This window comes from Pseudomonas sp. H3_A02 (assembly GCF_054671965.1).
In genome coordinates, this window is the sequence record NZ_CP162807.1 from 1,605,000 (window position 1) to 2,066,372 (window position 461,373).

Genomic DNA, 461,373 nt, shown 5'->3' on the forward strand with positions numbered 1-461,373 from the left:
TCGCGCGCATCCAGCGCTGTGCCGCGGGCAATGCGTTCGGTCCATGTCCACCGTTCCGCGTCGAGGGCTGCCGGTGGGGGATAGCGCGCCGGGTGCTGGTCCATGAATGCCGCGATCTCGAACAACAGGTCCTGGTCATCCGGTTCATACCGCGCCTGGCCGTCACTTTCGTCGATGTCCAGCACCGTCAGCAGTTTCCTTCGGCCCAGGACTGCGATGATCTTGAGCAGCAGCGACAGGCTCGTGTCATGACGACCGCGCCGCGTGGCGTGATCGCCCTCCATTTCCCAGGCACCGAACAACGCGCCACAGAAGGGGTTGTTGGCACTGCCGAAATCGCTTTGGCTGTCGAGATCGTTGTCACCGATGGGTTGCCGGCGATGGGCGAGCATCTGGGCCAGATCGTTGAACAGGTCTTCATTGGAATAGGCGTCATCGATGTCGACATCGAGATTGGAACCGGTGCCGCTGTTGATCTCTTCCAGGATGTCTTCCAGCACCAGGCGCAAAGGGTCTTCGGTTTCTGCGGTCAATCTGTCCTGGGGGTTGCGCCAGCCGAAGCGAGACTGTCCGCCGGTCGAACCCTGTTCGTCACCCCACTGGACGAGCGACGCCCGCAACCGGTCGCCGGCCCCATGCAACGCCAGGTGCTCGGCGACCACGTTCGCCAGGCCCGGAGGAGTCTGGGCGGGGCGCTGCGTGGGCTCGTCATGGGACAGGTCTCTGAGAGCACGAAGGCTGTCTGGCATGTCAATGTGCATAAGGCCTCCTGCGCATCGCGCTTGAGGTTGCCCCGCCGAAGCGGGGACTGAAGCGGATGGGTCAGAATCGTATGCCTTTGGATGCCTCCCCCATGGCGGTGATGGCCTTGGTTGCGGTGTCCATCGACCCTGCCGCGATTGCGTTCATGGTGTCGGCGACCAGTTTCTTCTGGTCGAATTCGGATTTCATGGTTGTCATCGCAGCGGAGGTCGCGTCCATCTGCTGCATGGCAGCCGTGGAAGCCGCGAGAGAAAGTCCACCAAAACTCATAGTCGTATCTCCGGGTTGTGGAATGGCGAGACGATCGTGAGCGTCTCGACGGTTAAGTGGCGACCGTTGCGTAAACGGTTCCACCGATCCCACTCAACTCGTCGATATTTGCAGGCACTTCATTCGGTAATACAGCGTACGCCGGGCGATACCCAGTTCGGCGATGACCTTGTCGATGCAGTGATGGTGGCGGCGCATGCAGTCCTCGATGAGGATTTTCTCGAACTGCTGCAGGTGCTCTTTCAACTTGAGCGTTGAACTGCTGTGTTCCAGTGGTTCGGCGCGGGGCAATGCCGGCAAGCCGAGCACGTATCGCTTGGCGGCGGATTGCAGCTCGCGGATGTTTCCAGGCCAGGCGTAGCCGAGCAGTTGGCGCAACAGCGTTGGCGACGGTGCGACATAAGGCCGGTCAAGTGCCTGTGCCTCCCGGCGCACCAGCGACTGGAACAGCGGCACGATGCGCTCCTTGCGGCTACGCAGTGGAGGCAGCTTGAGGCTGATGATGTTCAGGCGAAAATACAGGTCCCGGCGAAACTCGCCACGTTCGACCATTTCTCCCAGCGGGCACTGGGCGGAGGCGATAACCCGCATGTTCACCGGGATGTTCTGGGTCGAGCCCAGCCTTTGGACCGTCCTGGATTCCAGGACACGCAGCAGCTTGGCTTGCAGCCCCAACGGCATGCTGTCGATTTCGTCCAGGTACAGCGTGCCGTTATGCGCGGCTTCGACGAACCCCGCGCGATTTTGGCTGGCGCCGGTAAACGCGCCGGTGTTGGCCCCGAAGAGCTGGCTCTCCGCGAGGGTTTCAGGAATGGCGGCGCAGTTGATGGCAACGAACTTGCCGGAGCAACCCGACATACGATGGATCTTTTCTGCCAGCGTGTCTTTACCCGTGCCGGTTTCGCCGCGCAGCAGCACGTCGATCATGAGCGGGGCGACGCATTGGACAAACGCCTCAAGGTTGAGGGCATCTTCTTTATGGGGATTGGAAAGTGCAGCGCATAGCAGCTTTTGCATCACTGACGATTCCATTTCTTGTTTGGTTAGGAGGGTCGACAAGTTGAAAGATCAAAAGGCGTATGGAACTTCCTCTAGTTAGCGCCGCCGCGCGCTGCACGGGTAAAGAACATTTTGTTGGTCACGAGGTTTAGAGAAGAGATTAAAAAAAAGTTCATACTGGCACGGCCGCTGTTAATCGATTCAGCTAAACGGTCGGCGGCCGTCAATTGCCCTGCACAACCCGTCTGGCACGGGGCACAGGCCGAAAAGGAAGGGTAATGGCGTTCTTTGGAAAAATTGGATCCGACAAACGGTTCAGCCCACGCCCTTACTTTGAGTAAGAGCTCTAGAAGCGGGCACTAGGTTCAACTTTGTATTCTCACCCAAGAGGAGGCTGGCAATACGTGATGTAGTTAACACTTCAGTTTGAAACCGACCACGGGCAATAACAGCCCACGGCCAATGTGTGAGTCGCGTTAACTTCCCGGCCGGCACTCAACGCCTCGAGAATCGGTTCGATGAAGCTGTTGCTCGAATTGCAGGTCAGGCCTTCGCTGTAGGGGCCGAAGTACGCCAACTGGCCGCTGCGATCCCAGATCGCCACGGCCGGGCTGGCGGGAATCTGGTTTGAGCCGGGGAGCGCCGAGAGCGGTTTGAGGCTGTTCAGGGTGGCCGGTAATTGACCCTGGCTGCCGGGCTTTTGTACCGCATAGAACTCAACGCCTTGCGGTACGTATTTATCGACCAGTTCGGCCAGGTGCTGCTGGTTGCCGACGTTGCACGGGCACGCCGGGTCCCAGAAATGCACCAGGCGGATCGCGCCGGGGCCGGCCAGGTCGGCAGGCAGGCGCAGAGGGTCGCCGGAAAACACCGCCGTGTGTTGACTGAAGGTCCGCAGGAAACGGCCCTGGAACCAGTCGTAGGCCGCCCACAATACGATGGCGCATCCGAGGGCAAGCAGGCTGGCAAGCAAGGTCGTGCGATGGGACGGGCGCATGGAGTCGATCCTCTGAAGCCGCGTAGCTTGCCATGCTTGCCGCGACAGATGAATATCACAGGCTTGTAAAGTCTGTCTCGCGCGCTGCGCCCATGTCTGGAAACCTTAATGCCTGCCACTTTCGATCCCGATCTCCTGCGTGCCAGCCTGCAACCGTTGGCCCAGTGGCAAGCCCTGTCCGAGCAAGCCCAGGCTTACCAGCGGTTCTATGGGCTGGATTTTCCCCAGCGCAGCGTGCGCAAGGGATTGGGGCGTTTCGAGGTGGGCGGGTATGAGGTGGTCAGTCAGGTCTGGTGGCCGGAAAAAGCCGTGGCGACGTTGTTTGTGTTCCACGGTTACTACGATCACATGGGGCTGTACCGGCACTTGATCGAATGGGCCTTGGAACAGAAGTTCGCGGTGATCGCCTGCGACCTGCCGGGCCATGGCCTGTCCAGCGGCGAACGCGCCAGCATCGAGGATTTCGCCGAGTACCAGGCCACCTTGCAGGGGCTGTTGGCCGAGGCCACGACGCTGGACCTGCCGCATCCTTGGCACCTGTGTGGGCAAAGTACCGGCGGGGCGATCGTGGTCGATCACGTGCTCAACCACGGCGCGCAAAGCCCGGCCCAGGGCCAGGTCATCCTGTTGTCACCCCTGGTGCGGCCGCGGGCCTGGGGTTGGTCGCGCCTGAGTTATTACCTGCTCAAGCCCTTCGTCACCGGTATCGCCCGGCGTTTCAGCGAGAACTCCACTGACCCGCAGTTCCTGCCATTCCTGCAAGCCGATCCGCTGCAGCCATTACGTTTGCCCACCGCATGGGTGGGGGCCTTGGGGCAATGGATCAAGCGTATCGAAGCCGCCCCGAGCAGCCCGCGCCAGCCGTTGATCGTGCAGGGACAGGCGGACATGACGGTGGATTGGGTGCACAACCTGCAAGTGCTGCGCGGCAAATTCGACCGGCCGCAGGTGCTGATGTTGCCTGAAGGGCGGCATCACCTGGCGAATGAGGCGCTGGCGATACGGCAAGAGATGTTTGGGTTTTTGACGAAGCGGATGAGTCGGGTTCGGCGGTGACCGGGCTATTGCTATCGCGAGCAAGCTCGCTCCCACATTGGATCTGTGTGCTCGCGAATCTGAGTTCACTCAACACCCTGTGGGAGCGAGCTTGCTCGCGATAGCGGTGCTGAACTATTGCCCGAGAGTCTGCCCCACCGCCAACCCCGCCCGAATCGCCGCCAAAGCCGCTTGATAATAAGCCTGGCCCTCAGTCGATTCGGCGAAGGTGGCGAATTCTTCCAACTCGGTATCCGTCAGGTCACGGTAGACGTACAGCAATGTGTTGTTCAGGTCCGCGCCGATCTGTTCCATCAGTCGCTGGCGCTGGCCGTTGAGCATGCCCTGGGCCTGGCCGGCCCCCAGGAGTCCCGGGATCATCGAGCTCAGGCTGTCGGCCGCCACGCCGGCGATCGCCAGGCTAACTTCGGCGCCGGCTTCGCGGGCGGGCAGGGCCTGGGCCAGGTGGCCGATGATCAACAGGCGGTTGTCACTGGCTTGCATCTTCGGCAGGCCTTTGGCGTTTTTCGCCAATTGATCGCGCCGGGTCGCCAGCAACTCGGCTGCCACGACTTTGCGGCCCAAAGGCGATTGGAAGAAACTCAGGGCCGGCTGAGGGTCACGAAGATTCTTGCGCATTTGCGCTTCGGCCCGCTGGTCCATGGCCTGGGGGGCGAAACGTTGATTGCTGTTGTTCACCAGCGCTTGGAACACCGCCGGCGGCAGGCTGCTCTGGTAACGCTGCTGGGCGGCGCTCAAGGCATCACTGAAATGCGCCCGCTGTTCCGGCCAGCCGGCGACCTTGTACAACTGGTCGTAGCTGTCTGCCCAGGCGGGCAAAACGCAGAACATCAACAGTGAGAAAAGCAAACGGCGCATAGGGACTCCTGTCAGCAGCCGACTATTCTCCGTGGGGTGTGGGGTCTTGTCGAGAATTCGTATCAAGTTCGTACGGCGGTGCTATCTGGCAGCAAAAAACCTGCTGAGCGTCGCTGTCGGTTTTGCAGGCACAGGAATACTATGCGCGCCATGCAAATACCTTCTGATCACCCGCTGCTGCTACGTATCGTCGACGACCTGGCCGAGCGCGGCTGGTCGCAGCAGAATCTCTTCCTGCCGGAGGCGCTTACCCGCGCCCTGGCGGCCGAATGCCGCCAGCGTGCCGCCGAGGGTGAACTGGCTCCGGCAGCGGTCGGTCGCGGACCGTTCTCGGAGATTCGCGAAGGGATTCGGGGGGATCGCATCCAGTGGATCGAACCTGGTCAGGCGCAAGCCTGCGACCATTACCTGGCGCTGATGGACAGCCTGCGCGAGGCGATGAATCGCGGGCTGTTCCTGGGGCTGGAGGATTTCGAAAGCCATTTCGCCCTGTACCCTCCCGGTGCGTTCTACCTCAGGCACGTCGACCGCTTTCGCGACGATGACCGGCGCATGGTGTCGGCGGTGCTCTACCTCAACGACGACGATTGGCTACCGGAGCACGGCGGCCAGTTGCGCATGTACCTGGACGAAGGCGTGGAGCGTGACGTGGTGCCCATCGGCGGCTGCCTGGTGGTGTTCCTGTCGGGGGACATTCCCCATGAAGTCCTGCCGGCCACGCGCAATCGCTTGTCCTTGACCGGTTGGTTCCGCCGTCGCGGCAATGAGTTGTTCTGAATATGGAAAAGATCCTGGTCAGTCGCTGCCTGCTCGGCCATCGCGTGCGCTACGACGGCGGCGCCAGTGGGCCGTTCGACCAACTCCAGCAATGGCTCGACGAAGGCCGGGTCGTGCCGTTGTGCCCAGAAGTCGCCGGCGGCTTGCCCACGCCTCGGGCGGCGGCGGAGATTCCTGGCGGGCAGGGCGGGCGAGTGCTCGACGGTCAGGCGGTGGTGATCACCACCGAGGGCGAGGATGTGAGTGCGCAGTTCCTGTCCGGTGCGAATCAGGCGCTGGAACTGGTGCGTGCCCATGGCATCCAGATCGCCGTGCTCAAGGCCAACAGCCCATCGTGCGGCAACCTGCTGACCTATGACGGGACGTTCAGCGGTGTGAAGGTCAGTGGCGAAGGCGTGACGGCGGCGTTGCTCAAGCGCCATGGGGTGCGGGTGTTCAGCGAGCTGGAGTTGGCTGAAGCGGCGGCGGCCCTCAAAGCCTTGAGTAACGAGTAATCTTGAGCAGCGCAGCGCTCTGCGACAAGGAACTCTCTGTGGGAGCAAGGCTTGCCCGCGATACAGGCGCCTCGGTCTCTGAAAGACCGCATCGATTCATCGCGGGCAAGCCTTGCTCCCACAAAGTCTCTTGCTGCAGGGCTAGAGCTGCTCGGCCAACTGCTCAATCTGCTCCTGCCGCTCCGCCTGGCTCAACCGAGCCTGGGGATTGAGCGACGACCATTGCGGATGCGCCCGGGCCTTGTTCAGGGCTTCGGGCAGCTTGCCTTCGCGCCAGGTCTTGTCCTGGGGCGTGGCGATGCGGATGCTGTCCATCGCCGCGTGGCCGCGCAGGTTGAGGGCTTGGAGCAATTGCCGTTGGCGCAGGGCCAGCAAACGCAGCACGCCGTCGTCCACCGTCAGTTCCCGTTGTCCCTTGAGTTTGCCTATCAGCCGGTTGCCATAGCTGCGGGCGGTTTGCAGGGTGCCGCCGACAATGGCCCCGGCCAGGGCCGCGGCACCGAGGGTCAGGCCACCCACCAGCAAGTCCACCCCGGCACCGGCCGCCGCGCCCGCCGCGATCCCGCCGCCGACGCGTACGCCCAGTTGCTTGAGGGTTTCGGGGTTGAACAAATCATCGCCCCAACGTCCGTCGAGCAGCGGCAGGTCGCTGGCAGCCGCGTCCTGGGGACGGAACGCATAGAGCTTGAGCAGCGCTTCGACGCAGCGCTGTTCGCGCTGACGTACCGCGTTGCGCAGTTCACTGATGGCCTCGCGTTCCAACTCGACGTCGCTGGCCACGCTGCGTCGGCAGGCGGCGCAGTCGATCAGCAGTTCGGCGATCAAGCGCGCCGCGCTCTGCTGGCGGGCCAGGCGTTGGGCCTGTTGGTCGGCGACCAGTCGCTCCAGTTGCCCACGGGCGCTTTCCAGCAACAACGCGAGGCTTTCATACAGGCGTCGCTCGCCGTCCTCGGGCGGGGCGACGCTGTCAAACCGCACCAGGGCGTGCAACCCCAATCGCGCCAGGGCTTCGCGCCAGTCGGGCTCGCGATGGTGGGCGCTGCTGACGAAATTCAACACCGGCAGCAGCGGTTTGCCGCAACTGGCGAGGACTTCCAATTCATCGCGGTACTTGGCCAGCACCGGCTCCCGGGCATCGATCACATACAGCCCGGCGTCGCTGGCGAGCAGTTGCCGCAGCACCTTGGCTTCCTGTTCGAAGCGTTGCCGTGCCTCGCTGCCCTCGAGGAAGCGGGCCAGGCGCGCCGGGCCGTCGAGGCGTTCGCCAGGGCGCTCCAGGCGCTCGAGGTAATCGAGCAGGGCGATGGCGTCTTCCAGGCCCGGCGTATCGTACAGTTCCAGCAGCGCTTCGCCGTCCACCGACAGGCGCGCACCCTCGACATGCCGGGTGGTGCTCGGGCGGTGGGACACTTCGCCGAAGCCGACGTCGCGGGTCAAGGTTCGCAACAGCGAGGTCTTGCCCACGTTGGTGTGGCCGACCACGGCCAACTTCAGCGGTTTCAGGGGCTCAGTCATGGCCGGTCTCCAGCCAGTTCAAGGGCATGCAGTCGGCGAAGGGCAGTTGCAACTGCTGCAGCGCGTTGTGCCAGTCGCTCAGGCGCTCGGCATCCAGCGCTTCGCCGGGCGGCGCTTGCAACAGCCAAACGCGGGTAGCGCTGGCGCTGCGGGCCAACTCGGCGATCAGCGCCAGGCTGCCACGGTCCGGTGATCGGCGGGGGTCGCAGGCTATCGCCAGCCGCGCCGGGGGAAAGCGCGACAGTTGTTCGAGGAGTTTGTGACGCGACTCGCGGCTGTCGAGGATGCCAGCACTTTTCACGGTTTCGGGCAGTTTGGGCGGCCAGGGCCGATCGTCCAGTTCGATGGCCACCAGCAGCGCGCCGTCGCTGTCCATTGCACTGACGGCGCTTTCAATGGGATGCAGTTGTGCGGGTGCGGCGTCGTTGACGCCCAGGCGTTCGCTGCTGGGCATCAGTCGTTCGCGCAGTTGAGCGTAGCCCGGCAGGTTCAAGTCCAGACGCAGCGTGGTCCGGCCACGTTGCCAACGCCATAGACACAGCAGCGCCAGACACAGGCGCGGCATCACGCCATAGACCAGCAGCACGCCGACCAGCCAGGCGGCCCAGGCCTGGCGGGCGCTCTCGATGTTCAGGGCGCCGTCGCCGCTGGCGCGGATCATCTCCTCGGTCGGCACGCTGAAACCCAACAGGGCGGGCAGTGCACCAAGCGCCTGGGTCATGGCGACGAAGGTCTGGCCGCCGAGAATCGTGGTTTCCCAGACGAAGCCGTAGCGCCGGGTCGCCATCAGCATCAGGACAATGACCAGCGCGCTGAGCATTGCCAGCAGCCACAAACCGTTGACCAACGCGCCGAGGACCCAGCGATTGAGCTTGTGCCGTTGCAACAACAGCAGCAGGGCCGGTGCCAGTTGGGCGGCCTTGGCATCGCGGGCGAGTTTTTCGCTGAGCCACAGCCACAGGCGTCCCAGTGCGGCACCTTGCTCACCGGCAAAGATCAGGCCCAGGGCCCAAGAGATGAGCAGGATCAGGTTCAACCCCAACAGACTGCCCAAGGCCCAGAACACATTGACCGGTGTTTGCCCGTCGCCGAGGGCGGCAAAGCCCAGCCCAGCGCCGCTGATGACGGCGAGCAGCGCCAACGTTACCAGCGCCAGGCGTGCCCCTTGCAGCCAATGGCGCAGGGCTTGGGTGAGGCCATCGCGTTCGGCCAGCCAGCGAGCGCGGTGGCCGATGCGGGTGGAGAGATCGCCGCCTGCCGCACGGGCCAGGCGATTGGCTTCCTGGTCTTCGAGCGGGCCGGCATGCTCTTCACGCAGGCGGATCGTCTCGGTCAACCAGAGGTTCTGCAGTTCTGTCACGGGGGCTTCCGTTGCTCGAATGAGGGTTGAGCATAACCGCTGTGATGCCTGTCGGGGTACGCCGGGCCTCTGGTATCCTCGCGACCATGAACAAAACTCTCCCCCTAAGCCTGATCGCAGCCCTCGGTGAAAACCGTGTGATCGGCGTCGACAACAGCATGCCCTGGCACCTGCCGGGGGATTTCAAATACTTCAAGGCCACCACCTTGGGCAAGCCGATCATCATGGGGCGCAAGACCTGGGATTCCCTCGGTCGACCGCTGCCGGGGCGCTTGAACATCGTGGTCAGCCGTCAGCCGGACTTGGTGCTGGACGGCGCGGAAGTGTTTTCCACCCTGGAAGCCGCGGTGGCGCGGGCCCAGGCGTGGGCTCTGGAGCAGGGCGTCGACGAGCTGATGTTGATCGGTGGCGCCCAACTGTACGCCCAGGCCTTGGAGCAGGCGGATCGACTGTACCTGACCCGCGTGGCGCTGAGTCCGGAAGGGGACGCGTGGTTTCCAGAATTCGATTCGAGCCAGTGGAAGCTGGTGTCGAACCAGCCGAACCCGGCTGAAGGGGACAAGCCGGCCTACAGCTTTGAGGTGTGGGAAAAACTGTAAGCCCTGTGGGAGCTATGCCTGTGGGAGCAAGGCTTGCCCGCGATCCGGGCGCCTCGATCCATGGAAGACCGCGTCGCTTTCATCGCGGGCAAGCCTTGCTCCCACAGGTATCAGGCAATCAAGCGTGCACCAACTCCCCATGCGCCTCGGCATCGAGCAAGGCCTTATCAGTCTGCTGCATCACCTGGCTGGTAATCGCCCCTGCGGTGATCGAGCCGCTGACGTTCAACGCCGTACGCCCCATGTCGATCAGCGGCTCGACGGAAATCAGCAAGGCAACCAGCGCGACCGGCAAGCCCATGGCCGGCAGCACGATCAGCGCGGCGAACGTCGCGCCGCCACCGACCCCGGCCACTCCGGCCGAACTCAACGTAACGATCGCCACCAGCGTTGCGATCCAGACCGGATCAAGCGGGTTGATGCCCACGGTCGGCGCGACCATCACCGCCAGCATGGCCGGATAAAGACCGGCGCAACCGTTCTGGCCGATGGTGGCGCCGAACGAGGCGCTGAAGCTGGCAATCGCCCGTGGAATGCCGAGACGACTGGTCTGGGCTTCGATGCTCAACGGGATGGTGGCGGCGCTGGAGCGGCTGGTGAAGGCGAAGGTCAGCACCGGCCAGATCTTGCGGAAGAAGCGCAACGGGTTAATCCCCGCAGCGGACACCAACAGGCCGTGGACCACGAACATCAGGCCCAGCCCGAGGTACGACACCACGACAAAACTGCCGAGCTTGATGATGTCCTGGAGGTTGGAGCCGGCCACCACCTTGGTCATCAGCGCCAGCACACCGTACGGCGTCAGCTTCATCACCAGGCGCACCAGGCGCGTCACCCAGCTTTGCAGGGTGTCGATGGCGTTGATCACTTTCTGGCCTTTTTCCGCGTCATCCTTGAGCAACTGCAACGCCGCGACGCCGAGGAACGCGGCGAAGATCACCACGCTGATGATCGACGTCGGCTTGGCCCGCGCCAGGTCGGCAAAGGGATTCTGCGGAATGAACGAAAGCAGCAATTGCGGGATGTTCAGGTCGGCGACCTTGCCGGCATAGTCGCTCTGGATCACTTGCAGGCGCGCCAGTTCCTGGGTGCCGGCCACCAGGCCTTCGGCGGTGAGGCCGAACAGGTTGGTCAGGCCGATGCCGATCAGCGCGGCGATGGCGGTGGTGAATAGCAGCGTGCCAATGGTCAGGAAGCTGATCTTGCCCAGGGACGAGGCGTTATGCAGGCGAGCCACGGCGCTGAGGATCGAGGCGAAGACCAGCGGGATCACGATCATTTGCAGCAACTGCACGTAGCCGTTGCCCACCAGGTCGAACCAGCCGATGGAGGCCTTGAGCACCGGGTTGCCGGCGCCATAAATCGTGTGAAGGGCGATGCCGAACACCACGCCCAGCACCAGTGCCAGCAGTACCTTCTTGGCCAGGCTCCAGGTGCGGTGACGGGTTTGCGCCAGGCCATACAGCAAGGCGAGGAACACCAGCAGGTTGAGGATCAGCGGCAGATTCATCAAAAGAGACTCCGATAAGACGTGCCAGTCGCCCGAAGCCGCGACTGTGAGCCGGGAAGCCTAACAGCCTGATAACTAATGAATTAATACTAAAAACGCATGTAGATTGTCGTTTATGGAATAAGGAGTTGGCGTTTGCGGGTATGCCGCTGGCGTTATCAGAACGCAAGCAGTCGCGGCTGGGCGAGGACTGTCATACGCATTTGTTAGCGTCGAGTTCTTTGAACCTGGGAGAAATGCCGATGAAGCTCGCACCTCGTTTTCTCGCTGTCGCCTTGAGTCTTGGTCTTGCCGGCCAGGTGCTCGCCACCGAGCTCAAGCACTGGCCGGCGGAACAGGCCAAGGCCCTGGACGCGATGATCGCGGCCAACGCCAACAAGGGTAACTACGCGGTATTCGACATGGACAACACCAGTTACCGCTACGACCTTGAGGAATCGTTGCTGCCGTTCATGGAGAACAAGGGCCTCATCACTCGGGAAAGCCTGGACCCGTCCTTGAAGCTGATGCCGTTCAAGGACACGGCCGACCACAAGGAAAGCCTGTTCAGTTATTACTATCGCCTGTGCGAAGTGGATGACATGGTCTGTTATCCGTGGGTGGCCCAGGTGTTTTCTGGCTTTACGCTCAAGGAGCTCAAGGGCTATGTCGATGAGTTGATGGCGTCCGGCAAGCCGGTGCCGACTACCTATTACGATGGTGACAAGGTGGTCCAGTACAACGTCAACCCGCCGAAAATCTTCACCGGCCAGGCCGAGCTGTACAACAAGCTGATGGAAAACGGCATCGAGGTCTATGTCATGACCGCCGCTTCCGAAGAGCTGGTACGCATGGTCGCCGCGGACCCGAAATACGGCTACAACCTCAAGCCGCAGAACGTGATCGGCGTGACCACGCTGCTCAAGGACCGCAAGACCGGCGAGCTGACCACCGCCCGTAAGCAGATCACCGCGGGTAAATATGACGAGAAGGCCAACCTTGGCCTGGAGTACACACCTTATCTGTGGACCCCGGCGACCTGGATGGCCGGCAAGCACGCGGCGATCCTGACGTACATCGACGAATGGAAAAAACCGGTGCTGGTGGCGGGTGACACACCGAGCAGTGACGGCTACATGCTGTTCCACGATGTGGACGTGGCCAAGGGCGGTATTCACCTGTGGGTCAACCGCAAGGACAAATACATGAACCAGATCAACGGCATGATGGCCAAGCACGCCGCGGCCCAGGCCAAGGAAGGTCTGCCGGTGACGGCGGACAAGAACTGGGTGATCGTCAAGCCCGAAGACATTCAATAAGACCCACGACCTTCTGTGGGAGCGAGCTTGCTCGCGATAGCGATGGTTCAGTAACACTTTTGCTGGCTGACACACCGCCATCGCGAGCAAGCTCGCTCCCACAGGAGTACCAGGGACTTGAAAATAGGTGAACCCGTGGCGAGGGAGCTTGCTCCCTCGCCACAAAGGATCACTGGGTTTCATGGCATCAAAAAAAGCCCCGCACTTGGCGGGGCATTTTTATTGCGGCTAACGACGCTTACAGGCCGTCAAGCATCGCCTTGTTACGCACCGCGCCCTTGTCGGCGCTGGTGGCGAGCAGGGCGTAGGCCTTGAGGGCCGTGGTGACTTTGCGCGGACGCACTTCCACCGGTTTCCAGCCCTTGTTGTCCTGTTCGATGCGGCGCCCGGCCAGTTCTTCGTCGCTGATCAACAGGTTGATCGAGCGGTTCGGAATGTCGATCAGGACCTTGTCGCCATCGCGCACCAGGCCGATGGCACCGCCAGCCGCCGCTTCCGGCGAAGCGTGGCCGATAGACAGGCCCGAGGTACCGCCGGAGAACCGGCCATCGGTCAGCAAGGCGCAGGCTTTGCCCAGGCCTTTGGACTTCAGGTAGGACGTCGGGTAGAGCATTTCCTGCATGCCCGGGCCGCCTTTCGGACCTTCGTAGCGAATGATCACGATGTCGCCGGCCTTCACTTCGTCAGCGAGGATGCCGCGCACGGCGCTGTCCTGGCTTTCGAAAATCTTCGCGTTGCCTTCGAACACGTGGATCGACTCGTCGACGCCGGCGGTCTTCACCACGCAGCCATCCAGGGCGATGTTGCCGTACAGCACGGCCAGGCCGCCTTCCTTGGAATACGCGTGCTCGACGCTGCGGATGCAGCCGTTTTCACGGTCGTCGTCCAGGGTTTCCCAACGGGTCGACTGGCTGAACGCGGTTTGCGTCGGGATACCTGCCGGGCCGGCCTTGAAGAAGTGATGCACGGCCTCGTCGGTGGTCTGGGTGATGTCCCACTTGGCAATGCCTTCGGCCATGGTCTTGCTGTGCACGGTCGGCAGGTCGGTGTGCAACAGGCCGCCACGGGCCAGGGAGCCGAGGATGCTGAAGATCCCGCCGGCACGGTGCACGTCTTCCATGTGGTACTTCTGGATGTTCGGCGCGACCTTGCACAGTTGCGGCACATGACGGGACAGGCGGTCGATGTCGCGCAGGTCGAAATCGATCTCGGCTTCCTGGGCCGCCGCCAGCAAGTGCAGGATGGTGTTGGTGGAACCGCCCATGGCGATGTCCAGGGTCATGGCGTTTTCGAACGCCTTGAAGTTGGCGATGTTGCGCGGCAACACCGATTCGTCGTTCTCGCCGTAGTAGCGCTTGCACAGCTCGACGATGGTCCGGCCGGCCTGCAGGAACAGTTGTTCGCGATCGCTGTGGGTGGCGAGGGTTGAACCGTTGCCCGGCAGGGCCAGGCCCAGGGCTTCGGTCAGGCAGTTCATCGAGTTGGCGGTGAACATGCCGGAGCACGAACCGCAGGTCGGGCAGGCGCTGCGCTCGTACTCGGCAACCTTCTCGTCAGAAGCGCTGGAGTCGGCGGCAATCACCATGGCATCGACCAGGTCCAGGCCGTGGCTGGCGAGTTTGGTCTTGCCGGCTTCCATCGGGCCGCCGGAGACGAAGATCACCGGGATGTTCAGGCGCAGGGCGGCCATGAGCATGCCCGGGGTGATCTTGTCGCAGTTGGAAATGCACACGATGGCATCGGCGCAGTGGGCGTTGACCATGTATTCGACGGAGTCGGCGATGATCTCGCGGCTCGGCAGCGAATAGAGCATGCCGTCGTGGCCCATGGCGATACCGTCGTCCACGGCGATGGTGTTGAATTCCTTGGCCACGCCGCCGGCGCGTTCGATTTCCCGGGCAACCAGTTGACCGAGGTCCTTGAGGTGGACGTGGCCCGGTACGAACTGGGTGAAGGAGTTGGCAATGGCGATGATCGGCTTCTTGAAGTCGTCATCCTTCATCCCCGTGGCGCGCCACAAGGCACGGGCGCCGGCCATGTTGCGGCCATGGGTGGATGTTTTCGAGCGGTAATCAGGCATGGAGCACTCCGGGCGGCTAATCAGGTACTTATCAGGTATCAATGGGGAAGTGAGCTTCTGTCGACGTCTGGAGCACCCGGGTTTGGCCGTGTGTCCGGAAGTGGCCGATGACTTTGCAGGATCGCTGCGCGCCTCGGCATGAGCTCATAAACCCGCCGGGGATGAATGGCGATGAATGCCACGATTCTACACCGCTGGCGCCAGGATGAAATGACGCAAAGCGCTGATCGCACGCCAATGTCGTGCGCGGGATGACGACTGGCAGGGTTCAGCCGGCCAACAGCCCCCTGTTACGCTGCCGGAGCAGGGCATTGAGTGCCAGCCCCAGCAGGCTAAGCAGGACCAGGCAGAGGGCCAGGCTCAGCTGTAAGTCCAGCGGGGTGAGGCTGATCACGGCACTGGTCAGCCCGCCGACAATAAAGATCAGTACGCTACCGGCCGAAGCGGACGTACCGGCCTGCGCCGGAAATAGCGTCATGGCTTGGTTGTTGGCTGCCGCCCGGGCAATGGTCGTTCCGGCGGTGCACACGATCATGGGCACTAACAGAGTGGTGACTGACAAGCCCAGGTGATTGGCGAGCCCCAGCATCAGGAGACCTGCGGCGAGGATCAGGCCCAGCCCCGTGATGATTTGCGCCTGTGGGTCGATTCGATTGCTCAGCACGGACGCCACCGCGCCCCCACCGATATAGGCCAGCCCATAGCCCAGCAGTACCAGCGAAAAAGCCTCGGGTGATAAGTGCAACTGGTCGATCAGCACCAGGGGGGAAATGACGATGAACGAAAAATGGCAGGAAAAAGCCAGCGCCGAGGTTAACCAATAAGCGATGAAACTGAAGTCACCGAAGACCTTTCGATAGGATGCGATGATATTGAAACGCCTGGATTGACTGCCGGACGGGGAGCGTTCAAGCAAATGACAGGCGCTTGCGAATACGCCAATTGCCAGGGCAATGAACACCAGGAAGCTGCCGCGCCAGCCCATCCAGCTTTGCAGCCCGGTGCCAGCCAGAGGCGAAACGGAAATGAAAATCCCCCCGCAGGTGACCAGCAAGACTCGCAATCGCTGCTGTTCTTGTCCGGTGAACAGGTCTTGGATCAGCGCTTGGGACAGCACGAAACAACCGCACCCCAAGGCCTGGACGACACGGAAGAAGAGAAAGGACCAGTAACTGTCGGCGAGTACGCAACCTGTTGCTCCAACCGCTGAAACGGCGATCCCGATCAACAGCAGGTTTTTTCGTCCCATAACGTCGGAAAGCGGACCGATCAGCAGTTGCGAAAGGGCGATGCCCACCGCGAACAGGCTGACGGACAGGGCAATGTCCGGCGATGGACGTTCAAAATACTCGGACAGGGCGGGGAACGAGGGCAGCACGACATCGATTGGAAAGACGCCGAGCAATGTCAGCGTCAACAACAAGCCGACGGTGGCCGGTTTGCGGGCAGCCAGGCGGTTTTGCGGATCAGTCATGAGGCGTTCCAAGACGTACCTGAGGGGGCACTTTCAATCCTAATGCGTCATGTCCGCCAGTCACGGGGAGATTGAGTAGGACGGTTCTGGTAATTTCGTGGGGTGGCTCCTACAGACTTATTCAGACGCGCAAAAAAAATCGCAGCCAAGGCTGCGATCTGGTTGCCCGGCGACAGGGGCACAGCGCTACGGCACTGGCCCCGCCCGGCATCAGCTGTTGGGCAACAACCGGCAGGTGATGCTCTTGATGTAGCGGGTTTCGGCAATGGCCGGGTGTACCGGGTGGTCTGGCCCCTGGCCGCCGCGTTCGAGCAGTTGGATGTTGCGGTCCAGATGACGGGCGCTGGTCAGCAGGATGTTTTGCAGGTCGTCTTCGGGCAGGTGCATCGAGCACGACGCGCTGACCAGGATGCCGTCCTTGCTGAGCAGGCGCATGGCTTGCTCGTTGAGGCGGCGATAGGCGCCTTCGCCGTTCTTCAGGTCTTTCTTGCGCTTGATGAAGGCCGGTGGGTCGGCCACGATCACGTCGAAACGTTCTTCGCTGGCCTTGAGCTCCTTCAAGGCTTCGAACACGTCGCCTTCGATGCAGGTCAGCTTCTCGGCGAAGCCGTTCAACGCGGCGTTGCGCTCGACACCGTCGAGGGCGAAGGCCGAGGCGTCGACGCAGAACACTTCACTGGCGCCGAACGCCGCGGCTTGTACGCCCCAGCCGCCGATGTAGCTGAACAGGTCCAGGACGCGCTTGCCCTTGGCGTACGGCGCCAGGCGTGCGCGGTTCATGCGGTGGTCGTAGAACCAGCCGGTTTTCTGGCCTTCCATGACCGGCGCTTCGAACTTCACGCCGTTCTCTTCCAGGGCCACCCATTCCGGCACCAGGCCGAACACGGTCTCGACGTAGCGGTTCAGGCCTTCGGCGTCGCGGGCCGCGGAGTCGTTCTTGAACAGGATGCCGCTGGGCTTGAGCACCTGGGTCAGGGCGGCGATCACGTCGTCCTTGTGGGCTTCCATGGTGGCCGAAGCGATCTGCACCACCAGGATGTCGCCGAAACGGTCGACCACCAGGCCTGGCAACAGGTCGGAGTCACCGTAGACCAGGCGATAGAACGGCTTGTCGAACAGCCGCTCGCGCAGGGACAACGCCACGTTGAGGCGATGCACCAGCAGTGACTTGTCCAGCGGCAGCTTCACGTCGCGGGACAGCAGGCGGGCGCAGATCAGGTTGTTGGGGCTCATCGCGACGATGCCCAGCGGCTTGCCGCCGGCGGCTTCGAGGATGGCCTGGTCGCCGGCCTTGAAGCCGTGCAGGGGCGTGGCGGCCACATCGATTTCGTTGCTGTAGACCCACAAGTGGCCGGCGCGCAGGCGACGGTCGGCGTTGGCTTTGAGGCGCAGGCTAGGCAGGGACATGACGTCGCTCCGGAAAAAAGAGCGGGAGTATACCGTGTTGAAGTGTACGGCGGGTTTGAAGGGCGATGAAACGTGGAGGCGTGCCCTGTCGGCAATCCGACACGGAACCTGTGGCGAGGGGATTTATCCCCGCTGGGCTGCGAAGCAGCCCTAAAATCCGGGAGCGCGATGCATTGGCCTGACCGAGCCAGCTATTTTGGGACCGCTTCGCGCTCCAGCGGGGATAAATCCCCTCGCCACAGGTACATCGTGTTCCCGGCTCGACAGTTTGGCAGTGGCCTCAAGTTATCAAGCGGACAACGCGCTGATCAACTCGCGGTTGAACGCCGGGATGTCATCGGGTTGGCGGCTGCTGATCAACGTGCCGTCCTTGACCACTTCCTTATCGACCCAGTTCGCGCCGGCGTTGACCAGGTCATCCTTGAGGGTCTTGTAGCTGGTCATGGTCTTGCCCTTGACCAGCCCGCTCGACGCCAGCAACCAGCCGCCATGGCAAATCACCGCAATGGGCTTGCCCGCCGCCTCGAAGCCCTTGACCAGTTTCTGGGCGTCGGGGTCGATGCGGATGGTGTCGGAGTTCTGCACACCACCGGGCAGCACCACGGCGTCGTACTGCTCGACATTGGCGGCCTTGAAGGTCAGGTCGATCGGGAAGTCGTCGGCCGGCTGGTCATGGTTCCAGCCTTTGACCTGGCCTTCGCGGGCCGAAACGATGTCCACCTTGACGCCGGCCTCTTCCAGCGCCTGCTGGGGGCCGGTCAGTTCGGCCTGTTCAAAACCGTCAGTCACCAGGATGGCGACACGTTTGTTGTTAAGAGGCATGAAAAAAACTCCTCAAGCTGAATGGCTGGACTGCCGACTCAAACCTGTATGCAGGCTTGGCTGTCGGCCCTATAAAGTCCGAAGCCGATGCCTGAAGGAAAGTTCCGCCAATCTACCCCGGCGGTGTATCGGATCCATCTTTAAGGGTTAGAATCCCCGCCTGACCCAGAGTGTGTACTCATGTCCAAAGAGCTTACTGCCGAACAGATCCAACAGTCCTTGCAGGGCATCAGCGTGCCGCCCCAGCCGCAGATCATGGTGGATCTGCAGATGGAGCAGTACATGCCCGACCCAGACCTGGAGACCATCGCCAAGTTGATCTCCCAGGATCCGGGCCTCTCTGGGGCCTTGCTCAAGATCGTCAATTCGCCGTACTACGGCCTGCGCAACAAGATCACCTCGATCCAGCGTGCGGTGAACCTGCTGGGCAGCCGTTCGATCATCAACCTGATCAATGCGCAGTCGATCAAGGGCGAGCTGCACGACGACGCCATCGTGACCCTGAACCGCTTCTGGGATACCGCCCAGGACGTGGCGATGACCAGCCTGACCCTGGCCAAGCGCGTTGGCTTGGAGAACGGTGACGAAGCCTATGCCTTGGGGTTGTTCCACGATTGCGGCGTGCCGTTGATGCTCAAGCAGTTCCCCAACTACATGAGCGTGCTGGAAGAGGCCTACGCCAATGCCAGCGCCGAGTGCCGGGTGGTGGACACCGAGAACCGCGTGTTCAACACCAACCATGCGGTGGTCGGCTACTACACCTCCAAATCCTGGCGCCTGCCGGATCACGTCAGCCAGGCCATCGCCAACCACCACAACGCCCTGGCGATCTTCAGCGACGACTCTTCACGCAACAACAGCCAACTGAAAAACTTGCTGGCGATCCTGAAAATGTCCGAAAACATCTGTGCGTCCCACCGGGTGCTCGGCAATCAGGCCGAAGACCATGAGTGGGATAGCGTCGGCAGCCTGGTGCTCGACTACATCGGTTTGTCGGAATACGACTTCCAGACCCAGAAACAGGAAATTCGCGACCTCGCCTCTCGTTGAGTGCGCGGCGTCGCCTGACGCGAGAACCCCATGCCAGAACTGCCGGAAGTCGAAACCACCCGTCGCGGCATCGCGCCCCATCTTGAAGGCCAGCGGGTCAGTCGCGTGGTGGTCCGCGACCGCCGCCTGCGCTGGCCAATCCCGGAAGATCTCGACGTGCGGCTCTCGGGCCAGCGCATCGTGCAGGTGGAGCGGCGGGCCAAGTACCTGTTGATCAATGCCGAGGTCGGCACGTTGATCAGCCATCTGGGTATGTCCGGCAACCTGCGCTTGGTGGAGGTTGGCATGCCGGCCCTCAAGCACGAGCACGTGGACATCGAGCTGGAGTCCGGCCTGGCCTTGCGCTACACCGACCCTCGGCGTTTCGGCGCGATGCTCTGGAGCCTCGACCCACTCAATCACGAGTTGCTGATTCGCCTCGGCCCCGAGCCGTTGACCGATCTGTTCGATGGCGAACGGTTGTTCCAGCTTTCGCGGGGGCGCTCCATGGCGGTCAAGCCGTTCATCATGGACAACGCGGTGGTGGTGGGCGTGGGCAATATCTACGCGACCGAGGCGCTGTTCGCCGCCGGGATCGACCCGCGCCGGGCCGCGGGGGGCATTTCCCGGGCGCGTTACCTGAAGCTGGCGATCGAGATCAAGCGCATTCTCGCCCATGCCATCGAGCGCGGCGGCACCACGTTGCGGGATTTCATCGGTGGGGACGGCCAGCCTGGCTATTTCCAGCAGGAGCTGTTCGTCTACGGCCGGGGCGGGGAGTTGTGCAAGGTCTGTGGCACGGGGCTGCGGGAAATCCGCCTGGGCCAGCGCGCGAGTGTCTGGTGTCCACGCTGCCAGAGCTGATGCGTCCGACGGTCTATAGTCAGTAGTCAACTGCTTTAGCCGAAGGATCGCCCGATGAAACCTCTTCGACCTGTCGTTCTAGCACTGCTGCTGAGTATCGGTTTGCCTGCCCTGGCAAGCAGCGGCAGCGGCGACCCGCGCTACACCATCCAGAATCCGCCGGCTTTTGCCATGATCGGTGATCTGCTGATCGCCCGCCCACTGCTGCTCGCCGCCACGGTGATCGGGGCTGGGGCGTTCGTGGTGTCGTTGCCCTTTACCGCGCTGGGTGGCGGGGTCGGTGATGCGGGGAAGGCGTTGGTGGTGGACCCGGCGAAGGCCACGTTCGTGCGGTGCCTGGGGTGTGTGGGGGAGGGGTTTGAGCGGCAGGAGTGACAGTTGGTTTTGGGGTGTGGCTGATGGCCTCATCGCGAGCAAGCTCGCTCCCACAGGGATCTGCTGTGTCTACACCATTGGGGGCTGAAGCAAATCCCTTGTGGGAGCGAGCTTGCTCGCGATGGGGCCAGCAGGGCCGCCCAAAATTCAAGCCTTGCCAGTGATCTTGCGATATTTCGCCATCAACTGCTCTTCCGTCTCCGGATGAGCCTCGTCCAGCGGGATGCAATCGACCGGGCAAACCTGCTGGCACTGGGGTTCGTCGTAATGGCCGACGCACTGGGTGCACAGGTTCGGGTCGATGACGTAGATCTCCTCGCCTTGGGAAATGGCCTCGTTCGGGCATTCGGGTTCGCAGACGTCGCAATTGATGCAGTCGTCGGTGATGATCAGGGACATGCAGGCTCCTGCCGGGGCGTTTGGCCCGGGCATCTGAAAACGTATGGGCGCAATTGTGCCGCATTGGCGAGCGCAGTGCACGCGGGCGCGATGGACTGCGTTGCGCTGCGAGGTGGCTCGCAGCGCCAGCCGGTTATTTCTTGAAGCGCAGGGTCAGCGCATCGGCCACGGCCGGGTGGACGAACTTGGTGATATCACCGCCCAACGCCGCGATTTCCCGTACCAGGGTCGAGGAAATGAAGGAGTAGCGCTCCGACGGCGTCAAGAACAGGCTCTCGACGTCCGGTGCCAGTTGGCGGTTCATGTTGGCCAGTTGGAACTCGTACTCGAAGTCCGAGACCGCACGCAGGCCGCGCAGGAACACATTGGCGTTCTTTTCCTTGGCAAAGTGGGCCAAAAGCGTCGAGAAACCGACCACTTCCACGTTGGGCAGGTGTTTGGTGACCTCGCGGGCCAGTTCCACACGTTGCTCCAGCGGGAACAGCGGGTTCTTCTTCGGGCTGGCGGCGACGGCAATGATCACATGGTCGAACAGGCGCGCGGCGCGTTCGACCAGATCGCCATGGCCCTTGGTAATAGGGTCGAAGGTACCTGGGTACAACACTCGGTTCATCGCGTCGTCCTGGCGGGAGTCCGTTGGGGAGTCGGATGGTATCGCAGCCTTCTCGGTCGGCCAAGTCGGCTGTTGGATAAGAAAGCACTATAGACGCTGCGAATAGTCCAGATATCCATGCAATGTTGCGCACCTAAGTAAGCAGATGAATCTGTGGCGAGGGGATTTATCCCCGCTGGGCTGCGAAGCGGCCCTGAACCCAGCCACTGCAGTGTGCCAGGCTGGTTGCATTCAGCCTTTTGGGGCCGCTGCGCAGCCCAGCGGGGATAAATCCCCTCGCCACAATGATTCAAACCATCCTTTACTTTAAGTGAATAGCCTTGGGATATTCATGGCGTTTTCAGGCGTTCGGCCAGGGCTGTCGCCAATTGTGCGGTCAGCCCATACACCGACAATTGTGGGTTGGCGCCGATGCTGGTGGGGAACAGCGAGCCGTCATGGATCGACAGGTTGCCCAATTGGTGATGGCGGCCCAGGCTGTCGGTGACGGCGGTTTTCGGGTCCTCACCCATGGCGCAGCCACCCATCACGTGGGCACTGCCCAGGCGCGTGCGGTACAAGGCCAGGTCGAGCCCGTCGATCAGCGTGCGGGCTTCGGCCAGGGTCTTCACGTAGCGGGCGTCGTTGTGCAGGGGCATCACTGCCTTGGCGCCGCCGGCAAACTGGATCTCGGCCATGCTGTGGAAGGCCCGGCGCAAGCCGTCCCAGGTATACGGCGAAACGGGGTAGTCGAGCACGGGCGTGCCGTCGCTGCGTAACTCGACGCGACCGCCGGGGCTGTCTGGGTGAAAACCGTCGCGCAACAGCGCGAGCATGGCGTGGGTGTGGGGCAGTCGGGACATGTGCAAGGCGTTCTCGGGGCCGAACCCACCCAATAACGTGGTCGCGAGGGCCGGGTGCAAGGGTGGGACTTCGAGCTTGTAGGACATCTTGCCGGTGATCCCGTCCTGCCATTGGAAGTGATCCGAATAAATCGATTGCGGCGCACCGTAGAACGGGTTGATGACCTCGTCGAATTGCCCTGCGGACATGTTCACCAAGTGCAGGAAAGTGCGCTTGCCCAAGCGTTCGTGCGGGTCTGGCGCCGCGGAGCGCAACAGCAGGCCCGGGCTGTTGATGCCGCCGCCCGCCAGCACGTAGTGCCGCGCCTTGATGGTGATACGCCGCCCGGTCGGCACCACGCAACGCTCGTCCATGGCCTGGCACTCGATGCCTACGACGGCATCGTTTTTGATCGTCAGGCGCTCGGCCCGCGCCAGGTAAAGCAGCGCGCCACCCTTGTCCAACGTGGCCGGGATGGTGGTGACCAGCATCGACTGCTTGGCGTTGGTCGGGCAGCCCATGCCGCAATAACCCAGGTTCCAGCAGCCGCGGACGTTGCGCGGGATGACGTGCCAGGCGTAGCCCAATTGTTCACAGCCTTTGCGGATCACGTCATTGTTGGCGTTGGGCGGGACGAACCACGGCGCCACGCCCAGGCGTTGTTCCATCTGCGTAAACCAAGGCGCCATCTCGACGCGGCCGTGGCCCTTGACGTTGTGCTCGGCGGCCCAGTGGTCGAGGGTCTGGTCGGGGGTGCGGAAGCTGGAGGTCCAATTGATCAGCGTCGTGCCACCGACCGCCCGGCCCTGGAGAATGGTGATGGCGCCGTCCTTGCTCATGCGCCCGAGGCCTTCCTGGTACAGGCTGCTGTAGGCCTGGTCTTCGAGCAGCTTGAAGTCATGGCTGGTCTTGAGCGGCCCTTCCTCGATCAGCAACACGCGGTAGCCGGCAGCACTGAGAATTTCCGCCGTGGTGCCGCCACCGGCACCGCTGCCGACGATGGCCACGTCGGCTTCCAGGGTCAGATCTTCGGTCAGCTGCGCGCCGTTGTAGGTGGTCCAGCCACGAGCGAGGCCTTCGCGGAAGGGATCGGGTAGGGGCATGTTCAGGGCTCTCTTAATTGTTATGAGATTGCGATAGGCCCTTTGTGGGAGCGAGCTTGCTCGCGATAGCGGTGTGTCAGTCAATCGATAGGTGGCTGATGCGACGCTATCGCGAGCAAGCCCGCTCCCACAGGGGGGCGGGGTCTGGCTTTCAGACCGTTGGCGGTCCTGGATACCCGCAATGCGCCCAGGCTTCGGATTGGGTGTACCAGGCCATCATCACCAATTGCAGCAACGAACTGTGGCCTTGTCGCAGCAGGTCCAGCGAACTGTTTTCCCACCGGTCGAGGAACTGGCGGATGTCATCGGCACTGGCATTTTCCCACGCCCCCCAAACCCCGGTCAGGGGGCCACGGGTCACGCCCAGCGTAAGCACATCGAACAGCTGATGCGTGAGCTTGAGCATGGCGGGGGACAAGTGGGCCAGGCTTCTGTCCAGGCTGCCCAGGGTCGCGTCAATGGCGGCAGGGAGCTGCCCGATGGCCATTGCACCGTCCAGCATCACGGGGATGACGGCGCGTAAAAACGCCAGGTCGCTGTCGCGCAGTGCCGCCAGGCCGTTGGCCGGTTGGCTAGGCGAGCAACCGCTCAGGCTGGCACCCAGCCCGACGGTGGCCAGGAAGGCGCTGGCGCCGAGGCTGAATTTCAGCAGGCCGCGCCGTGACAGCGCGGGGGTATCAGTGAGGCTGGGGTTCATTGTTGTGATTACCCGGCAAGAGACGCGTCAGCGGACAAACAGCTTCTGGATCAGCTTCTGCAAGGGCTTGCCGTAGGGCGGATAAATCAGCTTCGCCGCGTTGAATCGCTGTTTGGTCAGCACGCCCTTGGCCTTGCAGAAGGTCAGGAAACCCTCATGCCCATGGTAATGCCCCATTCCCGAGGGCCCGATGCCGCCGAACGGCATGTCATCCTGGGCGACGTGCAACAGCGTGTCGTTCAGGCAGACGCCGCCGGAATGGGTTTCGTGGAGCACACGATGCTGTTCGGCCTTGTTGTAGCCGAAGTAGTAGAGCGCCAGCGGGCGGGGGCGCTGATTGATGTAGGCAAACGCCTGGTCCAGATTGTCATAAGGAACGATGGGCAGCAGCGGGCCGAAGATCTCGTCCTGCATGACGGTCATCTCATCGTTGACGTTGAGCAGCAGACTATGGGCCATGCGGCGGCCCTGGCCTTGTTCGAACAGCTCGATCAGCAACGCGCCCTTGCCGGTGGCGTCGCTGATGTAGCCGTTGAGCCGCGCCAGTTGTCGTTCGTTGATGATGGCGGTGTAGTCCGGGTTGTTCGCCAGGGTCGGATAAAACCCGCGGACCGCCTCGCGATACGCCTCGACGAACTCGCCGACGCGGTTCTGCGGCACCAGCACGTAGTCCGGGGCGACACAGGTTTGCCCGGCATTCAGGGTTTTGCCGAAGGCAATGCGTTCGGCGGCGTCCTTGATGGGGACATCGACCGACACGATGGCCGGCGATTTCCCACCCAGCTCCAGGGTGACCGGGGTCAAGTTTTCGGCAGCGGCGCGCATGACATGTTTGCCAATGCTGGTGGCACCGGTGAACAACAGGTGATCGAAGGGCAGCTTGGAAAACGCCATGCCCACCTCTGCCTCGCCGAGCACCACGCACACCAGGTCTTGGGGGAAGACACGGGCCAGCAATTGCTTGAGCAGCAAGCCGGTCGCCGGTGTCGATTCGCTGAGCTTGAGCATCACCCGATTGCCGGCCGCCAATGCCCCGACCAGTGGCCCGATGGCCAGGAATAGCGGGTAGTTCCACGGCACGATGACCCCGACGACGCCCAACGGCTGATAGATCACCTTGGCTGAGGCCGGTTGAAAGGCCATGCCTACCTTGCGTCGGGAGGGTTTCATCCAGCCTTGGAGATGGCGGCTGGCGTAATGGATGCCGTGCAGGCTCGGCATCAGTTCGGCCAACAGGGTTTCGTCGGCGCTACGGTGGCTGAAATCCTGGCTGATGGCGTCGATCAAGGCTTGTCGTTCGTTGCTCAATACCTCGCGCAGTGCCTTGAGCCATTGTCGGCGCTGTTCGGCCGGTGGCATCGGGTGGGCAGCGTAGGCCTGGCGCTGGGCATCGAAGAGCGACCGCAGCTCCTCCAGTTGTTGTTGAGACTCGTGCAGGTAGGCAACGTCGGCAGGCATCGTCAGGCACCGGATATTATTAGAATGGGTGTTTTCTAGAGCTTATACTCTAGAATGTCAATGACATCCGCAACGGCTGTGGGTTTTTCCTGTGACCGATAGGTCGTAAGATGCCGATCAATGCCTTCGTCGAATTAAAGCCCAAACCATGGCCCCACGAATGAAAACCAGCGAGCGCATCGTGCAAAACAGCCTCGAGCTGTTCAACCAACAGGGTGAGCGCAGCGTCAGCACCAATCACATCGCCGCCCACATGGACATGTCCCCGGGCAATCTCTATTACCACTTCCCCAACAAGCAGGCGATCATCGCCGTGCTGTTCAGTGAATACGAGAACCTGGTGGACAGCTTCCTGCGTCCGCCCCAGGGCCGGGCGGCCACGGTGGATGACAAGCGCTTCTACCTGCAGGAACTGTTGGCGGCCATGTGGCGTTACCGCTTCCTGCACCGGGACCTGGAGCATCTGCTCGACAGCGATCCGGACCTTGCGGCCCGCTATCGGCGGTTTTCCCAGCGCTGCCTGATCCACGGCACCGCGATCTACGAGGGCTTTGTTGCCGCCGGCATCCTGAAGATGGACCGGGTGCAGATCGAGTCCCTGACCCTCAACGCCTGGATCATCCTCACGTCCTGGGTGCGGTTTCTGTGCACCACGCGGGAAAATTTCAGCCACCTGAGTGAGCAGGCCATCAAGCGCGGTGTCTATCAGGTGCTGGTGCTGGAAGCCGGTTTCGTGACCGACCAGGCCCGCGAGGCGGTGGATGCGCTGTTCAATGAATATTACGTCCCACTGGCCCAGACCCTGGAGGAAGGGCAGTAGGACCGACCCCGACTCAGCCACAGGAGCTCACCATGCCCATCGCGCAACTCATCAGCCCCCAAGCACTCGAACAGCGGCGATCACAGCCCGGGCTGGTCATCCTCGATTGCCGTTTTGCCCTGGAAGATCCGGATTACGGCCAACGCAGCTATGCCGAGGGCCACATTGCCGGGGCGTCGTTCGCGGACCTTGAGCGCGACCTGAGCGGGCCGGTGACCAAAGGCGTGACCGGGCGTCATCCGCTGCCGGAGCCCGAGGCCTTGATCGCGCGTCTCAAGGCTTGGGGGCTGGATAACGACAGCGACGTCGTGCTGTATGACGACGGCCCCGGCGCCTATGCCGCCCGGGCCTGGTGGCTGCTGGCCTGGCTGGGCAAGCGCGATGGTGTGTACATCCTCGACGGTGGGCTCAAGGCCTGGCACGCCGCCGGCTTGCCCTTGAGCCTGGATCCGCCGCAGAACAGCCTCGGGACTTTCACGGGGGCGCCGGATGCGAGCCTGCTGATCAATGCGCAAGCGCTGCAACAACGCCTCGGTGAATCGGCCATGACCCTGCTGGATGCCCGGGCGCTGCCGCGTTTCAAGGGCGAAATCGAGCCGATCGACCCAGTGGCCGGGCATATCCCGGGCGCCCAGTGCGCAGCGTTTACCGACAACCTGGGCGCCGATGGACGCTTCTTGCCGGCTGATCAGCTCAAGCAGCGCTTCGCCGAAAAACTGGGCGAACGTTCGCCCACCGAGCTGGTGGCGTACTGCGGCTCCGGTGTGACGGCGTGCCACAACCTGTTTGCCTTGTGCCTGGCAGGGTATCCCTTGGGGCGGCTGTACGCCGGCTCGTGGAGTGAATGGATCAATGATCCCCAGCGGGGCGTGGCGAAGGGCGAATAACGCTCACCCCCCCAAGTCTCTGTGGGAGCGAGCTTGCTCGCGATGGCGGTGTGTCAGACAACTTCAATGTCGCTGCCCCACCGCTATCGCGAGCAAGCTCGCTCCCACAGGGGATTCTTAGTGAGCACCCACTCCGCGAACACCCCGGAAAAAACTGTGGGAGCGAGCTTGCTCGCGATGGCGGTGGGTCAGTCAACCTCAATGTCGCTGTCCCACCGCTATCGCGAGCTGGCGCGCTCCCACAGTGATTTTTGTTGTCTGCGAATCGTCAGCCGCGCCCCAGGCTGGCCAGCCAATCAGGGATCCGCCGCTCCAGGTAATACCCCGGGCGCCGCAGGGTTCCGTCGACAAAACCCACATGCCCGCCCCGGGCATGCAGTTCAAGTTGGGTCGAGGCGGATAACTCGCCGGGTTCGGGCAGGCTGTGGGGAAATACAAAAGGATCGTCGGCGGCCTGGATGACCAGGGTCGGCGTGCTGATGCCCGCCATGAAATAGCGGCTGGAGGCGCGGCGGTAGTAGTCCGCCGCGTCGGAGAACCCGTGCAGCGGCGCCGTCACCCGGCCGTCAAAGTCCCAGAAGGTGCGCATGTTCTCCAACGGGCCAAGCGCCGACAGGGTCGCCAGGCCTTCGTGGCGTCCGTCGTGCTGGAACCGGCGTTGCTTGTTGCGCACATAGGTCACCAGCTGTCGCATGAAGTGCGCCTGGTAGAACTTGGAAAATCCCTGGCCGATGCGATCGGCGCACTGGTCGAGGCGAAACGGTACCGAGACCGCCACCGCGCCTTGCAACTGGCTGTCGCGGCCGGCTTCCCCCAAGTGCTTGAGCAACACATTGCCGCCCAGTGAATAACCCACCGCAAACAGCGGCGCCAAGGGCCGTCGGGCACGCAAGTGGGCAATGGCGGCGGCCAGGTCTTCGCTGACGCCCGAGTGATAGCTGCGAGGTAGCAGGTTCGGCTCGCCCGAGCAGCCGCGCCAGTTCAAGGCCGCGCTGGCCCAGCCCTGGCGACCGAGTGCCTGCTGCAACCCGGCCACGTAAGGCGAGTTGGAAGAGCCGGTCAGCCCGTGCAACACCAACACCAGCGGCGCCTCGGCGCTGTGTGGGCCGTGCCAGTCGAGGTCGAGGAAATCACCGTCTTCCAGCCACAGGCGCTCGCGTTGGCGCTCGATGTGGGTGGTCTGGCGCCATAACGGGCCCCATAAGGTCTGCAGGTGCGGGTTGCCAAGGCCCGGAGCAGGGACGAAACGTTCAGATGCGGCGGACATCATTATTATTCTCGATGCACGGGGCAGCCGTTCAGCCCATGTCCTTTGTCAGACGCTGCCACAACGCGTAATACACCCGTCCTGATTTCTGCTCGCGGTGCAAGCGCCAGTTGCCCGGCAAGCCCAGGGTGGACGGGGCGGTCTCGCTTTCAGTGTAGACCCAGGCATCCTCGGCCAGCCACTGACGTTCCTCGAGCAAGGCGCAGACGGTCGGCAACAGGTTCTGGTTGAAAGGCGGGTCGAGGAACACCAGGTCGAAAGGCGTCGCCGGTTGGCTGTCCAGGTAGCGCAGTGCGTCGGCGGTTTGCACCTGACCGACGGTGCAACGCAGGGTGCCCAGATGTTCCTTCAGGCTGGAGACCGCCAGGTTGCTGGCGTCCAGCGCCTGGCCCATGGCGGCGCCACGGGACAGGGCCTCGAGAAACAGCGCGCCGCTGCCGGCGAACGGGTCGAGCACCCGGGCGCCTGCCACGTAGGGCGCGAGCCAGTTGAACAGGGTTTCCCGCACGCGGTCAGGGGTGGGGCGCAACCCTGGGGCATCCGGGAAGCTCAGGCGCCGGCTGCGCCATTCGCCGCCGATGATGCGCAACTGGTTCACACCGTTGTGCACGGGTTTCTTGCTGGAATTCGATGGGCGGGCCATTAGTGCTCCGGAACCCCGAGCGGCTGCTCGGCAGGTTTGTCAGTAGGGGGCGGCAACGGCTTTTGCGGCACGCTCGGGCCGGCGGTGACGATGACCATTTTATCGGTACTCAGGTGTTTGTTCAGCGCGGCCTTGACCTGCTCGACCGTCAGTTCCTGGGATTGGCGCATGAAGTCTTCCAGGTAGCTGAGCGGCAAGTCATAGAAGCCCATGGCGCCGAGCTGGCCGACGATGTCGGCATTGCTGGCGGTGGACAGCGGGAAACTGCCGGCCAACTCACGCTTGGCGTCATCGAGTTCTTTCTGGGTCGGACCGTTCTTGAGGTAGTCGGCGAACACGTCCTGCACCAGTTTCAAGGTGCCCTCGCTCATCTCGGCACGGGTTTGCAGGTTGATCATGAACGGGCCGCGGGCCTGCATCGCCGTGAAGCCGGAGTACACGCCGTAGGTCAGGCCGCGTTTTTCGCGAACTTCAGTCATCAGTCGCGTGCCGAAGCCACCGCCGCCGAGGATCTGGTTGCCCAGGGACACCGCGGCATAGTCCGGATCGTCGCGGTCGATGCCCAGTTGCGCGAGCATCAGGTTGGTCTGCTTGGACGGGAACTCGATGTGCCCGATGCTCGCTTTCGGTTCTACCGGTGGCGGGGTTTTCGCCAGGGCCGGGCCCTTGGGCAGGGCGGCGGACACCTGGTTGGCAATCGTTTCGGCTTCGGCGCGGGACAAATCCCCCACCAGCGCAATCACTGCGTTGCCGGCAGCGTAGGCCTTGGCGTGGAAAGCGCGGGCCTGGGCCAGAGTGATCGGTGGGATGCTGTCGGCGGTGCCGTCGCTGGAGTGGGCATAAGGATGCTCGCCGTACAGGCGCTTCATCAGTTCCAGGCCCGCCAGTTTGCCGGGGTTCTGTTTCTGGTACTCGAAACCGGCCAGCATCTGGTTCTTGATCCGGGCGAAGGAGTCGGCGGGGAAGGTCGGTTTGCCGACGACTTCGGCGAACAGCTTCAAGGCCGGTTCACGCTTGTCGGCTGCGCTGAGACTGCGCAGGGACGCTACGGCCATGTCCCGGTAGGCACCGTTGCCGAAGTCCGCGCCGAGGCTTTCGAAACCTTGGGCGATGGCGCCGACGTCCTTGCCGGCAACGCCTTCGTTGAGCATGGCGTTGGTCAGCAGGGCGAGGCCGGGGGCGTCGCCGTCCTGGCTGCTGCCGGCGGCGAAGGTCAGGCGCAGGTCGAACATCGGCAATTCCCGGGCTTCGACGAACAGCACCTTGGCGCCGTCAGCGGTTTTCCAGGTTTGTACGTCGAGCTGGCGCCGGCTGGGCGCCTTGTCGTCCAGTTCGGCCAACGATTGCAGCTTATTGCCGGACTTGGCCTTGTCCAATGCCTGGCTGGCGTCGGAGTTGCTCGACGGCGACAGGTAAAAGGCCAGGGCGCAGGCCAGGGCGAGCAAAACCAGGCCGATCAGCACCAGGCTCGATGATTTGCGCTCATTCATGAGCTTTCTCCTCGGGCAGGACGTGCGCAACGCTCAGGCGCGAGCGGGTGAAATACAGCTGGGCTGCCTTCTGGATGTCTTGCGGGGTCACGCTTTGCAGTTCAGCGAGCTCTGTGTCCATCAGCTTCCAGGACAAGCCGACGGTTTCCAGCTGGCCAATGGCGGTGGCCTGGCTGGTGATCGAGTCGCGCTCATACACCAGGCCGGCGATGACCTGGGCGCGCACGCGTTCCAGTTCGTCGGCGGTCGGGGCAGTGGTTTTCAACTGCTCAAGCAAGCGCCACAAACCTGCTTCGGCCTGGGCGAGGGTTTTGTTTTTCTGCGTGTTGGGTGTCGCCGACAAGGTGAACAGCGTGTCGCCGCGGGTGAAGGCGTCGTAGTTCGACGAGCCGCCGGACACCAACTCCTCGCCGCGCTCCAGTTGGGTCGGGATCCGGCCGCTGTAGCCGCCGTCCAGCAGGGCTGAGATCAGCCGCAGCGCGTTGACCGACGTCTTGTCCGTCGCGGTGGCGATGCTCGGCACGTTGAAGGCCAGCATCACGCTGGGCAGTTGGGTCTGCACATGCAGGGTGATCTGGCGCTCGCCGGGTTCGGCCAGCTCCAGGGGGATTTTCGCCACCGGCACCGCGCGCCGGGCAATCGGGCCGAAATAGCGCTGGGCCAGGGACTTGACCTCGTCCGGTGTCACGTCGCCGACCACCACCAGGGTCGCGTTGTTCGGGGTGTACCAGGACTCGTACCAGTGGCGCAGTTCCTCGACGGTCATCCGGTCCAGGTCGGCCATCCAGCCAATGGTCGGCGTGTGGTAGCCGCTGGCCGGGTAAGCCATGGCCTTGAAGCGCTCGTAGGCCTTGGACATGGGCTTGTCGTCGGTGCGCATGCGGCGCTCTTCCTTGATCACCTCGATCTCGCGGCTGAACTCCTCCGGCGGCAGGCGCAGGCTGGCCATGCGGTCGGCTTCCAGCTCGAAGGCCACGCCCAGGCGGTCGCGGGCCAGCACCTGGTAGTAGGCGGTGAAATCGTCGCTGGTGAAGGCGTTCTCTTCGGCACCGAGGTCGCGCAGGATCAGCGACGCTTCGCCGGGGCCGACTTTTTCACTGCCCTTGAACATCATGTGCTCAAGGGCGTGGGACAAACCGGTCTGGCCTGGCGTCTCGTAGCTGGAACCCACCTTGTACCAGACCTGGGAGACCACCACCGGCGCACGATGGTCTTCGCGCACGACGACCTTCAGGCCGTTGTCGAGGGTGAATTCATGGGTGGGTTGTGGGTCGGCAGCCAAGGCTGAAAGAGGCAGACAAACTGTGCTGAGCAGCAGGCCTGCGGCGCGGCGGGCAAGAGCATTCATTCGTGTTTAAACCTGTTGGGTTGCCTGCTAGGTCTTAGCCTCAGCAGGCGAGGAGGTGCTAGGATACTGATCCGTTTTACTGGCGGCCACGCCTATCGGGCCTTTTATCGGCCCGGGGTTGTCTGGGTTCTCCGGAGAAACGCTGGGTTTGCTCGTTGATCCCGGCGTTTTCGCCGATGATGCCGTACCAGTCCTTCGAAAAAATCGACTTTGAGGCGTCCTGAGGACGCTTCGACAAAATGTTGCGCGTGAACAAGCTGGATGAAACGCAGTCTGTTCAGCATTGAATATTTATCACCGAGGCGCCCTCGTGGCGCGTCGCTACCGTGAGATAGCCGTCCTCCATGTTTGGTTCCAACGACGACAAGAAGACCCCAGCTGCGGCTGGCGAGAAAAAAGGCCTGTTCGGATGGCTGCGCAAGAAGCCGCAGGAAACCGTCGTCGAACAGCCACAAGCGCTGCCTGAGCCCGCCGCCGAAGCGGTGGAAGAGGAAGCCGCGCCAATCATCCTGCCGATTGCCGAACCGATCCTGCAACCGGTCGCGCCTGAGCCTGTGGCCGAACAGCCGCTGACCCCGCCCGTCGAATCCACTCCCTGGCTGACCCTGCCGGTTGCAGAAGAGCCGGTGGCGCTGGTCGAAGACGAGCAAGCCGCGCATATCACCCCACCGATTCCGGCCGCGCCACAACCTGTCGTGGTACAGGGTGTGGCGCCGATTGCCGAGGCCTCGACGGTTGTCATTGCACCTGTCGCTTCGCAGTCCGCCCATGAACCAGAACCCGCTCCGGTTGAAGCTTTGGTCCCAGTCGAGCCGGCCCGCACGGCTGAAGAGAACAAAGTCGGCTTCTTCGCCCGTCTCAAGCAGGGCCTGTCCAAGACCAGCGCCAGCATCGGCGAAGGCATGGCCAGCCTGTTCCTGGGCAAGAAAGTCATCGATGACGAATTGCTGGAAGACATCGAGACCCGCCTGCTCACCGCCGATGTCGGTGTCGAGGCGACCTCGGTGATCATCCAGAGCCTGACCCAAAAGGTTGCTCGCAAGCAACTGACCGACGCCGACGCGTTGTACAAATCCCTGCAAGGCGAGCTGACCAACATGCTCAAGCCGGTGGAACAACCACTGGTGATCACCTCGCAGAACAAACCATTCGTGATTCTGGTGGTGGGCGTCAACGGCGCCGGCAAGACCACCACCATCGGCAAGCTGGCCAAGAAGCTGCAACTCGAAGGCAAGAAAGTCATGCTGGCTGCCGGCGACACCTTCCGCGCCGCCGCGGTCGAACAGCTGCAAGTGTGGGGCGAGCGCAACAAGATCCCGGTGATCGCCCAGCACACCGGCGCCGACTCCGCTTCGGTGATCTTCGACGCGGTGCAGGCGGCCAAGGCCCGTGGCATCGATGTGCTGATCGCCGACACGGCCGGTCGTCTGCACACCAAAGACAACCTGATGGAAGAATTGAAGAAGGTACGCCGGGTGATCGGCAAGCTCGACGCCGATGCGCCTCACGAAGTGCTGCTGGTGCTGGACGCCGGTACCGGCCAGAACGCCATTAACCAGGCCAAGCAATTCAACCAGACCGTCGAACTGACCGGGCTGGCTCTGACCAAGCTCGACGGCACCGCCAAGGGCGGGGTGATTTTCGCCCTGGCCAAGCAGTTCGGCCTGCCCATTCGCTACATCGGCGTGGGCGAAGGCATTGACGACTTGCGCACCTTTGAAGCCGAGCCCTTTGTCCAGGCACTGTTTGCCGAACGGGAGCACTCATGATTCGTTTCGAACAGGTCGGTAAACGCTATCCGAACGGTCACGTCGGCTTGCATGAGCTGAGCTTTCGGGTCCGTCGGGGCGAGTTTCTGTTTGTCACCGGCCATTCCGGCGCCGGTAAAAGTACCTTGCTGCGCCTGCTGCTGGCGATGGAGCGGCCTTCCACTGGCAAACTGCTGCTGGCCGGCCAGGACCTGAGCACCATCAGCAATGCCCAGATCCCCTACCTGCGGCGGCAGATCGGTGTAGTGTTCCAGAATCACCAGTTGCTGTTCGACCGCACGGTGTTCAACAACGTGGCGTTGCCGTTGCAGATCCTTGGCCTGTCCAAGGCCGAGATCATCAAGCGGGTGGACTCGGCCCTGGAGCGCGTGGCCCTGTCGGACAAGACCGACCTGTATCCGGGCGACCTGTCCACCGGCCAGCAACAGCGCGTCGGCATCGCCCGCGCCATCGTCCATCGCCCGGCCTTGCTGCTGGCGGACGAACCCACAGGTAACCTCGACCCGCGCCTGGCGGCGGAAATCATGGGCGTGTTCGAAGACATCAACCGTCTGGGCACCAGCGTGCTGATCGCCAGTCACGACCTGGCGTTGATCGCGCGCATGCGTCACCGCATGCTCACGTTGCAGCGCGGACGCCTGATTGGTGACGGGGAGGCCGGCGTATGAGTGCTACTCGCAGCCCGAAAGTGGCCGAACGCGTGGCCCCGAAGGCCTCCGATCCGCAGCCGCAAAAGAAAAAACGCGACGATGACGACGGCCCGGACTTCGCCACGCTGCTGCGCGCCTGGATCGAAAGCCATCGCGCCAGCCTGCTGGACAGCCTGCGGCGCCTGGGCAAGCAACCCATCGGCAGCTTCTTTACCTGCATGGTGATGGCGGTTGCCTTGAGCCTGCCTATGGGCCTGTCATTATTGCTGAATAATGTGGAGCGCCTGGGCGGCTCCTGGCAGCGCGCGGCGCAGATTTCCCTGTACCTGCAGATGGACGCCAGCCCCGGCGAAGGCCAAGCGTTGCGTGAGCAGATCAAGGCCATGCCGGGCGTGGCCGAAGCCGAGTACATCGGCCGCGAGCAGGCGCTGGAAGAGTTCCAGCAACAGTCCGGCCTGGGCGACGCCCTCAAGGAGCTGCCGGAGAACCCGCTGCCGGGCGTGGTGCTGGTGACGCCGAACGAGGTCGACAAGCCCGCCCTTGAAGCATTAAGACAAAGACTTTCCGAGTTGCCGAAGGTACAACAGGCGCAACTTGATCTAGTCTGGGTCGAGCGTCTTGCGGCGATCCTCAAGCTCGGCGACCGGTTTGTCTTCGGTCTGACGGTGCTGCTGGTTTCTGCATTACTTTTGGTGATAGGCAATACCATTCGTCTTCATATTGAAAACCGCCGCACCGAGATAGAAGTGATTAAACTCGTCGGCGGTACGGACAGTTATGTGCGCAGGCCCTTCCTTTATATGGGGGCGCTGTATGGCTTCGGTGCCGGGATTCTGTCCTGGGGCGTATTGGCGTTTGGCCTGGACTGGCTGAACGATGCGGTAGTGGGGCTGGCCGGTTTGTACGGCAGTGATTTTTCGCTGGCCGGAGTGCCAGTCGCCGACGGTCTGTCGCTCTTGCTTGGCGCGGTGCTGTTGGGTTATATCGGTGCATGGATTGCGGTCGCACGCCACTTGCGTGAGCTTGCGCCAAAATAGGGTTTTTTGCGCGTATTGACCTTTCGGTTTTTGTGGGAACTTGTCTTAGGGTTCCCGGTCAATTTTCGCAGTGCTGAACTGCACGAGTTATGTGAGTCGGAGGTTTTTTCGTATGACCACTTCTTTGCAACCTGCTTATGCTCTGGTCCCGGGTGCGAACCTGGAGGCCTATGTGCACACGGTGAACAGCATTCCATTGCTGACGCCCGAGCAGGAGCGTGAACTGGCCGAGAGTCTCTATTATGAGCAGGATCTTGAGGCGGCTCGGCAGATGGTGCTCGCCCACCTGCGTTTTGTCGTACATATCGCCCGCAGCTATTCCGGCTACGGGCTGGCCCAGGCCGACCTGATCCAGGAAGGCAACGTCGGCCTGATGAAAGCGGTCAAGCGTTTCAACCCGGAAATGGGCGTGCGCCTGGTGTCGTTTGCGGTGCACTGGATCAAGGCGGAAATCCACGAGTTCATCCTGCGCAACTGGCGCATCGTGAAAGTCGCGACCACCAAGGCCCAGCGCAAGCTGTTCTTCAACCTGCGCAGCCAGAAGAAGCGTCTGGCCTGGCTGAACAACGAAGAAGTCCATCGCGTGGCTGAAAGCCTGGGTGTAGAGCCTCGGGAAGTGCGCGAGATGGAAAGCCGCCTGACCGGCCATGACATGGCCTTCGACCCGGCTGCCGAAGCGGACGACGACAGCGCTTTCCAATCGCCGGCCAACTACCTGGAAGACCACCGGTACGACCCGGCGCGTCAACTGGAAGACGCCGACTGGAGCGACAACTCCAACACCAACCTGCACGAAGCCTTGGAAGTGCTGGACGAACGCAGCCGCGACATCCTCTACCAGCGCTGGCTGGCCGAGGAAAAGGCCACGCTGCACGACCTCGCGCAGAAGTACAACGTGTCGGCCGAGCGGATTCGCCAACTTGAGAAGAGCGCGATGAACAAGCTCAAGGTGTCGATTGCGGCTTGACCTGCGATAGCGACAACAAAAAACGCCCCGATCAGTGATGATCGGGGCGTTTTTGTGTGCGCTCAATCTCGGATTCGCCGCAGACCCCCTGTGGGAGCGAGCTTGCTCGCGATGGCGGCTTATCATTCAACATCGATACTGCCTGACCCTCCGCCATCGCGAGCAAGCTCGCTCCCACAGTTGAATGTCGGTGTTTGGTCTACTGCGCCCAAGGCGCCCGCCGCGCATGATCGAGCCCCAGCAAATAACTGTCGCCTCCCAACTGGCTCATCTGCTGGCGAATCCAGCCCGCCCGCCGTAGCACGTAGGGGCTCGGCCGGCTGGCGCTCCATTTGCGCGGGTTGGGTAATACCGCCGCCAGCAGGCTGGCCTGTTGCCGGGACAAGGCGTCGGCGCTGGTGCGGAAATGATGCCGTGCCGCCGCTTCCGCCCCGAACACACCGTCATCCCACTCGACGCTGTTGAGGTACACCTCAAGGATCCGCTGCTTGGGCCAGAACACTTCGATCAGCGCGGTGAACCAGGCCTCCAGCCCTTTGCGCAGCCAGCTGCGGCCTGACCACAGGAACAGGTTTTTGGACACTTGCTGGCTGAGGGTGCTGGCGCCGCGAATCGAACCGCCACGGCCATTGTGGGCGAAGGCGGCCTGGATCGCGCCGATGTCGAAGCCCCAGTGCTCCGGGAATTTCTGGTCTTCGCCAGCGATCACTGCGACTTTGAGGCTGTCGGAGATCTGGTCCCAAGGCTGCCAGGTGCGTTGCAGGTCGATCGGTTCACCGCCGAACCAGGATTCAACCTTGCGCTCGATCATCAACGCCGTGAACGGCGGCGGCACCACGCGAAACAGCAGCACCAGCACAACGCTGCCGACGGCGAACCAGAGCAGGGCTTTAAGGAATCGTCGAAACAATGTACGCAGCATAGAGATGGCTTGGCCGAACCCGTCGAGCGGGCCATTATACAGACCCTGTCCACCGAGTCTGACTGGAGTTCCCATGTTGCGTAGCTTTCTGATGCTGGCGGCTTTCTTCGGTTTCACGGGCGTGGCGCTGGGTGCATTCGCCGCCCATGGCCTGAAAAACCGCCTGAGCGCCGATTACCTGGCGATTTTCCACACCGGCGTCACCTACCAACTGGTGCACACCCTGGCGTTGCTGGGCGTTGCGCTGCTGGCCACGCACATTCCCGGGCGCATCGTCACTTGGGCCGGAATTTCCTTTGTCATCGGCATCCTGTTGTTCTCCGGCAGCCTGTACCTGCTGACGCTCACGGGCATCAGCAAGCTGGGCATCATCACTCCGTTGGGTGGCGTGGCGTTCCTGATCGGCTGGTTGTGCCTGGGGCTTGCCGCCTGGCGGCTGGGCTGACCTGCCGGTCCATTTCATGACGAATGGCTTGGGTCACCCAGACTGATCGGGCTAGAATGCCAGCCCCTAAAAATGATGGCGGCATCCGGCATGCGCATTCAGTTGAACGGCGAACCCCTTGAACTGCCCGACGGTGAAACCGTTGCGGCCCTGCTGACCCGTCTGGAACTTACCGGACGCCGCGTCGCGGTGGAGCTCAATCTGGATATCGTCCCGCGCAGCCAGCACGCCGAAACCACGTTGAACGATGGCGACAGCGTCGAAGTGGTCCACGCCATCGGCGGTGGCTAGTCGCCTCGGTTTCGCAGCATTTCGCAAGAACCTCACCCCAACAGAGGATTTCCCATGAGCATCGTTCGTAGCGACAAGCCCTTCGTCCTGGCCGGTCGTACCTACCAGTCGCGCTTGCTGGTAGGTACCGGCAAATACCGCGACATGGAAGAAACCCGCCTGGCCATCGAGGCCTCGGGCGCCGAGATCGTGACCGTCGCCGTGCGCCGGACCAACATCGGCCAGAACCCGGGCGAACCGAACCTGCTGGATATCCTGCCGCCGGATCGCTACACCATCCTGCCGAACACTGCCGGCTGCTTCGACGCCATCGAGGCCGTGCGCACCTGCCGCCTGGCCCGTGAGCTGCTCGACGGCCACAATCTGGTGAAGCTGGAAGTACTGGCGGACCAGAAAACCCTGTTCCCCAACGTGATCGAAACCCTCAAGGCCGCCGAAACCCTGGTCAAGGAAGGTTTCGACGTGATGGTCTACACCAGCGATGACCCGATCATCGCCCGTCAATTGGCGGAAATCGGCTGCATCGCGGTCATGCCGCTGGCCGGCCTGATCGGCACTGGCCTGGGGATCTGCAACCCGTACAACCTGCAGATCATCCTGGAAGAAGCCAAGATCCCGGTGTTGGTGGATGCCGGTGTCGGTACCGCCTCCGACGCCACCATCGCCATGGAGCTGGGTTGCGAAGCGGTGCTGATGAACTCTGCCATCGCCCATGCGCAGCAGCCGGTCCTGATGGCCGAAGCCATGAAGCACGCCATCGTCGCCGGTCGCCTGGCGTACCTGGCCGGCCGCATGCCGAAAAAACTTTACGCCAGCGCCTCCTCGCCGCTGGATGGTCTGATCAAGTAAGAGCCATTGATGACTGAATCGAACGACACGCCGGTCCTGCCGGAAGACGGCGAAGAGCGCCAGCACCGCCGCATCAAGAGTTTCGTGATGCGCGCCGGGCGCATGACTGAAGGCCAGCAGCGCGGCCTGGAGCAGGGCGCGCCTTTATTCGTCCTGCCCCTGGCCGACGCACCGGTGGATTTTGACCAGGTCTTCGGCCGCTCGGCTCCGCGCTCGCTGGAAATCGGCTTCGGTATGGGCCACTCGTTGCTGGAAATGGCCGCCGCTGCGCCGGAGCAGGATTTCATCGGCGTGGAAGTCCACCGTCCCGGCGTCGGTGCGTTGCTCAACGGCGTGCTGACTCAAGGGCTGACCAACCTGCGGGTCTACGATTGCGACGCCATCGAAGTGCTCAACCGCTGCGTGGCCGACAACAGTCTTGACCGGTTGATGCTGTTTTTCCCGGATCCTTGGCACAAAAGCCGGCACCACAAGCGCCGTATCGTCCAGGCATCGTTCGCTGAACTGGTGCGCAGTAAATTGAAGGTCGGCGGTGTGCTGCACATGGCCACCGACTGGGAACCCTACGCCGAGTACATGCTGGAAGTGATGAACGTCGCCCCGGGTTATCGCAACCTGGCCGAAGACGGCAAGTGCGTGCCACGACCGGTCGAACGGCCGATCACCAAGTTCGAGCGCCGTGGCGAACGGCTTGGGCATGGGGTTTGGGATTTGAAGTTCGAGAAGGTGGCTTAAACATCACGCAATACTCACTGTGGGAACTGAGCTTCTGTGGGAGCAAGGCTTTGTGGGAGCAAAGCTTGCTCGCGATGCAGGTAACTCGGGTTTCAAGTGGGTACCGAGGCGCTGCTATCGCGGGCAAGCCTTGCTCCCACAGAAGCTCAGCTCCCACATTTCGTTTTGCGGCGTATTGAAGTTCAGCGCCGATCCGCCACCACGCCAATCAACACCAGCACCACCAACAACACCGGCGCCAGGCTGTAGTTGTTGAACTGGCTCAAGCCCCTGACGATCCACGGCGTGGCATAGATCAGCGCGGCGCCGCTGCCGATCATGCACAGCAGGGCGATCAACGGGACGCGCAAGGCGCCGGCGATGCTGCCCAGGCGTTGTTCGACCCAGCCCTTGATGTCGGCACCAAACAGCACCAGCAGGCAGCCTACCAATGCCAGGGAGATTTCCGACAGGTTGCTGCGGCTCCAGCGGGATACGGTGGCCAGCAGGTCGAGTACCAGATCCATTCGATTTCCTTGTGTTGATCAGCTCAGAAATGTCTGCAGCAAGTCATTGAGAAACAACTGTCCGCGCTCGGTGGCCGCCAGACGTGTCGGTTCGACCTGCAACAATCCGCTTTGTTCGGCCTCGCGCCGGCCTTTGGCCAGGCTTTGCAGGGGCAGCCCGGTGCGTTCCGGGTACAGCTGCGCTTCCACGCCTGCGGTCAGGCGCAGGGCGTTCATCAGGAACTCGAACGGCAGTTCTTCATTGGCCAGGGTTTTCTCGCCCGCCTGGAAGCTTTTGGCCGGGTTGAGATAGTCCTTGGGCAGGCGGGTCTTCCAGGTGCGCACGATGCGCCCGTCCGGATGGCTGAGCTTGCCGTGGGCGCCGGCGCCGATGCCGATGAAGTCGCCGAAGCTCCAGTAATTGAGGTTATGCCGCGCCGCCCGACCGGGCTGGGCGTAGGCCGAGACTTCGTATTGAGCGTAGCCGTGTTCGGCCAGCAAGGCTTGCCCGGCTTCCTGGATGTCCCACAGCGTGTCGTCTTCGGGCAAGGTCGGCGGCTGGTTCCAGAACACCGTGTTCGGCTCCAACGTCAACTGGTACCAGGACAGGTGGGTCGGTTTCAAGGCGATGGCTTGGCGCAGGTCGCTCAAGGCGTCGTCGAGGGACTGATCGGGCAGCCCATGCATCAGGTCCAGGTTGAAGTTGTCGAACCCGGCTTGTCGGGCCATGCCAGCGGCGCGCACCGCCTCGTCACCGTTATGGATCCGGCCCAGGGCTTCGAGCTTGGCCTGCTGGAAGCTCTGGATGCCAATGGACAGGCGATTGATGCCCAAGGCCCGGTAAGCGACGAATTTTTCTTGTTCAAACGTGCCGGGGTTGGCTTCCAGGGTGATTTCAATGTCCTGGGCGAACGGTATCCGTGCCTCGACACCTTTGAGCAACCGCCCCAGGGCCTGGGCACTGAACAGGCTTGGAGTGCCGCCACCGAAAAAGATCGAGCTCAACGGGCGACCGTAAACCGCGTGCAAATCCTGGTCGAGGTCGGCCAGCAGGGCGTCGACGTATTCCTCTTCCGGCAGTTGCGGGCTGGCGGTGTGGGAGTTGAAGTCGCAATACGGGCATTTGCGCACGCACCACGGGATGTGGACGTACAACGCCAGGGGCGGCAGCACCGGCAGTGGCGCCCGAGGCGTTTGTACACCGCCATGGATCAGCGGTGCGGGAGCGTCGTCGATCATTGCAGGCCCAGGCGTTGACGCAGCAGGGCCATGGCGCGGGCGCGGTGGCTCAGTTGGTTCTTTTCCACCGGCCCCAGCTCGGCGCTGGAGCAATCGCGCTCCGGCACCCAGAACAACGGGTCATAGCCAAAACCGTGCTCGCCGCTGGCTTCGGTGAGAATGCGCCCGGGCCACAGGCCTTCGCAGAGGATCGGCAACGGATCGTCGGCGTGGCGCACCAGGGCCAGCACGCACACGAACTGCGCGCCACGCTCGGCTTCGGGCACATCCTTGAGGGCGTCGAGCAGCTTGGCGTTGTTCGCCGCGTCACCTTTGCCATCAGCGTAACGGGCCGAGTAAATGCCCGGTGCGCCGCCGAGGAAGTCCACGGCCAGCCCGGAATCGTCGGCCAGCGCCGGCAGGCCCGAGATGCGCGCGGCATTACGGGCCTTGAGGATGGCGTTCTCGACGAACGACAGGCCGGTCTCTTCCGGTTCCACCTGGCTGAATTCGCCAATCGAGCGCAACTGCACCGACCCGCCGAGCATGGCCTGCAGTTCCTTGAGTTTGCCGGCGTTGTGGCTGGCCAATACGAGTTGGGTAAGGTTGATCATTGGCCCGGGAACAGTTCCTGGTTGAAGTTGAGGGTGTTGATCTTGTCGCCGGTTTGCACCTCGATTTCGAAGGTCCGGACTTCCTGTTGTTCCACCGGGTACTGGGCGATGTAGTAGATCGCGCCTTGCTCAATCACTTGCTTGAATTTCAGCGGGACGGAGCTGCTGGTGAGATCCTTGACCGAGCCGCTGACTTGAGCCATCAGAGGCTTGCCGCCCTTGATCACCGAAACATTGATCACGCCTTGATTCTTGCTGCGAGTCAGCTCGGCTGCCTTGGCAATGTCCGGCGTCAGGAAGGTGGAATTGAAGGTGTTGTAATGCACGGTGATATCACCGAATTTTTCCATCCGCTCGGCCTTGATGACATCGGCGGCCAAGGCGCCAACGCTCAGGCAAGCGGTGATGAGAAACAACGCTAGACGTTTCATGTCGTGCTCCTGGTTAGGCCGGGGGCTCACACCGCGACCTGATGATCGGCAAGGCCTGGGCTGCTGACCCGATAGATGCCTATTTCACCTAACAGATTAGGCCATAGCTTGCTCGCCCACCCGTGGCGATGCTGTTGGTCCACGGCCAAGCGATCGATGACTTTGGCTTCACGTTCGCGGCACAGCGCTTCGAAATCCTCGAAGGTACAGAAGTGGATGTTCGGCGTGTTGTACCAGGTGTAGGGCAGGAAATCCGAGACCGGCATGCGGCCCTTGCTCGCCAGGTACCAGCGGCAGCGCCAGTGGCCGAAGTTGGGGAAGGTGATGATGCACTGGCGCCCGACCCGCAGCATTTCGTCGAGGATCTTGTCCGGGTAGTGCACCGCTTGCAGCGCTTGGGTCATGACCACGACGTCGAAGCTGTTGCTGGCGAAGTTGCCCAGGCCCTTGTCCAGGTCCTGCTCGATGACGTTGATGCCCTTGGCCACGCACTCGGCGATGTTGTCCGGGTCGTTCTCCAGGCCGTAGCCGGTGACCTGTTTGTTGTCCCGCAGCCAGGTCAGCAGTTCGCCGTTGCCGCAGCCCAGGTCGAGCACGCGGCTGCCGGCGGGGATCCATTCCTGGATGATGTCCAGATCGGCTCTCATGGCGTCCTCACAGCGTTATACGGTTCATGTAGTTGCCGAACGCCTGCAGGTAGCGCGGGATCGGAATCAAAAAGGCGTCGTGGCCCTGGGGCGCGTCGATTTCCAGGTAGCAGACGTCCTTGCGCGCGGCCATCAGCGCGTCCACCAGCTCCCGCGAGCGCGCCGGGGAGAAGCGCCAGTCGGTGGTGAACGACATCACACAGAATTTGGCGGTGGCATTGGCGAAGGTTTTCGCCAGGTTATCGTCGAAGTTCGCCGCCGGATCGAAGTAGTCCAGCGCCTTGGTCATCAACAGGTAGGTGTTGGCGTCGAAACGCCCGGAGAACTCTTCACCCTGATAGCGCAGGTAGCTCTCGACCTGGAACTCGACGCTGTGGAAGTCGTAGTTGAGCTTTTCGCTCTTGAGGCCACGGCCGAATTTCTCGCCCATGGAGTCGTCGGACAGGTAGGTGATGTGCCCGACCATCCGCGCCAGCATCAACCCGCGCTTGGGGATCACGCCGTGTTCCTGGAACGAACCGCCGTGGAATTCCGGGTCGGTGAGGATCGCTTGGCGCGCCACTTCGTTGAAGGCGATGTTCTGCGCCGACAGCTTGGGGGCCGAGGCGATTGCCAGGCAATGACGCACGCGGTCCGGGTAGGTGATGGTCCATTGCAGGGCTTGCATGCCGCCCAGGCTGCCGCCGATCACGGCGGCCCACTGGCCGATACCGAGGCGGTCGGCCAGGCGTGCCTGGCTGTGGACCCAGTCTTCCACGGTCAGCACCGGGAAATCGGCGCCGAAGGGCTTGCCGGTGTCCGGGTTGAGGCTGCTGGGGCCGGTGGAACCGTTGCAGCCGCCCAGGTTGTTCAGGCTGACCACGAAGAACTTGCTGGTGTCGATGGGCTTGCCCGGGCCGATGCAACTGTCCCACCAGCCGGGCTTGCGGTCGTCGACGCTGTGGTAGCCGGCGGCGTGGTGATGCCCCGACAAGGCGTGGCAGATCAGCACGGCATTGCTCGCCGTGGCATTGAGGGTGCCGTAGGTTTCGTAGATCAGGTCATAGGCTGGCAACGAACGGCCGCAGGCCAGGGCCAGGGGCTCGCTGAAATGCGCCATTTGCGGCGTCACCAGACCAACGGAATCGGGGGGAAAGGCAGCTGGCATCGACCCTGCTCGCGTTGAAATGAGGCGTAAGTCTAAAGACCGCTGTGGCGGGCGGCAAGCAAAGGGCGGCGATCGTTCCCACGCTCTGCGTGGTAACGCTGCCTGGGACGCTCCGCGTTCCGTTTTGGGGGTGACGCGGAGCGTCACGGGATGCATTCCCACGCGGAGCGTGGGAACGATCATCGCAGGGATCAAGTTGCCTGGATCAGATCAGCAGCCGCAGGATCTCCGGCATCATGGTCATCGCCGCCAGGTTGTTGATCACCAGCATGTCGATCAGCTTGAGCACCATGAACGCCAGGATCGGCGAGATATCCAGGCCACCCAGGTTCGGCAGGATGCGACGGAACGGCGCCAGGGCCGGCTCGCAGATCTGGTTCACCAGTTCGGCACCGGGGTTATGGCTGCTCGGCGCGACCCACGACAGGATCACGCTGATGATCATGGCGAAGAAGAAAATCTTCAGGAATAGCGCGGTCACGCCAATGAGCGACCAGATCAGCAGTTGCAGCGGGTTGCCGGTGGTGCCGTAGGTCAGCAGCAGGGTCAGGGCCATCAGCGCCAGTTGCACGAGGATCGCCAGGACCAGCGACGACATGTCCAGGCCGAACAGGCTCGGGATGATCCGGCGCAGCGGCTTGAGCAGCGGCTGGGTAGCCTTGACGATGAACTGGCAGAGCGGGTTGTAGAAGTTGGCACGTACCAGTTGCAGCACGAAGCGCAGCAGCACGATCAGCAGGTACAGGCTGCCGAGGGTTTGCAGCACGTAGACCGCTGCAGTGTTCAATCCAATCATGAATGGCTCCTTATTGGCCCAGTTGTTCGGCCATTTCGGCCGAGCGGTGCGCGGCGGCGCCGAGTGCTTTTTCCACCAGGGCTTCGAAGCCCCCGGCCTGGAACGATTTGATGGCCGCTTCGGTGGTGCCGGCCGGCGAGGTCACGCGGCGACGCAACTCGGCCGCATCGACGTCGCTGGACACCGCCATGTGCGCGGCGCCGAGGGCGGTCTGCAAGGTCAACTGGGCGGCGGTTTCCCGGGTCAGGCCAAGTTTTTCGCCAGCGGCGGTCATGGCTTCGATCAGCAGGAAGAAGTACGCCGGGCCCGAGCCGGAGACGGCGGTGACCGCGTCCAGTTGCTGTTCGGTGTCCAGCCACAGGGCCAGGCCAACGGCGGACAGCAGCGTTTCGGCCTGCTGGCGTTGTTCGGCGGTCACGTGTGGCGTGGCGAACAGGCCGCTGACGCCCTGGCGCAGCAGCGCCGGAGTGTTGGGCATGCAACGTACGATCGGCTGCTCGCCGAGCCAGTTGTTCATGCTGGCGCAGGTGATGCCAGCGGCAATCGACACCACCAGTTGATGGGGTTTGAGGCTCGGACGCAGGGCCTCGCAGACGCTTTTCATCGCTTGCGGCTTGACCGCCAGCACGATGACGTCGGCGCCGTCGATGGCCTGGGCGTTGTCGGCAAAGGTTTCGATGCCGTGTTCGGCACTCACTCGGTTGCGGGTCTCTTCACCCGGATCGCTGGCGCGGATCAGCGAAGCGTCCAGGCCCTTGGCCCGCAGGCCGCCGATCAGGCTGGCGGCCATGTTGCCGGCGCCGATGAAGGCAATACGCGTGTTGCTCATGACAGGTCCTTATAAAGAGATGAGTCGGCCATGGTTCAGGATTGACCGTAGTCGCGGGCGCCAAACAGGGCAGTACCGATGCGCACCCAGGTGGCGCCCTGGGCAATGGCCGACTCGAGGTCGTGGCTCATGCCCATGGAAAGCGTGTCCAGCGGCAGTGCCAGGCTGGCTTGCAGGCGTTGAACGGCGGCAAAGGCGGCATCCTGCGCGGCACGCTCTTCGGTGGGTTCGGGAATCGCCATCAGCCCACGCAGCTTCAAGCGTGGCAAAGCGCTGATGGCGCTGGCCAGGGCGGGCAGGTCCGCTGGGGTGCAGCCGGATTTGCTGGCCTCACCACTGACGTTGACCTGGATACAGATGTTCAGCGGCGGCAACTCGGCCGGGCGCTGCTCGGACAGGCGCTGTGCAATTTTCAAGCGATCCACGGAATGCACCCAGTCGAAGTGTTCGGCGATAGCGCGCGTCTTGTTCGATTGAATGGGGCCGATGAAGTGCCAGATCAAGGGCAGGTCGGTCAATTCGACCTGTTTGCCCAGGGCCTCTTGCAGGTAGTTCTCGCCGAAGTCCCGCAGGCCGGTGGCATAAGCCTCACGCAGGGCCTGGGCGGGCTTGGTCTTGCTCACGGCCAGCAGTTGGACGCTGCCTTCGGCACGCCGGGCGGCCTGCTCCGCAGCGCGGATGCGCGAACTAACCTGAGCGATGTTGTCTGCTATCGTGGACATAAAGAAGCGCCAGCGGTGAGGTTCGCGGCATTCTACTGGAATTGAGGTGCGCTATGGATATCACTGAGTTACTGGCGTTCAGCGCCAAGCAGGGGGCGTCGGACCTGCATCTGTCCGCCGGCCTGCCGCCGATGATCCGCGTGGATGGCGATGTGCGGCGGATCAACCTGCCGGCGCTGGACCACAAGCAGGTCCATGAGCTGATCTACGACATCATGAACGACCGGCAACGGGTGGATTACGAAAAGTTTCTGGAGACCGACTTTTCCTTCGACGTGCCGGGCGTAGCGCGATTCCGGGTCAACGCCTTCAATCAGAATCGCGGCGCGGGGGCGGTATTCCGGACCATTCCGTCGAAAGTCCTGACCATGGAAGACCTGGGGATGGGCGAGGTGTTTCGCAAAGTGACCGAGTCGCCGCGCGGGCTCGTGCTGGTGACCGGGCCGACCGGTTCGGGCAAGTCCACCACCCTGGCGGCCATGATCGACCACCTCAACAGCCACAAGCACCATCACATCCTCACCATCGAAGACCCTATCGAATTCGTTCACGAACCGCGCAAATGCCTGATCAACCAGCGCGAGGTGCACCGCGACACCCAGGGTTTCTCCACGGCCCTGCGTTCAGCCCTGCGGGAGGACCCGGACGTGATCCTGGTGGGCGAGATGCGCGACCTGGAGACCATCCGCCTGGCGCTGACCGCCGCCGAAACCGGGCATCTGGTATTCGGCACCTTGCACACCACATCGGCGGCCAAGACCATCGACCGGGTGGTGGACGTGTTCCCCGGTGACGAGAAATCCATGGTTCGCTCGATGTTGTCGGAGTCGTTGCAGGCGGTGATTTCCCAGACGCTGATCAAGAAGATCGGCGGCGGCCGGATCGCGGCGCATGAAATCATGCTGGGGACCTCGGCCATCCGTAACCTGATCCGTGAAGACAAGGTGGCGCAGATGTACTCGTCGATCCAGACCGGCGGCTCGCTGGGGATGCAGACGCTGGATATGTGTTTGAAGGACTTGGTGAACAAAGGGTTGATCAGTCGCGAACATGCCCGGGAGCGGGCGCGTACGCCGGATAACTTCTAGAGGGGTAGGGAGGCCCTTGTGGCGAGGGAGCTTGCTCCCGCTGGGTGGCGCAGCCGCCCCAAACTGACCAATGATCTCTGTGGGCCCAATCATTTTGGGTCCGCTTCGCGGCCCAGCGGGAGCAAGCTCCCTCGCCACAAAAAAGCTATGTACGCTTCAGATCAGCGCTGAACCACGCGCAGTGCACCCGGTTCTTTCGGCAGAACTCGCTTGGCGACCACGTAATGAGTGTTCCAGTACGGCTTGTTCAGCGTGTCGATGGTCACCGACTTGCCGCGGCGCGGGGCGTGGATGAAGCGGTCGTTGCCCAGGTAGATGGCCACGTGGTTGACCCGGCGGCTCTTGAGCTTGAAGAAGATCAGGTCGCCAGGCTTGAGGTCCTTGCGCTCGACTTTCTCGCCATGGCCGGCGGCCATCGCGTTGGACGTGCGCGGCAGGTCGAACGTGGCGTCGTTGAACGCGTATTTCACCAAACCACTGCAATCGAAACCTTTACTTGGGCTACTGCCGCCCCAACGATAGGGTGTGCCGAGAACATTCACGGCGCGGCTCAGGACATTGCTGGTCGTCTTGGTTGCCATGGGTGGCACCAGTCGGCTGCGGGCGGTGCTCACGCGCTGGACGCTTTGCTTGTTCTTGCTCGAAGGAGCAGAAACATGGGATTTCGGGGTATAGCCGTTGACGTTGGGAAGACGTTGCTCACGATTGGTGGCGTGGGCGGCCAGGGGCAATAATAGGCAGATGGTTAGCCATGTCTTGAAAAATGGACGCATTAGGCAGGGCTCTTAAAGGTTAGCGCGCAACTTTATAACAGCTTTTTTTGCGATTCCGAGGCCGTTTGTCGATTCGAAACCTGGCGCCAACCCCCCATAATTGCGACAAGTTGACCCGATTGTCCGACAGAAGCCAGACACCACGGGGGTTTCCTTGGTTCAAAGTCGCTCAGGACCGCTTGTCGGTAAGACACAAAAAAGTCACAAAAAGTCCGAACAAATTTTTCTATCGAGGCAAAAGAGGCCATTCATGAACAGCTATCAGCAGGACGCAATCCGCGATACCCACAGCAAAGTCATTGGCTACCTGCTGTGGATTTTCGGTTTCACCGGCGCTCACCGCTTCTATTACGGCAAGCCGGTCACGGGTACGATCTGGTTCTTCACCTTCGGCCTGATGGGCATAGGTTGGCTGATCGACCTGTTCCTGATCCCGGCCATGGATCGCGAAGCGGACCTGCGTTTTACCCCAGGGCCGATCGAGTACAGCGTGGCGTGGATTCTGCTGACGTTTCTCGGGGTGTTGGGCGTACACCGGATGTATCAGGGCAAATGGCTCAGCGGGATTATCTACCTGCTGACCGGCGGGGTGTTTTTCCTTGGGGTGCTGTATGACTTCTGGACGCTGAACGATCAGGTCTCGATTCGGAATGCGCAGAAGCGGGGGGCCTTTCATTAAACCAGTCAGACCGAGTTGCCTGCATTCGCGAGCAAGCCCGCTCCCACAGGGCTTCGGTGAACACATGATGTGTGAACACCCCAGATCCAATGTGGGAGCGGGCTTGCTCGCGAAGCAGGCGACTCGGTATCAGACCTGGTGAGTAATCCGCCCATCCATCAGGGTATAGCGCACCACACCTGGCAGGCTGTGGCCGAGGAACGGGCAGTTGTCGCCCTTGGAACGCCAAGCTTCACCGGCCACGGTGGACGCGGCTGGGTCGAACAGCACGAGATCCGCTGCCGCGCCAACCGCCAGTTTCCCCGCCGGCAATTGCAGCGCCTGGGCCGGGCCGGCGCTCAGGCGCGCCAGCAAGGTCGGCAGGTCCAGCAAGCCATCCTCCACCAGCGTCAGGGCCAGCGGCAGCAGCAGTTCGACGCTGCTGATGCCAGGCTCGGTGGCGCCGAACGGGGCCAGCTTGGCATCGCGTTCGTGGGGTTGGTGATGGCTGGAGATGGCCGAGATCACCCCGGACTTCACTGCCTCGCGCAAGCCGTCGCGGTCGGCGCGGGTGCGCAGCGGCGGTTGGACGTGGTAGACGCTGTTGAAGCCGATCAGCGCTTCGTCGGTCAGGATCAACTGGTACAGCGCCACATCGGCGGTCACCGGCAGGCCACGAGCCTGGGCCTGGGCGATCAGCGCCGCGCCGCGGGCACTGGTCAGTTGGCTGAAGTGGGCGCGCACGCCGCTTTGTTCCACCAACAGCAGGTCCCGGGCCAGGGCCACGGTCTCGGCGGTTTCCGGGATGCCCGGCAGGCCGAGGAAACTGGCGGTCGGGCCTTCGTGGGCCAGGCCACCTTCGGCCAGGTCGTGGTCCTGGGAGTTGAAGATCACTGTCAGGCCGAAGGTTGCTGCGTATTCCAGGGCTCGGCACAGAGTGCGGGTGTTGCGGAAACTGTTCAGGCCGTTGCCGAACGCCACACAACCGGCGTCACGCAGGGCGATGAGCTCGGCCAATTGCTCGCCGTCCAGGCCTTTGCTCAGTGCGCCAATCGGGAAGACCTTGGTGTTGCCGGCTTCGCGGGCGCGGTCGAGGATCAGTTCGGCCACGGCCGAGGTGTCCAGCACCGGTTTGGTCTGCGGCGGGCAGCACAGGCTGGTCACGCCACCGGCAGCGGCGGCCCGGGTTTCGCTGACGATACTGCCTTTGCGGCTGTAGCCCGGTTCGCGCAGGGCGACGTTCAGGTCCACCAGGCCGGGAGCGGCCACCAGGCCTTGGGCGTCGAGGATGTCGACCGCGACAAAACCCGTCGGCGCCGCGCCAAGGGCGACGATCTTGCAGGCATCGATATGAATGTCGGTCACTTGATCCAGGCCACTGGCTGGATCGATCACGCGTGCGCCGAGAATGCTGAGCTTCACTGGGCGTTCTCCTGGTCGAATTGGCGCTGGGCCGTTTGCCCGCTCATGGCCATGGACAGTACGGCCATGCGGATGGCGATGCCGTAGGTCACCTGGTTGAGGATCACTGAGTGCGGCCCGTCGGCCACCGCCGACTCGATCTCCACGCCGCGGTTGATCGGCCCCGGGTGCATGACGATGGCATCCGGCTTGGCCCCGGCCAGGCGCGCCGTGGTCAGGCCGAACAGGCGGTAGAACTCGCCCTCGCTGGGCAGCAGGCCGCCGGTCATGCGCTCGCGTTGCAGGCGCAGCATGATCACCACATCCACATCCTTGAGGCCTTCGGTCATGTCGGTGTAGACCTTCACGCCGTATTGCTCGACGCCGATGGGCAGCAGGGTTTTCGGCGCGATCACGCGGATGTCCGGGCAGCCAAGGGTCTTGAGGGCCAGCATGTTCGAGCGGGCCACCCGCGAGTGCAGGATGTCGCCGACGATGGCCACCGACAGGTTCTCGAAGCTGCCCTTGTGCCGACGGATGGTCAGCATGTCGAGCATGCCCTGGGTCGGGTGGGCGTGACGGCCGTCGCCGCCGTTGATGATCGCCACTTGCGGGCACACGTGCTCGGCAATGAAGTGCGCAGCGCCGGAGTCGCCGTGACGCACGACGAACATGTCGGCGGCCATGGCTTCGAGGTTGCGCAGGGTGTCGAGCAGGGTTTCGCCCTTGCTCGCCGAGGACGTGGACACGTTGAGGGTGATCACGTCCGCCGACAGGCGCTGGGCCGCCAGTTCGAAGGTGGTGCGGGTGCGGGTGGAGTTTTCGAAGAACACGTTGCACACGGTCTTGCCGCGCAGCAACGGGACTTTCTTCACCGCCCGGGCGCCGACTTCGAGGAACGAGTCGGCAGTGTCGAGGATTTCCGTCAACAGCTCGCGGCGCAGGCCGTCGAGGGACAGGAAGTGCCGCAGCTGGCCCTGATCGTTGAGCTGCAGCGGGCGCTTGGTTTCGAGAGGCGTCATCGCGATGGACTCTTACAAGGGCAGTTAAAGGGCAAGGTCTTGCAGTTCGAGTTGCAGCGGCGACGGCCCGGAGAGCTTGACCCGCTCATGGGCGGTCAGCGTCAGCGTCGCACCGACCACGTTCGGTCGGATCGGCAGCTCGGCGGCGTCCAGGTCCAGCAGGCATACCAGTGTCACGCTGGCTGGGCGGCCGTAGTCGAACAGTTCGTTCATAGCGGCGCGGATGGTCCGGCCGCTCATCAGCACGTCGTCGATCAGCACCAGGTGCTGGCCTTCGATCTCGAACGGCAGCGCCGAGGGGCGTACTTGCGGGTGCAGGCCGTTCTGGCTGAAGTCGTCGCGGTAGAAGGACACATCCAGGGTGCCCAAGGGCGATTGGCTGCCCAGTTCATCGAGCAAGGCCTGGGCGACCCAGACGCCACCGGTGCGAATGCCGATGTAGCGCGGTTCGCTGATGCCGCGTTGTTCCAGGTGTGCCGTGAGACGAATCGCCATCTGGCTGATCAGTTCGGCAGGATTGGGCAGGCTCATGCTGGCTCCTTCAGGTTCCCGGGCCGGTGGTGAGTGGCGCGGCTTATCGCTAAAAGAAAGCGCCTTGGCGGCGCTTTGTAAAAAATCAGGTTTCAAACAGGGCGGTGTTGGCGTCGAGCCAGCCTTGCAGGAGCAGGGCGGCCGCGATGGCGTCCACCGGATTGTCGCGGTAACTGCCTTTCTGCCCGCCGCGCACCAGGCGCTCGCCCTTGGCCTCGAAGGTGGTCAGGCGCTCGTCATGGGTATAGAAGGGCAGGTTGTAGCGGCCATTGAGTCGGCGGGCGAACTTTTCGGCGCGCAGGCACATGTCACTGGGCGTGCCGTCCATGTTCAGCGGCAGGCCGACCACCACGGCATCGGGTTTCCACTCCTTGATCAGCGCTTCGACCTGGCTCCAGTCCGGAACGCCATTCTGCGCCTTCAAGGTGCACAACTCGCGGGCCTGGCCGGTAATGACCTGGCCGACCGCTACGCCGATCTGTTTGGTGCCGTAATCGAAGCCCAGCAGCAAGCGCAGGGCCATCAGGCGTGTCCTGCCTGGCTGGTGAGCAGGCTGAGGTTGACCCCCAACCGGCTGGCCGCAGCTTCCAGGCGCAGTTCGCTGCTGGTGTTGAACAGGATGTCGGCGTCGAATGGGCAGGTCAGCCAGGCGTTATCCGTCAGCTCGGCTTCCAGTTGCCCGGGTTCCCAGCCGGCATAGCCGAGGGCAATCAGGCTTTTTTCCGGGCCGACGCCGTCGGCGATGGCGAACAGCACGTCCTGGGAGGTGGACAGCGACACGCCGTCCAGGTCCACCGTGGCCTGGTATTTGGGACCCGACGGATGGAGCACGAAACCGCGGTCGGTCTGCACCGGGCCGCCGATGAAAATCGGCACATGCTGGCACAAAAGTGGCGGTTCTACGTCGGGGCGCAACTGCTCAAGAATGTCCGCCAGGTTCAGCTCCTGCGGGCGATTGATCACCAGCCCCATGGCCCCATTGGCCGTGTGCTCGACGATGTAGGTCAAGGTATGGGCAAAGTTCGGATCGGCCATGTGCGGCATGGCGATCAGGAAGTGATGCTTGAGGTAGGTGGGGCTGACGTTTTTCATAGGCGCTAGTGTGGCGGCGCAGGGCCGAACTGACAAGCTGGGGATGTGCAGGAAATGCCTCGATCTGGAAGGCGACACCGATCAAATGTGGGTTGTGTGGGAGCAAAGCTTGCTCGCGATCCAGGCGCTGCGGTCCTCAAGAGACCGCGGCGTTTTCATCGCGGGCAAGCCTTGCTCCCACAAAGCCCGCTCCCACAAGGGGATTGGCGGTGGGTCAGTTACTGGACAGGCGATCGCCCCGGGCGAACTTCCAGGTGCGGATGATTTCCAGCCGGTCGATGTCCGACAGGTCCCCGGTAAACGGTGCGAACGGTGCCGCCAGGCGCACGATCCGCTGGGCGGCCTGGTCCAGCAGCGGCTGGCCGGAGGATTCCAGTACCAGCACTTCATACAACGAGCCGTCACGGTTGATCGAGACCATTAGCCGCAGGTTGCCGTAGATCTGCTTGCGTCGCGCTTCGTCGGGGTAGTTGAGGTTGCCGATGCGCTCGACCTTCTTGCGCCATTCGTCCTTGTACCAGGCCCCCTTGTCGCGCATGGTCGAGGCGGCGCTCAGGCGGTGGATGCGCGGGCGCTTGGCGTAGAGCTGTTGCTCCTGGGCCAGTTCGGCTTCCAGGCTGGCGATGTCGCTGGACAACTGGGAACTGTCGAAAGTCGGTGCCGGGGCCTTGGGCTTGGGGTCGGGCTTGACCTCTTCCTTGACCGGGGCTTTTTTCGGCTTCGGCGCCACGGTGGTCACGGCCGCCTTGGGTGCCGTCTCCTGCACTTCGGGCTTGGCCGCTGGCGGCGGGGTGACTTTCTGCACCGTGTTGTCCTGGAATGGCGCGATCTCGGTGGTCTTGGGAATCGCCTTTTTTTCCAGGGTGCCGCTGCCTTGCTGGTTTTCCTGGGCGAGGAAATCGGCCTTCTTGGGCTTGGTCTCGCTCTTGAAGGTGGCCAGGGTAATTTCCAGGGTCTGGCTGATCTGCTTGGGCTCGACCGTGGCAAACCCGACGCCCAGCAGCAAGGCCAGGTGGATCAGCGCCGCCAGGAACAGTGTAAAACCGAGGCGATCAGCCGGGCGCACGCCACGATGGGCGAGCTCTAGGGGCAGATCGGACGGAAGTGTCATGACAAGGAAACCAACATCGCGTTTTTTTCAGGCCGGGCATGATAACGCAATGTGGGTTTCCTTCAGCAGATCTGGATCAACGAGCCTTGAGCTTCTGATCGATGGCATCCATCAGCATGCCGCCGATGTCCGTGCCAAAGGCGTTGTCGATCTCGCGAATGCACGTCGGGCTGGTGACGTTGATTTCCGTCAGGTGCTCGCCGATCACGTCCAGGCCCACGAACAGCAGGCCTTTCTCGCGCAGGGTCGGGCCGACCTGGGCGGCGATCCAGCGGTCTTTCTCGGTCAACGGCCGCGCCTCGCCACGTCCGCCGGCCGCCAGGTTGCCCCGGGTTTCGCCAGCGGCCGGGATACGCGCCAGGCAATAGTCCACCGGTTCGCCGTCGATCATCAGGATGCGCTTGTCGCCATCGACAATGGCCGGCAGGTAGCCCTGGATCATGATCTGCTGCTGGCCGTGCAAGGTCAGGGTTTCCAGGATCACCGACAGGTTCGGGTGGCCAGCTGTGTGCCGGAAGATCGAGGAGCCGCCCATGCCGTCCAGAGGCTTGAGGATCACGTCGCCGTGATGGTCGGCAAATTCGCGCAATACGTCCGGGCGACGGCTGACGATGGTCGGCGGCGTGCACTGCGGGAACAGCGTGGCGAACAGCTTTTCGTTGCAGTCGCGCAGGCTCTGGGGCTTGTTGACCACCAGCACGCCGGCGTTTTCCGCTTGTTCCAGCAGGTAGGTGGAATACACGAACTCCATGTCGAACGGCGGATCCTTGCGCATCAGGATCACGTCCAGGTCGCTGAGCAGTGCGTCGCTTTCGTCGCCCAGCTCGAACCACTTCTCAGGGTTGGCGAAGACCTTCAGCGGCTTCATCCGCGCCCGTGCCTGGCCTTCGGCCTGGTAGAGGTCGCGCTGCTCCATGTAGAACAGCTCCCAGCCGCGCTTCTGAGCGGCCAGCAGCATGGCCAGCGAGCTATCCTTTTTATAGGAAATGCTGGCAATAGGGTCCATGACAATGCCGACGCGTACGCTCATGGCTTGGTTCCTCGAAAAGTGATGGGCACATAATGGCGTGAAAAAGTGGCGTCAGAGTGGCGCCCGGAAGATTGGCGGTCAAGGAAAAACCACCGCGCCGAGCGGCCGATAGATCGGCGATGGAGACTGTGCTAAAAAGGCTGCCATGTGACGTGCGGGCCTTGAACATCAAGGGTTTGCGCTGTCGATCACACTTACGCGTTAAAAATCGGTTCGCAGTGGCAATGGCAGAGCATCTCACGCAGCAACCCAGCGCCTTGAAGGTCATGGTCATCGACGACTCGAAGACCATCCGCCGCACCGCCGAAACCTTGCTGCGCAACGTGGGCTGCGAGGTGATCACGGCCATCGACGGTTTCGATGCCCTGGCCAAGATCGCCGATCATCATCCGGGCATCATCTTCGTCGACATCATGATGCCGCGCCTCGATGGCTACCAGACCTGTGCCCTGATCAAGAACAACAGCGCGTTCAAGGCCACGCCGGTGATCATGCTGTCGTCCCGGGATGGGTTGTTCGACAAGGCCAAGGGGCGCATCGTCGGTTCCGATCAGTTTTTGACCAAGCCGTTCAGCAAGGAAGAACTGCTGGGAGCGATACAGGCCCATGTCCCGGGCTTTGCCGCTGTCCAGCCGCACCAGGCACATCAATGACACTCGGCCAACGGGCCTGGGGTCGACAAGAAAATGGGGAACACCATGGCACGAGTTCTGATCGTCGATGATTCGCCGACTGAAATGTACAAACTGACCGGCATGCTGGAAAAGCATGGTCATCAGGTCCTGAAGGCCGAGAATGGCGCCGATGGCGTGGCCCTGGCCCGCCAGGAAAAACCCGACGCGGTGCTGATGGACATCGTCATGCCCGGCCTCAACGGTTTCCAGGCCACGCGCCAGTTGACCAAGGACCCGGACACCGGCCATATCCCGGTGATCATCATCACCACCAAGGATCAGGACACCGACAAGGTCTGGGGTACGCGCCAGGGGGCGAAGGACTACCTGACCAAGCCGGTGGACGAAGAAACCCTGATCGCGACCTTGAACAAAGTACTGGCGGGTTGACGGCGCGGCCATGAGCCAATCCCTGACGGCCTTCGAGCTGCTGCTGCAGATCGACCGGCGTTGCCGGCTGCTGGGGGCAGACCTGCCTTCCCAGCCGACCCACCGCGTTGGCTGGAGCGGCATCGGTTTTCGCCTGGGCGAGCACTGGTACGTGGCGCCGATGGGCGAAGTCAGCGAAGTGCTGCACGAGCCACGTCACACGCATTTGCCCGGGGTCAAGCCGTGGGTGCGTGGCGTGGCTAACCTGCGCGGGCGCTTGTTGCCGTTGATGGATTTGTGCGGGTTCTTCGGCCATGAGCTGTCCACCGTGCGCAAGCAGCGGCGGGTGCTGGTGGTGGACCACGACGAGGTGTTCGCCGGGTTGCTGGTGGACGAGGTCCTCGGGCTGCAGCACTTTGCCCAGGACAGCCTGGAACCGCTCCTGGTGGACGATCTCGACGGTCCGGAGGCGGCCTTCGTCCAGGGCCGGTTCGGCGGCGAGCGCGAGTGGCAGGTGTTCAGCCCGTTTGCCCTGGCGCGGTCGCCGGGGTTCATGGATGTGGCGATTTGACGAGAGGCAGCGCAGGCCCCTTGTGGGAGCAAACCTGTGGGAGCAAAGCTTGCTCGCGATGGCGGCGCCTCGGTTGACGAGAAAACTGTGTCGTTCTCATCGCGGGCAAGCCTTGCTCCCACAGAGCCACACTGATTGAGCAGACTGCACAACACTACAGTTAATAGCAGTGAGTTGGACTGGGCAGCACAGGCGAGAACCGATGATCAAAGCAAAAACAGGCAAGCCACTGGAAGCGTCGCGCAGTCGTTCGCAGATCATCGTGCTGTTCGTCGCACTGATCGTCTTCATCATGCTGCTGTTCGCCAACTTCGCTTACCTCAACACCCAATCCACCTACGACAAACAGTACATCGGCCATGCCGGTGAGCTGCGGGTGCTGTCCCAGCGCATCGCCAAGAACGCCACCGAGGCCGCTGCCGGCAAGCCCGCGGCGTTCAAGCTGTTGAGCGACGCGCGTAATGACTTCGCCCAGCGCTGGGGTTACCTGAAGCAGGGCGACCCGGTGACCGGCCTGCCGCCTGCGCCCGCCACCCTGCGCCCGCAGATGCGCGCCGTGCAGCTGGATTGGGAGCGCCTGCTCAAGAACACCGATGCCATCCTCTCCAGCGAGCAGACCGTGCTGTCACTGCACCAGGTGGCGGCGACCCTGGCCGAAACCGTGCCGCAGTTGCAGGTCGAGTACGAAAAAGTCGTCGAAATCCTGCTGCAACGTGGCGCGCCGGCCACCCAAGTGGCCATGGCCCAGCGCCAGTCGCTGCTGGCCGAACGGATTCTCGGCGCGGTGAATACCGTGCTGGCGGGGGACGAAAACGCCAGTCAGGCCGCCGACACCTTCGGTCGCGACGCGGCGCGTTTTGGCCAGGTGCTCAATGGCATGTTGCAAGGTGACCCGGCCCTGAAGATCTCCCAGGTCCAGGATCGCGATGCCCGGGCGCGGCTGAGCGAAATCAGCGAGCTGTTCGAGTTTGTCTCGGGCTCGGTGGATGAAATCCTCGAGACCTCCCCGGAGCTGTTCAAGGTCCGCGAATCGGCGGGCAACATCTTCAACCTGTCACAGACCCTGCTCGACGAGGCTTCGCACCTGGCCACGGCCTTCGAAAACCTCGCCGGCGGGCGTTCCGTCAATACCATCGGCGGTTATGTGCTGGGGCTGATGGCGCTGATGTCGATCATCCTGATCGGGCTGGTAATGGTCCGTGAGACCAACCGCCAGTTGCACGAAACCGCGGAAAAGAACGAGCGCAACCAGAACGCGATCATGCGGCTGCTGGATGAAATCGAGGACCTGGCCGACGGCGACCTGACCGTCACGGCCTCGGTCACCGAGGATTTCACCGGCACCATCGCCGATTCCATCAACTACTCGGTGGACCAGCTGCGCGATCTGGTGGCGACCATCAACCTCACCGCCGGCCAGGTCGCCGCCGCCGTGCAGGAAACCCAGGCCACGGCGATGCACCTGGCCCAGGCGTCCGAGCACCAGGCCCAGCAAATTTCCGAAGCTTCGACTTCAATTAATGAAATGGCCCAGTCCATCGACCAGGTCTCGGCCAATGCCGCCGAATCGTCGGCGGTGGCCGAGCGCTCGGTGGAGATTGCCAACAAGGGCAACGAGGTGGTGCACAACACCATTCATGGCATGGACAACATTCGCGAACAGATCCAGGACACCGCCAAGCGCATCAAACGCCTGGGTGAGTCATCCCAGGAAATTGGCGACATTGTCAGCCTGATCGACGACATCGCCGACCAGACCAACATCCTCGCCCTCAACGCCGCCATCCAGGCGTCCATGGCCGGGGATGCCGGGCGCGGGTTCGCGGTGGTGGCCGATGAAGTGCAGCGCCTGGCCGAGCGTTCTTCGGCGGCGACCCGGCAAATCGAGACCCTGGTGCGGGCGATCCAGGCCGACACCAACGAAGCGGTGATTTCCATGGAGCAGACCACCACCGAAGTGGTGCGCGGTGCGCGGCTGGCCCAGGACGCCGGCGTCGCCCTGGAAGAGATCGAAGGCGTGTCCAAGACCCTGGCGGCGCTGATCCAGAGCATCTCCAACGCGGCGCAGCAGCAGACCACCTCGGCGGGGCAGATTTCCTTGACCATGAACGTGATCCAGCAGATCACCACGCAGACGTCGTCGGGCTCCACCGCCACTGCCGAAAGTATCGGCAACCTGGCGAAAATGGCCAGCCAGCTGCGCCGTTCGGTGTCGGGGTTTACCTTGCCGGCGAAGCCTTCGGTCGAGGAGGACAAAGCGTGACCAACCGGATCCATCCGTTGGAAAAGGCTTTTTGTGGCGAGGAGGTTTCTGTAGGAGCAAGGCTTGCCCGCGATGAAGATAACGCGGTACTTCGGGAACCGAGATGTTTGCATCGCGAGCAAGCTTTGCTCCCACAGATCAATCCCTTTCCCGCAGGCGTGTTGTGTTCTCCTGATTGGAGTGGTTATGGGTGATCGGCACGACTACGTGGCCCTGGAATGGGTCAAGGGCGAGATTGCCGAAACGCTGAAGCAGGCGCATCTGGCCCTCAACCGCCTGGTGGACGATCCCCAGGCGTCGGATGCCCTCGGGCAATGCCTGGCCTGCATTCACCAGGTCCACGGCGGCCTGCAGATGGTCGAGTTTTACGGTGCGGCGTTGCTGGCCGAGGAGATGGAGCAGCTGTGCGCCGCCCTGCAGGACAACCGCGTCACCCATCGCGACGAAGCCATCAGCCTGTTGAGCCAGGCCCTGGGGCAGTTGCCGATCTACCTGGATCGCATACAAGGCGCCCGCCGAGATTTGCCGCTGGTGGTACTGCCCCTGATCAACGACCTGCGCAGTGCTCGGGGCGAGAGCCTGTTGTCGGAAACCAGCCTGTTCAGTCCCGAGTTGCCCGATATTGCGCCGCTGGGCAATGAGGCCTTGCGGCGCCTCGAACCCGCCGACCTGCCAAACACCTTGCGCAAATGGCGCCAGACCCTGCAAATGGCCCTGGTGGGCCTGCTGCGTGAACAGGATGACGCGACCCACCTCGGTTACCTGGCCAAGGTTTTCCAGCGCTTGGAAACGTTATGCGCCGGGGCACCGCTCAATGCGTTATGGCAGGTGGCCTCGGCGCTGGTCGAAGGCATGCGTGACGGGCGCATCGCCAACAGCCCGGCGCTGCGCAGCCTGTTCAAGGAAGCTGACAAGGAACTCAAGCGCCTGCTGGACCAAGGCATGCCCGGCATCAATCAACCGGCACCGCCCCACCTGCTCAAGAGCTTGTTGTTCTATATTGCCAAGGCCGAACACCCCAGCGGGCAGATGCAGATCATGAAAGAACGCTACTCACTGGACGACGCGCTGCCCGACAGCGCCATGGTCGACGAAGAACGCGCGCGCCTGGCCGGGCCCGACCGCGATGCCATGCGCTCGGTGCTTGCCGCGCTGTGCGAGGAGTTGGTACGGGTCAAGGAGCGCCTGGACCTGTTCGTGCGCAGCGATCGCCAGCACGCCTCGGAGCTGGACAGCCTGCTGGCGCCGCTGCGGCAGATCGCCGACACCCTGGCGGTGCTGGGTTTCGGCCAGCCGCGCAAGGTCATCATCGATCAACTGGCGGTGGTCCTGAGTCTCGCCCAGGGCCAGCGCGAGCCGGACGACGCGACCCTCATGGACGTCGCCGGGGCCTTGCTCTACGTCGAGGCGACCCTGGCCGGCATGGTCGGCACCGTCGAGCCCGAGAGCCGTGAAGACACGCACCTGCCCACCACCGACCTGACCCAGATCCACCAGATCGTCATCAAGGAAGCCCACACCTGCCTGCAACAGGCCAAGGACATGATCGTCGACTACATCGACGCGGACTGGAACAGCGAGCAACTGCAACCCTTGCCGGCGCTGCTGACCCAGGTGCGCGGGGCACTGGCGATGATCCCCCTGAGCCGTGCCGCCAGCCTGGTGGAGGCCTGCAACGCGTTCATCCGTGACCATCTGCTGCTGGAGAAGGCGCAGCCGGGTTGGGAAGAACTCGACCACCTGGCCGACGTGATCACTGGCCTCGAATACTACCTGGAGCGCCTGAGCGAAGACCCGGAAACCCCTGGCGAGCCGTTGCTCGATGGAGTCGAGCGGAGCCTGGCCGCGCTCGGTTATTTCCCTGACGAAGCACGGGTACCGGTGCTCGATGATGTGTTGAGCCCCAACGAAGCCCAGGTCATGCAGGACTTGCAGGAGCTGGATGACCCGCAGACGGTGCAGTCCTTGGCCCAGGTGCTGGCCAGCCCGGTCTCGGCGGTCAATCCGCCGGCCAAGAGCACCCCGGGCAGCCTGTTGCCGCCACCATTGGACGAGAGCCCGGTGGACGACGAGTTGCGCGAGGTCTTCCTCGAGGAAACCGCCGAGGTGCTCGACGTCCTGCGTGAACACTTGCCGCGCTGGAGTGCGCATCCCGACGACCACGGCGCCCTGAGCGAACTGCGCCGGGCCTTCCACACCCTCAAGGGCAGCGGCCGGATGGTCCGGGCGCTGGTGCTGGGTGAACTGGCCTGGGCCGTGGAAAACCTGCTCAACCGGGTGCTGGAGCGCAGCGTCGAGCCGCAGGCGTCGGTCCGTCAGTTGATCGAAGACACGGTGCAGTTGTTGCCGGCCCTTGTGGCCGAATTCGCCGCCAATCGACAGCGCCAGCGCGACGACGTCGACCGCCTGGCCGCCCGCGCCCATGCCCTGGCCAAGGGCGGCGATGCAGACGATGAAGACGACGAGCAGGACGTGGCCGCCCTCGATCCGCTGCTGTTGAAGATCTTCGACAACGAAGCCCAGGGCCACCTGACCAGCCTCAATCGTTTTCTCGACCAGGCGGCCGACCATCTGCCGTTGCAGGCCAGCGATGAATTGCAGCGAGCCTTGCACACCCTCAAGGGCAGCGCGTCCATGGCCGGCGTACTGCCCATCGCCGAGCTGGCCGGCGCGATGGATGAACTGGCCCGGGAATACCGGGCGCACCTGATCGCCCTCGATCTGGATGAGGTGGAATTGCTCCTGGAGGCGGACGGACTGCTGCGCCGCGGCCTGCGCCAGTTGCACAGCGAGCCGCTGGCGCCGATCCCCGGCGCCGAGGATCTGATCCAGCGTGCCCAGGCTCTGTTGGCCGAGCGTCTGCACGCCGCCAACAGTGCGCCGGACAAAGCACTGCGAACCAAGCGCGATCCACAACTGATCAACAACTTCCTCGCCCAGGGCATGGACATCCTGCTGGACGCCGAAAGCCTCTTGCAGCGATGGCAGCAGCACCCCGGTGAAGGCCAGGAACTGAGTGCGCTGCTGGATGAACTGACCACCCTCGGCGAAGGCGCGCACCTGGCCGACCTGCACCCGGTGGACGAACTCTGCGAAGCCTTGCTGGACCTCTATGGTGCGGTGGAAGAAAGCAGCCTGGCGGTCAGCGATGAATTTTTCCAGCAGGCGCAGCTCGCCCATGAAGCGCTGATCGACATGCTCGATGAGCTGGCGGCCGGGCAACATGTGCGTCCGCAGCCCGAGCGGGTAGCGGCCCTGCGCCGCCTGCTCCAGGAGAGCCTCGACCCGTCGGCCACCGGCCTGATCCGCAGCGACGGCAGCCGCACCCTGAGCATCCGCGAACTGGGCCACGCCACGGCGGAGATGGAGCGCGATGCACCCGCCGAGACCTCGGTGGAAGATGACCTTGCGTCGATTTTCCTCGAAGAGGCCCAGGACATCCTCGAAAGTGCCGCCCAGGCCCTGCAACGCTGGTTGGCCGATCCGGACAACGGTGCGCCGTTGTCCTCGCTGCAACGGGACTTGCACACCCTCAAGGGTGGCGCGCGGATGGCCGACATCCGCCCGGTGAGCGACCTGGCCCAGGAGCTGGAAAACCTTTACGAGGGGCTGGTGGACCGGCGCTACAGCTACAGCGAGGAACTGGCGCAACTGCTCGGCAGCAGCCACGAACGCCTGGACCTGTTGCTCGGGCAGTTGCAACAGGGCCAGCCGTTGGGCGATCCCGTTGCGCTGATCGACTCCATCCGCAGGTTCCGCCAGGACAAGCCGAACGCCATCGAGACGAGCGCCGCGACCCGAGCCGACGGTGCCGGCCATGATCCCGAGTTGCTGGAAATCTTCCTGGAAGAAGGTTTCGACATCCTCGACAGTTCAGGCGCGGCGCTGCTGCGCTGGCAGGAAGAACCGTCCAATCGCCAGGCCGTGGAAACCCTGCTGCGGGATTTGCACACCCTCAAGGGTGGCGCGCGGATGGTGGAAATCGTCCCCATCGGCGATCTGGCCCACGAGCTGGAAAACCTCTATGAAGGCCTGTCGGCGGGCCTGCTCCAGCCGACCCCGGCGCTGTTCGCCTTGCTGCAAAGCAGCCATGACCGACTGGCGCAGATGCTCGACGCGGTGCGCGCCGGCCATTCGTGCCCGCTGGCTGATCGGCTGATCGCGCAGATCCAGGCGGTGAATCATCCCCAGGAAAGTGCTGCACCACAGGCTGTCCCGACACCGGAGCCGATCACTGCGCCCATCGCCAGTCAGCCAGCGGCGCCCCCCGCCAGACAAGACCCCGGCGCAGCGGGCGACGGTGCGGACATGGTCAAGGTCTCGGCCGAACTGCTCGACGACCTGGTGAACCTGGCGGGCGAAACGTCGATTTTCCGTGGGCGCATCGAACAGCAGGTCAACGATGCACGCGTGGCCCTGGGCGAAATGGAAACCACCATCGAGCGCATGCGCGACCAGTTGCGGCGCCTGGACACCGAAACCCAGGGGCGGATTCTCAGCCGCCAGCAGGTGGAGGCCGAGCGCCTGGGCTACGAAGAGTTCGACCCGCTGGAGATGGACCGGCATTCTCAGTTGCAGCAGTTGTCTCGGGCGCTGTTCGAGTCCGCCTCGGACTTGCTCGAGCTCAAGGAGACCCTGGATCGCAGCAATCACGATGCCGAGGTCCTGCTGCAACAGCAGGGGCGGATCAACACCGAGCTCCAGGAAGGCCTGATGCGCACGCGCATGGTGCCGTTCGAGCGCATGCTGCCGCGGCTCAAGCGCATCGTCCGGCAAGTGGCACAGGAACTGGGCAAGGACGTGGAGTTCGTGGTCGGCAATGCCGACGGCGAGATGGACCGTAACGTCCTGGAGCGCATGGCCGCGCCCCTGGAACACATGCTGCGCAACGCCGTCGACCACGGCCTGGAACCGGCCGACGTGCGCATCGCCGCCGGCAAGCCGGCGCGAGGGCGCATCAGCCTCGACCTGTCCCGGGAAGGTGGCGACATCATTTTCGACATCCGTGACGACGGTGCCGGCGTGCCGCTGGAGGCGGTGCGGAGCAAGGCGATCAAGCGTGGCCTGCTGGCGCCGGACAGTGACATCAGCGACCGCGACGTGCTGCAGTTCATCCTGCAGCCGGGATTTTCCACTGCGGAAAAAATCACCCAGATCTCCGGGCGTGGCGTCGGCATGGACGTGGTCCACGAAGAGGTGCGGCAGTTGGGCGGCAGCATGATCATCGATTCCACGCCGGGGCAGGGCGTGCATTTCCGCATCCGCCTGCCGTTTACCGTGGCGGTGAACCGGGCGTTGATGGTGCATTGTCACGAAGATCAGTACGCGATCCCGCTGAACGCCATCGAAAGCATTGTCCGGGTGTTGCCCGCCGAGCTGGATGGCTATTACCAACTCGATCCGCCGACCTACACCTACGCCGGGCAGCGCTATGAGCTGTGCTACCTGGGCGAGCTGTTGAAAACCGGCGCACGGCCGAAGTTGCTGGGCCAGAGCCAACCGTTACCGGTGCTGCTGGTGCAGTGCAACGAGCGGCACGTGGCTGTGCAGGTGGACGCTATCGCCGGGACCCGGGAGATCGTGGTCAAGAGCCTGGGGCCGCAATTCTCGGCGGTGCAGGGCCTGTCCGGGGCGACGATCCTGGGGGACGGCCGGGTGGTGTTGATTCTCGACCTGCTGGCGCCGATCCGCGCCTTGCCCCACCAGGTCCCGCGCCGCCAAGTGCCGGCTGAAGGTGAGGGCGAACCGCAACGGCCACTGCTGGTGCTGGTGGTGGATGACTCGGTGACGGTGCGCAAGGTCACCAGCCGCCTGCTGGAGCGCCATGGCATGCACGTCCTGACCGCCAAGGACGGCGTGGATGCCATGGCGCTGCTGGCCGAACACGCGCCCGACCTGATGCTGCTGGACATCGAGATGCCGCGCATGGACGGTTTCGAAGTGGCCAGCCAAGTGCGCAACGACCCACGCCTGGCGCACCTGCCGATCATCATGATCACCTCCCGCACCGGCCAGAAACACCGCGACCGCGCCATGGCCATCGGCGTCAACGACTACCTGGGCAAGCCGTACCAGGAATCGGTGCTGCTCGACAGCATCGCCTACTGGAGCAAAAACCATGCATGAACATCGCGCCAGCCACCTCACCGGGTTGCTGCTGCCCCTGGCCGACCGGCATCTGATCCTGCCCAACGTGGCGGTGGCCGAACTGATCGACTACCAAAGCAGCGCCTTCGATCTGGACACCCCGCCGTGGTTCCTGGGCTGGGTGAGCTGGCGCGAACGGCAGATCCCGCTGTTGAGCTTCGAGTCGGCCTGCGGCCAGAAAACCGTGATGGGCGAGCGCGTGCGCATCGTCGTGCTCAACGCCCTGGGCGGCCGGCCGGAGTTGCGGTTCATAGCGTTGCTGGTGCAAGGCATCCCCCGCTCCTGCAAGCTCGACAGCCAATTGAGCTACGTCGACGTGCCGCTGTGCGGGCTGGAACAGGCGGCGGTACAGGTGGGTGAACATGTGGCGAAAGTGCCGGATCTGCTGGCGTTGGAGGAGTTGGTGGTGGCGGCGGGGTTGGTTCAGCACCACAAACCCTGAACCATGCACATCTCCACTGTGGGAGCGAGCTTGCTCGCGATGGCGGCTTGACAGCCGGCCTGGCTCTGGCGGGCGGTGTACACCCATCAGACCTGTTTGGGCTGGACCTGTTTGAGCAAGACCTGTGGGAGCAAAGCTTGCTCGCGAAGGCGGCACATTCAGCATTGATGCAAGCAGACCCGTCGCTATCGCGAGCAAGCTCACTCCCACAATGATTTATGTCGATTACTGGAATTCAGGCATGCCGCCGATTTAGCGACATATCAATTAATAGGTCCCATAAAGGGTCTGATCAGTCCCTTTATGGGACCTATTTATGCTCAAAGCTTGATAGGTCCCAAAAAGGGACCTATCGTTCCCTTTTTGGGACTCTTGGTATCCTCCATGAATCACCTCTCTCTCAGTAATGCTCTTTTCACTGCCACCCAGAAACGGGTCTTGGGTTTGTTGTTCGGTAAGCCGGATCAAAGCTTCTATACCAACGAAATTGCCCGCTGGGCTCAAGTCGGTAAGGGCAGCCTCATGCGGGAGTTAGAGCGCCTGCAACGCTCAGGTGTGCTCACCATGACGCGTCAGGGCAATCAAACCCATTACCAGGCCAATCCACATTGCCCGATTTACAGTGAACTGTTGGGCATCGTGCAAAAAACCATCGGTATCGCCGAACCGTTGCGTCAGGCGTTGGAACCTTTTTCAGAACAGCTGAGTTGGGCGTTCGTCTATGGCTCCATTGCTAAAGGCCAGGCAAACGCATCCAGTGACATAGATCTCATGCTGATCGGTGAAGGCCTGCACTACAGTGAAGTCATGGAGCGGCTCATGCCCTTGGAAGAGCAGTTGGGTAGCCCGCTTAACCCGACTCTCTACACGCCCCAGGACTGGGCTGTGAAATTTGCCGCTGGCAACAGTTTCGTAGTGCGTGTAGCGCAACAGGACAAGATCAATTTGCTGGGTGAAGACCCTTTGGAAACCAAGGATGGGCAAGCAAGAAAACCTGGAGAATCTGTTACGTAGCGGCGGCCTGAAAGCCGAGCCACCGGATCGTCAGGAATGCGAAGGCTTGATGCCGCCACCAATCGAAAGGTAACCATCAATCTGGTGGGAGCGGGCTTGCTCGCGAAAGCGGAGTGTCAGCCACCTCAATGTCGACTGATACACCGTTTCGCGAGCAAGCCCGCTCCCACAAGGTAAGCATTTCAACCTGATAAATCGGCTCGATCGTACCCGCGTGGATACGATCAGGGGTGGGAGCTTGCTCGCGATGGCGACAGAACAGTCAGCATTGATGTGGCCTGACCCACCGCTATCGCGAGCAAGCTCGCTCCCACATTTTTGATTTGTGTTCATCGTGAACCATTACGCCAACCGTAACGATCCGCCGCCGAGCTTGATTGATGCCCTCGGCCCAACACTCCTAATGTGACCCCCACGACAGCGAACCCGTGGAGTGGTCATGACAACAACAATATCCCCCGACTCGCGCTGGACGCGGCGGCGCAGCGAGAAGCAGCGGCGGCTCGGGCTGGTGAAGGGGCTGGCCGACGGTGTGGTGTTGCCCACCGACAAGATCGTCGCGGCGCTGGAGGCGTTGATCCTGCCCGGCGACCGTGTGGTGTTGGAGGGCAATAACCAGAAGCAGGCGGATTTCCTTTCGCGCTCCTTGGCCAAGGCCGATCCGGGCAAGCTGCATGACTTGCACATGATCATGCCCAGCGTCGGTCGTTCCGAGCATCTGGACCTGTTCGAACGCGGCATCGCCCGCAAGCTCGATTTCTCCTTCGCCGGCACTCAGAGCCTGCGCATCAGCCAGTTGCTGGAAGACGGCCTGCTGGAAATTGGCGCGATCCATACTTACATCGAGCTCTATGCCCGGCTGGTGGTGGACCTGATTCCAAATGTGGTGCTCTCGGCCGGTTTCATGGCCGACCGCGCCGGCAATATCTACACTGGCCCCAGCACCGAAGACACACCGGCGCTGATCGAGCCGGCGGCTTTCAGTGACGGCATCGTCATCGTCCAGGTCAACCAGTTGGTGGACGACGTCAGCGACCTGCCGCGTGTCGACATTCCCGCGTCCTGGGTCGATTTCGTGGTGGTGGCCGACAAGCCGTTCTACATCGAGCCGCTGTTCACCCGTGACCCACGCCACATCAAGCCTGTGCATGTGCTGATGGCGATGATGGCGATCCGTGGGATCTACGAAAAACACAACGTCCAATCCCTCAATCACGGCATCGGTTTCAACACAGCCGCCATCGAATTGATCTTGCCGACCTACGGCGAATCCCTGGGCCTGAAGGGCAAGATCTGCCGCAACTGGACCCTCAATCCGCACCCGACCCTGATCCCCGCCATCGAAAGCGGCTGGGTCGAAAGCGTGCATTGCTTCGGCACCGAGTTGGGCATGGAAAACTACATCGCCGCCCGCCCCGACGTGTTCTTCACCGGCCACGACGGCTCGCTGCGCTCCAACCGCATGGTCTGCCAACTGGCCGGGCAGTACGCGGTGGACCTGTTCATCGGCGCCACCCTGCAAGTGGACGGCGACGGCCATTCCTCCACCGTCACCCGGGGCCGCTTGGCCGGCTTCGGCGGTGCGCCGAACATGGGCCACGACCCCCGCGGTCGCCGTCACGGCACGCCGGCCTGGCTCGACATGCGTCACGGCGATGGCGAGGCGCCGCTGCTCGAGCGCGGCAAGAAACTGGTGGTGCAGATGGTCGAGACGTTCCAGGAGGGCGGTAAACCGACTTTCGTCGAGACCCTCGACGCCGTGGACGTGGCGAAGAAGGCTGGCATGCCCCTGGCGCCGATCATGATCTACGGCGACGACGTCACCCATCTGCTGACCGAGGAGGGCATTGCCTACCTGTACAAGGCCCGCTCCCTGGAAGAACGGCAGGCGATGATCGCCGCCGTGGCCGGGGTCACCACCATCGGTTTGCGCCATGATCCGAAAGACACCGCGCGCATGCGCCGCGAAGGGCTGATCGCCTTGCCCGAAGACCTCGGCATCCGTCGCACCGACGCCACCCGCGAATTGCTCGCGGCCAAGAGCGTGGCCGATCTGGTGGAATGGTCCGGTGGCCTCTACAACCCGCCCGCCAAATTCAGGAGTTGGTAAATGCACGCCTTCAACCTGCGACCGAAAAAACTGTCCTTGGCCGAGCACCTGGCAGACATGGCGGTGGATGTGCTGATCGACGAAGCCGACCTGTCACCTAAACCGGCTTTGGTGGACCGTCGTGGCAATGGCGCCCACACCGACCTGCACCTGGGCCTGATGCACGCCTCGGCGCTGTCGCTGTGGCCGGCGTTCAAGGAAATGGCTGAGGCCGCCCTTGAATGCGGCGAAATCGGCCTGCCGTTACGCGAAGCCCTCGGGCGCATCGGCCGTGAGGGGGAAGCGGCGATGCTCACGACCACCGACGGCGTGAATACCCATCGCGGGGCGATCTGGGCCTTGGGCTTGCTCGTGGCGGCGACGGCGCTGGAGCCTGAATCCAACGTCGCCAGTGCCGTCACGCTACGTGCCGCCCGCCTGGCTTTACTCAACGACCGCTACGCGCCGCAACCCCTGAGCCACGGCGCCCAGGTCGCCCAGCGCTACGGCGTGCGCGGAGCCCGGGAAGAAGCGCAACTGGCGTTCCCGGCGGTGACGGGCCTGGGCCTGCCGCAGCTCAAGCGCAGTCGTGCGGCGGGGGCGGGCGAGCAGAACGCCCGGCTCGATGCCTTGCTGGCGATAATGACCACCCTGGCCGACACCTGCGTGCTCTACCGCGCCGGCGAGCCGGGTTTGCAGGCCATGCAACAGGGCGCCAGGGCGGTGCTTGATGCCGGTGGTAGTGCGAGCCTGGGCGGTCGTCGTCAGTTGCACGCGCTGGACCAACAACTGATTGCCTTGAACGCCTCGCCCGGTGGCGCTGCCGATCTGCTCGCCGCCTGCCTGTTTCTCGACCGTATCGAACGCGGCGATGGCCTCTTCCCTGGAGTGTGCTGATGGAAACCTTATCCTTTGAATTCCCCGCCGGGCAGCCGCCACGGGGCCGGGCGCTGGTGGGCTGCGTCGGCTCGGGCGACCTGGAAGTGCTGATTGAACCGGGTCTGGCGGGCAAGCTGACCATCCAGGTGCAGACCTCGGTCAATGGCAGCGAGCAACGCTGGCAACATCTGTTCGCCCGCATGTTCGACGGCCAGACGCCACCGGCCCTGTCCATCGACATCCATGATTTCGGCGCCACCCCTGGCGTGGTGCGTTTGCGCCTGGAACAGGGCTTCGAGGAGATCGGCCATGACTGACAGCGCAGCGTTGCTCAACAAGCACAGCTTCGTCGAACTCGGTGCCCGACAACGGGCCAAGGCCTTGCTCGATGACGGCACGTTCCGTGAGTTGCTCGACCCGTTCCAGCGGATCATGTCGCCGTGGCTCTTGCGCCAAGGCGTGGTGCCGCAAAGTGACGACGGCGTGGTGATCGCCAAGGGCACGCTCGAGGGCCTGCCCGTGGTGATCGCCGCTATCGAAGGTGCGTTCCAGGGCGGCAGCCTCGGCGAAGTCGGCGGGGCGAAGATTGCCGGTGCGTTGGAGCTGGCGGCCGAAGACAACCGCAAAGGCATTGCGACCCGCGCTGTGCTGCTGCTGGAAACCGGCGGCGTACGGTTGCAGGAGGCCAACCTCGGGCTCGCGGCGATTGCCGAGATCCATTCGGCGATTGTCGATTTGCGCCAGTACCAGCCGGTAGTTGGCGTGGTCGCCGGCAGCGTCGGTTGCTTTGGCGGCATGTCCATTGCCGCTGGGCTGTGCAGTTATCTGCTGGTGACGCGGGAAGCGCGGCTGGGCCTGAACGGTCCACAAGTGATCGAGCAGGAAGCCGGCCTCGACGAATACGACTCCCGCGACCGCCCGTTCATCTGGAGTCTGACCGGCGGCGAGCAGCGGTTCGCCACAGGATTGGTGGACCGTTATGCGGCCGACGATGTGACGCAGATCCGCCAACAGGTCAGCCAGTTGCTGCACCTGGGCGTGCCCGCGCAACACCGCAGCGGCCAGGCCGAGTTGTTCCTGCAGCGCCTGGCCCGCTTGGACACTGCCGTGCAAATCGAACCGGTAGCGGTTCGTCAGCTGTATCAGGGAGAACGCCCATGAGTTCGTATTCATTGAGAGGCTTGCGCTGGTTCGAGGCCCTGAGTGGCGACGCCAAACCGCTGGAAGGCTTGCCGGCTTCGTTGAAAGTCACAGACACCAGGTTGGGCGAGCAAACCGTACGCCTGCTCGCGGTGGTGGCTGATCCCGACAACCGCTTCCCGCGGGCACGCAACGGCGAAGTCGGCTTGCTGGAAGGCTGGGGCCTGGCCAAGGCGGTGGATGAGGCGATTGACGCCGACCGTGATGCGGTCAACAAGCGTGCGCTGATCGCCATTGTCGATGTGCCGAGCCAGGCCTATGGCCGGCGCGAAGAAGCCCTGGGCATTCATCAGGCCTTGGCCGGTGCGGCGGACAGCTACGCCCGCGCCCGATTGGCCGGGCATCCGGTGATTGGCTTGCTGGTGGGCAAGGCGATGTCGGGGGCGTTCCTGGCCCACGGCTACCAGGCCAACCGGTTGATTGCCCTGCGCGATCCGGGCGTGATGGTCCACGCCATGGGCAAGGCTTCGGCGGCGCGGGTGACCTTGCGCAGTGTTGAAGAGCTTGAGGCGTTGGCCGCCAGTGTGCCGCCGATGGCCTATGACATCGACAGTTTTGCCAGCCTGGGTCTGTTGTGGGAAACCTTGTCGGTGGAACAGATCGAGCAGCCGTTGGCGGAGGATCTGGAGCGGGTGACGGCGTGTCTGCTCCAGGCGATTGAAGATGTAGAGGCGGGGCCGCGTGACCTGAGCGGACGTCTGGGTGCGTACAACCGTATCGCGTCGAGCCGGGTTCGCCAACTGCTGAGAGAGCAGTGGTGAGTACGTTTCTGGCCCATGATCTGCTGTGGGGGATGACCCCGCAACAGTTGCCAGCGGATGCGCCGGCATGGGTGGTCGAGTCGATCACCGCCGGTCAACCGGTGGTGGTTCGGCGAGCGCTGATGACGCCGGATCGAATCGCGGTCGGCGTGCGCGGGCGCTTGCGCGAGCAGCGTTATGCAACGTCGATGGCGATCACGGCGATTGCCCGTCGTGTCACGCCGGAAGACCTTTGTCACGTTGCCTCGACTCGCGACTTGCCAGCCCTGCAAGCGCTGTCCCAACTGCGCCCGCTGCTCGACGCCAGCGGCTGGACCTGGGGCGTCAGCGGTAGTGCCGGGTTCGAGCTCGCCACGGGGATCGAGGCGCTGCATGAGCGCAGTGACCTGGACCTGATCCTGCGCACGCCGGACTGTCTGGATCGGCTCCAGGCCAGGAAGTTGCTGACGCTACTGGATGCCTCGGTATGCGCTGTGGACATGCAATTGCAAACCCCTTGCGGCGCCGTGGCCCTGCGCGAATGGGCGGGTTCGTCCCGTCGGGTCTTGCTCAAGGATGACGTTCAGGCCCGGCTGGTGAGCGATCCTTGGCAACCTTCAGTGGGGCAGGTCGCGTGAGCAGCCTCTTCGTCTTTCCCGGCCAGGGTGCGCAGCGAGTGGGCATGCTCCATGGGTTGGCGCCGCGGATCCTGGACGAGGCGGGGGATGTGCTCGGTGAAGACGTCCTGCGACTGGACAGCGCCGAGGCGTTGCAATCGACCCGTGCGGTGCAACTGTGCCTGCTGATCGCCGGCGTGGCGGCGGCCCGCCGATTGCTGGAACAGGCCCCAGCGCCGGACTATGTGGCGGGTCTGTCCATCGGTGCGTATCCGGCGGCGGTCGTTGCCGGGGCGCTGGGCTTCGAGGATGCGCTGCGGCTGGTCAGCCTGCGCGGCGAGTTGATGCAACAGGCGTATCCGCAAGGCTACGGCATGACCGCGATCATCGGCCTGGACCTGGCGGCAGTGGAAGCGTTGCTGGCGCAGGTGCACAGCGACCGCACACCGGTCTACCTGGCCAACATCAATGCGGATAATCAGGTGGTTATCGCGGGCAGCGACGAGGCCATGAGCAGCGTTGCCAAACAGGCGCGAAGCCTGGGTGCGGGCAAGGCTTGTCGACTGGCGGTGAGCGTGCCGTCCCATTGCCCGTTGCTGGAGACTCCGGCGCAAGCATTGGCCCAAGCGTTTGCCGATGTGACGTTGAAAGCACCCACCCTGGGCTATCTCAGTGGCAGCCGTGCCCGGCCGGTCATTAACACCGAGGCCCTGCGCGACGACCTGGCCTTCAACATGTGCCGCGTCGTCGATTGGCGCGGCACGGTGCAAAGCGCCTACGAGCGCGGCGTGCGGTTGCAGATCGAACTGCCGCCCGGTGCGGTATTGACCGGGCTGGCGCGCCGGGTATTCGAGCAGGGCACGGTCATGGCTTTCGACGGCGCCCGGCTCGATACCTTGCAGGCGCTGTTGCGTGAGGAGGGAAGCCGCCAACCCTAGACCACCGACTCAAGCTGGCGAAGCACAAAAACAACAACTTCGACGATGCATTTTGAGGATTAAAACAATGATTATTTACGGTGTGGCGTTTCTGGCCTTTTGTACCCTGGCGGGTATTTTTATCGGCGAGCTGCTAGGCAAATTGATCGGCGTGCCGGCTAACGTCGGCGGCGTCGGCATTGCGATGCTGCTGTTGATCGGCCTGGGCAGTTACCTGAGCAAACGCGGCTTGTTCAAGGGCAAATCCGAGGCCGGCGTAGAGTTCTGGAGCGCGATCTACATCCCCATCGTGGTGGCGATGGCGGCGCAGCAAAATGTCTACGGTGCGCTCAAGGGCGGGCCGATGGCGATCCTGGCCGGGACCCTGGCGGTGGTGATTGCCTTTGCGTTGGTGCCGGTGCTGGTACGCATTGGCAACAAAGATCCTCAGGCCGATGTTTCCGTCAAGACGGTCGGGTGATTGCCATGTACGAATCCATGATGAAAGTCATCACCGGCTACGGCCTGATCAGCGGTTTTGCCATTGTCGGCATCACCATGTGGGTGTCCTACTGGATCAGCGACACGTTCACCAAAGGCCGCCTGCATGGTTCGGCCATCGCCATTCTGCTGGGGCTGGTGCTCTCCTACATCGGTGGGGCGATGACCGGCGGGCAGAAGGGCGTGGTGGACATCCCGCTGCTGTCCGGGATTGGTTTGCTGGGCGGTGCCATGCTGCGGGACTTCGCCATCGTCGCCACGGCGTTCGGCGTGAGTGTCGAGGAACTCAAACGCGCCGGCTTCGTCGGGGTGCTGGCGTTGTTCGTCGGCGTCGCTACGTCGTTCATTGCCGGCGTGGGCGTGGCGATGGCCTTCGGTTACACCGATGCGGTAAGCCTGACCACCATTGGCGCCGGGGCGGTGACCTACATCGTCGGGCCGGTGACCGGGGCGGCGATCGGGGCCAGTTCCGAGGTGATGGCCCTGTCCATTGCCGCCGGGTTGATCAAGGCGATCCTGGTGATGGTGGCGACGCCGTTCGTGGCGCCGTTGATTGGCCTCAATAACCCACGTAGCGCGGTGATTTTCGGTGGTTTGATGGGCACCTCCAGCGGCGTGGCCGGTGGGTTGGCGGCCACCGATCCGAAGCTGGTGCCGTATGGTTGCCTGACGGCGGCGTTTTATACAGCGCTGGGGTGCTTGTTGGGGCCTTCGTTGCTGTTTCTGATCATGCGGGGGTTGCTGGGGTAGGGCTTTCAATCCTCATTGAAAGTATTGGCGCCATCGCGAGCAAGCTCGTTCCCACAGTTGACCGCGTGTCCCTGTGGGAGCGAGCTTGCTCGCGATGGGGGATAACTGGGTTTCAAGCCTGGCGATTGGCATACATCCGGCACTCGGCCAACAGCGCCAGCAGGTTCGGATCCCGCTCCTTGGCCTTGAGGAACACCACGCCGATGTGCTGCTGCAGCCGGTACTTTTCCTGCAACGGGATCAGCTTCACCCGGTTTTCATACACCGCCGCAATCCGGCCCGGCAGCAAGGCATAACCCACCCCGGAGCTGACCATGCTCAGCAGGGTGAAGATGTCGTTGACCTGCATCGCCACCTTCGGCTCGAACCCCGCCTGCTTGAACACCCGGACGCCGTCCTGGTGCGTGGCGAAGCCCTGGGTCAGGGTGATGAACGTCTCGTTGCGGACTTCGGCCAGGTCGACTTCGCAGCGCTGGGCAAAGGGTGAGTCGGCTGGCGTGGCGAGGAAAATGTCATCGCAAAACAGCTCGATATGCTCGCAGTCCGGGTCGTTGACGCTGTCGTCCAGGGACACCAGGATCGCATCGACTTCCATGTTCTTGAGCTTGTACAGCAGGTCGATGTTGGAGCCCATGATCAGGTCGATATTGAGTTCGCTACGGCGGATCTTCAGGCCCATGATCAACTGCGGCACGGTCTTGACCGTCAGCGAATACAGCGAGCCGAGCTTGAAGCGCTCGGCGGAGAAACCGGCGGCTTCGCGGGTCAGGCGCACGCTATCGACCACGTCCTGGATCAGCTTCTGCGCACGCTCCTCCAGCACGTAAGCGCTTTCCAGCGGCGTGAGGTTGCGGCCTTCGTGCTTGAACAACGGGCAGCGCAGGGCGCTTTCCAGCGAGTGAATGGCCCGGTGCACACTGACGTTGCTGGTCTGCAACTCGGCCGCCGCCCGCGCCAGGTTGCCGGTGCGCATGAAGGCCAGGAACACCTCGAGTTTTTTCAGGGTCAATTCTTCGTCGATCAGCATGGGGCGGACTCTTATTCGTATGACCTGATTGTGCCCCAATAGGCCTTTGTGATGAGGAAATTCAACCGCGGCGAATATCGGTTGAAGGACCTTCAATTGTGGCGAGGGAGCTTGCTCCCGCTGGGTGGCGTAGCCGCCCCCAAGATTTTGTGAGCGCTGCGCACTCAAGCGGGAGCAAGTTCCCTCGCCACAGGTTTTGTATTTGGCTGGCTTGAAGCAAAACATTGCACTTTGAGACGCCAAGCCTGAGCCTTGGCGTCTGTTCTGGAATGTGAGGTGGGATGGGATGTATCACGGCGAACGACTCAACGCCTGGACGCACCTGGTCGGGGCGGTGGCTGCTTTCATCGGGGCGGTGTGGTTGTTGGTGATTGCCGGGATGGCCGGCGATCCTTGGAAGATCGTCAGCGTGGCGATCTACGGGTTTACCTTGCTGGTGCTGTACAGCGCTTCGACGGTTTACCACAGCGTGCGCGGGCGCAAAAAAGAAATCATGCAGAAGGTCGATCACTTTTCGATCTACCTGTTGATCGCGGGCAGCTATACCCCGTTCTGCCTGGTGACCCTGCGCGGGCCTTGGGGCTGGACGTTGTTCGGGATCGTCTGGGGACTGGCGGTGATTGGTATCTTGCAGGAAATCAAGCCGCGTTCCGAAGCGCGGATCCTGTCGATCGTGATCTACGCCGTGATGGGCTGGATCGTGCTGGTGGCGGTCAAGCCCCTGCTCGCGGCCTTGGGCAGCACCGGGTTCGCTTGGCTGGCCTCGGGCGGCGTGTTGTACACCGTCGGCATTATCTTCTTCGCCCTCGACCACCGGTTGCGCCACGCCCATGGTATCTGGCACTTGTTTGTCATGGCCGGCAGTCTGTTGCACTTCGTGGCGATTCTGTTCTATGTGCTCTGACGCCTGAACACAGCTGATCCATTGTGGGAGCGAGCTTGCTCGCGATTGCGGTGCATCAGCTTGCATCCATGCTGAATGTTGAACCGCAATCGCGAGCAAGCTCGCTCCCACATTGATCTTCAGTGGGCGCAGGAAACTAGAAATCCCCCCACAACTGCTGCGCCACCGCCAACGCTACCACCGGCGCGGTTTCGGTGCGCAGCACACGGGGGCCGAGGCGGGCGGCGTGGTAGCCGGCGGTTTTGGCCTGCTCGACCTCGGCCTCCGACAACCCACCTTCGGGGCCGATCAGGAACGCCAGGGTCGACGGCCTGGCATGGCTGACCAGCGGCTCGGCCACCGGATGCAGCACCAGCTTCAGTTCGGCCTCGGCCTGCTTCAACCAGTCGGCCAGCAGCAGCGGCGGGTGGATCACCGGCACGGTGGAGCGCCCGCACTGTTCGCAGGCGCTGATCGCCACCTGGCGCCAGTGCAGCAGGCGTTTGTCGGCGCGTTCGTCCTTGAGGCGTACTTCGCAGCGTTCGCTGAAAATCGGTGTGATCTCGCTGACCCCCAGCTCCGTGGCTTTCTGGATCGCCCAATCCATGCGCTCGCCCCGGGACAGGCCCTGGCCGAGGTGAATGCGCAGCGGCGATTCAGATTGGCCGGCGAACTGCTCGTCCAGTTGTACCCGCACGCGCTTCTTGCCGACTTCGGCCAAGGTGCCGCGAAACTCCTGGCCGGAACCGTCGAACACCTGCACCGCATCGCCCTCGGCCATGCGCAGCACCCGGCCGATGTAATGGGCCTGGGCTTCAGGCAGTTCATGGTCGCCGAGGCCCAGGGGGGCGTCGATGAAGAAGCGGGACAGTCTCATGTGGAGTCTCTGCAAGAAAAAGTGATCGTGGTTGAAGCTCGCGGCCTCATCGCGGGCAAGCCTTGCTCCCACAGTGGGCTCGCACTTCTCTGTGGGAGCAAGGCATGCCCGCGATGGCGGTGGCCCAGGCTCAGCCCGGGTCGCGATAGCCCGGGTGAAAGTCCTTCGGCACCGACACGCTGACCTTGTCCCGAGTGGCGATGTCGATGCCTTCGCTGGCCACTTCGGCGAGGAAATCGATCTGCTCAGGGGTGATGACATACGGCGGCAGGAAATACACCACGCTGCCCAGAGGCCGCAACAATGCACCGCGCTCCAGGGCATGCTGGAACACCGCCAGGCCACGCCGTTCCTGCCACGGGTACGCGGTTTTGCTGGCCTTGTCCTTGACCATCTCAATGGCCAGCACCATGCCGGTCTGGCGCACTTCGGCGACGTTCGGGTGATCGGCCAGGTGCGCGGTGGCGCTCGCCATGCGCTGGGCCAAGGCCAGGTTGCTTTCGATGACGTTGTCTTCTTCGAAGATATCCAGCGTCGCCAGGGCCGCCGCGCAGGCCAGCGGGTTGCCGGTGTAGCTGTGGGAATGCAGGAAGGCGCGCAGGGTCGGGTAGTCGTCGTAGAACGCGCTGTAGACCTCGTCGGTGGTCACGCACGCCGCCAGCGGCAGGTAGCCGCCGGTCAGGGCCTTGGACAGGCAGAGAAAGTCCGGGGTGATGCCGGCCTGCTCACAGGCGAACATTGTCCCGGTGCGGCCGAAGCCGACGGCAATTTCATCGTGGATCAGGTGCACGCCATAGCGGTCGCAGGCTTCGCGCAGCAACTTCAGGTACACCGGATGGTACATGCGCATGCCACCAGCGCCCTGGATCAGCGGTTCGACGATCACTGCCGCCACTGTGTCGTGGTGCTCGGCGAGGGTCTGCTCCATAGCGGCGAACATATTGCGCGAATGTTCTTCCCAGCCCATGCCTTCGGGGCGGTGGTAGCAGTCGGGGCTCGGCACCTTGATCGTGTCCAGCAACAGCGCCTTGTAGGTTTCAGTGAACAGCGGCACATCGCCCACCGACATCGCTGCGATGGTTTCGCCGTGGTAACTGTTGCTCAGGGTGACGAAGCGCTTCTTGTCCGGCCGGCCGCGATTGATCCAGTAATGGAAGCTCATCTTCATCGCCACTTCGATGCAGGACGAGCCGTTATCGGCGTAGAAGCATCGAGTCAGGCCCTCGGGCGTCATCTTCACCAGGCGCTCGGACAGTTCGATCACCGGTTGATGGCTGAAGCCGGCGAGAATCACATGCTCCAATTGATCGACCTGGTCCTTGATGCGCTGGTTGATGCGCGGATTGGCGTGGCCGAACACATTGACCCACCAGGAACTGACGGCATCGAGGTAGCGCTTGCCTTCGAAATCTTCCAGCCACACGCCTTCACCGCGCTTGATGGGGATCAGCGGTAGCTGTTCGTGGTCTTTCATCTGGGTGCAGGGATGCCACAGCACCGCGAGGTCGCGTTGCATCCACTGGTTATTCAGGCCCATTTACAGTCTCCTCGAGGCGGCTCGCGGCGGGCGCGGGCAAAACAATCGCGCAAGCCTATGCAATGGCGGCCCTGGGGACAACCCATTGTGTCATTGGCGCTACTTTGAGTGAGGCGATAGACGTCGCTGGCGGCGTTATGATGGCTGTCGTATTCTTCGCCGTTCCCTGAGCATACTTGCTCGAAAAACCGCGAGCCGCCTGGCTCGAAAGCTGAAATTTCCTACGTTTAATCCGGAGTTCGTTGAATGTCTGCTGGTTGGCTGCGCGCCTGTGCGCTGGTAATGATAGGGCTGTTCAGCGTTTCGGCGCTGGCCAAGGACAAACAACCGACGGCCATCGTCATCGGCGGCGGCCTGGCGGGGCTCACCGCGGCCTATGAGTTGCAGAACAAAGGCTGGGCCGTGACGCTGCTGGAAGCCAAGCCGAGCCTGGGCGGTCGCTCGGGCATGGCCACCAGCGAATGGATCGGCAACGAGAAGACCCAGCCGGTGCTGAACAAGTACGTCTCCACCTTCAAGCTGAGCACCACGTCGGCTCCGGAATTCGTGCGCACCCCCAGCTACCTGATCGACGGCACCTACTTCACCGCCGCCGACCTGGCGACCAAGCAGCCGGCCACCGCCGAAGCCCTCAAGCGCTACGAAACCACCCTGGATGATCTGGCGCGCTCCATCGAAGACCCGCAAAACCCGGCGGCCAACAACACGTTGCACGCGTTGGACCAGATCACCGTGTCCAACTGGCTCGATCGCCTGCAACTGCCGGCCACGGCGCGTCAGTTGGTGAACCAGGAAATCCGTACCCGTTATGACGAACCTTCGCGCCTGTCGCTGCTGTATTTCGCCCAGCAGAACCGCGTCTATCGCGGCGTGTCCGACCGCGACTTGCGGGCCTCGCGCCTGCTCGGCGGCAGTCCGGTGCTGGCCCAGGCGTTCGTCAAACAACTGAAGACCATCAAGACCAACTCGCCGGTGTCGGCCATCTCCCAGGATAAGGACGGCGTGACCGTGAAGGTCGGCAGCGTTGGCTACCAGGCTGACTACGTGGTGCTGGCGGTGCCATTGCGGGCGCTGAACAAGATCCAGTTGACCCCGGCCCTGGACGCCCAGCATCTAGGCGCGATCAAGGGGACCAACTACGGCTGGCGCGACCAGATCATGCTCAAGTTCAAGACTCCGGTCTGGGACAGCAAGGCGCGCATGTCGGGCGAGATCTACAGCAACACCGGCCTGGGCATGATGTGGATCGAGCCGGCCATGAAGGGCGGCGCCAACGTGGTCATCAACCTGTCCGGCGACAACGCCCGGGTGATGCAAGCCTTCGGCGACAAGCAGATGGTCGATCAGGTGCTGATCCGCCTGCACGCGTTTTATCCACAGGCCCGTGGCGCGTTCACCGGCTATGAGATCCGCCGCTACAGCACCGACCCATCCATGGGCGGCGCGTACCTGGCCTTTGGCCCGGGCCAGATCAGCAAGTACTGGCGCCTGTGGGAAAAGCCATTGCAACGCGTAGCCTTTGCCGGCGAGCACACCGACACCTTGTATCCGGGCACTCTGGAAGGTGCGTTGCGCAGCGGCCAGCGGGCAGCCAGCCAGGTTGAAGACCTGGCGGCCGGCAAGTCGTTTGAACCGGCCAAGGTGGCTCCGGCGGCCACAGCGGCAGCGGCCGGTGCGGTGGCCGCGAAGAAGGGCAACTTCTTTAGCAACCTGTTTGGCGGTTCGGATGACGACAAGAAGCCGGAGCCGGTGAAGGCGCCAGAGCCGGTAGCACCTGCTCCCGTGCCGGCCCCCGCCCCAGCGCCGGCCCCGGTGGAGCCTCCCGCGCCAGCCCCGGCGAAGGTTGAGCCGGCCAAGAAAGCCGCGACCAAACCAGCGCCGAAAAAACCAGCCGCCAAGGCCCCGGCTAAAAAAGCGCCGGTGAAGAAAGCTACGCCGGCGAAGAAACCGGCGGCCAAGCCGGCAGCGACAACGCCGGCAGCGACTGAGACCAAGGCTCAGTAAGGCTCGGTGACAGAAAAAAGCGCGGCATGTCAGCCGCGCTTTTTTTTGCTTGAGCCACTATCGTGGGCCAGCTCGCTCCCACAGGGATTGCGCTCGGCCAGTGTGGGAGCGAGCTTGCTCGCGATGAGGCCCGTCCTGATATCACGCATTGTATTGGCTTTAATCTTTCCTTAACCCACCCCCTCCAGACTCAAGATCGTATTTCTCGATATTTCAAAGCGAAATTTTCCGCTTTAACTCGATAGATAACTCGCTAGTCTTGATCGCAGTTTTTACAGGATATGAGCAATGCAGCTTCGCAACTCTTCTTCTCGCTATGGCTGGGTCAGTATCGCTGTGCACTGGGGCGTTGCGCTGGTGGTGTACGGGCTGTTCGCCCTGGGCCTGTGGATGGTCGGCCTGGATTACTACAGTACCTGGCGCAAAGATGCGCCGGACCTGCACAAGAGCATTGGCCTGGTGCTGCTGGCGGTCATGTTGCTGCGGGTGATCTGGCGGTTTGTCAGCCCGCCACCACCGACCCTGCCAACCTATGGCCGCCTGACCCGCGTCGGCGCCAGGCTTGGCCATAGCGCACTGTATCTCGGGTTGTTCGCCGTGATGATTGCCGGTTACCTGATTTCCACCGCAGACGGTGTCGGGATTCCGGTGTTTGGCCTGTTTGAAGTACCCGCGCTGGTGTCCGGACTGCCCGATCAGGCAGACGTCGCCGGTGAGATTCACTTCTACCTGGCATGGGCGCTGGTGATTTTTTCCGGCCTTCATGCGTTGGCAGCATTGAAACACCACTTTATCGACCGTGACGCGACCCTCAAGCGAATGCTGGGGCGCCAAGCCTGATGTTCAACCTCGACTCCAAAGGAATAGAAAGCATGTTGAAAAAGACGCTCGCCGCCCTGGCAATTGGTTCTGCCCTGCTGTCGGCCGGTCAGGCCATGGCTGCCGACTACGTCGTCGACAAGGAAGGCCAGCACGCCTTCGTCGACTTCAAGATCAGCCACCTGGGCTATAGCTACATCACCGGTACCTTCAAGGACATCGACGGCAAGTTCAGCTTCGACGCCGCCAAGCCTGAAGCCAGCAAGATCGAGTTCAACGTGAATACCGCCAGTGTGTTCACCAATCACGCCGAGCGCGACAAGCACATCGCCAGCGCTGATTTCCTGAACGCCAGCAAATTCGGCAAGGCCACCTTCGTTTCCACCAGCGTCAAATCCACCGGCAAAAACGCCGATGGCAAGGAAACCGCCGATGTGACCGGTGACCTGACCCTGCTGGGCGTGACCAAGCCGGTTGTGGTCAAGGCCACCTTCCTGGGTGAAGGCAAGGATCCATGGGGCGGCTACCGTGCGGGCTTCGAAGGCACCACCAGCATCAAGCGTTCGGACTTCGGCAAGCAGAAAGACCTGGGTCCAACCTCCGATGCGGTCGAACTGTACGTCTCGTTTGAAGGTGTCAAAGCGAAGTAACCTTCGCGCCTGACAAAAAACGCCCCTGGTCTTGCGATCAGGGGCGTTTTTTATTGCCACATGAAAATCGAATAAACAGCGCAGGACTTCTGTGGGAGCGGGCTTGCTCGCGAATGCGGTGGGTCAGTCGATAAAATATTGCCTGATAGAACGCATTCGCGAGCAAGCCCGCTCCCACATTTGGAATTGTGTAGGACCAAAAAAATGCCCCAGGTCGCGAGACCTGGGGCTTTTTTTACGGCTTGGAAAAACTCAGCGATTGCGCGTCAGCAATGCCGGTTTTTCGCCCCGTGGGCGGCTTGGCAGTTGATCCAGCTGCTCAGGCGTCGGGAAGCGATCGGCTTTCGATTCCTTGTGCATGATCTTCGGCTGGTTGCTGCGCGGGTTCTGCACGGCGGGTTCCTGGCGAGGCTGGTCGTCACGGGCCGGGCGGCGCGGGCGGGTGTCGTCGCGACGGGCCTGGCCGTCACGCGGGGCGCCGTTGCGTGGGCCGCTGCGCTTGGCCGGCGGGGTGCCGGTGGACGAGCCGTTGCTGTTGCGCGGACCGTTCTGGCGACCTTGTGGCTGGCCACTGCGCGGAGCGCCTGCACCGGCGCCCTGTGCCGGGGCACCTGGGCGACGACCGCGGCCCTGGGCCGGTTTCTGCTGCGGCACGTAGTCGACGCGGTTACCGAAGTTGTCTACGTCGTCGTCCAGGAACTCGTCTGGAGCACGATCGGCTGCGGCGCGCGGGGCCGGGCGCTGCTGCTCACGGGCCGGGGTGCCTTCGCGGGGCTTCTGCTCGCGGGCAGGGCGTTCGCCGCGGCCATTGCTGTTGCTGGCCGATTTTTCCTTGCCCTTGTCCTTGCCTTTGTCTTTGCGACCGCCGCCACCACCACCGCCGTTCGGGCCGTCACCGCGTGGGCCACGGGCATTGCGCGGATTGCGCACATCCGGACGTTCGCGTACTTCAGGCTTCTCGGCCTCGATGGTGCTGGCATCGAAGCCCATCAGGTCGCCGTCGGCAATTTTCTGCTTGGTCATGCGCTCGATGCTTTTGAGCAGCTTTTCTTCGTCCGGCGCGACCAGCGAGATCGCTTCGCCCGAACGACCGGCCCGGCCGGTACGGCCGATACGGTGAACGTAATCTTCATCGACGTTCGGCAACTCGAAGTTGACCACGTGGGGCAACTGGTCGATGTCCAGGCCACGGGCGGCGATGTCGGTGGCCACGAGGATGCGCACTTCGCCGGCCTTGAAATCGGCCAGGGCCTTGGTACGGGCGTTCTGGCTCTTGTTGCCGTGGATCGCCACGGCTGGCAGGCCATGCTTGTCCAAGTACTCGGCCAGGCGATTGGCGCCGTGCTTGGTACGGGTGAACACCAGGACCTGTTCCCAGGCGCCAGCGGTGATCAGGTGCGCCAGCAAGGCACGCTTGTGGCTGGCCGCCAGGCGGAACACACGCTGTTCGATACGCTCGACCGTGGTGTTCGGCGGCGTGACTTCGATGCGCTCCGGGTTGTGCAGCAGCTTGCCGGCCAGGTCGGTGATGTCCTTGGAGAACGTCGCCGAAAACAGCAGGTTCTGGCGCTTGGCGGGCAGGCGGGCGAGAACTTTCTTCACGTCATGGACGAAGCCCATGTCGAGCATGCGGTCGGCTTCGTCCAGCACGAGGATTTCAACGTGGGACAAGTCGACGCTGCCCTGGCCGGCCAGGTCAAGCAAGCGACCGGGGCAGGCCACCAGTACATCGACGCCACGGGACATGGCCTGGACCTGGGGGTTCATGCCGACGCCGCCAAAAATGCAGGCGCTGACGAACTTCAGGTCGCGAGCGTAGACCTTGAAGCTCTCGTGTACCTGGGCCGCCAGTTCGCGGGTAGGGGTCAGGACCAGTACGCGCGGTTGGCGCGGGCCATGACGCTGGGATTTGTCTGGGTGACCGTTGGGAAACAACCGCTCCAGAATCGGAAGGGCGAAACCGCCGGTTTTACCAGTACCTGTCTGCGCCGCGACCATCAGGTCGCGACCTTGCAACACGGCGGGAATGGCCCGCTGTTGCACCGGGGTAGGCTGGGTATAGCCGGCGGCTTCGATGGCGCCGACTAAAGCCTCGGAGAGACCGAGGGAAGCAAAGGACATGAGTAATCCTGTTTTAGTGAGGGCCTGGCCCAATGGGATAGTCTTGCCGGGCGCGAATGACGTTCAACCAAAAGACGTCATCCCGTCCGGTCCTGCCGGGCCTCGAAGGCGGGTCCGGACAAGGCTCGCGCGGGCTGTAGGCTGCGCTGTAGCGGTGTCGGGATGCCTTTTGCAAGACCGGGCGTCCGGGCGTGAGCCTGGCGGGAAGGCCGGAGTATAACAGAGCAAACGCCCCGCGCCGCTTTCCTGCTGCTCAACGGTTTATTTCAGCGCTGGCCCGGCTGGGCGAGGAGGCCTTGGTCATCGGACCTGCGCCGTAGCGGGCGCTCAGTTCTGCATAGGCCGGTTCGCGCTTGAAACGCTTGAGTTCGGCACTGAAGCGTTGCACCAGCAAATCCATCCCGGCTTTGCGCCGCACCGCCAGGTATTGGCTTTGACGGTTCACCACCACCGGGTTTTCGGTGATCTGGTCGCCCAACTGCATTTGTTCGAGCACATGTCGGCCGACTCTGCGGTCGGTGATGAGCAGGTCGATCCGACCCAGTTGCAACTTGCCGAAATTGGCTTCGTGGGTGGGTGCCGCTTCACGTTTGAACAGAGTCGACTCACTGAAGGCCTGGCTGTACAGGTAACCGGGCGAGGTGCCGACGGTCAGGCCGCCCAGGTCGTCGAGCGTGCGAAACGGATGGGGGCGGGCGTTGGCGTAGAACATCACGAATTCCACGTCCGACAGCGGTTCGCTGGGGTAAAGCAACAGGGCATCGCGCTCATCGCTGTGGAAAATGTCCAGCGCACCGTCCGCCAAGCCCTGTTCCAGCATCGCCAGGCAACGCTTCCAGGGCAGGAACTGCCATTCCACGTCGATGCCCAGGCGCTTGAACACAATGGCCGTGGTTTCGTAGTCCAGGCCGAGCATCTTGCCGTTCTCTTCGTAGACATAAGGTGCCCAGGGTTCGGTGACAATGCGCAACTTCTCGGCCTGGGCGGTCACGCTCAGGCACAAGAGAAGAAGGGCGGTTAGCAACTGGACAATGGCGGGCATGGGCCTGAGGTTACGACGAGAGCTCATCAAATAGCTAGAGCGCTCTGGCCTGCGCCTTGATTGCCTTTTGTGCTCATGGATGGCCTCGCGGTGTTCACCCGATGCAAACGCATTTGCTTAAGGCAGGCGCCCACCGAATGAAAAAAGGCCTTGGTTTTCGCCAAGGCCTCTTTTTACCACTGCGTTAAGTCAATCAACGCGGCAGCTTGAGGTTTTTCCATACCGCGAGGCTGGGCTCGGCCTGGTTAAGGGTATAGAAATGCAGCCCCGGTGCACCGCCTTGCAGCAACCGCTCACACATTTGCGTGATGACTTCCTCGCCGAAGCTTTGGATGCTCGCGGAGTCATCGCCATAGGCTTCCAGTTGCTTGCGGATCCAGCGTGGGATTTCTGCACCGCATGCGTCGGAGAAGCGCGCCAGCTTGCTGTAGTTGGTGATCGGCATGATGCCCGGCACGACAGGAATGTCGACGCCCAGCTTGCGGATACGTTCGACGAAGTAGAAATAACTGTCGGCGTTGAAGAAGTACTGGGTAATCGCGCTGCTGGCGCCAGCGTTGGCCTTGCGCACGAAATTGCGCAGATCGTCTTCAAAGTTGCGTGCTTGCGGGTGCATTTCCGGATACGCCGCCACTTCGATGTGGAAGTGTTCGCCGGTTTCTTCACGAATGAAGCTCACCAGTTCGTTGGCGTGGCGCAGCTCACCGCTGGCCATGCCCATGCCCGAGGGCAGGTCGCCACGCAGGGCAACGATGCGCTTGATGCCAGCGGCCTTGTATTGGGACAGCAGGCTGCGCAGGTCGTCCTTGCTGTCGCCGACGCAGGACAGGTGCGGCGCGGCCGGGATTTTGACTTCGCTTTCGAGCTGCAACACGGTGTTCAGGGTGCGGTCACGGGTCGAACCGCCGGCGCCATAGGTGCAGGAGAAGAAGTCGGGGTTGTAGCTGGCCAACTGGCGGGCAGTGGCGATCAGTTTTTCATGCCCAGCATCGGTCTTCGTCGGGAAGAACTCGAAGCTGTAGCGACGGTCTTGGGACATGGTCGTATCCTTGGAAACTCGTAAGCCGGAGAGGCCTGCATATCCCTTGTGGGAGCGGGTTTATGTGGGAGCGAGCTTGCTCGCGATTGGCATCGCCTCGGTCCGATAGCTGGACCGAGGTGTCTGCATCGCGAGCAAGCTTTGCTCCCACAGGCCCGCTTCCAAAGGGAAGGGCGCCGATCAGTAGCGGTAAGCGTGCGGCTTGAACGGGCCTTCGACGGTGACGCCGATGTAGTCAGCCTGTTGCTTGGTCAGTTGGGTGACCACGCCGCCGAAACCGCGAACCATTTCCAGGGCCACTTCTTCGTCGAGTTTCTTGGGCAGTACTTCCACGGTCAGGCGCTCGGCTTTCTGGGCCGGCGACAGGTCGGCGTACTTCTGGCCGAACAGGAAGATCTGGGCCAGGACCTGGTTGGCGAACGAACCGTCCATGATGCGGCTTGGGTGACCGGTGGCGTTGCCCAGGTTGACCAGGCGACCTTCGGCCAGCAGGATCAGGTAGTCGTCGTTCTGTGGGTCGAAGCTGCCAGTGCCGGTGCGGTGAACCTTGTGCACCTGTGGCTTCACTTCTTCCCATGCCCAGTTCTTGCGCATGAAAGCGGTGTCGATTTCATTGTCGAAGTGACCGATGTTGCAGACAACGGCGCGCTTCTTCAGGGCCTTGAGCATGTTGGCATCGCAGACGTTGACGTTGCCGGTGGTGGTCACGATCAGGTCGATCTTGCCCAGCAGGGCCTTGTCGATGCTGGCTTCGGTGCCGTCGTTGATCCCGTCGATGAACGGCGAAACCAGCTCGAAACCGTCCATGCAAGCCTGCATGGCACAAATCGGATCGACTTCGGAAACCTTGACGATCATGCCTTCCTGACGCAGGGACTGGGACGAACCCTTGCCCACGTCACCGTAGCCGATCACCAGCGCCTGCTTGCCCGACAACAGGTGGTCGGTGCCGCGCTTGATGGCGTCGTTGAGGCTGTGACGGCAGCCGTACTTGTTGTCGTTCTTGCTCTTGGTCACCGAGTCGTTGACGTTGATGGCCGGGATTTTCAGCTCGCCCTTGGCCAGCATGTCCAGCAGGCGGTGTACGCCGGTGGTGGTTTCTTCGGTCACGCCGTGGACCTTGTCCAGCACGGCCGGGTATTTCTTGTGCAGCAGCTCGGTCAGGTCACCGCCGTCGTCGAGGATCATGTTGGTGTCCCACGGCTGGCCATCCTTGAGGATGGTCTGCTCCAGGCACCACTCGTACTCTTGCTCGGTCTCGCCTTTCCAGGCGAAAACCGGGATGCCGGCAGCGGCGATGGCGGCAGCGGCCTGGTCCTGGGTCGAGAAGATGTTGCAGGACGACCAGCGGACTTCGGCGCCCAGGGCAACCAGGGTTTCGATCAGCACGGCGGTCTGGATGGTCATGTGGATGCAGCCGAGGATTTTTGCGCCCTTCAATGGCTGTTCGCCAGAGTACTTGCGACGCAGGCCCATCAAGGCTGGCATTTCGGATTCGGCGATGATGATTTCGCGACGGCCCCAGGCAGCCAGGGACATGTCGGCGACTTTGTAGTCGGTAAAAGCGGCAGGCGTGATAACAGCGCTCATGAAGAGCCTCCATTCGTAATGTATGCGAATGGGCGCCGTTGTGCGTTTAGTGTCCGTGCGGGCAGGCCCGTACAAACAACGCCCCATCCGAGCCTGACAGGTCGAGCCTGCTGCAGCGCCCCTCGGACAGGTGGCGGGAACGGTCCAAAGGGTGGACCGGTAAAGCGGTGGCGATTATAACGGGCTAATCGGATCTTCCAAAAGGGTTTCTGTCGGGCAAATCGAAATTGCCGATGACAGTTATAGGGGCAGCGACATAGAGCCTGTCCGCCCGGTCTGCCATGATGCTGCAATCCATTGGCCAGACGCTCAGGAGTGATCATGAATTTCCACACCCGCAAATGGGTCAAGCCCGAAGACCTCAACCCCAACGGCACGCTGTTCGGCGGCAGCCTGTTGCGCTGGATCGACGAAGAAGCGGCGATCTACGCCATCGTCCAGCTTGGCAACCAGCGCGTGGTCACCAAGTACATCTCGGAAATCAATTTCGTCAGCGCTTCGCGCCAGGGCGACATCATCGAGCTGGGCATTACCGCCACCGAGTTTGGCCGCACCTCCATCACCCTGACCTGCGAGGTGCGCAACAAAATCACCCGCAAAAGCATCTTGACCGTGGAGAAGATGGTCTTCGTCAACCTTGGCGAAGACGGCCTGCCCGCGCCTCATGGGCGGACCGAGATCACCTACGTCAAGGATCAGTTCAAGGACGATGTCGTCGAGTGAGATCGGCGGCGCGCCCATCGCGAGCAAGCTCGCTCCCACAGGGGTTCTGGGCCGGTCACAGGATAAGCGTCCACCACCAATCCCCTGTGGGAGCGAGCTTGCTCGCGATGACGATTGCGCATCCAGCATCGATGCAAACTGACCCACCGCTATCGCGAGCAAGCTCGCGCCCACATTTGAGTGGGGTCCCACTGAACAGCTCCGAACGCCGCGTGTCGTAGGTACATCACGCCACCGGTTCAGGAGCTGTATGGACACCCACGAAGAAGGCAAGACCCCTGATCTTTCGGCGCAGGAACAGCACGAAGTCGACCGTAACCAGCCACCGCGGGCCGCAGTGCTGCATGAAATCATCCGCACCCAGGGCAACCAGGAACTGGAGCGCAGTATCGCCGCGCTCTGGTGGTCGGCCCTGGCGGCGGGGTTGACCATGGGCCTGTCGCTGATGGCGATGGGCTTGCTCAGCTCCCGGCTGCCGGATCACGAGGGCTTCAAGGTGATCGCCAGTTTCGGTTACTGCGCCGGCTTTCTCGCGGTGATCCTGGCCCGCCAGCAACTGTTCACCGAAAACACCCTGACCGCCGTGCTGCCGATCATGAGCAAACCCACGCTGGGCAACTTCGGTCGGTTGCTACGGCTTTGGGGGGTGGTGTTGGTGGGCAACCTGTGTGGCACCTTGCTGGTGGCCTACGTGATGTTGCACCTGCCGATTTTCGACCCGCGCACCGACCAGGCTTTCCTGGAGATCGGCCGCAAGGTCATGGAGAACGACACCGGCCAGATGTTCGCCAAAGGCATCATTTCCGGCTGGATGATCGCCACCATGGTCTGGATGATCCCCTCCATGGAAAGCGCCAAGATGTGGATCATCATTCTGATCACCTACCTCATGGCGCTTGGGGATTTCACCCACATCGTCGTCGGCTCGGCCGAAGTGTCCTACCTGGTGTTTGCCGGCCAGTTGTCCTGGGAGGATTTCTGGATGGTCTTCGCCGGGCCGACATTGGCAGGCAACATCGTCGGCGGGAGTTTTATCTTCGCTTTGATCAGCCATGCGCAGATCCGCAGTGAAGTTGGCCTGCCCAAAGACAAACCCTCAGCTACGACAGCGCGGCGCAACGACTCGGAGTAGGCACAAACCTGATGTCAGGCGCCCCGTTCACGGGCAGGGCCGACGTCCCAGGCCCTCAAACAACGACTGCTGCCAAGCGTCGTTGGCGATGAATAAAGAACAAGGCGGTCAATACCGTGAGGCCGCCGACCGCTGCTCCGGTCCACGGTAGATCTGTCAGGTCGGCACCACTGGCCACCACCAATCCACCCATCCAGGCCCCGGCCGCGTTGCCCAGATTGAATGCGCTCTGGTTGAGGGTTGAGCCGAGGTTCGGTGCTTCATGGGCCTGGTCGATGATCAGCAGTTGCAGGATTGGGCACAGGGCGAAGGCGAAGATGCCCCACAGCACCAGGGTGATCGCCGCCGGGATCACCGACCGGCTGGTCTGGCTGAACGCGGCCAGCACCAGCACCACGGCCAAGGCCATGCCCACCAGCGCAGGCAGCAGGCGCCGGTCCGCCAGGCGCCCGCCGAGGAAACTGCCCGCCGTCAGACCGACGCCGAACAGCAGCAACATGACGGTGATGCCGTGGGGGCTGACACCGGTGATGTCCTGCAGGATCGGCGCGATGTAGGTGAACACGCTGAACAAACTGGTGGAGGCCAGCACGCTCATGCCCAGGGCGAGCAATACGTTGACCTTGCCCAGGACCTTGAACTCGCTGGCCAGGTTGGCTTTGTCCATGGGGATTTCCTTGGGCAGCCAGACCCATTGGGCAACGGCCGCGATCACGCCGATGATCGAGACCGCCCAGAAGGTCGAGCGCCAGCCGGCGTATTGACCCAGGGCCGTGCCCAACGGGACGCCCAGCACGTTCGCCAGGGTCAGGCCGGTGAACATCATGGCAATCGCCTGGGCTCGTTTGTTTGGCGCCACCAACCCGGCTGCCACCACCGAACCAATGCCAAAGAACGCTCCGTGGCACAGTGCGGTGATGACCCGGGCGGCCATCAGCGTGGTGTAGTTCGGCGCCAGGGCGCAGAGCACATTGCCAAGAATGAACATCAAGGTCATGCCCAATAATGTGGCCTTGCGCGGCATGTTGGCGGTGCCGATCGCCAGGATCGGCGCGCCGAACACCACGCCCAGGGCGTAGCCGGTGATCAGCAGCCCGGCCTGGGGAATGCTCACGGCCAGGTCCCGGGCGACATCGGGCAACAGGCCCATGATGACGAATTCAGTCGTGCCGATGCCAAAAGCGGCAACGGCCAAAGCAAGCAAGGCGAGTGGCATGCGCAAGGTCTCTGTCTGTAGTCTTGACGCCCGGATCAGGCATACGCATGCCGGCGCCCCGGTTCGAATGAGCGGGACAACAGCGAAATTATTGGAATTGATGTATGCGCAACTGAGTGCGGCGTGATCGGCCTGCAGTATAAACGATAGCGAATCAATTCATGAGTCCCGCTGATCCTAGAGGGCGGGAGCCAGACAAGGAGCGTGCCGTGCTTGCAACGGCCTTGGTATTGGTAGCGGCACTGTTGCATGCGGCGTGGAATACGCTGATCAAGTTCAGTGGCGAGCGTTTGCTGGTGGTGGCGTGCATGGACAGTGTCGCCTTGCTGGTCGTCGCATTGGCCCTGGGGTTCGTGGCCCTGCCGCCGCTGGAGATCTGGCCGTGGATTCTGGCGTCGGCGGCGTTCGAGCTGTTGTACCGCTATTTGCTGATCCAGGCTTATCGGGTCGGCGACCTGGGGTTGGTCTATCCACTGATGCGTGGCTTGTCGCCGCTGGTGGTGCTGGCCCTGACATTCATTTTCGCCGGTGAAGCACTGACGACCCAGCAGGTCATCGGTATCTTGCTGATCCCGTTCGGCATGCTTTGCCTGTTGTGGCAGGGCGGTGGCGGCGACCGGCTGCCCTGGTCGATGTTGCCGGTGGTGGCGTTGATCGGCCTGTGCATCGGTTGCTACACCTTTATCGACGGCCACGCCCTGCGGCGTTGGTCCCAGCCGCTGGACTACCTGGTCTGGGTCACGCTGCTCAGTGCCTGGCCGTTCCCATTGCTGGCGCTGGTGAGCAAACGGCCGGCGTTCATGCGATTCTGGCGCGAACAATGGCGGCTGGGGTTGGCGGTCGGATTCTGCGTATTGTTCAGCTACGCTCTGGTGCTGTGGGCCATGCAACTGGGCTCGATTGCCGAAGCGGCGGCGCTGCGGGAGATCAGCGTGATCCTAGTGGTGCTGTTCGGCATGCGTTACTTGAAAGAACCTTTCGGTTTGCCGCGGCTCTTAGCCTGCGGGCTGGTGTTGGTTGGCATGCTGGTGATGAAGTTCTGACCGATATGGCTGACGTTCGATTTTCTATAAAACTCAAAAAAGGAAGTGCGGTATGACGGTTGCCCTGTGGTGTGTATTGATTGCTTTTCTCCTGCCTTACTTGTGTATCGGGATCGCCAAGGCCGGTGGGAAATACCGGTTGCAGGATAACCACGACCCCCGGGATTTTCTCGACTCGCTCGAAGGCGCTCCCCGACGTGCCTTCGCCGCGCAACTGAACAGCTTTGAAATCAGCCCGTTCTTTGCCGCCGCCGTGATCGTCGCGCACCTGGCCGGCAATGCCGAGCTGGTGACTATCAACGTGTTGGCGGTGCTGTTCATCACCAGCCGTCTGCTCTACATCATTTGTTATCTGGCGGACTGGGCGATTCTGCGTTCGCTGGTGTGGTTCGTGGGGGTGGGGTTGGTCTTGAGTTTCTTTTTCGTTTCGGTCTGAGCCTGGTTCCTGAGTCCCGGTGTCTGTGCTGGCCCCATCGTGAGCAAGCTCGCTCCCACAGTTGATCTCAGTGAATACATATTTCGTGTACACACCCGATCCAATGTGGGGGCGAGCTTGCTCGCGATGAGGCCGGGACAATCACCCCATCCCTCAAGGATTGGCGGTCACCGCGTTCGCCACCTGCGGCACCGACGGCAGCGCCATGCCCTTGGGCCAGAGCATCCAGATTTGTCCCTGTTGCTTCATGTCCCCGGCCAACTGTCCGGCGGCTTCGCCGGTGCCCCAGAACAGGTCCGCCCGCACTTCGCCGGTAATTGCACCGCCAGTGTCCTGGGCGGCGACGGGCCGGTTCAAGGTGCTGCCATCGGGGCGAGTGGTGGATAGCCACAACAGGCTGCCCAGCGGAATCACCTTGCGATCCACCGCCACGCTGTAACCGGCGGTCAGCGGTACATTCAACGAGCCTCGCGGGCCTTCGTTGCTGTCGGGGTTGCGGTTGAAGAAGACGTAGCTGGGGTTGCTGCCGAGCAATTCGGGAATGCGGTTCGGGTTGGCCTTGGCCCAGGCACTGATGGTGCCCATGGTCACGTCTTCTTTTTTCAGTTCGCCTTGTTCGACCAGCCAGCGTCCGATGGGGCGGTAAGGATGGCCGTTCTGGTCGGCATAGCCGATGCGCAGTTGGCGGCCATCAGCCAGTTGAATGCGTCCCGAACCCTGGATTTGCAGGAATTGCAGGTTCATGGGGTCGGTCAGCCAGGCAATGACCGGTGCCTTTACGCCATTGGTTTCGATGGTGGCCGCATCGTCGTACGGCTTGAGCACGCGACCTTCGAGGCGGCCGCGCAGGCGTTTGCCCTTGAGCTCAGGGTAGAGGCTGTCCAGCGACACGATGATCATGTCCTCCGGTACGCCGTACACCGGGATATTCGCTGTGGCGGTCTGGGTGAGGCTGCCGGGGTAGACCGGCTCGTAATAGCCGGTAATCAGGCCGTTGGGGCTGTTGTCCCCCGAGCGCAGGCCATACACGTCCAGGTTCTGTTTCAGGAAGTTGCGTACAGCCACGGCGGTTTGCGGCACTTTGGCCGCTGTTGCACAGGTCGGGCCCCAGGTCGCATCGGCCTTGAGCCGGGTGCATGCGCTGCGCCAGGAACCGAAACCGGCCAGCAGGTCTGCATCGGACACCGCTGGCAGCGCCTCCCAGGGTGCGCTGACATAGGTGGCGAGGGCGTGGGTCTGCGGTTCCTCGACCTTTTCGCCGCGATTACAACCGGCCAACAGGGCGATCAGCGTTAGGGTCAATGCCAGGCCTTTGTGCCAGGGCTTGATGCGGCTGTTCATGAAGATTTCCTTTGCAGCCATTCGAGCGCTGTCAGGCGCTCGAACAACCCGTATTGTTGATAGGGGCATTGGTCTTTACCGATGACCCGAGGATACTAACCGCCGTTCCTTGCCCCGAGGCCAAGATGTTTGTAAAACGATTTTCCATGGCCGTGCTGGCCTGCCTGATGTTGTCCGCCTGTGGCGGCGTCGATCCCAATTCTCCCCTGGGCCAGCGCAAGGCGATCTTCAAGCAGATGCTCAAGACCAACGAAGAACTGGGTGGCATGTTGCGCGGCCGCGTGCCGTTTGACGGCGCACGTTTCGCCGAGGGCGCGGCGCAACTGGACCAATTGTCCCATGAACCGTGGAAGCACTTTCCACAAGTACGCGAGCAAGACCACACCAGCGCCCGGGATGAGGTCTGGCAAAAACAGGCGCGCTTCCAGGAACTGGCCCGCAGCCTTGAAGCCGCCACCGGTGAATTGCTGATCGTCAGCAAGATCCAGCCCTACAGGGCCAGCAACCTGGGGCCGGCGGTGCAGAAGGTCGAAGATGCGTGCAGTGCCTGTCATAAAGAATTTCGGGATTATTGATTTTGAAGCAGCTGCAAGCTGCAAGTGTGGAGCTTTGAACTTGCAGCTAGAAACCTATTTATCCAACTCATCCACCGCTTCCTGCAGCTCCTTGCGAGAGGCCGCCAGCTTGTCCTTGCGTTTGTTGATCCGCTCGGCGTCGCCTTTCTTCATGGCCTTTTCCAGGTCGGCCTGACGCCGGCTGACCTCGTGCTTGGCATCGAGCACCTTGTTTTCACGCTCCTTGCGCAAGGACGCATCGGTGCAATGGGTGGTGACTTCACTCAATGCGGTTTCCAGGCCTGCCTGCTGGTCCTGGTTGCCACGGGACTTGGCCAGTTCGATCTGGTTGATGATGCCCTGGCGCTTGGCCGCGCAGCCGGTGAGCTCCGGGGTCTGCTCGTCCGCCATCAAAGGGGCGGCCATGGCGCTGCACAAGAGCATCAGGGCAGCGGGGGACAGGAAATTCATAGCAACTCCGTAAAAAAATCGCGAGCGGTCGGTAACAGATGCGCTGTTGGAACGCATCTTCGCCCCTTGGGTTCAACCACACGGGCCCCGGATTAAAAACCGTCGATCCCGGCGGTGCGTAATTCGTCACTCAAGGCCAGTACCTGCGGGTCGCGAAAAAAGGCGCTCAATTGCGCCGCGCGTCCCGGTCCGATGCCGGCTTCGGCTTGCCATTGTTCGGTACTGCGTTCAGCCAGCCCTTGCCACGGCCCTTCCAGCCGGGCCTCACCGATGGGCGGCAGGCCCAAGGCCTTGAGCCATTGCCCGAAAGGGCGTTGCCGGGCGCTGTCGAGGCTGGCGAGCAGGCGCGCGCTACTGCGTTCGCCGAAGCCGTCAATGTTAGCAAGCTCGGCGGCATCGAGGGTCAACCAATCCAACAATCCGTGGAGCCGACCGGCAGCCAGGAGTTTTTCCCAGGTGCCGGGGCCGACATGGGGCAGGGCGAGCCCGTGCTTGCCGCTGAGCCAGTTCAGGCGTGCGAGGAATTGGCTTTCACAGCCGGGCGTCGCTTGCCAGCAACTCAAGAAGTGATGATCGCTCGCCGCGGGGGCGTTGACCTCCTGGCGCTCAAGGCTGCGCAGCACCACCTCGTCGAGTCGCGGAATGGTCAGCCCGGCCAGGCTGATGGCGACCCGATCGCCGGAACGGATGTCCATCGCCTCCCAGCGCTTGAGTGAACTGACGCTCACCCGGCGAATCCACCGGTCGTCGAGCAGGGTTGGTTCAAGTTCCAACACCGGGGTGATGCGCCCGGTACGCCCGACCTTGAAGCGCACCTTGCGTACTTCGGCCAGGGCCTTGGCATATGGGTATTTCCAGGCCACGCTCCAGAACGGCGCCTTGGCTTGCCAACGGTCGGCGGATGGACGGCGGCTCTGGCGCAGGACGATCCCGTCACTGGCGAAGGGCAGCGGCGTGCGATACCAGTGGTCGCGCCACCGCTCGGCATCGCTCAGCGCCCGGACAGGCTGGTTGTAGTCGCGGGTGTCGGCGAAACCCAGCGCGCTCAGCGCGACCATCCGCTCGGGCAGGGTGCTGGGCCCTTCAGGCCAGTCCCAGACAAACAGGCCGATGGATGACGCCTCCTGCGCCGTCAAATTGCTACGCGCCATCAAGCCCGCCACGGTTGCGCGGGCGTTCAGACTGCCGCGGCTGGCTTGGACATGGCCGTCCAGGCGCCAGTACAACTCGCCCTGAACGACCAGGTCCACGGGCTGGCGCAGTCGCTGTGCGATGGCGTCGATCTTGTGCGCATTGGCGGTCCAGTCATGCCCCAGGACGCCATCGCCGCGGCTGATTGCTTGATGCAAGCGGCCCTTGCGGTAAACCAGGGAGACCGCCACGCCATCGACTTTCGGCTGCGCCCAGACGTCCTCTCGACCGAGCAGCCAGGCCCCCGCGGCGTCGACGTCCTTGAGTTTTTCCAGGCCGGTATGGACGACGGGGTGCGTCACCTTTCCGCCCGCCGAGCGCAGGGGATCGTCGGGCGCCGCAAGATTGAAGCAACTGCGCCATAGGCTCAGCTGTGTGCGGAATTGATCATAAAGCTCATCGGCCACCAGCGACTGGCCGAGGCGGTGGTAACGGTCATCCCAGGTGTCGATTTGCTGTTGCAGTGCGGCGATCTCGGCCCGGGCCCGTTCAGCGGGCCAGTCGGGGCAGGGCGCGGCGACCGCGGGGAGGGCAATGAAGACGAGGCAGGCGAGGGCATACAGGATCGGTGGCATCGAGGCATCCTTGCTCGGTTGAGTCCCTGAAGGCTAGTCAGCGTCGCAGCTGTTGCGAGGGCCGGAGCGTTACCGGATTTTGCGGCGCCTGATGGCAAACTCGCGGCGGTACAGTCCCGCGCGATTTAGCCGCGCAACTGTCCCTTGAACCGATCAATGACCGGTGCAGAATGAGCCTTCGATCCACCTCTGCCTGGAGCGCCCGAATGGACCTGCCGACACTCGCTGTTTTCATTCCGGCCTGCTTTGCGCTGAACATGGCGCCGGGGCCGAACAACCTGCTCTCCATCAGTAACGCCTCGCGTTATGGCTTCGTCCGGGCGTGCAGCGGCGGCATCGGTCGGTTGCTGGCGTTTGCGATCATGATCGCCCTGGCCGCGGTGGGGCTCACCGCCGTGCTGCACACCTCGGAGCTGCTGTTCCTGGGGATCAAGCTCGTCGGTGCCGGGTACCTGTTCTATTTGGCCGTGCAGTTGTGGCGGGCCCAGCCCGAGGCCGACAGCGAGGCCGGACGCGTATCGATGAGCCGGGCCGGCCTGGCGCGCCAGGAGTTCCTGGTGGCGATTGGTAATCCGAAGGCGATTTTGTTGTTCACTGCGTTCCTGCCGCAATTCGTCGACCGTACAGGCACCGTCACCCAACAGTTCGCCGTGCTGGGCGGCTTGTTCCTGGCGCTGGAATGCATCGCCATCGGCTTGTATTGCTACATGGGGATTTATGCGCGGCGGCTGTTCGCGCGGCCCAGTGGTAAGCGTTTGTTCAACCGGATGTGTTCGGGGTTGCTGGCCAGTGCGGCGTCGTTTTTGCTGGTGGCACGGCGATCTTGAGCTTCGGCGAGGGAATTTTGTGGGAGCAAGGCTTGCCCGCGATGCAGGCGCCTCGGCACCACAGGGACCGAGTTGTCCTCATCGCGGGCAAGCCTTGCTCCCACAGATAAATGCCATCGTCACAAGGCCCCGGTATGAGAGTAGTCAAGCACCAGGCATGAAAAAGCCCCTGGCGACCAAGTCGCCAGGGGCTTTTTTTACACGCAGGTCTTACAGGCCGGCGGCAGCACGCAGGGCGTCGGCGCGGTCGGTTTTTTCCCAGGTGAAGGTGGTGAAGGTATCGTCACCCACGGTCTTGGTCTGCGGCGTGCGACCGAAGTGACCATAGGCGGCGGTGTCCTGGTACATCGGGTGCAGCAGGTCGAGCATGGTGGTGATGGCGTACGGACGCAGGTCGAACACTTCGCGGACCAGGTTGATGATCTTGTCATCGCCGATCTTGCCGGTGCCGAAGGTGTTCAGCGAGATCGATGTAGGCTGGGCCACGCCAATAGCGTAGGACACCTGGATCTCGCAACGCTCGGCCAGGCCGGCGGCCACGATGTTCTTGGCGACATAACGACCGGCGTAGGCGGCCGAACGGTCCACCTTGGAAGGGTCCTTGCCGGAGAACGCGCCACCGCCGTGACGGGCCATGCCGCCGTAGCTGTCGACGATGATCTTGCGACCGGTCAGGCCGCAATCGCCCACCGGGCCGCCGATGATGAACTGGCCGGTCGGGTTGATGTGGAACTGGGTGTCCTTGGACAGCAACTCGGCAGGCAGCACGTGCTTGACGATCAGTTCCATCACGCCTTCGCGCAGGTCTTTGTAGGACACATCAGGATTGTGCTGGGTCGACAGGACGACGGCGTCGATGCCGACCACCTTGCCGCCTTCGTAACGGCAGGTCACCTGGGACTTGGCGTCCGGGCGCAGCCAAGGCAACAGGCCGGATTTACGGGCCTCGGCCTGGCGTTGAACCAACTGGTGCGAGAAGGTGATCGGGGCCGGCATCAGCACGTCGGTCTCGTTGCTGGCGTAGCCGAACATCAGGCCCTGGTCGCCGGCGCCCTGGTCTTCAGGCTTGGCCCGGTCAACGCCCTGGTTGATGTCGGGGGACTGCTTGCCGATGATGTTCATCACGCCGCAGGTCGCGCCGTCAAAGCCGACGTCGGAGCTGTTGTAGCCAATGCCCAGGATGACATCGCGAACGATCTGTTCCAGGTCGACCCAGGCCGACGTGGTGACTTCGCCGGCGATGATTGCCACGCCCGTTTTCACCAGAGTCTCGCACGCCACGCGGGCGAACTTGTCTTCAGCAATGATGGCGTCCAGCACCGCATCAGAAATCTGGTCGGCGATTTTGTCCGGATGCCCTTCAGACACGGACTCGGAGGTGAAAAGGGAGTATTCGCTCATCTCGATGTTTTCCTACAAGTTACCGTTGGTGAGTGTCGCCAGTGGGTCGCTGAAAGTGGCGAACCTGGATCTGGAAACCATTACGTAAGCCTACATAGAGGCTTTCCCCGGGCACGAGGCCCGCTGCGGTGGCCCAGCGGGCCAGGTCGTCTTGTTCAAAGCCTAGCCAGAGATCGCCGCAGGCTTCCCTGGCCCAGCTCTGGTTGTGGCTGCATAACTCGGTCACCAGCAGGCTGCCGCCCGGTTGCAGCAGGCCGGCCATGTGCTTGAGCGCCTCGGCCGGCGCGGCGAAATGATGCAGCACCATGTTCAATACCACGCAGTCGGCCTGCAGGCTCATGCCATCCAGCGCATCGGCCAGTTGCAGGTGCACGTTAGTCAGGGCCTCGCGTTCACAGACCTGGCGCGCCAGTTCGAGCATGGCCGGGCTGTTGTCCAGCGCCGTCACCTGGCTGAAGCGTCGCGCCAGCTCCGGCAGAAAAGCACCGTCGCCGGGGCCGACTTCGATTGCCGTGGCCGTGGTTTCGAAGCCCAATTTGTCGAGTAGCGCCACGACGCTCTCACGGTATTGCGGCAAGCCGGCGATCAAGTCTTGCTGGGCACGAAACTTCTCGGCGACCCGTGCGAAGAAGTCCTGGCTGGCGGCGGCCCGTTGCCCGTGGACCTGGGCGATGCGCGCCTGCACATCCGTCGGCAGGTTCAACGCGTCCACTTCGTCCAGCAGTGCCGCGTGCAGCTTGCCGCCCAGCAGCTCGGTGTGGGGCAGGGCGCGGCGATAGAAAATGGCGTTGCCTTCCCGGCGGGTCGCCACCAGGTCGGCCTGGGCAAGGACCTTGAGGTGGTGGCTCATGCCGGACTGACCGATGCCGAAGATCTGCGCCAGCTCCAGCACACCGAACGAATCGTTAGCCAGGGCGCGCAATACATTGAGCCGCAACGGGTCGCCGCCGGCCTTGCAAAGGGCCGCCAGCTCATCGCAGTCGTCATGGCGAATGGAGGGCGCGGGTAGGTTCATCGTGGGGCAGTCTGTTTCACTAGTGGGTAGTCCGTTTCAGTGAGGCAGTCTAGTGAGGGGTTTGGATCATCGCAAGTTCAATATCAAAAAGTTTTGATATTGGTTGATAAATGGCACTTCCCAGACCGTGCTTGACTCTACAAGCCATCAGCGGAAAGGTTTCACCTGGCGAATGCGACTTTATCCACCGGAAAAACGCTCCAGGATGACTATCTGTCATTGCCCCGGGGCGGGTGGGTGAGGGAAAATGCTCGCCTTTTTCAGTTCCGTTTTATTCATTCTCGATTCAATACCCGCAGGAGAACAGCGATGCCCAGCCGTCGTGAGCGTGCCAATGCCATTCGTGCCCTCAGCATGGATGCCGTGCAGAAAGCCAACAGCGGCCATCCCGGTGCCCCCATGGGTATGGCGGATATCGCCGAGGTGCTTTGGCGCGACTACCTCAAGCACAGCCCGAGCAACCCATCGTTCGCCGACCGTGACCGCTTCGTGCTGTCCAACGGCCACGGTTCGATGTTGATCTACTCGCTGCTGCACCTGACCGGCTATGACCTGTCGATCGATGACCTGAAGAACTTCCGCCAACTGCACAGCCGCACCCCGGGCCACCCGGAATACGGCTACACCCCAGGCGTGGAAACCACCACCGGCCCGTTGGGCCAAGGCCTGGCCAACGCCGTGGGCTTCGCCCTGGCGGAAAAAGTCCTGGCGGCGCAATTCAACCGCCCAGGCCATAATGTCGTCGACCACCACACCTACGTGTTCCTGGGTGATGGCTGCATGATGGAAGGCATTTCCCATGAGGTCGCTTCCCTGGCCGGCACCCTGGGCCTGGACAAGCTGATCGCGTTCTACGACGACAATGGCATCTCCATCGACGGCGAAGTCGAAGGCTGGTTCACCGACGACACCCCCAAGCGTTTCGAGGCCTACAACTGGCTGGTGATCCGCAACGTCGACGGTCACGACCCGGAAGAGATCAAGACTGCCATTGAGACTGCTCGCAAAAGCACCCAGCCGACGCTGATCTGCTGCAAGACCACCATCGGTTTCGGCTCGCCGAACAAGCAAGGCAAGGAAGACTGCCACGGCGCGCCACTGGGTGCCGAGGAAATCGCCCTGACCCGTGCCGCGCTGAAGTGGAACCATGGCCCGTTCGAAATCCCGGCCGACATCTATGCCGAATGGGACGCCAAGGAAAAGGGCCGTGCGCTCGAAGCCGAGTGGGACCAGCGTTTCGCCGCCTATTCCGCCGAATTCCCTGAGCTGGCAAACGAACTGGTGCGTCGCCTCAGCGGCGAGCTGCCGGCCGACTTCGCCGAAAAAGCCTCGGCGTACATCGCTGAAGTCGCCGCCAAGGGTGAAACCATCGCCAGCCGCAAGGCCAGCCAGAACACCCTGAACGCCTTCGGCCCATTGCTGCCGGAGTTGCTGGGCGGTTCGGCCGACCTGGCCGGTTCCAACCTGACCCTGTGGAAAGGCTGCAAAGGCGTCAGCGCCGAAGACGCCAGCGGCAACTACATGTACTACGGCGTTCGCGAGTTCGGCATGAGCGCGATCATGAACGGCGTGGCCCTGCACGGCGGCCTGGTGCCTTACGGCGCGACCTTCCTGATGTTCATGGAATACGCCCGCAACGCCGTGCGCATGTCGGCGCTGATGAAAAAACGCATCCTGTATGTGTTCACCCACGACTCCATCGGCCTGGGCGAAGACGGCCCGACTCACCAGCCGATCGAGCAACTGGCGAGCCTGCGTTGCACACCGAACCTGGACACCTGGCGCCCCTGCGATGCCGTGGAGTCGGCCGTGGCTTGGAAATACGCGATCGAGCGTAACGACGGCCCATCGGCGCTGATCTTCTCCCGCCAGAACCTGCAGCACCAGAACCGCGATGCCGACCAGATCGGCGACATCAGCCGCGGCGGCTACGTGCTCAAGGATTGCATCGGCGAGCCTGAGCTGATCCTGATCGCCACCGGTTCCGAAGTCGGCCTGGCCGTCCAGGCCTACGACAAGCTGACCGAGCAAGGCCGCAACGTACGCGTAGTGTCCATGCCGTGCACCAGCGTGTTCGATGCCCAGGATGCTGGCTACAAGCAGGCGGTACTGCCGCTGCAAGTCAGCGCACGGATCGCCATCGAGGCTGCTCACGCCGATTACTGGTACAAGTACGTGGGCCTGGAAGGCCGCGTGATCGGCATGACCACCTACGGCGAATCGGCGCCTGCGCCGGCGTTGTTCGAGGAGTTCGGCTTTACCCTGGACAACATCCTGGGTCAGGCTGAAGAGTTGCTGGAAGACTGATCCGAAGTCGCGTCGTCCGGGCTGACGCCATCGCGAGCAAGCTCGCTCCCACAAGGATCTCTACCGACCCTGTGGGAGCGAGCTTGCTCGCGATGGCGATGGCTCAGGCAACGCTGCCCTGATGGATTCACCCTGGTCAGAGAACCCCCATGCCCCAACCGCGTCCCTACAAAGTTGCACTCAACGGCTACGGCCGGATAGGTCGTTGCGTCTTGCGTGCGTTGTTCGAGCGAGGGGCCAAGGCCGGTTTCGAAATCGTGGCCATCAACGATCTGGCCGACATGGCCAGCATCGAATACCTGACACGCTTTGACTCCACCCACGGCCGGTTCCCCGGCGAAGTGCGGGTCGAGGGCGATTGTCTGCATATCAATGGCGACTGCGTGAAGGTCCTGCGCAGCGCCACCCCCGAAGGCATCGATTGGGCGTCCCTGGATGTCGATCTGGTACTCGAGTGTTCCGGTGCTTACCACACCCGCGAAGACGGTCAGCGTTTCCTCGATGCTGGCGCACCACGGGTGTTGTTCTCCCAACCGATGGCCAGCGAAGCGGATGTCGACGCCACCATCGTCTATGGCGTGAACCAGGATTGCCTGACCGGCGACGAATTGCTGGTGTCCAACGCGTCCTGCACCACCAACTGCGGCGTGCCGCTGTTGCGCCTGCTGGATCAGGCCATTGGCCTGGAATACGTGTCGATCACCACCATCCACTCAGCGATGAACGACCAGCCGGTGATCGACGCCTACCACCATGAGGACCTGCGCCGCACCCGTTCGGCGTTCCAATCGGTGATTCCGGTGTCCACTGGTCTGGCGCGTGGCATTGAACGGCTGCTGCCGGAACTTGCCGGGCGAATTCAGGCCAAAGCCGTGCGGGTGCCGACGGTCAACGTGTCCTGCCTCGACATCACGATGCAGACCGTGAGCGATACCGACGCCACCGAAGTCAACCGGATCCTGCGCGAAGCCGCCACCAGCGGCCCGCTCAAAGGCCTCCTGGCCTACACCGAGTTGCCTCACGCCAGTTGTGATTTTAATCATGACCCCCATTCGGCCATTGTCGATGCCAGCCAGACCCGGGTTTCCGGGCCGCGGCTCGTGAACATCCTGGCCTGGTTCGACAACGAATGGGGGTTTGCCAACCGAATGCTGGACGTTGCCGAGCATTACCTGCAAACCGCTTCGAAAAAACCTGCTCTCTAAACAGTTACCCAGGAATTGCGACCCATGACCGTGTTGAAGATGTCCGACCTCGATCTGCAAGGTAAGCGCGTACTGATCCGCGAAGACCTCAACGTCCCCGTCAAGGACGGTGTTGTCACCAGCGACGCGCGTATCCTGGCTTCGCTGCCGACCATCAAGCTGGCCTTGGAAAAAGGCGCGGCCGTGATGGTCTGTTCCCACCTGGGCCGTCCGACCGAAGGCGAGTTCTCGGCGGAAAACAGCCTCAAGCCTGTGGCCGATTACCTGAGCAAGGCCTTGGGCCGTGACGTGCCATTGGTGGCTGACTACCTGGGCGGCGTCGATGTAAAGGCCGGCGACGTCGTGCTGTTCGAAAACGTACGCTTCAACAAGGGCGAGAAAAAGAACGCCGACGAATTGGCCCAGCAATACGCCGCCCTGTGCGACGTGTTCGTGATGGACGCCTTCGGCACCGCTCACCGCGCCGAGGGTTCGACCCATGGCGTGGCGAAGTTCGCCAAAGTCGCCGCTGCCGGCCCGCTGCTGGCAGCTGAACTGGATGCACTGGGCAAGGCCCTGGGCTCGCCGGCCCAGCCGATGGCCGCCATTGTCGCCGGCTCCAAGGTTTCCACCAAGCTGGACGTGCTCAACAGCCTGAGCCAGGTCTGCAACCAACTGATTGTCGGTGGCGGCATCGCCAACACCTTCCTCGCCGCCGCCGGTCACCCGGTTGGTAAATCCCTGTATGAGCCGGATCTGCTGGATACCGCCCGGGAAATCGCCGCCAAGGTCAGCGTACCGTTGCCGGTGGACGTGGTCGTGGCCAAGGAATTCGCCGAAAGCGCGACGGCCACCGTCAAGCTGGTGGCCGACGTGGCCGAGGATGACATGATCCTCGACATCGGCCCGCAAACCGCAGCCAACTTCGCCGAACTGCTGAAATCCTCCCAGACGATCCTGTGGAACGGCCCGGTCGGCGTGTTCGAGTTCGACCAGTTCGGCAACGGCACCAAGGTGCTGGCCCAGGCCATCGCCGAAAGCAACGCGTTCTCTATTGCTGGCGGTGGCGACACCCTGGCGGCCATCGACAAATATGGCGTGGCCGAACAGATCTCCTACATTTCCACCGGTGGCGGCGCGTTCCTCGAATTCGTCGAAGGCAAAGTGCTGCCCGCCGTGGAAGTCCTGGAAAGCCGAGCCAAGGCCTGAGGTTGCGTTGACCAGGCAAAGGAGTGTTCTGATGGTCAAGACGTTCACGTTGCTGCTGGCGGCGACGATGCTGGTGGCCTGCTCAAGCAGCCCGGAGGCCCCGGCCCCGCAAACCGGCACGCCGACGCCCGAAGAAGGCTGTTACCAGGCTGACTGGCAGGCCGAGACCAACCCGGTGCTGAACAAGCGTTCCGGACCGGACGGCCTGGACAAATACGAGACGCAAACCCCGGCCAAGGAACATGGTTGTCCTTGACGGGTCTGACTCTTAACTCATGGCGGACGGCGTGTGCCGGCCGTCGAGGAACACGGATGAAAGGCTTGATCGCCGTTGTGGCGTTGGCATTGCTGGCCGGTTGCTCGCAACTGGGTTTTTTGCAGTCGTCCGAGCCCGTTGCAGAGGGCTGGACGAGCTGGACCTGTGACAGCGAGGCCAAAGTGCTCTGGCGTTACGCCGATGCTGCCCGCAAGGGAGTCGATGTACGCCTGGGCGGCGCGGATAAGGTGTATCGCCTCACGCTTGAACCGGGTGTCGAAGGTTCGCTGTACAGCGATGACATGCTGGCGTTTCACGTCAAAGGTGAGGAAGGCCTGGTGTACTGGGTCGCCACGAATGACTTGATTGGGCGGGGTTGCAAGGCGCAGTAATACGATTGAACTGATCCACAGTGATCCAAATGTGAAAGCAGATCCAATGTGGGAGCGAGCTTGCTCGCGATAGTGGTGTATCAGGCGACAGTGATGTTGAATGTGCTGGCCTCATCGCGAGCAAGCTCGCTCCCACAGGGATCGCATCAGTATTTGGTTTAGCGACACCGAACACGCAGGCCGGGGTCACCCCCCGGATCCGCAATGACTTGAATAGCCGCCGCCGCTCCGGCAGGCTGGCACGATTAACGACCCTCGACCGGGAGAGAGACACAATGGCACTTATCAGCATGCGTCAGATGCTGGACCACGCAGCCGAGTTCGGCTACGGCGTTCCAGCCTTTAACGTCAACAACCTTGAGCAGATGCGCGCCATCATGGAAGCCGCTGACAAGACTGACTCTCCGGTGATCGTCCAGGCTTCGGCCGGTGCCCGCAAATACGCCGGCGCGCCATTCCTGCGTCACCTGATCCTGGCGGCGATCGAAGAATTCCCGCACATCCCGGTGTGCATGCACCAGGACCACGGCACCAGCCCTGACGTCTGCCAGCGCTCCATCCAACTGGGCTTCAGCTCGGTGATGATGGACGGTTCCCTCGGCGAAGACGGCAAGACCCCGACCGACTACGAGTACAACGTACGCGTCACCCAACAGACCGTCGCCATGGCCCACGCCTGCGGCGTGTCGGTGGAAGGTGAGCTGGGTTGCCTGGGTTCGCTGGAAACCGGCATGGCCGGTGAAGAAGACGGCATCGGCGCCGAAGGCGTGCTGGACCACAGCCAGATGCTGACCGACCCGGAAGAAGCGGCGGATTTCGTCAAGAAAACCCAAGTCGACGCCCTAGCCATCGCCATCGGCACCAGCCACGGCGCCTACAAATTCACCAAGCCGCCTACCGGCGACGTGCTGGCCATCGACCGCATCAAGGAAATCCACAAGCGCATCCCCAACACCCACCTGGTGATGCACGGTTCTTCTTCGGTGCCGCAGGAATGGCTGGCGATCATCAACCAGTACGGTGGCGACATCAAGGAAACCTACGGCGTGCCGGTTGAGGAGATCGTCGAAGGTATCAAGTACGGTGTGCGCAAGGTCAACATCGATACCGATTTGCGTCTCGCTTCTACCGGTGCCATGCGTCGGTTGATGGCGACCAATCCTAGCGAGTTTGATCCGCGTAAGTTCTTTGGCGCGACCGTGACGGCGATGCGTGATGTGTGTATTGCGCGTTATGAGGCGTTTGGTACGGCGGGGAATGCTTCGAAGATCAAGCCGATTTCTTTGGAAGCGATGTATCAGCGTTATCTGAAAGGTGAGTTGAACGCTAAGGTTAACTAAGGCTTCAGCGTTGTGGTTGTGAGAAAACCCGCAGTGATGCGGGTTTTTTTATGTGTGGGATTTGTGTGTATATCCGTTTCTTGGGTAACGGCTACTTATGGTTCCACCCTTACGGCGGGTCACTTTCGAAAAGCCCGGAAGCCGGCCCAGTCGAAAGTAACCAAAGCGCTCCTGCCCCACCACTCGGTGCCTCGCCTAGGCTCGGCATGCCCGAACGAAGGCATTGCTCCGTGGGCCCGCCGCGAAGGGCCATCCATGGCCCAGCGCGGCTATCCCGGCATCCATGCCGGGATGCCCACTGTGCAATACCTGCGTTCGGCCATCGTGGTTAATGGGGCGCCAAAATCTACGTCCACCGCGAGGCGGCCTTATAGCCGACCTGGCTCTTGGTGGGGGTCTCGCTCCCACATTGGATTTTCAGCAGCCACAAAATGCATATACGCCACAGAACATCTGTAGCTCTTTACAGTAGGTCACGATGGCGTCGGTATACCGATGGGCAATTTCCGGCGAAGCCTCTGTGGCAATGTAACGATAGAGCGCAGCTAACTGCTCAAGGGCTTGCGGTGCAAACTCGACGGTATGGGCCATTTACGATTTTACGGTGGCGTTCTGGTGTCCTGCAGCCAATCGAGAGCGCACCTCATCAACGCTTAGCGTGCGCGAGGGGGCAGCTTTCAAGGCATCGTAAGCTGGGGCTACTTGACCTACGAGCCAGTTTTCCAAAGCACGATCACGAGCCAGCAGCGCCCGAAGGCCATCACGAATGACTTCACTTTCAGTGGCGTACTCGCCAGCAGCCACCTTGGCTTTCACTACGTCAGCCATCTGGTTAGGCAGTGTGATGCTGAACTGTTGAGTGCTACGCATGATGAGCCTCCTGAATAAGATAGGATTTAATCCTGCTCTGCTCAAAAGAATATGCACATGACCTCCTGTTATCCTCGATGACTTTACAGGCGGATTAGGGGTGAGCTTGCTCGCGATGCCGGTGGTTCAGTTGATGAAGATGGTGAATGTATTGGCCTCTTCGCGAGCAAGCCCGCTCCCACATTGGGCCCAGCGGTGTATATGAATTTTGTGGGTGCTGAAGATCCAGTGTGGGAGCTTGCTCGCGAAGGCAGTGTCATAGTCGATGAAGATGTCGAATGTGCTGTCGTCATCGCGAGCAAGCTTTGCTCCCACAGATCTGATGGGTGTACGACCGGGAGAGTCAGGTCGGCTGTCAGGCCGCCTCGTGGTGGACGTTGATCTCGGGCGCCCCGTTAACCACGCTGGCCGAACGCAGGCATTGTGGAGTGGGCATCCCGGCATGGATGCCGGGATAGCCGCGCTGGGCCATGGATGGCCCTTCGCGGCGGGCCCACGGAGCAATGCCGGAGTGAGGGCACACCGAGCCTAGGCGAGGTGCCAAGTGGTGGGGCAGGAGCGTTTTGGTTACTTTTGCGCTCTTCAAAAGTGACCCGCCGTAAGGGCGGAACCCTAAGTAGCCGTTACCAAAGAAATGGATATACACACAGATCCTGATAGCGCTGTGTCAGTCGCCATCCATGCTGCTGACCCAGCGCTATCGCGAGCAAGCTCGCTCCCACAGGGGATTTTCTCCCACCGAGAGGGTTTATTGGTCTTCGAGGCCGCGCTGTTCAATGACGCCGAACACATCGGTGACATCCTGGACCAGGATCCGAGCAACATTGGTGAGGGTGTTGAAGTCGCTGGCGGCCGAATCGCGCAACGTGGCGCAGGCCATGAGGGTCAGGTAATCGAGGGTGGCATGCAGGCGTTCGCTGGCGCAGGCATGGAGTTCGGTCAGTGGGGCGGTGCGGTCGATGAACCGGATGGGTTGTGTGGTGGCGATCGGGGTGAGTGGAGTGAAGCGGCTGAGCAATTGTTCGGCTTTCATGACAAACCTCTAACTCAAGAAAAGTATTTGCCACCGTTTGCTGCGAAACAAATTGGGTGGCAGCCATGTGCGGGTTCGCAGACCGAGGAGTTAGAGAAACCCGGCAGACCCGAAGATCTCCCACACACAGCCGCCATAAAAAGCCGAACGTAGGCAGGATTCGCCTATGTCGATTTTTGACGGTCGTGATTCTAACTCACCAGGGCTGCGAAACCCTTGCCCACTGACCAACGCCAGCAGACCCACCGAACTATAGAGGAGATTTTCGAAGCCAAAATCGACCTGTAGGACGCACCGGGCCCTTGTGGCGAGGGAGCTTGCTCCCGCTCGGGGGCGCAGCCGCCGTAAAACCGGGGCATGCGGTGGGTCTGGCGGAAAGGGGGCTGCTTCGCAGCCCAGCGGGGATAAATCCCCTCGCCACAAGAGGGGATTTCCTACGAGATTTTCGGAAGTGAAATTTCAGGTGTTGTGATCGATATCCAGCACACTGAACGTCACTTTTCCGCCCTCGCTGGTATAGCCGGTGTTGTCCTGCACGTAGACCCCGGCCTTGAAGTACAACGGCTTGACCCGCCAAGTAGAGCTGATGGTGGTGTACCAGCTACGACCCGCTGCAGTAATGCCCAGGTCGCCGGTACGATCAAGGTGGAGCCGGTAACTGAAGGCTTGATTAAGTTTTACACCGGTGGCGACGGTGATGACCCGGCCTTCGTCGTCATTGGGGCGCATGCGCACTTTGGCGACGATGTCCCCGGTGCTGGTGGCATCCTTGTATTGGTATTCCAGCTTCACCATGGGTTTGCTGCTGTCCTTGGCATGGATCTGACCAATCACGATCTTGCCACTGCTGGGCACCTGGTTGACGACCAGTTTCGCACGCAATTGATTGTCGGCATCGGGGTACAGCCAGTTGCGCAGGGTGCCGTCTTTGTAGGTCTCACGCAATTCGCTGCGGGGGTAGATCGCATTTTCAGTCTTGCTGCCGGTAACCGGTGACCAGAAGTACACCGTGCTGCCTTCAGAATTGAAATATTTATCCCTGAACCCATCCACCAGTCGAGGTGTTTCGATGGTCTTCGGCGGGCTGCCCTCGGGAATGCTCAGGTTCCAGGTTGCAAGATCGACCATGTTCGGATCCTTTCTGAGAAGAAGAAATGATTTACGCCACAGCCGGAGGCTCTAAGACGCGGTTTTGCTGAGGCCAGGAGGGGGCGCGGGCGAGCAATTGGCACGGTCGTCCGGCGGAGGGTTGGCGTCAGCAGTCCGTCAGAGTAGGGATTGTCGATTTTGTGCCGCAGATAATTGACCGTTAGTCGGGAGTGTCAAAATTTCTTTGAACGATGGCTTTTTGACGTTGCCCTTCGATGTTGCTCGCAAAGGCGCGAGTCGGCTAGCAGGCAGCGATCCATGCTGCTGCGCGAGGGGGAAGGCTTAGAGGTTGTGATCGATGTCCAGAAGGCTGAACGTCACTTTTCCACCTTCGGTGGCGTAGCCGGTATTGTCCTGCACGTAGACTCCGGCCTTGAAATACAGCGGCTTGGTGCTCCAGGTGCTGCTGACGGTGCTGCTCCATTGGTATCCGGCACCGTTGATGGTCAGCAGACCTGCGCGGTTGAGGTGGATCAGGTAAGAAAACGGCTGGTTGAGTTTGATGCCCGTGGCGATGGTGATCACCTGACCCGTTGCGTCGTCGGGGCGCATGCGCACCTTGGCGACGATGTTGCCGGTGGAACTGTAGGTCTTGTACTGGTATTCCAGCTTCACCATGGGGCTGGTGCTGTCCTTGGCGTGGATCTGGCCAATCACCAGCTTGCCGGTGCTGGGCACTTGGCCGACGGTCAAGGTGGCGGCCAGCTTGTTATCCGCCGCGGGGTAAAGCCAATTACGCAACGTACCGTCGCCGTTGGTTTCGCGCAGTTCGCTGCGTGGGTAAATGGCGTTGGCCGTCGTGGCGCCTGTCACAGGAGCCCAGAAAAACACGGTGCCGGTTTCAGAGTTGAAATATTGGTTCTTGAAGCCTTGAACCAATTGTGAGGTTTGAATGGTTGCCGGTGGGGCGCCTTCGGGAATGCTCAAGTTCCAAGTTGCGAGATCGATCATGTCCAAGTCCTGCGTGTCGAGATGTAAAGGTGTACGCCGTAGCGGGAGGCTTTAAACCGCCCTTTTGAAGCGTTTCGGAACGCTGGACTGGGCTTTTTTTGTTGACCGTTCGGCGGATGTTTGACGTCAATTGTTCGTCGATGGTGTCATTGCAGTTTCTGTGCCTGAGCAGGGTGACCGTTAGTCGGCTATTTCGGGCTTTGTCTGGATGATGGCGTGATGACACCTACTGCTTTTCAAAATCCCGGTCTAGAGTGAGGGGACAGTATTTGTCCGCTTTGCTACGTAAAAACGGACGTGGCGCCCGATAAGAGAAGCAGCATGGAATGCGCGCAACCAACGCCCGGCGAAGGCAGCTCTGTCCTTTTGATTGTTGATGATTACCCTGAAAACCTGCTCAGCATGCGGGCCTTGTTGCAGCGCCAGGATTGGCAGGTCATGACGGCGTCCTCGGGGGTCGAGGCGCTTAATCTGCTGCTCGAACACGACATCGATCTGGTTCTGCTGGATGTGCAGATGCCCGACATGGACGGTTTCGAAGTGGCGCGCCTGATGCGCGGCAGCCAGCGCACGCGGCTCACGCCGATCATTTTCCTGACCGCCAACGAGCAATCCCAGGACGCGGTCATCAAGGGCTACGCCAGTGGCGCCGTGGATTACCTGTTCAAGCCCTTCGATCCGCAAATCCTCAAGCCCAAGGTCCAGGCGTTGCTCGAGCACCAGCGCAATCGCCGGGCCTTGCAGCGCCTGAGCCAGGATCTCGAAGCGGCCAGGGCCTTCAATGCCTCGGTGCTGGACAACGCCGCCGAAGGCATCCTGGTGGTGGATGAGAACGGTTGTATCCGCTTCGCCAACCCGTCCACCTGCCGCTTGCTCAATGCCACCGCCGAGCAGTTGCAGGACATGCCATTCCTGGATTTCCTGCAGAAACCGCACATCCCCGAGTGGGTCGATTCCGATATCCACAATGCCTATCGGCGGGGTGAAACCTGGCGCTTGCATGACGCGGTGCTGCGCACGGCGCCCGGCCAGCAGGTGTCGGTGGCCTTGTCCTGTGCGCCGCTGCCCTCGGAACAGAAGGCGATGGTGGTGACACTCCAGGACATGTCCGTAGTTCGCCACTTGCACCAGCAGCTCGAATACCAGGCCGTCACGGACCCGCTGACCGGCTTGCTCAACCGCCGGGGCTTCTACCAGACTGCGGAAAACCTGTTGATGCGCAGCGAGCGGCTGGAAAGCAACTGGGTGCTGCTGTACCTGGACCTCGACGGCTTCAAGCGGGTCAATGACTCGCTGGGGCACGACGCCGGGGACCGGGTCTTGCGCTGGGTGTCGGAGCAGTTGAAGGCGTGCCTGCGTCCCTTCGATATCCTGGCGCGACTGGGCGGTGACGAGTTCACGGCGCTACTGGACCTGGAGTTTCCCGAGCAGGCGGCCAAGATCGCGGAGAAACTCATCGAGCGCGTCGCGATCTGCCAGCAGATCGAAGGCATGGACGTGGCGCTTGGCGCCAGCATCGGCATCGCGACGTACCCGGACTGTGGCGCCAACCTCGATGGCTTGCTACGGGCGTCCGATATCGCCATGTACGAAGCCAAGCGTGCCGGTCGCCAGCAATACCGTTTTTACGACCACGAAATGAACGGTCGAGCCCGTTCACGGCTGATGCTGGAAGAGAGCGTGCGCTCGGCCATCGAGAACCGCGATTTCAATATGGTCTACCAGCCGCAGGTGAACATCGTCGATGGGCGAATCCGCGGGTTCGAGGCGCTGTTGCGCTGGCAGCACCCGAGTGTCGGCGACGTGCCGCCGGGCCTGTTCCTGCCGTTGCTGGAAGAGGCGCGATTGATCAGCCGGCTGGGCAGCTGGATTTATCATCGCAGCGCGGCCCAGCGCAAAGTCTGGGAGCGGTTGTTCGCTGATGACCTGGTGTTGGGGGTGAGCCTGAGCAGCACTCAGTTCGGCATGCCGAACCTGGTGACCGAGTTGCGCCAGGTCCTGGAACGCCACGCCTTGAAGCCGCGACAGTTGGAGGTCGAGGTGACCGAGGATGCGCTGATGCGCAATCCCGATGAAACCCAAAAGCAATTGCGCCTGCTGCGCCAGCTCGGGGTGCGCGTGGCATTGGATGACTTCGGTTCGGGGCCTTGTTCGCTGACGCATCTGCGCGATCTTGAACTCGATACCCTCAAGCTCGATCGGCACTTGATCGCCCGCTTGCCGGGGTCGCCCCGAGATGCCGCGTTGGCCGCCTCGGTCATCGACCTGTGTACGCAGTTGGGCTTGCGGGTGATCGCCGAAGGGGTGGAAACCCGCGAGCAGTATCAGTGGCTACAGACCCATGGCTGTGAGTTCGTGCAGGGGTTCCTGGTGGCGCGACCGTTGATGGCCGAAGACACCAATGCCTTCGCCAAGCCCTTCGACTGGAGCGCGGTGCTGGCCTGAATTCGCTACACTGGCGGCCTCTTGTGACTGTGCTGCCCTTTGATGACCGCGCTCAAATACCTCCAGGCCTACCCCGCCGCCCTGCAAGCCCAAGTTCAGCAATTGATCGCCCAGGACCGCCTGGGCGATTACCTGCAGCAGCGCTACCCGGGTCGGCATCCGATCCAGAGCGACAAGGCCCTGTACGGTTATGCGCTGGACCTCAAGCAGCAATACCTGCGTAACGCGCCGGCCATCGACAAGGTGTTGTTCGACAGTCGCCTGGACCTGACCCACCGCGCCCTCGGCCTGCACACCGCGGTGTCGCGGGTGCAGGGCGGCAAGCTCAAGGCCAAGAAGGAAATCCGCATCGCGGCGCTGTTCAAGGACGCGGCGCCCGAGTTCCTGAAGATGATCGTGGTGCACGAGTTGGCGCACTTCAAGGAGTCGGACCACAACAAGGCCTTCTACCAGCTCTGCGAACACATGCTGCCGGGCTATCACCAACTGGAATTCGACCTGCGGGTGTACCTGACCTGGCGGGACCTGCAACCTCACAAGGACTGACTGAATGGACGTGAGCAAGACCAAGACCAGTTTCTACCGTCGCCTGTACGTGGCTTACCTGATCGACAGCGGCCTGGCCAGCAACGTCCCGGCGCTCACCGAAGCCACCGGCATGCCCCGGCGCACGGCCCAGGACACCATCGCCGCGCTGGCTGACCTGGATATCACATGTGAGTTCGAGCAAGAGGACGGCGCGCGCAACCATGCCGGGCGCTATCGGATTCGCGATTGGGGGGCGATCGATCGGGGGTGGATCGAGGGGAATTTGCAGCGGATCAAGGCGGTGCTTGAATACCCCTGAACATTGGCTGTGTCTGGGCTGGCCTCTTCGCGAGCAAGCCCGCTCCCACATTTGATCGTTTTCGTACACAAACTTTGTGTTCGCTGAAGATCCACTGTGGGAGCGAGCTTGCTCGCGATGGCGACCTCAGGGCCGATGCATGCCAATGTGCGGAATCCCATCCTCCATATATTCCACCCCCACCACTTCAAACCCGTACCGCCCGTAGTACCCCTGCAGATGCGCCTGGGCCGACAATGAGATCGACGTGCCAGGCCAATGTTTCTCGGCCTGCTTGAGCGCTTGTTCCATCAGCGTGTGACCCAACCCCTGGCCGCGTGCCTGAGGGGCGATGACCACGCGCCCGATCACCACGTCACTGTTTTGCGAGTGCGGGTCGAGCAAGCGCAGGTAGGCCACCAGGTGGTTGTCGTGCCAGGCCATCAGGTGACAGGTGTCGCCCTCCAGGTCCAGCCCATCAACGTCCGGGTAGGCGCAGTTCTGCTCGACGACGAATACCTCTGCGCGCAATTTGAGGATGGCATACAGCTGTTCCTTGCTCAGGTCGCTGTGATGTTTGCAGACCCACTCGATATCCATTTTTTGAATTTCCTGAAGAACCTGATGCCGATAGTAAGCGTGCTTGGCCCGGAAGTCTCTTGCTCACGCGACCGGAAAATCTGTGACAAAGGCCAAAATGCCATCATTCCTTTGTCGCGGTGCTGTCGTCTTTGTGTAATCTTCGTGACAGCCCTGCGCAGCGGTTCCAATGAGCTAATGTTAGGACCGGGTGTCTGAGGACGCCTGTTGAGTTTCGGCTAAAAACAAACCGGGCTTTGAACCCGTCAAGGACGTTTGGCATGCCGCGATTGCATCGAGCTCTTGCATTGATCGGGTTGCTGTTGCTGAGCTACGAGGCTTGCGCACAGAAGTTGCGCCTGGTCGCCGATGCCTGGCCGCCCTTTACCGATTCCACCTTGATCAATGGCGGCCTGGCGACCGATATCGTCAGCACCGCCCTGGCGCGGGCCGGCTATGCCACGGACTTCGAACAGGTGCCCTGGGCCCGGGCGATGCTGGGTATCGGCGAGGGCCGCTATGACGTGCTGGTCAACGCCTGGTACAGCGAGGAACGGACCCATATAGGCCGGTTCTCAGCCGAATACCTGCTCAACCGCGTGCGTTTCATCAAGCGCAAGGACGAGGCGATCCAATTTGATAGCCTGCAACAGCTGCGTGCTTATCCCATCGCCGTCGTGCGCGGTTATGCCTATGCCAAGGACTTCGATGAAGACCCGAAAATGCAGAAAGTCCCGGTGCATAACTTCGCCATGGCGGTGCGTATGCTGGCTGCCGACCGTGTGAAGCTGACCCTGGAAGACGAGTTCGTCGCTCGCTATTACCTGGCCCGGGAATCGCCCAAGGTGCGCAGCGCCGTGGAGTTCCTGCCCAAGCCCTTGAGTGAAAACAGCCTGCATATCCTGGTCAGCCTGAAGAACCCGGAGCATGAGCAGATTGTGGCCGGGTTTGATCGGGAGATTGCGGCGATGAAGGCGGATGGCAGTTATGCGCGGTTATTGAAGGCGCATGGGATGTAGGGGGCCTGGACTGGCCCTATCGCGAGCAAGCTCGCTCCCACAGGGGCCTGCTGTGACACAAAGTCTGCGTACACCAACAATCCACTGTGGGAGCGAGCTTGCTCGCGATGAGGCCCATCCAAACACCACAGTCCTCAAGCCTCGCTGGTGTCCTTGATCAGATGCGCCGCCAAGGTCCGCAATGGCCCTAGCTGCCGACAGATCAACCCCAGTTGCGTCTGTACCAAACGCTGCCCCTCGTCGATCTCATCCGGCATCTGCTCAAGCTCGCTGGCCAGGGCTTCCTCTTCGTCGCTCTGGATTGCAATCGGTTGTTTGCTCGCCAGGCCCCGGGCGATTTCGTCGATGCTCGCGGCCAGTTTCACCCCGGCACCGTCGATCAATTGTTCGCGTATTTCCGCCGGCAGTTCGGTGCCTCGGTGGGCGCCCAGGCCTGAGAGGTAACTGAGCAGGGTGTGGGACAGCACCAGGAAGCGGAACCCCACATCGGCTTCCTTCCTGAAATGCCCCGGCTCCATCAGCATGTTCGCCAGTGTGGTGGACAGCGCGGCATCGGCGTTGTGGGCGTTGCGTCGGGCCAGGCGGTAGGCCAGGTCGTCGCTTTTACCGGCTGCGTATTGCTGCATGATCTGGCGCAGGTAAATGCTGTTGCAGGTCAGCGTGTTGGCCAGCACTTTGTTCAGTCGCCGACCTTGCCAGTCGGGCAGGAACAGGAAGACCGCCAGCCCGGCGATCAGGCTGCCGAGCAAGGTATCGAACAGCCGCGGCAGCAGCAGCCCATAGCCGTCGCCCACCTGGTTGAAGCAGAACAGCACCATGATGGTGATCGCCGCCGTCGCCAGGGTGTAGCGGGTGGTGCGGTTGGTAAAGAACACCACCCCGGCGGCAATGGCAAAGCACGATTGCACCAGCGGATTGGGGAACAGGTCGAACAGCGCCCAGGCCACTGTCAGGCCAATGGCGGTGCCGATGATCCGCTGGCCGAGCTTGCGCCGGGTGGCACCGTAGTTGGGTTGGCAGACGAACAGCGTGGTGAGGATGATCCAATAGCCCTGGGACGGGTGAATCATGTGCACCACGGCGTAGCCCACGCTCAGGGCCAGGGGCAAGCGCAAGGCATGCCGGAACAGCAGCGAGGTGGGTGTGAGCTGGGTGCGCAAACGCAGCCAGACGTCCTTGAGGTTGCGCGGCGAGCGGTCCAGCAGGCTGCTGTCGGTGGCGTCGGCCAGGGCGTCGGGGTTGCTCGCGTCGCTGAGCAGGCGGTCCATGGTGCCCAGGTTCACCGACAGGGCGCGCAACGAACGCAGCAAGCCGCGCCAGGCGGGGTTGCTCTGGATGCGCAGGTGTTCGAGGGACGCGTGCAGGTCGTCGAGGGCCTCGGCGAAGGTGTGGTCGTAGACGAACGGCTGACGCAGCTGGATCGACTCGGCCAACGCCTGGCAGGCCTTGCCTTGCTGGCGCAACAGGCGCTGGCAGCGGAACAGCACGTCGCTGTGGAAAAATGCCTCGGCCAGGGCGTTGTAGGGGTAGTGAGACGAGCTGGCGCGTTCGTGGATGTCCTGGGCCAGGAAGTACAGCTTCAGGTAGCGGCTGACTTTCGACCCGGGTCGGCCATTGCCGACGCGGTGCAGGATGATTTCCTTCGCGCTGTTGAGCGCGGCGACCACCCGGCCGTTTTGCTGGGCCAGTTCCAGGCGACGGGCTTCGACGTCCAGTTGGCGGATCGGCTCCAGGAGCGACGATTTGAGCTTGAGGTAGCGCCCCAGTTCGCGAAACAGCCGCGCCAGGCTTTGTTGCACAGGTTGGTTGGAAAACAATGCCTGCCACACCACCGACAGCAAGCCGTACCACGCGGCACCGGCGACCAGTAGCAGGGGTTCATGCCAGAAGTCGTTGACCGCGCCGCCGCGCTGGTCCACGCCGATCATGGTGTAGACCGAAAGAATCAGCGTGCCCGAGGCGATTGCGCCATAGCGCTCACCCAGGGCGCCAAGCATGGTCAGGCCAAAGGCGGCCAGGGCCAGGGCGATGATAAACAGGACGGGGTAGGGGAACAGCAATTCCACCGACAGCGCCGCGACGGTGAAACACACCAGGGTCACGGCCAGCGCGTTGAGACGGCCTTGCCAACTGTCATCGGTCTCGGCCAGGGCGCTGGCGATGATGCCCAGGAACAAGGGGATCAGCAGTGCCATTTCATCCAGGTACCAGCACAGCCCCATACTGCCGGTCAGGGCGATGAAGACCCGCACGCTATAACTGAACTTATCCAACGCCCAAAGGCGACGCAAAGACTGGCTAAACGAGTTCGCTGACATGAAGTGCACGGGCCTGACGGGCAATGACGCTAAATTGAGGCAGTAATGACGCTGACGCAATGGCGGCGATCACATCTGACAGCAAAAAGTGTTCCTTCACGTGTGAATGCGATTCAGAAAACACCATAGCCCACTGTGGGAGCGAGCAAGCTCGCTCCCACAGGATTATTGTCCACACTCGAATTGTGTTGGCTCAGACGTATTGCGCCGCCGCATAGCCCGAAGCCCAGGCCCACTGGAAGTTGAACCCGCCCAGGTGCCCGGTGACGTCCAGCACTTCGCCGATGAAATACAGGCCAGGGCTTTTCAACGATTCCATGGTCTTGGACGAGACTTCCCGGGTGTCGACGCCACCGAGGGTGACTTCGGCGGTGCGGTAGCCTTCGGTGCCGGCGGGGACGACGTTCCAGCTCGCCAGCTTCTCGGCGATGTCCGCCAGCTCCGCGTGGGTGTACTGCTTCATGGGTTTGGAGACGAACCAGGTGTCGGCCAGCAGGTTGGCCATCTTCTTGGTGAACAACTCGCCCAGCAGAGTCTTGAGTTCGCTGTTGGGGCGTTCGGCCTGTTGCTGTTGCAGCCATTGCGGCACGTCGTGGTCAGGCAACAGGTTGATCTGCACCGTGTCCCCCGGTTCCCAGAACGAGGAAATCTGCAGGATCGCCGGACCGCTCAGGCCGCGATGGGTGAACAGGATGTTCTCGCGAAAACTCTGGTCGTTGCAGCTCACCAGGCAATCGACCGAGGTGCCCGACAGCTCGGTGCACAGGGCCTTGAGCTGATCGGTGATGGTGAACGGCACCAGCCCGGCGCGGGTCGGCAGCAGCGCATGGCCAAACTGTTTCGCCACCTGATAACCGAAGCCGGTCGCCCCCAGGGTCGGGATCGACAGCCCGCCGGTGGCGATCACCAGGGACTGGCAGACGGTGGCGCCGAGGGTGGTTTGCAGCAGGTAGCCGCCGTCGGTTTTTTCGATCTGCGTGATCGACGTGTCCAGGTGCAGGCTGACGCCGGCCTGGTCGCATTCATCCAACAGCAGGCCGAGGATGTCGCTGGACTTGTTATCGCAGAACAACTGGCCGAGCTTTTTCTCGTGATAGGGCACGCCGTGCTTGGCCACCAGCGCAATGAAATCCCACTGGGTATAGCGGGCCAGGGCCGATTTGCAGAAGTGCGGGTTCTGCGAGAGGAAATTGCTCGGTTCGGTGTACATGTTGGTGAAATTGCAACGCCCACCGCCGGACATGAGGATTTTCTTGCCGGCCTTGTTGGCGTGGTCCAGCAGCATCACCTGTCGCCCGCGCGCGGCCGCGGTCAGCGCACACATCAACCCTGCGGCGCCAGCGCCAATGATCACGACTTCGGTAGAGCGCAAAACGGTGTCCTCTCACAAATTCTAATTTCACCGAAAACCACTGTGGGAGCGGGCTTTGTGGGAGCAAAGCTTGCTCGCGATCCAGGCGCTGCGGTCCTCAAGAGACCGCGGCGTTTTCATCGCGGGCAAGCCTTGCTCCCACACAGCTCGCTCCCACAGTTTGATCTCTGTTTGTCAGGCGACTGGATTACAGGATCCGCACCCGCAACGAGCGGCCCTTGATCTTGCCATCGTTCAGGCGTTGCAGGGCCTGTTTGGCGATGCCGCGTTCCACGGCCACGTAGGCCTGGAAATCGAAGATCGCGATCTTGCCGACCTGGGCGCCGGGGATGCCGGCTTCGCCGGTCAGGGCGCCGAGGATGTCGCCGGGGCGCACCTTGTCCTTGCGCCCGGCGCCGATGCACAGGGTGCTCATGGCCGGTAGCAGCGGGCCGCCGCCCTGGGACTTGAGGTTGTCCAGTTGGTCCCAGCTCAGTGGCGACTTCTGCAGTTGCTCGATGGCCTGGGCGCGGTGGGCTTCGGACGGCGCCACCAGGCTGATGGCGATGCCTTTCTCACCAGCGCGACCGGTGCGGCCGACGCGGTGGATGTGGATTTCCGAGTCCCGGGCCAGTTCGACATTGATCACCATGTCCAGGGCGTCGATGTCCAGGCCACGGGCCGCGACGTCGGTGGCCACCAGCACCGAGGTGCTGCGGTTGGCGAACATCGCCAGTACCTGATCGCGGTCGCGCTGTTCCAGGTCGCCGTGCAGGCCGACGGCCGAGATGCCTTTGGACGTCAGGTGATCGACGGTTTCCTGGACCTGCTGCTTGGTGAAGCAGAACGCCACGCAGGAGGCCGGGCGGAAATGCGCCAGCACCTTGACCACCGCGTCCATGCGCTCCTCGGGGGAGATCTCGTAGAAGCGCTGCTCGATCTGTGCGTCGGAGTGAAACGCCTCGGCTTTCACTTGCTGGGGGTTGCGCATGAACTTGGACGACAGTTGCTTGATCCCCACCGGGTAGGTGGCGGAGAACAGCAGCGTCTGGCGGCGTTCCGGGGTCTGCTGGATGATGTCTTCGATGGCGTCGTAGAAGCCCATGTCGAGCATGCGGTCGGCTTCGTCGAGGATCAGCGTGTTGAGGCCGTCGAGCACCAGCGAACCCTTGCGCAGGTGCTGCTGGATGCGCCCCGGCGTGCCGACGATGATGTGGGCGCCGTGTTCGAGGGAAGCGATCTGCGGGCCGAAGGACACGCCGCCGCACAGGGTCAGGACCTTGATGTTGTCTTCGGCGCGGGCCAGGCGACGGATTTCCTTGGCGACCTGGTCGGCCAGCTCGCGGGTCGGGCACATCACCAGTGCCTGGCAGCCGAAGAAGCGCGGGTTGATCGGGTTCAGCAGGCCAATGCCGAAGGCGGCGGTTTTGCCGCTGCCGGTCTTGGCCTGGGCGATCAGGTCCATGCCCTTGAGGATCACCGGCAAGCTTTGCGCCTGGATCGGCGTCATTTGGGCATAACCGAGTGATTCGAGGTTAGCCAGCATGGCGGCGGACAGCGGCAAAGTATTAAAAGCGGTGGCAATGGTGGTCACGGGACTGGCCTGCAAAACAAAATGTCGCGCAGTGTAGCAGCCTCGTGCCACTTTCTTCGAAAGTTCTGGACGAGCTGTGGGGGCAGGGCCTGCCCTGGGGGGGCGGGCAATTCCAGAAACGTTGGGAGCTCTGGAGCTGTGGGAGCAAAGCTTGCTCGCGATGCAGGCGGCGCATTTCCACCAGGAAAACCGAGTCGCCTGTATCGCGGGCAAGCCTTGCTCCCACAAAAATCTCCACACCACGAAGCGACCTAGTGCTCGATATGCTCATCCGGCCGCTTGACCCGCCGCCCATCCTGCTTCGACAACTGGGAAAAAATCGTCGCCGCCAGCATCGCCATGACTCCCACCGTCACGAACGTCAGTTGGAACGCCCCCAGCACCGTCTCGACCCCATCGTTGCCAACCTGGGCCGTGAAGCCGCCGAGCAGGGCGCCGGCGCAGGCCACACCGAGGCTCAGGGACAGTTGCGCGACCACCGACAACAGGCTGTTGCCGCTGCTGGCGCTGGCGTCGTCCAGGTCGATCAGGGTCACGGTGTTCATCGCGGTGAATTGCAGCGAGTTGATCGCCCCCAGCACTGCCAGTTGCGCCAGCAGCAGCCAGTACGGCGTCTGTTCGCTGACCAGGCCCATGCTCGCCAGCATCAGGCCCAGGGCCAGGGTGTTGCCGGTCAACACGGTGCGGTAGCCAAAGCGCTCGATCAATGGCCGGGCCACGGACTTGGCGACCATGGCCGCCGCCGCCAGGGGCAGCATGCTCATGCCGGCCTGGGAGGGCGAGTAACCCAGGGCCACTTGCAGCAGCAACGGCACCAGAAACGGCAGGGCGCCGCTGCCCAGGCGGGCGAACAGGTTACCGAGGATGCCCACGGCGAAGGTCCGGGTCTTGAACAGCGACGGTGCGAACAGCGGGTTCTCGATATGCCCGGCTCGCAGCCAATAAGCCGCCAGGCAGGCCATGCCGCCGAACAGCAGCAACATCACCCGTAAGTGTGGCAGGTGCAGTTCACCGAGGCCTTCCATGGCAATGGTGATCAACACCATTGCCGCGCCGAACAGCAAAAAGCCCAGGCCATCGAACCGCGTGCGCTCGCTGCCGCGCAGGTCGGGGATGAACTTCCATACCGCATAACAGCCAATCACGCCCACCGGCAGATTGATCAGGAAGATCCAGTGCCAGGTCAGGTACTCCACCATCCAGCCGCCCATGGTCGGGCCGATCAGCGGGCCGAGCAGGCCGGGAATGGTGATGAAGCCCATGATCCGCACCAGTTCCGAACGCGGGTAGGCTCGCAGTACCACCAGCCTGCCGACCGGTATCATCAGCGCACCGCCCAGGCCCTGGATCACCCGCGCACCGATCAGCATGCCCAACGAATGGGACAAGGCGCACAGCAGCGAGCCGAAGCTGAACAGCAGGATCGCCCCAAAGAAAATCTTCTTGGTGCCGAAGCGGTCGGCGATCCAGCCCGAGGCCGGGATCAGCAGCGCCACGGTGAGCATGTAGGCAATGATCACGCCCTGCATGCGCAGCGGGTTTTCCGCCAGGTCACTGGCCATGGCGGGCAGGGCGGTGTTGAGGATGGTCCCGTCAAGGGACTGCATGAAGAAGGCAATCGCCACCACCCATGGAAGCCAGCGGGCGGTGACGGCGTCGAGCGGGGCGCGGTTGGGCATGGGACCTCGTATTTGTGTTCGGGTGTCTGTTGGCTTCATCGCGGGCAAGCCTTGCTCCCACATGTGCAGCGTACATCTTGTGGGAGCAAGGCTTGCCCGCGATGCTTTTTACAGGGTCAAGGTCAACCGCTTGACCAGCGCCCCCGGCAGCAACATCGAGGCCGTGGCCCGCCGGCTGTAGGTGCTGCCCGAGAGCAGAAGTTCCCGCTCCCGGGTCAGGCCTTCGAGTTGCGAGCCGAGCAGGCTGTAGACGCTGTCGTCGAAACGCATGGTACTGACCGGCGCGACGATCTGGCCATTCTCGACCCAGAACGTGGCGAAGCGGGTCATGCCGGTCAGGCGCGCCGCCGGTTGGTCCGAGTAGTTCAGGTACCAGAGGTTGCTGATGTACAGCCCGGTGCCCAGTGCTTCGAGGATGTATTTCTGCTCCAGCTGCCCGCCCTGCATGTTCAGCGCCGTGGGGTATTCGTAGCTGCTGGCGCCATTGGCCGCGAGGCCGTATTCGGCGGCGCTGCGGGAGTTGATCAATTGCGCATTGGCCGTGCCTTTGGCGATCAGCCCCAGGTCATCGCGGGGATAACCTTCGTCGGAAAAGGCCGGGCTCAAGGAACCGCTGACCTGCTCGCTCAGCCACACGTTGGGGCTGAAGTGGGCTTCGCCGGCGTAGAACTTCTGCAACGGGCTCTGTTTGCTGGCAATGGCCTGGGCTGAAAACCCGCCCCAACTGAGCATGTCGATGATCTCTTCCAGAGCGGCCGGCGCCAGATAGGCGCGGTATTCGCCGGGTGGCAACGTGCGCAGCGGGCGGCCGAGAAATTCCAGTTGCTCGCGGGCCTGTTCGAAGCGCTGGGCAAACCCGTCACTGCTCCATTCATGCCCGGCGTAGCGGGCTTTCACCGCTTGGCCATTCTCATGGAACAGGCTGAAATCGAAGTTGAAGCTGTTGGCCTGATGCCAGCCGAACGCGCCCGAAGAACTGGCGAAACCTCGGCTGATGGGCCCGGCAGCGTAGAAGCCCACCAGGTCGAGGCCTTCGGCGGCGCGGGTGATTTCAGCCACGGCCTGTTCGGTGTCCGGCAGCGGATGGTCCTGCACGTTGTGGCTCTGCCAGTGGTCGGGGTTGAGTAGCAGGTAAGGATCGGCGGGCAGCAGCGGCAAGGTTTCGCGCAACTGTTGCAGGCCTTCGGCCAGGCGTTGCAGGTCGGTCTCGGGGTCGCCGGACAAGGTGATCTGCAGATCGGCGTGGCGGCCGTCGTCGATCAGTTTGAAAGTGACGTTGGCCTGTTGCACCTGTCCGGCCTGGCGGACCTTGCCGTGGTTGAAACGCACGAAGGCCGAGGACTCGGCGGCGTAGCCGAGGGTGAACTGTTCAGGCTCACGAAGGGCATCGCGCAGCCAGTCGACCAACACCTTGAACGCCCCGGCCTGATTATTGACAGTGCTCATCAGGCATCTCCCCCAAACACATCAACGTTGCTGAACACACAAGCCGGCGAGGCATGGCCGACGCGGATGACCTGGTTCGGTTCGCCCTTGCCGCAGTTCGGCGTGCCCAAAACCTGGAGGGTACTGGCATCGCCCACGGCGCGCAGACTCTTCCAGAACTGCGCGGAAATGCCCCGGTAGTTGGGGTTCTTCACCACGCCCTTGAGCTCGCCGTTCTCGATCAATTGGCCCCACTCGCAGCCGAACTGGAATTTGTTGCGGGCGTCATCGATGGACCAGGAACGGTTGGTGCGCATCAGCACGCCGTGCTCGATGCCCTGGATCAGTTGTTCCAGGGACTGGTCACCGGGTTCGATGTTCAGGTTCGCCATGCGGTCGATGGGCGGGCGGTTCCAGCCGCAGGCGCGGCTGTTGGCGACACCGTCCAGGCCCGCACGGAACTGCGACAGCGCCCCGCCCAGTGGACGCAGCAACAGACCTTCGCGAATCAGGAACTGTTTGCTGGCGGCGCTGCCGTCGTCGTCATGGCTGTAGCTCGCCAGCTCCTCGGGAATGTCCGGGTCGAAGGTCACGTTCAACAGGCTGGAGCCATATTGCAGGTGGCCGAAATCGTTGGCCTTGACGAAGCTGGTGCCGGCGTAATTGCGCTCGTCCCCGAGGATGCGGTCCAGTTCCAGCGGATGGCCGATGGACTCATGGATCTGCAGCATCATCTGGTCGGGCATCAGTAGCAGGTCGCGGGGGCCTTGCGGGGTGTTCGGCGCCATCAGCAACTGCAAGGCCTGGTCGGCGATTTTTTTCCCGGCACCGATCAGGCCGCAACGGCTGATCACGTCGAAGCCGCCTTGCTGGCCGAAATTTTCCCGGCCCAGGGTGCGGGTCTGGCTGTCGTTACCGTCGAAGGCGGTGACTTCCAGGGCCGGGTAGATGAAGCGTTGGGCCTGGCGCAGTTCAGCGCCGGCACTGTTGAGGTAGATCTGCTCGACCTGGGTCAGGCCAATGCTGGCCTGCCAGTTCACCAGGCGCTCGTCCTGAGGCACCGCGGCCGATTCGTCGCCGAGCAGTTGGTAGCAATCGCTCAGGGGCGGGAAGGCCTGGTCGAAATGCGGCGAGAAGTAATCGGCGCGGTCGCTGGACACGGCTTGTTCGCGCAGGTCGAGCAGGGCATAGGGCTTGAGCAGGCGAGCGTGTTGCTCGGCGCGTTCCAGTGCCGCTTGCAGGCCGGCCTGGGACAGGTCGTTGGTGGCGGCATACGCTTCGACCCCGTTGACCCGCGCGGTGAGCATCGCACCTTCGTCACGGTTCAGGCTGGGCGGTTCGGCGACGTTTTTGCGCACCGACAAATGCTGGCCGGATTCGCGCACGTAACGCAGGGAAAAGAATTCAGCGCCCGTGCGCAAGGCAGCAAAACGCTCCTTGAGCCGGGGGTAAAAGTCGAACATGAAACCTCCTTGTCTGAGTGGCGATGCAGCGAGGTGCGGCGTGTCGACGCGGTGGCTCTAGAGTAGGCCTGGGGCGGGGGAGGGATCAAGGTGGGAAGGAATCAAGGCGTGTCAGGTTGGACGCCATCGCGAGCAAGCTCGCTCCCACAGTGGAGTTTTGGTGGGCACAAAGTTTGTGTCCACCACCAATCCCTTGTGGGAGCGGGCTTGCTCGCGATGGCGGTGTGGCAGTCAGCGAAGAAGTTGGATGTGCAGGCCTCATCGCGAGCAAGCTCGCTCCCACATTGGATCTTTGGTGGGCACAAAGTTTGTGTCCACCACCAATCCCCTGTGGGAGCGAGCTTGCTCGCGATGGCGGTGTAGCGCCTTACTGGGCTGTAGGTCCCACTTCACGCAACGGCTTGCCGCGCACCGGCGCGTCGCCGGCCACGTAGTACGGTGCGGTGCTGCGTGGCAGGGGCTTGCGGCCGCGGATCTTGTCGGCGATTTTCTCGGCGATCATGATCGTCGGCGCGTTCAGGTTGCCGGTGGTGATGATCGGCATGATCGAGGCATCCACCACGCGCAGCCCTTGCATGCCATGCACGCGGCCTTCGCCGTCTACCACGGCCATGTCGTCGGTGCCCATCTTGCACGAGCAGGACGGGTGGAACGCGGTTTCGGCGTGCTCGCGGATGAACTGGTCCAACTGCTCGTCCGTTTGCACGTCGATGCCTGGGCTGATCTCACGACCACGGAACGGATCGAGCGCCGGCTGCTGCATGATCTCGCGGGTCAGGCGGATGCCGTCGCGAAATTCCTGCCAGTCCTGCTCGGTGGCCATGTAGTTGAACAGGATGCTCGGGTGCTGGCGCGGGTCCTTGGACTTGGCCTGGATCCGCCCACGGCTCGGCGAACGCATAGAGCCCATGTGCGCCTGGAAACCGTGTTCCTTCACGCCGTTGCTGCCGTTGTAGTTAATCGCCACCGGCAAAAAGTGGTACTGGATGTTCGGCCAATCGAAATCCGGACGGGTACGGATGAAACCGCCGGCTTCGAACTGGTTGCTGGCGCCGATGCCGGTGCCGTTGAACAGCCATTCGGCACCGATGGCCGGCTGGTTGTACCAGAGCAACGACGGGTACAGCGAGACCGGTTGGGTGCAGGCGTATTGCAGGTACAGCTCGAGGTGATCCTGCAGGTTTTCGCCGACGCCCGGCAGGTCGTGGACCACCGGGATGTCGAGGCTTTCCAGCAGCTTGGCCGGGCCGACGCCGGAGCGTTGCAGGATCTGTGGCGAGGCGATGGCGCCGGAACACAGCAGCACTTCCTTGCGCGCCCGGGCTTCGACACGCTCTTCAGCGGCGCCCACTAGATAACGCACGCCGACCGCGCGTTTGCCTTCGAAGATGATCTTGTCGGTCAGGGCGTGAGTGACGATGCTCAGGGTCGAGCGCTTCTTGGCGACGTCCAGGTAACCGCGCGCGGTGCTGGCGCGACGGCCGTTGGGCGTGACAGTCCGGTCCATCGGGCCGAAACCTTCCTGCTGGTAGCCGTTGAGGTCTTCGGTACGCGGGTAACCGGCCTGCACGCCGGCCTCGACCATGGCGTGGAACAACGGGTTGTTGCCAGCCTTGGGCGTGGTCACGCTGACCGGGCCGTCACCGCCGTGGTAGTCGTTCGGGCCGATGTCCCGGGTTTCGGCTTTACGGAAATACGGCAGGCAATCCAGGTAGGTCCAGTCTTCCAGGCCCGGCAGCTTGGCCCAGTTGTCATAATCCAGGGCGTTGCCGCGGATGTAGCACATGCCATTGATCAGCGAAGAACCGCCCAGGCCCTTGCCGCGACCGCATTCCATGCGGCGGCCGTTCATGTGCGGCTCCGGATCGGTCTCGTAGGCCCAGTTGTAGCGCCGGCCTTGCAGCGGGAACGCCAGGGCGGCGGGCATTTGCGTGCGAAAGTCCAGGCGATAGTCCGGGCCGCCGGCTTCGAGCAGCAGGACGGTGACGCCTTCGTCTTCGGTCAGGCGGGTGGCCAGGGTGTTACCGGCCGAGCCGGCACCGATGATGATGTAATCGAATTCTTGGGACATGAAATGCACCCTCTTTTTGGATTGGGTTCAGGTCTCGGTCGCCTGTGGCGAGGGGATTTATCCCCGTCCGACTGCGCAGCAGTCGTAAATCAGCGACTGGGTTTGTCTGAAGAATGAGGGGCCTTGAGAGGGGCCGCTACGCAGCCCCACGGGGATAAATCCCCTCGCCACAACAGCGTTCACTCAAGGCCTCATGTCAGATCAGAACACCGACGTGTAATCGCCCAACTCGACCTGTACCGATTTGATGCGGGTGAAGTTGTTCAGCGAGCTGATGCCGTTCTCCCGACCCACGCCCGATTGCTTGTAGCCGCCAACCGGCATTTCAGCCGCCGATTCACCCCAGGCGTTGATCCAGCAGATGCCGGCTTCGAGCTGGTGGATTACGCGGTGGGCGCGGTTCAGGTCGCGGGTCACGACGCCGGCGGCCAGGCCGAAGTCGGTGTCGTTGGCGCGGCGGATCACTTCTTCTTCAGTTTCGTAGGTGAGGATGCTCATCACCGGGCCGAAGATTTCTTCACGCACGATGGTCATCTCATCGGTGCAATCGGTGAACACGGTCGGGGCGACGAACGCGCCCTTGGCGAATTCGCCGTCGGTCAGGCGACTACCACCGCACAACAGGCGCGCGCCTTCGGCTTTGCCTTTCTCGATGTAGCCCAGCACGCTTTCCATGTGGGCGAAGCTCACCAACGGACCGAAATTGGTGTTTTCGTCCTCTGGATTGCCGACGCGGATGCGCGCCACGCGCTCGGCGATCTTGGCTTCGAAGGCGGCCTTGAGGTGACTCGGCACGAACACGCGGGTGCCGTTGGTGCAAACCTGGCCGGAGCTGTAGAAGTTGGCCATCATCGCGGTGTCGGCGGCGCGATCCAGATCGGCGTCGTCGAAAATGATCAGCGGCGACTTGCCGCCCAGCTCCATGGTCACGTCCTTGAGCGAAGAGCTCGAGGCGCTGGCCATGACTTTCTTGCCGGTGTCGGTGCCGCCGGTGAAGGAGATTTTTTCGATGCGCGGGTGCTCGGTCAGCCAGGTGCCGACTTCACGGCCGCTGCCGGTCAATACGTTGAACACACCCGCTGGAACGCCGGCTTCGGTGTAGATCTCGGCCAGTTTCAGGGTGGTCAGCGAGGTAACTTCGCTCGGTTTGAAGATCATCGCGTTGCCAGCCGCAAGGGCCGGTGCGGATTTCCACAGGGCGATCTGGATCGGGTAGTTCCACGCGCCGATACCGGCCACCACGCCCAGGGGCTCGCGACGGGTGTAGACGAATGACGTGGTGCGCAACGGAACCTGCTCGCCTTCGATGGCGGGCACCAGGCCGGCATAGTATTCCAGCACGTCGGCGCCGGTGACGATGTCGACGTATTTGGTTTCGGAATAGGCTTTGCCAGTGTCGAGGGTTTCCAGGGCGGCCAGTTCATCGTTGCGCTCGCGCAGGATGTCCACGGCGCGGCGCAGGATGCGCGAACGCTGCATGGCGGTCATGGCGGCCCAGACTTTCTGGCCCTTTTCGGCGCTGACCACGGCGCGCTCCACGTCCTCGAACGTGGCGCGCTGCACCAGGGCGAGTACTTCACCGTTGGCCGGGTTGATGGCTTCGAAAGTGGCGTCGCCGCTGGCATCGCTGTACGCGCCATCGATGTAGAGTTTTTGCAGTTCGAAACGGGCCATAAAGTCCTCGCAAGTGCATGAGTGGTTGGCTGCCCACCGAGCGTGTCGTTTACAGCTGACTACGCGCTGCGGTGGGGGTTCAGGAGTCGAGCGGTTCTGTGTGCTCTGGCGCCCCTGCTTTGGCCAGTTGGAAATCCATGTATTCATAAGCGATCTGGTGCGCCTGGGCGGTGTCGAACGCGTCTCCCGACAGCGCTCCGCGCAGCCACAAACCGTCAATCAACGCGGCCAGGCCCCGTGCCGCGCTGCGTGCCTGATCAACGGGCAACACGCGGCGGAACTGGCAGCACAAGTTGGAATACAGACGGTGATCGTTGATCCGCTGCAACCTGTGCAAAGACGGGTGGTGCATGCTGGTGGCCCAGAAGGCCAGCCAGGTTTTCATTGCCGGGCCATTGACCTGGCTGGCGTCGAAGTTGCCTTCGATGATCACCTTGAGGTGAGCCCGGGGGCTTGCATCCTCCAGCGCTTGGCGGCGCGCGGTGACGTTCTCGCTCAGGACGCTCATCAGGTACTGGGCCGTGGCCGCGATCAGGCCGTTCTTGTCCTGAAAGTAGTGACTGATGATGCCGTTGGAGACACCGGCCAAACGAGCGATCAGCGCAATGCTGGCATCCCCCATGCCAACCTGATCGACCGCTTGCAACGTGGCTTCGATCAATTGTTGGCGGCGGATGGGTTGCATACCGACCTTGGGCATCTAGCACATCTCCTTAGGCCCGCAGGCGGACGAGTGCAGTCCGTCATGGCGAGGGCCAGTCTATTTTGTTTTGATTGAACGTTCAATCAACAAAGAATAAGCTCTGCGACAATTCGTCGCGATTTGCCGAAATTTCCTACGCGTAAATGGCGCAGAAGCGAGACATCAAGGACCCAAGACCCACGCATTAAGGGGACAAGGGCTTTAAGGGTGTCTTTATAACACCCGCCGGTCGGCTGCCCACTGACCGATTGGTCGGGTACCGCGTTGCCTTGTCCTTCTCTCGCACTGCCTGGAGCATCCGTGCAATGAGTTCTGCCTTTCTAATAAAGACCCCACCGCAAAAGGTGACGGTCAACGGTTGGGTGTTCTACACCTCCACCGCGTTGATTCTGCTGCTGACAGCCATCCTGATTGTCGCCCCGCAGGAGGCCGGCCGATTGCTCGGCATCGCCCAGGCGTGGTTGTCCCGCAGCTTTGGCTGGTACTACATGGTCGTGATCGCGGCTTATCTGGTGTTTGTGGTCGGCCTGGCGTTTTCCTCCTATGGCAAGCTCAAACTGGGCAGCAAGGATGACACCCCGGACTTCAGCTACGGCGCCTGGGCCGGGATGCTGTTTTCCTCTGGCATTGGCATTTCCTTGCTGTACTTCGGCGCCTCCGAGCCGCTGGACCATTATTTCAACCCGCCCGAAGGCGTGGCCGGCAGCCAAATGGCCGCGCGCCAGGCCGTGCAGCTGACGTTCTTGCACTGGGGGCTGCACGGCTGGGCGATCTACGCCTTGGTGGGCCTGGCCGTGGCGTACTTCGCCTACCGGCACAACCAGCCGCTGGCGCTGCGTTCGGCGTTGTATCCGCTGGTGGGCGAGCGCTGGGTCAAGGGTGCGGCCGGTCACGCGGTGGACGGTTTCGGCATGTTCGTGACGTTGCTGGGGCTGGTGACCAACCTGGGGATCGGCTCGTTGCAAGTCGCCTCCGGACTGGAAAATCTGTTCGGCATGGAACACAGCAACACCAACCTGCTGATCGTGATCATCGTGATGAGCACCGTGGCGACCATCGCTGCGGTGTCCGGCGTGGAGAACGGCATCCGCCGCTTGTCGAACCTGAACATCGTGCTGTTCAGCGGCCTGCTGATTTTCGTCTTGCTGTTCGGTCCGACCCTGCACTTGCTCAATGGCTTCGTGCAGAACATCGGCGATTACCTCAACGGTGTGATTCTCAAGACGTTTGACCTGTACGTGTATGTCGACGACAGCGCCAAGTCCGATCGCTGGCTGGGCCTGTGGACCCTGTTCTACTGGGCCTGGTGGATTTCCTGGGCCCCTTTCGTCGGCATGTTCATCGCACGTATTTCCCGTGGCCGCACCGTGCGCGAGCTGGTGGCGGGTGTGCTGTTGATTCCCTTGGGCTTTACGTTGGCCTGGCTGTCGATTTTCGGTAACTCGGCCCTGGACCTGGTGATGAACCAGGGGGCGGTGGAACTGGGCAAGACGGCGCTGACGCAGCCGTCCATGTCGATCTACCAGTTGCTGGAGTATTACCCGGCGTCGAAGGTCGTGATCGGCGTGTCGATCTTCGTCGGTTTCGTGTTGTTCCTGACCCCGGCCGACTCCGGCGCGGTGATGATGGCCAACCTTTCGTGCAAGGGCGGTAGCGTCGATGAAGATGCACCACACTGGTTGCGGATCTTCTGGTCGGTGGCGATCACGCTAGTGACCATCGGCCTGCTGTTCGCCGGTAACTTCGAAGCCATGCAAACCATGGTCGTGCTGGCCGGATTGCCGTTCTCGGTGGTGCTGGTGTTCTTCATGTTCGGGCTGCACAAGGCCATGCGCCAGGATGTGCAGGCCGAGCAGGAGCGGGCGGAGTTGGCGGCGGTGGGGCGGGTCTTTAGCTGACCCATTCCATGGTTGTAAACACTGTTGTGGCGAGGGGATTTAGCGAAACGTCGCACCGCCCCGCTGGGCTGCGAAGCAGCCCCAAAACCGGACACCGCGGTGCAACAGGTGAACCCAGTCAGCCGGCTTACGACTGCTGCGCAGCCGAGCGGGGATAAATCCCCTCGCCACAGGAGTCCGCGTTCAGCTTGAGTACCTGCACAAACAAAAACGCCGCGATCATCTCGCGGCGTTTTTGTGTGCGTGGGCTCAGCCCAGGTTCTTGCCGAGCAGTGCGTGGTACAGCTCGCTGTCGCCCAGGATCCCGACGACTTTCTGGTTATCGTGGAGCACCAGTTTGTTGCCGGTCTGGTAGCGGATCTGCAGGGCGTCGCGCATGCCGATGTTGGAGTCCACCAGGGTTGGACGCCGGCCCAGGTCTTCCACTGCCTGGCCCGGTGCCCAGTTTTGCAGGTCCAGGGCCGCGCCGTTCTGCCGGGCGCCCTTGATGGTGTTGCCTTCGGCCAGGTCGAGCCAGGAGTCGCCGCCCGGATCCAGGCAGACCGAACCGTTGATGCGCTTGCAGTTGTCCAGGGTGCGCATCAGGCTGCGGCCGCACAGGACGTTGAGCGGATTGGTATGGGCGACGAAGGTGCGCACATAGTCGTCCGCCGGGTTCAGCACGATTTCTTCCGGTTTGCTGTACTGGATGATCCGGCCATCCTTCATGATCGCGATACGGCTGCCCAGCTTCAGGGCTTCGTCGAGGTCGTGGCTGACGAACACGATGGTCTTGCTCAGCTTGCGCTGCAGTTCCAGCAGTTCGTCTTGCAGGCCTTGGCGGATCAACGGGTCGAGGGCCGAGAACGGTTCGTCCATCAGCAGGATGTCGGCGTCCATTGCCAGGGCGCGGGCCAGGCCGACCCGTTGCTGCATGCCGCCGGACAATTCGTCGGGCTTCTTGTTGCGCCACTGGGTCAGGCCCACCAGCTCAAGCTTCTCATCCACCAGCTTGCGCCGTTCCTTTTCCGGGCGGCCCTGCATTTCCAGGCCGAAGCTGATGTTCTCGCGCACCGTCAGCCAAGGCATCAGGGCGAATTTCTGGAACACCATGGCGATACGCTTGGTGCGCATCATCTTCAGTTCTGCGGGGGTGCAGGACGCAATGTCGATCTGCCGGCCTTCGTGCTCAACGAACAGCTTGCCGCGGCTGACGGTGTTCAAGCCGTTGATGCAGCGCAGCAGGCTGGATTTGCCGGAGCCGGAAAGGCCCATCAAGACACAGATTTCGCCTTTCTCGATATCCAGGCTGGCTTTTTCCACGCCGACGATTTGCCCGGTTTTCTTCAGGATTTCGTTGCGGGTCATGCCCTGGTCGAGCAGCTTGAGGGCCTCGCGAGGGTCCCTGGCGAAGATCACGTCAACGTCTTCAAAGCGAATTATGCTCATGCGTCACCCCCTACTTTGGCGTCGGGTTGTTTGCAGATTCGGTCGAGCATGATCGCCAACAGGACGATCGCCAGGCCGGCTTCGAAGCCCAGGGCGATATCGGCGGTGTTCAGTGCGTTGACCACGGGTTTGCCCAGGCCGTCGGCACCCACCAGCGCGGCAATCACCACCATCGACAACGACAGCATGATGCACTGGGTGATACCGGCCGCGATGCTCGGCATCGCATGGGGCAGTTCAATGCGCGACAGGAGTTGGCGACGGGAGCAGCCAAAGGCTTTGCCGGCGTCCATTAGTTCGTCCGGTACGTCGCGGATGCCCAGGTAGGTCAGGCGGATCGGCGCGGCAATCGCGAACACCACCGTGGAGATCAGACCCGGGACCACACCCAGACCGAAAAGGGTCAGGGTAGGAATGAGGTAGACGAAGGTCGGTACGGTCTGCATCAGATCGAGCACCGGACGCATCATGGTGTAGAACATCGGCTTGTGCGCGGCAACAATGCCTAGCGGCACGCCGATCAGCACACAGACCAGGGTCGCGAACAGCACCTGGGCGAGGGTTTCCATGGTCTCTTGCCAGTAACCCAGGTTGAGAATCAGCAGGAAGGACGCGATGACGAATACGGTCAGGCCCCATTTGCGCTGGATAAAGTGCGCCAATAGCGCGATGAGGCCGATCAGGGCCAGGGGGTTGAACCAGGTCAGCGCAAACGTCACGCCGTGAATCATCGTTTCCAGGAACAGCGCGATTGCGTCGAAGGTGTTGGCGCCGTTTTGCGTCAACCATTCGACAAAGCCCGCGATGTACTGGCCCAAGGGTATTTTCTGATCAATAAGCATGGTAGTGAACGTCCGCATGCAAGGGAATAAACAGCCCGGACGAGCGAACTCGCCCGGCATAACATAGGCAGTTATTGCGCAAGTTTGGCTTTCACGGCTTCCAGGCCAGGTTTACCGTCAATGGTGGTCACGCCAGCGAGCCAGGTATCGAGTACCTGTGGGTTTTTCTTCAGCCAGGCCTTGGCGGCGGCCTCAGGTTTCATCTTGTCGTCGAGCACGTTGCCCATCAGCGTGCTTTCCATGTCGACGGTGAACTCCAGGTTTTTCAACAGTTGCCCAACGTTGCTGCATTCCTGGCTGTAGCCCTTGCGGGTGTTGGTCGCCACGGTAGCGGCACCGAAATCGGGGCCGAAGAAGTCATCGCCGCCGGTCAGGTACTGAATCTTGAAGCGGGTGTTCATCGGGTGTGGCGCCCAGCCGAGGAACACCACGTCGGTGCCACGCTTGGCGGCGCGATCGACCTGCGAGAGCATGCCCGCTTCACTCGACTCGACGACTTTGAAGCCTGCGTCCTTCAGGCCGAAGGCGTTCTTTTCGATCATGCTCTGGATCAGGCGGTTGCCGTCGTTACCCGGTTCGATGCCGTAGATCTTGCCGTCCAGCTCTTTCTTGAATTTGGGGATGTCGGCGAAGTCATGCAGGCCCTTGTCATACAAGGCCTGGGGTACGGCGAGGGTGTATTTGGCGCCCGTGAGGTTGGTGCGCACGGTTTCCACGGTGCCCGCTTCACGGTAGGCCTTGATGTCGTTTTCCATGGTCGGCATCCAGTTGCCGAGGAATACATCCATGTTCTTGCCATCGGCCAGGGACTTGTAGGTCACCGGCACGGAAATCATGGTGGTCTTGGTCTTGTAGCCCAGCGCGTCCAGCACCACGCTGGTGGTCGCCGTGGTCACGGTAATGTCGGTCCAGCCGACATCGGAGAAGTTGACGGTACTGCACTTTTCGGGTTCTGCAGCGTTGGCCAGCATCGGAAGACTCAGCATGGCGGCCAACAACAACGGCTTGGAACCTTTCATGGGTGGACTCCTGGTTTTTTATTGGCGTTGTCCGGTCAGGACAACCGCGCTTAATTGGATGTTGCGGTTGGTGGCGCGTGGGCACTCTCTGACACGCGGCCTTGCAAACGAGCCGTAACTGATCATGTACCAGTGCAAATCTGACGCCTACAGGGTGGGTCGTATCCAGTACAGGGATGGTCGCATCCAGTGTCGGTGACGTCGTTTACAGATTTTTTCCGCCCCCGACGGGCCTCTGACACGTAGAAAAACGCCGTAAAACCGGGGTCGGGGACCCGCGGCGTTGATGGGCATGATTGCGTCGGTGTCAGACGTCGGGCGCCAAGGCAAAAACCGGATGATGCGGCCATCCCGGCGTTGAGCGTAGCAGCTCCGTCACCGGACGCTCCTGCGCCCGGATGTGCCTGTTCTGGAGGTTATCGGCAATGGCAATCAGCGTTTTCGACTTGTTCAAAATCGGTATCGGCCCGTCCAGTTCCCACACCGTGGGCCCCATGCGTGCCGCGGCGCTGTTCGTTGAAGCACTGAAGGCAAAGGCCCTGCTCCATGATGTGCGTCGGGTCGAGGTGCAGTTGTTCGGTTCATTGTCGGCCACCGGCATCGGCCATGGCAGCGACAACGCCGTGATCATGGGCCTGATGGGGGAGTGGCCGGACGCAATCGACCCGTCGCAGATCGGCCCGCGCATCGAGCTGCTGCGTGAAACCCAGACCCTGCTGCTCGACGGTCGCCTGCCCGTGCCGTTCATCTGGTCCCGGGACATGCGCCTGATCGACGAGAACCTGCCATTCCACCCCAATGCGATGACACTGGTAGCCGAGGGCGCCGACGGTGAGCTGCACCGTGACACTTATTACTCGGTTGGCGGTGGCTTTGTCGTTGATGAGGCCCAGGCCTCCAGCGGCGTGGTGGATCTGGACAGCACTGAGCTGCCTTACGATTTCTCCAGCGCCGAAGAATTGCTTGAGTTGTGCCGTACCCACAACTTGCGGGTGGCCGAATTGATGCTGGCCAACGAAAAGGTCTGGCGTTCCGAAGAAGAGATCCGCAGTGGCCTGATGAAGCTGTGGCGGGCCATGCAGGATTGCGTCGAGCAGGGCCTCAAGCACGAAGGCATCCTGCCGGGCGGCTTGAATGTGCGTCGGCGGGCGGCCAAGTTGCACCGCAGCCTGCAGGAGCTGAACAAGCCCAATGTCATCGGCTCGACCCTCAGCGCCATGGAGTGGGTCAACCTGTTTGCCCTGGCGGTCAACGAGGAGAACGCGGCCGGTGGGCGCATGGTCACGGCGCCGACCAACGGTGCGGCGGGGATCATCCCGGCGGTGCTGCACTACTTCATGAAATTCAGCGAAGCGGTCACCGACGCCAACGTCGTGGATTATTTCCTCGGTGCGGCGGCCGTCGGGATCCTGTGCAAAAAGAACGCATCGATCTCCGGCGCCGAAGTCGGTTGCCAAGGCGAGGTGGGATCGGCCTGCGCCATGGCGGCGGCAGGCCTGGCGGAAATCCTCGGGGCCACGCCAGAGCAACTGTGCAACGCCGCGGAAATCGGCCTGGAACACAACCTCGGCCTGACCTGCGACCCAGTGGGCGGCCTGGTGCAGGTGCCGTGCATCGAGCGCAATGCGATCGCCGCGGTCAAGGCCATCAACGCCGCCCAAATGGCCTTGCGCGGGGATGGCCAGCATTTCATCTCTCTGGACCGGGTGATCCGTACCATGCGTGATACCGGTGCCGACATGCATGACAAATATAAAGAGACATCCCGCGGTGGTTTGGCGGTCAGTGCGGTGGAGTGCTGAAATCGCGTTCGCACAACCCGTTGTGACAAGAGGGACTCTGTGGGAGCAAGGCTTGCCCGCGATGGCGGCAGTAGACTCAACATGGATGTCGACAGACATACTGTCATCGCGAGCAAGCTTTGCTCCTACACAGATTCCCTTTATTCACGAGATCGAAAATCGCTCGTAAAATGAACACCCATCCACAAATGCGCCACCTTTTGGCGCGTCGCAAACAGACAAGCCCCCCGTTGTCGCGCCAGCCGCTGAATCGCGCTCGACCGTCCGTCACCCGCACCTGTGGTGCTACTCCTTGCGCAAGCCGCGCAGCCCAGTTCCCACAAGTGCTACCGAACTGCTCACAGCCTTCTGTGATCCGTACCTGCCGCCACTGATGGCACCTAAAACCTGCACTCGATGCACGCCTTATATAGACAGGCCGCGATGTCGTTTTCAGGATTTATTGAACACACATTCAATTTTAGGCATGGCAATTGCTCTATCCCGATAAAGCCCTGTCTCGCGCAAGAGAACGTGGCAATAACAAGAGCCTCCGCCTGAGGCCATCACCCGCTTTGTGTGAGGAGATACCGCGATGACGACGTCCAACTCCGGGGCCCAACCCCAGAACCGTGCGCCTCAATCCATCGGCTTTTTGCTGCTGGACAATTTCACGCTGATTTCCCTGGCGTCCGCGGTAGAACCGCTACGCATGGCCAACCAACTATCCGGTCGCGAGCTGTATCGCTGGACCACCCTTACGGTCGATGGCGGCCAGGTCTGGGCCAGCGACGGTTTGCAGATCACCCCCGACGCCTCCATGCACAAGGCGCCGCCCCTGGACACCGTCATCGTTTGTGGCGGCATCGGCATCCAGCGCACCGTGACCCGTGAACACGTGTCGTGGCTGCAGAGCCAGGCCCGCCAGTCCCGTCGCCTCGGCGCGGTCTGCACTGGCAGTTGGGCCCTGGCCTGCGCCGGCCTGCTGGACGGTTTCGATTGCAGCGTGCACTGGGAATGCCTGGCGGCGATGCAGGAAGCTTTCCCGCGGGTATCGATGAGCACCCGCCTGTTCACCCTCGACCGCAACCGCTTCACCAGCTCCGGTGGCACCGCGCCGCTGGACATGATGCTGCACCTGATCAGTCGTGATCACGGTCGTGAGCTGTCGGCGGCGATCTCTGAAATGTTTGTCTACGAGCGTATCCGCAACGAGCAGGATCACCAGCGTGTGCCGCTCAAGCACATGCTTGGCACCAACCAGCCGAAGTTGCAGGAAATCGTCGCGCTGATGGAAGCCAACCTCGAAGAGCCGATCGACCTGGACGAACTGGCGGTGTACGTCGCCGTGTCCCGGCGCCAGCTGGAGCGGTTGTTCCAGAAATACCTGCACTGCTCACCGTCGCGCTATTACCTCAAGCTGCGGCTGATTCGTGCGCGGCAACTGCTCAAGCAGACGCCGATGTCGATCATCGAAGTGGCGTCGGTGTGCGGCTTTGTCTCTACCCCGCACTTCTCCAAGTGCTACCGCGAATACTTCGGCATACCGCCACGGGACGAGCGCGTCGGCTCCAACACCACGCAACAGGTGGCAATGATGCCGCTGCCGCAGGCGCTGGTGCTGTCGCCATTGTCCGGGCCGCTGTCGGCGCTGAGTCAGGCGCGTAATGAGTCGACGTTTGCCAGTGTGAGGCTCTAAGACCTCAGAGCCTTCATCGCGAGCAAGCTCGCTCCCACAGTTGGATTGGGGGGTGGCCAGAGAGAGAGGTCGGCTGTAAGGCCGTCTTCGCGAGCAAGCCCGCTCCCACAGGGGAAACGCGGTCTCACCAAGAACCAGGTCGGCTATCAGGCCGCCTCGTGGTGGACGTTGATCTCGGGCGCCCCGTTAACCTCGCTGGCTGAATGAAGGTATTGCGCAGTGGGCACCTCGGCATGGATGCCGAGGTAGCCGCGCTGGGCCATGGATGGCCCTTCGCGGCGGCCCACGGAGCAATGCCTTCGTTCAGGCATGCCGAGCCTAAGCGAGGCACCGAGTGGTGGGGCAAAGCGCTTTTGCTTACTTTTGGCTGGTCCGGCTCCCGGCTTTTCCAAAAGTGAGCCGCCGTAAGGGCGGAACCCTAAGCGGCCGTTACGCAAAAAATGGATATGTACTCAGTCAACAAAACCCTGGTCGGCTGCGAGGCCGTCATCGCGAGCAAGCTCGTTCCCACAGGTTTTATCAGCCGCTAGCCGCTATGGGTCTGGTGGTATTGCGTCAACGCCGGCAACAACTGCTTGTCGAACGCCTCGCGCACGGCCGGCAGGACGGTGGCGCCGCTGGTGTACATGTCCTTGACCATCTTGCGCAATTCATTGGCGCGGGCCGTATCCAGCCCCCGCACGGCATATTCGCAGGCCTGCTCGGCAGTGGCACCGCTGGGTATCTGCAACCCCAGGGCCTTGAGGTGGCCCAGCAGGTCTTCCTGGTCGATCAAATCGGCGTGCATCATGACGCTTTTCCTTGTTCAGGGATTGGGGTCGTGTCTCGATTCTGGTAGCCACCCGAAGCGGCGGCAAGGGCAAATGGTCGCAATGTCATGAATGACTATGGAGGCGTCGTTTTCGGCTAACTTGCCCAGACCTGGACTGGGCACACTGGCCCCAAGCTGAATCACGATGGTTTGGTCACCCTCGCGCAACAGCTCCTCCAGTAACGCTCCTGCCCCGATCCTGTCACGGCTTGATCGGGGATTTTTTTGCCTGGGCGAATCAGGTGTTGATGGGTTGTCCGACAGACCGCTTTCGCGAGCAAGCCCGCTCCCACAGGAGTCCGCGATTCTATGTGGGAGCGGGCTTGCTCGCGAATGGCCGTTACGCGGTCTAACGCTGCAACACCAGAATCCGCGACAACAACTCATCTCGATCCACATAGCACCCCTGGAAATGCCGGGCCCCGGAAGCCGGGTCGAAGGCGTTGCGGGCGTGGAGGGTGCGGCGGTTGTCGAAGCACCAGAGCTGGCCGGGTTCCAGGCGCTGCACCAGGCGAAAGTGTGGCTCGCGGGTCAGGGCGATGAAGCGGCGGTAGGCACGGTAAAGCCTGGGCATCTGCTCGACCGAGGTGTCGAACGGCCCTCGCAGGAAGTTCGCCATGCGGATTTCCGAAACCTGCCCGAGGGCATCCAGGGCGATGATCGGCGCCAGGCAGCGGTAGTCGCTGCGGCGGTCCTTGTTGCGAAATTCCACCGGGATCTGGCACAGGGCGTCGAAGGCCTCGGGGTCTTCTTGGCGCAGTGCCTCGGCAATGGCAAAACCGTCGACAAAAATGCTCTCGCCACCGTCAGCGTCATTCACCAGGCAATGCAAGAACTGCAGCCCCGGCTGCAACTCCCGGGTCGGCAGGTCGGTGTGCAGTGGCAGGTTGAAAGCGGTGTAGGCGTTGCTGTCGGCATCGGCCTTGGACTGCACGTTGAACAGCACGCCGAAGTTGCTCTCGCGGATGAAGGAAATGCGCTGGGCAATGCGTTTCAGCGAACCGGGTTCGGTGGGCACGCCACGCACTTGGGTCAGGCCGATGTCGCGCACCGCCAGCAACCAGTGCAGCAACGCATCGGCATCGTCCATCAGCGCCGGGTAATCGAACACAGGCAGTGGCAGGTCGTGCCGCCACAGCTGGCACCGCGGCTTGTTCGCCAGGCGCTCGGCCCGGGATTGATCGTCGTAGGCGTGGGCGCGCAACCAGCCCGGGTCGAAACGGCTCTGGTGGCCGTCCTGCCAGTCCACGCAGAGGCAGCCTTCGGTGTCGAGACGAACCGCCCTGGGTGACATCCCTTCCGGGACGTCGACGATTTCCAGCACCTGCTCGCGGGTGACGCTGTAGACGCATTCGGCGCACGGGCAGTTGTCCCGCAGCCATGGGTGATGAAAAGGGCTGGTCCGGCCATCGGCCCACGTCACTTGCACCTGGTCGGCCAAGGGGGTTGCGGCGGTCAACGCGAAGATCAGGGGATAACGGCGGAAGTCGGCAAAAGCGGCGGCGGTGTTCATGCGATCTCCTGTTCAAGGCTTATCGGGCGGGGGGCAGGGCGATGACCCGGCCGATGTACGCCGGGGGCGGCAGGTCGGATTGCTCGTCGAGCAGGGCGTCGAGCCGGGCCAGGGTCTGCTGCGTGAAGGGCGCCGAGCGCGGACCGGCGAGGTCGACGTGCAGCAGCATCTGCTCATTGCCGGCCAACTCTTTATCACCACCAACCAGGTGCAGGCTGTGGTAGAGATGCAGGCGTTTGGCGTCGTGGCCGATGATCTGCGTGTGCACTTGCACCTCGGCCCCAAGCTTCACTTCGTGCAGATAATTGAGGTGAAGTTCGAGGGTGAACAGCGAGTGGCCGCTGGCTTCGCGGTTCTGGCTGTCCAGGCCGAGCCGGTCCATCAGCGCGTCGGTGGCGTAGCTGAAGATCAGTAGGTAGAAGGCATCGCGCAGATGGCCGTTGTAATCGACCCATTCGGGGAGGATGGGGGTTTGGTAGGTGGTGAGGGTGGGCATGGTCCTGGTTCCGACAGTTGTGGTGACTGAGCTGGCGCTATCGCGAGCAAGCTCGCTCCCACAGGGGATCTTCTGAGTGAAATAAAATAGTGTTCACACCGCGAAATCCCTGTGGGAGCGAGCTTGCTCGCGATGGGGCCAGACCTGCTGGCCCAAAAAGCCCAGGGTTACTCGCTGAAGGCCATGCCATGTTTGGCTTTGGTGGCCTTCACCGCCTCCAGCACTGCCAGCAGGCAATCATCACGATAGCGCTCCAGGGCCGAAATGCTGTGGTTGCCCAATTGCTCGCTCGTGCCATCCACCACATCGTCGATCAGCTTCTCGGTCAGTTCCGGCGCTGGCAGGTAGGTCCACGGCAGTTGCAGTGCCGGGCCGAACTGGGCCATGAAGTGCCGCATGCCGGCATCGCCGCCGGCCAGGGTGTAGGTCAGGAACGTGCCCATGAACGACCAGCGCAGGCCGGCGCCAAAACGGATGGCATCGTCGATTTCCCCAGTGGTAGCGACACCGTCGTTGACCAGATGCAGGGCCTCGCGCCACAGCGCTTCGAGCAGGCGGTCGGCGATGAAGCCGGGCACTTCCTTGCGCACGTGCAACGGCCGCATGCCGAGGGATTCATACACCTGCATCGCCGCTTGCACGGCTTCGGGCGCGGTGTTTTTGCCACCGACCACTTCCACCAGCGGCAATAGATAGACGGGGTTGAACGGGTGCCCGACCACGCACCGTTCCGGGTGGGTGGAGTTTTCATAGAACTCGCTTGGCAGCAGCCCCGAGGTACTCGATCCGATCAGTGCATCTGGCTTGGCGGCGGCGCTGATCTGGGCGTGCAGTTCGAGCTTGAGTTCCAGCCGCTCGGGGGCGCTTTCCTGGATGAAGTCGGCGTCGCGCACGCATTCTTCGATGGTGGCGACAAAGCGCAGGCGATCCTGCGAGGCGCCAGGGGCCAGGCCTTGTTTCTCCAGGGCGCCCCAGGCGTTGGCGACGCGTTTGCGCAGCGCGGCTTCAGCGCCGGGGGCCGGGTCCCAAGCGACAACGTCGAGGCCATGGGCCAAGGCCCGGCTGACCCAGCCGCTGCCGATCACGCCGCTGCCCAGGGCGGCAAAGGTCTTGATGTCGGTGATGAAGCTCATGGTGATTTCCTGAAAAGAGTGAAGATCACCTGTGGGAGCGAGCTTGCTCGCGATAGCGATATTCCGACCTTTGAAGATGCATCGGATGTAGCACCGCCATCGCGAGCAAGCTCGCTCCCACAGGAGGACGATGGAGATTCGGCTAGCCGCGTTTGCTTAAGCCCATTTTCTTGCGACCTTCAGCCGGCGTGAGCACTCGCGCCCCAAGGCGACTGAGGATTTCGCCAGCCCGCTCCACCAATTGGCCGTTGGTGGCGAGCACGCCTTTGTCCAGCCAGAGGTTGTCTTCCAGCCCGACCCGCACGTTGCCCCCCAGCAGCACCGCCTGGGCGGCCATCGGCATTTGCATGCGGCCGATGCCGAAGCCGGCCCACACTGCATCGGCCGGCAGGTTGTCGACCATGGCCTTCATAGTGGTGGTGTCGGCCGGTGCGCCCCACGGGATGCCCAGGCAGAGCTGGAACAGCGGGTTGTCCAGCAGGCCTTCCTTGATCAGTTGCTTGGCGAACCACAGGTGGCCGGTGTCGAAAATCTCCAACTCGGCCTTGACCCCCAGTTCAGTGATGCGCTTGGCGCCGGCCCGCAGTTGCGCCGGGGTGGAGACGTAAATGGTGTCGCCGTCGCCAAAGTTCAGGGTGCCGCAATCCAGCGTGCAGATTTCCGGCAACAGCTCTTCGACGTGGGCCAGGCGGGTCAGCGGCCCCACCAGGTCGGTGTTGGGGCCGAATTCCATCGGCCGTTCGCCGGCACCGATCTCCAGGTCGCCGCCCATGCCGGCGGTGAGGTTGACGATGATGTCCACGTCCGCCTCACGGATGCGCTCCATCACTTCGCGGTACAGCGCCACGTCGCGGCTGAACTTGCCGGTCTGCGGGTCGCGGACGTGGCAGTGGACCACCGTGGCCCCGGCCTTCGCCGCCTCGACGGCAGCGGCGGCGATCTGTTTCGGGGTGACCGGCACGTGCGGGCTCTTGGCGGTCGTGTCGCCAGCACCGGTGAGTGCGCAGGTGATGATGACGTCGTGGTTCATGGTGCGGATTCCTTCAGGCGTGGTAAGTCACTGCGCAGCCCTTTGGCGCTGCGCAGATGGATAACGGTGGGTCAGTTACTGGTGAGTTTCAGGTTGTCGGCGGCCGGCTTGCCGTCGAAGGTGGTCACGCCTTCGAGCCAGCGCTGCTTGTCTTGCGGGTGATCCTTGAGCCATTGCCGGGCCGATTCGAGGGGATCCTTGTGATCGAGCAACGGCTGCATCATCCGGCTCTCGTCTTCGGCGGTGAAGGTCAGGTTGCTCAGCAAGCGACCGACGTTCGGGCATTGCTCGGCGTAGTTTGGCGCAGTGACGGTCCACACGGTGGCCATGCCTTCGTTCGGACCGAGGGCGTCTTCGCTGCCGGTGAGGTAGGTCATTTGCACGTTGACGTTCATCGGATGCGGCGCCCAGCCGAAGAACACCACGGCTTCCTTGCGCCGTACGGCGCGGTCCACGGCGGCGAGCATGCCGGCTTCGCTGGATTCCACCAGTTGGAATTTGCCCAGGCCGAACTGGTTCTTGGCGATCATCGCCTTGATCTGGGTGTTGGCGCCGGAACCGGGTTCGATGCCGTAGATCTTGCCGCCCAACTCTTTTTCGAATTTGGCGATGTCGGCGAAGGTTTTCAGGCCCTTGTCGGCCAGGTAGGTCGGTACGGCCAGGGTGGCGCGGGCGTCCTTGAGGCTGGGCTGCTCCAGCACCTTGACCTGCTTGGCCTCGACGAATGGGGTGATGGTCTGGGTCATCAACGGGTTCCAGTAGCCGAGGAACAAGTCCAGGCGCTGGTCGCGGATGCCGGCGAAGATGATTTGCTGGGAGGCGCTGGTCTGCTTGGTCTTGTAGCCGAGACCGTCGAGCATCACTTGGGTCAGGGCGCTGGTGGCGATGACGTCGGTCCAGTTCACCACGCCCAGGCGTACGTTCTGGCATGCGGCGGGCTCGCCCGCCATGACCGCGCCATTCAGGAAAACGGTACCGCTGAGTGCAAGGACGCAGGAGCTGATCAGTCGTTTCATGTCGGGTTCCTCGGCAGCTTATTGTTATGGGTTCCGGCATCTGCGTGCCGGTGATGCCAAGTTACGCAGCCCCACGCCTGGCAAAACGCACAGCGGCGACGTGCTCTTGCACTGCGGCGACCTAGTGTCCTGTTTCACGAATAGGGGCCTGCAGCGCTTGAACAGCCCTTGCAACTGGCGTATCAAGATCCGCACGCTACCCGCCAATCGAGTGCGCTCCATGTCCCAGGATTTCTACTTCTTGTTGATGCCGGGCTTTTCAGCCATCGGCTTCATTTCGGCCATCGAGCCGTTGCGGGTGGCCAATCGTTTTCGCGGCGAGCTGTATCGCTGGCATGTGCTGAGTATCGATGGCGGGGCGGTGCTGGCGAGCAACGGCATGTCGGTCAACGCCGATGCCGCGCTGGAGCCCTTGAAGAAAGGCGCGACCCTTTGGGTGGTAGCGGGGTTCGAGCCGCTGAAATTCGCCACCCCGGCACTGGAGCGCTGGCTGCATCGGTTGGACAGCGAAGGCGTGATCCTGGGCGGCATCGACACCGGCAGCGTGGTCCTGGCCGAGGCGGGACTGCTGGAAGGGCATCGCGTGACCTTGCATTGGGAAGCGATCGAGGCGTTCAAGGAGTCTTATCCACAGCTTGGCGTGACCCAGGAACTGTTCGAAATCGACCGGCGCCGCATCACGTGTGCGGGCGGCACCGCGTCCATCGACCTGATGCTCGATCTGATCGGCCAGGCCCACGGTTCGGAACTGGCGATCCAGGTCAGCGAACAGTTCGTGCTCGGCCGCATCCGCCCGCGCAAAGACCACCAGCGCATGGAAATCGCCAATCGCTATGGCGTTCGCAACAAGAAGCTGGTGCACGTCATCGGCGAGATGGAAACCCACAGCGAACCGCCCCTGAGCACCTTGGCGTTGGCCGAGTCGATCAACGTCACCCGCCGCCAGCTCGAACGCCTGTTCCGCCTGCACCTGAACGACACCCCGAGCAACTTCTACCTGCGCCTGCGCCTGGAAAAGGCCCGGCAGCTGCTGCGCCAGACCGACATGAGCGTGCTGGAGGTGAGCATCGCCTGCGGCTTTGAGTCACCGTCGTACTTTACCCGCAGCTATCGGACACGGTTCGCGCGCTGCCCGCGGGAGGATCGGCGACAGGTGGCGAGAAATTAAACGCTTCAATGGCGAGCGCATCGAAAACAATTAAAAACATCTTGATTTAGATTGTTTGTGGCGGCTGCTGTGATTTTTTTAAAGACTGTCCTTCGTTAGTGTCGGCGGGCAACGCGTTGTCCGCCAATTCAATAATGCTTGTTGTCGTCGGGTGCTGAATAAGCGTCAAGCGAGGTGCTGTGCGTGAGAAAAAGTGTCTGGCTTTTTTGGTTGTTGCTATTTATGAGTCGCGCGGCACAGGGGGAAATTGCCCACCCGGGTATCTTGGTGGACTTCAAACAATTACGGTACATCAAGGAAAATATTTACCGTGAACCTTGGAAAAGTGCTTATGAGAGAGCTTTGCAGGACCCGTTGGCCGATAAAGCCTACGAGCCCACTCCTTGGGCGACTGTGGAGTGCGGCTCGTATTCAAACCCCAATAATGGCTGTTCGGATGAAATTAGAGACGCACGAGCGGCCTACACACAGGCGTTATTGTGGCGGTTGAGCGGTGACCCTCGATATGCCGAAAACGTACGAAAAATCCTTAACGCATGGGCCGAGACGCTGACGGGGGGACACACTAACAGTAATGGACCCTTGCAGGCTGCCTGGGGGGCAGAGTTGTTTACTCGGGCTGCTGAGATTGTCAAATATTCCTATGACGGATGGCCCCAACCGGAAAAAGACAAGGTTACTCGGCTGTTTGCGAGGCAATATTATCCTGATGTGCTACGTGCTTTTTCTGGCGGTTATGTTTGCTATAACAAAAATTGGCATGCAAGCGCCATTGAAGCGATGTTCAATATTGCTGTATTCAATAAAAATCAAATATGGCTTGATGACGCTGTTGCGAAGTGGCGTAGCCTCGTTCCGTCCTATATCTATCTTTCCTCAGATGGCGCGCGTCCGAAAGACGCTCCGTGGTGCCCGCGAAGCAACGCGCAAATCAATGCGCACTGGAGCAACCCTGAAACCTACGTAGAAGGTTTGACGCAAGAAAGTTGTCGGGATTTTGAGCATGCGGCTTATGGTTTGGCGGCAATAATCAATGTTGCGCAGAGCGCTCGTTTACAGGGGCTTGATTTGTATCAGGATCAAATCAGTCAGGCCGCGTTACGTATCCCTAAGGCGATGGAATTGCACAGTGCCTATCAAAACGGTGGCCAGGCAAAATTATGCAAGGCCTATGATGGATACAAGAACGATACGGTCGGTACGTTCGAGATAGGCTTCAATCACTACGCGCTGCGCGAAGGCCTTTCCCTGCCGCAGACGTCGCTTTTCCTGCAAAAGCACCGCCCCGTCAAAGGCAAATTTCATTACCTTTGGGAGACCCTGAGTCATGGGTCCACGGGACTCATCCCCTAAGAAACAGTCGTATTTGGTTGAGAGGTTCCGGACGGGCGGAGCGGGTTTGACAGACATTTATAGTCAATTATACTCACGACTATAAATTATACCTGTTGCCATAATTGAGTATAAAACCATGTCCAAGCACCCCGGTTTTGTTTTCCGGCGCCCCGATCTGGCCCGCAATATTGTCGACGGGCTGGTCGGCGGCGGGATCCAGGATTACACCTCCGGCCTGTTCCTGGCCGCGCCAAGGCGTACCGGAAAAAGTACCTTCCTGCGCGAAGACTTGATTCCCGAATGTGAAGCCCGTGGCTGGCTCGCTGTCTACGTCGATCTCTGGGCCAACAAGGAGAAGGACCCAGCCGACCTGATCGCCTCGGCTATCGCCGGTGCCCTGGTGCCTTATGAAAAGGGCATCCGCAAGCTTGCCAAGTCCATGGGTATCGACAAACTCAGTTTCTTGCGCACGTTGTCCTGGGATTTCAGCCTGCCGCAACTGCCCGAAGGCGCGACGCTGACCCAGGCGCTGGAGTTGCTGCACAGTGCTGCCGGTAAAACCGTGGTGTTGGTAATCGACGAGGCCCAGCATGCGTTGACCACCGAGGCCGGCGTCAATGCGATGTTCGGCCTCAAGGCCGCTCGCGATCAGCTCAACCAGGGGCGTGAGGGTGATACCAGCGGCCTGCGGCTGGTGTTCACCGGCTCCAATCGCGACAAGCTCGCGCACTTGGTACTCAGCCGTAACCAACCCTTCTACGGGTCCAGCATCACGCCGTTCCCTTTATTGGGCAAAGCCTTCACCCAGGCCTACACCGTCCATTTGAACGCACACCTGGCCCAGACCAACCAGTTCAACGCCGATGACCTCGACCAGGCCTTTGAGCTGGTAGGGCGTCGTCCCGAGATGTTGCGCAGCGTCATCGGCGAAATTGCGCTGGAACTGGGTGAGGCGAGCCATTTGGGTGAATTGCTGCGCAATAGCGCCGAAATGCTCCGCGCTGGCGTCTGGACCGAGTTCGAGAGTGCCTGGAACGCCCTGACGGTGCCGCAACGCGCCGTGCTGCAGGTCATGGCCGAGCGCTCGCAAAACAACGAGCCCTTCGCGCCTTTCACTGATTCCACGCTGGAGGCGGTGGGCAAGGCGCTGAAGAGCATGGGCAGCGAAGTCGTGCCCGGTACCCAGACCATCCAATCGTGCATCGACGCGCTGCGTGACAAGGAGTTGGTGTGGAAGTCCAATCGCGGCGGTTATGCGCTGGAGGACAAGGCGTTTGCCGATTGGTTGAAGGGGTATCGCCAGCAGCAGAATCGGTCCTGACCCGATTAGCGGTCGAGCATAGTGACCTGTGGCGAGAGGGGGGTTGTGGGAGCAAAGCTTGCTCGCGAAACAGTCGACTCGTTTTCTGAAGGACCGCATCGCCTCCATCGCGAGCAAGCTTTGCTCCCACAAAAAACTCTCCACAGGTGCTTGTTCGGCTGATAGAGGTCTATTTCTTCATCAGTGCCGAACACGCCGCTTTATAAGCCTCATGCTGATACTTGTTCAGCGTCGCCGGCAGGGCGAAGTCATGTTTCTTGCTCTGCGCATTGAGGGTCTGCGGCGACAGCAGCGTTACCTCACAGCCTTCCAGCAACTGGAAAACCCCTTCGATCTTGAACGTGGTCGGCCCACCGGCGAACTCGCCTTTCTTGCTGCGTTTCTTGATGGCGATGCGTTCGATGCCGTTGTCCGCCACGAACGCCCGCACCTGGGCGGCGAACGCCTTGACGTTGGCGGCGTCGTCATCGTCGTCCAAGGCGATTTTCTTGGTGTTCAGCGCGACGTGGCTCAGCGCCTGTTGATCCAGCGAGGCAACGGCGATGATCGCTTCGCTGCCTTTGATTTCGATACCGCAAGTTTTCATGTGAAGCCCTTTGCTCGATGGTGACGTGCAGCTTACAGCTCCAACTGGTCAGCCCGGATACCAAAGGCCGCGGCAATTTTTTCGCGGGTGGCTCGGCGAGGCTTGGTGACCGACTCTTGCTGGGCAAACGCCGGCTGAGAAATACCCAGGCGCCTGGCGACTTTAGCTTGAGTCAGGTTCAAGTGTTCGCGCCAGGCACGAATGGGCGTGGCACCGTCGACGATAGGGCTGACGACTTCATGGGGAATCAAGTTGTTATCCATAGGGTGGGGTTACTCCTGCCCAATCGACTCCAAAAACTCCGACCGATCATCGCTCACTTGGGCCATGCAGTCGTTTTCGGCGATTTTGTAGGCTTCGCTGCCGGGTTTGGCCGGGAAGGCGGCGATGGCGCAGTCGGCGTCGCGCTGTTTTTGCCACAGTTGTTGGGCGGCCTTGACCTTGGCAGTGATGTCGTTGAACTGGGCCTTGTCGCTGGCGTAGCGGGTTTGCAGGCGCTCGAAGAGGCTCTGCAGGTTTTCGCCCAGCAATTGTTCGGCGGCGGTTTTGCCATAGGCCGAGCAGGCCAGGGTCTGGACGTCGTTTTCGACTTCGTCGCAGGGGTTGGGCTCGGTGTCTTCGGTTGCGTGTGCCAGGGTGCTGATCAGTGCCAAAGCCAGGAAGATTGATTTCATTGCGTTGCCGCTCAAGTCCAGTGAAAACCAGTGATGCGGCGGATTCTGGCGCAAGCGTCGGGTAAAGAACAGACGGGCAGGGTGGGCCTGTCGTAGCCCATTGTCGTGGATTGACGCTTTCGGCAATTCCCCTGTCGTTTTTGCACCGGGTCGCAACGGCCCTCAGGCATATGCTGGCCCCAAAGCGCCGGCACACGATTCGGCGCATGAATCGCTGATAAAAGGGGACTGCCTGATGAGCCCAGCCGAATTGCACGCCGACAGCATCGTTATCGACGGGCTGATCATTGCCAAGTGGAACCGCGACCTGTTCGAAGACATGCGCAAGGGCGGCCTGACCGCAGCCAACTGCACCGTGTCGGTGTGGGAAGGTTTCCAGGCCACCATCAACAACATTGTTGCCAGCCAGAAGCTGATCCGCGAGAACAGCGACCTGGTGATCCCGGTGAAAACCACCGCCGACATCCGTCGCGCCAAGGAGCAGGGCAAGACCGGCATCATCTTCGGCTTCCAGAACGCCCACGCCTTCGAAGACCAGCTCGGCTACGTCGAGATCTTCAAGCAGCTGGGCGTGGGTGTGGTGCAGATGTGCTACAACACCCAGAACCTGGTCGGCACCGGTTGCTACGAGCGTGACGGCGGCCTGTCGGGCTTCGGTCGCGAGATCGTCGCCGAGATGAACCGTGTCGGCATCATGTGCGACCTGTCCCACGTCGGTTCCAAGACCTCCGAAGAAGTCATCCTCGAATCGAAGAAGCCGGTGTGCTATTCCCACTGCCTACCGTCCGGCCTGAAAGAGCACCCGCGCAACAAATCCGATGAAGAGCTGAAGTTCATTGCCGACCACGGTGGTTTCGTCGGCGTGACTATGTTCGCGCCGTTCCTGGCCAAGGGCATCGATTCGACCATCGACGACTACGCCGAAGCCATCGAATACACCATGAACATCGTCGGTGAGGACGCCATCGGCATCGGTACCGACTTCACCCAGGGCCACGGCCAGGATTTCTTCGAGATGCTGACCCACGACAAGGGCTACGCCCGTCGTCTGACCAGCTTCGGCAAGATCATCAACCCCCTGGGCATCCGCACCGTGGGCGAGTTCCCGAACCTCACCGAGACGCTGCTCAAGCGCGGCCATCCTGAGCGGGTGGTGCGCAAGATCATGGGCGAGAACTGGGTCAACGTCTTGAAAGACGTCTGGGGCGAATAACCGCCGCCGCATCGCTAATCCTCTACCTGCGGCCCTCTGCGCCGCAGGCAATACCACGAATTTCCGGAGTCAAGTTTTCATGGCCAAAATCGCCCCGCAACTGCCTATCGAAGTCGACAGCGAAACCGGTATCTGGACGTCCGACGCCCTGCCAATGCTGTACGTACCGCGTCACTTCTTCGTCAACAACCACATGGGCATCGAAGAAGTGCTGGGCGCCGACGCCTACGCCGAGATTCTCTACAAGGCCGGCTACAAATCCGCCTGGCACTGGTGTGAAAAAGAAGCCGAATGCCATGGCCTGGAAGGCGTCGCGGTGTTCGAGCACTACATGAAGCGCCTGTCCCAGCGTGGCTGGGGCCTGTTCAAGATCCAGGACATCGACCTGGACAAAGGCACCGCCAGCGTCAAGCTCGAACACTCGGCATTTGTCTATGTGTACGGCAAGGTCGGACGCAAGGTCGACTACATGTTCACTGGCTGGTTCGCCGGTGCCATGGACCAGATCCTCGCCGCTCGCGGCAGCAAGATCCGCACCGTGGCCGAGCAGGTCTACGGCGGTTCCGAAGAAGGCCACGACGACGGCCTGTTCATCGTCAAGCCGTTGTAAGTCGAGGATCGCACCATGGCTTTTGAAGCAATGTTCCAGCCGATCCAGATCGGCAAGCTGACCATCCGCAACCGCGTGCTCAGCACCGCGCACGCCGAGGTCTACGCCACCGACGGCGGCATGACCACCGACCGGTACGTGAAGTATTACGAAGAGAAGGCCAAGGGCGGCATCGGCCTGGCGATCTGCGGTGGCTCGTCGGTGGTTGCCATCGACAGCCCGCAGGAATGGTGGAGCTCGGTGAACCTGTCCACCGACCGCATCATCCCGCACTTCCAGAACCTGGCCGACGCCATGCACAAGCATGGCGCCAAGATCATGATCCAGATTACCCACATGGGCCGTCGCTCGCGCTGGGACGGTTTCAACTGGCCGACCCTGATGTCGCCGTCCGGCGTGCGTGAGCCGGTGCACCGTGCGACCTGCAAGACCATCGAACCGGAAGAAATCTGGCGGGTGATCGGCAACTACGCCCAGGCGGCACGGCGTGCGAAGGCCGGTGGCCTGGACGGCGTCGAGCTGTCCGCCGTGCACCAACACATGATCGACCAGTTCTGGAGCCCGCGGGTCAACAAGCGTACCGACGAATGGGGCGGCAGCTTCGAAGGTCGTATGAAATTCGGCCTGGAAGTGTTGAAGGCCGTGCGCGCCGAAGTGGGCGACGATTTCTGCGTGGGCATGCGCCTGTGCGGCGACGAGTTCCACCCGGACGGCTTGTCCCACGAGGACATGAAGCAGATCGCCAAGTATTACGACGACACCGGCATGCTGGATTTCATCGGCGTGGTGGGCTCGGGTTGCGACACCCACAACACCCTGGCCAACGTCATCCCGAACATGAGCTATCCACCGGAGCCGTTCCTGCACTTGGCCGCCGGTATCAAGGAAGTGGTCAAGGTCCCGGTGCTGCACGCGCAGAACATCAAGGACCCGAACCAGGCCACGCGGATCCTGGAGGGCGGTTACGTCGACATGGTCGGCATGACCCGCGCCCACATCGCGGACCCGCACCTGATCGCCAAGATCAAGATGGGCCAGATCGACCAGATCAAGCAATGCGTCGGCGCCAACTACTGCATCGACCGCCAGTACCAAGGCCTGGACGTGCTGTGCATCCAGAACGCCGCGACGTCCCGTGAATACATGGGCGTGCCGCACATCATCGAGAAGTCCACCGGGCCGAAACGCAAAGTGGTCGTCGTTGGTGCCGGCCCGGCCGGGATGGAAGCGGCACGTGTGGCCGCCGAACGTGGCCACGATGTGACCCTGTTCGAGAAGAAGGAATTCATTGGCGGGCAGATCACCACCGCCTCGAAAGCTCCGCAACGGGACCAGATCGCCGGTATCACCCGCTGGTTCCAGCTGGAGCTGGCGCGGCTGAAAGTCGATCTGCGCCTGGGCGTGGCGGCAGACGCGGCGACCATTATGGACCTGCGTCCGGACGTGGTTGTGCTGGCCGTCGGTGGGCATCCGAACGTGGAGCAGAACGAGCACTGGGGCGCCGCCGAAGGGCTGGTGGTCAGCAGCTGGGACGTGCTCGACGGCAAGGTTGCGCCGGGCAAGAACGTGTTGGTCTACGACACCATTTGTGAGTTCACCGGCATGTCGGTGGCCGACTTCCTCGCCGACAAAGGCAGCCAGGTCGAGATCGTCACCGACGACATCAAGCCGGGCGTGGCCATTGGCGGGACGTCGTTCCCCACCTACTACCGCAGCATGTACCCCAAGGAAGTGATCATGACCGGGGACATGATGCTGGAGAAGGTCTACCGCGAAGGCGACAAGTTGGTGGCGGTGTTGGAGAACGAATACACCGGTGCCAAGGAAGAACGCGTGGTGGACCAGGTGGTGGTGGAAAACGGCGTGCGGCCGGACGAAGAAATCTACTACGCGCTCAAGGAAGGTTCGCGCAACAAGGGTCAGATCGACGTTGAAGCCCTGTTCGCGATCAAGCCCCAGCCATGCCTGGAGCAGAGCGGCGAGGGCTACCTGCTGTTCCGCATCGGCGACTGCGTGGCCCAGCGTAATACCCACGCGGCCATCTACGACGCCCTGCGGTTGTGCAAGGATTTCTAACGGCTTGTGGATAACCCTGTGGGAGCAAGGCTTGCCCGCGAAAAATGCGACGCGCAGCATCTGACTGACCGAGTCGACTGCATCGCGGGCAAGCCTTGCTCCCACAGGGATCGAGCAAGACATCCAGGTTTCTGTGCCTGCAAGACCTGAGGTCTTTGGGAGCTTCACCATGCTGAACACCCTTCTTCCAATCCTGCTGTTCGCTGCCCTGGGCCTTGCGGTCCTCGGCGCCTTGCGGCGGGTGAACATGTGGCGCCGGGGACGACCGGCCAAGGTCGACCTGATCGGCGGTCTCTTTGCCATGCCCAAGCGCTACATGGTGGATTTGCACCACGTGGTGGCGCGGGACAAATACATTGCCAACACCCACGTGGCCACGGCCGGTGGTGCGGTGGCGTCGGCGGTGCTGGCGATCCTGGTCCACGGGTTTGGCCTGCATAACCGCTTCCTCGGCTATGCGTTGCTGTTGATGTCGGCCGTGATGTTCGTCGGTGCGATCTTCGTCTACCTGCGTCGGCGCAATCCGCCCGCCCGGTTGTCCAAGGGCCCGTGGATGCGCCTGCCGAAAAGCCTGCTGGCCTTCTCGGCATCGTTCTTCCTGGTGACCTTGCCGGTGGCGGGCATCCTGCCGGAGAACTTCGGCGGTTGGCTGGTGGCGGCGGTCCTGGGTGTCGGTGTGTTGTGGGGCGTGTCGGAATTGTTCTTCGGCATGACCTGGGGCGGGCCGATGAAGCACGCCTTCGCCGGTGCCCTGCACTTGGCCTGGCACCGCCGTGCCGAGCGCTTTGGTGGCGGCCGTTCCACTGGCCTCAAGCCGCTGGACCTGAACGATCCCGCCGCGCCGCTGGGTGTGGAGAAACCCAAGGACTTCACCTGGAACCAACTGCTGGGCTTCGATGCCTGCGTGCAGTGCGGCAAGTGCGAAGCGGCCTGCCCGGCGTTCGCTGCCGGCCAGCCGTTGAACCCGAAAAAACTCATCCAGGACATGGTCGTCGGCCTGGCCGGCGGCACCGATGCGAAATTCGCCGGCAGCCCGTATCCGGGTAAACCGGTGGGCGAACACGGCGGCAACCCGCACCAGCCCATCGTCAACGGCCTGGTGGACGCCGAGACCCTTTGGTCCTGCACCACCTGCCGGGCGTGCGTCGAGGAATGCCCGATGATGATCGAGCACGTCGATGCCATCGTCGACATGCGTCGTCACCTGACCCTGGAAAAAGGCGCGACGCCGAACAAGGGCGCCGAGGTCTTGGAAAACCTCATCGCCACCGACAACCCTGGCGGCTTCGCCCCGGGTGGGCGGATGAACTGGGCGGCGGACCTGAACCTCAATCTGCTCAGCGAGAAGAAATCCACCGACGTGCTGTTCTGGGTCGGCGACGGTGCCTTCGACATGCGCAACCAGCGCACCTTGCGCGCCTTCGTCAAAGTGCTCAAGGCGGCGAAGATCGACTTTGCCGTGCTCGGCCTCGAAGAACGCGACAGCGGCGACGTGGCCCGGCGCCTGGGTGACGAAGCGACCTTCCAACTGCTGGCCAAACGCAACATCCAAACCCTGGCCAAATACAGTTTCAATCGCATCGTCACCTGCGACCCCCACAGCTTCCACGTGCTGAAAAACGAATACGGCGCCTTCGATGGCAACTACCTGGTGCAGCACCACAGCACCTACATGGCAGAGATCATCGACGCCGGTGCGCTGAACCTCGGCCAGCACAAGGGCGACAGCGTGACCTATCACGACCCGTGCTACCTGGGCCGCTACAACGGCGAATACGAGGCACCGCGCCAGGTGCTGCGTGCCCTGGGTATCGAGGTCAAGGAGATGCAGCGTTCCGGTTTCCGTTCGCGTTGCTGCGGCGGTGGCGGTGGTGCGCCGATCACTGACATTCCAGGCAAGCAGCGGATCCCCGACATGCGCATGGACGACATCCGCGAAACCGGCGCCGAGCTGGTGGCCGTGGGTTGCCCACAGTGCACCGCGATGCTCGAAGGCGTGGTCGAACCGCGGCCGATGATCAAGGACATTGCCGAACTGGTGGCCGATGCGCTGCTGGAAGACGCGGCCCCGAGCAAGCCCGTGGCCCCAGCCAAACGTGAACCCGCGGAGGTGCATTAATGAGCGACATCATCCGCCGCGACCCTCGCGCCGAGTGGATCGCCCGCAACCGCTTGCACCCGCTGCACGCGGCCATGCAACCGGTACAGCACAGCTGGATGGGGCCCAACGGCGTCATCCGCAAGAACGTCCATGGCATCGGCTTCATCGGCCCCAACGGCATCAAACGGATTGATCGCAGCGGTGCCCAGCAGGGTGGCGCGAGCAAACGCACCGCTGCCGTTGAAGTGCAATTGCCGCTGCATCAAGTGCCGCAACCGGCGTTCCATATTTGCGTCGTTCCGGACATGGTCGGTGGCCGCCTCAGCAGCCACGACCGCGACCTGCTGGGCCTGGCCCATCAGTTGGCCGGCAGCGACGGCGCGGTGCTGGCCGTGGTGTTCGGCGAGCACAAGGAAAGTGCCTTCGCCACGGCGGGCGTCGACCGCTTGCTGGTGCTCGAGGGCGAGGCATTCAGTGGTTATGCACCGGAACAACGGGTGCAGGGCCTGCGGGCTGTGGATAACCAGTTCAACCCACGCCATTGGCTGCTGCCCGACAGCCGCACCGGTGGCGGCGAACTGGGCCGGCGCTTTGCCGCAGCCCTGGGCGAACGCCCGGCCACGCGGGTCTGGCAGGTCAAGGGCGAGGAGTGCATCGGCCGCGCCGGTGCGGGCCTGCAAGACTTGGCCCGACCGCTGGCGCGCTTGATCCTGGCGGCGGCCGAATGCGCCGAACCGGTCAGCGAAACCCGCCACGAAGCCTTGCCGGTGGAGTTATCCACAAGCGTGGCCCGCAGCTTGTCGCGTATCGAAGATCTTGGCGCCGTGGCGGTGGACCCGGGCGCGATCCCGATGGCCGAGGCCGAATTCATTTTCTCCGGCGGCAACGGGGTCAAGGACTGGGCGCTGTTCCACCAGACTGCCGCGGCCCTGGGCGCCACCGAAGGCGCTTCGCGGGTGGCGGTGGACGATGGCTTCATGGCCCGCGATCGCCAGGTCGGTGCGTCCGGCACCTGGGTCACGGCGCGGGTCTACGTGGCCGTGGGGATTTCCGGGGCGATTCAGCACCTGCAAGGCATTGGCGCTTGCGACAAGGTGGTGGCGATCAACCTCGATCCGGGCTGCGACATGATCAAACGGGCGGACCTGTCGGTGATCGGTGACAGCGCGGCGATTCTCCAGGCCTTGATCGCGGCGGTAGAGGCTTACCGCAACGAAGCCAAGCGCGATGCGGCTTAAGAAGGATAAGTTGATGAGTACCCAAGTGATCAGCCTCGTGTCCATCGGCGCCCACCCCACTTCCGGTCGGCCCCGGCGCGCCGAACAGGACGCCCGGGCCGTGGAACTGGGCCTGCAACTGGCCGGCAACGACCTGCAAGTGCTGCACGCCGGCGACGTGGCCGAACCGGCGCTGCGCGCCTACCTGGGCATGGGCCTGGACGAACTCCACGTCCTGGAAAATCCCGACGGGGCCGATGCCCTGCCAGCCCTGACCGATTACCTGCGGGACGCTGGCGCCCAAGTGGTGCTCACCGGCAGCCAGGCGGAAACCGGTGAAGGTTCGGGCATGCTGCCCTTTTTGCTGGCGGAAAACCTCGGTTGGCCGTTGGTGGTGGGGTTGGCCCAGGTCGAGTCCATCGACGGCGGCGTGGCCCTGGTGCTGCAAGCCTTGCCCCGCGGCCAACGGCGCCGTCTCAAAGTGCGCCTGCCGTTCCTGGCCACTGTGGATAACGCTGCGCCAAAACCTCGACAAAGCGCCTACGGCCCGGCTCGGCGCGGGGCGCTGCATGCCGAGGAAGTCGAAGTGATCGACGACACCTTGCTGGCGGTGGCGACCCTGCAACCGGCCAAGCCACGCCCTAAGCGCCTGAAAGTGATCAAGGCCAAGAGCGGCGCTGACCGCATGAAAGCCGCCACGGCCAAGGCCAGCGGCGGAGGCGGGCAAGTGCTCAAGGGCGTGAGCCCGGAGGCGGGCGCCGAGGCGATCCTCAAGTTGTTGGTGGAGGAAGGGGTGGTTCGCTGAGCCCAGGCTCACCGCATGACCCCTTGGGAGCGAGCCTGTGGGAGCAAAGCTTGCTCGCGATGAAAACGCCTCGGTCTCTTAGGTACCGAGGCGCCTGGATCGCGAGCAAGCTTTGCTCCCACAAGGCTAGCTCCTGAGGAGATGCGTGTTACCCACAATCCCTGTGGGCCTCTCTGTGGATAACCTGTTCGACACTCGTCGCACACGGCGCCAACCGGGTCGTCCAGGCCTGCGCTTAAAAAACGACCGCTGTCAGCCAAATGGAGCCCATCGATGGAAGTTGTATTTCGCCCGGCCTTGCCCACGGATGCACGGGAGATCGCCCGTCTGTTCCGGATTTCCTCAGAGGGTGCGTCGGATTACATCTGGAGCCAATTGGCAGAGCCAGGGCAGGACCTTCTGGACGTGGGGGCTGCTCGTTATGCTCGAGAGAACGTCGATTTTTCCTACCAGAACTGCCTTGTCGCCTATGCCAATGGCCAGGTCATCGGCATGATGCACTGTTATGTGACCCGCGAGGATCCGCTGGCGGTGCCGGTGACCGATCCGGTCCTGGCGCCCTACGCCGACATGGAAGTGCCCGACACCCTCTATATCTCAAGCCTGGCCCTGCATGAAGGCTGGCGTAACAAGGGGCTCGGCGTGCGCTTTCTCGAGCTGGCGCAACAGCGTGCCGATCAGTTGGCGCTCAATGGCCTGAGCCTGATCGACTACGCCGCGAATACCGGCGCCCGGCGTTTTTATGAACGCCATGGCTTTGGCATCGTCAAAACCTGCCAGGTTGTCCCGCATCCACTGATTCGGGTGACGGGGGAGGCGTACCTCATGCATCGGCCTTGATCGCCATGGCGGCTTCACCAGAAACCCTGTGGGAGCGAGCTTGCTCGCGATAGCGGTCTGTCAGTTAACGATGAAGGCGACTGCCAGTCCCTCATCGCGAGCAAGCTCGCTCCCACAGGGGATTGGTGGAGCCCCTGGGGCTCCACCAATCCCCTGTGGGAGGTTCGGTTTACCCACAATCCCTGTGCGCGCCTCTGTGGATAACCTGTTCGCCCCTCGCTGCACCCCATGCAAACCAGGCGCTCCAGGCCTTCGATCAAAAAGTAGCCAGTCTAAGTTACGGTTTTTATTGGCTTTTGTTTGTGAGTAACGACCCCTTCCAGCTGAAACTTGCCCCCAATCTCTGTTGGCGCTTCTGTGGATAAGATGTTCGCTCAACGCTGTAAGCCAGACGGGCCGGGGCGTTTAGAGAATTGATCATTAAATGATCGAATGATCGGTTTTCCCCGAAAAATCCCACCAAAACCCCGATTTACCAGCCGTTGCGACAGTTTTCCACAGAATCGTCAAAATTACCCCCAAACACTGTTGGCGCTTCTGTGGATAAGGTGTTCGCTCACCGCCACAGCCCAGGAATTTCGGGGCTTACAGAGATCTGGTCAAAAAACAACCAATAAGCCAGGAAAACCGCGGTTGTTCATAAGTCACGGTTTTTATTCACTTTGCCGTAGAAAAAATGCCCAACCTACGCACACTTGTCCCCATTTGCTGTGGGTGGTCATGTGGATAACTTGTTCGCCAAACGCTGCAAGCCACGGCCCGCATAGCGCAAATCGCGATAGATCAAATTTCATACAGTTCTAAGGAACCACCTTGACGCAGGTCTGTCGGCTGTCTTCACTTCCATGGCACAAGGACATTGCCACTTTATCCACATCAGGTTCAGGGAGAACACATGATGGATAGCCAGCCCCCCCGCACGCACCCGCTTCCCCCACTGACCTGCGTCCCGGCACCGCCCACTTCGCTGCACAAACGCATCCATCGTCGCGCCGCCAATCAGCGTGCGCGTCTATAGCATCCGGTTTTTCCCCCTGTAGCACCGCTGACTGCCGCTGGCCCCTGCATGGGACAGTAGCCAGGCGTTCGTGCGCCTATCGATTTGCAGGCAACCGCAGAGTTGCCCCTTCTGCCTGAGAGGACTTGAACATGACACGGATCTCAACCCCCATCAGTGATATCCAGGAACACTACGACGTGATCGTCATCGGTTCCGGCTACGGTGGCGGCATTGCTGCCTCGCGCCTGTCCCGGGCCGGACGCAAGGTGTGCCTACTGGAGCGTGGCCGGGAAATGCAGCCCGGCGAATACCCCAACACCCTGCTGGCGGCCACCGAAGAACTGCAAGTCCATGATCCCGACGGTCACATTGGTTCGCGCACCGGCCTGTTCGACCTGCACGTCAACGCCCAGCAGAACGTGGTAGTCGGTTGTGGCCTGGGCGGTACGTCGCTGATCAATGCCAACGTTGCGCTGGAGCCTGAGCCTGGCGTGTTCGAGGACCTGCGTTGGCCGCAGGCGGTACGGGACCACCAGGACACGTTGCTCAAGGACGGCTACGCCCGGGCCCGGGAGATGCTCAAGCCCAACCCCTATCCGGCGTCGGAGCCGAACCTGCCCAAGCTCGACGCCCATAAGAAGTCAGCCGATTACCTCAAGCAAGGCGCGCATTTCTACAAGCCGCCGATCAACGTGACCTTCGACAAGTTGCCCAACAACCTCAACCACGTCGGCGTCGAACAGTTGCCCTGCAACGGCTGCGGCGATTGCGTCTCGGGCTGTAACAACAAGGCCAAGAACACCACGCTGATGAACTACCTGCCGGATGCCTGGAACCACGGCGCGGAGATTTTCTGCCAGGCCGAGGTGCGGCACCTGGAGCGCGACGGCGACGGCTGGATCGTGCACTTCCAATACCTGGACAGCGGCCGCGAGCTGTTCTCGGCGCCCACGTTGTTCGTGCGGGCCGATATCGTGGTGGTGTCCGCCGGCACCCTGGGCTCCACCGAAATCATGTTGCGCTCGCGGGCCAAGGGCTTGTCCATGTCCAGCCAGTTGGGCGAGCACATGAGCGGCAATGGCGACATCCTCGGCTTCGGCCACAACTGTGACCAGGTCATCAACGGCATCGGCTTTGGTGCCCATTCGGCCAAGGAGCTGGAACCGGTGGGGCCGTGCATCACCTCGATCATCGACATGCGCACCGAAGGCGACTGGCGCAGCCGCATGGTCATCGAGGAAGGTTCGATTCCCGGCGCCCTCGGCCGTGCCATGGTGCCGAGCATGGCGGCGTTTGCCGAAATGATTGGCGTGCCCACCGACACCGGCTTCGGGGCCAGCCTCAAGTACAAGGGTCGCGAAGCCGAGAGCTTTCTGCGCGGGCCGTATTACGGCGCGCTGCACAACATGCAGACCTACTTGATCATGAGCCATGACAACGCCAAGGGCCGCATGCTGCTCGACAACAAGGACCAGTTGCGCATCGACTGGCCTGGCGTCGGCGAACAGGAGAACGTCACCCTCGGCAACGAGCGGCTGCACCAGAGCACCAAGGCCCTGGGCGGGATCTGGGTCGAGAACCCGATCTGGACCAAGCTGCTCAAGCACAGCATCGTCTCGGTTCATCCCCTGGGCGGTTGCGTGATGGGCGAAGACGCGACCCAAGGCGTGGTCAACCACAAGGGCCAGGTGTTCAGTGGCGCCAGCGGCACCGATGTCTACCCGGGCCTGTACGTGACCGACGGTGCGGTGATCCCCACGTCCCTGGCGGTCAATCCGCTGCTGACCATTTCGGCGGTGAGCGAGCGCAACATGGGGCTGCTGGCGGCCGACCGTGGCTGGATCATCGACTACACGCTGCCCTCGGCCCCGCGCAAAGCGGTGGCGCCGCCGACCCTCGGCGTGCAATTCACCGAAACCATGAAAGGCTACTTCTCCACGGCCTTCACCCAGGCCCAGGGCACCGATCTGAGCCTGTACGAAGCGGCGGCCAAGCGGGGCAAGGCCGACAACTCGCCCATCGAATTCACCCTGACCATCACCGCCGCCGACCTCAACCGCTTGATCAAGGAGCCGGAACACGCCGCGACCCTGGTGGGCACCCTCGATGCACCGCTGCTCTCGCCGCAGCCGCTGGTCGCCAGCAATGGGGTGTTCAACCTGTTCGAGCAATACCAGGAGCAGGTCGGCGTGCGGCACATGAACTACGACATGAAGCTGACCGCCGAAGACGGCAGTGACTATTACTTCAGTGCCTTCAAGACCGTGCCCGAGGACAACGGCGTGCTGAACGTCTGGCACGACACCAGCACCCTGTACGTCACGCTCTATCGCGGGCCGGACAAGACCGGCGCGGTGATCGGCTCCGGGGTGATGCACATCCTGCCGGCCGATTTCGCCAAGCAGATGACCACCATGAAAGTGCTCAACGCCCGCAACGAGCGTGAGCGCGTGGAGGCATTGGCGCGGTTCGGAAAATTCTTTGCCGGGATCCTGTGGGAGAGCTACGGCGGTGTCTTCGCCGGCGATGTCTATTTCAACCCGGACGCGCCGCCCCGACTGAAACGGCCGTTGGATGCACCGGCGCCGGTGGTGCATTTCTTCCCGACCGACGACAACGTCGAGCTGCGCCTGACCCGTTACCAGGCCGGTACCAAAGGCCCGGTGATGTTGGTCCATGGCCTGGGCGTGGGCTCGAACATTTTCTCCACCGACACCATCCACACCAACCTGCTGGAATACCTCTGCAAGCACGAATACGACGTCTGGCTGCTGGATTTGCGCGTGAGCATTCTGCTGCCGGCCAGCAAGAACGAATGGAACGGCGACCAGGTGGCCCAGTACGATTTCAAGGCCGCCATCGAGCAGATCCAACAGGCGACCCTGGCCCGTGACGTGCAATGCGTGGTGCATTGCTATGGCGCGACGACCTTCTTCATGTCGATGCTGGCGGGCTTGCAAGGGGTGCGCTCGGTGGTCTGCTCGCAGATCGCCGCCGACACGGTGGTTGCCACCGCCACCGGGCTGAAGGCCGGTTTGCACTTGCCGGGGATGCTCGATGCTATCGGCATCAAGTCCCTCACGGCCTACGCCGACACCAAGGAAAGCTGGTTCAACAAACTTTACGATAAGGCCCTCAACGGCTATGCCCGGATCGAGGCTCAGGGCTATTGCACCAACCCGGTCTGCCATCGCATCACGTTCATGTACGCCTCGCTGTATCGCCACGACACCCTCAACGAAACCCTGCACGACAACCTGCATGAGTTGTTCGGCGAGTCGAACATCCAGACCTTCGAGCACCTGGCGCTGATCGTGCGCAAGGGGCACCTGGTGGACTTCAAGGGCAACGACGTCTACATGCCGCATTTCGATCGGTTGAAGTTGCCGATCTGCTTCATCAGCGGCGCCGACAACCAGTGCTACCTGCCGCAAAGCACCCTCAAGACCTACGAGCGACTGTGCGAGATGCACGGCCCGCAGTTGTTCAGCCGCCACGAAGTGCCGGGGTACGGCCACATCGACTGCATGTTCGGCAAGGACGCGGTGGTGGATGTGTATCCGATCATCCTTGAGCACTTGGAGAAAACCGCGCTCGGTTGACGCAAGACCGAGTCGCCTGCATCGCGAGCAAGCTCGCTCCCACAGGGGGCTATGTGCCGCTGAATTCGTGCACGCCACACATCCAGTGTGGGAGCGAGCTTGCTCGCGATGGCGATCACCAGAGCGCTGCATCTCGTGAGTCGGGAATAAGGAAAAAGGATGCCCATGAATACTTACATCCGCTGGTTCCAACGCATCATCTGGGTCGGGATTGTCATGAACATGTTCTTCGCGATCCCGGCGCTGTTCGCGCCGGCATTGCTGACGTCCATGATCGGCCTGCCCCCCGTATTGTCCGATCCCTGGCTGGAGAACGCCGGCATGTTGCTGGTGGGGATCAGCCTGTTCTACATGCCTTCGGGGTTCAACGCGCCGCGTTTCGTGGTGCATTCGTGGTTGTGCGTGCTGTCGCGGCTGGTGGCGGTGGTGTTCTGGATCTACTTGATCAACACCAACAACCAGGGCCAATTATTCAAACCGATGTTGATGGGCGACCTGAGCATGTTCCTGATCCTGGGCGTGCTGCTGTACCTGGGCAGCCCGGTGGACAATCGTCCGCTGGCCTTGCTTTGCGCCGGTTGGCGGGAATGGCGCGCCGGCTGGGCGCTGCGCTGGCAGAGCCACGGGTTCAAGGTCGGCATGTTGGTGGTGGTATTGCTGCTGGGTTTCATCGGCTACCAGACCTGGTACCAGATGATCCGAGAGGTGCCGCAAGCGGACTTCGCCTCCGACGAAGACCATTACAAATACGCCGCGATCGGCCTGGGCATCGAGGCGCGGATTCCCTACTACCTGTTCGCCGTGCTGCCGCAGATGTGCCCGGAAAAACTGCCCAAGCCGGGCGGCTACGAAGTGTTCGGGTTCCTCTATGAAAACGGCAACGACCTGCCTATCGGCATGGCCAAGCGGCAACTCGGTTACCCCACCGTCGAGCCCAACTGCGCCCTGTGCCACACCGGCTCCTACCGGGCCAATGCCACTGACGTCGCGGTGCCGGTCGCTTCCGCGCCGGCCAATACCCTGCAACTGCAGGCCTTCCAATGGTTCGCCTACGAATGTGCCAGCGACCCGAAATTCACCCCCGATGCGGTGATGGCGGCGATCAATGGCAAGTTCCAGCTGGGCTTTTTCGAAAAGCTGTACAACCGTTACCTGATCATCCCGATGGCCAAGAGTGCGTTGCTCAAGCAGAAGCAGGCCTACGCTTGGCAGAAGTTGCGTCCGGCCCAGGGGCCAGGGCGGACCGACACCTTCAACCCGACCAAAATGGTGGTGTTCGGCTTCCCGGATGACTCCACCATCGGCACCGTGGATCTGCCACAGGTCTGGAACCAGAAACCCCGCGAGTCCATGTACCTGCATTGGGATGGCAATAACAACAAGATCCACGAGCGTAATTACGCAGCGGCCATGGCCGTGGGCGCGACGCCGGAATCGGTGCTGCCACCGAGTTTCAACCGGGTGACCAACTGGCTGTTGGGCCACAAGGCCCCGGCCTGGCCGTTCGTCCTGGACCAAGGGAAAGTCGCCCAGGGCAAACCGATCTGGGAGAAAAACTGCGCTGGCTGCCATGATTTCGGCCGCAGCGACACCGGCCAGGTCACCACCAACATCGACCAGTTGGGCACCGACCCCCATCGCCTGAATTCCTTCACCACCGGCCTGGTGGCGGCGTTCCACGGCTTCAAGAAACCGCCGTTCGACTTTGGCGCTTACCGCAAGACCCAGAGCTACAGCAACACCCCCACCGATGGCATCTGGTTGCGGGCGCCGTACCTGCACAACGGTTCGGTGCCGACCCTGTGGGATTTGCTGCAAGCGCCGGAACAGCGGCCGCAGGTGTTCTACACCGGCTCCGACATCTACGACCAGGAGAAGGTCGGCTTTATCACCAGCGGCGCGCAAATGAAGGCGTCGGCGGATTTCAAATACGACACCCGCCTGGAAGGCAACCACAACGGCGGCCACCTGTATGGCACGCAGCTGTCGGACGTCGACAAACGGGCCCTGATCGAATTCATGAAGACCCTGTAGCCCAGGGCACAACGAAGGAGCGTTCACATGTCATTACTGCACCATTGGGAACATGAGTTCGACAAGGTCAAGGTCCGCCTGCACGGGTTGGTCACGCGTCTGGAAATGTCCTGGAAAAAACTCGTCAACGACCTGGAACCCGAGGAGTTCCAGGCCATCGTCAAGCTGCTGCAGCGAGGCCACGACCAGGCCCGGCACGTCATCGAACATGGCGACCTGCCGGACGACGAACCGGCCGTGCCCTGGGAGTTGTCCCACGGCTTGTCGATCCTCAAGATCGGCAATGCCACGCCCTTGCCGCAAAGCGAGGACGAACTGCCGACCCGGGTGCTCAAGGACGGCACCTTGCTCGGTTGTCGCAAGTGGGAACTGCTGGACCTGCTGTGGAGCGAGGCGTTGCTCAAGTGGATCGAGAACCTGGGCCATCACGCGCCGTTCGCCACCAACCCGGCGCTGGTGAAAATGGACAGCGACGTGGTGCTGGCCATCGCTGGCGACTGGGGCACCGGGCCGTTCGACAGCCACGCGCCGGCGGTGGCGGTGGCCAACCAGATGCAATTGGCCCTGGCCGATTTCACCATCCACCTGGGCGATGTGTATTACGCCGGCACCCATTCCCAGGAAGACGTCGACATGGTCGGCTGGCCCCAAGGCAAGCACGGCTCTTTCACCCTCAATTCCAACCACGAGATGTACAGCGGGGCCCACGGCTATTTCAAGGAACTGTCCAAGCGTTTCCCAGTGCAGCAAGGCACCAGCTACTTTGCCTTGTACAACGACGACTGGCTGGTGGTCGGCCTGGACAGCGCCTACGCCTCGGACGCGATGAACCTGTACATGGACGGTACCCTCAACACCCAGCAGATCGAGTGGATGAAAGCCCTGCCCAAGCGCAAGAAACTGATGGTGCTCAGTCATCACCAGGGCTTCGATATTTCCGGGCACAACAAGACTGCGCTTTACCAACCGGTGTGCGACGCCCTGGGGCGCGAGCCGGATTACTGGTATTGGGGGCATTTGCACAACGGCATCTGCTACGCGCCCCAAGGCGGGTTGCACGCGCGCTGTGCCGGACATGGAGCGATCCCTTACGGCACCACCAGCGAGCTGAACGGGCATGCCCGGGTGCTGTGGTCGGAGACTCAGTTGGCGGGGGACGAGGCGTATCCGCAGCGGGTGTTGAACGGGTATGTGAAGGTGCGGCTGAAGGGGGAGGAGATTGTCGAGACGTTTTATGGGGAGGATGGTTCGGTGCGGTGGTCTTCACAGTAATCGGGTGAACGGGAGACCGCTATCGCGAGCAAGCTCGCTCCCACAGGTTTTGTGAACGACACAGAACCCCTGTGGGAGCGAGCTTGCTCGCGATGCTTTTGACTTAGCCCTGGACCGGAACGCCCTTGAGGTACGGCGCAGGTTCCGCCCCCAGGTTGTTGAGCATGCGCTCGCTGTACCAATCCACGAAGTTCACCACGCCGAACTCATAGGTCTTGGAGTATGGGCCAGGCTGGTAGGCGGTGGAGTTGATGCCGCGCTGGTTCTCTTCGGCCAGGCGACGGTCCTGGTCGTTGGTGGCGTCCCAGACTTCCCGCATGCGCGCCACGTCGTAGTCCACGCCTTCGACCGCGTCCTTGTGCACCAGCCACTTGGTGGTGACCATGGTTTCCTGGGCGCTGATCGGCCACACGGTGAACACGATGATGTGGTCGCCCATGCAGTGGTTCCACGAGTGCGGCAGGTGCAGGATGCGCATCGAGCCCAGGTCCGGGTTCTTGATGCGGCCCATCAGCTTGGCGCAGCCTTGCTTGCCGTCCATGGTCATCGACACGGTGCCCTTGAGCAGCGGCATGCGCACGATACGGTTACGCAGGCCGAAGCTGGCGTGGGCGTAAGGGATCTTCTCGGCGTCCCAGGCGGCGGCAGAAGCGGCCACGTGGTCCTTGAAGGCCTGGTCGGCCCGCGGGTCGGTGACGTCGTCCCATTCCAGCAGGGTCTTGAGCAATTCAGGGTGCGAGGCGTTGCAGTGGTAGCACTCGCGGTTGTTTTCCAGTACCAGTTTCCAGTTGGCTTTTTCCATCAAGGTGGTTTGCACCGCCACCTTGGTGTTCTCCATGTCGTACGGTTCCATGTAATGGTTCAGCGTCGACAGGAAGTCATCAATGGCCGGCGGGTTTTCGGCCAGGCTGATGAAAATGTAGCCGCCAGCGGTCTTTACGTTCACAGGCTTGAGGCCGTACTGCTTCATGTCGAAGTCGGCGCCCATCTCGGTGCCGGCGAACAGCAGGCGACCATCCAGCTCGTAGGTCCACTGGTGGTAATGGCAGACCAGTTTGGCGACTTTGCCCTTTTCACTGGTGCACAGCCGCGAGCCACGGTGACGGCAGACGTTGTGGAAAGCGTGGACCACGCCGTCGGCGCCGCGAATCACGATGATCGGGTTCTTGCCGACTTGCAGGGTCAGGTAGTTGCCCTTGGCCGGGATTTCGCAAGTCATGCCGGCGATCAACCATTCTTTCTGGAAGATTTCCTGCATGTCGATATCGAACAGGCGCTCATCGCTGTAGAACGGTTGTGGCAGCGAAAAGGTGCGCTCGCGCTCTTGCAGCATTTGCGCGGTGGCCTTGCGTGCGGGTTCCAGCGGATCGCCCAGGCTCAGGGTAGTGGTGTCCATCGTTTTATCCTCGTGGCCCTCTAAGCGGAGCCGGTGAAAATGACTAATCGGTTGTGCTACGCAAGGCAGAAAACTTTGTTTATCTGTTGGGGCGAGTGTGGGGCCGCGCAGGGGCCGAACCTTATCCATGGGCGACATGGCCCAATCTGTTCCCGACGCGCAAGCCCCGGTAGTTAAGGGCTGGTCGCGATAAGTATGTGAATGTCGCAGATAGGTAAATGGTCACCCAGGCGCCTGCGCACAATCGCCATCATGAAGGCCGACAGTCGGCCGTGGAGATCAGCATGTCCAATAACTTCCTGAACCCGGTCACCACCCAGACCTGGGCCAATGGCCGACATATCGTACGTTGCGTCAAAGTCATCCAGGAAACCTGGGATGTGCGCACCTTCTGCTTCATGGCCGACCAGCCGATCATGTTCTTTTTCAAGCCGGGGCAATTCGTCACCCTGGAGCTGGAAATCGAAGGCCAGCCGATCATGCGCTCCTACACCATCTCCAGCTCGCCGTCGGTGCCCTACAGTTTCTCGGTAACCATCAAGCGCGTGCCGGGGGGCAAGGTGTCCAACTGGTTGCATGACACCCTGCACGAAGGTCAGGAGCTGGCGGTGCACGGGCCGGTGGGGTTGTTCAACGCCATCGACTTCTCCAGCCCCAAGGTGCTCTATCTCAGCGGCGGCGTCGGGATTACCCCGGTGATGTCCATGGCGCGCTGGTACTACGACACCAACGCCAATGTCGACATGACCTTCATCCACAGCGCCCGCTCGCCCAAGGACATCATCTATCACCGCGAGCTGGAGCACATGGCGTCGCGGATCGACAACTTCAGTTTGCACCTGATCTGCGAAAAGCACGGTCTTGGCGAACCCTGGGCTGGTTATCGCGGCTACCTGAACCACAAGATGCTCGAGCTGATGGCGCCGGATTTCCTGGAGCGCGAGGTGTTCTGCTGCGGCCCGACGCCGTACATGAACGCGGTCAAGCGTCTGCTGGAAACCGCTGGCTTCGACATGAAGCGTTATCACGAGGAATCCTTCGGCGCCACGCCACCGGAAGCCCGCGCCGACGCCGTGGAACAGGCCGAACAGGCGGCCGACGCGCCGGAAGTCGATGCTGCGGACCTGCACTTGGTGGAATTCACCTCTTCGGGCAAGAGCATCCGCGTGGGGCCGGGCGAAACCGTACACGCCGCCGCTGCCAAACTCGGCATGATGATCCCCAAGGCCTGCGGCATGGGTATCTGCGGCACTTGCAAGGTGCTGAAGCTGGGCGGGGAAGTGGAGATGGAGCACAACGGCGGGATCACTGAAGACGACGAGGCCGAGGGTTACATCCTGTCGTGCTGCAGCGTGCCGAAGGGGGATGTGCGGATCGATTTCTGACCTGCCCATCCGCGTAGTGGTGAGCACCTCCTGTGAGATCAAGACCTGTAGGAGCAAGCTGTGGGAGCAAGCTGTGGGAGCAAAGCTTGCTCGCGATGCAGACGACTCGGTCCATGGGAGACCGCGTCGCTTTCATCGCGGGCAAGCCTTGCTCCCACAGGCTTTGCTCCCACAGTGAGCCCCTTTCACCACGGGGGCATGACCGGCCGGGGGACGGCTTTCCTAACCCGCCATCACTTCCCGAATATCCGCCGCCAATTCCCGCACTCGCGCCTCTTGCGTATCCCACGAGCACATGAAGCGTGCGCCGCCCTTGCCGATGAAGGTGTAGAAGCGCCAGCCCTTGGCGGTCAGCGCGGCGATGGCCGGTTCCGACAGTTGCAGGAACACGCCGTTGGCCTGGACCGGGAACATCAGTTCCACGCCAGGAATGTCGCTGACCAACTCTGCCAGCAATTGCGCGCAGTGGTTGGCGTGGCGGGCGTGCTTGAGCCAGGCGTCGTTCTGCAACAAGCCGACCCAGGGCGCGGACAGGAAACGCATTTTCGACGCCAGTTGCCCGGCCTGTTTGCAGCGGTAGTCGAAGTCTACGGCCAGGTCATGGTTGAAGAACAAAATCGCTTCGCCCACCGCCATGCCGTTTTTCGTACCGCCAAAGCACAACACGTCCACACCGGCCTTCCAGGTCAGGTCGGCCGGTGAGCAGCCGAGGAAGGCGCAGGCGTTGGAAAAGCGTGCGCCGTCCATGTGCAGGTTCAGCCCCAGTTCCTTGCAGGTGACGCTGATGGCGCGGATTTCATCCGGGGTGTAGACGCTGCCGACTTCCGTGGCCTGGGTCAGGGTCACGACCCGAGGCTTGGGGTAGTGGATGTCCTGACGCTTGAGGGCGATCTCACGGATCGACTCGGGGGTCAGCTTGCCGTTTTCGGTGCGTGCCACCAGCAGCTTGGAACCGTTGGAGAAGAACTCCGGTGCGCCGCATTCGTCGGTTTCGACGTGGGCGGTTTCCGAGCAGATCACGCTGTGGTAACTCTGGCACAGCGAGGACAGGGCCAGGGAGTTGGCCGCAGTACCGTTGAACGCGAAGAACACTTCGCAGTCGGTTTCGAACAAGGCCCGGAAATCGTCCGCCGCGCGGTGGGTCCACTCGTCGTCGCCGTAGGCGCGTTGGTGACCCTGGTTGGCTTCTTCCATGGCCGCCCAGGCTTCGGGGCAAATGCCGGAATAGTTGTCGCTGGCAAACTGTTGACTCTTGTCGGTCATGGCCTTGCTCCTTGAATAGAGAGTCCTGGGTAAAGAGATCCCTGGCGGAATGCCCGGGTGGGGCGTTCCCTGGTTCGGCGTGCTTGGGTCCACAGCGCCGTGGTCGATCATGGTTCGGGGTGCTTGAGTCCGTCGCGCCGTGGTCGATCATGGCTCGGCGTGCTTGAGTCCGTCGCACCGTGGTCGATACTGGTGCGCACTTTACCCAAGATTAGCGGGGGAACACACCGGATGTTTCTGTCAGAAAATCACAAAGTCATCGGGCCGCTGCACGCATGAGTCGGCGCGACGGTGCCCTGGACCTGCTCAAATGGCTGGCATTGTTGTCGATGGTGCTCGATCACCTGCGATATGTCGGTTTTTCCGTCGATTGGCTGTACGTGCCGGGACGCCTGGCATTCCCGTGGTTCTGCCTGGCGATGGCGGCGAACCTGGCGCGCGACGGTGCCAGCACCGCTCCATGGCGTTACCTGGGCTGGTTGTTGTTATTCAGCGCCGTCAGCGAAATCCCCTACCGCTTGTTCATTCCTGGCCCTTCCACGCTGAACGTCATGCCGACGCTGGTGCTTGGGCTGGTTGTGGCGCGCTGTTGGCAGACGCCCACCTTAGAGGCGCGATGCCTGGCGGTGACGGCGTTGCTGCTGGCGGCGCTGTTTTCGTCGCAGCTGATGTTCGGTTTCTTTGGTGTGTTGCTGCCGTTGGCGATGTTGCTGGTATTCAAGCGTCCTTTGTATATGGCCTTGTTGCCGGGGCTGGTCTGCGTGGCGGCCAATCAATGGCGGGTGTTGTATGGCGCGGCGTGGCTGGGGGATGGGGTGGCGCTTTGGGGGTTGGTGGCCTGCCTGATCGCGCCATGGCTTGGGTGGGTGCTTTTGCGACACGCGGGTCGTTTTCATCCACCGGCGATGCGGCGTTGGGCCTATGGCCTCTATCCGGCGCATTTCCTGGTCTTGCTCGCGGTTCGCCAGATCGCCGCATAGCCCTGTGGGAGCAGCATTTTGGGAGCAATGCCAGTGGGAACAATGCCTGTGGGAGCAAGGCTTGCCCGCGATGAAAGCGACGCGGTCTCCCATGGACCGAGGCGCCTGGATCGCGAGCAAGCTTTGCTCCCACAGTGCTATCGCGCAGCCCTTGCTCCCCGACTCTTTGAGCGCATGTCGTAAACGCACCTTTGCGTGGCGTCCATAGGCATTTGACATGCCTGCGCCAGCCATACCATCGCATCCAAAGGGCACGACCGAATGGTCCGTGCCTCACCGAGACGAAAGGCGCACTGCCGCCGCTGGGAGAGACGCGATGTTCAGCAAACAAGATCAAATTCAAGGCTACGATGATGCGCTGCTGGCGGCGATGAACGCCGAAGAGCAACGCCAGGAAGATCACATCGAGCTGATCGCGTCGGAGAACTACACCAGCAAGCGCGTGATGGAGGCCCAGGGCAGCGGCCTGACCAACAAGTACGCCGAAGGTTATCCAGGCAAGCGCTACTACGGTGGCTGCGAGCACGTCGACAAAGTCGAAGCCCTGGCCATCGAGCGCGCCAAGCAGTTGTTCGGTGCCGATTACGCCAACGTCCAGCCGCACTCCGGCTCTTCGGCCAACAGCGCCGTGTACCTGGCCCTGCTGCAGGCCGGCGACACCATCCTGGGCATGAGCCTGGCCCACGGCGGTCACCTGACCCACGGTGCCAAAGTGTCGTCCTCGGGCAAGCTCTACAACGCGGTGCAATACGGCATCGACACCACCACCGGCCTGATCGACTACGACGAAGTCGAGCGCCTGGCGGTCGAGCACAAGCCGAAAATGATCGTCGCCGGTTTCTCCGCTTACTCCAAGACCCTGGATTTCCCACGTTTCCGCCAGATCGCCGACAAGGTCGGTGCCCTGCTGTTCGTCGACATGGCCCACGTGGCTGGCCTGGTTGCCGCCGGTCTGTACCCGAACCCGCTGCCTTACGCCGACGTGGTCACCACCACCACCCACAAGACCCTGCGCGGTCCCCGTGGCGGCCTGATCCTGGCCAAGGCCAACGAAGAAATCGAGAAGAAGCTCAACGCCGCGGTATTCCCGGGTGCCCAGGGCGGCCCGCTGATGCATGTGATCGCCGGCAAGGCGGTGTGCTTCAAGGAAGCGGCGGAGCCTGGCTTCAAGGCTTATCAGCAGCAAGTGATCGATAACGCCCAGGCCATGGCTGGCGTGTTCATCAAGCGCGGCTACGATGTAGTGTCCGGTGGCACCGATAACCACCTGTTCCTGGTCAGCCTGATCCGTCAGGGCCTGACCGGCAAGGATGCCGATGCTGCCCTGGGCCGCGCCCACATCACCGTCAACAAGAACGCCGTGCCGAACGACCCGCAATCGCCATTCGTGACTTCGGGCCTGCGCATCGGTACCCCGGCGGTGACCACCCGTGGCTTCAAGGTTACCCAGTGCGTCACGCTGGCCGGCTGGATCTGCGACATTCTCGATAACCTCGGCGATGCCGATGTCGAGGCCAATGTCGCCCAGCAAGTGGCGGCCCTGTGCGCGGACTTCCCGGTTTATCGCTGAGTCGGTTTTGGAGTAATGACTATGCAACGCTATTCGGGCTTCGGCCTCTTCAAACACTCACTCAGCCATCACGAAAACTGGCAGCGGATGTGGCGCACGCCGACCCCGAAAAAGGTCTATGACGTGGTCATCGTCGGCGGTGGCGGGCATGGTCTGGCGACCGCCTACTACCTGGCCAAGGAACACGGCATCACCAACGTGGCGGTGGTCGAGAAGGGCTGGTTGGGCGGCGGTAACACCGCGCGCAACACCACCATCGTGCGCTCCAACTACTTGTGGGACGAATCGGCCCACCTGTACGAACACGCGATGAAACTCTGGGAAGGCCTGTCCCAGGACCTGAACTACAACGTGATGTTCTCCCAGCGTGGCGTCTACAACCTGTGCCACACCCTGCAGGACATCCGTGATTCCGAGCGTCGCGTCAGTGCCAACCGCCTCAACGGCGTGGACGGCGAGCTGCTCAACGCCAAGCAAGTGGCCGACGAGATCCCGTACCTGGATTGCTCGAAAAACACCCGCTACCCGGTGATGGGCGCCACCGTCCAGCGTCGCGGCGGCGTGGCCCGTCACGATGCCGTGGCTTGGGGCTTTGCCCGGGCGGCGGACGCCTTGGGCGTGGACCTGATCCAGCAGACCGAAGTGATCGGTTTCCGCAAGGAAAACGGCGTGTGCATCGGCGTGGAAACCAATAAAGGCTTCATCGGCGCCAAGCGCGTCGGCGTGGTGACTGCCGGTAACTCCGGGCACATGGCCAAGCTCGCGGGCTTCCGCCTGCCGATCGAATCCCACCCGCTGCAAGCGTTGGTGTCCGAGCCGATCAAGCCGATCATCGACAGCGTGATCATGTCCAACGCCGTACACGGCTACATCAGCCAGTCCGACAAGGGCGACCTGGTGATCGGTGCCGGTATCGACGGCTACAACGGCTACGGCCAGCGTGGCTCGTACCCGGTGATCGAACACACGGTCCAGGCCATCGTCGAGATGTTCCCGGTATTGTCCCGCGTACGCATGAACCGCCAGTGGGGCGGCATCGTCGACACCACGCCGGACGCCTGCCCGATCATCTCCAAGACCCCGGTGCCGAACATGTTCTTCAACTGCGGTTGGGGCACCGGCGGCTTCAAGGCCACCCCGGGCTCGGGCAACGTCTTCGCTGCCAGCCTGGCCAAGGGTGAAATGCACCCACTGGCCGCACCGTTTTCCATCGACCGTTTCCACAACGGCGCACTGATCGACGAACACGGCGCTGCTGCCGTCGCCCACTAACAGGAGAAATCCCTATGTTGCACATCTTCTGTCCTCACTGCGGCGAACTGCGCTCCGAAGAGGAATTCCATGCATCCGGCCAGGCGCACATCCCGCGCCCGCTGGATCCGAACGCCTGCACCGACGCAGAGTGGGGCGACTACATGTTCTTCCGTGACAACCCACGCGGGTTGCACCATGAACTGTGGGACCACGTCGCCGGTTGCCGTCAGTACTTCAACGTGACCCGTGACACCGTGACCTACGAGATTCTCGAAACCTACAAGATCGGCCAAAAGCCGCAGTTCACCGACAAGGCTGACAGTCCGAAAGCGGCTGCACAGGCTCTGGGAGAGAAGGTATGAGCCAGATCAATCGCCTGTCCAACGGCGGACGGATCGACCGCAACAAAGCGCTGAGCTTCACCTTCAACGGCCAGACCTACAAAGGCTTCGAGGGCGATTCCCTGGCCGCTGCGCTGTTGGCCAACGGTGTCGACATCATCGGCCGCAGCTTCAAGTATTCGCGGCCGCGCGGCATCTTCGCCGCCGGTGCCGAAGAGCCGAACGCGGTGCTGCAGATCGGTGCCACCGAAGCCACGCAAATCCCTAACGTGCGTGCCACCCAACAGGCGCTGTACCAAGGCCTGGTCGCCACCAGCACCAACGGCTGGCCGAACGTCAACAACGACATGATGGGGATTCTCGGCAAGGTCGGCGGCAAGCTGATGCCGCCGGGCTTCTACTACAAAACCTTCATGTACCCGCAATCGTTCTGGATGACCTACGAGAAGTACATCCGCAAGGCCGCAGGGCTGGGTCGCTCGCCGACCGAGAACGATCCGGACACCTACGACTACATGAACCGTCACTGCGACGTGCTGATCGTCGGTGCTGGCCCTGCAGGCCTGGCCGCCGCGTTGGCCGCCGCTCGCAGTGGTGCGCGCGTCATCCTGGCCGATGAGCAGGAAGAGTTCGGCGGCAGCCTGCTCGACTCCCGCGAAAGCCTGGACGGCAAGCCGGCGACCGAATGGGTGGCCGCTGTTGTCGCTGAACTCAAGTCGATGCCGGACGTGGTACTGCTTCCACGCGCCACGGTGAACGGTTACCACGACCATAACTTCCTGACCATCCACGAGCGCCTCACCGATCACCTCGGCGACCGCGCACCGATCGGCCAGGTTCGCCAGCGCATCAACCGCGTTCGCGCCAAGCGCGTGGTGCTGGCGACCGGTGCCTGCGAGCGTCCACTGGTCTATGGCAACAACGACGTGCCGGGCAACATGCTGGCCGGCGCGGTGTCCACCTACGTGCGTCGCTACGGCGTGGCACCGGGCAAGAAACTGGTGCTGAGCACCAACAACGACCACGCCTATCGCGTGGCCCTGGACTGGTTCGACGCCGGCCTGCAAGTGGTGGCCGTGGCCGACGCCCGCAGCAACCCGCGTGGTGCGCTGGTGGAAGAAGCCCGCGCCAAGGGCATCCGCATCCTCACCGGCAGCGCCGTGGTCGAAGCCCGTGGCAGCAAGCGCGTCACCGGGGCACGTGTTGCCGCGATCGACGTTCGCGCTCACAAAGTCACTAGCCCCGGCGAATGGCTGGACTGCGACCTGGTGGCCAGCTCCGGCGGCTACAGCCCGGTGGTCCACCTGGCTTCGCACCTGGGCGGCAAGCCGATCTGGCGTGAAGACATCCTCGGTTTCGTACCGGGCGAAGCACCGCAAAAGCGTGTGTGCGTTGGCGGTGTGAACGGCGTCTACAGTCTCGGCGACAGCTTGGCCGACGGTTTTGAAGGCGGCGTGCGTGCGGCCAGCGAAGCCGGCTTCAAAACGGTGGAGGGCGTGTTGCCCAAAGCCCTGAGCCGTCACGAAGAACCAACCCTGGCGCTGTTCCAGGTGCCTCACGAAAAATCTACTGCACGGGCGCCGAAGCAATTCGTCGACCTGCAGAACGACGTCACTGCCGCCGCCATCGAACTCGCTACCCGCGAAGGCTTCGAGTCGGTGGAACACGTCAAGCGCTACACCGCACTGGGCTTCGGTACCGACCAGGGCAAACTGGGCAACGTCAACGGCCTGGCCATCGCGGCCCGTTCGCTGAACGTGAGCATCCCCCAGATGGGCACCACCATGTTCCGTCCTAACTACACGCCGGTGACTTTCGGCGCGGTGGCTGGCCGGCACTGCGGGCACATCTTCGAACCGGTGCGCTTCACCGCGCTGCATGCATGGCATGTGAAAAACGGTGCCGAGTTCGAAGACGTCGGCCAGTGGAAGCGTCCTTGGTACTTCCCGAAGAACGGCGAAGACATGCATGCCGCGGTCAAGCGCGAATGCAAGGCCGTGCGTGACAGCGTTGGCCTGCTCGACGCCTCGACCCTGGGCAAGATCGACATCCAGGGCCCGGATGCCCGCGAGTTCCTCAACCGCGTGTACACCAACGCCTGGACCAAGCTCGACGTGGGCAAGGCCCGCTACGGCCTGATGTGCAAGGAAGACGGCATGGTCTTCGACGACGGCGTAACGGCCTGTCTGGCGGACAACCACTTCCTGATGACCACCACCACGGGCGGCGCGGCACGCGTGCTGCAATGGCTGGAAATCTATCACCAGACCGAATGGCCGGACCTGAAGGTGTACTTCACCTCGGTCACCGACCACTGGGCAACCATGACCCTGTCGGGTCCCAACAGCCGCAAGCTGTTGAGCGATGTCACCGACATCGACCTGGACAAGGACGCGTTCCCGTTCATGACCTGGAAGGAAGGCCTGGTGGGCGGCGTGCCGGCGCGGGTGTTCCGGATCTCGTTTACCGGTGAACTGTCGTACGAAATCAACGTGCAGGCCGACTACGCCATGGGCGTGCTCGAGCAGATCGCCGAGGCCGGGAAGAAGTACAACCTGACCCCGTATGGCACCGAGACCATGCACGTATTGCGGGCCGAGAAGGGCTTCATCATTGTCGGTCAGGACACGGACAGCTCGATGACGCCGGATGACTTGAACATGGGCTGGTGCGTCGGCCGGACCAAACCGTTCTCGTGGATCGGCTGGCGTGGCATGAATCGCGAAGATTGCGTGCGTGAAGACCGCAAGCAACTGGTGGGCCTCAAGCCGATCGACCCGAATGTCTGGCTGCCGGAAGGTGCGCAACTGGTGTTCAACACCAAGCAGGCGATCCCGATGACCATGGTCGGTCACGTGACCTCCAGCTACGCCCACAACTCCTTGGGTTATTCATTTGCCATGGGTGTGGTCAAGGGCGGCCTCAAGCGGATGGGCGAGCGAGTGTTCGCGCCATTGGCCGACGGCAGCGTGATCGAGGCAGAGATTGTTTCTTCGGTGTTCTTCGATCCGAAAGGGGATCGGCAGAACATTTAAACCTTAAGCCCTGTGGTGGGGGCATGTGGGAGCAAAGCTTGCTCGCGATGCAGGCGACACGGTAACCATCAGACCGCGTCATCGTTCATCGCGGGCAAGCCATGCTCCCACAGCCCCACGCATCGGCAGGTCAAAGCAGAATTCAAGACAGGTGCTCCATATGACCGCAGTCAACGTGTACCAACAACGCCCAACCACCGGGGCCAAGGCCGAGTCGTCGCTGCACCATGCCGACCTCGCCAGCCTGGTGGGCAAGGGTCGCAAGAACGCCGGCGTGACCGTGCGCGAGAAAAAACTCCTGGGTCACCTGACTATTCGTGGCGACGGCCACGACCCGGCGTTCGCCGCCGGCGTGCACAAGGCCCTGGGCCTGGAATTGCCAGGCGCCCTGGCCGTCATCGTCAAGGGTGAAACCAGCCTGCAATGGCTCGGCCCGGATGAATGGCTGCTGGTGGTACCCACTGGCGAAGAGTTCGCCGCCGAGCAGAAACTGCGTGACGCCCTCGGCGACCTGCACATCCAGATCGTCAACGTCAGCGGCGGCCAGCAGATCCTCGAGCTGTCCGGCCCGAACGTGCGCGACGTGCTGATGAAATCCACCAGCTACGATGTACACCCAAGCAACTTCCCGGTGGGCAAGGCCGTGGGTACGGTGTTCGCCAAGTCGCAACTGGTGATCCGCCACACCGGCGAAGACACCTGGGAACTGGTGATCCGCCGCAGCTTCTCCGATTACTGGTGGCTGTGGTTGCAGGATGCCGCGGCGGAGTATGGGTTGAGCGTGCAGGCCTGAAGCACTGCAATCTTTGTGGGAGCAAAACTGTGGGAGCAAAGCTTGCTCGCGATACAGGCGCTTGAGTTCCAGATAGACCGCGTTGTTTTTATCGCGAGCAAGCTTTGCTCCCACAGATAAATCCTCCGCCACAGGTTCTGTGTGTGGCGGGGGGTTATCCATAACGAACAGGAGTCACCGCAATGAGCCGCGCCCCAGACACATGGATCTTGACTGCCGATTGCCCCAGCGTGCTCGGCACGGTGGACGCGGTGACCCGCTTTCTGTTCGAGCAGGGCTGCTATGTCACCGAGCACCATTCCTTCGACGACCGGCTCTCGGCGCGTTTCTTCATTCGCGTGGAGTTTCGCCAGCCCGACGGTTTTGACGAGCAGGCCTTTCGCGCCGGCCTGGCCGAGCGTGCGCAAGCCTTCGGCATGGTCTTCGAACTGACGCCGCCCAACTACCGGCCCAAAGTGGTGATCATGGTCTCCAAGGCCGATCACTGCCTCAACGATTTGCTCTACCGCCAGCGCATCGGCCAGTTGTCCATGGATGTGGTAGCCGTGGTCTCCAACCATCCCGACCTCAAGCCGCTGGCCGACTGGCACCAGATTCCCTACTACCATTTCCCCCTGGACCCGAACGACAAGCCGGCCCAGGAGCGACAGGTGTGGCAGGTGATCGAAGACACCGGTGCCGAGCTGGTGATCCTTGCCCGCTACATGCAAGTGCTGTCGCCGGAGTTGTGCCGCAAGCTCGACGGCAAGGCGATCAACATCCATCACTCGCTGCTGCCGGGCTTCAAGGGCGCCAAGCCGTATCATCAGGCCTACAACAAAGGCGTGAAACTGGTGGGCGCCACGGCGCACTACATCAACAACGACCTGGACGAGGGCCCGATCATCGCCCAGGGCGTGGAAGTGGTGGACCACAGTCACTATCCCGAAGACCTGATCGCCAAGGGCCGGGACATCGAAGGGCTGACCCTGGCCAGGGCCGTGGGGTATCACATCGAAAGAAGGGTGTTCTTGAACGCCAATCGTACTGTGGTGCTGTGATGGACGCCTTCGCGAGCAAGCCCGCTCCCACATTCGACCGCGTTCCACCTTTGGAATGCAGTCGAATGTGGGAGCGGGCTTGCTCGCGAAGAGGCCATTACTAACAACGCAAAAACAGCATCTGTAACCCGAGCAATCAACGCGCTGCCTGCCTGGGCAACGCAGTTCCACAAAAACAACAGCGAGGTGAAAGCATGTCTGGTAATCGTGGTGTCGTGTATCTCGGCAACGGCAAGGTCGAAGTACAGAAAATCGACTATCCAAAAATGCAGGACCCGCGCGGCAGGAAGATTGAGCACGGTGTCATCCTGCGCGTGGTCTCCACCAACATCTGCGGCTCCGACCAGCACATGGTCCGCGGTCGTACCACTGCCCAGACCGGCCTGGTCCTGGGGCACGAGATCACCGGTGAAGTGATCGAAAAGGGCAGCGACGTCGAGAACCTGAAAATCGGTGACCTGGTGTCGGTGCCGTTCAACGTCGCTTGCGGGCGCTGCCGTTCCTGCAAGGAGCAACACACTGGCGTCTGCCTGACCGTCAACCCGGCCCGTGCCGGCGGTGCCTACGGTTATGTGGACATGGGCGACTGGACCGGCGGCCAAGCTGAATACGTGCTGGTGCCATACGCCGACTTCAACCTGCTGAAACTGCCGGACCGCGACAAGGCCATGGAGAAAATCCGCGACCTGACCTGCCTGTCCGACATTCTGCCGACCGGCTACCACGGCGCCGTCACCGCCGGTGTTGGCCCTGGCAGCACCGTCTACATCGCTGGTGCCGGCCCGGTTGGCCTGGCGGCGGCCGCTTCCGCGCGCCTGTTGGGCGCGGCGGTGGTGATCATCGGCGACGTCAACCCGGTTCGCCTGGCTCACGCCAAGGCCCAGGGTTTCGAAATTGCCGACCTCTCCACCGACACCCCGTTGCACGAACAGATCGCCGCGCTGCTGGGCGAGCCTGAAGTCGACTGTGCCGTCGATGCAGTAGGGTTCGAAGCCCGCGGCCATGGCCATGACGGCGTCAAGCACGAAGCCCCGGCCACCGTGCTCAACTCGTTGATGGGCGTGGTCCGCGTCGCCGGCAAGATCGGCATCCCCGGCCTCTACGTCACCGAAGACCCGGGCGCCGTCGATGCGGCGGCCAAAATGGGCAGCCTGAGCATCCGCTTCGGCCTGGGCTGGGCCAAATCCCACAGCTTCCACACCGGCCAGACCCCGGTGATGAAGTACAACCGCCAACTGATGCAGGCGATCATGTGGGACCGCATCAACATTGCTGAAATCGTTGGCGTGCAGGTGATCAGCCTGGATGACGCGCCGAAGGGTTATGGCGAGTTCGATGCGGGCGTGCCGAAGAAGTTTGTGATTGATCCGCATAAGTTGTTCAGTGCGGCGTAAGGTTGGAAGCAAGACGGGAGAAGGGCGACAGTGATGTCGCCCTTTTTATTTTCATGATGAATGGAGCTTTTCAATCGCCGCTTTTCGATTGGCCTTGGTTAGGGGGGCGACGGCTCTGCGTCCCTGATAATTTCACCGCGTGTTTGTCCTGAATACCAAAATTTCGACTGTGTATAGGTGGGTGGCGGTGCGGGAGTCGGGGGTAGCAGCCCCTCAATTCTTTGCCGATACCTCTCCAAGTCGTCACGATACTTGTTTCGGTTGTGCTGTATGTCTTCCAGAAGTTTAGAAAATCCAGTGCGTCTATTACGAGGTACTCGCCCCAACTTAATGATGTGGGCTGCTTGTATCTCTTGTTTAATAATATTGGTGCTGTCGTTGATAAGAGACCGCTCGAGCTGCCAGATGTCTGCATCGATAATGTCTGAAGTCAAAGGCCGTTTCGGTGAAAATCGCACCATAGGCTGTTTGATAAAATCCCCAGGCACTTTCTTGAACGAAATACGCAATTTGACGCCGTGAACCATAAAAATATCTTTAGGTGTCCTGATTCCTACCCAATTAACAAGTCCTTTGAAGGGGCTGGTAATAATATTGAAATGCCCCGTTGGATCGCTCTTATTAATGGGGTCGCCCAGGCCATACGCGTAAGGATTCAACCCACCTTTTCCAAATGGGCTCATCGAATCCGGACTATTGAACCGCATCAGCGTTGGGTTAAACGCCCGATAACCATTCCCCAATAAATAGTGCCCTGTCACCGGGTCCGGCCGTTCGCCGTTGAAGCCGAGCAGGCTGAGCAAGCCGCTTTGCGCAGCGTGATGACCGTAGGGGGGTAGGCGAGGGGATGAGGTTGCGTGGCATCGAGCGCATGCAATACCGAGCGTTGCGGATCGGTGCCCAGCAAGGTGGTTTCGACGACGCCATCCTGGCGCTGTTGTTGGGCCAGGAGCTGGTCGTCCTGCTGGAAAATCGATCGTTGTACCGAGCCCTGGATTTCGCTGGTCAGACGCTCCTTCAGGTAGAAGCGCTGGGTGCGGGCCTGGGCCGATGGTGTGCAATCGGCCAGGCGATCCAGTGGGTCGTAGTGGTAACGGCAGAGCAAGGTTTCATCTGTGGAGGACATGGGCTTTGCTCTGTGAGAAATACAGATAGCACTATCATGTTCAGGCAGAAGGCCGGTTGTCTAGCTAGCAGAAGTGTTAGGTGCGGCTGCGTGGCCTATCTCCAACGATAGACCTAATTACTTATCGGCTTGGGTCTCTTATTGAGCTGGCATCTTGCGAAATTTTGTGATGCACATTGGCATTGGCATTGTTTTGAATGGAGGCGGTGGACGAGCGCTTGTTATATGTTGCACTTGGTTGAACAGGTGGTTTTTTTTTCTGCGATATTCCCACAATATTTAAAAGGTTTTCTTTTATCTTCGGCCACAGCGGGCCGGTTTGTCGCGCGGTGCGTAGGGCGATGACACCGCGGGCAGCGGCTCCTCCCACTAACGCAGCCGTGCCTGCGGCCGAAACATAGGCTCCGATCGGCCTGCCTGCCAGCTGCATGATTGCTCCGACAGCACTAGCTATGGACCCAGACAGACTGATACGGGTAGCCACCAGCGCAATTCCCGTCACTTTAGGCCCTAGAATCATCCCCGCAGGAACAATGCTGTGCAGTGCAATAGTTAAACCGCGTTGTACGGCAGTCAATATTGATATGGCGAACTCGCCCGTTGGGTCTGCGTGGTTAATAGGGTCTCCCAAAGCATAGGCGTAAGCGTTTACTCCACCTTTATTAAATGGGCTGCGCCTGTCCGGGCTATTGAACCGCATCAACACCGGATTGAACGCTCGATAACCATTGCCCAACAAATAATGCCTGGTCACTGGGTCCGGTCGTTCGCCGTTGAAGCCGAGCAGGCTGAGCAAGTCGTTTTCCGCAGAGCGGTGGCCGTAGGGGGTGTAAGCGAGAGGATGAGGCTGTGTGGCATCGAGCGCATGCAATACCGAGCGTTGCAGGTCGGTGGTGAGCAAGGTGGTTTCGACAGCGTCATTCTGGCGCTGCTGTTGCGCCAGGAGTTGCTCGTCCTGCTGGAAAATCGATCGTTGTACCGAACCCTGGATTTCGCTGATCAGGCGCTCCTTCAGATAGAAACGCTGGGTGCGGGCCTGGGCCGATGGTGTGCAATCGGCCAAGCGATCCAGTGGGTCGTAATGGTAGCGGCAGAGCAGCGTTTTGCGGTTCGCCGACATGGGGTCGTTCTCTGGAATGGAAGTCGCTTTATTCCGGCGTCACTCTCGTGGCCTGCATGCCTTTGTCGCTCTTCTCGATTTCAAAGAAGACCGTTTGCTTCTGTTTCAATGTTCTATAACCCTCGCCGGCTATCGCCGAGTAATGAACGAACAAGTCCTCGCCTCCTTTGCCGCAGGTAATGAAGCCATAGCCCTTTGCATCGTTAAACCATTTAACGGTTCCTTTGATTCGGTCGTTCATTTTTATTATTCCTGTTTGCCCGAATGATGAAAGGCACAGGGACTGTGGTTTGCCCATAGCCTTGTTTTTCGTTGTCACGGCTGCAGCTTAGGGACCGTATGAACAGCTGCCTACTGTCAACGTTGACAGTAGGCAAGACCGAGAGGGAATAAGGGCTTGCGCGTTGATAGTCGGATGACTGCCGCCGCGGTCAGGCCATGGCGTGTGCCTGCAAGCGTCGGCCAATCACATCCAGCACATCGCAGCCGTCGCGCAACGGAATCGCCAGGAGCAGGGCGACGTCGTGGAGGACGACGGCGTCGGAACTGAGCTCTTCGCGAAAAGCGATGTTTTCCAATAGTTGGGTCACGGCACGGATGCGGTAGGCGGCGGTTTCGTGGAGGACGTCGAGGGGGGCTTGGGTGTCGATGAGCAGGGCAGCGGGGGAGCAGTCGACGCCGGTGAGGGGCATGTATCGGTTCATGGCTAGAGCCTTTATTGATTAATAAAATTTGGACTTCAGGCCGTAGTGTTTCGAGTCGCCAAACCCGAGTCGCCATGTGGACGACGGGACGAACTATAGGCATCGCCGATTGGCTGGAGCAAGGCTCGCTGTTGCGGGGGATTTCCCAAGTAGTTGTAAGATTTTTAGTCGTGAGTATTCACGTATGTACACCGCCCCATTGTGGCGAGGGAGCTTGCTCCCGCTCGAGTGCGAAGCGCTCGCCGTTGGTATCCGAGAAGCGGGGCCGCTTCGCAGCCCAGCGGGAGCAAGCTCCCTCGCCACGGTTACTGCCGGGCCGTTGCGGTCTCGACCCGTTCGCAGAATTCAGGGTAGAACCCTTTGGCGCTAGGGCCTTGGCAATAGGTTTGCGCCTGGGCCAGGGCGTCGGCGCTGAAACTCAGGCTGCGAGGCATGCCGGCAAAGGTTTCGTAGCCGCCTTGTTGGGTCTTGATGGCGTCAAACCCCTGCATGTCGTAGACCAGTTCCACGTCATCATCGGCAAGGATCCGCGCCTTGACCGTCACTTGCGTGTACTGCTTGCCCCCTGGCGCATCATTGAGCGCCGCCAGGCCGTGGCCGACAACCCGCAGCATATGCGGAACCCAGGGCTCGCAGTCATCCGCGCAAGTGCCAGGACGGTAGCGCACGGTCAGCGTGTGTTGGTCGCCGGTCACCTCGGTCAGGGTCGGGTCGGAGCGCTTGATGCGGTGCTCGATGGTCATCCAGGTCTTTTGTTCTTCACTGGTGCCCTCGGCAACGTCCGGATTCAGCGGGCCGCGCTGGCATTCGTTGACGCCCAGGACAATGAGCATGCCGGTCAGGATGACCGCCAGGGTGGCGCCGCCGATTTTTACGTTCATGGGCTAACTCTGCTGGAGAAAGCGGCACTGTACGGTAATGGAGCGGGCGAGGGCAGGGTGCCTTCGCATTGCAACGATAACGGGTCGACCACGTCCACCAGGCTTTCGCTTCCCATTCGTATGCGTTTAGGAACAATCCCCCTCCACGCCAGTCCAAAGCACGCTTTACGCCGCTCTTTATGAGCGGCTTTTTCATGCTCAAGAGGAAGTCCCGGATGAAGATTTCACGAGGTTTTGCACTGTCCTGGCTGCTGACACTGGCCGCCAGCCCGGCCTTCGCGCAGTTCAGCCTCAGCGATGCCGCCAATGTGGTGTCGGCCATGCAGGGCAGCTCGGGTGAGGAAGAGGGCGCCGTAGCCGCCGCGCCGAAAGCGGCTGGGTTGCTCAACACCCTGGGGTCGGAACTCAAGATCACACCGGAGCAGGCCATCGGCGGTGCCGGCGCGATGCTGGGGCTGGCGAAGAATCGGCTCAGCGAGCCGCAGTTTTCCGAGTTGAGCAAGAGTGTGCCGGGCCTGGATCAGATCGCCGGAAACAGCGCCATCGGCGGGCTCAACGGCCTGGGCGGTTTGCTCGGGGGCGGGTCGGACAAAAATGCCTTGCTCGACGGCCTGCTGGGTAACGTCAAGGACACCGATGACCTGAACAATGCCTTCAGCGCGCTGGGCATGGACAGCGGCATGATCGGCCAGTTTGCCCCGATTATTCTGCAGTACCTTGGTCAACAGGGGGTTGCCGGTTCGTTGTTGCAGAACCTGGGGGGTATTTGGGGGAGCGGCGCGGGGGTGTGAAGAGGGTGGCGACATCTAAAATCCGCCACGGGGTATCAGAATTTCAAGCTGAAGTAGTCGGTGTTCATCCGTCTACATGTATTGGTGTCCCGGCTGGCGCAACGGTTGGCCGCTGAGGGCAAAGACGTCGGCTGATAATCCAGCGTGAGATTGTTCTCGCCATAATTGCAAGTGATGGTCACTCTCCTCTGTGTCAATTCATCTTCGTCGGGTTCATGGATCGCGAACTCGGCGTCGTTGAGTTGCTGTACCGCCGGGTTGGCCTCCTGCTCCAGGTCCTGCCCCTGCCATTGGCGGTCATCCTGGATTTCTACTGTTTCAGTGGTGCCATGGATCTGTATCGCGGCCGGACAAGTGGCTTCTCCGGCGTGGACATGGCCGATGATCAGCAGGCACATTCCAGCGCCGCCGTCAGTTATAAAGTTTCGCATTGGGTTGTCTCCACAATGTGTCCCGGCGACATGTTTGCGGCTGTGCTTGGTGAGGGCTACTGTCAGAGCTGACAGTTTTTTATGTTGATTTGGAATTAGAGAATTTGTTTTCTGTTCATGTTTGGCGGATGTTTCTGTTGATACCAGATCTGGGACTAAAGTCATGGTGGACTTTGGATTTGCCGACCTTAGACAATAAATCGGGATGGACATAGAGGCCTGCTTCTCTAAGCGTAGTCATAGACTTTTTGTCTAATGGAAATGGGAAAATGAAAACATGATCTTTTTGATTTGGTACGGTGATAAAGACTTGCTTTTCTATGATGGTGAAGTTTTTTTGTAATGGTTCAGGTTTTGTGACAGGTCGCAGTGGTTTCGATGCCTTCCGTGGGGGGAGTGGTGGTGCCAGTGACTGTTGCTCGAGTACCGGGCTTAAAGGTGTCTGGTTTGAAATAAGTGATTGTATTGACTCTGTGTTTGTAAGCGCCTTTGGCTTTAAGTTGAATACCCTTCGGAGGAGTTTTCTTATTCCGAAAATATGTCCTGATGGATCCGTCCGATTCTTCGGGTCTCCTCCACAGTATGCATAAGCATTCACCCCACCCTCCCCAAACGGACTCCAACTGTCCGGGCTGTTAAACCGCATCAACACCGGATTGAACCCCCGATACCCATTCCCCAACAAATAATGCCCCGTCACCGGATCCGGCCGTTCGCCGTTAAACCCAAGCAAACTGAGCAGACCGTTTTCCGCCGGGCGATAGCCATAAGGTGTATAGGCAAGGGGATGAAGCCGGTTCGTATCGAGCACATTCAGCACCGACCGCTGCTGATCAGTCGCCAACAGGGTGGTATCGACCTTCACATCCTCGCGCCGAAGTTGCGCCAATAACTGGTTGTCATGTTGGAAAACGCTACGCTGCACCGCGCCCTGTATCTCCGTCGCCAATCGGCTCTTGCAGTAAAACCGCTGAATTCCAGCTTCAGCAGAAGGCGCACAATCGGCCAGACGATCCAGCGGGTCGTAGCGGTAGTGACACAATACGGTTTCGCGAGGGGCGATAGGCATGCTCCGGGCTCCGTGCAGGGTCCAAACATCCGGGCCTCTAGCATCGGAGCTTTTTCAGCCGCTGCCTACTATCAGAACTGTTAGGTTTCCTGTTCTTCGCTGCGTAAGGCAGCGATAAGCTGGTCTTTTCAGTCCAGAGCTGGTTACGCAGTTTCCTGGACATGCTGGCGAAACACCCGTTGATACGGCAGAACAAATCGACCCAGTCGGATATTCTTTGGTCGGGCAACATATTTAAAGGCCGTTAAGGCGAATATCTATATTTGCTAATACTAGCTCTCTTGCGGAGCGATTTAACTCTGTTAGGCGAGACGGGCCAGCCCTGGTAATTAGCCGTTCATTATAAAGCAGTAGCTTATCAAGAGGCGCCTCCGGTGCGGAGTCCTTCACTTTAATCAGGAAGTTCTCATATGCGCCGTTGTCACGTTTAGTTGGGTATCTAGCGTTTTTCAGTGTCGAAGAAGTTGTCGTTTGCCTGCTCGGCGTTGGAGTCATTGAAGGTGGCTGCTGCATGCTCGCCATTGGAGTCACTAAAGATTGCTGCCTCGGCGATGTTTTTACACTTTTTGGGGTTGGATTAATTGTTCCAGGCCCGGTGAGTTTCGCAACGACACCGGGTTGGGCAGTGGCACCTGGGGTGTTTTTAGGAGCCTTTGGTTTCATGCTGAAGAGTCTGCTGAAGAATTTTCTGAGAACCTTGAATCCCCCCCACATATGTCCAGACGGATCCATCCGATTCCGCGGATCCCCTCCACAGTAAGCATACGCATTTAATCCCCCCTCCCCAAACGGACTCAAACTATCCGGACTATTAAACCTCATCAACACCGGATTGAACCCCCGATACCCATTCCCCAATAAATAATGCCCCGTCACCGGATCCGGCCGTTCGCCGTTAAACCCAAGCAAACTGAGCAAGCCGTTTTCCGCCGGGCGGTGGCCATAAGGTGTATAGGCAAGGGGATGAAGCCAGTTCGCATCGAGCACATTCAACACCGACCGCTGCTGATCAGTCGCCAACAGGGTGGCATCGACCTTCACACCCTCGCGCCGAAGTTGCGCCAATAACTGGTTGTCATGTTGGAAAACGCTACGCCGCACCGCGCCCTGTATCTCTGTAGCCAATCGGCTTTTGCAATAAAAGCGCTGAATACCGGATTCAGCAGATGGCGCACAATCGACCAGACGATCCAGCGGGTCGTAGCGGTAGCGGCACAACACGGTTTCACGAGGGGCAACAGGCATGCTCCGAACTCCGTGCAAGGTCCAAACATCCGGGCCTCTAGCATCGGAGCTTTTTCAGCCGCTGCCTACTATCAGAACTGTTAGGTTCCAATCCCTTCGTTGCGCAATTCGGCGATGCGCTGGTCCTTTTCAGTCCAGAGCTGATTAACCCAGTCCTGCACCTGCTCGCGAAACACCGGGTCGTTTTCGTAGTCGCCCTGCCACAGTGCCGGGTCCAGTTCGCGGGTCTGGATGTCGATGATGACCCGCGGCACCGCGCCGCTGATCAAGTCCCAGAACCCGGGAATGCGCGCTTGCGGATAGACCACGGTCACGTCCAGTACCGCGTCCAGTTGCTCGCCCATGGCCGCCAGCACGAACGCCACGCCACCGGCCTTGGGCTTGAGCAGGTGGGTGAAGGGCGATCGCTGTTGTTGGCTTTTGGTGGCGGTGAAGCGGGTGCCTTCGAGGTAGTTGACCACGGTGACCGGTTGGCGCTTGAACAGCTCGCAGGCGGCCTTGGTGATTTCCAGGTCTTTGCCGGCCAGTTCCGGATTTTTCGCCAGGAACGCCTTGGTGTAGCGTTTCATGAAGGGGTAATCCAGTGCCCACCAGGCCAGCCCCAGGAACGGCACCCAGATCAGTTCCTTCTTGAGGAAGAACTTGAAGAACGGCGTGCGCCGGTTGAGGGTCTGGACGAGGGCGGGGATGTCCACCCAGGATTGGTGATTGCTGATCACCAGGTAAGACGTATCGCTGCGCAGCTCTGCGCCGCCGCGGATGTCCCAGTGGGTGGGGATGCACAGGGCAAAGATCAGCTTGTCGATCTCGGCCCAGGTCTCGGCGATCCACATCACCGCCCACGAGGCATAGTCGCGAAAGCGCCCGGGCAGGACCAGTTTGAGCAGGGCGAACACCATCAGCGGCCCGAACAGCACCAGAGTGTTGAGCAACAGCAGCAGGGTGACGAAACAGCCGGTGAGCAGGCGGCGCATAGATGACTCTTGCAAACGGGTGGGCGGGCCATGATAAGCAAGCTTCAGGTGGTAGGCCAAATCGGTGTGGACGAAAGTTTCACTTGGGCTTGGCTAAACTGGGCTGGCTTTTTGTGGCGAGGGGATTTATCCCCGTTGGGTTGCGAAGCAACCCCCAAAACAGTCAACTCGAATAGCCAGGTGTACCGCGATGTCAGGCTCTCAGGGGGCGCTTCGCACCCCAGCGGGGATGAATCCCCTCGCCACAGAGGTAGCGCTTGGCTGGAGTTTCTCTTGACCATTGCTATCGAAATCAACCGAACGAATTCATCAGCCACGGTCTAAAACCCCACTCCCACAATGGAAGCCCTAACTCCATGAAGTCAGTCCTCGCCCTGCTTTCCCTGATAGCCCTTCCAGTGCTGGCCGCCGAGCCGACCCTGTACGGGCGCTATGAGTACATCGCGCTGCCGGAAATCGGCGGTCAAGTGCTCAAGGCCAAGATGGACACCGGCGCCCTGACCGCCTCGCTGTCAGCCAAGGACATCGAGACCTTTACCCGTGACGGCGATGATTGGGTGCGCTTCCGCCTGGCGACCAAGGATGCGGACAACAAGGTCTACGAACACAAGATCGCCCGCATCAGCAAGATCAAGACCCGTTCCGAAGAGGATGAGGACGACGACGAAAAAATCGCCCCCACCAAGCGCCCGGTGGTCGATCTGGAGCTGTGCCTGGGTAATGTCAAGCGCACCGTTGAGGTCAACCTGACCGACCGCAGCAGTTTCAATTACCCGCTGTTGATTGGTGCCAAGGCGTTGCGTGAGTTCGGCGCGGCGGTGAACCCGGCGCGGCGGTTTACGGCGGATAAGCCGGACTGCTGATGGTCGGAGATAACCATGGAGTAGTCCAGAATGCCGATCAAGACCCCTAAAAAGTATGAGACGATTTCCGAGGTGTAAGCGGCTTGGGTATTGTTGTAGTGATGCTTAATGAGTTGAAGTGCGCGGGCGTTATTGGCGAATTTTTTGAAATAAGTCGATTCCGGTAAACCTTCTTATATATTCGGCTCGAGTCTGTCGTATGTGTCGAACTGTCTCGATGCGTTGGAATTCTAGTGGTGCAGTTGAATTTAGGTAGTTGTATTTCTTTACCGCGCTTACGCTGTTTAGGTTCGTAAAGTGAGATATGGTTATGTCAAAGTGGGATGTGTCGAGGAGTGGCTTTCCGTCGATTAGAACGCGATATTCTAGGTAGGGGTTTGGGTATTCTTCAAAGTGATACCCCGCTTCGCCATTTCATAGCCTCTCAGACTTTCTGTTAGATCGGTAATGTCGTCGGTGACGGTGTAGGCGTTTTGGTTTTGTAGTGCTCTTTCGTTCTCTTTTATCAAGGTTGTTGTGTCCTTTATTTTTTTGCGCCTTTGGACATGTCGTGCTCTATTTTTTAATTGTTTGATGGTGAGTGCTTCAGGTCTTAAGATTCCTTTCGGGAGCGAATATTTTTGTCCTGTTGGATTTTTAAAGAAAATGCTCATGAATGGTTTAATTGAAATATGGCCCGAAGGATCCGTCCCGTTAACTGGATCTCCTGCGCAATAGCTATAAGCATTTAACCCGCCTTCCCCAAACGGACTCAGACTGTCCGGACTGTTAAACCGCATCAACACCGGACTGAACCCCCGATACCCATTCCCCAATAAATAATGCCCGGTCACCGGATCCGACCGCTCGCCATTAAATCCAAGCAAACTGAGCAAGCCATTTCCCGCCGGGCGGTGGCCGTAGGGTGTATAGGCAAGGGGGTGAGGCCGGTTCGCATCGAGCACATTCAAGACCGACCGCTGCTGATCGGTCGCCAGCAGGGAAGTATCAACCCCTACACCCTCGCGCCGAAGTTGCGCCAGCAACTGATCGTCGTGCTGGAAAACGCTACGCTGCACCGCGCCCTGTACCTCGGTAGCCAATCGGCTTTTGCAGTAAAAACGCTGAATCCTGGCCTGCTCAAAAGGCGCGCAATCGACCAGACGATCCAGCGGGTCATAGCGGTAGTGGCACAGCACGGTTTCGCGAGGGAAGTCCGGCATCGACTGAGCTCCGTCTGAAGTCCAAAAAACCGACCTCTAGCATCAGCCGTTTTCCAGCGCTTGCCTACTATCAGAACTGTTAGGCATGACCGCCAACCACTGACAAACTCGACTGCCGATTGACTCCCCCCAAGCCTTGCGGCACCGTTCCGGCAACTTTACTGCCGGGCTCGCAAGCCATGCCTCATATCCTGATTGTCGAAGACGAAGCCGCCATCGCCGATACGCTGGTGTTTGCCCTGCAAGGGGAGGGGTTTGACACCACCTGGTTGAGCCTTGGCGCGGCCGCCCTTGAGCACCAGAAACGCACCCCGGCGGACCTGATCATTCTCGATGTGGGCCTGCCGGATATCAGCGGATTCGAGACTTGTAAAAATCTCAGACGTTTCAGCGACGTTCCGGTCATCTTTCTGACAGCCCGGGATGGCGAGATCGACCGGATCGTGGGCCTGGAGATCGGTGCCGACGATTACGTGGTCAAGCCCTTCAGCCCCCGCGAGGTGGCGGCCAGGGTCCGGGCGATCCTCAAGCGCGTGGCGCCGCGTCCGGCGGCGGAGTCGAGCACGGCGCTGTTTCAGGTCGATGCCGACCGTGTGCAGATCAACTATCGCGGCACACCGCTGAACCTCACCCGCCACGAATTCCGTCTGCTCAATTGTCTGCTGGAGCAACCCGAGCGGGTCTTCAGCCGTGAGCAATTGCTCGATGCCCTGGGCGTTGCCAGCGATGCCGGCTACGAGCGCAGCATCGACAGCCACATCAAGAGCGTGCGCGCCAAGTTGCGCCTGGTCCGGGCCGAGGCGGAGCCGATCCAGACACATCGGGGCCTGGGCTACAGCTACAGCCCGGGGCACAGCTGATGTCGCTGGGGATCCGGATTTTCCTGGTGTATGTGTTGTTTATCGCCTTGACCGGTTATTTCGTGCTCAACACGGTCATGGAGGAAATCCGCCCCGGCGTGCGCCAGTCCACCGAAGAAACCCTGGTGGACACCGCCAACCTGATGGCCGAGATCCTGCGGGACGATTTCAAGGCCGGCACCCTCAACCAGAATCGCTGGCCACAGTTGCTCAGAGCCTACGGCGAGCGCCAGCCGGCGGCGACGATCTGGGGCCTGCCGAAGAACCAGGTCAGCCATCGCATCTACGTCACCGACGCCAAGGGCATGGTGGTGCTCGACTCCAGTGGCGTGGCGGTGGGGCAGGATTATTCGCGCTGGAACGACGTCTACCTGACCCTGCGCGGCCACTACGGCGCCCGTTCGAGCCGCAGCGATCCTGACGATCCTGCGTCTTCGGTGATGCACGTCGGCGCGCCGATCCGCGACAACGGCCGGATCATCGGCGTTGTCACCGTCGCCAAGCCCAACAGTTCCTTGCAGCCTTATGTCGATCGCACCGAGCGGCGGCTGCTGCTCTATGGCGCCGGCTTGGTGGCCCTGGGCTTGTTGCTGGGCGGCTTGCTGTCGTGGTGGCTCAGCGCGGCACTGCGGCGCTTGACGATCTATGCCCAAGCGGTCAGCCAGGGGCGTCGGGTGGAAGTGCCGCATTATCGCGGCGGCGAGTTCGAGCAACTGGCGGGCGCCGTGGAGCACATGCGCACCCAGCTCGAAGGCAAGGCGTACGTCGAGCGTTACGTGCACACGCTCACCCACGAACTCAAGAGCCCGCTGGCGGCGATTCGCGGCGCCGCCGAACTGCTGCAAAGCGACATGCCCGCCGCCCAGCACCAGCGCTTTGTCAGCAACATCGACAACGAAAGTGCGCGCATGCAGCAGTTGATCGAACGCTTGCTCAACCTGGCCCAGGTCGAGCAGCGCCAGGGGCTGGAAGAAGAAGTCGCGGTGCCGTTGGCAGCGTTGATGGCTGAGTTGCTGGAAGCGCGCGGCGGCTGGATCGAAAGTCGCCAGTTGACGGTTGAACAGCACATCGCTGCCGACCTGACGCTGACGGGCGAGCCGTTCCTGTTGCGCCAGGCCTTGGGCAATTTGCTGGAGAACGCCCTGGACTTCACCCCCGTCAACGGCCTGCTACGGGTCAGCGCCGAGCGCCGTGGGAACCGCGTCGAGATCCGCCTGTTCAATCAGGCCGCGCCGATTCCCGACTACGCGCTGCCGCGCCTGAGCGAACGCTTCTACTCCCTGCCGCGCCCGGACAGCGGCCGCAAGAGCACCGGCCTGGGGCTCAACTTCGTGGAGGAGGTGGTGCAGTTGCATGGGGGGCAGTTCAGTATTGGCAATGTCGAGGGTGGGGTGGAGGTGGTTTTGCGGTTGCCCTGAAACCGCATCTGCTATCTGACTCAGCACCATCCTTTGTGGGAGCGAGCTTGCTCGCGATAGCGGGGTGTCAGTCAGCATAACTGGCACTGACCCACCGCTATCGCGAGCAAGCTCGCTCCCACAGAGGTGCCTGGTTCTGCTTCTCCACACAATCTCCACATTCCCCCCATAAACGCCTCACACAGCCACCCCAGACTCTCCCTCATTCGAACAGGGAGAGCCCCACATGAACCGCAGTCTCGCCATTAAACTGGGCATGATCGCCCTCTTGATTCTCTTGCTGATGATCCCGCTGTTGATGATCAACGGCCTCATCGACGAGCGCCAGGAATTGCGCGACGGTGTGCTGCAGGACATCGCCCGCAGCTCCAGCTACAACCAGCAACTGATCGGACCGATGATCGTGGTGCCGTTTCGCAAGAGCGTGAAGGTCTGGAACACCAACGAGAAGACCGGCGTGCGTTTCCTGGAAACCGTCGAGCGCACGGGCGAGTTGTATTTCTTGCCGGAGCAATTCGAGCTCGACGGCCAGGTCCGCACCGAGACCCGTGCCCGGGGCATCTACGAAGCGCGGATGTTCCACGCCGATAACCGCATTGATGGCCGCTTCAAGGTGCCTGAGCGCTACGGTGTCGCCGCCAAGGACTTTGCCGACTACCGCTTCGACGAACCGTACCTGAGCGTCGGCATCAGCGATATTCGTGGCATCGAGAATGCGCTGACCCTGACGCTGAACCAGCAGACCGTCGACTTCCTGCCCGGCTCGCGACTCGGCTGGCTGGGGCAGGGTGTGCATGTGCCGCTGCCGATGATCACCGCCCAGGGTGGCCCTGAGCTGACCTTCGGTTTTGATCTGCGGCTGCAAGGCACGGGCGAGTTCCAGATTCTGCCGGTGGGCAAATCCACCAAGGTGCACCTGTCGGCGGACTGGCCGCACCCGAGCTTCATCGGCAACTACCTGCCCAGCAATCGTGAGATCAATGAGCAGGGTTTCAGTGCTGACTGGCAGACCTCGTTTTTCTCCACCAACCTGCTGGAGACGTTGCAAGCCTGCGAGCCGAGCGATGGTTGCGAAGCGTTCCGCAGCCGAGCCTTCGGGGTGAGCTTCATCGACCCGGTGGACCAGTACCTCAAGAGCGACCGGGCGATCAAATATGCGCTGCTGTTCATTGCCCTGACGTTCGCCGGCTTCTTCCTCTTCGAAGTGCTCAAGAGCCTGGCAGTGCACCCGGTCCAGTACGCCTTGGTTGGTGTGGCGCTGGCGTTCTTCTACCTGCTGCTGTTGTCGTTGTCGGAGCACATCGGCTTCACCCTGGCGTACCTGGTATCGGCCAGTGCCTGTGTCGTGCTGATCGGGTTTTATGTCTGTCATGTGCTGCGCAGCGTGAGCCACGGCCTGGGGTTCTCGGCGGGGCTGGCGGGTTTGTACGGTTTGCTCTACGGCCTGTTGAGCGCTGAGGACTATGCGCTGCTGATGGGCTCGCTGTTGCTGTTCGGCCTGCTGGGCGTGTTCATGGTGCTGACCCGCAAGCTGGATTGGTATGGGGTTGGGGCGAAGCCGGCGGCTGCGATGAACTTCGAGTTGGGAGAGGTGAAATGAGCCGGTCGTTGGGGTTGCGTGAAGATCAGCGCGAGGGGGAAAAGTTGGTGGCGCTGATTGCTGGGTTGTTTCCTCTGGATCCGGTGCGCTGCCATCGCGGGCAAGCCTTGCTCCCACAGGTTGAGTGGGTCCATGTGGGAGTTAACCTACTCCCACGGGTTGAGCGAGGTCTATGTGGGAGCAAGGCTTGCCCGCGATAAGGCCGGCTCGGCTAACGCAGAGCTAGATCCTGGGCACTGTCTCAAGCATCGAAGGCCGCAAGCTCACCTCGGCAAACCACGCCGCCAATTGCGGGTTGGCCTCGCGCCATTCCAGATCGGGATGGCGCAGGTCCAGGTAGCCGAGGGCGCAGGCCACGCTGATGGAGGCCACGTCGAAATGGCAGGCCAGTTCGGCAATCGCGTCGGCTTCGAGCAGGCCCAGGGCCCGGCGAATCTTGTCCCGTTGCGCATCGAGCCACTCGTCCCAGTGTTTTTCCACCGGGCGCAGCGCGGTTTCGTAGCGGATCATCACCGAGGCATCCATGATCCCGTCGGCCAGGGAGGCCAGGGTCAGACGCCGCCAGCGGGCCGCGCCGTCCCGGGGGATCAGCGGGTTGCCGACGTGCTGGTGGTCGAGGTAGTCGAGGATGACGCGGCTGTCATGGATGACCGTCCCGTTGGCCAGGCGCAGGGCCGGGATCTTGCTCAACGGATTGTCGTGGATCAGCGCCCGGTCCGGCTTGACCGGGGTGAGCTGGCTGAGCTGCAACGCCACGCGGTCTTGCTGGCCGGTTTCGTGCAGCAGCACCAGGACCTTGCGCACGAAGGGCGAGGCAGGGTTGTGGAACAGCGTCATGCTGGGGGTGGACATGGCAACGTCTCGATCAGTGGGACTTGCTGCACAGCATAGCGTTCATGCGACCGAGCCGAATAGGCCCGGCCGCAAGGTGCCTCAGGCGGCCGGTTGCAGGGCTTGTGGCTCGGGCGACGGCGTTGCCGGTTGGTGCTTGAGTTCTCGGGCGACAGTCCAGACGATGAACGCGGCGATGACGTCGAAGATCGCCAACAGTACGAACAGTGGGCTGTAGCCGATCTGGGTCACCATGACGCCAAACAGCAACGTGAACGCGGCGGCGCCCAGGTAACCGAACATCCCGCCCATGCCGGTGGCGGTGGCGACTTCATTCTTGCCGAATGAATCGGACGTGATGGCGTACAGCGCGCCGGACAGGGTCTGGTGGGCAAAGCCGCCGATGCACAGCAGGGCGATGGCGGTGTAGGGGCTGGCGACCAGGCCGATGCACGCCGGGCCGATCATGCAGGACGCACCGAACAGCAGGACCATTTTGCGCGAGGTGAACAGCGACACCTTGCAGTATTTATGGAAGAACGGGCTCAGGTAGCCGCCCAGCACGCAACCGAGGTCGGCGGCCAGGAACGGCAACCAGGCGAACATCGCGATCTCCTTGATGTTCATGTGCCGCTCGGTCATCAGGTACAGCGGGATCCAGGCGTTGAACGTCTGCCAGGCCGGCTCGGAGAGGATCCGGGCACTGGCGATGGCGTAGAAGTTGCGGCTGGCGATGATGCGTTTCCAGCTGCCTTTCTTTGGTGTCGGGTCTTGGAAGTGCGCTTCCTGGCCGCTGAGGATGTAATCACGCTCGGTGTCGCCCAAGAGCTTCTGGTCGCGCGGATGCTTGTAAAAGATCAGCCAGAGAAACGTCCAGGCCACGCCCAGGCCGCCAACGATCAGGAACGCCAGCTCCCAACCGCTGTTCAGGATCGCCCAGACCACGAGCGGCGGAGCCAGCACGGCGCCGATCGAGGAACCGATGTTGAACCAGCCGATGGCCACCGAGCGTTCCTTGGCCGGGAACCATTCGGTAGAGGTCTTGACCGCAGCCGGCAGCCCGGCCGCTTCGGTCAGGCCCAGCAAACCCCGGAAAAACGCCAGGCCTTGCCAGCCCGAGGCCATGGCCGCCGCGGCACAGGCGATGGACCAGGCGAACGCGAAAATGGCGAAACCCATCTTGGTACCGATGGCATCGATGATGTAGCCGGCCACCGGTTGCATCAACGCGTAGCAGATCTGCCAAGCCACGACGATGTGGGAATACTGCTCGGTGGAGATGTTCATTTCGCTCATCAGGGTGGGCGCGGCCACCGAGAGGGTATTGCGAGCCAGGTAGTTGACCATCAGACCGGCCGTGACCAGGCCGACCATCCACCAGCGGATGCCTTTGATTTTCATCACTTCACCATCAATTATTTTTGGATTTGGCGTCGCATTTTGCGTTGTAAGTTGTCGTACAACTGGCGCACTTATAGAGGGTCAAGAATTAATTTGTCAACAAATATGTCAAAGGCTGGGTGATCTGAAACACCCGGCGCGCCTGCAGTTGTCGTATGACGAAGAGAGAGGGGGCGCACACTCTGGCAAATGCGCGCCCGGAGGACTCAGCGGCGGGGGACCAATCCCCACACCGCCACCACGGAAGGTATGCCCAATCCGAGCCAACTGACGGCGTCCCACAGACCGTCACCCAGCAATGCGCTGAACAACCCCGCCGCGCTAAGCGCACCGATCATCAGGGGAATACCAAACACTTTCCAGAAACTCGACTGCCGAGGTCTCACGAGGCGACCTCCGTGCCGACGGTTGCGCGCTTGGCCGCTTTACGTCGCACCAGCCACAGGTAGACGCCGCTGCCGAGGACGATGATGGTCAGCACATCGAGGGTCGCCCAGAAGATCTGCATCGGCCGGCCACCGTAGTCGCCAAAGTGCAGGGGCAGGGACAGGCTCATCATGTCCATGTACCACGGCCGTTCGGCGACGGCGGTGACGTCCAGGGTGGTGGCATCGATCAGCACGGGCGTGAGCAGGTGCGAGGTCAGGTGAGTGTCACCCTTCATGAAGACGCTGTAGTGGTGCTCGCTGGAGAACAGCGTGCCGGGGAAGGCGATGAAGCTCGGCGCCATGCCCGGTGCGACGCCCTTGGCGATGTCCAGCAACCGGGTGGCCGGCGCCAGCTGGGTCAGTGGCGGGACGTTGCGGTAGGGTTCGACCATGGCGCTGAGGCTGTCGTTGCGCCACGCCGCGATGAGCAGGTCGGCGCACGCCGCGATGACGCCGGTGACGCCCACGGTCAGCGCCCAGACCAGCGTGACCACGCCGATCAGGTTGTGCAGGTCGAGCCAGCGCAGGCGCGTGGATTTGTCCTGGCGCACCGTGGCGAACGTCAAGCGGCGCATGAACGGCAGGTACAGGACCACCCCGGAGACGATGGCAATCACGAACAGCAACCCCATGAACGCCAGCAGCAACTTGCCCGGCAGCCCGGCGAACATGTCCACGTGCAGGCGCAGCATGACCATCATGAAACCGCCATTGGCCGAGGGCATTTCCAGGGCCTCGCCGGTACGCCCGTCGAGCATGAAGGTGTGGGAGGCGTTGGGTTCGGTCCCTGGTGTTGGCGCCATGATGGTGATGACGCCGTTGGGCTCGTCATCGTCCCAGCCAAAATACTGGACCACCTCGCCCGGGCGATGGGCCTTGGCTTTTTCCACCAGTTGCGCAAGGTCCAGCGGTGGCGTGCCGGCCGGCATTTCCCGAAGCTCGGGGGCGTCGCCCAGCAGGTGTTCGATTTCATGGTGGAAGATCAATGGCAGCCCGGTGATCGCCAGCATCAGCAGGAACACCGTGCAGATCAGGCTGGTCCAGGTGTGGACGAAAGACCAGCGGCGGATGGTTTTGCTTTTCATGAGCGATCCGGATGCAAGAGGGCACGATCTCTGAGGCCCGTCAGTCACGCTGCGAAACCTGTGGGAGCGAGCTTGCTCGCGAAAGCGGTGTGCCAGACAACATCAATGTCGACTGTTACGCCGTCTTCGCGAGCAAGCTCGCTCCCACAGGGATTTCATTTGTCTGACGGATCTCAGTTACAGGCGCCCTCAAAAGGTTTACGCAAATGCTAACCGTTTACCATTTGTAATTCACGCTGGCGACGACGTTGCGTTGGTCGCCGTAGTAGCAGTAGAAACCGTCGCAGGTGGACAGGTAGTCCTTGTTGAATAGGTTCTTCGCGTCCACCGCCACCGAGACACCTTTGAGCGAACGGTTCAAACGGCCCAGGTCGTAATGGGCCGAGGCGTCGTACACGGTGTAGGAGCCAACATGGCCCCAGTCGGTGTTGGTGGTGTTGCCATAGGTGTCGCCGACGTAACGCACACCGGCGCCGACCCCGAAGCCGTCCAGCGGGCCGTGGTGCCAGGTGTAGTCGGCCCAGGCGGTGGCCTGGTTGCGCGGTACCTGGGCCATGCGCTTGCCTTTTTCCGCCGAGCCGCCCTTGGTGATTTCGCTGTCGTTGTAGGTATAGGAACCGATCAGCTTGAGGTTGTCGGTCACATCGCCCGAGGCTTCCAGTTCCAGGCCACGCACCTGGACTTCACCCACCTGGCGGGTGACGTTGTTTTCGGTCACGGAATTGTTTTTCTGGGTCAGGTCGAACACCGCGGCGGTCAGCAAGGTCTTGGTGCCAGGCGGTTGATACTTGATACCGGCCTCGTACTGTTCGCCTTCGGTCGGCTTGAATGCTTCGGTGCTGTTGACGGTTGAACCTGCCGCCGCCTGGAACGACTGGGCGAAGGAAATGTAGGGCGTCACACCGTTATCGAAGACGTAGCTCAACGCCGCGTTGCCGCTGAATTTCTTGTCGCGTTGGGTGTTGGTGACGTTGTTCAGGTTGTGGAACTCGGTGCCGGTGTGAATCCAGTCCTCACGACCGCCGAGGGTCAGGCGCCAGTTGTCCAGGGCGATCTGGTCCTGGACGTAAAGGCCGGTCTGGTGGGTCTTCTGGTTATAGTCGTACATGGTGAAGTACTGGACGTTGGAGAAATCCTGTCCGTAGATCGGGTTGTGGATGTTGCTGGTCGGCACGCCAGTTGAACCCCAATCCCAGCGCGAATTGCTGTTGGAGCGCTGGTGATCCAGGCCCAGCAGCAGGGTGTGGCTCAGGGCGCCGGTCTGGAAGTCGGCCTGGAAGTTGTTGTCCACGGCGAACTGGCTGATGTCTTCGTTGATGACGCTGGCGCTGCGCTTGACGTTACCGTCGGCGTCCACGGATTGGTCCGGGCCCGCAGGAAAAAACGCTCCGCCAGCGGAGATACCCTGGGTTTCCAGGTCGCTCTTGGTGTAGCGCAGGTTCTGGCGGAACTGCCAGGTGTCGTTCAGGCGGTGTTCGAACGCATAGCCGAGGGCGTAGTAGGTCCGGTCGTAGAATTCCCAATCCGGGTCGCCGAGGTTCTTGTGGTGGGAGATCTTGCCCGCCGGCGAGGACAGCTTGGTGCCTTGCAGCGGCAGGAATTGCCCGGTGATGCCGGTGTCGTCGCGGGTGTACTGGGACAGGAAGGTCAGGCGCGTGTCGTCGTTGATGTTCCAGGTCAGGCTCGGCGCGAGGTTGTAGCGCTTGTCCGGGATGTGATCGACCTGGGCATTGCTGTCGCGCACGGTGCCGCTGACCCGGTAGAGGAGCTGGCCTTCGTCATCGACTTTGCCGGTGCTGTCGAAGTTGATCTGCTTGTGTTCGTAGCTGCCAGCCTGCAGCTCGACTTCATGGCTGCTTTCGGCCTGCGGGCGGCGGCTGACCATGTCCAGCATGCCGCCGGGTGGCGTCTGGCCGTAGACCGACGAGGCCGGGCCGCGCAGCACGGCGATGCGTTCAAGGTTCCAGGGCTCGATTTTTGGCGTGATGTAGTTGCCCTTGGGCAGCGGCAGGCCATCGAGGAATTGGGTTGGTATGAAACCGCGAACCAGCAGCCAGTCGTTGCGCGAGTCCGAACCGTAGCCGCTGCTCTGTACGCCGGCGGTGTAGCGCAGGGCGTCATTGAGGTTGAGGACAGAACGGTCCTCCATCTGTTGGCGGGTAACCACGGAGACGGAGCGCGGCAGTTCGACGATCGGGGTGTCGGTCTTGGTGCCGGCGGCGGTGCGGGTGGCGACGTAGCCCTCGGTCGGGCCCCAGGCGGTTTCACTGAGACCGGCACCGATCACGCTGGTTTCCGGCAAGGCCATGACGCCTTCCGGCACGACCACCAGGCTATAGGTACCGGCGCTGCTTTGTTCCAGTTGCAGGCCGGTGCCGCGCAAGGCCGCGCGCAATGCGCCGGTGGCGTCGAACTGGCCCTGGACCGGGGCCGAGGTCTTGCCGGCGGCCAGGGACGGATTCAGGCTCAGCGCGAGACCGGCCTGGCTGGCGATCTGGTTCAGGGTGCTGGCCAGGGGCGCGGCGGGCAGGTTGTAAGTGCGCACGCTCGTGGCTTGTTCGGCGGCCAGCAGCGGGGCGCTGGTCAACGGGACGGCGAAGGCAATGGCGACGGCCAACAGGCTGGGGCGCAACAGGGTGTCTAGCGGGCGGGACATACGGCGGCTCCTGAATGGAAATATTTCTCAATTGCCTGGGTGCCGGATGAAAATCGAAAAGTGATAGGGCTGGATGAAAATAATTTAGATTCGTTTTGCGAGTGGGGGGCGTCCAGTTTGGTTTTTGTGCTGAGGCAACAGGCCTCTTCGCGAGCAAGCCCGCTCCCACAGGAGTCCGCATTCCCATGTGGGAGCGGGCTTGCTCGCGAAGGCGGTCTATCTGACACAAGATCTCTCAGGGTTTCGGCGCGGTGCTCGGCCCCACCACCACCCACCACCGTGTGTGATGCTCGACCTGCACCGGCAAGGTCGGCAGCAGGGCGGCCAGGGCCAGGTCGGTGTCGTGCAGCGGGAAGCTGCCGGTGATGCGCAGATCGGCCACTTGTGGCTCGACGCCGAGGTAGCCGCGCCGGTAACGCCCCAATTCATGGACCAGGTCTTCGAGGCGAGCGTTGTCCACCACCAGCATGCCGCGGGTCCAGGCATCGGCGCCGGGGCTCAGGGCAACAGTCGGCCCGAGGCCGTCGCGGCGCATCAGCACTTGTTGGCCTTCGCGCAGAATCTGTTCGATGTCCGTGGCCTGGGGATGCGCCGCCACGGCGGATTTCAACACGCTCAGGCGCGTGCCTTCGTCTTCACGCTTGACCAGGAAGCGTGTGCCCAACGCGCGCAGGCGGCCTTCGCGGGTCTCGACGATGAACGGACGTGGGTCGTCGTGGCCGGTTTCTACCAGGATCTCGCCTTCCTGCAGGACGATGCGGCGCTGCTTATCATCGAAACGCACGTCCAGCGCACTGTGGGTGTTGAGGTTGATCAGCGTGCCGTCGGCCAAGTGCAGGGTGCGTTGCTCGCCTGTCGCGGTGCGCTGATCGGCCAGCCAGTAATCCAGCGGCAGGTAACGATCCCCGGCAAACAACGCCAGACCGATGACCGCGACAACACTGGCCAGGCCACTACCCATCTTGCGTATACGCCGGCGAATGCTCACCCGCGATTGCAGCAACGCCGCCCGCGCCGGCCCGTTGGCCACGCTGAAGCGCTGGTCGAGCATGCCCAATTGCCGCCAGGCCCGGGCGTGTTCTTCATCGGCGGCATGCCAGCGGGCGAACGCTTCACGCTCCTGGGCGCTACTCGCGTCCAAAGACAACTGCCAGGCAATGGCGGCATCCAGCACGCTGGCCGAGACCGGTTTGGCATGGGCCTGGCTCATGTCGGCTCACCGTACAGGGCGATGTAGCACTGCCGGATGCCTTGGGCCAGGTACTGCCGTACCCGCGGCACCGAAACCCCCAGGCGCTTGGCGATCTCGGCGTGGCCGAGGCCGTCGAGGCGGTTATAGAGAAAGGCTGCGCGGGCCTTGCTCGACAGTTTGCCGAGCAGGCGATCGATGGCCTTGAGGTCTTCCAGGATGATTTGCTGTTCTTCCACCGAGGGTTGCTCGGCTTCGGGGATCAGCATCAGTTCGGTGAGGTAAGCCTGCTCCAAGGCCGCGCGACGGAAATAATCGAACAGCAGGCCCTTGGCGATGGCCACCAGAAACGCCCGGGGTTCGCGGGGCGCCTTCAGTTCCTCGCGACCCAGCAAGCGCACGAAGGTGTCCTGGCTCAGGTCCTCGGCCCGGTGCGCGCACGCCACGTTGCGTCGCAGCCATGCCAATAGCCAAGCGCGATGGTCACGGTACAACGCACCAACCAAATCACTATGAGGACTGGGGACTGACGACACGGAGCATCACCGAAGTTTTAAGTAACGAGAATTGTTCGCGATTGTGGCAGAGGCGGGGGCGGGAAAGCAATTGGCGCTGGTCGGGACCTGATCTGTGGGTCCAGATAAGTCTGTGGGCCCAAATAGATCTGTGGGCTCAAAAAGATCTGTGGGAGCAAGGCTTGCCCGCGATTCGGGCGACTCGGTCAGTCTGTCAATCCCAGGCGATACCATCGCGGGCAAGCCTTGCTCCCACAGGTAAACCACCTTCGGAGCAGAGGATTTAGAGCGAAGGCGCCTGCTGCCGTCGTTTCCAGTGGCTCAGGCGTTGTTGCAGGTCCAGCGGGCTGTGGATCTGTTGCTGGCGGGCGCGGCTGAACAGGATCAGCGCCAGTTCCGCCGTGGCCAGGGCGTCGGCGCTGGCGTTGTGACGGTCGAAGACTTGCAGCTTGAACCAGTCGATCCACTCATCCAGGCCCGCCTTGCGCAGATGAGCCTGGGGGCAAAGCATCGGGGCCAGGTCCGCCACGTCGAGGAACGGATGCTGCAGGCGATGACCCAGGTAGTCTTTCAAGGCGCGACCGAGCATGTGGGAATCGAACGGCGCGTGAAAGGCCAGCAGCGGGCTGTCGCCCACGAACTCCATGAACGCCAGCAGCGCCTCGGCCGGGTCGCTGCCGGCGGCGATGGCACTGGGCGCCAGACCATGGATCAACACACTGGGCCCGAGCTTTTGCTGATCGCACTGCAAGGTCCGTTCGAATTGCTGGCTGAAGTCGATGGCGCCGTCTTCGATGACCACCGCGCCGATGGACAGCACCTGGTCCTTGTTCAGGTTCAACCCGGTGGTTTCCAGGTCCAGGACGACCCAGCGTTGTTCCCGCAGGTTGCCTTCACCCAAGGCTGAAGCCGCCGGCAAGCGTTCCAGGCGCTTTTGCATTTCTTCGGGCACCATTGGCTGGGCTGGGCGCAACCAGGAAAAAATGCTCACAACTGATACCTCAACGTCAGGCTGCTTTGCAGGCGTTGGGCCTGGCGCAGGGATTCGCGCAGGATGCGTCGGTCCAGATGGTTGAGGCTGTCGGGGTCGACGCGGTTGGAATAGGGCAGGTTCTCGCGGGTTTGCAATTGGTGTTGCTGCATGCGGGTCTGTTGGATGAAGTGATAGGCCTCTTCATAGGCTGCGCCATCGAGCGGTTCGATCACTTCCTTGACGACCAGTTGCCGCAAGCGTTCCAAGGTGTTGTTGGCTTCGATGCCATTGGCCAATGCCAGTAGGCGGGCGCCGTCGACGAAGGGCGTCAGGCCCTGCACTTTCAGGTCCAGGGTCGCCTTTTCACCATTCTTGCGGCTCAGCACGAAATCCCTGAAGCGTCCCACGGGTGGGCGATGACGCAGTGCGTTCTCGGCCAGCATGCGCTGGAACAGGCGATTGTCGGCCACTTGTCCGAGGATCTGCTGGCGCAACTGCTCGCACCCTTGCTCATCGCCCCAGACCACCCGCAGGTCAAAATAAATGCTCGAGGCCAGCAGGTTTTCCGGCGTCGCTTCGCGAATGAATGACGCGAAGCGCCGGGCCCATTCGGCGCGGGACAGGCACAGCTCGGGGTTGCCGGCCATGATGTTGCCCTTGCACAAGGTGAACCCGCACTGGGCCAGGCTCTGGTTGATCTGTTGGGCGATGGGCAGCAGCAGGCCGCGGATCTGCGCGGCATGGGCGGCGTCCCGGGCCTCGAACAAAATGCCATTGTCCTGGTCGGTGTGCAGGGTTTGTTCGCGCCGGCCTTCACTGCCGAAACACAGCCAACTGAACGGCACGCCCGGGTCGCCCTTGTCGGCCAGGGTCAGCTCGATGACGCGGCACACAGTGTGGTCGTTGAGCAGGGTGATGATGTGGGTGATCTGGGTTGACGACGCGCCGTGGGCCAGCATGCGCTCCACCAGTTGGCCGATCTCGCCGCGCAGGGCTACGAGGTTTTCCACCCGGGGGGCGTTGCGGATGGTCCGGGCCAGGTGCACCAGGTCGACGCGCTGCAAGGAAAACAGATCGCGCTCCGAAACCACGCCACACAGGCGCTGGTCCTTGACCAGGCAGACGTGGGCGATGTGGCGCTCGGTCATGGCGATGGCCGCGTCGAAGGCGCTGTGGTCCGGCGAGAGGAAAAACGGTGCCTGGGTCATGTGTCCTACGATGGCCTGGGAAAAATCCCCGGAACCATCGGCCACCACATGCCGCAGATCGCGCAAGGTGAAAATGCCCACCGGTGCTTTCTGCTCATTCACCACCACGATGCTGCCGACCTGTTGCTCGTGCATCAGCTTCACGGCTTCGCGCAGCGGTGTGTCCGGGCTGCAACTGACCGGGTGGCGCATCGCCAACTCGCCCAGCCGCGTGTTGAGGGAGTACTGGGTGCCCAGGGTTTGCGCGGATTTCTGCTGGACCTGCTGGTTGACCTGGTCGAGCAGGCTGCTGACCCCGCGCAGGGCGAAATCGCGAAACGGGGCGGACAGGGCGAACAGCTTGATGAAGGCCTGCTTGTTCAGTTGCAGGCAGAACGTATCTTCGCCGGCCCGGTGCTCGGTGCGCGTGGCCCGCTCGCCCAGTAGCGCGGCAAGGGGGAAACATTCGCCGGTGGTGATCTCGAAGGTGGTCTCGGTGCCACCCTTGGCCGAATGCGGACGTTCGCCCACCACCCGGCCCTGCTTGACGATGAAGAAGTGTTCCACCGGGCCGTCAGCCGGCTTGATGATGGTGTCGCCCGGGGCGTAGAAACGCAGCAGGCATTGCTCCACCAGATAGGCCAGGTGGGCGTTTTCCATTTGGTTGAACGGGGGAAAACGCTGGAGAAACTGCAGCGTCCCCTGGATGTTTTGCAACACCGCGGTTTTCCCTGCCTGGATGAAGGCGTCCGCTTTTTTCATAACCATTACGCAGTCTTATTCGAATTGTTGTGGTCGGATCTGTTCACCATGGTCGGCCCCTCAGCGCGGGGTGCCCATTGGACGTAAGTCTAGGTCGCTGCACAGGGGCGGACTTACGGAAAAGTCTTACGCCAAGCGTCAGAAAAATCTTCATTGAATGTTCTTGGAAAAAAATCCGACGAAGTGCACATTGAAGCGCCGCAGAACGATGTCTGACCACTGTGCCAGAGGATCGATTTAAAAAAGTAGAGAGCACCATGTCCGACCACGATATTTTGAGTGACGATGAGCGCGAGGCGCTGAGTGCCGTCATGTTGGAACCTGACCTGCCGCCGCAGCGCGTCTTGATCGTTGATGACGACAGGGACGCTCGTGAGCTGTTGTCGGAGATCCTGGCATTGGACGGGATTCACTGCATGACCGCCGCCAGTGGCGAAACGGCACTCAAGATGCTGGAAACCAAGCCATCGATCGGTCTGCTGATCACCGACTTGCGCATGGGCAATGTCGATGGCCTGGAACTGGTCCGCCTGGTGCGCGAGTCTCCGCGGGCGGCGCTGCCGATCATCATCGTGTCAGGCGATGCCGACGTGAAGGACGCCATCGAAGCCATGCACTTGAGCGTGGTGGACTTTTTGCTCAAGCCGATCGATACCGACAAGCTGTTGGGGTTGGTCAAGCATGAGTTGGGGATGGATCTCTAGCCCATCGTCTGTGGGAGCAAGGCTTGCCCGCGATGCAGGCGCCTCGGTTCACCAAGGACCGCGCCGCCTTCATCGCGGGCAAGCCTTGCTCCCACAGATAAATCCCCCCGCCACAATGACTCAAACATCAGCCAGGGTTTGGTGATTTTGCAATGAAAAAAGCCCTGATCTTTCGATCAGGGCTTTTTTGTGCCGCGTCTACCGCTCAATCACAACCCATTGGCTGCCTTGAACTCGCGACGACGACGGTGCAGCACCGGCTCGGTGTAGCCGTTAGGCTGTTTGGTGCCTTCGATCACCAGCTCGACCGCCGCCTGGAAGGCAATGTTGTTGTCGAAGTCTGGCGCCAGCGGCCGGTACAACGGGTCGCTGGCGTTCTGACGGTCGACCACAGGCGCCATGCGCTTGAGGCTTTCCATCACCTGGTCTTGCGTGACGATGCCATGGCGCAGCCAGTTGGCGATGTGCTGGCTGGAGATACGCAACGTCGCACGGTCTTCCATCAGGCCGATGTCGTTGATGTCCGGCACCTTGGAGCAGCCCACGCCCTGGTCGATCCAGCGCACCACGTAGCCAAGGATGCCCTGGGCATTGTTGTCCAGTTCGTTCTTGATCTGCTCCGGCGTCCAGCTCGGGTTGACGGCCAGCGGGATGGTCAGGATGTCGTCCACCGAAGCGCGGGCGCGCTTGGCCAGTTCGGCCTGGCGGGCGAACACGTCGACCTTGTGGTAATGCAGCGCGTGCAGCGCAGCAGCGGTCGGCGAGGGAACCCACGCGGTGTTGGCGCCGGCCAGCGGATGAGCGATTTTCTGTTCGAGCATCGCCGCCATCAGATCGGGCATGGCCCACATGCCTTTGCCGATTTGCGCGCGACCTTGCAGGCCGGTGCTCAAGCCGATGTCGACGTTCCAGTTTTCATAGGCGCCGATCCACTTCTCGGCTTTCATGTCGGCCTTGCGCACCATCGGGCCGGCTTCCATTGAGGTGTGGATTTCATCGCCGGTACGGTCGAGGAAGCCGGTATTGATGAACACCACGCGCTCGCTGGCGGCCTGGATGCAGGCCTTGAGGTTGACCGTGGTACGGCGCTCCTCGTCCATGATCCCGACCTTGAGGGTGTTGCGGGGCAGGTTCAGCACATCTTCAACGCGACCGAACAGCTCGTTGGTGAACGCGGCTTCTTCCGGGCCGTGCATCTTCGGCTTGACGATGTACACCGAGCCGGTGCGGCTGTTGCGGCGCGAAGTATTGCCGTTGAGGCTGTGGATCGCCGCGAGGCTGGTGATCAGGCCGTCGAGAATGCCTTCCGGTACCTCGTTGCCGTGCTTGTCCAGGATCGCGTCGATGGTCATCAGGTGGCCGACATTACGCACGAACAGCAGCGAACGACCGTGCAGGGTCACGCCCGAGCCGTCGACGGCGGTGTAGACACGGTCAGGGTTCATGGTCCGGGTAAACGTCTGGCCGCCCTTGGCGACTTCTTCCGACAGGTCACCTTTCATCAGGCCGAGCCAGTTGCGGTAGATCACAACCTTGTCATCGGCATCGACGGCGGCGACCGAGTCTTCGCAGTCCATGATGGTGGTCAGCGCGGCTTCCATCAGGATGTCTTTGACGCCGGCGGCATCGGTCTGGCCGACGGGGGTGCTGGCATCGATCTGGATTTCGAAGTGCAGGCCGTTGTGTTTCAGCAGCACGGCGGTCGGCGCCGAGGCATCGCCCTGCAAGCCGATCAACTGGGCATCGTCACGCAGGCCGCTGTTGCTGCCGCCCTTGAGGGCGACCACCAGTTTGCCGTCGACGATTTTATACGCGGTGGAATCGACATGGGAGCCGGCCGCCAGGGGCGCGGCTTCGTCGAGGAAGGCTCGGGCGAAGGCGATGACCTTGTCGCCGCGTACCTTGTTATAGCCTTTGCCTTTTTCCGCGCCATCGGCTTCGCTGATGGCATCGGTGCCGTACAGCGCGTCGTACAGCGAACCCCAGCGGGCATTCGAGGCGTTGAGGGCGAAGCGGGCGTTCATCACCGGCACGACCAGCTGCGGGCCGGCCATGCGGGCGATTTCGTCATCGACGTTTTGAGTCGTGGCCTGGAAATCCGCCGCTTCTGGCAGCAGGTAGCCAATGTCTTGCAGGAAGGCTTTGTAAGCCACGGCGTCGTGGGCCTGGCCGGCACGGGCCTGGTGCCAGGCATCGATCCGCGCCTGGAAATCATCGCGTTTGGCGAGTAGGGCTTGGTTCTTCGGGGCCAGGTCATGAATGACCTTGTCGGCACCGGCCCAGAACGCGTCGGCGGTGAGGCCGGTTCCGGGAATGGCTTCGTTATTCACGAAGTCGAACAGGACTTTGGCGACCTGCAGGCCACCGACTTGAACGTGTTCAGTCATTGCTTGCCTCACTCTGCTCAGCTATTTCGCTTTTCAGCTCTTCGATTTTGACAATGAAGCCTCGGGACATTTAAACCACAAACCCCGGAACCAGTACATGCCATCGCTGGCGGCTGGGTATTCAAGCCTTGCTGACGGGGCTTTTCAGGGATGCGACTGGCCTTAAGCAGACATCGGTACAACAGGGGTGTCGCGATTATGTAGTGCGCGCTGCGGCATACTACATGATCAATTGCGGTTGTGAAAATTAGACTAATTGCGTCGTTCCGCGACCGACTAAAGTGTTACGGTCACGTCGGGGCACGGGATGTTCTCAAAAAACAGATGGATTGTTCCATATAAATCTTAAGGTTTGTACACGATATCTCTGATGTCATCCTGTGGGAGCAAAGCTTGCTCGCGATACAGGCACCTTGGTTTCAGAAGAGTCGAGTTGATTTCATCGCGAGCAAGCTTTGTTGCCACAGGGGGAGGTATAAATCTCCAGGCCACCGTCTGCTCGCAGATCAGCTGCCTATACTGTCCGTTCCACAACAAGAGGACTGCGCCATGGACCACCTCGTCATCACTGTTTTCGCCCCGGACAAGCCCGGGCAGGTCGAGCGCATCGCCGATTGCATCGCCGCCCATGGCGGTAACTGGTTGGAAAGCCGCATGTCGCGCCTGGCCGGGCAGTTTGCCGGGATCCTGCGAATCAGCGCCCCGGCCGAGACTCATGAAGAACTGATCGAAGCCTTGCAGGGGCTGTCGACCCATGGCATCCGTGTGTTGATCGCTGAAAGCGCCGTTGAGGAGTCCTGCACTTGGAAACCCATCACCATGGAGCTGGTGGGCAACGATCGTCCCGGCATCGTGCGGGACATCACCCGGTTGTTGAGCGAACAGGGCGTCAATGTCGAGCGTCTGGTGACCCATGTCCGGCCGGCACCCATGAGCAGCGAGCTGCTGTTTCATGCCGAGGCGATCCTGGGCGTGCCCTTGACCCTGTCGCTGGAAACCTTGCAGGAGCGCCTGGAAACCTTGGCCGATGAATTGATGGTGGAGCTCAAGCTTAGCGACGAAGCGTAATGAAGGTTATCCAAGAAAAAACTGCGCCTGCCTGTGGATAACCTGTAGAGACCCGGCTCCAGCCCACGCCCGCCGGGGCTCAGCGGTCAATGATCAAAAAAACACCAGTTTTCAAGGGGTTGTGCACAAACGGCGGGGATCAGACTGTGGATAACCTTGGGAAGGATAAGCGCAGGCCACGCCAGACGTGGCCTGTAGAGGTTTGTGTGTTTTTTGATCAGCTGCGCCGGCGCATGCTGATCACCGCATCGACGCTGTACACCGCCAGCCCGGCCCAGATAAACAGGAACGCCACCAGTGTGCTGGACGACAGGTGCTCACCGAACAGCAGCACGGCGAGCAGCAGCACCAGCGTCGGCGCGATGTACTGGAGAAAACCGATGGTAGTGTAGGGCAAATGCCGTGTTGCGGCGTTGAAGCACACCAACGGAACCAGCGTCACGGGACCCGCCGCCACCAGCCACCAGGCTTCGGAGGTGGTCCAGAAAGCGGCCTGGGCACTGGTGGCCGTGGGGTTGAACAGCAACCAGGCGATGGCGATCGGCACCAGCATCCAGGTTTCCACCACCAGCCCCGGCAATGCCTTGACCGGTGCTTGTTTGCGGATCAGCCCATAGAAACCGAAGGTCAACGCCAGCACCAGCGACACCCACGGCAGGCTGCCCACTTGCCAGACTTGCTGCGCCACGCCGACCGCCGCCAACCCCACCGCCAGCCATTGCATGCGGCGCAGGCGTTCGCCGAGGAGCACCATGCCCAGCAACACGTTCACCAGCGGGTTGATGTAGTAACCCAGGCTGGCTTCGAGCATGCGCTCGTTATTCACCGCCCAGACGTAGGTCAGCCAGTTGGCCGCGATCAGTGTCCCGCTCAGGGCGAGGATCGCCAGGCGCTGTGGATTGTCTCGCAATTCGCGCCACCAGCCCGGGTGTTTCCAGACTAACAGCAGCGCCGCGCCGAACAGCGCCGACCACAGCACCCGGTGGATGATGATTTCCACGGACGGCACGCTGGCGATGGCCTTGAAGTAGATCGGGAACAGACCCCAGATGATGTAGGCGCTCAGGCCCAGGATATACCCGCGACGCGGGTTGGCGGCTTGCATGCAGAATCCTTGCTTAGGCAGCTAACAAAGGGATGATTGTAAGGAGATTTGTCAGGTTGTGCTGTGAACCTTGTGAACGTTTCAGCGCAAATCCCTTGTGGGAGCGAGCTTGCTCGCGATGGCGATCGAACATTCGACACCTCTGTCGACTGACACACCGCTATCGCGAGCAAGCTCGCTCCCACAGGGATTTCAGTGATTGCTGGAACCCAGTCGGGTCAGAACAGCTTCAACGGCTCTTCATTGAGTGCCGCCAGTTGCTCGCGCAACGCCAGCACCTGGTCGCCCCAGTAGCGTTCGCTGCCGAACCACGGGAAGCTGCGGGGGAAGGCCGGGTCGTCCCAGCGCCGCGCCAGCCAGGCGCTGTAGTGCATCAGGCGCAGGGCGCGCAGCGGTTCGATCAGCGCCAGTTCACGCGGGTCGAAATCATGAAACTCCTGATAACCGTCCATCAACTCCGATAACTGCCCCAAACATTCCTGGCGATCGCCGGCGAGCATCATCCACAAATCCTGCACTGCCGGGCCCATGCGGCAGTCGTCCAGGTCGACGATGTGGAACACCTCGTCGCGGCACATCATATTGCCCGGGTGGCAATCGCCGTGCATGCGGATGTTCTGGTGGGGCGTGGCGGCGTAGACCTCTTCGACGCGCTTGAGCAGGTCCCGGGCGACCGACTCGTAGGCCGGTAGCAGGCCGCGGGGAACAAAGCCGCTTGCCAATACGGTGGCCAGCGAATCATGGCCGAAGTTTTTCACACCCAAGGCTTCACGATGCTCGAACGGCCGGGTCGCCCCGAGCGCGTGCAGGCGCCCGAGCAATTGTCCCAGGCGATAGAGTTGGTCGAGATTGCCCGGCTCCGGTGCCCGGCCACCGCGACGAGGAAACAGGGTGAAACGAAACCCGGCGTGTTCGTGCAGGCTGGCACCGTTGTGGATCAGCGGCGCCACCACGGGCACTTCGTACTCGGCCAGTTCGAAGGTAAAGCTGTGCTCTTCCAGGATCGCTTCGTTGGTCCAGCGCTGGGGGCGGTAGAACTTGGCGATCAGCGGCTCGGAATCTTCGATGCCGACCTGATAGACGCGGTTCTCGTAGCTGTTGAGGGCCAACACGCGGGCATCGCTGAGAAAGCCGATGCTTTCAACGGCATCGAGCACCAGGTCGGGCGTGAGGGTTTCAAACGGATGGGACATGCTGACTCCTGCGCAGCGGCAGGGCTGCCGCGTCCGGCCCAGCATGGTAGCGCAGACAGAGGCAGATAGGTGGTGGCTGTGCTGAAGCTATCGCGAGCAAGCTCGCTCCCACAGTGGGTCTTCGGTTGTACCGCCGATCCCTGTGGGAGCGAGCTTGCTCGCGATGAGGCCCTATCAGGCGCCGATGACCCCGCCATCTTCCCGGGTAATTACCATCACCGATGAGCGCGGCTTGCCGTTGGGCAGGTGCTCAGGGAACGTCGAGCCGCCGCTGGGATGCTGGATCCCGACGAACATCGTCTTGTAGTCCGGCGCGAAACTGATCCCGGTCACTTCGCAGCCTACCGGCCCGACCAGGAAGCGGCGGATTTCACCGCTGTTGGGGTCGGCGCAGAGCATCTGGTTATTGCCCATGCCAGCGAAGTCCCCGGCGTTGCTCGAATCGCCGTCGGTCTGGATCCACAACCGTCCACCCTTGTCGAAGCCCAGGCCATCGGGGCTGTTGAACATGTTCTGGGCGTTGATGTTGGACGAGCCGGCTTTCGGCGTGCCGGCGTGTACCGCCGGGTTGCCGGCGACCACGAACAGATCCCAGGAGAAGGTCTTGGAGGCGTGATCGTCGCGGTCGGTGCGCCAGCGCAGGATCTGTCCGTAGACGTTCTTGGCCCGAGGGTTTGGCCCGTCCACCGGTTGGCCAGCATCGCCGCGCTTGGAGTTGTTGGTCAGGGTGCAATAGACCTGGCCGTCCTTGGGGCTGACCACGATCCACTCCGGACGGTCCATGCGCGTGGCGCCAACGGCACTGGCGGCCAGGCGCGCATGGATCAGCACTTCGGCCTGGTCAGCGAAACCGCTGCTGGCGTCGATGCCATTCTTGCCGTGGGTCAACTCGATCCACTGGCCCTTGCCTTTGGGGTGGTCCGGGTTGCCGTCGCCGGCATCGAAGCGCGCCACATACAAGGTGCCGTGGTCCAGCAGGTTGCGGTTGGCTTTGGCATTGCGATGGTTGATGCGCTCGCGGCTGACGAACTTGTAGATGAATTCGCCGCGCTCGTCATCGCCCATGTACACCACGGCACGACCGTCATTGGTTTGGGCCAGGGCGGCGTTTTCGTGTTTGAAGCGGCCCAGGGCAGTGCGTTTCACCGGCGTGGATTCTGGATCGAACGGATCGATTTCCACCACCCAGCCATGGCGATTGAGTTCGTTGGGGTTCTTCGCCAGGTCAAAACGCGGGTCGTGCAGGTGCCAGTTGATTTCACTGCTGGTAACGGTGGCGCCATAGCGTTTTTGTGCCGCGTCGAACTGCAGGTCCGTCTTGCTGCTGCCGAAGCAGTCAGTGAAGTTTTCTTCGCAGGTCAGGTAAGTGCCCCACGGCGTCATGCCGTTGGCGCAGTTCTGGAAAGTCCCCAGCACTTTCTTGCCGCTCTTGTCGGCGCTGGTTTTCAGCAGGTCGTGGCCGGCTGCCGGACCACGCAGGCGAATCGGCGTGTTGCCGTGGATCCGGCGGTTGTAGCGCGATTCCTGGACGAACTGCCACTGGCCGCGACGACGCTGGATCTCGATCACCGACACACCTTCGGCGGCTTGGGCCTTGCGCACGTCTTCGGCCGACTGCGGCTGGCCGCCGTGAGGGAACAGGTATTGGTAGTTGGTGTACTCGTTGTTGATCGCCATCAGCGCGCGGTTCTTGTCGCCGGGGAATTCGAACAGGCTCATGCCGTCGGTGTTGTCGCCAAACTGCTCTTCCTGAGCACGGGCTGTTCCATTGCCACTGGGGTCGAACGCCGGTGCATTTTTGCGCAGTGGCTGGCCCCAACTGATCAGCACCGAGGCTTTGTAGCCCGGCGGCAGGGTAATGGTGTCGGCCGTGGCGGCGGCAATGCTCTTAAAGCCCAGCAGCCGGCTGTTGCCTTCGCTCACGGCGGCGGCCAGCACGCTGCGGCTCAGCAGGTTGCCGCCCAGGAACATCGCCGCGCCGCACAGGGCGCCGGCGCTGATGAAACTGCGCCGGCTCAGGCCGACGATCTTTTCCAGGTCGGTGGATTGGTTTTCTTCTAATAGGCTCATCATCAGGCTCCCTGCTGGTTTTGGCAGTCACCTTAAAGCGGGTCGATGAAGCTATTGTTGCAGCGCGCTACAGCGGTGTGCCGAGCAGCACATTTGTCGCACAAAACGTCACTTGCACCGGTGAGTCGACGGCCAGGTTCTGCGCTTGCAACTGAAGCGGGTCGGCCAGGGCGCATAGCGTCTGGCCGTTGGGCAGGCCGATGCGCACTTCGCTGGGGCCGTCCTGGGCGGCGTCGATTTGCTCGATCATGCCGCGCAGTGTATTGGTCCCCGGTTTTTCCGCGTGTTCGACTGGGTGTAGTTCCAGCCAGCCTGCCTTGATCAGCGCCACCACGTCGGTGCCGACACCCAGCTCCAGGCGCAGCGTGCTGTCGTGGGTGATCTGCGCTTCGATGACCAGGCCCCGAGCCAGCTCCAGGCGTACCCGGTCGTTGTGGCCCTGGGCCTCGATGGCCAAGACCTTGCCATGCAATTGATTGCGGGCGCTGGTGCGCAGCATCAGGCGACTGAGCAGGCCCAGGTCGCCGGCGTCTTCGCTGGCTTCCAGCAGTTGCGCCTGCAGTGCTTGCAGGCGCTGATACAGGCGCAGCACGCGTTGGCCTTCCTGCGACAGCTTGGCGCCGCCACCACCCTTGCCGCCGACGCTGCGTTCCACCAACGGTTGGTCCGCGAGATTGTTCAATTCATCGATGGCATCCCACGCTGCCTTATAGCTCAGGCCCGCGCTCTTGGCAGCGCGGGTGATCGAGCCCTGTTCGGCGATGTGCTGCAACAGGGCGATGCGTTGGGGGCGCCGAACGATGTGCTGAGTCAGGAGCGTGGGCAATGACATGACGGGAGCTGCGTGCAAAGGTCGATGAGCGGACGTTGGCGCCTTGGACGTGGCACGTCAAGCCGGCTCACCGGGTTTCGGTGTGCGGGCCAGGCAGTAGACATCGACCCGTGCCGCGCCGGCATCGAGTAGCAGGGCGGCCAGTGCCTGGGCGGTGGCGCCGGTGGTGAGCACATCGTCGACCAATGCCAGGTGACGGTTGCGCAACGCTGCCTGGGGCGCGAGGGCAAAGGCCTGGCGCAGGTTTTGTCGCCGAGCCCTGGCGTCGAGGGCCTGTTGGGCGGGCGTGTCCTGGGTGCGTCGCAGCAGGTTTTCTTCGCAAGGGATCGCCAGCGGCCCACTGAGCCAGCGGGCCAGCAGCGCCGCCTGGTTGAAACCGCGCTGGCGCAAGCGCTGGGTCGCCAGTGGCACCGGTACCAGGGCGTCGGGCCGTTCCAGCCCTTCGTCGAAGTGATGTTGCAGCGATTGCGCCAGCAGTTCGCCCAGCAGCCGACCCAGGGGCCATTTCGCCTGATGCTTGAAGCGGGTGATCAGGCTGTCCACCGGGAAGTCATAAACCCAGGGCGCCAGGACCCGCTCGAAGGCCGGCGGCCGCGAGACACATTGGCCGCAACGCAATCCGGCCATGGGCAGTGGCAGGGCGCAAATGCTGCATTGATCACCGAGCCAGGGCAGCTCGCTTTCGCAGGGGGTGCAGATAGGCTGCGGCGTATCGGTGCTTTCGCCGCACAGCAGACAGGGTTGTTTATTTTTTAACCAGATGTAAACCGGTCCTTTGTATCGTGGTTGACAGCGCATGACTCTTCCTTAAATATGCCGAACATCCGTGTCGCGCCTGTGGGTATTCCATACCCCAGACGCCAGCCAAGCATAATCAAGGAAATGCCCATGAGCGCCAGCACCACTGCCAACCTGCGTCATGACTGGTCTTTGGCCGAAGTCAAAGCACTCTTTGTCCAGCCATTCAATGACCTGTTGTTCCAGGCGCAGACCGTGCACCGCGCGCACTTCGACGCCAACCGCGTCCAGGTTTCCACGTTGCTGTCGATCAAGACCGGCGCTTGCCCGGAAGATTGCAAATATTGTCCGCAGTCCGGTCACTACAACACCGGCCTGGATAAAGAGAAATTGCTCGAAGTGCAGAAGGTCCTCGAAGAGGCTGCGCGGGCCAAGGCCATCGGTTCGACCCGTTTCTGCATGGGCGCGGCCTGGAAACATCCGTCGGCCAAGGACATGCCGTATGTGCTGGAAATGGTCAAAGGCGTGAAGGCCATGGGCCTTGAAACCTGCATGACCCTGGGCCGCCTCGACCAGGAACAGACCGAAGCACTGGCCCAGGCCGGCCTGGACTACTACAACCACAACCTCGATACCTCGCCGGAGTTCTACGGCAGCATCATCACCACCCGTACCTACAGCGAGCGCCTGCAAACCCTGGCCTATGTACGGGATTCGGGGATGAAAATCTGCTCCGGCGGCATCCTGGGCATGGGCGAGTCCCTGGACGACCGCGCCAACCTGCTGATCCAGCTGGCGAACCTGCCGGAGCACCCGGAATCGGTGCCGATCAACATGCTGGTCAAAGTCGCCGGCACGCCGCTGGAGAATGCCGAAGACATCGATCCGTTCGATTTCATCCGCATGCTCGCCGTGGCCCGGATCATGATGCCCCAGTCCCATGTGCGCCTGTCCGCTGGCCGTGAAGCGATGAACGAGCAGATGCAAGCCTTGGCATTTTTTGCCGGCGCCAACTCGATTTTCTACGGCGACAAGCTGTTGACCACCGCCAACCCGCAAGCCGACAAAGACATGCAATTGTTCGCACGCCTGGGCATCCAGCCTGAAGCCCGTGAAGAACATGCCGACGAAGTGCACCAGGCGGCGATTGAACAGGCGCTGGTGGAGCAGAAGAGCAGCGAGCAGTTCTATAACGCCGCTGTTTGAGTTGACGCAAAACCCAGTGTGGGAGCGGGCTTTGTGGGAGCCAAGCTTGCTCGCGATGAACGATAACGCGGTCTTGCCATAGACCGTGGAGCCCTCATCGCGAGCAAGCTCGGCTCCCACAAAAGCCCTCCCACAGGGGATCTCACCCGTCTTAAATAAGTGGTTCGCCCCGAGGCCTGCATGCCCTTCGATCTCGCCGCACGCCTGGCTGCCCGTCGTGCCGACAACCTCTACCGCCAGCGCCCGCTGCTCGAAAGCCCCCAGGGCCCGGAAGTGGTGGTGGACGGCCAGCCGCTGCTGGCGTTCTGCAACAACGATTACCTGGGCCTGGCCAATCACCCGCAAGTGATCGAGGCCTGGCGCGCCGGCGCGGCGCGTTGGGGTGTCGGGGGTGGCGCTTCCCATTTGGTGATCGGCCACAGCGGTCCGCATCACGCGCTGGAAGAGGCCTTGGCCGACTTGACGGGGCGTGCGCGGGCGTTGCTGTTCACCACCGGCTACATGGCCAACCTCGGCGCGGTCACCGCGCTGGTGGGGCAGGGCGACACGGTGCTGGAGGACCGCCTCAATCATGCTTCGCTGCTCGACGCCGGGCTGTTGTCCGGCGCGCGTTTCAACCGATACCTGCACAACGATGCCCAGAGCCTGGCCAGCCGCCTGGAGAAAGCCACTGGTAATACCCTGGTGGTCACCGACGGCGTGTTCAGCATGGACGGCGACATTGCCGACCTGCCGGCCCTGGCCCGCGAAGCCAAGGCCAAGGGCGCCTGGCTGATGGTCGACGATGCCCACGGTTTCGGCCCGCTAGGGGCCAACGGCGGCGGTATCGTCGAGCATTTCGGCTTGAGCCAGGAGGACGTGCCGGTATTGGTGGGCACCTTGGGCAAAGCCTTCGGCACTGCCGGGGCCTTTGTCGCGGGTAGCGAGGAACTGATCGAAAGCCTGATCCAGTTCGCTCGCCCCTACATCTACACCACCAGCCAACCGCCGGCCCTGGCCTGCGCGACGCTCAAGAGCCTTGAACTGCTGCGCAGCGAGCATTGGCGGCGCGAGCACTTGCAGGTGCTGATCCGCCAGTTCCGCCAGGGCGCCGAGCAGATCGGTCTGCAATTGATGGACAGCTTCACGCCGATCCAGCCGATCCTGATTGGCGATGCGGGGCGGGCCATGCGCTTGTCGCAGATGCTGCGCGAGCGCGGGCTGATGGTCACGGCGATCCGCCCTCCCACCGTACCGGCTGGCAGCGCTCGTTTGCGCGTGACCCTGACCGCCGCCCACAGCGAGGCCCAGGTGCAGCTATTGTTGAACGCACTGGCTGAGTGTTTTGCCCTGTTGGGACCGGAGCCAAGCCATGCGTGATCGATTGATTTTGCTGCCCGGCTGGGGCTTGGGCGTTTCACCGCTGGAACCGCTGGCGGCGGCCTTGCAAGGGCTCGACGAGCACCTGCGCGTGGAAATCGAACCGTTGCCGGCATTGCTATCGAGCGATCCCGATGAATGGCTCGAAGAATTGGACGCTACCGTGCCCCAGGATGCCTGGCTGGGCGGTTGGTCCCTGGGTGGCATGCTGGCCTCGGCGCTGGCGGCGCGTCGGGGTGAGCGCTGCTGCGGCCTGCTGACCTTGGCGAGCAATCCGTCCTTTGTCGCCCACGAGCAATGGCCGAGCGCGATGGTCGGTGAAACCTTCGATGGCTTTCTTGCCGGGTGCGCTGCCGACCCACGCCAGACCCTCAAGCGTTTCAGTTTGCTGTGTGCCCAAGGCTGTAATGATCCGCGCGGGTTGTCGCGGTTGTTGTTGGCCGGGGCTCCGAGCACTCCGCCCGAAATATTGATGGCCGGGCTCGAACTGCTGGCGCAATTGGACACCCGCGCCGCATTGCAGCGCTTCCGTGGCCCGCAACTGCATCTGTTTGCCGGGCTCGACGCCCTGGTGCCGGCCGAGGCCGCGGGTGATTTGCTGGTCTTGCTGCCGGATGTCGAAATCGGTCTGATCGAACAGGCCGGCCACGGATTTCTTCTGGAGGACCCCCACGGTGTCGCGGGCGCGATCCAGGCCTTTTTGCATGAGTCCGGTGATGACTGATTTGTCTCTTCCCAAATTGCCCGGCGCCTTGCCTGACAAGCGCCAGGTCGCGGCTTCGTTTTCCCGTGCAGCGACCAGTTACGACAGCGTGGCCGAACTGCAACGCGACGTCGGCCAGCAATTGCTAGGCCGCTTGCCGTCCTCATTCATGCCGCAACGTTGGTTGGACCTGGGCTGCGGCACCGGTTATTTCACTCGGGCGCTGGGCGCGCGTTTCGGTGAGACAAACGGATTGGCGTTGGATATCGCCGAAGGCATGCTCAACCATGCGCGTCCCCAGGGTGGCGCCGCGTATTTTGTCGCCGGTGATGCTGAGCGGCTGCCTTTGCAGGCGGCGAGCTGCGACCTGGTGTTCTCTAGCCTGGCGGTGCAATGGTGTGCGGATTTTGCCGCGGTGCTGAGCGAGGCCCATCGCGTGTTGAAACCGGGTGGGGTGTTGGCCTTTACCAGTCTATGCGTGGGCACTTTGTACGAATTACGCGACAGTTGGCGTCAGGTGGATGGCTTGGTGCACGTCAACCGTTTTCGGGGGTTCGAAACGTATCAGCATCTTTGCGCGGCCAGCGGGCTGAATGTCATCAGTCTTGAAAATTGTCGCCATGTGTTGCATTACCCCGACGTGCGTAGCCTGACCCATGAATTGAAAGCTTTGGGTGCCCATAATCTGAACCCTGGTCGCCCTGGCGGCTTGACGGGCAGGGCACGGATCCTCGCGCTGGTTGAAGCCTATGAGCAGTTTCGTCAGGCCCAGGGGCTGCCGGCGACTTACCAAGTGGTCTACGCCGTTTTGGAGAAACCGCTATGAGCCAGGCCTATTTTATTACCGGCACTGACACTGATGTAGGCAAGACCACCGTCGCGGCAGGCCTGCTGCACGCGGCGCGACAAGCTGGCATGAGCACGGCTGCCGGAAAACCCGTGGCCTCTGGCTGCGACGTGACGCCCAAGGGCCTGCGCAACGCCGATGCCTTGGCACTGCTGGCCGAATGCTCTGTGCCGTTGACTTATGCACAGGTCAATCCAGTGGCGTTCGAACCGGCAATCGCGCCGCACTTGGCCGCCCGGGAGGCCGGCGTTGCCTTGACGGTGCAGTCGCTGCTGGGCCCGATGCGTGAAGTGCTGGCGCTGGGCGCCGATTTCAGCTTGATCGAAGGCGCGGGCGGTTGGCGCGTGCCGCTGTCCGGCCAGGACAATCTTTCCGACCTGGCGATCGCGCTGGGCTTGCCGGTGATCCTGGTGGTGGGCGTGCGCCTGGGCTGCATCAGCCACGCGTTGTTGACCGCCGAGGCGATCGCCCGTGATGGCTTGCAGCTTGCCGGTTGGGTCGCGAACATCATCGACCCGGCCACCTCGCGCCTGGAAGAAAACCTCGCGACTTTGGCCGAGCGACTTCCGGCGCCCTGCCTGGGCCGGGTGGCGCGGATCCAGAGCGTGACGGCCGAAGCCGTGGCCGAACACCTGCAACTGGATCTGCTGGACTGAGACCCCGCCAAGGTTTTGCCTATGACGCGGCACTGTGCCATTAGTGTTTTTGTCGGGCCTTTTCCCGGGGCTTCTGATTCAATGGCCCCTGTCGACCCTTCAAGAAGACGAGCTCTGCCATGGAAATCTCAGGAAACACCGCGTTCTATGCCGGTCTGAGCACGATTCAGACAGGGCAGAACCGCGTCGATCAGGCCTCCAGCCAGATCGCCAACAACACAATCGAGCGTTCGGTCACCAGCCAGTCGTCCGAAGTCCAGGTTGATCGCCTGCGTTCGGTGGATCGTAGCCAGCAGTCGGATCTGGCCAGCAACATGGTCGAAATGGCCCAAGGCAAGTTTCAGGTGCAGTTGGGTGTGAGCGTCGCCAAGGCATCCGACGAAATGCTCGGTACGTTGATCGATACCTTTGCCTGATCCTGTTTTTTCAGATTGACCAAAACGCCGCGATTATTCGCGGCGTTCTTGTCTCTAACGTCTTATTGCTCAACTAATCTTTTCCTACGCACACCGCGGATTCTTCAGCGCGATAGATTTCCTGTGTCCGACATTTTTCTCCGGCTGATGACGAACGGCAAAAGATCGGCGCTTGACAAGATTTGGGCGTAAACGTATGTTTCAAACAACTGTTTGACCGCTACAACAAATCCACGCGGTCGTTCATTCCCGGTTACATCAGCAGAGGTTTATCGCTATGCCTGACTACAAGGCCCCCTTGCGTGATATTCGCTTCGTTCGTGACGAACTGCTTGGCTACGAAGCGCATTATCAGAGCCTTCCGGCTTGCCAGGACGCAACTCCGGACATGGTTGACGCCATTCTCGAAGAAGGCGCCAAGTTTTGTGAGCAGGTGCTGGCTCCGCTGAACCGTGTGGGCGACATCGAAGGTTGCACCTGGAGCGAGTCCGGCGTGAAAACCCCGACCGGTTTCAAGGAAGCCTACAAGCAATTCGTCGAAGGCGGCTGGCCAAGCCTGGCCCACGACGTCGAGCATGGCGGTCAAGGCTTGCCGGAGTCCCTGGGCCTGGCGGTCAGCGAGATGGTCGGTGAAGCCAACTGGTCGTGGGGCATGTACCCGGGCCTGTCCCATGGCGCCATGAACACGATTTCCGAGCACGGCACGCCTGAGCAGCAAGAGGCCTACCTGACCAAGCTGGTTTCCGGCGAATGGACCGGCACCATGTGCCTGACCGAACCGCACTGTGGCACCGACCTGGGCATGCTGCGCACCAAGGCCGAGCCTCAGGCCGACGGTTCCTACAAGGTGTCCGGTACGAAGATCTTCATTTCGGCCGGCGAACACGACATGGCCGACAACATCGTCCACATCGTGCTGGCACGCCTGCCGGACGCACCGGCTGGCACCAAGGGCATTTCGCTGTTCATCGTTCCAAAATTCCTGCCTAACGCCGACGGCTCCATCGGCCAGCGCAACGCGGTGAGCTGTGGTTCCCTGGAACATAAGATGGGCATCCACGGCAACGCCACTTGCGTGATGAATTTCGACGCGGCCACCGGTTACCTGATCGGCCCGGCGAACAAAGGCCTGAACTGCATGTTCACCTTCATGAACACCGCGCGCCTGGGCACTGCGCTGCAAGGCCTGGCCCACGCCGAGATCGGCTTCCAGGGCGGCCTGAAATATGCCCGTGATCGCCTGCAAATGCGTTCCCTGACTGGCCCGAAGGCGCCAGACAAGGCCGCCGACCCGATCATCGTGCACCCTGACGTGCGTCGCATGCTGCTGACCATGAAGGCCTTCGCCGAAGGTAACCGGGCGATGGTGTACTTCACCGCCAAGCAGGTCGACATCGTCAAGTACGGCGTGGACGAAGAAGAGAAGAAAAAAGCCGATGCGCTGCTGGCGTTCATGACGCCGATCGCCAAGGCCTTCATGACCGAAGTCGGTTTCGAATCGGCCAACCACGGCGTACAGATCTACGGCGGCCACGGCTTCATCGCCGAGTGGGGCATGGAGCAGAACGTTCGCGACAGCCGCATCTCGATGCTGTACGAAGGCACCACTGGCATTCAGGCCCTCGACCTGCTGGGCCGTAAAGTGCTGATGACCCAGGGCGAGGCGCTCAAGGGCTTCACCAAGATCGTCCACAAGTTCTGCCAGGGCAACGAAGGCAACGAAGCGGTCAAGGAGTTCGTTGAACCCCTGGCTGCGCTGAACAAGGAATGGGGTGAGCTGACCATGAAGGTCGGCATGGCGGCCATGAAAGATCGCGAAGAAGTCGGCGCGGCATCGGTGGACTACCTGATGTACTCCGGTTATGCCTGCCTGGCCTATTTCTGGGCCGACATGGCGCGCCTGGCGGCCGAAAAACTCGCCGCCGGCACCACCGAAGAAGCCTTCTACACCGCCAAGCTGCAGACCGCGCGCTTCTACTTCCAGCGCATCCTGCCGCGGACCCGTACCCACGTAGCAACCATGCTGTCGGGCGCCAACAACCTGATGGACATGAAAGAGGAAGATTTCGCGCTGGGCTACTAAGCCTTACGCGGTTCTTCACAAGCCGCTGCTTCTTCGGGAGCAGCGGCTTTTTCATGTCTGCCGTAAATCCCACATTGGAATGTTCATAGCCACTAAATCTGTATCCGCCGCAGTTCCTTGTGGGAGCGAGCTTGCTCGCGATAGCGGTGTGTCAGCCCATGGATGTGGTGACTGAACAAACGCTATCGCGAGCAAGCTCGCTCCCACGTTGACCAACTGTGATCCTGAAACAATATTCATCCAACCCGACCCTAAGAAAACCGTCCCCTCTGCCGTTACAGCGATGGCAGTGTGACATCTGTCACATCTCGCGTGCCTTACTGCTCCAGTTACAGGCACAATGCCATCTTTGATCAGCCGGGTCGGAGCTTTACCCTTTGCCGCGTTCTTCCGCTGTACGTCTGAGCCATTTCCTACCGTCATTGCTGCTGTTGGTGGCGGGGCTTGCGGCTGCCTACGTCAAGGACCTCAACGTTTTCTTCACCTCGCTGTTCAACGTTCTCCCCACGCTGGTGTTGTTACTGGGCGGAGCGTATTGCGCGGTCTACCGACGTCAACGTGAACTGTTTCTGATGGTCACGGTGTACATCGCCTACTTCCTCCTGGACACCCAGACCGACTTCTATCGCGATAACGGCAAGGTGCGCGAAGACGCAGCGGTGGTATTCCATCTCGTCTGCCTGTTGCTGCCGCTGTTGTTCGGGCTGTTCGCGGCGTGGCAGGAGCGCACCCACCTGTTCCAGGACATGGTGGCGCGGTTCGCGGTGTTGCTGGTCTTTGGCAGTGTGGCGCTGGCCCTGGAGCAGAGTTTCCCCCAGGCCTTGCTGTTGTGGCTCTCGGAGATCCGCTGGCCGGCGTTGCACGGTGCCTGGATGAGCCTGATCCAATTGTCCTACCCGATGTTCGCCGCCGCATTCCTGCTGCTGGCCTGGCAATATTGGCGCAATCCCCGGCCACTGCACGCGGCGCAACTGGTGGGTTTGCTCGGTTTGTTCTGGATGCTGCCGAAGACCTTCATCCTGCCGTTCACCCTGAACATCATGTGCAGCCAGGTGATGCTGATGATCGCTGCGGCGGTCGCCCACGAAGCCTATCAAATGGCCTTCCGTGACGAACTCACCGGTCTGCCGGGCCGTCGGGCACTGAACGAACGCATGCAGCGCCTGGGGCGCAACTATGTGTTGGCGATGAGCGATGTGGACCATTTCAAGAAATTCAACGACACCCATGGTCATGACGTGGGTGATCAGGTATTGCGCCTGGTCGCCAGCAAATTGTCGAAGATCGGCGGTGGCGGTAGGGCATATCGCTACGGCGGTGAGGAATTTGCCCTGGTGTTCGCCGGCAAGACCATCGACGAGTGCATGCCCCATCTGGAAGTCATCCGCCAGTCCATCGAGACGTACGCCATCCAGCTGCGCAATCCCGACAGCCGTCCCCAGGACGATCAGCAAGGCCGCCAGCGTCGCTCCGGCGCGGGTGCTTCCAGCGTATCGGTGACGGTCAGCATCGGCGTCGCGGAACGCCTTGAGCAGCGCACTCCCGAAGAAGTGCTCAAATCCGCCGATCAGGCGCTGTACAACGCCAAGGGCGCGGGGCGTAACTGTGTGGTTGCCTTCGGCCAGAACCGCCGCGGCGCGGTGCGCATGGAAGCCGCCGCGGGTTGAGTGATGACGGCGCATTCAGCGTCTGGACTGTGATTGTGGGCCAGGGTGGCCGGCAGTAGGTTGAAACGATCTGCTACCGGAGAAAACCACCATGCCCGAGTACAAAGCCCCCCTGCGCGACATGCGCTTTCTGATTGATCACGTCTTCGATTTCCATGGCCGTTATGCCGAACTGGGCGCCAGCGATGCCAGCCCGGACATGGTCAGCGCGATCCTCGAGGAAGGCGCCAGGTTCTGTGAGAACGTGCTGGCGCCGCTCAATCGTTCCGGTGACGAAGAGGGCTGCCATTTCGACAACGGCATAGTCACTACGCCTACAGGCTTCAAGCAGGCTTTCGCACAGTACGTGGAAGGCGGCTGGCATGGCTTGGCGGCGGACCCGGCGTATGGTGGCCAAGGCTTGCCCAGCTCCCTGGGCCTGGTCATCAGCGAGATGATCGGTTCCAGCAACACGTCCTGGGGCATGTACCCGGGCCTGACTCACGGCGCCATGTCGGCGATTCACGCCCACGGCACGGCGGAACAGAAACAGACCTACCTGAGCAAACTCACCGCCGGCCAGTGGACCGGCACCATGTGCCTGACCGAAGCCCATTGCGGCACCGATCTGGGCATCATCAAGACCCGCGCCGTGCCCCAGGCCGACGGCAGCTACGCGATTTCCGGCAGCAAGATTTTCATTTCCGCCGGCGAACACGACATGAGCGATAACATCATCCACTTGGTGCTGGCCAAGCTGCCGGACGCCCCCGCCGGGACCAAAGGCATCTCGTTGTTCATTGTGCCCAAGTTCCTGCCCGACGCCACGGGTGAGGCCGGGCCACGCAATGGCGTTTCCTGCGGCTCGATCGAACACAAGATGGGCATCAAGGCCTCGGCCACCTGCGTGCTGAATTTCGATGGGGCCAAGGGGTTCCTGATCGGCGAGCCAAACAAAGGCCTCAACTGTATGTTCACCATGATGAATCATGCCCGGCTCGGTACTGGCATGCAGGGCCTGTGTCTGGGGGAGGCGAGCTTCCAGGGCGCGATCAAATACGCCAACGACCGTTTGCAGATGCGCGCGCTGACCGGCCCCAAGGCACCGGAAAAAGCCGCCGACCCGATCATCGTTCATCCCGATGTGCGCAGGATGTTGCTGACCATGAAGGCCTTCAACGAAGGCAACCGGGCGCTGACGTATTTCACCGCGCAGCTGCTCGATACCGCGCACCTGAGCCCGGACGCAACCGCGCGCCAGGAGGCAGAGGACCTGCTGGCGTTTCTCACCCCGATCTGCAAGGCCTTCATGACCGACACCGGGCTGGAGGTGACCAACCACGGCATGCAAGTGTTCGGCGGCCATGGCTTCATTCGCGAGTGGGGCATGGAGCAGTTGGTGCGCGACTGCCGCATCGCGCCGATCTATGAAGGGACCAACGGCATTCAGGCCTTGGATCTTTTGGGGCGCAAGGTGCTGGGTAGTCAGGGCAAGTTGTTGCGTGGCTTCACCAAAATCGTCCATAAATTTTGCGCTGCCAACGCTGGGCATCCGCAGCTCAAGGATTTCGTCGAGCAACTCGACGGGCTCAACCAGCAATGGGGCGAACTGACCACCCGGGTCGGCATGGCCGCCATGAAGAATCCGGATGAAGTGGGTGCCGCCTCGGTGGACTATCTGATGTACAGCGGCTACATCATCCTGGCCTACCTGTGGTTGCGCATGGCCTTGGTGGCCCAGGCGCAGCTCGACAGTGGCACGGGGGATGGCGATTTTTGTCGGGCAAAATTGGCGACCTGCGAGTTTTACTTCAAGCGTCTGCTGCCGCGCACGACCGCCCATCGGTCTGCCATCGAGGCGGGGAGCGATTGTCTGATGAAGCTGCCGGCGGAGTTGTTTGCACTTTGATTTAGAGGGAATGCCAACAGATCGCAGGCTTCGCCAGCTCCTACAGGGAATACGCATTTCCATGTAGGAGCTGGCGAAGCCTGCGATCTTTAGTGATGACTAAAAATAACAAAACAGTCATGGGTTGACCCTATGTGTCGCAAAAGTTGTTGAGGTACACTCAGGTCATTGCGAAAACCGTCTTTTACGAACCAATTGTTTAGATCCTGCGAGGTTTGCCATGGCTGACTACAAAGCGCCCCTGCGCGATATGCGCTTCGTCCTCAATGAAGTGTTCGAGGTCGCGAAGCTCTGGGCCCAATTGCCGGCGCTGGCCGACACCGTGGACGCTGAAACGGTCGAAGCGATCCTCGAAGAAGCCGGCAAAGTCACCAGCAAAAGCATTGCCCCCCTCAGCCGCGCCGCTGATGAAGAAGGCTGCCACTGGGCCGACGGCGCCGTCACCACGCCAGCAGGTTTCCCACAGGCCTACAAGACTTACGCTGAAGGTGGTTGGGTCGGTGTCGGCGGTGATCCGGTGTACGGCGGCATGGGCATGCCCAAGGCCGTTTCGGCCCAGGTCGAGGAGATGGTCAACTCCGCCAGCCTGTCCTTCGGTCTGTACCCGATGCTGACCGCTGGCGCTTGCCTGTCGATCAACGCCCATGCCAGTGAAGAACTGAAGGCGGCGTACCTGCCGAACATGTACGCCGGCCTCTGGGCCGGTTCCATGTGCCTGACCGAGCCTCACGCCGGTACGGACCTGGGGATCATCCGCACCAAGGCCGAACCCCAGGCCGACGGCTCCTACAAGGTCAGTGGCACGAAGATTTTCATCACCGGTGGCGAGCACGACCTCACCGAGAACATCATTCACCTGGTGCTGGCAAAGCTGCCAGACGCGCCGGCAGGGCCCAAAGGGATCTCGCTGTTCCTGGTCCCCAAGTTCATGGTCAATGCCGACGGCAGCCTGGGCGCGCGTAACGCGGCCAACTGCGGGTCGATCGAACACAAGATGGGCATCCAGGCGTCCGCCACCTGCGTGATGAACTTCGATGAAGCCGTGGGTTACCTGGTGGGCGAGCCGAACAAAGGCCTGGCGGCGATGTTCACCATGATGAACTACGAGCGTCTGGGGGTTGGTATCCAAGGCCTGGCCTCCGGTGAGCGTTCCTACCAGAACGCCGTCGAATATGCCCGTGACCGCCTGCAAAGCCGTTCGCCCACTGGTGCGCAGAACAAGGACAAGGTCGCTGACCCGATCATCGTCCACCCCGACGTGCGCCGGATGCTGCTGACCATGAAGGCCTCGAACGAGGGTGGCCGGGCCTTTTCCACCTACGTGGCGATGCAACTGGACACCGCCAAGTTCAGCGAAGACCCGGTCACCCGCAAACGCGCCGAAGACTTGGTGGCGTTGCTGACCCCAGTGGCCAAGGCTTTTCTGACCGACCTGGGCCTGGAAACCACCGTCCATGGCCAACAGGTGTTCGGCGGCCATGGTTACATTCGTGAATGGGGCCAGGAGCAACTGGTGCGTGACGTGCGCATCACCCAGATCTACGAAGGCACCAACGGTATCCAGGCGCTGGACCTGGTAGGGCGCAAGATCGTCGGCAGCGGCGGCGCGTTCTACCGGTTGTTCGCCGATGAAATCCGCCATTTCACTGCCACCGCGAGCAGCGACCTGGAGGAATTCGTCAAGCCGTTGAACAGCGCGGTCGACACGCTGGACGAATTGACCGACTGGCTGCTGGACCGGGCGAAGAACAACCCGAATGAAATCGGCGCGGCGTCGGTGGAGTACCTCCAGGCGTTCGGCTACACCGCGTACGCCTACATGTGGGCGCTGATGGCCCGGGCGGCCTTGGGCAAGGAAAGCCAGGATGATTTCTACGCAAGCAAACTGGGTACGGCGCGGTTCTATTTTGCCCGCCTGCTGCCGCGTATTCATTCCTTGAGCGCATCGGTCAAGGCGGGCAGCGAGTCGCTGTTCCTGCTGGAAGCCAGCCAGTTCTGAAATGATGACGATGTGTAAGCATTTGCTTACACATCGTGCTGGCGTTTTCCCTCTATCGGCAGATTGGATCCAGGGCTAATCTAGCTTCCAAGGACGTAGCGCAGGACGCGCAAAGGCAACAACACGGACACGTAGGATTCTGCCAGGACGGCGGAGTGAAATGGATGTCAGGGAAACAGTCTGCAAAGCCCCGCTTCGGCGGGGTTTTCTTTTGTCTGCGTTTTTTTTCGTGAGTGGATTTGGCCGTTCGGCCGCCAGCCTGATTGTTTTTCACTGAACCCTGACGAGCGGTCGTGGGTCAATGAGCTATATGGCAACGTAGCCATCGCCAATCAGGAGTCATCCATGGATATCATTCGAATCATCATCGCCATTCTGCTGCCGCCGTTGGGGGTATTCCTGCAAGTCGGTTTCGGCGGGGCGTTCTGGCTGAATATCCTGCTGACGCTGTTGGGTTACATCCCGGGCATCGTGCATGCGGTGTATATCATCGCCAAGCGCTGAATTCATCGGTCATGAAATCCTCCTGTGGGAGCGAGCTTGCTCGCGATAGCAATAGTCCAGTCAACATGTCCATAGACTGACACACCGCTATCGCGAGCAAGCTCACTCCCACAGTTTGCTTGGCTTCCTATAGATCGCCGTCCATCACCTTGCGATAAAACAACCACTCATGCTCCAGCGCATGCGCCTGGTTCGCAGCCTTGCGAAAACCGTGGCGCTCATCCGGATAGTAGTGCGCCTCGACCGCAACGCCGTTGGCCTGTAAGGCACTGACCATGTCGCGGGTTTGCTGCGGTACCACCACGGCGTCCAGCTCACCCTGGAAAAAGATCACCGGCACGCGGATGTTCCCGGCGTGCAGCAGCGGAGTACGGGCGCGGTAGCGTTCAACGTCCTGCTGCGGGTCGCCGATCAGCCAGTCCAGATAATCACCTTCGAACTTGTGCGTGGCCCGGCCGAGGGCGACGGGGTCGCTCACGCCATAGAGGCTGGCGCCGGCCCGGAATACCTCATGGAACGCCAAGGCGCAGAGGGTCGTGTAGCCACCGGCACTGCCACCGCGGATGAACGCATGACGGCCGTCGATCAGGCCTTGTTCATCCAGGTAGGCGACCACCGCGCAGGCATCCTCGACATCCACCACGCCCCAGTTCAAATGCAACGCCTGCCGATAGGCCCGACCATAGCCGCTGCTGCCGCGGTAATTGAGATCGGCAACGGCAAAGCCGCGCTGGGTCCAATACTGGATACGCGGATCGAACAGGGGATAACAGGCTGAGGTGGGGCCGCCATGAATGAACACCACCAAGGGCGGTTTCGAGGGTGCATTCATGGCCGGGTAAAAGAACCCGTGGGCCTCACCTGACCCGGAGGGATAGCGCAGGGTCCGAGGACGGCTGATCTGTTCGTCGGGCAATGGCGCGACGCCGCCGGCCAGCACCGCCACTTCATGACTCTGCCGCTCGATGGCAATGACTGCCGATGGGCGGGTCGGCGAGGCGGCAATGGCGTAGATGAACCGCTCATCCAGCGCCAGACTGCGAAAGCGGCTATAGGTGCCGGTAAAGTCCTCACTGGCCTGGTCATCGCGACACAGGCCCAGACGCCCGAAACCCGCTTCGGTCCAACTCGCCAGGTAGGTGCCTTCATCCAGCGGCAGCCAGGTACAGCCCCCCAGTTGCCAAGGCGCCGGGGCGTGATCGGCTTCGGCGGCGGGCAGTGGTTCCAGGCCTTGAGCCGACTCCCTCCAGGGCTGCCAATAACCACCGCGATCAGTCAGGCAATAAAGGCGACTGGCCGTGTCGAAGCGCGGTTGCTGGATGGACTCTTCTTCACCGTTGCCCGCGACACAGCGCGGCTCTCCCCAGCCCGAAGCATTGCGCTCGGCCAACATCAACCGCGTTGCTGTCCAGGGTTGATGCGGGCGGCTCCACTCAATCCAGGCGAGCCGCTGACCGTCCGGGCTCAGGGTCGGCGAGGCGTAGAAATCGGCGCCTTCGGCCAGCAGATGTCGTTGATGATCCGCCAACCCGATCGACACCAGGCGATGCTGGTTGGCTTGTTCTTCCACCGCCAGTACCTGGCCGTCGGCGAAACCAAGATCCCCGTAGCGGCACTCACCGGAGGTCAGCGCCACGGGGTGTTCGTCGTTCAGGGATTGGTGATACAGCTGCTGGTCGGCCTCATTGACGAACAGCACACCGTCGTGGCTCAGGCAGAATGATCCACCGCCGTATTCATAGACCCGGCTGCGCGCGCTGAACCCGTCCGGCGTCAGGCAGCGGGGCATGGCATCTTGCCAATGCCAGAGCCGACAGGCACCGTCCGCGGGGCGGTATTCATTCCAGAACAAGCCCAGGGGCCCGACCTGCAGTTCGGCGAAGTCGGTGCCGGCGGCAACCGCCTGGGCGGCGCTGAAAGGCTCAGCCTTTAGCGATGAGGCGTGAGTTTCGTTCATTGCGAAAGGCCAACTGTTCAATGGTTTGCGTGGCATGTTCGGCGTCTTCACGCGCCTTGAGAATCACCCCGTGGTGCTCGGATTTGCTGCACACCGGGTCGGCATTACTGGCGTCGCCGGTGAGCATGAACGCCTGGCAGCGACAGCCGCCGAAGTCCTTTTCCTTTTCATCGCAGGAGCGGCACGGTTCGGGCATCCAGTCATAACCGCGGAAGCGGTTGAAGCCGAACGAGTCGTACCAGATATGCTGCATGCTGTGGTCGCGCACATTGGGAAACTGCACCGGCAATTGTCGGGCACCGTGACAGGGCAATGCCGTGCCGTCCGGTGTGACGGTGAGGAAAATGCTGCCCCAGCCGTTCATGCAGCCCTTGGGGCGTTCTTCATAGTAGTCCGGCGTGACAAAGATCAACTTGCACGGATTACCTTCAGCTTCCAGCTTGGCACGGTATTCATTGGTGATGCGCTCGGCACGCACCAATTGTTCCCGGGTGGGCAGCAGGCCGACACGGTTGAGCTGCGCCCAGCCGTAGAACTGGCAGGTGGCGAGTTCGACGAAGTCGGCTTCCAGGGCGATGCACAACTCGATGATGCGGTCGATCTTGTCGATGTTGTGCCGATGGGTCACGAAGTTCAGCACCATCGGATAGCCGTGGGCCTTCACCGCCCGGGCCATTTCCAGTTTCTGCGCGAAGGCTTTCTTCGAGCCGGCCAAGAGGTTGTTCACCTGCTCGTCGCTGGCCTGGAAACTGATCTGGATATGGTCCAGGCCGGCCTTTTTGAAGTCGCTGATTTTCTGTTCGCTCAAGCCGATGCCGGAGGTGATCAGGTTGGTATAGAAACCCAGCCTGCGCGCCTCGGCGATCAACTCGGCCAGGTCCTGGCGCACCAACGGCTCGCCACCGGAAAAACCCAACTGCGCGGCGCCCATCTCCCGGGCTTCGCGAAACACCTTGAACCACTGCTCGGTGCTCAGCTCCTTGCCCTGCTCGGCGAAGTCCAGCGGGTTGGAGCAGTACGGGCATTGCAATGGGCAGCGATAGGTCAGTTCGGCCAGCAGCCACAGCGGCAGGCCGACTTCCGGCTTGGGCGGCAGGCCGGTAGTGTCAGGCAAGTTCGATCCAGTGCTGTGCACGGGCGACCTCCATGAATTGCTCGATGTCATCACCGAGTTCAGGCACGTCGGGAAACTGCTTGGCCAACGCGTCGATGATCGCCGCGACATCCCGCTCACCGTCGATCAGGCCACCGATCAGTGCAGCGCTGTCGTTCAACTTGATCATGCCTTCAGGATAGAGCAGCACGTGGCCTTTCTGGGCCGGTTCGTACTGGAAGCGATAGCCGGGGCGCCAGCGCGGGGTTTGGCTGCGGTCGAAACTCATAAGGTAATTCCTTTGTGCCAAACCCGTTGGTCGGTCACGGTGTGATAGGGCGGGCGGTTCAATTCGTAGGCCATGGTCATGGCGTCGAGCATGCTCCAGAGGATGTCCAGCTTGAACTGAAGAATCTCCAACATGCGTTCCTGCCCTGCGCGGGTGGTGTAGTGCTGCAAGGTGATCGCCAAGCCATGCTCCACGTCACGCCGGGCCTGGCCCAGGCGGGTGCGGAAGTATTCATAGCCGGCCGGGTCGATCCATGGGTAATGCTGGGGCCAACTATCCAGGCGCGACTGGTGGATTTGCGGGGCGAACAGTTCGGTCAGCGAGCTGCTGGCGGCTTCCTGCCAGCAGGCCCGGCGGGCGAAGTTGACGTAGGCATCCACCGCAAAACGAACCCCCGGCAGCACCAACTTCTGGGAACGCAGTTGGTCGGGGTCCAGGCCCACCGCTTGGCCCAGCCGTAGCCAGGCTTCGATGCCACCGTCTTCGCCGGGTGCGCCGTCATGGTCGAGCAGGCGCTGGATCCACTCGCGACGGATTTCCCGGTCCGGGCAGTTGGCCAGGATCGCGGCGTCCTTGAGCGGGATGTTCACTTGATAGTAGAAACGATTCGCGACCCAGCCCTGGATCTGCTCGCGAGTGGCACGGCCTTCATACATCGCCACGTGGTAGGGGTGATGGATGTGGTAATACGCGCCTTTGGCACGCAGGGCCGCTTCGAACTCGGCGGGGGACAGGGGGGTGTCAGTCATTTCGGTCTCCAGGGAATGCCTGTGGGTTCTGTGGCGTCAGGGTTGGCCTCATCGCGAGCAAGCTCGCTCCCACACGGGTTTTGCTGTGAATCAGGTAGCCAGTACGACTCGGACTACTGTGGGAGCGAGCTTGCTCGCGATAGCGTCCGGTCAGCCAGCATCAATGGCGGCTGAGATCCCACAACCCCGCTCCCACAATCGTCCCGCCTTTCCTACAACTCAATACTCATTCCGTCGTAAGACACTTCAATCTTTCGGCGTACAAGTTCAGCCCGCTCGGGTGAGTCTTCGTCGAGGATCGGGTTGGTGTTGTTGATATGAATAAGGATCTTGCGCGGCAAGGGCAGTTGCTCCAGCACTTCGATCATTCCGCCGGGACCGTTCTGTGCCAGATGACCCATTTCCCGACCGGTGCGCGTGCCGACGCCACGGCGCTGCATTTCATCGTCGTCCCACATCGTGCCGTCCACCAACAGGCAATCGCTGTCGGCCATGATCTCCAGCAACGCCCCGTCAACCTGGCCCAGGCCCGGGGCGTAGAACAGCTTGCCGCCCGTGCGCAGGTCTTCGATGATCAGGCCAATGTTGTCGCCCGGGTGCGGATCGAAGCGGTGCGGTGAATAGGGCGGTGCGGCGCTGCGCAATGGCAACGGGGTGAACCGCAGGTTCGGGCAGGCCGGGATGATGAAACTCTGGTCGAGCTCGATGCGGTTCCAGCTCAACCCGCCGTTCCAGTGGGTCAGCATGTTGAACAGCGGGAAACCGGTACTCAGGTCTTCATGGACCATGTCGGTGCACCAGACTTGGTGGGGGCAACCCTCACGCAGGCTGAGCAGGCCGGTGGTGTGGTCGATCTGGCTGTCCATCAGGATGATCGCGCCAATGCCGGTGTCGCGCAGGGCTCGGCCAGGCTGCATTGGGGCAAAACCTTGGAGCTGGGCACGAATGTCCGGGGAGGCGTTGCACAGCACCCAGTTCACGCCGTCATCGGACAGGGCGATGGACGACTGGGTACGCGCCTGGGCCCGCAGGCTGCCGTTGCGAAAACCTGCGCAGTTGGCGCAGTTGCAGTTCCACTGGGGGAAACCGCCGCCGGCGGCGGAACCTAGAATCTGGACAAACATGGCTGCTCCATCTGCAAACCGAAATAAAAAACGCCCCGGCTGACCGAGGCGTAGTGCTGCGTGCTTAACCGCCCGCGGCAATCAGCGGCTGGCGAAGTACATAGTGACTTCGAAACCGATACGCAGGTCGATATATGCGGGTTTGGACCAGGACATGGGAATACTCCTTTGGTTGGGGGACTTTGGTTCGATGGAACGGGTGAGATCTATACATATAGTCCACCTCCGTTCGGAGATGTTCAGATGCTTAGGCGCCTATGTTACTAAATCTGACAAATTCGTTCGCCGCGATTCTCGAAGAAAGCTCATTACAGCGGCTGCAATGATCACTGCGCCCCTTGCCAGTGTTCTGGCGGGCAGGTGCCGTTGCTCAGGCAATGCCATCCCCCTTGCGCATCGATTAAACCCTGGGCGGCAGTCTCGAGTTGGGCGCGATCCAGGCACAGGATGGCAGCGGACAGTTGCTCAAGATAATCCGACGGGCGGCCGGCCAGCTTGCCTTGCCAGAGCAGTTCGGCGGCCTGGGCGAAGGGCAGGGCGGTGCTTTGGAGCTGGGCGGCGAGCGCCTGCTGCTGGCCGGTCAGGGAGGAATCATCGAACTGCTGGATCAGCGCCGGTAACCCAGCCAGGAATTGCTCGATGTGGGCGATCAACTGCACCGCCGAGAAGCTGGGCGACTGGACGCCGAACAGCAACCCGGTTTGCCCGTCGACCTGCTTCAAGCCGCTGAACACCGCATAACCCAACTGCAACTCGACGCGCAGGCGCTGGTAGAACGGCGTCTGGCACAGCTGCGCCAGCAACCGCCAGGCGGCTTCGTCTGCCAGCGCCAGGGTGGCCGTCGGGCAAAACAGCAACACGGCCGATTCTTCACCGTGGGTCTGGCGCCTATGCCAGATGCGTTGCCTACGCGACGCCGTCGCCAGGCTGACGTCCACGCCGGCAATGCCCGGCACACGGGCCAGCGCTGGGCCAAGCGCCCCTTGGGTGGCGGCCGACAGACCGATGGACAGCCCGTCCCAGCGGGCCGTTGTCCACACGTTCTGGTCGCTGTCGGGCAATGGCAACACTGACGATTGCCGGCAATGATTCGGCAGCGCCTTCAACAGCTGTCGAATCGGCATCGACGGAGTTTCGTCACCGGCCTGGGCCGTTGGCAGCGGTTGGGCAAGCTTCGCCAGAACGTGTTCAAGCACCAGTGGCATCGGCGCCTGCAAACCGACCAATTTCAACAGCCATTGATGAGCGGACGCTTCGAAACTGACGTCCACGCCGGCCTGGCCTGCATCTTCACGCACATCCTGCAGCTGCCGGTCGAGCCTGGATTGAACGTCGAGCGGTGCCTGGGTCGTCAGTTGCCAGCGCAGGTACACCGCGCCTTCACGACCGTTGTCTGGCAGCGCCTGGCTGAACTGCATGGGCGAGCGTTCCCGCCGGCCCCGGGAGCGATCCTGGGCGAAGGTGCGCAAGCCGCGGTGGGCGCTGGTCTGGCCGCGTATCAGCCCGGCGCGAGGCGCTTCGCTGGGTGTTTGCAGGAACGGATTGGGCGCGGGCAATTGCCAGGGTTCCACGACGTTCTCGACGGGGTGCAGTTGCCTGAGAATTTCCCTGAGCCGAACGAGGTCATTTGCCAGCAGCGGCGCGTCACGTCCTTCACCGTCCCAGCGGGCCAACTGCAAGGCCGATCCTGTCTCCTGTCGACGCTGCAACAGCGCGGTGAATTCCTGGCGCAACGGTGCCCAGTCATCCTGGGCGGCAAAGAAGCCTAACCAGTCGTGCAGCAACGGCTCGATTTGCACCGCCGCCTGCGCGTTGCCGTGCTTGCATTCGATGTGCAGCAGCGCCTGGTCGGCAAACTCATACAATGCGGTGGCCTTGAGGCTGTCCGCCAGGCCACGCTGACGCAACGTGGCAAGCAGGCCACCCGGTTTGCTGGAGTTCAGCCACGTGCAGAGAAAGTCCAGGGCTTGGGGCGAGGCGGCGGGCAACGCTTCGAAGGCGAACAGCAAATCGAGACAATCTTCGCGGACCTGTTGATAACTTGTCTGGGACGACGCCATCAGCTTAGGCGGCGAGAGTCTGGCAACCACTTCACCGGTCGGTACATGGCTGCCGAACTGTTCCGCCAGCGCTTTCAAGGTCTCGATGCTTTGCGGGCCGGCCAGGCTCAGGATCATCTGGCCGCTTTGGTAGAAACGGCGATAGAAGTCGTGCAATGCCGTTTGGAATTCTGCGTGCTCCACCGCGAGACTGTCGCGATTGCCGGCATGAAAGCCCCGCAGCGGGTGGGACGCTGACACGCCGTCGTACAAGGCAAGCTGTCGCTGGGCGGCTGCATCCTGGGACCAGGCGATGAACTCTGCGTGCAGCACTTCCCGTTCGCGCAACTGATCAGCTTCATCCAGGCGTGGCTGAGCGAGCATGTCCCACAGCCGTTGCAACCCGTCGGCGAAGGTTGCGGGAGGGAGCTCGAAGAAAAAATCCGTGGTGCGTTCACTGGTGCGTGCATTGACCTGACCGCCGTGCCGCTGCACGTAGGCCATCAGGTTTTCCCCGGCGGGAAACCGTTCGGTGCCGAGGAAGAGTAGATGTTCGAGCAAGTGCGCCATGCCCGGCCAAGCCAGAGGTGCATCATGGCTGCCAGCGGCGACGCGCAGTACCGCGGCGCTGCGCTTGAGACCCGGGACATGACGCAAGGTCACCCGCAAGCCGTTGACCAGGGTTTCAGTGTGGGGGCGGAGGGAATCGGGGACCGGCATGGGCGCTTCCAGAACAAGGATGCGCCCATGCTAGCGGATCAGGGCCCTTTCTCAATCCTCAATCAGTGTTTGTGCAGGTCGTCGTAAAGCTCGGGGCGGCGATCATGCAGGTAGTTGTAGGCCGCGCGGGAGTCGTCCAGCAGTTGTCGATCCAGTTCACCGACGATCAAGGCCTCGTCCAGCCCCGCAAGCGCCGGGCGACCGCCGTTCGGTGCGGCGATGCTGCTTTGGCCGCAATACTGCAATTCACCTTCGTGGCCGCAGTAGTTGGCGTACGCCACGAAACACTGGTTCTCGATGGCCCGGGCACGCACGGTGACGTCGGCGATGAATTCGTAGGGCTGCATGTTGGCGGTTGGCACCAGGATCAGCTCGGCACCGGCCAGGGCCAGGCGTCGGGCGTTTTCCGGGAATTCCAGGTCGTAGCAGATCAAGAGGCCGAGTTTCCAGCCGTTGAGCTCGACGATGGGCAGCGCGGCGTCGCCGGCGCTGAACATGGCGTGATCGAGGTCGCCGAACAGGTGGCTCTTGCGGTAGTTGGCCAGGCGCTCGCCCTGGGCGTCGATCAGTTGCACGGCGTTGTAGATCTGCCCATCTTCGCTGCGTTCAGGGTAGCCATAGACAATCGCCAGGCCGGCCGCCTTGGCAATGCGGGCGATCTGTTGCGCCCACTCGCCGTTGTAGACCTCGGCCAGTACATTCACCGCATCGACACCGATGTTGTAGCCGGTCATGAACATCTCCGGCAGCACCAGCACATCGGCGCCCCTGGCTTCCAGCGCCACCTGATGCAGGCGTTGCAGGTTGCCGGCCGGATCCAGTGGCAGCGGTGGGCATTGGTAGAGGGCTACGCGCATCGAAAACTCCTTTTATTCGGGCAGGGCGATCGGACCGATCTCGTGGAACACATCACCTGGACCCGGGTTCTCGGCGTGAGTTTCACCGCCGAAGTGCTTCATGATTCCCCACACGGCATTGAGTGAGGTCTGTACCGCGCCTTCGACCCAGGCGGGTGTCCATGAGACGTCATCGCCGGCGATAAAGATCCCGCGTTGTTCGGCCGGCATGTCGTCCTGCATGAAATGCGCGTACATGCGCTGGTTGTAGCGATAGTGGCCGGGCAGGGCGCCTTTGAATGCACCGAGGAAATGCGGGTCGGCTTCCCAGGACACGGTGATCGGATCACCGATGATCCGGGCGGCGATGTCCACCTTGGGGTAGATCTTCTTCAGGGCATCGAGGGCCAGCTTCACGCGTTTTTCCACCGGATGCGGAAGCATTTTCAGCGCATCGCTCATCCAGGAATACGACAGGCAAATCACCCCTGGCTTGTCGTCGCCGTTATCGAACAGGTAGGTGCCACGAGTGAGACGGTCGGTCAGGGTCATGCTCATCAGGTCGCGACCGGTTTCCGGGTCCTTGTCCTTCCAGAACGGCCGGTCGACCATCACGAAGGTCTTCGACGATTGCATGTAGCGGGTGCGGTCCAGGGCCATCCACATTTTTTGCGAGAACAGCGCTTCTTCACATTCGATCTGGGTGGTCAGCAGCCAGCTCTGGCACGTGACCAGCACAGCGGCGTACTCGCGGGTGTTTTCCCAAACGTCCGTCACGCTGAAACGGCCATCGGCCGCACGGGCAATACGCTTCACGCCGCTGCGTGGGGCGCCCAGGTGCAGCGAGTTCAGGCTGGTCCCTTCGGGCCAGTGCGCACAGCGTTCCGGCACGTGGTTCCAGATGCCGTGGGGCACCTGCTCGACGCCGCCGACCACCAGATGCTGATGGTCGTCGCAGTTGGTCATCACGACGCGGAAGATTTCCAGCATCGAATTGGGGAAATCCGAATCCCAGCCACCCGTGCCGAAACCGACCTGGCCGAACACTTCGCGGTGCTGGAACGAGAGCTTGGCGAACGCCTTGGAGGTGGCGACGAAGTCGTAGAAGGTGCGGTCATCCCACAGCGGCACCAAGGTGTTCCACAGTTCCTTGAGGCGTGGCACGTCGCGGTCGCGGATTGCCTGTTGGATGTCGCCGAAGCGCGAACCATCCTCCAGCGCATCGGCCCAGGCGTCGGCGACTTCCTGGAACAGCGCAGGAAGGTCCGCCAATTTCTGTGCGTAATAGGTCTGGCCTTCCAGATCGATGACCGTGCTGCCGGACGCCGGGGTCAGCGGGTTGGGGAACGGTTTGGTCTCCAGGCCCAGCTTGTCGACGTAGTGGTAGAACGCGGTGGACGACACCGGAAAACGCATGCCGCCCAATTCGGCAATCACCCCTTCGGCGCCGTTGAACGCCTGTGAGCGCAGGCGCCCACCCATCTTCGATGCTTCGTAGACCACGGGCTTGAGCCCCAGCTTCATCAGCTCGTACGCCGCCACCAGACCGGCGATCCCGGCACCGACAATCGCCACTTCCGTACCGTGGTTGTGGGCGGGAATACTGCCCAGGCCAGCCGGGTGCTCGATCCAGTCGTCAAAAGCGAAAGGAAAGTCCGGCCCGAAAATGGTGATGGGCTTCTTACCGTCTGCTGGGTGGCGATTGTGCTTGTTCATGGCGGACCTTGCTGGGCGACTCGACGCGGTGTTCGCGTCTGAGTATAGGAAAGATGCCAGCCATTCTAGGGAGGGTGGAACACGTTAATAAGACACAATATGTCGTCGTTTTGAGCGGTTTTCAGTCACTTTGACGTATTGATGAGTCGTAATGACGAAACAGGTTCTCTGTGGGAGAGAGCCTGCTCGCGATAGCGGTCTGTCAGTCATGAAGATGTGGCTGAATCAACGCCATCGCAAGCAAGCTCGCTCCCACAAGGTAAGTCACAGGCCCTAGACCGGCTGGCCCCGATCGATCTTGCTGCTGAGGATGATCGAGGTGGTGGTCTTCTCCACTCCGTCCACGCTGCCGATCTGGTCCAGCAACTGATCCAGTTGCTCCGGTGATTCCGTGCGCAACCAGGCGACGTAGTCGAACTCACCGCTGACCGCGCACAGCTGCTGGACCTGGGCCATGGCGCTCAAGCGTCGCAGCACGTCCTTGCCCGAGCGCGGTTGGACCTTGATGCCGACGTAAGCCTGCAAGCCGCCGTCAATCACCCGTTGGCCCAGGCGCACGCCATATCCGGTAATCACCTTGGTCTTTTCCAGGCGCGCCAGCCGCGAGGTCACGGTCGTGCGGGCGATGCCCAGTTGCCGGGCGAGCATGGCGACGCTTTCCCGGGCGTTGATTTGCAGCGCCGCGATCAGTTGCCGGTCGATTTCGTCGAGGACGGGAGGGCGGGTGTCAGTCAAAGGGGGGCTCCGGCGCAGGCATCGATGGCGAGCATGTTACAGGCTCCCGCGCTCGAAATAGCGGATGGCGGGTAACGCCAGTGCTTGCCACGCAAAGGCGAGGTCCGCCTGGGACGACCTGAGCCAGATACCTTCCTGGCAAATCAGTTGTTCAGCGGGCAATTGCAATAGAACGTCCAGCAAGACCGACTGCACCGAGCCTTGATCCTCGCTGCTTTCGGTTTCCCAATCGTGCTCGAAACACCGTATCTGCACGTGTTCTTCGTCGAAGCTTTCGAACTGAGGCCGATTGCCCAACCATTGCGGATGTATCCGCAGCGTATGCGCCTGGACATCGAGGAGCAGCAATTGCCAGCCCCGGTAGCTTCCACACTGTTCTGCCACATCGGTTGCCATACAGGTCAGCGCCAGATAGCGGCTGTTGGGTGACCAGACCATCGAGGGTGCCAGATCAACCAATGCGCAACCCGAGGCCGTTAGCAGGTGCCCGCCGAGACGGGGCGTACCGGCACGTACCCAGCTGTCGGCGTATTCCGTCTCGCTGCCGAACAGCCAGGCGGCATCCTGATCATTCGGTGCAGGTTGGATGAAATCACCCTCGGCGGTGGCCGCTTGCGGGCGATCCACCAGGCGCCAAGGCTCGACGGTGCTGAGCTGTGACGCTGTCGGTTGCAACTGCACCGTGTTGTAGAACAGTCGGGATTGTTCGTTTGGACGAAAAAAGGACGAGTCGCTGCCAACCTCCGGCGCGGCGACGTTGAATCGCTGCATCGGGCTGCTTTCCCTATTGTTATCCAGCCGACCTTGAACGACCGCCAGGCTCAGCCGACCATCGCGAAAATCGAGTATTCGCTCTACCCACATCGCAGGTCCTTCCAGCAAGCGTTGCTCCTGCAAGTCTGCTACCACCGCGTGGGTTGTAACGGTCGTTGAACCGTCGAAGGGTAGCAGCGCCAGATATCTCCCACATTCGGAGACCCGATGATCCAGCAACCAGGTTCCAGGCACGGACCAGTCGCCGATCCTGCAGCGATAGCCACCCAGGCCTTCGCGATTGTCACCGAGCCATGTCAGGACAGCGCGCACGTCGCCCTGCAACGGTTGCGTCTCGATGCAGGAATCGCCTCGCCGGCCCTTGCTGTCCAGCGGCATCACAATCGCCATGCGGGTCAGCGTGAACTCACCGACCTGCACGCGCCCCTGGGCGTCATGACCGGTCTGGGTTTCGGTATCGCCATGGATACTGTCCAGGCGATAGCCATAAAGGCCGGATCCTGGGCGCGGATAATCGAGGTACGCGCCGATACGCACATGGTCGGCGTCGAGGCCCAGCAGTTCATGCCAGTAGAAGGACGGTTCCGCGGCGCTCTTTACCCAGGGCGAGGGCAGGGCGCGCCAGCCGGTGTCGAGCCGCCACAACCAATACTGGTCGCCCTTCGTTTGACCGCCTTGCTCTTGGGCCAGGCACACCAGGGCGCGTTGATCGGTGCTCCATATCAGCGGTGCGTCTGCCGCCATCAGCAGATCGGACGGTTGCCCGTTGACGCTGACGGTATAGCGCGGCGAAAGCAGGGGATCCAATGGCTGGGCCAAGTCACGAAAGGTAGAGGGCAATGAGATATTACCCAGCAGGCACTGCTGGCCATCAGTGGAGCGCCGTTCAAAGGTCTGCTCAGGATGCCAGTCGGCTTCAAGCCACAGGTCGGCGACAGGCACCAGAGGGGTGACGCTAGCCGTTTGCAGCAGCTCATCGAGTCGGGTTTCGCGAATGCTGTTATCCACCAGCGGGCTATGGCGTCCGCTCAACCGGTCGAGGTCAAAAGCGTCCAACTCCCAGAGTTCGCTGTCGGCGCAGCGGTACAACAGGCGTTGCTGACGGTCGAGGACCACCAGTCCCCATGCCTGTCGGGACGGCACCGGTGCAGCAAAGTAGCGCCCGTCGCTGGAGAACACTGCCGAGGAACCAATGCCTTGCAGGAGCACACCGTCGGGAAACAGATAGTCGCAATACGTCGGGCCGCCCATGGCGATCTCGCCGTGGTTGAAGACCCGGATCGGTTCGCCTTCAGGGGTCAACAGCGGCTCGTTTCCACCCCAGGCACTCGGCCCTTTGCTGGAAACGGGCGCCAACCCAAGGCGCCGTTCCCAGCGACTGACGCAGGCGAGCCCGACGATGATGCCGAAGATCGCCACCAGGATGCCCCACCACTCGGGCAACGCCCGGCCCAGGCTGAAGCCCAGGCCGAACACGGCGCCGACCGTCAATCGCGCAACGCCTCGGCCCATCTCCAAAAAGCCCAGGCGAGCGGCCAGGCCCATCAGCAGCCCGAGGCACACCACCGCCAGCAAAGCCAAAGGGGGCGGCAGTATGGTGACGAAAAAGGCCGGCACCAGGAGGATGCCGAGTTGCCAGAACAGTTCAAGAAACAGTCGGGGGAGGCTGGTGGTGGCGATGATGGGCGTCTCGGTGAGGGAGGGGGCGTTTATCGTAATGGAGTGAAAGATGCTAGCGGGAGGACGCTGTATACGCAAAAGCCGCGCAATGCGCGGCTTTCAAGATGGTGGGCCCACACGGACTCGAACCGTGGACCAAAGGATTATGAGTTGCTGGGCGAGCAGGTATGCCTAGAGAAATCGTTCGAAGGTGAACGTAGGTTGGCATAGCTGGAGGGCCCGTGGTTACTGGTGTTGAGCGTAATTTTGAGAACGTTGCTCAAGCTGGGTACTGTACTGTGATTGTACTGATTTTGCAGCGGATTAGTCCCCCTCAGGAAGCATCGAATAGCCTAACCCCATTCTGGGGGAGCTAACTATTGATACCTTGTGAGTACGTGCCATGGATAGCATCCAGCCCTGACGTCCTGTGCCTGTAGGGAGGCGCTGCCTCGGCCAGTGTCTTGGTGTTAGAGGAGTCAGGGCAATTTCGTGAGAGTGCTCAGGCAAAGGGAGGCGCTATCCTTCGTCTATACAATATATTCAGCTGGCAGTAGTATCAAATAGCCTTTACCCGCCTGGGATACCGAAATAGGCCGACGAGACCCAACAAGGAAGAGTTATGTGCTCACAAGTATTTCGCGAGGTTTCGGAGCCCATTAGATGTGGGCTAACACATGATGAATACTGGAACGGCGTTGATAAAGGACTGATAAAATGTTGGGAGGTTGGTAGGGAAATTGGACAAAAGAATCCTGCTTTAAAAGCGCAATGCGATGCAGGAGAGCTTCCTATCCTAGGATGGAAAGGAGGTATTAGCTCAGTTGACAGAAAGCTCAAAAAATTCGGGTCCTTAAAGTACCTTGCTCAGTGGCAAGGAATTCGCGGCGAAAATTTGTCCCTGAATCTCAGCGTTGAAACAACAATTACATGCTCAAAAACAGGGAGTACAGTAACATTTACCTCTAGTCGCGAAAAGTATTTACGCATAACACCTCCAGCGGAAAAGTTAAAGGGATGTAGCCAAATGCGACTAGATAGATACAATGTTCGAAACTTTCGGCGGCTCGAAAATGTCGAAATCAGCCTGGAATCTAATGAAACAATATTTGTAGGCGCAAATAATGCTGGGAAAACGTCGGCTACTGTAGCATTTAGAACTTTTGTATCAAACCGGCTCGACTTTAAGATACATGATTTTCCAACAGAGTTAATTGACGAATTCGATGCCTTTGGTGAAGGCAGGAAACTTTCGCAAGAGTCACTTCCCTCAATAGAACTTGACCTTTGGTTTTCATTTAATCCTGACATTGAGTATGGGCGTGTTGCCTACCTGTTGCCTAGGATAGGCGTCGAGGATGTTGAAGCTGGGATTCGATTGCAATTTTCAGTAACGTCCCCTGAGCAGCTTCTTCTAGATTACAATAAGTCTTATCCTGTAACTACAGACGCTACAAGTGAAAATAAGCGGGCGCGCAAGTCACTCAGTCACTACTTGGGTCAAGACGGAGTGCTAAAAAAATATTTCAGCTTGAAATACTATGTGTTGGAGCAAACGCAGCCTAACGCTACCATAGTTCTTCATCCACTGGACTATCAAGTTGGCAGAAAGGCTCTGGCATCGTTAATTCGAGTGGATTTTGTTGATGCACAACGAAATATTGACGAAAGCTCGTCATCTAAAAGCAATCGTTTGTCAGATATATTCTTTGATTTTTATCAGCATAATCTAAATAAGCTTAATAATGACAATGAATCATTAGAAATAATTGAAAAAAGCAATGATAACCTTACAAATCACTATGAGAAAGAGTTTGAGTCCTTAATTCAGACAATAGAGGAGTTGGGTTTTCCTGGAGCGAATGACCGAACACTTAAAATTATTTCAAATCTCAATCCTGAAAAAGCTTTAGGCGGCAACGCCATTCTCACGTATTTTGATGCGGACGCAAGACACCCCCTTCCAGAATCCTATAACGGGCTGGGGTATAAAAACCTTATATACATGGCAATTCAAGTTGCTCACTTCCAAATCCAATGGTTTAACACCGAGGTGGATCGTCCACTCTGCCAAATAATATTCATAGAAGAGCCTGAGGCGCATTTGCACGCGCAGGTGCAGCAAGTATTTATTCGAAAAATACGGCACGCAATTCGCAGGACAACGAAAAATTTAGGGCATGAGACGCATTGCCCTCAGTTAGTAATCACTACGCACTCCTCACACATTATTGCGGAAGCAGATTTTAAAACAATTCGATATTTCCGTAGATGTTTAAGCAATTTAGGTGTGTCGAAATCCACAAGCAAAAAAACAACTGCAACTAAAATATTGAATCTCGCTAAATTCGCTTCCGAAAGCACAGAGCAAGAGAATCTGCACTTCCTCCAAAAATATCTCTCCCTAACGCACTGTGATCTATTTTTTGCCGACGCGGCGATAATAATAGAGGGGACAGTAGAGCGTATATTGCTACCGCACATAATAAAAAATCAGCATCCTATCCTGGAATACGCCTACATATCTACCCTCCAGCTTGGAGGTGCATTTGCGCACAAGTTTCTACCGCTAATAAAATTTCTAGATTTGACATGTCTTGTTATAACTGATTTGGACTCTGTGGATAGGAGTGACAATCGAAAGTCTTGCCGAGCCGATACCCCAGATTCAGTTAGTAGTAATGCATGTATTACTACCCTGCTTCTTAATGGAAAGAAAGGCCTGAAAGGGGAGGCGAAAATCAAGTATGACAAAGACAGATTGATATCAAGTTTATTGGCGCTGAAACAGCATCAAAAAATGGTTCCCGATAGTAGGATTTACGTGACATTCCAAGAAGCTATTGAGATTGAAACCAAGACGGAAACCAAAAAAATAGTTCCTAGGACGTTCGAAGAGTCATTTATTTACACTAATTTTGACTTGGTGAAAACGGGAAAGTTAGATGTTTTGATTGAGTACTCCGACGAAGCAACTCTGGATCAGCACTACACGCAAACGTACAATGAGGTTGTTTCGAATTTCAAAAAAGTAGAGTTTGCATTAAATCAAATCGAAACTCTCGAAAAATGGAAATCGCCGGAGTATATATCTGACGGCCTAATATGGCTCACCGCTACATTGAGTTCAACGACGGATATAGCTCTGATGTTCGAGACTCAATTCGAGGTGGTTAAATGAGTGCCGCGGTTATTGATCCAGATGATCAAATAAGAACGCTCATCGATTCTATGACTAACTTTTTGGTGATCGCAGGTGCCGGATCTGGCAAAACGGGATCATTAGTTAAAGCCTTAAATTATATAGCCGCTACTCATGGGCCTCGAATGCTAGCCGCAGGCCAAAAGGTTGCATGCATTACTTACACAAATGCGGGAGTAAACGTTATAAAGCAACGTACAAACCTAAATGAATTATTTTTGGTTTCTACGATTCACGGATTCATGTGGGGCCAGATAAGTGGCTATCAAGACGATATCAGGGAGTCTATAATAAATAATATAATTCCTCAAAGAATCCAAAAGAAACAAGAAAAGACAAAAGGAAATAGCAAAGAAGCAATAAAGGCGCGGGCGCAGATTGAGAGGCTCAGCCATGCTCTGACCGTCATAGAACAAACTGAATCTTTTAGATATAACGAAAGTGGGTATAGTGACTTTGTAAAGGGGTATTTGGATCACGACGATATCATTGATATTGCCTCGGACTTAATATCAAACAATAAGTCTCTTCGTCAGATTGTCGGTCAGCGGTTTCCCTATATTTTTATTGATGAGGCTCAAGATACCTTTCCGCATGTCATTGATGCCTTCAATGATATTTCGGATAGCGTCGGTCTTCCTATTACCGGCTACTTCGGTGATCCAGTTCAAAAAATTTATGAAAAGCGTGCAGGGAACTTCCAAGGTCCGCCAGGGACATGCACTATTGAGAAAAATATCAACTACAGATGTTCGATAGAAGTGATAAATTTACTCAATGCAATACGGCCCGAACTCAAGCAGGAACCTAGCACCGATAATGCCCAGGGCAGCGTTGAATTGCTATTAATAAGATCTGAAAAAGGGGAGGGTGAGCGAAATACTTACTCACCACGGCAACTCCAAGAAAATATATTGAAATTCGATAAAGCTTTGGAAAAATTCGGCTGGCAAGAGGATGGTGAGGTTAAGCAGCTATATCTAACTCGGCAGATGATAGCTGTTCGTCTAGGTTTCTCAAAACTGAACAAATTATTCACTGGTTCTTATTCGTCACAAAACTCAGAGGATGCTTTTAAAGAGGGGAGTCACTATCTTATTTCGCCATTTGTAAAGAATCTGGTGCCTTTGATTAATTATTTTGAAGCCGAAAATTGGGCTGCAATATCTGCATTGCTCAGAGAAGCAAGCCCCGCGTTGGATCCCGAAGGAAAGAATAAGAATAAATCTCTTAGAGATGTTTCATTGGAAATAAGAAATAGTATTAAAAGTTTGAGTGATATTTGGAAGACAGGAACGACCCTTGACGTTCTGCGGTTCGCACGTGATAACGACCTTTTTCACAAAAATGACAGGCTGGAAGAACATCTTTTTCGTGCTCCACGCATGGAAGAATATGATGATGAGATTCATTATATGGACAAGGGGGATTGGTTATGCGACGAGTTTTTCAAGTTTACTTGCGAAGAGTTACCTGCATTTTGCAAGTTTATTTCTAAGATGACACCTTATAGTACGCAGCATGGTGTTAAAGGGGAGGAGTTTCCCAAGGTTTTAGTAGTTTTTGATGATGTCGAAGCAAATTGGAATCAATATAGCTTTTCTAAGTTATTCACACCTCAGACCTCTGGAAAAGAACCTACTGAAGGTCAGAAGACGAAAAGTTACAATTTGGCATATGTTTGTTTTTCGCGAGCGGCCAAGGATCTAAAAATAATAATTTTCAGTAGCAGCCCTGAGTCGGCTAAGCGGGAAATAGTATCCAGCAAGCTTTTCACTTCAACTCAGGTCACCATAATTGATTGACACGGATGCCTAGCCTCGAAAAGTTAGTAGGGGCCCTTGAGATACAAGCGCCCTCAGCTGCGGGACCTTGATTCACAGGGCCCGGTAACGTGGCCATGCCTCGCATTGATCAATCATTTCGTAGATCTCGTTCCACGTCGCGTAGACGTTTGAGATCAAACAGCGGATTTCCATATAAGAAGCTGGGCGCTGTCCTGTCGCTTTTTTTGTAAGGTTTGGAGTGCTCATGATCTGGAAAGAATGGCAGATCGGGGTGATCCGGCGCGGAGTCAGCCCGATACACCTCTTTGGATACGCCGGGCTGGTATAGCATGTAAGCATAGTCCATTAGGGTGTTCAGTCGCAGCAGCCAATGCCATCCTCCAGCTAGCGGAATTCTTAAGTGCCAGCCACGTCGTCGCTTTTCTGCTTTTCCCACCTCGCCATCAAGTCCCTCGGCGACCAGGGTGTGTATATGAGGAATTAGCTCATCCGGGATTGCCTCTGCGCGCTCAACGTCGGGGAGATTCAGTGACATTGAAAACAAAGACTCGAGAAATCGCATCACGCTAGGTTGCTGTCGTGCGGACTCCATATGAACCGCACAGAGGGGCAACTGGATGAGCACCCCTCTGCCTGCATCAGTTCCTAGGGTTGTACGTGCAGAAGCGACGGCCGGGGCTGCACAAGCCACACAGCCACCTACCCCGGAGAAGATCAATGAATGGGTAACCGACGTGTTCTGGAAGCGGCCCTCAGCTAAGGCTGTCGGTTCTTGTGTGGTTTGGGTTCTCCATGCGTGCCACGCGTCATGCACTGATCTGGCTGCTGGCGTATCGAGCTGGTCATAGAGGGCTTGGGTTGTGGGTAGCGTTACCCATCCGTTGGTAACGATTTCATCGGCGGTCAAATCCCATCGTCGTTTAAAGCGATAAGTGCGTAAGCAGCCGCAGAGTTCGGTCTGAACAAATACCAGCACCTCTTCTCGCGTATCGCGTATTCGGAATTTCAGCGGCGCTGCTTGCACCAGCGTTTGCCAGACATTCGGGCTGTAGGTCACGCTTTCAAACACGAAGGGCAGTCGCCGCATAACAAAGTCGAAGTTTTTGAAGGCCAATGAGGCGACATACAAATCGAGGGTTGTACCATCAGGTGCTTCGCCGCGAAGCTCCTCAATCAACGAGTCGATGTTGAACAGTTGCCAATCAGTCTGGCTTTGCATTGCAGTCTCCTCGTAGGCAGCAGCTTAATACCTGGGTACTTTACCGGTGGTATGCCTATCCTGCACTAGCCCACCTACACCTTCTACTCGGTGAGGAGGCTGGATAATTGCAAACCACCCGACCACCCGTTTGCATCACTTGCTCATTCATTTTTAATCGACCTGATCAGTCGGTTGCGTCGGATTTGACCGGCACACTGTTGCTGTCGGAAGTCGACCCTGGCTCTTGAGGGAGGGCAGCAGACGGCCAAAATCGGAGGTTTGAGCTAGCCATAAAATCGGTGAATTACTTTTTACTTGCGGCGCGCTGAGAATCGACTCTGTATGGTTCTAGGCAGCAGCGACTTCAGGCATAAATAGTTATGGATGAAAAAGTAAGAGAAGAAGCCGCGGCTTCCTTGTTAAATGAGATGGCAGTCACGGCCGCCCGCATGCGCGAACTGATTGTCGCCATGCCTCCGCATGATTTGCTCGGTTATATCTACGCCCAGCACATGATGAAAGCTATGGCACACCAAAGTGTGACTGAAGGACAGCAAGAAGCGGACCGCCCGGATAATCTGATCAATGATAATCAGTTCCTGCTAGAGTACGTGCACGCGGTTCTTGCGTCAGACGTCGCCCCTGCAGTCGTAACATTCAACGAAGGCCAGTGCGCCGAACTGTATGAACTTGCCTGCAAACTGCGAGAGCAGGCCATGATTTTCGCTATGGTCTCGTCCGCCGACACGAAAGACGGCATCTTCGGTCCTGACACGTCCGACATTGAATTCCATGCGAAATCCACGTGGGTCATGCTGCGCGGGAACCGCTACCAAGTCTTGGAAGGCGAGTTCTACCAGTACGTTCTGGCGCCTCACGATGATGTACTGAAGGAAGTGTACGGTGTTAGTGCCTCCGATATAGCGGAAGGCTTCCAGGCCATGTCCGACTCCACGCGTTCTGGGCATGCTAACGCTATCATGGTGATGATGGATCAGCTTGAGGCAGCACAGGCCTTTGCCGCGGCACAGGGTAAGCCTTTAGAACACGTCATGGAGGCGTGGACTGCAGTCAATATGGAACGAACGAAAGCAGCCGAGCGTGCAGTGGATGACATGTTTCGGGGCGGCATAGCCAACGTGAGCTTTCACACAAAGCTACCACCTGCGCTGCTGGCGGACCTTTCGTACCAGCGCGGGGAAGAAACTGAATTCTTTGCAGCGGGTGATTTCGCAGGGACACCCTATCGGACTCTACCCGCCCGAAAGAAACCACTAATCCAGCTTGGATCGGACTACTACGCCGTAGACCCATGCTTCACTCGCGATGCGGGATATCGCGCACTTCTCTACAACCTCCTTCAGAGAAAATCGGACTACAAAAAGACCTTTGAAAATCGACAGAAAGTTATGAGCGAAGCTGCCTTCGCCGACATCCTTGCCACCCAGCTCCCCGGCGCCACCGTTTTCCAAGAGGTCTACTACAAGGACCCCGCCAGTAATAAGTGGTCCGAAAACGACACTCTTATACTCGTTGATGACGTGTTGTTCTTAGTTGAAGCCAAGGCCGGCGCGGCCGCTACCATCGCATCACCAGCGCTTGATTTCGGTCGCCACGCCCAGTCCGTCCAGGACTTGGTACTCAAGGCCTATAAACAATGTGAGCGCTTCTTTAATTATCTTAACTCTGCAGATGAAGTGCCGCTCTACCAACAGGTGGACGGCAAATATGAAGAGTGCGGCCGTGTCCGCCGCGCTGACTACCGAGTGATGGTGCCGATTGGGCTGACGGTCGAGTCGTTCTCTCCTTTCTCGGCGTACTGCAAGAAACTGCCGGAGATTAAGCCGCTTCTTGGAAAACACGGCTTCGTTTCAATGTCCATCGACGACCTGTTCGTGCTCAAGCGCTTCCTGCCCACACCCGGCGAATTCGCCCACTACATGGAGGTAAGGCAGGCCGTGGCGGGGATACGCCAGGCTCATCTTTTTGATGAGGTCGACCACCTCGGTGCGTATTTGAAAAAGAACCGGTTCGATCAAACCATTGCCGACCAGTTGAAAGGGGGCAATGTGGACATGCTTATCTGGAACGGTATGAGCGAAATCGTCGACAAGAGCTTCGAGGATGTAAACTGGCAATGCAGGCCATTTCCGAGGCAGGACTTCCCGGAGGAAGTGCTGAAGCTGCTTAAAGCGCTTGACGCCACCCGAGGATGTGGATGGCTTTCAGCGGAGAGTCATATCCGTGATCTTGGAGAGGATGGCCGAATTAATCTGGCAAAGATGCTTTCTGACCTTCGCCAAACCTTGAACCAGCATCCTGCTCGATACTTTCTTCTGGGCGGGGAAGGCCAACCGCTATTCGTTTGGCTTCAACGCGAGGACCAACAAGCTGACTGGACAAAGGTAAATGACAAGGCCTGCTCAGCTGCATTGGCAGTCAAGACTTCTAGCATCACTTGCGTCATGGCAGAGGCTAGTGCCGATGGAACATATCACCGGGCGCAACCCTTCACCGTCCATGTGCCGACAGAGCGAACGGAAGAAAACTCTCATATTTACGAAGACGCCACGCGTATGGCAAAACCTACGCGGGCTGTGAATCTCAAGCAGCCGAAAAATTCCGTTCCTCCCTTGAATATCGCAAAGCCCGGGCGGAATGATCTCTGTCTGTGCGGCAGTGGCAAAAAATTCAAAAGGTGTCATGGCCGTTAGCGTTACCCAGTACTGGAGCTCGAGACTAATTACGTAATTTTGGGGCCCTTCGTGCCTGCTTTGCATGGCTAGTTGGGGTTAGAAGATTGGCGGGCCGAAAGGCGGGGCTGGGTCGGATCTCAGCCGGTCATTGTAAGGGAGATCGGCCAGAGGTTGGTCGCCAATGGGCGTCAGCTTATGGTCGGCTTCTGCCGGTCGAGGCCACCCGGTGTGCTGGTTAATACAAACGGCTGATCAAGTCGGTCCTAACTGCGACTGGTTAATTATATCGATTCTCCTGGATCGTCCGACACGGTGTTGTGCGCACAGTACTCCGGCGTTTTGCCTATCCTGCCTTAGCCCTCCGTAGCGCTTGCACACCGTGTTTTTTCGTCATGACGAAATTATCGCCGCTAATGAGAGAAGCGGCTTTGCTTGCTCAGAATGAGCCTGTATGACGAAGTCACGGCGTCTTGCCTATCCTGCACTAGCCCTCTCAGGTCTCCGATTCTTAGTCATGACGAAGGAATGCCGAGCTTGGGAAAAGAAACGTGGTTTTGCAGAGTGCGAACGAGAAATGCCGAGTGAGTTGTGAAGCAAAAATGGGATGGGTCAGACTGCGCGCCCTTCGGGCTTGCCCAAAGGGACGCTGCCCCTCTGGACTCTCCGCCCTCGCCGGTTGCAGGGTTGCAGGAGGAAAAAACTCTCCTGCAACCCCGCCCGAAGGGTGCGGGCACTCCATCGGCATCAAGGGTACGCTTCGCCGGCATCCTCGCCCGGTCCACTCGCTACGCTCGCGGCAGCGGCCTCCGGTTCCGCCCTTGACGCCGATTACAGCCAGAAAGCGTTAGAGACTCTGGAAGCGGCATTTTCCAACCACTCCGATGTGCTCTTCGCCGGCTCAAGGGGCTCGAACGGGTAGGAATTAATGCGCCTGTTCGATTCTTCGGACAGCCTCTCTTAAATCATCGAGGAATCGGATGGTCATGTCTGGGCCAACCTGGCTAACCGAAAATTGGACGACTAATTGTCCAAGTCCTGCCATCAAGATCTGCGCAGGAATGCCGGGATTCTCGTTAGCAAAGCGTTCCATCACGTCAACCATCTGGTTTTGCAGTTCAGTGGCTTTGTCACGCATAGCGCGTGAGAGCGTTGATGATGTCATGCATTTCTCCAGGGTGATCGGAAGGAAGGTGCGCGTTATCACTGAGTCCGGGTCCCTTCTCGAAAATTTCGTCATGACGAAATTTTTAGCTGTGATCTGGACCGTTCGCAGCCATCAGAGGCCGTGATACTAGGTGGTGTCGTTGCTCGCTTGGCCTGGTTTCTCCACGAAATCGCGTTGTGCTGGCTTACCAAGTAAAATTTAAATCATATGGGCTGGACGGTAGGGCTGGCTGATGGACAAAAATCATCATCCCCAAATCTCTGATGCTGAACGGCGGCGTAGAGAGGAAGCAGTTAACTACGCACGCTCGTCTGTTGGCTTAGAAGGCTTTCAGCTCAGCAAGGCCGATGAGAAACGCGCAAGGCGTTTCATCAATGGAGAAATTGATTTGACTGAGTTCGTGAAATGTCGCGATGGGGCTGGCGAGGAACCGTAGGGTCACTTCCTACGACAGAGCTAGCGCTGGATGTTGATCGTGCGCCGGAATCGGCGTCAAGGGCGGGACCGGAGGCCGCAGCCGCGAGCGTAGCGAGTGGACCGGGCGAGGATGCCGGCGAAGCGTACCCTTGATGCCGATGGAGTGCCCTTACCCTCAGGGCAGGGATGCAGGGGCGCTTTACTCCCTGCACCCCTGCCTCCCGGCGAGGGCAGGTGTCCAGAGGGGCAGTACCCCTTTGGGTAAGCCCGTAGGGCGCGCAGCGGTAATGGCTTCAATTACCTTTAACGGAGCCACCCGTTGCGGGGCCCCAGTTCTTTCCAAGGTTTTGCAAGACGTGCTGACGGTAGGCCGGATTCCAAACTGTATTGCCCGCCACCATGTGGTTGGTGCGACCTGCTGTGACCATCATCCCGGACTGCATATCACGCCGCGCCGTTTTCGGATTGACAACATTCCCGACGGCATCAGCCATGTTGCGGAAGGTGACGGCTCCGAACGAAATACCTCCGGCCAAGGATGAGCCCAGCCCGCTCGTTTTCTTAAGTGCAAAGAAGATGAGGAGGGCTGTCGCCAGGATCTGGAAAAAAGAGGTGATGGGGTTGTCATCACCTACGACAATTACCTGATCAAAAAGGTGTTTGAAGAGAGCAACCCCGACAGTGACAACAACCATCGCGATGGCGATCTCCAGAGCGAATGAAAGCGCCTGCTGGAACCATCGGTCGAACCATTGGGCTGTGACGGGGAACATGAGTGCAGCGATGAATATCGGCCCGATTCCCAGCAGCACGCCCAGGCCAAGTTTGGCCAGAATTATGGTTGCTGCGGCCGGTAGATGGATCAGAAACACAGCCATCGCCATCAGAAGCGCGTTTAGGGCATCCCAGAACATCTGTCCCAGTTCATAGAACTCCCGTTTTGCTGCTTTGCCGAGCATGTCATAAGCAACGTTGAGCCCTTTGTTCGTCGATTCGTCCAGCACTTGATAGATATTGGTGGAGTGCGCATTCGATGTGGACACGATGTCGGCTAGGCCGCTTTCTAATCCGTGAATCGCCGATATGACCGTTGCTGTATAGGAATCTACCGTCATGCAAAAAGCAGCAATGATGCTGATCTTGATGCATTGTTTGAGGTACGTTGGAAAAGGCGCCTCCACCGCGCCGGAGCTGATCGCATAGCCTGTCAACGTGATGTAGAGAGTGACACAGGTAAGTATCGTCAACTGGAAACCCAAAATCACATTCGATGCCGTTTGTGAAACGAAGGTGTTCAGCATCGCGTCCAGGCTTCCGCCGATCCATTGAAATACGGTCCACTCCATGTCACGAGCCTCCTTTCAGTGGATTGGATGGGACCAACCTGGGGTAGTCCCGTTTATCGACCGCTAGATGATTGGCCGCGGTTTTGGCGTTGATACAATTCGGCGTCGTTGCCAGTTCGCCCGGATTTTCCTCACATTTGAGGATCATGCTTTTACGTTCCGCATCGTGACTCTTGTACCAATCAACGGTTCGAACTGGCGTGCTTTCGCCACAACCGGCCAGGATGACTGCGACCGCGAGAACGAAGGAGACCTTTTTCATTTCTTCACTCCCGATGTAATGGGCAGCGACATCGTGCGCAGGGCATGCGCTACCTCGGCTGCCGTAATGATGTGTCGAGTTGCAAGAAATCGGAGTGCGGATTCAGCTATTCCGGCATGAGTGGGGTTGGTGAATCGTTCGCGACCGTTGAAGTAACCCATACCCACCGCTGCGAGACTTGAAATGACCGCGTAGAAGCAGCACTCCCAGCTTTCGAATCCTCTGGTGGGCAGGTTAAGCCAGTCATACGCAGCCCAGAAAATAACCAGTGCGGCCCAGAAGGTCCCAATCACGTCGAAATTGAAAACCTGCCATTCCAGGCGATAGGCAGCCTTGAGCTTTCCGACGCGGCGCACGGCCAGCCAAAAGCTGATGATCAAGCTCGCGTAAAAGCTAGCGACGGCAATGGAAAAAAGATAAAAAATTGGCATGGCGTTCCCCTTACTGGTCGAGTGGGTTGAAGGTTTGCAATCTCGAGTGCCCACGCTTATCGACGAGCTGAGCATTGATTTCCCGCTGTTGCTGCCGCTGTAGACGGTCCTCCGCCTGGGCCGCCATCTGGTACATATGGAGCTTGGTTTGCTCGTTCTGAATCATCGCTTGCTCGGCCGAAATCCGACCCGGTAGCTCTGCAATAGCCTTGGGATCTGCGGTGTCGTTGATCTTTCCCATCAACTGATCGATCTGCCTCAAGCGGCCTTTGGCTGCGTCGTAGGCGTCCAGGGCGAAAGCTTTGTCTTGCGACGGCTTTACCGCCTGGGCTTGGCATGAAGTTCTCTGCTGGGTCGTCGTGAACTGTGAGCAGGCGTCGTAGACCTTTCTGTCGTTGTAGATCTGGGCCGCCCTTCCACTCAGGCCGGCATAGCCGCCGCTCTGTACGGAGTCGTAAACCTGCTGCCAGTCTTGCGGTAGGTAATCTCGAAGAGCTGGGTTATTCATGATGGTGCCCAGGCCACGCGATCCGGTGATCGACTGGTATTGCTGCTTCATCTGGTCAATTTGCGAAGTCATTTGCTCGACTTGCTGTGCCCAGCGCGCTGTGTTGGCCGCGAATTCAGCCATGGTCATTGGCGAGTCACTTGCCTGGGTTGTCACCGTTACGGGAATTTGAGCGTAGGCGGCCGGCAACATGGTGATGCTGACAATGAAAGTGAGATAGACAGAGAAATCCTTCATGGTTGCCACTCTTTTTGTTGAGATGAAAAAACGGCGGTCACGCTTTCCTCCCGATCCGTAGAAGATGAACCCCTTATTCCAAGCAACGCTTTAATCTCCTGCATGTGACATTGAGCACGATAAGGTGAGCTTGGCGCTGCTTTGATTGGCTTGGCAGATCTTGAAGTGGTTGATGCATTGCGCTTGGCTGCAATGGCTAGTGCTCCCGCAGGGTTGAACTCACCTTTCTTGCATCGAGAAACCACAGCTCTAAACCACCTGCTAGGGCTTGTTCTGATGCTTTGCGCTTCCAATGCGCTCGCAAGTTCGTCGAGCAGTTCCTGCGCCCTTTTCTGAGGTATTCCTGCTAGCAAATCTGCAATAGCGTTCTTCTCGGTCTCTGATAGGTGAGGCCATATCAGCGATTCGCGATTGGTGTTTGAAACCGCCGTATCTGTTGTAGTGGTATTTATCTTTTTGGTTCTTTCGTAATTGGTAGAACGTCTAGTTGGTATATCCCCATTTTCTCCATGCGATGGCCTGCCACCCTCTGGTCCACCAGCCTGTGGAGAACCATCCCCTGGTTTTGTAGGGGATGGAATTTCTGGGGTGTCGGTGACTACGTGGAACCATACGAATTTTCCATGTTCGCCCTGTACACGCTCTTGCTGGAAGTAGCCTGTATTTTGTAGTTCCCAGCGAACCTTCGACCACTGCTGCTCGCTAAGCCCGAATAGTCTACGGATAGGGCCAATCCGCAACTCAAATTCAGGACTGCGTCCGAGCATCCATGACAGGACAATACGGGCTCTCCAGCTCAAGCGTCTGTCAGTCAAAATGTCGTCGGGGACGGACGAATACGCACGGCGTTTTACTCTGATCGCCGAGCTTGGTTGCGGCTCTTTGCGATCGTCCTGTTTCATTGATGCGTTTCCTGGGAAGTGCTGTTGCTATCCAGTGCAAGGGCATCTTTAACTTGTAGTGTGCGGAAGTAGACTCGGCGCCCCACTCTCATCATTGTGGGGTGTAGTTTTCGGGACACATCAGTGTTTGAGTAAAGAGCTACTCGAACCCCATCTGGAGAGCGTCCCAATAGCGAAGCAATATCCGCGATGCTCATAAGCGGGCCAAATCGCTCGAGCATGTATTCTTCCGTTGTCATTTGTAAGTCCACCTAAGTTATGGGTAAGTGGACGTATTCTTCTGGTTGTTGTTTGTTTGGTCAAATGCAGTAGCGTCGATCCATTGACCATGTTCACCTATTGGTAATTTCCAAAAATGGATATTTGTGTTTGCCAAAATATATTGTTTTGGTCTTTTGTTACTTGGCGGGTGGGTTTAATTATTTGTATATCAGCTAGTTGCGAAATTTATTGATGTGGTCGTCTAGATAGAAATATTTCATGCGGTTTTTAATTTTTTTATCCGATCTAGCCGACCTACCAGATCTTCAGCCCGGAGATGTGTGTAGCGTTTCAGCATTTGCATGGATTTATGTCCACTGATAGCTGACACCTCCTGATCAGAAAGGCCTCCCTCGACGAATCGACTAACCGCCTCATGTCGTAAATCGTGAAAGCGCAAGTCAGGCATTCCGAACGTCTTTTTGAGCACTCCCCAGATTTTGGTAAACGCATAGGGACGTCGTTTTCCGTCTTTCCCAGGCTCGCCGAAGAATACAAGATCGCAATCCTGTGGCCGGGTAGGGTTATCAAGTGCGGCCTGGAGGGTCACCGTTGCCAGCCTGCTTAGAGGAACAGTACGTGCGCTGTCGTTCTTGGTATCTGAGAGGCGGACCACGCGTCTTTTGAGATCGATTTGGTGGCGACGTAGGCCTGTGATTTCCGAAGAGCGCATTCCCGTTTCCAGAGCGATACGGACGATCCACCCAAGCATGGGGTTGCTGTGGTTGTTCACGGCTGCCAGTAGTCGTCGTTCCTCCTCTGGGGATAGACGACGGTCACGACCTTCGCCTGGGCTCGGCTTACGAATATTGAGCACTGGGTTAAAGGTCAATCCAAGGCCCCACTCTTGAATCGCAACCGTGAACAGATGGCTCAGTAAAGCTAGCTCCAGCCGCACGGTGTTGTTACTCGTGGGATTGCCGCGGTTGGTGAGTGAGCCCAGTCGGGTATCGCGATAGTTGGCGATCACTTCGGACGATAATGCCGCGAGGGAATACTTCCCCAGGTGTCGTATCAGTTGCTGCGCCTTGGTTGCTTCCGCTCTCTGCGTTGTGGGCTTCTTGGTAGGGCTCACTTCACGGAGGTATTGCTGGAGCGCCTTTTCGAGCGTCAGTCGCTCAGAGCCGCTGCGCTGGATATATACACCACGCACCATTTCGTCTTCGGTGCGTCGTGACCAGTCTTCGGCGTCGCGTTTGGTGCGGAAGGTTTTGGCGTTGGTCGGCCATCCGGTTTTGCGGATGACGGCCTTCCAGGTGCCGGCAGGGGTTTTAACGATTGTGGCCATCTGAAGGACTCCAAAGGCGTGCAAGCGAAGCCGCACTGTACCTAATTTGTACCTTTGGACCATAGGACTGTATCTGTGATGATTCCGCCAGAAACGCGAAAGCCGCGCAATGCGCGGCTTTCAAGATGGTGGGCCCACACGGACTCGAACCGTGGACCAAAGGATTATGAGTCCTCTGCTCTAACCAACTGAGCTATAGGCCCTCAGTAGGTCGCGGATTATAGCGACGGTTTCTCGGCTGTGCTATCCGAAAAATCCGATACGGTCACACGAAGAAACGTTGCGGCAAACTCGTCGGCGCACAGGGGCAGGCTGACGATGTAGCCCTGGATCTGTTCGCAACCTTCTTCGGTCAGGAATTGCTGCTGGGCCAGGGTTTCGACACCCTCGGCGATGATGGTGAATTGCATGCTGCGACCCAGGGCGATGATTGCCCGCACGATGGCCGCGTCGTGGGGGTCGTCGGGCAGGCCACGGACGAAGGACTGGTCGATCTTGAGGATGTCCAGCGGCAGGCGCTTGAGGTAACTCAGGGAGGAGTAGCCCGTGCCGAAGTCGTCGATGGCCAGTTGCACGCCGAGGTTCTTCAGTTGGTGCAGCACCGTCAGGGCCTCTTCGGCCTGGCTCATGATGAAGTTCTCGGTAATCTCCAGTTGCAATAAGTCGGGCTGGAGCTGGTGCTCGCGCAGCAGTTGTTCGATTCGCCCCAGCAAGTTGGGTTGGCGCAGTTGGGCGCCGGCCAGGTTGACCGACAGTGGGCCTAGGCTTTCGTAAGTGCTGTTCCATTCGCACAGTTGCCGGCAGGCGCGCTCCAGTACCCAGTCGCCAATTTGCAGGATCATGCCGTTTTCTTCCGCCAACGGGATGAAGTGTTCGGGCGGGACATCGCCAAATGTCGGGTGATACCAGCGAATCAGTGCCTCGGCGCCCACCAGTCGGTTGTCGACGAGGCTGATTTTCGGTTGGAAGGACAGTGACAGCTCGTTGCGTTCAATCGCGCGGCGCAGTTCGTGCTCCAAGGCCACGCGCTCGCTGGCCTGGGCGGTGAGGTCGCGGGTGTATTTCTCCACCCGATTGCGGCCCTTGGCCTTGGAGCGGTACATCGCCGCGTCGGCATTCTTGACCAGCGTGGCGACGTCGCAGCCATCCTGCGGGTAGAGGCTGGTGCCGATGCTGGCGCTGATGAAGAACTCGTGCTCGCCGGCCTGGAAAGGTGCGGTAAAGCAGTTCAACAGTTTCTGGGCGATGTGCTCGGCATCGCTGGGCTGCTGCAGGCCCGGCAGCAGGATAATGAATTCGTCGCCGCCCAGGCGCGCCACGGTGTCGATGTCGCGCAACTGCTCGCGCAAGCGCACGGCGATGCCCTTGAGCAGCAGGTCGCCGACCGGGTGTCCGAGGCTGTCATTGATGTGCTTGAAGCGGTCCAGGTCCAAGAACAGCACGGCACCCTGGCTACCGTTTTCCTGCTGGCTGTTAAGAGCCGCCAGCAAGCGGCTTTCGAACAGCGTGCGATTGGGCAGGCCCGTCAGCGGGTCGTGGTGAGCCTGGTAATCGAGCCGGGCCTGGGCGTGCTTGAGACTGGAGATGTCGGCGAAGACCGCGACGAAATGGGTGATTTGTCGGTCCCGATTGCGTACCGCGCTGATGGTCAGCCAACTGGGGTACAGCTCGCCGTTCTTGCGCCGGTTGGAGATCTCTCCCTGCCAGTGCCCCTCCGCGGTCAACTGGTGCCACATTGCCGCGTAAAACGCGCTGTCATGCAGGCCGGAAGCCAACAGCCGGGGTGTGTGGCCCAAGGCTTCGGTTTCGCTGTAGCCGGTGATTTCAGTGAAGGCTCGGTTCACGGCACTGATATGTTGTTGGGTATCGGTGATCAGCACGCCCTCGGCAGTGCTCTCAAACACGGTGGCGGCCTGTTGCAGTTTTTCCTGCATCATGTGGCGTTCGGTAATGTCCCGGGCGATGGTCAGCATGTAGTCTTCGTTGCCGATGGGCAGTGGGCGGCTGGACACTTCGCAGAGCCGTATCTGCCCGTCGTTGCGACGGATATGGCAGCTGAAATCCCTGACGAAGCCGTCCCGTTTCAGCAGGTCGAGCATCTGCTTGCGCTCGTTGAGATTGACCCAAATGCCCAGGTCCAGGGTGGAGCGGTCCACCGACAGGGCGCTGTTGAAGCCGGTAATGCGGCTGAACCCTTCGTTGACTTCAATCAGCAAACCGTCGCTTTGCCGGGACAGCAGCAGGCCATCGGGCGAGGCGTGGAACGCCTTGGCGAACTTCTCTTCGGACGTCTGCAATTGCTGCTGGGTTTCCTTGAGCTGGCTGATGTCTCGTACCACCACGACCAGGGCTGGCGTTGTGTCGAGGTCAAAGGGCTCAGCGGAGATCAGCCCGGTGAACACCTGGCCGTTGTTTCGGCGAAAGGGCATTTCCAGGTTGCGAATACTGCCGGCCTGCAAACGCTGCAACAGGCTCGGCCCCACGCCTTGGATGCCCCAGATATTCAGTTCGGTTGCGTTGCGCCCCACCACTTCTGCGGCACTCAGGCCGATCTGCTCTTCGAAGGCCTTGTTGACCTCCAGCAGGCAACCGTCCAACAGCCGTGCAATCACCAGGATGTCCGGACACTGGCGGAACACCGAGGCAAATTTCTGCTCCGAAAGACGCAGTGCTTCCTCGGTGCGCTTGGCTTCACTGATATCGATCATCAATCCGCGCATCAGCGGTTCGTGTCCGTGCTCGATCAGGCTGACGATGTCGCGCACCCACAGGCAGCGACCATCGGCCGTGATTACCCGGTAATCAATGCAGTGGTCGCGACCCGCCAGTACTTCATGATCGCAGTAACTCTGGGCTCGGATCAGGTCTGCCGGATGAATGATGTTGCGCCAGAAACCTGGGACCAGCCAATGGGAGAGGGGGTAGCCCAACAGGTCTTCAGCGTGAGGCGACACGTAGCTGTAGGTGAAATCGCTGACCCTTGCCTCCCAGGCAATGGCCGACAGGCTCTCCACCAACCCGCGGTAATGGTATTCGCTGCTACGCAACTCCTGCTCAAGCTCGACCCTGCGGGCGATTTCCGAGCTGAGCCGGCGATTGATGCGAATCACCACCGCCAATATGCCGACCAGGAGCAGCAGCGCAGGCAGGCCGTAAAACAGTAAGTCTGACCAGAGCTGGCGATAGTCGTGCACATTGCCGATCCACTTCTGCTGGATCTCGGCGACCTCGGCCGGGCTCATGTCTGCCAGGACTTTATCCAGGATGCCCACCAATACCTTGTTGTCGCGAGGAACGGCCATTGCCAATTGATAGCGATAGGGCGTTTCCCCGCTGACATAAAGACCTTCGAGCTTGAGCTGGCGCAGGCTCCAGACACTGGAAGCCAGATCGCCCACTACCGCGTCCACTTCATCGGTTGCCAGCGCTTGCAGGGCTGAACTGACGTTGGGCAGCGCCACGAGGTTCAGGTCGGGATGATGGTTGCGCAGCAATTCATGGGGGGCATAGTTCTCCACTACGGCGATTTTCAGCCCGTATAGCTCCTTGAGGCTGTGGGGCTGGGCGCCACCGCGATGGGCCAGGATGACAATGGGGAAATCCAGGTAGGGGCGGGTAAATGCCAGGTAATTCTGGCGTTCCGGGGTGGACATGATGCCCGGCAATAGGTCGATCTTGCCCTGTACGACCTGCTCGAGCACGGCAGTCCAGCTGGCCGGCTCGACGGGCGTGAGCTTGACGGCCAAGCGTTCACGGATGATCTCAATGTAGTCGGCGGCCAAGCCCTGATAGCGGCCTTGATCGTCGCGAAACTCAAACGGCGGCCATGAGGCGTCGATACCCAGGCGCAGGTCGGGGTGGTCCTTGAGCCAGCGGAGCTCCTCATCGGTGAGCGTCAACGCGCCAGCTGTTGCGGTCCAGGTGATCAATGACAGCAAAAGCGCGGCCGTCAGTCTGGGCATCACTGTCTCGTCATGGCTTGGGAGGATGATTCGAGTGTAGACGGGCAACAGGGGGGTGAGGAGCGTAACGAAGGGGATTTTATCTGTGCATAACAAAACCCCCGGCAGGGCCGGGGGTTTTGAAGGTCACTCGTCGAGGAAGGAGCGCAGATGCTCGCTTCGCGTCGGGTGGCGCAGTTTGCGCAACGCCTTGGCTTCGATCTGGCGAATCCGTTCACGGGTCACATCGAACTGCTTACCGACTTCCTCGAGGGTGTGGTCGGTATTCATGTCGATGCCGAAGCGCATGCGCAGTACCTTGGCTTCACGGGCAGTGAGGCCGGAGAGTACTTCGCGAGTCGCTTCCTTGAGACTCTCGACCGTGGCGACATCGATCGGAGACTGCATGGTGGAGTCTTCGATGAAGTCACCCAGATGGGAGTCTTCGTCATCGCCGATCGGGGTTTCCATGGAGATCGGCTCTTTGGCGATCTTCAATACCTTGCGGATCTTGTCCTCAGGCATTTCCATGCGTTCGCCCAGCTCTTCCGGCGTCGGTTCGCGACCCATTTCCTGCAGCATCTGCCGGGAAATGCGGTTGAGCTTGTTGATCGTCTCGATCATGTGCACCGGAATACGGATGGTGCGGGCCTGGTCGGCGATCGAGCGAGTGATCGCCTGACGGATCCACCAGGTGGCATAAGTCGAGAACTTGTAGCCGCGACGGTATTCGAACTTGTCCACCGCCTTCATCAGGCCGATGTTGCCTTCCTGGATCAGGTCGAGAAATTGCAGGCCGCGGTTGGTGTACTTCTTGGCGATGGAGATCACCAGACGCAAGTTCGCTTCGACCATCTCTTTCTTCGCGCGACGGGCCTTGGCCTCGCCGATCGACATGCGACGGTTGATGTCCTTGATCTCGGCGATGCTCAGGCCAGTCTCGGCCTCCAGCGCACTGAGTTTCTGCTGGCAACGAATGATGTCCGGCTGCAAGCGGGCAATGGCTTCGGCGTATTTGCTCTTGCCCTTGGCCAATGCATCGGTCCAGCTTTCGTCGACTTCGTTGCCTGGGAACTGGCGCAGGAAATCAGCACGTGGCATGCGGGCGTCACGCACGCAAAGCTGCATGATCGCGCGCTCTTGCTGACGCAAGCGATCCAGGGCACTGCGAACACGCTCGACCAGGCCTTCGAATTGCTTCGGCACCAGTTTGATCGGCATGAACAGCTCGGCCAGTGCCAACAGCTCGGCAATCGCCTGCTTGTTGTTGCGGCCGTGCTTTTTCAGCGCCTTGCGGGTGATTTCCATCTGGTCGGACACAGCGCCGAAACGCTGTGCGGCGATGACCGGATCCGGACCACTTTCGGCTTCTTCCTCGTCGTCGCTCGCTTCGGCGTCGTCGTCATCGGTGTCGTCGTCGGCCTTGACGGCTTTCGCGTCGATCGGCGGCGGCACTTCGGCGGCAGGCGGCGCAATGCCGTCGTCCGGGTCGATATAGCCGCTCAGGACGTCGGACAGGCGGCCACCTTCGGTGGTGACGCGGGTGTACTCGGAGAGAATATGGTCAACCGTGCCAGGGAAGTGCGCGATTGCGCCCATCACTTCACGGATGCCTTCTTCAATACGCTTGGCGATTTCGATTTCGCCTTCACGTGTGAGGAGCTCTACCGTACCCATTTCACGCATGTACATGCGCACGGGGTCCGTGGTGCGACCAATGTCGGTCTCGACCGCTGCCAACGCTGCGGCCGCTTCTTCAGCGGCCGCCTCGTCGGTATCGGCGTCGGCCAGCATAAGGGCATCCTTATCTGGAGCAACCTCGAATACGTTGATCCCCATGTCGTTGATCATGCGGATGATGTCTTCCACCTGTTCCGGATCTGAAATATCCTCCGGCAGGTGGTCGTTGACCTCCGCGTAAGTCAGGTAGCCCTGCTCACGACCCAATAGGATCAACTCTTTGATACGAGACTGCTGTTGCGCTTTTCCGGACATAACACCCTATCCACTGAAGGTCTTGGCGGGCAAAAAACAAGCCGAGGATTATACCTGAGCTGTGACCTCACGCGCCAGTTGAGGTCGGGTTTGATGCGCAAACATTGCGGCTGAGTAAGTCGCGCAATTGGTTTTTCTCTTCGCTGGTCAACTCGCTCTGGCGAGCTTTTCGCAGAAGTTGTTCCAGGTTTCGCTCGCGTTGGCGGGCGGACAAGCTAGTAATGGTGTCGAAAAACTGTTGTTCAAGGTTGTCTCCCTCAATCAGCCATTCCTTCTCGGCCAGGGCCTTCAAAAGGCGTCCCTGCTCGGTCCCGTGCCACCGTGCGATCAACTGGAAAGAGTTTAGCTTGGGGTTCTTCTGCACGGCTTCAAGGAGTGCCACCAGCAATTGCGTATTGCTGTGGTCCTCGGCGGCGAAGTGCCCTGCGTCCTCGACTTTCTCCGCCAGTTGCGGGTGGTGCAGCAAGGTGCGCAAGGCGGCCAGTGTTGGTGGTTCGACGGCGGCCGGCACGCGCGGGGCACGTGGCTGGTCGCGATCGCCGCGCTTGCCGTTCTTGTCCCAGGGTTTCTTGTCCCATTTCTTGCCGCCGCTGCCAGGTTTTTTTGGCGTCCATTCCTGCTGCGGGGCGTAATCCTGCTGGGGTTGATGATAGTCGGCGAAATCCGGCATCGCGTCGTAATCGATGCCTGGGTCATATGCCGGCGGCGCCTCCTGGGGGGCGCTGTGCACCAGTTGGTTGACCGCTTCGCTGTTGAGACCGGTGATCTCGGTCAGGCGCTGGCGCATGAGTGTGCGCAGATTGGCGCCGGGCACCTTGTCGATCAGCGGCGCCGCGAGGGTGGCCATGTGGGCCTTGCCTTCGAGGGAGCGCGGATCGGCTTCTTCGGTCAACTGCTGGAAAAAATAGTCGGCCAGCGGTTGTGCGTGCTGGTTGATCCGCGCACGGAATGCGTCGGTGCCTTCGGAGCGTACCAGGGTGTCCGGGTCCTCGCCCTCGGGCAGGAACAGGAAGCGCGCCCGGCGTCCGTCCTGCAGGCACGGCAAGGTAGCCTCCAGTGCGCGCCAGGCGGCATTGCGGCCGGCCTGGTCGCCGTCGAAGCAGAACAGCACGTTGGGCACGACGCGAAACAGGCGCTTCATGTGCTCTTCGCTGGTGGCCGTGCCCAGGGTCGCGACGGCATTACGCAGGCCTTGCTGGGCCAGGGCGATCACGTCCATGTAGCCCTCGACGACGATGATTTCGTCGAGGTTGCGGTTGTTCTTGCGCGCTTCGTACAGGCCGTAGAGTTCCTGGCCCTTATGGAACACCGGGGTTTCCGGGGAGTTCAGGTATTTCGGCTTGTCATCGCCCAGCACCCGGCCACCAAAGGCGATGATCCGTCCGCGTGTGTCGCGGATCGGAAACATGACCCGGTCGCGGAAGCGGTCGTAGCGCTTGCCGGTTTCGGCATTTTCGATCAGCAGGCCGGCGTCGATCATGGCGCGCTGTTGCAGTGTGTCGCTGCTTAGATGCTTGTACAGGTTGTCCCAGCCGGGCGGAGCGAATCCGAGCCCGAAGTCCCGGGCGATTTCGCCCGTCAGGCCGCGGCCCTTGAGATAATCCACCGCGGCCTTGCGTGCTGGGTGGCTTTTGAGAGCCTGGCGATAAAAGTCGGCCGCCGCCGTCAATAGTGGGTAAAGCGGCGAATCGGTCGGTTGGCGTGGTTTGTGCGGTCGACCGCTTTCTTCGCGGGGTATTTCCATGCCCGCGGCTTTGGCCAATTCTTCGACAGCCTGGGGAAAGTCCAGGTTGTCGTGGTCCATGATGAAGCCGAGGGCATTGCCGCCCGCGCCGCAACCGAAGCAATAGTAGAACTGCTTGTCGGGGCTGACGCTGAAAGAGGGCGTTTTCTCTTTGTGAAACGGGCAGCAGGCCGTGTAGTTCTTGCCTGCTTTTTTCATTTGCAGGCGAGAGCTGACCACGTCGACGATGTCGGTGCGGTTCAGGAGGTCGTCAATAAAGCTCTGGGGAATCAGCCCGGCCATGGCGTTCTCATCATCACTGCGCGAAATATGGACCCGAAGTCGGCAGGCGTAACCGGGTCTGGGTTTGAGGCACGCTGAATCGGTGGCTCGACCGGGTCGTCTGCATCATCGCTGTCGGGAAGTGTATCTGCCGATTATCCACTGACGTTAATCACTATCAGTATTCGACTGTTTGAATGTGTTGCGCTGAGTCCGGTAACGGCCGGTCAGGCCTCGGATAGCTCATGAAGCGGGCACGCAAGCAGGTGCCTTGGGCTGATCGTCGTTAGAGGAATCAGGGTGTGCTCGTCGGTAGCCTTGGAAGGCTCGTCAGGAAAGACGTGCACCGCTGGCAAAAGAGCCAGGTCTGACGCGGTGAAGCGGGTTGTCTTGGTCGCGTCTGCGGCTTCGACGGTGAAGCATCAAGCGTTATTCCGCAAATGCCATAAGCCCGGCTTGAGGGCCGGGCTTGGCAGAAGCTTGCTACGGACGTCTGTGTATTAGTACAGACGTACGGCGCGGCGCTGCTCGCGCTGAACTTTCTTGGCGTGACGCTTAACAGCGGCTGCTGCCTTGCGCTTACGCTCAGAAGTCGGCTTCTCGTAGAATTCGCGGCTACGAACTTCAGCCAGAACACCGGCTTTTTCGCAGGAGCGCTTGAAACGACGCAGAGCTACGTCGAAGGGTTCGTTCTCTTTTACTTTGACGGCTGGCATCCAGAGCTACCTTCATTCATTACCGGGGTCAACATCCTCGCGGCAAAAGAGCACTTGAAGACGTCGGTTTTTAAGGGTTGCGGATGTTAACCCCTCAACGCTCGGAATGCAAAGCCTCTGATCGAAAACCGCTGGTCGGGGCACAACGCGGCGACTATTATGCGCGCCTTCGAATTCAGCCTCTACAAGGCGCAAACCCATGCTAGTACTGGGATTAGAAACCTCCTGCGACGAAACCGGTGTCGCACTTTACGACAGCGAACGCGGGCTGCTGGCCGATGCGCTGTTCAGCCAGATCGACCTGCACCGCGCCTACGGCGGGGTGGTGCCCGAGCTTGCCTCCCGCGATCACGTCAAGCGCATGCTGCCCTTGATCCGCCAGGTCCTGGCCGAAGCCGGCTGCGTGCCGACCGAGATCGATGGCATCGCCTACACCGCCGGCCCGGGCCTGGTGGGGGCGTTGCTGGTGGGCGCTTCCTGCGCCCAGGCGCTGGCCTTTGCCTGGGGGATTCCGGCCCTGGGCGTGCACCACATGGAAGGCCACTTGCTGGCGCCGATGCTGGAGTCGCAACCGCCAGAATTCCCGTTCGTCGCTTTGTTGGTCTCGGGCGGCCATACGCAGCTCATCCGGGTTGATGGAATCGGCCAATACGAACTGCTGGGCGAAACCCTCGACGATGCCGCCGGCGAAGCGTTCGACAAAACTGCCAAAATGATGGGCCTCAATTATCCCGGTGGGCCGGAAATCTCCCGGCTGGCCACACAAGGGGTCGATGGGCGCTTCGTGTTCCCGCGGCCGATGTGCGACCGTCCTGGCCTGGATTTCAGTTTCAGCGGGCTGAAGACGTTCGCCTTGAACACCTGGCAACAGCGTGTCAGCGCCGGGGACGACAGTGAGCAAGCCCGTTGCGACATCTCGCTGGCGTTCCAGCAGGCCGTGGTGGAGACTTTGACCATCAAGTGCAAGCGTGCCCTGAAGCAGGCCGGGCTCAAGCGCCTGGTGATCGCCGGAGGCGTGAGTGCGAACCAGGCCTTGCGGACATCGCTGGAGAAAATGCTCGGTGACATGAAGGGCGACGTTTACTACGCACGGCCGGAGTTCTGCACAGATAACGGCGCGATGATTGCCTTTGCCGGCTGCCAGCGTTTGCAGGCTGGCCAGCAGGAAAGCCTGGCAATCAGCGTGCAGGCGCGTTGGCCCATGGAGCAGTTGGCCCCCCTGTGAAACGGCATTTAAAAATGCCGTTCGCGCCCGGCGAACAGGTCGCGTAGATTGCCCCGGTGGCGCCAGACGATCAGTGCAACCAGCGCAGTCATGGGCAGCAAGGCCGCCGGTTCCTGCCAGGCCAGCAACGGCAGGGTCAGCGGCGTGGCGATCAGCGCGGCCAGGGAGCTGGTGCGGGTCAGGTAGAACGTCAGCAGCCAGGCGCAGACCGCGAGCAGGGCGGCGGGCGGGTACAGGCCCAGCAACATGCCGGCGGCGGTGGCGACACCTTTGCCGCCACGAAAGCGAAAGTACAGCGGGAATAGATGGCCGATGACGGCACAGACGCCGATCCAGGCCTGTTGCTGCAACGAAAGCCCTGCAAGGCTGGCGATCAATACCGGGACAAGGCCTTTGCAGAGGTCACCCAGCAGGGTCAGGATGGCAAGTTTGCGTCCGGCCAGGCGCAGCATGTTGGTGGCGCCGGCATTGCCTGAGCCACTCATTCGCGGATCCGGGCGACCGGTCAGGCGGCTGAGCAAAATGGCGAAGGACAGCGAGCCGAGCAGGTAGGCGAGAATCGCCAGTAACCAAAACATGCTAACTATTCCGGGCGAGGACGCCCTGATTCTAACGGGGCATCGCGCCCTTGTCGTGCTGCGGAGAAGAGTGCTTGGACAGAGTGTTTATCGAGGGCCTGGAAGTCGACACGGTAATCGGTGCCTACGACTGGGAGCGAGGCATCCGACAGTGCCTGCGGCTTGACCTGAGCTTTGCCTGGGATAACCGCCCGGCCGCCGCGGGCGACGACCTGACCCTGGCACTCGACTACGCCAGCGTTTCGTCGCGCATCCAGGTGTTTGCCGAGCAGGCGCAGTTCCAGTTGGTCGAAACCTTCGCCGAGCGGCTGGCCCAGGCGCTCATGGACGAGTTCAAGATCACCTGGCTGCGTCTGAAAGTGACCAAGCCTGGCGCCGTACCGGCAGCCAGCGGTGTTGGCGTGGAGATCGAGCGCGGATGTCGCTGACTCAGGTTTTTCTCGGGCTCGGCAGCAATATCGAGCGCGAAACCCATTTGTGCGCCGGTCTTGAGGCCTTGGCCGGTTTCCTCGTGGACATACGCTGTTCGGCGGTGTTCGAGAGCCAGCCGGTGGGGATCAAGAGCGGACCATTCTTCAATTTCGTCGTATCGGCCTTCACCGACTTGCCGCTGATGGAGCTGGACCGTCGCCTCAAGTTCATCGAGGCGGACAACGGACGTTACGCGCCGGACCGCAAGGGGTTGCCGCTGGATATCGACGTGTTGTTGTATGGCGAACAGGTCGGCAACTTCGATGGGCTGATCCTGCCGCGCGCGGAAATCCTCAAGAACGCCTTCGTCCTGTGGCCTTTGTCGTTGATCGCACCGGATCGGATTCATCCGGGTGTGGGCAAAAGCTTTGCCACGTTGTGGGAAGAAGCGCAGATCGACCAGGTACTGGCGCCGGTGGCTTTCGAATGGCGAGGTCAGCCGTTGACGCCGTCGAATCTGTTGTGAGGCGGCTGCCGTCATCGCGAGCAAGCTCGCTCCCACATTAGAATTTCAGCGGGCGCATATCTTGTGTTCAGCCGAGGTCCACTGTGGGAGCGAGCTTGCTCGCGATGACGGCGGTACATCCGGCACAAATGCAAGTTGACCCAAAACCCCCGTCAGCTAGCCGCCTCCTTGTAGGCCTTCAACACCCTTAGGCGCTCGCGCTTGATCGCCTCGCCCAGCTCCGGCCCCTTGAAGCCCTTTTCCAGCAAAGGCTGCACCGCCACCCCCCGAGCTGCCGCTGCCGCCCCCCGCAAATAATCAGCCTGTGGATAACTTCGCTGCTCCAGCCCCTTGCGCCCCCGCGCATCCATCTCGCATGCCGCAATGAATTCCTCGAAGCGCTGGGGGCGACGGTACACATCAAAACTTTGTAGCAGCTCAAGCAGCGTAGACGCCTTCAGTTCAAGGGCGCGATGGCCATGGGTGTGGTACTGGCCAACCAATAACGCCAGTTCCTGACAGTCGCGCGGTGCTTTGAAGCGTTCGTTGACAGCTTTGATCAGCTTCAATCCCGTGTGCTCATGGGCGATGTGTCGCGGCCATTCGTGTTGAGGCGTCAGACCTTTACCCAGGTCATGGAGTAGGCAGGCCCAGCGGACCGTTAACGGTTGTTGGTGCAGTGCTGCTTGCGCCAGCACGCTCAGGGTATGGATGCCGGTATCGATTTCCGGGTGATGGGCTTCAGGCTGCGGCACGCCGAACAGCGCATCGACCTCGGGCATCAAGACCTTGAGGGCCGTGCAGTCGCGCAAGACCTGGATAAATACCTGTGGTTGTTTTTCCATGAGGGCGCGGGAAATTTCTTTCCAACTGCGCTCAGCCGTCAACGCCTCCAGTTCGCCGGACTCGCTAAGCTGGCGCATCAGTTCGAGGGTTTCGTCCGCCACCTTGAAACCCAGCGGCGCATAACGCGCGGCAAAGCGGGCAACCCGCAAAACTCTGAGCGGATCTTCGGCGAAAGCGGGAGAAACGTGACGCAGTATCCGGGCTTCCAGATCGCGCTGGCCGTGGTACGGATCGGTCAGATTGCCATGGTCATCTTCTGCCATGGCGTTGATGGTCAAGTCCCGGCGAACCAGGTCCTCCTCCAAGGTCACTTCAGGACTGGCATGGAACACGAAGCCGCCATAGCCGCGGCCACTTTTGCGCTCAGTGCGGGCGAGGGCGTACTCCTCGCCAGTCCTCGGCTCGAGGAATACCGGAAAATCGGCCCCCACGGGGCGAAAACCCTTGGCGAGCATTTCCTCGGCGGTGGCCCCCACCACGACCCGATCGACGTCAGTGACGGGAATGCCCAGCAGGCGATCGCGAACGGCGCCGCCAACTTTATAGATCTGCATAAAAAACCTCCGTTGGTCCGACAGAATAACCTTTGCGTCAGACGTCCGGAGGCGAAAACGGGATCAAAGATGAATGACGGCCAGGTCCAGGCGGCCATAGTCGCCTTCGGCTTGTTCGCTTCTGGGGGGCACGTGATGGGTTTTCATCACTTGGTCGCCTTGCAGGGTTTCCAGGTGGATGTCGAAACCCCAGAGCCGATGCAGGTGCTTGAGCACTTCATCGGTGGAGTCACCCAATGGTTTGCGGTTGTGCGCCTGGTGCCGCAGGGTCAGCGAGCGGTCTCCGCGGCGATCGATGCTGTAGATCTGCACATTAGGCTCGCGATTACCCAGGTTGTACTGCGCCGCCAGGGTTTCGCGGATGATGCGGTAGCCGCTCTCATCGTGAATGGCGGGTACCACCAGGTCATCTTTCTGGTCGTCATCGAGGATGCTGAACAGTTTCAGATCGCGAATCACCTTGGGCGAAAGGTACTGCAGGATGAAGCTTTCGTCCTTGAAACTGCTCATGGCGAATTTAATGGCGGACAGCCAGTCCGAACCGGCAATTTCCGGGAACCAGTGACGATCTTCCTCGGTAGGGTTTTCGCACATGCGTCGGATGTCGCGATACATGGCGAAACCCAGTGCGTAGGGGTTGATACCGCTGTAATACGGGCTGTCGAAGCCAGGTTGGAATACCACGCTGGTGTGGGACGTCAGGAACTCCATCATGAAGCCGTCGGTGACCAGGCCTTCGTCGTACAGGTCGTTCATTAGCGTGTAGTGCCAGAACGTGGCCCAGCCTTCGTTCATCACCTGGGTTTGGCGCTGTGGATAGAAATACTGGGCGATCTTGCGCACGATGCGCACGATTTCCCGCTGCCAGGGCTCCAGCAATGGTGCATGTTTTTCAATGAAATAGAGAATGTTCTCCTGGGGCTCGGCAGGGAAGCGGGCATTGTCTTTTTCGTTGTATTTGTCCGCACCTTTGGGAATGGTGCGCCACAGATCGTTGATCTGTTTTTGCAGGTGCTCTTCGCGGTCCTTCTGGCGCCGACGTTCTTCTTCGGCGGAAATCGGATACGGTCGTTTGTAGCGGTCCACGCCGTAGTTCATCAGGGCGTGGCAGGAGTCCAGCAGGTCTTCCACCGCGTCGATACCGTGGCGCTCCTCGCATTGCATGATGTACTGCTTGGCGAACACCAGGTAATCGATGATCGAACTGGCATCGGTCCACGTGCGGAACAAGTAGTTGCCTTTGAAGAAGCTGTTGTGCCCGTAGCAGGCATGCGCCACCACCAGGGCCTGCATGCAGATGGTGTTTTCTTCCATCAAGTAGGCGATGCAGGGGTCGGAGTTGATCACGATCTCATAGGCCAGCCCCATCTGGCCGCGGCTGTAGGATTTCTCGGTGCTGAGGAAGTGCTTGCCGTAGGACCAGTGGTGATAGCCCAGCGGCATGCCGACCGACGCGTACGCGTCCATCATTTGCTCGGCGGTGATGACCTCGATCTGGTTGGGGTAGGTGTCGAGGGCATAACGGTCCGCGATACGGCTGATTTCGCGGTCGTAGGCCTTGATCAGCTCGAACGTCCATTCGGAGCCGGTGGAAATGGGCTGGCGTTTCTGCTCTTTTTTGGCGGTCATGTCACTAACCTGCGCTGGAAGAGTTCACGGAAGACCGGGTAGATATCCCCGGCCGAGACCAGTTGCTGTTGGGCAAATGTGTCGGAAAAAGCTTCGGCAATCCGTTCGTACTCGTACCACAGGGCCTGGTGTTCCCGTGGGGTAATTTCCACATAGGTGTAGTACTGGACGAACGGCATGATCTGGTTGATCAGGATGTCACGGCAGATCGGTGAGTCGTCGTTCCAGTTATCTCCGTCCGACGCCTGGGCCGCATAGATGTTCCATTCGTTGGCGGGGTAGCGTTCGGCCATGATTTCCTGCATCAGCTTCAACGCGCTGGAAACGATGGTGCCACCGGTTTCCCTGGAGTAGAAGAACTCCTCTTCGTCCACTTCTCGGGCGCTGGTGTGGTGGCGAATGAAGACCACATCGATCTTGTCGTAGTTTCGTTTCAGGAACAGGTACAACAGGATGAAAAAACGCTTGGCGATGTCCTTGGTGGCCTGGGTCATGGAGCCGGACACGTCCATCAGGCAGAACATCACCGCCTTGGAACTGGGGTTTGGCTGTTTCACCAGCAGGTTGTACTTGAGGTCGAACGTGTCGAGGAACGGGACGCGGTGGATGCGTGCGCTGAGTTTCTCTATTTCCGCTTCGAGGTCTTGAATGTCGCCAAAATTGTCGGGTTCTTCGCATTTCAGGCGAGCCAGCTCTTCCTTGGCTTCGCGCAGTTTGGCCCGGCTGCTGCCCGACAGCGCGATGCGCCGGGCGTGGGCCGAACGAAGGGTACGGATAATGTTGATGCGTGAAGGATTGCCTTCATTGCTGATACCGGCACGCACGGTCTTGAAGGTATCGGTACCGGTCAGGTTGCGCTTGACCAGGTTCGGCAGTTCCAGATCTTCGAACATGAACTCCAGAAATTCTTCCTGGGTGATCTGGAAGACGAACTCATCCATACCTTCGCCGGAATTGCCTGCCTTGCCAGGGCCCTTGCCGCCACCTCCACCCTGAGGTCGGGGGATGTGCTCGCCACTGGTGAATTCCTTGTTGCCAGGGTGCACGACGGTCTGTTTGCCGCCGCGACCATGGTGAAGCACCGGCTCGTCGATGTCGCGGCCGGGGATGCTGATCTGTTCGCCGTGTTCCATATCGGTAATGGAGCGCCGGCTGACCGCCTCTTCGACGGCCTTCTTGATGTGGTCACGGTAACGCCGCAGGAACCGCTGGCGGTTCACCGTGCTCTTGTTCTTGCCGTTAAGGCGTCGGTCGATCACATAGCTCATAGGCCCCTCCGGGGGAGCTTCAAGTCGTAAGCCTCAAGCCGTAAGGGGCGTGGCGTCGAACCTTGGGCCCGACGCCGTTCCCTTGCAGTTTTTAGCTAGAAGCTTGCCGCTGCTTATTGCGATTTCCGGACCCGCAGGTACCACTCGGAAAGCAGTCGTACCTGTTTGTCGGTATAGCCACGTTCGACCATGCGTGTGACGAAGTCGTTGTGTTTTTGCTGGTCCTCCTTGCTGGCCTTGGCGTTGAAGCTGATGACGGGTAGCAGGTCTTCGGTGTTGGAGAACATTTTCTTCTCGATGACCACCCGCAGTTTTTCATAGCTGAGCCAGGTTGGGTTCTTGCCGTTGTTGTTGGCCCGGGCGCGCAGCACGAAGTTGACGATTTCGTTGCGGAAATCTTTCGGATTGCTGATGCCCGCCGGTTTTTCGATTTTTTCCAGCTCCTCGTTGAGGGCCACGCGATTGAGTATCTCGCCGGTTTCCGGGTCGCGGTATTCCTGGTCCTGGATCCAGAAGTCTGCGTACAGCACGTAGCGATCGAAGATGTTCTGGCCGTATTCGCTGTAGGACTCCAGGTACGCCGTCTGGATTTCCTTGCCGATGAACTCGATGTAGCGCGGCGCCAGGTATTCCTTGAGGAAACGTAGGTAGCGTTCGCGGGTTTCGGCCTGGAATTGTTCCTGTTCGATCTGCTGTTCCAGCACATACAGCAGGTGTACGGGGTTGGCCGCGATCTCGTGGGGGTCGAAGTTGAAGACCTTGGACAGGATCTTGAACGCGAAGCGCGTGGACAGCCCATTCATCCCTTCGTCGACCCCCGCGTTGTCGCGGTATTCCTGGATCGACTTGGCCTTCGGATCGGTGTCCTTTAGGTTTTCACCGTCGTACACACGCATCTTCGAATAGATGTTGGAGTTTTCCGGCTCCTTGAGACGCGACAGCACCGTGAACTGGGCCAGCATCTTCAGGGTGTCGGGGGCGCAATGAGCCTTGGACAGCGAACTGTTGAACAGCAGCTTGTCGTAGATCTTCACCTCGTCGGTCACGCGCAGGCAGTACGGCACCTTGACGATATAGATCCGGTCGATGAAGGCTTCGTTGTTCTTGTTGTTGCGGAAGGTATGCCATTCCGACTCGTTGGAGTGAGCCAGCAGGATGCCGGTGAACGGAATGGCCCCCAGGCCCTCGGTGCTGTTGTAGTTGCCTTCCTGGGTGGCGGTCAGCAGCGGGTGGAGCACCTTGATGGGCGCCTTGAACATTTCGACGAATTCCATCAGGCCCTGGTTGGCCCGGCACAGTGCACCCGAATAGCTGTAGGCGTCGGCGTCGTTCTGTGGGAATTCTTCCAATTTGCGAATATCGACCTTGCCCACCAGGGCCGAAATATCCTGGTTGTTTTCGTCCCCCGGTTCGGTCTTGGCCACCGCGATCTGGTTGAGGATCGACGGGTAGAGCTTGACCACCCGGAACTGGCTGATGTCACCGCCAAACTCGGCCAGGCGCTTGGTCGCCCATGGCGACATGATGGTACTGAGGTAGCGGCGTGGAATGCCGAAGTCTTCCTCGAGGATCGCGCCGTCTTCGGTGGCGTTGAACAGCCCCAGGGGCGATTCGAACACCGGCGAGCCCTTGATGGCATAGAAGGGCACTTTTTCGATCAGTTGTTTGAGTTTTTCGGCCAGGGACGATTTACCGCCACCCACGGGGCCGAGCAAATAGAGGATTTGTTTCTTCTCTTCCAGGCCTTGGGCGGCGTGGCGGAAATAGGACACGATCTGGTCGATGCATTCTTCCATCCCGTGGAAGTCCTCAAAGGCCGGATAGCGGCGAATCACCTTATTGGAGAAGATCCGCGAAAGCCTCGAATTGGCCGAGGTATCCAGCAGTTCCGGTTCTCCGATGGCCAGCAACAGACGTTCCGCAGCCGACACATAGGCACTGCGGTCCTGCTTGCAGAGTTCGAGGTATTCCTGCAGCGAGTATTCCTCTTGCCGCGTGGACTCGAAACGTTGCTGGAAGTGGCTAAAAATGCTCATGACGTCACCTCGCTCGATACGTGGAGCCGGTGTCGGATCAATCAGTCGATGCTGGACAGCCGCTGGGAATCCAGTTGCCGTTTACCCCCCAGAATGCTTTCAAGAATGCAGGCTCCTGAAAGCTGACTCCCGATGACCCGCGCGCCGGTGTACCGGCTCTCCCCTGTTTTGGATGGCCTGAGGCTAAGGATAGTTCGGAATCACGGAGGTAAAGGTGGAATACGTAATTAGTTGTGGCAGACCGTTCGTCTGCCAGCGTCCAAACCCACGGTTCACGCGGGCTTGGGCGACATAAAAAATTATTCCTGATTGCCTTGAGCTATTTCTGCAGGATAAGTCGTGCGCCATAGCTCAAAACCGCCGTCCAGGCTGTAGACGTCGCTGAAGCCTTGGCTGATCAGATAGGCGGCTGCGCTCTGGCTGGAGTTGCCGTGATAGCAGACCACGACGGTTGGCGCATCGAGGTCGGCGGCACGGATGAAGTCGGCGATGGAATGGTTATCCAGATGCTGGGCGCCACTGATATGCGAAGCCGCGAACGTGGCTGGGTCGCGAACGTCGACGACGACCGCGCCTTGCTCGCGCAGGGCCTGGGCCTGTTCCGGGGGGATGCGTTTGAATTCGGTCATGAGGGACTCCTGTAGCTTGAGCGCAACACCGGTCAAACGGCGGTGCCGGCCGGCAATGGTGCAGTGGTCGGGTGATGGATTGTGGCGTGGCCCTGTTCGTCGCAATCGCAACGCAGCTGCTCGCCCGTGTCGACGTTCATCAGCGTCATGGCGCTGCCCCACACGCAGCCGGTATCGAGGGCAAATACGCCGGGTTCGTCGGATTGACCTCCCAGTGCCGCCCAGTGCCCGAAAATGATCTTCAGGTGACGGGTCTTGCGCTCGCTGTGCTTGAACCAGGGGGCATAGCCAGGTGGGGCGGTCTCGATGCCTTCCTTGCCCTTGAGATCGAGCTTGCCGTCGCGGGTGCAGAAGCGCATGCGCGTGAAATAATTGGTGATGACGCGAAGGCGGGCGCTGCCGGTGAGGTCGTTGTCCCACTTGACCGGCTCGTTGCCGTACATGCCATCCAGGTAAGGGGCGAACAGATTGTCGTCGCGCAATGCCTGTTCCACCTCGGCGGCGCACTTGAGCGCCTTGCGCAGGGACCACTGGGGCGGGATGCCAGCATGGACCAGCGCGAGGTTGCGTTGCTCGTCGTAATGCATGAGCTTTTGCTGGCGCAGCCACTCCAGCAGTTCAATGCAATCGGGGGCGGCGAGTATTTCGCTCAAGGTATCGGATTTTTTCAGGCGCTCGATGTTCTGCCAGGCGGCCAACAGGTGCAGGTCGTGGTTGCCGAGCACACACACCAGCGACTGGCGGATGCTGTAGAGAAAGCGCAGCGTCTCAAGGGACTGCGGACCCCGGTTGACCAAGTCACCCACCAGCCACAACGTATCTTTTTGCGGATCGAAGGCGACGCGTTCCAGCAGGCATTTGAGCGGGTCGAGGCAGCCTTGCAGGTCGCCGACCGCATAGGTGGCCATTAGTGCAGGGCTCCGGGCACGGCCAGGCGAAAGGGCTTGATGACGGCATCGAAGCGTGTGCCATCCTCGGCCAGCATCTGGTAGGTACCCTGCATGGTGCCGACCTTGGTGGTCATCACCGTCCCGCTGCTGTAGCTGTGGCTTGCGCCGGCGTCGATCAACGGCTGCTGGCCAACCACGCCTTCACCGCGCACTTCTTCGACATGACCGTCGCCGTCGGTGATGACCCAGTGCCGCGACAGCAGCCTGGCCGGCAACGAGCCGTTGTTGCGCACGGTAATACTGTAGGCGAAGGCGAAGCGGTCATGCTCGGGTTGCGACTGTTCTGCCAGAAAACGGGTGGTGACGCTGACGTCGACCTGGTAACGAGGATCAGACATGCAAATAAGGCCTTAAAAACGAAGCGGGACGCGGGCGCGACTCAGGAGATCAGTCTAGGCCAAGTATCGGGTAGTAGACCAGACTGGCGTACTGCCCGATAGCGCTCGTCACCCGTTCAGTTGGCGTCGGCTTGCGGAGCGGCCTGTTCGCTGAGCTTGTCGGCCAGGCGTACGAACGCCGCCAGGTCCAACTGCTCGGGGCGCAGGCTGCCGTCGACGCCGGCGGCTTCGATTTCGGCGCTGCTGAGCAGCAGTTTCAAGGTGTTGCGCAAGGTTTTACGGCGCTGGTTGAACGCTTCGCGCACCACCCGCTCCAGCAGGCGATGATCTTTGGCCGGGTGTGGCAGGACAGCATGGGGCACCAGGCGGACGATGGCCGAATCGACTTTTGGCGGCGGGTTGAATGCACCCGGACCGACGTTGAACAGGTGTTCGACCCGGCAATGGTACTGGACCATGATCGACAGGCGACCCCAGTCGCCACCGCCAGGGCCGGCGGCGAGGCGCTCGACCACTTCTTTCTGCAGCATGAAGTGCATGTCGCGGATCAGACCGGCATTGCTCAACAGATGGAAGATCAACGGCGTGGAAATGTTGTACGGCAGGTTGCCCACCACCCGCAGGCTGTTCGGCTCGGCGTTCAGGCTATTGAAGTCGAACTTCAGCGCGTCGCCCTGGTGCAGGCTGAAGTTGCTCTTGCCGGCGAACTGTTGGTTAAGAATCGGGACCAGGTCTTTGTCCAGTTCCACGACGTCCAGTTGCGCGCCGCTGTCGAGCAGGCCCTCGGTCAGGGCGCCCTGGCCCGGCCCGATTTCCAGCAGGCGGTCGTCGGGCTTGGCCCGGATGGAGCGCAGGATGCGATCGATCACGCCGGCGTCATGCAGGAAGTTCTGGCCGAAGCGCTTGCGCGCGCGGTGTTGGTATTGCTCGGTCATAAATGGGTCTCGGCCATCTGGTAGGCGGTTTCCAGCGCGACTTGCAGGCTGCCCGTATCGATCTTGCCGCTGCCGGCCAGGTCCAGGGCGGTGCCATGGTCCACGGAGGTACGGATGATCGGCAGGCCTAACGTCACGTTGACGGCCGCACCGAAGCCTTTGTACTTCAGCACGGGCAGGCCCTGGTCGTGGTACATCGCCAGCACCGCATCGCAGTGCTCCAGATATTTGGGGGTAAACAGAGTGTCGGCAGGCAGCGGGCCACGCAGGTCCATGCCCTCGCTGCGCAAGCGCTCCAAGGTGGGTTCGATGATGTCGATTTCTTCACGGCCCAGGTGTCCGCCTTCGCCGGCATGGGGGTTGAGCCCGCAGACCAGGATGCGTGGCCGGGCGATGCCGAATTTTTCCTGGAGGTCGGCGTGCAGGATGCGCGTGACCCGTTCCAGGCGTTCCGGGGTAATGGCGTCGGCGATGTCCCGCAAGGGCAGGTGGGTGGTCACCAGGGCCACACGCAGGCCACGGGTGGCGAGCATCATCACCACTTGCGCGGTGTTGGTCAGCTCAGCCAGGAATTCGGTGTGCCCGGAAAAGGCAATCCCGGACTCGTTGATCACGCCCTTGTGCACCGGAGCGGTGATCATGGCGGCGAACGCTCCGTCCAGGCAGCCTTGGCCAGCGCGGGTCAGGGTTTGCAGGACGAAGGCGGCGTTGGCCTGATCCAACTGCCCGGTGACGACCGGGGCGCCCAACGGCGTATCCCAGACATACAGGCTGTTGGCGGGCGCCGGAGCATCCGGCCAGGCCTGGGGTGACACCGGCAGCAGGTCAACAACCACCCCCAGTTGCGCGGCCCGCTCAAGGAGCAGCTCGCGACTGGTGATAGCTATCAGGGGATGTGGCTGGGGTTGCGAGGCGAGCAGCAGGCACAGGTCGGGACCGATGCCGGCTGGTTCGCCGGGTGTCAGCGCGAAACGCTTGGGTTTCACTGCGCTGCCTGGTCTGCACCAGGAAGTTTGATTTCAACGTAGGCTTCGTCGCGAATCTGACGCAGCCAGGTTTGCAGCTCTTCGTCGTATTTGCGGTTACGCAATACGGTCATCGCCTGCTGTTCGCGCGCCTGGGTGGTGCTGTCGGTGGCGCGGCGGCCAAGGACTTCCAGCACGTGCCAGCCATAAGGGCTCTTGAACGGCTTGGACAGCTGGCCTTGCGGCGTGTCGGCCATGACCTGGCGGAACTCGGGAACCAGCGCATTCGGGTCAACCCAGTTCAGGTCGCCACCGTTGAGGGCCGACCCCGGGTCTTCCGAGAAGCTCTTCGCCAGTTCGGCGAAGTCTTCGCCCGCTTCGATGCGGTCGTAGAGTTTCTCGGCCAGGCGCTTGGTCTCGGCTTCGCTGCGAATCTCGCTTGGCTTGATCAGGATGTGGCGAACATGTACTTCGTCACGGACCTGGGTTCCGCCACCGCGTTTTTCCAGTACTTTCAGGATGATGAAACCGCCTGGCGTGCGCGCTGGCTGGGTGATGTCGCCCACGGCCATGGCGCTCAGTTCACGGTCGAACGGAGGCGGCAGTTGAGCGGGCTTGCGCCAGCCCATGTCGCCGCCCTCCAGGGCGTTGTCGCTGCCCGACTTGGCTATAGCCATCTGGCCGAAATCAGCGCCTTGCTTGAGCTGCTGGTAGACATCCATTGCCTGGCGATAAGCGCTCTGGATGGCTTCGGAGTTGGCGCTTTCCGGGGTAGGAATCAGGATGTTCGCCAGGTGCAGCTCTTCGGAAAGCTGCATCTTGCCCAGGTCGGACGCGAGGAAGTTCTTCACTTCCTGTTCCGACACCTGGATGCGTTCGGCGACACGGCGCTGACGCACACGGCTGATGACCATTTCGCGGCGGATCTGATCGCGGGCGTCCTCGTAGGAGAGGCCGTCGCGAGCCAGGGCGGCGCGGAACTGGTCGATGCTCATGTTGTTGCGCTGGGCAATGGTGCCCACGGCCTGGTTCAGTTCTTCATCGGTGATGCGAATGCCGGAACGTTCGCCAATCTGCAATTGCAGGTTTTCGACGATCAGGCGCTCGAGCACTTGTTGGTCCAGCACGCCCGGAGGCGGCAGGCCACCGCCGCGCTTGGCGATGGTTTGCTGCACTTCATGGACGCGTTGGTCCAGCTGGCTCTGCATGACCACGTCGTTGTCGACGATGGCCACCACTTTATCGATGGACTGTACCGCGGCGTTGGCCGCGGTACCCAGGAACAGCGCGCCCAGCATCAGCGGGCGCAGACAATCAGAAAGCTTGATCTTCACGTTCACGATAACCTTGGATGCCTTTGTCGAGGAAGCTCTCTACCTTGGCGCCGGTCAGGCCGCCGAGTCCCTTCAGAACAATTTGGAGGAAGACGCCGTGGTCGCCTTTTTCGTTTTCCGGGGCGGCCTGACTGAACTCTTCATAGTCGACCCAGTAACGGTTGATCAGGCGCAGTTTCCAGCAGCAGTTGTCGTATTCGAAACCACCGAAGGCTTCCAGGGTACGGTTGCGGTTGTAGTCATACTGCCAGCGGCTGATTGCGTTCCACTGCGGCACGATCGGCCAGATGACCGAGAAGTCGTGCTGCTTGATCTTGTAGTAGTCCTTCACGTAGCCAGGTTGGCCCGGGGTGCCATAGTCGCCGCCGCCCACTTGCCATTGACCAGTCGTCTGGTCGTAGCGGATCTGATCGTTGCGATAGCGATAACCGGCGTTGATAACCTTGTTCGGGTTATCTTCAGGCTGGTAGTGGAACATCGCGCTGCCCGAGCGAGGGCTGTGGCTGTCCGGGTCCCAGTTATAATCGGCGGTGGTACGCCAGTCGCGGTTCCAACGGTATTCGTATTCCAGCGCGTAAGGCGATACGTTCGAATGCGCGTCGTTACGAGTCTTGGCATCAATGCCAGGCAGTTGGACCTCGCGGTCCTTGAAGTACAAGGCCTGGCCAACGCTGATGCGCTGACGCTCGAAGCCGTCTTCTTCGATCCAGCGGTTGGTCACGCCCAGCGACAGCTTGTTCTCGTCACCGACACGGTCGGAGCCGGTGAAGCGGTTATCCCGGAACAGCGAGGAATAATTGAACGTGCTTTCGCCGGTATCGAAAACCGGGATGTCGCTCTGATCTTTTTCCGGCACGTAGAGGTAGTACAGGCGCGGCTCCAGTGTCTGGCGATAGTTCTTGCCGAACCACTGGGTGTCACGGTCGAAGTACAGGCCGCTGTCGATGCTGGCGATTGGAACGCCGCGGTTTTGGTTCCTGCTGTAGGTACCATTCAGGCGATCGGCTTCGGCACTTTGGCCGGCGATGTCTTGTTTGCCGCGATTGTCCAGGTCCAGATCGTATTGAGTGTACTGGTACTTGAGCGATGGCTTGATGAAGCCATAGCTTGCATTCATTGGCAGGCTAACGACGGGTGCCAGATTCATCCGGTCGCCGGTAGCGCGGGCGAGCCCTCGGACGTTAGTGTCTAGGAATGGGGTTCCGATTGTCCCATCTGGATTAAAAGGACCTCCAGTCTCATCTTTGTAGCGCCCAGTCCTCAAATCACGATCAAATCGCACGAACTCAGTGTTATAGGCAAAATCCAAACCACCCGGATGCTGTGGCAGCGCACCATTAAAGGTGATCTGAGGCAAGCGATCATAAGGCGTGATGTTCGAAATCGTGGCCATCTGATAGGCCTGGACGTTCAAACGTGCCATATACGTATCACCGCGATAGCTGACCGCGCCTTGCTGGTTCACGTAGTCTTTGGACTCAATACCGATCTGGTCGGTTTGCAAATCCTGGAAGTAGTAGGGGTCGCTAATCTTGGTGTAGTCGACCTCAGTCGCTACACGGGAATCCAGACCGCCCTTGTGCTGCCAGTTGTACATGTAGCGAGTCTTGCTGTAGTCGGTCTGCTTGGCGCGTTCGTTGTCTTCATCGTTGAGGTACGCGGCACCGAACTGACCTTCGCTGGACTTGGTCAGGTAGCGGAACTCGCCTTCCATCAACAGGCCACGCTTGCTCATGTAGCGCGGGTACAACGTGGCGTCGTAGTTCGGTGCCAGGTTGAAGTAGTACGGGGTGACCAGCAGGAAGCCGGTGTCGCTGCCGCTGCCGATAGTCGGCGGCAGGAAACCGGATTGGCGACGGTCGTCGATCGGGAAATAGATGTACGGTGTGTACAGGACCGGGAAGTCTTTGACCCGCAGCGTCACGTTGGTCGCGGTGCCGAAGCCTGTAGCCGGGTTCAGGGTGATGTTGTTGCCCTTGAGCGTCCAGGCGTTGCTGCCCGGCTCGCACGTGGTGTACGTACCGTCCTTGAGACGGATGATCGCGTTCTCGGCGCGCTTGGCGTACAGCGCGTTACCACGGATGCGCGACTTGTGCATCACGTATTCGGCGTTGTCGACCTTGGCTTCGCCGGTGTCCAGCTGTACATCGGCGTGGTCGCCGACGATCAGCGTACCGTTGTCGCGAACCCGCACGTTGCCGCTCAGCTCGCCACGGTTCTCGGCCTGGTACAGGCTGGCCTCGTCGGCCTCGACCTGCATGCTGCCCTGGCGCATGACCACGTCACCGGCCAGGGTCGCCACCTGTTCTTCCTGCTGATAGCGTGACGCCTTGGCGCCGAGGAAGGTGGGGGCGTCGCTCTTGGCGGTCTTGTCATTCATGCCAGGACGCGTCGGCTCGATATAGGCACCGGCGCAGTACGGACCGGTTTCAGCCAGTTGCGCCGGGGTGAGGTTCTCTCGTGGAACCCAATCCAGGTGGCTGTAGTCTGCACTGCGCGACTTCAGACCTCGGCCCTTGGCTTCGGTAACGAGCATCGGCTTTTCGCCGGCTACCTCGCCCGAGCTGCTGTCGGCCGAAGCCGCGCCGCTATCGGAAACCGCGCTGCCGTCATGCACGGGACGCGGCGGTAACGCGGCGGCCGGTGTCTTGGGCGCACAGTCCCAGGCACCCGAAGCGGAGACGGAGCAGTCATACTGCTGCGCCGCGACGACGAATGAAGAGGCCAGGGGTTGCAGGGCCAGCAGACTGCCGGTGACCAGCAACGGAAATTTTTTACGAAACGCGGGGGATTTCAATGCCATCTTATTAGTCCGGGCTTCCTGCGTGCCATCTGCCCGCGGTGTGGGCCGCACGCCTCTCGATGGTCTGAAAAAGATGCTGGATAATAAAGCATGACCCGCTTGACGGCTAGCGCCGTCGGAGACCCTTGCAATGCCCGACCAAGATGTACGCTTGCAACACCTGAAACTTTGGCTCGATGAACAACTGCCGATCCTTTTCACTCAACAGGGCTGGGGCGCCGTACCCCCGGCCACGTTGACCGCCGCCAGCAGTGACGCGAGTTTCCGGCGGTACTTCCGCTGGGAAGGCGAGGGCCGCAGTTTGATCGTGATGGATGCGCCACCGCCCCAGGAAAACTGCAAACCCTTCGTGGATATTGCTTTTTTGCTGGCGAAATCCGGCATCAACGTGCCGAAAATTTATGCCGAAGACCTCGATCGCGGCTTTCTTTTGCTCAATGACCTGGGCAATCAGACCTATCTGGATGTGATCGACGGCGAAAATGCCGACGATTTATTCGCTGATGCCCTGCAAGCCTTGTTGGCTTTCCAGCAACTGCCGATGGTCGCGCCGTTGCCGAGCTACGACGTCGCGTTGCTGCGTAGGGAGCTGGAATTGTTTCCCGAGTGGTACGTCAAGCGCGAGCTGGGCATCGAGTTCGATTCGGCCCAGCAGCAACTCTGGCAACAGGCCAGCGAGCTGTTGATCGACAGTGCCCTGGCCCAGCCCAAAGTGCTGGTGCACCGCGACTACATGCCGCGCAACCTGATGCTCAGCGTCCCGAACCCCGGTGTGCTGGACTTCCAGGATGCGGTCTATGGCCCGGTCACCTATGACGTGACCTGCCTGTTCAAGGATGCTTTCCTCAGTTGGCCCGAAGCGCGTGTGCGTGGCTGGCTGGAGACTTACTGGCAACAGGCCGGCACCCTCGGCATTCCCGTCCAGCCGGATCTCGAGGATTTCCTGCGGGCCAGCGATTTGATGGGCGTGCAGCGTCACCTCAAGGTCATCGGGATCTTCGCGCGCATCTGCCACCGTGATGGCAAGCCACGTTACCTAGGCGATGTGCCGCGCTTCTTTGCTTATATAGAAGCGGTCATTGCCCGGCGTCCTGAACTGGCGCCGCTCGAAGAGCTGCTTGGCAGCTTGCGCCAATCGGCCGGAGCAACGGCATGAAGGCGATGATCCTGGCGGCGGGCAAGGGCGAGCGCATGCGCCCCTTGACCCTGACCACGCCAAAGCCGTTGATTCGCGTGGGTGGCGTCCCCTTGATCGAGTACCACTTGCGGGCGCTCGCCAAGGCCGGGTTCTCGGAGATCGTGATCAATCACGCCTGGCTCGGCCAGCAGATCGAAGATCACCTGGGGGACGGTTCAGGTTTTGGCGTGAGCATTCGGTTTTCGCCCGAAGGCGAGCCGCTGGAGACCGGCGGTGGGATTTTCCGGGCTTTGCCGCTGCTGGGCGATGACGCGTTTGTGGTGGTGAACGGCGATATCTGGACCGACTACGATTTCAGCGCCTTGCGCAGGCCGCTAGAAGGGCTGGCACACCTGGTGCTCGTCGATAATCCAGAGCATCACCCGGACGGCGATTTCATCCTGGCCGACGGAAAGGTTCACGATGGGCAAACGCCTGCCGACAACCTGACCTATAGCGGCATCGCCGTCCTGCACCCGCGGTTGTTCGACGGTTGCACAGGCGGTGCCTTCAAGCTCGCACCGCTGTTGCGCACGGCCATGGCTGAGGGGCGCGTCAGTGGCGAGCACCTGAAAGGGCATTGGGTCGATGTCGGTACCCATGAACGGTTGGCGCAGGTCGAAACCTTGATAGAAGCGAGCGGTTGATATGTGGTGGCCAGGGACTCTGATTGGAGCCGGGGCGGGTTTTGCCATAGCCAGCATTCCGGGGGCCATGCTTGGTGCGTTGTTGGGACAGGCGTTAGACCGGCGCCTGAACTTGCAGGGCTGGGCACAAATACGTGAGCGGCTGGGCGGCCGCCCGGCGTTGCGCAACGATGAGTTGTTGTTTGTATTGCTCGGACGCCTGGCCAAATGCGATGGGCGTGTGGTCGACGGCCACATCCAGCAGGCTCGCCAGGAGATGCGGGCGCTGGACCTGAGCGAATCTGCGCAGCGCCGGGCTATCGCGGCGTTCAACCGTGGCAAGTCCGGAAACGATCGCTTGCGCGGTTACATGCGCCGCCTGGCCGTCCAGCCCCATGCGGCTGAAGGGGTGCTGCGCGCCTGTTGGCGGATGGTCTGGGCCGATGGGCGTGCCGGTGTCAGTGAGCGGGAGCTGGTGGCCCAATGGGGCCGCTGGTTAGGCTGGACGCCGCAACAGGTCCAGGCGCTGGCGGCCGATTACGAACCGCAGAAACTGTCGCGGCCCAACGCCGGCGTGACCTATCAGGAAGCCCTGCGCTTGCTGGGGGTTTCGGCCACCAGCGAACCGTCGCAGATCAAGCGCGCTTACCGGCGGCTACTCAGTCGGCATCACCCGGACAAGATTGCCGGCAGCGGCGCGACACCGTTGCAGGTGCGTGAGGCCACCGATAAAACCCGAGAGCTGCATAACGCCTATCGACTGATTCGGGAACGGCGGGATTTTCGGTAGCGTCACCCCGTGGCGAGGGAGCTTGCTCCCGCTCGGCTGCGCAGCAGTCGCAATCCGGTTAATGCGATCGCTCTTTGAAGAGCCGCGGCGCTTGGTTTGAGGACCGCTTCGCGGTCCAGCGGGAGCAAGCTCCCTCGCCACGGTGAAGGGGGCAGAGCCGGCCCTTACTCCCCCGGCTTCTGCGGATTCAACCAACCCCGAACCCGCCGAAACAGCTGTTCCTGCTCCGCCGACGGGTTCGGCAGGGCCTTGAGGGACACTTGGCTGAAGGTCGAACCTTTCAAGCGCTTGCTCCCCTGCAAGCGCTCCAGCGCCGCGTTGCGATCCAGCGGTTTGTCCATGTAGAAGATATCGGCGGTCGCCAGCTTCAAGGTCGGGGTCAGTTCGGCCAGGCCGGGGTTGGCAGTGACCGGCGTCTGCGCAGCCACCATCACGAAGCGTTCGACTTGCGAGGGCTGCTTTTCACTCAAGTAACGGGCGGCCCAATAGGCGCCGGTGCCATGGCCCAGCAGCACGATGCGGCGTGCGCTTTGCTGTTCGGCGTAGGCCAGCGCCGCATCGATACGGGCGAAGATGCGCTCGGCGTCGGCCTTGGCGTGCTCTTCATCGTTTGGCGCAACGACCGGATCCACCGCATCGGCTTCGCCGCCTGCGACCTGTTCGATCGGCGCCGAAGTGGTGGCGTCCGGTGCCGCGGCAGCGGTGTCGGCCGGTTTGGTCTCGGGCGGTGCTTCCACTACGCGCGGTGCAATGACGTCGCTTTGCAGGTCCGGCAGGGTGATACTCAGGCTGCTCCATTCGACATCGGGCAACTTTTTGCGCAATGGGCCGACGACTTGAGGCCAGTCAGCTGTTTCACCGGCCCCGGGGATTATGATGACCGCGCCCCTGGGTTCACTGGTATTGGCCGGTTTCCACAGCGCCAGGAAGGTGTCGCTGCCGGTCTGCAACTGTTGCTGTTCCTGGGGCGGGATTTTTCGTCCAAGTGCAGCCGCTTCTTCCTGGCTACGCTCGAGCAAAGGCTGGCGCTCGACGGTTTTTTCTTGGGCAGATTGCTCGGCGGCGGGGGCCGTTTCGCTGGCCTGGACAGAAAAGGCACTTGGCAGGATCAGCGACAGGCACAATGCTGGCAACGCCAGGCGATAAACAGAGGGCATCGGATATTCCATGACCAGAAGTATTTCCGGCAGCCTAATGGGTTGGTCAGTATTTGTCAGTGCATGAGACTTCGATGATGCGTTTTTGCTGCCTGTGGGTTATCGGCTGTTTATGGCTTCCCTTGATGGCGTGGGCCGCGCCCGCGCCGTCGGCGCCAGGGGTGCAATTGAATGCAGGGCAGCGCCAATGGCTGGTGCAACATCCGCAATGGCGGGTCGGCCTGGTCTTGCAGGCGCCCTATGCGCAATACGACCGGCGTTTACAGCGGTTGTCCGGTACCAACGTCGAGTTGATGCAGTGGCTGGGCAAGGCCTTGAACGTCGAGCTGACCTGGCGCAATTTCCAGGACGTGGCGCAACTGGAAGCCGCGGTGCGTGCTGGCGAGGTGGACGTCGCTCCGGGCCTGACCCAATCCCCGGGCGGGCTCAAGCTCTGGCAGTTTTCCGATCCCTACATGCGCGTGCCGCAATTGATCGTCGGTGCGCAGAAAGGGGCTGAGGGGGTGGAGTTGGAAAAACTCGACGCCCAGGCTCGTGTTGCGGTGCGCATGCCCAGCGCCACGGCTGATTACCTGCGCAGCAACTACCCGACGCTGAACCTGCAAGGCGTGCCGATGGAGCGTGAGGCCCTGCAATTGCTGCTGACCCAGCAGGCCCGATACGCGGTGGTCGACGAAGCGCAGTTGGGGCGGTTGATGGTCGAGCCCGAATTCGCCGAGCTGGCGGTGGTGGGCGACATTGGTCTGCCGCAGTTGCTACGGGTGGCCACACGCCGGGACTGGCCGGAGCTGGCAGAAATCATCGACAGCGGTTTGCAGGCGATCCCGGCCAAGGAGCTGGAGCAGTTGCACAGCCGTTGGCTCAAGCCCAAATACCCACGCCTGACCGAAACCCCGGGTTTCTGGCAGAACCTGACCCTGTTGATCCTGGCCCTGCTGCTCAGCAGTGTCGCCATCGTGTTCTGGCAGCGCCGCCAGCAACGTGGCCTGGAGCGCCGTCTGCGTGCCGCGAGGGAAGACATCGCCCAGCGTGCTGCCAGCGAAGAAGCCTTGCGCCTGACGCAGTTTTCCATCGACCAAAGCACCGTCGGCATTCTGTGGGTCAATTGGGACAGCCACGTGCGCTACGCCAACCGAGCGGCCGAAACCATGCTTGGCTACGCTTCGGGCGCCATCATCGACCGGCCCTTGATCGACTTCGAGCCGGGCTTGCACATGGACCGCTGGTTGAACCTGTGGAAGCGCGCCCGGGCCAGTGAAGAGGGGCCGCAGAGCTTCGAAACCGAGTGCGTGCGAGCCGACGGCAGCATCCTGCCGGCCGACGTGTCCCTGAGCTTCCTGCGTTTTCGTGACGCCGAATACCTGGTGGTCTACCTCAATGATGTGACCGAGCGCCGACGTGCGCTGGCGGCGTTGCGCGAAAGCGAGGCGCGGCTGCAAGGCATCGCCGCCAATGTGCCGGGCCTGGTCTTTCGCCTGGAGCGGGCGCCGGTGACCGGCCAGATCGACTTTGCCTACATCAGCGAAGGCAGCGAAAGCCTGGTGGGTTATTCCCCTGCAACCCTGGCCCGCAGCGACACCGGGCTACGCAGCCTGGTGCACCCGGAGGACAAGGCCGATTATCACCGCACCCAGGACCAGGCGCTGGACACCGACAGCGATTGGTCATGGCAGGGCCGCATCCTGACCCGCGAAGGCCAGGAACGATGGGCCGAGATCAAGGCGATCACCCGTCGTCTCGAGGATGGCGCCTATGTCTGGGACGGTATCGTCTGGGACATCACCGACAGCAAGCGCATCGAGCTGGAACTGGCCCGTTCCCGGGAGCAGCTGCGCGAATTGTCGGCGCACCTGGAAAGCGTGCGGGAAGAGGAAAAAGCCCGTATTGCCCGGGAAGTCCACGACGAGCTGGGCCAGATGCTGACGGTGTTGAAGCTTGAAACTTCCATGTGTGAATTGGCCTACGCGCAACTCGACCCGGGCCTGCATGAGCGGCTTAACAGCATGAAGCGCTTGATTGCCCAGTTGTTCCAACTGGTGCGGGACGTGGCGACGGCGTTGCGCCCGCCGATCCTGGATGCCGGTATCGCCTCAGCCATCGAATGGCAGGCCCGGCGCTTCGAGGCGCGTACGCAGATTCCTTGCCTGGTGCAGGTGCCGGACAATCTGCCGCCCTTGAGCGATGCCAAGGCCATCGGCCTGTTTCGGATTCTCCAGGAGGCGCTGACCAATGTGATGCGCCATGCCCAGGCGCATACCGTGGAGTTGACGCTGGCTCAACAAGGCGCTGATTTATGTCTGACGGTCAGCGACGACGGTGTAGGATTTATTGCCGATACCAGCCGGCCGACGTCCTTTGGTCTGGTCGGCATGCGTGAGCGGGTGCTGATCATGGGCGGTCAATTGACCCTGGACAGTGAACCGGGGGAGGGGACGACCTTGTCGGTGCGGGTGCCGTTGCATGAGGTCTGATGGTCTTGGGTCGCCTGGGCTGGCCCTATCGCGAGCAAGCTCGCTCCCACATGGTTGCGGGGTGGATTCAACACCTGTGTTCAATCACCCATCCAATGTGGGAGCGAGCTTGCTCGCGATAGCGATGGATCTGTTGGCAAGGATGTAGAGCGTAAAGTAGCCATTGCGAACACGTTTGCGATGAGCCCCTGAATCTGGAGAGCAATGTGATCCGTGTACTGGTAGCCGAAGACCACACCATCGTCCGGGAAGGCATCAAACAGTTGATCGGCCTGGCCAAGGATCTGGTGGTGGTGGGAGAGGCGAGCAATGGCGAACAATTGCTCGAAACCCTGCGTCACGTGCCCTGCGAAGTGGTGCTGCTGGACATTTCCATGCCCGGTGTCAACGGGCTGGAGGCGATCCCACGGATCCGGGCGCTGAACAATCCACCGGCCATCCTGGTGCTGTCGATGCATGACGAGGCGCAAATGGCCGCCCGTGCATTGAAAGTAGGGGCCGCTGGCTACGCGACCAAGGACAGCGACCCGGCCCTGCTGCTCATGGCGATTCGCAAGGTCGCGGCCGGCGGGCGCTACATCGACCCGGACCTGGCCGACCGTATGGTCTTCGAAGTCGGCCTGACCGACGCGCGTCCGCTGCACTCGCTGCTGTCCGAGCGCGAGTTCTCAGTCTTCGAACGCCTGGCCCAGGGCGCCAACGTCAACGACATCGCCCAGCAACTGGCCCTGAGCAGCAAGACCATCAGCACCCACAAGGCGCGGCTGATGCAAAAGCTCAACATCACCTCATTGGCGGAGTTGGTGAAATATGCGATGGAGCACAAGTTGCTCTGAACTTCACCATTCCCCCTGGGTTTTGTGTTGGCATATCCATTTGCGACACACCCCAACAGCGCTTTTTGCCCCTGCTTGCAGCTTGCCGCTTAAAACTCGCCGCTGCATTTACCCAATCCCGCCATCCTTGTAGGGAAATCCCTACCCCGACTCTTCCATCCGGCTGAGGCGATTCTCTCCTGCGTCCCGATTTGCGCGGACCCCAGGCTCCACTAGGCTTGATTCACAAGCAGTCATCAAAACAAAAGGTGCGGGTATGAGCCAGGTCGATTCAAGCGCGGGGGCCAGCGATGTGCTGGTCAGCTTTCGTGGTGTGCAGAAGAGCTACGACGGCGAGAACCTGATCGTCAAAGACCTTAACCTGGACATTCGCAAAGGCGAATTCCTGACCCTGCTCGGGCCTTCAGGCTCCGGCAAGACCACCAGCCTGATGATGCTCGCCGGGTTTGAAACCCCAACCGCCGGCGAGATCCTGCTGGCCGGGCGCTCGATCAACAATGTGCCACCACACAAGCGCGACATCGGCATGGTGTTCCAGAACTACGCCTTGTTCCCCCATATGACTGTCGCCGAGAACCTCGCTTTCCCGTTGACCGTGCGAGGCCTGAACAAGAGCGACGTCAGCGATCGGGTCAAGCGCGTCCTGAGCATGGTCCAGCTGGACAGCTTCGCCCAACGCTACCCGGCGCAATTGTCCGGCGGCCAGCAACAACGGGTGGCCCTGGCCCGGGCGCTGGTGTTCGAGCCGCAGCTGGTGCTGATGGATGAACCTCTTGGTGCGCTGGACAAGCAATTGCGCGAACACATGCAGATGGAAATCAAGCACCTGCATCAGCGCCTTGGCGTGACCGTGGTCTACGTGACCCACGACCAGGGCGAAGCCTTGACCATGTCCGACCGCGTGGCGGTATTCCACCAGGGCGAAATCCAGCAGATCGCCCCACCGCGCACCCTGTATGAAGAGCCGAAAAATACCTTCGTCGCCAACTTCATCGGCGAAAACAACCGTCTCAACGGTCGCCTGCACAGCCACACTGGCGATCGTTGCCTGGTGGAGCTGGCGCGCGGCGAGAAAGTCGAGGCCCTGGCGGTGAACGTCGGCCAGCCCGGCGAGCCGGTGACCCTGTCGATCCGTCCGGAACGGGTGAGCCTCAACGGCGTCAGCGAACACTGTGTCAACCGCTTCTCAGGGAGGGTGGCGGAATTCATCTATCTGGGCGACCACGTCCGGGTTCGCTTGGAAGTCTGCGGCAAGAACGACTTCTTCGTGAAACAGCCGATTGCCGAGCTCGATCCCGCGCTCGCCGTCGGGGACGTGGTTCCGCTTGGCTGGCAAGTCGAGCATGTGCGTGCGCTCGATCCCCTTTTAGAGGCGAATTGATCGCCCCCTGCTGTACCAACACCAACCCTGCACGTGGAGAGAACAATAAATGTTGAGATCCCTGAAGTTCACAGCCCTGACACTGGGCATGATGGGTACGGCAAGCGCGATGGCGGCGGGCCCGGACCTGACCGTGGTGTCTTTCGGCGGGGCGAACAAGGCGGCTCAGGTCAAAGCCTTCTACGCACCGTGGGAAGCGGCCGGCAACGGCAAGATCGTGGCTGGCGAGTACAACGGCGAAATGGCCAAGGTCAAGGCCATGGTCGATACCAAGAGCGTTTCCTGGGACCTGGTGGAAGTCGAGTCCCCGGAATTGTCCCGTGGTTGTGACGAGGACATGTTTGAGCAACTCGATCCGGCCCTGTTCGGCAAGGCCGAGGATTACGTCAAGGGTGCCATTCAGCCTTGCGGCGTAGGTTTCTTCGTGTGGTCGACCGTGCTGGCCTACAACGCCGACAAACTCAAGACCGCGCCGACCAGTTGGGCGGACTTCTGGGACACCAAGCAATTCCCGGGCAAGCGCGGCCTGCGTAAAGGTGCCAAGTACACCCTGGAATTCGCCTTGATGGCCGACGGCGTAGCGCCGAAAGACGTCTACAAGGTGCTGGCTGGCAAAGATGGCCAGGATCGTGCGTTCAAGAAGCTCGACGAGCTCAAGCCAAACATCCAGTGGTGGGAAGCCGGCGCCCAGCCGCCGCAATACCTGGCTTCCGGTGACGTGGTCATGAGCTCGGCCTACAACGGCCGGATCGCTGCGGTACAGAAAGAAAGCAACCTGAAAGTGGTGTGGAACGGCGGCATCTACGACTTCGACGCCTGGGCCATCCCGCGCGGCCTGGACAAGACCCGTGCCGAAGCGGCGAAGAAATTCATCGCCTTCTCGGTGGCACCGCAGCAGCAGAAAACCTACTCGGAAAACATCGCCTACGGCCCGGCCAATACCCAGGCTGTGCCGTTGCTGGCCAAGGATGTCCTGAAAGACATGCCGACCACCCCGGAAAACATCGCCAACCAGGTGCAGATCGACGTCAGCTTCTGGGCTGACAACGGTGAGCAACTGGAGCAGCGTTTCAACTCCTGGGCGGCCAAGTAACTCGACGGTCTGAAACCGGATGAGATCCATGTGGGAGCGAGCTTGCTCGCGATAGCGGTCTGTCAGGCACCTCAGTATTGAGTGTGCCGCAGCCATCGCGAGCCAGCTCGCTCCCACAGGTTCCTGCATCAACTCGGGTGTTTCAAAAGAACAGAGGCGGTCCGCCGCCCCTGTAACGATAAAAAGATTTGCGGAGTTCGCCATGGCCATCGCCGTTCCACTGAACGCGGGCACCAGCCCCACCCTTAAGCAGCGGCTCAAGCGTGCCGAGCGGGTCAACCGCTGGAAGGCCCAGGCCTTGATCGCGCCGCTGGTGCTGTTTCTGTTGCTGGTGTTTCTGGTGCCGATCGTGGCGCTGCTGTTCAAAAGCGTCAGCAACCCGGAAGTGGTGGGCGCCATGCCCCGCACCGTCGCTGCCGTCGCGGCCTGGGACGGACGCGGTTTGCCGGGCGAGCCGGTGTACAAGGCTGCCAGTGAAGACCTGGCCGAAGCCCGCAAGAATCAGACCCTGGGCGACTTGTCCAAGCGCTTGAACATGGAACTGGCCGGCTATCGCAGCCTGCTGACCAAGACTGCTCGGGCGTTGCCGTTTGCCACCGAGCCGGCTTCCTATAAAGAAGCCATGGAAAACCTCGATGAGCGTTGGGGCGACCCGGCGTATTGGCAGGTGATTCGCCGCAACACCAGTGACGTCACCCCGTATTACCTGCTGGCGGCCGTCGATCACCGCATCGATGACCTCGGCGAACTGGCCCCGGCCACCCCCGACCAGGCGATTTACCTGGATATTTTCACCCGTACGTTCTGGATGGGCCTGGTGATCACCGCGATCTGCCTGGTGTTGGCCTATCCGCTGGCCTACCTGCTGGCGAACCTGCCGTCGCGCCAAAGCAACCTGTTGATGATCCTGGTGTTGCTACCGTTCTGGACCTCGATTCTGGTGCGAGTCGCCGCGTGGATCGTGCTGCTGCAGTCGGGCGGCCTGATCAACAGTGGCCTGATGGCCATGGGCGTCATCGATAAGCCCCTGGAACTGGTATTCAACCGCACCGGTGTCTACATCTCCATGGTCCATATCCTGCTGCCGTTCATGATCCTGCCGATCTACAGCGTGATGAAAGGTATCTCGCCCACCTACATGCGAGCGGCGATTTCCCTGGGCTGCCATCCGTTCGCCAGTTTCTGGCGGGTGTACTTCCCGCAGACCTATGCCGGTGTCGGCGCCGGTTGCCTGCTGGTGTTCATCCTTGCCATCGGCTACTACATCACGCCGGCGCTGCTGGGCAGCCCGAACGACCAGATGGTCAGCTACTTCGTCGCGTTCTACACCAACACCAGCATCAACTGGGGCATGGCCACGGCGCTCGGCGGGCTGCTGTTGCTGGCGACCATCGTGCTTTATCTGATTTACAGCTGGCTGGTGGGCGCCAGTCGCCTGCGCCTGAGCTAAGGGGAGATCGAAAATGGTGAGTCCTTACATGTCCCCCATCGAACGGGTGTGGTTCTACAGTCTGCGCATACTCTGCGGGTTGATCCTGTTGTTCCTGATCCTGCCGGTGCTGGTGATCATTCCACTGTCGTTCAACTCCGGCAGCTTCCTGGTGTACCCGCTGCAAGGCTTCTCGCTGCAGTGGTACCACGATTTCTTCGCCTCGGCGGAATGGATGCGGGCGTTGAAGAACAGCATTATCGTGGCCCCGGCGGCGACCTTGCTGGCGATGATCTTTGGCACGCTGGCGGCCATTGGCCTGACTCGCGGTGACTTCCCAGGCAAGGCGCTGGTGATGGCCTTGGTGATTTCACCCATGGTGGTGCCGGTGGTGATCATCGGCGTTGCCAGCTACCTGTTCTTCGCACCGCTGGGGATGGGCAACAGTTTCTTCTCGCTGATCGTGGTCCACGCCGTGTTGGGTGTGCCGTTCGTCATCATCACGGTGTCGGCGACCTTGCAGGGGTTCAATCACAACCTGGTTCGCGCCGCCGCCAGCCTCGGGGCTTCGCCACTGACGGCATTTCGTCGGGTGACCCTGCCGTTGATCGCCCCAGGCGTGATCTCCGGCGCCCTGTTCGCCTTCGCGACGTCGTTCGATGAAGTGGTGGTGACCCTGTTCCTGGCCGGCCCTGAGCAGGCCACGTTGCCACGGCAGATGTTCAGCGGTATCCGCGAAAACCTCAGCCCCACCATCGCGGCGGCGGCGACCTTGCTGATTGCTTTCTCGGTGATCCTGCTGCTGACCCTGGAGTGGTTGCGTGGGCGTAGCGAGAAGCTGCGTACTGCCCAGGTCTGAGGCCCAACGCAAAACCAATGTGGGAGCGGGCTTGCTCGCGAAAGCGGTGTGTCAGTCGACATTTATATTGAATGTTCCGCCGCATTCGCGAGCAAGCCCGCTCCCACAATGGATTTGCGGTGCATTCATGGGCTGAATGGAAGACAACCTTAAATACCGAGCTATCCTTGTGCCAGCCCATACTCGAATAAGAGGCCGCGCACATGAGTCTTTCCTCATTCAAGATCGCCCATAAACTGATCACGGGTGCCGCTGCCATCGAGCAACTGGCCGCCGAGTTGACGCGACTGGATGTCGACAATCCGCTGATCGTGACCGACGCGGCGCTGGTCAAGTCCGGTACCGTGGAGTTGGCCCTGCAACACCTGGGCGGACGCGACTACGAGATTTTCGACCGGGTCATGCCGGACCCGGAAATCGCCATTGTCGAGGACTGCATGCAAGCCTACCGCGACGGCGGTCACGATGGCCTGATCGGCCTGGGCGGCGGCAGTGCCATCGACATCGCCAAGTGCGTGGGCGTCTATGCCGGGTACCACGGCGAGCTGCAGGATATGTTCGGCGTCGACCAGGTGCCGCGCAAAGGCCCGCCCATGATTGCCATCCCCACCACGGCCGGTACCGGTTCGGAAGTCACCAACGTGGCGATCCTCTCCGACAAGGCCGCGCAACTGAAAAAAGGCATCGTCAGCGATTTTCTGTTGCCGGACGTGGCGTTGGTCAGCCCACAGATGACCCTCACTTGCCCGCGCAGCGTCACGGCTGCCAGCGGCGTCGATGCGCTGGTGCATGCGATCGAGGCCTACCTGTCGCTGAATGCTTCGCCGATCACCGATGCCCTGGCCATCGGCGCAATCAAACTGATCACCCGCGCCTTGCCCAAGGCCTATGCCAACCCCGCGCACCTGCAAGCCCGTGAGGACATGGCCACGGCCAGCCTGATGGCCGGCATGGCATTCGGCAATGCCGGGGTCGGGGCGGTGCATGCGCTGGCCTATCCATTGGGCGGGCGCTTTCACGTTTCCCATGGCGTCGCCAACGCCTTGTTGCTGCCGTATGTCATGACGTGGAACAAAATGGCCTGCGTCGAGCGCATGCGCGACATCGCTGAAGCCATGGGCCTCAAGACCGCTCACCTGAGTGATCTGGAAGCGGCCGACGAAGCCGTGGAGGCCATGGTCGCGCTGTGTGCCGCCGTGGAAATTCCCAAGGGCTTGAGTGGCCTGGGCGTGACCGAGGACGTGATTCCCTCGATGGCGCTGGAAGCGGCGGGAATCGAGCGTCTGATGCGCAACAATCCGCGCCAACTGAGCGCCGCCGATATCGAGAAGATCTACCGCGCGGCGTATTGATCGACGGTCACGGTGGGCGCGCCAAATCTGGAGGTATACAATGCGCGCCATCGTGATTTCGCTCAAAACAGGTGCGTCATGCAGCCCTTCGCTATTGCTCCGTCGATTCTCTCCGCCGACTTCGCCCGCCTGGGTGAGGAAGTGGACAACGTTCTGGCCGCCGGGGCCGACATCGTGCACTTCGATGTCATGGACAACCACTACGTACCCAACCTGACCATCGGCCCGATGGTCTGCGCAGCGCTGCGTAAGTACGGCGTCACCGCGCCGATCGATGCGCACCTGATGGTCAGCCCGGTGGACCGCATCGTTGGTGACTTCATCGAGGCCGGTGCCACCTATATCACCTTTCACCCTGAAGCCACGCTGCACGTCGACCGCTCCCTGCAGTTGATCCGCGAGGGCGGTTGCAAGGCCGGCCTGGTGTTCAACCCGGCCACGCCCCTGGACGTGCTCAAGTACGTGATGGACAAGGTCGACATGATCCTGCTGATGAGCGTCAACCCTGGCTTCGGCGGGCAGAAGTTCATCCCGGGTACGCTCGACAAGCTGCGCGAAGCCCGTGCGCTGATCGATGCCTCGGGCCGTGATATCCGCCTGGAAATCGACGGTGGCGTGAACGTGAACAATATCCGTGAAATCGCCGCGGCCGGCGCCGATACGTTCGTCGCGGGTTCGGCGATCTTCAACGCACCGAACTACGAAGAGGTGATTGCAAAAATGCGCGCCGAACTGGCCCTGGCGCGCCCATGAGCGGCTTCGAGCAGCTGTTCCCCGGCAGCTTGCCGCGTCTGGTGATGTTCGACCTCGATGGCACATTGGTCGATTCGGTCCCGGACCTCGCGGCGGCCGTGGACAGTATGCTGCTCCAGCTCGGACGCCCGCCCGCCGGCATCGACTCGGTGCGCCACTGGGTGGGTAACGGTGCGCCGATGTTGGTGCGCCGGGCCCTGGCCAATGATATCGACGCCCAAGGGGTCGATGATGCCGAGGCCGAGCGGGCGCTGGGGTTGTTCAATGAAGCCTACGAAGGCGATCACCCACTGACAGTGGTCTACCCCGGCGTGCGGTCCACCCTCAAGTGGCTGAAACAGCAGGGCGTGGAAATGGCCCTGATCACCAACAAACCGGAACGCTTCGTCGCACCGCTGCTGGACCAGATGAAAATCGGCCGTTATTTCCGCTGGATCATCGGCGGCGATACCTTGCCGCAGAAAAAACCTGACCCGGCCGCGCTGTTCTTCGTGATGAAAATGGCCAACATCCCGGCCTCCCAATCCTTGTTCGTCGGCGACTCGCGCAGTGATGTGCTGGCGGCCAAGGCGGCAGGGGTCAAATGCGTAGCGCTGAGTTACGGCTACAACCACGGCCGGCCCATAGCCGAAGAGTTTCCGACGCTGGTGATCGACGATTTGCGTCTGTTAATTCCCGGTTGCCTGGACCCGGCGGCTGAGATAACGTTGCCCGACGCTGTTCAATCCTCTTCTGGAAACGCCATCGTGGTGGTCACTCGCAAACTCTGGATGAAAGTCATGAAGGCCCTGGCCCGCTGGCGTTGGCGCGCCTGACGTGATCCTGGCCGGTTATCCGGCGCGTTTGCATACCTGACTGTCAGCTCCTCTTGCCACGAGGCACCCCATGATCCGCGAAGAATTCCTGCGTCTAGCCGCTGCCGGCTACAACCGCATCCCCCTTGCCTGCGAAACCCTGGCCGACTTCGACACGCCGCTGTCGATCTACCTCAAGCTGGCCGACCAGCCCAACTCCTACCTGCTCGAATCGGTGCAGGGCGGGGAAAAGTGGGGCCGTTACTCCATCATCGGCCTGCCGTGCCGTACGGTGCTACGGGTCCATGACCATCGCATCAGCGTGACCCACGACGGTGTCGAAATCGAAAGCCACGAGGTCGAAGACCCGCTGGCGTTCGTTGAAACCTTCAAGGCCCGCTACAACGTGCCGACCATCCCCGGCCTGCCGCGCTTCAATGGTGGCCTGGTGGGGTATTTCGGCTACGACTGCGTGCGCTACGTGGAAAAGCGTCTGGGCGCTTGTCCAAACCCCGATCCGCTGGGCGTGCCGGACATATTGCTGATGGTCTCCGACGCCGTCGTGGTCTTCGATAATCTCGCTGGCAAGATGCACGCCATCGTTCTGGTCGACCCTTCCCGGGAAGATGCCTACGAGCAAGGACAGAAAAGCCTGCAGACGCTGTTGGAAAAACTCCGTCAGCCGATCACGCCGCGTCCCGGCCTGGATTTCAGCAAGCAGTCGGCGACCGACCCGGTGTTCCGCTCCAGTTTCACCCAGGACGATTACGAACGGGCCGTCGATACCATCAAGGAATACATCCTCGCCGGCGACTGCATGCAGGTGGTGCCATCGCAACGGATGTCCATCGACTTCAAGGCCGCGCCCATCGATCTCTATCGGGCGCTGCGCTGCTTCAACCCGACCCCCTACATGTACTTCTTCAACTTCGGCGACTTCCATGTCGTGGGCAGTTCGCCGGAAGTATTGGTGCGGGTCGAGGACAACCTGATCACCGTGCGACCGATCGCCGGCACTCGCCCCCGTGGCGCCACGGAGGAGGCTGACCGGGCGCTGGAAGAGGACCTGCTGTCGGACGACAAGGAAATCGCCGAGCACCTGATGCTGATCGACCTGGGGCGCAATGACACCGGGCGGGTCTCGGAAATCGGTTCGGTGAAACTCACCGAGAAGATGGTCATCGAGCGCTATTCCAACGTGATGCACATCGTTTCCAACGTTACCGGCCAGTTGAAGGCCGGGCTGACCGCGATGGATGCCTTGCGGGCGATCCTGCCAGCGGGCACCTTGTCCGGCGCGCCGAAAATCCGGGCGATGGAGATCATCGATGAACTGGAGCCGGTCAAGCGCGGGGTGTACGGCGGGGCCGTGGGTTATTTCGCCTGGAACGGCAACATGGACACCGCGATTGCCATTCGCACCGCGGTCATCAAGAACGGTGAACTGCACGTGCAGGCCGGCGGCGGTATCGTCGCCGACTCGGTGCCGGCATTGGAATGGGAAGAAACCCTGAACAAACGCCGGGCGATGTTCCGCGCCGTGGCGCTGGCCGAGCAGACCTCCAGCGACTGAAGGCCTGCAGCAAACAACTGTGGCGAGGGAGCAAGCTCCCTCGCCACAGTTCCTTCACGCAACTCGATCAAAATGTGGGAGCGAGCTTGCTCGCGATGAGGGCGTCCTATTCAATCCATCGGTCGACTGACACCCCGCTATCGCGAGCAAGCTCGCTCCCACAGGCTCTCCTCGATCAGAAGTCCAGGCTGACCCCCAGGCTCACCCCTTGCTGGGTCATGTCATCATCCTTGCGCAACGTATAGCCGCCCCGCAGCGCCAGGTCCTTGGTCAACTTGTGGCTGACCCCCAGGCTCAGGCGGTTCAGGTGGCTCTGTGGCGTATAGCCTTCCAGCGTGAAGTCATTGGCCGGCAGGCTGTTGAGGGCGATGTTGACCTTTTGCGTGTCGTCTTCGTACTCGCGTTCGTGGGCATATTCGCCAAACACCTGGGTCTGCCGGGTGATGTTGTATTTGCCCTGCAAGCCAATGCCCAGGCGTTTCGAGTCGCGGGTCTGGTCATCGAAGGTCAGGGCCGTGGAGCGGTTGCTCTTTTCCGAGTAGCCATCGACTTCCACCTTCGCATAATCAGCGCTGACAAACGGCGAGAGATGCCATTCGCTGCCCGGCTGGGCGATGTCGTAGCCCACCCGCGTGCTGAATGCCCAGAGATGGCCGTCCGTGTCGCCTTTCTCCTGCGCTTCGTTGACGCCCAGGTCGAATTTGCGCTCCAGGTTGTCATAATCCAGCTTGCCGCCGGTCAGCGCCGCATCGGCCCACCAGCGGTTTTGCTGGAACTGGGCGAAGGCGGTGGCCAGGTAGCTGTTGAGCTTGTACTGCGAATCGTTATGGCCTGCCTCCATGTCCTGGCGGTAGAGACCGGCGGCGACACCTACGCGCCAAGCCTCGTTGAGGCGATAGCTGCCGCCGACGTTGAGGCTGTAGCCGCTGCCGTCGGCGCTGGCGCCGCTGCCCTGGCTGTCCATGTCCAGATGCTGGCCGCCACCGGCGACGATGGCTCGCCACTGGCCGACCGCCTGCCAGTCCTCCCAGTCCGATTGCCACTGGCTGCGCAACTCATCCTGGTGAGCCCGCAGGGTCGAGTGGGCCATTTCCGGCAGCAGCGTCAGCTCCCAGGGCGCCGCGAGCAGGGAAAAGGCGTAGTCGGCGATCAGTTTTTGCCCGGTTTCGGTTGGATGGACCGCGTCGTTGTAGATCAGCTTGGTGGGATCAGGCGTGGCACTGTTGATGCCATAGGTGGCGTTTTCCGTGCAGCCGTTGCCGCTGAAGCAGGTCGCGGTGAGATTCTCGCCGGTGGCGAGGCCGAATCTTGCTGGATCGGCGAAGCTTTCCTTCAGCAAAAGAGGAATGTTCAGTGGAATGATTTCGGCGTCGATGCCTTGCAGGCGCGTGATCAGTTGTTGGTTGAACTGATTGCCCAATTGCGAAAAGGTGTCCTGCAAGGGGCCGCCGTTGAGGGCCGGGGTCAGGCCCAGGTCGGGCAACAGCCAGACCATCACATAGCGGGCACCGGCCGTTTGCAGTACCTGGACGCTGTCGGCCAGGCGGTCCGCGGCGGCGTTCGCCTGTGCGGTGTTCAATACCCGGCCTTGAAGGAAGTCGTTACCGCCACCGGAAAGGTAATACAGCGCATTCGGATCGGCGCGCAGGCCATTGGATTGCAGGTAGCCGGGTCGGCTGCGCTCGCCGGTATCGGACACACCGGTAATCGATTCGAGGATCTGGTCGGTACGATAACCGCCTACCGCCCAGTTATTGCCATCTGCCAGCCCTTCGTTGGCGCGGACCGCCGAAGTGGAGGCAGCGGTCTCGTCGGCGGAATAGCCCAGGCGCCCACCGAGCAGTTGGGTGGAGTTGGCCGAATAGGCTTCACCGCTGCCGTCCGCATAGATCGGACCGGTCCGGTTGGTATAGCGCGCGGTCGAGCCGGGCGGGCCGTTCGGGTCGGCGAGTTGGCCAGCGTCGTTGAGGCTGTCGCCGAACACGATGAATTTGGAGTACGGGTTGGGGGCGGCGCTCGCCTGGGCGCAGGCCATTGCCAGTAAGCAACCGGCAATCGGTACGAACAGCGTCTTCTTTATCATGGCAAAGTCCGTTTTTATCTTATTGTCGTTAGAAAACGAAACGACAGTACCAAAAACTTTCGGCGTTTTGCCATCTATCCGGAACGTCGCGATTGTTTCAAAGCCCTTCGAGAACGGTCATATTGCGTGCTCCGCCCAGCTAAGCTACTGTGCCGGAACGTATGAACGAGACTTTCCCTGTGTCGATTGTCAGCAAACTTCTGGATCAAATGATCAAGGCACACGCCCGTTGGCGTTGGCGCGCCTGAACAATCTCCGCCGGCCTCGCCGGACCTGTACCGATTTGCCTTCTTCACCCGCTGTAGAACCGCTTCGCCGGGGCATCAATCGCCTCGCCAAGCGCAGCAGCGTGCGGGTCACTCTCTGAAGGCTGTGTTTAAAGTCAGTGAATTCAATAGGTTGCTTACGCCATGTTGCTGATGATCGATAACTACGACTCTTTTACCTACAACGTTGTGCAATACCTTGGCGAGCTGGGCTCCGAGGTCAAGGTCGTGCGCAACGACGAACTGACCATCGCCGAAATCGAAGCCCTCAAGCCTGAGCGCATCGTGGTTTCCCCCGGCCCGTGCACGCCGACCGAAGCGGGCATTTCCATCGAGGCCATCAAGTATTTCGCCGGCAAGCTGCCGATCCTGGGCGTCTGCCTGGGACATCAGTCGATCGGCCAGGCGTTCGGTGGTGATGTGGTACGCGCCCGACAAGTCATGCACGGTAAGACTAGCCCGGTATTCCACGAGGACAAGGGTGTGTTCGAGGGACTCAATCGTCCGCTTACCGTCACCCGCTACCACTCCTTGATCGTCAAGCGCGAAACGCTGCCTGACTGCCTGGAGCTGACGGCCTGGACCCAGCTTGAAGACGGCTCGGTGGATGAAATCATGGGGCTGCGCCACAAGACATTGAATATCGAGGGTGTGCAATTTCATCCCGAGTCTATTCTCACCGAGCAGGGCCACGAGCTGTTCGCCAACTTCCTCAAACAAACCGGCGGCACGCGCTAAGGACTTTTCATGGATATCAAGACAGCCCTGAGCCGTATCGTCGGCCATCTCGACCTGAGCACCGACGAGATGCGCGACGTGATGCGCGAAATCATGACCGGCCAATGCACGGATGCGCAGATCGGCGCGTTCATGATGGCCATGCGCATGAAGAGCGAGAGCATCGATGAAATCGTCGGCGCCGTGTCGGTGATGCGCGAACTGGCGGACAAGGTCGAACTCAAGACGCTGGACGGTGTGGTCGATGTGGTCGGCACCGGTGGTGACGGCGCCAATATCTTCAACGTTTCCACTGCCTCGTCGTTTGTGGTCGCGGCGGCCGGTTGCACCGTTGCCAAGCACGGCAACCGCGCAGTCTCGGGCAAGAGCGGCAGTGCCGACCTGCTGGAGGCGGCCGGCATCTACCTGAACCTGACGCCGATTCAAGTCGCGCGCTGTATCGACAATGTCGGCATTGGTTTCATGTTTGCCCAGACCCATCACAGCGCCATGAAACACGCTGCCGCGCCGCGCCGTGACCTGGGCCTGCGTACGCTGTTCAACATGCTCGGCCCGCTTACGAATCCGGCCGGTGTGAAGCATCAGGTGGTTGGGGTGTTCAGCCTGGCGTTGTGCCGGCCGTTGGCAGAAGTTCTGCAACGCCTGGGCAGCAAGCACGTGCTGGTAGTCCATTCTAAAGATGGCCTGGATGAATTCAGCCTGGCGGCGCCCACATTCGTGGCCGAACTAAAAAATGATCAGATCAGCGAGTATTGGGTCGAACCTGAAGACCTCGGCATGAAGAGCCAGAGCTTGCACGGCCTGGCGGTCGATGGCCCGGCCCAGTCGCTGGAGTTGATTCGCGATGCCTTGGGTCGCCGCAAGACCGAGAACGGCCAGAAAGCCGCTGAGATGATCGTGCTCAATGCCGGCGCTGCGTTATACGCCGCCGACCACGCCAGCAGCCTCAAGCAAGGCGTGGAACTGGCCCATGATGCACTGCACACTGGCCTGGCCAGGGAAAAACTCGAAGAGTTGGGTGCATTTACCGCCGTATTCAAAGTGGAGAACGAAGGATGAGCGTGCCAACGGTTCTGGAAAAAATTCTGGCTCGCAAGGCCCAGGAAGTGGCAGAGCGCAGTGCTCGCGTCAGTCTGGCCGAGCTGGAAAACCTGGCGCGTTCAGCGGATGCGCCGCGCGGTTTTGCCCAGGCTCTGATCGATCAGGCCAAGAAAAAACAGCCGGCGGTGATTGCCGAAATCAAGAAGGCCTCTCCCAGTAAGGGCGTGATCCGTGAGCACTTCGTTCCAGCCGACATCGCACGCAGCTACGAGAAAGGCGGTGCGACCTGCCTCTCGGTGCTGACTGACGTCGACTTTTTCCAAGGCGCCGACGACTACCTGAAGCAGGCGCGGGCGGCGTGCAAGCTGCCGGTGATCCGCAAGGATTTCATGATCGACCCGTATCAGATCGTCGAGGCTCGGGCGCTGGGCGCCGATTGCGTGCTGTTGATCGTTTCCGCCCTGGATGACGTGAAAATGGCCGAGTTGGCGGCCGTGGCCAAGAGTGTCGGGCTGGATGTCCTGGTGGAAGTCCACGATGGCGACGAGTTGGAGCGAGCCTTGAAAACCCTCGATACCAAACTGGTCGGCGTGAACAACCGCAACCTGCACACGTTCGAAGTCAGCCTGGAAACCACCCTGGACCTGTTGCCGCGCATTCCACGCGATCGCCTGGTCATCACCGAAAGCGGCATCCTCAACCGGGCCGATGTCGAGCTGATGGAAGTCAGCGATGTGTACTCGTTCCTGGTGGGCGAGGCATTCATGCGAGCCGAGAACCCGGGGGCGGAATTGCAGCGACTGTTCTTTCCTGAACGAGGCCTGCCGGTGAGCGGCTCGACGCTGGACTGATCCATGTCGCCAGTGATTTCCCTCACCGTCGAAGCTGGCCTGCAAGCCGAACAGGACCTGTTGGCCAGCATCTGCGCGGGCGACGCCGAGTTCAGCCTGCTGTTCTGGCAACCCAATGATCGCGCGCTGGTCATGCCGCGGCGCTTGAGTCGCCTGCCAGGGTTCGAACACGCCTGTGAAGTATCGGCCGCCCACGGCTGGCCAGTCCTGCTGCGCGAAACCGGCGGTGAGCCGGTGCCGCAGTCGGCCGCCACCGTCAATATCGCCCTGGTCTACGCCCCACCACGCAGCGAAGGCGACCACGGCCGTATCGAAACCGGGTATCGCCGGTTGTGCGACCCCATCTGCCAGTTGTTGGATGAATTGGGCGGGGTGGCTTCGCTGGGAGAAGTGGAAGGGGCCTTTTGCGACGGGCGCTTCAACGTCAACCTCGACGGCCGGAAAATGGTCGGCACCGCTCAGCGCTGGCGCCAGAGCAAGGGTGGCCAACGTCCGGTGGGTCTGGTCCATGGTGCGCTGTTGCTGGAGAACGAGCGCGAGTCCATGGTCGCGGCGGTCAATCGCTTCAATGAAGCCTGTGGCCTGGAGCAGCGAGTGCGGGCCGAAAGCCACATTGCCTTGTACGAAAAATTCCCGGCGCCTCACGCGGTGGCGCGACTCGAGGCGCTGTACCGGGAACGGCTGACCCAGCTGCTGGGGGCTTAACGCGTTCCGAACACCACCATGGTCTTGCCTTTGACGCTGACCAGGTTGCGCTCTTCCAGGTCCTTGAGTACGCGACCGACCATTTCACGCGAGCAACCGACAATCCGGCCAATCTCCTGGCGGGTCACCTTGATCTGCATGCCGTCCGGGTGGGTCATGGCATCGGGCTGCTTGCACAATTCCAGCAGGCAACGTGCGACACGTCCGGTAACGTCGAAAAATGCCAAATCACCGACCTTGCGGGTGGTATTGCGCAGGCGCTGTGCGATTTGTCCGCTGAGGACGTAAAGAATGTCCGGGTCTTGCAGGGACAGTTCTCGGAATTTGGTGTAGCTGATTTCCGCAACTTCACATTCAATCTTGGTTCGCACCCAGGCACTGCGCTCCTGCTCCTTGCCCGCCTGTTCGAACAACCCCAACTCGCCGAAGAAATCTCCGGAGTTGAGGTAGGCGATGATCATTTCTCGACCGTCATCATCTTCTATCAGGATAGTGACCGAGCCCTTGATGATGAAAAACAGCGTGTCGGAACGTTCTCCTGCGCAAATGATGTTGTGTTTGGCTGGATAGCGGCGACGCTGACAATGCATCAAGAGTTTGTCGAGATTCTTGATCTTGAACGTGGGAGTAATGGCAACCATGGTTGTATCCCGAAAGACTGCGCGGTGTAGTGGTTTGATTTTTATGGAGGCGAATGGCTATCGATAAAAGCTGGCCATACGCCATCGAGTTGGCGCCAGCTTAACAGAGGCGTCCTTAATAGATTCGAGAATTTACCTACAGACTGACAGGACGAGCTTCCTAAGACGGAGAGCAGTCAGGGCGAGGTGCTGTGCTAAGCTGGCGACCCTTTTTTAACAGTGGAGTCTTGGCGATGAAGGCACGCATCCAATGGGCTGGCGAAGCCATGTTCCTCGGTGAGTCAGGCAGTGGTCATGTGGTCGTCATGGACGGCCCGCCAGAAGCCGGTGGTCGGAACCTGGGTGTTCGGCCGATGGAAATGCTCCTGCTGGGCGTAGGCGGTTGCAGCAATTTCGACGTGGTCAGCATCCTCAAGAAATCCCGCCAGGCCGTCGAAAGCTGCGAAGCCTTCCTGGAAGCGGAGCGTGCCACCGAAGATCCAAAGGTATTTACCAAGATCCACATGCACTTTGTGGTGAAGGGGCGAGCCTTGAAGGAAGCCCAGGTCAAGCGGGCCATCGAACTGTCCGCCGAGAAATACTGCTCGGCTTCGATCATGCTCGGTGCCGCCGGAGTCGAAATCACCCACGATTATGAAATCATCGAATTGGGTTGAGTCGATCTCAATGGCGAAACCCGCAATTCGCCGCATTGAAATCCTGAGCTAAAGAAAAAAGGCGACTCCCACTGGAAGTCGCCTTTTCTATTTGCGTGGAATGAGGATGGCTATCCAACCACCGTCAAATCCGATAAGTGCTCTTGGTCATGACCTTGGCCAGCAGGCTCATGCCGAACTTCACCGGGGCCGGGAAACGGAAGCCGCCGGCATCAAGCGCACTCTCGGCATGGTGTTCTTCATCTACGCGCATCTGCTCGAGGATCGCCCGGGACTTTTCATCCTCGGCCGGCAGTTGCTCCAGGTGTTCATTCAAGTGCTTGCACACTTGATGCTCGGTCGCTGCAACGAAGCCGAGGCTGACTTTATCGCTGATCAGGCCGGCGACGGCGCCGATCCCGAATGACATTCCGTAGAACAGCGGGTTCAGGACGCTGGTGTGGCTGCCCAGCTGGCGAATGCGTTGTTCACACCAGACCAGGTGATCGATTTCTTCCTCGGCGGCGTGCTCCATTGCCTCACGCACCTGGGGCAGCTTTGCTGTCAGCGCCTGGCCCTGATACAGCGCCTGGGCACAGACTTCGCCGGTGTGGTTGATACGCATCAATCCGGCGACATGGCGGGTTTGCTCGTCACTCAGTTGCGCGTCCGGTTGCACGATAGCCGGTGATGGGCGGTACGGCTGGCCACTGAAGGGCAGCAGGGTGCGCATCGCGGTATCGGCTTGCAGCAACAGACGGTCAATCGGCGAGTAGTGACGTTGGGTAGTCATGCTTACCTCCGGGAAAAATCACAGCGGCCAGTTTAACCCAATCGGCCGCCGAAGATTTGCGTTGGGTCAGGGGTATCAGCCCGGTGGCCAGTTCATCTGGCGCTGACCCAGCACATGCATATGAATGTGATAGACCGTCTGCCCGCCCAGTTCATTGCAATTCATCACCACGCGAAAACCTTCTTCACAGCCCAATTCCAGCGCCAGGCGCTGGGCAGTGAACAGAATGTGCCCGGCCAGGCCCTTGTCTTCTTCGGCGAGGTCATTGAGCGTGCGGATCGGTTTTTTCGGGATGACCAGAAAATGCACGGGTGCCTGCGGGGCGATGTCGTGGAAGGCCAGTACCTGGTCATCCTCGTAAATGATCTTTGCCGGGATTTCCCGGTTGATGATCTTGGTAAACAGAGTATCCACAGCTGCTTTCTCCGTTGGGTTTGTCGAGGTCCAATATCATGAAGGCTCCGGTTGAGGCGCCTGGTTGTTCAACGTGAAGGGATCAGCGCGGGCAATAAGCCTTGTTGATCACGCCGGCGATGGTCCGGACCAGCCATCGCGATCCCAATCGCGGCAGCGCGGCCAGCCAGCGATTGCGGCGTCCGGGAATGATGATGGCGCGGTTCTTGTCCAGTGCGCGCACGGCGTACAGGGCAACTTCCTCCGGGCTCATCAGCAACTTGCTGTCGATGAGTTTCTGTTCGTCCATTTGCGCCTTGGAGAAAAAGCCGGTCCGGGTCGGACCAGGGCAAAGCACCGAGACCTTGATCGCGCATTTCTTCAATTCAACTCGCAAGGCTTCGGAGAAGTGCAGTACATAGGCCTTGCTGGCGTAGTAAGTACTCATCCAGGGACCAGGCTGGAATGCTGCGATCGAGGCAACGTTGAGGATCTGGCCGCCGCCGAGCAGCGCCATGCTATTACCGATGGCGTGACAAAGCCGTGTCAGGGCGAGGATGTTGACTTCGATCAGGTCCTGCTCGGTCATCCAGTCCTGGCCCAGGAACGGCCCGCTGGTGCCGATGCCAGCGCAATTGACCAGCAGATCGATCTGCCGCTCGCCTTCCTCCAGTTCCAGCAGGAAGCCGGAAAGCCTCAGCGGTTCGCCCAGGTCACAAGCCCGGAACAATACCTCCACGCCAAACCGCTGAGTCAGTTCGATTGCAATACTTTCCAGCCGATCACGCTGTCGAGCCACCAGTATCAGGTTACGGCCGCGCCGGGCCAGCGCTTCGGCCATGGCCAGGCCGATACCGCTGGAAGCGCCAGTGATCAGTGCGTAACGGGTCATGCAGTTCTCCATCGCAACAGCCCGCCGCCAAATGACTGGGCTGTCACCGGCATGAAGCGCGCTTATTGTTCCTCTTCTGCTTCATAGTCTACAGAAGGCGGGGCGGGCTCGGCTGCCTCAGCGGCGGGCTCTTCAGCGGTTTCGTTGCTGGACTCGCTGCTTTCGTAGCTGCTCAGGCTGCTGCTGTCGTAGTCTTCCTGAAGGGCTCCGAAGATGCCTGCAAACGTGGCCACGAAAATCAAGACGATCATTACCAGCCAGAGCGAGGCCAACAACTTGACCGCCGTGGTATTGCGCGGTGGTGGCGGGCCATACTGGTTTGCGCCGGTATTGCCTGGAGCGATGATGAGGATGAACGGGAAGATGCTGCCCACGAAGGGAACCAGGTTAATCAGCCACAACCACCCCGACCAGCCGAGATCATGCAGGCGCTGGACGTTGAACTGGATACTCACGAAGGCAAAGGCAAGCACGACGACGGCGGCGAGCAGGCCGCCGACGATGAGTCCCGCGATCGAGTCGGAGGCCAGCAACCAGGCCGTGGCTAGCCAGAAGCCCACGCCGACCAAAGGCAGTATGGCCAGGGTCAATACCATGGTCCAGGCGAGGTAGCGCAGACGCCCGATACGTCCGTCGAAGCTGAAGGGTTTGAGCGTGCTGTACTCGGCAAGCGCTTCACCGACTTCGGCGCGGGGAGGCGCGTAGGGCGAGGCTGGCTCGACGATCGAATCGGGATGGCGTCCGCTCGGTTGCCGTGGCGCGTCCTGTACTTCGCCAAGGCTCAGTTGGACGACGGGTTCGGCTTCGATCCTGGCATCGATTCCGCTCTTGTTGAGGGCTTCCAGGTACTGCTGCGCCTCGTTCTGGGACAGGTTGCTTTTAAGGGACACCTTGCGACCGGTGAACAGTCGTTCAATGGCGGCGACGTCGCTCTTGAACAGCTCGGCGAGGTTGAGTTTGGCGGTGGTGGTATCGACGCCCGGCATCAGGCCGCCGTCGAATACGATGTTGAAACGGGTTTCGCTCATGCCCGGCATCCTTGTCTCTGAAAGTTAGGTAGTTGTTTGTTCGGGCTGCTTCAGCGGGGCCATTGCCCGCCAAGCTGCGCCGCCCGGGCTTGTGCCTGACGGTATTCTTCATCCAGGCGCGCCACCAACTGATCGACGCTGGGCAAATCATCGATTTCACCCACACCCTGGCCTGCGGACCATACGGTTTTCCAGGCCTTGGCTTCGTCGTTCAGCGGTTTGAGTTTCGAGCCAAAATCCACCTCGCCTTTGTTCTGCAGGGCGGCGAGATCGAAACCGGCGTTCTCCAGGCTCTGGCGCATGAAACTCGCCGGCACCCCGGATACCGCAGGAGTATGCACGATGTCTGCGGCTCTGGATGTGAGCAACATCTCTTTATAAGCGTCAGGTGCGTGGCTTTCGCTTGTACCGATAAAACGCGTCCCGAAGTAGGCCAGATCCGCGCCGAGCAATTGTGCGGCCAGAATCTGATGGCCGTGGTTCAGGCATCCCGCAAGTAGCACGGTCTTATCGAAAAACTGCCGGATCTCGGCAATCAGAGAAAACGGGCTCCAGGTCCCGGCGTGTCCGCCTGCGCCGGCGGCTACGGCGATCAGGCCATCGACACCGGCTTCGGCGGCTTTCTCGGCATGCCGTCGGGTCGTCACGTCATGGAACACCAGGCCGCCGTAACCGTGCACCGCGTCCACCAGCTCTTTCACCGCACCCAGGCTGGTGATGACAATCGGCACCTTGTGTTCGATGCAGATGGCCAGGTCGGCCTGAAGTCGCGGATTGCTGTGATGAACAATCAGGTTTACCGCGTAGGGCGCCGGATTTTCCAGGGGCGCCAGGCCTGCTTCGATTTCTTCCAGCCAGGCCTTGAAGCCGCTGCTTTCGCGCTGGTTCAACGCCGGAAAGCTGCCGACAATGCCATTGCGGCAGCAGGCCAGCACCAGTTGTGGATTGGAAATCAGGAACATGGGCGCCGCCACGACGGGCAGGCGCAAGCGCTGTTCAAGCAGAGCGGGCAACGACATTGGAAGTACCCCGGATAATGGATGCTGATTGGAGATTAGAACGGTCGGACGACGACCAGAATTACGATAGCCAGCAATATCAGAACCGGCACTTCATTGAACCAGCGATAAAAGACATGGCTGCGGGTGTTTTCGCCACGGGCGAAGCGCTTCACCTGGGCACCGCACATGTGGTGGTAACCGATCAGCAGCACGACCAGGGTCAACTTGGCGTGCATCCAGCCTCCCTGGGTGAAGTAGGCGCCGGCGTTGAGGCTGAGCAGCCAGATGCCGAATACCAGGGTGGCAATCATCGCCGGGCCCATGATGCCGCGGTACAGCTTGCGCTCCATGACGCTGAAACGTTCTTTGCTGACGTTGTCTTCGCTTTGGGCGTGATAGACAAACAGGCGAGGCAGGTAAAACAGGCCGGCGAACCAGCAGACCATGCTGACAATGTGAAGTGCTTTGAGCCACAGATAGAGCATTTTAGTTATTCCCAGGTTCACGGTAGCTCCGATAGTAGAGGTTAGAGCGGCCACACGTCACCTTGACGGTTGTCGCCGCGCCCTGCGGCCCCTATCATCGACGGCTTTCCAGTGGGTTCGTTGAGGGCAGGTTTATGGTCAAGGTCGGTATCGTCGGCGGCACGGGTTACACCGGTGTCGAACTGCTGCGTCTGCTGGCACAGCATCCGCAGGCTGAGGTGGTGGTCATCACCTCCCGATCCGAGGCCGGCCTGGCCGTCGCCGACATGTATCCGAACCTGCGAGGCCACTACGACGGCTTGGCGTTCAGCGTTCCGGACGTCAAGACCCTCGGCGCCTGCGATGTGGTGTTCTTCGCCACGCCCCATGGTGTCGCCCACGCCCTGGCCGGTGAACTGCTGGCCGCCGGGACCAAGGTTATCGACCTGTCGGCGGACTTCCGCCTGCAGGACGCCGATGAGTGGGCCAAATGGTATGGCCAGCCCCACGGTGCGCCTGAACTGCTCGAGGAGGCGGTCTACGGCTTGCCGGAAGTCAATCGCGAGAAAATCAAGCAGGCACGACTGATCGCCGTGCCGGGTTGCTATCCGACGGCGACGCAGTTGGGGTTCTTGCCGCTGCTTGAAGCCGGTCTTGCAGATGCTTCGCGCCTGATTGCCGACTGCAAATCCGGCGTCAGCGGTGCCGGGCGTGGCGCCAGTGTCGGCTCGCTGTATTCCGAGACGTCGGAAAGCATGAAGGCGTACGCGGTCAAAGGGCATCGCCACCTGCCGGAAATTCGCCAGGGGTTGCGCCGGGCTGCGGGCAAGGACGTTGGCCTGACCTTCGTGCCGCACCTGACCCCGATGATTCGCGGGATCCATTCCACCCTGTATGCAACCGTCGTCGATCGTTCGGTGGACCTGCAGGCATTGTTTGAAAAGCGTTACGCCAACGAACCGTTCGTCGACGTAATGCCCGCTGGCAGCCATCCGGAAACCCGTAGTGTGCGCGGTGCGAACGTTTGCCGGATCGCCGTGCATCGTCCGCAGGACGGTGATCTGGTAGTGGTATTGTCGGTCATCGATAACCTGGTCAAGGGCGCGTCCGGCCAGGCCGTGCAGAACCTGAACATCCTGTTCGGGCTGGATGAGCACCTGGGGCTGTCCCATGCGGGGATGTTGCCTTAAAGCAGTTTGCCGCTGCTCTGCAAATAGTTGACCGATTTTCTAGGAGAAGCGGATAATGCCCGCCATCACGCATTATGGCGGCGTAAGCGCCGGGAGATATTCAGCATGAGCGTCGAAACCTTCACCCCCACGGCTTTGCAATTCACCCACGGTGCTGCGCACAAGGTGAAGAGCCTGGTCGATGAAGAGGGCAATGATCGTTTGAAGCTGCGCGTATTTGTGACGGGCGGCGGTTGTTCCGGTTTCCAGTACGGCTTCACTTTCGATGAGGAAGTGGCCGACGATGACACCATCGTCGAGCGCGAAGGGGTCAGCCTGGTGGTCGATCCGATGAGCTTCCAGTACCTGGCAGGTGCCGAGGTGGATTATCAGGAAGGTCTGGAAGGGTCGCGTTTTGTGATCAAGAACCCCAACGCCACCACGACCTGTGGGTGCGGTTCTTCGTTCTCGATCTGAGTGCTTCAATAAAAATGCCGCAGAGCCTTATGGCCCTGCGGCATTTTTTTGTCCGCAACTTTGATCTCAGGCTGGATAGATGGCGCCGAGTATGCGCAGGCCACGGGCGCCCGTGACACTTGGACGATTGCCTGGAATGCCTTCAAGGCAGCAATGGGCGAGCCAGGCGAAAGCCATGGCTTCGACCCAATCCGGGTCCACGCCATACACCGTCGTACTGCTGACTTTGGTATCCGGCAGTAACTCAGCCAGGCGTTTCATGAGCGTCTGGTTGTGTGCACCGCCGCCGCAGACCAGCAACTCCTGGGTATTCGACTGGGCATGCTGCAGTGATTCGACGATGGTCAGGGCGGTCAGTTCGAGCAACGTCGCCTGCACGTCCTCCGGGGCGAAGGCTGGCAACTGCGACAAGTGCTGGCTCAGCCAAGGCAGGTTGAATACCTCGCGGCCGGTACTTTTCGGACCTTTGGTGACGAAGAAGGGGTCGCTGAGCAGCGTCTTTAGCAGAACTGGTTCGACTTTTCCGCTGGCGGCCCATTGGCCGTCGCGATCGAAATGCTCGCCTCGTTGTTGATGGATCCAGGCATCGAGCAATACGTTGCCTGGGCCACAGTCGAAACCGGCTACAGGTTTTGCGGGTTCTATCAGGCTGAGATTGCTGAAGCCGCCGACATTCAGCACGGCACGATGACCGGCTCGTTCTTCGAACAGTGCTTCGTGAAACGCCGGTACCAGTGGAGCGCCTTGTCCGCCAGCGGCGACATCGCGGCTGCGGAAATCGCTGACGACGGCGATGCCGGTCAATTCGCTCAACAGGGCCGGATTGCCGATTTGCACGGTAAACCCACGGGCCGGTTCATGGCGAATGGTCTGGCCGTGGCTGCCAATCGCCGTGATGTTTTCAGGCTTGAGTCTTTGTTCGTTGAGTAGGGTATGGATACCCTCTGCGGCCAGCTTTACCCAGCTTTGCTGGGCAATGGCGGAGCGGGCGATCTCATCGGGCCCACTGCTGCACAATCCGAGCAATTCGGCGCGCAGAACGGCGGGCATAGGGATGTAGTGCGTGGCGATCAATTTGATCGCCGGGACCAGTTCAATCAGTGCGATATCCAAGCCATCCAGGCTGGTCCCGGACATCACACCGATATAGAGCGCCATGACTTAGCGCTTGCTCGAGGCCAGCATGGTGGCTTTCTCTTGATCCATGCGGGCCATCAAGGGCTGGCTTTGAGCCAGGAAGCGCGCGCGCTCGCCCTTGGCGATCGGATCGGCCATCGGCAATTTCTGGCCAAGCGGATCGACGTGGACGCCGTTGACCTGGAACTCATAATGCAAGTGCGGGCCGGTGGACAGGCCGGTGGTACCGATGTATCCGATCACCTGGCCTTGCTTGACGGTGCCACCAGTCTTCACGCCCTTGGCGAAGCCCTGCATGTGGCCGTATAGCGTGCGGTAGGTATTGCCGTGCTGGATGATCACGGTATTGCCATAGCCACCGCGGCGTCCTGCCAGCAACACCTTGCCGTCGCCCGCAGCCTTGATTGGTGTACCGCGAGGGGCGGCGTAGTCGACGCCTTTATGCGCGCGAATCTTGTTCAGAATCGGATGCTTTCGGCCGGCGGAGAACTTCGAACTGATACGAGCGAAATCAACCGGTGTACGGATGAAGGCCTTGCGCATGCTGTTGCCGTCGGCGGTGTAGTAGCTGCTGTTGCCCTGCTTGTTGGTGTAGCGCACCGCGGTGTACGTCTTGCCGCGGTTGGTGAAGCGCGCGGAGAGAATCGGGCCGTTACCGACGCTCTTTCCATTGACCACTTTTTGCTCATAGATGATGTCGAACTCGTCGCCCTGGCGAATGTCCTGGGCGAAGTCGATGTCGTAGCCGAAGACGCTGGCCATGTCCATGGTCAGGCTATGGGAAAGGCCGGCACGAGCGGCCGACTGGGACAATGAACTGTTGATGACGCCATGAACGTAGGCCGAGCGAACGGTAGGCTTGGCGGTGACGCGGTTGAATACATAACCCTTGTCATTTTTGGTCAGGGTGATGCTTTCCAGGTCGCTCAGCTTGGTGTGCAGATTGGTCAGCTGTCCATCTGGATTGAGTTCGAATTCGAGTTTCTGGCCACGTTGCAGTTGAGCGAATTGCTTGGCTTGCTTGTCGCTGGCCAGGATTTCATGGACCGATGTCGAGGGCAGGCCAACCTTTTCGAAGAGGGTGGAAAGCGTATCGCCCTTGGCAACAATCACTTCGCGATGGTCCGGTCCTTTCTTTTCTTCCGCGACAGGCGCTTCTACCTGGGCGGTAGCCTTTGCAGTGTCTTGCGGGCTGTTTTCAATCTGTGCAAAAGGAGAGGCGGCCGGTTCGTTTGTGGCTTGAACGGCTTCGGCGGCGTCTTGTTCTTGTGTCAGTTGTTCAGCAGGACTTTCCAGTTCAAGGCTCAGAGTCGTTTTTTTGGCTTCAACATCGCTGGAGGGAAACACCAGCAGCGCCAGGCTTAGGAGGGCTGCGATGCCACTTGCGGCAAGCAGGTGGGTCTTTGGGTAAAGCGGCGGCGCTTTAGACGGTTCTGGGGTCATAAGTAATTTTGACTTTTGAAAAGATGAATTGGAAAAGATGAATGACATGATGAAGATGAAATAACTGTATAAAATATAACCAAAACCCCTGCGAAGCAAGCCCACGAACGCTCTGTTCTGTGGATTGGCGTCCGTGCGCCGGGCATGCCTTGTATTTGGTGTGCGATCTTGTATGGTTGGGGCCCTTTGAATCTGAGCCTTACGGGTCTGTTATGAAGTCGGTTGAAGAGCAGCTAGCGCTGATCAAGCGTGGTGCGGAAGAATTGTTGGTTGAGTCCGAGCTGATCGAAAAGCTCAAGCGCGGGCAGCCGCTGCGTATCAAGGCCGGCTTCGATCCGACGGCGCCCGATCTGCACCTGGGTCATACCGTGCTTATTAATAAGATGCGCCAGTTCCAGGATCTGGGGCATCAGATCATCTTCCTTATAGGGGACTTCACCGGCATGATCGGTGATCCGAGCGGCAAGAGTGCTACGCGCCCGCCGCTGACCCGTGAACAGGTTCTCGATAACGCCGAGACCTACAAGACTCAGGTTTTCAAGATTCTTGATCCGGCCAAGACCGAGGTGGCGTTCAACTCCACCTGGATGGATCAGATGGGGCCGGCGGATTTCATTCGCCTGACGTCTCAATACACCGTGGCGCGCATGCTCGAACGCGATGATTTCGACAAGCGCTATACAACCAACCAGCCAATCGCCATCCATGAGTTCCTCTATCCGCTTGTGCAGGGTTATGACTCGGTCGCGTTGCGCGCGGACGTTGAGCTGGGCGGCACCGATCAGAAGTTCAACCTGTTGATGGGGCGTGAGTTGCAGCGTGGTTATGGTCAGGAGGCGCAGTGCATCCTGACCATGCCGTTGCTGGAAGGTCTGGATGGTGTGAAGAAGATGTCCAAGTCCTTGGGCAATTACGTGGGCATCCAGGAAGCGCCGGGGGTCATGTACAGCAAGCTGGTCTCCATTCCTGACGTGTTGATGTGGCGTTACTTCGAACTGTTGAGCTTCCGCTCCATGGATGAGATCAATGCGTTCCGTGCTGATGTAGAGGCTGGGGCCAATCCGCGGGACATCAAGATCAAGCTGGCTGAAGAGATCGTTGCGCGTTTCCATGGCGAGGAAGCTGCGGCCAATGCTCATCGCGCGGCGGGTAATCGTATGAAGGATGGCGAGCTGCCGGATGATCTGCCAGAGATCGAATTGACTGTTGCCGAGAATATGCCGATTGCGGCAGTCCTTAATAAAGCAGGTCTGGTCAAGAATGCGGCAGTGGCGCGAGACCTTCTGGGTTCGGGTGGTGTGCGTATAGATGGTGAGGTTGTGGATCGCACCTATATATATGAGCTGGGTTCTACTCACGTATGCCAGGCTGGCAAGAAGGCTTTCGCACGTATTACGTTGAAAACCGAATAAAGCTGAAAATAGGTGTTGACGGCAGATTCTGGACGTCTATAATTCGCCCCACTTCCGGCGCAGTCGAAACGGAAAACTCGTTGAGATTCAATGAGTTAAGTAAGTTTCGAAGGGGTTTTGCTTCAGTTCATCGAGGCCTGGAAGGAGCAGATAGAGCAGTGTTGTTTGGCTCTATCAGCGGTTCGATCTTCTCGGTCGAAAGCGGTGAAAAAGAGGTGTTGACAGCAGCGAGTAACGCTGTAGAATTCGCCTCCCGCTAACGAGAGATCGGAAGCGCAAGTGGTTGAAGTTGATAAGGAAACTTTAAAAACTTCTAAAAATAACCGCTTGACAGATACACAGGGTGCTGTAGAATGCGCGCCTCGGTTGAGACGAAAGACTCAGCCAACCGCTCTTTAACAACTGAATCAAGCAATTCGTGTGGGTGCTTGTGGAGTCAGACTGCTAGTCAACAGATTATCAGCATCACAAGTTACTCCGCGAGAAATCAAAGATGTAACCAACGATTGCTGAGCCAAGTTTAGGGTTTTCTCAAAACCCAAAGATGTTTGAACTGAAGAGTTTGATCATGGCTCAGATTGAACGCTGGCGGCAGGCCTAACACATGCAAGTCGAGCGGTAGAGAGGTGCTTGCACCTCTTGAGAGCGGCGGACGGGTGAGTAATGCCTAGGAATCTGCCTGGTAGTGGGGGATAACGCTCGGAAACGGACGCTAATACCGCATACGTCCTACGGGAGAAAGCAGGGGACCTTCGGGCCTTGCGCTATCAGATGAGCCTAGGTCGGATTAGCTAGTTGGTGGGGTAATGGCTCACCAAGGCGACGATCCGTAACTGGTCTGAGAGGATGATCAGTCACACTGGAACTGAGACACGGTCCAGACTCCTACGGGAGGCAGCAGTGGGGAATATTGGACAATGGGCGAAAGCCTGATCCAGCCATGCCGCGTGTGTGAAGAAGGTCTTCGGATTGTAAAGCACTTTAAGTTGGGAGGAAGGGCATTAACCTAATACGTTAGTGTTTTGACGTTACCGACAGAATAAGCACCGGCTAACTCTGTGCCAGCAGCCGCGGTAATACAGAGGGTGCAAGCGTTAATCGGAATTACTGGGCGTAAAGCGCGCGTAGGTGGTTCGTTAAGTTGGATGTGAAAGCCCCGGGCTCAACCTGGGAACTGCATTCAAAACTGTCGAGCTAGAGTATGGTAGAGGGTGGTGGAATTTCCTGTGTAGCGGTGAAATGCGTAGATATAGGAAGGAACACCAGTGGCGAAGGCGACCACCTGGACTGATACTGACACTGAGGTGCGAAAGCGTGGGGAGCAAACAGGATTAGATACCCTGGTAGTCCACGCCGTAAACGATGTCAACTAGCCGTTGGGAGCCTTGAGCTCTTAGTGGCGCAGCTAACGCATTAAGTTGACCGCCTGGGGAGTACGGCCGCAAGGTTAAAACTCAAATGAATTGACGGGGGCCCGCACAAGCGGTGGAGCATGTGGTTTAATTCGAAGCAACGCGAAGAACCTTACCAGGCCTTGACATCCAATGAACTTTCCAGAGATGGATTGGTGCCTTCGGGAACATTGAGACAGGTGCTGCATGGCTGTCGTCAGCTCGTGTCGTGAGATGTTGGGTTAAGTCCCGTAACGAGCGCAACCCTTGTCCTTAGTTACCAGCACGTAATGGTGGGCACTCTAAGGAGACTGCCGGTGACAAACCGGAGGAAGGTGGGGATGACGTCAAGTCATCATGGCCCTTACGGCCTGGGCTACACACGTGCTACAATGGTCGGTACAGAGGGTTGCCAAGCCGCGAGGTGGAGCTAATCCCACAAAACCGATCGTAGTCCGGATCGCAGTCTGCAACTCGACTGCGTGAAGTCGGAATCGCTAGTAATCGCGAATCAGAATGTCGCGGTGAATACGTTCCCGGGCCTTGTACACACCGCCCGTCACACCATGGGAGTGGGTTGCACCAGAAGTAGCTAGTCTAACCTTCGGGGGGACGGTTACCACGGTGTGATTCATGACTGGGGTGAAGTCGTAACAAGGTAGCCGTAGGGGAACCTGCGGCTGGATCACCTCCTTAATCGACGACCGCAGCTGCTTCATGAGCTCCCACACGAATTGCTTGATTCATTGAAGAAGACGAAAGAAGCAGCCAAAAGGGTTGTAGCTTGGTTGGTTAGAGCGCACCCCATGCTCTGTGGTAAAGAGCAGGGTGAGGTCGGCCTTAGTAGCTCGAAATTGGGTCTGTAGCTCAGTTGGTTAGAGCGCACCCCTGATAAGGGTGAGGTCGGCAGTTCGAATCTGCCCAGACCCACCAATTTTGTGTGGGAAACGCCTGTAGAAATACGGGGCCATAGCTCAGCTGGGAGAGCGCCTGCCTTGCACGCAGGAGGTCAGCGGTTCGATCCCGCTTGGCTCCACCACTACTGCTTCGATTGTATAAAGCTTAGAAATGAGCATTCCATCGGTTCGATGGTGAATGTTGATTTCTAGTCTTTGACTAGTTCGTTCTTTAAAAATTTGGGTATGTGATAGAAAGATAGACTGAACGTTACTTTCACTGGTAACGGATCAGGCTAAGGTAAAATTTGTGAGTTGCTCTTAGAGCAAGATCGAATTTTCGGCGAATGTCGTCTTCACAGTATAACCAGATTGCTTGGGGTTATATGGTCAAGTGAAGAAGCGCATACGGTGGATGCCTTGGCAGTCAGAGGCGATGAAAGACGTGGTAGCCTGCGAAAAGCTTCGGGGAGTCGGCAAACAGACTTTGATCCGGAGATGTCTGAATGGGGGAACCCAGCCATCATAAGATGGTTATCTTGTACTGAATACATAGGTGCAAGAGGCGAACCAGGGGAACTGAAACATCTAAGTACCCTGAGGAAAAGAAATCAACCGAGATTCCCTTAGTAGTGGCGAGCGAACGGGGACTAGCCCTTAAGCTTCTTTGATTTTAGCGGAACGCTCTGGAAAGTGCGGCCATAGTGGGTGATAGCCCTGTACGCGAAAGGATCTTAGAAGTGAAATCGAGTAGGACGGAGCACGAGAAACTTTGTCTGAATATGGGGGGACCATCCTCCAAGGCTAAATACTACTGACTGACCGATAGTGAACTAGTACCGTGAGGGAAAGGCGAAAAGAACCCCGGAGAGGGGAGTGAAATAGATCCTGAAACCGTATGCGTACAAGCAGTGGGAGCCCACTTTGTTGGGTGACTGCGTACCTTTTGTATAATGGGTCAGCGACTTATTTTCAGTGGCGAGCTTAACCGAATAGGGGAGGCGTAGCGAAAGCGAGTCTTAATAGGGCGTCTAGTCGCTGGGAATAGACCCGAAACCGGGCGATCTATCCATGGGCAGGTTGAAGGTTGGGTAACACTAACTGGAGGACCGAACCGACTACCGTTGAAAAGTTAGCGGATGACCTGTGGATCGGAGTGAAAGGCTAATCAAGCTCGGAGATAGCTGGTTCTCCTCGAAAGCTATTTAGGTAGCGCCTCATGTATCACTGTAGGGGGTAGAGCACTGTTTCGGCTAGGGGGTCATCCCGACTTACCAAACCGATGCAAACTCCGAATACCTACAAGTGCCGAGCATGGGAGACACACGGCGGGTGCTAACGTCCGTCGTGAAAAGGGAAACAACCCAGACCGTCAGCTAAGGTCCCAAAGTTATGGTTAAGTGGGAAACGATGTGGGAAGGCTTAGACAGCTAGGAGGTTGGCTTAGAAGCAGCCACCCTTTAAAGAAAGCGTAATAGCTCACTAGTCGAGTCGGCCTGCGCGGAAGATGTAACGGGGCTCAAACCATACACCGAAGCTACGGGTATCACGCAAGTGATGCGGTAGAGGAGCGTTCTGTAAGCCTGTGAAGGTGAGTTGAGAAGCTTGCTGGAGGTATCAGAAGTGCGAATGCTGACATGAGTAACGACAATGGGTGTGAAAAACACCCACGCCGAAAGACCAAGGTTTCCTGCGCAACGTTAATCGACGCAGGGTTAGTCGGTCCCTAAGGCGAGGCTGAAAAGCGTAGTCGATGGAAAACAGGTTAATATTCCTGTACTTCTGGTTATTGCGATGGAGGGACGGAGAAGGCTAGGCCAGCTTGGCGTTGGTTGTCCAAGTTTAAGGTGGTAGGCTGGAATCTTAGGTAAATCCGGGATTCTAAGGCCGAGAGCTGATGACGAGTTACCCTTTGGGTGACGAAGTGGTTGATGCCATGCTTCCAAGAAAAGCTTCTAAGCTTCAGGTAACCAGGAACCGTACCCCAAACCGACACAGGTGGTTGGGTAGAGAATACCAAGGCGCTTGAGAGAACTCGGGTGAAGGAACTAGGCAAAATGGCACCGTAACTTCGGGAGAAGGTGCGCCGGTGAGGGTGAAGCACTTGCTGCGTAAGCCCACGCCGGTCGAAGATACCAGGCCGCTGCGACTGTTTATTAAAAACACAGCACTCTGCAAACACGAAAGTGGACGTATAGGGTGTGACGCCTGCCCGGTGCCGGAAGGTTAATTGATGGGGTTAGCTAACGCGAAGCTCTTGATCGAAGCCCCGGTAAACGGCGGCCGTAACTATAACGGTCCTAAGGTAGCGAAATTCCTTGTCGGGTAAGTTCCGACCTGCACGAATGGCGTAACGATGGCGGCGCTGTCTCCACCCGAGACTCAGTGAAATTGAAATCGCTGTGAAGATGCAGTGTATCCGCGGCTAGACGGAAAGACCCCGTGAACCTTTACTATAGCTTTGCACTGGACTTTGAATTTGCTTGTGTAGGATAGGTGGGAGGCTTTGAAGCGTGGACGCCAGTTCGCGTGGAGCCATCCTTGAAATACCACCCTGGCAACTTTGAGGTTCTAACTCAGGTCCGTTATCCGGATCGAGGACAGTGTATGGTGGGTAGTTTGACTGGGGCGGTCTCCTCCTAAAGAGTAACGGAGGAGTACGAAGGTGCGCTCAGACCGGTCGGAAATCGGTCGTAGAGTATAAAGGCAAAAGCGCGCTTGACTGCGAGACAGACACGTCGAGCAGGTACGAAAGTAGGTCTTAGTGATCCGGTGGTTCTGTATGGAAGGGCCATCGCTCAACGGATAAAAGGTACTCCGGGGATAACAGGCTGATACCGCCCAAGAGTTCATATCGACGGCGGTGTTTGGCACCTCGATGTCGGCTCATCACATCCTGGGGCTGAAGCCGGTCCCAAGGGTATGGCTGTTCGCCATTTAAAGTGGTACGCGAGCTGGGTTTAGAACGTCGTGAGACAGTTCGGTCCCTATCTGCCGTGGACGTTTGAGATTTGAGAGGGGCTGCTCCTAGTACGAGAGGACCGGAGTGGACGAACCTCTGGTGTTCCGGTTGTCACGCCAGTGGCATTGCCGGGTAGCTATGTTCGGGAAAGATAACCGCTGAAAGCATCTAAGCGGGAAACTTGCCTCAAGATGAGATCTCACTGGGACCTTGAGTCCCCTGAAGGGCCGTCGAAGACTACGACGTTGATAGGCAGGGTGTGTAAGCGCTGTGAGGCGTTGAGCTAACCTGTACTAATTGCCCGTGAGGCTTGACCATATAACACCCAAGCAATTTGTAACTCCAAGCCCAAAGGCAAAGAGACCAGATTGCGGTGTGTGAAGACGAAACGAACCGAAAGTTCGAGATACTCACAAACAGCACACAAACTATCGCATACCCATTCGCTGGCACGTGACCGCAAGGCACGCACCGGCTACCGAATTTCTTGACGACCATAGAGCATTGGAACCACCTGATCCCATCCCGAACTCAGCAGTGAAACGATGCATCGCCGATGGTAGTGTGGGGTTTCCCCATGTGAGAGTAGGTCATCGTCAAGATTAAATTCCGAAACCCCTATCTGCTGATGCAGGTAGGGGTTTTGTTTTGCCCGCAGGAAAGTCATTTTGTGTTTCTATGCAACTGTCTTGTGCATGGCTATCATGCGGGCCTCATTATCAGGGCGCAGTCCGCATGCTCACGTTGCTAAAACTTCTGAAGGATGGCCGCTTTCATTCGGGGCAGGCGCTGGGTGTCGCATTGGGCATCAGTCGTAGTGCTGTGTGGAAGCAGTTGCAGCATTTGGAGGCGGATTTAGGATTGTCTGTACATAAAGTTCGAGGTAGGGGGTATCAGTTGGCTAAGCCCCTGTTACTTTTGGATGCGGCAGAAATCTGCGCAAAAGGCCTTCATGAATGGCCTGTCCATATATTTGACACTATCGACTCCACTAACGCTGAGGCGCTGCGTTTCATCGAGCGTGGCGGGGCTGCGCCGTTCTTGGTCTTGGCTGAGCGGCAGATAGCGGGTCGCGGTCGCCGTGGTCGCAAGTGGGTCAGTCCGTTTGCTGAAAACCTCTATCACAGCCTGGTGTTACGCATTGATGGCGGCATGCGGCAGATCGAAGGCCTTAGCCTGGTTGTCGGGCTCGCTGTCATGCATGTCTTGCGCGAGATGGGCATCGCAGGGGCAGGGTTGAAATGGCCCAATGATGTCCTGGTGGGTGAGAAAAAGATTGCCGGCATTCTGCTTGAGTTGGTGGGAGATCCTGCAGACGTTTGCCATGTCGTCCTAGGTGTAGGGATTAATGTAAACATGCAGGCGACTGATGAGGTCGACCAGCAGTGGACGTCCATGTGCCTTGAGGCGGGCAGGGATTTCGATCGAAATGAGCTGGTGGCGCGATTGAGTGTGAAGCTACAACAATATCTGGAGCTTCATCATGCATCGGGATTTGCTGCGATCCGGTCGGAATGGGAGCAATACCATCTTTGGCAGGGCCGAGCTGTATCTCTGATTGCTGGTGTTAACAAAATTGACGGCATTGTGCTGGGTATTGATCACCAGGGTGCGCTGCGTTTGAAGGTAGATGGTGTGGAAAAAAACTTTAGCGGTGGTGAGCTCAGTTTGAGGTTGCGTGATGATTCTTGAGCTCGACTGCGGCAACAGCTTCATCAAATGGCGTGTTCTTCGCCCTGACGGGATAACGCCGGTCGAGGGTGGCGTAGTCAGCTCTGACGACGATCTGCTGGCGAGTCTGAATGATGCAGGGAAGTTCCAGCTCAAGAAGTGCCGTCTTGTTAGCGTGAGGACCTTGGCTGAGACGGACTCATTGGTCGCTTCGCTGGTTGATGTGTTCGGGGTGTCGGTGGTTCGTGCTGTGCCCGCCCGGGAAATGGCGGGTGTGAGAAACGGCTACGAGGATTACCAACGGTTAGGTCTCGATCGGTGGCTGGCCCTGCTTGGCGGTTTTCATCTCGCTAAGGGGGCGTGCCTGGTCCTTGATTTTGGTACTGCTGTTACGGCTGATTTCGTGGCGGCGGGTGGTGAGCATCTCGGGGGATTCATTTGTCCTGGCATGCCGCTGATGCGCAATCAATTGCGTACCCACACGCGAAAAATTCGCTATGACGATATGGCGGCCGAGCGAGCTCACGAGAGTCTCGCTCCAGGTCGTGCGACTGTCGAGGCGGTCGAGCGCGGTTGCATGCTGATGCTCAGGGGATTTGTCCTGACTCAGCTTGAATTGGCGCAACAATACTGGGGAAAGGATTTCGTGGTGTTTCTTACAGGGGGGGATGCCAACCTGGTTTCTGGGGTCGTTCCAGATGCCAAGGTGGTGCCTGACCTGGTTTTTGTTGGCTTGGCGATGGCCTGTCCTTTGTCTTGAGGTTTCTATGCGGTGGCTGTTTCTGTTGTTGCTGGTTTTGAATGTCTTCTACTACATCTGGCATCAGCAGGAGGCTCCGCTTCGCGCCAAGGATGTTACGCCGCTGAGTTTGTATCGCGGTTCGCAGCAGGATATCCATCTCTTGAGCGAAACGGCGGACGCCCTTGTCAGGCGCGATTCAGCCAAGTCCGGTGAGGTGACAAAAACCTGTGTCTACCTGGGTGGTTTTGCCCGTCCGGAGCTGGCCAGACAGTTGGAGCAGCGTTTGGCAGCTTCGAGTGTCCTAGGTCGTTTCGTGGTGTCGGGTTCACAGAATGCCCCTGAGGGGGGAGGGTTCTGGGTTCAGGTTTCCCAGGAAAGCGCGGGAAAGGTGAATGAAACGCTGCTTCAAAACCTTTCTAAAGAATTCAATGAGTTAAAACATAAAATAATGCCGTGTGAGGGGGTTGCACCCGCAGGGTAGTTTGCATAGAATGGCGCCCGCTTCGCAGCGAAGACCTTTAAAGGTAAGCGATACGAAGCGATGTCAACGCAGCTAACCTCAGGTTTTTTATGAGAAAATGCTTGACAGAAGGCTGGCATGATATAGAATGCCGGCTCGCTTAGGAGGGGTTCCCGAGCGGCCAAAGGGATCAGACTGTAAATCTGACGTCTACGACTTCGAAGGTTCGAATCCTTCCCCCTCCACCATTTTTAGCGTGAGCTGCAAGCTCCGCGGGTATAGTTTAGTGGTAGAACCTCAGCCTTCCAAGCTGATGATGCGGGTTCGATTCCCGCTACCCGCTCCAAGTTTGCAGGTTGTGCAAAGTGTTTCGCTCTTGTAGCTCAGTTGGTAGAGCACACCCTTGGTAAGGGTGAGGTCAGCGGTTCAAATCCGCTCAAGAGCTCCATATAACAAGGCAGATATGCAAATATCTGCCTTTGTTTTAATGGCTTGTGTGACTTGCTAAATTCTTCTCCTAGGGGTGATTTCGATGGCTAAGGAAAAGTTCGAACGTAATAAGCCGCACGTCAACGTTGGTACCATTGGTCACGTTGACCACGGTAAAACTACGCTGACTGCAGCTCTGACCCGCGTCTGCTCCGAGGTTTTCGGTTCGGCCAAGGTTGACTTCGACAAGATCGACAGCGCCCCGGAAGAGAAGGCTCGCGGTATCACCATCAACACCGCTCACGTTGAGTACGATTCGGCCGTGCGTCACTACGCACACGTTGACTGCCCGGGTCACGCCGACTACGTAAAAAACATGATCACTGGTGCTGCCCAAATGGATGGCGCTATCCTGGTTTGCTCGGCCGCTGATGGTCCGATGCCGCAAACCCGTGAGCACATCCTGCTGTCCCGTCAGGTGGGCGTTCCGTACATCGTTGTCTTCCTGAACAAGGCTGACATGGTTGACGATGCTGAGTTGCTGGAACTGGTTGAGATGGAAGTGCGCGACCTGCTGAGCACTTACGATTTCCCAGGTGATGATACTCCAATCATCATCGGTTCGGCTCTGATGGCTCTGAACGGCCAAGACGACAACGAGATGGGTACCACTGCTGTCAAGAAGCTGGTGGAGACTCTGGATAGCTACATTCCAGAGCCTGAGCGTGCTATCGACAAGCCGTTCCTGATGCCAATCGAAGACGTGTTCTCGATCTCTGGTCGCGGTACCGTTGTGACTGGTCGTGTTGAGCGTGGCATCGTCCGTATCCAGGAAGAGGTTGAGATCGTCGGTCTGCGCGATACTCAGAAAACTACCTGCACCGGCGTTGAAATGTTCCGCAAGCTGCTCGACGAAGGTCGTGCTGGCGAGAACTGCGGCGTTCTGCTGCGCGGCACCAAGCGTGACGACGTTGAACGTGGCCAGGTTCTGGTCAAGCCGGGCACCGTCAAGCCGCACACCAAGTTCACCGCAGAAGTTTATGTTCTGAGCAAGGAAGAAGGCGGTCGTCATACGCCGTTCTTCAAGGGCTACCGTCCACAGTTCTACTTCCGTACGACTGACGTGACTGGTAACTGTGAGCTGCCAGAAGGTGTTGAGATGGTCATGCCAGGTGACAACATTCAGATGACTGTTACCCTGATCAAGACCATTGCGATGGAAGATGGGTTGCGTTTCGCCATCCGTGAAGGCGGTCGTACCGTCGGCGCCGGTGTCGTAGCCAAAGTCATCGAGTAAACAGTTGTAATGTCTTTTTCAGGCCGGCATAATGGTCGGCCTGATTTTGTTTTAGGTCAGTAGCTCAATTGGCAGAGCGACGGTCTCCAAAACCGTAGGTTGGGGGTTCGATTCCCTCCTGACCTGCCAGATTCACTTGGTGTGTCTGGCTTTCTTTTCACAGGATCTTCATAGATGACTCCTAAAGCTGAAGCTCAAGGCTCTCGCTTCGATCTGCTCAAGTGGCTAGTGGTAGTCGCTTTGGTGGTTATTGGCGTTGTTGGCAATCAGTATTATTCTGCTTCGCCGATCCTGTACCGCGTACTTGCATTGCTCGCCATTGCTGCTGTAGCTGCCTTTGTAGGCCTGCAGACAGCCAAGGGCAAGTCTTTCTTTGTACTCGCTAAGGAAGCTCGCACCGAGATTCGTAAAGTCGTATGGCCGACTCGCCAAGAAACCACGCAGACCACGTTGATCGTTGTGGCTGTTGTTCTGGTAATGGCGTTGCTGTTGTGGGGGCTTGATTCCCTGCTCGGCTGGCTTGTTTCCTTGATTGTTGGCTAAGGGTGTCCCGTGGCTAAGCGTTGGTACGTTGTGCATGCTTACTCGGGTTACGAGAAGCATGTCATGCGCTCGCTGGTAGAGCGCGTAAAGCTGGCTGGCATGGAAGATGGCTTTGGCGAGATTCTGGTCCCCACTGAAGAAGTGGTTGAGATGCGTAATGGCCAGAAGCGCAAAAGTGAACGTAAGTTCTTTCCGGGCTACGTGCTGGTACAGATGGACATGAACGAAGGGACTTGGCACTTGGTCAAGGATACCCCTCGGGTGATGGGTTTCATTGGCGGTACTGCCGATAAGCCTGCGCCGATCACGGATAAAGAGGCGGAAGCGATTCTGCGTCGAGTCGCTGATGGTAGCGACAAGCCGAAGCCGAAGACTTTGTTTGAGCCGGGTGAGGTTGTACGTGTCACCGACGGTCCATTCGCTGATTTCAATGGCACGGTTGAAGAAGTTAACTACGAAAAGAGCCGGATCCAAGTGGCAGTGCTCATTTTCGGTCGCTCTACTCCGGTAGAGCTAGAGTTCAGTCAGGTCGAAAAGGTCTGATTGAGCAGGCATCCCAACCCCGCAGCCCAAGGCTGTGGGGTTTTGTCGTCACTGGGATAAACGCGCAAGTAACCGGGGAGCCTTTCGAGGCGTTCGAACCCGTAATTGGAGTGCCTCATGGCCAAGAAAATTACCGCTTACATCAAGCTGCAAGTGAAGGCCGCTCAGGCTAACCCAAGCCCACCTGTTGGTCCTGCACTGGGTCAGCACGGCGTGAACATCATGGAATTCTGCAAGGCCTTCAACGCCCGTACTCAGGGTCTTGAGCCAGGTCTGCCGACTCCAGTGATCATCACTGTCTACAGCGACCGTAGCTTCACCTTCGAAACAAAAAGCACCCCAGCTTCGGTTCTGCTGAAGAAGGCTGCAGGTTTGACCAGCGGTTCCGCTCGTCCAAACACCGTTAAGGTTGGCACCGTTACCCGTGCACAGCTGGAAGAAATCGCGAAAACCAAAAACGCGGATCTGACTGCAGCTGATATGGATGCAGCCGTGCGTACTATCGCCGGTTCTGCTCGTAGCATGGGCCTTAACGTGGAGGGTGTGTAATGGCTAAGCTGACCAAGCGTCAAAAGGCTATCGCCGGCAAAATCGAAGCAGGCAAGGCCTACAACTTTGTAGACGCCGCCGCTCTGCTGGCTGAGCTGTCGACTGTCAAGTTCAGCGAGTCGTTCGACGTTGCTGTAAACCTGGGCGTTGACCCACGTAAATCCGACCAGGTCGTTCGTAGCGCTACCGTGCTGCCACACGGCACTGGCAAGACCGTTCGTGTAGCTGTCTTCACCCAGGGCCCAGCAGCTGAAGCTGCTCTGGCTGCTGGTGCTGACCGCGTAGGCATGGACGATCTGGCTGCTGAAATGAAGGGCGGCGACCTGAACTATGACGTAGTGATCGCATCCCCGGATGCCATGCGCGTTGTGGGTCAGTTGGGTCAGATCCTCGGTCCACGTGGTCTGATGCCTAACCCTAAAGTCGGCACCGTAACGCCAGACGTAGCCACCGCGGTCAAAAACGCCAAGGCTGGTCAGGTTCGTTATCGCACCGACAAAAACGGCATCATCCACACTTCCGTTGGCAAGATCGGCTTCGACGCCGTCAAGCTGAAGGAAAACGTTGAGGCCCTGATCGCTGATCTGAAGCGTATCAAGCCAGCTTCTTCGAAAGGTATCTACGTCAAGCGCGTTACCCTGAGCACCACCATGGGCCCAGGTCTGGTCATCGATCAGAGCTCGCTCGACGCGTAAGACTCAGGTTGGCGCGAGCAATCGCGCCAATCAAAAAATTGGGGTCCCTGCCTGGCGGGGGCTGTCCAAGACCGTAGGCGACGCAAGTCTTAAACCACAAGCCTACGCAGATGGTGCTCCCGGTTCCTTACCGAATCAGACACCAAAACGACATTCGGTCTCGATCGGATGAAACGGTAACAAGCAGGAGTTAAACCCGTGGCAATTAATCTCGAAGACAAGAAGGCCATCGTCGCTGAAGTCAACGAGGCTGCCAAAGTCGCTCTGTCCGCTGTCGTGGCTGATGCCCGTGGCGTAACAGTAGGCGCAATGACCGGACTCCGTAAAGAGGCTCGTGAAGCTGGCGTTTACGTACGTGTCGTACGTAACACCCTGCTCAAGCGCGCTGTTGCTGGCACTGAATACAGTGTTCTCAACGACGTGTTCACCGGCCCGACCCTGATCGCGTTTTCCAAAGATCATCCAGGCGCTGCTGCCCGTTTGTTCAAGGAATTCGCCAAGGGTCAGGACAAGTTCGAGATCAAGGCAGCTGCGTTCGAGGGCAAGTTCCTCGCAGCTAATCAGATCGATGTACTGGCAACACTGCCGACCCGCAACGAAGCCATTTCGCAGCTGATGAGCGTGATTCAAGGCGCCACCAGCAAGCTGGCTCGTACTCTGGCTGCAGTTCGCGAGCAAAAAGAAGCTGCCGCAGCCTAAGGCTGAGCACTTTCTTTCGCGCTTTTTTGTTTATTTCGATGGCCGCGTAGGCCGTCCCCCAATTCAGGAAATACAGTAATGTCTATCTCCCAAGACGATATCCTCAACGCCGTAGCTGAAATGTCGGTTCTGCAGGTTGTTGAGCTGATCAAAGCTTTCGAAGAAAAATTCGGCGTTTCCGCTGCTGCTGCTTCCGCTGGTCCAGCTGCTGCTGCCGCTGTTGTTGAAGAGCAAACCGAATTCAACGTCATGCTGACCGAAGCTGGCGAGAAGAAAGTAAACGTGATCAAGGCAGTACGTGAACTGACCGGTCTGGGCCTGAAAGAAGCCAAGGCTGTAGTTGACGGCGCTCCTGCCATGGTTCTGGAAGCTGTTGCCAAAGACGCAGCTGACAAAGCCAAAGCAGTTCTGGAAGAAGCAGGCGCTAAAGTCGAGCTGAAGTAAGCATCGACTTTGCGTCTCCAGCCCGAGCGTTAAGCGACAGGCTGATGGCTGGTGGCTCTTGCCACCGGCCTTTTTCCGTTATTGGCAGCCGACTGGGTCGGTGCTGATCGCGAGCTGTAACCACCCGATGTGGTGGCGCAAACCATGGGGTTTGCACGATTTTCTGGCTGCTCCCGTCGGGAGGGGCCAAACAAGCAGGTGACCAAGCTGGGGAACGCTGATGGCTTACTCATATACTGAGAAAAAACGTATCCGCAAGGACTTTAGCAAGTTGCCGGACGTCATGGATGTGCCGTACCTCCTGGCCATCCAGCTGGATTCGTATCGTGAATTCTTGCAAGCGGGAGCGACTAAAGATCAGTTCCGCGACGTGGGCCTGCATGCGGCCTTCAAATCCGTTTTCCCGATCATCAGCTACTCCGGCAATGCTGCGCTGGAGTACGTCGGTTATCGCCTGGGCGAACCGGCATTTGATGTCAAAGAATGCGTATTGCGCGGTGTGACTTACGCCGTACCTTTGCGGGTAAAAGTGCGCCTGATCATTTTCGACAAAGAATCGTCGAACAAAGCGATCAAGGACATCAAAGAGCAAGAAGTCTACATGGGTGAAATCCCCCTGATGACTGAAAACGGTACCTTCGTAATCAACGGTACCGAGCGTGTAATCGTTTCCCAGCTGCACCGTTCTCCGGGCGTGTTCTTCGACCACGACCGTGGCAAGACGCACAGCTCCGGCAAACTGCTTTACTCCGCGCGCATCATTCCTTACCGCGGTTCGTGGTTGGACTTCGAGTTCGACCCGAAAGACTGCGTATTCGTGCGTATCGACCGTCGTCGCAAGCTGCCTGCATCGGTACTGCTGCGCGCGCTCGGCTATACCACCGAAGAAGTGCTGGACGCGTTCTACACCACCAACGTCTTCCACGTACAAGGTGAAAACCTCAGCCTGGAACTGGTGCCTCAGCGCCTGCGTGGTGAAATCGCTGTCCTCGATATCCAGGATGACAAAGGCAAGGTTATTGTCGAGCAAGGTCGTCGTATCACTGCTCGCCACATCAACCAGCTGGAAAAAGCCGGGATCAAAGAGCTGCAGGTGCCTCTGGACTACGTCCTGGGCCGCACCACGGCCAAGGTCATCGTGCATCCGGCCACCGGCGAGATCCTGGCAGAGTGCAACACCGAGCTGAACACCGAGATCCTGGCAAAAATCGCCAAGGCCCAGGTTGTTCGCATCGAGACGCTGTACACCAACGACATCGACTGCGGTCCGTTCATCTCCGACACGCTGAAGATCGACTCCACCGGCAACCAACTGGAAGCCTTGGTCGAGATCTATCGCATGATGCGTCCTGGCGAGCCGCCAACCAAGGATGCCGCCGAGACCCTGTTCAACAACCTGTTCTTCAGCCCTGAGCGCTATGACCTGTCTGCGGTCGGCCGGATGAAGTTCAACCGTCGTATCGGTCGTACCGAGATCGAAGGTTCGGGCGTGCTGAACAAGGATGACATCGTTGCGGTCCTCAAGACCCTGGTCGACATCCGTAACGGCAAAGGCATCGTCGATGACATCGACCACCTGGGTAACCGTCGTGTTCGCTGTGTAGGCGAGATGGCCGAGAACCAGTTCCGTGTTGGCCTGGTGCGCGTAGAGCGTGCGGTCAAGGAACGTCTGTCGATGGCTGAAAGCGAAGGCCTGATGCCGCAAGACCTGATCAACGCCAAGCCAGTGGCTGCGGCGGTGAAGGAGTTCTTCGGTTCGAGCCAGCTGTCCCAGTTCATGGACCAGAACAACCCGCTGTCCGAGATCACCCACAAGCGTCGTGTCTCCGCACTCGGCCCGGGCGGTCTGACCCGTGAGCGCGCAGGCTTCGAAGTTCGTGACGTACACCCGACGCACTACGGTCGTGTCTGCCCGATCGAAACGCCGGAAGGTCCGAACATCGGTCTGATCAACTCCCTGGCCGCCTATGCGCGCACCAACCAGTATGGCTTCCTCGAGAGCCCGTACCGTGTGGTGAAAGACGCCTTGGTCACCGACGAGATCGTGTTCCTGTCCGCCATCGAAGAAGCTGATCACGTGATCGCTCAGGCTTCGGCCACGATGAACGACAAGAAAGTCCTGATCGACGAGCTAGTAGCTGTTCGTCACCTGAACGAGTTCACCGTCAAGGCGCCGGAAGACGTCACTTTGATGGACGTATCGCCGAAGCAGGTAGTTTCGGTTGCAGCGTCGCTGATCCCGTTCCTCGAGCACGACGACGCCAACCGTGCGTTGATGGGTTCGAACATGCAACGTCAAGCTGTACCCACCCTGCGTGCCGACAAGCCGCTGGTTGGTACCGGCATGGAGCGTAACGTAGCTCGTGACTCCGGCGTTTGCGTCGTGGCTCGTCGTGGCGGCGTGATCGACTCCGTCGACGCCAGCCGTATCGTGGTTCGTGTTGCCGATGACGAAGTTGAAACTGGCGAAGCTGGTGTCGACATCTACAACCTGACCAAATACACCCGCTCCAACCAGAACACCTGCATCAACCAGCGTCCGCTGGTGAGCAAGGGTGATCGGGTTCAGCGCAGCGACATCATGGCCGACGGTCCGTCCACCGATATGGGTGAGCTGGCACTGGGTCAGAACATGCGCATCGCGTTCATGGCATGGAACGGCTTCAACTTCGAAGACTCCATCTGCCTGTCCGAGCGTGTGGTTCAGGAAGATCGCTTCACCACGATCCACATTCAGGAACTGACCTGTGTGGCCCGTGACACCAAGCTTGGCCCAGAGGAAATCACTGCGGACATCCCGAACGTGGGTGAAGCCGCACTGAACAAGCTGGACGAAGCCGGTATCGTTTACGTAGGTGCTGAAGTAGGCGCAGGCGACATCCTGGTCGGCAAGGTCACTCCGAAAGGCGAGACCCAGCTGACTCCGGAAGAAAAACTGCTGCGTGCCATCTTCGGTGAAAAAGCCAGCGACGTTAAAGACACCTCCCTGCGTGTGCCTACCGGCACCAAGGGTACCGTCATCGACGTACAGGTCTTCACCCGTGACGGCGTTGAGCGTGATGCTCGTGCACTGTCCATCGAGAAGACTCAACTCGACGAGATCCGCAAGGACCTGAACGAAGAGTTCCGTATCGTTGAAGGCGCAACTTTCGAGCGTCTGCGCTCCGCTCTGGTCGGCCACAAGGCCGAAGGCGGCGCCGGCCTGAAGAAAGGTCAGGAAATCACCGACGAAGTTCTCGACGGTCTTGAGCATGGCCAGTGGTTCAAACTGCGCATGGCTGAAGATGCTCTGAACGAGCAACTCGAGAAGGCCCAGGCCTATATCGTTGATCGCCGCCGTCTGCTGGACGACAAGTTCGAAGACAAGAAGCGCAAACTGCAGCAGGGCGATGACCTGGCTCCGGGCGTGCTGAAAATCGTCAAGGTTTACCTGGCAATCCGTCGTCGCATCCAGCCGGGCGACAAGATGGCCGGTCGTCACGGTAACAAGGGTGTGGTCTCCGTGATCATGCCGGTTGAAGACATGCCGCACGATGCCAACGGCACCCCGGTCGATGTGGTCCTCAACCCGTTGGGCGTACCTTCGCGTATGAACGTTGGTCAGATCCTTGAAACCCACCTGGGCCTCGCGGCCAAGGGCTTGGGCGAGAAGATCAACCGTATGATCGAAGAGCAGCGCAAGGTCGCTGACCTGCGTAAGTTCCTGCACGAGATCTACAACGAGATCGGCGGCCGCAACGAAGAGCTGGACACCTTCTCCGACCAGGAAATCCTGGATCTGGCGAAGAACCTGCGCGGCGGCGTTCCAATGGCTACTCCGGTGTTCGACGGTGCCAAGGAAAGCGAAATCAAGGCCATGCTGAAACTGGCAGACCTGCCGGAGAGCGGCCAGATGCAGCTGTTCGACGGCCGTACCGGCAACAAGTTCGAGCGCCCGGTTACCGTTGGCTACATGTACATGCTGAAGCTGAACCACTTGGTAGACGACAAGATGCACGCTCGTTCTACCGGTTCTTACAGCCTGGTTACCCAGCAGCCGCTGGGTGGTAAGGCGCAGTTCGGTGGTCAGCGTTTCGGGGAGATGGAGGTCTGGGCACTGGAAGCGTACGGTGCTGCATACACTCTGCAAGAAATGCTCACAGTGAAGTCGGACGATGTGAACGGCCGGACCAAGATGTACAAAAACATCGTGGACGGCGATCACCGTATGGAGCCGGGCATGCCCGAGTCTTTCAACGTGTTGATCAAGGAAATTCGTTCCCTCGGCATCGATATCGATCTGGAAACCGAATAACACGTGACGCGAATCGAGAGCGGGGCTGTTTTGCCCGCTCTCTGCTCCGCCAGGAGGAAAGGCCTTGAAAGACCTACTGAATTTGCTGAAAAACCAGGGTCAAGTCGAAGAGTTCGACGCCATCCGTATTGGATTGGCCTCGCCTGAGATGATCCGTTCGTGGTCGTTCGGTGAAGTTAAAAAGCCGGAAACCATTAACTACCGTACGTTCAAACCTGAGCGTGACGGCCTGTTCTGCGCCAAGATCTTTGGCCCGGTGAAGGACTACGAGTGCCTGTGCGGTAAGTACAAGCGCTTGAAGCACCGTGGTGTGATCTGCGAGAAGTGCGGCGTTGAAGTCGCGCTGGCAAAAGTTCGTCGTGAGCGCATGGCGCACATCGAACTGGCCTCGCCAGTTGCCCACATCTGGTTCCTGAAATCGCTGCCGTCCCGTATCGGCCTGCTGATGGACATGACCCTGCGTGATATCGAGCGTGTTCTCTACTTTGAGAGCTACGTCGTTATCGACCCAGGCATGACCACCCTTGAAAAAGGTCAGTTGCTCAACGACGAGCAGTACTTCGAAGCGCTGGAAGAGTTCGGCGACGATTTCGATGCCCGCATGGGTGCCGAAGCTGTCCGCGAACTGCTGCACGCTATCGACCTGGAGCACGAGATTGGCCGCCTGCGCGAAGAAATTCCGCAAACCAACTCCGAAACCAAGATCAAGAAGCTGTCCAAGCGTCTGAAGTTGATGGAAGCCTTCCAGGGTTCCGGCAACCTGCCAGAGTGGATGGTGCTGACCGTTCTGCCGGTACTGCCGCCAGACCTGCGTCCACTGGTTCCGCTCGATGGCGGTCGCTTCGCGACTTCCGACCTCAACGATCTGTATCGTCGAGTGATCAACCGTAACAACCGCTTGAAGCGCCTGCTCGATCTGTCCGCTCCGGACATCATCGTGCGCAACGAAAAGCGTATGTTGCAGGAAGCCGTCGATGCGCTGCTCGACAACGGTCGTCGTGGCCGCGCTATCACAGGTTCCAACAAGCGTCCTCTGAAATCCCTGGCTGACATGATCAAGGGTAAGCAGGGTCGTTTCCGTCAGAACTTGCTCGGTAAGCGTGTTGACTACTCCGGTCGTTCGGTAATTACCGTAGGCCCGACCCTGCGTCTGCACCAGTGCGGTCTGCCTAAGAAAATGGCCCTGGAGCTGTTCAAGCCGTTCATTTTCGGCAAGCTGGAAATGCGTGGTCTGGCGACCACCATCAAAGCCGCCAAGAAGATGGTCGAGCGCGAGCTGCCAGAGGTCTGGGACGTTCTCGCTGAAGTGATTCGCGAACACCCGGTTCTGCTCAACCGTGCACCGACCCTTCACCGTCTGGGTATCCAGGCGTTTGAACCGGTATTGATCGAAGGTAAGGCTATCCAGCTGCACCCGCTGGTCTGTGCTGCGTACAACGCCGACTTCGACGGCGACCAAATGGCCGTGCACGTACCGCTGACGCTGGAAGCCCAGCTCGAAGCGCGTGCGTTGATGATGTCGACCAACAACATCCTGTCGCCAGCCAACGGTGAGCCAATCATCGTTCCGTCGCAGGACGTTGTATTGGGTCTGTACTACATGACGCGTGAAGCGATCAACGCCAAGGGCGAAGGTCGTGTGTTCGCGGATCTGCAGGAAGTTGACCGTGTGTTCCGTGCCGGTGAAGCCGCACTGCACGCCAAGGTCAAGGTGCGGATCAACGAAACCGTGAACGATCGTGATGGCGGCAGCGTGACCAACACTCGTATCGTCGACACCACCGTCGGCCGTGCGTTGTTGTTCCAGGTTGTGCCAAAAGGTCTGTCCTTCGACGTCGTCAACCTGCCGATGAAGAAAAAGGCGATCTCCAAGCTGATCAACCAGTGCTACCGCGTGGTTGGTCTGAAAGAGACCGTGATCTTCGCTGACCAGTTGATGTACACCGGTTTTGCCTATTCGACCATTTCCGGCGTTTCCATCGGTGTTAACGACTTCGTTATCCCGGACGAAAAAGCTCGCATCATCGGTGCTGCTACCGAAGAAGTGAAAGAGATCGAAAGCCAGTACGCCTCCGGCCTGGTAACCCAGGGCGAGAAGTACAACAAGGTAATCGACCTCTGGTCCAAGGCGAACGACGAAGTATCCAAGGCGATGATGGCCAACCTCTCGAAAGAGAAAGTCATCGACCGTCATGGCAACGAAGTCGACCAAGAGTCCTTCAACTCGATGTACATGATGGCCGACTCGGGCGCACGGGGTTCTGCTGCGCAGATCCGTCAGCTCGCCGGTATGCGTGGCCTGATGGCCAAGCCGGACGGCTCCATCATCGAGACCCCGATCACCGCGAACTTCCGTGAAGGTTTGAGCGTACTTCAGTACTTCATCTCCACTCACGGTGCTCGTAAGGGTCTTGCGGATACCGCGTTGAAAACGGCGAACTCCGGTTACCTGACTCGTCGTCTGGTAGACGTTGCCCAGGATCTGGTCGTGACCGAGATCGATTGCGGCACCGAACACGGCCTGGTAATGACTCCGCACATTGAAGGCGGTGACGTTGTAGAGCCGCTGGGTGAGCGCGTATTGGGTCGTGTCATCGCCCGTGACGTATTCAAGCCGGGTACCGAGGACGTGATCGTTCCTGCTGGCACCCTGGTTGACGAGAAGTGGGTCGAGTTCATCGAACTCAACAGCATCGACGAAGTGATCGTACGTTCGCCGATCAGTTGCGAAACCCGCTATGGCATCTGCGCCAAGTGCTACGGTCGCGACCTGGCTCGTGGTCACCAGGTGAACATCGGTGAAGCGGTCGGCGTTATCGCTGCCCAGTCCATCGGTGAACCGGGTACCCAGCTGACGATGCGTACGTTCCACATCGGTGGTGCGGCAAGCCGGACCTCTGCAGCTGACAGCGTTCAGGTGAAAAATGGCGGTACTGTCCGTCTGCACAACCTCAAGCACGTAGAGCGCGTGGACGGCCACCTGGTGGCAGTGTCGCGTTCCGGTGAGCTGGCCATCGCTGACGACTTCGGTCGCGAGCGCGAGCGCTACAAGCTGCCTTACGGTGCTGTGATTTCGGTCAAGGAAGGTGACAAGGTCGACGCTGGTGCCATCGTGGCCAAGTGGGACCCGCACACTCACCCAATCGTTACCGAAATGAAAGGTACCGTGACCTACGTGGGCATGGAAGAAGGCATTACGATCAAGCGTCAGACTGACGAATTGACCGGTATGACCAACATTGAAGTACTCGACGCAAAAGATCGTCCAGCTGCCGGCAAGGACATCCGTCCGGCCGTGAAGATGGTCGACGACAACGGCAAGGATCTGTTGCTGCCAGGCACTGACGTAATCGCTCAGTACTTCCTGCCAGCCAACGCCCTGGTCGGTGTTGCGGACGGTGCGCGGATCGCGATCGGTGATGTTATCGCCCGTATCCCGCAGGAAACTTCGAAAACTCGCGACATCACCGGTGGTCTGCCGCGTGTTGCCGACTTGTTCGAAGCCCGTCGTCCGAAAGAAGCCTCGATTCTGGCTGAAGTCAGCGGCACCATCGCGTTCGGTAAAGAGACCAAGGGCAAGCGCCGCCTGGTCATTACACCGAACGACGGTAGCGATCCGTACGAAGAGCTGATTCCGAAGTGGCGTCACCTGAACGTCTTCGAAGGCGAACAGGTAAACCGCGGCGAAGTGATCTCGGACGGCCCGAGCGATCCACACGACATCCTGCGTCTGCTGGGTGTGAGTGCGCTTGCCAAGTACATCGTGAACGAGATCCAGGACGTTTACCGTCTGCAAGGCGTGAAGATCAACGACAAGCACATCGAGACCATCCTGCGTCAGATGCTGCGTAAGGTCGAGATCGCTGAATCCGGCGACTCGAGTTTCATCAAGGGCGACCAGATGGAGCTGACTCACGTACTGGTGGAAAACGAGCGCCTGGCGACCGAAGACAAGTTTGTCTCCAAGTTCACTCGCGTGCTGCTGGGTATCACCAAGGCGTCGTTGTCCACCGAATCGTTCATCTCGGCGGCTTCCTTCCAGGAAACCACTCGCGTACTGACCGAAGCGGCGGTAACCGGCAAGCGCGATTACCTGCGTGGCCTGAAAGAAAACGTGGTCGTGGGTCGTCTGATCCCGGCCGGTACCGGTTTGGCCTATCACAGCGAACGCAAGCGTCGCCGTGATGCCGACAAGCCGTTGCGCGTAAGCGCCAGTGAAGTGGAAGCTGCACTGACCGAAGCACTGAACTCGAGTGGTAACTGAGTTCTGCGGTAATTGAGTGCCTGGCCCTGGTCGCCCCGTTCTGCGGATCGAGACAAATTGTCGAGATCCGGCGAGCGGGGAGGTCGGGGCCTTGCCTTGACTGGGGACAAGATCCTCTTTAGACTCTTGATCCCCTAAATTTGGCGGGAATTCGTTCCTGCCATTTTGCTTTTCTTGTAAGACAATAGCGTCGCAAGACAACAGTGGAGCTAGTAGATGGCAACTATCAACCAGCTGGTACGTCAGCCGCGTAAGCGTATCGTCGAGAAATCCGACGTGCCTGCGCTGCAGAACTGCCCGCAACGTCGTGGCGTATGCACCCGTGTGTATACCACCACGCCGAAAAAACCTAACTCGGCACTGCGTAAAGTATGCCGTGTGCGTCTGACCAACGGTTTCGAGGTTTCCTCGTACATCGGCGGTGAAGGCCACAACCTGCAAGAACACAGCGTGGTATTGATCCGCGGCGGTCGTGTAAAAGACTTGCCAGGTGTTCGTTACCACACCGTTCGCGGCTCTTTGGATACTTCCGGCGTTAAAGGTCGTAACCAAGGTCGTTCGAAATACGGTACCAAGCGTCCGAAATAATCGGCCGTTTAGCAGTTTTTAATTTTATTGAGTCGATAAGAGTAAGGTCGGGCACGCATCTGCTGTCCCGGGCTAACCTGAAGACCGTTTGAGGGCTTATCAATGCCAAGACGTCGCGTAGCAGCCAAACGTGAGATTCTGGACGATCCGAAATACGGAAGCCAGATTCTCGCCAAGTTCATGAACCACGTAATGGAAAGCGGCAAGAAAGCCGTTGCCGAGCGTATCGTTTATGGCGCACTGGACAAAGTTAAGGAACGCAAGAACAGCGATCCCCTGGAAATCTTCGAGAAAGCTCTCGACGCCATCGCTCCGCTGGTCGAAGTAAAGTCGCGCCGTGTAGGCGGTGCTACTTACCAGGTTCCGGTCGAAGTTCGTCCGTCCCGTCGTAACGCCCTGGCAATGCGCTGGCTGGTAGACTTCGCCCGCAAGCGCGGCGAGAAGTCCATGGCTCTGCGTTTGGCTGGTGAACTGTTGGACGCTGCTGAAGGTAAAGGTGCTGCAGTTAAGAAGCGTGAAGACGTGCACCGTATGGCTGAAGCCAACAAGGCTTTCTCGCACTACCGCTTCTAATTTTAGCGTCACTCAATTTGCGAGGGCTTTATGGCTCGTACTACACCGATTAACCGCTACCGTAACATCGGTATCGTTGCTCACGTGGATGCTGGTAAAACCACCACCACCGAGCGCGTCCTTTTTTACACTGGCAAAAGTCACAAGATGGGCGAGGTGCATGATGGCGCCGCGACCACCGACTGGATGGTGCAGGAGCAGGAGCGTGGTATTACCATTACTTCTGCTGCCATTACCGCTTTCTGGAAGGGTTCCGAGAAGCAGTACAAGGACGAGCACCGCTTCAACGTCATCGATACCCCGGGCCACGTTGACTTCACCATTGAAGTAGAACGTTCCCTGCGCGTACTCGACGGTGCCGTGGTTGTATTCTGCGGTACCTCGGGTGTTGAGCCTCAGTCGGAAACCGTATGGCGTCAGGCCAACAAATACGGCGTTCCACGTCTTGTTTATGTGAACAAGATGGACCGTGCTGGTGCCAACTTCCTGCGCGTGATCGGTCAGATCAAGCAGCGTCTGGGTCACACTCCGGTGCCGATCCAGTTGGCTATCGGTTCCGAAGACAACTTCCAGGGTCAGATCGATCTGATCAACATGCAAGCTGTCTACTGGAACGATGCTGACAAAGGCATGGTCCCTGTTCGCAAGGACATTCCTGCAGAGTTGCTGGAAGAAGCCGAGAAGTGGCGCGGCAACATGGTTGAGGCTGCGGCCGAAGCCAATGAAGAGCTGATGAACAAGTACCTCGAAGGTGAAGAGCTCACCAACGAGGAGATCAAGGCTGCTCTGCGTCAGCGTACCATCGCTGGCGAGATCGTCCTGGCTGTTTGTGGTTCTTCCTTCAAGAACAAGGGTGTTCCCCTGGTTCTCGACGCCGTTATCGACTTCCTGCCTGCGCCAACCGACATTCCTGCCATCAAGGGTACTGACCCGGATGACGAGTCTGTCGAGCTGGAGCGTCATGCAGACGACAACGAGCCGTTCTCGGCTCTGGCGTTCAAGATCGCTACCGACCCATTCGTGGGTACCTTGACCTTTGTCCGTGTTTACTCGGGCGTGTTGAACTCCGGCGACGGCGTGATCAACTCTGTAAAAGGCAAGAAAGAGCGCGTGGGTCGTATGGTGCAAATGCACGCAAACGCTCGCGAAGAGATCAAGGAAGTACGCGCTGGTGACATCGCGGCCTTGATCGGCATGAAGGACGTCACCACTGGTGAGACTTTGTGCAACGGCGACAAGCCAATCATCCTGGTTCGCATGGACTTCCCGGAGCCGGTTATTTCGGTTGCCGTTGAGCCTAAGACCAAGGACGACCAGGAAAAAATGGGTATCGCTCTGGGCAAGCTTGCTCAGGAAGACCCGTCTTTCCGTGTCAAGACTGATGAAGAGACTGGTCAAACGATCATCTCCGGCATGGGCGAGTTGCACCTGGACATCCTGGTTGACCGGATGCGCCGTGAGTTCAACGTCGAAGCCAACATCGGTAAGCCTCAGGTTTCCTATCGTGAGCGCATCACGAAGAACTGTGAAATCGAAGGCAAGTTCGTTCGTCAATCCGGCGGTCGTGGCCAGTTCGGTCACTGCTGGATCCGTTTTGCACCTGCTGACGAAGGTCAGGAAGGTCTGCAATTCGTGAACGAAGTCGTAGGTGGTGTGGTTCCTAAGGAATACATCCCGGCGATCCAGAAGGGTATCGAAGAGCAGATGAAGAACGGCGTTGTTGCCGGCTATCCGCTGATCGGCCTGAAGGCAACAGTGTTCGATGGTTCTTACCACGACGTCGACTCCAACGAGATGGCGTTCAAGGTGGCTGCTTCCATGGCAACCAAGCAACTGGCCCAGAAGGGCGGTGGTGAGTTGCTCGAGCCAATCATGGCAGTAGAAGTCGTTACGCCTGAAGACTACATGGGTGATGTCATGGGCGACCTTAACCGTCGTCGTGGCATGATTCTGGGTATGGAAGATACGGTTTCCGGCAAGGTTATTCGTGCCGAGGTTCCGTTGGGTGAAATGTTCGGTTACGCGACCGACGTTCGTTCCATGTCCCAGGGTCGCGCAAGCTACTCAATGGAATTCAAAAAATACAATACAGCTCCGTCGCATATCGTCGAGACTGTTACCAAAAAGCAAGGCTGATTCAGCCCTTTAGGCAAGGAGTTAATTGTCGTGGCTAAAGAAAAATTTGATCGTTCCCTACCGCACGTCAACGTTGGCACCATTGGTCACGTTGACCACGGTAAAACCACTCTGACTGCTGCTCTGACTCGCGTCTGCTCCGAAGTTTTCGGTTCGGCCGTTGTTGCTTTCGACAAAATCGACAGCGCTCCGGAAGAAAAGGCTCGTGGTATTACCATCAACACCGCGCACGTTGAGTACAACTCTTCGATTCGTCACTACGCTCACGTTGACTGCCCAGGTCACGCTGACTACGTGAAGAACATGATCACTGGTGCTGCCCAGATGGACGGCGCTATCCTGGTTTGCTCGGCCGCTGATGGTCCGATGCCACAAACCCGTGAGCACATCCTGCTGTCCCGTCAGGTAGGCGTTCCGTACATCGTTGTCTTCCTGAACAAGGCTGACATGGTTGACGACGCTGAGCTGCTGGAACTGGTTGAGATGGAAGTGCGCGATCTGCTGAGCACTTACGACTTCCCAGGTGATGACACTCCAATCATCATCGGTTCGGCTCTGATGGCTCTGAACGGCCAAGACGACAACGAAATGGGTACCACCGCTGTCAAGCGTCTGGTAGAAACTCTGGACAGCTACATCCCAGAACCAGTTCGTGTTATCGACAAGCCGTTCCTGATGCCAATCGAAGACGTGTTCTCGATCTCCGGTCGCGGTACTGTTGTGACTGGTCGTATCGAGCGCGGTATCGTCAAGGTTCAGGATCCACTGGAAATCGTAGGTCTGCGTGACACCACCGTCACCACCTGCACCGGTGTTGAAATGTTCCGTAAACTGCTCGACGAAGGTCGTGCTGGCGAGAACTGCGGCGTTCTGCTGCGCGGTACCAAGCGTGACGACGTTGAGCGTGGCCAGGTTCTGGTCAAGCCAGGTTCGGTCAAGCCGCACACCAAGTTCGAAGCTGAAGTGTACGTTCTGAGCAAAGAAGAAGGCGGTCGTCACACTCCGTTCTTCAAGGGCTACCGTCCACAGTTCTACTTCCGGACCACTGACGTGACCGGTAACTGCGAACTGCCGGAAGGCGTTGAAATGGTAATGCCAGGCGACAACATCAAAATGGTTGTCACCCTGATCAAGACCATTGCAATGGAAGACGGTCTGCGCTTCGCTATCCGTGAAGGCGGTCGTACCGTCGGCGCTGGCGTCGTAGCCAAAATCATCGAGTAAGCTCTTTTTGAGTCAGCTTCGATGAGCTGAAAAAGCCCCCGCCCAGCGGGGGCTTTTTTATTGGGTTGACACCTATATGGGGCGTCTATAGAATTGCGCCTCCTTTTAACGGGCGTATTGCGCTCGGTGGGAATAGCAGCCGGAGTCTGAAATCCAATGCAAAATCAGCAAATCCGTATCAGGTTGAAGGCTTTTGACCATCGCCTGATCGACCAATCCACCCAGGAAATCGTGGAAACCGCGAAACGTACTGGTGCTCAAGTGCGTGGTCCAATTCCACTGCCTACCCGTAAAGAGCGGTTCACCGTTCTGGTCTCCCCGCACGTCAACAAAGACGCGCGTGACCAGTACGAGATCCGTACTCATAAGCGCGTTCTGGACATCGTCCAGCCAACGGATAAAACCGTTGATGCACTTATGAAGCTCGATCTTGCGGCCGGTGTGGAAGTGCAGATCAGCCTCGGCTAAGACTCGGTCTTAGTCGTGTAACGCTCTGAAATGGGCGGCCATAGCGGGTGAAAGCCCCGTACACTCATGAGGTTTACAACATGACTATTGGTGTAGTCGGTCGTAAATGCGGTATGACCCGTATTTTCACCGAAGAAGGTGTCTCCATTCCGGTCACGGTCATTGAGATCGAGCCGAATCGCGTCACCCAGTTCAAAACTGAAGAGACCGATGGCTATCGTGCAGTGCAAGTCACTGTCGGCGAGCGTCGTGCTTCGCGTGTAACAGCAGCTCAGGCTGGCCACTTCGCCAAGGCGAACGTTGCCGCTGGTCGTACCGTAATGGAATTCCGCCTTGAAGAGGGCGAGTACCAGGCCGGCGATCTGATCAACGCTGAAATCTTCGCCGCTGGCCAACTGGTTGATGTAACCGGTCAGTCCAAGGGTAAAGGCTTCCAGGGTACGATCAAGCGTTGGAACTTCCGCGGGCAAGATAACACCCACGGTAACTCCGTATCCCACCGCGTTCCAGGCTCTATCGGCCAGTGCCAGACTCCTGGTCGTGTATTCAAGGGCAAAAAAATGTCCGGTCATATGGGCGCTGAGCGCGTGACCGTGCAGTCCCTCGAAGTAGTGCGCGTGGACGCTGAACGCAATCTGTTGTTGGTCAAGGGCGCTGTTCCTGGCGCTACTGGCGGCAACTTGGTTGTACGTCCAGCAGCCAAGGCTCGCGGTTAAGGGGAAGCTGACATGCAATTAAATGTAAATGACGCTCAAGCGATCGAAGTTTCCGAACTGACATTTGGCGGCGAATTCAACGAGACGCTGGTTCACCAAGCAGTCGTGGCCTACATGGCCGGCGGCCGTCAAGGTAGCAAGCAGCAAAAGACCCGTTCCGACGTTTCCGGTGGCGGCAAGCGCCCATGGCGTCAGAAAGGTACTGGCCGTGCTCGTGCCGGTACTATCCGTAGCCCAATCTGGCGTGGCGGCGGTACCACTTTCGCGGCTCGTCCTCAGGATCACTCCCAGAAGCTGAACAAGAAGATGTACCGCGCAGCAATGCGTTCCATCCTTGCTGAGCTGGTGCGTACTGATCGTCTGGTCGTGGTTCAGGATTTCGCTGTTGAAGCACCGAAAACCAAAGATCTGCTGAACAAGCTGAACGGCATGGGCCTGACTGACGTCCTGATCGTGTCTGACGCTGTTGATCAGAACCTGTACCTGGCTGCTCGTAACCTGCCACACGTCGACGTTCGTGACGTGCAGGGTTCCGATCCGGTCAGTCTGATCGCATACGACAAGGTGTTGATCACCGTGTCGGCCGTGAAGAAATTCGAGGAGCTGCTGGGATGAACCAGGAACGCGTATTTAAAGTTCTGCTTGGCCCGCACGTTTCCGAGAAGGCTACGGTTCTGGCAGACAAGAAAGGCCAGTTCGTTTTCAAGGTTGCTACCGACGCAACCAAGCTGGAAATCAAGAAGGCCGTCGAAAGCCTGTTCAGCGTGAAAGTAGAGCGCGTGACTACCCTGAACGTTCTGGGTAAAAGCAAGCGCACTGCTCGCGGTCTGGGCAAGCGTAATGACTGGAAGAAGGCAGTTATCTCCCTTCAGCCAGGCCAAGATCTCGATTTCAGCAGCAGTGCTGAGTAAGGAAGGGGTGCATCATGGCAATCGTTAAATGCAAACCGACTTCCCCTGGCCGCCGTTTTGTGGTCAAGGTGGTCAACCAGGAGCTGCATAAAGGCGCTCCTCACGCACCGCTGCTCGAGAAAAAATCGAAGTCTGGTGGTCGTAACAACAATGGCCGTATTACCACTCGTCACATCGGTGGTGGTCATAAGCAGCATTATCGTCTGGTCGACTTCCGTCGCAACGACAAGGATGGCATCGCTGCCACCGTCGAGCGTATCGAATACGATCCAAACCGTACTGCTCACATCGCTCTGCTGCTGTACGCAGATGGCGAGCGTCGCTACATCATCGCGCCTAAAGGCGTGAGTGCTGGCGACCAGCTGATCGCAGGTGCCCTGGCACCGATCAAGCCGGGCAACGCTCTGCAACTGCGTAACATTCCAGTTGGTAGCACCGTACACGGCATCGAATTGAAGCCAGGTAAAGGCGCACAGATCGCTCGTTCCGCTGGTGCTTCGGCTCAGTTGATCGCTCGTGAAGGTGTCTACGTGACCCTGCGTCTGCGTTCTGGTGAGATGCGTAAAGTACTGGCTGAATGCCGTGCGACCCTGGGCGAAGTCTCGAACTCCGAGCACAGCCTGCGTTCGTTGGGTAAAGCTGGTGCCAAGCGCTGGCGTGGCGTTCGCCCAACCGTTCGTGGTGTTGCCATGAACCCGGTTGACCACCCACATGGTGGTGGTGAAGGTCGTACCTCTGGTGGTCGTCATCCGGTATCGCCATGGGGCTTCCCGACTAAGGGCGCGAAGACTCGTGGTAATAAGCGTACCGACAAAATGATCGTCCGTCGTCGCAAGTAAATAGAGGGATACGACAGTGCCACGTTCTCTGAAAAAAGGTCCTTTTATTGATCTTCACCTACTGAAGAAGATCGAAGTGGCGGCGGAAAAGAACGATCGCAAACCAGTTAAGACCTGGTCGCGTCGTTCGATGATCCTGCCACAAATGGTCGGTCTGACCATCGCAGTACACAACGGTCGTCAACACGTCCCAGTTCTCGTGAACGAAGACATGGTCGGCCACAAACTGGGCGAGTTCGCCGGTACCCGCACTTATCGCGGGCACGTGGCAGACAAGAAAGCCAAGCGTTAAGGGGTTAGGAAATGGAAGTAGCCGCTAAGTTGTCGGGCGCTCGAATCTCCGCCCAGAAAGCCCGCTTGGTCGCCGACCAGATCCGCGGGAAGAAGGTGGGCGAAGCGCTCAACCTGTTGGCTTTCAGCAGTAAGAAAGCCGCCGAGATCATGAAGAAAGTGCTGGAGTCGGCCGTAGCCAACGCCGAGCATAACGAAGGCGCAGACGTTGATGACCTGAAGGTCAGCACCGTTTTCGTCAACGAAGGGCGTTCGCTGAAGCGCATCATGCCACGTGCCAAAGGCCGTGCTGATCGCATCGTCAAGCGGTCTTGCCATATCACTGTCAAGGTTGCTGACAAGTAACGGAGTCGAAGAGATGGGTCAGAAAGTACATCCCATTGGCATTCGCCTGGGAATCGTCAAGGAGCACACCTCCGTCTGGTACGCAGACGGTCGGACTTATGCGGACTACTTGTTCGCTGATCTGAAGGTGCGTGAGTATCTCCAAGACAAACTAAAAAGCGCGTCCGTAAGCCGTATCGATATCCATCGTCCGGCGCAGACTGCACGTATCACCATCCACACCGCTCGTCCAGGTATCGTTATCGGGAAGAAAGGTGAAGATGTTGAGAAACTGCGTCAGGACCTGACCAAGCAAATGGGTGTGCCTGTGCACATCAATATCGAAGAGATCCGCAAGCCGGAGCTCGACGGTATGCTGGTTGCGCAGAGCGTAGCTCAGCAGCTGGAGCGTCGCGTAATGTTCCGTCGCGCTATGAAGCGCGCTGTACAGAACGCCATGCGCATTGGTGCCAAAGGCATCAAAATCCAAGTGAGCGGTCGTCTCGGCGGTGCTGAAATCGCACGTACTGAATGGTATCGCGAAGGTCGTGTGCCACTGCACACCCTGCGTGCCGACATCGACTATGCCAACTACGAAGCTCACACCACTTACGGTGTGATCGGTGTAAAGGTTTGGATCTTCAAAGGCGAAGTAATTGGTGGTCGCCAAGAAGAACTGAAACCACAAGCACCAGCGCCTCGTAAAAAAGCTGCTAAGTAAGGGGTACGCCAAATGTTGCAACCAAAGCGTACGAAGTTCCGCAAGCAGATGACCGGCCACAACCGTGGCCTGGCATTGCGCGGTAGCAAAGTCAGCTTCGGCGAGTTCGCGCTGAAGTCTGTTGCTCGTGGTCGTCTCACCGCTCGTCAGATCGAGTCAGCGCGTCGTGCTCTGACCCGTCACGTAAAACGTGGCGGCAAGATCTGGATCCGTGTATTCCCGGACAAGCCTGTCACCAAGAAGCCACTCGAAGTTCGGATGGGTAAAGGTAAGGGTAACGTGGAGTACTGGGTTGCCCAGATTCAGCCAGGCAAAGTCCTGTATGAAATCGAGGGTGTTTCTGAAGAGCTGGCGCGTGAGGCTTTCGCCCTGGCTGCTGCAAAGCTGCCGCTCGCCACCTCCTTTGTTAAACGGACGGTGATGTGATGAAAGCGAATGAACTTCGTGAAAAATCAGCACAGCAGCTGAACGAGCAACTGCTCGGCCTGCTGCGCGACCAGTTCAATCTGCGTATGCAGAAAGCAACTGGCCAGTTGGGGCAGTCTCATCTGCTCTCGCAAGTTAAGCGTGACATCGCTCGCGTGAAAACTGTGCTCAACCAGCAGGCAGGTAAGTAATCATGGCTGAAGCCGAAAAAACTGTCCGTACGCTGACTGGCCGTGTTGTCAGCGACAAGATGGACAAAACCATCACCGTTCTGATCGAGCGTCGCGTTAAGCACCCGATCTACGGTAAATACGTTAAGCGTTCGACTAAGCTGCACGCGCACGACGAAACCAATCAGTGCCACATCGGCGACAAAGTCACTATTCGTGAAACTCGTCCGATGGCCAAGACCAAGTCTTGGGCGCTGGTTGATGTTCTCGAACGCGCTGTGGAAGTCTAAGGGCTAGGGGTCGGAGAAATTATATGATTCAGACTCAATCCATGCTCGATGTGGCCGATAACAGCGGCGCTCGCCGTGTTATGTGCATCAAGGTGCTGGGTGGCTCCCATCGTCGTTACGCTGGTATCGGTGACATCATCAAAGTTACCGTCAAGGAAGCAATTCCTCGCGGTAAGGTGAAAAAAGGCCAAGTGATGACTGCTGTTGTAGTCCGCACCCGCCATGGCGTTCGTCGTGCTGACGGCTCCATCATCCGCTTTGATGGCAACGCTGCTGTTCTGTTGAACAACAAGCAAGAGCCGATCGGCACCCGTATCTTTGGGCCAGTGACCCGTGAACTTCGTACTGAGAAGTTCATGAAGATCGTCTCGCTCGCCCCAGAAGTGCTGTAAGGAGATCCGACATGCAAAAGATTCGTCGTGACGACGAGATCATCGTGATCGCCGGCAAAGACAAAGGTAAGCGCGGTAAGGTGCTGAAGGTTCTTGCTGACAACCGTCTGGTTGTTGGTGGTCTGAACCTGGTCAAGCGTCATACCAAGCCTAACCCGATGTCGGGCGTACAGGGCGGTATCGTCGAGAAAGAAGCGCCACTGCACGCTTCCAACGTCGCCATCTTCAACGGCGAAACCAACAAGGCTGACCGCGTTGGTTTCAAAGTAGAAGACGGTAAGAAAATTCGTGTCTTCAAGTCGACCCAAAAAGCGGTTGATGCTTGAACACTGCTAGGTAGAAGACCATGGCACGACTAAAAGAGATTTACCGGAAGGAAATCGCACCGAAACTTAAGGAAGAACTTAAGCTTTCGAACGTGATGGAAGTTCCGCGCGTTACCAAAATCACCCTGAACATGGGTCTGGGCGAAGCGATCGGTGACAAAAAAGTCATCGAGCACGCTGTTGCTGACCTGGAAAAGATCACCGGTCAGAAAGTCGTCGTGACTTACGCTCGGAAATCCATCGCTGGCTTTAAAGTCCGTGAAGGTTGGCCGATCGGCGTCAAAGTGACCCTGCGCCGTGAGCGTATGTACGAGTTCCTGGATCGTCTGCTGTCGATCTCCCTGCCTCGGGTTCGCGACTTCCGCGGCCTGAATGCCAAGTCCTTCGATGGTCGTGGCAACTACAGCATGGGCGTTAAAGAGCAGATCATTTTCCCGGAAATCGATTACGACAAGATCGACGCTCTCCGCGGTCTGGACATTACCCTGACCACCACTGCTCGGACGGATGACGAAGGTCGCGCACTGCTGCGCGCTTTCAAATTCCCGTTCCGCAACTGATTGGAGTAGGAAAATGGCCAAGAAGAGCATGAAGAACCGTGAGCTGAAGCGTCAGCTCACCGTTGCCAAGTACGCCACCAAGCGTGCAGCGCTGAAAGCTATCATCGTTGATCTGAACGCAAGTCCAGAAGCGCGTTGGGAAGCTACCGTAGCCCTGCAGAAGCAGCCACGTGACGCAAGCGCCTCGCGCATGCGTAACCGCTGCCGCCTGACTGGTCGTCCGCACGGCGTGTACCGCAAGTTCGGCCTTGGCCGTAACATGCTGCGTCAAGCTGCAATGCGTGGTGACGTTCCAGGTCTGGTTAAAGCCAGCTGGTAAGCACTGTCAAAGTCGCGACGTGCGGGATTGCAAGATCCTGACCGTCGGTGACCTTGAACTTGAATCAAGCCCCTATTGGGGCTTGATTCATTTGTGGGGTGTGTCTAGAATACCCGGCTCGCCTGAGCCCGTGTTTTTGTTGCACGGATGCGCTCGGCGACACGTACTAGCCGAAAGGCTAATTTTTTGTGTATTAGGAGCGTCTAGCCCATGAGTATGCAGGACCCGTTAGCGGACATGCTAACTCGTATCCGTAATGCCCAGATGGCTGAAAAGTCCGTCGTAAGCATGCCATCTTCTACGTTGAAGGTAGCTGTTGCCAAAGTCCTGAAGGACGAAGGTTACATTGCGGGTTATCAGATCAGCAGCGAAATCAAGCCTCTGCTGTCCATCGAGCTGAAGTACTTCGAAGGCCGTCCGGTCATCGAGGAAGTGAAGCGCGTTAGCCGTCCAGGCCTGCGTCAGTACAAGTCCGTCGATGATCTGCCAAAAGTTCGTGGCGGTCTCGGTGTGTCTATCGTCTCCACCAACAAAGGTGTGATGACGGATCGTGCTGCGCGCGCTGCCGGTGTCGGCGGCGAAGTTCTTTGCACTGTGTTCTAAGGGGGGATAAGCATGTCACGCGTCGCTAAGAACCCCGTTAAGCTGCCAGCCGGTGTCGAAGTAAAATTCGCAGGCCAACAGCTTTCGGTGAAGGGTGCCAAGGGCACTCTGCAACTGAACATCCATTCGTCCGTTGAGATCGTTGAAGAAGCTGGTGAGCTGCGTTTCGCTGCTCGCAATGGCGATCAACAGACTCGCGCAATGGCTGGTACCACTCGTGCGTTGGTAAACAACATGGTCCAAGGCGTAAGCCAAGGCTTCGAGCGCAAGCTCCAGCTGGTCGGTGTTGGTTATAAAGCGCAAGCAAAAGGCACAGTGCTGAACCTGGCTCTTGGCTTCTCGCACCCAGTGGATTATGAACTGCCGGAAGGCATCACCGCTGAGACTCCTAGCCAGACCGATATCCTGATCAAGGGCATCGACAAGCAGCTGGTAGGTCAAGTGGCCGCCGAGATCCGCGACTTCCGTCCACCAGAGCCGTACAAAGGCAAAGGTGTGCGCTACGCGGACGAAGTCGTCCGTCGTAAAGAAGCCAAGAAGAAGTAGGGCATAGCAAATGACCGACAAAAAAGTTACTCGACTGCGTCGCGCTCGCAAAGCACGCCTGAAAATGCACGAACTCGAAGTCGTGCGTCTCTGCGTGTTCCGCTCGTCGCAGCACATCTACGCCCAGGTCATTTCGGCCGACGGCAACAAAGTCCTGGCAAGTGCCTCGACTTTGGATAAAGAACTGCGTGATGGCGCCACTGGCAACATCGACGCGGCCACTAAGGTTGGCCAGCTGGTCGCTACGCGTGCTAAAGCCGCTGGCGTCTCGCAGGTGGCTTTCGACCGCTCTGGCTTCAAGTACCACGGCCGCGTCAAGGCGCTGGCTGATGCTGCTCGTGAAGCTGGGCTGGAGTTCTAAGTTATGTCAAATAACGACCAAAAGCGCGACGAAGGCTACATCGAGAAGCTGGTTCAAGTTAACCGCGTAGCCAAAACCGTTAAAGGCGGCCGTATCTTCACTTTCACTGCGTTGACCGTAGTGGGTGATGGTAAAGGCCGTGTTGGCTTCGGCCGTGGCAAGTCGCGTGAAGTGCCTGCTGCGATCCAGAAGGCAATGGAAGCTGCTCGCCGCAACATGATCCAGGTTGATCTGAACGGCACCACTCTGCAGTACGCAATGAAGTCCGCCCATGGCGCTTCGAAGGTGTACATGCAGCCTGCTTCTGAAGGTACCGGTATCATCGCTGGCGGCGCTATGCGTGCTGTCCTCGAAGTTGCTGGCGTTCAGAACGTTCTGGCCAAGTGCTATGGCTCGACTAACCCAGTAAACGTGGTTCACGCCACTTTCAAGGGTTTGAAAGCAATGCAGTCTCCTGAATCCATTGCCGCCAAGCGTGGCAAAAGCGTCAAGGAGATCTTCTGATCATGGCTACCGTAAAAGTTACGCTGATCAAAAGCATGACCGGCCGCATCCCTAACCACAAACTGTGCGTTAAGGGTCTGGGTCTGCGTCGCATCGGTCACACTGTAGAAGTCCTGGATACTCCCGAAAATCGCGGGATGATCAACAAGGCTTACTACATGCTGCGTGTCGAGGGTTAATCGATGAAACTCAATGATCTGAGTCCAGCGCCGGGTTCCCGTCGCGAAAAGCATCGTCCGGGCCGTGGTATCGGTAGTGGTTTGGGCAAGACCGGTGGCCGTGGCCACAAAGGTCAGACCTCCCGCTCCGGTGGCACCATTGCTCCAGGCTTTGAAGGCGGTCAACAGCCGCTGCATCGTCGCCTGCCGAAGTTCGGTTTCGTTTCCCTGAAAGCCATGGATCGCGCAGAAGTGCGTCTGTCCGAGCTGGCCAAAGTGGACGGCGACATCGTCACCGTGCAGTCCCTGAAGGATGCCAACGTGATCAACCAGAACGTTCAGCGTGTGAAAATCATGCTGTCGGGCGAAGTTGCTCGTGCTGTCACCATCGGAAAGGGAATCGGCGCCACCAAAGGTGCGCGTGCGGCTATCGAAGCAGCTGGCGGCAAGTTCGAGGAATAAATGGCTAAGCAAGGTGCTCTCTCTGCGCTCGGCAAAGGCGGTATGTCTGAACTCTGGGCTCGTCTGCGTTTTCTGTTCCTGGCGATTATCGTCTACCGAATAGGCGCACACATCCCGGTTCCAGGTATCAACCCGGACCGACTCGCGGACCTGTTTCGACAGAATGAGGGGACCATTCTTAGCTTGTTCAACATGTTTTCCGGCGGCGCGCTGGAGCGGATGAGCATCTTTGCACTGGGGATCATGCCGTACATTTCGGCATCGATCATCATGCAATTGATGTCCGCTGTCAGCCCGCAGCTGGAGCAGTTGAAGAAGGAAGGTGAAGCTGGCCGTCGCAAGATCAGCCAGTACACCCGCTACCTCACTGTCGTCCTCGCTCTTGTTCAAGCTGTTGGCATGTCCATCGGCTTGGCGGGGCAGGGCGTAGCGTTCACTGGTGACTTTGGCTTCCATTTCGTCGCGGTAACCACTTTTGTGGCGGGTGCGATGTTCATGATGTGGCTGGGTGAGCAGATTACTGAGCGTGGTGTTGGCAACGGTATCTCGATGTTGATCTTCGCAGGTATCGTCGCCGGTCTTCCGAGAGCGATCGGGCAGTCTTTCGAGTCTGCGCGTCAGGGTGATATCAACATCTTTGCCCTGGTTGCCATCGGTTTGCTGGCAGTAGCGATTATCGGTTTCGTGGTGTTCATTGAGCGTGGCCAGCGTCGTATTGCTGTTCACTACGCCAAGCGTCAGCAGGGCCGCAAGGTATTTGCTGCGCAGACCAGCCACTTGCCGTTGAAAGTGAACATGGCCGGCGTTATCCCGGCTATTTTCGCGAGCAGCATCTTGCTGTTCCCGGCTTCGTTGGGTGCCTGGTTCGGCCAGTCTGAAGGTATGGGCTGGTTGCAGGACATCTCGCAGTCGATCGCTCCTGGTCAGCCGTTGAATATTCTGCTGTTTAGTGCAGGGATTATTTTCTTCTGCTTCTTCTATACGGCGTTGATGTTCAATCCGAAAGACGTAGCGGAAAACCTGAAGAAGTCCGGTGCCTTTATTCCGGGCATCCGTCCAGGTGAGCAGTCGGCGCGCTACATTGATGGCGTTCTGACTCGTTTGACCTTGTTCGGTGCTCTTTACATGACGGCCGTCTGCTTGCTTCCCCAGTTCCTGGTGGTTGCGGCAAACGTACCGTTCTACCTTGGCGGGACCTCGTTGCTGATCGTGGTCGTGGTTGTGATGGACTTCATGTCCCAAGTACAATCGCACCTCGTTTCGCACCAGTACGAATCCCTGATGAAGAAAGCCAACCTGAAGGGCTACGGCAGCGGCATGTTGCGCTGAGTAGCGTCCATAAGGTTCGAGGAGTTGGTGATGAAAGTTCGTGCATCGGTGAAAAAGCTGTGCCGTAACTGCAAGATTATTCGCCGCGAAGGTGTTGTTCGGGTAATTTGCAGCGCGGAACCGCGTCACAAACAGCGCCAAGGCTGAGTGTGATTGTGCTTTAAGCCCGGCAGCTAGTGCGCTGCCGGGTTGATTATTTGTTATTACAGCGATATTATCTCGCGCCCTATTTCTTGGCTTCCGGGGCGTAGGTAGCTGTCAATTGGAGTCCCACTGAATGGCCCGTATTGCAGGCGTCAACATTCCAGATAACAAGCATACTGTTATCTCGCTGACCTACATCTATGGTGTTGGTCGCACTACTGCACAGAAAATTTGTGCAGTGACTGGGGTCAACCCAGCGGCAAAGATCAAAGATCTGAGCGACGAGCAGATTGAACAGCTGCGTGGCGAAGTGGCGAAGTTCACCACTGAAGGTGACCTGCGTCGCGAAATCAACATGAAAATCAAGCGCTTGATGGACCTCGGTTGCTATCGCGGTCTGCGTCATCGTCGTGGTCTGCCAGTACGCGGTCAGCGTACCAAGACCAACGCGCGTACCCGTAAAGGTCCGCGTAAGCCGATCCGCAAGTAATCGCCCCAGCGAATCGACAGGAATTTAATCATGGCAAAACCTGCTGCTCGTCCTCGTAAAAAAGTTAAAAAGACAGTGGTTGATGGCATCGCCCACATCCATGCTTCTTTTAACAACACCATCGTGACCATTACCGACCGTCAAGGTAACGCTCTTTCCTGGGCTACCTCCGGTGGTTCGGGTTTCCGCGGTTCCCGCAAGTCCACCCCGTTCGCTGCTCAAGTAGCTGCTGAGCGTGCTGGTCAAGCTGCGCTGGAATATGGCCTGAAAAACCTCGACGTCAACGTCAAAGGTCCAGGTCCAGGTCGTGAATCCGCAGTCCGCGCTTTGAACGGCTGTGGCTACAAGATCGCCAGCATCACCGACGTGACGCCAATCCCGCACAACGGGTGCCGTCCGCCGAAGAAGCGCCGCGTGTAATCCAGGAGATTGTAAAGAATGGCTCGTTACATTGGTCCAAAATGCAAACTCGCTCGTCGCGAAGGCACCGATCTTTTTCTGAAGAGCGGCGTGCGCGCGATCGAATCGAAGTGCAACATTGAAGCAGCACCTGGTATCCATGGCCAACGCCGCGGTCGCCAGTCCGATTACGGCACCCAACTGCGTGAAAAGCAGAAGGTCCGTCGTATCTACGGCGTTCTCGAGCGTCAATTCAGCGGCTACTACAAAGAAGCTGCTGGCAAGAAAGGCGCAACCGGCGAAAACCTGTTGCAACTGCTCGAATGCCGTCTGGACAACGTTGTATACCGTATGGGTTTCGGTTCTACTCGTGCCGAATCCCGTCAGCTGGTATCGCACAAGTCGATCAGCGTTAACGGTCAGACCGTAAACGTTCCGTCCTACCAGGTTCGTGCTGGTGACGTGGTTGCTGTTCGCGAGAAAGCAAAGAACCAACTTCGCATTGTCCAAGCTCTCGATCTGTGTGCCCAACGTGGCCGCGTAGAATGGGTAGAAGTAGACACTGAGAAGAAGTCGGGCGTTTTCAAGAACGTTCCTGCTCGCAGTGATCTGTCCGCCGACATCAACGAAAGCCTGATTGTCGAGCTCTACTCCAAGTAAGGGCTAGAAAATAGGTGCATCCATGCAGATTTCGGTAAATGAGTTCCTGACACCCCGCCATATTGATGTGCAGGTTGTCAGTCCAACCCGCGCCAAGATCACACTCGAGCCTCTCGAGCGTGGTTTCGGCCACACCCTGGGCAACGCGCTGCGCCGCATCCTGTTGTCCTCAATGCCCGGCTGTGCAGTAGTCGAGGCCGAGATTGACGGTGTGCTCCACGAGTACAGCGCCATCGAAGGTGTACAGGAAGACGTAATTGAAATCCTGTTGAACCTGAAAGGTCTGGCTATCAAGCTGCACGGTCGTGACGAAGTTACGCTGACCTTGTCGAAGAAGGGTTCGGGGGTGGTTACCGCTGCCGATATTCAGCTGGATCATGATGTCGAGATCGTTAACCCCGATCACGTAATCGCTAACCTGGCGTCTAACGGCGCCCTGAACATGAAGCTCACCGTAGCTCGTGGTCGTGGTTATGAACCGGCAGACTCGCGTCAGAGCGATGAAGACGAAAGCCGCAGCATCGGTCGCTTGCAGCTTGACTCTTCGTTCAGCCCAGTTCGCCGTATCGCATACGTGGTGGAAAACGCCCGTGTCGAACAGCGTACCAACCTGGACAAGCTGGTTATTGATCTGGAAACCAACGGTACCCTGGATCCTGAAGAGGCTATCCGCCGTGCTGCAACCATTCTGCAACAGCAGTTGGCTGCGTTCGTCGACCTCAAGGGTGACAGTGAGCCAGTGGTTGTCGAGCAGGAAGACGAGATCGATCCGATCCTGCTTCGCCCGGTTGACGATCTGGAACTGACTGTACGTTCGGCTAACTGCCTTAAGGCGGAAAACATCTACTACATCGGCGACCTGATTCAGCGTACCGAAGTAGAGCTGTTGAAGACTCCGAACCTTGGCAAGAAATCCTTGACTGAAATCAAGGACGTTCTGGCCTCCCGCGGTCTGTCCCTCGGCATGCGCCTCGACAACTGGCCGCCTGCAAGTCTTAAGAAGGACGACAAGGCGACTGCCTGATCGTCGTAATCACCGAACGTTGTGTTTGGTAAGGAATGAACCATGCGTCATCGTAAAAGTGGTCGTCACCTGAGCCGCACCAGCTCGCACCGCAAGGCCATGTTCCAAAACATGGCGGTGTCGCTGTTCGAGCACGAGCTGATCAAAACTACACTGCCGAAAGCCAAAGAACTGCGTCGCGTTGCTGAGCCGCTGATCACTCTGGCCAAGACAGATAGCCTGGCTAACCGCCGTCTGGCTTTCGACCGTACTCGTTCGAAAGCTATCGTTGGTAAGCTCTTCAACGACCTGGGCAAGCGTTACGCTACCCGTGAGGGTGGCTACCTGCGCATCCTCAAGTGCGGTTTCCGCGCTGGCGACAACGCGCCTATGGCGTACGTCGAGTTGGTTGATCGTGCTACCAGCGGTGAAGCTGTATCCGCTGAGTAAGTCGGCAACAAACAAAAAACCGGGCCTTGTGCCCGGTTTTTTGTTGCCTGCTGAAAAGTACTTAGGCCGTTTCGCCTGGCTCGGCTATCGGCAAGTCTTCATCATTAGATAATGACTATCGATGTCCATGATTTAATGAATTTGGATACTGTCATTAACATGATCGATACTCCTTTCCAGCCGATTAGCCGGCAGTTTGAAGACCGACCTAGGAAGATTGCGCATGAGCCAGATCAAAACGCTTACGACCGCCAGCGGCGCTCCAGTCGCCGATAACCAGAACTCTCGTTCCGCCGGCCCGCGGGGCCCGCTGCTGCTCGACGATTTTCACCTGATCGAAAAGCTTGCTCACTTCAACCGCGAGAACATTCCCGAGCGTCGTGTGCACGCCAAAGGGTCGGGGGCCTACGGTACCTTCACCGTCACCCAGGACATTACCCAGTACACCAGCGCCAAGTTGTTCGAGTCGATCGGCAAGCAGACACCCACCTTCCTGCGCTTTTCCACCGTGGGTGGCGAGCGGGGTTCGGCCGACACTGAACGTGATCCGCGCGGGTTTGCCTTGAAGTTCTACACCGAGGAAGGTAACTGGGACATCGTCGGCAACAACACGCCGGTTTTCTTCATCCGCGATCCGTTGAAATTTCCAGACTTCATCCATACCCAGAAGCGTCTGCCGCAAAGCAACCTGAAAAGTGCCCAGGCGATGTGGGATTTCTGGTCGCATTCGCCTGAGGCGCTGCACCAGGTCACCATCCTGTTTTCCGACCGCGGCATTCCAGATGGCTACCGCCACATGCACGGCTTCGGCAGCCACACCTACAGCTTGATCAACGCACAGGGTGAGCGGCACTGGGTGAAGTGGCACTACAAGACCCTGCAAGGCATCAAGAACCTCGCGCCGGCAGAAGCGGCACGCCTGGCCGGTGCCGACCCGGATTACGCCCAGCGCGACTTGTTCGAGGCCATCGAGCGCGGTGACTTCCCGAAATGGCGCGTCTGCATCCAGATCATGAGCGAAGCCCAGGCTGCGGCTCATTACGAGAATCCGTTCGACGTGACCAAGACTTGGTCGCAGAAAGAGTATCCGTTGATCGAAGTGGGTGTGCTCGAGCTCAACCGCAACCCGTTGAACTACTTCGCTGAAGTCGAGCAGGCGGCGTTTGGCCCGAGCAACATGGTGCCAGGGGTTGGTCTCTCGCCGGATCGCATGCTGCAGGGCCGTGTCTTCGCCTACGCCGATGCGCACCGCTACCGTGTGGGTACCAATCACCAGCAATTGCCGGTGAATGCGCCACGTAGCCCGGTCAACACTTACCAGCGCGACGGCGCCATGGCGTTTGGCAGCAATGGCGGGGCGGCACCGAACTACGAGCCTAACAGCTATGTTGAGGCGCCGAAGCAGGCCCCGCGTTACGCGGAGCCGGCACTGACCCTCAGTGGCGCGGCGGACCGTTACGATCATCGCGAAGACACGGACTACTACAGCCACGCCGGTGCGTTGTTCCGCTTGATGAATGATGAACAGAAAGCCCTGTTGATCAGCAACATCGCCGGTGCGATGGGTGGTGTGTCGGCAGATGTGGTTGACCGTCAGTTGCAGCATTTCTTCAAGGCAGATGTCGCCTACGGAGAAGGTATCGCAAAAGCCTTGGGCGTAGCGCTTAACTAAGTCTAAACGAGAAGCAGAACCGCCCTCATTAGGGCGGTTTTTGCGTTATTTAGCTTGGTTTTCTCGGATTTTCTTCGCTTTTATTGCGTTGAGGCCGTGACCTTGCGGTCAGCTTGGTTCAAACTACAACCTTTAAAAGCTTGTGGAGATGTAGGGCGATGCAAGGTCACCCAGACGTAATCGATTACCTCAACACGTTGCTGACTGGCGAGCTGGCAGCCCGTGATCAATATTTCATCCATTCGCGGATGTACGAGGATTGGGGTTTTACCGAGCTCTACGAACGTATCAACCACGAGATGGAAGAAGAGACCCAGCACGCCGATGCACTGATGCGCCGGATCCTGATGCTCGAAGGCACGCCACGCATGCGCGCCGATGACCTGGATGTCGGGACCACCGTGCCCGATATGTTGGCCGCTGACCTGCGCTTGGAATACAAAGTTCGCGCCGCGTTGTGCAAAGGCATTGAGCTCTGCGAGCAGCACAACGACTACGTGACCCGCGAGATTTTGCGGATCCAGCTCAACGACACCGAAGAAGACCACACCTACTGGCTGGAGAAGCAGTTGGGTCTGATCAAGCTGATCGGGTTGGAGAACTACCTGCAATCGCAGTTCTGACGCACTCATTGTGGGAGCGAGCTTGCTCGCGATAGCGGTGGGTCAGTCAGCAGAAATGTGGCTGACATACTGATCCCGAGCAGGCTCGCTCCCACAGGGAAACAAACAAAAAGCCCCTGCCATCGATGAGATGACAGGGGCTTTTTCGTGCTCGGGTGGAATCAGTCCCGATCACGCTCCAGCAGCGGCTTGAGGTAGTAACCGGTGTAGGACTGCTTCATCTCGGCCACTTGTTCCGGCGTACCCACGGCAATGATCTGGCCACCCTTGGAACCGCCTTCCGGCCCCAGGTCTACCAACCAGTCCGCGGTCTTGATCACGTCCAGGTTGTGTTCGATCACCACCACGGTGTTGCCGTGGTCGCGAAGGCGATGCAGCACGTCGAGCAATTGCTGGATATCGGCGAAGTGCAGGCCGGTGGTCGGCTCGTCGAGGATATACAGGGTCTTGCCGGTGTCGCGCTTGGACAGCTCGCGGGACAGCTTGACCCGCTGGGCTTCACCACCGGACAGCGTGGTTGCCGACTGCCCCAGCTTGATGTACGACAGGCCGACATCCATCAGCGTCTGGAGCTTGCGCGCCAGGGCCGGCACCGCGTCGAAGAACGCCCGGGCCTCTTCGATGGTCATCTCGAGGGTTTCGTGAATGTTCTTGCCCTTGTATTTGATCTCCAGGGTTTCGCGGTTGTAGCGCTTGCTCTTGCAGACATCGCACGGCACGTAGATGTCGGGCAGGAAGTGCATTTCCACCTTGATCAGGCCGTCGCCCTGGCAAGCCTCGCAGCGCCCACCCTTGACGTTGAACGAGAAACGCCCCGGGCCATAACCCCGTGAACGGGACTCCGGCACGCCGGCGAACAGTTCACGGATCGGTGTGAACAGCCCGGTATAGGTCGCCGGGTTGGAGCGCGGTGTGCGGCCAATCGGGCTTTGGTCGATGTCGACCACCTTGTCCAGGTGCTCCAGGCCCTTGATGCTGTCGTGAGCGGCGGCTTCCAGGGTGGTGGCGCCGTTCAGGGCCGTGGCGCTGAGGGGGAACAGGGTGTTGTTGATCAGCGTCGACTTGCCGGAGCCGGATACACCGGTAACGCAGGTCAGCAGGCCGATGGGGATTTCCAGGTCGACGTTGCGCAGGTTGTTGCCGCGAGCGCCCTTGAGGGTCAGCGACAGCTTTTTGTTGCGCGGCGTACGCTTGGCCGGGACCTTGATCTTGACCCGGCCCGACAAGTATTTGCCCGTTAGCGAGTCGGGGTGCGCCATGACTTCGGCGGCCGTGCCCTGAGCAACGATATGCCCGCCATGCACGCCCGCGCCGGGACCGATATCCACCACGTAGTCGGCCAGGCGGATGGCATCCTCGTCGTGCTCGACCACGATCACCGTGTTGCCGATGTCCCGCAGGTGTTTCAGGGTCCCGAGCAGGCGATCGTTATCCCGCTGGTGCAAGCCGATGGACGGCTCGTCGAGGATGTACATCACCCCCACCAGACCGGCGCCGATCTGGCTGGCGAGGCGGATACGCTGGGCTTCGCCGCCGGACAAGGTGTCTGCGCTGCGATCGAGGGTCAGGTAGTCCAGGCCGACGTTCACCAGGAACTGCAGGCGCTCGCGGATTTCCTTGAGGATCTTGTCGGCGATTTCGCCACGCCGACCGGTGAGCTTCAAGCCGCCGAAGTAATCGGTGGCATCGCCAATCGGCAGGTTGGTCACCGCCGGCAACGTCTTCTCGCCGACCCATACATGCCGCGCTTCGCGACGTAGGCGGGTGCCACGGCAATCGGGGCAGGGCTGGGTGCTGAGGAACTTGGCCAGTTCTTCGCGCACGCTGGCCGACTCGGTCTCGCGGTAGCGTCGCTCCAGGTTCGGCACGATGCCTTCGAACGGGTGGGAGCGCTTGACGATATCGCCACGGTCGTTGAGGTATTTGAAGTCGACGTTCTGCGAGCCGCTGCCGTGCAGGATGAATTTCTGCTGGTCGGCGGGCAACTCGTTGAATGGCTTGTCCAGGCTGAACTTGTAATGAGCCGCCAGCGAACCGAGCATCTGGAAGTAATAGACGTTACGCCTGTCCCAGCCGCGAATCGCCCCTTCGGCCAGGGTCAGCTCGCCATTGACCAACCGCTTGGTGTCGAAGAACTGCTTGACCCCCAAACCGTCGCAAGTCGGGCAGGCGCCGGCCGGGTTGTTGAAGGAGAACAGCTTGGGTTCCAGCTCGCTGATGGCATGGCCGCAGATCGGGCAGGCGAAGCGTGCGGAGAAAATGATCTCTTCGCCGGGCTCGTCGTCCATCGGTGCGACCAGGGCGATGCCGTCGGCCAGTTTCAGCGCGGTCTCGAAGGATTCGGCCAGCCGCTGTTGCAAGTCGGCGCGGACCTTGAAGCGGTCGACCACGACATCGATCGTATGCTTCTTCTGTTTATCCAGCTTCGGCAGTTCGTCCAGCTCGCACAGCTTGCCGTTGACCCGGGCCCGCACGAAGCCCTGGGCGCGCAGTTCTTCGAAGACCATCAGGTGTTCGCCCTTGCGCTCGCGAATCACCGGCGCCAGCAGCATCAGCTTGCTGCCTTCGGGCAGGGCCAGCACCAGGTCGACCATCTGGCTGACGGTCTGGGCTTCCAGGGGAATGTCGTGGTCGGGGCAGCGGGGGATACCCACCCGTGCATACAGCAGGCGCAGGTAGTCGTAGATCTCGGTGATGGTGCCGACCGTCGACCGGGGGTTATGGGAGGTCGACTTCTGTTCGATGGAAATGGCCGGCGACAGGCCTTCGATGGTGTCGACGTCGGGTTTTTCCATCATCGACAGGAACTGCCGGGCGTAGGCCGACAGCGACTCGACATAGCGTCGCTGGCCTTCGGCGTACAACGTGTCGAAGGCCAGGGATGATTTGCCGGATCCGGACAGGCCGGTGATGACGATCAGCTTGTCCCGTGGCAGGGTCAGGTCGATGTTCTTCAGGTTGTGGGTACGGGCCCCACGAATCAGGATCTTGTCCAAAGTGGCCTCGCTCGGCGGGCGTCGAAAACGTAGGAGTATACGGGCAAATACTGGATGGATGCACACTATTGCAGGCGCGATTGCAGCCATACATGAAGACTGCGCGGCAAACGGTCGCCATATACCCTCTCAATCGATGGGACTGGTAGAATCGCCGCCGGTTCACATGAGGTTTTTCCATGCAAGATCCCCACAGCGAACGCATGAGTCGTGGTGAGACACGCGCAGCAAGCGGTCTGGCCCTGGTGTTCGCCTTCCGTATGCTGGGCATGTTCATGGTGTTGCCGGTGCTGGCGACCTATGGCATGGACCTGGCGGGCGCGACCCCGGCCCTCATCGGCTTGGCGATTGGCGCTTACGGCCTGACCCAGGCGATTTTCCAAATTCCGTTCGGGGTCATTTCCGACCGCATCGGCCGGCGTCCGGTGATCTACCTGGGGTTGATCGTCTTCGCCCTCGGCAGCGTGCTGGCGGCCAATGCCGACTCGATTTGGGGCGTGATCGCCGGACGCATCCTACAGGGCGCCGGGGCTATTTCCGCGGCCGTCATGGCGCTGCTGTCAGACTTGACCCGCGAACAGCATCGGACCAAGGCCATGGCCATGATCGGCATGACCATCGGTCTGTCGTTCGCCGTGGCCATGGTGGTCGGTCCCTTGCTGACCCGGGCCTTTGGCTTGTCCGGCCTGTTCCTGGCGACCGGTGCCATGGCGCTTGTGGGGATCCTGATCGTGGCGTTCATGGTGCCGCACGCCACCGGGCCGTTGCAGCACCGGGAATCCGGGGTGGCGCGCCAGGCATTGATCCCGACGCTCAAGCACCCGGACCTGTTGCGCCTGGACTTGGGCATTTTCGTGCTCCACGCCATGCTGATGTCCAGCTTCGTGGCCTTGCCGCTGGCCTTGGTCGAGAAGGCCGGCCTGCCCAAGGAACAGCACTGGTGGGTCTATTTGACCGCGCTGCTGATTTCGTTCTTCGCCATGATTCCTTTCATTATCTATGGCGAGAAACGACGCAAAATGAAACGAGTTTTGCTCGGCGCCGTCGTGACGCTGATGCTCACTGAGCTATTCTTCTGGCAGTTCGGCGATAGCCTGCGGGCCCTGGTGATTGGCACGGTGGTGTTCTTCACCGCGTTCAATCTGCTGGAAGCATCGCTGCCATCGCTGATCAGCAAGGTTTCGCCGGCGGGCGGCAAGGGCACGGCGATGGGGGTCTACTCCACCAGCCAGTTCCTGGGCTCGGCGTTGGGCGGGATCCTCGGCGGCTGGCTGTTCCAGCATGGCGGTTTGTCGGTTGTGTTCCTGGGATGTGCCGCGCTGGCTGCACTTTGGTTAGCCTTTGCTGTTACCATGCGCGAACCTCCCTATGTGACGAGCCTGCGCTTGCCCTTATCGCCCGAGGCGATTCGTGAGGCTGGCCTGACCGAGCGTCTGAAGGCCGTCGTTGGAGTAACCGATGCAGTGGTGGTCGCCGACGAAGCGGCCGTTTATATCAAACTGGACACCGAATTATTGGATCGCGCGACGCTCGAGCGCCTGGTGAACAACCCGGCCCCGACCACGTGCGAAGCCTAGGAGAACGTTATGGCCCGTGGGGTTAACAAAGTCATATTGGTCGGTACTTGCGGCCAGGATCCCGAAGTTCGCTACCTGCCGAACGGCAACGCCGTGACCAACCTGAGTCTGGCGACCAGCGAGCAGTGGACCGACAAGCAGACCGGCCAGAAGGTCGAGAAGACCGAATGGCACCGCGTGTCGATGTTCGGCAAGGTGGCCGAGATTGCCGGCGAATACCTGCGCAAGGGTTCGCAGGTGTACATCGAAGGCAAGCTGCAGACCCGCGAGTGGGAAAAAGACGGCATCAAGCGCTACACCACCGAAATCGTGGTCGACATGCAAGGCACCATGCAATTGCTGGGTGGCCGTCCTCAGGGCGACCAGCAGCAAGGTGGCAACAACTACCAGCAGTCGGCCCCGCGTCAGCAGGCTCCTCGTCCGCAGCAGTCGGCCCCACAGCCACAGCGCGAGCGCCCGGCGGCTCCACAGCAGGCCGCGCCGCAGCCGGCTCCGGATTTTGACAGCTTCGACGACGATATCCCGTTCTGATCTGCATAAGATCCAGTGGTAACGGCGCATGAGGCGTTTTAGTCGATGAGGCACCTCACTCGCTGATACTTTAAAGTTCGATAAAAGCCCTCTTCGCTGCAAAGCCAGGAGGGTTTTTTTCGCCCTGTATAAAGCCGAGATATCGCGAGATGGACCCAGGTGATGAGCAGCGCGGATTAACGGACTATGCCGCGAATTGATTAGTCATAAATAACCTTCTGATAGACCGGCGTTTGCTTGGCGCTGTGCTTGATGCGTCGTACTGAGCTGCCGGTGATGAGTTGCCCGCCGAGAAGAAGATTGCCACGAGGAGATCGCGGTTCGAAAAGCTGTTGTCTCAATACCCTTATCGCTTCTGCGCCTAATTCATCGCGGGGCACGTGAAGCGTGGTGAGCGGTATATCGTTGATGTCCGCCAGGTTGAACCCGTCCATGCTCATCACTGAAACATCGTGAGGAACCCTCAAGCCGGCATTCTGGAGCGCTTTAACTGCCCCGGCTGCCATAAAGTCACCCCCGGCCAGGATGGCAGTTGGTCGGTCGTCAGGTGCGCAGTTTTCGATGAAGGCCGCTATCCGCGCTTCAGATTCAGCACTGCCGAAACCCTCGCAAACCATTAGGTGTCTTGCTTCGACAAATTCGAGATTCTGCTCCTTCCATGCATCACGAATTCCACGTATCCGCAGGTCCATCGTGTACCGCCTGAGGCACTGGAGGGTCAGTACATTTCGGTGCCCCATCTGAAACAGATAATTTATCGAATAATGACCGATTAAAAAGTGGTCGGGCGATATCGAGGGCAGGCGCATGCTGCGATCAATGCAGTTGATCAGCACCGTCGGCTTGCTGAGGTCGGCGGCAAGTTGGTGTATGTGCGGATCATCAATACCAATCAGGATCGCCGCACCAGTGTCCTTCTGGTTCATCTTTTCCAAAAACAGTAATGCGTCACTATCGACCTCTTCAAGCTCGCAGTAGCGGACTCGAACATCATGTTGCGCGACCGCCTGCGTGATGCCCTGGATCACTTTGTAGTAGAAGATATCAGAGCGTACGTTGAAGGCCCGCGAGGGCGCGAAGATGGTCAGCCCGTTGAGCAGGAAACGACCGTTGGCGAGGCTTTCCATCACGCCCTGCTGACGAGCCGCCGCTAAGACTTTTTCTCTCGTGGCCGGGCGTGTATTTGATTTGCCAGCAAGCACCCGCGACACCGTTGCGATGGACAGGCCGGTCTGTGCCGCGATTTCAGCAATGTGTAATTTCCCCACTGCGGCTTATCCATTGAGACAATTTATGTAAAAGCTTTCATAGCAGAAACGGGCCACCAATCCTAGCGTCCTTGGATTTCTACTTGGCTGTGGTGGAGGAGAATGTAAATTTATACACGCTTGCTTCTGTACGAATCATGAGCAGGTGCCATAGCGTCAAGCCTCAAATAAAAACAAAACGCCGGAAAATCCGGTGACAGGCGAAGACTTGATGACTATCGATATCGAACGCAATGCTCGACTTTCGGCCAAGCTAAAATTCATCCCGCATCTGCGTTGGTGGATGCTTTCCCTGTTTTTGCTCGGCGTCACTGTCAACTATATAACCCGCAACTCATTAGGCATCTTGGCCCCGGAACTGAAAACCACGTTCAGCATGTCGACTGAACAATACTCGTGGGTGGTCGCCTCTTTCCAACTGGCTTATACGGTTTTCCAACCCATCTGCGGGTGGTTGATCGATGCGATCGGGCTCAAGCTCGGCTTCGTGATATGCGCCGTCGTATGGTCAGTGATGTGCCTTCTTCATGCTGGGGCTGCGAGTTGGGTGCATCTGGCGATTCTGCGTTTTTTTATGGGCGCTTCGGAGGCAGCGGCTACACCCGCCAATGCCAAGGCGATAGGGGACTGGTTTCCAAAAAAAGAACGACCTATCGCCGCGGGCTGGGCGGGGGTTGGCTTTTCTTTGGGGGCGATGCTCGCCCCTCCCATCATCTATCTGGCTCATGTATCGCTGGGCTGGCAGGGCGCATTTCTAATCTCCGGGGGGATCGGACTGGTATGGGCTGCCGTCTGGGGATGGCTCTACCACGCCCCCAATATCCACCCGCGCTTGTCGCCCAATGAGTTGAAACATATCCAGCAAGACGGCGAAAAAATCGGCCAGCAGATGCCGTTTTTTAAAGCGTTGAAAAAGATTGGCCGGGACAAGCGATTTTACGGTATCGCGCTTCCCGCCTTCATGGCAGAACCAGCATGGGCCGTCATGAGTTTTTGGGTGCCGCTGTATCTGGCCAACGAAAGAGGAATGGACCTTAAGCAAATCGTACTGTTTGCCTGGGTTCCGTTTCTGGCGGCGGATCTGGGCAGTATCGCCAGCGGTTATCTATCACGCGCTTACCATCGTTTTTTCAAATGCACCCGGGTGAACTCGATCGTCGCCAGTTCAATCACCGGCGCGTTCCTGATGTTTTCGTTAGCCGTGATGACACAGGTGCAAGACCCTTATGTTGCGATTGCGCTTATTTCAGTCGGCGGTTTTGGCCACCAGATTATTTCCTGCATGTTAAGTGCACTGGTCGTCGAAACGTTCGATCGGGATGAGTTGGCGACTGTGAACGGAATGCGAGGCTCATGCGCGTGGATTGCCAGCTTTATTTTCTCGCTGATCATCGGTGTCAGCGTGGACAAAATAGGATTCAACCCATTGTTCATTGCAATGGGGCTCTTTGATTTTATAGGTGCGTTTTTCATGATTTTGTTTATCGCAGACAGAGCGTCCAAACCTAAAGCGGTGCGTGCACAATGAAGTCACTTAAAGTCTGGACGTTACAGGCCCAGGAAAAAGGCTACATCGAGCTGCTGGTTGAGGGCCGGCATCTATTTCGAATCTATATCCTTGAAGACGGTTTGGCGCGTGTTCTGCTTATGCGTGCAGGCGCGTTGGCACTGGATCGGACCTGGAGCATTGCGCCCCGGGAGGACGTCGCCTGGCAGGGCCGGGCCCGCGAGTCGGTAGCGGATTTCTCTTTGCCCGCGTACCGGGTCGAAACGCTTCAGGACCGGTTGGTGCTCACCACCCAAAAACTACGCATCACTGTGCATCAGCCGCTGTGGTTACAGTGGGAATACCATGATGGCCAGGCCTGGAGGCCGTTGGTCTCGGATCGGCCCACCGGTGCCTATTCGCTTGACGCTCATGGTGAAGGCCTGGAGCACTACCAGCTTCGCGCGCCTGAACATCGCTACTACGGGCTCGGCGAAAAAACCGGCGATCTGAACCGCACCGGCAGACGTTTTGAAATGCGTAACCTGGACGCAATGGGATATGACGCTGCGAGCACCGACCCGCTGTACAAGCATATTCCCTTTGTCATCACGCACCAGGAACACGCCAGCTTCGGGATGTTTTATGACAACCTGAACACCAGCCTGTTTGATCTGGGTAACGAGCTGGATAACTATCACCGGCCCTATCGTCGGTACAAAGCGGAGGCCGGCGACCTCGATTACTGGGTACTTGCAGGCCCGCGCATACTGGATGTGACGAAGGCTTTCGTTCGTCTGACCGGACGCACCTTGTTTCTGCCTAAATGGAGCCTGGGCTACAGCGGCTCAACCATGCATTACACCGACGCCGAAAATGCTCAGGAACAGTTGCTGGAGTTTCTTGATCTGTGCCGTCAGCACGATATTCCTTGTGACTCTTTTCAACTGTCATCCGGGTACACCTCCATTGGCGAAAAGCGCTATGTGTTCAACTGGAACCATGAAAAAGTCCCGGACCCCAAGGCGCTGGCCCAGGCCTACCGAGAGGCCGGCGTCAGACTGATTGCCAACATAAAGCCTTGTCTGCTGCAGGACCACCCGCGCTACGCCGAGGTGGCCAAGCAAAAGATGTTCATTACCGACTCTGAACACGACAGGCCAGAGCGGTCGGTCTTCTGGGACGATGAGGGCTCTCATCTGGACTTCACCAACCCGGACGCTGTCAGTTGGTGGCAGTCAAATGTCACGTCACAGCTTTTGGAACTGGGCATTGAATCTACATGGAACGATAACAATGAATTCGAAGTGTGGGACGGCGAGGCGCGCTGCCAAGGCTTTGGGCGCGAGATAGCAATCAAACATATCCGGCCCGTCATGGCATTGCTGATGATGAGAGCGTCTTTAGAGGCCCAACAGCGCTTCTGCCCGTCAGAGCGGCCCTACCTCATCTCACGCTCAGGTTGCGCTGGCATGCAGCGCTATGTTCAGACCTGGAGCGGTGATAACCGAACCAACTGGAAAACTCTTCGCTACAACACCCGCATGGGCCTGGGCATGAGCCTGTCGGGGTTGTACAACGTGGGGCACGACGTGGGTGGGTTCTCCGGTAATAAACCGGATCCCGAGCTGTTTGTCCGTTGGGTCCAGAATGGTGTGATGCACCCGCGCTTCACCATTCACTCCTGGAACGACGATGGCACCGTCAATGAGCCATGGATGCATCCAACGGTCACCGATGCGGTCCGTGACGCTATTGGCCTCAGATATAGGTTGATGCCTTATTTCTATACCTTGCTGTGGCAAGCCAGTCACGAAGATGAGCCCATTTTGCGACCTACGTTTCTTGACCACGAGCACGACCTTCAAACGTTCAAGGAAAACGACGAGTTCCTTCTGGGTCGAGACGTTCTCGTCGCCAGCGTTGTAGAGGAGGGCGCACGCGAGCGCGAGGTGTGGCTACCCCTGAACACGACCGGATGGTGCGACTGGCACACCGGTGACTGGTACGAAGGCGGCCAGTACGTTTCGCTGGATGCGCCTTTGGAACGTTTGCCATTGTTAGTGCGAGGGGGCGCTGCGATAGCGACCGGTGAGTGCCACAAGCTTAACGATCCCTCGCTTGATCGACGTCGCGAGCTGGTGATTTTTCCTGCACCTTCAGGCACCTCCAGCGGCGTGTTATTTGAAGATGACGGCATCAGTCATGGCTGGAAAAACGGCAATAGCCTGGAGATCAGATGGTCCATTGAATATGGTCTGGACTTCATTGATTTGAAGATCTCTAAAACGGGGGATTTTTGTCCGGCGTGGGAGCAGCTCGAGGTGTCCTTAAAGGGAGCGGACGCGAGAACCCTGCGAATCAACGGCCATAGCGGCTGGGCTTTAAAATTGGCCGACATTGCGGAGCATGAACTTCATTGATCACCTGAGAAATCTTTGCCCTCCCAGTTCGGGAGGGCAAATCCAAGGGGCATCGGAGGCTTTCATATCTCCTAGGAACCGTGCATACGAGTTTCCCTGCCTCAGCTCACAAATCCAGATCCAATACCTCCTGCATCCTCTCGCCAATCGACCGTCTCAACCACTCGGCATGGAACGCCATGTCCCGCACCGTTACATCCCCAAACCGCAGTGCGATCGGTTTGCCATTGGCTCCGGCGAAGCACACCTCAAAGTGACAAACGTTGGCGGAAGCGGTCGTTATGTAAGGCCGGATGGAATGGATGTCACTGTACGGCACGCATTCTTCGGTGGTTGGTCGGGCGGGGCGGCGTTGGGTGAAGGTCAGGCGTTGCTGGCGCTCATCAAAGCAGAAGCCAAGCACTTCAGGCCCGGAGGCGAGCCAGTTGAGCATGCAGACGGCGACGAATGCGCTGATGAACATGAGGACTAAAAACAGGGGATCTTCGATCACGCTTGTGTGAATGGGCGACAGGCCTTGTCCGACATGAAACAGCTCCATCGATAGCACGGCGAGTCCGTAGACCGGCAATGCCAGCAACACCACCACGGCATACAGCATGGTACCCAGGTATCCCGGCCTGGATGCTTCGCTTGAGCAATCCCACGTAGATGGGTGCCGTGGCGCCGATGCCGCAGTGTCGGTCAGGAAGGGAGATTCAACCAGGCGCAGCGGGCGTTTGCGTTTCATGCGGCTGGCTCTTGGGAAAAATACCCGGCCATTCTTATCGTGATTGCCCAGCGACGACTAGTAGCGTCAGTCATCGCAAGCAAATAAAAACCGCGCTTTGGTACTCGAAGCGCGGTTCCCTTTGCCGGCCATTGGGGTGGGATTGCACCTCAGCGGCTGGTCGTCAGAAATTGCTCGGTGCTCACCACACTCGCGTAGGCAAACCCCAGCGACGCCATGAACGCCGCGTGCACCTGGGCGGCCGGTACAACGACGCCGTTGAATTCCAGATCGAGGGTGGCGCAGGCATCGTGGATCACCGTAACGCCGTAGCCCAGGTCCGCCGCTGCCCGCACCACGCCATCGACGCACATGTGGCTCATGCTGCCGACCACCACCAGTTGCTCGATGCCGTGCTGGGTGAGGAGGGCTTGCAGTTCGGTTTCGCGAAACGCATTGACGAAGTGCTTGAGGACCACCGGTTCGTCGGCGCGGTTGAGCACTTTGGGGTGCAATTGTGCGCCTTCGGAGCCTGGGGAGAAGAAGGGCGCGTCGTCGGAGGTGAATTCGTGGCGGATGTGCACCACGCTGTTGCCAGCCTGGCGAAAGGCTTCGATCAACCGTACGGCGTTATCAGCGGCGGCGTCGGCACCGACCAGTGGCCATTTTCCCTGGGGGAAGTAGTCGTTCTGGATATCGACTACGATGAGCGCTTGCTTGGACATGAGGGCTTCCTTGATCAGGTGGGGTAGGGCGCCAGTATTGGCGTTTACCGCCGGGTCGAGGATTGGCCGCAACGACAATAAGCGAGGGAAAACTGACAATGGCGCAACAAAGGGCAGTCGCCGAGCTTGGGGTGCTCATCTACCCCGGCGCGCAAATGGCGGCGGTGCATGGCTTGACCGATCTGTTCGCCGTGGCCCAGCGGATCGCGGCCGAGCACGCCAGTGCACCATTGCCACGGTTGCGGGTCAGTCACTGGCAGACCGACAACGGCGAGACGCCGCGGCGGGTGTTCGACAGCGAAACCGGCCCGGCGGGCCCGTTGGTGGCGTTGCTGATTCCGCCGTCCCTCGCCGGTTTCGACGACGACCTGGCCTCGCCAACGCTGATGGATTGGTTGCGTGCGCAGCATGCGGGCGGCACCGTGCTGGGCGGTGTGTGTGTCGGCTCGATCCTGTTGGCTGAAAGCGGCCTGCTCGATGGGCGCAGCGCCACCACCCATTGGACCTCCGCCAAGGATTTCGCCGCCCGTTACCCGAAGATCAAGCTCAACGCCGACAAACCGATTGTCGACGACGGCGACCTGATCACCACCGCCGGGCTGATGGCCTGGTCGGAACTGGGGCTGCGCCTGGTGGACCGCCTGCTCGGGCCCAGCATTGCCACGCGCACCGCGCAATTCCTGGTGATCGAGCACAGCGACAGCGCGAGCCAGTGCGGCAGTAACTTCGCGCCCATCCTTGGCCATGGCGACGGGGCGATTCTCAAGGTCCAGCATTGGTTGCAAAGCAACGGTGCGGTGGAGGTTTCCCTCGGCGCGATGGCCGAAAGGGCCGGGCTGGAAGAGCGCACCTTCCTGCGCCGGTTCCGTGCCGCCACCGGGCTCAAGCCCACCGAGTACTGCCAGCACCTGCGGGTTGGCAAGGCCCGGGAAATGCTGGAGTTCACCAATGGCACCATCGACCACATTGCCTGGACCGTTGGCTACCAGGACCCCAGTGCCTTTCGCGCGACGTTCAGGAAAATCACCGGGTTGGCGCCGAGTGATTATCGGGCGAGGTTTGGGGTGAGTCCGCCGGGTTCTTCAAAGCAGCAGTGACTCCTTTGTGGCGAGGGGGATTTATGTGGGAGCAAGGCTTGCCCGCGAACAGGCGCCTCGATTTCTGAAAGACCGCAGCGCCTTCATCGCGGGCAAGCCTTGCTCCCACATAAATCCCCTCGCCACAGAGGGCTGCGTATGTAGCCCGCCATCGTGCAATTTGCCAGATGCCGGCCGTATGTCGTGCAGAATGAAACAGGCTCGGTGCTATCAACTGCTCACAATCCGCCCGCTTGGCTGACCATCATCGCCCTTCACCTCGTTGGCCTGATCTCTGCACCTCCCTTGTCCAAAGCCATCGAGCGCAGGAAAAAGGGCACCGCATGACATCAGTCAATCGCAACAAACGGGTCGTGGCCTATTCGGTCAATCCACAAGCGCCGCGCCATGAGGTCGAGACCAACCGTGCACTGGCCCAGTGGCTGGCACAGATCCTGGGATGGGCGTACGGCGACAGTCATGACCCCCAGTCCGGTCATGATCTTTATCTGTTGCCCACGCAAACCCTGATCGGCACAGAAGCCTTGATGCGCCTGGGGGTGAAGGGGCCGGAGGATGTGTGGGGTGGCTATGTCGAGCATGATTTTATCTGCACCAAGGCGATTACCCACGGTCTGTTGAATAAGGACGCCGAGGCCCCCAAAGGCTGGTCGCCGCTGTTTGCCAAGCTCACCCGAGGCGCAGTGCTCGATGGCGTGACGGTGTTTTCGCTCAAGGACGCCCGCCCGGCCGCCGAACATTTGCTCTACACCGGGCCGATCCGCATCAAGCCGATCCATGCCTGTGCCGGACGCGGCCAACGGCTGATCAAGAGCCTGGCGCAATTCGATGAAATCGTCGCCGCGCCTGACGCCCAGGCGTTGTTTGGTGAAGGGGTGGTGTTGGAACAGCACCTCAACGAGGTCAAGACCCAGAGCGTTGGCCAGAGCTTCATCAACGGCCAGGTCCTGAGCTATTGCGGCGTGCAACACCTGACCCATGACAGCGAAGGGGTGGAAGTGTACGGCGGGTCGGACCTGCTGGTGGTGCAGGGCGGCTATATCGAGTTGCTCAGGCTCGAACTGCCCGACGATGTGCGCGAAGCGGTGCGGTTGGCGCAAGTGTTCGATGACGCCGCCAACCAGGCCTACCCGAGCTTTTTCGCGTCGCGGCGCAATTACGACATCGCCCAGGGACTGGATGCCGCTGGCCAGCCCCGTGGCGGTGTGCTGGAACAGTCGTGGCGCATGGGCGGGGCCAGCAGCGCCGAACTGGCGGCATTGCAGGTGTTCGTCGAAACGCCTGAAACCAGCGCGGTGCGAGTGTCCTCGGTGGAGACCTACCTCGACCAACCGCTGCCAGCGGGCGCCAGAGAGGTGTATCGCGGCGCGGCGGAAAATGGTGATTTCCTACTCAAATACGTAACGGTTCAATCCTATGACGGCTAGAAGCGAAACGATCCAGATTGCAATTGATGACGAGCATATGAATGGGACCTTCCTGAGTCCCAAATCGAAGGTACCAGGCGTGTTGTTCGTACACGGCTGGGGCGGCAGTCAAGAGCGGGACCTGGAACGGGCCAAAGGCATCGCCGGCCTCGGTTGCGTGTGCCTGACCTTCGACTTGCGCGGGCACACCGGCGGGGCGGGTATCCCGTTGTCGCGGGTCACCCGTGAGGACAATTTGCGGGATCTGTTGGCGGCATACGACCGCCTGCTCGCGCACCCAGCCTTGGATACCTCGGCGATTGCCGTGGTGGGTACCAGCTATGGCGGTTACCTGGCCTCGATCCTGACGTCGCTGCGCCCGGTGCGCTGGCTGGCCCTGCGGGTCCCGGCGCTGTACCGCGACGAGCAATGGCACACGCCCAAGCGCGACCTGGACAAGACTGACCTGCTGGATTACCGCAGTACCCTGGTGCACGCGGGCACCAATCGCGCCTTGCACGCGTGCTCGCAGTTCACCGGCGATGTGTTGCTGGTGGAATCGGAGACCGATACCTATGTGCCCCACGCCACGATCATGAGCTACCGGGCGGCGTGCCAGCAGACCCATTCGCTGACGCACCGGATCATCGACGGCGCCGACCATGCCTTGAGCGACCCCGTGTCACAGCAGGCTTACACCTCGATCCTGGTGGACTGGATCACGGAAATGGTGGTGGGAGAGCGGTTGAGCATTATCCAGGCGCGGTGATCGTGGGGTGTCTGTGGGGGCCTCATCGCGAGCAAGCTCGCTCCCACAATGGACCTGTGTGAACTCAATATTTCGAACCCTGCACATCCCCTGTGGGAGCGAGCTTGCTCGCGATGGGGCCAGTCCAGGCAACCCATCACTTGAGCCCGGGCTTGACCCGCAACGCCTTAGCCTTCGCCTCTATCACCAGGTACATCACCACGGTAATCAGCAACGGTAGGATGAAATAGATCGCCCGGTAAGCGATCAGCCCCGCCAACAGGCTGCCCCGCGATACCTCATGTTGCAGCAGGGCAACGAACACCGCTTCCAACACCCCAAGCCCCGCCGGAATGTGGGTGATGACCCCGGCGATGCTGCTGATCAGCAATACCCCGAGTACCACCGGGTAATCCAGTTTGCTGGGCAGCAAGGTGAAGATCACCGCCGCCATCAACGACCAGTTCAGCGCACCCAACGCCAGTTGCAGCACCGCCATGCGCAGCGACGGCAGGTTGATTTCCATGCCGCGAATCGTCCAGGCCCGACGCTTGGAAAATCGACAGGCCACGAGATAACCAGCGCTCACCAGCAACAACAGCGCGCCGACACCTTGCAGCGCGTCGCTGCTGAGTTTCCAGCCCGGTGGCATGGTCACCAGGCCGCTGCTGAACACCACCCCGGCCAGGGTCATGTAGCCGAACCAGTTGGTGGCCAGGCTCAGGCCGAGGATCTTGGCGATGTTCCCACTGCTGACCCCCAGCCGCGAATACAGCCGATAGCGCATGGCGATGCCACCGACCCAGGCGCTGAGGTTGAGATTGAAGGCATAACTGATCACCCCCACCGGCAAGATCTGCCGCCAACCGAGTTTCTGGCGGATGTAGGTGCGTCCGATCAGATCGAAGCAGGCATAGGTGATGAAGCTGGTGACGGTCAGCGCGGCGGCGATGATCAAGGTACGCACCTTGAAATCGGCCAGGGTGGCCAACACTTCGGACCAATCGATACGCCGGGCCAAGGCCGTGAACAGTACGATCAGCAGCAGGAAAAACGCCAGGGTCAGCGGTCTTTTCCAGCGGCTCCAGCGGGATTTGGGCTTGGCCTGTTCCGGCGCATGGGCATCTCTCGGCGCGGTGTGCGCTTCAGAGTGGTTCATGGGGTTCGCTCCGGACCGCCGTCGGCGGCGAAAAAGGTTTCAGACGCGGTTTATGGGCCGGCAGCCAGCCGGCCCAGGCCGGGAAATGGCGCAAAAAGTGGAACACCATGAAACCGATGGTCATGCGCCACAGCAGGCCCCGCGGCGCATGGTTTTCAGGCATGGCGGTGCAGTGTTCGCGACTCAGGTGGTCGAGGCGTTCGAACAGCTCGCGGTTGAACGTCCGGTCGCGGATCAGCACGTTGGCTTCCAGGTTCAGCGACAGGCTCAACGGGTCGAGGTTGCTCGAACCGACGGTGCTCCAGTCCTCATCCACCAGGGCCACTTTGCCGTGCAGCGGCCGCTCGCAATATTCATAGATTGTCACGCCAGCCTTGAGCAGATAGTCGTAGAGCATCCGCGCCGCGAGCTTGGCGATCATCATGTCCGGCTGCCCTTGCAGGATCAGCCGCACCTCCACGCCGCGCCGGGCGGCGTTGCGGATCTCGCGCAGTAATCGGTAGCCAGGGAAGAAATAGGCGTTGGCGATCACCACCCGCCGCTGGGCGCTGCGCAGCACTTGCAGGTAGACCTCTTCGATGTCGGTCTGATGCTCGTGGTTATCCCGGTAGACCAGGCGCACCTGGCCGTCATGGTCGCTGAACGCCAGCTCGTTGCGACGGCTGCGGCGGCGTTGCCACCAGTATTTGGCCCGGGCGGGGCGGCCGCTCTGCAACAGCGCGAAGTGATGGATATCCACCACTGCCGGGCCTTTGACTTCCACGGAATAATCCTGCTTGGCCTCGGGGCCGAAATCCCCCAGGTGGTCGGCGGAAAAATTGATCCCGCCGATGAACGCAATCACCCCGTCCACCACCACAATCTTGCGGTGCAGGCGGCGAAACCAGTTGGTGCGGATCCCCAAGTGCCGGGGCGCAGGGTCGAACATCTGCAAACGCACCCCGGCGTCGCTCAACGAGGCCAGGAAATCGGTGGTCAACTCACCGCAGCCGAAGCCATCGAGGCTGACGGTGATGCGCACGCCACGCTGGGCCGCTTCCACCAGCAGGTCCCGCAGTTCGTAGCCGACCTTGTCCTCGAACAGAATGAAGGTCTCAAGAAGGATTTCTGTCTCGGCCCGGCGAATGGCCTCGAAGACCCTGGGGAAATACTCCTCGCCATTTTCCAGCAGCGTGACGCGATTGTTGCCGTGCCAGCCGTATTCGATATCGGACAGCGCCGGGTTGCGTTCGGTGGGCGTCGTGTCGACCTGTTCCACGGTCGCTTTGTCCATCGTCGCGCTCATAATTCGATCTCCACCGACAGCGGTGCATGGTCGGAAAGGTGCGACCAGGGCCGTACGTTCAATACCTTGGGATGACGGGCCTTGAGGTTGCGCACGTAGATGCGGTCCAGGCGCAGGATTGGCAGGCGGGCCGGAAAACTGCGGGCCGGTTTGCCCCACTGTTCGGCGAACACTTCCCGCAGGCCGCAGGGCTCGAGCAGTTCACTGGCTTTGCCGCGCCAGTCGTTGAAGTCGCCAGCGACGATCACCGGTGCGTCGGGCGGCAATTCGCTCACGCGCTGGCAAAGCAGCTTGAGTTGCTCGACACGATGACCTTCGCGCAGCCCCAAGTGGACGCAGATGGCATGCACATCCTGTCCATCGCCTGGCAGGCGCAGCACGCTGTGGAGCATGCCGCGGTTTTCATGGCCGCTGATGGACACATCCAGGTTGTCGTGGCGGATGATCTGGAATTTCGACAACAGCGCATTGCCATGGTCGCCCGCCGGGTATACCGCGTTGCGCCCATAGGCGAACTGCGGCCAGAGGGTGTCGGCGAGGAATTCGTATTGCGGCATGCTCGGCCAGTTGCTGTAGCGCTGGGGATGGTGCTCGTGGGTGCCGTGGACTTCCTGCAAAAACACCACATCGGCGGACACACTGCGCACCGCTTCGCGCAGCTCCGGCAGGATGAAGCGCCGGTTCAGGGCGGTGAAGCCCTTGTGGGTGTTGACGGTCAGCACGGTGAAACGGTTGACCCGGTCGAGGTCCCGGGGCCGTTGTTGGGTCGGCTCATGGGCCGCTTCGGTGTGTTCCGGACGGTTCATGGCAACACCCCTTCGGCCGGTCGTTCGCCGGGCGTGGTGGTCAGGTCCTTGTCCAGATGAAAGCGTTCCAGCAAATGACGTGCGTCGTAGGGCGCGCGGACTTTGATGTCGTTGTCGAAATAGCAGAACACTTCCCGGCTTTTGCGTGCCCGTGGTTTCTTGGCCGGGTCGATCAGGTGCGCGTCGCTCGGCTGCTTGCCGTGGCTCCAGGCCTCGATCCGGTCGCCCCAGCGCTTCAATGCCTCGTCGGTGTAGCCGCTGGCGTACAGTTCCTCGGCACCGTGCAGGCGCAGGTAGACGAAATCGCTGGTGACGTCTTCGCGATAGGGCCACTTGCCGGCGGTGTCGGCGATCACCAGGGCCACGTCGTAACGCTTGAGCAACGTGATGAAATGCGGGTCGATAAAACTTTCGTGACGGATTTCCACGGCGTGGCGCAGTGGGCGCTTTTTGTCAGTCGTGGTGCTGGCGTGGCCGTCCAGGCGCGGCTCGTGCTCGCGGGCCAGGGCGGCGGCGCCTTCGGTGTCGTGGGGCAATTGCTTGAGGAAGTCTTCGAACAGCTCGGGGTCGAATTTGAAGCTGGGCGGGAACTGCCAGAGGATCGCCCCCAGTTTCTCCTTGAGTTCCAGCACGCCCGAGGCGAAAAAGTTGGCCAAAGGCTTGCGGATATCCCGCAGGCGCTTGATGTGGGTAATGAAACGCGGGGCCTTGACGCTGAACACGAAGCCGGGCGGTGTCTCGGCATACCACTGGGCATACCGTTCGGGGCGTTGCAGGGCGTAGAACGATCCATTGATTTCGATACTGTTGACCGCTCGCGAGGCGAATTGCAATTCCCGTTTCTGGATCAGTCCCTTGGGGTAGAAATCCCCCCGCCAAGGTGTGTAGCGCCAGCCGGAAATGCCAATGTGGATCGCCGTCATGTATCCCTCCCGTGCCAATGACCTCGTACCGCCTGTGTCTTTTGATGACCGCCGCGCGTGCTGGAAAGTTTCGATGGAGTGCTCGGCGGTGGAGGGGCGTTCCCCGTTGTGTGGGAGCAAGGCTTGCCCGCGATGGGGGCGCCTCGATCTCTGAAAGACCGCAGCGCCTGCATCGCGGGCAAGCCTTGCTCCCACATAAATCCCTGCCACAGGGGGTGTATTGACCCTTCGAGCGAACTTGCCGGCCCGTTATTGATCAGTTCCTTACCGATCCCGTGTGAAGGAGCCTCGCGTTTTGTCTCGATTGAGCACTGTATTGCTGATGTTCCTGCTGGCCCTGTCCGGCACCAGCGCCTACGGGACCGCCGCCGTCCCTGGCACCGCCAAGCCCGATGAACCACCCGCCGAGCCCGCGCCGCTGGTGCAGGGCGGTTTATTGGGGGCCATCAGTTCGAGCATCGACGACGTCCAGGACAAACTCGAGCTCAACCAGAGCCTGGTGGATGCCTGGCGCCTGCGGGCGGACCGGGCGGCGGATGAGGTGGACCGGCTGGTAGACCAGACGTCCCGTTCGTCCTGGCGTGTGGCAGGGGATTTCCTGTTGCTCTCCGGCGTGTGGCTGGGAGCGTTTGCGCTGCTATGGGCCGGTGCGCGATTGCTGGTGCGACGTCTCGGTCGGCGTCGTTGGTTGCGTACCCGCCAGCGCGTACACGACCTGCTCGGTTATCTGCTGCCCTATACCTTGCCGGCGGTGGCCTGCCTGCCGCTGACCCTCTACGTCAGTCACTTTCTGCAAGTCTCGGTCGGTCGCGCCCTGGCGCTGTGCTTCGCCTACGCCACCAGCAGCGGCATTTTTTCCACCTCGGTGTTGCTGTGCGTGATCGTGATGTTCAACGCCGGCCACAAACGCCGAGCGGTGGCGATGATCCGGCGTTTCGCTCCCCGACCGTTGTTCATGATCGGCTTTCTCGCCGCCCTCAGCGATGCCCTCACCAGCCCGCAGATCGCCCGGCAACTGGGCGGCAACATCACCAGCAGCATCGCGGTGTTCACCGGGTTGTCGGCATCGATGATCTTTGGCTGGCTGGTGATCCACATGCGCCGCCCGGTGGCGCACCTGATCCGCAACCGCCCACTGGCCCAGCGCTTGAAACAGCCGGCCTTGCAGGAGTCGCTGCGGATCTTTTCCGGGCTCTGGTACTGGCCGATCCTGCTGATGGTGCTGGTGTCGGCGGTGAGCCTGATCGGTGTCGGCGAGGACAACCAGAAAGCCCTGCGCTGTGCGCTGTTCACCACCATCCTGCTGATCGCCACGGTGTTCCTCAGCACGGTGTTCCAACATGTCTTCAAGTCGCCCAAGGCCGAGGCCATCCAGCGCAACAGCGCCTACAAGGGGCGGCTGTTGAGCTTGTTGCACGCCTTGTTGCGGATCGTCATGGCGGTGGTATTCATTGAAGTCCTCGGACGGATTTGGGGCATTTCCCTGTTCGAGTTCGCCTCGCGCAATGCCATAGGCCGGGCGATCAGCGATTCCTTGAGCCGCATCGGCCTGATCTTCCTGGTGACCTGGCTCACGTGGGTGGTGCTCGACACGGCGATCCAGGAAGCCTTGAAGCCGCCGCTGAACAAGCGCGGGGCCCGCCAGCCCAGCACCCGGGTCAAGACCATCCTGCCGCTGTTGCGTAACGCGGCGAAAATCATCCTGGTGGTGATCTGCGCCATCACCACCATGGCCAACCTGGGTATCAACGTCGCGCCGTTGCTGGCCGGTGCCGGGGTGGTGGGGCTGGCGATCGGTTTCGGCTCGCAGCAACTGGTGCAGGACGTGATCACCGGGCTGTTCATCATCATCGAAGACACGCTGTCCATCGGCGATTGGGTGGTGCTCAGCTCGGGCCACGCCGGTACCGTCGAAGGCCTGACCATCCGCACCCTGCGCCTGCGCGACGGCAAGGGGTTCGTGCACTCGGTGCCGTTCGGCCAGATCAAGGCCGTGACCAACCAGTCCCGGCAATTCGCCTTTGCATTCTTCTCCGTACAGTTCACCTACGACACCGACGTGGACGAGGCCATCGAGTTGATTCGCGAAGCCGGGCGTTCGATCGCCGAAGACCCGTTCCTCAAGTTCAACCTGCAAGGGCCGCTGGATGTGTTCGGCGTGGACAAGATGGACCTCAATGGCGTGGTGCTCACGGCGCAGTTCCGCACCGTGTCGGGTGGGCAGTATGCGGTGAGCCGAGCGTTCAACCAGCAGTTGAAGAAGCTTGTGGATAACCACCCGGCGGTGCACTTTGCGCAGACTTATCCACAGCAGGTGGTGATGCCGCGGCGGTTGGGTGAAGAGCCGAAGGCGGGGGATGAGCTGCCTGATCAAGCTCAATGACTGCTGAGATTTTTGGTGGGGCTTATGGCCTCATCGCGAGCAAGCTCGCTCCCACAGTAGGTTTGTGGTGAATGAACAACCCCTGTGGGAGCGAGCTTGCTCGCGATGAGGCCCGCCTAGACACCCTCAACCTCTCTGAATGAGCTTGCTCTTAACTTCAGCCATCCCTTGAGCATCCAACTCCACCCACAGATGCTGATTGCCGGCAATCTGCGCCGCCACCGGCACCCCATCCCGATACACCAGCCGATTACTCGCCAGCGCCGGCACTTTTGCCCCCGGCAGCAAGGTGCCGGCCAGGTTCAGTGGGTCGACCCCGCACACTGCCACCAGGCTGCCGTCGGTGGGGCGGCGGCGGGTTTCGCGCAGCAGCGGGATGGCTTCGGGCAGGGCGAATTGTTCGCCCGCCAGGCCGCTGACAAAACGCCCGCCGCGAATCTCGCCCCGCGCCTCCAGGCGATGAAATGTGCGCAATAGCTCGCGCCAACTCGGCAACCAATCCGCCTCCCGCTCCAGCAAACGCCAGAACACCACGCCGTAACGGCGCAGCAGGGTCATGGCGATGTGTTCCAGGGTTTCCGGCGCGGTGGGTGTGGGTCGATTGCCTTCCACGGGGGCGGGTTGGCTGCGGCGCAACAAGGCCCAGCGCCCGGCGTCGTCCATCCCGCCGACAAACGCGCCGCGCCCGCGTCGGCTGCTGCGGGCCTGGCGTTTGCTGGCCGGGGTGATCAGCGCGCGCAAGCCGGCAAAGCTGTCGGCATTCACCAACCCGGCGCCCACCAGTTCCTGCAAGGCGATTTCCAGTTCGCTACGCAGCAGATGGGCTTCGTGGGCCAACTCGTCGAAAAACAGTGCGCCGTGTTCGCTGAGGGCCTGATGGACTTTTTGCGTCTTGGGCGACAGTTCATCCACGGCCGTTTGCCCGGCCAGACTGCTCCACAACGCCACCTGGTTGCGCGGCAGCAGCACCACCGGCGTACTGCGCAGGGCGCTGGCGGAAGGTTTCTGGTGCGCGCTCAGGCGCGTCCATACCCACTTGCCGCTGCGGCACAGCTCGTCGAGCCAGTTGGGCGAATAGTCCTTGATCCGCCCGGGCAGCAGGTCGCTGTCCCAGGCTGACGCGGCGGCCGGGTAGCCCTCGAACTGGCCGAGTATCGACGGCAGCACGGCATTGCCCCGGCCCTGGGTCGACGACGACAGGTGCTGCCAGTCGAACAGGAACCGCATGAAGTCCTGCAACATCACCGGCTCGATTTCCCGGCGCAGGCGCTTGACCGTGTAGCGATGGATCCGCGCCAGCAAATGCCGCTCGCACCATTCCTCCTGCCCGGTGCCCGGCGTGAAGCGCCCACGCAGCACGTAGCCTTGCTGTTCGAGTTGCGCCAGGGCCTGGGTGACCTGCGGCGTCGACAACCCCAGCGGGTAGGCGATGGCCTTCAATGGCAGCGGGCCAAAGGCACTGAGCCGGGCCCGAAGTATTTCCACCAACGCTTCGTCGCTGTCCCAGGCTTCATCGAAACCGGCCAGTGGGGCCAGCGCCGGTTGCCAGGGAGCCTGTGGATAAAGGGCTTGCAGACAGGTCAGGCGTTCCAGCGGCACCCACAGACCGCGCTCGGCGCTGATCTGCATATGGCTGGCGCGACCACTCGCGGCCAGGGCCTGCAACCAATCCGGCCACGATGCGTGGGCGCAGGCTTCGCTGTCGGCGATGCAGGCCAGGCTCATCAAGGCTTCGTGCATCTCATCGAGATTGGCCGGCGTCGGCCAGGCCTCATCCCGGACCGACTGGATGGCTTCGGCGTCCAGCGCGCCAAGGTCGTCGGTGGCCTGTGGATCGCTCCAGCGCCGGTTGATCACCGCCTGGGTCCGCCGTTCTTCCAGCGGCGCGTCGTCGAGAAAGGTGTAGGGACGGGCGCTGAGAATTTCCGCTGCCAGGGGCGAGGGCGCCGGCAGGTCGCGGCTGATCAGGCGAATCTCCCCCGCTTCCATGCGCCGCAACAGCGTCAGCCAACCTTCGCTGTCCATGGCTTCGTGCAGGCAATCGTCGAGGGTCTGTTCCACCAGCGGGTGATCGGGGATCTCCCGCTCGCCGGCCAGGTTTTCCAGGCAGGCGATCTGGTCCGGGAACACGCTGGCGATCAGGTCTTCGCTTTTCATCCGCTGGATCTGCGGGGCGACTTTGCGCCCGCCGGTGTAGCGCGGCAAGGCCAGGGCCACGCCAGCGTTCCAGCGCCAGCGCACGCCGAACAGCGGCGCATCCAGCACCGCCTGGACCAGGATCTGTTCGGCGCTGTGACTGTTGAGGTAGCGCCAGACTTCATCCAGCTCGAAGCTGTGGCTGGTGGACAGCGAGAGCACGATGGCGTCTTCGCTGGCGGCGGCCTGCAATTCGAAGTTGAAGGTGCGGCAGAAGCGCTTGCGCAAGGCCAGGCCCCAGGCGCGGTTGATGCGGCTGCCGAACGGCGTATGGATGATCAGTTGGGTGCCGCCGGACTCGTCGAAAAACCGCTCCATCAACAGCGTGTCCTGGGACGGCAGGGCGCCGAAGGCCTGGCGCGCCGGGGCCAGGTAGTCGACCAGTTGTTCGGCGCTGGCGAGGTTCAGGCGCAAGGTGCCAGTCAGCCAGTCGAGGGCCGGTTGCAGGTTGCCCGGCGTGGCGCCGAGCAGCTGATCGAGCTGGGCTTGCAGGCGTGCCACGGCCCAAGACAATTCGTCGCTGCGCCCCGGGGCTTCGCCGAGCCAGAACGGGATGGTCGGCGGTTGGCCCTGGGCGTCTTCGACCCGCACGCGGCCGGTCTCGACGCGGATGATGCGGTAAGACGTATTGCCCAGTTGGAACACATCGCCGGCAATGCTCTCCACCGCGAAGTCTTCGTTGACGCTGCCGATGTTCAAGCCCTGGGGTTCGAGCAGCACGCTGTAGTCGGCGTTGTCCGGAATGGTGCCGCCGCTGGTCACTGCCGTCAGTTTGCTGCCCCGGCGCCCGCGCAGAGTCCGGGTCACGGCGTCGCGGTGCAGGTAGGCGCTGCGCACGCCCTGGCGACCGTTGAGGCCTTCGGCGAGCATCTGCAACAGCGCCTGGTAATGCCCTTCGTCCAGCGCCGCGTAGGGCGAGGCGCGACGGAAGGTTTCTAGCAGCGCTTGTTCCGGCCATTCCTGGCAACTGACTTCGGCGACGATCTGTTGGGCCAGCACATCCAGCGGCGCCTTGGGGATGTGCAGGATGTCGAGTTCGCCACGGCGTACGCAGTCGAGCAGGGCGGCGCATTCGATCAAGTCGTCGCGGGTGGTGGCGAACAGACGTCCCTTGGGCGTGCCGCCGACCTGGTGGCCAGAGCGTCCCACTCTTTGCAGGAATGCCGAGATCGAACGGGGTGAGGCAATCTGGCAGACCAGGTCGACATCGCCGATATCAATGCCCAGCTCCAGGGAGGCGGTGGCGATCAGCACCTGCAGTTCGCCGCGTTTGAGGCGTTGTTCGGCGTCGAGGCGAAACTCTTTCGCCAGGCTGCCGTGGTGGGCGGCCACGGCGTCCTTGCCCAGGCGCTCGCTCAAATGGCGGCTGAGGCGTTCGGCCAGGCGCCGCGTGTTGACGAACACCAGGGTGGTGCGATGTTCCCGGGCCAGCTCGGCGAGGCGGTTGTAGACCAGTTCCCTCACGTCATTGGCCATCACCGCCGACAACGGCACCGGTGGCACCTCGATGTCCAGGTCCCGGGGGCGAGCGTGCCCGATGTCGACGATTTCACAACTGCGTCCTTCGCCGACGAGAAAGCGGGACACCGCTTCGATCGGCTTCTGCGTGGCGGACAGGCCGATGCGCATCAGCGGTTCGGCGCACAGGGCTTGCAGGCGCTCCAGGCTCAAGGCCAGGTGGCTGCCGCGCTTGCTGGCGGCGATGGCGTGGATTTCGTCGACGATCACCGTGCGGGTGCTGGCGAGCATCTGCCGGCCGGAATCGGAACCGAGCAGCACGTAGAGGGATTCGGGGGTGGTCACCAGGATGTGCGGCGCGGTCTTGCGCATCGCCGAGCGGTCTTTCTGCGGCGTGTCGCCAGTGCGCACGGCGGTGGTGATCGGCAAGGGCGGCAAGCCCATCTTTTGCAACTGCTCGGTGATGCCGGCCAGGGGATTCTGCAGGTTGATCTGGATATCGTTGCTCAGGGCCTTGAGCGGCGAGACGTAGACCACCAGGGTCTGGTCCGGCAGGCCGCCTTGTTCCAGGCCGCGGTGCACCAGGTCATCGAGCACGGCGAGAAACGCGGTCAGGGTCTTGCCCGAACCGGTGGGCGCCGCCACCAGCACCGAGCGTCGCTGGCCGATCAGCGGCCACGCCTGGGCCTGGGCGGCGGTGACCGTCGGGAATGTCTGGCTGAACCAGGCGCGAACGGCGGGGTGAAAGCCTGCCATGGCGTGGTCGGCTGGGAGAGGCAGATTCATGGGGGAGTTATGCGGGTGACTTGGGGAAGATGCAAGTACCGTCCGGGATCTCTATCGCCTGACAGTGCCCCTTCGCGGGCAAGCCCGCTCCCACATTTGGAATGCATTCCCATGTGGGAGCGGGCTTGCTCGCGAAAGGGCCCTAAAGAACAGTACAAATCCTGGATCTGCACTTTACGGATGACGGTTGCGCACTAAACCCGCAAAATGCAACGATTCCGACAACGCCTGCGGGCGTTATCGACCAAATTCTTGTGCCAATAAACTGGGCCTGCTGACTTTATGCGAATGCGCCTTATGTTACTGGGCGGCGGAAATGCCCTTGGGCAGGCGCTGATTCGCCTCGGTGCAGAAGAAGACATCGGTTTTCTTGCCCCCCGCCCGCCCGAAGACGGCTGGGATGCCGCGAGCCTGACGCAACTGCTCGACGACACCCGTCCGGACGCCTTGATCAACCTGGCGTACTACTTCGACTGGTTCCAGGCCGAGGCTGTCAGCGAGCAGCGCCTGGCCAGCCAGGAGCGCGCCGTCGAGCGCCTGGCCGGGCTGTGCCAGCATCACAACATCGTCTTGCTGCAACCGTCCAGCTATCGGGTATTCGACGGTTCCCGTGCCACGGCCTACAGCGAGAAGGACGAACCCGTGCCCTTGGGTGTGCGTGGCCAGGCGCTGTGGCGGATCGAACAAAGCGTGCGCGCCACCTGCCCGCAACATGTGCTGTTGCGTTTCGGCTGGCTGCTGGACGACAGCGCCGATGGCATCCTCGGCCGCTTCCTGGCTCGGGCCGAGCAGCCCGAAGAGCTGTTGCTGGCCGACGACCGCCGGGGTAATCCGACGCCCGTGGACGATGCCGCGCGGGTGATCATCTCGGTGCTCAAGCAACTCGATTGCGCGGCGCCGCTGTGGGGCACCTATCATTACGCCGGGCATGAGGCGACCACGCCGCTGGCGCTGGGCCAGGCGATCCTCACCGAAGCCCGCGCCCTGCATCCGCTGGCCATCGAGTCGCCCACGCCCCAGGCCCACGCCGCACGGCCGGACGCCGCGGAAGAGCCGCAGCACGCGGTGCTGGCTTGCAAGAAAATTCTGCACACTTTCGGGATCAAGCCCCGCGCCTGGCGCGCAGCACTCCCGGGCTTACTGGATAGGTTTTATCGCCATGGCTGAAGGCCCTGTTTTAATCACCGGCGGCGCGGGTTTCATTGGTTCGCACCTGACCGACGCCTTGCTCGCCAAGGGGCATGCGGTGCGCATCCTCGATGATTTGTCCACCGGCAAGCGCAGCAACCTGCCCCTGGACAACCCGGCGGTCGAACTGATCGAAGGCGACGTCGCCGATGCCGCCCTGGTGGCCCGGGCCGTGGCTGGTTGCAGCGCTGTGGCGCACCTGGCGGCGGTGGCTTCGGTGCAAGCCTCGGTGGACGACCCCGTGCGCACCCACCAGAGCAATTTCATCGGCACCCTGAATGTCTGCGAAGCCATGCGCCAGAGCGGGGTGAAACGGGTACTGTTCGCCTCCAGCGCGGCGGTCTACGGCAACAACGGCGAAGGTCAGTCCATCGACGAAGAAACCCCCAAGGCCCCGCTCACGCCCTATGCTTCGGACAAGCTGGCCAGCGAGTTCTACTTCGATTTCTATCGCCGCCAGCATGACCTGGAGCCGGTGGTGTTCCGTTTTTTCAACATCTACGGCCCGCGCCAGGATCCGTCCTCGCCATATTCCGGGGTCATCAGCATCTTCAGCGAACGGGCGCAGAAAGGCCTGCCGATCACCGTATTCGGCGACGGCGAGCAGACCCGGGACTTTGTCTATGTCGAAGATTTGGTGGACTTGCTGGTGCAGGCCATCGAGAAGCCCGAGGTGGAAGTGGGCGCGGTGAACGTCGGCTGGAACCAGGCCACGACCCTCAAGCAGATGCTCGAGGCCCTGGCCGCCGTGGTAGGCGACCTGCCGCCGATCAGCTACGGCCCGGCGCGCTCCGGCGACATCCGCCATTCCCGGGCCAACAACCATCGGTTGTTGCAGCGCTTCAGTTTTCCACAGCAAACACCGATGAGCGTGGGGCTGGCGCGGTTGTTGGGACGCTGAGTTTTCAGTCGCCACAAACCTGTGGGAGCGAGCTTGCTCGCGATAGCGGTAGGTCAGCCAACATCATTGCTGGCTGATCCACCGTCATCGCGAGCAAGCTCGCTCCCACAGGGATGTTCGTGCCTTTAAGTTCGGCTTAGAACTTGTAACCCAACCCCACCATGTAGATGAACGGATCCACATCGACATTCACCTTGGCCCGGGTACCGCCCGCCACGGCGTTATTGTCCACATAGGCGGTGGTGTCGATGTCGATGTAGCGGATCTGGCCGTTGATCATGATGTTGTCGGTCAGCATGTAGTCGGCACCGACTTGCCAGGCCATGCCCCAGCTGTTTTTCGCCCGGAAGTTACTGAAGCCATTGGCGCTGGCTTCGCTGCCGACGTGTTCGTCGTAGATCCAGGTGTAGTTGATGCCGGCGCCGACATAAGGCTGGAACGCCGACTTGGCATCGAGGGGGTAGTAGACCAGGCTCAGGGTCGGCGGCAGGTGCTTGAGGCTGCCGAGCTTGCCATTGGCCGCGCCGAGGGCGGTGCCTTTGATTTTCACGTCGTGCTCGAACGGCGAGGCCGCCAGCAGTTCGATACCCCAATTGTTGGTCAGCATGTAAGCGAAGTTCAGGCCCAGTTGCGTGTCGCTGCTCATGGTCGCCTTGCCACCCAGGTCGGCGCCGGCCAGCGGGCCACGGTCGACCTTGACGCTGGAACTGTCGGCTTCCGGGTTGACGGTGATGGCACCGGCGCGAACGATGATGTCGCCGGCCGTATGGGCCTGGGCGAGCGGGGCAGCGAGGGCGAGGGCAACGAGGGAAGCGCTGAGCAAGGACTTGTGCATGGGGGCTCCAGAGGGCATCGAAATGTGATGTCCTATGGTACGAAGCCGTCTAGCCCGGTCTTTTGACACAGCTCAATGAGTCAGGGGGTGTTTAATTGACTCAGCTCAATAAAAGCGTTGATGAGAACACTTGAGGGCCCCATCGCGAGCAAGCTCGCTCCCACAGTTGATCGAGTTTCTTCAGAAGGAATCCGGTCGACTGTGGGAGCGGGCTTGCTCGCGAAAGCTATTTCAAAGGCGATACATAACCACCGGCTTCACTCCGGCAGCTCATACACATAAATCTTCTCGGCCTCCATCTGATACCCGGCATCGGCCAGCTCACTGGTAGACGGCTTGACCTGCATCGGTCCTTCGACCCAATACGGTTGGTACAGCTCGTCGAGCTTGACCCCCACTTCGCTTTTCACATGCACGATCTGGTTCGACGGCGGTGGCGGCACGTGGATGCAGGCGCCGAAATACGGCACCAGCAAGAAGTCGGTGGTGCGGCCTTCCTCGCTGACTTCCAGCGGCACGATGTAGCCCGGCAAACGAATCTTCTGGCCGTCGAGTTCCTTGACCACTGGCGCATTGGGCAAGTCCTGCTTGGCCGCCGGCGCGGACTCGGCGGCCAGGGCGTCGCTCATCTTCGACAAGTCGTGCAGCGGCGTCATGTTCGGCACTTCCGGCGGTGCATCCGGCGGGATCATTTCCGACCAGGCCAGGTCCCTCGGCTCGGCCGCCCACAGCGGCAGGGCGACCATCATCAACAGCGCGAGCAGGGCGCGGGGCATCTTCAAAGTCCTCATAGACGGATCGACAGGCCGTCGGCCAACGATTGGCGATAGGCGCGCCAGGCCGGCACGCTGCCCATCAGCAGGGCGGCGACCAGGATGCCAGCCAGCAGCGTCCATTCATATTCGCTCGGCCAGCCCAGCGGCAAGTACAAGCCGTAGGCCGACTGCACGTAACCCTGGGCGGCGGCGATGCCGATGTACAGCAACGCCAGCCCGGCGGTGACCCCGGCCAGCGCCAGGGCAAAGGCTTCGAGCACCAGCAGCGTCGCAATATGCCACGGCCGCGCGCCCACCGAACGCAGGATCGCCATTTCCCGGCGACGCTCGTTGAGGCTGGTGAGAATCGCCGTGAGCATGCCGATCAACCCGGTCAGGACCACGAACAGCGAAATCACGAACAGGGCTTTTTCCGCTGTGCCCATTAAACTCCACAGTTCCTGTAGCGCTACGCCCGGCAAGATCGCCAGCAGCGGCTCACCACGAAACTCATTGATCTCGCGTTGCAAGGCAAAGGTCGAAATCTTGCTGTTGAGGCCGAGCATGAACGCGGTGATCGCCTGGGGCGTGAGGTCCATGTTGCGGGCCTGGTCGGCACTGATGCGCCCATTGCCCTGGGCTGGCACGCCGTTTTTCCAGTCAATGTGGATCGCCTCCATGCCGCCGAGGCTGATGTGCAGCGTGCGGTCCACCGGCGTGCCGGTGCGCTTGAGGATCCCGACCACGGTGAAGGGCTTGTCGTCATGCTTGACCAGGCTGATCGCCGCCACGCCGTGGGCCAGCACCAGTTTGTCTCCCAACTTGTAGTGCAGCGCCTCGGCGACTTCGGCACCGAGCACCACTTCGAACGGATCGGTGGCGAACGCCCGGCCATCGGCCAGTTCCAGGTGTTGCTGGCGGCCGTACTGGTAATGCTCGAAGTAGGCCTCGGTGGTGCCCATCACCCGATAACCGCGGTGGGAATCGCCAAGGGACATGGGGATCGCCCACTTCACTTTCGGGTTATTGGCGAACTGCTCGAAGCTGTCCCAGCGGATGTTGTTGGTGGCGTTGCCGATGCGAAACACCGAATACAGCAGCAGGTTCACCGAACCGGAGCGGGCGCCGACGATCAGGTCGGTGCCGCTGATGGTGCTGGCGAAACTCGCCCGCGCCTCGGTGCGCACCCGTTCCACCGCCAGCAGCAGGCACACCGACAGGGCGATGGCGAATGCGGTGAGGATCGCGGTGAAGCGGCGGTTCGCCAGGCTGGCCATGGCTAGACGGAACAAATACATCTCAGACCTCGAGTGGCGTGGCGGCGCGATTGAGATCGGCCAGCGAGAGGTGGCGGTCGAACAGCGGCGCCAGGCTCTGGTCGTGGCTGACGAACAACAGGCTCGACCCGGCCTCGCGGCATTCAGCGAACAACAGCCGCAGGAAGTTTTCCCGGGCGTCGTAATCCAGGGCCGAAGTCGGTTCGTCGGCGATCACCAGTTCCGGTTGGCCGATCAATGCCCGGGCGGCGGCGACCCGTTGTTGCTGGCCGATGGACAGCGAGTCGGCGCGACGCTCCAACAGGTTCGGATCGGTCAAGCCCAGGTGGGCCAGCAGCGTGGCGGCGGCTTGATCGACACTGCCATGTCGCTGGGTGGCCCGCTGCGCACGGAGCTTGGAAAAGTGGCAGGGCAGCTCGACGTTCTCCCGTACCGAGAGAAACGGCAACAGATTGAACTGCTGAAAGATGTAGCCGGTATGGTCCACGCGAAAGCGGTCGCGGCGGCCGGCGCCCAGTTCGCTGAGTTCTTGGCCGAGCAGGCGAATGCTGCCGCGATCCGCCGTTTGCACCCCGCCCAGCAGCCCCAGCAGTGTGGTCTTGCCGCTGCCGCTCGGGCCCTTGAGGAACAAGGTTTCACCCGCTTCCAGGCGAAACGCCGGGATATCCAGCAAAGGCGGATGTCCGGGCCAACTGAAGCCCAGGTCGGAGAGTTCGATGAGTGCTTGGGTCATGTTTGCGCTTCAAAGTGGAACCTGCGGGGGACCTGTGGGAGCTGAGCTTGCTCGCGATGAGGCCATCACATTCAACTTGGATGTTGACTGTAGGACCGCTATCGCGAGCAAGCTTTGCTCCCACCAGGCTCGCCCCTACATGGGTTTTGCGGTGAATCAGAATTTCAGGGTTGGCGCCTTGGCCGTCACTTCCCCGCCCTGCTGGCCGCTCGGGCCGATCAGTTGCACCAGGATTTTCTGGGTGGCCGGGAAGATCTTGAACAGTGGCGCCAGGTCCAGATGGGTCAAGGAGCCAGGCGCGACGCAACGGAATTGGTAGTGGGCGTGGATTTCGCTGTGTTCGTGGTGCTCGTCGCCATCATCATCGGCATGCTCTTCGTGGTCCGGTTCGTCGCCGAACAGCGGGCTTTCCAGTTCCTGCTGCTCCAGGGTGCACTTGGCATCGGCCAGATTGATCAGCGCCGCGGGCTTCTCCAACTTCGCCCGGACAGCGGCCACCTTGGCTTTGTCGGCGTCACTGGTAGCGGCGTGTTCGAAGCCCACGAGGTTCATCGCCGGACTTTCCAGTTCCAACTCCAGGATCTCGCCGTCTAGTGAGGCGTTGAGGCGGGCGACACCGTGTTCGTGGGCCCCAAGGCTGCTGTGCTCATGGTCATGATCGTGTTCGACCGCCGCTTGAGCGACAACCAATGGCAGCAGGGCGAACGGCAAAGCGAGAAGCAGACGACGCATGACGAGTCTCCGAAAAAGTTATGTAATCTTATAACGAAAGTGCGGAGAGTTTGACCGTCTGCTTGGCGTCGCGCAAGGGCCATGGGAGCATGGGTACATGAAATATTCAGGAGCACGGTGATGTTGCGGATACGCGGAACCGTCGGCGAATGGCCGGTGGACTTGACGATCGAAATGGATGAGGGCGACTGGGCGCAGCTCGGCGCGCAGCTCGGCGCGCAGCTGCAAGTGGCCAAATCCGAAGGCACGACGGCACCGGCGGCCAAACCGGTTAACCCGGACGATGCCCAATGGCAGATCGCCAAGGAACTGCTGCGCAAGGCCGGGCAACTGAGCGGCCCAGACTTGCTGGAACAGCTCGAAGGCCTGACCGGCAGCGCCTCGGCGGGCAAGCGCCTGTTGGTGCGCTTGCGCCATAGCCCGGATGTAAAAGTCATCAGTGGCGGCGACACACCGCTCTATAGCTGGCACGAAACCGCGTAGGAGCTGTCGAGCGAAGCGAGGCTGCGATCTTTACCCTGACGCTTGAATCTCAAGCGAAAGATCAAAAGATCGCAGCCTTCGGCAGCTCCTACAGGGGAATCAATACAACGCCGCGAACAGCTTGCGACGGTAGGTTGTCACCAGCGGATGGTCGTTGCCCAGCAGTTCGAACACTTGCAGCAAGGTCTTGTGGGGCAGGCCTTCGCTGTAGCTGCGGTTACGCACGAACAGCTTGAGCAGCGCATCGAGGGCCGCTTCGTACTGTTGGCGCGCCAGTTGCTGGATCGCCAGTTGGTACACCGCTTCATCGTCCTGCGGGTCTTTCGCCAGGCGGGCCTTGAGGTCGGCGGCGTCCGGCAGGTGCTTGGCCAGGCCGAGGAACTGGATCTGCGCCTTGGCGCCGGCGAGGGCGGCCTTGTGTTCGTCGCTTTTCACTGCGTCGAGCACGGTCTGCGCTTCATCCAGCTCGCCGCGCTCGGTCAGGCAGCGGGCATACAGGATCAGGGCCTTGGCGTTGGTGTTGTCTTCACCCAGCAATACCGTGAGCACGGCTTCGGCGTCGGCGAAACGACCGTCGTCGAACAGCGCCTGGGCCTGTTCGAACGGATCGGCCGCAGCCGGTGGCGGCATCTGCACATGGGGCTCGAGCATCGCCCGCACCGCCGATTCCGGCTGGGCACCGGCAAAGCCGTCAACGGGCTGGCCGTCCTTGAACAACACCACCGTCGGCAGGCTGCGAATGCCGAAGCGGGCGACAATGTCTTGCTCGATGTCGCAGTTGACCTTGGCCAGCAGCAATTCACCCTGATAGCTCTCGGCAATGGTTTGCAGCATTGGCATCAGTGCCTTGCACGGCGCACACCATTCGGCCCAGAAATCCACCAGCACCGGTTTGTGGAAAGAGTTGGCGATCACCGACTGGTCGAAATCAGCGGTGGTGGCGTCGAAGATGTAGGGCGTTTCCTGAGTCATGGGCAATCTCGTAGAGCGCTTGAATGGGGCAACTATACGGCTTGGTGGGGGTGGCTGAAAGCCGGGAGGCCGTGAGAGGTGTATTGATTGAAAAGGCCTCATCGCGAGCAAGCTCGCTCCCACAGAGGGCGGTGTCCTGCGCAAAATATGGGAACACCATGAAACCCTGTGGGAGCGAGCTTGCTCGCGATGCTCTTGAGGCTAACGCCGCGCGTGGTACAGGCTTACATGCCGAAACTCCTCCGGCTCAGCCAAGTCCGGCAACGTCATGGCTTCAAGCATTTCGAGGCGCCGGTACAGCGGATGCTGGAAATCCCGCACCCGGGAATCGGCCACCAACGCCTCGCGACCACGGCTGAGAAACTGGTCGAGCAGCGGCAGGTTGGCCCGATCGTAGAGCACATCGGCGACCAGGATCAGGTCGAAACGATCAGCCTCGGCAAAAAAGTCCGTCGAATAACCCAGCTTCACGCCATTGAGCGCGGCATTGGCCTGGCACGCGGCAATCGCCAGTGGGTCGAGGTCGCAGGCCACCACTTCCAGCGCCCCGGCCTTGACCGCCGCGATGCCCGCCACGCCGGAGCCGGCGCCGAAATCCAGTACCCGCTTGCCTTCGACCCACTGTGGCTGTTCGGCCAGATGGCGGGCCATTGCCAGGCCGCTGGCCCAGCAGAAACTCCAATAGGGCGGCTCGTGGAAAATGCGCCGGGTTTCTTCCGGGCTGAAGGCGCGGTCCATGTTGTCGCCGTCGATCAGCCACAACTTCAAGTCGGTGCCGGGTAGCGGACAAACCACCAGGCGTGCGTCGCCCAGCAACTCACCCAATGCGCGTTGCAGGTCCTGCGGTGCACTCATGGCGCTTTGACGAATTGCAGGGTGCCCAATGCCTGGGTGGTCGGTTGGCTGATGCGTTGCTCCGGCAAGTGCAAGATCAACTGGCCGGACTGGCTGGCGCGGCCACGCAGTTCCACGCGGGCGCCGACCGGGAAGGCTTGCGGGTTGAAGCGCAAGCGGAAGGGCAGGGCCTGGTTGGTGCCGATCAGGCTGGAGCTGGCCAGCAGTTGCTGTGGACGGTCCTTGTCATCGATCACCAACAGCGCCAGTTCCACCTCAGCGCCGGCCGGTACGCCTTGTAGGGTGCCGCTCAACTCGCGCTGATGCGCCGGCAGCGGCCCCAGTTCGGTGGCTTGCCGGGCCTTTTCCTGGGCCTGTTTCGGCGCGGGGGCCGGGGCGGGAGCGGCGGGCTTGGTGGCATCGCTGCTGCACGCCATCAGCAGGCTGAAAAAACTGAGCAAAACGAGCGATCGTAGCGGCATGTGTGGCTCCAGCAAGGTGAATTCCATGGATCTGACGGTAAGCCCGTCTGTATACCGTAAACCCTATGGCTTGTCTTGCCAGTGGGATGCGCTACCATGGCCCTCCCTTTTTTTGTTGCCTGCCACCATGCACTGTCCCTTCTGCGGTGCCAACGACACCAAGGTCATCGACTCGCGACTGGTCGCCGAGGGCGAACAAGTCCGCCGCCGCCGCGAATGCCTGGCTTGCGGCGAACGTTTCACGACGTTCGAGACCGCTGAACTGGTGTTGCCGCGCCTGATCAAAACCGACGGCAGCCGCCAGCCGTTCGACGAAGAAAAACTGCGCGCCGGCATGCAGCGCGCCTTGGAAAAACGCCCGGTGAGCGTCGAGCGCCTGGAAGCGGCGCTGGTGCACATCAAGCACAAGCTGCGGGCGACCGGCGAGCGCGAGGTCAAGTCCTTGGTGGTCGGTGAGCTGGTGATGGCCGAGCTGCAGAAGCTCGATGAGGTCGCCTACATCCGTTTCGCCTCGGTGTACCGGCGCTTCCAGGACCTGAACGAGTTCCGCGAAGAAATCGACCGCCTGGCCCGCGAACCGGTGAAACAATGACCGTCTCGGCGCAGCAGGCCGTCCTCGACGCCCACTACATGGCCCGCGCCCTGGAGTTGGCGCGGCGCGGTCACTACACCACCCACCCCAACCCCCGGGTCGGCTGCGTGATCGTGCGTGACGGGCAGATTGTCGGCGAAGGCTGGCACATCCGCACTGGCGAGCCCCATGCCGAAGTCCATGCCCTGCGCGCCGCCGGCGACAGCGCCCGGGGTGCCACGGCCTACGTGACCCTCGAACCTTGCAGCCATCACGGGCGTACCCCGCCGTGTGCCGATGCGTTGGTCAACGCCGGCGTGGCGCGGGTGGTGGCGGCGATGCAGGACCCGAACCCGGAAGTCGCCGGTCGGGGGCTGCAACGGCTGGCCCAGGCTGGTATTGCCACTGAAAGCGGCGTATTGGAAGGCGAGGCGCGCCAGCTCAATCAGGGCTTCCTCAAACGCATGGAGCACGGCCTGCCGTTCGTGCGGGTCAAGCTCGCCATGAGCCTGGATGGTCGCACCGCCATGGAAAGTGGCGAAAGCCAATGGATCACCGGCCCGGCCGCACGCTCGGCGGTGCAACGCCTGCGGGCCCAGGCCAGCGTGGTGCTGACCGGCGCTGACACGGTGCTGGCGGATAACGCCCGGCTGACCGTGCGCGCCGATGAGCTGGGACTCGATGCCGAGCAGACCGCGTTGGTCATGAGCCGTCCGCCGCTGCGGGTGCTGGTGGACGGGCGCCTGCGGGTGCCGCTGGATGCGGCGTTTTTCAAGGCCGGCCCGGCGCTGGTCGCTACCTGCATGGCGGTAGAGGAACAATACGCCAACGGTCCCGAATGCATGATCGTGGCGGGCGATGACGGCCAGGTCAATCTGCATCGGCTGCTGGTGGAGCTGGCGGGGCGGGGCGTCAACGAGGTGCTGGTGGAGGCCGGTCCGCGCCTGGCGGGGGCATTTGCCCGGCAGGGTCTGGTGGACGAGTTCCAGATTTTCATCGCCGGCAAGTTTCTCGGATCTACGGCGCGACCGTTGCTGGATTGGCCGCTGGCGCAGATGAAAGACGCCCCAGCGCTGAAAATCACTGAAATCCGCGCCGTGGGCGATGACTGGCGAGTCATCGCCGTTCCCGTTCCACCGGCCAGCGTATAATTCCCGGCTTTCGCTCACGCGACGGCCTGTTCTCGAGGAGGACTCCATGTTTACCGGCATCATCGAATCCATCGGCAGCATCCGTGCACTCACCCCCAAGGGCGGCGATGTACGGGTCTACGTCGAAACCGGCAAGCTCGACCTGAGCGACGTCAAGTTGGGCGACAGCATCGCGGTAAACGGCGTCTGCCTGACCGCCGTTGAACTGCCGGGCAACGGCTTCCTGGCGGACGTCAGCCGCGAAACCCTCGACTGCACGGCCATGAACGACCTCAAGAGCGGCAGCCCGGTCAACCTGGAAAAAGCCCTGACCCCCACTACTCGCCTGGGCGGGCACCTGGTCAGTGGACATGTGGACGGCGTCGGTGAAGTGGTCTCGCGCACGGATAACGCCCGGGCCGTGGAGTTTCGCATCCGCGCGCCGAAGGAACTGGCCAAGTACATCGCCCATAAAGGCTCGATCACCGTCGATGGCACCAGTCTGACGGTCAACGCGGTGGATGGCGCCGAATTCCTGCTGACGATCATTCCCCACACGTTGAGCGAAACCATCATGGCTTCGTACCGGCCAGGTCGCCGGGTCAACCTGGAAGTCGACTTGCTGGCCCGTTACCTGGAGCGCCTGCTTTTGGGCGACAAGGCCGCAGAGTCTGGCTCCCCACAAAAGCCGGGTAACATCACTGAAAGTTTTCTGGCCGCCAACGGCTACCTCAAATCCTGACCCAAGGGGGTGCCGCGTGGCGCTCAATAGCATCGAAGAACTGGTCGAAGACATCCGCCAAGGCAAGATGGTCATCCTCATGGATGACGAAGACCGCGAGAACGAAGGCGACCTGATCATGGCCGCCGAGTGCTGCAAGGCCGAACACATCAACTTCATGGCCAAGCACGCCCGTGGGCTGATCTGCATGCCGATGACCCGCGAGCGCTGCGAGCTGCTGAAGTTGCCGCTGATGGCTCCGCGCAACGGCTCCGGTTTCGGCACCAAGTTCACCGTGTCCATCGAGGCTGCCGAGGGCGTGACCACCGGTATCTCCGCCGCTGACCGCGCGCGCACCGTGCAAGCCGCCGCGGCGAAAGACGCCAAGGCCGAAGACATTGTCAGCCCCGGCCATATCTTCCCGCTGATGGCCCAGGCCGGCGGCACCCTGGCCCGCGCCGGTCACACCGAAGCGGCCTGCGACCTGGCGCGCATGGCCGGTTTCGAACCCAGCGGCGTGATCTGTGAAGTGATGAACGACGACGGCACCATGTCCCGTCGCGCAGAACTGGAAAACTTCGCCGCCGAACACAACATCAAGATCGGCACCATTGCCGACCTGATTCACTACCGGATGATCCACGAACGTACCGTTCAGCGGATTGCCGAACAGCCGCTGGACAGCGAACTGGGCCAGTTCAATCTGGTGACCTACCGCGACTCGGTGGAAGGCGACGTGCACATGGCGCTGACCCTGGGCACCGTGTGCGCCGACGAACCGACCCTGGTGCGCGTGCACAACATGGACCCGCTGCGCGATCTGCTGATGGTCAAGCAACCCGGCCGCTGGAGCCTGCGGGCCGCCATGGCCGCTGTGGCCGAGGCCGGCAGCGGCGTGGTGTTGCTGCTCGGCCACCCGCTCGATGGCGACGTGCTGCTGGCGCACATCCGCGAAACCGCCGACCAGGCAGCGGTAAAAAAACCGACCACCTACAGCATCGTCGGTGCCGGTTCGCAGATCCTGCGTGACTTGGGCGTGCGCAAAATGCGCCTGATGAGCGCACCGATGAAATTTAATGCGATATCCGGTTTCGATCTGGAAGTTGTAGAATACGTGCCCTCCGAATAATGGCCCGCGGATTCCGGCATTATTGTTCACTTGAGGCTTGTTAGATCTATTTGTGGCGAGGGGATTCATCCCCGCTGGGCTGCGCAGCGGCCCCTCTTTTTTGGGACTGCTACGCAGTCCAGCGGGGATGAATCCCCTCGCCACAGAAGATGTGCAAGTGAACGAGATAGCGGGATCCACAGCTCTGTATTCGTGGCTAATATCACTGAAGGGGCGCGTATAGAACGCGCTCTGGCTCTTTAAGAGATCTGACGAATGACCCTGAAGACCATCGAAGGTACCTTCATCGCCCCCAAAGGCCGCTACGCTCTGGTAGTGGGCCGTTTCAACAGTTTCGTGGTCGAGAGCCTGGTTGGCGGTGCGGTCGATGCCCTGGTTCGCCATGGCGTGAGCGAAAGCGACATCACCATCATCCGCGCCCCTGGCGCCTTCGAAATTCCGCTGGTTGCGCAGAAAGTCGCTCAAAAGGGCGAATGTGCGGCGATCATCGCCCTGGGCGCGGTCATTCGTGGCGGTACTCCGCACTTCGAATACGTGGCTGGCGAATGCACCAAGGGCCTGGCCCAGGTGTCCATGGAATTCGGCGTGCCGGTCGCTTTCGGCGTGCTGACCGTTGATTCCATCGAGCAAGCCATCGAACGTTCCGGCACCAAGGCCGGTAACAAAGGCGCCGAAGCTGCCCTGTCCGCCCTGGAAATGGTCAGCCTGCTGGCGCAGTTGGAGGCCAAGTGATTAGCGACGAAAGCGATCGTTTCAACCCGCGCGATCCAAAGCCTGCAGACGCCGGCAAGCCATCGAAAAGCGTCAAGCGTCGCGAAGCCCGTCAGCTCGCGACCCAGGCGCTGTATCAATGGCACATGGCCAAGCAATCGCTGAACGAGATCGAAGCGCAGTTTCGGGTCGATAACGATTTCAGTGATGTCGACGGGGCTTATTTCCGCGAGATCCTCCACGGCGTGCCGGCCCACAAGACCGAGATCGACATCGCCCTGGCCCCTTGCCTGGACCTGACCATCGAAGAGCTGGACCCGGTTGAACTGGCGGTGTTGCGCCTGTCCACCTGGGAACTGATGCAGCGCGTCGACGTCCCGTACCGTGTGGTGATCAACGAAGGGATCGAACTGGCAAAAGTCTTCGGTTCCACCGATGGCCACAAGTTCGTCAACGGCGTGCTCGACAAGCTGGCCCCACGTTTGCGTGAAGCTGAAGTGAAGGCGTTCAAGCGCTAGTCAGCGCTTGATATCCGCATGGGTGAGTTCGAGCTGATCCGTAATTACTTCGCCGCCGCGCCGTGCGCGCAGGGCGGCGAGGGCGTTGCACTGGGGATCGGCGACGACTGTGCCCTGCTGGCCGTTCCTCCCGGGGAGCAGTTGGCGGTCTCCACCGACACGCTCGTGGCCGGTGTACATTTTCCGGACCCGTGCGACCCGTTCCTGCTCGGCCAGCGCTCGCTGGCCGTGGCGGTCAGCGACCTGGCCGCCATGGGCGCCAAGCCTTTGGCCTTTACCCTTGCCCTGACCTTGCCGACGGTGACCGCCGATTGGCTGCAAGCCTATGCCTGCGGTTTGAACCAGATGGCCCAGGCCTGTGGCGTGGTGCTGGTGGGAGGGGACACCACCCGTGGGCCGCTGAGCCTGACCCTGACCGTGTTCGGCCATGTGCCGTCCGGCCAGGCCCTGACCCGCAGCGGCGCGCAACCCGGCGACCTGCTGTGTGTCGGCGGCGAGCTGGGCAATGCCGCCGGTGCCTTGCCGTTGGTGCTCGGCCAGCGTCGCGCCGAACCTGCGCTTGCCGAACCGCTGCTGGCTCATTATTGGTCGCCGCGACCCCAAGTCGCCTTGGGCCTGGCGTTGCGGGGCAAGGCCAGCGCGGCGATGGACATTTCCGATGGCCTGCTGGCTGATTGCGGGCATATCGCCTTGGCGTCCGGGGTGGCATTACAGGTTGAACGTGACCGACTGCCGCTGTCCAACGCTCTGGTAACGTTTTTTGGTCGTACGGAGGCCACGCAGGCCGCCCTGAGCGGCGGTGACGATTACGTGCTGTTGTTCGCCGTGCCACCGAGCCGATTGTCGGCGTTGCAGGCCGAAGGCTGGCCGATCCACGTGATCGGCAGCGTGCTGGCCGGGCAGGGCGTCACGCTGGTCGACAGCGGCGGGCACGACATCACCCCGCAAATACGGGGCTATCAACATTTTCGGGAGACACCGTGACAGATCATCCCAACCAGGTCCCGGCAGAGTTCGTTCCGCCTTCGGTCTGGCGCAATCCTTGGCATTTCCTGGCATTTGGCTTCGGTTCGGGCACTTTGCCGAAAGCACCGGGCACCTGGGGCTCGCTGGTTGCGCTACCCTTCATACCGTTGTGGCAGATGTTGCCGGACTGGGGCTACTGGTTGATGCTCGGCATCACCATGCTGTTTGGCTTCTGGCTGTGTGGCAAAGTGGCGGACGACCTGCGGGTGCACGATCATGAAGGCATCGTCTGGGACGAAATGGTCGGCATGTGGATCACCTTGTGGCTGGTACCGGAAGGTTGGTATTGGTTGCTGACGGGTTTTCTGGTGTTCCGTTTCTTCGATATCCTCAAGCCATGGCCGATCCGCTGGATCGACCGGCATGTGCACGGAGGTGTCGGAATCATGCTCGATGATGTATTGGCCGGGGTTTTCGCCTGGCTGGCAATGCAAGGATTGGTGTGGAGTTTCACCTGAAGGAGCCAGGCATGGGCGTAAGCCGCGCACTACTGCTGTTGCTGTGTTTAGGGGCCTGTGTGGGGGCAGGGGCGGCCGAGTCGGCGCCATTGCCCGATAAGGTCCGCGCGGCCAGCGAGGAGTGGGCCGATTACACCCAGGCCGATGGCCAGGGCATGGGCTGGGACATCTTGCGCGCGGTGTTCGAGCCTGAAGGCATCAGGCTGGAAATCCGCAGCGTGCCCTACACCCGCTCGATCGGGTTGGTGCAGCGCGGCGAGGTCGATGTGCAGGTCGGCGCCTATCGGGATGAGTCCGAAGGCGTGCTCTACCCGAAGTGGCACTACGACGTCGATCACATCTATGCCCTGGGGCTGGCCTCCAAACCGACGCCCACCCTGGCGACGATTGGCAACTATCGGCTGGTATGGATGCGCGGGTACGAATACAACAACTACCTGCCCAACATCCGGCGTTTCAATGAGATCCACCGGTCGGTGGGGATCTTGCCGATGCTGATTCATGAGCGAGCGGATTTTTACATCGATGCGTCAATGGAAATCGAGGAAGTGCTGGCCAAGGCCGAGGATCCCAAGCAATTCAAGCTCTCGCCGCTGATCAACTTGCCGCTATACCTGGGCTTCGCCAACAATGAAAACGGGCGTACGTTGCGTGCACTGTTCGACCGACGCATGGAAGTGCTGGTGAAGGGCGGTCAGTTGAAACCGATTTTCGAACACTGGAAGCAACCCTATCCCTTTGATGAGCACGGCAAGCCACCGAAGCCGTAATCAAACTTATCGATGATCATCAGCGATAATTCAGCCTAAGCGTCGGTCGGATCGTGCTGTTACAATGCCCGCCTCTGCGAATCTCCAGTACTAGATCAGGAGCACACCGGTGCCTGTCGTTTTTGTTGCCGCTTCCAAGCTGCCAACGCCCTTTGCGCAATTCACCATGCATGGTTTTCTCGATGAAGCCACCGGCCGCGAGCACGTCGTGTTGAGCCTGGGTGATTTCGCCGACGGTAGCCCGGTACTCGGCCGCCTGCATTCCGAATGCCTGACCGGCGACGCCCTGTTCAGCCAGCGCTGCGATTGCGGTTCGCAACTCGAGGCCGCGCTGCAGGCCATCGCTCGCGAAGGCCGAGGCGTGTTGCTGTACCTACGCCAAGAAGGCCGTGGCATTGGCCTGCTGAACAAGATCCGCGCCTATGAGCTGCAAGATGGCGGCGCCGATACCGTGGAAGCCAACGAACGCCTGGGCTTTGCCGCCGACCTGCGTGACTACAGCATCTGCCTGCCGATGCTGGAGCATCTGGGCGTGAAGTCGTTGCGCTTGATGACCAACAATCCACGCAAGGTCAAGGCGTTGACCGACATGGGCATCGTGGTGGCCGAGCGTGTGCCGCTGCACACCGGTCACAACCCCCACAACAAACTCTACCTGGCGACCAAGGCCAGCAAGCTCGACCACATGATGGGTAACGAGCACCAAGGCGAGGTTGACCGGGCGTGACGCGCGGTCAGGTCCGGCGGCGGCTGTCGGTCAGTTGGTGGAAATACCTGGCCCTGGCCTTGCTGCCACTGTTTGTGATCAATGCGGTGTTCGGCCAGGGCGAAGCGATTCTGCCGATGCTGGCGATGCCGTTGTTCATTGCTGGCGTGGCATCGATGTTTGTCAGCCTGCGATTCTTCGGGCCATATAAACAGGCCTTGATCGCCACCCAGAAAGCCCTCGACACCCCCGAAGAGCCACAGGCCTGGATCGACCTGGCGGCCCGTCGCCGCGCCGCGTTCCTGGTGGCCGGGCTGCCGGCCTGGGTCGGCGCCCTGGCGGTGTTCGTGGGCCTGGAAGCGGTGCCGTTGATGCTGCTGGCGTTGTCGACCACCGTGTTGTTCTACCTGTACCGCATCCCGCGTCAACTCGGCTGATGAGCCGCTGGCTGGCGGTCTTGCTGCTGGCCGTCAGCGCCTCGACGATGGCGGCCACGCGGGTGGTCAGTCTCGCACCGTCGCTGTCGGAGATCGTCGTTGAACTGGGTTCCGCCGACCTGTTGGTGGGTGTGCTGGATGGCGGTGATCGCCCGCCGGCGCTCAAGGACCTGCCCTCGGTAGGCCGTTACGGGCAACTGGACATGGAGCGCTTGCTCAGCCTCAAGCCCGATCTGCTCCTGCTCTGGCCTGGCAGTGTAGGCCCGGCCCAGCGCGAGCAACTCAAGGGCCTGGGCATCCCCATCCATGTCGCCGAGCCCCGCAGCCTCGACCAACTCATTACCCAAATCGAAGCCATCGCCAACCAGCTCGGCCGCCCGGACCGGGGCATGCAACGAGCGGCGCAGTTGCGCGTGCGGCTTGAGGCGTTACGCCAGCGCTATCGACGGGACCCGCTGTTGCCGGTGTTCTACCAGGTCTGGGACCGGCCGCTGTACACCGTTGGTGGCGGGCAGATCATCAGCGATGCGCTGACGGTGTGCGGGGCGCGCAACGTTTTTGCCGACCTGAGCCTGCCGGCACCGCAGGTGAGTGTGGAAGCGGTGCTGCAACGCAACCCGCAAGTCATCCTGGCCACGGAACAAGCGCAGCTCGATGCCTGGAAAGCCTGGCCGGTGGCGCAGGGGCGGTTGTTGTTGGTCAATGACAAGGGCCTGGAGCGGCCCAGCGGGCAGATGATCGAGGCCACGGCACGGTTGTGCGAGTTGATTGCGCCAGACAGGTAGACCGCGGCGCGCCCTTCGCGAGCAAGCCCGCTCCCACAGTTGGAATGCGTACCCTGTGGGAGCGGGCTTGCTCGCGAAGAGGCCCGCTCAAACATCACAAATCCTGGATCAGAGCGCAGGTGTCCAAGTCACCCCAAACACCCACGCCCGCCCATCCTCCCGATACCCATACTGGCCGCCTTCATGGCTATACAGCGCCCGGCTGTAGCTCTTGTCCAACAGGTTATCCACCTTCATCTCCAGCTTCACCTCCCGGGTCAACGCCCAACTGCCACGCAACCCGAGCAAGGCATAGCCGCCCAGGGCATTGCGGTTGTCTTCGTCGTCGTAGCTGCCGCTGACCGCTTGCCAGGTGGCGCCCAGGCCGAGGCGGTCGAATTGCCGGTCCAGGTCCAGGCTCAAGGTCCGTCGGGCGCGGCGGGCCAGGGTGTGGCCGCTGTCGCGATCGCGCGGGTCGATGATGGCCAGGGCCAGATTGCCCTGCCAGCCGAACACATCCTGCAGGTAGGCCATTTCAAAGCCGTTGATCCGCGCCGAGGCGACGTTCTGCGGGCGCGAGTGGCGGCCAAAAATGATCGCGTCCTCCAGGTCGGTGCGGTACAGCGAGGTTTCCAGGCGGGCGCTGTCGCTCAGCTGGCTGCGCCATTGCAGTTCGTAGCTCTTGGCCGTCTCGGGTTTCAGGTCAGGGTTGCTGAAGTCCGGGTAGTACAGGTCGTTGAACGTCGGTGCGCGGAAGCTCTCGCTGTAGGTCAGCAACAGGTCGTTGTCCGGGTTGATCGGCACGGTGAGGGTGCCGCTCCAACTGTTCTGGCCGCCAAATTGCTGGTTCTGGTCGCGACGCAGGCCCAGTTCGGTGGAGAAGGTTTCGGCCTGGAAGCGGTGCTGGATAAACGCGGCACGGTTCCAGCGGCTGTCTTCATCGAACGGCGTGCTGCTGTTGACCCGGTCCTGATACCAGTCGCCGCCGACGATCAGGCTGTTGCGCTCGTCCAGCGTCACGTCGTTCTGCCAGGTCGCGGAGTCGCGGTAGGTGTTGAACACCTCACGGACGTCGCTGAGCTTGTCGAAGGTCTTTTCGCGGTTCTCGCTATGGCCCAGTTCCAGGCGGGATTTCCAAGTGTCGTTGATTCGCCCGTCTACATAGGTGCTGAAGCTGCTCACCGCAAACTCGCTGTAAGGTTGTTGGGGCAGGAATTCGAAGGTGCTCGGGTCGAAGCGGCCGAACGGGTTGTCGTATTCGCTTTTGCCGCGGTTATCCAGCAGGTTCAGGCCAATTTCCAAGTCGTCGCTGACGGCATGACTCAGGCTCAGGCTGAAGGACCGGTTGCGGTTGGCATCGTCGTCGCGGTCGCTGGCGTAGGACTCATGGGTTCGATTGGCCCCGGCGCTGTCGTCGAGGCTGGCGCCGAGGTTGAAGCGGGTCTGCTCGTCGCCGCCGGACAGGCCCAAGCTGCGCTCCCAGGTCTGGTGGCTGCCGACACCCACATGCAGGCGCGGTTGCAGGCCTTGCGTGTTGCCGCGCCGGGTGAAAATCTGGATCATCCCACCGACCGCGTCGGCACCGTAGATCACCGAGCGCGAGCCGCGCAGCACTTCCACCCGTTCGATCTGGTTGATGTTCAGGCGTTGCAGGTTGCTGTCGCCGGAGGTGGCGTTGCCGATGCGCTGGCCGTCCACCAGCACCAGGCTCTGGGCCGATTTGGTCCCACGAATGTAAATCCCCGGCAGACTGCCGCGCCCACCCAACGGCGCCACTTGCACCCCCGGCACACGGCTGAGCAAGTCCGTGACACTGGCCGGCTGCAAGCGGTCGATGTCGTCGCGGGTGAACACGGTGTTGGCGGCACTGCTGTCGTTGCGGGCCTCGACCTGGCGGTTGGCGCTGATCACGATGTCGGGCAGCTTCAAGGCCTGGTCGCGTTCGAAGGTGTCGGCCAGCAGGTCGGGGGTGGGCAGTAGGGAAAGGGTGAGGGCGAGGCGGAGTTTCATGGGTGTTCCGGACATTTCTGGTCTGCACAAACCCTTGTGGGAGCGAGCTTGCTCGCGATGGCGGCAGATCAGTCAATTAATCCATTGGCTGATGCACCGCTATCGCGAGCAAGCTCGCTCCCACAGGGGCTTGTGTTGGCTGAACTTACAGGCCCAACAACTGCAACCGCAGCCGCACCGCCGCTTCGATCCCTGCCTCATCCAACCCACATTCGGCCAGCATCTGCGCCGGCTTGGCGTGTTCGACGTAGCTGTCCGGCAGGCCCAGGTGCAGCACCGACTTGAGGATGTTCTCCCGGGCCAGGAACTCGCTGACCGCCGCGCCGGCGCCGCCCATGATGGCGTTTTCCTCGATGGTCACCAGTAGTTCGTGACTGCCGGCCATCTCGCGCACCAGGGCTTCGTCCAAGGGTTTGACGAAGCGCATGTCCACCACGCTGGCGTCCAGGGTATCGGCGACTTTCAAGGCCTCGGCCAGTTGCACGCCGAATACCAGCAGGGCGGTTTGCTTGCCCTGGCGGCGGATCACGCCCTTGCCGATCTCGATGGGTTCGAGGTCGGTCGAGAGGGTCGCATTCGGACCGGTGCCACGGGGGTAGCGCACCGCCGCCGGGCCATTGAACAGGTGACCGGTGGTGAGCATCTTGCGCAGTTCGTTTTCATCGCTCGGGGTCATCACCAGCATGCCGGGGATGCAACGCAGGAACGACAGGTCAAAGCTGCCGGCGTGGGTCGGGCCGTCTTCGCCCACCAGGCCGGCGCGGTCGATGGCGAACAGCACGTCGAGGTTCTGCACCGCGACGTCATGGATCAACTGGTCGTAGGCCCGTTGCAGGAAGGTCGAATAGATCGCCACCACCGGCTTGGCGCCTTCGCAAGCCATGCCGGCGGCGAGGGTCACGGCGTGCTGCTCGGCAATCGCCACGTCGAAGTAGCGCTGCGGGTAGCGTTCGCTGAACGCCACCAGGTCCGAGCCTTCCTTCATCGCCGGGGTGATGCCCACCAGGCGTGGGTCGGCGGCGGCCATGTCGCACAGCCATTGGCCAAAGACACCGGAATACTTCGGTCCACCGGCCTTTTTCGGCGCGGCCGCCGGAGCGTCCAGGGGTTCGAGCTTGGTGATGGCGTGGTAGCCGATCGGGTCGACCTCCGCCGGGGCGAAGCCTTTGCCTTTCTTGGTGACCACGTGCAGGAACTGCGGGCCCTTGAGGTCGCGCATGTTGCGCAGGGTGGCGATCAACGTGGGCAGGTCATGGCCGTCAATGGGGCCAATGTAGTTCCAGCCCAGTTCTTCGAACAGCGTGCCGGGGACCAACATGCCCTTGGCGTACTCTTCGGTGCGCCGGGCGATTTCCCAGGCGCCGGGCAGGCGCGACAACACCTTTTTGCTGCCTTCGCGCATGCTGGCGTAGGTGCGGCTGGAGAGGATCTTCGCCAGGTAGTTGGACAACCCACCGACATTGCGCGAGATCGACATGTCGTTGTCGTTGAGGATCACCAGCATGTTGGCGTTGACTTCCGGCGCGTGGTTCAGCGCTTCGAAGGCCATGCCGGCGGTTAGTGCGCCGTCGCCGATCACGGCAATGGCCTTGCGCTCGCTGTTTTGCAGACGGGCGGCAATGGCCATGCCCAGGGCGGCGCTGATGGAGGTGCTGGAGTGGCCGACGCCAAAGGTGTCGTATTCGCTCTCGGAGCGGCGCGGGAAGGCGGCGATGCCGTCCTTCTGGCGCAGCGTGCCCATGCGCGCGCGACGATCAGTGAGGATCTTGTGCGGGTAGGCCTGGTGCCCGACGTCCCACACCAGCCGGTCGTCCGGGGTGTCGAACACGTAATGCAGCGCGATCGTCAGCTCGATGACGCCCAGGCCCGCGCCGAAGTGCCCACCGGTCTGGCCGACCGTGTAGAGCAGTTCCAGGCGCAACTCATCGGCCAGGGTTTCCAGCTCGGCTTCACCCAGGCGACGCAGGCCGTCCGGCGTGTTGGCGCGGTCCAGCAGGGGCGTGGTCGGGCGCTTGCGGGGAATCTCTTGAAACGTCGTGGGCATCAGGCGAATCGTTATAGGTATAGAAAGAGGCGGCAGTTTACCTTATGCATCGCAAGCTGCCCACGCGTTGGCCGGAACTTGGCCGATACGCAGTCTAAAGAGGTTGACCCCGTATCAACTGCGGCGTTCGACGATATATCGCGCCAAGTCGCGCAACGGTTCGGCCGCCGCGTCAAAGGGTCGCAGCGCGGCCAGGGCCTGATCGCGCAACTCCAGGGCGTAGGCTTTCGCGGCGTCGAGGCCGAGCAGGGCCGGGTAGGTCGGCTTGTCCCGCGCGATATCGGCGCCCTGGCGTTTACCGAGGGTCTGGGTATCGCTTTCGACGTCGAGGATGTCGTCCTGCACCTGGAACGCCAGGCCGATGGCCCGGGCGTAGGTCTGCAAGGCTTGCAACTGGGCGGGCGTGGCCCGGCCGCTGGCCAGGGCGCCGAGTTTGACGCTGGCCTCGATCAAGGCGCCGGTCTTGTGCCGATGCATGTATTCCAGGGCGCTCTGGTCCAGTTTAAGGCCCACCGAACCGAGGTCGATGGCCTGGCCGCCGACCATTCCGGCGGGGCCGGCCGCCAGCGCCAGGGCGCTGACCATGTCCAGGCGGATCTGCGCCGGGCAATCGCTCAGGGCCGGGTCCAGCAGGGCGCTGAAGGCCAGGCTCTGCAGGCCGTCGCCAGCCAGGATCGCGCAGGCTTCGTCGAATTGCTTGTGGGTGGTGGGCTGGCCGCGACGCAGGTCATCATCGTCCATGGCCGGCAAATCGTCGTGCACCAGCGAATACGCATGGATCAGCTCCACCGCACAGGCGGCGCCGTTGGCCTGTTCGGCCTGGCCGCCCAAGGCTTCGCACGCGGCGTAGGCCAACAGCGGCCGCACACGCTTGCCGCCGTTCATCACGCTGTAGCGCATGGCTTCGTACAGGCGCGCCAGTTCCGGGCTCGGCGCGCTGAACAAGGTATCCAGTGCAGCATTGACCCGGGCCTGGCTGCTGGCCTGATAGGCGCCGATCATTCAGGTTGTTCCGCGTCGAAAGGCTCTTCGGTCAGCTCACCGTCGCGCTCGAGCAGCAATTGCACCTTCTGCTCGGCCTGGGCCAGCGCCGCCTGGCAGTCGCGAGTCAAGCCGATACCCTGCTCGAAGGCGGTCAGCGAGTCTTCCAGCGACAATTCGCCGTTCTCCAACCGTTCGACCAGCGTTTGCAGGTCGGCCAGAGATTGTTCGAAATCCAGTGCAGCTTTTTTGCGGGCCATGGCGGCTATTCCGGTTGACTGTTAAACCGGCGCGACACTAGCAGACATGGGGTGTTCGGGCAAATCAGGGCGCCAGGCTACCCCCTATCAGCGAGGAGCGGAGAATCTGTGGCGAGGGGATTTATCCCCGTTGGGTTGCGAAGCGACCCCAAAGCTGAGTACTCACTCCATCTGACACACCGAGGTGTTAGCTTTTAGGGCTGCTTCGCAACCCAGCGGGGATAAATCCCCTCGCCACAAAGATCTTATGCCAATTGACCCTGGGTCTGCACGCATTCGCGAAGCAGCGGTGCCAATGTTTCAGCTTGCCAGTAAAAACCGGGCCAGTCGGGCTGTTGCCAGATCCAATGGAATGCCATGCGCCTATCCAAAGATGAATGAGCCGAATAATAACGCTATTCGGCTCACGCACCCTTCAGTACGTGATTTCCCACACAGAATCGCGCGTTCCCCGATTGTGGAAAATCCGCCGAATAGCTACTCTTCGCGCCATCTACGGCCCCCTTGCGACGGGGCCTTCAGACGAAACCCGAATAATGACAAGCAGCGCCGAGGAAGGGCGCCGGGTTGCGTTGTGCATGGCAGGAGGCATACGTGCGTTTTCTTTCTTTATTGATCGTGTTGCTTGGCGCGCCGATGGCGTGGGCCGAGCCTTCGGCCGAGCTGTCGGAACCGGTCGGTGGCTGGCGCTACAGTGGCTTGCTCGATCGCACGGAAAACCCGCAGGTCGCCTATCCCACCCCGCCCATCGACCGGGGCGTGCAGCGCAACCGCACGATGATCGAGGGCCGGATCAAAGACATGGGTACGGCTCGCCAGCCCCATAGCCTGGCGGTCAACGGCAATCCACTGAATCTCTATACCGACGACGAGGGGCGTTTCGCCCGGCCGTATGCGTTCGGCGCCGGCTCCAACAGCGTCGAGGTGCGCAGCTCCGAAGGCCAGTCCCTCAAGCGCGTGCAATTCTATGAAGCCAACAACCTGCGCACCCCGGCGCAGATCCGCGTTGTGCTGGGCTGGGACGACCCCAAGGCCGAGCTCGACCTGCATATCGTCACCCCCGACGGCCAACATGCGTTCTTCGGCCGGCCGGCGCTGACCAACGGTGGTGGCCTCGACCCGGATGGCGTCGACGGCCCCGGCCCGGAAATGTTCACCATGACCGCGCCGATGCACGGCACCTACCTGGTCTACGTGAACTATTGGGGCAACTACGGCAGCGGCGGCTACAACTTTGATGAGAGCAGCAACCAGAACGAGGTGATCACCTCGCAGATCAACCTGGTGCTCAACGAAAACACCGTCGATGAAAAACGCGAGACCTTTGTCGTGCCCCTGCGCGCCATTGGCGATTTGTTGCTGGTCAAGACTTTCAACTACTAAGTATCCGCTCCACGGATGAACAGGCCCTTGTGAATATGAGCGACAACACTGCTTCCCCGACCACGCCGACACCTGTCGCCAAACCTGTGCGCCGCTGGCCGGCGATACTGATCGGGCTGTGCCTGGTCGCCGGTGTGGCCGCCGGGTTGGGTTGGTTCATGACCAAGCCCAAGGCGCCGCCCATGGAGTTGGCGTTGGACAAACTCGGCCTGAGCCGCCCCGACGGCTTGCTTGAGGCCCATTCCCTGAGCCAGTTGCCCAAGGATCTGTTGGCGGTGCCGTTCCTCAAGGCCACGCTAACCGAGGATTTCGTCTTCTATTACGAGGCCCACGCCGACCGCCTCGGGCTGATCGGCAGCCTGCGCCGGATCATCTACGAGCATGACCTCAAGCTGCAGGACAGCCTGATCGAAGCGCTTTTCGACCAGCCGGCCGATGTCGCGCTGTGGCGCGGTGCGGACGGTCGCCTCAAGGATTTCCTGTTGGTGATGGATCGCGGCGGCCTGGCGAAGATGCTGGAACCGCTGGCGAAAGTCGCACTGGATGACACCCAATTGAGCAAACTCGGCGACCTGAAGGTGGGCGGCGACGAAGTCGCGCTGTATCAGCTCAGCTATAACGCCAGCAAATCCCTGGTCTTCGCCTCCCACGGCGACAAACTGGTCGTGCTGTCCAACCCGACCAAGCTCTACGACAAAGGCAATGGCCCTACCGACGAACGTGGCATGGTCTCGACCCAAGCCCTTGAGGCGCTGCTGGCCGGGGAAAAGCTGTTCCCCGAAGCCTTCGGCCTGCCGCCCAAGGCGCCGGAGGTCAAGCAGCGCATCTCGGTCAACGCCAGCGTGCTCGCCATGGGCTACCAGCGTTTCATCCCGAACTTCGCCGGTTTGCGTTTCGACATGGACGACAAGGGCTGGCACAGCTTCCTGGCCATGGACGAGCTGGAAAACCAGCCGGACTTCGACTTCAAGCCGATCTGGCAAGCCATGCCCATGGGTGCCAGTGCCTGTGTAGCCTTGCCCCTGGCCGCCGAGCAACAGAAACCGTTGCTGGTCAGACTCGGCGCCGACGACAAAGCCGCCCAGGCCATGGTCGACCATGTGGCCGGCGCCGCAGGCCTGTGCTGGTACGCTGATTCGCGCCTGTACACGCCGCTGTTGGTGGCGAGCCTGAATGAAGACGACGGCAAACTCGACGCCGACCTGGGCAACCTGTTTGGTTCGATGGTCGGCGCCTATGAAAACAATGTCGCCGAACATGCCTTCCCGGTGGTCGAGAAACAACAAGGCTCGACCCACCAGTGGCTGCGTCAGGTCAGCTCCAATTTCGGTCCTTACCTGGCCAAGGAAGCGGAGCAGCCCGAAGCAATTACCGGCAAAGCGTTCCTGCGAGTCAGCCTGGCACGCCACGGTTCCACATTGCTGTTCTCCCTCGATGACAAATTGGTGGACAAGGCTCTCGGCACCCTCGACAAACGCTTCCCGCCCATGGCCGACGTAGTGCCAAAGGACCTGCTCATGCCGGTCTACTTCGGCCCGGATTCCATGGCGCAACTGATGCAGCGCGAAACCCTCGACAGCTTGCCCCAGGACATGGAACCGGTGTTCTACAACGCCGCGCAAACCTACCTGATCCCGAAACTGCGCACCCTCGGCGGCTACGGCAAATACGCCCTGACCTTGCCTGAAGGCAGCGAGCCGGATGGCCATTGGCAGTGGCTGCCGCTGGAATGGAAAGCGCTGTGACAGCACTGATCCGCAACCCCGCGTTGACGCTGCTGCTGGCGTTGCTGCTCGGCGGGCCTGCGCTTGCCGTCGAGGCGCCGGCGCTGGACGTGCAGCAATCCCAGGTCTTTCGCGCCTGGTTCGTGCGCATCGCCCAGGAACAACTGACCAAAGGCCCGAGTCCGCGCTGGTACCAGCAGGACTGCGCCGGGCTGGTGCGTTTCGCCGCCAACGAAGCGCTCAAGGTCCACGATGAAAAATGGCTGCGCAGCAACGGCCTGTCCAATCGCTACCTGCCGCCGGAACTGCCGCTCAGCGATGGGCAACGGCGCCTCGCCCAGCAATGGCAGCAGGGCGGCGGCAAGGTCGGGCCCTACGTCAACGCCATCAAGCTGATCCAGTTCAACAGTCGCCTGGTGGGCCGCGATGTCGCCCAGGCCCGTCCTGGCGACCTGATGTTCTTCGATCAGGGCGACGACCAGCACCTGATGATCTGGATGGGCCGCTACATCGCCTATCACACCGGCACCACAACCCCTACCGACAACGGCATGCGCTCCGCAAGCCTGCAACAACTCATGAACTGGAAGGACACCCGATGGATACCCGACGCAGCCAACCCCAACTTCATCGGCGTCTATCGACTCAACTTTCTCTCCCAATGACCGGTGCCCGCATGCTGCGCTTGTGTTCAAAATTGCCCCTGCTGTTTGCCCTGTTGCTGGCACCTGTCGTGAATGCCGAAGACACGGTGGAGCCCAGCGGCTACACGCCGGTGTCCGGTGAAAGCTTTTTCCTGCTGGCCGACAGCAGCTTTGCCAGCGACGAGCAGGCCATGGTTCGCCTCGAAGCGCCGGGCCGCGACTACCGTCGGTTCCGCATGGAGCCCTACGGCGGCGCCGACATCCGCGTCTATCGCATCGACAAGCCGCTGGATTTCCTCAAGCGCCAGAAGAACCTGCACCGCGTCGTCAGCGACGGCCAGTTCAAGGGCGAAGGCCTGTCGAACACCCTCGCGTACCTGTGGGACAACTGGTACCGCAAGTCCCGTCGAGTTATGCAACGGGCGTTCTCCTACGAGTCCCGCCAGCAAGTCACCGAAGAAGTGCCGGAATTGAAGGTCGGCAACGCCCTGGTGGCGCCGACCCCGTACGACGCGCCGGCACAGTTCGCCTTGATCCCGGGTTTGCCGGTGGTCAGCCAGTTCCGTTATCCGCTGTGGCAGGCCAAGCCGATCCAGCCGCCGGCCGGCGTCAATCTGGCCGGCTCGTCCAGTGACTTCGTCAGCGTCGCGCCGGGCAACGTCTATGTGCCGCTGGGCCAGTTGAAGCCAGGCCTGTACCTGGTGGAAGCGCTGATCGGCAAATACCGCGCAACCACCATGGTCTTCGTCTCCAACACCGTGGCCGTGAGCAAGATTGCCGGCGATGAATTGCTGGTCTGGGCCGCACGCAAGCATGAAGGGCGTTCGGTGCCCAAGGTCAACGTGCTGTGGACCGATGGTCTGGGCGTGATGAGCAGCGGTGCCACCGATGAAGACGGCCTGCTGCGCCTCAAGCACGTCAGCCCGGAGCGTTCGTTCGTCATCGGTGAAGACGAGGAGGGCGGGGTATTCGTCTCGGAAAACTTCTACTACGACAGCGAAATCTACGACACCAAGCTCTATGCCTTCACCGACCGTCCGCTGTACCGGCCGGGGGATTGGGTGTCGCTGAAAATCGTTGGCCGTGAGTTCAAGAACGCCCGTGACTCGGTGCAACCGACTGCCGCCGACGTCAATGTCAGCGTGCTGGACGCCACTGGCACCGCGCTGCAAACCCTGGCCCTGAAGCTGGATTCCAAGGCCGGCACCCAAGGCCGTTTCCAACTGCCGGAAAACGCCGTGGCCGGCGGCTATGAATTGCGCTTCAGCTACAAGGACCAGCTCTACAGCAGCGCCTTCCGCGTGGCCGAATACATCAAGCCGCACTTCGAGATCGCGCTGAACCTGGCCAAGCAGGATTACCGTACCGGCGAGCCGGTCAAGGGCAACCTCGTGCTGCTCTACCCGGACGGCAAGCCGGTGGTGAATGCCAAGGTGAGCCTGAGCCTGCGCGCCCAGCAACTGTCGATGGTGGATAACGAGCTGCAATACCTGGGGCAATTCCCGGTGGAACTGACCAGCAGCGAAGTGACCACCGATGCCAAGGGTAACGCGATCCTCGACCTGCCGGCCGCCGACAAGCCGAGCCGCTACACCCTCACTGTGTTCGCCAGCGATGGCGCGGCGTATCGGGTCAAGACCACCAAGGAAATCCTCATCGACCGTGGCGCGGCGAATTTCCGCCTGAGCGCTCCCCAGCGGTTCAGCGCCGTTGGCCAGAAGGTGGCGTTCAGCTACGCCAACGAAGGCGGCAACGAACAAGCCAAGGCCGTGACGCCGGGCAGCTACGCCTGGGTGCGCCTGGAAGACCAGAGCACCGGCGAAGGCAAGCTGGCGGCCAAGGACAAGGGCTTCAGCCTGACCTTCGACCGCCCGGGCACCTACAACCTGACGCTCAAGGACGACCACGGCCGAGTCATCGGCGCCGCCGCCCATGCGGTGACCGGCGAAGGCATCAAGGCCGTGCCGGGCACGGTCGAGATCGTCTTCGACAAGCCTGAATACAAGACCGGTGACGAAGCGCTGGCACTGATCACCTTCCCGGAACCGGTCAGCGATGCGCTGTTGTCGCTGGAGCGAGACAAGGTCGAGGCCACGGCGCTGCTGTCCAAGGGCGGCGACTGGCTGAAGATGGAAAAACTCAGCGACACCCAATACCGCGCGCGCATTGCCGTGAAGGATAGCTTTGCACCCAACCTGACCTTCTCGGTGCTGTACACCAAGGGCGGCCAGTACAGCTTCCAGAACGCCGGCATCAAGGTGGTCACGCCGCAGATCGACGTTGCCGTCGTCACCGACAAGGCTACTTACCGCCCGGGCGACACGGTGACCGTGGACTTGAGCACCCAGTTCGCCGGCAAGGCGATCCCGGCGCACCTGACGGTCAGCGTGGTGGACGAAATGGTCTACGCCCTGCAACCTGAAGTGGCGCCGACCATCGACCAGTTCTTCTATCACCCGCGTCGCAACAACGTGCGCACCAGTGCCAGCCTGTCGTTCATCAGTTACGACGTGGCGCTGCCAGGCAGCCCTGGCGCGCCGGGCAAGGCCAACCGCAGCGAGCGCGGGGTCAAGGTGCTCGAGCGGCCACGGCGTGAAGACGTCGACACCGCCGCCTGGCAACCGGAGCTGGTCACCGACGCCAATGGCAAGGCGCGCTTTACGTTCAAGATGCCCGACTCCCTGACCCGCTGGCGCATCACCGCCAAGGCCATTGCCGACGATGGCCAAGTGGGCCAGAAGAAGCAGTTCATCGCCTCGGAAAAACCGCTGTACCTGAAGTGGAGCGGCCCGACCCGTTTCCGCACCGGCGACAAGCCGCAACTGGGCCTGTTCGCTTTCAGCCAATCGGAAAAACCACTGAAGGCCGAACTGCTGATCCGTTACGCCGGCGCTGAACAGCGCGTGGTGGCGGAGTTGAAAAACGGCATCAACTACGTACCGCTGCCGACCATGGAACTGAGCAGTGGCGACTTGAGTGTGCAGTTGCAGTTGAACGGCGAAACCCAGGACGCTCTGGCCATGCACTTGAACGCCAGCGGCAACGGTTGGCAAGTCACCCAGAGCCAGCGCCTTGACGTGGCCAGCGGCGACACCCCGCTGACCCTGCCGGCCGACGCCAGCGATATTCGTCTGCGCCTGGATGACAGCCCGCAAGCGCTGTTCCGTTCGGCCCTCGACGACCTGCTGAGCTACCCCTACGGTGGCGTCGAGCAGACCGCTAGCCGCCTGTTGCCGTTGAGCATCGCTTATCCGACCCTGGCGTCGAACCCGCAGATCCGCGACCGCTTACGGTTGATCATGCAAAACAGCCGCTTGCGCCTGGTGCAGATGGCCGGACCGTCGGCGAGCTTCACCTGGTGGGGTCAGGACGGTGAGCCAGATGCCTTCCTCACCGCCTATGCCTATTACGCCGACTGGCACGCCAGCAAGGCCCTGGACCTGAACCTGCCGCCGGAACACTGGCAGCGGGTGCTGGAGGTCTACGCCAAGCAGGCCGGTGATACGCCGCTGCTGCAACGGGCGCTGATCCTGTCGTTCGCCAAGCAGATGCAATTGCCGGTGAACACTTTGCTCAGCGGCCTGATGGATGACCTGGCGAAGGCCGGTGAAGACAGCACCGAGAGTGTGCTGGACAGCGGCGAAGACAGCCTGGTCATGTACGCGCCGGATTCGGCCCTTGGCCTGGCCAGTGCCCGCGTGCTGACCGCGTCCCTGGCGAAACAGGCCAAGGTGCCGTTGCCGGCGGCCTTCAGCCGTCAAGCCGATGCGGCGCAACAGCAACTGGAACTCAGCTCCCAGCCGTTCGTTGAGGCTTTGTTGCTGTCGCTGCAAAACTTCGATCAGGCTCGCGCCACGGCCTTGCTGGAGCGCGTCCTGCCGCAGCAGTCCACCCTGGAACGGGCCCTGGCCCTGACCTGGTTGCAGCGCAGCATCGAACAGGCGGCGCCGGCCGTGGCCCTGGCGCCGGGCGAAGGCTGGGCCGCCAAGCAGGGCGCGACCGGTGAAACCTACTGGCAATGGCAGGGTGCGCAGCTTCCAACGACGCTGACGTTGACCGGTGCACAGGAGCGTCCACTGCAAGCGGCACTGAGCTTCCAGAGCCAGCAACCGCCAGTGGCGCCAATGGCGGTGTCGATCACCCGACGCCTGTCGCGTCTGGTGCCGGGCGACGAGGCCTTCACCTTCAAGCTCGAAGCCGTGGGCAACAAACCGTTGTCCAGCGACAGCCTCTACCTGGATGAAGTGATCATCAACAGCAAGGCCTCGACGCCACTGCGCTACGGCATGCTCGAAGTGCCGCTGCCGCCGGGCGCCGATGTGGAACGCACCACCTGGGGCATCCAGTTGCAGGGCAAGGCCGACAGCGAACCGACGTCCCTGGAAAAGGCCCGCTTCGAGCCCGGCCAGATGGCGTATGCGGTACCGGTGGACGCCCTCAGTGGCGAGCTGCGCCTGCGGCACTTGGTGCGCTTCTCCCAGAAGGGCCAGTTCACCTTGCCGCCGGTGCGCTTCACCCAGGTCTACGCGCCACAGAATCAGGCGCGGGAACAGAAACCGGCGCTTGGTCAGGTTACGGTCAACTGACATGCGTCAGCTGTGGGCTGGGTGGCTGTTGTGCTTGATCCCTGCGCTGGCAACGGCGCAGGACGAGCCGTTGCGCCTGGCCTTCGACGGCCAGTTGCTGCGGGTGAATCAAACGCAGGTGCTGGATCGCCAGCCGCTGCCTGCTTCCTTGCAGGCACCGCTGGGTAGCCTGTGGAAGCTGTTTGTCTACGCCTGGCTGGTGGACACCGACGCTCGCGAACCGGTCTATGAGTGCCGTGGCGAGTCGAAGGAAGAAGTCTATTGCTGCAACGCCGGGCAGAGCATCGGTCGCGACCAGGCGCTGGTGAAGTCCTGTGGCTTGTATTTCGAGCCGCAGCGGCTCGGGTTGTCGGCTTCGAACTGGCGCGATTACTGGCAGGCCCGCCAGGCGCCGGCCTGGTTGTTGGACCTGCCGACCTTGCAGCCCCAGACGCAGGTGCCGGTCGCGGAACTGCTCAAGGCCCTGGCCATGCTGCCGGCCCAGGACCAGGCGCGTCGGGTGCTGCTGGATGTGGTGCTCGGCGCGGCGGACGGGCGGCTGGTGGGCGAGTTGGGCAGTCGCCTGCGGGTCAAGACCTGGAGCTGGCTGGGTGACCAGGGGCCTTCCTCCCGGCAGGGCGGTTTCGCCGGTTGGCTGGCCGATGGCACCCCGGTGTGGGCCGGTGGCCGCGGCACCAGCCAGCAGGTCCTGAAGGTCTACGGCGAAGGGTTGGCTGCAGCATTGCCGTCACGCTGGCCGGCGGAAACCGGGCGTTGCGTGGAAGTCGGCCTGTTTGCCCGCTATCCCTTGCAACGGGTGATGGCCGGTGACCGGCCTGCCACACCGGGTCAACTGCGCGGTGATTACCGCGTCGAGTTCACCAACGGCAATCAACTGGACATCCACAGCGATGGCGAGCTGTTCCTGATGCCCGGCAAGCTGGTGGCGCGCCTGGACCGGGAGGAATACGTCGCCCGGGTCTTGCAGCGCGAAGCCAAGGCCGAGCCTGCCGAAGCGGCCAAGGCCCTGGCCGTGGCGATCCGCACCTACCTGCTGCAGAACGCCCAACGCAACGGTGATTGCCTGAGCATCGACGACAGCAGCCATCGCCAGCGCGTCGCGCCACGCCCGGCGGCGCCGGAAACCCGCGCCATTGCCGCCTGGACCAGCGACCTGGTCCTGGCCGGCACCGATGTCACCTACCACTCCGACCAGTCGGGCCCGGACAAACTGTCCTGGGCGCAAGCGGTGGAACAAGCCAACGCCGGCCAACGCTACGACGCCATCCTGCTGCACGCCTACCCGCGCGCCAGCCTCAGCCGCTGGGACAACCCGGTGGCCTCCTGCGAAGCGCTGCCCGCCGCCCAGGACTGGCTGCTGAAACAGCGACGGGGCTGGCGTGAGCGGCTGGAAAGTGAAGTGGGCTACAACGAAATCAGCGCTTTCGCCGTCTGCCGCGTCGCCTTTGGCCGGCCTTATGTCGACCGCGAGCGCCAGCGCATCTACGTGCGTGGCGTGCTGTCGCTGCAGGATCGTCTCGACCTGACGCATGAATATCTGCACCTGGCCTTCGAAGCTCATCCCAACGGCCAGGATGAAACCTATATCGAAGGGCTCGCCCGTCACCTCTTGCTGGAATAGACCATGACACTCCGTTATCCACAGGTCTTGCTGTTGCTCTGCGCCCTGACCGCGTTGCCCTCGGCGATGGCCGCCGACTCCATCAAGCTCGACACTCCGATTGGCGGCTGGCGCAGCGGTGCGCCGGGCGGTGAAGGCGAAAGTTTCAGCCAGACCGTCAACTACCCGGCCTCGTCGGTCAACACGCCCCCAGGTCAGGCCAACACCGCGCGCATTACTGGGCAGATCAAAGGCGCACCCAAGGACAGCAACGCGCCGGGCCAACTGATCGTCAACGGTGTGAGCCTGCCGCTGAAACTGGATGGGGAAGGCCGCTTTGACCGGCCATTCTCGTTCCCCAACGGCAGCAACAGCGTGGAAGTGCGCAGCGCCGATGGCCAACAGCGCCACCGCACGCAATTTCTCAACACCAGCGGCGGCGCTACACCGGCCAAGCTGCGGGTGTTGCTGACTTGGGACAGCGACGGCACCGACCTGGACCTGCATCTGGTCACCCCCGATGGTGCGCACATCTGGTACGGCGACCGCGCCGTCGCCAACGGCGCCGCCCTCGACGTCGACGTCACCACCGGCTACGGCCCGGAAATCTTCGCCATGCCCGCGCCGATCAAAGGCCAGTACCTGGTGTATGTGAATTACTACGGCGGCGGTTATCGCAGTGAGGAGGACGGCGAAGAAGGTGAGGGCGGTGGAGAGCAGGCGCAACAAGCCCTGACCACCGCGCAGGTCACCGTGATCACGGAGGAAGGCACGCCGAACGAGAAAATGGAAACCTTCGTCGTGCCGATGCGGGCGGTGGGAGAGCTGACGTTGGTCAAGAGCTTTAGCTATCCGTAAGGCATCGTCGCAGCCACAACTGAATTTACAGCCTGTGGAGATCCCCTGTGGGAGCCGAGCTTGCTCGCGATGACGGTCTTGCATCCAACATCAATGCAAGCTGACCCACCGCCATCGCGAGCAAGCTCAGCTCCCACAGAGGATCTATGGTGGATGCCTGATCTGTGAACGCTCCCACATTGGATCTGTGGTGGACTGAGGATTTGTGACCACCCCAAAAAACCTGTGGGAGCGAGCTTGCTCGCGATGGCGTCGGTAAATCCAACCTCTCTGCAAACTGATGCACCGCTATCGCGAGCAAGCTCGCTCCCACAGGGGGGGGATGTCGGCATTTGTGATAGAGAAAAATCTCACGCGTGAGCTATTGTGAGGTTTGGAAAGTACCTGTAGTGTTTCTCACGCGTGAGTTTTTCACAGTGGGGTCAGTACCATGCCAACCAGCGCTCCATCAGATCCGTCTGACGGGTCTGTGACCGATTCAGCGAGCCGCACGGGAGCGCGCGCCAAACCCGCCGCGAAAAAACCATCGAGCTTCTACATGAAGCAGATGCGCGCGGGCCTGAGTGCCGCCGGGTATGTGAAACACGAGACTTGGGTGCTTCCCGAAAACCGGAGCCTGCTCAAGCAAATGGAGAAACAGCTACGCCAACCGATTCTGGCTGGCTCATTCATGTCGGAGGATTACATGAGCGCAGGTAATAACTGGAACATCGATCGCCTCTACAGCGCCCTTCAGGCCCTGGACGAAGTGGTCGCGAACGACATCACCCTCTCCCTCGTCCAAGGTTCCGAATCCAGCATCAAGCTGGAAATGAATGACTTCGGTGGCTTGCCGATCTACATCGCTGTGGTCGGCGATCAGATCATCGTCGACACCGTCCTGGTGGATGTCGAGTCGATCAGCGACGTGGCGGCATTCAACGACGCCGTGTTGCGCAGCCGTGAAATGTTCCCGCTGTCGTCCATCGGCATCGAGACCATGCCCAACGGACAGGTCGTCTACAACATGTTCGGCGCGTTGAGCTCCGACTCCAGCCTGACCAACGTCGTCACCGAGGTCAAAACCCTCGTCGACAACGTCCAGCGCGCCAGCGAAGCGTTCGAACGCTTCTTCATCTAATTCGCCGAATAGGAACCATCCAATGACTCAGTCCATCTGGAGCAAGTTGTTCACCGCACTGCGTGGCGGTGCCAGCGAAGTCGGCGAATCGATCGTCGACCAACAGGCCCTGCGCATCCTCGATCAGGAAATCCGCGATGCCGACAGCGCGCTGGCCAATGCCAAGCGTGAGCTGGTCACCATCATGGCCAAGCACAAGCTGGCGACCGATCGTGTTGGCGAATACAACGCCAAGATCAAGGACCTGGAAGCCAAGGCCCTGGCCGCGATCCAGGCCAACCGCGAAGACCTGGCACTGGAAGTGGCCGAAGCCATTTCGACCCTGACCACCGAACTGGACGCCGAGCAAAAGCACGCGACCGAATTCGGCGGCTACGCGGACAACATGCGCAAGGACATCACCAAGGCTGAAAGCCGCATCAAGAGCCTGCGCCAGCAAGTGGACATGGCCAAGGCCCGCGAAAGCGTGCAGAAGGCCCAGGTCAGTGCCTCGATCGCCAGCGGCGGCGCCAATGGCAAGCTGGAAACCGCCGTCGGTACGCTCAACCGCCTGCAAGCCAAGCAACAGCAACGTGCCGCTGAACTGCAAGCCCAGGACGAACTGGCCGAGGCTTCGACCGGCTCCGACCTGGAACGCAAGCTGCGCGACGCCGGCATCACGCCGAACGAAGGCAGCGCCAATGCGATTCTGGAGCGCTTGAAGAAAAAATCGGCTGAGTGATCGGTTCGGCCTGATCAATCAAGGCAGGCCGAGCACAAAACCTGTGGCGAGGGGATTTATCCCCGCTGGGTTGCGAAGCAACCCTAAAATCTGACACCTCGGTGTGTCAGTTAGGTAGCGTTCGCTGCTTTGGGGCTGCTTCGCAACCCAGCGGGGATAAATCCCCTCGCCACAAGGACTGTGCCTGGCCGGCCTGCTCATCGGATTTATTGTCTCCAAGGTATTCTATCCAAGCGCCGCAACAGGTTTAATGCTGTCCGGCCACTACGCTCGAGCCCTCTGGCGCCAGAGTGATGATCCCGCCAGGAACCAAGCCCCACGGAGTCAGGGACGAAATGTCGATTTTCCTTTTGTTGCGCACGTACGCATCGTCCTTCTTCCATCGGTTCGGCTGGGCGGGCCTGGCCATTGCGTTGGGCGTGCACCTGGCCATAGCCTGGATCGGCCTGGTGCTGCTGGGCGAGCAACACCTCATTGCCGCCGCCACGTTTATCTACTTCTATCTCACCACCACGCTCACCGTCGGCTATGGCGATCTGTTGCCACAGACATCCGCCGGGCGAATTTTTGTGGCGACCTGGATCATGCTCGGGGGCATTGCCCTGTTGACGACGGTCATCGGCAAAACCACCAGCAGCGTCATCGATGTATGGAGAAAAGGCATGAAGGGCAAAGGCGATTTCACCGGCCAGGTCGGCCATACGGTGCTCATCGGTTGGGAGGGCGCCTCCAGCGAGCGGGTCATCGAACTGCTCCTGCAGGACGAAACCTCCAATGACAACCTGATCGTCATCTGCGATTGCGATCTTGAAGAAAACCCCATGCCCGGCAAGGCCTCGTTCATCAAAGGCGACAGCCTGTCCTCCGTCGCGCTGTTGCAGCGTGCCGGCGTACCGGGGGCCGAACGCGTGCTGGTGCGCACCCATTCCGACGACCTGACCCTGGCCACCGTGCTGGCGGTCAATCAACTGGGGCCTGCCGGGCACGTGGTCGCCCACTTCAATGACAGCGAAATCGCCGCCCTTGCCAGCGCCTATGCGCCGAGCCTGGAATGCACCTCCAGCATGGCCATCGAAATGTTGGTGCGGGCCTCCCAGGATCCAGGGTCGTCGGTGGTCATCAATGAGTTGCTCTGCGTCGGCGAAGGCGCCACGCAGTACCTGATGAAACTGCCCGAGGCGTTTGAAGCGACGTTCGGCGAGCTCTACACCCGGATGAAAGAGCAGCACAACGCTACGCTGATCGGCTACCGCGCCCAGGGCGCCCGACACCCAGCGATCAACCCGCCTGGCACCACGCGCGTTGTGGGCGGAGAACTCTTCTACATCGCCTCCACGCGTCTCAAGGAAATTTCCCATGGGGTGGTTTAAACAGTTGATGGGGCTTGAGGCCCCGAACGCGAACCCGACAGCCAGCCACGGCGCGCCCGTCACCGGGCCGCTGGGCTTGGCCTCCGGCAAGCAGGTCATGTTCGATGCCACGCTCAAGTTGTTGCTCGACGGCAATAGCAACGTGGTCATCCCGGGCTCCCAACAGATCTGGAGCCTGGGCATCGTTGACCTTGGGCAGTCGAACTGGCTGTCGCGCTGCTACATGAACGACGAAGACTACTGGCTGCAAGTGCACACCAGCGGCGACATCGCCGGGCAGGTCGAGTCGGTGATCCTGTTCAACTACCTCAGCTACGTCACGATCAACAGTGAAGCGGAATTGCGTCGCCTGGCCGGCCCTGAAAGCCTGATCGGCCTGCCGACCTACACCCATGACGGCGTCGAGTACACCCGCGAATGGGGCACCGAGGCGGGCCAGACAGAACTGGTGACGTTGAGCGAGCGCGTGAGTAATCCGGATGAGGCCTACAGTGTCGAGCACCGTTCGATGCTGTACGCCCGCGACACCGGCCTGACGGACCGCCGGGAGTTTTTGCTGTTCTCCGTCGAAGAAGACGCCGAAGGCACCGTCAGCCTGAGCACTTCGCTGGGTATTTCGCTGTACACCACTGACCTGAACACTCTTTGAATAAGGAAGAAGTCCATGCTTGAAGCGCTCTCCATTTCCCTGAACAAAGCCGCCGTGCTTGGCTTTGTCATGTACATCCTTGGCGCCGCCGTGCTGTTCGCGCTGTTCCAGTTCATCTACACCCGCGTCACGCCGCACAAGGAGTTCGAGCTGATTCGCTCGGGCAACGTGGCCGCGGCCATCGCCCTGGGCGGCGCTGTCATCGGTTTCGCCATTCCGGCCAGCAACGTGATTGCCTACTCGATCAGCATGCTGGACTTCGTCGTCTGGGCGGTGATCGCCGCTGTCGTTCAGTTGCTGGCGTTCCTGGTGACCAGCCTGGTGCTCAAGGGCGCTTCCGCACGCATTAAGAATGGTGAAATTGCCGCGGGTATCTACATCGCTGCCGTGGCCATCAGCGTCGGCATGTTGAACGCCGCGTGCATGACGCCTTCCACGAACTGATTGCGCCACGGAGATCCCGATGAAACGAAGCAAGTACGTCCAGCTTTCGCTGGCCGCGTCGGTCGCCCTGGCGATATCCGGCTGCGGGCCAACGGAAAAAACCTATAAGTTGCAGAAGAAGTACAACTTCCAGTCCGTCCAGCAATGTGTCGATGAAAAGCTGCCGGTGGACATTTGCGCCGACGCCTACATGAGCGCCATGAGCGAGCATCGTCGCATCGCGCCGACGTACGCCAGCCAGGCCGATTGCGATGCCGACTTCGTGCCCGATTGGTGCCAGCAGGACTCGGCCGGCCAGTTCATCCCCAAGCTGGGTGGCTTCGAGCTGAGCGCCGATGGCGAAGTCACGCAATCCCAGGTCGACGCCGCCCGGGCCCAGCTGCCGCCTTCGGAAGCGAACGTCGGTGGCTCAGGCTTCGGCAACCTGCTGACTGGCATGCTGATCGGCAACATGTTGAGCAGCAACCGCAACAGCTATTACTCCGAGCCGGTCTACCGCTACCGCGATGATCGCGGCAGCTTCGGGTCCTCGACGCTCAGCCAGCGGGTTTCCAGCGGCTCGACCTTTACCAGATCCAATCAGGCGCGCTACGGCAGCTACACCGACACCATCAAGAGCAGCAAGGCGATGGCCGTCGCTTCGTCCACGTCTCGCGGTGGTTTCGGCAGCAAGTCCAGTGCCCGCAGCGGTTGGGGCGGTTCGAGCAGCTCCGGCGGTTGAGGAACCAGCGCCATGAAGAAGATCCATTGCGCAGAACGTCCTGACTGGAAACAGACCGCCGAACAGCTCGGCTTTCTGTTCCACACCATCGACGACGAACCCTATTGGGACGAAAGCGCGTACTACCAGTTCACCCTCAAGCAGATCGAGGACGACCTGGAAGACCCGACCACCGAGATCCACGAGATGTGCATGGACCTCGTGGCTCGCGTGGTCCAGAGTGAAGAATTGCTGGAACGCCTGAGCATTCCCGCGCCGTTCTTCGACCTAGTGCGCACTTCATGGCTGGAAGGCCATCCGCACCTGTACGGGCGCATGGACTTCTCCTACAACGGCACGGGCCCGGCCAAGCTGTTGGAACTCAACTACGACACGCCGACCAGCCTCTACGAGGCGGCGGCGTTCCAGTGGGGTTGGCTGGAGCAATGCATCGAGCGCGGCGTGCTGCCGGCCCATGCCGACCAGTTCAACAGCATCGACACCAAGCTGCACCAGGCCTTTGCCCAGTTGCAGCTCAAGGAGCCGTTCTATTTCGCCTCGATGAAAGGCTCGGTGGAGGACAAGGGCACCACGGACTACTTGCGCCTGATCGCGGAAAAAGTCGGCATCCAATCGCGGCACATCGATATCGAAGACATTGGCCTCAACAGCGACGGGCGCTTCGTGGATCTGGAGGAGCGCTGGATTCCGCACCTGTTCAAGCTGCATGCCTGGGAGTTCATCTTCCACGAGCCGTTTGGTGAAGCGATCGCCCAATGCGATACGCAGTTTTTCGAGCCGGCCTGGAAGTCGATCATCTCGAACAAAGGCATCCTGCCGTTGCTGTGGGAATTCAACAAAGGCCACCCGAACCTGCTCGCGGCCCACCTGGATACCGACACCAGCAAAGCGGTGCCCAAGGGCTGGGTGCGCAAGCCGTTCTTTTCCCGGGAAGGCGCTAACATCGAGCTGCAGACCGCTGATGGCTTGATCGTGAAGGAAGACGGGCCCTACACCGATGCGCCGTTCATCCTCCAGGAGTTCGCGCCGCTGCCGAAGTTTGACGACAGCTACACCCTGATCGGCTCCTGGGTCATTGGCGATCAGGCGGCGGGTATTGGCGTGCGGGAAGACAACAGCTTGATCACCAAGGATTCGAGCCGGTTCTTGCCGCATCTGATCCTCGATTAATACATGGCGAGGGAGCGGTGCGCCAGTGGATCAAACGCTGAACCCCTGTGGGAGCGGGCTTGCTCGCGAAGACGGCAGCACAGTCAACATTGATGTTGCTTGATACACCGCCTTCGCGAGCAAGCCCGCTCCCACAGGTTAATGCTTCCGTCCCGAGGTTTTCAGGTCCACCAGTACCGCACCAGGTGGAAGAAGATCGGCGCGGCGAAGCACACCGAGTCCAGTCGATCAAGCATGCCGCCGTGGCCTTCGATCATGTGGCCCCAGTCCTTGACGCCGCGGTCGCGCTTGATCGCCGACATGACGATGCCGCCGGCAAAGCCCAGCAGGTTGATCAGCAAGGCAATGAGGAACGACTGCCAGGGATTGAACGGCGTGATCCACCACAGCGCGCCACCGATCAGCGAGGCCAGGAAAATGCCGCCGACAAAGCCCTCCACGGTTTTTGACGGCGACAGGTTCGGCGCGATCTTGTGTTTGCCGAACAGCTTGCCGCAGACGTACTGCAACACATCCGACAGCTGCACCACGATCACCAGGTACGCGATCAACAACAGGTTGCGCCCTTCGAAACCGGCGATGTCCAGCGTCAGCAGGGCGGGCACGAAGGAGATGCAGAACACCGCGATCATCAAGCCCCACTGAACCTTCGAAGCGCGCTCGAGGAAGTGCGTGCTATCGCCGCCCAGGGACGCCAGGATCGGCAGCAGCAGGAACACATACACCGGGATGAAGATCGAAAACAGCCCGTACCAGTCGTAGTAGATCAACAGGTATTGCAGCGGCAGCGCCAGGTAGAACGCCGCCACCAGCGCCGGGTAATCACTGCGCCGGGTCGGGGTCAGGGTGAGGAATTCCCGCAGGGCATAGAACGACACCGCGTAGAACAACAAGATGACCGCCGCGTTGCCGAGCCAGAACGCCACGCCGATCACCAGTACCATGATCCACCAGGCATTGATCCGCGCGTTGAGGTTATCGATAACCGAGTTCGGCGCGCCTTTGGTGCGCAGCTTGAGAATGAAACCAACCAGCGAAGCCAACACCAGAATGGCGCCGATCCCGCCAAACAACATCAGGGTATATCGATCCATGTCAGACGTGCTCCGGGGCCAGTGCCAGCAGCGCGGCGCGGCTGCGTTCGAGAAATTGCTCTTTGCTTTCACCTTCTTCGATGCACAACGGCGCGCCGAAACTGGTGGTGCATAACAGCGGCAGAGGCAAGACCCGACCTTTGGGCATGACGCGGTTGAGGTTGGCGATCCACACCGGGATCACCTCGACCTCGGGATGAGCCTTCATCAAGTGATAGATCCCGCTCTTGAACGGCAGCAGGCCTTCGTCGGGGTTGCGCGTGCCTTCGGGGAAGATGATCAGCGAGTCGCCGTTCTCCAGGGCTTCGAGCATGGGCTGCAAGGGGTTGTAGGAAGGATCCTTGCGCTCGCGGTCCACCAGCACGCCGTTGAACACCTGGTTGATGATGTAGCGACGCATCGGGCTGGTTTGCCAATAATCGGCCCCCGCCACCGGGCGGGTGAGCTTGCGCAGCGCTGGCGGCAGCGAGGCCCAGAGCAACACGAAGTCACCGTGGCTGCTGTGGTTGGCGAAGTAGATCCTTTGCACCGGCGTCGGCGCGCAACCGAGCCACAGGCTGCGAGCGCCCGTGACCATGCGGGCGGCGGAGGTGATGAGGTTGGCGACCACGGGTTCGAACATGAGGATTCCTTGTCCTGAGAAACATAAGCCTAACTGTGGCGAGGGAGCTTGCTCCCGCTGGGCTGCGCAGCAGCCCCCAAGAGGCTGAACACAACCCATCTGATACACCACAGTGCTTGGTTTTGGGGCTGCTTCGCAGCCCAGCGGGAGCAAGCTCCCTCGCCACAAAAAACTATCTACAGACCTGACGCCAGCCAGGGACTGGCCAGGATGAAGCCCAGCACCAAGACCACTTGTACAGCCAATAATCGCGACTGCCGCCGCAGCAGCAACAACGCGCCATGCCGGCGTTCGGTCCAGAGACGGCCGGCGCGTTCGGCGGGTTGCAGGCCCAGCGAGGTGAGGGCCTGATCCAAGGTATAGGTGCGTTCGGCCAGGGATTGGGTGCTGTCCGCCATGCGCTGGAACAGATCGGCGTCAAACGCCACGCGCAACGCCCAGTACTTTTCCAGCACACCGAGTACCAGTAGCGCCGCACTCAACAGCAGCAACCAAGGATCGATGACCCCCACCAGCCATTGCCCCAACCCCACCAGCGCCGCCAGCAGCGTCAGCCCGGTGGACAACTGGTCCAGCGAATGACCCCGGCGCAACAGGCTCGCCACGGTGTGCAGCTCCATATCAGTGATCATGGACATTCTCCCGGCTTCTGGATAAGGCCTCCAACGCCCGACGGTGCGCCCCGTGCAAAACAATCTGCGGGCGAACTCGCTGGATTTGCACGATCGCCGCATCAACGTTCGCCGCCCGTCCACTGTGCAACAACCAGGCGACCACCGCCGTGGCGCTGCGCGAATAACCCAGGGCGCAGCAGGCCAGCACCGGCCCGTGCTGGCGCAGGCTTTCGATGGCCTCTGCCGCTTTCAGGCATTGCTCGGTGGTCGGCGCCGTCAGGTCGAGCACCGGCAAGGCACGATAGGCAATGCCCGTGCTGTCCAGGGACAGCTCCGCGCAGAGGTCGAGCACGCCGGTAAACGCACTGTCCTTCAACTCCATCGGCGTAGGGATTCGCCCCAGCCAGACATTATCCGCCACTTGGTCCGGCTGCGGATGCTTGCGCGTCCACCAGCGGGAATTGATCCACGCCGCCGCCAGGTACGGCGCCAGCAACCAGCGCACCGCCGGGCTCAAGCGACCATCGGCACGCTTCTGGAGCCCGTCGGCACCGAACACCAGGTAATTCAGCGCCACCATGAGTACGGCGACCGCCGGCCAGATCAGCCAGAGCCACGCGCCGCCCAAGGCAAACGCCGGAATGAACAGCGCCGCCGCGCCCACGCCATAACGCAAGGCCAAGCGTCGACGGGCAGGATCGGCCGCCAGACGCGCACTCAGCAGCGGACTCGGCCGATCCAACGGCCACAACCAGACACACAACCAACCGGCCAACGCACCCGTGGGCAGGTCGATAAAGTGATGTTGATACGTGGTCAGCACCGACACGCCAATCAACGCGAACCAACCGTGCATCAGCCAACGCCAGAAGCCTTGCAGATGCCGCTGATAACATACCCACAGCACCACCAGCAGCGCGATGTGCAGCGATGGCGCCTGGTTGAACGGCTTGTCGAACCCCGCGAGCACGTCGAACAACCAACCGAACAGCCCATCCATTTCCGGCCGGGGGAAGGTGAAGCGCAGCGGCCAGAGCAGGAAGCAACTGACCGCAATCACCTGGGCCGTGAGCAGGCGCAAGGCATGGCGCTTGAGTTCGTCGCGGCTGGTGGGCAACAGCAAGGACAGGCCGTACAGCAAATCGATCGACCAGTACGGCACGATGGTCCAGGCCATGAACGGCATGTGGCTTTCCCAGGCGAACACCAGCGTGCCGACGTCGTCACGCTGGGAGGTGACCCAGGTGGCAAAACCGTAGGTGCTGAAGAACAGCGGCGCCAACAACAGCAGCCACAGCACTGCCGGTTTCAGCAGTGCGGGTTCGCGGGCCGGAGCGATGACGGCGCTCATTACTGCACTCGCTGCGCCAGCGAAACGCTGAAAATGCCCCATTCATCGACACGCAGGGTGATCTTGCGAAAGCCCGCCGCCTCGACCAATTGGTCCATCTCCGCCTGCGTGCGCCGACGCATCACCCAAGCCTGCCCGGCGCGGTGACTGGTGAGGGCACGGGCGATCAGTTCCAGTTGCGGGTGCCACGGCTGACCGGTATAGACCAGGAAACCGCCAGGCTCCACGGCTTCGGCCAGGCCCGCGAGGGAGCCGCCGACCAGTTGGTTGTCGGCAAACAGTTCATACAGGCCGGACACCACGGCGAGGGTTGGTTTTGGTTCCAGCGCCGCCAGATCCTGGCGGTCGAAGGCGTCACCTTTGACGAACCGAGCAATATCGCCCAAGCCTTTTTCAACGATCAGCGCACTGCCGTCGCGCACGTTGATGTCGCTGTAGTCGCGCAGCAGGATCGACTCGGGCAACGGGCTGACGCCTTGCAGCGCTTCGAGAATGTAACGGCCATGGCCGGCGGCGATGTCGACGATGCGCACTTCGCGGTCTTGGGCGCGCAACTCGGCCATCGCCAGGCGCAGCAACTCTTCAACGTGCAACTTGCGTTGGCGAATGCCGCGCCAGCCGATGGAGTTCAGGTAGTTCTGGTCGATCATCTTGCCCAGCGCCGAGGTGCCGGTGGGGCGGTTGCGGTAGACGTAATCCAGGGTACTGCCGGAGTCGAACCCGGTGTCGAAGCCCAGTTTCACCCCGGCCGACAATTTGCTGCCAAAGCGCATGCTGGCGCGGGTCATGCGCCAGTAAAGGTCACGCAACGAGTTGTGGGGCAGCGGCGTGGCCAGGGTTTCGGCTTCGGCGCAGGTCGCGCCCAGGCGATCGGCGTCCAGCAGGGAAGGGCGGTCCAGCGGACGGGCGAAGTTTTGCAGGATGAAGCGACGGGCACTGGCAACGGCTGGCGCACGGTTCTTCTCGCCGAGGGTGTCGTGGAAGAACCCCGGCAGAATGTGTTTTTCCTTGTGCAGGCTGCCCAGGCGTTCGAAGAACTGCTCCTGGGGTTTGCGGTGCACGACAAAGTCCGAGCCGGAGATCAACAACTGCGTCGGCACCTGGATCGCCTGGGCATCGGCCACCACGCGGTCGGCGGCTTCGTACAGGCCCAGCAGTACGTTCACCGAAATGGCCTTGGTGATCAGCGGATCGCTGTCGTAGGACGCCACGCGCTCCGGGTCATGGCTGAGCAATTTCGCCTTGACGTAGCTGTTGACAAAGAAATTGCCACGAAACTTGCGCATCAGCGCCAGGCCCGGACGAGCGAACGGCACGTAGAGCTTGACCTTGAACGCCGGCGACGCCAGCACCAGCGAGCGAATGCGAGGCGCGTAGTCGTGGACCCAAGTGGACGCGATCACCGCGCCGACGCTTTGCGCGACCACAGCGATGTTCGCTTCGTCAATCTGATGCACAGCGCCGATGTGATCGCAGAAGGTCTGCACGTCCCGCGCACTGGTGGCGAAGCTCGGGCTGTCGCCCCGTTCGCCCGGCGACTGGCCATGGCCGCGGGCGTCCCAGGCAAAGAAGTCGAACCCGGGCAGGTCCAGTTCATCTACCAGGTGCGCGATGCGCCCGGAGTGCTCATGACCACGATGGAACAACAACACAGCCTGACGGGGTTCACCCGCTGCCGCGTCGACAGCCGGCCAGTGTTGGTAGAACAGTTCCACGCCATCGTGGGTGGTGAATGTCCGGTGTTGGGCTTCGCGCATTGCAAGTTCCTTTATGCTGAGGGAGCGTTTTCCTTCACTTGGCCCAGGCCATGACGGACCCGATTGACCAAGGTATAAACCAGCAGGGCGGCAACCACCGCCATCACACCATCTACCCAGAGCGCCCCGAGCCAACCCAGGGCAATGCCGGTCGCCAGCACGCCCAACACAAAGGCGCGATCACTCTTGCCCATCGGCCCGTCATACCGCCGCGAAGCCCCCACCATCGCCCCCAGCACGCCGGCGTATTCGCTGAACAACGCCAACAGCGTGACCAACAACACGAGCAACAGACTGGTATCGGCAAACAGGGCAAAAGGCAGGATCAGGGCAGCGTCGGCGATGATATCGCATAGCTCATTGAGGTAGGCGCCCAGATGCGATTGCTGACCAAACTCACGCGCCAACATGCCGTCCACGGCATTCAACGCCATGCGCAGGAACATCCAGATCGGCACCAGGACGAAGATCCACGGATGGTTGGCAAACCAGGCGATGACCGCGCCGACCAATACCGAAACGATGCCGGCGAGCACCGTGACCTGGTTGGCGGTGACACCGTTGTTGTAGAGGCGTTGAACCATGGGGCGCAGCAGGTTTTGAAAGGCGGGCTTGAGTTGGTAGATGGAGGGCATCGGGGTGAGATCTCGGCCGGTTGCGGGGCTGGGCTTATACAGGTGCGAGATTACGATAGGTTGAGGGGTTGCAGGCGGGTATTTCTTGAGAATGAGTGCGGGTAGGCATCTAAAACCAATGACCTGTGCAAGAAATAGCCAATGTGGGAGCGAGCTTGCTCGCTCCCACGGGTTTTGTGTCTGAAATGAATAGTGCGCTGTGCATGCGATCCTGTTTCAAGGCTGCATTGGCCGATGTTTTGGCTCTGATTTATACTGAGCGAGCTTTGAGCACTGTTTGTATTTAAATCTCTTTATAAAACAATCTGTTGAGAGTTATTTTTTGTTAGGTGCTGCCGGGAGGTAAGCCATGGTTATCGAAGAGCGGCTTAAAAGATCAATCGCCTTGCGAAAGGACGATGTGTTTCTACGCTCCGAGTTTTCCGACTTCGGCAGCCCCGCGCAGGTATCCCGAGCGCTGCGTCATCTGGTGGCCAACGGCGTACTGGTCAAGCTCGGCGTGGGAGTCTTCGCAAAAGCCAAGGCCAGTGTGCTTACGGGCAAGCCGATACCGGTTCGCCCCCTTGAAGTCCTGGCACCTTTGGTTCTGCAAAAGCTTGGCGTGAAGATCACGGCGGGACGCGCAGTGCGTGAATACAACGCCAGCGACAGCTTGCAGCTACCCGCCGGCATCGTTTTCGACACGGGTTCACGGCGTATTAATCGCAAGCTCGGCTTCGGTGGTCGGTACGTCGTTTATGAAAATCATCACGCCTGAACAGGTCGAGTTAATCGATGCGGTGTTGGCTGAGGTCGATGTCGGACTACTTACGGCTAGCATCCTGGAAAAAGACGTCCACGTGACGGATGCTTTGCAAGCTTTGATGGGGATGCGGTTTCCAGGTGTTCGCCTGGTGTTTTGCGGCGGCACAAGCCTGTCGAAGGCTTACCAACTGATCGAGCGTATGTCGGAGGACGTCGACTTAAAGATCGTGTTGGATGAGCCTGATGCGTTGAGCGCCTCGGCTCAGAAGCGGCATCTCAGCAACCTGAAGGTTCAGGTTTGTCATGTCCTCGCCGAGTTCGGTTTTGAGGAGATCGTGGATGCGCGTGTTGCTCGGAATGAAAACCGATACTTCGCCAGTCGTTGGCAATATGCCCCTCAATACCCTCACGACACCAGTTTGCGCCCTTATCTAAGTCTTGAGCTGACTGCGCGAATCCCACAGTTTGAAGTGACTCAGCAGCCGCTGGAGTACCTGGTCAATCGACTCGCCGCAAGGTCTGGGGGATTGGGCGATATTGCCTGCGTAGCGGTAGAGGAAACGCTTGCGGAGAAAGTTATTTCGTTTCTTCGCCGCTATGCCCAACACCAAGCCGGAGCCATGCTCCAGCCATGGGACGATACATTGGTGCGGCATATCTATGATGTTTACTGCATAAGCCGTGGCGATCCCGCTGTCGGCGAACGAGCCGCTCTCGGTTTCAAATGTCTGGTGGAGTTTGATGCGCTCGAATTTGGTCGGCAGTTTCCTCCATTTGCTGACGATCCGGGAAATGTCATGCAGTGCGCTCTCCATCAGGCGAGTTTGGATGCGCAGATTCGTAGCCAGTATGACGCGAAGCTCATGCCGCTGATTTTTGGCAATGTCCGCCCGAGCTTTGATGAAGCTTATGTTGTGTTTCGTCTGCACGCCGAAGCGTTGATTCGGACGCTGTAACACTCTCGGATCATAAACGGGTTAACGGACCCTGCTCGCGGGTGTCTTCTTTCGAGCAAAGCGGGTCAGCAGCCGGCTGACTAAATACAAGGAGTGTTTCAAATGTTGCAAATGGATTGGCTCACTAACCACATGGATAAAAGCGACCAGATGGCCGAGTGGCTCCATCGTGAGTTCAGTTATGAGTTCGCTCAGCAATCCCTCGCCAGTTGGCAGCAGGAATTCGCTGCGGGGCAGCACGATGGCCGTTGGAAGTGCCTGATCGCCATGGAACACGAGCAGTTGCTCGGCGGCGCTTCACTGGCCAGCCACGACCTGCCTGACCAGCCAGCGCTGGGCCCATGGCTGGCGTGTGTGTTCATCACCCCAGAGGCTCGACGCAGAGGGCTTGCGGCGCAGTTGATCGAAGGCATCTGCAGTCATACGCGAGAGGCTGGAATCATCACCTTGTTCCTGCACACCCACAGCCAACGTGATTATTACGCCAAGCTGGGTTGGGACGTGTTGGAGCGCTTTGAGGCTTGGGGGGAAGAGCAATGGCTGATGGCGCGGTGTTTATAGCCATCGATGGGACTCCCACGCCAAGCGTTTAAAATTTAGCGAATCGCCCTACGTCCTTCGTCCCCTTCCCCTGACTTAATTCCCCTGTCATCCCCGGCAAAGTCTCGCGTTCGTCCCCGCACCGCGAGATTCCTGCATGTTTGCCCCCGACAAACTCCTGGCCCTGAACAACACCATTGGCTTGCTGGTGGTGGCGGCCATGGACCCCGAGCAGCCGGATGTCGATGCGGTTTTCCAGGATTTTCGAACCTGCCTGAACGACTACGATGCCTGGGCTGAAAGCTTCTGGACCGGTTGGGCGTTGGATCTTGAGCAAGTGTTCAAGGTCGGCAACGAGGTGTCCCTGGCGGCGCCGAAAAACCTTGATAAACCCATCAGCGCCACGGTGGTGGCCTGCCCGGCGGAGGGGCCGCTGACGCTGGTGCACATGTTCCAGGCGGCGCGCTTCGTGCCGATTGGCGACACGCCGGTGATGCTGGAACCGGTCACCGGTGGCGCGCCGGGGCAGGAAACGTTCGGCGAGCCGATCCATCACGTGATCGGCCCCAGCGGCATCCTGGAAGTCCGTGAGTGTTGGCGGGGCCAGCGTTATCGCATCACCTTTTTTCCCCATGTAACGGCCGCTCACGTCAAGGCGTTGTACGCGTCTTACCAAGGCGTGATCGACGAACTTGAGGGCTGGCTGAAAGAGGAGTGGGAGCAGTTTCAACCGCTATGGACGGAGTTTGCCGACGCCGGCTTTCTCGAACGCTACGGCGTGTTGCAGCAGGCTGATTGGCACGGCTTCGAGAAGGCCCTGCATCAGCTATGGGATGACGTAAAACAGGTTTTCGGGCTGCTGGCCGACCTGCAAGCCAACAGCGAAAAGCTGTTGGAGTACCTGACTCAAGCTGAGCTTGAACAGTTACTGAAGGCGTCCTCCGAGGCGATCGCCAAAGGGTTGATGATATTGAGCGACGAGCCGTTGCTCTTCGTCCACATGGCGGCTTTCGCCAGTTGGCTGCGGATGCTGCCGCCCCAGTACCTGGCTGAAGTCGTCGCAGAGTTGCGCGCTTCGGTACTGATCAATTTCCTGCTGATGCGTTTGACCGGGGGGCTGGGCCTGGGTCTGCGCATGAGCGGTAACGTGCTGGGCCGGGTCCGCTCGGAGAGGGCCCGGGAGTGGTTGCTGGCGTCGAGCCTGAGATTGGGCCAACTCGCCCCCGACCGGTTCAATCAGCATGCCGATGTGCTCAAACCGTTGGTCATCAGCCAGCGCGCGGCTTTAAAACCGACGCCTGTCGGACCTTTGCACATCACCCCTGAGCACTCTGCACCACTGTCCGTCAGCAATCCGGCCGCTGTGGCACGGGAAAAGTCTCAAGGGGCCACCCAGCTAAGCAAATACGAACCCCACGACGACGCCCCATCCCAATCGAAAAATCCCAACGGCGACAGCGCCGACACTGCGGCTCAGACCCAGACCAGCGGCTGTCCGGTGTCGATGGTCACCGGCGAAGAACTGCTGACCCTCGACGATGGCACCCTCGATGGCCGCTTGCCGTTCGTCTTCACCCGTTTGTACCGCACCAGCGCCGCTGACCTGGACGTCGGCCTCGGGCGTGGCTGGAGCCATGCCCTGGCCCATCGCCTGGAACTCGACGGCGAGCAGGTCACCTGGGTCGACCAGGAAAACCGCCGCACGACCTTTCCACTGCCCAGCACCCAGCGTCCGGCGATCCACAACAGCCTGGCCCGCGCGGCGATCTACCTGGGCACTGAGCCGGACGAACTGATCGTTGCCCAACCCGGCGAAAACGCAGCATTCCTGCACTTTCGCGACGGCCACCTGAGCGCCCTCAGCGACCGCTACGACAACCGCCTGACCCTCCAGCGCAACATCCATGGCGACATCTGCCGCCTGGACAACGGCGCCGGGCGCGCCCTGCGCCTGCGTTACGAGCAGCGCCACCTGATCGCCGTCGATTACCAGAGCTTCCATCCCGCTATCACCCTCGACGAAGCCTGGCGGACCGAACAGACGCTGGTGTCCTACCGCTACGACGGACGTTTCCGACTGATCGAAGCGACCAATGCCGCCGGTGAAAGCGAACGCTACGACTACGACGACCAACACGTCATCCTCCAGCGACAACTGGCCGGTGGGGCGAGTTTTTATTGGGAATGGCAAGGGGGCGGACCGGCGTCCCGCTGCGTACGGCACTGGGCCTCGTTTGCGCAGATGGACACCCGCTACACCTGGGGCGAAGACGGCAGCGTCACGGTCCGGCACCTGGATGGCAGCCAGGAGGTGTATGTCCACGACGACCGGGCGCGGCTGGTGCGCAAGGTCGAGCCCGACGGCGGCGAGCACCTCAAGGCCTACGACGAACAAGGTCGCTTGATCGCCGAGCAGGACCCGCTGGGCGCCGTGACCGAATACCGCTACGACGACGTCGGACGGCTGGTGGCGCTGCTTCCCCCGGACGAGACGCCGACGTCCTACGAATACCGCAACGGTTTCCTGCACACCCGTGCGCGCGGCAAGGCCGTGTGGCGCTACCGGCGCAATGCCCGGGGGGACGTGATCGTCCTCATCGACCCGGACGGCCAGCGCACGGAATATGCCTACGACGCCCACGGGCAACTGCTGGCGACGTATGACCCGGACGGCGGCGAACATCGCTTCACCTGGAGTCGCCTGAGCCAACTGACCGAAGAGATCCTGCCCGACGGCAGTCGCCGGTGTTTTTCCTACGACGCCCTGGGGCGTTTACTCAGCCGCCAGGACGAACACGGCGCGCTCACGCACTACCAATGGGACGCCGTCGGCCGCCTGCTGCAGGTGACCTTGCCCAACGGTGCCACCCGGACCTGGCGCTACAACGCCTACGGCAAGGTCACCGCCGAACGCGATGAACAGGGCCGTCTGACCCGCTACGAATACGCCGACGACCTGCACCTGGTCAGCCGCCGCCTGAACCCCGACGGCAGCGAGCTGAAATACCGCTACGACTCGGCGCGGCTGTTGCTGACCGAAATCGAAAACGAATCCGGCGAAAAATATCAGCTGGACTACACGCCCAACGGCTTGATCCGACAGCAAGTCGGCTTCGACGGCCAACGCACCGCCTACGCCTATGATCTCAATGGCCACCTGCTGGAAAAAACCGAGCACGGCGAGGACGGTTCGCAACGGCTCACCCAGTACCAGCGCGACGCGGCCGGGCGGCTGCGGGTCAAGACCTTGCCCGACGGCCAGGCCGTCGAATACCGCTACGACGAACTGGGCCGGCTGGTCCACGTCAACGACGGCAGCAATCATCCGCTGGCCTTCGAGTACGACGCCCAGGATCGGCTGGTCTGCGAGCACCAGGGCTGGGGCACCCTGCGTTATCGCTACGACGCTTGCGGACGCCTCAATCACCTGCGCCTGCCGGACGACAGCCAACTCGACTACCACCATGCCCCGGGTGGCGCACTGACCGCCATCGACCTCAACGGCTCACGCCTGACCGAACACCGCTTTGTCGGCGGACGCGAACGGCAACGCCAGCAAGGCCGGCTGCTCAGTGACTACGACTACGACGAACAGGGCCGCCTCAAGGCCCAGACCGTGTGGCAGAGCCAACAGCAGCAACTGTTCTGGCGCGATTATGCCTACAGCGCCAAGGGCAACCTGCAGACCCTTTCCGACAACCGAAGCCGCCGCAGCTACCAGTACGACCCGCTGGATCGCCTGACCCGCATCGATTTTTCCCACAGCGAACCGCCGGAGCACTTCTGCCACGACCCGGCCGGCAACCTGCTGATGCAGGACCGCCCCGGCCCGACCACCCTCAAGGGCAACCGCCTGCTGAAGGAGGGCGACCGCCACTACGACTACGACGCCTTCGGCAACCTGATCCGCGAACGCCGCGGCCAGGCCCTGGTCAGCGCCTATCGCTACGACAGCCAGCACCGCCTGATCGGCGTCACCACGGCCGATGGCCGCGAAACCTCCTACCGCTACGACGTCTTCGGCCGACGCATCAGCAAGACCGTGGATGGCCTGACCACGGAGTTTTTCTGGCAGGGCGACCAGGTCGTTGCCGAAAACAGCCCGCGCCACCACCGCAGCTACGTCTACGAACCCGGCACCTTCCGCCCGCTGGCGATGCTCGATGGCGAAGGCCCGGAAAAAGCCACGCCGTTCTACTACCACCTCGACCACCTGGGCACGCCCCAGGAACTCACCACCCACAGCGGCCAGGTCGTCTGGTCGGCTCGCTACAACGGTTACGGCCAACTCACCGAACTCCAGCACGGCGGCGGCGAACAGCTGGAACAACCGCTGCGCTTCCAGGGCCAATACTTCGACCCGGAAAGCGGCCTGCACTACAACCGCCACCGCTACTACAATCCCGAGACCGGTCGCTATCTGACGCCCGATCCGAGCAAGTTGGTGGGTGGGCTCAATGGGTACCGGTACACCCTGAACCCGACGGGGTGGGTGGATCCGTTGGGGTTGGTGGATTGTCCGGGGAAGGGTGGATGTAGGCCGGCGGTTGGGGAGCAGGATCCGGCGGGTAAGGTAGCTGTTGATCAAACGGAACCTAAACTACCTACTCCTAAAAAAGAGGAGGATTTCTTATATCGTGGTGATGAGCGAAATCCCGAAGACGTTTTTGAACATGGCTTTAAAAGCAAAGGTAAAAGCAAAAATTTGTTCTTGCATTCTATGGATAGTGACTCGCCTCCTAGTTATTACATTAGTACCTCCTACTCAAGAGATGTGGGGAAGAGGTTTGCTACCGGTGAGTACACTAAAATAGGGTATTTATACACGTTGCAAAAAATTCCAGGGCACGATTTGCAAAAAGAGCTAGGGGGCGCATATTTGTTTGGGGCTGAAAAAGAAATTGCAATTCCAGGTCGTATTAAGAATGAAGATGTGCTTGGCGCAACCTTGATACTTGATAATGGGAAAGAGTTTGGCTATTCCATACCTAACCCTAACAGGAGAATAAAAAAATGATTTCTACGGTGGAGGTGTATATCTCTAGGGGGGGGGAAGGGAAAAAACTTGTCTTGTGTGCGATTCCAAGAGAATCGCAATAACTTTTTCTGTGGCAGATGGTGTTGATAGAACATATTCGGGAGGTAACTTCTATAAATGTTTTGCGAGTCTTAGGCGAGATAATCCGGATGTGATTTTCTTTTGTAAGGGTGCTAAGAAAAATGTTCATCCGTCTGGAATGTCTGCACAGATGTCGCTTGGGCTGAAGGCATATGAACTGAGCATGGGTATCACTCCATCACTCGATGATATTGTTTATATATTTGACTACGATGATATTAATTTGGCAAAAGATCCGGGTGAGCAAGAAGTTTTTTTTAATGAGTGGGTTGAGTCTCGTTTGTAATAGCTAACGAATATGAGATTGCTATTCTTGGCCGGATGAGGGCGGAAGATATTATCGGAATCAGGCTACTCATTCGACGTTCCCACTTCCCGGTGGGAATGCATCCCGTGACGCTCTACGTCACATCTAGAAACGGAGCGTCCCTGGCGACATTCCCACGCAGGAGTGTGGGAGTTATCGAAAATATGGATCCTATGTAGGACACTCAATATCCAATTTTGACAGGTGGTGGTGTGACTTCTAGAGAAGTGGCAATTGAAATTGATGTCGTCATTAATAAGGCGATCTTTAAGTGTGATCGAAAAAATACGGAGATGAGCGTAATGATGCCGGATGGGATAGAAAGAAGCTACACCGCGGTGGATTTGTATTTGTGCTTGGGAATGGTTAGGAAAGACTTTCCGGATGTAAAGTTTTTATGCAAGGGAGCCAAAATAAATGTGTACCCCTCGCGGATGTCCTCACAAATGGCTGGCGGCGTAGTTGCTTACGAGGTTCATTGGGGAGAGTCGGCAGGTAAAGATGACATAGTCAATATTTTTGATTTTGAAGATAAGGACTTAACCAACGATATTACAGAGCAGGCTGACTATCATCAGCGCTGGTTGCAGTCTTTGGGCGCTGGTTCGTGATTTGCTCCCACAGGTTCATCAGTGTCTTGGGTGTTGATCGAAAGCCCCTGGACGTCTGAAAAAATGCTGAACCTGTGGCGAGGGAGCTTGCTCCCGCTGGGCTGCGCAGCAGCCCCAAAGCCATTCAACGCGGTGGCCGGGTAGGTTTACGACTGCTGCGCAGCCGAGCGGGAGCAAGCTCCCTCGCCACGATGATTCACACAGCCTTTAAGTCAACGGTCGCCTGTAGAACAGGCGCTCACGCATTCCCGATGCCACCACAACTCCACTGTGGGAGCGAGCTTGCTCGCGATAACGGAGTGTCAGCCACTATCAATGTAACTGACCCGACGCCATCGCGAGCAAGCTCGCTCCCACAGGTTTATCAGTGGCTTGGATGTCGCGGCTTCGCCCTCAGCCATTAAAAAAACCACCCCTTTGGCACCGATAACATCGTTTCTCGGCCGCCCGGCTTTTCCCTATATTGGCCCTCAGATCCGGTGGATGGCTCAACGTCCACCCCCTCAGTGTGAGTAGCCTCAATGAACAATAAACCTGACAGCACAGGGCTTGATAATGCCGGCGCGGGAACCCGGGCGGTTTGGGGTGGGGAGCAAGTCAGGCACCCCTACAACGCCACGCAAACTCCCATCGTGGCCAGTGCCGCGTATGGTTACGACGACATCGACGTCTGGTACGACGTCGCCTTGGGCAAGGCCCCGGGCTTTATCTACAGCCGTATGAGCAACCCCACCGTCGAGACCCTCGAAGCCAAGATCCGAGAGTTGGAAATGGCTGAGTCCGCCGTGGCCTTCAGCAGTGGCATGGCGGCGATCAGCAGCGTGCTCTACACCTTCCTGGCCCACGGCGATCGCGTGGTGTCGACCAAGGACAGTTACGGCGGCACCAACAAGATCTTCGAAGAATTCCTGCCGCGCACCGGCGTGGCGGTGACCTTGTGCGAGACCTTCGATCACGACGACCTCGAGCGTGAAATCGCCAAGGGTTGCCAGGTGCTGTACCTGGAAACCCCCACCAACCCGACCCTGAAAATCCTCGACATCCCGCGCCTGGTGGCGGCGGCCAAGCGTGTTGGCGCCGTGGTGGTGGCGGACAATACCTTCGCCACGCCGCTGAACCAGAGCCCGCTGGCCTTGGGGGTGGACGTGGTGATTCACAGCGCGACCAAGTTCCTCAGCGGCCATGGCGATGTGCTCGGTGGCCTGGTGTGCGGCAGCGAAGCCTTGATGGCCCAGGTGCGGCATTACCGGGAAATCAACGGCGCGAGCCTCGACCCGTTCTCGGCCTACCTGATCATCCGTGGCATGAAGACCCTGGCGCTGCGCATGCGCCAGCAGCAACACAGCGCCCGGGCCCTGGCCGAATTCCTTTGCACCGAACCGCTGGTGGAGGCGGTGAATTATCCCGGCTTGGCCAGTCACCCGAACCACGCCGTGGCCTGCGCGCAGATGTCCGGCTTCGGCGCCATCGTCAGTTTTGTCCTGGTCGGCGGCATGGACACGGTCAAGCTGCTCCTGCCACGCCTGCGCTTCGCCCATTGCGCCGGCAACCTGGGCGCAGTGGAAACCATCTACGGCCCGGCCCGCACCACCAGCCATGTCGAGAACACCTTGGAAGAACGCCTGGCCCTGGGCATCTCCGAAGGCCTGGTGCGGGTTTCGGTCGGCATCGAAGACACGGACGATCTACTGGACGATCTGAAACAGGCCTTCGCCTTCGTCAAAAAGACCCTCAATCCGCAGCTCAATGAAGTCCACATCGAGACCGCAAACTGAAGTTTGAAAGTTGGTACCCCATAACAAGGCTGTGAATGGGGCGTTCATGAATAGGAATAATAATAAAAGCTCAGTGGCGCTTGTCTTACTCGCGCAGACGTAGATGTGCGCCCTGACATTTCATGAGAACAACCATGTCCATAACAGAACAACAAACGAGTACGCGGGCCGGCTTCAAGCAGGAAATGCAGACGCGCCATATCGTCATGCTCGCCTTGGGCGGCGTGATCGGTACCGGCCTGTTCCTGACCTCCGGCTACACCGTCAACCAGGCCGGCCCCATGGGCGCGGTGATCGCCTACATCATTGGCGCGCTCATGGTCTACATGGTGATGATGTGCCTCGGTGAGCTGGCGGTGCAGATGCCGGAAACCGGTTCGTTCAGCACCTACGCCACGCGCTTTCTCGGGCCGGGCACCGGTTACACCGTGGCCTGGTTGTATTGGCTGACGTGGACGGTGGCCATCGGTTCCGAATTCACCGCCGCCGGCATCCTCATGACCCGATGGTTCCCCGACACGCCGGTGTGGATCTGGAGCGCGCTGTTCGCCGGCGTGGTGTTCCTCACCAACGTGGTGTCGGTGCGTTTGTTCGCCGAGACCGAGTTCTGGCTGTCGTTGATCAAAGTGCTGACCGTGGTGGTGTTCCTGCTGATCGGCGGTGGCGCGATTCTCGGCCTGTTGAACATTGATCAGGCCCACAGCATCGGCTTGAGCAACTTCACCCGCGAGGGACTGTTTCCTACCGGCTTCATGCCCATCGCGATGACGCTGCTGGCGGTGTCCTTCGCATTCTCCGGCACCGAACTGATCGGCATCGCCGCCGGTGAAACCAAGGACCCGCAACGCAATGTGCCACGCGCCATCCGCACCACGGTACTGCGCCTGGCGGTGTTTTTCGTCGGGACCATTTTTGTCCTGGCGACTTTGTTGCCCCGCGAGCAAGCCGGCCTGGTGGAGAGCCCGTTCGTCACGGTGTTCACCTACATCGGCATTCCGTACTCCGCCGACATCATGAACTTCGTGATCATCACCGCCCTGTTGTCGGCGGCCAACTCCGGCTTGTACGCCGCCTCGCGCATGCTTTGGACCCTCAGCGACCAAGGCCACCTGCCCAAGCAATTCTCGGCCCTGACCCGCATGGGCACGCCGCTCAACGCGATCATCGTCAGCATGGCCGGCGGCGCCGCCTCGTTGCTCAGCAGCGTGTTTGCCGCCGACACCATCTACCTGGCGCTGGTGTCGATTTCCGGCCTGGCCGTGGTGGTGGTGTGGATGAGCATCGCCGCGAGCCAGATCGCTTTCCGTCGTCACTACGTGGCCAACGGCGGCGACATTCGCAACCTCAAGTTCCGCGTTCGCGGTTATCCGTGGGTGCCGCTGGGGGCGCTGGTGTGCTGCAGCCTGGCGTGTGTCGGGATCGCCTTCGATCCGGAACAACGGGTGGCGCTGTACTTCGGCTTGCCCTTCATCGCCTGGTGTTACTTCGTGTATTACATTACCCGCAAAAGCCGCGAGCGACGCTTGTCGGTCGCCCTTGTGGCACAACCGTCCGACGCGTTCTAAGCCGCGTCGACGGGGCGGGCAAACGTGCCCGGTGCGTGGGGGTCAACGAGGTCCAGATCATGAAGCAAAAAACGTTGCCCCCCTTGAACTGGCTGCGGGCGTTCGAAGTGTCGGCCCGCTGCCTGAACTTCACCCACGCCGCCGACGAACTGTTTTTGACCCAGGGCGCGGTCAGCCAGCAGATCCGCCAATTGGAAAGCCACCTGGGGGTGGCGCTGTTCAAGCGCTTGCCCCGCGGCTTGGGCCTTACGGAAGAGGGCCAGGCCTACCTGCCGGTGGTGCAGGACGCGATCACGCGACTGGCGGTGGGCACCAACGAAATCTTTGGCCAGCACAAACGCCGGCCAATCAAGGTGCGCGGCAGCCTGGCGTTTTTTGTGCACTGGCTGGCGCCGAAACTGGTGGATTTTCGCCAGGCGCATCCCCACGTCGACATCCGCTACATCAGCAACATCTGGGTCAAGGAGCTGGACGGTGAAGACGACATGGAAATTCGCTGGGGCCACGGCCAATGGCCGGGCCTGGTGTCGCAGCGTCTGACCTGGGACACCTTGTTCCCAGTGTGCTCGCCGGCCTTGATGGCGACGCTGAAAGTGCCGGCGGATGTGGCCAAGCATCCATTGCTGCATGTGCTGGGCTACGAAGAGGGCTGGGGTTACTGGCTGAACATGGTCGGTGCCGACTCGGTGGATTCCTCGACCGGCATGCAGTTCGACACGCTGGTCTGCACCCTGCGCATGGCTGAACTGGGGCAGGGCATCGCCCTGGCGCGGTCGTCGATGGTCAGTGACATGCTCGGCGATGGGCGCCTGGTCGAACCCTTCGCCCAGCGCATCGAAGCCAGCGAATCGTTCTACCTGGTGCGCAGTTCCGGGGCCGAGCAACACCCGGACGCGGCGCGGTTTTCCACCTGGCTGGTGGAGCAGGCGCATCGTTTCAAATGAACTGTTTTATATGAGTTTGCGGAGTTGACCATGCGCTATGTGAGTACCCGAAATTCCGCCGTGCAGGTCGATTTCGAAAAAGTCGTGCTGTCGGCCATCGCCGAGGACGGCGGGCTGTTCGTCCCCGTCGAACTGCCGCAGTTCGAGCCCCAGGACATCGCCAACTGGTCGACCTTGTCCTACGACGAACTGGCCTATCGAGTGATGCGTCCGTTCGTGGGTGAGGCGATTCCCGAGGCCGATTTCAAACGGGTGCTCAAGGAGGCCGGCAGCCAGTTCAGCCATCGCTCCCTGGCGCCGTTGCATCAGGTGGATCGCAACGAATGGGTGCTGGAATTGTTCCATGGGCCGACCCGTTCTTCGAAAGATTTTGCCGCGCAGTTGCAGGCGCGACTGGTGCAGTACTTCCTGCGCAAACGCGGGCGTCGCGCCGTGGTGATCGGCGTCACCAACGGCGACACGGGCCTGGCCGCCATCGAGGCCTTCAAGCACTGCGACGAGACCGACGTGGTGGTGATTTATCCCGAGGCCGGCGTACCGCAAGACCAGCTTCAAGACCTGCAAGCGACGGCGCATCCGCGGGTTCATCAAGTGGCCGTCGATGGCAGTTTCGATGAATGCCAGACCTTGGTCACCCAACTGTTCCGCCAGCATGAGGCGATCAGTTTCAACTCCAGCAACTGGGTCAGCGTCATGGCGCAGTTGGTGTTTTATTTCCACGCGGTGCTGCAACTCGGCGGCGGGCAGCGGCCCATTGGCTTCAGCGTGCCGGCGGCGAGTTTTGCCGAAGTCTATGCCGGCTACATCGCGCAGAAGATGGGCTTGCCGATCACGCAGATGATCGTCGCCACCAACCAGAATGACGCGCTGCATCAGTTCTTTTTGAAGAACCACTACTCGCGATTGCGCGCCAGCAAGACCCTGTCGCCGGCCATGGATTTGTCGATTTTTTCCAACCTGGAACGGTTTCTCTGGGAGCTCTATGGGCACTATGATCAAGCCGTGAGCGCGCTGATGCACACCTTCGAAACCCACGGCGAAATGACCATCGCCAACGAGTTCTGGTTGCAGGCGCGGATGATCATCGACTCGTACGCGGTCAGCGATGAACAGACGTTGGAGGAAATCACCTCGCTGTATCGCGACACCGGTTACATCATCGACCCACACACCGCCACCGGCGTGCTCGCGGCGCGCTTGTACCGGCGCAGTTTGGTGGCGCCGATGGTGACCTTGGGCGAGATATCGCCTGTTAAATCGGCGGTGTTGCTCGGTGAGTTGGGGATCCCCGTGGCAGCGCAAAAACGTCCGATGTCCGAGCATGGCCCGGCGCACATTTATCGCATCCAGCCGGACGACCTAGCGGCCCTCCATCAACTGCTCGGCACCCTGTAACCGGAGGCTCCATGAAGCGAATCCTCGATCCCCTCGACGAACGCATCATCGCCGAACTGCGCCTCAACGCCCGCGCCGCCCACGCCGAACTGGCAGCCAAGGTCAACCTCTCGCGCAACGCCGTACGCCAACGCATCGAACGCCTCGAACGCGACGGCGCGATCCAGGGCTACACGGTGCGCACCGGGGAGGGCGCGCACGCGTCGTCGAACATCAACGCCGTGATCTTCGTCTACCGCTACGACCGCATGCGCGGCGCCGAGGTGTTGCAGGCGTTGCAGGCCATGCCGGAAGTGCTGCAGTGCGATGTGATGAGTGGCGAGTTCGATTTGATGCTACGGGTCGGCGCGGCGAATCCGGAGCGGGTGCATAAGGTTTGGAAGGAGATCTCCGCGTTGCCGGGGGTGGAGAATACCGTGACGTCGTTTGTGTTGTCGTCGGTGGTCTAGGCACGCTATCCCTCTAAGCAGAGACCCTTGTGGAGAAGGAGCTTGTGTGGCGAGGGAGCTTGCTCCCGCTGGGCTGCGAAGCAGCCCCAACCTGGTCACCCCTCAATCAACCTGGCCCACCGCGCTGCATGATTTGGGGCCGCTGCGCAGCCCAGCGGGAGCAAGCTCCCTCGCCACAAGAGCGGTTGGCGGTGTGTCAGCCAAGCAGATGCATGCCCTGACATCAATGAACCAAACACTGAAAAAACCTGTGGGAGCGAGCTTGCTCGCGATAGCGGTACACCAGTCGACATCAATGTTGCCTGACCTGGCCCCATCGCGAGCAGGCTCGCTCCCACAGGGGAACGTGTTCGGCCAGTCGATCCTATTGGGCTTTCCCCACCCCTACCGCTTTGCCCACCCCCTGGTCAAAACGCCCAAGAAATAGAGCAAATTGCCATATTTCACTGCCAACCCCACCCCCCTAACCTAGATCCCAACAACCCAATCACCCGGATCAAGGACATAACAAAAATGACTGAATACAAACTAGCTCTAGTCGGCTTCGGCGGTGTGAACCGGGCATTGGCTCAACTGATTGCCGAGCGCAACCAGCAGTGGAAAACCGAACTCGGCTTCACCCTGAAAATCGTCGGCGTGACCGACCTGTTCCTCGGTTCGGTGATGGACCGCCACGGCCTCGACGCCGCATTGCTGGCCAAACTGCCCACCACCAAAGGCGCCATGGCTCAACTGCCCGGCGGCACCGTCGATGCCCTCAATGAAGCGGTGATCAAAGACTGCGGCGCCGACATCATCGCCGAAGCCACCTTCACCAACCCGGTGGACGGCGAGCCCGCCACCTCGTTCTGCCGCTGGGCCCTGGAGCGCGGCAAACACGTGGTCACCACCAACAAAGGCCCCATCGCCCTGCACGGCGCCGAGCTCAAAGCCCTGGCCCAGCGCAACAACGTCGCCTTCGAATACGAAGGTTCGGTCATGAGCGGCACCCCCGTCATTCGCCTCGCCAAACAGTCCCTGGCCGGCAGCTCGATCACCGGCTTCGAAGGCATCCTCAACGGCACCTCCAACTTCGTCCTCACCTGTATGGAAGGCGGCCTCGGGTTCGCCGAAGCCGTCAGCCAGGCCCAAGCCCTGGGCTACGCCGAAGCCGACCCAACGGCAGACGTCGCAGGCTATGACGTGCGCCTCAAGGTCGTCATCCTCGCCAACGAACTGCTGGACGCCAAACTCACCGTCAACGACGTCACCTGCAACGGCATCGCCTCCCTCAGCCTCGCCGATATCGAAAAAGCCCGGCAAAACGACGCACGCTGGAAACTCATCGGCGCCGCCACCCGCAATGCCGACGGCTCCATCAATGCCAGCGTCGAACCGCGCCTGCTGAGCAACGACCACCCACTGGCGAGCATCAGCGGCGCTACCAACGCCGTGTCGTTCACCAGCGAACTGCTCGGCGCCGTCACCGTCTCCGGTCCGGGCGCAGGCCGCACCGAAACCGCCTTCGCACTGCTCTCGGACATCATCCACATCCACCAATCGGCAACCCGTAAACAGGAGCACAACCAGTGAACGTATCGCGCCTGGCCCTGGCGGTCGTCGAACCGCACATCGAAGTCCTCAACCCGTTTGACGGCAGCGTCGTCGGCAGCGTCGCCGACGTGTGCGCCTCAGAAGTCCCACACCTGCTCGAGACCGGCCGCAGTGGCGCACGCGCCTGTGCCGCCCTCCCGCGTCATCGCCGCGCCAGCATCCTCGAACACGCGGCACTGAACATCGAACGCGACGCCAAAGCCTTCGCCCGGCTGATCGTCGACGAAGCCGGCAAGACCCTCAAACAGGCCGAAAAAGAAGTCAAACGCTGTGTCAATACCCTCAAGCTCTCCGCCGAAGAAGCCAAGCGCAACGCCGGCGAAATCGTACCGTTCGACGCCTACGAAGGCGCCGAATCGCGCCAGGGCTGGTTCACCCGCGAACCCCTGGGCCTGATCGTCGCCATCACCCCCTACAACGACCCGCTGAACCTGGTCGCCCACAAACTCGGCCCGGCCATCGCTGGCGGCAACGCGGTGATCCTCAAACCGTCCGAACTGGCGCCGTTGTCGGCTCTCAAACTGGTGTCGTACTTGGTCGCCGCCGGCCTGCCACAAACCGTGGTCACCGTCGCCACCGGCGGCGCCGAACTGGGCAAAGCCCTGGTCGCCGCCCGCGACGTACGAATGATCTCCTTCACCGGCGGCTTCGTCACCGGCGAAAAAATCGCCCGCAGCGCCGGCCTGAAAAAACTCGCCATGGACCTTGGCGGCAACGCCCCAGTCATCGTCATGGCCGACTGCAACCTCGACGCCGCCGTCGACAGCTGCGTCTCCGGCGCCTTCTGGGCCGCCGGGCAAAACTGCATCGGCACCCAACGCCTGCTCATCCACGCACCCATCTACGCCGCCTTCCGCGAACGCTTCGTCAACCAGGCCCAAGCCCTGGTGGTCGGCAACCCACTGCTCGCCAACACCGACATCGGTCCGATGATCACCCAACAAGCCGCGCAAAACGCCGAACAGGTGGTCAACGAAGCCCTGCAACAAGGCGCCACCTTACTCTGCGGACACCGCCGCCAAGGCACCTGCTACGCGGCTACCGTGCTGGAAAACGTCGATCATTCCAGCCGACTCTGGCGCAATGAAGCCTTTGCGCCGGTGGTGGTGTTGCAGCCGTTCGACACGTTTGATGAGGCCATCGCGTTGGCGAACGAACCTGAATACGCGCTTCACGCCGGGATTTTCACCAACGACCTCAGCGCGGCGATGAGCGCTGCACGGCGAATCGAAGCGGGAGGCGTGATGATCAATGACTCGTCGGACTTCCGCTTTGATGCGATGCCGTTTGGCGGGTCCAAGTACGGCAGTTTGGGCAGGGAAGGGGTGCGGTTTGCCTATGAGGAAATGACCCAGCCGAAGGTGGTGTGCCTGAATACGCTGGGTTGATGGGTCAGGTCGTTGGCATCGGGCAGGTTGGTCACCTGCCCGATTTTTTTTTCGGCATCCAAAAGAGCCTCGATTCTTGCGTTCCACAAATATTTTTCCGGGGCTGTCGGCCAAATCGTCCAGGCTCATCTAAGCTGAATTTTCCTGGAATATGCGCCAAGTGCCTTCTCACACGAATGCGGCCAACCCGGCTTGCGGCACCGCTCAGCAGCCAGGCGGGAGGAAAGGATGCCGAACTTACTGGTGGTGGTTTGGGAATTCGATACACGCAGATTAAGAATCCCCGTCGAGAACAGCCTTCTCTGCATACAGCTTAGAATCGGGGCTTTGCTGTACATGGCGAGAACTGCCTTCGCCAAACATGTCGATCAACATAAGCTGAATTATTGCCTTGTCGTCGCCCCCGAGTATCTTTTCTCCAAGGAAATGCCTACCTCGTTTATTTCGGAGGAAGAAAAAGAAATCATCCGGGCAACATTGGCAGATATTTCAAACAGAAATCCATGGCTGATATTCGTCCCAGGCACGACGCTTTGGTTCAAGTCAATGCAGCGCCCAGACTCCAGGATGCGGAAAAGGGAAACCCAGCAGTTGAAATCGTGGGGGCAGGCCAGAAATATCAACAAGGCAAAATATGGTGTGGAAATGGATGCGGTCGTGAATGAAATCCCGGGGTGGGACCGCATGAATAAAGGGGTTTATGGCGATTATGCAACGGCTACGAAGGAGCGGATCGCAGAAGGTTCAAAAGCCGGCGACGGAATCGTTAGAAACACAGGCTTCATCATTTGGAATGGAAACGTTTTTTACCAGCATAAACGTTACCCCAATATCGGAAACGATGGGTTGGAAGAGCTGAATGACGCGCAGTTCTGGGAAAACAAGATATTCATGCCGGGCAGCTATCGGGAAACCCCTGCGGTCCATGGGCTGCAGATGGCTTTGGAAATATGCGCAGAACATTTCATTGGCGCGACGGTTTTGCATAAGAACAACGTCCTGGATTTCCATATCCTGGTCTCGGCCAGTATTGCTCTCGATGAAACTCGTGTAGGCGTAAAGCCTGGGGGGTACGTGGTTCATGCGGATTCAGAGGACAGTGCAGTTTACCGGCGCGAAGGCATGAACCTGGTTCAACTCCAAGCCATTGATGAAACCGAAATAGGCTTGTTGGGTGTTGAAGCCGGTCGCGCCAGGAGTTTTATTTGCGCGACTGCCTAGACCGAGCCTGACCCCGCCCGCCGAAAAATCTGCAGTGGATGTGAAAGCCAGAGCCGCGCTTGCCCGGGTATTGAGTGACTGAGCGTTCGCAGTCATCTCCATCAAAACAACTGACCACCGCCACAACAGACATTCCGCACCCCCCACTGTGGGAGCGAGCTCGCTCGCGATAGCGCTATACCAGCCAACATCAAAACCGCTGACTCACCCCCTCGCAAACTGCTCACGACGACCCGCTTCCCTTCATGCCGCCGACGGCGACAAATCTAAACCCCGTGTGGCTCCCCCACCTTGCATTGGCCTTCGCGCAGAACGCGCTGGCTCAGTTGACCGATCCCTCTATGCACTGCTTCCGCCCGTTGCCCCGTTACGCACGCTTTTCACTGAGTAACGTTCACTGCACCGAGCGTGCAGCCAACGTCGCCGATCTCCCAAGGAATGAACTTCTGCAAACGTCCGAAGCTGAAACGTATCAGCTACGACAAAAAACCAAAATATGCACAAATGCATTTTTTTGCTTGACCCACATGCATGAGTCTCTATAAGGTGGTTTCACTGTATGCACATACAGTATTTCTAGATCGCTATTTATTTGAATCCATTCATGGACGAGGCAATAACCTATGAAAAACACCACTGAAAAATTCGGTGTAACCCCCCATCAACCCAGCCTCTGGACCCGCGCTGACGCGTTGAAAGTCCGGGCAGATGACCCCACCACCACTCAGCCGCTGGTCCGCGCGGATTTCCCGGTACTGAACAACGACGTGTTCATCTGGGACACCATGCCCCTGCGCGACTTGGACGGTAACGTGACGTCCGTCGATGGCTGGTCGGTGATCTTCACCCTGACGGCCGATCGTCATCCAAACGACCCGCAGTACCTCGACGAGGACGGTAACTACGACATCCTCCGCGATTGGAACGACCGTCACGGTCGGGCAAAGATGTACTACTGGTTTTCTCGTACCGGCAAGAACTGGGAATTCGGCGGCCGTGTGATGGCCGAAGGGGTTTCGCCGACCGCTCGCGAATGGGCCGGTACGCCGATCCTGTTGAACGACCGAGGCGAAGTGGACCTGTATTACACCGCCGTCACCCCGGGCGCGACCATCGTCAAGGTGCGCGGTCGGGTGGTGACCACTGAACACGGTGTCAGCATGGTCGGCTTCGAGAAGGTCAAGCCGCTGTTCGAGGCCGACGGCAACATGTACCAGACCGAAGCACAAAACGCGTTCTGGGGTTTCCGCGACCCATGGCCTTTCCGCGACCCGAAAGACGGCAAGCTCTACATGCTGTTCGAGGGCAACGTGGCCGGTGAGCGCGGCTCGCACAAAGTGGGCGAGGCAGAAATCGGCGACGTGCCACCGGGTTATGAAGATGTCGGTAACTCGCGCTTCCAAACTGCCTGTGTCGGCATCGCCGTGGCCCGCGACGCGGACGGTGACGACTGGGAAATGTTGCCGCCACTGCTGACCGCCGTGGGCGTAAACGACCAGACCGAGCGCCCGCACTTCGTGTTCCAGGATGGCAAGTACTACCTGTTCACGATTAGCCATACCTTCACCTATGCCGACGGTGTAACCGGCCCGGACGGCGTGTACGGTTTCGTCGCGGACTCGCTGTTCGGCCCTTACGTGCCGCTGAATGGTTCCGGCCTGGTGCTGGGCAACCCGTCCTCCCAGCCATTCCAGACCTACTCGCACTATGTAATGCCAAACGGCCTGGTGACCTCCTTCATCGACAGCGTACCGACCGACGAAACCGGCACGCAGATTCGGGTGGGCGGCACCGAGGCACCCACGGTGGGCATGAAAATAAAAGGGCAGCAGACGTTCGTGGTGGCCGAGTACGACTACGGTTACATCCCGCCGATGCTCGACGTCACCCTCAAGTAACAGCAACGCCGGGGTTTCAGGCAGCGGGTTTGCGGTCGATGACAAAACCGTTGCGGATATGATCGAGATATCCCGCCTGATTCATTGCGACATTGCTCGCAAGCCCCATTGAACAACGCGTCGTAACCCTCTTCGCGACTGGCTGCAAGGATGCAGCCGGTCGCGATGCATTCCCCTTCGACATATGTACACAAGCACCTCTGTGGGAGCGAGCTTGCTCGCGATAGCGGTGCATCAGCAACATTCCAGACAGCTGTTTATCGTGACTCCACGAGACCAGCCACGACCGACATCGCCTTGCGCCATTGCCTACAACTACGCCAGAATCCGCCGGCTTGTGCGTCTTGGAGGGCGTCGGTAGTTTGAATCCTGTCACTGAGCATCAGTGATCGGGTTTAGTCGCCCGTCTCAACCTAAGGCGTACCAAGTCCCGTCGGACAGGCTGTGCTGTTCCTGTATTGATGGTGGCTGTGCGCAGGGCGCCCTCGGGCGCGCCGGGATTCTTAGGTTCACCGGTCGACTAACCTGCGCACAGCTGCCGCCCTCTCGTTTAGTCGCGAGGTGGTTGCAGCATCACTTAAGGAACCTAAGTCGATGGCAAAAATTACACCGAACCCTCCGACCGCAGATGAGCATGTATCTCGCGCTCAGTCTGCTCGTAACAATAAGCTTGATGATGCTGCCAATCGGGCGTTGGATTACTACCTGAAGCCTACGCCGAAGAGCGAAACGTCTGACAAACCCAACACCATCTTCTGTATCGCACCGGATGTTGATTCGGAATGTCTGCTTGCCAATCTCAGTGAAAACCTGGCTTCGGCGAATGCCATGATCAGTGATTTGGCGTTTGGTCTTGAGGGATCACGACGGCATTTTGCGTTGGGGATTTTGCAGGTGATTGAGGTGAGTGAACTGTTGGCGAATCGGGCTTTGGATATTGTTGAGGTGAGGTAACAAGGGGCCGCGCTTACCCCTGGTATGAAAAAAGGTCTTGCTCGGCAAGACCTTTTTTGTATCCCGAGAGACCCGAAACGACGAGCGCAAAATTGTCCAACAACCTATTGGACAATTGTCCACGTCAGCAGACATCAGTGGGGGCGGTGAGCAGCAAGCCAGCTGGGTCAATCTTCCACGAAGTAATCGCTATCCAAGTGCTTCACTTCGTAAACCTGTTTTACGTTGCAGCCGAGATTGTTTTCGACCATCAGCCGCGCCAGCTCCAGTCCATCGATCAAAACCACTTTGATATCCAGGCTCATGGCGGCCTCGCAGGCTCCATTGGAAAAGTCCGAAGTGGTAATGAACACACCCTTACGGGCTCGTTGGCGGGTGAGGGCGCCGATGAACTTATCGATTTCCGGGCGGTGTACGGTATTGGTCCAGCGCTTGGCTTGCAGGTAGATGACGTCCAGGCCGAGCTTGTCTTCCTTGATGATGCCGTCGATGCCGTCGTCGTTGGTTTGTTGCGTCGCTCGACCTGCTTCCTTGCGTGAGCCACCGTAGCCCATGGCGATCATCAGATCGACTACCAGTTGCTCGAAAAAGTTGGTGAAGCTGCACGCACCAGGGCCAGCAGTTCATCCGCCAGAGATTGCGTCAGCGCCTGGTGTGCTGCGGCCAGTTGCTCGTCGGGAGTAGCTTGTTCGACCGGTTCGCTCTGCAAGGCTAACGCTGGGTCATCGGCGGGACTGGTCGTATGGAACGCGGCGAATTCAGGGTATTGCTTGAGCCACCTAACGGTAATACGTGCCGGCCCGCTGTTCAGCGCCTCTCGACCGCGTTCAGTGATTTGCACCAGTCCCTTTGCCGGAATGCTCAGCAGCCCCGCCTTATTCAGATAGGTTCGCGCCCAACCGACTCGATTGTTAATGACTGTTTGCTTGCCGGAAGGCAGGCGTTCGCTGCGTTCCTCCTCGCTGAGCTGAAACTCGTTAGCGATGCGCTCACGTAGTTCGCTTAGAGCTAGCGGAGTATTGTCGGCGACGGTGGCCAGTATCGGTCGCATGACGCTCTGGAAATCAGGGATGGGCATAGATAACTTCCTGTTCAGTTGCCGGGGCGTATTAAAGCAGGTGCGGATCCTGGTTGTCGTGCTCCCAGACCTTCACCCTAATAGTGAGCCGGCGTTATTTGGACAGGGCGAGGGGGAGCTTGACGTCACTGTCCTCTGTCTTGGGACTGAGGACAGTGATTGTCGGAAAATTTTCGAACTGCCAATTGTGCTGGGGCCCGAGCTCTAGCGGCGGGGTAGGCTTGTCAGGAGCTCCAACAGAGAGTTGTGCAAGTACTTCTTGCACAATTACTCTCTCGAGGCAGCGTTGCTGCTTGCCCGCGATAGCATCGTACCGGCCAACATAAATGACGCTGATGCACTGCATTCGAGGTTTTACCTCACGCAGCCAAGGAACATCATTACGATGCGATAGGCCGGTTCGTAACAAGCAAGTACTCTAGGATCCGGGTCTACCTCTCCGTGCAGAAGGGCATTTCGCATTGCATAGATCGTTTCCACCAACCCGGAGAGTAGTTCGTCCGGGGTGCATTGAAACTCCATTGCGCCGATCTGCAGGCGGTCGGCTCCTCCGCGCAGCAGGTCACGCATGGGGCGGGGGTTGCAGCCGTCATAGAACTGGCGCAGGGTCGTCTGTTGCGACTCAGACAAATTCGCGCTGAAGTCGGGCAACCCATAGACCGCGTTTGGGTCATATTGTGCCTGTACGTGCTGGAGCTTCACGTTCCCATTGCGAACCGATGCCACGGTGATCTGGATGCTGCCGCCAGCGATTTTCTCTGCTTTGTATTCCTGTCCGCTACGCTCGATCCGTTCGCGATTGAAGTGCCTGGGGGCGATACAGACGCTGCGTAGTGATATCTGCTCGTTTACCCCCCTCCGTGTCACCTCGAAATGGATGCCGTCCAGGCGGATTTGTAGATCCGAGATTGCTAGTTTCACTGACTGCGCCTCAGCGGTGTCGTTGTCACTGCGCAGCAGAGCAAGGACGCCTCGACGAACAGGGTTCGGCTGTCTCTTCACCCAATCCAGCATAGCCCGCTCCTGCTGTTGCGCAGAGGCATGACGGAACCAAGCGTTGAAGGCTGCCCAAGCTTTGACGAATGGGCCGATGTAGTCGATTTCAGCGCGGTTCATCCAGTCGGTAGCGTGAGGAGGCAACGCCATCAGATCGCCCTCTCTGCTTGGTCGAGGTAGATCATGGCAGCAGGCTCTCCTTTTTCAATCGCAATTTCGACGGCGCGTTTGGCCGCCTCCAGCATTTTTCGGGCGCCTAGGCGAGCAGTAAAACCTTCCTGTACGATTTTTGTGATTTGATCCGACACGCGCTCCACTGCGTCGGGAACCGGAATTGATAGCAGCTCGCTTTCATTGAACCGGGGGTGCTGCGATCCGTCCTGACACCATTTCAGGATGGTTTGCACTGGGGCCGAGCGCAGGAAGACCATCAGCGTTTCGGGAGAAATCGTCGTGCCCTTTAACCGCAGCACTATGAATTCCGACGACCCAACTGAAGGTATGTCATCGCCAGTTCGCACTACCGCGGCCTGTTTCAGGTAGGCGCGAAGGCGCGAAATTGCAACGTCGCCGTCTTTAATCACCTTCTTCATACTGCCGATTTCGGCGGCGAAACTGATCTCCTTTTCGGCATCCAGCAGAGGAACTAGTGCGTCAGTCACGTCATAGTTGCGGACACGCATAGTTGGCGGTGCGAGGTCGGGCATCCACTGATCGCGGATGCTGTCCACCCGTTCCGACAGAGGCTGACCGGGTAGCGTTGCTAGAGATTGTCGCACTTGCTCCTTCGCGGGCATGAAATACTGGGCGTCAAATCTACCCGAGGTGAAGACATTCACCGCGCGGGCGGTGTAGGCGAGAGGTTCGGGCGGGGCCCAATCGGCTAGGCCAAGGGCTGTAAGCAGGACTGACGACGCACTATCTTGTGCCTTAAGAATTTCGCCCCTCCTGCCAAGAGACGCCTGGACGAGGTTGTGAACTCGACCAGCAAGGTCCGAACCTAAGTTCGGAACGGGAATGCGATACAAGTCATCCTTTGCGATGTATGCGACCAGAAGATTGGTTTTGAGTCGATCTTTAAGTATTGTTCCGTAACGTCCGATTAAATGTGCAATGAGTAATGAGCGCTGCCATTGGTGGTAGGTCGTTAGCTTATAGCAGGTTCCTGTAACCAGCGTTCTGGCAGGAAAGTCGTCAGGAACAACAGCGACCTTTTCAGCTTTACCTTTAACTTCAATCAATAGTTCGCCAGCTTTAATCCTTCCCTTTGGGTATCGCTCCCAGTCAGCCTCGGGCACGCACACCATGCGCTCAGTGTTAATGAATGGGGTAGTTATATCAGCACTCTGTAAGAAATAGGGGAGACCAATCGCCAGCCCTTCTTCTCGTTCAACCACTTTCGTAGTTTCGTAAACGACCCGGTATCCGTCTTTCACAAAATCGCCCAGCCGGGGTTCATCTTTTAGACGGCGGAACGCCTCTACCGCCGCTTTGACAAAAAACTCGGGATCAATTCGCTTCGTCTTGTTTTCGTCCAAGGCTTCACTCTTTCGGAGAACTGAAACCTCAAGCCCCTTCAACAGACCGCTCAAGCGGTCTTGGTCAAAGGGGCGTCCCGAAAAAACTGAGACCCTCTTTGCGGGCGAACTCATCGAATGCTTCGGCGATCCCGTCCTGGGTCAGCCCATCGTGATTGAAAAGATCATGTGATACGACGAAATGGCCGTGCGTATCGCGCATGAATGTGCCGTCGGCGTTCTTGCAATAGACTTTGCGCCCTGAGTTGTCGACGCTTTCCACCTGCTGCGTAGCAAAGAAGATGTTGTAGTCCTTAACATTCCGGCACAGCGGCCCCGCGCGTTCATCGTCATTCCATTTCTGAACGAACAGAACGCTGGTCTTGGTGCCAGTGTGCGGTTTGAAGGTGTTCGGGTGCAGCCCGACCACGGCAAGGATGCGGCAGCGGTCCATGATGAACTCGCGCAGTTGTTGGTCGGACGAGTTGTTGAACCGCCCCTGAGGCAGTACAACCGCCATGCGCCCACCGGGTTTTAGGAAGTCAAGGTTGCGCTCTATGAATAACAGGTCACGGGCAACAGCGCGTTCCAGCTTGCCGTTTTTCTTATGGGCCAATTCATAGGGTGACAGCATGTCGGACTGCTTGATATCCCCGGCGAATGGCGGATTCGCCATCAGCACATCGAAGCTGAAATTGCGGTAGTCGCTTTGGCGTGGATGTTCGCGTAGCTTACGTAGCCGCCGCCAGCCATCGCCATAGCTATCCTGCCAGTCGTCCTGCTTCGTCGTCTCGTCCCACTTGGTCCAGTCAAGCGTATTCAAGTGCAGGACGTTCGTTTCGCCGTCTCCAGCGATTAAATTTAGGCAGCGCGAGACGCGGACGCTTTTCTCGTCGAAGTCGATGGCGAACACGTTATCGCGCACATAGTCGATGCAGCGTGGTGGCTTAGCGTCCATAGTGAAGAGATGGCTTTCTTCGAGTCCCATCGCCCGCACGATCTGCCGCCAGACGTGGAACATGCTGTGCACAGTGAACCCTGCCGAGCCGCAGGCGGTGTCGATCACCGTCTCGCCCTCTTTCGGGTTCATCATCTTGACGCACATGTCGATCACCCAGCGCGGAGTGAAATACTGGCCCTTCTCACCTTTTGATGATTTGGAAACCAAGTATTCAAAGGCATCATCGATCACGTCAAGGTTGGAGTTGAACAGCTTCCATTCTTCGAGCGACCCGACGCAGACTTGGAGGTGATCGGGCGAAAGACGGATTCGTTCATCTGAGAGAAATACCCCCGGCCATTTCAGTTTGGCGTTATCAAACAAGTTCTGAATCGCGGTCTTGAGCTGAGCGGCGGTATTCTGGTTGCGAAACCGGAGGGCATTACCCAGCCGGTGCGAGGTCATCTCATCATAGAGCTTCGTGAAGATAAGCTTGAATACTTCCTCGAAGACATCGACACCAGCGTTAGCCAGCACCTCGTCTTCCATGTCCTCGATCAAGTCTCGCAGGGATCGGGCAAACTTGCCTTCCTTCACCCGCTCGTCTTCAAGATCGATAAGGGTCTGAATAGTCCACGGCTGATCGACGACCTGTTCGATGGTTTGATCCGCACGGGGCAGCTCATGGATCGGCATGAAATAGTTAGGGTTCTTGCGATGCCAGACCTCTGCCAAAATGCCGTCGCTCCACACCGCAAGGGGGGCGCCGGTCGCGTGGGCGTAGGACCTGAGCTGCTCCTTACCGTCTTTATACTTGGCCTGTTTTACTTCGATAATGATGTAAGGAACCGTCGGACGGTCAGCGTCAAAAACCACTATGTCGGCCCGCTTGGAACTGTCCCGCCCGAAGGTGATCGGATATTCGATAGCGATGCGCGACCGGGAATAGCCGAACTTATTGATCAGACGAGCAAGCCAGAGTTGGCGGGTACGTTCCTCTGATTTAAGTTGCACCTCCTTGTCGCGGACGAGGCATGCCACGTAGGGCACCTGCTTTCCTCGGCTCTCTCTCATTACCACGCGAGCATCAAGTGCGTGGGCCTCGTCTTCGGAAAATAGAACGAACTCGTTGAACTCAGCGGAAATTTTACTCATTGTATCTTTATCCCTGGTTTTCTTGATGCTGGCAGGCCACTTACATGAGGGCTTGATATTCAGGATGACGGCCGCCCGCCGTTGAACCTAAAGCTGTAATGGTTTGTGGGTCGACATACTACGCGAATCTTAACGTCGAGCGATCGGCAGTCTTGCCGCGACGGGCGTCATCAGCCCCGAGCAAGCCCCATGTCAGAAGGTGTTCCGCAAAACCTTGCATGTCGGTGTGACCTCTGAGTGCACTGATGATCCCGCACAACGTAATCCACCGGTCAGCCACGTCTCGATGTTGCGGGACTAGAGCACCACCACGGGACCAGTATCACGAGCTTTGTCGTGCGTTCGCATGCGGACGCTGCCGCCCACATTGCTGTACGTGGTCAGTACGATCACATTAATAGTCAAACTGGTGGAGCTATGCACTAGAGCTGCTGCGACGCAGATTTTTATGTCACAGAAATGAGTCGAGGTAGCGGAGGCTAACTCGACGTTTTGGTGTGGGCCAAAAGGTGCGTTTTTTGGCCTTTATTTTTGCGCGGTTTCCAGGCATTAAAAAGCCGGCTTATGGCCGGCTTCTCGTTGACTGATTCAGCTCGTTTTTGACAAACCTTACCAGCCTTCAAAACGTACATCCGGCTCTTGCGGCCGGCTGTGGGACTTGGTCAGAAAGTGATCTGCCTTGTCGGTGCGAGGCGTGGGCTCGCAAATGTGGGGCGGAGGATACGCGGGTTTGCTTTGGAATCCCAGTGGTAAGTGGTGTGGAATCATTGGGTTAGGGGGGATTCAGATAAAGAGCAGGGGGCTGCTGCGCAGCCCAGCGGGGATAAATCCCCTCGCCACAAAAAGCTCCTGCCACAGCTCCTGCCACAGCTCCTACTGCAGTTCCTGTCACAGTTTCTGGCCTTGGGTGGGTCAGTCGAACACTGACGGTCTCTGTTTGTTGAGGGTTGACCACCAGAACACCCAGCCGATCACGTGGATGTGTTGCGCGTCGATCTGTTCCGCACTGAACACCTCATCAGGATACGCAGCGCTGTTGTGGCTGCGCAGGCGCAGCCGGTTGCCGGGGATGCGGTGCAGGTATTTGATCCGCAGCATCCCGTCATGCTCAAGCGC

At 60.5% G+C, this 461,373-nt stretch carries 408 protein-coding genes, 7 tRNA genes, 3 rRNA genes, 5 pseudogenes and 1 riboswitch (2 of these 424 running past the window's edge); of the genes and pseudogenes, 234 read left to right on the plus strand and 189 right to left on the minus strand.

Annotation, left to right across the window (positions count from 1 at the left end; translation table 11 throughout):
- From AB4N80_RS06880 to AB4N80_RS06895, 4 genes are all read right to left on the minus strand, one after another.
- Nucleotides 1–761 carry the 5' portion of a type III secretion protein gene (locus tag AB4N80_RS06880; RefSeq protein ID WP_460081249.1) on the minus strand. Its footprint begins 169 nt before the window's first position, so 761 of the gene's 930 nt are visible here — the first part of the coding sequence; its start codon is at nt 759–761; its stop codon lies off the left edge, out of view.
- 61 nt (nt 762–822) lie between these two features.
- Nucleotides 823–1,032 carry a type III secretion system major pilin HrpA gene (locus AB4N80_RS06885; protein WP_109752469.1) on the minus strand — a complete coding sequence of 70 codons (210 nt, stop codon included), beginning with the start codon at nt 1,030–1,032 and terminating at the stop codon, nt 823–825.
- Nucleotides 1,033–1,125: 93 nt separating this feature from the next.
- Nucleotides 1,126–2,049, minus strand: a complete 924-nt coding sequence (locus AB4N80_RS06890; protein WP_122567434.1) for a sigma 54-interacting transcriptional regulator — start codon at nt 2,047–2,049, stop codon at nt 1,126–1,128.
- Nucleotides 2,050–2,452: 403 nt separating this feature from the next.
- The gene (locus AB4N80_RS06895; protein WP_122567433.1) at nt 2,453–3,028 is read right to left on the minus strand and encodes a DUF6436 domain-containing protein; all 576 of its coding nucleotides are present in this window, start codon (nt 3,026–3,028) and stop codon (nt 2,453–2,455) included.
- Nucleotides 3,029–3,136: 108 nt separating this feature from the next.
- On the opposite strand from AB4N80_RS06895, the gene bipL reads away from it, so the two are divergent.
- The gene (gene bipL, locus AB4N80_RS06900; protein ID WP_122567432.1) at nt 3,137–4,084 is read left to right on the plus strand and encodes a phospholipase BipL; all 948 of its coding nucleotides are present in this window, start codon (nt 3,137–3,139) and stop codon (nt 4,082–4,084) included.
- Nucleotides 4,085–4,198: 114 nt separating this feature from the next.
- On the opposite strand, the gene AB4N80_RS06905 is transcribed toward bipL, so the two are convergent.
- A complete protein-coding gene (locus AB4N80_RS06905) occupies nt 4,199–4,942 on the minus strand; it encodes a DUF2059 domain-containing protein (RefSeq protein WP_122567431.1) in 744 nt (247 codons plus the stop codon).
- Between the two features lie 141 nt (nt 4,943–5,083).
- On the opposite strand from AB4N80_RS06905, the gene AB4N80_RS06910 reads away from it, so the two are divergent.
- Both AB4N80_RS06910 and AB4N80_RS06915 read left to right on the plus strand, forming a co-directional pair.
- Complete coding sequence (locus AB4N80_RS06910; RefSeq protein ID WP_122567430.1) at nt 5,084–5,719, plus strand: 2OG-Fe(II) oxygenase; 636 nt, start codon at nt 5,084–5,086, stop codon at nt 5,717–5,719.
- A 2-nt stretch (nt 5,720–5,721) separates the two neighbouring features.
- Nucleotides 5,722–6,213: a 2-thiouracil desulfurase family protein gene (locus AB4N80_RS06915; RefSeq protein ID WP_305491289.1), complete on the plus strand. Its 492-nt coding sequence runs from the start codon at nt 5,722–5,724 to the stop codon at nt 6,211–6,213.
- A 141-nt stretch (nt 6,214–6,354) separates the two neighbouring features.
- Here the strand turns inward: AB4N80_RS06915 and AB4N80_RS06920 are convergent, their stop codons facing one another.
- Both AB4N80_RS06920 and AB4N80_RS06925 read right to left on the minus strand, forming a co-directional pair.
- Nucleotides 6,355–7,728 carry a GTPase/DUF3482 domain-containing protein gene (locus tag AB4N80_RS06920; protein ID WP_460081256.1) on the minus strand — a complete coding sequence of 458 codons (1,374 nt, stop codon included), beginning with the start codon at nt 7,726–7,728 and terminating at the stop codon, nt 6,355–6,357.
- Nucleotides 7,721–9,088 carry a DUF2868 domain-containing protein gene (locus tag AB4N80_RS06925; protein ID WP_354336084.1) on the minus strand — a complete coding sequence of 456 codons (1,368 nt, stop codon included), beginning with the start codon at nt 9,086–9,088 and terminating at the stop codon, nt 7,721–7,723. Before AB4N80_RS06925 ends, AB4N80_RS06920 begins: the two co-directional genes overlap by 8 nt.
- Nucleotides 9,089–9,174: 86 nt before the next feature.
- Here AB4N80_RS06925 and AB4N80_RS06930 point away from each other — a divergent pair, with 86 nt between their 5' ends.
- Nucleotides 9,175–9,687 (plus strand): dihydrofolate reductase, encoded by a 513-nt coding sequence (locus tag AB4N80_RS06930; RefSeq protein ID WP_305468766.1) that lies wholly within the window; start codon nt 9,175–9,177, stop codon nt 9,685–9,687.
- Nucleotides 9,688–9,805: 118 nt separating this feature from the next.
- Here AB4N80_RS06930 and AB4N80_RS06935 read toward each other — a convergent pair whose 3' ends face one another.
- A complete protein-coding gene (locus tag AB4N80_RS06935; RefSeq protein ID WP_122567425.1) occupies nt 9,806–11,197 on the minus strand; it encodes an L-cystine transporter in 1,392 nt (463 codons plus the stop codon).
- Nucleotides 11,198–11,439: 242 nt separating this feature from the next.
- Between AB4N80_RS06935 and AB4N80_RS06940 the strand changes: the two genes are divergently transcribed.
- The gene (locus AB4N80_RS06940) at nt 11,440–12,495 is read left to right on the plus strand and encodes an HAD family hydrolase (RefSeq protein ID WP_122567424.1); all 1,056 of its coding nucleotides are present in this window, start codon (nt 11,440–11,442) and stop codon (nt 12,493–12,495) included.
- Between the two features lie 238 nt (nt 12,496–12,733).
- Here AB4N80_RS06940 and ilvD read toward each other — a convergent pair whose 3' ends face one another.
- From ilvD to AB4N80_RS06960, 4 genes are all read right to left on the minus strand, one after another.
- Nucleotides 12,734–14,575 carry a dihydroxy-acid dehydratase gene (gene ilvD / locus AB4N80_RS06945; RefSeq protein ID WP_122567423.1) on the minus strand — a complete coding sequence of 614 codons (1,842 nt, stop codon included), beginning with the start codon at nt 14,573–14,575 and terminating at the stop codon, nt 12,734–12,736.
- Between the two features lie 268 nt (nt 14,576–14,843).
- Complete coding sequence (locus tag AB4N80_RS06950) at nt 14,844–16,049, minus strand: MFS transporter (RefSeq protein ID WP_122567422.1); 1,206 nt, start codon at nt 16,047–16,049, stop codon at nt 14,844–14,846.
- Nucleotides 16,050–16,259: 210 nt separating this feature from the next.
- The gene (locus tag AB4N80_RS06955; RefSeq protein ID WP_003206543.1) at nt 16,260–17,456 is read right to left on the minus strand and encodes a class I SAM-dependent rRNA methyltransferase; all 1,197 of its coding nucleotides are present in this window, start codon (nt 17,454–17,456) and stop codon (nt 16,260–16,262) included.
- 288 nt (nt 17,457–17,744) lie between these two features.
- Nucleotides 17,745–18,278, minus strand: coding sequence for a type 1 glutamine amidotransferase domain-containing protein (locus tag AB4N80_RS06960; protein ID WP_460081262.1), 534 nt, complete (start codon nt 18,276–18,278; stop codon nt 17,745–17,747).
- Between the two features lie 234 nt (nt 18,279–18,512).
- Here AB4N80_RS06960 and AB4N80_RS06965 point away from each other — a divergent pair, with 234 nt between their 5' ends.
- Genes AB4N80_RS06965 through AB4N80_RS06975 form a run of 3 tightly spaced genes read left to right on the plus strand, consistent with a single transcriptional unit; the run spans nt 18,513 to nt 20,546 of the window.
- The gene (locus AB4N80_RS06965; RefSeq protein WP_460083029.1) at nt 18,513–19,328 is read left to right on the plus strand and encodes an HDOD domain-containing protein; all 816 of its coding nucleotides are present in this window, start codon (nt 18,513–18,515) and stop codon (nt 19,326–19,328) included.
- Nucleotides 19,329–19,358: 30 nt separating this feature from the next.
- Nucleotides 19,359–20,171 carry a bifunctional DNA-formamidopyrimidine glycosylase/DNA-(apurinic or apyrimidinic site) lyase gene (gene mutM, locus AB4N80_RS06970; protein ID WP_053188961.1) on the plus strand — a complete coding sequence of 271 codons (813 nt, stop codon included), beginning with the start codon at nt 19,359–19,361 and terminating at the stop codon, nt 20,169–20,171.
- A gap of 54 nt (nt 20,172–20,225) precedes the next feature.
- Nucleotides 20,226–20,546: a multidrug transporter gene (locus AB4N80_RS06975; RefSeq protein ID WP_122567418.1), complete on the plus strand. Its 321-nt coding sequence runs from the start codon at nt 20,226–20,228 to the stop codon at nt 20,544–20,546.
- A 147-nt stretch (nt 20,547–20,693) separates the two neighbouring features.
- Here AB4N80_RS06975 and AB4N80_RS06980 read toward each other — a convergent pair whose 3' ends face one another.
- The 5 genes from AB4N80_RS06980 to AB4N80_RS07000 all read right to left on the minus strand — a co-directional run bounded on the left by AB4N80_RS06980 (nt 20,694) and on the right by AB4N80_RS07000 (nt 25,638).
- The gene (locus AB4N80_RS06980; RefSeq protein ID WP_003206534.1) at nt 20,694–20,945 is read right to left on the minus strand and encodes a YfhL family 4Fe-4S dicluster ferredoxin; all 252 of its coding nucleotides are present in this window, start codon (nt 20,943–20,945) and stop codon (nt 20,694–20,696) included.
- 133 nt (nt 20,946–21,078) lie between these two features.
- Nucleotides 21,079–21,558, minus strand: coding sequence for a pantetheine-phosphate adenylyltransferase (coaD, locus tag AB4N80_RS06985; RefSeq protein WP_003177462.1), 480 nt, complete (start codon nt 21,556–21,558; stop codon nt 21,079–21,081).
- Between the two features lie 329 nt (nt 21,559–21,887).
- Complete coding sequence (locus AB4N80_RS06990) at nt 21,888–23,483, minus strand: GMC family oxidoreductase (RefSeq protein WP_305491284.1); 1,596 nt, start codon at nt 23,481–23,483, stop codon at nt 21,888–21,890.
- Nucleotides 23,484–23,634: 151 nt separating this feature from the next.
- Nucleotides 23,635–24,180, minus strand: coding sequence for a twin-arginine translocation pathway signal protein (locus tag AB4N80_RS06995; protein WP_122567416.1), 546 nt, complete (start codon nt 24,178–24,180; stop codon nt 23,635–23,637).
- A gap of 27 nt (nt 24,181–24,207) precedes the next feature.
- On the minus strand, nt 24,208–25,638 hold the full coding sequence (locus tag AB4N80_RS07000; protein WP_460081266.1) for a coniferyl aldehyde dehydrogenase: 1,431 nt from the start codon (nt 25,636–25,638) through the stop codon (nt 24,208–24,210).
- 148 nt (nt 25,639–25,786) lie between these two features.
- Here AB4N80_RS07000 and AB4N80_RS07005 point away from each other — a divergent pair, with 148 nt between their 5' ends.
- Nucleotides 25,787–26,458 (plus strand): TetR/AcrR family transcriptional regulator, encoded by a 672-nt coding sequence (locus AB4N80_RS07005; protein WP_122567414.1) that lies wholly within the window; start codon nt 25,787–25,789, stop codon nt 26,456–26,458.
- 32 nt (nt 26,459–26,490) lie between these two features.
- The gene (locus tag AB4N80_RS07010) at nt 26,491–27,345 is read left to right on the plus strand and encodes a sulfurtransferase (protein WP_305468759.1); all 855 of its coding nucleotides are present in this window, start codon (nt 26,491–26,493) and stop codon (nt 27,343–27,345) included.
- A gap of 268 nt (nt 27,346–27,613) precedes the next feature.
- Here AB4N80_RS07010 and AB4N80_RS07015 read toward each other — a convergent pair whose 3' ends face one another.
- From AB4N80_RS07015 to AB4N80_RS07030, 4 genes are read right to left on the minus strand one after another with little or no spacing between them, the layout of a single operon-like run.
- Nucleotides 27,614–28,612: a hydrolase gene (locus tag AB4N80_RS07015; RefSeq protein ID WP_122567813.1), complete on the minus strand. Its 999-nt coding sequence runs from the start codon at nt 28,610–28,612 to the stop codon at nt 27,614–27,616.
- Nucleotides 28,613–28,643: 31 nt separating this feature from the next.
- Entirely contained in the window at nt 28,644–29,255 is a 612-nt protein-coding gene (rsmD, locus tag AB4N80_RS07020; protein ID WP_122567412.1) for a 16S rRNA (guanine(966)-N(2))-methyltransferase RsmD, read from the minus strand.
- Nucleotides 29,255–30,745, minus strand: coding sequence for a M16 family metallopeptidase (locus AB4N80_RS07025; RefSeq protein ID WP_122567411.1), 1,491 nt, complete (start codon nt 30,743–30,745; stop codon nt 29,255–29,257). The genes rsmD and AB4N80_RS07025 overlap by 1 nt, the downstream gene beginning before the upstream one ends.
- On the minus strand, nt 30,738–32,093 hold the full coding sequence (locus tag AB4N80_RS07030; protein ID WP_122567410.1) for a M16 family metallopeptidase: 1,356 nt from the start codon (nt 32,091–32,093) through the stop codon (nt 30,738–30,740). Before AB4N80_RS07030 ends, AB4N80_RS07025 begins: the two co-directional genes overlap by 8 nt.
- A 344-nt stretch (nt 32,094–32,437) precedes the next feature.
- On the opposite strand from AB4N80_RS07030, the gene ftsY reads away from it, so the two are divergent.
- The 4 genes from ftsY (at nt 32,438) to rpoH (ending at nt 36,516) form a co-directional block, all read left to right on the plus strand.
- Complete coding sequence (gene ftsY, locus AB4N80_RS07035; RefSeq protein ID WP_460081271.1) at nt 32,438–33,862, plus strand: signal recognition particle-docking protein FtsY; 1,425 nt, start codon at nt 32,438–32,440, stop codon at nt 33,860–33,862.
- Nucleotides 33,859–34,530 (plus strand): cell division ATP-binding protein FtsE, encoded by a 672-nt coding sequence (ftsE, locus tag AB4N80_RS07040; RefSeq protein WP_003177474.1) that lies wholly within the window; start codon nt 33,859–33,861, stop codon nt 34,528–34,530. Before ftsY ends, ftsE begins: the two co-directional genes overlap by 4 nt.
- A complete protein-coding gene (gene ftsX / locus AB4N80_RS07045) occupies nt 34,527–35,549 on the plus strand; it encodes a permease-like cell division protein FtsX (protein ID WP_122567408.1) in 1,023 nt (340 codons plus the stop codon). Before ftsE ends, ftsX begins: the two co-directional genes overlap by 4 nt.
- 112 nt (nt 35,550–35,661) lie before the next feature.
- Entirely contained in the window at nt 35,662–36,516 is an 855-nt protein-coding gene (rpoH, locus tag AB4N80_RS07050; RefSeq protein ID WP_003177476.1) for an RNA polymerase sigma factor RpoH, read from the plus strand.
- 199 nt (nt 36,517–36,715) lie between these two features.
- Here the strand turns inward: rpoH and mtgA are convergent, their stop codons facing one another.
- Nucleotides 36,716–37,438 carry a monofunctional biosynthetic peptidoglycan transglycosylase gene (gene mtgA / locus AB4N80_RS07055; protein WP_122567407.1) on the minus strand — a complete coding sequence of 241 codons (723 nt, stop codon included), beginning with the start codon at nt 37,436–37,438 and terminating at the stop codon, nt 36,716–36,718.
- 73 nt (nt 37,439–37,511) lie between these two features.
- On the opposite strand from mtgA, the gene AB4N80_RS07060 reads away from it, so the two are divergent.
- The 4 genes from AB4N80_RS07060 (at nt 37,512) to trmB (ending at nt 39,758) form a co-directional block, all read left to right on the plus strand.
- A complete protein-coding gene (locus AB4N80_RS07060) occupies nt 37,512–37,883 on the plus strand; it encodes a DUF423 domain-containing protein (RefSeq protein ID WP_072405917.1) in 372 nt (123 codons plus the stop codon).
- A gap of 90 nt (nt 37,884–37,973) precedes the next feature.
- Nucleotides 37,974–38,174, plus strand: a complete 201-nt coding sequence (gene thiS, locus AB4N80_RS07065; RefSeq protein ID WP_163006804.1) for a sulfur carrier protein ThiS — start codon at nt 37,974–37,976, stop codon at nt 38,172–38,174.
- 54 nt (nt 38,175–38,228) lie between these two features.
- Entirely contained in the window at nt 38,229–39,023 is a 795-nt protein-coding gene (locus tag AB4N80_RS07070; RefSeq protein WP_060740195.1) for a thiazole synthase, read from the plus strand.
- A gap of 9 nt (nt 39,024–39,032) precedes the next feature.
- Complete coding sequence (gene trmB, locus AB4N80_RS07075; protein WP_122567406.1) at nt 39,033–39,758, plus strand: tRNA (guanosine(46)-N7)-methyltransferase TrmB; 726 nt, start codon at nt 39,033–39,035, stop codon at nt 39,756–39,758.
- A 182-nt stretch (nt 39,759–39,940) separates the two neighbouring features.
- Here the strand turns inward: trmB and AB4N80_RS07080 are convergent, their stop codons facing one another.
- The 9 genes from AB4N80_RS07080 to AB4N80_RS07120 all read right to left on the minus strand — a co-directional run bounded on the left by AB4N80_RS07080 (nt 39,941) and on the right by AB4N80_RS07120 (nt 46,647).
- Nucleotides 39,941–40,264, minus strand: a complete 324-nt coding sequence (locus AB4N80_RS07080) for a DUF3392 domain-containing protein (protein WP_014340681.1) — start codon at nt 40,262–40,264, stop codon at nt 39,941–39,943.
- An 18-nt stretch (nt 40,265–40,282) separates the two neighbouring features.
- Nucleotides 40,283–41,482: a radical SAM family heme chaperone HemW gene (gene hemW / locus AB4N80_RS07085; RefSeq protein WP_354336087.1), complete on the minus strand. Its 1,200-nt coding sequence runs from the start codon at nt 41,480–41,482 to the stop codon at nt 40,283–40,285.
- Nucleotides 41,479–42,075 carry an RdgB/HAM1 family non-canonical purine NTP pyrophosphatase gene (rdgB, locus tag AB4N80_RS07090; RefSeq protein ID WP_122567404.1) on the minus strand — a complete coding sequence of 199 codons (597 nt, stop codon included), beginning with the start codon at nt 42,073–42,075 and terminating at the stop codon, nt 41,479–41,481. The genes hemW and rdgB overlap by 4 nt, the downstream gene beginning before the upstream one ends.
- Complete coding sequence (locus AB4N80_RS07095) at nt 42,072–42,506, minus strand: DUF4426 domain-containing protein (protein WP_122567403.1); 435 nt, start codon at nt 42,504–42,506, stop codon at nt 42,072–42,074. The genes rdgB and AB4N80_RS07095 overlap by 4 nt, the downstream gene beginning before the upstream one ends.
- Nucleotides 42,507–42,532: 26 nt before the next feature.
- The gene (gene metW, locus AB4N80_RS07100) at nt 42,533–43,153 is read right to left on the minus strand and encodes a methionine biosynthesis protein MetW (RefSeq protein ID WP_122567402.1); all 621 of its coding nucleotides are present in this window, start codon (nt 43,151–43,153) and stop codon (nt 42,533–42,535) included.
- 7 nt (nt 43,154–43,160) lie between these two features.
- Complete coding sequence (gene metX / locus AB4N80_RS07105) at nt 43,161–44,300, minus strand: homoserine O-succinyltransferase MetX (RefSeq protein WP_063323960.1); 1,140 nt, start codon at nt 44,298–44,300, stop codon at nt 43,161–43,163.
- Nucleotides 44,301–44,505: 205 nt separating this feature from the next.
- Complete coding sequence (locus tag AB4N80_RS07110) at nt 44,506–45,096, minus strand: YggT family protein (protein ID WP_122567400.1); 591 nt, start codon at nt 45,094–45,096, stop codon at nt 44,506–44,508.
- Nucleotides 45,097–45,106: 10 nt separating this feature from the next.
- The gene (proC, locus tag AB4N80_RS07115) at nt 45,107–45,925 is read right to left on the minus strand and encodes a pyrroline-5-carboxylate reductase (RefSeq protein WP_305491276.1); all 819 of its coding nucleotides are present in this window, start codon (nt 45,923–45,925) and stop codon (nt 45,107–45,109) included.
- A 35-nt stretch (nt 45,926–45,960) separates the two neighbouring features.
- The gene (locus AB4N80_RS07120; protein WP_122567398.1) at nt 45,961–46,647 is read right to left on the minus strand and encodes a YggS family pyridoxal phosphate-dependent enzyme; all 687 of its coding nucleotides are present in this window, start codon (nt 46,645–46,647) and stop codon (nt 45,961–45,963) included.
- A gap of 53 nt (nt 46,648–46,700) precedes the next feature.
- Here AB4N80_RS07120 and AB4N80_RS07125 point away from each other — a divergent pair, with 53 nt between their 5' ends.
- On the plus strand, nt 46,701–47,735 hold the full coding sequence (locus tag AB4N80_RS07125) for a type IV pilus twitching motility protein PilT (protein WP_122567397.1): 1,035 nt from the start codon (nt 46,701–46,703) through the stop codon (nt 47,733–47,735).
- Nucleotides 47,736–47,896: 161 nt separating this feature from the next.
- On the opposite strand, the gene AB4N80_RS07130 is transcribed toward AB4N80_RS07125, so the two are convergent.
- The gene (locus tag AB4N80_RS07130) at nt 47,897–48,508 is read right to left on the minus strand and encodes a C40 family peptidase (protein ID WP_122567396.1); all 612 of its coding nucleotides are present in this window, start codon (nt 48,506–48,508) and stop codon (nt 47,897–47,899) included.
- Between the two features lie 250 nt (nt 48,509–48,758).
- Here AB4N80_RS07130 and AB4N80_RS07135 point away from each other — a divergent pair, with 250 nt between their 5' ends.
- Nucleotides 48,759–49,187: an NINE protein gene (locus tag AB4N80_RS07135; RefSeq protein ID WP_122567395.1), complete on the plus strand. Its 429-nt coding sequence runs from the start codon at nt 48,759–48,761 to the stop codon at nt 49,185–49,187.
- 129 nt (nt 49,188–49,316) lie between these two features.
- Here the strand turns inward: AB4N80_RS07135 and AB4N80_RS07140 are convergent, their stop codons facing one another.
- The 7 genes from AB4N80_RS07140 to gshB all read right to left on the minus strand — a co-directional run bounded on the left by AB4N80_RS07140 (nt 49,317) and on the right by gshB (nt 55,353).
- Nucleotides 49,317–50,588, minus strand: coding sequence for a dihydroorotase (locus tag AB4N80_RS07140; RefSeq protein WP_122567394.1), 1,272 nt, complete (start codon nt 50,586–50,588; stop codon nt 49,317–49,319).
- The gene (locus tag AB4N80_RS07145) at nt 50,585–51,589 is read right to left on the minus strand and encodes an aspartate carbamoyltransferase catalytic subunit (protein WP_003177495.1); all 1,005 of its coding nucleotides are present in this window, start codon (nt 51,587–51,589) and stop codon (nt 50,585–50,587) included. The genes AB4N80_RS07140 and AB4N80_RS07145 overlap by 4 nt, the downstream gene beginning before the upstream one ends.
- Nucleotides 51,590–51,613: 24 nt before the next feature.
- On the minus strand, nt 51,614–52,120 hold the full coding sequence (gene pyrR / locus AB4N80_RS07150) for a bifunctional pyr operon transcriptional regulator/uracil phosphoribosyltransferase PyrR (RefSeq protein WP_122567393.1): 507 nt from the start codon (nt 52,118–52,120) through the stop codon (nt 51,614–51,616).
- Nucleotides 52,121–52,205: 85 nt separating this feature from the next.
- A complete protein-coding gene (ruvX, locus tag AB4N80_RS07155; RefSeq protein ID WP_122567392.1) occupies nt 52,206–52,643 on the minus strand; it encodes a Holliday junction resolvase RuvX in 438 nt (145 codons plus the stop codon).
- The gene (locus AB4N80_RS07160; protein ID WP_122567391.1) at nt 52,643–53,212 is read right to left on the minus strand and encodes a YqgE/AlgH family protein; all 570 of its coding nucleotides are present in this window, start codon (nt 53,210–53,212) and stop codon (nt 52,643–52,645) included. The genes ruvX and AB4N80_RS07160 overlap by 1 nt, the downstream gene beginning before the upstream one ends.
- A gap of 214 nt (nt 53,213–53,426) precedes the next feature.
- Complete coding sequence (locus tag AB4N80_RS07165) at nt 53,427–54,323, minus strand: energy transducer TonB (protein WP_122567390.1); 897 nt, start codon at nt 54,321–54,323, stop codon at nt 53,427–53,429.
- Between the two features lie 76 nt (nt 54,324–54,399).
- Entirely contained in the window at nt 54,400–55,353 is a 954-nt protein-coding gene (gene gshB, locus AB4N80_RS07170) for a glutathione synthase (protein ID WP_053188919.1), read from the minus strand.
- A gap of 224 nt (nt 55,354–55,577) precedes the next feature.
- Between gshB and pilG the strand changes: the two genes are divergently transcribed.
- The 16 genes from pilG to madM all read left to right on the plus strand — a co-directional run bounded on the left by pilG (nt 55,578) and on the right by madM (nt 74,526).
- Nucleotides 55,578–56,006 carry a twitching motility response regulator PilG gene (gene pilG / locus AB4N80_RS07175; protein WP_122567389.1) on the plus strand — a complete coding sequence of 143 codons (429 nt, stop codon included), beginning with the start codon at nt 55,578–55,580 and terminating at the stop codon, nt 56,004–56,006.
- A 45-nt stretch (nt 56,007–56,051) separates the two neighbouring features.
- Nucleotides 56,052–56,417 (plus strand): twitching motility response regulator PilH, encoded by a 366-nt coding sequence (gene pilH / locus AB4N80_RS07180; protein WP_003206465.1) that lies wholly within the window; start codon nt 56,052–56,054, stop codon nt 56,415–56,417.
- 10 nt (nt 56,418–56,427) lie between these two features.
- Complete coding sequence (locus tag AB4N80_RS07185) at nt 56,428–56,967, plus strand: chemotaxis protein CheW (RefSeq protein ID WP_122567388.1); 540 nt, start codon at nt 56,428–56,430, stop codon at nt 56,965–56,967.
- A gap of 202 nt (nt 56,968–57,169) precedes the next feature.
- Nucleotides 57,170–59,230 carry a methyl-accepting chemotaxis protein gene (locus AB4N80_RS07190; RefSeq protein ID WP_122567387.1) on the plus strand — a complete coding sequence of 687 codons (2,061 nt, stop codon included), beginning with the start codon at nt 57,170–57,172 and terminating at the stop codon, nt 59,228–59,230.
- Nucleotides 59,231–59,416: 186 nt separating this feature from the next.
- Nucleotides 59,417–65,356, plus strand: coding sequence for an Hpt domain-containing protein (locus tag AB4N80_RS07195; RefSeq protein WP_460081288.1), 5,940 nt, complete (start codon nt 59,417–59,419; stop codon nt 65,354–65,356).
- Nucleotides 65,349–65,819 (plus strand): chemotaxis protein CheW, encoded by a 471-nt coding sequence (locus tag AB4N80_RS07200; RefSeq protein ID WP_305468749.1) that lies wholly within the window; start codon nt 65,349–65,351, stop codon nt 65,817–65,819. Before AB4N80_RS07195 ends, AB4N80_RS07200 begins: the two co-directional genes overlap by 8 nt.
- Nucleotides 65,820–66,203: 384 nt before the next feature.
- Entirely contained in the window at nt 66,204–66,833 is a 630-nt protein-coding gene (locus AB4N80_RS07205) for a nucleotidyltransferase domain-containing protein (RefSeq protein WP_354336094.1), read from the plus strand.
- 439 nt (nt 66,834–67,272) lie between these two features.
- Nucleotides 67,273–68,943, plus strand: a complete 1,671-nt coding sequence (gene mdcA / locus AB4N80_RS07210; protein ID WP_122567382.1) for a malonate decarboxylase subunit alpha — start codon at nt 67,273–67,275, stop codon at nt 68,941–68,943.
- Nucleotides 68,944–69,819, plus strand: coding sequence for a triphosphoribosyl-dephospho-CoA synthase (locus tag AB4N80_RS07215; RefSeq protein ID WP_460081293.1), 876 nt, complete (start codon nt 68,944–68,946; stop codon nt 69,817–69,819). It abuts the gene before it with no gap.
- Nucleotides 69,819–70,118: a malonate decarboxylase subunit delta gene (locus AB4N80_RS07220; protein ID WP_003206454.1), complete on the plus strand. Its 300-nt coding sequence runs from the start codon at nt 69,819–69,821 to the stop codon at nt 70,116–70,118. The genes AB4N80_RS07215 and AB4N80_RS07220 overlap by 1 nt, the downstream gene beginning before the upstream one ends.
- Nucleotides 70,111–70,962, plus strand: a complete 852-nt coding sequence (locus AB4N80_RS07225) for a biotin-independent malonate decarboxylase subunit beta (protein ID WP_305468746.1) — start codon at nt 70,111–70,113, stop codon at nt 70,960–70,962. Before AB4N80_RS07220 ends, AB4N80_RS07225 begins: the two co-directional genes overlap by 8 nt.
- Nucleotides 70,959–71,762, plus strand: a complete 804-nt coding sequence (gene mdcE, locus AB4N80_RS07230) for a biotin-independent malonate decarboxylase subunit gamma (RefSeq protein WP_122567379.1) — start codon at nt 70,959–70,961, stop codon at nt 71,760–71,762. Before AB4N80_RS07225 ends, mdcE begins: the two co-directional genes overlap by 4 nt.
- Complete coding sequence (locus AB4N80_RS07235; protein WP_205929634.1) at nt 71,756–72,379, plus strand: malonate decarboxylase holo-ACP synthase; 624 nt, start codon at nt 71,756–71,758, stop codon at nt 72,377–72,379. The genes mdcE and AB4N80_RS07235 overlap by 7 nt, the downstream gene beginning before the upstream one ends.
- Nucleotides 72,376–73,296 (plus strand): malonate decarboxylase subunit epsilon, encoded by a 921-nt coding sequence (gene mdcH / locus AB4N80_RS07240; RefSeq protein ID WP_460081297.1) that lies wholly within the window; start codon nt 72,376–72,378, stop codon nt 73,294–73,296. The genes AB4N80_RS07235 and mdcH overlap by 4 nt, the downstream gene beginning before the upstream one ends.
- 67 nt (nt 73,297–73,363) lie before the next feature.
- Nucleotides 73,364–73,756, plus strand: a complete 393-nt coding sequence (gene madL / locus AB4N80_RS07245; protein WP_122567376.1) for a malonate transporter subunit MadL — start codon at nt 73,364–73,366, stop codon at nt 73,754–73,756.
- Between the two features lie 5 nt (nt 73,757–73,761).
- Nucleotides 73,762–74,526 (plus strand): malonate transporter subunit MadM, encoded by a 765-nt coding sequence (gene madM, locus AB4N80_RS07250; RefSeq protein WP_122567811.1) that lies wholly within the window; start codon nt 73,762–73,764, stop codon nt 74,524–74,526.
- A 112-nt stretch (nt 74,527–74,638) separates the two neighbouring features.
- Here madM and AB4N80_RS07255 read toward each other — a convergent pair whose 3' ends face one another.
- Entirely contained in the window at nt 74,639–75,553 is a 915-nt protein-coding gene (locus AB4N80_RS07255) for a LysR family transcriptional regulator (protein WP_460081300.1), read from the minus strand.
- Nucleotides 75,554–75,839: 286 nt separating this feature from the next.
- Here AB4N80_RS07255 and trhA point away from each other — a divergent pair, with 286 nt between their 5' ends.
- Nucleotides 75,840–76,457, plus strand: coding sequence for a PAQR family membrane homeostasis protein TrhA (trhA, locus tag AB4N80_RS07260; protein WP_122567374.1), 618 nt, complete (start codon nt 75,840–75,842; stop codon nt 76,455–76,457).
- A gap of 136 nt (nt 76,458–76,593) precedes the next feature.
- On the opposite strand, the gene AB4N80_RS07265 is transcribed toward trhA, so the two are convergent.
- Nucleotides 76,594–77,313: a 16S rRNA (uracil(1498)-N(3))-methyltransferase gene (locus AB4N80_RS07265; protein WP_122567373.1), complete on the minus strand. Its 720-nt coding sequence runs from the start codon at nt 77,311–77,313 to the stop codon at nt 76,594–76,596.
- A gap of 130 nt (nt 77,314–77,443) precedes the next feature.
- Complete coding sequence (locus AB4N80_RS07270; RefSeq protein WP_122567372.1) at nt 77,444–78,850, minus strand: adenosylmethionine--8-amino-7-oxononanoate transaminase; 1,407 nt, start codon at nt 78,848–78,850, stop codon at nt 77,444–77,446.
- Between the two features lie 246 nt (nt 78,851–79,096).
- On the opposite strand from AB4N80_RS07270, the gene AB4N80_RS07275 reads away from it, so the two are divergent.
- The 3 genes from AB4N80_RS07275 (at nt 79,097) to AB4N80_RS07285 (ending at nt 82,323) form a co-directional block, all read left to right on the plus strand.
- Nucleotides 79,097–80,854 (plus strand): flavin monoamine oxidase family protein, encoded by a 1,758-nt coding sequence (locus AB4N80_RS07275; RefSeq protein ID WP_460081304.1) that lies wholly within the window; start codon nt 79,097–79,099, stop codon nt 80,852–80,854.
- A gap of 288 nt (nt 80,855–81,142) precedes the next feature.
- Nucleotides 81,143–81,694: a cytochrome b gene (locus AB4N80_RS07280; RefSeq protein WP_460081306.1), complete on the plus strand. Its 552-nt coding sequence runs from the start codon at nt 81,143–81,145 to the stop codon at nt 81,692–81,694.
- Nucleotides 81,695–81,726: 32 nt separating this feature from the next.
- On the plus strand, nt 81,727–82,323 hold the full coding sequence (locus AB4N80_RS07285; protein ID WP_025215936.1) for a YceI family protein: 597 nt from the start codon (nt 81,727–81,729) through the stop codon (nt 82,321–82,323).
- A gap of 252 nt (nt 82,324–82,575) precedes the next feature.
- Here the strand turns inward: AB4N80_RS07285 and AB4N80_RS07290 are convergent, their stop codons facing one another.
- The 4 genes and pseudogenes from AB4N80_RS07290 to ahcY all read right to left on the minus strand — a co-directional run bounded on the left by AB4N80_RS07290 (nt 82,576) and on the right by ahcY (nt 88,115).
- The gene (locus AB4N80_RS07290) at nt 82,576–84,444 is read right to left on the minus strand and encodes a DEAD/DEAH box helicase (protein ID WP_092204931.1); all 1,869 of its coding nucleotides are present in this window, start codon (nt 84,442–84,444) and stop codon (nt 82,576–82,578) included.
- A gap of 234 nt (nt 84,445–84,678) precedes the next feature.
- Nucleotides 84,679–85,486: pseudogene (locus tag AB4N80_RS07295) on the minus strand (substrate-binding periplasmic protein); the annotation flags it as partial.
- 193 nt (nt 85,487–85,679) lie between these two features.
- Nucleotides 85,680–86,525 carry a methylenetetrahydrofolate reductase [NAD(P)H] gene (gene metF / locus AB4N80_RS07300; protein WP_305482024.1) on the minus strand — a complete coding sequence of 282 codons (846 nt, stop codon included), beginning with the start codon at nt 86,523–86,525 and terminating at the stop codon, nt 85,680–85,682.
- 180 nt (nt 86,526–86,705) lie between these two features.
- The gene (gene ahcY / locus AB4N80_RS07305; protein ID WP_122566560.1) at nt 86,706–88,115 is read right to left on the minus strand and encodes an adenosylhomocysteinase; all 1,410 of its coding nucleotides are present in this window, start codon (nt 88,113–88,115) and stop codon (nt 86,706–86,708) included.
- Nucleotides 88,116–88,138: 23 nt separating this feature from the next.
- Nucleotides 88,139–88,245, minus strand: a riboswitch (S-adenosyl-L-homocysteine riboswitch).
- A 191-nt stretch (nt 88,246–88,436) separates the two neighbouring features.
- Between ahcY and AB4N80_RS07310 the strand changes: the two genes are divergently transcribed.
- Complete coding sequence (locus tag AB4N80_RS07310) at nt 88,437–88,838, plus strand: acyl-CoA thioesterase (RefSeq protein WP_018605038.1); 402 nt, start codon at nt 88,437–88,439, stop codon at nt 88,836–88,838.
- A gap of 250 nt (nt 88,839–89,088) precedes the next feature.
- Nucleotides 89,089–89,970: a formate/nitrite transporter family protein gene (locus AB4N80_RS07315; protein WP_122566561.1), complete on the plus strand. Its 882-nt coding sequence runs from the start codon at nt 89,089–89,091 to the stop codon at nt 89,968–89,970.
- A gap of 55 nt (nt 89,971–90,025) precedes the next feature.
- Here AB4N80_RS07315 and AB4N80_RS07320 read toward each other — a convergent pair whose 3' ends face one another.
- Nucleotides 90,026–91,186, minus strand: a complete 1,161-nt coding sequence (locus tag AB4N80_RS07320; protein WP_305491262.1) for an MFS transporter — start codon at nt 91,184–91,186, stop codon at nt 90,026–90,028.
- Nucleotides 91,187–91,395: 209 nt separating this feature from the next.
- Between AB4N80_RS07320 and AB4N80_RS07325 the strand changes: the two genes are divergently transcribed.
- The gene (locus AB4N80_RS07325) at nt 91,396–92,229 is read left to right on the plus strand and encodes an EamA family transporter (RefSeq protein ID WP_122566563.1); all 834 of its coding nucleotides are present in this window, start codon (nt 91,396–91,398) and stop codon (nt 92,227–92,229) included.
- A 52-nt stretch (nt 92,230–92,281) separates the two neighbouring features.
- Nucleotides 92,282–92,665, plus strand: coding sequence for an MAPEG family protein (locus tag AB4N80_RS07330; RefSeq protein ID WP_122566564.1), 384 nt, complete (start codon nt 92,282–92,284; stop codon nt 92,663–92,665).
- A 153-nt stretch (nt 92,666–92,818) separates the two neighbouring features.
- Here the strand turns inward: AB4N80_RS07330 and mltA are convergent, their stop codons facing one another.
- Nucleotides 92,819–94,006 carry an MltA domain-containing protein gene (mltA, locus tag AB4N80_RS07335; RefSeq protein ID WP_122566565.1) on the minus strand — a complete coding sequence of 396 codons (1,188 nt, stop codon included), beginning with the start codon at nt 94,004–94,006 and terminating at the stop codon, nt 92,819–92,821.
- A 125-nt stretch (nt 94,007–94,131) separates the two neighbouring features.
- On the opposite strand from mltA, the gene AB4N80_RS07340 reads away from it, so the two are divergent.
- Nucleotides 94,132–94,581: a c-type cytochrome gene (locus AB4N80_RS07340; protein ID WP_122566566.1), complete on the plus strand. Its 450-nt coding sequence runs from the start codon at nt 94,132–94,134 to the stop codon at nt 94,579–94,581.
- A gap of 54 nt (nt 94,582–94,635) precedes the next feature.
- On the opposite strand, the gene AB4N80_RS07345 is transcribed toward AB4N80_RS07340, so the two are convergent.
- Complete coding sequence (locus AB4N80_RS07345; RefSeq protein ID WP_122566567.1) at nt 94,636–95,031, minus strand: DUF1090 domain-containing protein; 396 nt, start codon at nt 95,029–95,031, stop codon at nt 94,636–94,638.
- A gap of 92 nt (nt 95,032–95,123) precedes the next feature.
- A complete protein-coding gene (gene ligB / locus AB4N80_RS07350; protein ID WP_460081315.1) occupies nt 95,124–96,797 on the minus strand; it encodes an NAD-dependent DNA ligase LigB in 1,674 nt (557 codons plus the stop codon).
- A gap of 206 nt (nt 96,798–97,003) precedes the next feature.
- Here ligB and AB4N80_RS07355 point away from each other — a divergent pair, with 206 nt between their 5' ends.
- Entirely contained in the window at nt 97,004–97,624 is a 621-nt protein-coding gene (locus tag AB4N80_RS07355; protein ID WP_122566569.1) for a LysE family translocator, read from the plus strand.
- 210 nt (nt 97,625–97,834) lie between these two features.
- Here the strand turns inward: AB4N80_RS07355 and metK are convergent, their stop codons facing one another.
- Both metK and AB4N80_RS07365 read right to left on the minus strand, forming a co-directional pair.
- The gene (gene metK / locus AB4N80_RS07360) at nt 97,835–99,025 is read right to left on the minus strand and encodes a methionine adenosyltransferase (RefSeq protein WP_003177547.1); all 1,191 of its coding nucleotides are present in this window, start codon (nt 99,023–99,025) and stop codon (nt 97,835–97,837) included.
- A gap of 19 nt (nt 99,026–99,044) precedes the next feature.
- Nucleotides 99,045–100,040: an ArsR/SmtB family transcription factor gene (locus AB4N80_RS07365; protein WP_122566570.1), complete on the minus strand. Its 996-nt coding sequence runs from the start codon at nt 100,038–100,040 to the stop codon at nt 99,045–99,047.
- A gap of 309 nt (nt 100,041–100,349) precedes the next feature.
- Here AB4N80_RS07365 and tkt point away from each other — a divergent pair, with 309 nt between their 5' ends.
- The 6 genes from tkt (at nt 100,350) to fba (ending at nt 106,728) form a co-directional block, all read left to right on the plus strand.
- Nucleotides 100,350–102,347, plus strand: a complete 1,998-nt coding sequence (gene tkt, locus AB4N80_RS07370; RefSeq protein ID WP_460081319.1) for a transketolase — start codon at nt 100,350–100,352, stop codon at nt 102,345–102,347.
- Between the two features lie 149 nt (nt 102,348–102,496).
- Nucleotides 102,497–103,552 carry an erythrose-4-phosphate dehydrogenase gene (gene epd, locus AB4N80_RS07375; RefSeq protein WP_122566572.1) on the plus strand — a complete coding sequence of 352 codons (1,056 nt, stop codon included), beginning with the start codon at nt 102,497–102,499 and terminating at the stop codon, nt 103,550–103,552.
- Between the two features lie 24 nt (nt 103,553–103,576).
- Nucleotides 103,577–104,740, plus strand: a complete 1,164-nt coding sequence (locus tag AB4N80_RS07380; RefSeq protein ID WP_122566573.1) for a phosphoglycerate kinase — start codon at nt 103,577–103,579, stop codon at nt 104,738–104,740.
- A gap of 31 nt (nt 104,741–104,771) precedes the next feature.
- A complete protein-coding gene (locus tag AB4N80_RS07385) occupies nt 104,772–104,996 on the plus strand; it encodes a hypothetical protein (protein ID WP_122566574.1) in 225 nt (74 codons plus the stop codon).
- Between the two features lie 56 nt (nt 104,997–105,052).
- Nucleotides 105,053–105,388 carry an MliC family protein gene (locus AB4N80_RS07390; RefSeq protein WP_305482016.1) on the plus strand — a complete coding sequence of 112 codons (336 nt, stop codon included), beginning with the start codon at nt 105,053–105,055 and terminating at the stop codon, nt 105,386–105,388.
- Between the two features lie 275 nt (nt 105,389–105,663).
- Nucleotides 105,664–106,728, plus strand: coding sequence for a class II fructose-bisphosphate aldolase (gene fba / locus AB4N80_RS07395; RefSeq protein ID WP_003177554.1), 1,065 nt, complete (start codon nt 105,664–105,666; stop codon nt 106,726–106,728).
- A gap of 417 nt (nt 106,729–107,145) precedes the next feature.
- Here the strand turns inward: fba and AB4N80_RS07400 are convergent, their stop codons facing one another.
- The 6 genes from AB4N80_RS07400 to AB4N80_RS07425 all read right to left on the minus strand — a co-directional run bounded on the left by AB4N80_RS07400 (nt 107,146) and on the right by AB4N80_RS07425 (nt 110,731).
- Nucleotides 107,146–107,319: a type II toxin-antitoxin system RelE/ParE family toxin gene (locus tag AB4N80_RS07400; RefSeq protein ID WP_122566577.1), complete on the minus strand. Its 174-nt coding sequence runs from the start codon at nt 107,317–107,319 to the stop codon at nt 107,146–107,148.
- Nucleotides 107,320–107,598 carry a ribbon-helix-helix domain-containing protein gene (locus tag AB4N80_RS07405; RefSeq protein WP_122566578.1) on the minus strand — a complete coding sequence of 93 codons (279 nt, stop codon included), beginning with the start codon at nt 107,596–107,598 and terminating at the stop codon, nt 107,320–107,322.
- A 355-nt stretch (nt 107,599–107,953) separates the two neighbouring features.
- On the minus strand, nt 107,954–108,142 hold the full coding sequence (locus AB4N80_RS07410; RefSeq protein WP_460083221.1) for a nucleoid-structuring protein H-NS: 189 nt from the start codon (nt 108,140–108,142) through the stop codon (nt 107,954–107,956).
- Nucleotides 108,143–108,346: 204 nt separating this feature from the next.
- Nucleotides 108,347–108,631: a fructose-bisphosphate aldolase gene (locus AB4N80_RS07415; RefSeq protein ID WP_354336611.1), complete on the minus strand. Its 285-nt coding sequence runs from the start codon at nt 108,629–108,631 to the stop codon at nt 108,347–108,349.
- A 459-nt stretch (nt 108,632–109,090) separates the two neighbouring features.
- The gene (locus tag AB4N80_RS07420) at nt 109,091–109,759 is read right to left on the minus strand and encodes a polysaccharide lyase family 7 protein (RefSeq protein ID WP_122566581.1); all 669 of its coding nucleotides are present in this window, start codon (nt 109,757–109,759) and stop codon (nt 109,091–109,093) included.
- A gap of 303 nt (nt 109,760–110,062) precedes the next feature.
- Nucleotides 110,063–110,731 carry a polysaccharide lyase family 7 protein gene (locus AB4N80_RS07425; protein ID WP_122566582.1) on the minus strand — a complete coding sequence of 223 codons (669 nt, stop codon included), beginning with the start codon at nt 110,729–110,731 and terminating at the stop codon, nt 110,063–110,065.
- 321 nt (nt 110,732–111,052) lie between these two features.
- Here AB4N80_RS07425 and AB4N80_RS07430 point away from each other — a divergent pair, with 321 nt between their 5' ends.
- From AB4N80_RS07430 to AB4N80_RS07440, 3 genes are read left to right on the plus strand one after another with little or no spacing between them, the layout of a single operon-like run.
- Nucleotides 111,053–113,176 (plus strand): putative bifunctional diguanylate cyclase/phosphodiesterase, encoded by a 2,124-nt coding sequence (locus tag AB4N80_RS07430; RefSeq protein WP_305468734.1) that lies wholly within the window; start codon nt 111,053–111,055, stop codon nt 113,174–113,176.
- A 42-nt stretch (nt 113,177–113,218) separates the two neighbouring features.
- Entirely contained in the window at nt 113,219–113,722 is a 504-nt protein-coding gene (locus tag AB4N80_RS07435; protein WP_122566584.1) for a M48 metallopeptidase family protein, read from the plus strand.
- 4 nt (nt 113,723–113,726) lie between these two features.
- Nucleotides 113,727–114,023 (plus strand): winged helix-turn-helix domain-containing protein, encoded by a 297-nt coding sequence (locus tag AB4N80_RS07440; RefSeq protein ID WP_122566585.1) that lies wholly within the window; start codon nt 113,727–113,729, stop codon nt 114,021–114,023.
- Nucleotides 114,024–114,149: 126 nt separating this feature from the next.
- Here the strand turns inward: AB4N80_RS07440 and AB4N80_RS07445 are convergent, their stop codons facing one another.
- Nucleotides 114,150–114,602 carry a GNAT family N-acetyltransferase gene (locus tag AB4N80_RS07445; protein ID WP_122566586.1) on the minus strand — a complete coding sequence of 151 codons (453 nt, stop codon included), beginning with the start codon at nt 114,600–114,602 and terminating at the stop codon, nt 114,150–114,152.
- Nucleotides 114,603–114,862: 260 nt separating this feature from the next.
- Here AB4N80_RS07445 and AB4N80_RS07450 point away from each other — a divergent pair, with 260 nt between their 5' ends.
- The gene (locus AB4N80_RS07450; RefSeq protein WP_122566587.1) at nt 114,863–115,600 is read left to right on the plus strand and encodes a substrate-binding periplasmic protein; all 738 of its coding nucleotides are present in this window, start codon (nt 114,863–114,865) and stop codon (nt 115,598–115,600) included.
- Nucleotides 115,601–115,734: 134 nt separating this feature from the next.
- Here the strand turns inward: AB4N80_RS07450 and yccS are convergent, their stop codons facing one another.
- The 9 genes from yccS to betI form a co-directional block, all read right to left on the minus strand.
- Nucleotides 115,735–117,918, minus strand: a complete 2,184-nt coding sequence (yccS, locus tag AB4N80_RS07455) for a YccS family putative transporter (protein WP_122566588.1) — start codon at nt 117,916–117,918, stop codon at nt 115,735–115,737.
- Nucleotides 117,919–118,111: 193 nt separating this feature from the next.
- Complete coding sequence (locus AB4N80_RS07460) at nt 118,112–119,290, minus strand: BaiN/RdsA family NAD(P)/FAD-dependent oxidoreductase (RefSeq protein WP_122566589.1); 1,179 nt, start codon at nt 119,288–119,290, stop codon at nt 118,112–118,114.
- Between the two features lie 187 nt (nt 119,291–119,477).
- Entirely contained in the window at nt 119,478–120,815 is a 1,338-nt protein-coding gene (dbpA, locus tag AB4N80_RS07465) for an ATP-dependent RNA helicase DbpA (RefSeq protein WP_232199893.1), read from the minus strand.
- Between the two features lie 299 nt (nt 120,816–121,114).
- Complete coding sequence (mdtD, locus tag AB4N80_RS07470) at nt 121,115–122,542, minus strand: multidrug transporter subunit MdtD (protein WP_122566591.1); 1,428 nt, start codon at nt 122,540–122,542, stop codon at nt 121,115–121,117.
- Between the two features lie 108 nt (nt 122,543–122,650).
- Nucleotides 122,651–123,988 carry a TldD/PmbA family protein gene (locus AB4N80_RS07475; RefSeq protein WP_460081332.1) on the minus strand — a complete coding sequence of 446 codons (1,338 nt, stop codon included), beginning with the start codon at nt 123,986–123,988 and terminating at the stop codon, nt 122,651–122,653.
- Nucleotides 123,988–125,430, minus strand: a complete 1,443-nt coding sequence (locus AB4N80_RS07480; RefSeq protein ID WP_460081334.1) for a TldD/PmbA family protein — start codon at nt 125,428–125,430, stop codon at nt 123,988–123,990. Before AB4N80_RS07480 ends, AB4N80_RS07475 begins: the two co-directional genes overlap by 1 nt.
- A gap of 367 nt (nt 125,431–125,797) precedes the next feature.
- Nucleotides 125,798–127,501 carry a choline dehydrogenase gene (gene betA / locus AB4N80_RS07485; protein ID WP_122566594.1) on the minus strand — a complete coding sequence of 568 codons (1,704 nt, stop codon included), beginning with the start codon at nt 127,499–127,501 and terminating at the stop codon, nt 125,798–125,800.
- Nucleotides 127,502–127,702: 201 nt separating this feature from the next.
- Complete coding sequence (gene betB / locus AB4N80_RS07490) at nt 127,703–129,175, minus strand: betaine-aldehyde dehydrogenase (RefSeq protein ID WP_305468729.1); 1,473 nt, start codon at nt 129,173–129,175, stop codon at nt 127,703–127,705.
- A gap of 79 nt (nt 129,176–129,254) precedes the next feature.
- Entirely contained in the window at nt 129,255–129,875 is a 621-nt protein-coding gene (gene betI / locus AB4N80_RS07495) for a transcriptional regulator BetI (RefSeq protein WP_122566596.1), read from the minus strand.
- 365 nt (nt 129,876–130,240) lie between these two features.
- On the opposite strand from betI, the gene AB4N80_RS07500 reads away from it, so the two are divergent.
- Entirely contained in the window at nt 130,241–131,776 is a 1,536-nt protein-coding gene (locus AB4N80_RS07500) for a BCCT family transporter (protein WP_305471286.1), read from the plus strand.
- Nucleotides 131,777–132,025: 249 nt separating this feature from the next.
- Here AB4N80_RS07500 and choV read toward each other — a convergent pair whose 3' ends face one another.
- The 3 genes from choV to AB4N80_RS07515 all read right to left on the minus strand — a co-directional run bounded on the left by choV (nt 132,026) and on the right by AB4N80_RS07515 (nt 135,065).
- Complete coding sequence (gene choV, locus AB4N80_RS07505; protein WP_122566597.1) at nt 132,026–133,204, minus strand: choline ABC transporter ATP-binding protein; 1,179 nt, start codon at nt 133,202–133,204, stop codon at nt 132,026–132,028.
- Nucleotides 133,201–134,046 carry a choline ABC transporter permease subunit gene (gene choW / locus AB4N80_RS07510; protein WP_014340605.1) on the minus strand — a complete coding sequence of 282 codons (846 nt, stop codon included), beginning with the start codon at nt 134,044–134,046 and terminating at the stop codon, nt 133,201–133,203. The genes choV and choW overlap by 4 nt, the downstream gene beginning before the upstream one ends.
- Before the next feature lie 71 nt (nt 134,047–134,117).
- On the minus strand, nt 134,118–135,065 hold the full coding sequence (locus tag AB4N80_RS07515) for a choline ABC transporter substrate-binding protein (protein ID WP_122566598.1): 948 nt from the start codon (nt 135,063–135,065) through the stop codon (nt 134,118–134,120).
- A 425-nt stretch (nt 135,066–135,490) separates the two neighbouring features.
- Between AB4N80_RS07515 and AB4N80_RS07520 the strand changes: the two genes are divergently transcribed.
- Nucleotides 135,491–136,867, plus strand: a complete 1,377-nt coding sequence (locus AB4N80_RS07520) for an L-serine ammonia-lyase (RefSeq protein WP_122566599.1) — start codon at nt 135,491–135,493, stop codon at nt 136,865–136,867.
- A 574-nt stretch (nt 136,868–137,441) separates the two neighbouring features.
- Nucleotides 137,442–138,545, plus strand: coding sequence for a choline metabolism transcriptional regulator GbdR (gene gbdR, locus AB4N80_RS07525; RefSeq protein WP_060740272.1), 1,104 nt, complete (start codon nt 137,442–137,444; stop codon nt 138,543–138,545).
- A 146-nt stretch (nt 138,546–138,691) separates the two neighbouring features.
- Here the strand turns inward: gbdR and AB4N80_RS07530 are convergent, their stop codons facing one another.
- The 7 genes from AB4N80_RS07530 to AB4N80_RS07560 all read right to left on the minus strand — a co-directional run bounded on the left by AB4N80_RS07530 (nt 138,692) and on the right by AB4N80_RS07560 (nt 144,544).
- Complete coding sequence (locus AB4N80_RS07530; RefSeq protein ID WP_305471306.1) at nt 138,692–138,856, minus strand: hypothetical protein; 165 nt, start codon at nt 138,854–138,856, stop codon at nt 138,692–138,694.
- Nucleotides 138,857–139,071: 215 nt separating this feature from the next.
- The gene (locus AB4N80_RS07535; RefSeq protein ID WP_122566600.1) at nt 139,072–139,335 is read right to left on the minus strand and encodes a hypothetical protein; all 264 of its coding nucleotides are present in this window, start codon (nt 139,333–139,335) and stop codon (nt 139,072–139,074) included.
- A gap of 370 nt (nt 139,336–139,705) precedes the next feature.
- Nucleotides 139,706–140,869 (minus strand): gamma-butyrobetaine dioxygenase, encoded by a 1,164-nt coding sequence (locus AB4N80_RS07540; RefSeq protein ID WP_354336622.1) that lies wholly within the window; start codon nt 140,867–140,869, stop codon nt 139,706–139,708.
- A gap of 19 nt (nt 140,870–140,888) precedes the next feature.
- Complete coding sequence (locus AB4N80_RS07545; protein ID WP_122566602.1) at nt 140,889–141,365, minus strand: thioesterase family protein; 477 nt, start codon at nt 141,363–141,365, stop codon at nt 140,889–140,891.
- A 167-nt stretch (nt 141,366–141,532) separates the two neighbouring features.
- Nucleotides 141,533–142,498 (minus strand): L-carnitine dehydrogenase, encoded by a 966-nt coding sequence (locus AB4N80_RS07550; protein WP_305482005.1) that lies wholly within the window; start codon nt 142,496–142,498, stop codon nt 141,533–141,535.
- 142 nt (nt 142,499–142,640) lie between these two features.
- Nucleotides 142,641–143,528: a beta-keto acid cleavage family enzyme gene (locus AB4N80_RS07555; RefSeq protein ID WP_305491246.1), complete on the minus strand. Its 888-nt coding sequence runs from the start codon at nt 143,526–143,528 to the stop codon at nt 142,641–142,643.
- A 71-nt stretch (nt 143,529–143,599) separates the two neighbouring features.
- Nucleotides 143,600–144,544: a choline ABC transporter substrate-binding protein gene (locus AB4N80_RS07560; protein ID WP_122566604.1), complete on the minus strand. Its 945-nt coding sequence runs from the start codon at nt 144,542–144,544 to the stop codon at nt 143,600–143,602.
- A gap of 220 nt (nt 144,545–144,764) precedes the next feature.
- Here AB4N80_RS07560 and AB4N80_RS07565 point away from each other — a divergent pair, with 220 nt between their 5' ends.
- The 3 genes from AB4N80_RS07565 to AB4N80_RS07575 all read left to right on the plus strand — a co-directional run bounded on the left by AB4N80_RS07565 (nt 144,765) and on the right by AB4N80_RS07575 (nt 148,368).
- Entirely contained in the window at nt 144,765–145,712 is a 948-nt protein-coding gene (locus tag AB4N80_RS07565; RefSeq protein ID WP_354336625.1) for a GlxA family transcriptional regulator, read from the plus strand.
- Between the two features lie 183 nt (nt 145,713–145,895).
- Nucleotides 145,896–147,065, plus strand: a complete 1,170-nt coding sequence (locus AB4N80_RS07570; RefSeq protein WP_460081347.1) for an alginate lyase family protein — start codon at nt 145,896–145,898, stop codon at nt 147,063–147,065.
- Between the two features lie 118 nt (nt 147,066–147,183).
- Nucleotides 147,184–148,368, plus strand: a complete 1,185-nt coding sequence (locus AB4N80_RS07575; RefSeq protein WP_122566607.1) for an ATP-binding protein — start codon at nt 147,184–147,186, stop codon at nt 148,366–148,368.
- Between the two features lie 169 nt (nt 148,369–148,537).
- Here AB4N80_RS07575 and AB4N80_RS07580 read toward each other — a convergent pair whose 3' ends face one another.
- From AB4N80_RS07580 to AB4N80_RS07590, 3 genes and pseudogenes are all read right to left on the minus strand, one after another.
- Complete coding sequence (locus AB4N80_RS07580; RefSeq protein WP_122566608.1) at nt 148,538–148,954, minus strand: DUF3010 family protein; 417 nt, start codon at nt 148,952–148,954, stop codon at nt 148,538–148,540.
- Nucleotides 148,955–148,986: 32 nt separating this feature from the next.
- Nucleotides 148,987–149,214, minus strand: a pseudogene (locus AB4N80_RS07585) (helix-turn-helix domain-containing protein); the annotation flags it as partial.
- Nucleotides 149,215–149,226: 12 nt separating this feature from the next.
- Nucleotides 149,227–149,628 (minus strand): lysozyme inhibitor LprI family protein, encoded by a 402-nt coding sequence (locus AB4N80_RS07590; protein WP_305471284.1) that lies wholly within the window; start codon nt 149,626–149,628, stop codon nt 149,227–149,229.
- A 235-nt stretch (nt 149,629–149,863) separates the two neighbouring features.
- Here AB4N80_RS07590 and AB4N80_RS07595 point away from each other — a divergent pair, with 235 nt between their 5' ends.
- The 10 genes from AB4N80_RS07595 (at nt 149,864) to AB4N80_RS07640 (ending at nt 166,398) form a co-directional block, all read left to right on the plus strand.
- The gene (locus AB4N80_RS07595; RefSeq protein WP_030139307.1) at nt 149,864–150,841 is read left to right on the plus strand and encodes a dipeptidase; all 978 of its coding nucleotides are present in this window, start codon (nt 149,864–149,866) and stop codon (nt 150,839–150,841) included.
- A 79-nt stretch (nt 150,842–150,920) separates the two neighbouring features.
- Nucleotides 150,921–151,451, plus strand: a complete 531-nt coding sequence (locus tag AB4N80_RS07600) for a 4-vinyl reductase (RefSeq protein ID WP_092146299.1) — start codon at nt 150,921–150,923, stop codon at nt 151,449–151,451.
- A 15-nt stretch (nt 151,452–151,466) separates the two neighbouring features.
- Nucleotides 151,467–153,527, plus strand: coding sequence for a dimethylglycine demethylation protein DgcA (gene dgcA / locus AB4N80_RS07605; RefSeq protein WP_122566611.1), 2,061 nt, complete (start codon nt 151,467–151,469; stop codon nt 153,525–153,527).
- 169 nt (nt 153,528–153,696) lie between these two features.
- On the plus strand, nt 153,697–155,646 hold the full coding sequence (gene dgcB, locus AB4N80_RS07610) for a dimethylglycine demethylation protein DgcB (protein WP_460081353.1): 1,950 nt from the start codon (nt 153,697–153,699) through the stop codon (nt 155,644–155,646).
- Nucleotides 155,646–156,866, plus strand: coding sequence for an electron transfer flavoprotein subunit alpha (gene etfA / locus AB4N80_RS07615; protein WP_122566613.1), 1,221 nt, complete (start codon nt 155,646–155,648; stop codon nt 156,864–156,866). Before dgcB ends, etfA begins: the two co-directional genes overlap by 1 nt.
- A 13-nt stretch (nt 156,867–156,879) precedes the next feature.
- The gene (gene etfB / locus AB4N80_RS07620) at nt 156,880–157,650 is read left to right on the plus strand and encodes an electron transfer flavoprotein subunit beta (protein WP_460081357.1); all 771 of its coding nucleotides are present in this window, start codon (nt 156,880–156,882) and stop codon (nt 157,648–157,650) included.
- Nucleotides 157,651–157,923: 273 nt separating this feature from the next.
- Entirely contained in the window at nt 157,924–158,490 is a 567-nt protein-coding gene (locus AB4N80_RS07625; RefSeq protein ID WP_354336632.1) for a GNAT family N-acetyltransferase, read from the plus strand.
- A gap of 1,149 nt (nt 158,491–159,639) precedes the next feature.
- Complete coding sequence (locus tag AB4N80_RS07630; RefSeq protein ID WP_305491240.1) at nt 159,640–163,092, plus strand: GMC oxidoreductase; 3,453 nt, start codon at nt 159,640–159,642, stop codon at nt 163,090–163,092.
- Between the two features lie 165 nt (nt 163,093–163,257).
- Nucleotides 163,258–165,126 (plus strand): c-type cytochrome, encoded by a 1,869-nt coding sequence (locus tag AB4N80_RS07635; RefSeq protein ID WP_460081360.1) that lies wholly within the window; start codon nt 163,258–163,260, stop codon nt 165,124–165,126.
- A gap of 27 nt (nt 165,127–165,153) precedes the next feature.
- Entirely contained in the window at nt 165,154–166,398 is a 1,245-nt protein-coding gene (locus AB4N80_RS07640; RefSeq protein ID WP_460081363.1) for a metallophosphoesterase, read from the plus strand.
- Nucleotides 166,399–166,501: 103 nt separating this feature from the next.
- On the opposite strand, the gene gbcA is transcribed toward AB4N80_RS07640, so the two are convergent.
- Nucleotides 166,502–167,794, minus strand: a complete 1,293-nt coding sequence (gene gbcA / locus AB4N80_RS07645) for a glycine-betaine demethylase subunit GbcA (RefSeq protein WP_122566619.1) — start codon at nt 167,792–167,794, stop codon at nt 166,502–166,504.
- A 284-nt stretch (nt 167,795–168,078) separates the two neighbouring features.
- Between gbcA and gbcB the strand changes: the two genes are divergently transcribed.
- Nucleotides 168,079–169,179 (plus strand): glycine-betaine demethylase subunit GbcB, encoded by a 1,101-nt coding sequence (gene gbcB, locus AB4N80_RS07650; protein ID WP_122566620.1) that lies wholly within the window; start codon nt 168,079–168,081, stop codon nt 169,177–169,179.
- A 222-nt stretch (nt 169,180–169,401) separates the two neighbouring features.
- Here gbcB and AB4N80_RS07655 read toward each other — a convergent pair whose 3' ends face one another.
- The gene (locus tag AB4N80_RS07655; RefSeq protein ID WP_460081367.1) at nt 169,402–170,442 is read right to left on the minus strand and encodes a threonine aldolase family protein; all 1,041 of its coding nucleotides are present in this window, start codon (nt 170,440–170,442) and stop codon (nt 169,402–169,404) included.
- Between the two features lie 275 nt (nt 170,443–170,717).
- Here AB4N80_RS07655 and AB4N80_RS07660 point away from each other — a divergent pair, with 275 nt between their 5' ends.
- From AB4N80_RS07660 to fdhA, 8 genes are all read left to right on the plus strand, one after another.
- Nucleotides 170,718–171,422: a TraX family protein gene (locus tag AB4N80_RS07660; protein ID WP_122566623.1), complete on the plus strand. Its 705-nt coding sequence runs from the start codon at nt 170,718–170,720 to the stop codon at nt 171,420–171,422.
- Between the two features lie 316 nt (nt 171,423–171,738).
- Nucleotides 171,739–172,992, plus strand: a complete 1,254-nt coding sequence (gene glyA, locus AB4N80_RS07665; protein ID WP_003206308.1) for a serine hydroxymethyltransferase — start codon at nt 171,739–171,741, stop codon at nt 172,990–172,992.
- A gap of 21 nt (nt 172,993–173,013) precedes the next feature.
- Entirely contained in the window at nt 173,014–174,264 is a 1,251-nt protein-coding gene (locus tag AB4N80_RS07670) for a sarcosine oxidase subunit beta (RefSeq protein WP_003177603.1), read from the plus strand.
- Nucleotides 174,265–174,278: 14 nt separating this feature from the next.
- A complete protein-coding gene (locus tag AB4N80_RS07675; RefSeq protein WP_122566624.1) occupies nt 174,279–174,608 on the plus strand; it encodes a sarcosine oxidase subunit delta in 330 nt (109 codons plus the stop codon).
- Nucleotides 174,605–177,622 carry a sarcosine oxidase subunit alpha gene (locus AB4N80_RS07680; RefSeq protein ID WP_305468716.1) on the plus strand — a complete coding sequence of 1,006 codons (3,018 nt, stop codon included), beginning with the start codon at nt 174,605–174,607 and terminating at the stop codon, nt 177,620–177,622. The genes AB4N80_RS07675 and AB4N80_RS07680 overlap by 4 nt, the downstream gene beginning before the upstream one ends.
- Before the next feature lie 160 nt (nt 177,623–177,782).
- A complete protein-coding gene (locus tag AB4N80_RS07685; protein WP_122566626.1) occupies nt 177,783–178,415 on the plus strand; it encodes a sarcosine oxidase subunit gamma in 633 nt (210 codons plus the stop codon).
- Nucleotides 178,416–178,597: 182 nt separating this feature from the next.
- The gene (purU, locus tag AB4N80_RS07690; protein WP_060740301.1) at nt 178,598–179,455 is read left to right on the plus strand and encodes a formyltetrahydrofolate deformylase; all 858 of its coding nucleotides are present in this window, start codon (nt 178,598–178,600) and stop codon (nt 179,453–179,455) included.
- A 194-nt stretch (nt 179,456–179,649) separates the two neighbouring features.
- Entirely contained in the window at nt 179,650–180,849 is a 1,200-nt protein-coding gene (gene fdhA, locus AB4N80_RS07695) for a formaldehyde dehydrogenase, glutathione-independent (RefSeq protein WP_122566627.1), read from the plus strand.
- Nucleotides 180,850–181,433: 584 nt separating this feature from the next.
- On the opposite strand, the pseudogene AB4N80_RS07700 reads toward fdhA, so the two are convergent.
- The 5 genes and pseudogenes from AB4N80_RS07700 to AB4N80_RS07720 form a co-directional block, all read right to left on the minus strand.
- A pseudogene (locus tag AB4N80_RS07700) lies at nt 181,434–181,975 on the minus strand (RHS repeat-associated core domain-containing protein); the annotation flags it as partial.
- Nucleotides 181,976–182,096: 121 nt separating this feature from the next.
- A complete protein-coding gene (locus AB4N80_RS07705; RefSeq protein WP_240998467.1) occupies nt 182,097–183,095 on the minus strand; it encodes an RHS repeat-associated core domain-containing protein in 999 nt (332 codons plus the stop codon).
- 28 nt (nt 183,096–183,123) lie between these two features.
- Nucleotides 183,124–183,336, minus strand: a complete 213-nt coding sequence (locus tag AB4N80_RS07710) for a cold-shock protein (protein WP_122566629.1) — start codon at nt 183,334–183,336, stop codon at nt 183,124–183,126.
- 190 nt (nt 183,337–183,526) lie between these two features.
- Complete coding sequence (locus AB4N80_RS07715) at nt 183,527–183,799, minus strand: hypothetical protein (RefSeq protein WP_122566630.1); 273 nt, start codon at nt 183,797–183,799, stop codon at nt 183,527–183,529.
- A gap of 305 nt (nt 183,800–184,104) precedes the next feature.
- Nucleotides 184,105–184,680 (minus strand): hypothetical protein, encoded by a 576-nt coding sequence (locus tag AB4N80_RS07720; protein WP_122566631.1) that lies wholly within the window; start codon nt 184,678–184,680, stop codon nt 184,105–184,107.
- Nucleotides 184,681–184,895: 215 nt separating this feature from the next.
- Here AB4N80_RS07720 and AB4N80_RS07725 point away from each other — a divergent pair, with 215 nt between their 5' ends.
- Nucleotides 184,896–185,471, plus strand: coding sequence for a DUF2780 domain-containing protein (locus AB4N80_RS07725; RefSeq protein WP_122566632.1), 576 nt, complete (start codon nt 184,896–184,898; stop codon nt 185,469–185,471).
- Between the two features lie 35 nt (nt 185,472–185,506).
- Here AB4N80_RS07725 and AB4N80_RS07730 read toward each other — a convergent pair whose 3' ends face one another.
- The 4 genes from AB4N80_RS07730 to AB4N80_RS07745 all read right to left on the minus strand — a co-directional run bounded on the left by AB4N80_RS07730 (nt 185,507) and on the right by AB4N80_RS07745 (nt 189,190).
- Nucleotides 185,507–185,902 (minus strand): DUF3757 domain-containing protein, encoded by a 396-nt coding sequence (locus AB4N80_RS07730; protein WP_205929613.1) that lies wholly within the window; start codon nt 185,900–185,902, stop codon nt 185,507–185,509.
- 115 nt (nt 185,903–186,017) lie between these two features.
- On the minus strand, nt 186,018–186,971 hold the full coding sequence (locus AB4N80_RS07735; protein ID WP_122566633.1) for an RHS repeat-associated core domain-containing protein: 954 nt from the start codon (nt 186,969–186,971) through the stop codon (nt 186,018–186,020).
- A 234-nt stretch (nt 186,972–187,205) separates the two neighbouring features.
- Entirely contained in the window at nt 187,206–188,216 is a 1,011-nt protein-coding gene (locus tag AB4N80_RS07740) for an RHS repeat-associated core domain-containing protein (RefSeq protein WP_240998468.1), read from the minus strand.
- A gap of 80 nt (nt 188,217–188,296) precedes the next feature.
- Nucleotides 188,297–189,190, minus strand: coding sequence for an acyltransferase (locus AB4N80_RS07745; protein ID WP_122566634.1), 894 nt, complete (start codon nt 189,188–189,190; stop codon nt 188,297–188,299).
- Between the two features lie 356 nt (nt 189,191–189,546).
- On the opposite strand from AB4N80_RS07745, the gene rloA2 reads away from it, so the two are divergent.
- Complete coding sequence (gene rloA2, locus AB4N80_RS07750; RefSeq protein ID WP_122566636.1) at nt 189,547–190,053, plus strand: retropepsin-like aspartic peptidase RloA2; 507 nt, start codon at nt 189,547–189,549, stop codon at nt 190,051–190,053.
- 668 nt (nt 190,054–190,721) lie between these two features.
- Here rloA2 and AB4N80_RS07755 read toward each other — a convergent pair.
- A pseudogene (locus AB4N80_RS07755) lies at nt 190,722–191,255 on the minus strand (RHS repeat-associated core domain-containing protein); the annotation flags it as partial.
- A gap of 179 nt (nt 191,256–191,434) precedes the next feature.
- Between AB4N80_RS07755 and creB the strand changes: the two are divergent.
- The 3 genes from creB (at nt 191,435) to creD (ending at nt 195,133) form a co-directional block, all read left to right on the plus strand.
- Nucleotides 191,435–192,115 carry a two-component system response regulator CreB gene (gene creB / locus AB4N80_RS07760; RefSeq protein WP_122566638.1) on the plus strand — a complete coding sequence of 227 codons (681 nt, stop codon included), beginning with the start codon at nt 191,435–191,437 and terminating at the stop codon, nt 192,113–192,115.
- Nucleotides 192,115–193,533, plus strand: coding sequence for a two-component system sensor histidine kinase CreC (creC, locus tag AB4N80_RS07765; RefSeq protein ID WP_122566639.1), 1,419 nt, complete (start codon nt 192,115–192,117; stop codon nt 193,531–193,533). The genes creB and creC overlap by 1 nt, the downstream gene beginning before the upstream one ends.
- Nucleotides 193,534–193,759: 226 nt before the next feature.
- Nucleotides 193,760–195,133: a cell envelope integrity protein CreD gene (gene creD, locus AB4N80_RS07770; protein ID WP_122566640.1), complete on the plus strand. Its 1,374-nt coding sequence runs from the start codon at nt 193,760–193,762 to the stop codon at nt 195,131–195,133.
- A 222-nt stretch (nt 195,134–195,355) separates the two neighbouring features.
- Here creD and AB4N80_RS07775 read toward each other — a convergent pair whose 3' ends face one another.
- The 9 genes from AB4N80_RS07775 to AB4N80_RS07815 form a co-directional block, all read right to left on the minus strand.
- Nucleotides 195,356–195,985: a glutathione S-transferase gene (locus tag AB4N80_RS07775; RefSeq protein ID WP_460081382.1), complete on the minus strand. Its 630-nt coding sequence runs from the start codon at nt 195,983–195,985 to the stop codon at nt 195,356–195,358.
- Nucleotides 195,986–196,066: 81 nt separating this feature from the next.
- A complete protein-coding gene (locus tag AB4N80_RS07780) occupies nt 196,067–197,365 on the minus strand; it encodes an MFS transporter (RefSeq protein ID WP_460081385.1) in 1,299 nt (432 codons plus the stop codon).
- 206 nt (nt 197,366–197,571) lie between these two features.
- A complete protein-coding gene (locus tag AB4N80_RS07785) occupies nt 197,572–197,751 on the minus strand; it encodes a hypothetical protein (RefSeq protein ID WP_460081387.1) in 180 nt (59 codons plus the stop codon).
- The gene (locus AB4N80_RS07790; RefSeq protein ID WP_460081390.1) at nt 197,748–198,878 is read right to left on the minus strand and encodes a PepSY-associated TM helix domain-containing protein; all 1,131 of its coding nucleotides are present in this window, start codon (nt 198,876–198,878) and stop codon (nt 197,748–197,750) included. Before AB4N80_RS07790 ends, AB4N80_RS07785 begins: the two co-directional genes overlap by 4 nt.
- Nucleotides 198,879–199,095: 217 nt before the next feature.
- Nucleotides 199,096–201,534, minus strand: coding sequence for a TonB-dependent siderophore receptor (locus AB4N80_RS07795; RefSeq protein ID WP_460081393.1), 2,439 nt, complete (start codon nt 201,532–201,534; stop codon nt 199,096–199,098).
- A 235-nt stretch (nt 201,535–201,769) separates the two neighbouring features.
- Nucleotides 201,770–202,744 carry a FecR family protein gene (locus AB4N80_RS07800; protein WP_460081395.1) on the minus strand — a complete coding sequence of 325 codons (975 nt, stop codon included), beginning with the start codon at nt 202,742–202,744 and terminating at the stop codon, nt 201,770–201,772.
- Nucleotides 202,741–203,259, minus strand: coding sequence for an RNA polymerase sigma factor (locus AB4N80_RS07805; RefSeq protein ID WP_305468699.1), 519 nt, complete (start codon nt 203,257–203,259; stop codon nt 202,741–202,743). Before AB4N80_RS07805 ends, AB4N80_RS07800 begins: the two co-directional genes overlap by 4 nt.
- A 262-nt stretch (nt 203,260–203,521) precedes the next feature.
- The gene (locus AB4N80_RS07810) at nt 203,522–204,229 is read right to left on the minus strand and encodes a 3'-5' exonuclease (protein WP_305468698.1); all 708 of its coding nucleotides are present in this window, start codon (nt 204,227–204,229) and stop codon (nt 203,522–203,524) included.
- Nucleotides 204,226–206,166 carry a putative nucleotidyltransferase substrate binding domain-containing protein gene (locus AB4N80_RS07815; protein WP_122566649.1) on the minus strand — a complete coding sequence of 647 codons (1,941 nt, stop codon included), beginning with the start codon at nt 206,164–206,166 and terminating at the stop codon, nt 204,226–204,228. The genes AB4N80_RS07810 and AB4N80_RS07815 overlap by 4 nt, the downstream gene beginning before the upstream one ends.
- Before the next feature lie 251 nt (nt 206,167–206,417).
- Here AB4N80_RS07815 and AB4N80_RS07820 point away from each other — a divergent pair, with 251 nt between their 5' ends.
- The gene (locus AB4N80_RS07820; RefSeq protein WP_460081399.1) at nt 206,418–206,864 is read left to right on the plus strand and encodes a response regulator; all 447 of its coding nucleotides are present in this window, start codon (nt 206,418–206,420) and stop codon (nt 206,862–206,864) included.
- A gap of 209 nt (nt 206,865–207,073) precedes the next feature.
- Here AB4N80_RS07820 and AB4N80_RS07825 read toward each other — a convergent pair whose 3' ends face one another.
- Entirely contained in the window at nt 207,074–209,251 is a 2,178-nt protein-coding gene (locus AB4N80_RS07825; RefSeq protein WP_305468697.1) for a malate synthase G, read from the minus strand.
- Between the two features lie 549 nt (nt 209,252–209,800).
- On the opposite strand from AB4N80_RS07825, the gene AB4N80_RS07830 reads away from it, so the two are divergent.
- A complete protein-coding gene (locus AB4N80_RS07830) occupies nt 209,801–210,319 on the plus strand; it encodes a glycine cleavage system transcriptional repressor (protein ID WP_122566652.1) in 519 nt (172 codons plus the stop codon).
- 217 nt (nt 210,320–210,536) lie between these two features.
- Here AB4N80_RS07830 and rarD read toward each other — a convergent pair whose 3' ends face one another.
- The 5 genes from rarD to AB4N80_RS07855 all read right to left on the minus strand — a co-directional run bounded on the left by rarD (nt 210,537) and on the right by AB4N80_RS07855 (nt 216,317).
- Entirely contained in the window at nt 210,537–211,424 is an 888-nt protein-coding gene (gene rarD / locus AB4N80_RS07835) for an EamA family transporter RarD (RefSeq protein WP_122566653.1), read from the minus strand.
- 218 nt (nt 211,425–211,642) lie between these two features.
- Nucleotides 211,643–212,617, minus strand: coding sequence for a serine/threonine protein kinase (locus AB4N80_RS07840; RefSeq protein WP_122566654.1), 975 nt, complete (start codon nt 212,615–212,617; stop codon nt 211,643–211,645).
- Between the two features lie 174 nt (nt 212,618–212,791).
- On the minus strand, nt 212,792–214,687 hold the full coding sequence (locus AB4N80_RS07845; protein ID WP_163006762.1) for a PhoX family protein: 1,896 nt from the start codon (nt 214,685–214,687) through the stop codon (nt 212,792–212,794).
- 67 nt (nt 214,688–214,754) lie between these two features.
- Complete coding sequence (locus tag AB4N80_RS07850; RefSeq protein WP_122566656.1) at nt 214,755–215,519, minus strand: TOBE domain-containing protein; 765 nt, start codon at nt 215,517–215,519, stop codon at nt 214,755–214,757.
- A 57-nt stretch (nt 215,520–215,576) separates the two neighbouring features.
- Nucleotides 215,577–216,317, minus strand: a complete 741-nt coding sequence (locus AB4N80_RS07855) for a double zinc ribbon domain-containing protein (RefSeq protein ID WP_460081406.1) — start codon at nt 216,315–216,317, stop codon at nt 215,577–215,579.
- Between the two features lie 90 nt (nt 216,318–216,407).
- Between AB4N80_RS07855 and bioB the strand changes: the two genes are divergently transcribed.
- From bioB to AB4N80_RS07910, 11 genes are all read left to right on the plus strand, one after another.
- Nucleotides 216,408–217,463 carry a biotin synthase BioB gene (bioB, locus tag AB4N80_RS07860; protein WP_014340550.1) on the plus strand — a complete coding sequence of 352 codons (1,056 nt, stop codon included), beginning with the start codon at nt 216,408–216,410 and terminating at the stop codon, nt 217,461–217,463.
- Between the two features lie 180 nt (nt 217,464–217,643).
- Nucleotides 217,644–218,822 carry an 8-amino-7-oxononanoate synthase gene (bioF, locus tag AB4N80_RS07865; RefSeq protein ID WP_122566658.1) on the plus strand — a complete coding sequence of 393 codons (1,179 nt, stop codon included), beginning with the start codon at nt 217,644–217,646 and terminating at the stop codon, nt 218,820–218,822.
- Entirely contained in the window at nt 218,815–219,546 is a 732-nt protein-coding gene (locus AB4N80_RS07870; RefSeq protein WP_122566659.1) for an alpha/beta fold hydrolase, read from the plus strand. The genes bioF and AB4N80_RS07870 overlap by 8 nt, the downstream gene beginning before the upstream one ends.
- Complete coding sequence (bioC, locus tag AB4N80_RS07875; RefSeq protein WP_122566660.1) at nt 219,539–220,351, plus strand: malonyl-ACP O-methyltransferase BioC; 813 nt, start codon at nt 219,539–219,541, stop codon at nt 220,349–220,351. The genes AB4N80_RS07870 and bioC overlap by 8 nt, the downstream gene beginning before the upstream one ends.
- Nucleotides 220,348–221,028 carry a dethiobiotin synthase gene (gene bioD / locus AB4N80_RS07880; RefSeq protein ID WP_122566661.1) on the plus strand — a complete coding sequence of 227 codons (681 nt, stop codon included), beginning with the start codon at nt 220,348–220,350 and terminating at the stop codon, nt 221,026–221,028. The genes bioC and bioD overlap by 4 nt, the downstream gene beginning before the upstream one ends.
- Before the next feature lie 119 nt (nt 221,029–221,147).
- Nucleotides 221,148–221,444, plus strand: a complete 297-nt coding sequence (locus AB4N80_RS07885) for a pyrroloquinoline quinone biosynthesis protein PqqE (RefSeq protein WP_122566662.1) — start codon at nt 221,148–221,150, stop codon at nt 221,442–221,444.
- Between the two features lie 277 nt (nt 221,445–221,721).
- On the plus strand, nt 221,722–223,527 hold the full coding sequence (locus AB4N80_RS07890) for a phenylacyl-CoA dehydrogenase (RefSeq protein ID WP_003206230.1): 1,806 nt from the start codon (nt 221,722–221,724) through the stop codon (nt 223,525–223,527).
- Between the two features lie 377 nt (nt 223,528–223,904).
- A complete protein-coding gene (locus AB4N80_RS07895; RefSeq protein WP_060740334.1) occupies nt 223,905–225,194 on the plus strand; it encodes a GGDEF domain-containing protein in 1,290 nt (429 codons plus the stop codon).
- 91 nt (nt 225,195–225,285) lie between these two features.
- The gene (locus AB4N80_RS07900; protein ID WP_460081411.1) at nt 225,286–227,082 is read left to right on the plus strand and encodes an acyl-CoA dehydrogenase C-terminal domain-containing protein; all 1,797 of its coding nucleotides are present in this window, start codon (nt 225,286–225,288) and stop codon (nt 227,080–227,082) included.
- Nucleotides 227,083–227,302: 220 nt separating this feature from the next.
- Nucleotides 227,303–229,081 carry an acyl-CoA dehydrogenase C-terminal domain-containing protein gene (locus AB4N80_RS07905; protein ID WP_122566664.1) on the plus strand — a complete coding sequence of 593 codons (1,779 nt, stop codon included), beginning with the start codon at nt 227,303–227,305 and terminating at the stop codon, nt 229,079–229,081.
- Between the two features lie 345 nt (nt 229,082–229,426).
- The gene (locus AB4N80_RS07910) at nt 229,427–229,585 is read left to right on the plus strand and encodes a YqaE/Pmp3 family membrane protein (RefSeq protein ID WP_038436734.1); all 159 of its coding nucleotides are present in this window, start codon (nt 229,427–229,429) and stop codon (nt 229,583–229,585) included.
- Nucleotides 229,586–229,712: 127 nt separating this feature from the next.
- Here AB4N80_RS07910 and AB4N80_RS07915 read toward each other — a convergent pair whose 3' ends face one another.
- The 11 genes from AB4N80_RS07915 to AB4N80_RS07965 form a co-directional block, all read right to left on the minus strand.
- Nucleotides 229,713–231,542: a S9 family peptidase gene (locus AB4N80_RS07915; RefSeq protein ID WP_460081415.1), complete on the minus strand. Its 1,830-nt coding sequence runs from the start codon at nt 231,540–231,542 to the stop codon at nt 229,713–229,715.
- The gene (pqqE, locus tag AB4N80_RS07920) at nt 231,508–232,677 is read right to left on the minus strand and encodes a pyrroloquinoline quinone biosynthesis protein PqqE (RefSeq protein ID WP_122566666.1); all 1,170 of its coding nucleotides are present in this window, start codon (nt 232,675–232,677) and stop codon (nt 231,508–231,510) included. Before pqqE ends, AB4N80_RS07915 begins: the two co-directional genes overlap by 35 nt.
- A complete protein-coding gene (gene pqqD / locus AB4N80_RS07925; RefSeq protein ID WP_122566667.1) occupies nt 232,649–232,924 on the minus strand; it encodes a pyrroloquinoline quinone biosynthesis peptide chaperone PqqD in 276 nt (91 codons plus the stop codon). Before pqqD ends, pqqE begins: the two co-directional genes overlap by 29 nt.
- Complete coding sequence (gene pqqC, locus AB4N80_RS07930; protein ID WP_460081419.1) at nt 232,921–233,673, minus strand: pyrroloquinoline-quinone synthase PqqC; 753 nt, start codon at nt 233,671–233,673, stop codon at nt 232,921–232,923. The genes pqqD and pqqC overlap by 4 nt, the downstream gene beginning before the upstream one ends.
- A gap of 212 nt (nt 233,674–233,885) precedes the next feature.
- On the minus strand, nt 233,886–234,797 hold the full coding sequence (gene pqqB / locus AB4N80_RS07935) for a pyrroloquinoline quinone biosynthesis protein PqqB (RefSeq protein ID WP_122566669.1): 912 nt from the start codon (nt 234,795–234,797) through the stop codon (nt 233,886–233,888).
- 81 nt (nt 234,798–234,878) lie between these two features.
- Nucleotides 234,879–234,953 (minus strand): pyrroloquinoline quinone precursor peptide PqqA, encoded by a 75-nt coding sequence (gene pqqA / locus AB4N80_RS07940; RefSeq protein WP_003177660.1) that lies wholly within the window; start codon nt 234,951–234,953, stop codon nt 234,879–234,881.
- Between the two features lie 170 nt (nt 234,954–235,123).
- Nucleotides 235,124–237,556, minus strand: coding sequence for a pyrroloquinoline quinone biosynthesis protein PqqF (pqqF, locus tag AB4N80_RS07945; RefSeq protein ID WP_460081423.1), 2,433 nt, complete (start codon nt 237,554–237,556; stop codon nt 235,124–235,126).
- A gap of 62 nt (nt 237,557–237,618) precedes the next feature.
- The gene (locus AB4N80_RS07950; protein WP_122566671.1) at nt 237,619–238,413 is read right to left on the minus strand and encodes a carbon-nitrogen hydrolase family protein; all 795 of its coding nucleotides are present in this window, start codon (nt 238,411–238,413) and stop codon (nt 237,619–237,621) included.
- 12 nt (nt 238,414–238,425) lie between these two features.
- On the minus strand, nt 238,426–240,108 hold the full coding sequence (locus AB4N80_RS07955; RefSeq protein ID WP_122566672.1) for a flavin monoamine oxidase family protein: 1,683 nt from the start codon (nt 240,106–240,108) through the stop codon (nt 238,426–238,428).
- 273 nt (nt 240,109–240,381) lie between these two features.
- A complete protein-coding gene (locus tag AB4N80_RS07960; RefSeq protein WP_053125954.1) occupies nt 240,382–240,843 on the minus strand; it encodes an Lrp/AsnC family transcriptional regulator in 462 nt (153 codons plus the stop codon).
- A gap of 36 nt (nt 240,844–240,879) precedes the next feature.
- Complete coding sequence (locus AB4N80_RS07965) at nt 240,880–243,330, minus strand: hypothetical protein (RefSeq protein ID WP_436278751.1); 2,451 nt, start codon at nt 243,328–243,330, stop codon at nt 240,880–240,882.
- 568 nt (nt 243,331–243,898) lie between these two features.
- Here AB4N80_RS07965 and AB4N80_RS07970 point away from each other — a divergent pair.
- Together AB4N80_RS07970 and AB4N80_RS07975 are read left to right on the plus strand one after the other, a co-directional pair.
- A complete protein-coding gene (locus tag AB4N80_RS07970; RefSeq protein ID WP_460081427.1) occupies nt 243,899–246,457 on the plus strand; it encodes an ATP-dependent nuclease in 2,559 nt (852 codons plus the stop codon).
- Nucleotides 246,454–248,283, plus strand: coding sequence for a UvrD-helicase domain-containing protein (locus AB4N80_RS07975; RefSeq protein ID WP_460081430.1), 1,830 nt, complete (start codon nt 246,454–246,456; stop codon nt 248,281–248,283). The genes AB4N80_RS07970 and AB4N80_RS07975 overlap by 4 nt, the downstream gene beginning before the upstream one ends.
- A 109-nt stretch (nt 248,284–248,392) precedes the next feature.
- Here AB4N80_RS07975 and AB4N80_RS07980 read toward each other — a convergent pair whose 3' ends face one another.
- Nucleotides 248,393–249,484, minus strand: coding sequence for a hypothetical protein (locus AB4N80_RS07980; protein ID WP_460081432.1), 1,092 nt, complete (start codon nt 249,482–249,484; stop codon nt 248,393–248,395).
- Nucleotides 249,485–249,846: 362 nt separating this feature from the next.
- Here AB4N80_RS07980 and AB4N80_RS07985 point away from each other — a divergent pair, with 362 nt between their 5' ends.
- Entirely contained in the window at nt 249,847–252,180 is a 2,334-nt protein-coding gene (locus AB4N80_RS07985) for a YecA family protein (protein WP_460081434.1), read from the plus strand.
- A 904-nt stretch (nt 252,181–253,084) separates the two neighbouring features.
- Here the strand turns inward: AB4N80_RS07985 and AB4N80_RS07990 are convergent.
- The gene (locus tag AB4N80_RS07990; RefSeq protein WP_460081437.1) at nt 253,085–253,324 is read right to left on the minus strand and encodes a hypothetical protein; all 240 of its coding nucleotides are present in this window, start codon (nt 253,322–253,324) and stop codon (nt 253,085–253,087) included.
- 235 nt (nt 253,325–253,559) lie between these two features.
- On the opposite strand from AB4N80_RS07990, the gene AB4N80_RS07995 reads away from it, so the two are divergent.
- Entirely contained in the window at nt 253,560–253,763 is a 204-nt protein-coding gene (locus AB4N80_RS07995; RefSeq protein WP_460081439.1) for an antitoxin VbhA family protein, read from the plus strand.
- Nucleotides 253,764–254,037: 274 nt separating this feature from the next.
- Here the strand turns inward: AB4N80_RS07995 and AB4N80_RS08000 are convergent, their stop codons facing one another.
- The 11 genes from AB4N80_RS08000 to rpsU form a co-directional block, all read right to left on the minus strand.
- Nucleotides 254,038–255,090 (minus strand): TrbL/VirB6 family protein, encoded by a 1,053-nt coding sequence (locus AB4N80_RS08000; RefSeq protein ID WP_460081441.1) that lies wholly within the window; start codon nt 255,088–255,090, stop codon nt 254,038–254,040.
- Between the two features lies 1 nt (nt 255,091).
- The gene (locus AB4N80_RS08005) at nt 255,092–255,352 is read right to left on the minus strand and encodes an EexN family lipoprotein (RefSeq protein WP_460081443.1); all 261 of its coding nucleotides are present in this window, start codon (nt 255,350–255,352) and stop codon (nt 255,092–255,094) included.
- Entirely contained in the window at nt 255,349–255,783 is a 435-nt protein-coding gene (locus AB4N80_RS08010; RefSeq protein ID WP_460081445.1) for a hypothetical protein, read from the minus strand. The genes AB4N80_RS08005 and AB4N80_RS08010 overlap by 4 nt, the downstream gene beginning before the upstream one ends.
- 10 nt (nt 255,784–255,793) lie before the next feature.
- Nucleotides 255,794–256,528 (minus strand): P-type DNA transfer protein VirB5, encoded by a 735-nt coding sequence (virB5, locus tag AB4N80_RS08015; RefSeq protein WP_460081447.1) that lies wholly within the window; start codon nt 256,526–256,528, stop codon nt 255,794–255,796.
- Complete coding sequence (locus AB4N80_RS08020; RefSeq protein ID WP_460081450.1) at nt 256,525–257,430, minus strand: hypothetical protein; 906 nt, start codon at nt 257,428–257,430, stop codon at nt 256,525–256,527. The genes virB5 and AB4N80_RS08020 overlap by 4 nt, the downstream gene beginning before the upstream one ends.
- 478 nt (nt 257,431–257,908) lie before the next feature.
- Nucleotides 257,909–258,979, minus strand: a complete 1,071-nt coding sequence (locus tag AB4N80_RS08025; protein WP_460081452.1) for a tyrosine-type recombinase/integrase — start codon at nt 258,977–258,979, stop codon at nt 257,909–257,911.
- Nucleotides 258,980–259,105: 126 nt separating this feature from the next.
- Nucleotides 259,106–259,182: transfer RNA gene (locus tag AB4N80_RS08030), tRNA-Ile, on the minus strand.
- Nucleotides 259,183–259,197: 15 nt separating this feature from the next.
- Nucleotides 259,198–262,941 (minus strand): EAL domain-containing protein, encoded by a 3,744-nt coding sequence (locus AB4N80_RS08035; protein WP_122566673.1) that lies wholly within the window; start codon nt 262,939–262,941, stop codon nt 259,198–259,200.
- A gap of 126 nt (nt 262,942–263,067) precedes the next feature.
- Nucleotides 263,068–264,915, minus strand: coding sequence for an RNA polymerase sigma factor RpoD (gene rpoD / locus AB4N80_RS08040; protein WP_122566674.1), 1,848 nt, complete (start codon nt 264,913–264,915; stop codon nt 263,068–263,070).
- Between the two features lie 67 nt (nt 264,916–264,982).
- The gene (gene dnaG / locus AB4N80_RS08045; RefSeq protein WP_018607333.1) at nt 264,983–266,941 is read right to left on the minus strand and encodes a DNA primase; all 1,959 of its coding nucleotides are present in this window, start codon (nt 266,939–266,941) and stop codon (nt 264,983–264,985) included.
- A gap of 479 nt (nt 266,942–267,420) precedes the next feature.
- Nucleotides 267,421–267,636: a 30S ribosomal protein S21 gene (gene rpsU, locus AB4N80_RS08050; RefSeq protein ID WP_002551877.1), complete on the minus strand. Its 216-nt coding sequence runs from the start codon at nt 267,634–267,636 to the stop codon at nt 267,421–267,423.
- Nucleotides 267,637–267,835: 199 nt separating this feature from the next.
- On the opposite strand from rpsU, the gene tsaD reads away from it, so the two are divergent.
- Nucleotides 267,836–268,861, plus strand: coding sequence for a tRNA (adenosine(37)-N6)-threonylcarbamoyltransferase complex transferase subunit TsaD (gene tsaD / locus AB4N80_RS08055; RefSeq protein ID WP_460081455.1), 1,026 nt, complete (start codon nt 267,836–267,838; stop codon nt 268,859–268,861).
- Between the two features lie 8 nt (nt 268,862–268,869).
- On the opposite strand, the gene plsY is transcribed toward tsaD, so the two are convergent.
- Nucleotides 268,870–269,439, minus strand: coding sequence for a glycerol-3-phosphate 1-O-acyltransferase PlsY (gene plsY / locus AB4N80_RS08060; protein ID WP_003206189.1), 570 nt, complete (start codon nt 269,437–269,439; stop codon nt 268,870–268,872).
- Between the two features lie 74 nt (nt 269,440–269,513).
- Here plsY and folB point away from each other — a divergent pair, with 74 nt between their 5' ends.
- Both folB and folK read left to right on the plus strand, forming a co-directional pair.
- Nucleotides 269,514–269,867, plus strand: a complete 354-nt coding sequence (gene folB / locus AB4N80_RS08065) for a dihydroneopterin aldolase (protein WP_207965527.1) — start codon at nt 269,514–269,516, stop codon at nt 269,865–269,867.
- Nucleotides 269,858–270,376, plus strand: a complete 519-nt coding sequence (gene folK, locus AB4N80_RS08070; protein WP_122566677.1) for a 2-amino-4-hydroxy-6-hydroxymethyldihydropteridine diphosphokinase — start codon at nt 269,858–269,860, stop codon at nt 270,374–270,376. Before folB ends, folK begins: the two co-directional genes overlap by 10 nt.
- Nucleotides 270,377–270,528: 152 nt before the next feature.
- On the opposite strand, the gene AB4N80_RS08075 is transcribed toward folK, so the two are convergent.
- The 11 genes from AB4N80_RS08075 to AB4N80_RS08125 form a co-directional block, all read right to left on the minus strand.
- The gene (locus AB4N80_RS08075) at nt 270,529–271,755 is read right to left on the minus strand and encodes a multifunctional CCA addition/repair protein (protein WP_305491208.1); all 1,227 of its coding nucleotides are present in this window, start codon (nt 271,753–271,755) and stop codon (nt 270,529–270,531) included.
- A gap of 63 nt (nt 271,756–271,818) precedes the next feature.
- A complete protein-coding gene (locus AB4N80_RS08080; protein WP_122566679.1) occupies nt 271,819–273,384 on the minus strand; it encodes a SpoVR family protein in 1,566 nt (521 codons plus the stop codon).
- Nucleotides 273,381–274,652: a YeaH/YhbH family protein gene (locus tag AB4N80_RS08085; RefSeq protein ID WP_122566680.1), complete on the minus strand. Its 1,272-nt coding sequence runs from the start codon at nt 274,650–274,652 to the stop codon at nt 273,381–273,383. Before AB4N80_RS08085 ends, AB4N80_RS08080 begins: the two co-directional genes overlap by 4 nt.
- A gap of 113 nt (nt 274,653–274,765) precedes the next feature.
- Nucleotides 274,766–276,688, minus strand: a complete 1,923-nt coding sequence (locus tag AB4N80_RS08090; RefSeq protein WP_018607229.1) for a PrkA family serine protein kinase — start codon at nt 276,686–276,688, stop codon at nt 274,766–274,768.
- A gap of 299 nt (nt 276,689–276,987) precedes the next feature.
- Nucleotides 276,988–277,317: a thiosulfate sulfurtransferase GlpE gene (gene glpE / locus AB4N80_RS08095; protein ID WP_122566681.1), complete on the minus strand. Its 330-nt coding sequence runs from the start codon at nt 277,315–277,317 to the stop codon at nt 276,988–276,990.
- Between the two features lie 32 nt (nt 277,318–277,349).
- Nucleotides 277,350–278,225 (minus strand): symmetrical bis(5'-nucleosyl)-tetraphosphatase, encoded by an 876-nt coding sequence (locus AB4N80_RS08100; RefSeq protein ID WP_122566682.1) that lies wholly within the window; start codon nt 278,223–278,225, stop codon nt 277,350–277,352.
- Nucleotides 278,225–278,605: a Co2+/Mg2+ efflux protein ApaG gene (apaG, locus tag AB4N80_RS08105; protein WP_122566683.1), complete on the minus strand. Its 381-nt coding sequence runs from the start codon at nt 278,603–278,605 to the stop codon at nt 278,225–278,227. The genes AB4N80_RS08100 and apaG overlap by 1 nt, the downstream gene beginning before the upstream one ends.
- Nucleotides 278,606–278,721: 116 nt before the next feature.
- The gene (gene rsmA / locus AB4N80_RS08110; RefSeq protein ID WP_122566684.1) at nt 278,722–279,540 is read right to left on the minus strand and encodes a 16S rRNA (adenine(1518)-N(6)/adenine(1519)-N(6))-dimethyltransferase RsmA; all 819 of its coding nucleotides are present in this window, start codon (nt 279,538–279,540) and stop codon (nt 278,722–278,724) included.
- Nucleotides 279,537–280,526, minus strand: coding sequence for a 4-hydroxythreonine-4-phosphate dehydrogenase PdxA (gene pdxA / locus AB4N80_RS08115; RefSeq protein ID WP_122566685.1), 990 nt, complete (start codon nt 280,524–280,526; stop codon nt 279,537–279,539). Before pdxA ends, rsmA begins: the two co-directional genes overlap by 4 nt.
- Entirely contained in the window at nt 280,523–281,839 is a 1,317-nt protein-coding gene (surA, locus tag AB4N80_RS08120) for a peptidylprolyl isomerase SurA (protein WP_156334343.1), read from the minus strand. Before surA ends, pdxA begins: the two co-directional genes overlap by 4 nt.
- Nucleotides 281,820–284,642, minus strand: a complete 2,823-nt coding sequence (locus tag AB4N80_RS08125) for an LPS-assembly protein LptD (protein ID WP_460081463.1) — start codon at nt 284,640–284,642, stop codon at nt 281,820–281,822. Before AB4N80_RS08125 ends, surA begins: the two co-directional genes overlap by 20 nt.
- Before the next feature lie 130 nt (nt 284,643–284,772).
- Between AB4N80_RS08125 and AB4N80_RS08130 the strand changes: the two genes are divergently transcribed.
- The 3 genes from AB4N80_RS08130 to AB4N80_RS08140 are packed head-to-tail and all read left to right on the plus strand — an operon-like array spanning nt 284,773 to nt 287,235.
- Nucleotides 284,773–285,798 (plus strand): aminoglycoside phosphotransferase family protein, encoded by a 1,026-nt coding sequence (locus tag AB4N80_RS08130; RefSeq protein ID WP_354336682.1) that lies wholly within the window; start codon nt 284,773–284,775, stop codon nt 285,796–285,798.
- Nucleotides 285,795–286,466, plus strand: coding sequence for an N-acetylmuramate alpha-1-phosphate uridylyltransferase MurU (murU, locus tag AB4N80_RS08135; protein ID WP_122566688.1), 672 nt, complete (start codon nt 285,795–285,797; stop codon nt 286,464–286,466). Before AB4N80_RS08130 ends, murU begins: the two co-directional genes overlap by 4 nt.
- A gap of 1 nt (nt 286,467) precedes the next feature.
- On the plus strand, nt 286,468–287,235 hold the full coding sequence (locus tag AB4N80_RS08140; protein ID WP_122566689.1) for a TerB family tellurite resistance protein: 768 nt from the start codon (nt 286,468–286,470) through the stop codon (nt 287,233–287,235).
- A 164-nt stretch (nt 287,236–287,399) separates the two neighbouring features.
- On the opposite strand, the gene AB4N80_RS08145 is transcribed toward AB4N80_RS08140, so the two are convergent.
- The gene (locus tag AB4N80_RS08145) at nt 287,400–288,392 is read right to left on the minus strand and encodes an alpha/beta hydrolase family protein (RefSeq protein ID WP_122566690.1); all 993 of its coding nucleotides are present in this window, start codon (nt 288,390–288,392) and stop codon (nt 287,400–287,402) included.
- Between the two features lie 74 nt (nt 288,393–288,466).
- Here AB4N80_RS08145 and AB4N80_RS08150 point away from each other — a divergent pair, with 74 nt between their 5' ends.
- The 10 genes from AB4N80_RS08150 (at nt 288,467) to trpE (ending at nt 300,933) form a co-directional block, all read left to right on the plus strand.
- A complete protein-coding gene (locus tag AB4N80_RS08150; protein ID WP_122566691.1) occupies nt 288,467–290,863 on the plus strand; it encodes a PAS domain-containing sensor histidine kinase in 2,397 nt (798 codons plus the stop codon).
- Between the two features lie 206 nt (nt 290,864–291,069).
- A complete protein-coding gene (locus AB4N80_RS08155; RefSeq protein WP_122566692.1) occupies nt 291,070–291,699 on the plus strand; it encodes a response regulator in 630 nt (209 codons plus the stop codon).
- Nucleotides 291,700–291,955: 256 nt separating this feature from the next.
- Nucleotides 291,956–293,080 carry an ABC transporter ATP-binding protein gene (locus AB4N80_RS08160; protein ID WP_122566693.1) on the plus strand — a complete coding sequence of 375 codons (1,125 nt, stop codon included), beginning with the start codon at nt 291,956–291,958 and terminating at the stop codon, nt 293,078–293,080.
- Nucleotides 293,081–293,129: 49 nt separating this feature from the next.
- Entirely contained in the window at nt 293,130–294,173 is a 1,044-nt protein-coding gene (locus AB4N80_RS08165; protein ID WP_122566694.1) for an ABC transporter substrate-binding protein, read from the plus strand.
- A gap of 202 nt (nt 294,174–294,375) precedes the next feature.
- Nucleotides 294,376–295,623 carry an ABC transporter permease gene (locus AB4N80_RS08170; protein ID WP_122566695.1) on the plus strand — a complete coding sequence of 416 codons (1,248 nt, stop codon included), beginning with the start codon at nt 294,376–294,378 and terminating at the stop codon, nt 295,621–295,623.
- 13 nt (nt 295,624–295,636) lie between these two features.
- A complete protein-coding gene (locus AB4N80_RS08175; protein ID WP_122566696.1) occupies nt 295,637–296,461 on the plus strand; it encodes an ABC transporter permease in 825 nt (274 codons plus the stop codon).
- A 203-nt stretch (nt 296,462–296,664) separates the two neighbouring features.
- Nucleotides 296,665–297,813: an iron-containing alcohol dehydrogenase gene (locus AB4N80_RS08180; RefSeq protein WP_122566697.1), complete on the plus strand. Its 1,149-nt coding sequence runs from the start codon at nt 296,665–296,667 to the stop codon at nt 297,811–297,813.
- 78 nt (nt 297,814–297,891) lie between these two features.
- Nucleotides 297,892–298,566: a ribulose-phosphate 3-epimerase gene (gene rpe, locus AB4N80_RS08185; RefSeq protein ID WP_122566698.1), complete on the plus strand. Its 675-nt coding sequence runs from the start codon at nt 297,892–297,894 to the stop codon at nt 298,564–298,566.
- Nucleotides 298,563–299,381 carry a phosphoglycolate phosphatase gene (locus tag AB4N80_RS08190; RefSeq protein ID WP_122566699.1) on the plus strand — a complete coding sequence of 273 codons (819 nt, stop codon included), beginning with the start codon at nt 298,563–298,565 and terminating at the stop codon, nt 299,379–299,381. The genes rpe and AB4N80_RS08190 overlap by 4 nt, the downstream gene beginning before the upstream one ends.
- Nucleotides 299,382–299,451: 70 nt before the next feature.
- Entirely contained in the window at nt 299,452–300,933 is a 1,482-nt protein-coding gene (gene trpE / locus AB4N80_RS08195) for an anthranilate synthase component I (RefSeq protein ID WP_460081474.1), read from the plus strand.
- Between the two features lie 175 nt (nt 300,934–301,108).
- Here the strand turns inward: trpE and estP are convergent, their stop codons facing one another.
- A complete protein-coding gene (estP, locus tag AB4N80_RS08200) occupies nt 301,109–303,016 on the minus strand; it encodes an esterase EstP (RefSeq protein WP_460081477.1) in 1,908 nt (635 codons plus the stop codon).
- A 410-nt stretch (nt 303,017–303,426) separates the two neighbouring features.
- On the opposite strand from estP, the gene AB4N80_RS08205 reads away from it, so the two are divergent.
- The 4 genes from AB4N80_RS08205 to AB4N80_RS08220 are packed head-to-tail and all read left to right on the plus strand — an operon-like array spanning nt 303,427 to nt 306,617.
- Nucleotides 303,427–304,020: an aminodeoxychorismate/anthranilate synthase component II gene (locus AB4N80_RS08205; protein ID WP_018928869.1), complete on the plus strand. Its 594-nt coding sequence runs from the start codon at nt 303,427–303,429 to the stop codon at nt 304,018–304,020.
- A 9-nt stretch (nt 304,021–304,029) separates the two neighbouring features.
- Nucleotides 304,030–305,079, plus strand: coding sequence for an anthranilate phosphoribosyltransferase (gene trpD, locus AB4N80_RS08210; RefSeq protein WP_122566702.1), 1,050 nt, complete (start codon nt 304,030–304,032; stop codon nt 305,077–305,079).
- Nucleotides 305,076–305,912, plus strand: a complete 837-nt coding sequence (gene trpC, locus AB4N80_RS08215) for an indole-3-glycerol phosphate synthase TrpC (RefSeq protein ID WP_122566703.1) — start codon at nt 305,076–305,078, stop codon at nt 305,910–305,912. The genes trpD and trpC overlap by 4 nt, the downstream gene beginning before the upstream one ends.
- A 3-nt stretch (nt 305,913–305,915) precedes the next feature.
- Nucleotides 305,916–306,617 carry a lipoate--protein ligase family protein gene (locus tag AB4N80_RS08220; RefSeq protein WP_354336693.1) on the plus strand — a complete coding sequence of 234 codons (702 nt, stop codon included), beginning with the start codon at nt 305,916–305,918 and terminating at the stop codon, nt 306,615–306,617.
- Here AB4N80_RS08220 and crp read toward each other — a convergent pair.
- Nucleotides 306,614–307,258 (minus strand): cAMP-activated global transcriptional regulator CRP, encoded by a 645-nt coding sequence (crp, locus tag AB4N80_RS08225; protein ID WP_122566705.1) that lies wholly within the window; start codon nt 307,256–307,258, stop codon nt 306,614–306,616. The genes AB4N80_RS08220 and crp overlap by 4 nt on opposite strands.
- A 233-nt stretch (nt 307,259–307,491) precedes the next feature.
- Here crp and AB4N80_RS08230 point away from each other — a divergent pair, with 233 nt between their 5' ends.
- Complete coding sequence (locus AB4N80_RS08230) at nt 307,492–307,914, plus strand: OsmC family protein (RefSeq protein ID WP_003206127.1); 423 nt, start codon at nt 307,492–307,494, stop codon at nt 307,912–307,914.
- 124 nt (nt 307,915–308,038) lie between these two features.
- Here the strand turns inward: AB4N80_RS08230 and coq7 are convergent, their stop codons facing one another.
- The 6 genes from coq7 to hemJ form a co-directional block, all read right to left on the minus strand.
- Nucleotides 308,039–308,686 (minus strand): 2-polyprenyl-3-methyl-6-methoxy-1,4-benzoquinone monooxygenase, encoded by a 648-nt coding sequence (gene coq7 / locus AB4N80_RS08235; protein ID WP_060740380.1) that lies wholly within the window; start codon nt 308,684–308,686, stop codon nt 308,039–308,041.
- Between the two features lie 75 nt (nt 308,687–308,761).
- Entirely contained in the window at nt 308,762–309,100 is a 339-nt protein-coding gene (locus tag AB4N80_RS08240) for a histidine triad nucleotide-binding protein (protein WP_003206124.1), read from the minus strand.
- Between the two features lie 82 nt (nt 309,101–309,182).
- Entirely contained in the window at nt 309,183–309,971 is a 789-nt protein-coding gene (locus AB4N80_RS08245; protein ID WP_122566706.1) for an SDR family NAD(P)-dependent oxidoreductase, read from the minus strand.
- Nucleotides 309,972–310,033: 62 nt separating this feature from the next.
- Nucleotides 310,034–310,999 (minus strand): DUF805 domain-containing protein, encoded by a 966-nt coding sequence (locus AB4N80_RS08250; protein ID WP_122566707.1) that lies wholly within the window; start codon nt 310,997–310,999, stop codon nt 310,034–310,036.
- 50 nt (nt 311,000–311,049) lie between these two features.
- Nucleotides 311,050–312,018: an NAD(P)H-dependent flavin oxidoreductase gene (locus AB4N80_RS08255; RefSeq protein ID WP_122566708.1), complete on the minus strand. Its 969-nt coding sequence runs from the start codon at nt 312,016–312,018 to the stop codon at nt 311,050–311,052.
- A 35-nt stretch (nt 312,019–312,053) separates the two neighbouring features.
- A complete protein-coding gene (hemJ, locus tag AB4N80_RS08260) occupies nt 312,054–312,485 on the minus strand; it encodes a protoporphyrinogen oxidase HemJ (RefSeq protein ID WP_122566709.1) in 432 nt (143 codons plus the stop codon).
- A 134-nt stretch (nt 312,486–312,619) separates the two neighbouring features.
- Between hemJ and argC the strand changes: the two genes are divergently transcribed.
- Both argC and erpA read left to right on the plus strand, forming a co-directional pair.
- Nucleotides 312,620–313,654, plus strand: a complete 1,035-nt coding sequence (gene argC, locus AB4N80_RS08265; RefSeq protein WP_305468663.1) for an N-acetyl-gamma-glutamyl-phosphate reductase — start codon at nt 312,620–312,622, stop codon at nt 313,652–313,654.
- Nucleotides 313,655–313,759: 105 nt separating this feature from the next.
- A complete protein-coding gene (erpA, locus tag AB4N80_RS08270; RefSeq protein WP_003206114.1) occupies nt 313,760–314,110 on the plus strand; it encodes an iron-sulfur cluster insertion protein ErpA in 351 nt (116 codons plus the stop codon).
- Nucleotides 314,111–314,176: 66 nt separating this feature from the next.
- Here the strand turns inward: erpA and AB4N80_RS08275 are convergent, their stop codons facing one another.
- Nucleotides 314,177–315,268 (minus strand): anhydro-N-acetylmuramic acid kinase, encoded by a 1,092-nt coding sequence (locus AB4N80_RS08275; protein WP_122566711.1) that lies wholly within the window; start codon nt 315,266–315,268, stop codon nt 314,177–314,179.
- A 3-nt stretch (nt 315,269–315,271) separates the two neighbouring features.
- Entirely contained in the window at nt 315,272–316,690 is a 1,419-nt protein-coding gene (locus AB4N80_RS08280; RefSeq protein ID WP_122566712.1) for a peptidoglycan DD-metalloendopeptidase family protein, read from the minus strand.
- Nucleotides 316,691–316,902: 212 nt separating this feature from the next.
- On the opposite strand from AB4N80_RS08280, the gene tyrS reads away from it, so the two are divergent.
- The 56 genes from tyrS to bfr all read left to right on the plus strand — a co-directional run bounded on the left by tyrS (nt 316,903) and on the right by bfr (nt 360,659).
- Nucleotides 316,903–318,102, plus strand: a complete 1,200-nt coding sequence (gene tyrS, locus AB4N80_RS08285; RefSeq protein WP_460081485.1) for a tyrosine--tRNA ligase — start codon at nt 316,903–316,905, stop codon at nt 318,100–318,102.
- Nucleotides 318,103–318,652: 550 nt separating this feature from the next.
- Nucleotides 318,653–320,189: ribosomal RNA gene (locus AB4N80_RS08290) — 16S ribosomal RNA — on the plus strand.
- Between the two features lie 160 nt (nt 320,190–320,349).
- Nucleotides 320,350–320,426: transfer RNA gene (locus tag AB4N80_RS08295), tRNA-Ile, on the plus strand.
- Between the two features lie 30 nt (nt 320,427–320,456).
- Nucleotides 320,457–320,532: transfer RNA gene (locus AB4N80_RS08300), tRNA-Ala, on the plus strand.
- A 245-nt stretch (nt 320,533–320,777) separates the two neighbouring features.
- Nucleotides 320,778–323,669, plus strand: a 23S ribosomal RNA gene (locus AB4N80_RS08305).
- A 168-nt stretch (nt 323,670–323,837) separates the two neighbouring features.
- Nucleotides 323,838–323,953 (plus strand): 5S ribosomal RNA (gene rrf, locus AB4N80_RS08310).
- The 16S, 23S and 5S rRNA genes sit together here with 2 tRNA genes alongside, the layout of an rRNA operon.
- 133 nt (nt 323,954–324,086) lie before the next feature.
- The gene (gene birA / locus AB4N80_RS08315; RefSeq protein WP_460081487.1) at nt 324,087–325,043 is read left to right on the plus strand and encodes a bifunctional biotin--[acetyl-CoA-carboxylase] ligase/biotin operon repressor BirA; all 957 of its coding nucleotides are present in this window, start codon (nt 324,087–324,089) and stop codon (nt 325,041–325,043) included.
- Nucleotides 325,033–325,782: a pantothenate kinase gene (locus AB4N80_RS08320; protein ID WP_122566144.1), complete on the plus strand. Its 750-nt coding sequence runs from the start codon at nt 325,033–325,035 to the stop codon at nt 325,780–325,782. The genes birA and AB4N80_RS08320 overlap by 11 nt, the downstream gene beginning before the upstream one ends.
- A 7-nt stretch (nt 325,783–325,789) precedes the next feature.
- Entirely contained in the window at nt 325,790–326,245 is a 456-nt protein-coding gene (locus AB4N80_RS08325; RefSeq protein ID WP_122566145.1) for a hypothetical protein, read from the plus strand.
- A 142-nt stretch (nt 326,246–326,387) separates the two neighbouring features.
- Nucleotides 326,388–326,472, plus strand: a tRNA-Tyr gene (locus AB4N80_RS08330).
- A gap of 24 nt (nt 326,473–326,496) precedes the next feature.
- Nucleotides 326,497–326,570 (plus strand) — tRNA-Gly (locus tag AB4N80_RS08335).
- Nucleotides 326,571–326,596: 26 nt separating this feature from the next.
- Nucleotides 326,597–326,672 (plus strand) — tRNA-Thr (locus AB4N80_RS08340).
- Between the two features lie 84 nt (nt 326,673–326,756).
- Nucleotides 326,757–327,950 carry an elongation factor Tu gene (gene tuf, locus AB4N80_RS08345; RefSeq protein ID WP_003186103.1) on the plus strand — a complete coding sequence of 398 codons (1,194 nt, stop codon included), beginning with the start codon at nt 326,757–326,759 and terminating at the stop codon, nt 327,948–327,950.
- Between the two features lie 53 nt (nt 327,951–328,003).
- Nucleotides 328,004–328,079: transfer RNA gene (locus AB4N80_RS08350), tRNA-Trp, on the plus strand.
- Nucleotides 328,080–328,124: 45 nt separating this feature from the next.
- Nucleotides 328,125–328,493 (plus strand): preprotein translocase subunit SecE, encoded by a 369-nt coding sequence (gene secE, locus AB4N80_RS08355; RefSeq protein ID WP_003206102.1) that lies wholly within the window; start codon nt 328,125–328,127, stop codon nt 328,491–328,493.
- Between the two features lie 9 nt (nt 328,494–328,502).
- Complete coding sequence (gene nusG / locus AB4N80_RS08360) at nt 328,503–329,036, plus strand: transcription termination/antitermination protein NusG (protein WP_003186097.1); 534 nt, start codon at nt 328,503–328,505, stop codon at nt 329,034–329,036.
- Nucleotides 329,037–329,153: 117 nt separating this feature from the next.
- Nucleotides 329,154–329,585 carry a 50S ribosomal protein L11 gene (rplK, locus tag AB4N80_RS08365; protein WP_003176435.1) on the plus strand — a complete coding sequence of 144 codons (432 nt, stop codon included), beginning with the start codon at nt 329,154–329,156 and terminating at the stop codon, nt 329,583–329,585.
- On the plus strand, nt 329,585–330,280 hold the full coding sequence (gene rplA / locus AB4N80_RS08370) for a 50S ribosomal protein L1 (protein WP_003186095.1): 696 nt from the start codon (nt 329,585–329,587) through the stop codon (nt 330,278–330,280). The genes rplK and rplA overlap by 1 nt, the downstream gene beginning before the upstream one ends.
- Before the next feature lie 198 nt (nt 330,281–330,478).
- Nucleotides 330,479–330,979 carry a 50S ribosomal protein L10 gene (rplJ, locus tag AB4N80_RS08375; RefSeq protein ID WP_122566146.1) on the plus strand — a complete coding sequence of 167 codons (501 nt, stop codon included), beginning with the start codon at nt 330,479–330,481 and terminating at the stop codon, nt 330,977–330,979.
- Nucleotides 330,980–331,057: 78 nt separating this feature from the next.
- Nucleotides 331,058–331,423, plus strand: coding sequence for a 50S ribosomal protein L7/L12 (gene rplL / locus AB4N80_RS08380; RefSeq protein ID WP_053125869.1), 366 nt, complete (start codon nt 331,058–331,060; stop codon nt 331,421–331,423).
- Nucleotides 331,424–331,643: 220 nt separating this feature from the next.
- Nucleotides 331,644–335,717, plus strand: coding sequence for a DNA-directed RNA polymerase subunit beta (gene rpoB / locus AB4N80_RS08385; protein ID WP_053125867.1), 4,074 nt, complete (start codon nt 331,644–331,646; stop codon nt 335,715–335,717).
- A 64-nt stretch (nt 335,718–335,781) separates the two neighbouring features.
- Nucleotides 335,782–339,981: a DNA-directed RNA polymerase subunit beta' gene (gene rpoC, locus AB4N80_RS08390; RefSeq protein WP_047230482.1), complete on the plus strand. Its 4,200-nt coding sequence runs from the start codon at nt 335,782–335,784 to the stop codon at nt 339,979–339,981.
- Between the two features lie 216 nt (nt 339,982–340,197).
- On the plus strand, nt 340,198–340,569 hold the full coding sequence (rpsL, locus tag AB4N80_RS08395) for a 30S ribosomal protein S12 (protein ID WP_003186084.1): 372 nt from the start codon (nt 340,198–340,200) through the stop codon (nt 340,567–340,569).
- Nucleotides 340,570–340,671: 102 nt separating this feature from the next.
- Nucleotides 340,672–341,142, plus strand: coding sequence for a 30S ribosomal protein S7 (gene rpsG / locus AB4N80_RS08400; protein ID WP_003186074.1), 471 nt, complete (start codon nt 340,672–340,674; stop codon nt 341,140–341,142).
- A 30-nt stretch (nt 341,143–341,172) separates the two neighbouring features.
- On the plus strand, nt 341,173–343,278 hold the full coding sequence (fusA, locus tag AB4N80_RS08405) for an elongation factor G (RefSeq protein WP_014340475.1): 2,106 nt from the start codon (nt 341,173–341,175) through the stop codon (nt 343,276–343,278).
- Nucleotides 343,279–343,308: 30 nt separating this feature from the next.
- A complete protein-coding gene (gene tuf, locus AB4N80_RS08410; protein WP_003186071.1) occupies nt 343,309–344,502 on the plus strand; it encodes an elongation factor Tu in 1,194 nt (397 codons plus the stop codon).
- Between the two features lie 156 nt (nt 344,503–344,658).
- Complete coding sequence (gene rpsJ / locus AB4N80_RS08415) at nt 344,659–344,970, plus strand: 30S ribosomal protein S10 (RefSeq protein ID WP_003186070.1); 312 nt, start codon at nt 344,659–344,661, stop codon at nt 344,968–344,970.
- A gap of 80 nt (nt 344,971–345,050) precedes the next feature.
- Nucleotides 345,051–345,686: a 50S ribosomal protein L3 gene (gene rplC, locus AB4N80_RS08420; protein WP_003186059.1), complete on the plus strand. Its 636-nt coding sequence runs from the start codon at nt 345,051–345,053 to the stop codon at nt 345,684–345,686.
- A 12-nt stretch (nt 345,687–345,698) separates the two neighbouring features.
- Nucleotides 345,699–346,301 (plus strand): 50S ribosomal protein L4, encoded by a 603-nt coding sequence (gene rplD / locus AB4N80_RS08425; protein ID WP_003186057.1) that lies wholly within the window; start codon nt 345,699–345,701, stop codon nt 346,299–346,301.
- Nucleotides 346,298–346,597 (plus strand): 50S ribosomal protein L23, encoded by a 300-nt coding sequence (gene rplW / locus AB4N80_RS08430; protein ID WP_002555488.1) that lies wholly within the window; start codon nt 346,298–346,300, stop codon nt 346,595–346,597. The genes rplD and rplW overlap by 4 nt, the downstream gene beginning before the upstream one ends.
- A 14-nt stretch (nt 346,598–346,611) precedes the next feature.
- Nucleotides 346,612–347,436, plus strand: coding sequence for a 50S ribosomal protein L2 (rplB, locus tag AB4N80_RS08435; RefSeq protein WP_003186055.1), 825 nt, complete (start codon nt 346,612–346,614; stop codon nt 347,434–347,436).
- 16 nt (nt 347,437–347,452) lie between these two features.
- A complete protein-coding gene (gene rpsS / locus AB4N80_RS08440) occupies nt 347,453–347,728 on the plus strand; it encodes a 30S ribosomal protein S19 (protein ID WP_002555486.1) in 276 nt (91 codons plus the stop codon).
- Between the two features lie 11 nt (nt 347,729–347,739).
- Complete coding sequence (rplV, locus tag AB4N80_RS08445) at nt 347,740–348,072, plus strand: 50S ribosomal protein L22 (RefSeq protein ID WP_003103908.1); 333 nt, start codon at nt 347,740–347,742, stop codon at nt 348,070–348,072.
- Between the two features lie 13 nt (nt 348,073–348,085).
- A complete protein-coding gene (rpsC, locus tag AB4N80_RS08450) occupies nt 348,086–348,772 on the plus strand; it encodes a 30S ribosomal protein S3 (protein ID WP_003176422.1) in 687 nt (228 codons plus the stop codon).
- 12 nt (nt 348,773–348,784) lie between these two features.
- Complete coding sequence (gene rplP, locus AB4N80_RS08455) at nt 348,785–349,198, plus strand: 50S ribosomal protein L16 (protein ID WP_003186052.1); 414 nt, start codon at nt 348,785–348,787, stop codon at nt 349,196–349,198.
- Entirely contained in the window at nt 349,198–349,389 is a 192-nt protein-coding gene (gene rpmC, locus AB4N80_RS08460; RefSeq protein ID WP_002555481.1) for a 50S ribosomal protein L29, read from the plus strand. The genes rplP and rpmC overlap by 1 nt, the downstream gene beginning before the upstream one ends.
- 2 nt (nt 349,390–349,391) lie before the next feature.
- Nucleotides 349,392–349,658: a 30S ribosomal protein S17 gene (gene rpsQ / locus AB4N80_RS08465; RefSeq protein WP_003194644.1), complete on the plus strand. Its 267-nt coding sequence runs from the start codon at nt 349,392–349,394 to the stop codon at nt 349,656–349,658.
- Between the two features lie 23 nt (nt 349,659–349,681).
- On the plus strand, nt 349,682–350,050 hold the full coding sequence (gene rplN, locus AB4N80_RS08470) for a 50S ribosomal protein L14 (RefSeq protein ID WP_002555479.1): 369 nt from the start codon (nt 349,682–349,684) through the stop codon (nt 350,048–350,050).
- 11 nt (nt 350,051–350,061) lie between these two features.
- Entirely contained in the window at nt 350,062–350,376 is a 315-nt protein-coding gene (gene rplX, locus AB4N80_RS08475) for a 50S ribosomal protein L24 (protein ID WP_003186046.1), read from the plus strand.
- A 20-nt stretch (nt 350,377–350,396) separates the two neighbouring features.
- Nucleotides 350,397–350,936 carry a 50S ribosomal protein L5 gene (gene rplE, locus AB4N80_RS08480; protein ID WP_003186044.1) on the plus strand — a complete coding sequence of 180 codons (540 nt, stop codon included), beginning with the start codon at nt 350,397–350,399 and terminating at the stop codon, nt 350,934–350,936.
- A gap of 13 nt (nt 350,937–350,949) precedes the next feature.
- Nucleotides 350,950–351,255, plus strand: coding sequence for a 30S ribosomal protein S14 (gene rpsN / locus AB4N80_RS08485; RefSeq protein ID WP_003186042.1), 306 nt, complete (start codon nt 350,950–350,952; stop codon nt 351,253–351,255).
- Nucleotides 351,256–351,465: 210 nt separating this feature from the next.
- Nucleotides 351,466–351,858: a 30S ribosomal protein S8 gene (gene rpsH, locus AB4N80_RS08490; RefSeq protein ID WP_003186040.1), complete on the plus strand. Its 393-nt coding sequence runs from the start codon at nt 351,466–351,468 to the stop codon at nt 351,856–351,858.
- A gap of 12 nt (nt 351,859–351,870) precedes the next feature.
- Complete coding sequence (rplF, locus tag AB4N80_RS08495) at nt 351,871–352,404, plus strand: 50S ribosomal protein L6 (protein WP_003186039.1); 534 nt, start codon at nt 351,871–351,873, stop codon at nt 352,402–352,404.
- 10 nt (nt 352,405–352,414) lie between these two features.
- Entirely contained in the window at nt 352,415–352,765 is a 351-nt protein-coding gene (gene rplR, locus AB4N80_RS08500) for a 50S ribosomal protein L18 (RefSeq protein WP_003186037.1), read from the plus strand.
- 3 nt (nt 352,766–352,768) lie between these two features.
- Entirely contained in the window at nt 352,769–353,269 is a 501-nt protein-coding gene (gene rpsE, locus AB4N80_RS08505; RefSeq protein WP_003186035.1) for a 30S ribosomal protein S5, read from the plus strand.
- A gap of 2 nt (nt 353,270–353,271) precedes the next feature.
- Nucleotides 353,272–353,448, plus strand: a complete 177-nt coding sequence (gene rpmD, locus AB4N80_RS08510) for a 50S ribosomal protein L30 (protein ID WP_003186033.1) — start codon at nt 353,272–353,274, stop codon at nt 353,446–353,448.
- Nucleotides 353,449–353,451: 3 nt separating this feature from the next.
- Nucleotides 353,452–353,889 (plus strand): 50S ribosomal protein L15, encoded by a 438-nt coding sequence (rplO, locus tag AB4N80_RS08515; protein ID WP_003186032.1) that lies wholly within the window; start codon nt 353,452–353,454, stop codon nt 353,887–353,889.
- Nucleotides 353,890–355,218, plus strand: a complete 1,329-nt coding sequence (secY, locus tag AB4N80_RS08520) for a preprotein translocase subunit SecY (RefSeq protein WP_018612224.1) — start codon at nt 353,890–353,892, stop codon at nt 355,216–355,218.
- A gap of 30 nt (nt 355,219–355,248) precedes the next feature.
- Nucleotides 355,249–355,365, plus strand: a complete 117-nt coding sequence (gene rpmJ / locus AB4N80_RS08525; RefSeq protein ID WP_002555468.1) for a 50S ribosomal protein L36 — start codon at nt 355,249–355,251, stop codon at nt 355,363–355,365.
- Nucleotides 355,366–355,495: 130 nt separating this feature from the next.
- Nucleotides 355,496–355,852: a 30S ribosomal protein S13 gene (rpsM, locus tag AB4N80_RS08530; RefSeq protein WP_003186020.1), complete on the plus strand. Its 357-nt coding sequence runs from the start codon at nt 355,496–355,498 to the stop codon at nt 355,850–355,852.
- A 30-nt stretch (nt 355,853–355,882) separates the two neighbouring features.
- Entirely contained in the window at nt 355,883–356,272 is a 390-nt protein-coding gene (gene rpsK / locus AB4N80_RS08535; RefSeq protein ID WP_002555466.1) for a 30S ribosomal protein S11, read from the plus strand.
- A gap of 18 nt (nt 356,273–356,290) precedes the next feature.
- Nucleotides 356,291–356,911 carry a 30S ribosomal protein S4 gene (rpsD, locus tag AB4N80_RS08540; protein ID WP_003176404.1) on the plus strand — a complete coding sequence of 207 codons (621 nt, stop codon included), beginning with the start codon at nt 356,291–356,293 and terminating at the stop codon, nt 356,909–356,911.
- A 22-nt stretch (nt 356,912–356,933) separates the two neighbouring features.
- Nucleotides 356,934–357,935, plus strand: a complete 1,002-nt coding sequence (locus tag AB4N80_RS08545; RefSeq protein WP_003186012.1) for a DNA-directed RNA polymerase subunit alpha — start codon at nt 356,934–356,936, stop codon at nt 357,933–357,935.
- Nucleotides 357,936–357,977: 42 nt separating this feature from the next.
- The gene (rplQ, locus tag AB4N80_RS08550) at nt 357,978–358,364 is read left to right on the plus strand and encodes a 50S ribosomal protein L17 (RefSeq protein ID WP_003186009.1); all 387 of its coding nucleotides are present in this window, start codon (nt 357,978–357,980) and stop codon (nt 358,362–358,364) included.
- Between the two features lie 223 nt (nt 358,365–358,587).
- Entirely contained in the window at nt 358,588–360,036 is a 1,449-nt protein-coding gene (locus AB4N80_RS08555) for a catalase (protein ID WP_460081494.1), read from the plus strand.
- Between the two features lie 158 nt (nt 360,037–360,194).
- A complete protein-coding gene (gene bfr / locus AB4N80_RS08560) occupies nt 360,195–360,659 on the plus strand; it encodes a bacterioferritin (protein ID WP_014340470.1) in 465 nt (154 codons plus the stop codon).
- Between the two features lie 161 nt (nt 360,660–360,820).
- On the opposite strand, the gene uvrA is transcribed toward bfr, so the two are convergent.
- On the minus strand, nt 360,821–363,655 hold the full coding sequence (gene uvrA, locus AB4N80_RS08565; protein ID WP_460081497.1) for an excinuclease ABC subunit UvrA: 2,835 nt from the start codon (nt 363,653–363,655) through the stop codon (nt 360,821–360,823).
- A 179-nt stretch (nt 363,656–363,834) separates the two neighbouring features.
- Here uvrA and AB4N80_RS08570 point away from each other — a divergent pair, with 179 nt between their 5' ends.
- The gene (locus AB4N80_RS08570; RefSeq protein WP_122566149.1) at nt 363,835–365,232 is read left to right on the plus strand and encodes an MFS transporter; all 1,398 of its coding nucleotides are present in this window, start codon (nt 363,835–363,837) and stop codon (nt 365,230–365,232) included.
- Between the two features lie 9 nt (nt 365,233–365,241).
- Nucleotides 365,242–365,763, plus strand: a complete 522-nt coding sequence (locus tag AB4N80_RS08575) for a single-stranded DNA-binding protein (RefSeq protein WP_122566150.1) — start codon at nt 365,242–365,244, stop codon at nt 365,761–365,763.
- Between the two features lie 200 nt (nt 365,764–365,963).
- On the opposite strand, the gene AB4N80_RS08580 is transcribed toward AB4N80_RS08575, so the two are convergent.
- On the minus strand, nt 365,964–367,031 hold the full coding sequence (locus AB4N80_RS08580) for a LacI family DNA-binding transcriptional regulator (RefSeq protein ID WP_122566151.1): 1,068 nt from the start codon (nt 367,029–367,031) through the stop codon (nt 365,964–365,966).
- A gap of 211 nt (nt 367,032–367,242) precedes the next feature.
- Between AB4N80_RS08580 and AB4N80_RS08585 the strand changes: the two genes are divergently transcribed.
- Nucleotides 367,243–368,559, plus strand: a complete 1,317-nt coding sequence (locus AB4N80_RS08585) for an MFS transporter (protein WP_122566152.1) — start codon at nt 367,243–367,245, stop codon at nt 368,557–368,559.
- Nucleotides 368,556–370,940: a glycoside hydrolase family 31 protein gene (locus tag AB4N80_RS08590; protein ID WP_460081502.1), complete on the plus strand. Its 2,385-nt coding sequence runs from the start codon at nt 368,556–368,558 to the stop codon at nt 370,938–370,940. The genes AB4N80_RS08585 and AB4N80_RS08590 overlap by 4 nt, the downstream gene beginning before the upstream one ends.
- A gap of 106 nt (nt 370,941–371,046) precedes the next feature.
- Here the strand turns inward: AB4N80_RS08590 and AB4N80_RS08595 are convergent, their stop codons facing one another.
- Entirely contained in the window at nt 371,047–371,670 is a 624-nt protein-coding gene (locus AB4N80_RS08595; RefSeq protein ID WP_305481975.1) for a hypothetical protein, read from the minus strand.
- Between the two features lie 149 nt (nt 371,671–371,819).
- The gene (locus tag AB4N80_RS08600; RefSeq protein WP_122566155.1) at nt 371,820–372,374 is read right to left on the minus strand and encodes a cysteine hydrolase family protein; all 555 of its coding nucleotides are present in this window, start codon (nt 372,372–372,374) and stop codon (nt 371,820–371,822) included.
- A 98-nt stretch (nt 372,375–372,472) separates the two neighbouring features.
- On the opposite strand from AB4N80_RS08600, the gene AB4N80_RS08605 reads away from it, so the two are divergent.
- The 3 genes from AB4N80_RS08605 (at nt 372,473) to AB4N80_RS08615 (ending at nt 375,646) form a co-directional block, all read left to right on the plus strand.
- A complete protein-coding gene (locus AB4N80_RS08605; RefSeq protein ID WP_122566156.1) occupies nt 372,473–373,471 on the plus strand; it encodes a GlxA family transcriptional regulator in 999 nt (332 codons plus the stop codon).
- Nucleotides 373,472–373,794: 323 nt separating this feature from the next.
- Nucleotides 373,795–374,898, plus strand: coding sequence for a DUF3182 family protein (locus AB4N80_RS08610; protein WP_354339364.1), 1,104 nt, complete (start codon nt 373,795–373,797; stop codon nt 374,896–374,898).
- A complete protein-coding gene (locus AB4N80_RS08615; protein ID WP_122566158.1) occupies nt 374,888–375,646 on the plus strand; it encodes an alpha/beta hydrolase family protein in 759 nt (252 codons plus the stop codon). Before AB4N80_RS08610 ends, AB4N80_RS08615 begins: the two co-directional genes overlap by 11 nt.
- 136 nt (nt 375,647–375,782) lie before the next feature.
- Here the strand turns inward: AB4N80_RS08615 and AB4N80_RS08620 are convergent, their stop codons facing one another.
- From AB4N80_RS08620 to AB4N80_RS08635, 4 genes are read right to left on the minus strand one after another with little or no spacing between them, the layout of a single operon-like run.
- Nucleotides 375,783–376,784: a lysylphosphatidylglycerol synthase domain-containing protein gene (locus tag AB4N80_RS08620; protein WP_122566159.1), complete on the minus strand. Its 1,002-nt coding sequence runs from the start codon at nt 376,782–376,784 to the stop codon at nt 375,783–375,785.
- Nucleotides 376,771–378,069, minus strand: coding sequence for a cardiolipin synthase ClsB (gene clsB / locus AB4N80_RS08625; RefSeq protein WP_354339368.1), 1,299 nt, complete (start codon nt 378,067–378,069; stop codon nt 376,771–376,773). Before clsB ends, AB4N80_RS08620 begins: the two co-directional genes overlap by 14 nt.
- Entirely contained in the window at nt 378,066–378,875 is an 810-nt protein-coding gene (locus AB4N80_RS08630) for an endonuclease/exonuclease/phosphatase family protein (RefSeq protein WP_122566161.1), read from the minus strand. The genes clsB and AB4N80_RS08630 overlap by 4 nt, the downstream gene beginning before the upstream one ends.
- Complete coding sequence (locus AB4N80_RS08635; protein WP_354339369.1) at nt 378,872–379,798, minus strand: DUF72 domain-containing protein; 927 nt, start codon at nt 379,796–379,798, stop codon at nt 378,872–378,874. The genes AB4N80_RS08630 and AB4N80_RS08635 overlap by 4 nt, the downstream gene beginning before the upstream one ends.
- Nucleotides 379,799–380,093: 295 nt before the next feature.
- On the opposite strand from AB4N80_RS08635, the gene AB4N80_RS08640 reads away from it, so the two are divergent.
- Nucleotides 380,094–382,181, plus strand: a complete 2,088-nt coding sequence (locus AB4N80_RS08640) for a mechanosensitive ion channel family protein (RefSeq protein WP_305481970.1) — start codon at nt 380,094–380,096, stop codon at nt 382,179–382,181.
- Between the two features lie 126 nt (nt 382,182–382,307).
- On the opposite strand, the gene AB4N80_RS08645 is transcribed toward AB4N80_RS08640, so the two are convergent.
- On the minus strand, nt 382,308–386,621 hold the full coding sequence (locus AB4N80_RS08645) for a DEAD/DEAH box helicase (protein WP_460081507.1): 4,314 nt from the start codon (nt 386,619–386,621) through the stop codon (nt 382,308–382,310).
- Between the two features lie 282 nt (nt 386,622–386,903).
- On the opposite strand from AB4N80_RS08645, the gene AB4N80_RS08650 reads away from it, so the two are divergent.
- Complete coding sequence (locus tag AB4N80_RS08650; RefSeq protein ID WP_122566165.1) at nt 386,904–387,788, plus strand: sugar nucleotide-binding protein; 885 nt, start codon at nt 386,904–386,906, stop codon at nt 387,786–387,788.
- Nucleotides 387,781–388,710 carry an NAD-dependent epimerase/dehydratase family protein gene (locus tag AB4N80_RS08655; RefSeq protein WP_305481968.1) on the plus strand — a complete coding sequence of 310 codons (930 nt, stop codon included), beginning with the start codon at nt 387,781–387,783 and terminating at the stop codon, nt 388,708–388,710. Before AB4N80_RS08650 ends, AB4N80_RS08655 begins: the two co-directional genes overlap by 8 nt.
- Nucleotides 388,711–388,846: 136 nt before the next feature.
- Here the strand turns inward: AB4N80_RS08655 and AB4N80_RS08660 are convergent, their stop codons facing one another.
- From AB4N80_RS08660 to AB4N80_RS08680, 5 genes are all read right to left on the minus strand, one after another.
- On the minus strand, nt 388,847–389,545 hold the full coding sequence (locus tag AB4N80_RS08660; protein ID WP_122566167.1) for an OmpW/AlkL family protein: 699 nt from the start codon (nt 389,543–389,545) through the stop codon (nt 388,847–388,849).
- Between the two features lie 257 nt (nt 389,546–389,802).
- Complete coding sequence (locus tag AB4N80_RS08665) at nt 389,803–390,321, minus strand: DUF3299 domain-containing protein (RefSeq protein ID WP_305468648.1); 519 nt, start codon at nt 390,319–390,321, stop codon at nt 389,803–389,805.
- Nucleotides 390,322–390,332: 11 nt separating this feature from the next.
- Nucleotides 390,333–391,598, minus strand: a complete 1,266-nt coding sequence (locus AB4N80_RS08670) for an ABC transporter permease (protein ID WP_053125828.1) — start codon at nt 391,596–391,598, stop codon at nt 390,333–390,335.
- A gap of 1 nt (nt 391,599) precedes the next feature.
- Complete coding sequence (locus tag AB4N80_RS08675) at nt 391,600–392,310, minus strand: ABC transporter ATP-binding protein (RefSeq protein ID WP_122566169.1); 711 nt, start codon at nt 392,308–392,310, stop codon at nt 391,600–391,602.
- A 156-nt stretch (nt 392,311–392,466) separates the two neighbouring features.
- Nucleotides 392,467–393,042 (minus strand): DUF2796 domain-containing protein, encoded by a 576-nt coding sequence (locus AB4N80_RS08680; protein WP_122566170.1) that lies wholly within the window; start codon nt 393,040–393,042, stop codon nt 392,467–392,469.
- 120 nt (nt 393,043–393,162) lie between these two features.
- Here AB4N80_RS08680 and AB4N80_RS08685 point away from each other — a divergent pair, with 120 nt between their 5' ends.
- Complete coding sequence (locus AB4N80_RS08685; RefSeq protein WP_305481967.1) at nt 393,163–393,525, plus strand: hypothetical protein; 363 nt, start codon at nt 393,163–393,165, stop codon at nt 393,523–393,525.
- A 99-nt stretch (nt 393,526–393,624) separates the two neighbouring features.
- Here the strand turns inward: AB4N80_RS08685 and trxA are convergent, their stop codons facing one another.
- The 3 genes from trxA to AB4N80_RS08700 all read right to left on the minus strand — a co-directional run bounded on the left by trxA (nt 393,625) and on the right by AB4N80_RS08700 (nt 395,813).
- Nucleotides 393,625–394,497 (minus strand): thioredoxin, encoded by an 873-nt coding sequence (trxA, locus tag AB4N80_RS08690; protein ID WP_122566172.1) that lies wholly within the window; start codon nt 394,495–394,497, stop codon nt 393,625–393,627.
- 201 nt (nt 394,498–394,698) lie between these two features.
- Complete coding sequence (locus AB4N80_RS08695) at nt 394,699–395,352, minus strand: class I SAM-dependent methyltransferase (RefSeq protein ID WP_460081515.1); 654 nt, start codon at nt 395,350–395,352, stop codon at nt 394,699–394,701.
- Nucleotides 395,349–395,813 carry a YbaY family lipoprotein gene (locus tag AB4N80_RS08700; RefSeq protein ID WP_354339380.1) on the minus strand — a complete coding sequence of 155 codons (465 nt, stop codon included), beginning with the start codon at nt 395,811–395,813 and terminating at the stop codon, nt 395,349–395,351. Before AB4N80_RS08700 ends, AB4N80_RS08695 begins: the two co-directional genes overlap by 4 nt.
- A 127-nt stretch (nt 395,814–395,940) precedes the next feature.
- Here AB4N80_RS08700 and nrdR point away from each other — a divergent pair, with 127 nt between their 5' ends.
- The 12 genes from nrdR (at nt 395,941) to AB4N80_RS08760 (ending at nt 404,775) form a co-directional block, all read left to right on the plus strand.
- Nucleotides 395,941–396,405, plus strand: a complete 465-nt coding sequence (gene nrdR, locus AB4N80_RS08705) for a transcriptional regulator NrdR (protein WP_163006734.1) — start codon at nt 395,941–395,943, stop codon at nt 396,403–396,405.
- Nucleotides 396,402–397,535: a bifunctional diaminohydroxyphosphoribosylaminopyrimidine deaminase/5-amino-6-(5-phosphoribosylamino)uracil reductase RibD gene (gene ribD, locus AB4N80_RS08710; protein ID WP_305491185.1), complete on the plus strand. Its 1,134-nt coding sequence runs from the start codon at nt 396,402–396,404 to the stop codon at nt 397,533–397,535. Before nrdR ends, ribD begins: the two co-directional genes overlap by 4 nt.
- 46 nt (nt 397,536–397,581) lie before the next feature.
- Nucleotides 397,582–398,256, plus strand: coding sequence for a riboflavin synthase (locus AB4N80_RS08715; protein ID WP_122566175.1), 675 nt, complete (start codon nt 397,582–397,584; stop codon nt 398,254–398,256).
- 16 nt (nt 398,257–398,272) lie between these two features.
- Nucleotides 398,273–399,364: a bifunctional 3,4-dihydroxy-2-butanone-4-phosphate synthase/GTP cyclohydrolase II gene (gene ribBA / locus AB4N80_RS08720; RefSeq protein WP_122566176.1), complete on the plus strand. Its 1,092-nt coding sequence runs from the start codon at nt 398,273–398,275 to the stop codon at nt 399,362–399,364.
- A 255-nt stretch (nt 399,365–399,619) separates the two neighbouring features.
- Nucleotides 399,620–400,096: a 6,7-dimethyl-8-ribityllumazine synthase gene (gene ribH, locus AB4N80_RS08725; RefSeq protein ID WP_460081520.1), complete on the plus strand. Its 477-nt coding sequence runs from the start codon at nt 399,620–399,622 to the stop codon at nt 400,094–400,096.
- A complete protein-coding gene (gene nusB / locus AB4N80_RS08730) occupies nt 400,093–400,593 on the plus strand; it encodes a transcription antitermination factor NusB (RefSeq protein WP_047229742.1) in 501 nt (166 codons plus the stop codon). The genes ribH and nusB overlap by 4 nt, the downstream gene beginning before the upstream one ends.
- An 18-nt stretch (nt 400,594–400,611) precedes the next feature.
- The gene (thiL, locus tag AB4N80_RS08735; RefSeq protein WP_460081523.1) at nt 400,612–401,577 is read left to right on the plus strand and encodes a thiamine-phosphate kinase; all 966 of its coding nucleotides are present in this window, start codon (nt 400,612–400,614) and stop codon (nt 401,575–401,577) included.
- Nucleotides 401,574–402,077, plus strand: a complete 504-nt coding sequence (locus tag AB4N80_RS08740; protein ID WP_122566178.1) for a phosphatidylglycerophosphatase A family protein — start codon at nt 401,574–401,576, stop codon at nt 402,075–402,077. Before thiL ends, AB4N80_RS08740 begins: the two co-directional genes overlap by 4 nt.
- Before the next feature lie 11 nt (nt 402,078–402,088).
- A complete protein-coding gene (locus tag AB4N80_RS08745) occupies nt 402,089–402,847 on the plus strand; it encodes a substrate-binding periplasmic protein (RefSeq protein WP_354339386.1) in 759 nt (252 codons plus the stop codon).
- 109 nt (nt 402,848–402,956) lie between these two features.
- The gene (gene ribA / locus AB4N80_RS08750; RefSeq protein WP_014340439.1) at nt 402,957–403,574 is read left to right on the plus strand and encodes a GTP cyclohydrolase II; all 618 of its coding nucleotides are present in this window, start codon (nt 402,957–402,959) and stop codon (nt 403,572–403,574) included.
- Nucleotides 403,571–403,990: an MFS transporter gene (locus tag AB4N80_RS08755; protein WP_460081528.1), complete on the plus strand. Its 420-nt coding sequence runs from the start codon at nt 403,571–403,573 to the stop codon at nt 403,988–403,990. Before ribA ends, AB4N80_RS08755 begins: the two co-directional genes overlap by 4 nt.
- A complete protein-coding gene (locus AB4N80_RS08760) occupies nt 403,990–404,775 on the plus strand; it encodes a cobalamin-binding protein (protein WP_460081531.1) in 786 nt (261 codons plus the stop codon). Before AB4N80_RS08755 ends, AB4N80_RS08760 begins: the two co-directional genes overlap by 1 nt.
- Before the next feature lie 108 nt (nt 404,776–404,883).
- Here the strand turns inward: AB4N80_RS08760 and AB4N80_RS08765 are convergent, their stop codons facing one another.
- The 5 genes and pseudogenes from AB4N80_RS08765 to AB4N80_RS08785 form a co-directional block, all read right to left on the minus strand.
- Nucleotides 404,884–406,764, minus strand: a complete 1,881-nt coding sequence (locus AB4N80_RS08765; RefSeq protein WP_460081534.1) for a TonB-dependent receptor domain-containing protein — start codon at nt 406,762–406,764, stop codon at nt 404,884–404,886.
- 145 nt (nt 406,765–406,909) lie between these two features.
- Complete coding sequence (dxs, locus tag AB4N80_RS08770; protein ID WP_460081537.1) at nt 406,910–408,808, minus strand: 1-deoxy-D-xylulose-5-phosphate synthase; 1,899 nt, start codon at nt 408,806–408,808, stop codon at nt 406,910–406,912.
- Between the two features lie 114 nt (nt 408,809–408,922).
- Nucleotides 408,923–409,810 (minus strand): (2E,6E)-farnesyl diphosphate synthase, encoded by an 888-nt coding sequence (gene ispA / locus AB4N80_RS08775; RefSeq protein ID WP_122566184.1) that lies wholly within the window; start codon nt 409,808–409,810, stop codon nt 408,923–408,925.
- Nucleotides 409,807–410,049, minus strand: coding sequence for an exodeoxyribonuclease VII small subunit (locus tag AB4N80_RS08780; protein WP_003185917.1), 243 nt, complete (start codon nt 410,047–410,049; stop codon nt 409,807–409,809). Before AB4N80_RS08780 ends, ispA begins: the two co-directional genes overlap by 4 nt.
- A 251-nt stretch (nt 410,050–410,300) precedes the next feature.
- Nucleotides 410,301–410,408 (minus strand): annotated as a pseudogene (locus AB4N80_RS08785) (DUF4172 domain-containing protein); the annotation flags it as partial.
- Between the two features lie 277 nt (nt 410,409–410,685).
- Between AB4N80_RS08785 and AB4N80_RS08790 the strand changes: the two are divergent.
- The 13 genes from AB4N80_RS08790 (at nt 410,686) to AB4N80_RS08850 (ending at nt 427,039) form a co-directional block, all read left to right on the plus strand.
- The gene (locus AB4N80_RS08790; protein WP_122566203.1) at nt 410,686–411,432 is read left to right on the plus strand and encodes a YfaP family protein; all 747 of its coding nucleotides are present in this window, start codon (nt 410,686–410,688) and stop codon (nt 411,430–411,432) included.
- 35 nt (nt 411,433–411,467) lie between these two features.
- On the plus strand, nt 411,468–413,177 hold the full coding sequence (locus AB4N80_RS08795) for a DUF2138 domain-containing protein (RefSeq protein ID WP_122566185.1): 1,710 nt from the start codon (nt 411,468–411,470) through the stop codon (nt 413,175–413,177).
- Nucleotides 413,162–413,821 (plus strand): DUF1175 domain-containing protein, encoded by a 660-nt coding sequence (locus AB4N80_RS08800; RefSeq protein ID WP_122566186.1) that lies wholly within the window; start codon nt 413,162–413,164, stop codon nt 413,819–413,821. The genes AB4N80_RS08795 and AB4N80_RS08800 overlap by 16 nt, the downstream gene beginning before the upstream one ends.
- Complete coding sequence (locus tag AB4N80_RS08805; protein WP_460083035.1) at nt 413,818–418,386, plus strand: alpha-2-macroglobulin family protein; 4,569 nt, start codon at nt 413,818–413,820, stop codon at nt 418,384–418,386. Before AB4N80_RS08800 ends, AB4N80_RS08805 begins: the two co-directional genes overlap by 4 nt.
- 1 nt (nt 418,387) lies before the next feature.
- Nucleotides 418,388–420,007, plus strand: coding sequence for a DUF2300 domain-containing protein (locus tag AB4N80_RS08810; protein ID WP_460081541.1), 1,620 nt, complete (start codon nt 418,388–418,390; stop codon nt 420,005–420,007).
- Nucleotides 420,008–420,010: 3 nt separating this feature from the next.
- A complete protein-coding gene (locus AB4N80_RS08815; RefSeq protein WP_460081543.1) occupies nt 420,011–420,844 on the plus strand; it encodes a YfaP family protein in 834 nt (277 codons plus the stop codon).
- Between the two features lie 538 nt (nt 420,845–421,382).
- The gene (locus AB4N80_RS08820) at nt 421,383–421,964 is read left to right on the plus strand and encodes a YjfI family protein (protein WP_003205989.1); all 582 of its coding nucleotides are present in this window, start codon (nt 421,383–421,385) and stop codon (nt 421,962–421,964) included.
- Between the two features lie 22 nt (nt 421,965–421,986).
- Entirely contained in the window at nt 421,987–422,685 is a 699-nt protein-coding gene (locus AB4N80_RS08825) for a PspA/IM30 family protein (RefSeq protein ID WP_122566190.1), read from the plus strand.
- Nucleotides 422,686–423,020: 335 nt separating this feature from the next.
- Nucleotides 423,021–424,055 (plus strand): ion channel, encoded by a 1,035-nt coding sequence (locus tag AB4N80_RS08830; protein ID WP_305481959.1) that lies wholly within the window; start codon nt 423,021–423,023, stop codon nt 424,053–424,055.
- Entirely contained in the window at nt 424,042–424,704 is a 663-nt protein-coding gene (locus AB4N80_RS08835) for a DUF2491 family protein (RefSeq protein WP_122566192.1), read from the plus strand. The genes AB4N80_RS08830 and AB4N80_RS08835 overlap by 14 nt, the downstream gene beginning before the upstream one ends.
- 15 nt (nt 424,705–424,719) lie before the next feature.
- Nucleotides 424,720–425,148: a DUF350 domain-containing protein gene (locus AB4N80_RS08840; RefSeq protein ID WP_014340424.1), complete on the plus strand. Its 429-nt coding sequence runs from the start codon at nt 424,720–424,722 to the stop codon at nt 425,146–425,148.
- Between the two features lie 19 nt (nt 425,149–425,167).
- The gene (locus tag AB4N80_RS08845; protein ID WP_122566193.1) at nt 425,168–425,869 is read left to right on the plus strand and encodes a DUF1190 domain-containing protein; all 702 of its coding nucleotides are present in this window, start codon (nt 425,168–425,170) and stop codon (nt 425,867–425,869) included.
- A gap of 12 nt (nt 425,870–425,881) precedes the next feature.
- Nucleotides 425,882–427,039: a glutathionylspermidine synthase family protein gene (locus AB4N80_RS08850; protein WP_122566194.1), complete on the plus strand. Its 1,158-nt coding sequence runs from the start codon at nt 425,882–425,884 to the stop codon at nt 427,037–427,039.
- Between the two features lie 161 nt (nt 427,040–427,200).
- Here the strand turns inward: AB4N80_RS08850 and AB4N80_RS08855 are convergent, their stop codons facing one another.
- From AB4N80_RS08855 to AB4N80_RS08880, 6 genes are all read right to left on the minus strand, one after another.
- Nucleotides 427,201–428,133: a phosphatidate cytidylyltransferase gene (locus tag AB4N80_RS08855; RefSeq protein ID WP_122566195.1), complete on the minus strand. Its 933-nt coding sequence runs from the start codon at nt 428,131–428,133 to the stop codon at nt 427,201–427,203.
- A 1-nt stretch (nt 428,134) separates the two neighbouring features.
- Complete coding sequence (locus AB4N80_RS08860) at nt 428,135–428,755, minus strand: lysophospholipid acyltransferase family protein (RefSeq protein WP_460081550.1); 621 nt, start codon at nt 428,753–428,755, stop codon at nt 428,135–428,137.
- Nucleotides 428,756–428,931: 176 nt separating this feature from the next.
- Nucleotides 428,932–429,387, minus strand: coding sequence for a hypothetical protein (locus AB4N80_RS08865; RefSeq protein WP_122566197.1), 456 nt, complete (start codon nt 429,385–429,387; stop codon nt 428,932–428,934).
- Nucleotides 429,377–430,720, minus strand: coding sequence for a phosphatase PAP2/dual specificity phosphatase family protein (locus tag AB4N80_RS08870; protein WP_460081553.1), 1,344 nt, complete (start codon nt 430,718–430,720; stop codon nt 429,377–429,379). The genes AB4N80_RS08865 and AB4N80_RS08870 overlap by 11 nt, the downstream gene beginning before the upstream one ends.
- Nucleotides 430,720–432,477 (minus strand): bifunctional alpha/beta hydrolase/class I SAM-dependent methyltransferase, encoded by a 1,758-nt coding sequence (locus AB4N80_RS08875; RefSeq protein WP_460081556.1) that lies wholly within the window; start codon nt 432,475–432,477, stop codon nt 430,720–430,722. The genes AB4N80_RS08870 and AB4N80_RS08875 overlap by 1 nt, the downstream gene beginning before the upstream one ends.
- Before the next feature lie 11 nt (nt 432,478–432,488).
- On the minus strand, nt 432,489–433,112 hold the full coding sequence (locus AB4N80_RS08880) for a CDP-alcohol phosphatidyltransferase family protein (RefSeq protein ID WP_079302758.1): 624 nt from the start codon (nt 433,110–433,112) through the stop codon (nt 432,489–432,491).
- Between the two features lie 349 nt (nt 433,113–433,461).
- Here AB4N80_RS08880 and AB4N80_RS08885 point away from each other — a divergent pair, with 349 nt between their 5' ends.
- The 16 genes from AB4N80_RS08885 (at nt 433,462) to AB4N80_RS08960 (ending at nt 454,571) form a co-directional block, all read left to right on the plus strand.
- Entirely contained in the window at nt 433,462–433,869 is a 408-nt protein-coding gene (locus tag AB4N80_RS08885; RefSeq protein ID WP_003205962.1) for a DUF6088 family protein, read from the plus strand.
- Nucleotides 433,850–434,812: a nucleotidyl transferase AbiEii/AbiGii toxin family protein gene (locus tag AB4N80_RS08890; protein ID WP_018612553.1), complete on the plus strand. Its 963-nt coding sequence runs from the start codon at nt 433,850–433,852 to the stop codon at nt 434,810–434,812. Before AB4N80_RS08885 ends, AB4N80_RS08890 begins: the two co-directional genes overlap by 20 nt.
- Nucleotides 434,813–434,914: 102 nt before the next feature.
- Nucleotides 434,915–435,373, plus strand: coding sequence for a GNAT family N-acetyltransferase (locus AB4N80_RS08895; protein WP_460081561.1), 459 nt, complete (start codon nt 434,915–434,917; stop codon nt 435,371–435,373).
- A gap of 136 nt (nt 435,374–435,509) precedes the next feature.
- Nucleotides 435,510–440,369, plus strand: a complete 4,860-nt coding sequence (locus AB4N80_RS08900) for an RHS repeat-associated core domain-containing protein (protein WP_460090517.1) — start codon at nt 435,510–435,512, stop codon at nt 440,367–440,369.
- A gap of 91 nt (nt 440,370–440,460) precedes the next feature.
- Nucleotides 440,461–440,757: a hypothetical protein gene (locus AB4N80_RS08905; protein ID WP_460081563.1), complete on the plus strand. Its 297-nt coding sequence runs from the start codon at nt 440,461–440,463 to the stop codon at nt 440,755–440,757.
- A 233-nt stretch (nt 440,758–440,990) separates the two neighbouring features.
- Nucleotides 440,991–441,389, plus strand: a complete 399-nt coding sequence (locus tag AB4N80_RS08910) for a hypothetical protein (protein ID WP_460081565.1) — start codon at nt 440,991–440,993, stop codon at nt 441,387–441,389.
- Between the two features lie 521 nt (nt 441,390–441,910).
- Entirely contained in the window at nt 441,911–443,164 is a 1,254-nt protein-coding gene (locus AB4N80_RS08915) for a cystathionine gamma-synthase family protein (RefSeq protein ID WP_460081568.1), read from the plus strand.
- Between the two features lie 134 nt (nt 443,165–443,298).
- Entirely contained in the window at nt 443,299–444,729 is a 1,431-nt protein-coding gene (locus AB4N80_RS08920; RefSeq protein WP_431080845.1) for an amino acid permease, read from the plus strand.
- Nucleotides 444,730–444,788: 59 nt separating this feature from the next.
- Nucleotides 444,789–445,673 carry a LysR substrate-binding domain-containing protein gene (locus tag AB4N80_RS08925; RefSeq protein ID WP_460081572.1) on the plus strand — a complete coding sequence of 295 codons (885 nt, stop codon included), beginning with the start codon at nt 444,789–444,791 and terminating at the stop codon, nt 445,671–445,673.
- 30 nt (nt 445,674–445,703) lie between these two features.
- Entirely contained in the window at nt 445,704–447,068 is a 1,365-nt protein-coding gene (gene thrC, locus AB4N80_RS08930) for a threonine synthase (protein WP_460081575.1), read from the plus strand.
- Between the two features lie 11 nt (nt 447,069–447,079).
- The gene (locus AB4N80_RS08935) at nt 447,080–447,517 is read left to right on the plus strand and encodes an Lrp/AsnC family transcriptional regulator (protein WP_003205952.1); all 438 of its coding nucleotides are present in this window, start codon (nt 447,080–447,082) and stop codon (nt 447,515–447,517) included.
- A gap of 513 nt (nt 447,518–448,030) precedes the next feature.
- The gene (locus AB4N80_RS08940) at nt 448,031–449,089 is read left to right on the plus strand and encodes a homoserine dehydrogenase (protein ID WP_460081578.1); all 1,059 of its coding nucleotides are present in this window, start codon (nt 448,031–448,033) and stop codon (nt 449,087–449,089) included.
- Complete coding sequence (locus AB4N80_RS08945) at nt 449,086–450,498, plus strand: aldehyde dehydrogenase family protein (RefSeq protein ID WP_460081581.1); 1,413 nt, start codon at nt 449,086–449,088, stop codon at nt 450,496–450,498. Before AB4N80_RS08940 ends, AB4N80_RS08945 begins: the two co-directional genes overlap by 4 nt.
- A 228-nt stretch (nt 450,499–450,726) precedes the next feature.
- Nucleotides 450,727–451,719: a hypothetical protein gene (locus AB4N80_RS08950; RefSeq protein WP_122565013.1), complete on the plus strand. Its 993-nt coding sequence runs from the start codon at nt 450,727–450,729 to the stop codon at nt 451,717–451,719.
- Nucleotides 451,720–452,342: 623 nt separating this feature from the next.
- Nucleotides 452,343–453,617 (plus strand): glycoside hydrolase family 68 protein, encoded by a 1,275-nt coding sequence (locus tag AB4N80_RS08955; RefSeq protein ID WP_460081584.1) that lies wholly within the window; start codon nt 452,343–452,345, stop codon nt 453,615–453,617.
- Between the two features lie 594 nt (nt 453,618–454,211).
- Nucleotides 454,212–454,571: a DUF6124 family protein gene (locus AB4N80_RS08960; RefSeq protein ID WP_460081587.1), complete on the plus strand. Its 360-nt coding sequence runs from the start codon at nt 454,212–454,214 to the stop codon at nt 454,569–454,571.
- Between the two features lie 167 nt (nt 454,572–454,738).
- Here AB4N80_RS08960 and AB4N80_RS08965 read toward each other — a convergent pair whose 3' ends face one another.
- The 6 genes from AB4N80_RS08965 to AB4N80_RS08990 form a co-directional block, all read right to left on the minus strand.
- Nucleotides 454,739–455,134 carry a restriction endonuclease gene (locus AB4N80_RS08965; RefSeq protein ID WP_460081590.1) on the minus strand — a complete coding sequence of 132 codons (396 nt, stop codon included), beginning with the start codon at nt 455,132–455,134 and terminating at the stop codon, nt 454,739–454,741.
- 8 nt (nt 455,135–455,142) lie between these two features.
- Nucleotides 455,143–455,649 (minus strand): winged helix-turn-helix domain-containing protein, encoded by a 507-nt coding sequence (locus AB4N80_RS08970; protein ID WP_460081593.1) that lies wholly within the window; start codon nt 455,647–455,649, stop codon nt 455,143–455,145.
- Nucleotides 455,650–456,003: 354 nt separating this feature from the next.
- The gene (locus AB4N80_RS08975; RefSeq protein ID WP_460081595.1) at nt 456,004–456,795 is read right to left on the minus strand and encodes a hypothetical protein; all 792 of its coding nucleotides are present in this window, start codon (nt 456,793–456,795) and stop codon (nt 456,004–456,006) included.
- Entirely contained in the window at nt 456,795–458,183 is a 1,389-nt protein-coding gene (locus tag AB4N80_RS08980; protein ID WP_460081598.1) for a restriction endonuclease subunit S domain-containing protein, read from the minus strand. The genes AB4N80_RS08975 and AB4N80_RS08980 overlap by 1 nt, the downstream gene beginning before the upstream one ends.
- 64 nt (nt 458,184–458,247) lie before the next feature.
- A complete protein-coding gene (locus AB4N80_RS08985; protein WP_460096094.1) occupies nt 458,248–460,257 on the minus strand; it encodes an N-6 DNA methylase in 2,010 nt (669 codons plus the stop codon).
- A gap of 912 nt (nt 460,258–461,169) precedes the next feature.
- Nucleotides 461,170–461,373 carry the 3' end of a LexA family transcriptional regulator gene (locus AB4N80_RS08990; RefSeq protein WP_460081604.1) on the minus strand. 528 nt of this gene lie beyond the right edge of the window, so the window shows 204 of its 732 coding nt (coding positions 529–732); the start codon falls outside the window, past its right edge; it ends in the stop codon at nt 461,170–461,172.

Coding starts and splice junctions, on each gene's coding strand:
- AB4N80_RS06885 (WP_109752469.1), bottom strand. CDS start 1,032: ATGAGTTTTGGTGGACTTTCTCTCGCGGCTTCCACGGCTGCCATGCAG.
- AB4N80_RS06890 (WP_122567434.1), bottom strand. CDS start 2,049: ATGCAAAAGCTGCTATGCGCTGCACTTTCCAATCCCCATAAAGAAGAT.
- AB4N80_RS06895 (WP_122567433.1), bottom strand. CDS start 3,028: ATGCGCCCGTCCCATCGCACGACCTTGCTTGCCAGCCTGCTTGCCCTC.
- bipL (WP_122567432.1), top strand. CDS start 3,137: ATGCCTGCCACTTTCGATCCCGATCTCCTGCGTGCCAGCCTGCAACCG.
- AB4N80_RS06905 (WP_122567431.1), bottom strand. CDS start 4,942: ATGCGCCGTTTGCTTTTCTCACTGTTGATGTTCTGCGTTTTGCCCGCC.
- AB4N80_RS06910 (WP_122567430.1), top strand. CDS start 5,084: ATGCGCGCCATGCAAATACCTTCTGATCACCCGCTGCTGCTACGTATC.
- AB4N80_RS06915 (WP_305491289.1), top strand. CDS start 5,722: ATGGAAAAGATCCTGGTCAGTCGCTGCCTGCTCGGCCATCGCGTGCGC.
- AB4N80_RS06920 (WP_460081256.1), bottom strand. CDS start 7,728: ATGACTGAGCCCCTGAAACCGCTGAAGTTGGCCGTGGTCGGCCACACC.
- AB4N80_RS06930 (WP_305468766.1), top strand. CDS start 9,175: ATGAACAAAACTCTCCCCCTAAGCCTGATCGCAGCCCTCGGTGAAAAC.
- AB4N80_RS06935 (WP_122567425.1), bottom strand. CDS start 11,197: ATGAATCTGCCGCTGATCCTCAACCTGCTGGTGTTCCTCGCCTTGCTG.
- AB4N80_RS06940 (WP_122567424.1), top strand. CDS start 11,440: ATGAAGCTCGCACCTCGTTTTCTCGCTGTCGCCTTGAGTCTTGGTCTT.
- ilvD (WP_122567423.1), bottom strand. CDS start 14,575: ATGCCTGATTACCGCTCGAAAACATCCACCCATGGCCGCAACATGGCC.
- AB4N80_RS06950 (WP_122567422.1), bottom strand. CDS start 16,049: ATGACTGATCCGCAAAACCGCCTGGCTGCCCGCAAACCGGCCACCGTC.
- AB4N80_RS06955 (WP_003206543.1), bottom strand. CDS start 17,456: ATGTCCCTGCCTAGCCTGCGCCTCAAAGCCAACGCCGACCGTCGCCTG.
- AB4N80_RS06960 (WP_460081262.1), bottom strand. CDS start 18,278: ATGCCTCTTAACAACAAACGTGTCGCCATCCTGGTGACTGACGGTTTT.
- mutM (WP_053188961.1), top strand. CDS start 19,359: ATGCCAGAACTGCCGGAAGTCGAAACCACCCGTCGCGGCATCGCGCCC.
- AB4N80_RS06975 (WP_122567418.1), top strand. CDS start 20,226: ATGAAACCTCTTCGACCTGTCGTTCTAGCACTGCTGCTGAGTATCGGT.
- AB4N80_RS06980 (WP_003206534.1), bottom strand. CDS start 20,945: ATGTCCCTGATCATCACCGACGACTGCATCAATTGCGACGTCTGCGAA.
- coaD (WP_003177462.1), bottom strand. CDS start 21,558: ATGAACCGAGTGTTGTACCCAGGTACCTTCGACCCTATTACCAAGGGC.
- AB4N80_RS06990 (WP_305491284.1), bottom strand. CDS start 23,483: ATGCCCCTACCCGATCCCTTCCGCGAAGGCCTCGCTCGTGGCTGGACC.
- AB4N80_RS06995 (WP_122567416.1), bottom strand. CDS start 24,180: ATGAACCCCAGCCTCACTGATACCCCCGCGCTGTCACGGCGCGGCCTG.
- AB4N80_RS07000 (WP_460081266.1), bottom strand. CDS start 25,638: ATGCCTGCCGACGTTGCCTACCTGCACGAGTCTCAACAACAACTGGAG.
- AB4N80_RS07005 (WP_122567414.1), top strand. CDS start 25,787: ATGGCCCCACGAATGAAAACCAGCGAGCGCATCGTGCAAAACAGCCTC.
- AB4N80_RS07010 (WP_305468759.1), top strand. CDS start 26,491: ATGCCCATCGCGCAACTCATCAGCCCCCAAGCACTCGAACAGCGGCGA.
- AB4N80_RS07015 (WP_122567813.1), bottom strand. CDS start 28,612: ATGTCCGCCGCATCTGAACGTTTCGTCCCTGCTCCGGGCCTTGGCAAC.
- rsmD (WP_122567412.1), bottom strand. CDS start 29,255: ATGGCCCGCCCATCGAATTCCAGCAAGAAACCCGTGCACAACGGTGTG.
- AB4N80_RS07025 (WP_122567411.1), bottom strand. CDS start 30,745: ATGAATGAGCGCAAATCATCGAGCCTGGTGCTGATCGGCCTGGTTTTG.
- AB4N80_RS07030 (WP_122567410.1), bottom strand. CDS start 32,093: ATGAATGCTCTTGCCCGCCGCGCCGCAGGCCTGCTGCTCAGCACAGTT.
- ftsY (WP_460081271.1), top strand. CDS start 32,438: ATGTTTGGTTCCAACGACGACAAGAAGACCCCAGCTGCGGCTGGCGAG.
- ftsE (WP_003177474.1), top strand. CDS start 33,859: ATGATTCGTTTCGAACAGGTCGGTAAACGCTATCCGAACGGTCACGTC.
- ftsX (WP_122567408.1), top strand. CDS start 34,527: ATGAGTGCTACTCGCAGCCCGAAAGTGGCCGAACGCGTGGCCCCGAAG.
- rpoH (WP_003177476.1), top strand. CDS start 35,662: ATGACCACTTCTTTGCAACCTGCTTATGCTCTGGTCCCGGGTGCGAAC.
- mtgA (WP_122567407.1), bottom strand. CDS start 37,438: ATGCTGCGTACATTGTTTCGACGATTCCTTAAAGCCCTGCTCTGGTTC.
- AB4N80_RS07060 (WP_072405917.1), top strand. CDS start 37,512: ATGTTGCGTAGCTTTCTGATGCTGGCGGCTTTCTTCGGTTTCACGGGC.
- thiS (WP_163006804.1), top strand. CDS start 37,974: ATGCGCATTCAGTTGAACGGCGAACCCCTTGAACTGCCCGACGGTGAA.
- AB4N80_RS07070 (WP_060740195.1), top strand. CDS start 38,229: ATGAGCATCGTTCGTAGCGACAAGCCCTTCGTCCTGGCCGGTCGTACC.
- trmB (WP_122567406.1), top strand. CDS start 39,033: ATGACTGAATCGAACGACACGCCGGTCCTGCCGGAAGACGGCGAAGAG.
- AB4N80_RS07080 (WP_014340681.1), bottom strand. CDS start 40,264: ATGGATCTGGTACTCGACCTGCTGGCCACCGTATCCCGCTGGAGCCGC.
- hemW (WP_354336087.1), bottom strand. CDS start 41,482: ATGATCGACGACGCTCCCGCACCGCTGATCCATGGCGGTGTACAAACG.
- rdgB (WP_122567404.1), bottom strand. CDS start 42,075: ATGATCAACCTTACCCAACTCGTATTGGCCAGCCACAACGCCGGCAAA.
- AB4N80_RS07095 (WP_122567403.1), bottom strand. CDS start 42,506: ATGAAACGTCTAGCGTTGTTTCTCATCACCGCTTGCCTGAGCGTTGGC.
- metW (WP_122567402.1), bottom strand. CDS start 43,153: ATGAGAGCCGATCTGGACATCATCCAGGAATGGATCCCCGCCGGCAGC.
- metX (WP_063323960.1), bottom strand. CDS start 44,300: ATGCCAGCTGCCTTTCCCCCCGATTCCGTTGGTCTGGTGACGCCGCAA.
- AB4N80_RS07110 (WP_122567400.1), bottom strand. CDS start 45,096: ATGATTGGATTGAACACTGCAGCGGTCTACGTGCTGCAAACCCTCGGC.
- proC (WP_305491276.1), bottom strand. CDS start 45,925: ATGAGCAACACGCGTATTGCCTTCATCGGCGCCGGCAACATGGCCGCC.
- AB4N80_RS07120 (WP_122567398.1), bottom strand. CDS start 46,647: ATGTCCACGATAGCAGACAACATCGCTCAGGTTAGTTCGCGCATCCGC.
- AB4N80_RS07125 (WP_122567397.1), top strand. CDS start 46,701: ATGGATATCACTGAGTTACTGGCGTTCAGCGCCAAGCAGGGGGCGTCG.
- AB4N80_RS07130 (WP_122567396.1), bottom strand. CDS start 48,508: ATGCGTCCATTTTTCAAGACATGGCTAACCATCTGCCTATTATTGCCC.
- AB4N80_RS07135 (WP_122567395.1), top strand. CDS start 48,759: ATGAACAGCTATCAGCAGGACGCAATCCGCGATACCCACAGCAAAGTC.
- AB4N80_RS07145 (WP_003177495.1), bottom strand. CDS start 51,589: ATGACGCCTCTCGAAACCAAGCGCCCGCTGCAGCTCAACGATCAGGGC.
- pyrR (WP_122567393.1), bottom strand. CDS start 52,120: ATGAGCCTGCCCAATCCTGCCGAACTGATCAGCCAGATGGCGATTCGT.
- ruvX (WP_122567392.1), bottom strand. CDS start 52,643: ATGGCCCTGCGCTTGCTGCTGGGCTTCGATTACGGCACCAAACAGATC.
- AB4N80_RS07160 (WP_122567391.1), bottom strand. CDS start 53,212: ATGAAAAACGTCAGCCCCACCTACCTCAAGCATCACTTCCTGATCGCC.
- AB4N80_RS07165 (WP_122567390.1), bottom strand. CDS start 54,323: ATGACACTTCCGTCCGATCTGCCCCTAGAGCTCGCCCATCGTGGCGTG.
- gshB (WP_053188919.1), bottom strand. CDS start 55,353: ATGAGCGTACGCGTCGGCATTGTCATGGACCCTATTGCCAGCATTTCC.
- pilG (WP_122567389.1), top strand. CDS start 55,578: ATGGCAGAGCATCTCACGCAGCAACCCAGCGCCTTGAAGGTCATGGTC.
- pilH (WP_003206465.1), top strand. CDS start 56,052: ATGGCACGAGTTCTGATCGTCGATGATTCGCCGACTGAAATGTACAAA.
- AB4N80_RS07185 (WP_122567388.1), top strand. CDS start 56,428: ATGAGCCAATCCCTGACGGCCTTCGAGCTGCTGCTGCAGATCGACCGG.
- AB4N80_RS07190 (WP_122567387.1), top strand. CDS start 57,170: ATGATCAAAGCAAAAACAGGCAAGCCACTGGAAGCGTCGCGCAGTCGT.
- AB4N80_RS07195 (WP_460081288.1), top strand. CDS start 59,417: ATGGGTGATCGGCACGACTACGTGGCCCTGGAATGGGTCAAGGGCGAG.
- AB4N80_RS07200 (WP_305468749.1), top strand. CDS start 65,349: ATGCATGAACATCGCGCCAGCCACCTCACCGGGTTGCTGCTGCCCCTG.
- AB4N80_RS07205 (WP_354336094.1), top strand. CDS start 66,204: ATGAATCACCTCTCTCTCAGTAATGCTCTTTTCACTGCCACCCAGAAA.
- mdcA (WP_122567382.1), top strand. CDS start 67,273: ATGACAACAACAATATCCCCCGACTCGCGCTGGACGCGGCGGCGCAGC.
- AB4N80_RS07215 (WP_460081293.1), top strand. CDS start 68,944: ATGCACGCCTTCAACCTGCGACCGAAAAAACTGTCCTTGGCCGAGCAC.
- AB4N80_RS07220 (WP_003206454.1), top strand. CDS start 69,819: ATGGAAACCTTATCCTTTGAATTCCCCGCCGGGCAGCCGCCACGGGGC.
- AB4N80_RS07225 (WP_305468746.1), top strand. CDS start 70,111: ATGACTGACAGCGCAGCGTTGCTCAACAAGCACAGCTTCGTCGAACTC.
- mdcE (WP_122567379.1), top strand. CDS start 70,959: ATGAGTTCGTATTCATTGAGAGGCTTGCGCTGGTTCGAGGCCCTGAGT.
- madL (WP_122567376.1), top strand. CDS start 73,364: ATGATTATTTACGGTGTGGCGTTTCTGGCCTTTTGTACCCTGGCGGGT.
- madM (WP_122567811.1), top strand. CDS start 73,762: ATGTACGAATCCATGATGAAAGTCATCACCGGCTACGGCCTGATCAGC.
- AB4N80_RS07255 (WP_460081300.1), bottom strand. CDS start 75,553: ATGCTGATCGACGAAGAATTGACCCTGAAAAAACTCGAGGTGTTCCTG.
- trhA (WP_122567374.1), top strand. CDS start 75,840: ATGTATCACGGCGAACGACTCAACGCCTGGACGCACCTGGTCGGGGCG.
- AB4N80_RS07265 (WP_122567373.1), bottom strand. CDS start 77,313: ATGAGACTGTCCCGCTTCTTCATCGACGCCCCCCTGGGCCTCGGCGAC.
- AB4N80_RS07270 (WP_122567372.1), bottom strand. CDS start 78,850: ATGGGCCTGAATAACCAGTGGATGCAACGCGACCTCGCGGTGCTGTGG.
- AB4N80_RS07275 (WP_460081304.1), top strand. CDS start 79,097: ATGTCTGCTGGTTGGCTGCGCGCCTGTGCGCTGGTAATGATAGGGCTG.
- AB4N80_RS07280 (WP_460081306.1), top strand. CDS start 81,143: ATGCAGCTTCGCAACTCTTCTTCTCGCTATGGCTGGGTCAGTATCGCT.
- AB4N80_RS07285 (WP_025215936.1), top strand. CDS start 81,727: ATGTTGAAAAAGACGCTCGCCGCCCTGGCAATTGGTTCTGCCCTGCTG.
- AB4N80_RS07290 (WP_092204931.1), bottom strand. CDS start 84,444: ATGTCCTTTGCTTCCCTCGGTCTCTCCGAGGCTTTAGTCGGCGCCATC.
- metF (WP_305482024.1), bottom strand. CDS start 86,525: ATGTCCCAAGACCGTCGCTACAGCTTCGAGTTCTTCCCGACGAAGACC.
- ahcY (WP_122566560.1), bottom strand. CDS start 88,115: ATGAGCGCTGTTATCACGCCTGCCGCTTTTACCGACTACAAAGTCGCC.
- AB4N80_RS07310 (WP_018605038.1), top strand. CDS start 88,437: ATGAATTTCCACACCCGCAAATGGGTCAAGCCCGAAGACCTCAACCCC.
- AB4N80_RS07315 (WP_122566561.1), top strand. CDS start 89,089: ATGGACACCCACGAAGAAGGCAAGACCCCTGATCTTTCGGCGCAGGAA.
- AB4N80_RS07320 (WP_305491262.1), bottom strand. CDS start 91,186: ATGCCACTCGCCTTGCTTGCTTTGGCCGTTGCCGCTTTTGGCATCGGC.
- AB4N80_RS07330 (WP_122566564.1), top strand. CDS start 92,282: ATGACGGTTGCCCTGTGGTGTGTATTGATTGCTTTTCTCCTGCCTTAC.
- mltA (WP_122566565.1), bottom strand. CDS start 94,006: ATGAACAGCCGCATCAAGCCCTGGCACAAAGGCCTGGCATTGACCCTA.
- AB4N80_RS07340 (WP_122566566.1), top strand. CDS start 94,132: ATGTTTGTAAAACGATTTTCCATGGCCGTGCTGGCCTGCCTGATGTTG.
- AB4N80_RS07345 (WP_122566567.1), bottom strand. CDS start 95,031: ATGAATTTCCTGTCCCCCGCTGCCCTGATGCTCTTGTGCAGCGCCATG.
- ligB (WP_460081315.1), bottom strand. CDS start 96,797: ATGCCACCGATCCTGTATGCCCTCGCCTGCCTCGTCTTCATTGCCCTC.
- AB4N80_RS07355 (WP_122566569.1), top strand. CDS start 97,004: ATGGACCTGCCGACACTCGCTGTTTTCATTCCGGCCTGCTTTGCGCTG.
- metK (WP_003177547.1), bottom strand. CDS start 99,025: ATGAGCGAATACTCCCTTTTCACCTCCGAGTCCGTGTCTGAAGGGCAT.
- AB4N80_RS07365 (WP_122566570.1), bottom strand. CDS start 100,040: ATGAACCTACCCGCGCCCTCCATTCGCCATGACGACTGCGATGAGCTG.
- tkt (WP_460081319.1), top strand. CDS start 100,350: ATGCCCAGCCGTCGTGAGCGTGCCAATGCCATTCGTGCCCTCAGCATG.
- epd (WP_122566572.1), top strand. CDS start 102,497: ATGCCCCAACCGCGTCCCTACAAAGTTGCACTCAACGGCTACGGCCGG.
- AB4N80_RS07380 (WP_122566573.1), top strand. CDS start 103,577: ATGACCGTGTTGAAGATGTCCGACCTCGATCTGCAAGGTAAGCGCGTA.
- AB4N80_RS07385 (WP_122566574.1), top strand. CDS start 104,772: ATGGTCAAGACGTTCACGTTGCTGCTGGCGGCGACGATGCTGGTGGCC.
- AB4N80_RS07390 (WP_305482016.1), top strand. CDS start 105,053: ATGAAAGGCTTGATCGCCGTTGTGGCGTTGGCATTGCTGGCCGGTTGC.
- fba (WP_003177554.1), top strand. CDS start 105,664: ATGGCACTTATCAGCATGCGTCAGATGCTGGACCACGCAGCCGAGTTC.
- AB4N80_RS07400 (WP_122566577.1), bottom strand. CDS start 107,319: ATGGCCCATACCGTCGAGTTTGCACCGCAAGCCCTTGAGCAGTTAGCT.
- AB4N80_RS07405 (WP_122566578.1), bottom strand. CDS start 107,598: ATGCGTAGCACTCAACAGTTCAGCATCACACTGCCTAACCAGATGGCT.
- AB4N80_RS07415 (WP_354336611.1), bottom strand. CDS start 108,631: ATGAAAGCCGAACAATTGCTCAGCCGCTTCACTCCACTCACCCCGATC.
- AB4N80_RS07420 (WP_122566581.1), bottom strand. CDS start 109,759: ATGGTCGATCTTGCAACCTGGAACCTGAGCATTCCCGAGGGCAGCCCG.
- AB4N80_RS07425 (WP_122566582.1), bottom strand. CDS start 110,731: ATGATCGATCTCGCAACTTGGAACTTGAGCATTCCCGAAGGCGCCCCA.
- AB4N80_RS07430 (WP_305468734.1), top strand. CDS start 111,053: ATGGAATGCGCGCAACCAACGCCCGGCGAAGGCAGCTCTGTCCTTTTG.
- AB4N80_RS07435 (WP_122566584.1), top strand. CDS start 113,219: ATGACCGCGCTCAAATACCTCCAGGCCTACCCCGCCGCCCTGCAAGCC.
- AB4N80_RS07440 (WP_122566585.1), top strand. CDS start 113,727: ATGGACGTGAGCAAGACCAAGACCAGTTTCTACCGTCGCCTGTACGTG.
- AB4N80_RS07445 (WP_122566586.1), bottom strand. CDS start 114,602: ATGGATATCGAGTGGGTCTGCAAACATCACAGCGACCTGAGCAAGGAA.
- AB4N80_RS07450 (WP_122566587.1), top strand. CDS start 114,863: ATGCCGCGATTGCATCGAGCTCTTGCATTGATCGGGTTGCTGTTGCTG.
- yccS (WP_122566588.1), bottom strand. CDS start 117,918: ATGTCAGCGAACTCGTTTAGCCAGTCTTTGCGTCGCCTTTGGGCGTTG.
- dbpA (WP_232199893.1), bottom strand. CDS start 120,815: ATGCTGGCTAACCTCGAATCACTCGGTTATGCCCAAATGACGCCGATC.
- mdtD (WP_122566591.1), bottom strand. CDS start 122,542: ATGCCCAACCGCGCCCCGCTCGACGCCGTCACCGCCCGCTGGCTTCCA.
- AB4N80_RS07475 (WP_460081332.1), bottom strand. CDS start 123,988: ATGAGCACTGTCAATAATCAGGCCGGGGCGTTCAAGGTGTTGGTCGAC.
- AB4N80_RS07480 (WP_460081334.1), bottom strand. CDS start 125,430: ATGTTCGACTTTTACCCCCGGCTCAAGGAGCGTTTTGCTGCCTTGCGC.
- betA (WP_122566594.1), bottom strand. CDS start 127,501: ATGTCCCAAGAATTCGATTACATCATCATCGGTGCCGGCTCGGCCGGT.
- betB (WP_305468729.1), bottom strand. CDS start 129,175: ATGGCCCGTTTCGAACTGCAAAAACTCTACATCGATGGCGCGTACAGC.
- betI (WP_122566596.1), bottom strand. CDS start 129,875: ATGCCCAAGGTCGGTATGCAACCCATCCGCCGCCAACAATTGATCGAA.
- choV (WP_122566597.1), bottom strand. CDS start 133,204: ATGAGCATAATTCGCTTTGAAGACGTTGACGTGATCTTCGCCAGGGAC.
- choW (WP_014340605.1), bottom strand. CDS start 134,046: ATGCTTATTGATCAGAAAATACCCTTGGGCCAGTACATCGCGGGCTTT.
- AB4N80_RS07515 (WP_122566598.1), bottom strand. CDS start 135,065: ATGAAAGGTTCCAAGCCGTTGTTGTTGGCCGCCATGCTGAGTCTTCCG.
- AB4N80_RS07520 (WP_122566599.1), top strand. CDS start 135,491: ATGGCAATCAGCGTTTTCGACTTGTTCAAAATCGGTATCGGCCCGTCC.
- gbdR (WP_060740272.1), top strand. CDS start 137,442: ATGACGACGTCCAACTCCGGGGCCCAACCCCAGAACCGTGCGCCTCAA.
- AB4N80_RS07530 (WP_305471306.1), bottom strand. CDS start 138,856: ATGCCTGAACGAAGGCATTGCTCCGTGGGCCGCCGCGAAGGGCCATCC.
- AB4N80_RS07535 (WP_122566600.1), bottom strand. CDS start 139,335: ATGATGCACGCCGATTTGATCGACCAGGAAGACCTGCTGGGCCACCTC.
- AB4N80_RS07540 (WP_354336622.1), bottom strand. CDS start 140,869: ATGAACACCGCCGCCGCTTTTGCCGACTTCCGCCGTTATCCCCTGATC.
- AB4N80_RS07545 (WP_122566602.1), bottom strand. CDS start 141,365: ATGCCCACCCTCACCACCTACCAAACCCCCATCCTCCCCGAATGGGTC.
- AB4N80_RS07550 (WP_305482005.1), bottom strand. CDS start 142,498: ATGAGCTTCATCACCGACATCAAGACCTTTGCCGCCCTGGGCAGCGGC.
- AB4N80_RS07555 (WP_305491246.1), bottom strand. CDS start 143,528: ATGAACCACGACGTCATCATCACCTGCGCACTCACCGGTGCTGGCGAC.
- AB4N80_RS07560 (WP_122566604.1), bottom strand. CDS start 144,544: ATGAAACGACTGATCAGCTCCTGCGTCCTTGCACTCAGCGGTACCGTT.
- AB4N80_RS07565 (WP_354336625.1), top strand. CDS start 144,765: ATGTCCCAGGATTTCTACTTCTTGTTGATGCCGGGCTTTTCAGCCATC.
- AB4N80_RS07575 (WP_122566607.1), top strand. CDS start 147,184: ATGTCCAAGCACCCCGGTTTTGTTTTCCGGCGCCCCGATCTGGCCCGC.
- AB4N80_RS07580 (WP_122566608.1), bottom strand. CDS start 148,954: ATGAAAACTTGCGGTATCGAAATCAAAGGCAGCGAAGCGATCATCGCC.
- AB4N80_RS07590 (WP_305471284.1), bottom strand. CDS start 149,628: ATGAAATCAATCTTCCTGGCTTTGGCACTGATCAGCACCCTGGCACAC.
- AB4N80_RS07595 (WP_030139307.1), top strand. CDS start 149,864: ATGAGCCCAGCCGAATTGCACGCCGACAGCATCGTTATCGACGGGCTG.
- AB4N80_RS07600 (WP_092146299.1), top strand. CDS start 150,921: ATGGCCAAAATCGCCCCGCAACTGCCTATCGAAGTCGACAGCGAAACC.
- dgcA (WP_122566611.1), top strand. CDS start 151,467: ATGGCTTTTGAAGCAATGTTCCAGCCGATCCAGATCGGCAAGCTGACC.
- dgcB (WP_460081353.1), top strand. CDS start 153,697: ATGCTGAACACCCTTCTTCCAATCCTGCTGTTCGCTGCCCTGGGCCTT.
- etfA (WP_122566613.1), top strand. CDS start 155,646: ATGAGCGACATCATCCGCCGCGACCCTCGCGCCGAGTGGATCGCCCGC.
- etfB (WP_460081357.1), top strand. CDS start 156,880: ATGAGTACCCAAGTGATCAGCCTCGTGTCCATCGGCGCCCACCCCACT.
- AB4N80_RS07625 (WP_354336632.1), top strand. CDS start 157,924: ATGGAAGTTGTATTTCGCCCGGCCTTGCCCACGGATGCACGGGAGATC.
- AB4N80_RS07630 (WP_305491240.1), top strand. CDS start 159,640: ATGACACGGATCTCAACCCCCATCAGTGATATCCAGGAACACTACGAC.
- AB4N80_RS07635 (WP_460081360.1), top strand. CDS start 163,258: ATGAATACTTACATCCGCTGGTTCCAACGCATCATCTGGGTCGGGATT.
- AB4N80_RS07640 (WP_460081363.1), top strand. CDS start 165,154: ATGTCATTACTGCACCATTGGGAACATGAGTTCGACAAGGTCAAGGTC.
- gbcA (WP_122566619.1), bottom strand. CDS start 167,794: ATGGACACCACTACCCTGAGCCTGGGCGATCCGCTGGAACCCGCACGC.
- gbcB (WP_122566620.1), top strand. CDS start 168,079: ATGTCCAATAACTTCCTGAACCCGGTCACCACCCAGACCTGGGCCAAT.
- AB4N80_RS07655 (WP_460081367.1), bottom strand. CDS start 170,442: ATGACCGACAAGAGTCAACAGTTTGCCAGCGACAACTATTCCGGCATT.
- AB4N80_RS07660 (WP_122566623.1), top strand. CDS start 170,718: ATGAGTCGGCGCGACGGTGCCCTGGACCTGCTCAAATGGCTGGCATTG.
- glyA (WP_003206308.1), top strand. CDS start 171,739: ATGTTCAGCAAACAAGATCAAATTCAAGGCTACGATGATGCGCTGCTG.
- AB4N80_RS07670 (WP_003177603.1), top strand. CDS start 173,014: ATGCAACGCTATTCGGGCTTCGGCCTCTTCAAACACTCACTCAGCCAT.
- AB4N80_RS07675 (WP_122566624.1), top strand. CDS start 174,279: ATGTTGCACATCTTCTGTCCTCACTGCGGCGAACTGCGCTCCGAAGAG.
- AB4N80_RS07680 (WP_305468716.1), top strand. CDS start 174,605: ATGAGCCAGATCAATCGCCTGTCCAACGGCGGACGGATCGACCGCAAC.
- AB4N80_RS07685 (WP_122566626.1), top strand. CDS start 177,783: ATGACCGCAGTCAACGTGTACCAACAACGCCCAACCACCGGGGCCAAG.
- purU (WP_060740301.1), top strand. CDS start 178,598: ATGAGCCGCGCCCCAGACACATGGATCTTGACTGCCGATTGCCCCAGC.
- fdhA (WP_122566627.1), top strand. CDS start 179,650: ATGTCTGGTAATCGTGGTGTCGTGTATCTCGGCAACGGCAAGGTCGAA.
- AB4N80_RS07705 (WP_240998467.1), bottom strand. CDS start 183,095: ATGTCGGCGAACCGCAAAACGCTGCTCTGCCGCTACCATTACGACCCA.
- AB4N80_RS07710 (WP_122566629.1), bottom strand. CDS start 183,336: ATGAACGACCGAATCAAAGGAACCGTTAAATGGTTTAACGATGCAAAG.
- AB4N80_RS07715 (WP_122566630.1), bottom strand. CDS start 183,799: ATGAACCGATACATGCCCCTCACCGGCGTCGACTGCTCCCCCGCTGCC.
- AB4N80_RS07720 (WP_122566631.1), bottom strand. CDS start 184,680: ATGAACGTAAAAATCGGCGGCGCCACCCTGGCGGTCATCCTGACCGGC.
- AB4N80_RS07725 (WP_122566632.1), top strand. CDS start 184,896: ATGAAGATTTCACGAGGTTTTGCACTGTCCTGGCTGCTGACACTGGCC.
- AB4N80_RS07730 (WP_205929613.1), bottom strand. CDS start 185,902: ATGCGAAACTTTATAACTGACGGCGGCGCTGGAATGTGCCTGCTGATC.
- AB4N80_RS07735 (WP_122566633.1), bottom strand. CDS start 186,971: ATGCCTATCGCCCCTCGCGAAACCGTATTGTGTCACTACCGCTACGAC.
- AB4N80_RS07740 (WP_240998468.1), bottom strand. CDS start 188,216: ATGCCTGTTGCCCCTCGTGAAACCGTGTTGTGCCGCTACCGCTACGAC.
- AB4N80_RS07745 (WP_122566634.1), bottom strand. CDS start 189,190: ATGCGCCGCCTGCTCACCGGCTGTTTCGTCACCCTGCTGCTGTTGCTC.
- rloA2 (WP_122566636.1), top strand. CDS start 189,547: ATGAAGTCAGTCCTCGCCCTGCTTTCCCTGATAGCCCTTCCAGTGCTG.
- creB (WP_122566638.1), top strand. CDS start 191,435: ATGCCTCATATCCTGATTGTCGAAGACGAAGCCGCCATCGCCGATACG.
- creC (WP_122566639.1), top strand. CDS start 192,115: ATGTCGCTGGGGATCCGGATTTTCCTGGTGTATGTGTTGTTTATCGCC.
- creD (WP_122566640.1), top strand. CDS start 193,760: ATGAACCGCAGTCTCGCCATTAAACTGGGCATGATCGCCCTCTTGATT.
- AB4N80_RS07775 (WP_460081382.1), bottom strand. CDS start 195,985: ATGTCCACCCCCAGCATGACGCTGTTCCACAACCCTGCCTCGCCCTTC.
- AB4N80_RS07780 (WP_460081385.1), bottom strand. CDS start 197,365: ATGAAAATCAAAGGCATCCGCTGGTGGATGGTCGGCCTGGTCACGGCC.
- AB4N80_RS07790 (WP_460081390.1), bottom strand. CDS start 198,878: ATGAAAAGCAAAACCATCCGCCGCTGGTCTTTCGTCCACACCTGGACC.
- AB4N80_RS07795 (WP_460081393.1), bottom strand. CDS start 201,534: ATGTCCCGCCCGCTAGACACCCTGTTGCGCCCCAGCCTGTTGGCCGTC.
- AB4N80_RS07800 (WP_460081395.1), bottom strand. CDS start 202,744: ATGAGCCAGGCCCATGCCAAACCGGTCTCGGCCAGCGTGCTGGATGCC.
- AB4N80_RS07815 (WP_122566649.1), bottom strand. CDS start 206,166: ATGGTTATGAAAAAAGCGGACGCCTTCATCCAGGCAGGGAAAACCGCG.
- AB4N80_RS07820 (WP_460081399.1), top strand. CDS start 206,418: ATGTCCGACCACGATATTTTGAGTGACGATGAGCGCGAGGCGCTGAGT.
- AB4N80_RS07825 (WP_305468697.1), bottom strand. CDS start 209,251: ATGACTGAACACGTTCAAGTCGGTGGCCTGCAGGTCGCCAAAGTCCTG.
- AB4N80_RS07830 (WP_122566652.1), top strand. CDS start 209,801: ATGGACCACCTCGTCATCACTGTTTTCGCCCCGGACAAGCCCGGGCAG.
- rarD (WP_122566653.1), bottom strand. CDS start 211,424: ATGCAAGCCGCCAACCCGCGTCGCGGGTATATCCTGGGCCTGAGCGCC.
- AB4N80_RS07840 (WP_122566654.1), bottom strand. CDS start 212,617: ATGTCCCATCCGTTTGAAACCCTCACGCCCGACCTGGTGCTCGATGCC.
- AB4N80_RS07845 (WP_163006762.1), bottom strand. CDS start 214,687: ATGAGCCTATTAGAAGAAAACCAATCCACCGACCTGGAAAAGATCGTC.
- AB4N80_RS07850 (WP_122566656.1), bottom strand. CDS start 215,519: ATGTCATTGCCCACGCTCCTGACTCAGCACATCGTTCGGCGCCCCCAA.
- AB4N80_RS07855 (WP_460081406.1), bottom strand. CDS start 216,317: ATGCGCTGTCAACCACGATACAAAGGACCGGTTTACATCTGGTTAAAA.
- bioB (WP_014340550.1), top strand. CDS start 216,408: ATGAGCGCCAGCACCACTGCCAACCTGCGTCATGACTGGTCTTTGGCC.
- bioF (WP_122566658.1), top strand. CDS start 217,644: ATGCCCTTCGATCTCGCCGCACGCCTGGCTGCCCGTCGTGCCGACAAC.
- AB4N80_RS07870 (WP_122566659.1), top strand. CDS start 218,815: ATGCGTGATCGATTGATTTTGCTGCCCGGCTGGGGCTTGGGCGTTTCA.
- bioC (WP_122566660.1), top strand. CDS start 219,539: ATGACTGATTTGTCTCTTCCCAAATTGCCCGGCGCCTTGCCTGACAAG.
- bioD (WP_122566661.1), top strand. CDS start 220,348: ATGAGCCAGGCCTATTTTATTACCGGCACTGACACTGATGTAGGCAAG.
- AB4N80_RS07885 (WP_122566662.1), top strand. CDS start 221,148: ATGGAAATCTCAGGAAACACCGCGTTCTATGCCGGTCTGAGCACGATT.
- AB4N80_RS07890 (WP_003206230.1), top strand. CDS start 221,722: ATGCCTGACTACAAGGCCCCCTTGCGTGATATTCGCTTCGTTCGTGAC.
- AB4N80_RS07900 (WP_460081411.1), top strand. CDS start 225,286: ATGCCCGAGTACAAAGCCCCCCTGCGCGACATGCGCTTTCTGATTGAT.
- AB4N80_RS07905 (WP_122566664.1), top strand. CDS start 227,303: ATGGCTGACTACAAAGCGCCCCTGCGCGATATGCGCTTCGTCCTCAAT.
- AB4N80_RS07910 (WP_038436734.1), top strand. CDS start 229,427: ATGGATATCATTCGAATCATCATCGCCATTCTGCTGCCGCCGTTGGGG.
- AB4N80_RS07915 (WP_460081415.1), bottom strand. CDS start 231,542: ATGAACGAAACTCACGCCTCATCGCTAAAGGCTGAGCCTTTCAGCGCC.
- pqqD (WP_122566667.1), bottom strand. CDS start 232,924: ATGAGTTTCGACCGCAGCCAAACCCCGCGCTGGCGCCCCGGCTATCGC.
- pqqC (WP_460081419.1), bottom strand. CDS start 233,673: ATGACTGACACCCCCCTGTCCCCCGCCGAGTTCGAAGCGGCCCTGCGT.
- pqqB (WP_122566669.1), bottom strand. CDS start 234,797: ATGTTTGTCCAGATTCTAGGTTCCGCCGCCGGCGGCGGTTTCCCCCAG.
- pqqF (WP_460081423.1), bottom strand. CDS start 237,556: ATGCCGGTCCCCGATTCCCTCCGCCCCCACACTGAAACCCTGGTCAAC.
- AB4N80_RS07950 (WP_122566671.1), bottom strand. CDS start 238,413: ATGCGCGTAGCCCTCTACCAATGCCCACCGCTGCCACTGGATCCGGCC.
- AB4N80_RS07955 (WP_122566672.1), bottom strand. CDS start 240,108: ATGAACAAGCACAATCGCCACCCAGCAGACGGTAAGAAGCCCATCACC.
- AB4N80_RS07970 (WP_460081427.1), top strand. CDS start 243,899: ATGTGCTCACAAGTATTTCGCGAGGTTTCGGAGCCCATTAGATGTGGG.
- AB4N80_RS07975 (WP_460081430.1), top strand. CDS start 246,454: ATGAGTGCCGCGGTTATTGATCCAGATGATCAAATAAGAACGCTCATC.
- AB4N80_RS07980 (WP_460081432.1), bottom strand. CDS start 249,484: ATGCAAAGCCAGACTGATTGGCAACTGTTCAACATCGACTCGTTGATT.
- AB4N80_RS07985 (WP_460081434.1), top strand. CDS start 249,847: ATGGATGAAAAAGTAAGAGAAGAAGCCGCGGCTTCCTTGTTAAATGAG.
- AB4N80_RS07990 (WP_460081437.1), bottom strand. CDS start 253,324: ATGACATCATCAACGCTCTCACGCGCTATGCGTGACAAAGCCACTGAA.
- AB4N80_RS07995 (WP_460081439.1), top strand. CDS start 253,560: ATGGACAAAAATCATCATCCCCAAATCTCTGATGCTGAACGGCGGCGT.
- AB4N80_RS08000 (WP_460081441.1), bottom strand. CDS start 255,090: ATGGAGTGGACCGTATTTCAATGGATCGGCGGAAGCCTGGACGCGATG.
- AB4N80_RS08005 (WP_460081443.1), bottom strand. CDS start 255,352: ATGAAAAAGGTCTCCTTCGTTCTCGCGGTCGCAGTCATCCTGGCCGGT.
- AB4N80_RS08010 (WP_460081445.1), bottom strand. CDS start 255,783: ATGCCAATTTTTTATCTTTTTTCCATTGCCGTCGCTAGCTTTTACGCG.
- virB5 (WP_460081447.1), bottom strand. CDS start 256,528: ATGAAGGATTTCTCTGTCTATCTCACTTTCATTGTCAGCATCACCATG.
- AB4N80_RS08020 (WP_460081450.1), bottom strand. CDS start 257,430: ATGAAACAGGACGATCGCAAAGAGCCGCAACCAAGCTCGGCGATCAGA.
- AB4N80_RS08025 (WP_460081452.1), bottom strand. CDS start 258,979: ATGGCCACAATCGTTAAAACCCCTGCCGGCACCTGGAAGGCCGTCATC.
- AB4N80_RS08035 (WP_122566673.1), bottom strand. CDS start 262,941: ATGCCCAGACTGACGGCCGCGCTTTTGCTGTCATTGATCACCTGGACC.
- rpoD (WP_122566674.1), bottom strand. CDS start 264,915: ATGTCCGGAAAAGCGCAACAGCAGTCTCGTATCAAAGAGTTGATCCTA.
- dnaG (WP_018607333.1), bottom strand. CDS start 266,941: ATGGCCGGGCTGATTCCCCAGAGCTTTATTGACGACCTCCTGAACCGC.
- rpsU (WP_002551877.1), bottom strand. CDS start 267,636: ATGCCAGCCGTCAAAGTAAAAGAGAACGAACCCTTCGACGTAGCTCTG.
- tsaD (WP_460081455.1), top strand. CDS start 267,836: ATGCTAGTACTGGGATTAGAAACCTCCTGCGACGAAACCGGTGTCGCA.
- plsY (WP_003206189.1), bottom strand. CDS start 269,439: ATGTTTTGGTTACTGGCGATTCTCGCCTACCTGCTCGGCTCGCTGTCC.
- folK (WP_122566677.1), top strand. CDS start 269,858: ATGTCGCTGACTCAGGTTTTTCTCGGGCTCGGCAGCAATATCGAGCGC.
- AB4N80_RS08075 (WP_305491208.1), bottom strand. CDS start 271,755: ATGCAGATCTATAAAGTTGGCGGCGCCGTTCGCGATCGCCTGCTGGGC.
- AB4N80_RS08080 (WP_122566679.1), bottom strand. CDS start 273,384: ATGACCGCCAAAAAAGAGCAGAAACGCCAGCCCATTTCCACCGGCTCC.
- AB4N80_RS08085 (WP_122566680.1), bottom strand. CDS start 274,652: ATGAGCTATGTGATCGACCGACGCCTTAACGGCAAGAACAAGAGCACG.
- AB4N80_RS08090 (WP_018607229.1), bottom strand. CDS start 276,688: ATGAGCATTTTTAGCCACTTCCAGCAACGTTTCGAGTCCACGCGGCAA.
- glpE (WP_122566681.1), bottom strand. CDS start 277,317: ATGACCGAATTCAAACGCATCCCCCCGGAACAGGCCCAGGCCCTGCGC.
- AB4N80_RS08100 (WP_122566682.1), bottom strand. CDS start 278,225: ATGGCCACCTATGCGGTCGGCGACCTGCAAGGCTGCCTCGACCCGCTC.
- apaG (WP_122566683.1), bottom strand. CDS start 278,605: ATGTCTGATCCTCGTTACCAGGTCGACGTCAGCGTCACCACCCGTTTT.
- rsmA (WP_122566684.1), bottom strand. CDS start 279,540: ATGACCGAGCAATACCAACACCGCGCGCGCAAGCGCTTCGGCCAGAAC.
- AB4N80_RS08125 (WP_460081463.1), bottom strand. CDS start 284,642: ATGGCATTGAAATCCCCCGCGTTTCGTAAAAAATTTCCGTTGCTGGTC.
- AB4N80_RS08130 (WP_354336682.1), top strand. CDS start 284,773: ATGCCCGACCAAGATGTACGCTTGCAACACCTGAAACTTTGGCTCGAT.
- murU (WP_122566688.1), top strand. CDS start 285,795: ATGAAGGCGATGATCCTGGCGGCGGGCAAGGGCGAGCGCATGCGCCCC.
- AB4N80_RS08140 (WP_122566689.1), top strand. CDS start 286,468: ATGTGGTGGCCAGGGACTCTGATTGGAGCCGGGGCGGGTTTTGCCATA.
- AB4N80_RS08145 (WP_122566690.1), bottom strand. CDS start 288,392: ATGCCCTCTGTTTATCGCCTGGCGTTGCCAGCATTGTGCCTGTCGCTG.
- AB4N80_RS08150 (WP_122566691.1), top strand. CDS start 288,467: ATGATGCGTTTTTGCTGCCTGTGGGTTATCGGCTGTTTATGGCTTCCC.
- AB4N80_RS08160 (WP_122566693.1), top strand. CDS start 291,956: ATGAGCCAGGTCGATTCAAGCGCGGGGGCCAGCGATGTGCTGGTCAGC.
- AB4N80_RS08165 (WP_122566694.1), top strand. CDS start 293,130: ATGTTGAGATCCCTGAAGTTCACAGCCCTGACACTGGGCATGATGGGT.
- AB4N80_RS08170 (WP_122566695.1), top strand. CDS start 294,376: ATGGCCATCGCCGTTCCACTGAACGCGGGCACCAGCCCCACCCTTAAG.
- AB4N80_RS08175 (WP_122566696.1), top strand. CDS start 295,637: ATGGTGAGTCCTTACATGTCCCCCATCGAACGGGTGTGGTTCTACAGT.
- AB4N80_RS08180 (WP_122566697.1), top strand. CDS start 296,665: ATGAGTCTTTCCTCATTCAAGATCGCCCATAAACTGATCACGGGTGCC.
- rpe (WP_122566698.1), top strand. CDS start 297,892: ATGCAGCCCTTCGCTATTGCTCCGTCGATTCTCTCCGCCGACTTCGCC.
- AB4N80_RS08190 (WP_122566699.1), top strand. CDS start 298,563: ATGAGCGGCTTCGAGCAGCTGTTCCCCGGCAGCTTGCCGCGTCTGGTG.
- trpE (WP_460081474.1), top strand. CDS start 299,452: ATGATCCGCGAAGAATTCCTGCGTCTAGCCGCTGCCGGCTACAACCGC.
- estP (WP_460081477.1), bottom strand. CDS start 303,016: ATGATAAAGAAGACGCTGTTCGTACCGATTGCCGGTTGCTTACTGGCA.
- AB4N80_RS08205 (WP_018928869.1), top strand. CDS start 303,427: ATGTTGCTGATGATCGATAACTACGACTCTTTTACCTACAACGTTGTG.
- trpD (WP_122566702.1), top strand. CDS start 304,030: ATGGATATCAAGACAGCCCTGAGCCGTATCGTCGGCCATCTCGACCTG.
- trpC (WP_122566703.1), top strand. CDS start 305,076: ATGAGCGTGCCAACGGTTCTGGAAAAAATTCTGGCTCGCAAGGCCCAG.
- AB4N80_RS08220 (WP_354336693.1), top strand. CDS start 305,916: ATGTCGCCAGTGATTTCCCTCACCGTCGAAGCTGGCCTGCAAGCCGAA.
- crp (WP_122566705.1), bottom strand. CDS start 307,258: ATGGTTGCCATTACTCCCACGTTCAAGATCAAGAATCTCGACAAACTC.
- AB4N80_RS08230 (WP_003206127.1), top strand. CDS start 307,492: ATGAAGGCACGCATCCAATGGGCTGGCGAAGCCATGTTCCTCGGTGAG.
- coq7 (WP_060740380.1), bottom strand. CDS start 308,686: ATGACTACCCAACGTCACTACTCGCCGATTGACCGTCTGTTGCTGCAA.
- AB4N80_RS08245 (WP_122566706.1), bottom strand. CDS start 309,971: ATGACCCGTTACGCACTGATCACTGGCGCTTCCAGCGGTATCGGCCTG.
- AB4N80_RS08250 (WP_122566707.1), bottom strand. CDS start 310,999: ATGAGCGAAACCCGTTTCAACATCGTATTCGACGGCGGCCTGATGCCG.
- AB4N80_RS08255 (WP_122566708.1), bottom strand. CDS start 312,018: ATGTCGTTGCCCGCTCTGCTTGAACAGCGCTTGCGCCTGCCCGTCGTG.
- hemJ (WP_122566709.1), bottom strand. CDS start 312,485: ATGCTCTATCTGTGGCTCAAAGCACTTCACATTGTCAGCATGGTCTGC.
- argC (WP_305468663.1), top strand. CDS start 312,620: ATGGTCAAGGTCGGTATCGTCGGCGGCACGGGTTACACCGGTGTCGAA.
- erpA (WP_003206114.1), top strand. CDS start 313,760: ATGAGCGTCGAAACCTTCACCCCCACGGCTTTGCAATTCACCCACGGT.
- AB4N80_RS08275 (WP_122566711.1), bottom strand. CDS start 315,268: ATGGCGCTCTATATCGGTGTGATGTCCGGGACCAGCCTGGATGGCTTG.
- AB4N80_RS08280 (WP_122566712.1), bottom strand. CDS start 316,690: ATGACCCCAGAACCGTCTAAAGCGCCGCCGCTTTACCCAAAGACCCAC.
- tyrS (WP_460081485.1), top strand. CDS start 316,903: ATGAAGTCGGTTGAAGAGCAGCTAGCGCTGATCAAGCGTGGTGCGGAA.
- birA (WP_460081487.1), top strand. CDS start 324,087: ATGCTCACGTTGCTAAAACTTCTGAAGGATGGCCGCTTTCATTCGGGG.
- AB4N80_RS08320 (WP_122566144.1), top strand. CDS start 325,033: ATGATTCTTGAGCTCGACTGCGGCAACAGCTTCATCAAATGGCGTGTT.
- AB4N80_RS08325 (WP_122566145.1), top strand. CDS start 325,790: ATGCGGTGGCTGTTTCTGTTGTTGCTGGTTTTGAATGTCTTCTACTAC.
- tuf (WP_003186103.1), top strand. CDS start 326,757: ATGGCTAAGGAAAAGTTCGAACGTAATAAGCCGCACGTCAACGTTGGT.
- secE (WP_003206102.1), top strand. CDS start 328,125: ATGACTCCTAAAGCTGAAGCTCAAGGCTCTCGCTTCGATCTGCTCAAG.
- rplK (WP_003176435.1), top strand. CDS start 329,154: ATGGCCAAGAAAATTACCGCTTACATCAAGCTGCAAGTGAAGGCCGCT.
- rplA (WP_003186095.1), top strand. CDS start 329,585: ATGGCTAAGCTGACCAAGCGTCAAAAGGCTATCGCCGGCAAAATCGAA.
- rplL (WP_053125869.1), top strand. CDS start 331,058: ATGTCTATCTCCCAAGACGATATCCTCAACGCCGTAGCTGAAATGTCG.
- rpoB (WP_053125867.1), top strand. CDS start 331,644: ATGGCTTACTCATATACTGAGAAAAAACGTATCCGCAAGGACTTTAGC.
- rpsL (WP_003186084.1), top strand. CDS start 340,198: ATGGCAACTATCAACCAGCTGGTACGTCAGCCGCGTAAGCGTATCGTC.
- rpsG (WP_003186074.1), top strand. CDS start 340,672: ATGCCAAGACGTCGCGTAGCAGCCAAACGTGAGATTCTGGACGATCCG.
- fusA (WP_014340475.1), top strand. CDS start 341,173: ATGGCTCGTACTACACCGATTAACCGCTACCGTAACATCGGTATCGTT.
- rpsJ (WP_003186070.1), top strand. CDS start 344,659: ATGCAAAATCAGCAAATCCGTATCAGGTTGAAGGCTTTTGACCATCGC.
- rplC (WP_003186059.1), top strand. CDS start 345,051: ATGACTATTGGTGTAGTCGGTCGTAAATGCGGTATGACCCGTATTTTC.
- rplD (WP_003186057.1), top strand. CDS start 345,699: ATGCAATTAAATGTAAATGACGCTCAAGCGATCGAAGTTTCCGAACTG.
- rplW (WP_002555488.1), top strand. CDS start 346,298: ATGAACCAGGAACGCGTATTTAAAGTTCTGCTTGGCCCGCACGTTTCC.
- rplB (WP_003186055.1), top strand. CDS start 346,612: ATGGCAATCGTTAAATGCAAACCGACTTCCCCTGGCCGCCGTTTTGTG.
- rplV (WP_003103908.1), top strand. CDS start 347,740: ATGGAAGTAGCCGCTAAGTTGTCGGGCGCTCGAATCTCCGCCCAGAAA.
- rpsC (WP_003176422.1), top strand. CDS start 348,086: ATGGGTCAGAAAGTACATCCCATTGGCATTCGCCTGGGAATCGTCAAG.
- rplP (WP_003186052.1), top strand. CDS start 348,785: ATGTTGCAACCAAAGCGTACGAAGTTCCGCAAGCAGATGACCGGCCAC.
- rpmC (WP_002555481.1), top strand. CDS start 349,198: ATGAAAGCGAATGAACTTCGTGAAAAATCAGCACAGCAGCTGAACGAG.
- rpsQ (WP_003194644.1), top strand. CDS start 349,392: ATGGCTGAAGCCGAAAAAACTGTCCGTACGCTGACTGGCCGTGTTGTC.
- rplN (WP_002555479.1), top strand. CDS start 349,682: ATGATTCAGACTCAATCCATGCTCGATGTGGCCGATAACAGCGGCGCT.
- rplX (WP_003186046.1), top strand. CDS start 350,062: ATGCAAAAGATTCGTCGTGACGACGAGATCATCGTGATCGCCGGCAAA.
- rplE (WP_003186044.1), top strand. CDS start 350,397: ATGGCACGACTAAAAGAGATTTACCGGAAGGAAATCGCACCGAAACTT.
- rpsN (WP_003186042.1), top strand. CDS start 350,950: ATGGCCAAGAAGAGCATGAAGAACCGTGAGCTGAAGCGTCAGCTCACC.
- rpsH (WP_003186040.1), top strand. CDS start 351,466: ATGAGTATGCAGGACCCGTTAGCGGACATGCTAACTCGTATCCGTAAT.
- rplF (WP_003186039.1), top strand. CDS start 351,871: ATGTCACGCGTCGCTAAGAACCCCGTTAAGCTGCCAGCCGGTGTCGAA.
- rplR (WP_003186037.1), top strand. CDS start 352,415: ATGACCGACAAAAAAGTTACTCGACTGCGTCGCGCTCGCAAAGCACGC.
- rpsE (WP_003186035.1), top strand. CDS start 352,769: ATGTCAAATAACGACCAAAAGCGCGACGAAGGCTACATCGAGAAGCTG.
- rpmD (WP_003186033.1), top strand. CDS start 353,272: ATGGCTACCGTAAAAGTTACGCTGATCAAAAGCATGACCGGCCGCATC.
- rplO (WP_003186032.1), top strand. CDS start 353,452: ATGAAACTCAATGATCTGAGTCCAGCGCCGGGTTCCCGTCGCGAAAAG.
- secY (WP_018612224.1), top strand. CDS start 353,890: ATGGCTAAGCAAGGTGCTCTCTCTGCGCTCGGCAAAGGCGGTATGTCT.
- rpmJ (WP_002555468.1), top strand. CDS start 355,249: ATGAAAGTTCGTGCATCGGTGAAAAAGCTGTGCCGTAACTGCAAGATT.
- rpsM (WP_003186020.1), top strand. CDS start 355,496: ATGGCCCGTATTGCAGGCGTCAACATTCCAGATAACAAGCATACTGTT.
- rpsK (WP_002555466.1), top strand. CDS start 355,883: ATGGCAAAACCTGCTGCTCGTCCTCGTAAAAAAGTTAAAAAGACAGTG.
- rpsD (WP_003176404.1), top strand. CDS start 356,291: ATGGCTCGTTACATTGGTCCAAAATGCAAACTCGCTCGTCGCGAAGGC.
- AB4N80_RS08545 (WP_003186012.1), top strand. CDS start 356,934: ATGCAGATTTCGGTAAATGAGTTCCTGACACCCCGCCATATTGATGTG.
- rplQ (WP_003186009.1), top strand. CDS start 357,978: ATGCGTCATCGTAAAAGTGGTCGTCACCTGAGCCGCACCAGCTCGCAC.
- AB4N80_RS08555 (WP_460081494.1), top strand. CDS start 358,588: ATGAGCCAGATCAAAACGCTTACGACCGCCAGCGGCGCTCCAGTCGCC.
- bfr (WP_014340470.1), top strand. CDS start 360,195: ATGCAAGGTCACCCAGACGTAATCGATTACCTCAACACGTTGCTGACT.
- AB4N80_RS08570 (WP_122566149.1), top strand. CDS start 363,835: ATGCAAGATCCCCACAGCGAACGCATGAGTCGTGGTGAGACACGCGCA.
- AB4N80_RS08575 (WP_122566150.1), top strand. CDS start 365,242: ATGGCCCGTGGGGTTAACAAAGTCATATTGGTCGGTACTTGCGGCCAG.
- AB4N80_RS08585 (WP_122566152.1), top strand. CDS start 367,243: ATGACTATCGATATCGAACGCAATGCTCGACTTTCGGCCAAGCTAAAA.
- AB4N80_RS08590 (WP_460081502.1), top strand. CDS start 368,556: ATGAAGTCACTTAAAGTCTGGACGTTACAGGCCCAGGAAAAAGGCTAC.
- AB4N80_RS08595 (WP_305481975.1), bottom strand. CDS start 371,670: ATGAAACGCAAACGCCCGCTGCGCCTGGTTGAATCTCCCTTCCTGACC.
- AB4N80_RS08600 (WP_122566155.1), bottom strand. CDS start 372,374: ATGTCCAAGCAAGCGCTCATCGTAGTCGATATCCAGAACGACTACTTC.
- AB4N80_RS08605 (WP_122566156.1), top strand. CDS start 372,473: ATGGCGCAACAAAGGGCAGTCGCCGAGCTTGGGGTGCTCATCTACCCC.
- AB4N80_RS08610 (WP_354339364.1), top strand. CDS start 373,795: ATGACATCAGTCAATCGCAACAAACGGGTCGTGGCCTATTCGGTCAAT.
- AB4N80_RS08615 (WP_122566158.1), top strand. CDS start 374,888: ATGACGGCTAGAAGCGAAACGATCCAGATTGCAATTGATGACGAGCAT.
- AB4N80_RS08620 (WP_122566159.1), bottom strand. CDS start 376,784: ATGAACCACTCTGAAGCGCACACCGCGCCGAGAGATGCCCATGCGCCG.
- clsB (WP_354339368.1), bottom strand. CDS start 378,069: ATGAGCGCGACGATGGACAAAGCGACCGTGGAACAGGTCGACACGACG.
- AB4N80_RS08630 (WP_122566161.1), bottom strand. CDS start 378,875: ATGAACCGTCCGGAACACACCGAAGCGGCCCATGAGCCGACCCAACAA.
- AB4N80_RS08635 (WP_354339369.1), bottom strand. CDS start 379,798: ATGACGGCGATCCACATTGGCATTTCCGGCTGGCGCTACACACCTTGG.
- AB4N80_RS08645 (WP_460081507.1), bottom strand. CDS start 386,621: ATGAATCTGCCTCTCCCAGCCGACCACGCCATGGCAGGCTTTCACCCC.
- AB4N80_RS08650 (WP_122566165.1), top strand. CDS start 386,904: ATGCGAATGCGCCTTATGTTACTGGGCGGCGGAAATGCCCTTGGGCAG.
- AB4N80_RS08655 (WP_305481968.1), top strand. CDS start 387,781: ATGGCTGAAGGCCCTGTTTTAATCACCGGCGGCGCGGGTTTCATTGGT.
- AB4N80_RS08660 (WP_122566167.1), bottom strand. CDS start 389,545: ATGCACAAGTCCTTGCTCAGCGCTTCCCTCGTTGCCCTCGCCCTCGCT.
- AB4N80_RS08665 (WP_305468648.1), bottom strand. CDS start 390,321: ATGCCCCGCGCCCTGCTCGCGCTGTTGATGATGGTCGCCCTGCCGCTG.
- AB4N80_RS08670 (WP_053125828.1), bottom strand. CDS start 391,598: ATGTATTTGTTCCGTCTAGCCATGGCCAGCCTGGCGAACCGCCGCTTC.
- AB4N80_RS08675 (WP_122566169.1), bottom strand. CDS start 392,310: ATGACCCAAGCACTCATCGAACTCTCCGACCTGGGCTTCAGTTGGCCC.
- AB4N80_RS08680 (WP_122566170.1), bottom strand. CDS start 393,042: ATGCGTCGTCTGCTTCTCGCTTTGCCGTTCGCCCTGCTGCCATTGGTT.
- AB4N80_RS08685 (WP_305481967.1), top strand. CDS start 393,163: ATGTTGCGGATACGCGGAACCGTCGGCGAATGGCCGGTGGACTTGACG.
- trxA (WP_122566172.1), bottom strand. CDS start 394,497: ATGACTCAGGAAACGCCCTACATCTTCGACGCCACCACCGCTGATTTC.
- AB4N80_RS08695 (WP_460081515.1), bottom strand. CDS start 395,352: ATGAGTGCACCGCAGGACCTGCAACGCGCATTGGGTGAGTTGCTGGGC.
- AB4N80_RS08700 (WP_354339380.1), bottom strand. CDS start 395,813: ATGCCGCTACGATCGCTCGTTTTGCTCAGTTTTTTCAGCCTGCTGATG.
- nrdR (WP_163006734.1), top strand. CDS start 395,941: ATGCACTGTCCCTTCTGCGGTGCCAACGACACCAAGGTCATCGACTCG.
- ribD (WP_305491185.1), top strand. CDS start 396,402: ATGACCGTCTCGGCGCAGCAGGCCGTCCTCGACGCCCACTACATGGCC.
- AB4N80_RS08715 (WP_122566175.1), top strand. CDS start 397,582: ATGTTTACCGGCATCATCGAATCCATCGGCAGCATCCGTGCACTCACC.
- ribH (WP_460081520.1), top strand. CDS start 399,620: ATGACCCTGAAGACCATCGAAGGTACCTTCATCGCCCCCAAAGGCCGC.
- thiL (WP_460081523.1), top strand. CDS start 400,612: ATGGGTGAGTTCGAGCTGATCCGTAATTACTTCGCCGCCGCGCCGTGC.
- AB4N80_RS08745 (WP_354339386.1), top strand. CDS start 402,089: ATGGGCGTAAGCCGCGCACTACTGCTGTTGCTGTGTTTAGGGGCCTGT.
- AB4N80_RS08760 (WP_460081531.1), top strand. CDS start 403,990: ATGAGCCGCTGGCTGGCGGTCTTGCTGCTGGCCGTCAGCGCCTCGACG.
- AB4N80_RS08765 (WP_460081534.1), bottom strand. CDS start 406,764: ATGAAACTCCGCCTCGCCCTCACCCTTTCCCTACTGCCCACCCCCGAC.
- dxs (WP_460081537.1), bottom strand. CDS start 408,808: ATGCCCACGACGTTTCAAGAGATTCCCCGCAAGCGCCCGACCACGCCC.
- ispA (WP_122566184.1), bottom strand. CDS start 409,810: ATGATCGGCGCCTATCAGGCCAGCAGCCAGGCCCGGGTCAATGCTGCA.
- AB4N80_RS08780 (WP_003185917.1), bottom strand. CDS start 410,049: ATGGCCCGCAAAAAAGCTGCACTGGATTTCGAACAATCTCTGGCCGAC.
- AB4N80_RS08790 (WP_122566203.1), top strand. CDS start 410,686: ATGGCGTGGGCCGAGCCTTCGGCCGAGCTGTCGGAACCGGTCGGTGGC.
- AB4N80_RS08795 (WP_122566185.1), top strand. CDS start 411,468: ATGAGCGACAACACTGCTTCCCCGACCACGCCGACACCTGTCGCCAAA.
- AB4N80_RS08800 (WP_122566186.1), top strand. CDS start 413,162: ATGGAAAGCGCTGTGACAGCACTGATCCGCAACCCCGCGTTGACGCTG.
- AB4N80_RS08805 (WP_460083035.1), top strand. CDS start 413,818: ATGACCGGTGCCCGCATGCTGCGCTTGTGTTCAAAATTGCCCCTGCTG.
- AB4N80_RS08810 (WP_460081541.1), top strand. CDS start 418,388: ATGCGTCAGCTGTGGGCTGGGTGGCTGTTGTGCTTGATCCCTGCGCTG.
- AB4N80_RS08815 (WP_460081543.1), top strand. CDS start 420,011: ATGACACTCCGTTATCCACAGGTCTTGCTGTTGCTCTGCGCCCTGACC.
- AB4N80_RS08820 (WP_003205989.1), top strand. CDS start 421,383: ATGAAGCAGATGCGCGCGGGCCTGAGTGCCGCCGGGTATGTGAAACAC.
- AB4N80_RS08825 (WP_122566190.1), top strand. CDS start 421,987: ATGACTCAGTCCATCTGGAGCAAGTTGTTCACCGCACTGCGTGGCGGT.
- AB4N80_RS08830 (WP_305481959.1), top strand. CDS start 423,021: ATGTCGATTTTCCTTTTGTTGCGCACGTACGCATCGTCCTTCTTCCAT.
- AB4N80_RS08835 (WP_122566192.1), top strand. CDS start 424,042: ATGGGGTGGTTTAAACAGTTGATGGGGCTTGAGGCCCCGAACGCGAAC.
- AB4N80_RS08840 (WP_014340424.1), top strand. CDS start 424,720: ATGCTTGAAGCGCTCTCCATTTCCCTGAACAAAGCCGCCGTGCTTGGC.
- AB4N80_RS08845 (WP_122566193.1), top strand. CDS start 425,168: ATGAAACGAAGCAAGTACGTCCAGCTTTCGCTGGCCGCGTCGGTCGCC.
- AB4N80_RS08850 (WP_122566194.1), top strand. CDS start 425,882: ATGAAGAAGATCCATTGCGCAGAACGTCCTGACTGGAAACAGACCGCC.
- AB4N80_RS08855 (WP_122566195.1), bottom strand. CDS start 428,133: ATGGATCGATATACCCTGATGTTGTTTGGCGGGATCGGCGCCATTCTG.
- AB4N80_RS08860 (WP_460081550.1), bottom strand. CDS start 428,755: ATGTTCGAACCCGTGGTCGCCAACCTCATCACCTCCGCCGCCCGCATG.
- AB4N80_RS08865 (WP_122566197.1), bottom strand. CDS start 429,387: ATGATCACTGATATGGAGCTGCACACCGTGGCGAGCCTGTTGCGCCGG.
- AB4N80_RS08870 (WP_460081553.1), bottom strand. CDS start 430,720: ATGAGCGCCGTCATCGCTCCGGCCCGCGAACCCGCACTGCTGAAACCG.
- AB4N80_RS08875 (WP_460081556.1), bottom strand. CDS start 432,477: ATGCGCGAAGCCCAACACCGGACATTCACCACCCACGATGGCGTGGAA.
- AB4N80_RS08880 (WP_079302758.1), bottom strand. CDS start 433,112: ATGCCCTCCATCTACCAACTCAAGCCCGCCTTTCAAAACCTGCTGCGC.
- AB4N80_RS08885 (WP_003205962.1), top strand. CDS start 433,462: ATGGTTATCGAAGAGCGGCTTAAAAGATCAATCGCCTTGCGAAAGGAC.
- AB4N80_RS08890 (WP_018612553.1), top strand. CDS start 433,850: ATGAAAATCATCACGCCTGAACAGGTCGAGTTAATCGATGCGGTGTTG.
- AB4N80_RS08895 (WP_460081561.1), top strand. CDS start 434,915: ATGTTGCAAATGGATTGGCTCACTAACCACATGGATAAAAGCGACCAG.
- AB4N80_RS08900 (WP_460090517.1), top strand. CDS start 435,510: ATGTTTGCCCCCGACAAACTCCTGGCCCTGAACAACACCATTGGCTTG.
- AB4N80_RS08915 (WP_460081568.1), top strand. CDS start 441,911: ATGAACAATAAACCTGACAGCACAGGGCTTGATAATGCCGGCGCGGGA.
- AB4N80_RS08920 (WP_431080845.1), top strand. CDS start 443,299: ATGTCCATAACAGAACAACAAACGAGTACGCGGGCCGGCTTCAAGCAG.
- AB4N80_RS08925 (WP_460081572.1), top strand. CDS start 444,789: ATGAAGCAAAAAACGTTGCCCCCCTTGAACTGGCTGCGGGCGTTCGAA.
- thrC (WP_460081575.1), top strand. CDS start 445,704: ATGCGCTATGTGAGTACCCGAAATTCCGCCGTGCAGGTCGATTTCGAA.
- AB4N80_RS08935 (WP_003205952.1), top strand. CDS start 447,080: ATGAAGCGAATCCTCGATCCCCTCGACGAACGCATCATCGCCGAACTG.
- AB4N80_RS08940 (WP_460081578.1), top strand. CDS start 448,031: ATGACTGAATACAAACTAGCTCTAGTCGGCTTCGGCGGTGTGAACCGG.
- AB4N80_RS08950 (WP_122565013.1), top strand. CDS start 450,727: ATGCCGAACTTACTGGTGGTGGTTTGGGAATTCGATACACGCAGATTA.
- AB4N80_RS08955 (WP_460081584.1), top strand. CDS start 452,343: ATGAAAAACACCACTGAAAAATTCGGTGTAACCCCCCATCAACCCAGC.
- AB4N80_RS08960 (WP_460081587.1), top strand. CDS start 454,212: ATGGCAAAAATTACACCGAACCCTCCGACCGCAGATGAGCATGTATCT.
- AB4N80_RS08965 (WP_460081590.1), bottom strand. CDS start 455,134: ATGATCGCCATGGGCTACGGTGGCTCACGCAAGGAAGCAGGTCGAGCG.
- AB4N80_RS08970 (WP_460081593.1), bottom strand. CDS start 455,649: ATGCCCATCCCTGATTTCCAGAGCGTCATGCGACCGATACTGGCCACC.
- AB4N80_RS08975 (WP_460081595.1), bottom strand. CDS start 456,795: ATGGCGTTGCCTCCTCACGCTACCGACTGGATGAACCGCGCTGAAATC.
- AB4N80_RS08985 (WP_460096094.1), bottom strand. CDS start 460,257: ATGAGTAAAATTTCCGCTGAGTTCAACGAGTTCGTTCTATTTTCCGAA.